At 41.8% G+C, this 461373-nt stretch carries 453 protein-coding genes, 16 tRNA genes, 3 rRNA genes, 3 pseudogenes, 2 riboswitches and 2 other annotated features (2 of these 479 only partly in view); of the genes and pseudogenes, 89 read left to right on the top strand and 386 right to left on the bottom strand.

All coding sequences use genetic code 11. From position 1 onward, the window contains the following. The 21 genes from ACF3OH_RS06375 to prsW form a co-directional block, all read right to left on the bottom strand. Window positions 1-1021, bottom strand: the 5' portion of a protein-coding gene (locus ACF3OH_RS06375) for a prephenate dehydrogenase (RefSeq protein ID WP_392456427.1). 68 nt of this gene lie to the left of the window's left edge; only the first 1021 of its 1089 coding nucleotides appear in the window; it begins with the start codon at window positions 1019-1021; its stop codon lies beyond the left edge, outside the window. Window positions 1022-1026: 5 nt separating this feature from the next. After that, window positions 1027-2124: a histidinol-phosphate transaminase gene (hisC, locus tag ACF3OH_RS06370; protein ID WP_204589157.1), complete on the bottom strand. Its 1098-nt coding sequence runs from the start codon at window positions 2122-2124 to the stop codon at window positions 1027-1029. Between the two features lie 9 nt (window positions 2125-2133). After that, a complete protein-coding gene (gene aroH / locus ACF3OH_RS06365) occupies window positions 2134-2499 on the bottom strand; it encodes a chorismate mutase (RefSeq protein WP_204589156.1) in 366 nt (121 codons plus the stop codon). Next, window positions 2496-3563 (bottom strand): 3-dehydroquinate synthase, encoded by a 1068-nt coding sequence (aroB, locus tag ACF3OH_RS06360; protein ID WP_392456423.1) that lies wholly within the window; start codon window positions 3561-3563, stop codon window positions 2496-2498. The genes aroH and aroB overlap by 4 nt, the downstream gene beginning before the upstream one ends. A gap of 1 nt (window position 3564) precedes the next feature. Then, the gene (aroC, locus tag ACF3OH_RS06355) at window positions 3565-4737 is read right to left on the bottom strand and encodes a chorismate synthase (RefSeq protein WP_392456421.1); all 1173 of its coding nucleotides are present in this window, start codon (window positions 4735-4737) and stop codon (window positions 3565-3567) included. A 126-nt stretch (window positions 4738-4863) separates the two neighbouring features. After that, window positions 4864-5310, bottom strand: coding sequence for a nucleoside-diphosphate kinase (gene ndk / locus ACF3OH_RS06350; RefSeq protein ID WP_204589153.1), 447 nt, complete (start codon window positions 5308-5310; stop codon window positions 4864-4866). A 67-nt stretch (window positions 5311-5377) separates the two neighbouring features. Then, window positions 5378-6352 (bottom strand): polyprenyl synthetase family protein, encoded by a 975-nt coding sequence (locus ACF3OH_RS06345; RefSeq protein ID WP_204589152.1) that lies wholly within the window; start codon window positions 6350-6352, stop codon window positions 5378-5380. Between the two features lie 16 nt (window positions 6353-6368). After that, complete coding sequence (locus ACF3OH_RS06340) at window positions 6369-7067, bottom strand: demethylmenaquinone methyltransferase (protein WP_204589151.1); 699 nt, start codon at window positions 7065-7067, stop codon at window positions 6369-6371. Window positions 7068-7083: 16 nt separating this feature from the next. Further along, on the bottom strand, window positions 7084-7731 hold the full coding sequence (locus ACF3OH_RS06335) for a heptaprenyl diphosphate synthase component 1 (protein WP_392456418.1): 648 nt from the start codon (window positions 7729-7731) through the stop codon (window positions 7084-7086). A gap of 15 nt (window positions 7732-7746) precedes the next feature. Then, window positions 7747-7971 (bottom strand): trp RNA-binding attenuation protein MtrB, encoded by a 225-nt coding sequence (mtrB, locus tag ACF3OH_RS06330; RefSeq protein WP_204589149.1) that lies wholly within the window; start codon window positions 7969-7971, stop codon window positions 7747-7749. Between the two features lie 53 nt (window positions 7972-8024). Further along, the gene (folE, locus tag ACF3OH_RS06325; protein WP_204589148.1) at window positions 8025-8594 is read right to left on the bottom strand and encodes a GTP cyclohydrolase I FolE; all 570 of its coding nucleotides are present in this window, start codon (window positions 8592-8594) and stop codon (window positions 8025-8027) included. 123 nt (window positions 8595-8717) lie between these two features. Then, window positions 8718-8990, bottom strand: a complete 273-nt coding sequence (locus ACF3OH_RS06320) for an HU family DNA-binding protein (RefSeq protein ID WP_094941762.1) — start codon at window positions 8988-8990, stop codon at window positions 8718-8720. A gap of 321 nt (window positions 8991-9311) precedes the next feature. Further along, window positions 9312-9542, bottom strand: coding sequence for a hypothetical protein (locus ACF3OH_RS06315; protein ID WP_392456415.1), 231 nt, complete (start codon window positions 9540-9542; stop codon window positions 9312-9314). Between the two features lie 58 nt (window positions 9543-9600). After that, window positions 9601-10314, bottom strand: a complete 714-nt coding sequence (locus ACF3OH_RS06310; RefSeq protein ID WP_392456413.1) for a hypothetical protein — start codon at window positions 10312-10314, stop codon at window positions 9601-9603. Beyond that, window positions 10311-10496, bottom strand: a complete 186-nt coding sequence (locus ACF3OH_RS06305; protein ID WP_275580359.1) for a DUF2768 domain-containing protein — start codon at window positions 10494-10496, stop codon at window positions 10311-10313. Before ACF3OH_RS06305 ends, ACF3OH_RS06310 begins: the two co-directional genes overlap by 4 nt. A 33-nt stretch (window positions 10497-10529) precedes the next feature. Beyond that, window positions 10530-11549 carry an NAD(P)H-dependent glycerol-3-phosphate dehydrogenase gene (locus tag ACF3OH_RS06300; RefSeq protein WP_392456411.1) on the bottom strand — a complete coding sequence of 340 codons (1020 nt, stop codon included), beginning with the start codon at window positions 11547-11549 and terminating at the stop codon, window positions 10530-10532. 15 nt (window positions 11550-11564) lie between these two features. After that, window positions 11565-12875 (bottom strand): ribosome biogenesis GTPase Der, encoded by a 1311-nt coding sequence (gene der, locus ACF3OH_RS06295; protein WP_204589144.1) that lies wholly within the window; start codon window positions 12873-12875, stop codon window positions 11565-11567. 89 nt (window positions 12876-12964) lie between these two features. Further along, window positions 12965-14107 carry a 30S ribosomal protein S1 gene (gene rpsA / locus ACF3OH_RS06290; RefSeq protein ID WP_204589143.1) on the bottom strand — a complete coding sequence of 381 codons (1143 nt, stop codon included), beginning with the start codon at window positions 14105-14107 and terminating at the stop codon, window positions 12965-12967. 114 nt (window positions 14108-14221) lie between these two features. Next, window positions 14222-14803 (bottom strand): 1-acyl-sn-glycerol-3-phosphate acyltransferase, encoded by a 582-nt coding sequence (locus tag ACF3OH_RS06285; RefSeq protein ID WP_204589142.1) that lies wholly within the window; start codon window positions 14801-14803, stop codon window positions 14222-14224. Then, the gene (gene cmk / locus ACF3OH_RS06280) at window positions 14800-15477 is read right to left on the bottom strand and encodes a (d)CMP kinase (protein WP_392456406.1); all 678 of its coding nucleotides are present in this window, start codon (window positions 15475-15477) and stop codon (window positions 14800-14802) included. The genes ACF3OH_RS06285 and cmk overlap by 4 nt, the downstream gene beginning before the upstream one ends. A gap of 205 nt (window positions 15478-15682) precedes the next feature. Continuing rightward, window positions 15683-16369: a glutamic-type intramembrane protease PrsW gene (prsW, locus tag ACF3OH_RS06275; RefSeq protein WP_338032424.1), complete on the bottom strand. Its 687-nt coding sequence runs from the start codon at window positions 16367-16369 to the stop codon at window positions 15683-15685. A 69-nt stretch (window positions 16370-16438) separates the two neighbouring features. On the opposite strand from prsW, the gene ACF3OH_RS06270 reads away from it, so the two are divergent. Continuing rightward, window positions 16439-17425, top strand: a complete 987-nt coding sequence (locus ACF3OH_RS06270) for an asparaginase (RefSeq protein ID WP_204589139.1) — start codon at window positions 16439-16441, stop codon at window positions 17423-17425. Window positions 17426-17932: 507 nt separating this feature from the next. On the opposite strand, the gene ACF3OH_RS06265 is transcribed toward ACF3OH_RS06270, so the two are convergent. The 5 genes from ACF3OH_RS06265 to ACF3OH_RS06245 all read right to left on the bottom strand — a co-directional run bounded on the left by ACF3OH_RS06265 (window position 17933) and on the right by ACF3OH_RS06245 (window position 22755). After that, window positions 17933-18910 carry a YpdA family putative bacillithiol disulfide reductase gene (locus tag ACF3OH_RS06265; RefSeq protein WP_392456716.1) on the bottom strand — a complete coding sequence of 326 codons (978 nt, stop codon included), beginning with the start codon at window positions 18908-18910 and terminating at the stop codon, window positions 17933-17935. A gap of 9 nt (window positions 18911-18919) precedes the next feature. Continuing rightward, complete coding sequence (locus tag ACF3OH_RS06260; protein WP_392456404.1) at window positions 18920-19642, bottom strand: metallophosphoesterase; 723 nt, start codon at window positions 19640-19642, stop codon at window positions 18920-18922. Between the two features lie 57 nt (window positions 19643-19699). Further along, window positions 19700-20278, bottom strand: a complete 579-nt coding sequence (locus ACF3OH_RS06255; RefSeq protein WP_204589137.1) for a LysM peptidoglycan-binding domain-containing protein — start codon at window positions 20276-20278, stop codon at window positions 19700-19702. A gap of 67 nt (window positions 20279-20345) precedes the next feature. Continuing rightward, complete coding sequence (locus tag ACF3OH_RS06250; RefSeq protein WP_204589136.1) at window positions 20346-21749, bottom strand: ATP-dependent DNA helicase RecQ; 1404 nt, start codon at window positions 21747-21749, stop codon at window positions 20346-20348. Further along, a complete protein-coding gene (locus ACF3OH_RS06245; RefSeq protein ID WP_392456400.1) occupies window positions 21742-22755 on the bottom strand; it encodes a helix-turn-helix domain-containing protein in 1014 nt (337 codons plus the stop codon). Before ACF3OH_RS06245 ends, ACF3OH_RS06250 begins: the two co-directional genes overlap by 8 nt. A gap of 94 nt (window positions 22756-22849) precedes the next feature. Between ACF3OH_RS06245 and ACF3OH_RS06240 the strand changes: the two genes are divergently transcribed. Next, complete coding sequence (locus ACF3OH_RS06240; RefSeq protein WP_204589134.1) at window positions 22850-23098, top strand: ferredoxin; 249 nt, start codon at window positions 22850-22852, stop codon at window positions 23096-23098. 44 nt (window positions 23099-23142) lie between these two features. Here ACF3OH_RS06240 and ACF3OH_RS06235 read toward each other — a convergent pair whose 3' ends face one another. The 13 genes from ACF3OH_RS06235 to ACF3OH_RS06175 all read right to left on the bottom strand — a co-directional run bounded on the left by ACF3OH_RS06235 (window position 23143) and on the right by ACF3OH_RS06175 (window position 34725). After that, a complete protein-coding gene (locus tag ACF3OH_RS06235; protein WP_204589133.1) occupies window positions 23143-23727 on the bottom strand; it encodes an ECF transporter S component in 585 nt (194 codons plus the stop codon). A 154-nt stretch (window positions 23728-23881) separates the two neighbouring features. Continuing rightward, window positions 23882-24008, bottom strand: a riboswitch (FMN riboswitch). A 77-nt stretch (window positions 24009-24085) separates the two neighbouring features. Further along, a complete protein-coding gene (locus ACF3OH_RS06230) occupies window positions 24086-25303 on the bottom strand; it encodes a hypothetical protein (RefSeq protein ID WP_392456396.1) in 1218 nt (405 codons plus the stop codon). Then, entirely contained in the window at window positions 25287-25829 is a 543-nt protein-coding gene (sigX, locus tag ACF3OH_RS06225; RefSeq protein ID WP_392456394.1) for an RNA polymerase sigma factor SigX, read from the bottom strand. Before sigX ends, ACF3OH_RS06230 begins: the two co-directional genes overlap by 17 nt. Window positions 25830-25876: 47 nt before the next feature. Next, on the bottom strand, window positions 25877-27643 hold the full coding sequence (locus ACF3OH_RS06220; RefSeq protein ID WP_392456393.1) for an ATP-binding protein: 1767 nt from the start codon (window positions 27641-27643) through the stop codon (window positions 25877-25879). Then, a complete protein-coding gene (locus ACF3OH_RS06215) occupies window positions 27636-28352 on the bottom strand; it encodes a response regulator transcription factor (protein ID WP_392456390.1) in 717 nt (238 codons plus the stop codon). The genes ACF3OH_RS06220 and ACF3OH_RS06215 overlap by 8 nt, the downstream gene beginning before the upstream one ends. A gap of 111 nt (window positions 28353-28463) precedes the next feature. Then, window positions 28464-29648 (bottom strand): c-type cytochrome biogenesis protein CcsB, encoded by a 1185-nt coding sequence (ccsB, locus tag ACF3OH_RS06210; protein ID WP_392456388.1) that lies wholly within the window; start codon window positions 29646-29648, stop codon window positions 28464-28466. Further along, window positions 29645-31303: a cytochrome c biogenesis protein ResB gene (locus ACF3OH_RS06205; RefSeq protein ID WP_392456386.1), complete on the bottom strand. Its 1659-nt coding sequence runs from the start codon at window positions 31301-31303 to the stop codon at window positions 29645-29647. The genes ccsB and ACF3OH_RS06205 overlap by 4 nt, the downstream gene beginning before the upstream one ends. Window positions 31304-31315: 12 nt before the next feature. Next, window positions 31316-31852, bottom strand: coding sequence for a thiol-disulfide oxidoreductase ResA (gene resA, locus ACF3OH_RS06200; protein WP_392456384.1), 537 nt, complete (start codon window positions 31850-31852; stop codon window positions 31316-31318). 140 nt (window positions 31853-31992) lie between these two features. Continuing rightward, window positions 31993-32730, bottom strand: a complete 738-nt coding sequence (locus tag ACF3OH_RS06195) for a pseudouridine synthase (protein WP_204589125.1) — start codon at window positions 32728-32730, stop codon at window positions 31993-31995. A gap of 66 nt (window positions 32731-32796) precedes the next feature. Then, entirely contained in the window at window positions 32797-32928 is a 132-nt protein-coding gene (locus ACF3OH_RS06190) for a hypothetical protein (protein ID WP_392456382.1), read from the bottom strand. 19 nt (window positions 32929-32947) lie between these two features. Beyond that, window positions 32948-33388 (bottom strand): D-alanyl-D-alanine carboxypeptidase family protein, encoded by a 441-nt coding sequence (locus tag ACF3OH_RS06185; RefSeq protein ID WP_392456380.1) that lies wholly within the window; start codon window positions 33386-33388, stop codon window positions 32948-32950. Next, the gene (gene scpB / locus ACF3OH_RS06180; RefSeq protein ID WP_392456377.1) at window positions 33381-33980 is read right to left on the bottom strand and encodes an SMC-Scp complex subunit ScpB; all 600 of its coding nucleotides are present in this window, start codon (window positions 33978-33980) and stop codon (window positions 33381-33383) included. Before scpB ends, ACF3OH_RS06185 begins: the two co-directional genes overlap by 8 nt. Next, complete coding sequence (locus ACF3OH_RS06175) at window positions 33922-34725, bottom strand: segregation and condensation protein A (RefSeq protein WP_392456375.1); 804 nt, start codon at window positions 34723-34725, stop codon at window positions 33922-33924. Before ACF3OH_RS06175 ends, scpB begins: the two co-directional genes overlap by 59 nt. Window positions 34726-34778: 53 nt before the next feature. On the opposite strand from ACF3OH_RS06175, the gene ACF3OH_RS06170 reads away from it, so the two are divergent. Continuing rightward, entirely contained in the window at window positions 34779-35273 is a 495-nt protein-coding gene (locus ACF3OH_RS06170; protein WP_392456373.1) for a DUF309 domain-containing protein, read from the top strand. A gap of 682 nt (window positions 35274-35955) precedes the next feature. Here the strand turns inward: ACF3OH_RS06170 and lysA are convergent. From lysA to ACF3OH_RS06135, 7 genes are all read right to left on the bottom strand, one after another. Further along, complete coding sequence (gene lysA, locus ACF3OH_RS06165) at window positions 35956-37278, bottom strand: diaminopimelate decarboxylase (RefSeq protein ID WP_392456371.1); 1323 nt, start codon at window positions 37276-37278, stop codon at window positions 35956-35958. A 72-nt stretch (window positions 37279-37350) separates the two neighbouring features. Then, window positions 37351-37482 (bottom strand): sigma factor-like helix-turn-helix DNA-binding protein, encoded by a 132-nt coding sequence (locus ACF3OH_RS06160; protein WP_392456369.1) that lies wholly within the window; start codon window positions 37480-37482, stop codon window positions 37351-37353. A gap of 194 nt (window positions 37483-37676) precedes the next feature. Then, window positions 37677-38981, bottom strand: coding sequence for a pyrimidine-nucleoside phosphorylase (locus ACF3OH_RS06155; RefSeq protein ID WP_204589119.1), 1305 nt, complete (start codon window positions 38979-38981; stop codon window positions 37677-37679). Between the two features lie 14 nt (window positions 38982-38995). After that, window positions 38996-40177, bottom strand: coding sequence for a phosphopentomutase (deoB, locus tag ACF3OH_RS06150; protein ID WP_392456366.1), 1182 nt, complete (start codon window positions 40175-40177; stop codon window positions 38996-38998). A gap of 78 nt (window positions 40178-40255) precedes the next feature. After that, window positions 40256-41155 carry a site-specific tyrosine recombinase XerD gene (gene xerD, locus ACF3OH_RS06145; protein ID WP_392456715.1) on the bottom strand — a complete coding sequence of 300 codons (900 nt, stop codon included), beginning with the start codon at window positions 41153-41155 and terminating at the stop codon, window positions 40256-40258. A gap of 457 nt (window positions 41156-41612) precedes the next feature. Beyond that, window positions 41613-42053 carry a Fur family transcriptional regulator gene (locus ACF3OH_RS06140; protein ID WP_204589117.1) on the bottom strand — a complete coding sequence of 147 codons (441 nt, stop codon included), beginning with the start codon at window positions 42051-42053 and terminating at the stop codon, window positions 41613-41615. 295 nt (window positions 42054-42348) lie between these two features. Further along, on the bottom strand, window positions 42349-42891 hold the full coding sequence (locus ACF3OH_RS06135) for an NUDIX hydrolase (RefSeq protein WP_392456363.1): 543 nt from the start codon (window positions 42889-42891) through the stop codon (window positions 42349-42351). 66 nt (window positions 42892-42957) lie between these two features. Here ACF3OH_RS06135 and ACF3OH_RS06130 point away from each other — a divergent pair, with 66 nt between their 5' ends. Then, window positions 42958-43860 carry an aldo/keto reductase gene (locus ACF3OH_RS06130; RefSeq protein WP_392456362.1) on the top strand — a complete coding sequence of 301 codons (903 nt, stop codon included), beginning with the start codon at window positions 42958-42960 and terminating at the stop codon, window positions 43858-43860. Between the two features lie 16 nt (window positions 43861-43876). Here ACF3OH_RS06130 and ACF3OH_RS06125 read toward each other — a convergent pair whose 3' ends face one another. Both ACF3OH_RS06125 and ACF3OH_RS06120 read right to left on the bottom strand, forming a co-directional pair. Continuing rightward, entirely contained in the window at window positions 43877-44131 is a 255-nt protein-coding gene (locus tag ACF3OH_RS06125) for a YqkE family protein (RefSeq protein WP_392456359.1), read from the bottom strand. Between the two features lie 3 nt (window positions 44132-44134). Further along, window positions 44135-45322, bottom strand: coding sequence for an acetyl-CoA C-acetyltransferase (locus ACF3OH_RS06120; protein ID WP_204589113.1), 1188 nt, complete (start codon window positions 45320-45322; stop codon window positions 44135-44137). 74 nt (window positions 45323-45396) lie between these two features. On the opposite strand from ACF3OH_RS06120, the gene ACF3OH_RS06115 reads away from it, so the two are divergent. Then, a complete protein-coding gene (locus tag ACF3OH_RS06115; RefSeq protein ID WP_392456357.1) occupies window positions 45397-46254 on the top strand; it encodes a hydroxymethylglutaryl-CoA lyase in 858 nt (285 codons plus the stop codon). Window positions 46255-46301: 47 nt separating this feature from the next. Further along, window positions 46302-47246 carry an alpha/beta hydrolase gene (locus ACF3OH_RS06110; RefSeq protein ID WP_392456354.1) on the top strand — a complete coding sequence of 315 codons (945 nt, stop codon included), beginning with the start codon at window positions 46302-46304 and terminating at the stop codon, window positions 47244-47246. Between the two features lie 8 nt (window positions 47247-47254). On the opposite strand, the gene ACF3OH_RS06105 is transcribed toward ACF3OH_RS06110, so the two are convergent. From ACF3OH_RS06105 to ACF3OH_RS06085, 5 genes are all read right to left on the bottom strand, one after another. Beyond that, window positions 47255-47491 carry a YneF family protein gene (locus tag ACF3OH_RS06105; protein WP_094941717.1) on the bottom strand — a complete coding sequence of 79 codons (237 nt, stop codon included), beginning with the start codon at window positions 47489-47491 and terminating at the stop codon, window positions 47255-47257. Between the two features lie 130 nt (window positions 47492-47621). Then, window positions 47622-49607, bottom strand: a complete 1986-nt coding sequence (gene tkt, locus ACF3OH_RS06100) for a transketolase (protein ID WP_392456352.1) — start codon at window positions 49605-49607, stop codon at window positions 47622-47624. Window positions 49608-49678: 71 nt separating this feature from the next. Next, window positions 49679-49912 carry a DUF896 domain-containing protein gene (locus ACF3OH_RS06095; RefSeq protein ID WP_392456350.1) on the bottom strand — a complete coding sequence of 78 codons (234 nt, stop codon included), beginning with the start codon at window positions 49910-49912 and terminating at the stop codon, window positions 49679-49681. A gap of 82 nt (window positions 49913-49994) precedes the next feature. Next, a complete protein-coding gene (locus ACF3OH_RS06090) occupies window positions 49995-50645 on the bottom strand; it encodes a recombinase family protein (protein WP_204589108.1) in 651 nt (216 codons plus the stop codon). Continuing rightward, window positions 50642-50953, bottom strand: coding sequence for a LysM peptidoglycan-binding domain-containing protein (locus ACF3OH_RS06085; protein ID WP_204589107.1), 312 nt, complete (start codon window positions 50951-50953; stop codon window positions 50642-50644). The genes ACF3OH_RS06090 and ACF3OH_RS06085 overlap by 4 nt, the downstream gene beginning before the upstream one ends. A 162-nt stretch (window positions 50954-51115) precedes the next feature. Between ACF3OH_RS06085 and lexA the strand changes: the two genes are divergently transcribed. Continuing rightward, a complete protein-coding gene (lexA, locus tag ACF3OH_RS06080; RefSeq protein ID WP_204589106.1) occupies window positions 51116-51739 on the top strand; it encodes a transcriptional repressor LexA in 624 nt (207 codons plus the stop codon). 120 nt (window positions 51740-51859) lie between these two features. Here lexA and glnA read toward each other — a convergent pair whose 3' ends face one another. From glnA to ACF3OH_RS05620, 92 genes and pseudogenes are all read right to left on the bottom strand, one after another. After that, window positions 51860-53194, bottom strand: a complete 1335-nt coding sequence (glnA, locus tag ACF3OH_RS06075) for a type I glutamate--ammonia ligase (RefSeq protein ID WP_392456348.1) — start codon at window positions 53192-53194, stop codon at window positions 51860-51862. Between the two features lie 19 nt (window positions 53195-53213). After that, window positions 53214-53606 (bottom strand): MerR family transcriptional regulator, encoded by a 393-nt coding sequence (locus tag ACF3OH_RS06070; protein WP_100352677.1) that lies wholly within the window; start codon window positions 53604-53606, stop codon window positions 53214-53216. Between the two features lie 86 nt (window positions 53607-53692). Next, entirely contained in the window at window positions 53693-54931 is a 1239-nt protein-coding gene (locus ACF3OH_RS06065; RefSeq protein WP_392456345.1) for an aminotransferase class I/II-fold pyridoxal phosphate-dependent enzyme, read from the bottom strand. Between the two features lie 58 nt (window positions 54932-54989). Beyond that, a complete protein-coding gene (hfq, locus tag ACF3OH_RS06060) occupies window positions 54990-55217 on the bottom strand; it encodes an RNA chaperone Hfq (protein WP_204589102.1) in 228 nt (75 codons plus the stop codon). A gap of 29 nt (window positions 55218-55246) precedes the next feature. Continuing rightward, window positions 55247-56176 carry a tRNA (adenosine(37)-N6)-dimethylallyltransferase MiaA gene (gene miaA / locus ACF3OH_RS06055; protein WP_392456343.1) on the bottom strand — a complete coding sequence of 310 codons (930 nt, stop codon included), beginning with the start codon at window positions 56174-56176 and terminating at the stop codon, window positions 55247-55249. Further along, window positions 56177-57079 (bottom strand): alpha/beta hydrolase, encoded by a 903-nt coding sequence (locus ACF3OH_RS06050; protein ID WP_392456341.1) that lies wholly within the window; start codon window positions 57077-57079, stop codon window positions 56177-56179. After that, on the bottom strand, window positions 57076-58710 hold the full coding sequence (locus ACF3OH_RS06045) for a glycerol-3-phosphate dehydrogenase/oxidase (protein WP_392456339.1): 1635 nt from the start codon (window positions 58708-58710) through the stop codon (window positions 57076-57078). The genes ACF3OH_RS06050 and ACF3OH_RS06045 overlap by 4 nt, the downstream gene beginning before the upstream one ends. Further along, a complete protein-coding gene (glpK, locus tag ACF3OH_RS06040) occupies window positions 58707-60218 on the bottom strand; it encodes a glycerol kinase GlpK (RefSeq protein WP_392456337.1) in 1512 nt (503 codons plus the stop codon). The genes ACF3OH_RS06045 and glpK overlap by 4 nt, the downstream gene beginning before the upstream one ends. 12 nt (window positions 60219-60230) lie before the next feature. Then, window positions 60231-62012: a DNA mismatch repair endonuclease MutL gene (gene mutL, locus ACF3OH_RS06035; protein ID WP_392456335.1), complete on the bottom strand. Its 1782-nt coding sequence runs from the start codon at window positions 62010-62012 to the stop codon at window positions 60231-60233. Between the two features lie 7 nt (window positions 62013-62019). Beyond that, window positions 62020-64518: a DNA mismatch repair protein MutS gene (gene mutS, locus ACF3OH_RS06030; RefSeq protein ID WP_392456333.1), complete on the bottom strand. Its 2499-nt coding sequence runs from the start codon at window positions 64516-64518 to the stop codon at window positions 62020-62022. Beyond that, window positions 64460-64894, bottom strand: coding sequence for an outer spore coat protein CotE (gene cotE, locus ACF3OH_RS06025; protein ID WP_392456331.1), 435 nt, complete (start codon window positions 64892-64894; stop codon window positions 64460-64462). Before cotE ends, mutS begins: the two co-directional genes overlap by 59 nt. Window positions 64895-64968: 74 nt before the next feature. Further along, a complete protein-coding gene (locus ACF3OH_RS06020) occupies window positions 64969-66984 on the bottom strand; it encodes a TRAP transporter permease (RefSeq protein WP_392456329.1) in 2016 nt (671 codons plus the stop codon). After that, window positions 66971-67486, bottom strand: coding sequence for a DUF1850 domain-containing protein (locus ACF3OH_RS06015; RefSeq protein ID WP_392456327.1), 516 nt, complete (start codon window positions 67484-67486; stop codon window positions 66971-66973). Before ACF3OH_RS06015 ends, ACF3OH_RS06020 begins: the two co-directional genes overlap by 14 nt. Window positions 67487-67608: 122 nt before the next feature. Next, window positions 67609-68583 carry a TAXI family TRAP transporter solute-binding subunit gene (locus ACF3OH_RS06010; RefSeq protein WP_392456324.1) on the bottom strand — a complete coding sequence of 325 codons (975 nt, stop codon included), beginning with the start codon at window positions 68581-68583 and terminating at the stop codon, window positions 67609-67611. A 101-nt stretch (window positions 68584-68684) separates the two neighbouring features. Continuing rightward, window positions 68685-69116: a RicAFT regulatory complex protein RicA family protein gene (locus tag ACF3OH_RS06005; RefSeq protein ID WP_204589091.1), complete on the bottom strand. Its 432-nt coding sequence runs from the start codon at window positions 69114-69116 to the stop codon at window positions 68685-68687. Continuing rightward, a complete protein-coding gene (gene miaB / locus ACF3OH_RS06000) occupies window positions 69113-70651 on the bottom strand; it encodes a tRNA (N6-isopentenyl adenosine(37)-C2)-methylthiotransferase MiaB (protein WP_392456322.1) in 1539 nt (512 codons plus the stop codon). The genes ACF3OH_RS06005 and miaB overlap by 4 nt, the downstream gene beginning before the upstream one ends. Window positions 70652-70994: 343 nt before the next feature. Next, window positions 70995-71861: a 2-oxoacid:ferredoxin oxidoreductase subunit beta gene (locus ACF3OH_RS05995; protein ID WP_204589089.1), complete on the bottom strand. Its 867-nt coding sequence runs from the start codon at window positions 71859-71861 to the stop codon at window positions 70995-70997. Then, window positions 71862-73601 (bottom strand): 2-oxoacid:acceptor oxidoreductase subunit alpha, encoded by a 1740-nt coding sequence (locus tag ACF3OH_RS05990; protein ID WP_204589088.1) that lies wholly within the window; start codon window positions 73599-73601, stop codon window positions 71862-71864. A gap of 175 nt (window positions 73602-73776) precedes the next feature. Next, window positions 73777-74043: a stage V sporulation protein S gene (locus ACF3OH_RS05985; RefSeq protein WP_204589087.1), complete on the bottom strand. Its 267-nt coding sequence runs from the start codon at window positions 74041-74043 to the stop codon at window positions 73777-73779. Between the two features lie 73 nt (window positions 74044-74116). Further along, window positions 74117-74911 (bottom strand): TIGR00282 family metallophosphoesterase, encoded by a 795-nt coding sequence (locus tag ACF3OH_RS05980; RefSeq protein WP_204589086.1) that lies wholly within the window; start codon window positions 74909-74911, stop codon window positions 74117-74119. Between the two features lie 60 nt (window positions 74912-74971). After that, a complete protein-coding gene (rny, locus tag ACF3OH_RS05975) occupies window positions 74972-76528 on the bottom strand; it encodes a ribonuclease Y (RefSeq protein ID WP_204589085.1) in 1557 nt (518 codons plus the stop codon). A 167-nt stretch (window positions 76529-76695) separates the two neighbouring features. Beyond that, window positions 76696-77754 carry a recombinase RecA gene (gene recA / locus ACF3OH_RS05970; RefSeq protein ID WP_204589084.1) on the bottom strand — a complete coding sequence of 353 codons (1059 nt, stop codon included), beginning with the start codon at window positions 77752-77754 and terminating at the stop codon, window positions 76696-76698. 170 nt (window positions 77755-77924) lie between these two features. Then, window positions 77925-79178 (bottom strand): competence/damage-inducible protein A, encoded by a 1254-nt coding sequence (locus ACF3OH_RS05965; RefSeq protein WP_392456319.1) that lies wholly within the window; start codon window positions 79176-79178, stop codon window positions 77925-77927. Window positions 79179-79190: 12 nt separating this feature from the next. Next, window positions 79191-79769 carry a CDP-diacylglycerol--glycerol-3-phosphate 3-phosphatidyltransferase gene (gene pgsA, locus ACF3OH_RS05960; RefSeq protein WP_392456316.1) on the bottom strand — a complete coding sequence of 193 codons (579 nt, stop codon included), beginning with the start codon at window positions 79767-79769 and terminating at the stop codon, window positions 79191-79193. 57 nt (window positions 79770-79826) lie between these two features. After that, entirely contained in the window at window positions 79827-80678 is an 852-nt protein-coding gene (locus ACF3OH_RS05955; protein ID WP_392456313.1) for a RodZ domain-containing protein, read from the bottom strand. An 18-nt stretch (window positions 80679-80696) separates the two neighbouring features. Further along, window positions 80697-81497: a DUF3388 domain-containing protein gene (locus tag ACF3OH_RS05950; protein ID WP_204589080.1), complete on the bottom strand. Its 801-nt coding sequence runs from the start codon at window positions 81495-81497 to the stop codon at window positions 80697-80699. A 26-nt stretch (window positions 81498-81523) separates the two neighbouring features. Next, window positions 81524-82249 carry an SDR family NAD(P)-dependent oxidoreductase gene (locus ACF3OH_RS05945; RefSeq protein ID WP_392456310.1) on the bottom strand — a complete coding sequence of 242 codons (726 nt, stop codon included), beginning with the start codon at window positions 82247-82249 and terminating at the stop codon, window positions 81524-81526. Further along, window positions 82236-83531, bottom strand: coding sequence for an EF-P 5-aminopentanol modification-associated protein YfmH (yfmH, locus tag ACF3OH_RS05940; protein ID WP_392456308.1), 1296 nt, complete (start codon window positions 83529-83531; stop codon window positions 82236-82238). The genes ACF3OH_RS05945 and yfmH overlap by 14 nt, the downstream gene beginning before the upstream one ends. Further along, complete coding sequence (gene yfmF / locus ACF3OH_RS05935) at window positions 83528-84793, bottom strand: EF-P 5-aminopentanol modification-associated protein YfmF (protein ID WP_392456306.1); 1266 nt, start codon at window positions 84791-84793, stop codon at window positions 83528-83530. The genes yfmH and yfmF overlap by 4 nt, the downstream gene beginning before the upstream one ends. Window positions 84794-84896: 103 nt before the next feature. After that, on the bottom strand, window positions 84897-85859 hold the full coding sequence (locus ACF3OH_RS05930; protein WP_204589076.1) for an ABC transporter permease: 963 nt from the start codon (window positions 85857-85859) through the stop codon (window positions 84897-84899). After that, complete coding sequence (locus ACF3OH_RS05925; protein WP_204589075.1) at window positions 85860-86909, bottom strand: ABC transporter permease; 1050 nt, start codon at window positions 86907-86909, stop codon at window positions 85860-85862. It abuts the gene before it with no gap. Continuing rightward, window positions 86899-88446 carry an ABC transporter ATP-binding protein gene (locus ACF3OH_RS05920; RefSeq protein WP_392456303.1) on the bottom strand — a complete coding sequence of 516 codons (1548 nt, stop codon included), beginning with the start codon at window positions 88444-88446 and terminating at the stop codon, window positions 86899-86901. Before ACF3OH_RS05920 ends, ACF3OH_RS05925 begins: the two co-directional genes overlap by 11 nt. Before the next feature lie 143 nt (window positions 88447-88589). Next, complete coding sequence (locus ACF3OH_RS05915) at window positions 88590-89672, bottom strand: BMP family protein (protein WP_392456301.1); 1083 nt, start codon at window positions 89670-89672, stop codon at window positions 88590-88592. A 45-nt stretch (window positions 89673-89717) separates the two neighbouring features. Beyond that, window positions 89718-90446 carry a GntR family transcriptional regulator gene (locus ACF3OH_RS05910; protein ID WP_204589072.1) on the bottom strand — a complete coding sequence of 243 codons (729 nt, stop codon included), beginning with the start codon at window positions 90444-90446 and terminating at the stop codon, window positions 89718-89720. A gap of 146 nt (window positions 90447-90592) precedes the next feature. After that, window positions 90593-92827 (bottom strand): DNA translocase FtsK, encoded by a 2235-nt coding sequence (locus ACF3OH_RS05905; protein WP_392456712.1) that lies wholly within the window; start codon window positions 92825-92827, stop codon window positions 90593-90595. Between the two features lie 116 nt (window positions 92828-92943). Then, the gene (locus ACF3OH_RS05900) at window positions 92944-94608 is read right to left on the bottom strand and encodes a ribonuclease J (protein ID WP_204589070.1); all 1665 of its coding nucleotides are present in this window, start codon (window positions 94606-94608) and stop codon (window positions 92944-92946) included. Between the two features lie 107 nt (window positions 94609-94715). Further along, complete coding sequence (gene dapA, locus ACF3OH_RS05895; RefSeq protein ID WP_392456297.1) at window positions 94716-95624, bottom strand: 4-hydroxy-tetrahydrodipicolinate synthase; 909 nt, start codon at window positions 95622-95624, stop codon at window positions 94716-94718. After that, window positions 95621-96661: an aspartate-semialdehyde dehydrogenase gene (locus ACF3OH_RS05890; protein WP_392456294.1), complete on the bottom strand. Its 1041-nt coding sequence runs from the start codon at window positions 96659-96661 to the stop codon at window positions 95621-95623. The genes dapA and ACF3OH_RS05890 overlap by 4 nt, the downstream gene beginning before the upstream one ends. 105 nt (window positions 96662-96766) lie before the next feature. Further along, a pseudogene (gene spoVFB, locus ACF3OH_RS05885) lies at window positions 96767-97003 on the bottom strand (dipicolinate synthase subunit B); the annotation flags it as partial. A 125-nt stretch (window positions 97004-97128) separates the two neighbouring features. After that, window positions 97129-98346, bottom strand: coding sequence for a pitrilysin family protein (locus tag ACF3OH_RS05880; protein ID WP_204589067.1), 1218 nt, complete (start codon window positions 98344-98346; stop codon window positions 97129-97131). Between the two features lie 59 nt (window positions 98347-98405). Then, window positions 98406-100520 (bottom strand): polyribonucleotide nucleotidyltransferase, encoded by a 2115-nt coding sequence (pnp, locus tag ACF3OH_RS05875; protein WP_392456290.1) that lies wholly within the window; start codon window positions 100518-100520, stop codon window positions 98406-98408. 144 nt (window positions 100521-100664) lie between these two features. Next, on the bottom strand, window positions 100665-100934 hold the full coding sequence (gene rpsO, locus ACF3OH_RS05870; RefSeq protein ID WP_204589065.1) for a 30S ribosomal protein S15: 270 nt from the start codon (window positions 100932-100934) through the stop codon (window positions 100665-100667). Between the two features lie 115 nt (window positions 100935-101049). Next, a complete protein-coding gene (gene ribF, locus ACF3OH_RS05865) occupies window positions 101050-102000 on the bottom strand; it encodes a riboflavin biosynthesis protein RibF (protein ID WP_204589064.1) in 951 nt (316 codons plus the stop codon). Next, the gene (truB, locus tag ACF3OH_RS05860; RefSeq protein WP_392456288.1) at window positions 101997-102929 is read right to left on the bottom strand and encodes a tRNA pseudouridine(55) synthase TruB; all 933 of its coding nucleotides are present in this window, start codon (window positions 102927-102929) and stop codon (window positions 101997-101999) included. The genes ribF and truB overlap by 4 nt, the downstream gene beginning before the upstream one ends. 50 nt (window positions 102930-102979) lie before the next feature. Then, window positions 102980-103315, bottom strand: a complete 336-nt coding sequence (gene rbfA, locus ACF3OH_RS05855) for a 30S ribosome-binding factor RbfA (RefSeq protein ID WP_204589062.1) — start codon at window positions 103313-103315, stop codon at window positions 102980-102982. 14 nt (window positions 103316-103329) lie between these two features. Continuing rightward, a complete protein-coding gene (locus ACF3OH_RS05850; RefSeq protein WP_204589061.1) occupies window positions 103330-103608 on the bottom strand; it encodes a DUF503 domain-containing protein in 279 nt (92 codons plus the stop codon). Next, entirely contained in the window at window positions 103605-105986 is a 2382-nt protein-coding gene (infB, locus tag ACF3OH_RS05845) for a translation initiation factor IF-2 (protein WP_392456286.1), read from the bottom strand. Before infB ends, ACF3OH_RS05850 begins: the two co-directional genes overlap by 4 nt. Window positions 105987-105990: 4 nt before the next feature. Next, window positions 105991-106311, bottom strand: a complete 321-nt coding sequence (locus ACF3OH_RS05840; RefSeq protein ID WP_392456284.1) for a YlxQ family RNA-binding protein — start codon at window positions 106309-106311, stop codon at window positions 105991-105993. Next, complete coding sequence (gene rnpM / locus ACF3OH_RS05835) at window positions 106308-106586, bottom strand: RNase P modulator RnpM (RefSeq protein WP_204589058.1); 279 nt, start codon at window positions 106584-106586, stop codon at window positions 106308-106310. Before rnpM ends, ACF3OH_RS05840 begins: the two co-directional genes overlap by 4 nt. 20 nt (window positions 106587-106606) lie before the next feature. Next, window positions 106607-107728, bottom strand: coding sequence for a transcription termination factor NusA (nusA, locus tag ACF3OH_RS05830; RefSeq protein WP_204589057.1), 1122 nt, complete (start codon window positions 107726-107728; stop codon window positions 106607-106609). A 30-nt stretch (window positions 107729-107758) separates the two neighbouring features. Then, window positions 107759-108232: a ribosome maturation factor RimP gene (gene rimP / locus ACF3OH_RS05825; protein ID WP_204589056.1), complete on the bottom strand. Its 474-nt coding sequence runs from the start codon at window positions 108230-108232 to the stop codon at window positions 107759-107761. A gap of 124 nt (window positions 108233-108356) precedes the next feature. After that, a complete protein-coding gene (locus ACF3OH_RS05820) occupies window positions 108357-112676 on the bottom strand; it encodes a PolC-type DNA polymerase III (RefSeq protein ID WP_392456282.1) in 4320 nt (1439 codons plus the stop codon). A 58-nt stretch (window positions 112677-112734) separates the two neighbouring features. Continuing rightward, window positions 112735-113988 (bottom strand): RIP metalloprotease RseP, encoded by a 1254-nt coding sequence (gene rseP / locus ACF3OH_RS05815; RefSeq protein ID WP_392456280.1) that lies wholly within the window; start codon window positions 113986-113988, stop codon window positions 112735-112737. Between the two features lie 30 nt (window positions 113989-114018). Next, window positions 114019-115164 (bottom strand): 1-deoxy-D-xylulose-5-phosphate reductoisomerase, encoded by a 1146-nt coding sequence (dxr, locus tag ACF3OH_RS05810; protein ID WP_392456277.1) that lies wholly within the window; start codon window positions 115162-115164, stop codon window positions 114019-114021. A gap of 24 nt (window positions 115165-115188) precedes the next feature. Further along, the gene (locus ACF3OH_RS05805) at window positions 115189-115980 is read right to left on the bottom strand and encodes a phosphatidate cytidylyltransferase (RefSeq protein ID WP_392456275.1); all 792 of its coding nucleotides are present in this window, start codon (window positions 115978-115980) and stop codon (window positions 115189-115191) included. Further along, entirely contained in the window at window positions 115977-116735 is a 759-nt protein-coding gene (locus ACF3OH_RS05800; protein ID WP_392456273.1) for an isoprenyl transferase, read from the bottom strand. The genes ACF3OH_RS05805 and ACF3OH_RS05800 overlap by 4 nt, the downstream gene beginning before the upstream one ends. Before the next feature lie 162 nt (window positions 116736-116897). Then, on the bottom strand, window positions 116898-117455 hold the full coding sequence (gene frr / locus ACF3OH_RS05795) for a ribosome recycling factor (protein WP_204589050.1): 558 nt from the start codon (window positions 117453-117455) through the stop codon (window positions 116898-116900). Then, window positions 117455-118180 carry a UMP kinase gene (pyrH, locus tag ACF3OH_RS05790; RefSeq protein ID WP_204589049.1) on the bottom strand — a complete coding sequence of 242 codons (726 nt, stop codon included), beginning with the start codon at window positions 118178-118180 and terminating at the stop codon, window positions 117455-117457. The genes frr and pyrH overlap by 1 nt, the downstream gene beginning before the upstream one ends. A 75-nt stretch (window positions 118181-118255) precedes the next feature. After that, window positions 118256-119140, bottom strand: coding sequence for a translation elongation factor Ts (tsf, locus tag ACF3OH_RS05785; RefSeq protein WP_392456269.1), 885 nt, complete (start codon window positions 119138-119140; stop codon window positions 118256-118258). A 77-nt stretch (window positions 119141-119217) separates the two neighbouring features. Further along, complete coding sequence (gene rpsB, locus ACF3OH_RS05780) at window positions 119218-119940, bottom strand: 30S ribosomal protein S2 (RefSeq protein WP_204589047.1); 723 nt, start codon at window positions 119938-119940, stop codon at window positions 119218-119220. Between the two features lie 443 nt (window positions 119941-120383). Then, entirely contained in the window at window positions 120384-121160 is a 777-nt protein-coding gene (gene codY / locus ACF3OH_RS05775; protein WP_204589046.1) for a GTP-sensing pleiotropic transcriptional regulator CodY, read from the bottom strand. Between the two features lie 81 nt (window positions 121161-121241). Next, window positions 121242-122618: an ATP-dependent protease ATPase subunit HslU gene (gene hslU / locus ACF3OH_RS05770; RefSeq protein WP_392456266.1), complete on the bottom strand. Its 1377-nt coding sequence runs from the start codon at window positions 122616-122618 to the stop codon at window positions 121242-121244. Beyond that, a complete protein-coding gene (gene hslV / locus ACF3OH_RS05765) occupies window positions 122596-123159 on the bottom strand; it encodes an ATP-dependent protease subunit HslV (protein ID WP_392456264.1) in 564 nt (187 codons plus the stop codon). Before hslV ends, hslU begins: the two co-directional genes overlap by 23 nt. A gap of 12 nt (window positions 123160-123171) precedes the next feature. Beyond that, window positions 123172-124062, bottom strand: coding sequence for a tyrosine recombinase XerC (gene xerC / locus ACF3OH_RS05760; RefSeq protein WP_204589043.1), 891 nt, complete (start codon window positions 124060-124062; stop codon window positions 123172-123174). A 61-nt stretch (window positions 124063-124123) separates the two neighbouring features. Then, window positions 124124-125434, bottom strand: coding sequence for an FADH(2)-oxidizing methylenetetrahydrofolate--tRNA-(uracil(54)-C(5))-methyltransferase TrmFO (gene trmFO / locus ACF3OH_RS05755; protein ID WP_204589042.1), 1311 nt, complete (start codon window positions 125432-125434; stop codon window positions 124124-124126). An 18-nt stretch (window positions 125435-125452) separates the two neighbouring features. Continuing rightward, window positions 125453-127528, bottom strand: coding sequence for a type I DNA topoisomerase (gene topA / locus ACF3OH_RS05750; RefSeq protein ID WP_204589041.1), 2076 nt, complete (start codon window positions 127526-127528; stop codon window positions 125453-125455). Window positions 127529-127624: 96 nt separating this feature from the next. Further along, window positions 127625-128320, bottom strand: a complete 696-nt coding sequence (dprA, locus tag ACF3OH_RS05745; protein WP_392456261.1) for a DNA-processing protein DprA — start codon at window positions 128318-128320, stop codon at window positions 127625-127627. 206 nt (window positions 128321-128526) lie between these two features. Beyond that, the gene (sucD, locus tag ACF3OH_RS05740) at window positions 128527-129429 is read right to left on the bottom strand and encodes a succinate--CoA ligase subunit alpha (protein ID WP_204589039.1); all 903 of its coding nucleotides are present in this window, start codon (window positions 129427-129429) and stop codon (window positions 128527-128529) included. Window positions 129430-129447: 18 nt separating this feature from the next. Beyond that, window positions 129448-130608 carry an ADP-forming succinate--CoA ligase subunit beta gene (gene sucC, locus ACF3OH_RS05735; protein ID WP_204589038.1) on the bottom strand — a complete coding sequence of 387 codons (1161 nt, stop codon included), beginning with the start codon at window positions 130606-130608 and terminating at the stop codon, window positions 129448-129450. 94 nt (window positions 130609-130702) lie between these two features. Beyond that, window positions 130703-131473 carry a ribonuclease HII gene (locus ACF3OH_RS05730; RefSeq protein ID WP_392456256.1) on the bottom strand — a complete coding sequence of 257 codons (771 nt, stop codon included), beginning with the start codon at window positions 131471-131473 and terminating at the stop codon, window positions 130703-130705. A 33-nt stretch (window positions 131474-131506) separates the two neighbouring features. Further along, entirely contained in the window at window positions 131507-132370 is an 864-nt protein-coding gene (gene ylqF / locus ACF3OH_RS05725; RefSeq protein WP_392456253.1) for a ribosome biogenesis GTPase YlqF, read from the bottom strand. Window positions 132371-132380: 10 nt separating this feature from the next. Continuing rightward, window positions 132381-132938, bottom strand: a complete 558-nt coding sequence (gene lepB / locus ACF3OH_RS05720) for a signal peptidase I (RefSeq protein WP_392456250.1) — start codon at window positions 132936-132938, stop codon at window positions 132381-132383. A 135-nt stretch (window positions 132939-133073) separates the two neighbouring features. Then, the gene (gene rplS / locus ACF3OH_RS05715; RefSeq protein WP_204589034.1) at window positions 133074-133418 is read right to left on the bottom strand and encodes a 50S ribosomal protein L19; all 345 of its coding nucleotides are present in this window, start codon (window positions 133416-133418) and stop codon (window positions 133074-133076) included. A gap of 132 nt (window positions 133419-133550) precedes the next feature. After that, window positions 133551-134279, bottom strand: coding sequence for a tRNA (guanosine(37)-N1)-methyltransferase TrmD (gene trmD / locus ACF3OH_RS05710; protein WP_204589033.1), 729 nt, complete (start codon window positions 134277-134279; stop codon window positions 133551-133553). After that, window positions 134276-134794 (bottom strand): ribosome maturation factor RimM, encoded by a 519-nt coding sequence (gene rimM / locus ACF3OH_RS05705; RefSeq protein WP_392456248.1) that lies wholly within the window; start codon window positions 134792-134794, stop codon window positions 134276-134278. Before rimM ends, trmD begins: the two co-directional genes overlap by 4 nt. Before the next feature lie 65 nt (window positions 134795-134859). Beyond that, the gene (locus tag ACF3OH_RS05700) at window positions 134860-135093 is read right to left on the bottom strand and encodes a KH domain-containing protein (RefSeq protein WP_204589031.1); all 234 of its coding nucleotides are present in this window, start codon (window positions 135091-135093) and stop codon (window positions 134860-134862) included. A 14-nt stretch (window positions 135094-135107) separates the two neighbouring features. Further along, complete coding sequence (gene rpsP / locus ACF3OH_RS05695; protein WP_053590001.1) at window positions 135108-135380, bottom strand: 30S ribosomal protein S16; 273 nt, start codon at window positions 135378-135380, stop codon at window positions 135108-135110. Between the two features lie 93 nt (window positions 135381-135473). Beyond that, window positions 135474-136829 (bottom strand): signal recognition particle protein, encoded by a 1356-nt coding sequence (gene ffh / locus ACF3OH_RS05690; RefSeq protein WP_204589030.1) that lies wholly within the window; start codon window positions 136827-136829, stop codon window positions 135474-135476. Window positions 136830-136840: 11 nt separating this feature from the next. After that, window positions 136841-137170 (bottom strand): putative DNA-binding protein, encoded by a 330-nt coding sequence (locus ACF3OH_RS05685; protein WP_204589029.1) that lies wholly within the window; start codon window positions 137168-137170, stop codon window positions 136841-136843. Window positions 137171-137234: 64 nt separating this feature from the next. Beyond that, the gene (gene ftsY / locus ACF3OH_RS05680) at window positions 137235-138257 is read right to left on the bottom strand and encodes a signal recognition particle-docking protein FtsY (RefSeq protein ID WP_392456243.1); all 1023 of its coding nucleotides are present in this window, start codon (window positions 138255-138257) and stop codon (window positions 137235-137237) included. A gap of 13 nt (window positions 138258-138270) precedes the next feature. Continuing rightward, a complete protein-coding gene (gene smc / locus ACF3OH_RS05675) occupies window positions 138271-141816 on the bottom strand; it encodes a chromosome segregation protein SMC (RefSeq protein WP_392456240.1) in 3546 nt (1181 codons plus the stop codon). Window positions 141817-141818: 2 nt separating this feature from the next. Beyond that, a complete protein-coding gene (rnc, locus tag ACF3OH_RS05670) occupies window positions 141819-142553 on the bottom strand; it encodes a ribonuclease III (RefSeq protein WP_392456237.1) in 735 nt (244 codons plus the stop codon). 116 nt (window positions 142554-142669) lie between these two features. Next, entirely contained in the window at window positions 142670-142909 is a 240-nt protein-coding gene (gene acpP, locus ACF3OH_RS05665) for an acyl carrier protein (RefSeq protein WP_204589025.1), read from the bottom strand. A gap of 52 nt (window positions 142910-142961) precedes the next feature. Continuing rightward, window positions 142962-143705 (bottom strand): 3-oxoacyl-[acyl-carrier-protein] reductase, encoded by a 744-nt coding sequence (fabG, locus tag ACF3OH_RS05660; RefSeq protein ID WP_392456234.1) that lies wholly within the window; start codon window positions 143703-143705, stop codon window positions 142962-142964. Beyond that, entirely contained in the window at window positions 143702-144646 is a 945-nt protein-coding gene (gene fabD / locus ACF3OH_RS05655) for an ACP S-malonyltransferase (RefSeq protein ID WP_392456232.1), read from the bottom strand. The genes fabG and fabD overlap by 4 nt, the downstream gene beginning before the upstream one ends. Continuing rightward, entirely contained in the window at window positions 144643-145635 is a 993-nt protein-coding gene (gene plsX, locus ACF3OH_RS05650) for a phosphate acyltransferase PlsX (protein WP_392456229.1), read from the bottom strand. Before plsX ends, fabD begins: the two co-directional genes overlap by 4 nt. Further along, on the bottom strand, window positions 145632-146210 hold the full coding sequence (fapR, locus tag ACF3OH_RS05645) for a transcription factor FapR (RefSeq protein WP_392456226.1): 579 nt from the start codon (window positions 146208-146210) through the stop codon (window positions 145632-145634). The genes plsX and fapR overlap by 4 nt, the downstream gene beginning before the upstream one ends. An 87-nt stretch (window positions 146211-146297) precedes the next feature. Further along, the gene (gene recG, locus ACF3OH_RS05640; protein ID WP_392456224.1) at window positions 146298-148346 is read right to left on the bottom strand and encodes an ATP-dependent DNA helicase RecG; all 2049 of its coding nucleotides are present in this window, start codon (window positions 148344-148346) and stop codon (window positions 146298-146300) included. Then, window positions 148336-149235, bottom strand: a complete 900-nt coding sequence (gene sdaAA / locus ACF3OH_RS05635; RefSeq protein WP_204589019.1) for an L-serine ammonia-lyase, iron-sulfur-dependent, subunit alpha — start codon at window positions 149233-149235, stop codon at window positions 148336-148338. Before sdaAA ends, recG begins: the two co-directional genes overlap by 11 nt. Window positions 149236-149246: 11 nt before the next feature. Further along, entirely contained in the window at window positions 149247-149909 is a 663-nt protein-coding gene (gene sdaAB, locus ACF3OH_RS05630) for an L-serine ammonia-lyase, iron-sulfur-dependent subunit beta (protein WP_204589018.1), read from the bottom strand. Window positions 149910-150571: 662 nt separating this feature from the next. Then, window positions 150572-152215 carry a DAK2 domain-containing protein gene (locus ACF3OH_RS05625; protein ID WP_392456220.1) on the bottom strand — a complete coding sequence of 548 codons (1644 nt, stop codon included), beginning with the start codon at window positions 152213-152215 and terminating at the stop codon, window positions 150572-150574. Window positions 152216-152228: 13 nt separating this feature from the next. Next, the gene (locus tag ACF3OH_RS05620; RefSeq protein ID WP_204589015.1) at window positions 152229-152591 is read right to left on the bottom strand and encodes an Asp23/Gls24 family envelope stress response protein; all 363 of its coding nucleotides are present in this window, start codon (window positions 152589-152591) and stop codon (window positions 152229-152231) included. 206 nt (window positions 152592-152797) lie between these two features. Here ACF3OH_RS05620 and rpmB point away from each other — a divergent pair, with 206 nt between their 5' ends. Further along, window positions 152798-152986: a 50S ribosomal protein L28 gene (gene rpmB / locus ACF3OH_RS05615; protein ID WP_010301642.1), complete on the top strand. Its 189-nt coding sequence runs from the start codon at window positions 152798-152800 to the stop codon at window positions 152984-152986. Between the two features lie 152 nt (window positions 152987-153138). Here the strand turns inward: rpmB and ACF3OH_RS05610 are convergent, their stop codons facing one another. Genes ACF3OH_RS05610 through gmk form a run of 12 tightly spaced genes read right to left on the bottom strand, consistent with a single transcriptional unit; the run spans window position 153139 to window position 165300 of the window. Beyond that, window positions 153139-153783, bottom strand: coding sequence for a thiamine diphosphokinase (locus tag ACF3OH_RS05610; protein ID WP_204589014.1), 645 nt, complete (start codon window positions 153781-153783; stop codon window positions 153139-153141). Between the two features lies 1 nt (window position 153784). After that, complete coding sequence (gene rpe / locus ACF3OH_RS05605; protein WP_392456217.1) at window positions 153785-154432, bottom strand: ribulose-phosphate 3-epimerase; 648 nt, start codon at window positions 154430-154432, stop codon at window positions 153785-153787. A gap of 2 nt (window positions 154433-154434) precedes the next feature. After that, window positions 154435-155310 carry a ribosome small subunit-dependent GTPase A gene (gene rsgA, locus ACF3OH_RS05600; protein WP_392456214.1) on the bottom strand — a complete coding sequence of 292 codons (876 nt, stop codon included), beginning with the start codon at window positions 155308-155310 and terminating at the stop codon, window positions 154435-154437. A gap of 11 nt (window positions 155311-155321) precedes the next feature. Beyond that, on the bottom strand, window positions 155322-157277 hold the full coding sequence (gene pknB, locus ACF3OH_RS05595; RefSeq protein ID WP_392456212.1) for a Stk1 family PASTA domain-containing Ser/Thr kinase: 1956 nt from the start codon (window positions 157275-157277) through the stop codon (window positions 155322-155324). Window positions 157278-157279: 2 nt separating this feature from the next. After that, window positions 157280-158026 (bottom strand): Stp1/IreP family PP2C-type Ser/Thr phosphatase, encoded by a 747-nt coding sequence (locus tag ACF3OH_RS05590; protein ID WP_392456209.1) that lies wholly within the window; start codon window positions 158024-158026, stop codon window positions 157280-157282. Window positions 158027-158041: 15 nt separating this feature from the next. Further along, the gene (gene rsmB / locus ACF3OH_RS05585; RefSeq protein WP_392456206.1) at window positions 158042-159373 is read right to left on the bottom strand and encodes a 16S rRNA (cytosine(967)-C(5))-methyltransferase RsmB; all 1332 of its coding nucleotides are present in this window, start codon (window positions 159371-159373) and stop codon (window positions 158042-158044) included. Next, the gene (gene fmt, locus ACF3OH_RS05580) at window positions 159370-160308 is read right to left on the bottom strand and encodes a methionyl-tRNA formyltransferase (RefSeq protein WP_392456204.1); all 939 of its coding nucleotides are present in this window, start codon (window positions 160306-160308) and stop codon (window positions 159370-159372) included. The genes rsmB and fmt overlap by 4 nt, the downstream gene beginning before the upstream one ends. Next, on the bottom strand, window positions 160305-160793 hold the full coding sequence (def, locus tag ACF3OH_RS05575; RefSeq protein ID WP_392456202.1) for a peptide deformylase: 489 nt from the start codon (window positions 160791-160793) through the stop codon (window positions 160305-160307). Before def (ACF3OH_RS05575) ends, fmt begins: the two co-directional genes overlap by 4 nt. 16 nt (window positions 160794-160809) lie before the next feature. Next, window positions 160810-163209, bottom strand: a complete 2400-nt coding sequence (gene priA, locus ACF3OH_RS05570; RefSeq protein ID WP_392456200.1) for a primosomal protein N' — start codon at window positions 163207-163209, stop codon at window positions 160810-160812. Beyond that, window positions 163197-164396, bottom strand: coding sequence for a bifunctional phosphopantothenoylcysteine decarboxylase/phosphopantothenate--cysteine ligase CoaBC (gene coaBC / locus ACF3OH_RS05565; RefSeq protein ID WP_392456197.1), 1200 nt, complete (start codon window positions 164394-164396; stop codon window positions 163197-163199). The genes priA and coaBC overlap by 13 nt, the downstream gene beginning before the upstream one ends. Window positions 164397-164454: 58 nt before the next feature. Continuing rightward, window positions 164455-164679 (bottom strand): DNA-directed RNA polymerase subunit omega, encoded by a 225-nt coding sequence (gene rpoZ / locus ACF3OH_RS05560; protein WP_204589004.1) that lies wholly within the window; start codon window positions 164677-164679, stop codon window positions 164455-164457. Next, entirely contained in the window at window positions 164680-165300 is a 621-nt protein-coding gene (gene gmk, locus ACF3OH_RS05555) for a guanylate kinase (protein WP_204589003.1), read from the bottom strand. Between the two features lie 85 nt (window positions 165301-165385). Between gmk and ACF3OH_RS05550 the strand changes: the two genes are divergently transcribed. Continuing rightward, window positions 165386-167041: an NFACT family protein gene (locus ACF3OH_RS05550; RefSeq protein WP_392456194.1), complete on the top strand. Its 1656-nt coding sequence runs from the start codon at window positions 165386-165388 to the stop codon at window positions 167039-167041. Window positions 167042-167282: 241 nt separating this feature from the next. Here the strand turns inward: ACF3OH_RS05550 and pyrE are convergent, their stop codons facing one another. From pyrE to ACF3OH_RS05340, 42 genes and pseudogenes are all read right to left on the bottom strand, one after another. After that, window positions 167283-167900 (bottom strand): orotate phosphoribosyltransferase, encoded by a 618-nt coding sequence (gene pyrE / locus ACF3OH_RS05545; protein ID WP_392456191.1) that lies wholly within the window; start codon window positions 167898-167900, stop codon window positions 167283-167285. Then, window positions 167897-168598 carry an orotidine-5'-phosphate decarboxylase gene (gene pyrF, locus ACF3OH_RS05540; RefSeq protein ID WP_392456189.1) on the bottom strand — a complete coding sequence of 234 codons (702 nt, stop codon included), beginning with the start codon at window positions 168596-168598 and terminating at the stop codon, window positions 167897-167899. The genes pyrE and pyrF overlap by 4 nt, the downstream gene beginning before the upstream one ends. Continuing rightward, window positions 168595-169506: a dihydroorotate dehydrogenase gene (locus ACF3OH_RS05535; protein ID WP_204588999.1), complete on the bottom strand. Its 912-nt coding sequence runs from the start codon at window positions 169504-169506 to the stop codon at window positions 168595-168597. Before ACF3OH_RS05535 ends, pyrF begins: the two co-directional genes overlap by 4 nt. Beyond that, a complete protein-coding gene (locus tag ACF3OH_RS05530; RefSeq protein ID WP_392456187.1) occupies window positions 169503-170270 on the bottom strand; it encodes a dihydroorotate dehydrogenase electron transfer subunit in 768 nt (255 codons plus the stop codon). The genes ACF3OH_RS05535 and ACF3OH_RS05530 overlap by 4 nt, the downstream gene beginning before the upstream one ends. Next, entirely contained in the window at window positions 170267-173464 is a 3198-nt protein-coding gene (gene carB / locus ACF3OH_RS05525; protein ID WP_204588997.1) for a carbamoyl-phosphate synthase large subunit, read from the bottom strand. Before carB ends, ACF3OH_RS05530 begins: the two co-directional genes overlap by 4 nt. Beyond that, entirely contained in the window at window positions 173457-174545 is a 1089-nt protein-coding gene (locus ACF3OH_RS05520; protein ID WP_392456185.1) for a carbamoyl phosphate synthase small subunit, read from the bottom strand. Before ACF3OH_RS05520 ends, carB begins: the two co-directional genes overlap by 8 nt. Beyond that, window positions 174542-175813, bottom strand: a complete 1272-nt coding sequence (locus tag ACF3OH_RS05515) for a dihydroorotase (protein ID WP_392456182.1) — start codon at window positions 175811-175813, stop codon at window positions 174542-174544. Before ACF3OH_RS05515 ends, ACF3OH_RS05520 begins: the two co-directional genes overlap by 4 nt. Next, window positions 175810-176691, bottom strand: coding sequence for an aspartate carbamoyltransferase catalytic subunit (locus tag ACF3OH_RS05510; protein WP_392456180.1), 882 nt, complete (start codon window positions 176689-176691; stop codon window positions 175810-175812). The genes ACF3OH_RS05515 and ACF3OH_RS05510 overlap by 4 nt, the downstream gene beginning before the upstream one ends. Window positions 176692-176816: 125 nt before the next feature. Beyond that, complete coding sequence (locus ACF3OH_RS05505; protein WP_392456178.1) at window positions 176817-178097, bottom strand: solute carrier family 23 protein; 1281 nt, start codon at window positions 178095-178097, stop codon at window positions 176817-176819. Between the two features lie 15 nt (window positions 178098-178112). Then, window positions 178113-178649 carry a bifunctional pyr operon transcriptional regulator/uracil phosphoribosyltransferase PyrR gene (gene pyrR, locus ACF3OH_RS05500; RefSeq protein WP_392456175.1) on the bottom strand — a complete coding sequence of 179 codons (537 nt, stop codon included), beginning with the start codon at window positions 178647-178649 and terminating at the stop codon, window positions 178113-178115. A gap of 205 nt (window positions 178650-178854) precedes the next feature. Then, complete coding sequence (locus ACF3OH_RS05495; protein ID WP_392456173.1) at window positions 178855-179763, bottom strand: RluA family pseudouridine synthase; 909 nt, start codon at window positions 179761-179763, stop codon at window positions 178855-178857. Beyond that, window positions 179760-180251 carry a signal peptidase II gene (gene lspA / locus ACF3OH_RS05490; protein ID WP_204589368.1) on the bottom strand — a complete coding sequence of 164 codons (492 nt, stop codon included), beginning with the start codon at window positions 180249-180251 and terminating at the stop codon, window positions 179760-179762. Before lspA ends, ACF3OH_RS05495 begins: the two co-directional genes overlap by 4 nt. Before the next feature lie 79 nt (window positions 180252-180330). Then, a complete protein-coding gene (gene ileS, locus ACF3OH_RS05485; protein ID WP_392456170.1) occupies window positions 180331-183084 on the bottom strand; it encodes an isoleucine--tRNA ligase in 2754 nt (917 codons plus the stop codon). Between the two features lie 290 nt (window positions 183085-183374). Further along, window positions 183375-183884 carry a DivIVA domain-containing protein gene (locus ACF3OH_RS05480; RefSeq protein WP_204588989.1) on the bottom strand — a complete coding sequence of 170 codons (510 nt, stop codon included), beginning with the start codon at window positions 183882-183884 and terminating at the stop codon, window positions 183375-183377. An 81-nt stretch (window positions 183885-183965) separates the two neighbouring features. Then, window positions 183966-184751 (bottom strand): RNA-binding protein, encoded by a 786-nt coding sequence (locus ACF3OH_RS05475; protein ID WP_392456167.1) that lies wholly within the window; start codon window positions 184749-184751, stop codon window positions 183966-183968. A gap of 66 nt (window positions 184752-184817) precedes the next feature. Next, window positions 184818-185087 (bottom strand): YggT family protein, encoded by a 270-nt coding sequence (locus tag ACF3OH_RS05470; protein WP_204588987.1) that lies wholly within the window; start codon window positions 185085-185087, stop codon window positions 184818-184820. A gap of 19 nt (window positions 185088-185106) precedes the next feature. Next, entirely contained in the window at window positions 185107-185562 is a 456-nt protein-coding gene (locus ACF3OH_RS05465) for a cell division protein SepF (RefSeq protein WP_204588986.1), read from the bottom strand. A gap of 4 nt (window positions 185563-185566) precedes the next feature. After that, entirely contained in the window at window positions 185567-186229 is a 663-nt protein-coding gene (locus tag ACF3OH_RS05460; RefSeq protein WP_392456164.1) for a YggS family pyridoxal phosphate-dependent enzyme, read from the bottom strand. A gap of 592 nt (window positions 186230-186821) precedes the next feature. Beyond that, window positions 186822-187973, bottom strand: coding sequence for a cell division protein FtsZ (gene ftsZ, locus ACF3OH_RS05455; protein ID WP_204588983.1), 1152 nt, complete (start codon window positions 187971-187973; stop codon window positions 186822-186824). A 32-nt stretch (window positions 187974-188005) separates the two neighbouring features. Next, window positions 188006-189301, bottom strand: coding sequence for a cell division protein FtsA (gene ftsA, locus ACF3OH_RS05450; RefSeq protein WP_392456160.1), 1296 nt, complete (start codon window positions 189299-189301; stop codon window positions 188006-188008). 91 nt (window positions 189302-189392) lie between these two features. After that, window positions 189393-189749 (bottom strand): small basic family protein, encoded by a 357-nt coding sequence (locus ACF3OH_RS05445; protein ID WP_204588981.1) that lies wholly within the window; start codon window positions 189747-189749, stop codon window positions 189393-189395. Window positions 189750-189751: 2 nt separating this feature from the next. Then, window positions 189752-190468: a DUF881 domain-containing protein gene (locus ACF3OH_RS05440; protein ID WP_392456158.1), complete on the bottom strand. Its 717-nt coding sequence runs from the start codon at window positions 190466-190468 to the stop codon at window positions 189752-189754. A 13-nt stretch (window positions 190469-190481) separates the two neighbouring features. Beyond that, on the bottom strand, window positions 190482-191186 hold the full coding sequence (locus ACF3OH_RS05435; RefSeq protein WP_392456156.1) for a DUF881 domain-containing protein: 705 nt from the start codon (window positions 191184-191186) through the stop codon (window positions 190482-190484). Beyond that, window positions 191164-191952: a cell division protein FtsQ/DivIB gene (locus ACF3OH_RS05430; protein ID WP_392456710.1), complete on the bottom strand. Its 789-nt coding sequence runs from the start codon at window positions 191950-191952 to the stop codon at window positions 191164-191166. Before ACF3OH_RS05430 ends, ACF3OH_RS05435 begins: the two co-directional genes overlap by 23 nt. Further along, the gene (locus tag ACF3OH_RS05425; protein WP_239584743.1) at window positions 191940-192116 is read right to left on the bottom strand and encodes an FtsW/RodA/SpoVE family cell cycle protein; all 177 of its coding nucleotides are present in this window, start codon (window positions 192114-192116) and stop codon (window positions 191940-191942) included. The genes ACF3OH_RS05430 and ACF3OH_RS05425 overlap by 13 nt, the downstream gene beginning before the upstream one ends. A 31-nt stretch (window positions 192117-192147) precedes the next feature. After that, window positions 192148-192678: pseudogene (locus ACF3OH_RS05420) on the bottom strand (FtsW/RodA/SpoVE family cell cycle protein); the annotation flags it as partial. A gap of 4 nt (window positions 192679-192682) precedes the next feature. Further along, window positions 192683-194041 (bottom strand): UDP-N-acetylmuramoyl-L-alanine--D-glutamate ligase, encoded by a 1359-nt coding sequence (gene murD / locus ACF3OH_RS05415; protein WP_392456153.1) that lies wholly within the window; start codon window positions 194039-194041, stop codon window positions 192683-192685. Further along, window positions 194038-195012, bottom strand: a complete 975-nt coding sequence (mraY, locus tag ACF3OH_RS05410) for a phospho-N-acetylmuramoyl-pentapeptide-transferase (RefSeq protein ID WP_392456152.1) — start codon at window positions 195010-195012, stop codon at window positions 194038-194040. Before mraY ends, murD begins: the two co-directional genes overlap by 4 nt. A 16-nt stretch (window positions 195013-195028) precedes the next feature. Continuing rightward, window positions 195029-195391: pseudogene (locus ACF3OH_RS05405) on the bottom strand (penicillin-binding transpeptidase domain-containing protein); the annotation flags it as partial. Between the two features lie 192 nt (window positions 195392-195583). Continuing rightward, window positions 195584-197797, bottom strand: coding sequence for a penicillin-binding protein (locus ACF3OH_RS05400; protein ID WP_204588974.1), 2214 nt, complete (start codon window positions 197795-197797; stop codon window positions 195584-195586). Next, the gene (gene ftsL, locus ACF3OH_RS05395) at window positions 197794-198150 is read right to left on the bottom strand and encodes a cell division protein FtsL (RefSeq protein WP_204588973.1); all 357 of its coding nucleotides are present in this window, start codon (window positions 198148-198150) and stop codon (window positions 197794-197796) included. The genes ACF3OH_RS05400 and ftsL overlap by 4 nt, the downstream gene beginning before the upstream one ends. Further along, on the bottom strand, window positions 198151-199101 hold the full coding sequence (rsmH, locus tag ACF3OH_RS05390) for a 16S rRNA (cytosine(1402)-N(4))-methyltransferase RsmH (protein ID WP_392456149.1): 951 nt from the start codon (window positions 199099-199101) through the stop codon (window positions 198151-198153). Window positions 199102-199118: 17 nt separating this feature from the next. Then, a complete protein-coding gene (mraZ, locus tag ACF3OH_RS05385; protein ID WP_204588971.1) occupies window positions 199119-199550 on the bottom strand; it encodes a division/cell wall cluster transcriptional repressor MraZ in 432 nt (143 codons plus the stop codon). 143 nt (window positions 199551-199693) lie between these two features. After that, entirely contained in the window at window positions 199694-201313 is a 1620-nt protein-coding gene (bshC, locus tag ACF3OH_RS05380) for a bacillithiol biosynthesis cysteine-adding enzyme BshC (RefSeq protein WP_392456146.1), read from the bottom strand. A gap of 63 nt (window positions 201314-201376) precedes the next feature. Then, a complete protein-coding gene (locus ACF3OH_RS05375; RefSeq protein WP_204588969.1) occupies window positions 201377-201766 on the bottom strand; it encodes a DUF3397 family protein in 390 nt (129 codons plus the stop codon). Beyond that, the gene (locus ACF3OH_RS05370) at window positions 201763-202605 is read right to left on the bottom strand and encodes a ketopantoate reductase family protein (RefSeq protein ID WP_392456142.1); all 843 of its coding nucleotides are present in this window, start codon (window positions 202603-202605) and stop codon (window positions 201763-201765) included. The genes ACF3OH_RS05375 and ACF3OH_RS05370 overlap by 4 nt, the downstream gene beginning before the upstream one ends. Before the next feature lie 52 nt (window positions 202606-202657). Further along, the gene (locus tag ACF3OH_RS05365; RefSeq protein ID WP_204588967.1) at window positions 202658-204196 is read right to left on the bottom strand and encodes an acyl-CoA carboxylase subunit beta; all 1539 of its coding nucleotides are present in this window, start codon (window positions 204194-204196) and stop codon (window positions 202658-202660) included. Window positions 204197-204218: 22 nt separating this feature from the next. Continuing rightward, window positions 204219-204431, bottom strand: coding sequence for an acetyl-CoA carboxylase biotin carboxyl carrier protein subunit (locus ACF3OH_RS05360; RefSeq protein WP_204588966.1), 213 nt, complete (start codon window positions 204429-204431; stop codon window positions 204219-204221). Continuing rightward, entirely contained in the window at window positions 204428-205786 is a 1359-nt protein-coding gene (locus tag ACF3OH_RS05355) for an acetyl/propionyl/methylcrotonyl-CoA carboxylase subunit alpha (protein WP_392456140.1), read from the bottom strand. Before ACF3OH_RS05355 ends, ACF3OH_RS05360 begins: the two co-directional genes overlap by 4 nt. A 96-nt stretch (window positions 205787-205882) precedes the next feature. After that, window positions 205883-206641 (bottom strand): enoyl-CoA hydratase/isomerase family protein, encoded by a 759-nt coding sequence (locus tag ACF3OH_RS05350; RefSeq protein ID WP_204588964.1) that lies wholly within the window; start codon window positions 206639-206641, stop codon window positions 205883-205885. A 114-nt stretch (window positions 206642-206755) separates the two neighbouring features. Then, complete coding sequence (gene rpmF / locus ACF3OH_RS05345; RefSeq protein WP_094941571.1) at window positions 206756-206929, bottom strand: 50S ribosomal protein L32; 174 nt, start codon at window positions 206927-206929, stop codon at window positions 206756-206758. 21 nt (window positions 206930-206950) lie between these two features. Next, entirely contained in the window at window positions 206951-207475 is a 525-nt protein-coding gene (locus ACF3OH_RS05340) for a DUF177 domain-containing protein (RefSeq protein WP_204588963.1), read from the bottom strand. Between the two features lie 125 nt (window positions 207476-207600). Between ACF3OH_RS05340 and ACF3OH_RS05335 the strand changes: the two genes are divergently transcribed. After that, window positions 207601-208794 carry a nucleotidyltransferase gene (locus ACF3OH_RS05335; protein ID WP_392456136.1) on the top strand — a complete coding sequence of 398 codons (1194 nt, stop codon included), beginning with the start codon at window positions 207601-207603 and terminating at the stop codon, window positions 208792-208794. Here ACF3OH_RS05335 and ACF3OH_RS05330 read toward each other — a convergent pair. Then, window positions 208784-209824, bottom strand: a complete 1041-nt coding sequence (locus ACF3OH_RS05330) for a SepM family pheromone-processing serine protease (RefSeq protein WP_392456133.1) — start codon at window positions 209822-209824, stop codon at window positions 208784-208786. The two genes, ACF3OH_RS05335 and ACF3OH_RS05330, sit on opposite strands and share 11 nt — an antisense overlap. 333 nt (window positions 209825-210157) lie before the next feature. On the opposite strand from ACF3OH_RS05330, the gene ACF3OH_RS05325 reads away from it, so the two are divergent. Then, complete coding sequence (locus ACF3OH_RS05325; RefSeq protein ID WP_392456131.1) at window positions 210158-210553, top strand: hypothetical protein; 396 nt, start codon at window positions 210158-210160, stop codon at window positions 210551-210553. Between the two features lie 10 nt (window positions 210554-210563). Here ACF3OH_RS05325 and coaD read toward each other — a convergent pair whose 3' ends face one another. Beyond that, a complete protein-coding gene (gene coaD, locus ACF3OH_RS05320; protein ID WP_204588959.1) occupies window positions 210564-211052 on the bottom strand; it encodes a pantetheine-phosphate adenylyltransferase in 489 nt (162 codons plus the stop codon). Further along, on the bottom strand, window positions 211049-211615 hold the full coding sequence (gene rsmD, locus ACF3OH_RS05315; RefSeq protein ID WP_392456127.1) for a 16S rRNA (guanine(966)-N(2))-methyltransferase RsmD: 567 nt from the start codon (window positions 211613-211615) through the stop codon (window positions 211049-211051). Before rsmD ends, coaD begins: the two co-directional genes overlap by 4 nt. Window positions 211616-211689: 74 nt before the next feature. Here rsmD and ACF3OH_RS05310 point away from each other — a divergent pair, with 74 nt between their 5' ends. Continuing rightward, window positions 211690-212076: a methylthioribose kinase gene (locus ACF3OH_RS05310; RefSeq protein WP_392456124.1), complete on the top strand. Its 387-nt coding sequence runs from the start codon at window positions 211690-211692 to the stop codon at window positions 212074-212076. Here the strand turns inward: ACF3OH_RS05310 and ACF3OH_RS05305 are convergent. After that, window positions 212071-212343, bottom strand: coding sequence for a YlbG family protein (locus tag ACF3OH_RS05305; protein ID WP_204588956.1), 273 nt, complete (start codon window positions 212341-212343; stop codon window positions 212071-212073). The genes ACF3OH_RS05310 and ACF3OH_RS05305 overlap by 6 nt on opposite strands. Before the next feature lie 104 nt (window positions 212344-212447). Between ACF3OH_RS05305 and ACF3OH_RS05300 the strand changes: the two genes are divergently transcribed. After that, window positions 212448-213356 carry a glycerophosphodiester phosphodiesterase gene (locus ACF3OH_RS05300; protein ID WP_392456121.1) on the top strand — a complete coding sequence of 303 codons (909 nt, stop codon included), beginning with the start codon at window positions 212448-212450 and terminating at the stop codon, window positions 213354-213356. Window positions 213357-213378: 22 nt separating this feature from the next. On the opposite strand, the gene ACF3OH_RS05295 is transcribed toward ACF3OH_RS05300, so the two are convergent. Beyond that, window positions 213379-213828 carry a YlbF family regulator gene (locus ACF3OH_RS05295; RefSeq protein WP_204588954.1) on the bottom strand — a complete coding sequence of 150 codons (450 nt, stop codon included), beginning with the start codon at window positions 213826-213828 and terminating at the stop codon, window positions 213379-213381. A 52-nt stretch (window positions 213829-213880) separates the two neighbouring features. On the opposite strand from ACF3OH_RS05295, the gene ACF3OH_RS05290 reads away from it, so the two are divergent. Next, a complete protein-coding gene (locus tag ACF3OH_RS05290; protein ID WP_204588953.1) occupies window positions 213881-214372 on the top strand; it encodes a PaaI family thioesterase in 492 nt (163 codons plus the stop codon). On the opposite strand, the gene ACF3OH_RS05285 is transcribed toward ACF3OH_RS05290, so the two are convergent. Both ACF3OH_RS05285 and ACF3OH_RS05280 read right to left on the bottom strand, forming a co-directional pair. After that, on the bottom strand, window positions 214329-214673 hold the full coding sequence (locus ACF3OH_RS05285; protein ID WP_392456119.1) for a glutamate ligase domain-containing protein: 345 nt from the start codon (window positions 214671-214673) through the stop codon (window positions 214329-214331). The two genes, ACF3OH_RS05290 and ACF3OH_RS05285, sit on opposite strands and share 44 nt — an antisense overlap. 61 nt (window positions 214674-214734) lie before the next feature. Further along, window positions 214735-215808: a CAP domain-containing protein gene (locus ACF3OH_RS05280; RefSeq protein WP_392456117.1), complete on the bottom strand. Its 1074-nt coding sequence runs from the start codon at window positions 215806-215808 to the stop codon at window positions 214735-214737. A 132-nt stretch (window positions 215809-215940) separates the two neighbouring features. Here ACF3OH_RS05280 and ACF3OH_RS05275 point away from each other — a divergent pair, with 132 nt between their 5' ends. Both ACF3OH_RS05275 and ytvI read left to right on the top strand, forming a co-directional pair. After that, entirely contained in the window at window positions 215941-216306 is a 366-nt protein-coding gene (locus ACF3OH_RS05275) for a YugN family protein (RefSeq protein WP_204588950.1), read from the top strand. A 62-nt stretch (window positions 216307-216368) separates the two neighbouring features. After that, complete coding sequence (gene ytvI, locus ACF3OH_RS05270) at window positions 216369-217430, top strand: sporulation integral membrane protein YtvI (RefSeq protein ID WP_338032417.1); 1062 nt, start codon at window positions 216369-216371, stop codon at window positions 217428-217430. A gap of 40 nt (window positions 217431-217470) precedes the next feature. Here ytvI and ACF3OH_RS05265 read toward each other — a convergent pair whose 3' ends face one another. The 7 genes from ACF3OH_RS05265 to cyoE all read right to left on the bottom strand — a co-directional run bounded on the left by ACF3OH_RS05265 (window position 217471) and on the right by cyoE (window position 224427). Beyond that, window positions 217471-217932, bottom strand: a complete 462-nt coding sequence (locus ACF3OH_RS05265; protein ID WP_204588949.1) for a DUF420 domain-containing protein — start codon at window positions 217930-217932, stop codon at window positions 217471-217473. A 20-nt stretch (window positions 217933-217952) separates the two neighbouring features. Further along, entirely contained in the window at window positions 217953-218858 is a 906-nt protein-coding gene (gene ctaG / locus ACF3OH_RS05260) for a cytochrome c oxidase assembly factor CtaG (RefSeq protein WP_204588948.1), read from the bottom strand. A gap of 649 nt (window positions 218859-219507) precedes the next feature. Next, entirely contained in the window at window positions 219508-219843 is a 336-nt protein-coding gene (ctaF, locus tag ACF3OH_RS05255) for a cytochrome c oxidase subunit IVB (RefSeq protein WP_204588947.1), read from the bottom strand. A gap of 1 nt (window position 219844) precedes the next feature. Then, window positions 219845-220477: a cytochrome (ubi)quinol oxidase subunit III gene (locus ACF3OH_RS05250; protein WP_204588946.1), complete on the bottom strand. Its 633-nt coding sequence runs from the start codon at window positions 220475-220477 to the stop codon at window positions 219845-219847. Then, window positions 220477-222342 (bottom strand): cytochrome c oxidase subunit I, encoded by a 1866-nt coding sequence (locus tag ACF3OH_RS05245; RefSeq protein WP_392456115.1) that lies wholly within the window; start codon window positions 222340-222342, stop codon window positions 220477-220479. Before ACF3OH_RS05245 ends, ACF3OH_RS05250 begins: the two co-directional genes overlap by 1 nt. An 18-nt stretch (window positions 222343-222360) precedes the next feature. After that, window positions 222361-223440: a cytochrome c oxidase subunit II gene (gene coxB, locus ACF3OH_RS05240; protein WP_342525936.1), complete on the bottom strand. Its 1080-nt coding sequence runs from the start codon at window positions 223438-223440 to the stop codon at window positions 222361-222363. 69 nt (window positions 223441-223509) lie between these two features. After that, window positions 223510-224427, bottom strand: coding sequence for a heme o synthase (gene cyoE / locus ACF3OH_RS05235; protein ID WP_204588944.1), 918 nt, complete (start codon window positions 224425-224427; stop codon window positions 223510-223512). Between the two features lie 302 nt (window positions 224428-224729). Between cyoE and ACF3OH_RS05230 the strand changes: the two genes are divergently transcribed. After that, window positions 224730-225650, top strand: a complete 921-nt coding sequence (locus ACF3OH_RS05230) for a heme A synthase (protein ID WP_392456114.1) — start codon at window positions 224730-224732, stop codon at window positions 225648-225650. Window positions 225651-225937: 287 nt separating this feature from the next. On the opposite strand, the gene pyc is transcribed toward ACF3OH_RS05230, so the two are convergent. The 3 genes from pyc to ACF3OH_RS05215 form a co-directional block, all read right to left on the bottom strand. Then, window positions 225938-229378, bottom strand: a complete 3441-nt coding sequence (gene pyc / locus ACF3OH_RS05225; protein WP_392456113.1) for a pyruvate carboxylase — start codon at window positions 229376-229378, stop codon at window positions 225938-225940. Window positions 229379-229399: 21 nt separating this feature from the next. After that, a complete protein-coding gene (locus ACF3OH_RS05220; protein ID WP_392456111.1) occupies window positions 229400-230566 on the bottom strand; it encodes an FtsW/RodA/SpoVE family cell cycle protein in 1167 nt (388 codons plus the stop codon). 85 nt (window positions 230567-230651) lie between these two features. After that, complete coding sequence (locus ACF3OH_RS05215; protein ID WP_204588941.1) at window positions 230652-230936, bottom strand: YlaN family protein; 285 nt, start codon at window positions 230934-230936, stop codon at window positions 230652-230654. Between the two features lie 161 nt (window positions 230937-231097). On the opposite strand from ACF3OH_RS05215, the gene ACF3OH_RS05210 reads away from it, so the two are divergent. Next, a complete protein-coding gene (locus tag ACF3OH_RS05210) occupies window positions 231098-231595 on the top strand; it encodes a peptidyl-prolyl cis-trans isomerase (RefSeq protein ID WP_204588940.1) in 498 nt (165 codons plus the stop codon). Between the two features lies 1 nt (window position 231596). Next, window positions 231597-231800, top strand: a complete 204-nt coding sequence (locus ACF3OH_RS05205; RefSeq protein WP_204588939.1) for a YlaI family protein — start codon at window positions 231597-231599, stop codon at window positions 231798-231800. A 35-nt stretch (window positions 231801-231835) separates the two neighbouring features. On the opposite strand, the gene ACF3OH_RS05200 is transcribed toward ACF3OH_RS05205, so the two are convergent. Both ACF3OH_RS05200 and typA read right to left on the bottom strand, forming a co-directional pair. Beyond that, window positions 231836-232159, bottom strand: a complete 324-nt coding sequence (locus tag ACF3OH_RS05200; RefSeq protein WP_338032415.1) for a YlaH-like family protein — start codon at window positions 232157-232159, stop codon at window positions 231836-231838. A gap of 16 nt (window positions 232160-232175) precedes the next feature. Further along, entirely contained in the window at window positions 232176-234023 is a 1848-nt protein-coding gene (gene typA, locus ACF3OH_RS05195; protein WP_392456109.1) for a translational GTPase TypA, read from the bottom strand. Between the two features lie 104 nt (window positions 234024-234127). On the opposite strand from typA, the gene ACF3OH_RS05190 reads away from it, so the two are divergent. Further along, window positions 234128-234316, top strand: coding sequence for a YlaF family protein (locus tag ACF3OH_RS05190; protein ID WP_204588937.1), 189 nt, complete (start codon window positions 234128-234130; stop codon window positions 234314-234316). A gap of 28 nt (window positions 234317-234344) precedes the next feature. On the opposite strand, the gene ACF3OH_RS05185 is transcribed toward ACF3OH_RS05190, so the two are convergent. Next, a complete protein-coding gene (locus ACF3OH_RS05185; protein ID WP_392456106.1) occupies window positions 234345-235133 on the bottom strand; it encodes an inositol monophosphatase family protein in 789 nt (262 codons plus the stop codon). A 96-nt stretch (window positions 235134-235229) separates the two neighbouring features. Next, a complete protein-coding gene (locus ACF3OH_RS05180) occupies window positions 235230-235421 on the bottom strand; it encodes a hypothetical protein (RefSeq protein WP_204588935.1) in 192 nt (63 codons plus the stop codon). Window positions 235422-235508: 87 nt separating this feature from the next. On the opposite strand from ACF3OH_RS05180, the gene ACF3OH_RS05175 reads away from it, so the two are divergent. Continuing rightward, complete coding sequence (locus tag ACF3OH_RS05175) at window positions 235509-236123, top strand: YktB family protein (protein ID WP_392456105.1); 615 nt, start codon at window positions 235509-235511, stop codon at window positions 236121-236123. Between the two features lie 14 nt (window positions 236124-236137). Here the strand turns inward: ACF3OH_RS05175 and ACF3OH_RS05170 are convergent, their stop codons facing one another. After that, complete coding sequence (locus ACF3OH_RS05170) at window positions 236138-236419, bottom strand: UPF0223 family protein (protein WP_204588933.1); 282 nt, start codon at window positions 236417-236419, stop codon at window positions 236138-236140. After that, entirely contained in the window at window positions 236419-237378 is a 960-nt protein-coding gene (locus ACF3OH_RS05165) for an NAD(P)H-dependent flavin oxidoreductase (RefSeq protein WP_392456706.1), read from the bottom strand. The genes ACF3OH_RS05170 and ACF3OH_RS05165 overlap by 1 nt, the downstream gene beginning before the upstream one ends. A gap of 100 nt (window positions 237379-237478) precedes the next feature. On the opposite strand from ACF3OH_RS05165, the gene ACF3OH_RS05160 reads away from it, so the two are divergent. Then, the gene (locus ACF3OH_RS05160) at window positions 237479-238948 is read left to right on the top strand and encodes an aminotransferase class I/II-fold pyridoxal phosphate-dependent enzyme (RefSeq protein ID WP_392456103.1); all 1470 of its coding nucleotides are present in this window, start codon (window positions 237479-237481) and stop codon (window positions 238946-238948) included. Between the two features lie 926 nt (window positions 238949-239874). Here ACF3OH_RS05160 and ACF3OH_RS05155 read toward each other — a convergent pair. The 6 genes from ACF3OH_RS05155 to ACF3OH_RS05130 form a co-directional block, all read right to left on the bottom strand. Further along, a complete protein-coding gene (locus ACF3OH_RS05155) occupies window positions 239875-240693 on the bottom strand; it encodes a polysaccharide deacetylase family protein (protein WP_392456101.1) in 819 nt (272 codons plus the stop codon). A gap of 67 nt (window positions 240694-240760) precedes the next feature. After that, window positions 240761-242173: a dihydrolipoyl dehydrogenase gene (gene lpdA, locus ACF3OH_RS05150; protein WP_392456099.1), complete on the bottom strand. Its 1413-nt coding sequence runs from the start codon at window positions 242171-242173 to the stop codon at window positions 240761-240763. A gap of 5 nt (window positions 242174-242178) precedes the next feature. Next, window positions 242179-243555 (bottom strand): dihydrolipoamide acetyltransferase family protein, encoded by a 1377-nt coding sequence (locus tag ACF3OH_RS05145; protein ID WP_392456097.1) that lies wholly within the window; start codon window positions 243553-243555, stop codon window positions 242179-242181. A 20-nt stretch (window positions 243556-243575) separates the two neighbouring features. After that, window positions 243576-244553: an alpha-ketoacid dehydrogenase subunit beta gene (locus ACF3OH_RS05140; RefSeq protein ID WP_204588928.1), complete on the bottom strand. Its 978-nt coding sequence runs from the start codon at window positions 244551-244553 to the stop codon at window positions 243576-243578. Window positions 244554-244556: 3 nt separating this feature from the next. Continuing rightward, window positions 244557-245669: a pyruvate dehydrogenase (acetyl-transferring) E1 component subunit alpha gene (gene pdhA / locus ACF3OH_RS05135; RefSeq protein ID WP_392456096.1), complete on the bottom strand. Its 1113-nt coding sequence runs from the start codon at window positions 245667-245669 to the stop codon at window positions 244557-244559. Window positions 245670-245927: 258 nt separating this feature from the next. Next, the gene (locus tag ACF3OH_RS05130; RefSeq protein ID WP_204588926.1) at window positions 245928-246557 is read right to left on the bottom strand and encodes a YkyA family protein; all 630 of its coding nucleotides are present in this window, start codon (window positions 246555-246557) and stop codon (window positions 245928-245930) included. A gap of 107 nt (window positions 246558-246664) precedes the next feature. On the opposite strand from ACF3OH_RS05130, the gene def (ACF3OH_RS05125) reads away from it, so the two are divergent. From def (ACF3OH_RS05125) to rnjA, 3 genes are all read left to right on the top strand, one after another. After that, the gene (gene def / locus ACF3OH_RS05125) at window positions 246665-247237 is read left to right on the top strand and encodes a peptide deformylase (RefSeq protein ID WP_392456094.1); all 573 of its coding nucleotides are present in this window, start codon (window positions 246665-246667) and stop codon (window positions 247235-247237) included. 264 nt (window positions 247238-247501) lie between these two features. Continuing rightward, window positions 247502-247708, top strand: a complete 207-nt coding sequence (locus ACF3OH_RS05120) for a DNA-dependent RNA polymerase subunit epsilon (RefSeq protein WP_204588924.1) — start codon at window positions 247502-247504, stop codon at window positions 247706-247708. 3 nt (window positions 247709-247711) lie between these two features. Then, window positions 247712-249379 carry a ribonuclease J1 gene (gene rnjA / locus ACF3OH_RS05115; RefSeq protein ID WP_204588923.1) on the top strand — a complete coding sequence of 556 codons (1668 nt, stop codon included), beginning with the start codon at window positions 247712-247714 and terminating at the stop codon, window positions 249377-249379. A gap of 42 nt (window positions 249380-249421) precedes the next feature. Here rnjA and ACF3OH_RS05110 read toward each other — a convergent pair whose 3' ends face one another. After that, window positions 249422-250081, bottom strand: a complete 660-nt coding sequence (locus ACF3OH_RS05110; protein ID WP_392456092.1) for a potassium channel family protein — start codon at window positions 250079-250081, stop codon at window positions 249422-249424. A gap of 114 nt (window positions 250082-250195) precedes the next feature. Between ACF3OH_RS05110 and ACF3OH_RS05105 the strand changes: the two genes are divergently transcribed. The 5 genes from ACF3OH_RS05105 (at window position 250196) to ACF3OH_RS05085 (ending at window position 255293) form a co-directional block, all read left to right on the top strand. Then, window positions 250196-251302, top strand: coding sequence for an ABC transporter ATP-binding protein (locus ACF3OH_RS05105; RefSeq protein ID WP_392456090.1), 1107 nt, complete (start codon window positions 250196-250198; stop codon window positions 251300-251302). Further along, complete coding sequence (locus ACF3OH_RS05100) at window positions 251292-252110, top strand: ABC transporter permease (protein WP_204588920.1); 819 nt, start codon at window positions 251292-251294, stop codon at window positions 252108-252110. Before ACF3OH_RS05105 ends, ACF3OH_RS05100 begins: the two co-directional genes overlap by 11 nt. Continuing rightward, entirely contained in the window at window positions 252097-252900 is an 804-nt protein-coding gene (locus ACF3OH_RS05095; protein ID WP_204588919.1) for an ABC transporter permease, read from the top strand. The genes ACF3OH_RS05100 and ACF3OH_RS05095 overlap by 14 nt, the downstream gene beginning before the upstream one ends. Continuing rightward, on the top strand, window positions 252897-253976 hold the full coding sequence (locus ACF3OH_RS05090; protein ID WP_392456089.1) for a PotD/PotF family extracellular solute-binding protein: 1080 nt from the start codon (window positions 252897-252899) through the stop codon (window positions 253974-253976). The genes ACF3OH_RS05095 and ACF3OH_RS05090 overlap by 4 nt, the downstream gene beginning before the upstream one ends. 114 nt (window positions 253977-254090) lie before the next feature. Next, complete coding sequence (locus ACF3OH_RS05085) at window positions 254091-255293, top strand: MFS transporter (RefSeq protein ID WP_392456087.1); 1203 nt, start codon at window positions 254091-254093, stop codon at window positions 255291-255293. Here the strand turns inward: ACF3OH_RS05085 and ACF3OH_RS05080 are convergent. The 3 genes from ACF3OH_RS05080 to fadH form a co-directional block, all read right to left on the bottom strand. After that, window positions 255290-256168, bottom strand: coding sequence for a LysR family transcriptional regulator (locus ACF3OH_RS05080; RefSeq protein WP_338032414.1), 879 nt, complete (start codon window positions 256166-256168; stop codon window positions 255290-255292). The two genes, ACF3OH_RS05085 and ACF3OH_RS05080, sit on opposite strands and share 4 nt — an antisense overlap. 53 nt (window positions 256169-256221) lie before the next feature. Then, window positions 256222-256665, bottom strand: a complete 444-nt coding sequence (cbpB, locus tag ACF3OH_RS05075; protein ID WP_392456086.1) for a cyclic-di-AMP-binding protein CbpB — start codon at window positions 256663-256665, stop codon at window positions 256222-256224. Between the two features lie 66 nt (window positions 256666-256731). Further along, window positions 256732-257490, bottom strand: coding sequence for a 2,4-dienoyl-CoA reductase (gene fadH / locus ACF3OH_RS05070; RefSeq protein WP_392456085.1), 759 nt, complete (start codon window positions 257488-257490; stop codon window positions 256732-256734). A gap of 104 nt (window positions 257491-257594) precedes the next feature. Here fadH and ACF3OH_RS05065 point away from each other — a divergent pair, with 104 nt between their 5' ends. Continuing rightward, window positions 257595-258068, top strand: coding sequence for a YkyB family protein (locus ACF3OH_RS05065; protein WP_392456083.1), 474 nt, complete (start codon window positions 257595-257597; stop codon window positions 258066-258068). Between the two features lie 48 nt (window positions 258069-258116). On the opposite strand, the gene ACF3OH_RS05060 is transcribed toward ACF3OH_RS05065, so the two are convergent. From ACF3OH_RS05060 to ACF3OH_RS05050, 3 genes are all read right to left on the bottom strand, one after another. Beyond that, a complete protein-coding gene (locus tag ACF3OH_RS05060) occupies window positions 258117-258983 on the bottom strand; it encodes an NAD(P)-dependent oxidoreductase (RefSeq protein WP_392456082.1) in 867 nt (288 codons plus the stop codon). 145 nt (window positions 258984-259128) lie between these two features. Beyond that, entirely contained in the window at window positions 259129-259293 is a 165-nt protein-coding gene (locus ACF3OH_RS05055) for an aspartyl-phosphate phosphatase Spo0E family protein (RefSeq protein ID WP_204588911.1), read from the bottom strand. A gap of 56 nt (window positions 259294-259349) precedes the next feature. Further along, complete coding sequence (locus ACF3OH_RS05050; protein ID WP_392456080.1) at window positions 259350-259526, bottom strand: abortive phage infection protein; 177 nt, start codon at window positions 259524-259526, stop codon at window positions 259350-259352. Between the two features lie 90 nt (window positions 259527-259616). On the opposite strand from ACF3OH_RS05050, the gene ACF3OH_RS05045 reads away from it, so the two are divergent. The 3 genes from ACF3OH_RS05045 (at window position 259617) to ACF3OH_RS05035 (ending at window position 261154) form a co-directional block, all read left to right on the top strand. After that, window positions 259617-259808, top strand: coding sequence for a DUF2187 family protein (locus ACF3OH_RS05045; RefSeq protein WP_204588909.1), 192 nt, complete (start codon window positions 259617-259619; stop codon window positions 259806-259808). A 63-nt stretch (window positions 259809-259871) separates the two neighbouring features. Further along, the gene (locus ACF3OH_RS05040) at window positions 259872-260480 is read left to right on the top strand and encodes a type II CAAX prenyl endopeptidase Rce1 family protein (RefSeq protein WP_239584741.1); all 609 of its coding nucleotides are present in this window, start codon (window positions 259872-259874) and stop codon (window positions 260478-260480) included. Between the two features lie 47 nt (window positions 260481-260527). Then, window positions 260528-261154: a hypothetical protein gene (locus ACF3OH_RS05035; RefSeq protein ID WP_392456078.1), complete on the top strand. Its 627-nt coding sequence runs from the start codon at window positions 260528-260530 to the stop codon at window positions 261152-261154. A 40-nt stretch (window positions 261155-261194) separates the two neighbouring features. Here the strand turns inward: ACF3OH_RS05035 and ACF3OH_RS05030 are convergent, their stop codons facing one another. Both ACF3OH_RS05030 and ACF3OH_RS05025 read right to left on the bottom strand, forming a co-directional pair. Then, window positions 261195-261644, bottom strand: coding sequence for a MarR family winged helix-turn-helix transcriptional regulator (locus ACF3OH_RS05030; RefSeq protein WP_392456076.1), 450 nt, complete (start codon window positions 261642-261644; stop codon window positions 261195-261197). 67 nt (window positions 261645-261711) lie between these two features. After that, window positions 261712-261915, bottom strand: a complete 204-nt coding sequence (locus tag ACF3OH_RS05025; protein ID WP_204588906.1) for an ATP-binding protein — start codon at window positions 261913-261915, stop codon at window positions 261712-261714. Between the two features lie 97 nt (window positions 261916-262012). On the opposite strand from ACF3OH_RS05025, the gene ACF3OH_RS05020 reads away from it, so the two are divergent. Then, window positions 262013-263725 carry a B12-binding domain-containing radical SAM protein gene (locus ACF3OH_RS05020; RefSeq protein WP_392456075.1) on the top strand — a complete coding sequence of 571 codons (1713 nt, stop codon included), beginning with the start codon at window positions 262013-262015 and terminating at the stop codon, window positions 263723-263725. 19 nt (window positions 263726-263744) lie between these two features. Here ACF3OH_RS05020 and ACF3OH_RS05015 read toward each other — a convergent pair whose 3' ends face one another. The 5 genes from ACF3OH_RS05015 to ACF3OH_RS04995 all read right to left on the bottom strand — a co-directional run bounded on the left by ACF3OH_RS05015 (window position 263745) and on the right by ACF3OH_RS04995 (window position 271990). Further along, window positions 263745-265097, bottom strand: coding sequence for a TrkH family potassium uptake protein (locus tag ACF3OH_RS05015; RefSeq protein ID WP_204588904.1), 1353 nt, complete (start codon window positions 265095-265097; stop codon window positions 263745-263747). A 71-nt stretch (window positions 265098-265168) separates the two neighbouring features. After that, window positions 265169-265930, bottom strand: a complete 762-nt coding sequence (locus ACF3OH_RS05010) for a TerC family protein (protein WP_392456074.1) — start codon at window positions 265928-265930, stop codon at window positions 265169-265171. A gap of 223 nt (window positions 265931-266153) precedes the next feature. Continuing rightward, window positions 266154-269216: an efflux RND transporter permease subunit gene (locus ACF3OH_RS05005; protein WP_392456073.1), complete on the bottom strand. Its 3063-nt coding sequence runs from the start codon at window positions 269214-269216 to the stop codon at window positions 266154-266156. Between the two features lie 119 nt (window positions 269217-269335). Then, window positions 269336-270904: a peptide chain release factor 3 gene (locus tag ACF3OH_RS05000; protein ID WP_204588901.1), complete on the bottom strand. Its 1569-nt coding sequence runs from the start codon at window positions 270902-270904 to the stop codon at window positions 269336-269338. Between the two features lie 60 nt (window positions 270905-270964). Further along, a complete protein-coding gene (locus ACF3OH_RS04995) occupies window positions 270965-271990 on the bottom strand; it encodes a M42 family metallopeptidase (protein WP_392456071.1) in 1026 nt (341 codons plus the stop codon). A gap of 112 nt (window positions 271991-272102) precedes the next feature. Here ACF3OH_RS04995 and ACF3OH_RS04990 point away from each other — a divergent pair, with 112 nt between their 5' ends. Next, the gene (locus tag ACF3OH_RS04990) at window positions 272103-273695 is read left to right on the top strand and encodes a PAS domain S-box protein (protein WP_392456070.1); all 1593 of its coding nucleotides are present in this window, start codon (window positions 272103-272105) and stop codon (window positions 273693-273695) included. A 28-nt stretch (window positions 273696-273723) separates the two neighbouring features. On the opposite strand, the gene ACF3OH_RS04985 is transcribed toward ACF3OH_RS04990, so the two are convergent. Next, entirely contained in the window at window positions 273724-275112 is a 1389-nt protein-coding gene (locus tag ACF3OH_RS04985) for an aldehyde dehydrogenase (protein WP_204588898.1), read from the bottom strand. A 199-nt stretch (window positions 275113-275311) separates the two neighbouring features. On the opposite strand from ACF3OH_RS04985, the gene ACF3OH_RS04980 reads away from it, so the two are divergent. Both ACF3OH_RS04980 and ACF3OH_RS04975 read left to right on the top strand, forming a co-directional pair. Next, window positions 275312-275461 carry a hypothetical protein gene (locus tag ACF3OH_RS04980; protein ID WP_204588897.1) on the top strand — a complete coding sequence of 50 codons (150 nt, stop codon included), beginning with the start codon at window positions 275312-275314 and terminating at the stop codon, window positions 275459-275461. A 49-nt stretch (window positions 275462-275510) separates the two neighbouring features. Then, window positions 275511-276200, top strand: coding sequence for a thermonuclease family protein (locus tag ACF3OH_RS04975; protein WP_392456067.1), 690 nt, complete (start codon window positions 275511-275513; stop codon window positions 276198-276200). Between the two features lie 217 nt (window positions 276201-276417). On the opposite strand, the gene ACF3OH_RS04970 is transcribed toward ACF3OH_RS04975, so the two are convergent. Continuing rightward, entirely contained in the window at window positions 276418-277008 is a 591-nt protein-coding gene (locus ACF3OH_RS04970) for a phosphatidylglycerophosphatase A (protein WP_392456066.1), read from the bottom strand. A gap of 87 nt (window positions 277009-277095) precedes the next feature. Between ACF3OH_RS04970 and ACF3OH_RS04965 the strand changes: the two genes are divergently transcribed. From ACF3OH_RS04965 to ACF3OH_RS04955, 3 genes are read left to right on the top strand one after another with little or no spacing between them, the layout of a single operon-like run. Next, on the top strand, window positions 277096-277815 hold the full coding sequence (locus ACF3OH_RS04965; protein WP_392456065.1) for an alpha/beta hydrolase: 720 nt from the start codon (window positions 277096-277098) through the stop codon (window positions 277813-277815). Window positions 277816-277868: 53 nt separating this feature from the next. Continuing rightward, window positions 277869-278381: a 2'-5' RNA ligase family protein gene (locus ACF3OH_RS04960; RefSeq protein ID WP_204588893.1), complete on the top strand. Its 513-nt coding sequence runs from the start codon at window positions 277869-277871 to the stop codon at window positions 278379-278381. A gap of 3 nt (window positions 278382-278384) precedes the next feature. Then, window positions 278385-278816 (top strand): GNAT family N-acetyltransferase, encoded by a 432-nt coding sequence (locus ACF3OH_RS04955; protein ID WP_204588892.1) that lies wholly within the window; start codon window positions 278385-278387, stop codon window positions 278814-278816. Window positions 278817-279042: 226 nt separating this feature from the next. Here ACF3OH_RS04955 and mgtE read toward each other — a convergent pair whose 3' ends face one another. From mgtE to ACF3OH_RS04930, 5 genes are read right to left on the bottom strand one after another with little or no spacing between them, the layout of a single operon-like run. Next, window positions 279043-280413 carry a magnesium transporter gene (gene mgtE / locus ACF3OH_RS04950; protein ID WP_392456063.1) on the bottom strand — a complete coding sequence of 457 codons (1371 nt, stop codon included), beginning with the start codon at window positions 280411-280413 and terminating at the stop codon, window positions 279043-279045. After that, window positions 280410-281321 carry an RluA family pseudouridine synthase gene (locus tag ACF3OH_RS04945; protein WP_392456061.1) on the bottom strand — a complete coding sequence of 304 codons (912 nt, stop codon included), beginning with the start codon at window positions 281319-281321 and terminating at the stop codon, window positions 280410-280412. The genes mgtE and ACF3OH_RS04945 overlap by 4 nt, the downstream gene beginning before the upstream one ends. Continuing rightward, a complete protein-coding gene (locus ACF3OH_RS04940; protein WP_204588889.1) occupies window positions 281311-282117 on the bottom strand; it encodes an NAD kinase in 807 nt (268 codons plus the stop codon). The genes ACF3OH_RS04945 and ACF3OH_RS04940 overlap by 11 nt, the downstream gene beginning before the upstream one ends. Next, window positions 282114-282785: a GTP pyrophosphokinase family protein gene (locus ACF3OH_RS04935; RefSeq protein ID WP_392456059.1), complete on the bottom strand. Its 672-nt coding sequence runs from the start codon at window positions 282783-282785 to the stop codon at window positions 282114-282116. The genes ACF3OH_RS04940 and ACF3OH_RS04935 overlap by 4 nt, the downstream gene beginning before the upstream one ends. A 15-nt stretch (window positions 282786-282800) precedes the next feature. Beyond that, entirely contained in the window at window positions 282801-283181 is a 381-nt protein-coding gene (locus ACF3OH_RS04930; protein WP_392456058.1) for a hypothetical protein, read from the bottom strand. A gap of 84 nt (window positions 283182-283265) precedes the next feature. Between ACF3OH_RS04930 and ACF3OH_RS04925 the strand changes: the two genes are divergently transcribed. The 3 genes from ACF3OH_RS04925 to ACF3OH_RS04915 all read left to right on the top strand — a co-directional run bounded on the left by ACF3OH_RS04925 (window position 283266) and on the right by ACF3OH_RS04915 (window position 285087). Further along, window positions 283266-283814, top strand: coding sequence for a CYTH domain-containing protein (locus ACF3OH_RS04925; protein ID WP_204588886.1), 549 nt, complete (start codon window positions 283266-283268; stop codon window positions 283812-283814). A gap of 65 nt (window positions 283815-283879) precedes the next feature. After that, entirely contained in the window at window positions 283880-284278 is a 399-nt protein-coding gene (locus tag ACF3OH_RS04920; RefSeq protein ID WP_204588885.1) for a globin, read from the top strand. After that, a complete protein-coding gene (locus ACF3OH_RS04915) occupies window positions 284275-285087 on the top strand; it encodes a DsbA family protein (protein WP_392456056.1) in 813 nt (270 codons plus the stop codon). The genes ACF3OH_RS04920 and ACF3OH_RS04915 overlap by 4 nt, the downstream gene beginning before the upstream one ends. A gap of 215 nt (window positions 285088-285302) precedes the next feature. Here the strand turns inward: ACF3OH_RS04915 and pepF are convergent, their stop codons facing one another. From pepF to ACF3OH_RS04890, 5 genes are all read right to left on the bottom strand, one after another. Further along, the gene (pepF, locus tag ACF3OH_RS04910) at window positions 285303-287114 is read right to left on the bottom strand and encodes an oligoendopeptidase F (protein WP_392456054.1); all 1812 of its coding nucleotides are present in this window, start codon (window positions 287112-287114) and stop codon (window positions 285303-285305) included. Between the two features lie 35 nt (window positions 287115-287149). After that, window positions 287150-288262: a competence protein CoiA gene (locus ACF3OH_RS04905; protein WP_392456052.1), complete on the bottom strand. Its 1113-nt coding sequence runs from the start codon at window positions 288260-288262 to the stop codon at window positions 287150-287152. Window positions 288263-288331: 69 nt separating this feature from the next. After that, a complete protein-coding gene (gene mecA, locus ACF3OH_RS04900) occupies window positions 288332-288964 on the bottom strand; it encodes an adaptor protein MecA (protein ID WP_392456051.1) in 633 nt (210 codons plus the stop codon). Window positions 288965-289107: 143 nt separating this feature from the next. Beyond that, window positions 289108-289503, bottom strand: coding sequence for a transcriptional regulator SpxA (gene spxA / locus ACF3OH_RS04895; protein ID WP_133079788.1), 396 nt, complete (start codon window positions 289501-289503; stop codon window positions 289108-289110). Between the two features lie 408 nt (window positions 289504-289911). Further along, complete coding sequence (locus tag ACF3OH_RS04890) at window positions 289912-291120, bottom strand: putative glycoside hydrolase (protein ID WP_392456049.1); 1209 nt, start codon at window positions 291118-291120, stop codon at window positions 289912-289914. Between the two features lie 107 nt (window positions 291121-291227). Continuing rightward, window positions 291228-291430 (top strand) — a binding site (T-box leader). Window positions 291431-291477: 47 nt separating this feature from the next. On the opposite strand from ACF3OH_RS04890, the gene trpS reads away from it, so the two are divergent. Then, window positions 291478-292467: a tryptophan--tRNA ligase gene (gene trpS / locus ACF3OH_RS04885; protein ID WP_204588881.1), complete on the top strand. Its 990-nt coding sequence runs from the start codon at window positions 291478-291480 to the stop codon at window positions 292465-292467. A 243-nt stretch (window positions 292468-292710) separates the two neighbouring features. Here the strand turns inward: trpS and ACF3OH_RS04880 are convergent, their stop codons facing one another. The 7 genes from ACF3OH_RS04880 to ACF3OH_RS04850 all read right to left on the bottom strand — a co-directional run bounded on the left by ACF3OH_RS04880 (window position 292711) and on the right by ACF3OH_RS04850 (window position 301014). Continuing rightward, the gene (locus ACF3OH_RS04880) at window positions 292711-294534 is read right to left on the bottom strand and encodes an oligopeptide ABC transporter substrate-binding protein (protein ID WP_204588880.1); all 1824 of its coding nucleotides are present in this window, start codon (window positions 294532-294534) and stop codon (window positions 292711-292713) included. Between the two features lie 54 nt (window positions 294535-294588). Then, window positions 294589-295497 carry an ABC transporter permease gene (locus tag ACF3OH_RS04875; RefSeq protein WP_204588879.1) on the bottom strand — a complete coding sequence of 303 codons (909 nt, stop codon included), beginning with the start codon at window positions 295495-295497 and terminating at the stop codon, window positions 294589-294591. Between the two features lie 30 nt (window positions 295498-295527). Further along, window positions 295528-296490, bottom strand: a complete 963-nt coding sequence (opp4B, locus tag ACF3OH_RS04870) for an oligopeptide ABC transporter permease (protein WP_204588878.1) — start codon at window positions 296488-296490, stop codon at window positions 295528-295530. Between the two features lie 2 nt (window positions 296491-296492). Beyond that, window positions 296493-297440, bottom strand: coding sequence for an ABC transporter ATP-binding protein (locus ACF3OH_RS04865; RefSeq protein WP_204588877.1), 948 nt, complete (start codon window positions 297438-297440; stop codon window positions 296493-296495). Further along, a complete protein-coding gene (locus ACF3OH_RS04860; RefSeq protein WP_204588876.1) occupies window positions 297437-298456 on the bottom strand; it encodes an ABC transporter ATP-binding protein in 1020 nt (339 codons plus the stop codon). Before ACF3OH_RS04860 ends, ACF3OH_RS04865 begins: the two co-directional genes overlap by 4 nt. A 370-nt stretch (window positions 298457-298826) precedes the next feature. Then, a complete protein-coding gene (gene fabF, locus ACF3OH_RS04855; protein WP_204588875.1) occupies window positions 298827-300059 on the bottom strand; it encodes a beta-ketoacyl-ACP synthase II in 1233 nt (410 codons plus the stop codon). Window positions 300060-300078: 19 nt separating this feature from the next. Beyond that, window positions 300079-301014: a beta-ketoacyl-ACP synthase III gene (locus tag ACF3OH_RS04850; protein ID WP_392456045.1), complete on the bottom strand. Its 936-nt coding sequence runs from the start codon at window positions 301012-301014 to the stop codon at window positions 300079-300081. A 173-nt stretch (window positions 301015-301187) separates the two neighbouring features. On the opposite strand from ACF3OH_RS04850, the gene ACF3OH_RS04845 reads away from it, so the two are divergent. Further along, window positions 301188-301373 (top strand): YjzD family protein, encoded by a 186-nt coding sequence (locus ACF3OH_RS04845; RefSeq protein ID WP_204588873.1) that lies wholly within the window; start codon window positions 301188-301190, stop codon window positions 301371-301373. 376 nt (window positions 301374-301749) lie between these two features. Here the strand turns inward: ACF3OH_RS04845 and ACF3OH_RS04840 are convergent, their stop codons facing one another. Then, on the bottom strand, window positions 301750-303879 hold the full coding sequence (locus ACF3OH_RS04840) for an ATP-dependent Clp protease ATP-binding subunit (protein ID WP_392456044.1): 2130 nt from the start codon (window positions 303877-303879) through the stop codon (window positions 301750-301752). Window positions 303880-303999: 120 nt separating this feature from the next. Further along, complete coding sequence (locus ACF3OH_RS04835) at window positions 304000-304308, bottom strand: metal-sulfur cluster assembly factor (protein WP_204588872.1); 309 nt, start codon at window positions 304306-304308, stop codon at window positions 304000-304002. Window positions 304309-304419: 111 nt separating this feature from the next. On the opposite strand from ACF3OH_RS04835, the gene ACF3OH_RS04830 reads away from it, so the two are divergent. Further along, entirely contained in the window at window positions 304420-305238 is an 819-nt protein-coding gene (locus tag ACF3OH_RS04830) for a Cof-type HAD-IIB family hydrolase (protein WP_204588871.1), read from the top strand. A 10-nt stretch (window positions 305239-305248) separates the two neighbouring features. Then, window positions 305249-306100, top strand: coding sequence for a DegV family protein (locus ACF3OH_RS04825; RefSeq protein ID WP_392456043.1), 852 nt, complete (start codon window positions 305249-305251; stop codon window positions 306098-306100). A 34-nt stretch (window positions 306101-306134) separates the two neighbouring features. Here ACF3OH_RS04825 and ACF3OH_RS04820 read toward each other — a convergent pair whose 3' ends face one another. From ACF3OH_RS04820 to ACF3OH_RS04660, 33 genes are all read right to left on the bottom strand, one after another. Beyond that, on the bottom strand, window positions 306135-307442 hold the full coding sequence (locus ACF3OH_RS04820) for an alpha-amylase family glycosyl hydrolase (RefSeq protein WP_392456041.1): 1308 nt from the start codon (window positions 307440-307442) through the stop codon (window positions 306135-306137). Window positions 307443-307565: 123 nt separating this feature from the next. Further along, a complete protein-coding gene (locus ACF3OH_RS04815) occupies window positions 307566-307940 on the bottom strand; it encodes a YisL family protein (RefSeq protein WP_392456039.1) in 375 nt (124 codons plus the stop codon). A 14-nt stretch (window positions 307941-307954) separates the two neighbouring features. Beyond that, entirely contained in the window at window positions 307955-308851 is an 897-nt protein-coding gene (locus ACF3OH_RS04810; protein WP_392456037.1) for a fumarylacetoacetate hydrolase family protein, read from the bottom strand. Between the two features lie 56 nt (window positions 308852-308907). Next, a complete protein-coding gene (locus ACF3OH_RS04805) occupies window positions 308908-310074 on the bottom strand; it encodes a DUF418 domain-containing protein (RefSeq protein WP_204588866.1) in 1167 nt (388 codons plus the stop codon). 5 nt (window positions 310075-310079) lie between these two features. Continuing rightward, the gene (gene addA / locus ACF3OH_RS04800) at window positions 310080-313673 is read right to left on the bottom strand and encodes a helicase-exonuclease AddAB subunit AddA (protein ID WP_392456035.1); all 3594 of its coding nucleotides are present in this window, start codon (window positions 313671-313673) and stop codon (window positions 310080-310082) included. Beyond that, window positions 313670-317131, bottom strand: coding sequence for a helicase-exonuclease AddAB subunit AddB (addB, locus tag ACF3OH_RS04795; protein ID WP_392456034.1), 3462 nt, complete (start codon window positions 317129-317131; stop codon window positions 313670-313672). The genes addA and addB overlap by 4 nt, the downstream gene beginning before the upstream one ends. A 55-nt stretch (window positions 317132-317186) precedes the next feature. Then, on the bottom strand, window positions 317187-317690 hold the full coding sequence (gene lepB, locus ACF3OH_RS04790) for a signal peptidase I (RefSeq protein WP_204588863.1): 504 nt from the start codon (window positions 317688-317690) through the stop codon (window positions 317187-317189). Next, window positions 317671-318318 carry a TVP38/TMEM64 family protein gene (locus tag ACF3OH_RS04785; RefSeq protein WP_392456032.1) on the bottom strand — a complete coding sequence of 216 codons (648 nt, stop codon included), beginning with the start codon at window positions 318316-318318 and terminating at the stop codon, window positions 317671-317673. Before ACF3OH_RS04785 ends, lepB (ACF3OH_RS04790) begins: the two co-directional genes overlap by 20 nt. A gap of 75 nt (window positions 318319-318393) precedes the next feature. Next, a complete protein-coding gene (locus ACF3OH_RS04780) occupies window positions 318394-318660 on the bottom strand; it encodes a CsbA family protein (protein ID WP_204588861.1) in 267 nt (88 codons plus the stop codon). Further along, window positions 318657-319832 carry a PDZ domain-containing protein gene (locus ACF3OH_RS04775; protein ID WP_392456030.1) on the bottom strand — a complete coding sequence of 392 codons (1176 nt, stop codon included), beginning with the start codon at window positions 319830-319832 and terminating at the stop codon, window positions 318657-318659. Before ACF3OH_RS04775 ends, ACF3OH_RS04780 begins: the two co-directional genes overlap by 4 nt. A 115-nt stretch (window positions 319833-319947) precedes the next feature. Beyond that, window positions 319948-320115, bottom strand: coding sequence for a hypothetical protein (locus ACF3OH_RS04770; RefSeq protein ID WP_392456028.1), 168 nt, complete (start codon window positions 320113-320115; stop codon window positions 319948-319950). A 49-nt stretch (window positions 320116-320164) separates the two neighbouring features. Further along, a complete protein-coding gene (locus tag ACF3OH_RS04765; RefSeq protein ID WP_392456026.1) occupies window positions 320165-320731 on the bottom strand; it encodes a TlpA family protein disulfide reductase in 567 nt (188 codons plus the stop codon). Further along, a complete protein-coding gene (locus ACF3OH_RS04760) occupies window positions 320728-321333 on the bottom strand; it encodes a hypothetical protein (protein WP_392456025.1) in 606 nt (201 codons plus the stop codon). Before ACF3OH_RS04760 ends, ACF3OH_RS04765 begins: the two co-directional genes overlap by 4 nt. A 66-nt stretch (window positions 321334-321399) precedes the next feature. Beyond that, the gene (locus tag ACF3OH_RS04755; protein ID WP_239584737.1) at window positions 321400-322743 is read right to left on the bottom strand and encodes a murein hydrolase activator EnvC; all 1344 of its coding nucleotides are present in this window, start codon (window positions 322741-322743) and stop codon (window positions 321400-321402) included. Window positions 322744-322781: 38 nt separating this feature from the next. Next, a complete protein-coding gene (gene ftsX, locus ACF3OH_RS04750; protein ID WP_392456024.1) occupies window positions 322782-323669 on the bottom strand; it encodes a permease-like cell division protein FtsX in 888 nt (295 codons plus the stop codon). Further along, on the bottom strand, window positions 323659-324345 hold the full coding sequence (gene ftsE, locus ACF3OH_RS04745; protein ID WP_204588855.1) for a cell division ATP-binding protein FtsE: 687 nt from the start codon (window positions 324343-324345) through the stop codon (window positions 323659-323661). Before ftsE ends, ftsX begins: the two co-directional genes overlap by 11 nt. Window positions 324346-324857: 512 nt before the next feature. Beyond that, window positions 324858-325187, bottom strand: a complete 330-nt coding sequence (cccB, locus tag ACF3OH_RS04740) for a cytochrome c551 (RefSeq protein ID WP_392456023.1) — start codon at window positions 325185-325187, stop codon at window positions 324858-324860. A 40-nt stretch (window positions 325188-325227) separates the two neighbouring features. Next, entirely contained in the window at window positions 325228-326094 is an 867-nt protein-coding gene (locus tag ACF3OH_RS04735) for a YitT family protein (protein WP_204588853.1), read from the bottom strand. A gap of 89 nt (window positions 326095-326183) precedes the next feature. Then, window positions 326184-327285, bottom strand: a protein-coding gene (prfB, locus tag ACF3OH_RS04730) for a peptide chain release factor 2 (protein WP_392456704.1) whose coding sequence is annotated in 2 segments (ribosomal slippage) — window positions 326184-327212 and window positions 327214-327285 — 1101 coding nt in all. Because the reading frame shifts where the segments join, the coding sequence is not laid out codon by codon here. A gap of 20 nt (window positions 327286-327305) precedes the next feature. After that, the gene (gene secA, locus ACF3OH_RS04725; RefSeq protein ID WP_204588852.1) at window positions 327306-329816 is read right to left on the bottom strand and encodes a preprotein translocase subunit SecA; all 2511 of its coding nucleotides are present in this window, start codon (window positions 329814-329816) and stop codon (window positions 327306-327308) included. A 118-nt stretch (window positions 329817-329934) separates the two neighbouring features. Further along, a complete protein-coding gene (hpf, locus tag ACF3OH_RS04720) occupies window positions 329935-330492 on the bottom strand; it encodes a ribosome hibernation-promoting factor, HPF/YfiA family (RefSeq protein WP_204588851.1) in 558 nt (185 codons plus the stop codon). 166 nt (window positions 330493-330658) lie between these two features. Beyond that, window positions 330659-331249, bottom strand: coding sequence for a 3-isopropylmalate dehydratase small subunit (gene leuD / locus ACF3OH_RS04715; protein WP_204588850.1), 591 nt, complete (start codon window positions 331247-331249; stop codon window positions 330659-330661). A gap of 14 nt (window positions 331250-331263) precedes the next feature. Continuing rightward, complete coding sequence (leuC, locus tag ACF3OH_RS04710; RefSeq protein WP_204588849.1) at window positions 331264-332670, bottom strand: 3-isopropylmalate dehydratase large subunit; 1407 nt, start codon at window positions 332668-332670, stop codon at window positions 331264-331266. A 15-nt stretch (window positions 332671-332685) separates the two neighbouring features. Continuing rightward, complete coding sequence (gene leuB / locus ACF3OH_RS04705) at window positions 332686-333786, bottom strand: 3-isopropylmalate dehydrogenase (protein WP_392456022.1); 1101 nt, start codon at window positions 333784-333786, stop codon at window positions 332686-332688. Window positions 333787-333803: 17 nt separating this feature from the next. Then, window positions 333804-335333: a 2-isopropylmalate synthase gene (locus ACF3OH_RS04700; protein WP_392456021.1), complete on the bottom strand. Its 1530-nt coding sequence runs from the start codon at window positions 335331-335333 to the stop codon at window positions 333804-333806. Further along, on the bottom strand, window positions 335320-336351 hold the full coding sequence (gene ilvC, locus ACF3OH_RS04695) for a ketol-acid reductoisomerase (RefSeq protein WP_392456019.1): 1032 nt from the start codon (window positions 336349-336351) through the stop codon (window positions 335320-335322). The genes ACF3OH_RS04700 and ilvC overlap by 14 nt, the downstream gene beginning before the upstream one ends. A 12-nt stretch (window positions 336352-336363) precedes the next feature. Further along, entirely contained in the window at window positions 336364-336879 is a 516-nt protein-coding gene (gene ilvN / locus ACF3OH_RS04690; RefSeq protein ID WP_392456018.1) for an acetolactate synthase small subunit, read from the bottom strand. Beyond that, a complete protein-coding gene (ilvB, locus tag ACF3OH_RS04685) occupies window positions 336876-338585 on the bottom strand; it encodes a biosynthetic-type acetolactate synthase large subunit (protein WP_392456017.1) in 1710 nt (569 codons plus the stop codon). Before ilvB ends, ilvN begins: the two co-directional genes overlap by 4 nt. Window positions 338586-338646: 61 nt before the next feature. Beyond that, window positions 338647-338864: a binding site (T-box leader), on the bottom strand. Further along, window positions 338860-340527, bottom strand: coding sequence for a dihydroxy-acid dehydratase (ilvD, locus tag ACF3OH_RS04680; protein WP_204588843.1), 1668 nt, complete (start codon window positions 340525-340527; stop codon window positions 338860-338862). Its footprint overlaps the feature before it by 5 nt. Window positions 340528-340696: 169 nt before the next feature. After that, window positions 340697-341215: a ComF family protein gene (locus ACF3OH_RS04675; protein WP_392456016.1), complete on the bottom strand. Its 519-nt coding sequence runs from the start codon at window positions 341213-341215 to the stop codon at window positions 340697-340699. 89 nt (window positions 341216-341304) lie between these two features. After that, window positions 341305-342630, bottom strand: coding sequence for a DEAD/DEAH box helicase (locus ACF3OH_RS04670; protein ID WP_392456015.1), 1326 nt, complete (start codon window positions 342628-342630; stop codon window positions 341305-341307). Window positions 342631-342754: 124 nt separating this feature from the next. Next, window positions 342755-343348, bottom strand: a complete 594-nt coding sequence (locus ACF3OH_RS04665) for a nuclear transport factor 2 family protein (protein ID WP_392456013.1) — start codon at window positions 343346-343348, stop codon at window positions 342755-342757. A gap of 489 nt (window positions 343349-343837) precedes the next feature. Next, window positions 343838-344512, bottom strand: coding sequence for a response regulator (locus ACF3OH_RS04660; RefSeq protein WP_392456011.1), 675 nt, complete (start codon window positions 344510-344512; stop codon window positions 343838-343840). Window positions 344513-344860: 348 nt separating this feature from the next. On the opposite strand from ACF3OH_RS04660, the gene ACF3OH_RS04655 reads away from it, so the two are divergent. From ACF3OH_RS04655 to ACF3OH_RS04645, 3 genes are all read left to right on the top strand, one after another. Further along, complete coding sequence (locus ACF3OH_RS04655; RefSeq protein ID WP_392456010.1) at window positions 344861-345508, top strand: YigZ family protein; 648 nt, start codon at window positions 344861-344863, stop codon at window positions 345506-345508. 136 nt (window positions 345509-345644) lie between these two features. Continuing rightward, window positions 345645-346550 carry an LCP family protein gene (locus ACF3OH_RS04650; protein WP_392456701.1) on the top strand — a complete coding sequence of 302 codons (906 nt, stop codon included), beginning with the start codon at window positions 345645-345647 and terminating at the stop codon, window positions 346548-346550. 86 nt (window positions 346551-346636) lie between these two features. Beyond that, window positions 346637-347413 carry an enoyl-CoA hydratase-related protein gene (locus ACF3OH_RS04645; RefSeq protein ID WP_392456009.1) on the top strand — a complete coding sequence of 259 codons (777 nt, stop codon included), beginning with the start codon at window positions 346637-346639 and terminating at the stop codon, window positions 347411-347413. A gap of 352 nt (window positions 347414-347765) precedes the next feature. Here the strand turns inward: ACF3OH_RS04645 and ACF3OH_RS04640 are convergent, their stop codons facing one another. The 7 genes from ACF3OH_RS04640 to ACF3OH_RS04610 all read right to left on the bottom strand — a co-directional run bounded on the left by ACF3OH_RS04640 (window position 347766) and on the right by ACF3OH_RS04610 (window position 356969). Beyond that, a complete protein-coding gene (locus tag ACF3OH_RS04640; RefSeq protein WP_392456008.1) occupies window positions 347766-349727 on the bottom strand; it encodes a prolyl oligopeptidase family serine peptidase in 1962 nt (653 codons plus the stop codon). Window positions 349728-349873: 146 nt separating this feature from the next. Beyond that, window positions 349874-351424, bottom strand: coding sequence for a fatty acid--CoA ligase family protein (locus tag ACF3OH_RS04635; protein ID WP_392456007.1), 1551 nt, complete (start codon window positions 351422-351424; stop codon window positions 349874-349876). A 109-nt stretch (window positions 351425-351533) separates the two neighbouring features. Beyond that, window positions 351534-353456 (bottom strand): FtsX-like permease family protein, encoded by a 1923-nt coding sequence (locus tag ACF3OH_RS04630; protein ID WP_204588835.1) that lies wholly within the window; start codon window positions 353454-353456, stop codon window positions 351534-351536. Further along, window positions 353428-354201 carry an ABC transporter ATP-binding protein gene (locus ACF3OH_RS04625; protein ID WP_204588834.1) on the bottom strand — a complete coding sequence of 258 codons (774 nt, stop codon included), beginning with the start codon at window positions 354199-354201 and terminating at the stop codon, window positions 353428-353430. The genes ACF3OH_RS04630 and ACF3OH_RS04625 overlap by 29 nt, the downstream gene beginning before the upstream one ends. Before the next feature lies 1 nt (window position 354202). Then, window positions 354203-355201, bottom strand: coding sequence for a sensor histidine kinase (locus ACF3OH_RS04620; RefSeq protein ID WP_392456006.1), 999 nt, complete (start codon window positions 355199-355201; stop codon window positions 354203-354205). 1 nt (window position 355202) lies between these two features. Further along, window positions 355203-355907 carry a winged helix-turn-helix domain-containing protein gene (locus ACF3OH_RS04615; RefSeq protein ID WP_392456004.1) on the bottom strand — a complete coding sequence of 235 codons (705 nt, stop codon included), beginning with the start codon at window positions 355905-355907 and terminating at the stop codon, window positions 355203-355205. Window positions 355908-355976: 69 nt separating this feature from the next. Then, window positions 355977-356969, bottom strand: a complete 993-nt coding sequence (locus tag ACF3OH_RS04610) for a lipoate--protein ligase (RefSeq protein ID WP_204588831.1) — start codon at window positions 356967-356969, stop codon at window positions 355977-355979. Between the two features lie 122 nt (window positions 356970-357091). Here ACF3OH_RS04610 and yhfH point away from each other — a divergent pair, with 122 nt between their 5' ends. Then, window positions 357092-357220, top strand: a complete 129-nt coding sequence (gene yhfH, locus ACF3OH_RS04605; RefSeq protein ID WP_204588830.1) for a protein YhfH — start codon at window positions 357092-357094, stop codon at window positions 357218-357220. A gap of 75 nt (window positions 357221-357295) precedes the next feature. Here the strand turns inward: yhfH and ACF3OH_RS04600 are convergent, their stop codons facing one another. The 7 genes from ACF3OH_RS04600 to hemE form a co-directional block, all read right to left on the bottom strand. Continuing rightward, the gene (locus tag ACF3OH_RS04600) at window positions 357296-357760 is read right to left on the bottom strand and encodes a FixH family protein (RefSeq protein ID WP_392456003.1); all 465 of its coding nucleotides are present in this window, start codon (window positions 357758-357760) and stop codon (window positions 357296-357298) included. Next, on the bottom strand, window positions 357757-359145 hold the full coding sequence (locus ACF3OH_RS04595; protein WP_392456002.1) for a sensor histidine kinase: 1389 nt from the start codon (window positions 359143-359145) through the stop codon (window positions 357757-357759). Before ACF3OH_RS04595 ends, ACF3OH_RS04600 begins: the two co-directional genes overlap by 4 nt. Then, window positions 359142-359819, bottom strand: coding sequence for a response regulator transcription factor (locus ACF3OH_RS04590; RefSeq protein WP_392456001.1), 678 nt, complete (start codon window positions 359817-359819; stop codon window positions 359142-359144). Before ACF3OH_RS04590 ends, ACF3OH_RS04595 begins: the two co-directional genes overlap by 4 nt. Then, the gene (locus ACF3OH_RS04585; protein WP_392456000.1) at window positions 359816-360751 is read right to left on the bottom strand and encodes a YncE family protein; all 936 of its coding nucleotides are present in this window, start codon (window positions 360749-360751) and stop codon (window positions 359816-359818) included. The genes ACF3OH_RS04590 and ACF3OH_RS04585 overlap by 4 nt, the downstream gene beginning before the upstream one ends. Window positions 360752-360839: 88 nt before the next feature. Then, window positions 360840-362267, bottom strand: a complete 1428-nt coding sequence (hemY, locus tag ACF3OH_RS04580; RefSeq protein ID WP_392455998.1) for a protoporphyrinogen oxidase — start codon at window positions 362265-362267, stop codon at window positions 360840-360842. Window positions 362268-362292: 25 nt separating this feature from the next. Further along, complete coding sequence (hemH, locus tag ACF3OH_RS04575) at window positions 362293-363222, bottom strand: ferrochelatase (RefSeq protein ID WP_392455997.1); 930 nt, start codon at window positions 363220-363222, stop codon at window positions 362293-362295. Between the two features lie 7 nt (window positions 363223-363229). Then, window positions 363230-364282: a uroporphyrinogen decarboxylase gene (gene hemE, locus ACF3OH_RS04570; RefSeq protein WP_392455995.1), complete on the bottom strand. Its 1053-nt coding sequence runs from the start codon at window positions 364280-364282 to the stop codon at window positions 363230-363232. Between the two features lie 175 nt (window positions 364283-364457). On the opposite strand from hemE, the gene ACF3OH_RS04565 reads away from it, so the two are divergent. Further along, window positions 364458-364958 carry an antibiotic biosynthesis monooxygenase family protein gene (locus ACF3OH_RS04565; protein WP_392455993.1) on the top strand — a complete coding sequence of 167 codons (501 nt, stop codon included), beginning with the start codon at window positions 364458-364460 and terminating at the stop codon, window positions 364956-364958. Here ACF3OH_RS04565 and ACF3OH_RS04560 read toward each other — a convergent pair. Beyond that, window positions 364955-366130 (bottom strand): ABC transporter permease, encoded by a 1176-nt coding sequence (locus ACF3OH_RS04560; RefSeq protein WP_392455992.1) that lies wholly within the window; start codon window positions 366128-366130, stop codon window positions 364955-364957. The genes ACF3OH_RS04565 and ACF3OH_RS04560 overlap by 4 nt on opposite strands. Further along, window positions 366123-366866 carry an ABC transporter ATP-binding protein gene (locus tag ACF3OH_RS04555; RefSeq protein WP_392455991.1) on the bottom strand — a complete coding sequence of 248 codons (744 nt, stop codon included), beginning with the start codon at window positions 366864-366866 and terminating at the stop codon, window positions 366123-366125. Before ACF3OH_RS04555 ends, ACF3OH_RS04560 begins: the two co-directional genes overlap by 8 nt. Before the next feature lie 94 nt (window positions 366867-366960). Between ACF3OH_RS04555 and ACF3OH_RS04550 the strand changes: the two genes are divergently transcribed. The 6 genes from ACF3OH_RS04550 (at window position 366961) to ACF3OH_RS04525 (ending at window position 370130) form a co-directional block, all read left to right on the top strand. Next, window positions 366961-367380: an HIT family protein gene (locus tag ACF3OH_RS04550; RefSeq protein ID WP_392455990.1), complete on the top strand. Its 420-nt coding sequence runs from the start codon at window positions 366961-366963 to the stop codon at window positions 367378-367380. Between the two features lie 116 nt (window positions 367381-367496). Further along, the gene (locus ACF3OH_RS04545) at window positions 367497-368024 is read left to right on the top strand and encodes a tryptophan transporter (RefSeq protein ID WP_204588819.1); all 528 of its coding nucleotides are present in this window, start codon (window positions 367497-367499) and stop codon (window positions 368022-368024) included. A 121-nt stretch (window positions 368025-368145) separates the two neighbouring features. After that, window positions 368146-368520, top strand: coding sequence for a YtxH domain-containing protein (locus ACF3OH_RS04540; RefSeq protein WP_392455988.1), 375 nt, complete (start codon window positions 368146-368148; stop codon window positions 368518-368520). Window positions 368521-368712: 192 nt separating this feature from the next. Then, window positions 368713-369264, top strand: a complete 552-nt coding sequence (locus ACF3OH_RS04535; RefSeq protein WP_204588817.1) for an HTH-type transcriptional regulator Hpr — start codon at window positions 368713-368715, stop codon at window positions 369262-369264. A gap of 78 nt (window positions 369265-369342) precedes the next feature. Next, complete coding sequence (locus tag ACF3OH_RS04530) at window positions 369343-369885, top strand: DUF3267 domain-containing protein (RefSeq protein WP_392455986.1); 543 nt, start codon at window positions 369343-369345, stop codon at window positions 369883-369885. Window positions 369886-369944: 59 nt separating this feature from the next. Then, window positions 369945-370130, top strand: coding sequence for a hypothetical protein (locus ACF3OH_RS04525; RefSeq protein WP_204588815.1), 186 nt, complete (start codon window positions 369945-369947; stop codon window positions 370128-370130). Window positions 370131-370166: 36 nt separating this feature from the next. Here ACF3OH_RS04525 and ACF3OH_RS04520 read toward each other — a convergent pair whose 3' ends face one another. Further along, window positions 370167-370259: a YjcZ family sporulation protein gene (locus tag ACF3OH_RS04520; RefSeq protein WP_392455985.1), complete on the bottom strand. Its 93-nt coding sequence runs from the start codon at window positions 370257-370259 to the stop codon at window positions 370167-370169. A gap of 133 nt (window positions 370260-370392) precedes the next feature. Here ACF3OH_RS04520 and ACF3OH_RS04515 point away from each other — a divergent pair, with 133 nt between their 5' ends. Next, window positions 370393-371289 (top strand): peptidylprolyl isomerase, encoded by an 897-nt coding sequence (locus tag ACF3OH_RS04515; RefSeq protein ID WP_392455984.1) that lies wholly within the window; start codon window positions 370393-370395, stop codon window positions 371287-371289. A gap of 500 nt (window positions 371290-371789) precedes the next feature. On the opposite strand, the gene yhaM is transcribed toward ACF3OH_RS04515, so the two are convergent. Genes yhaM through ACF3OH_RS04500 form a run of 3 tightly spaced genes read right to left on the bottom strand, consistent with a single transcriptional unit; the run spans window position 371790 to window position 376266 of the window. Then, complete coding sequence (gene yhaM / locus ACF3OH_RS04510) at window positions 371790-372731, bottom strand: 3'-5' exoribonuclease YhaM (RefSeq protein WP_392455982.1); 942 nt, start codon at window positions 372729-372731, stop codon at window positions 371790-371792. Further along, window positions 372728-375121 (bottom strand): AAA family ATPase, encoded by a 2394-nt coding sequence (locus ACF3OH_RS04505; RefSeq protein WP_392455981.1) that lies wholly within the window; start codon window positions 375119-375121, stop codon window positions 372728-372730. Before ACF3OH_RS04505 ends, yhaM begins: the two co-directional genes overlap by 4 nt. Continuing rightward, entirely contained in the window at window positions 375118-376266 is a 1149-nt protein-coding gene (locus tag ACF3OH_RS04500) for an exonuclease SbcCD subunit D (protein ID WP_392455980.1), read from the bottom strand. Before ACF3OH_RS04500 ends, ACF3OH_RS04505 begins: the two co-directional genes overlap by 4 nt. A gap of 88 nt (window positions 376267-376354) precedes the next feature. Between ACF3OH_RS04500 and ACF3OH_RS04495 the strand changes: the two genes are divergently transcribed. Next, window positions 376355-376540 carry a YhzD family protein gene (locus ACF3OH_RS04495; protein WP_204588810.1) on the top strand — a complete coding sequence of 62 codons (186 nt, stop codon included), beginning with the start codon at window positions 376355-376357 and terminating at the stop codon, window positions 376538-376540. A 33-nt stretch (window positions 376541-376573) separates the two neighbouring features. Here the strand turns inward: ACF3OH_RS04495 and ACF3OH_RS04490 are convergent, their stop codons facing one another. The 4 genes from ACF3OH_RS04490 to ACF3OH_RS04475 all read right to left on the bottom strand — a co-directional run bounded on the left by ACF3OH_RS04490 (window position 376574) and on the right by ACF3OH_RS04475 (window position 379413). Further along, window positions 376574-377353 carry an enoyl-CoA hydratase gene (locus ACF3OH_RS04490; RefSeq protein ID WP_392455979.1) on the bottom strand — a complete coding sequence of 260 codons (780 nt, stop codon included), beginning with the start codon at window positions 377351-377353 and terminating at the stop codon, window positions 376574-376576. Between the two features lie 348 nt (window positions 377354-377701). Beyond that, complete coding sequence (locus ACF3OH_RS04485) at window positions 377702-378043, bottom strand: YlbF family regulator (RefSeq protein WP_204588808.1); 342 nt, start codon at window positions 378041-378043, stop codon at window positions 377702-377704. 11 nt (window positions 378044-378054) lie between these two features. Further along, on the bottom strand, window positions 378055-379200 hold the full coding sequence (locus ACF3OH_RS04480) for a DUF445 domain-containing protein (protein WP_392455978.1): 1146 nt from the start codon (window positions 379198-379200) through the stop codon (window positions 378055-378057). Between the two features lie 24 nt (window positions 379201-379224). Beyond that, window positions 379225-379413 (bottom strand): hypothetical protein, encoded by a 189-nt coding sequence (locus ACF3OH_RS04475; RefSeq protein ID WP_392455976.1) that lies wholly within the window; start codon window positions 379411-379413, stop codon window positions 379225-379227. Between the two features lie 203 nt (window positions 379414-379616). Between ACF3OH_RS04475 and ACF3OH_RS04470 the strand changes: the two genes are divergently transcribed. Then, the gene (locus ACF3OH_RS04470; protein WP_392455974.1) at window positions 379617-379820 is read left to right on the top strand and encodes a DUF5342 family protein; all 204 of its coding nucleotides are present in this window, start codon (window positions 379617-379619) and stop codon (window positions 379818-379820) included. 436 nt (window positions 379821-380256) lie between these two features. Here the strand turns inward: ACF3OH_RS04470 and ACF3OH_RS04465 are convergent, their stop codons facing one another. The 4 genes from ACF3OH_RS04465 to chrA form a co-directional block, all read right to left on the bottom strand. Then, window positions 380257-381027 (bottom strand): sporulation protein, encoded by a 771-nt coding sequence (locus ACF3OH_RS04465; RefSeq protein WP_392455972.1) that lies wholly within the window; start codon window positions 381025-381027, stop codon window positions 380257-380259. Between the two features lie 58 nt (window positions 381028-381085). After that, window positions 381086-382825: an ABC transporter ATP-binding protein gene (locus ACF3OH_RS04460; protein WP_392455969.1), complete on the bottom strand. Its 1740-nt coding sequence runs from the start codon at window positions 382823-382825 to the stop codon at window positions 381086-381088. 2 nt (window positions 382826-382827) lie between these two features. Then, window positions 382828-384564: an ABC transporter ATP-binding protein gene (locus tag ACF3OH_RS04455; RefSeq protein WP_392455967.1), complete on the bottom strand. Its 1737-nt coding sequence runs from the start codon at window positions 384562-384564 to the stop codon at window positions 382828-382830. Between the two features lie 340 nt (window positions 384565-384904). Continuing rightward, window positions 384905-386059: a chromate efflux transporter gene (chrA, locus tag ACF3OH_RS04450; RefSeq protein ID WP_392455966.1), complete on the bottom strand. Its 1155-nt coding sequence runs from the start codon at window positions 386057-386059 to the stop codon at window positions 384905-384907. A gap of 250 nt (window positions 386060-386309) precedes the next feature. On the opposite strand from chrA, the gene ACF3OH_RS04445 reads away from it, so the two are divergent. After that, the gene (locus ACF3OH_RS04445) at window positions 386310-387191 is read left to right on the top strand and encodes a cation diffusion facilitator family transporter (protein WP_392455965.1); all 882 of its coding nucleotides are present in this window, start codon (window positions 386310-386312) and stop codon (window positions 387189-387191) included. Window positions 387192-387756: 565 nt separating this feature from the next. Here ACF3OH_RS04445 and ACF3OH_RS04440 read toward each other — a convergent pair. Genes ACF3OH_RS04440 through ACF3OH_RS04430 form a run of 3 tightly spaced genes read right to left on the bottom strand, consistent with a single transcriptional unit; the run spans window position 387757 to window position 391109 of the window. Continuing rightward, a complete protein-coding gene (locus tag ACF3OH_RS04440; protein WP_204588800.1) occupies window positions 387757-388401 on the bottom strand; it encodes a response regulator transcription factor in 645 nt (214 codons plus the stop codon). A gap of 12 nt (window positions 388402-388413) precedes the next feature. Further along, window positions 388414-389526, bottom strand: a complete 1113-nt coding sequence (locus ACF3OH_RS04435) for a GAF domain-containing sensor histidine kinase (protein ID WP_392456698.1) — start codon at window positions 389524-389526, stop codon at window positions 388414-388416. Between the two features lie 38 nt (window positions 389527-389564). Further along, the gene (locus tag ACF3OH_RS04430) at window positions 389565-391109 is read right to left on the bottom strand and encodes a GNAT family N-acetyltransferase (RefSeq protein WP_392455964.1); all 1545 of its coding nucleotides are present in this window, start codon (window positions 391107-391109) and stop codon (window positions 389565-389567) included. A 129-nt stretch (window positions 391110-391238) separates the two neighbouring features. On the opposite strand from ACF3OH_RS04430, the gene ACF3OH_RS04425 reads away from it, so the two are divergent. The 3 genes from ACF3OH_RS04425 to ACF3OH_RS04415 are packed head-to-tail and all read left to right on the top strand — an operon-like array spanning window position 391239 to window position 393005. Then, a complete protein-coding gene (locus tag ACF3OH_RS04425; RefSeq protein ID WP_392455963.1) occupies window positions 391239-391670 on the top strand; it encodes a disulfide oxidoreductase in 432 nt (143 codons plus the stop codon). Beyond that, entirely contained in the window at window positions 391667-392137 is a 471-nt protein-coding gene (locus ACF3OH_RS04420) for a thioredoxin family protein (protein WP_392455962.1), read from the top strand. The genes ACF3OH_RS04425 and ACF3OH_RS04420 overlap by 4 nt, the downstream gene beginning before the upstream one ends. A gap of 19 nt (window positions 392138-392156) precedes the next feature. Then, window positions 392157-393005, top strand: coding sequence for an RluA family pseudouridine synthase (locus ACF3OH_RS04415; RefSeq protein WP_392455961.1), 849 nt, complete (start codon window positions 392157-392159; stop codon window positions 393003-393005). Between the two features lie 40 nt (window positions 393006-393045). Here ACF3OH_RS04415 and ACF3OH_RS04410 read toward each other — a convergent pair whose 3' ends face one another. From ACF3OH_RS04410 to queG, 4 genes are all read right to left on the bottom strand, one after another. Continuing rightward, window positions 393046-393834: an aldo/keto reductase gene (locus ACF3OH_RS04410; protein ID WP_239584767.1), complete on the bottom strand. Its 789-nt coding sequence runs from the start codon at window positions 393832-393834 to the stop codon at window positions 393046-393048. Window positions 393835-393887: 53 nt separating this feature from the next. Continuing rightward, window positions 393888-394067 carry a hypothetical protein gene (locus ACF3OH_RS04405; protein WP_204588794.1) on the bottom strand — a complete coding sequence of 60 codons (180 nt, stop codon included), beginning with the start codon at window positions 394065-394067 and terminating at the stop codon, window positions 393888-393890. A gap of 273 nt (window positions 394068-394340) precedes the next feature. Then, entirely contained in the window at window positions 394341-394814 is a 474-nt protein-coding gene (gene trmL / locus ACF3OH_RS04400; RefSeq protein ID WP_204588793.1) for a tRNA (uridine(34)/cytosine(34)/5-carboxymethylaminomethyluridine(34)-2'-O)-methyltransferase TrmL, read from the bottom strand. Then, window positions 394814-395947 (bottom strand): tRNA epoxyqueuosine(34) reductase QueG, encoded by a 1134-nt coding sequence (gene queG / locus ACF3OH_RS04395; protein ID WP_204588792.1) that lies wholly within the window; start codon window positions 395945-395947, stop codon window positions 394814-394816. Before queG ends, trmL begins: the two co-directional genes overlap by 1 nt. A gap of 48 nt (window positions 395948-395995) precedes the next feature. On the opposite strand from queG, the gene ACF3OH_RS04390 reads away from it, so the two are divergent. Beyond that, window positions 395996-396685 (top strand): B3/4 domain-containing protein, encoded by a 690-nt coding sequence (locus ACF3OH_RS04390; protein WP_204588791.1) that lies wholly within the window; start codon window positions 395996-395998, stop codon window positions 396683-396685. Then, window positions 396686-397201 (top strand): hypothetical protein, encoded by a 516-nt coding sequence (locus ACF3OH_RS04385; RefSeq protein ID WP_392455958.1) that lies wholly within the window; start codon window positions 396686-396688, stop codon window positions 397199-397201. 193 nt (window positions 397202-397394) lie between these two features. Here the strand turns inward: ACF3OH_RS04385 and proS are convergent, their stop codons facing one another. The 22 genes from proS to ACF3OH_RS04275 form a co-directional block, all read right to left on the bottom strand. Next, entirely contained in the window at window positions 397395-398831 is a 1437-nt protein-coding gene (proS, locus tag ACF3OH_RS04380) for a proline--tRNA ligase (protein ID WP_204588789.1), read from the bottom strand. Between the two features lie 298 nt (window positions 398832-399129). Beyond that, window positions 399130-400311, bottom strand: coding sequence for an MFS transporter (locus ACF3OH_RS04375; RefSeq protein ID WP_392455956.1), 1182 nt, complete (start codon window positions 400309-400311; stop codon window positions 399130-399132). A gap of 86 nt (window positions 400312-400397) precedes the next feature. Next, window positions 400398-400481 (bottom strand) — tRNA-Leu (locus tag ACF3OH_RS04370). Between the two features lie 6 nt (window positions 400482-400487). Then, a tRNA-Cys gene (locus ACF3OH_RS04365) sits at window positions 400488-400561 on the bottom strand. Between the two features lie 7 nt (window positions 400562-400568). Next, window positions 400569-400643 (bottom strand) — tRNA-Gly (locus ACF3OH_RS04360). Between the two features lie 4 nt (window positions 400644-400647). Further along, window positions 400648-400722 (bottom strand) — tRNA-Gln (locus ACF3OH_RS04355). 7 nt (window positions 400723-400729) lie between these two features. Then, a tRNA-His gene (locus ACF3OH_RS04350) sits at window positions 400730-400802 on the bottom strand. Window positions 400803-400848: 46 nt separating this feature from the next. Continuing rightward, window positions 400849-400924: transfer RNA gene (locus ACF3OH_RS04345), tRNA-His, on the bottom strand. A 22-nt stretch (window positions 400925-400946) separates the two neighbouring features. After that, window positions 400947-401020: transfer RNA gene (locus ACF3OH_RS04340), tRNA-Trp, on the bottom strand. Window positions 401021-401031: 11 nt separating this feature from the next. After that, a tRNA-Tyr gene (locus ACF3OH_RS04335) sits at window positions 401032-401115 on the bottom strand. An 8-nt stretch (window positions 401116-401123) separates the two neighbouring features. Next, window positions 401124-401199 (bottom strand) — tRNA-Thr (locus ACF3OH_RS04330). 7 nt (window positions 401200-401206) lie between these two features. Next, window positions 401207-401282 (bottom strand) — tRNA-Phe (locus ACF3OH_RS04325). A 53-nt stretch (window positions 401283-401335) separates the two neighbouring features. Next, window positions 401336-401411: transfer RNA gene (locus ACF3OH_RS04320), tRNA-Asp, on the bottom strand. A 1-nt stretch (window position 401412) separates the two neighbouring features. Beyond that, a tRNA-Met gene (locus ACF3OH_RS04315) sits at window positions 401413-401489 on the bottom strand. A 21-nt stretch (window positions 401490-401510) separates the two neighbouring features. Then, window positions 401511-401586, bottom strand: a tRNA-Val gene (locus tag ACF3OH_RS04310). Between the two features lie 7 nt (window positions 401587-401593). Then, window positions 401594-401668, bottom strand: a tRNA-Glu gene (locus ACF3OH_RS04305). A 19-nt stretch (window positions 401669-401687) separates the two neighbouring features. Then, window positions 401688-401778 (bottom strand) — tRNA-Ser (locus ACF3OH_RS04300). Between the two features lie 6 nt (window positions 401779-401784). Next, window positions 401785-401859, bottom strand: a tRNA-Asn gene (locus ACF3OH_RS04295). A gap of 9 nt (window positions 401860-401868) precedes the next feature. Next, a 5S ribosomal RNA gene (gene rrf / locus ACF3OH_RS04290) occupies window positions 401869-401984 on the bottom strand. Between the two features lie 264 nt (window positions 401985-402248). Next, window positions 402249-405174, bottom strand: a 23S ribosomal RNA gene (locus tag ACF3OH_RS04285). A gap of 186 nt (window positions 405175-405360) precedes the next feature. Further along, window positions 405361-406913, bottom strand: a 16S ribosomal RNA gene (locus ACF3OH_RS04280). The 16S, 23S and 5S rRNA genes sit together here with 16 tRNA genes alongside, the layout of an rRNA operon. A gap of 398 nt (window positions 406914-407311) precedes the next feature. After that, the gene (locus ACF3OH_RS04275; RefSeq protein ID WP_204591332.1) at window positions 407312-408175 is read right to left on the bottom strand and encodes a nucleotidyltransferase-like protein; all 864 of its coding nucleotides are present in this window, start codon (window positions 408173-408175) and stop codon (window positions 407312-407314) included. 117 nt (window positions 408176-408292) lie between these two features. Between ACF3OH_RS04275 and ACF3OH_RS04270 the strand changes: the two genes are divergently transcribed. Beyond that, on the top strand, window positions 408293-408640 hold the full coding sequence (locus ACF3OH_RS04270) for a YgzB family protein (RefSeq protein WP_204591329.1): 348 nt from the start codon (window positions 408293-408295) through the stop codon (window positions 408638-408640). Window positions 408641-408676: 36 nt separating this feature from the next. On the opposite strand, the gene perR is transcribed toward ACF3OH_RS04270, so the two are convergent. The 3 genes from perR to bcp form a co-directional block, all read right to left on the bottom strand. After that, window positions 408677-409120, bottom strand: a complete 444-nt coding sequence (perR, locus tag ACF3OH_RS04265) for a peroxide-responsive transcriptional repressor PerR (RefSeq protein WP_275580389.1) — start codon at window positions 409118-409120, stop codon at window positions 408677-408679. A 99-nt stretch (window positions 409121-409219) separates the two neighbouring features. Beyond that, window positions 409220-410158 carry a D-2-hydroxyacid dehydrogenase gene (locus ACF3OH_RS04260; protein WP_392455955.1) on the bottom strand — a complete coding sequence of 313 codons (939 nt, stop codon included), beginning with the start codon at window positions 410156-410158 and terminating at the stop codon, window positions 409220-409222. Then, window positions 410155-410643 (bottom strand): thioredoxin-dependent thiol peroxidase, encoded by a 489-nt coding sequence (bcp, locus tag ACF3OH_RS04255; RefSeq protein ID WP_204591323.1) that lies wholly within the window; start codon window positions 410641-410643, stop codon window positions 410155-410157. The genes ACF3OH_RS04260 and bcp overlap by 4 nt, the downstream gene beginning before the upstream one ends. Before the next feature lie 99 nt (window positions 410644-410742). Here bcp and ACF3OH_RS04250 point away from each other — a divergent pair, with 99 nt between their 5' ends. Both ACF3OH_RS04250 and ACF3OH_RS04245 read left to right on the top strand, forming a co-directional pair. After that, window positions 410743-412035: a glutamate-1-semialdehyde 2,1-aminomutase gene (locus tag ACF3OH_RS04250; protein WP_392455953.1), complete on the top strand. Its 1293-nt coding sequence runs from the start codon at window positions 410743-410745 to the stop codon at window positions 412033-412035. Between the two features lie 17 nt (window positions 412036-412052). Then, on the top strand, window positions 412053-413126 hold the full coding sequence (locus ACF3OH_RS04245) for an aromatic acid exporter family protein (RefSeq protein ID WP_204591319.1): 1074 nt from the start codon (window positions 412053-412055) through the stop codon (window positions 413124-413126). Between the two features lie 26 nt (window positions 413127-413152). On the opposite strand, the gene nikC is transcribed toward ACF3OH_RS04245, so the two are convergent. From nikC to mutY, 8 genes are all read right to left on the bottom strand, one after another. Beyond that, on the bottom strand, window positions 413153-414004 hold the full coding sequence (gene nikC, locus ACF3OH_RS04240; RefSeq protein WP_392456696.1) for a nickel transporter permease: 852 nt from the start codon (window positions 414002-414004) through the stop codon (window positions 413153-413155). A gap of 66 nt (window positions 414005-414070) precedes the next feature. Next, a complete protein-coding gene (locus ACF3OH_RS04235; RefSeq protein WP_392455952.1) occupies window positions 414071-415075 on the bottom strand; it encodes an ABC transporter permease in 1005 nt (334 codons plus the stop codon). A gap of 80 nt (window positions 415076-415155) precedes the next feature. Continuing rightward, window positions 415156-416778, bottom strand: coding sequence for an ABC transporter substrate-binding protein (locus tag ACF3OH_RS04230; RefSeq protein ID WP_392455950.1), 1623 nt, complete (start codon window positions 416776-416778; stop codon window positions 415156-415158). Next, window positions 416778-417782 (bottom strand): ABC transporter ATP-binding protein, encoded by a 1005-nt coding sequence (locus ACF3OH_RS04225; RefSeq protein ID WP_392455948.1) that lies wholly within the window; start codon window positions 417780-417782, stop codon window positions 416778-416780. Before ACF3OH_RS04225 ends, ACF3OH_RS04230 begins: the two co-directional genes overlap by 1 nt. Beyond that, complete coding sequence (locus tag ACF3OH_RS04220; RefSeq protein WP_392455947.1) at window positions 417757-418776, bottom strand: ABC transporter ATP-binding protein; 1020 nt, start codon at window positions 418774-418776, stop codon at window positions 417757-417759. The genes ACF3OH_RS04225 and ACF3OH_RS04220 overlap by 26 nt, the downstream gene beginning before the upstream one ends. Window positions 418777-418966: 190 nt before the next feature. Continuing rightward, on the bottom strand, window positions 418967-420712 hold the full coding sequence (locus ACF3OH_RS04215) for an ABC transporter ATP-binding protein (protein ID WP_392455946.1): 1746 nt from the start codon (window positions 420710-420712) through the stop codon (window positions 418967-418969). 55 nt (window positions 420713-420767) lie between these two features. Further along, a complete protein-coding gene (locus tag ACF3OH_RS04210; RefSeq protein ID WP_204591304.1) occupies window positions 420768-421313 on the bottom strand; it encodes a DUF402 domain-containing protein in 546 nt (181 codons plus the stop codon). 119 nt (window positions 421314-421432) lie between these two features. After that, window positions 421433-422464, bottom strand: a complete 1032-nt coding sequence (gene mutY, locus ACF3OH_RS04205; protein WP_392455945.1) for an A/G-specific adenine glycosylase — start codon at window positions 422462-422464, stop codon at window positions 421433-421435. Between the two features lie 119 nt (window positions 422465-422583). Between mutY and ACF3OH_RS04200 the strand changes: the two genes are divergently transcribed. Further along, window positions 422584-423570 carry a metal-dependent hydrolase gene (locus tag ACF3OH_RS04200; RefSeq protein ID WP_392455944.1) on the top strand — a complete coding sequence of 329 codons (987 nt, stop codon included), beginning with the start codon at window positions 422584-422586 and terminating at the stop codon, window positions 423568-423570. Between the two features lie 26 nt (window positions 423571-423596). On the opposite strand, the gene ACF3OH_RS04195 is transcribed toward ACF3OH_RS04200, so the two are convergent. Both ACF3OH_RS04195 and recX read right to left on the bottom strand, forming a co-directional pair. After that, complete coding sequence (locus tag ACF3OH_RS04195; protein WP_392455943.1) at window positions 423597-423914, bottom strand: YfhH family protein; 318 nt, start codon at window positions 423912-423914, stop codon at window positions 423597-423599. Next, a complete protein-coding gene (gene recX / locus ACF3OH_RS04190) occupies window positions 423907-424713 on the bottom strand; it encodes a recombination regulator RecX (protein WP_392455942.1) in 807 nt (268 codons plus the stop codon). The genes ACF3OH_RS04195 and recX overlap by 8 nt, the downstream gene beginning before the upstream one ends. Before the next feature lie 78 nt (window positions 424714-424791). Between recX and ACF3OH_RS04185 the strand changes: the two genes are divergently transcribed. From ACF3OH_RS04185 to rlmD, 3 genes are all read left to right on the top strand, one after another. Next, a complete protein-coding gene (locus ACF3OH_RS04185) occupies window positions 424792-425691 on the top strand; it encodes a TIGR01777 family oxidoreductase (protein WP_204591294.1) in 900 nt (299 codons plus the stop codon). Window positions 425692-425771: 80 nt separating this feature from the next. Continuing rightward, window positions 425772-425969 carry a polysaccharide deacetylase family protein gene (locus ACF3OH_RS04180; protein ID WP_392456693.1) on the top strand — a complete coding sequence of 66 codons (198 nt, stop codon included), beginning with the start codon at window positions 425772-425774 and terminating at the stop codon, window positions 425967-425969. Between the two features lie 49 nt (window positions 425970-426018). Continuing rightward, window positions 426019-427389: a 23S rRNA (uracil(1939)-C(5))-methyltransferase RlmD gene (rlmD, locus tag ACF3OH_RS04175; RefSeq protein WP_392455941.1), complete on the top strand. Its 1371-nt coding sequence runs from the start codon at window positions 426019-426021 to the stop codon at window positions 427387-427389. 336 nt (window positions 427390-427725) lie between these two features. Here the strand turns inward: rlmD and ACF3OH_RS04170 are convergent, their stop codons facing one another. Then, window positions 427726-428883, bottom strand: coding sequence for an MFS transporter (locus ACF3OH_RS04170; RefSeq protein ID WP_392455940.1), 1158 nt, complete (start codon window positions 428881-428883; stop codon window positions 427726-427728). Between the two features lie 362 nt (window positions 428884-429245). Here ACF3OH_RS04170 and ACF3OH_RS04165 point away from each other — a divergent pair, with 362 nt between their 5' ends. The 3 genes from ACF3OH_RS04165 to ACF3OH_RS04155 all read left to right on the top strand — a co-directional run bounded on the left by ACF3OH_RS04165 (window position 429246) and on the right by ACF3OH_RS04155 (window position 433007). Further along, window positions 429246-429431 (top strand): SE1561 family protein, encoded by a 186-nt coding sequence (locus tag ACF3OH_RS04165; protein WP_204591288.1) that lies wholly within the window; start codon window positions 429246-429248, stop codon window positions 429429-429431. A gap of 73 nt (window positions 429432-429504) precedes the next feature. Next, window positions 429505-431034 carry a fumarate hydratase gene (locus ACF3OH_RS04160; RefSeq protein WP_392455939.1) on the top strand — a complete coding sequence of 510 codons (1530 nt, stop codon included), beginning with the start codon at window positions 429505-429507 and terminating at the stop codon, window positions 431032-431034. Between the two features lie 101 nt (window positions 431035-431135). Continuing rightward, the gene (locus ACF3OH_RS04155) at window positions 431136-433007 is read left to right on the top strand and encodes a heavy metal translocating P-type ATPase (RefSeq protein ID WP_204591284.1); all 1872 of its coding nucleotides are present in this window, start codon (window positions 431136-431138) and stop codon (window positions 433005-433007) included. A 58-nt stretch (window positions 433008-433065) separates the two neighbouring features. Here ACF3OH_RS04155 and ACF3OH_RS04150 read toward each other — a convergent pair whose 3' ends face one another. Then, complete coding sequence (locus tag ACF3OH_RS04150) at window positions 433066-434031, bottom strand: YihY/virulence factor BrkB family protein (protein WP_392455937.1); 966 nt, start codon at window positions 434029-434031, stop codon at window positions 433066-433068. A gap of 20 nt (window positions 434032-434051) precedes the next feature. After that, a complete protein-coding gene (locus ACF3OH_RS04145; protein ID WP_204591280.1) occupies window positions 434052-434507 on the bottom strand; it encodes a YtxH domain-containing protein in 456 nt (151 codons plus the stop codon). 196 nt (window positions 434508-434703) lie between these two features. Here ACF3OH_RS04145 and ACF3OH_RS04140 point away from each other — a divergent pair, with 196 nt between their 5' ends. Next, complete coding sequence (locus ACF3OH_RS04140) at window positions 434704-436056, top strand: alanine/glycine:cation symporter family protein (RefSeq protein WP_392455936.1); 1353 nt, start codon at window positions 434704-434706, stop codon at window positions 436054-436056. A gap of 62 nt (window positions 436057-436118) precedes the next feature. Next, window positions 436119-436340, top strand: coding sequence for a DUF1128 domain-containing protein (locus ACF3OH_RS04135; protein WP_204591276.1), 222 nt, complete (start codon window positions 436119-436121; stop codon window positions 436338-436340). A 32-nt stretch (window positions 436341-436372) separates the two neighbouring features. On the opposite strand, the gene ACF3OH_RS04130 is transcribed toward ACF3OH_RS04135, so the two are convergent. Continuing rightward, window positions 436373-437284 carry a pseudouridine-5'-phosphate glycosidase gene (locus ACF3OH_RS04130; RefSeq protein WP_392455934.1) on the bottom strand — a complete coding sequence of 304 codons (912 nt, stop codon included), beginning with the start codon at window positions 437282-437284 and terminating at the stop codon, window positions 436373-436375. Further along, entirely contained in the window at window positions 437281-438378 is a 1098-nt protein-coding gene (locus ACF3OH_RS04125; RefSeq protein ID WP_392455932.1) for a PfkB family carbohydrate kinase, read from the bottom strand. Before ACF3OH_RS04125 ends, ACF3OH_RS04130 begins: the two co-directional genes overlap by 4 nt. Before the next feature lie 157 nt (window positions 438379-438535). On the opposite strand from ACF3OH_RS04125, the gene ACF3OH_RS04120 reads away from it, so the two are divergent. From ACF3OH_RS04120 to ACF3OH_RS04105, 4 genes are all read left to right on the top strand, one after another. Then, entirely contained in the window at window positions 438536-439765 is a 1230-nt protein-coding gene (locus ACF3OH_RS04120; RefSeq protein WP_239584966.1) for an aminopeptidase, read from the top strand. Window positions 439766-439844: 79 nt separating this feature from the next. Next, a complete protein-coding gene (locus ACF3OH_RS04115) occupies window positions 439845-439982 on the top strand; it encodes a hypothetical protein (protein WP_204591273.1) in 138 nt (45 codons plus the stop codon). Between the two features lie 239 nt (window positions 439983-440221). Continuing rightward, window positions 440222-441229: a rod-share determining protein MreBH gene (mreBH, locus tag ACF3OH_RS04110; RefSeq protein ID WP_392455931.1), complete on the top strand. Its 1008-nt coding sequence runs from the start codon at window positions 440222-440224 to the stop codon at window positions 441227-441229. A 57-nt stretch (window positions 441230-441286) separates the two neighbouring features. Next, a complete protein-coding gene (locus tag ACF3OH_RS04105) occupies window positions 441287-441850 on the top strand; it encodes a beta-class carbonic anhydrase (protein WP_392455929.1) in 564 nt (187 codons plus the stop codon). Window positions 441851-441863: 13 nt separating this feature from the next. On the opposite strand, the gene ACF3OH_RS04100 is transcribed toward ACF3OH_RS04105, so the two are convergent. Together ACF3OH_RS04100 and ACF3OH_RS04095 are read right to left on the bottom strand one after the other, a co-directional pair. Beyond that, entirely contained in the window at window positions 441864-442448 is a 585-nt protein-coding gene (locus ACF3OH_RS04100) for a GNAT family N-acetyltransferase (protein ID WP_204591269.1), read from the bottom strand. Between the two features lie 14 nt (window positions 442449-442462). Next, on the bottom strand, window positions 442463-444253 hold the full coding sequence (locus ACF3OH_RS04095; RefSeq protein WP_392455927.1) for a M3 family oligoendopeptidase: 1791 nt from the start codon (window positions 444251-444253) through the stop codon (window positions 442463-442465). Between the two features lie 170 nt (window positions 444254-444423). Here ACF3OH_RS04095 and ACF3OH_RS04090 point away from each other — a divergent pair, with 170 nt between their 5' ends. Continuing rightward, on the top strand, window positions 444424-445134 hold the full coding sequence (locus ACF3OH_RS04090; protein WP_239584965.1) for a TspO/MBR family protein: 711 nt from the start codon (window positions 444424-444426) through the stop codon (window positions 445132-445134). A 53-nt stretch (window positions 445135-445187) separates the two neighbouring features. Here the strand turns inward: ACF3OH_RS04090 and map are convergent, their stop codons facing one another. Both map and thiT read right to left on the bottom strand, forming a co-directional pair. Further along, window positions 445188-445937 (bottom strand): type I methionyl aminopeptidase, encoded by a 750-nt coding sequence (map, locus tag ACF3OH_RS04085; protein ID WP_392455925.1) that lies wholly within the window; start codon window positions 445935-445937, stop codon window positions 445188-445190. 46 nt (window positions 445938-445983) lie between these two features. Next, window positions 445984-446565 (bottom strand): energy-coupled thiamine transporter ThiT, encoded by a 582-nt coding sequence (gene thiT / locus ACF3OH_RS04080; protein ID WP_392455924.1) that lies wholly within the window; start codon window positions 446563-446565, stop codon window positions 445984-445986. Between the two features lie 86 nt (window positions 446566-446651). Beyond that, a riboswitch (TPP riboswitch) is annotated at window positions 446652-446742 on the bottom strand. A 68-nt stretch (window positions 446743-446810) separates the two neighbouring features. Between thiT and ACF3OH_RS04075 the strand changes: the two genes are divergently transcribed. Next, on the top strand, window positions 446811-447890 hold the full coding sequence (locus tag ACF3OH_RS04075; RefSeq protein ID WP_204591262.1) for a M20 family metallopeptidase: 1080 nt from the start codon (window positions 446811-446813) through the stop codon (window positions 447888-447890). Here the strand turns inward: ACF3OH_RS04075 and ACF3OH_RS04070 are convergent. The 5 genes from ACF3OH_RS04070 to ACF3OH_RS04050 all read right to left on the bottom strand — a co-directional run bounded on the left by ACF3OH_RS04070 (window position 447887) and on the right by ACF3OH_RS04050 (window position 451788). Then, window positions 447887-448222 (bottom strand): hypothetical protein, encoded by a 336-nt coding sequence (locus ACF3OH_RS04070; RefSeq protein WP_204591260.1) that lies wholly within the window; start codon window positions 448220-448222, stop codon window positions 447887-447889. The genes ACF3OH_RS04075 and ACF3OH_RS04070 overlap by 4 nt on opposite strands. A gap of 55 nt (window positions 448223-448277) precedes the next feature. Further along, a complete protein-coding gene (locus ACF3OH_RS04065; RefSeq protein WP_392455923.1) occupies window positions 448278-449153 on the bottom strand; it encodes an SGNH/GDSL hydrolase family protein in 876 nt (291 codons plus the stop codon). A gap of 18 nt (window positions 449154-449171) precedes the next feature. Beyond that, window positions 449172-450398 carry an aminopeptidase gene (locus ACF3OH_RS04060; RefSeq protein WP_392455921.1) on the bottom strand — a complete coding sequence of 409 codons (1227 nt, stop codon included), beginning with the start codon at window positions 450396-450398 and terminating at the stop codon, window positions 449172-449174. Next, window positions 450395-451549, bottom strand: a complete 1155-nt coding sequence (locus tag ACF3OH_RS04055) for a DEAD/DEAH box helicase (RefSeq protein WP_392455920.1) — start codon at window positions 451547-451549, stop codon at window positions 450395-450397. Before ACF3OH_RS04055 ends, ACF3OH_RS04060 begins: the two co-directional genes overlap by 4 nt. A 77-nt stretch (window positions 451550-451626) precedes the next feature. Continuing rightward, entirely contained in the window at window positions 451627-451788 is a 162-nt protein-coding gene (locus ACF3OH_RS04050) for a Fur-regulated basic protein FbpA (RefSeq protein WP_392455919.1), read from the bottom strand. 86 nt (window positions 451789-451874) lie between these two features. Between ACF3OH_RS04050 and ACF3OH_RS04045 the strand changes: the two genes are divergently transcribed. Further along, the gene (locus tag ACF3OH_RS04045) at window positions 451875-452660 is read left to right on the top strand and encodes an HAD family hydrolase (RefSeq protein WP_392455917.1); all 786 of its coding nucleotides are present in this window, start codon (window positions 451875-451877) and stop codon (window positions 452658-452660) included. A 255-nt stretch (window positions 452661-452915) separates the two neighbouring features. On the opposite strand, the gene serA is transcribed toward ACF3OH_RS04045, so the two are convergent. Next, window positions 452916-454499 carry a phosphoglycerate dehydrogenase gene (gene serA / locus ACF3OH_RS04040; protein ID WP_392455915.1) on the bottom strand — a complete coding sequence of 528 codons (1584 nt, stop codon included), beginning with the start codon at window positions 454497-454499 and terminating at the stop codon, window positions 452916-452918. Next, window positions 454492-455652: a pyridoxal-phosphate-dependent aminotransferase family protein gene (locus tag ACF3OH_RS04035; protein WP_392455914.1), complete on the bottom strand. Its 1161-nt coding sequence runs from the start codon at window positions 455650-455652 to the stop codon at window positions 454492-454494. The genes serA and ACF3OH_RS04035 overlap by 8 nt, the downstream gene beginning before the upstream one ends. 450 nt (window positions 455653-456102) lie before the next feature. On the opposite strand from ACF3OH_RS04035, the gene ACF3OH_RS04030 reads away from it, so the two are divergent. Further along, window positions 456103-457455 carry an aspartate kinase gene (locus tag ACF3OH_RS04030; protein ID WP_392455912.1) on the top strand — a complete coding sequence of 451 codons (1353 nt, stop codon included), beginning with the start codon at window positions 456103-456105 and terminating at the stop codon, window positions 457453-457455. Window positions 457456-457788: 333 nt separating this feature from the next. Further along, entirely contained in the window at window positions 457789-458607 is an 819-nt protein-coding gene (locus tag ACF3OH_RS04025) for a YihY/virulence factor BrkB family protein (RefSeq protein WP_204591250.1), read from the top strand. Window positions 458608-458682: 75 nt separating this feature from the next. On the opposite strand, the gene ACF3OH_RS04020 is transcribed toward ACF3OH_RS04025, so the two are convergent. From ACF3OH_RS04020 to ACF3OH_RS04005, 4 genes are all read right to left on the bottom strand, one after another. Further along, window positions 458683-459000: a YbjQ family protein gene (locus ACF3OH_RS04020; RefSeq protein ID WP_204591334.1), complete on the bottom strand. Its 318-nt coding sequence runs from the start codon at window positions 458998-459000 to the stop codon at window positions 458683-458685. Between the two features lie 401 nt (window positions 459001-459401). Beyond that, a complete protein-coding gene (locus ACF3OH_RS04015) occupies window positions 459402-460679 on the bottom strand; it encodes an IS110 family transposase (protein ID WP_392455910.1) in 1278 nt (425 codons plus the stop codon). A gap of 152 nt (window positions 460680-460831) precedes the next feature. Further along, a complete protein-coding gene (locus tag ACF3OH_RS04010) occupies window positions 460832-461122 on the bottom strand; it encodes a hypothetical protein (RefSeq protein WP_204591249.1) in 291 nt (96 codons plus the stop codon). After that, on the bottom strand, window positions 461112-461373 hold the end of the coding sequence (locus ACF3OH_RS04005) for an NAD(P)/FAD-dependent oxidoreductase (protein WP_392455908.1). Its footprint extends 785 nt past the window's final position; only the last 262 of its 1047 coding nucleotides appear in the window; its start codon lies beyond the right edge, outside the window; it ends in the stop codon at window positions 461112-461114. The genes ACF3OH_RS04010 and ACF3OH_RS04005 overlap by 11 nt, the downstream gene beginning before the upstream one ends.

The following is a 461373-nucleotide window of genomic DNA, read 5'->3' as shown; positions in this document are numbered from 1 at the left end:
CAGACTGTAAACTAATCACTAAAATACCAAACAAATCATCCCGTGTCTCAATAATACGGATGTTTAAAATACTAATCTTATGGGATGCAAGCAAACCTGTTACTTCAGAAATCACCCCTGGATAATCGGGTACATCAATGTACAGGTCAAACGTGCTGTAAAGTGCCCCTTGTGTATGAATCGGTAAGATATCTCGTTCTCGTTTCGCTTCAAGATAGTAGTTTTCAATAGCTGCAGCGTCCCCTGTAGCTACAAGTTGTCTCACGTTTTGCATCTCGTCTAGCCAACTGTCTAGCTGATCTAATAACTGATCTCGGTTTTGCAATGTAATATCTCGCCACATGACAGGATTCGCAGATGCAATCCTTGTCGTATCACGAAATCCACCTGCTGCTAGCCTCTTAGTCAAAGGGTTTTTCGCTTTTGTTGCCAACTGATGAACAAGTGAGGATGCAATAAGATGTGGAAAATGGCTTACTGTCGCCGTCATTTCGTCATGCTCTTCCGCTGTCACTTTTACCACCTTCGCTTTTGAAGGTGCAAGAAGCTTTTGGAATGTCTCGAGCTGTTCGTTGGAAGTTTGATTAGATGGACATAAAACAAAATAGGCATTCTCAAATAGATGAGCACGGGCTGCCTCTATTCCACTTTTATGTGAACCTGCCATTGGATGCCCACCAATGAACGGCAATTCTAATTCATTAGCAAGATCCACAATTTCTTTTTTTGTACTCCCCGTGTCGACTATAAAAGCACCCGGTTTCATCGTCCATTTTAAAGCTTCTTGAAGCAATTCTTTCGTCGTGTTCACTGGTGTCGCTAAAATCACAATATCCGCTTCACGAACGGATCGCGCAAGTGAGTAAGCCATTTCATCGATTACATCGAGCCTTCGTGCTGTTCGGACCGTGTTAGCGTCGACATCATAGCCTATCACATGACACTCTGTATTTCTTCGTAGTGCAAGTGATAGGCTTCCACCAATCAGCCCAAGTCCTACCACAACTACTGACGTTTTCATTTCAATCACACTTTCTGTTTTAAAACTAATTGCTCTAATTCTTGTAGAAGACCTTTATTTTGTTCAGGTGTGCCGATTGTGATACGCAGTGTTCCAGGAAGTCCTAATGCATTCCCACTACGTACAATATATCCTTTCGACATCAAATACTGGAAAGTTTCATCACTATCTTGCTCTATATCAATCAATATAAAATTTGTCTGTGTTGGAAAATATCGTAGCCCGTGCTTTTCACAAAATGCCACATAGCGCTGTTTTTCTTGTTTGTTTTGTTCTACTGTATGTGCAATAAACTGTTGATCTTGTAGAGCGACTTGCGCCACATCTTGACTTAGTGTCGTGTTATTGAACGGTTCACGTGTCGGTTCTAATTGCGCAATCACCTGTTCTGAGCCAATTCCGTAACCGATACGGAATGCTGCTAATCCATATGCTTTAGAGAATGTGCGTAAAATCAACAGATTTGGGAATTCTTCAAGCCACTGTATTGGATTTATATAGTCTTCTGCGTCTACATACTCGAAATAGGCTTCATCTACAACGACAAGAACATCTTTTGGTGCTTGTTGAAGAAACGAATAAATAGCGGATGAAGGCGTCAAAGAACCTGTTGGATTATTCGGGTTGCAAATCCACACAACGGCAGTTTGATCTGTCACCTTCTGAAGCATCGTTTCTAGATCGTGCGTACCATCCTCATTTAAAGCAACTGCGATGAAATCTGCACCTTCAATCTTGGCATTGTGCGCATATTGACTAAACGTGATATCCGCTGCAATCGTATTCACTTCTGGAGATAAAAGTGCTCGCGCAATTAGTAAAATCACTTCATCCGACCCGTTCCCAAAGATCAGTTGTGTCGGTTTTACATTCAAGTGTTCTGCAACTGCATCGCGAATCGTCTGCGCATACCCATCTGGATAGAGGGCAAAGTCGATGGACTGTGTTGCTAGATACTCACGGACTTTCGGAGAGGATCCTAGTGGATTTTCATTAGAGGCAAGTTTGATTACTTGATTTAAACCAAATTGCTTTTTTACTTCTTCCATCGTTCTTCCTGGTTTGTACGCTTGTAAACCCGCTAATTGTTTTTTAAACTTCATTGCAATTCCTCATTTCTTCACTAAGTCTGGGCGCAATGTCACTGCCTCATTCAAGTATATATGTTCTACTTGGTTTTGAGCTACTGTTGTATTGACATGCATCATAATTCGAATGCATCGTGGCAAACTCTCTGCAACAGACATTTCATGCATGCACATGACGGGCACATACTCCCACCCTTCAATCGTACGAACGGCTTTTGCTGGAAAAGCCGAAATGACATCAGGGGTTGTAGAAATAATTACAGATGCAACGTCTTCAGCCTGAATAGAATTTACACGGGCCATCTCCATCGCAAGTTCTTGAGTAGCGATGAGAATTTGGTCTGGCTGATCTGCTGGAATCGTAGTTGCTCCTCGCACTCCTCTAATCATGTTCGCTCCTCCTTTACTAAGTTTACTAAACGATCATGAGCCAATCGTATTGCTTCTTCATGAACGGTGCTCACATACGGTTTTCCAATTTCATGTAAAAGTACAAATTGGATATCTTCGCCGCTATTTTTTTTATCTTTTCGAATATACGTGATAATTTCTTCTATAGAAAACTGAGTTACAGCTTCTAGCGGGTAGCCAAGTTTTGAAAGTTGTTTAAACCAATTCGTCGCGAGTTGCTCTAGGCCACTCAAGTAGAACGTTACAACAAGACCAATCGCAACGGCTTCTCCATGCTTCAGACGACCAAAACCGGCAAGAGCTTCTAAGGCATGACCATAAGTATGGCCAAGATTGAGATACTTCCGCACAGAAGCCTCTTTCTCATCTTGTTCCACAATTTTTGCTTTTACCTGTATGCCTTTTGCTAGCTCGGCTTGCCAATCTAATTTGCGTAGAGAATTGATAGAAGTAATCGTTTGGAGGTGATTCGACCAAGTACCATCTGAAAGGAAAGCGTGTTTAATAACTTCTGAAAAACCTGAACGCACTTCACTATCTGGGAGAGTTTTCAGAAAAGTTGGATCGTACAAAACACCGAGAGGCTGATGAAAAGCTCCGATCATGTTCTTTCCAAGACTATGGTTGATCCCTGTCTTCCCTCCAACCGCACTATCGTGTGCAAGAATCGTTGTTGGGATTTGAATGAAGGGGATCCCTCTCATATAGGTCGCTGCGACAAATCCTGCAAAATCTCCGATAGCCCCTCCCCCAAATGCAATTAGCACAGACTTTCTTGACACAGCATTTTCAAGTAGGAATGTCATCGATTGCTCATAGTGAGTCAGTGTTTTTGCAGACTCACCCGCACGAACAAGATGTAAACTGAATTCCAAGTCGAGCTGTCGCTTAAATTCTTCTCCGTGCAGAGTCCAGACATGCTGATCTGCAAATACGACCAATCTGTCATACTGAGCAGGCAACACGTTTGAAATTGACTGAATAGCCCCTTCTTGCAGAATAACGGGATAAGCCGCACTAGCTGTTTGAATAGTAAGTTCCATTTTAAAACTCCTTTGCAGCCTTACGTCGCTCATTGACGGCATTTCGCAATTGATCTAGGTGATCTGCAGGGAATGTTTCTAACAACGCTTGGGCAACTTCCCAAGCAATGACATGTTCCGCTACGACTGAAGCAGCCGGAACAGCGCAGGCATCAGAGCGCTCAATACTTGCTTTGAATACTTCTTTTGTATCGATATCTACGCTCTCAAGTGGTTTGTACAAGGTCGGAATTGGTTTCATCACGCCTCGAACTACTAATGGCATACCTGTAGACATACCACCTTCTGTTCCTCCAAGACGATTGGTCTCACGTGTATACCCATCTTGTGCATTGTAACGAATCTGATCATGAACTTGACTACCAGGTAGATTGGCCATTTCAAACCCTAGACCAAGCTCTACACCTTTAAATGCATTAATACTCATCATTGCAAATGCTAGTCGAGCATCGAGTTTACAGTCGTAATGCACATAGCTACCAACACCTGCTGGCATTCCAGTCACACGCACTTCGACGACTCCACCAATCGTATCTCCGGCTTTTTTTGCAGCATCAATTGCAGCGACCATCTGTTTTGATACTTCTTCATCCAAACAGTAGACCGGGTTACCTGCTGCACGCTCTGCGATTTCAGCAGCTTCAAGTGTTTCTGGAATAGAGCGGTCGGCGTGAATGCCCCCAATCGTCGTCACATACGCGGTTACGTGAATACCCAATTGTTCTAGCATTTGTTTTGCTAGCGCACCAGCAGCAACACGTACAGTAGTTTCGCGTGCTGAAGAACGTTCCAAAACGTTGCGAAGGTCACGGTGGTTGTATTTAATCCCACCGACAAGATCTGCATGTCCTGGTCGTGGTCTAGAAATTTGTCGTTTCATTTCTGTATCGTCTTCTGGAGGTTCAATACCCATAATATGTGTCCAGTGTTTCCAATCATCATTTGTCACTTGCAAACAAATAGGAGACCCTAGAGATTTCCCGTGACGAACACCTGCTGTGATTTCGACTAAATCTTTTTCAATCTGCATACGTCGTCCACGCCCATGTCCTCCCTGGCGTCTACGCAATGAATCATTTAATTTTTCAATTGAGATTTCAAGTTGAGAAGGTAAACCTTCAATAATAGTTGTCAGTTGAGGTCCATGTGACTCTCCGGCAGTTAAGTAACGCAAAATAACTTTCTCCCTTCAACGTGCTAAAGTATATGTTTTTCACTATACCACAATCATACGTGAATCTGAAATGGTGTACACCTAGAAAAACAAAAAAAGACACCCAAATGGATGTCTTTTAGCGGATTAGTTAATCCAGTCGTTTGAAGATTTCGTGTAAGAAACTAGCTCTTCTTCTTTAAAGAATAAACCGATTTCACGCTCAGCAGATTCAGCAGAATCTGAACCGTGAATGATATTTTTTCCAACAGTTACTGCGAAGTCTCCACGTACTGTTCCAGGAGCTGAATCTTTAGGGTTTGTAGCACCCATCATAAGACGTGCAGTTGAAATTACATTCTCACCTTCCCAAACCATAGCGAAAACTGGTCCAGAAGTGATAAAGTCTACTAATTCGCCAAAGAAAGGACGCTCTTTGTGCTCACCGTAGTGCTCTTCAGCAAGTTCAGTTGGGATTTGCATTAATTTAGCCCCAACAAGTTGGAAGCCCTTCTTTTCAAAACGGCCAACGATTTCACCAATAAGGTTACGTTGTACGCCATCAGGTTTTACCATTAAAAATGTTTTTTCCATTTTAGTCGCTCCTTAAAATCAAGTTTCACACGTTTAAAATCGTACCATTGTCTTGACTGAAGTTCAATTAAAATTTGCGTTTACTCATAAATAGAGCAATATTTTGCAAAGATCGTTTAGCGGGGCTATTTGGAAGGCTACGCATCTCGTTCATTGCTTTCTCTAAATACAAGTTGCTCAGTCGTTTTGCTTTTTCTAAGCCTTCGGATTTACGAAGAACTGTGAGGAGTTCATGTCGCGTCTCTTCTGTCGTGTCACCTTGTTCGATGCGTGCTAATAATCTCGAAACGTTTGCCTCATCACGTGCATAGACGACCGGTAACGTAATATTACCGAGGAGTAAATCACTACCCGCTGGTTTTCCAAGCATTTCATCCGTTGATACAATATCTAAAATATCGTCGACAATCTGGAAGGACATCCCTACGTAGTAACCAAAATTCCGTAAATGAATGCGTGTCTTATCATCGACTTCAGAAGCAAGCGCCCCAAGTTCACAGGATACACGAATCAACAGAGCGGTTTTACGACGAATTCTTCGCAAATAGTCTTTCACAGACAAATCATATAAGCGTTTATCTTCCACTTGTTCAATCTCACCTATGCATAATTCGACCATTGTATCAGCAAGTAACTTGTGAGCATATGGCTTTTCGATATTCGCAAGGGAAGCAATTGCTTTTGAAAACAGGAAGTCCCCTGTATACATGGCCATGCGATTGTTCCATTCGGCCTTCACTGTTGGTCTGCCCCGTCTAGTATCGGCATCATCGATTACGTCATCATGTACAAGTGATGCCATATGGATCAATTCAACAGGTACAGCTACATGTTTGATGCGTTCAATAGAAAAGTCCCCAAATTTCGCAGATAACAATACAAATACAGGACGAATTCGCTTTCCACCTGCTTGGAGCAAATGCAAAGAAGCATCTGTTAGCAGTGGAGCGTCGGATGCTACAGAAGTTATCAATTCTTTTTCGACTTGATCTAGGTCAGGTCGTAAATCGGCATATAAGGCTTTTAATTTCAACTTGTCCACTCAATACCATTCCTAACTACATCTTATAGCCGATATGCCGAGCTGCTGCTCCTCCACTATAAGGCTTACTTGTCACATTTTTAAATCCTACTTCTTCAAATAGTGCTGTAAGTGCTTGTCTATTTGGAAAGTCTTTTTGCGATTCTTGTAACCATGAATATTCATCGTAACTTTTTGCAAATAACTTTCCAAATATCGGCATGATATAACGGAAATACAATCGAAAGAAGCTATTGTATAGTTTTGAATCCGGTTGAGATGTCTCTAAACAAACAACCATACCTCCAGGTTTCACCACTCTGTACATTTCACTTAATACTTTTTTGTAATCAGGTACGTTGCGAAGTCCAAAACCGATTGTGACATAGTCAAATTCATTATCTGCAAATGGAAGCTCCATAGCATTGCCATGAATCAATTCAATTTGAGAAAAAGGTGCCGTCTTTTCACGTCCGACAGATAACATGTTTTGACTAAAATCGAGTCCAACTACTCTTCCTGATTCGCCAACATCTTGCCCTAATGCAATTGTCCAGTCTGCCGTTCCACAGCATACATCTAGAGCTGCAGATCCTGGTTTAACAGCCATAGCGTCCATAGTATCTTCACGCCATTTTTTATGCTGTTGAAAGCTAATTACGGCATTCATGGAATCATAGTTGGAAGAGATTTTTTCAAAGACTTCATGCACGCGTTGTTCTTTTTGTTTGGCCATAAGTCCACCTTCATCCTTACAATTTTGTCTCTAGTTCGACTTGTTCTTGAAGTAGAGACCGAATATACATTTTTAAATCGGAGGGTAGTTGTTCATACGCCTCGAGCTGACCCAGTAGGTCTGAAACGTCCATCTGCGGGAGTTGGCAAAAAGCGATTGTTTTTGCCAGTGGTACATACTTTGTCAGTCCTAGTTGTTGAAAAAGAGCTTGAGTAGGTGCAGTCACGATCGTCTGAGAAGCAGTTAAACGTTGCACTTCTGAAGTTTTGTCTACGCAAAGAAGCCGTGTGCGTGCTTCTGTCATAAGACGAATAGAGTTTGTTAACTGACCAATCAGCTCTGTTTTGCCTTCAACGGATAACAATTGATAATATTTACCACTATAATAATCTCCAGCAAGTACTTGTAACTGCTGACTTTTGTTTAAAGTCCCTCGCTCTATAACATCGTCATGACTTGACAGCGCAATATAGATAATCGCTGTTGCGTAGTAAGAAGTAAGTTCCTTTTCGTTTTCACCTACTAACAAAGGTAAAAACAACGAGGTCATCTGCAAGTCATTTAGCTTGGGTACCCCTGTATGTTTAACGAGTGACGGATGATACAGAATCTTCGCTATATCGTCACGCCAATTGTTTACTTGTTTTTGATAAATGTTTGTCATCTGTACGACCACCAACTATTTTGATTTCGACTCGCTAACAGCAACTCCATGAGCAGTCTGAATTTCAGCTTTTCCACGAATCTTTACAGCAGATGTGTGGTCTGTGAACTGTGCAATCATGACTTCTCCTGTATCGAGCTTTTCTGAATGATGGAACTTTGTATCCGTCCCACGCGTCAACCCGATTACATGCACACCATCTTCTAAAGCTTTAATTACAATAAATTCATTAGTCGCCATTGTCATGTCTCCTATCTGTATTTCTTAAGTTTACCATAGAGAGAACGTAATAATTAGGACATTTGTATGAAGGAATGAATTTCCGCACGTTTTACATCATCTTCTTGGAAAACGCCACGTGCAACAGCAGTAATTGTCTTAGCACCTGGTTTTTTAATTCCGCGCATTGTCATACACATATGTTCTGCCTCAATCACGACATATGCACCGTAAGGGTTTAGCATTTCCATAATATTGTCCGCAATTGTAGAAGTTATACGTTCTTGTAATTGAGGACGTCTCGCTGTCGTTTCTACAGCACGCGCTAATTTACTTAAACCTGTCACAACTCCGTTACGAGGAATATAGGCAACATGCGCTTTCCCGTAAAAAGGAACCAAATGATGTTCACACATCGAATGAAACGGAATATCTTTTACAAGCACTAATTCTTCATGGTCTTCATGAAAAATCGTTTTAAAATATTCTTTTGGATCTTGATGTAGACCTTCAAACATCTCCGCATACATTTTGGCAACTCGCTTAGGTGTTTCTATAAGACCTTCACGAGCAGGGTCTTCTCCTACAGCTTCTAAAATCATTTTTACTGCATTCTCTATTTTATGTAAATCGACCGTTGTCATCGCGGTTCCCCCTCGTACATTCATCATTAGAATCTTAACACAATGGGTAGTAATGGGGAAATTGTATATCTTGAATTAGAGCAAATAAAAAGAACAGCCACTAGGGCTGTTCTATGTAGACCATTATTTTACTGCATCTTTAAGTGCTTTCCCTGGTTTGAACGCAGGAACCTTAGAAGCAGCGATTTCGATTTCTTTACCTGTTTGTGGGTTACGACCTTTACGAGCCGCGCGCTCACGCACTTCAAAGTTACCAAAACCGATTAATTGAACTTTGTTTCCTTCTGCAAGAGCAGATTGGATGGATTCAAATACAGCATCAACCGCTTTAGAAGCATCTTTCTTTGAAAGAGAAGCTGATTCTGCTACAGCATTAACTAATTCTGTTTTATTCACATCATTCACCTCCTCTCAAGGAAGATACATTCAATCTGTAAAAAGAGTATCACAACGAAATAACGGATGCAACTCAATTTGCTACACAAATCGTTGTTATACAAGGATTTTGAGCATATTTCTGAGGGACTATTCAGCATTTTAAGAAAGCACAACATTTGGAAATACGCAAATAGTTTCCATAATATTTTTATTGAAACTAAAAAAGAAGCCGTATAGGCTCCTTTCTTCTCACAAAATAAATGAAACCAATCCTTGTTGTTCTTGCTTCACTATTTTTTCAATTGTTCTTACAAGCCGATGTTTTACTTGTCCAACCAATCACTGCGTTTCTTCTGAAAAAGGTGATTCTGAATTAATCAACAATACAAACGGCTTACCAAGTGATTTTAGTTGTGCCACAATTTCTTGCTCGGCCTCTTCAATCGATGGGAGGACTAAATGCTCAAGTAATTTTGAAATCAAAGTGGATTTGCCTACGCGGACTGGTCCCACGACGCCTATATATCCATCTCCATTTGTTCGTTTCACTAGTTCATTGAGAGCGCTCATCGCCATCCCCCTTTCATAGTTCACACTATGAAAAAAAGACCCACAGTAGACCTGTGGATCATTCTGGCAACATAAAAATTGGTTCATTATCTTCATTCACGGTATATGGAAGTGAATATGCAGGAACAATCGGTGAATCGTCAATTAACAAGTCCCGAATATCTGTACCTGGTTCAACCGGTTCATCGAGTTCTTGCAACTTCAAATTGAGTTCAAGTGAATAATCAATAAAAATTTCTCCCGTTCCAATAGCCACTAATGGCAATTGAGCGGTGGAATATGGACTTGGTACCGTCACTTCAGACGAGTATCCCATTTTTTCATAATCAAGTGCATAGACACCTTCTGCTAACGTTTCAGCAATTGGCGCATATCCATTAATAGAGCGGCGAAAGTTTAAATCCCGCAAGATATCTGTGGCGCGAAGATCGACAAGTTTAACAGTAGGATTCTCCTCTACATCCCAAATAATGTATTGATAGAATCCTCCAGCTTCAAAAGAGTTCGGTGGTACTTGTCCCATGATCGAAGGAACGATTTTCATGAAATCTACTGGATATTTGATAAATTGATCGACCGTTTGATCGCGTTCCTTGATAGGCAATAATCCCCCAGTGTTCTCACTGTACTGATCAACCGCTCTTTGAACTTGTTCAAGTTGCTCTGGATATGGATTGACGTTATCCGGTTGGTAGCCACTTTGGAATCCACAGGCTGATAGCAGGAGCATCGCACCAATAAGATAGATAAACAGCTGCTTTTGTTTCATCATGCTGTTCCTCGTGTTGGGTTAAATATGATATATAGCATGGAGACAAAACCAAGCAGCAGACAAACCCAGGCCACAATTCGGATTGGCCAAGCGACCCAGTTATTTTGAATTTTAGTGTTTACAAATAACATCAATAACATCGCAACAAACATAAATCCCATTGATCCAAAAGAGACCCACATTTTGTCTAATGACGACATGATAATCCCACTTTCTTAAAACGATTTAAAATCTTCTAGTTCGTGCTTCTTTGTACGAAGCATCAATTGATCTACACCTTCTTTAGGTGTTAACCCTTCAAACAATACTTTGTAGAGTGCTGTTGTAATCGGCATCTCGATGTCGTATTTTTGGGACAGCTGGTACGCTGCTTTCGTTGTGCGAACACCTTCCACAACCATACCCATATCTTCTAATACTTCTTCAAGAGAATTGCCTTTGCCTAATAGATTTCCTGCTCGCCAATTTCGGGAATGGACGGATGTACACGTCACAATCAAATCTCCCATACCAGTCAAGCCGATAAACGTATAAGGTTCTGCTCCCATTTGAATACCTAGTCGACTGATTTCCGCAAGTCCTCGCGTAATTAAAGCAGCTTTAGCATTGTCCCCGTAGCCTAAACCGTCTACAATACCAGCAGCCAGAGCAATCACATTCTTTAATGAACCGCCGAGCTCCACACCAATAATATCTTCATTGGTATAGACGCGGAAATAGTGATTCATGAACAAATCTTGTATTTTTTTTGCCGCTTCAATATCTGTGCTAGCCACAGTTACGGTAGTTGGATGCTTTAACACGACTTCTTCTGCGTGACTAGGCCCTGATAAAACAACGATACTTGATCGAAGTTCAGCTGGAATTTCCTCTTCCATAATTTCAGAAATTCGCTTTAAGGAATCTGGCTCAATTCCTTTAGATACGTGAACAAATGTTTTAGGCGTGTTTAAGAAAGGCATAAAGTTACTGATGACTTCCCGAAATGCTTTAGTAGGAACTGCTAGTACGATAACGTCAGAATGCGCAATCGCTTGCTGTAAATCGCTCGTTGCTTTCAGCGATTCAGGTAAAAGACGATCAGGCAAATATTTTGAGTTTGTGTGGTGGGAATTGATTTCATCTGATTGACTTTGTCGATGAGACCAAATCAAAGTGTTATGATCATTTTCAGCTAGTACAAATGCAAGAGCTGTCCCCCAACTTCCTGCCCCTATGACCGTGATTGTTTGCATTCTCTGCTCCCCCTTTTATGTGCGTGCACGCGCGATGATTTTAATTGGAGTCCCTTCAAAATCAAATGCTTCGCGTATACGGTTTTCTAAGAAACGGATATAAGAGAAGTGCATCAGCTCAGGTTCATTGACGAACACAACAAATGTCGGTGGACGAGTGGCAACTTGAGTTGCGTAATATATACGCAGACGCTTCCCTTTATCCGATGGAGCTGGATTTCGTGCTACTGCATCTTCTATTACCTCATTAAGAATAGAAGACTGGATACGCATCGCATGGTTTTCACTTACACGTTGGATAATTGGGAAGATGTTATGCACGCGTTGTTTCGTTAGAGCAGAAACAAAAACAATTGGCGCGTAATCTAAGAATAGGAAATGTTCACGAATTTGTTGTGTAAATACATTCATTGTCTTTTCATCTTTTTCTAAAGCATCCCATTTGTTTACAACGATAATGACACCGCGGCCTGCTTCATGCGCATATCCTGCAATCTTCTTGTCTTGCTCTTGAATTCCTTCTTCAGCATTCAAGACTACTAGGACAACATCTGAACGTTCGATCGCTTTCAATGCACGTAGGACACTGTATTTTTCAGTACTTTCATATACTTTCCCTTTTTTCCGCATTCCTGCCGTATCGATCATCACATATTCTTGATCATCAAATGTATAATGTGTATCAATCGCGTCACGTGTTGTACCTGCTACATCACTCACGATAACACGTTCTTGACCAAGAACCGCGTTAATTAGTGACGATTTACCGACATTCGGACGGCCGATCAATGAGAATTTAATGACTTCATCACCATAATCCTCTGCATCATCTTCTGGGAAGTGTTTTGCAGCTTCATCTAATAAGTCACCAAGTCCAAGTCCGTGAGAACCTGAGATCGGAAAAGGCTCACCCATGCCGAGTGAATAGAAATCATAGATCATATCACGCATGTCTGGATTGTCTATTTTGTTAACTGCAAGCACAATAGGTTTTTTAGTTTTGTAAAGAATTTTTGCCACGTATTCATCCGCAGCTGTGACACCTTCACGACCGTTTGTGAGGAAGATGATGACATCCGCTTCTTCCATCGCAACCTCTGCTTGTTGTTTGATTTGCTCTAAAAATGGCTCATCACTTAATTCAATACCACCTGTATCGATGATACTGAAATCATGTGTTAGCCATTCTGCTGAACTATAGATACGATCACGAGTAACACCTGGTGTATCCTCTACTATCGATACGCGTTCTCCTACTATACGATTAAAAATAGTCGATTTGCCGACGTTCGGCCTACCGACGATTGCTACTACTGGTTTTGTCATTTCGTTCATCCTTCCAACTTCATCTAAAAGGTATTATACACGAATACGGGCCAAAAAGAAAAAACAGAGGCATAGAAGCCTCTGTTACATTACTCTTTATTAAAATCTTTGAAACGGTCCCCTAACACATCAGAGATTGAAAAGCCTTTAGATTCTTCCGGCATTTCGTAATCTGAGAAGTCATCCGCCGTATTTTCTTGAAGCTCCTTGATGCTCAGTGAAAGTCTGCGCTCTTCAGGTTTCACATCTAATACTTTCACTTCAACTTCTTGCCCTTCACTTAGCACTTCGTGCGGAGAACCGATGTGTTGGTGAGAGATTTGTGAAATGTGCACAAGTCCTTCCACTCCTGGGAACACCTCAACGAATGCTCCAAATGAAGCAAGTCGTTTTACTGTACCTGTATGAACGGATCCGATTTGGGCTTTTTCTGATACAGTTTCCCAAGGACCTGGTAGTGTATCTTTGATGGACAGTGAAATTCGTTCTGCGTCACGATCTACTGATAAGATTTTGACATTCACTTTTTGCCCTTCACTTAAGGCACTCGCCACGTTATCTAAGTGATCGTGAGAGATTTGTGAAATGTGCACAAGTCCGTCAACCCCTCCAATATCAACGAATGCTCCAAATGAAGCAAGTCGTTGCACAGTTCCTTCAACTACACTTCCAACTTCAAGTTGATCAAGAGTTTGCTGTTTTAAAGAAGATTTCTGCTCCTCTACAACAGCTCGGTGTGAAAGAATGACTCGGTTTTTTTCTTTGTCGAGTTCAACAATTTTGAACTCTAGTGTCTTGCCTTTATAGTCATCGAAGCTTTCGACAAAATGATCTTCTATCAAAGAAGCAGGAATAAATCCTCGTACGCCGATATCGACGACAAGTCCACCTTTCACTACTTCTTTTACTTCTGTTTCTATAATTGTACCGTTTGTAAATTTCTCTTCAAGTCCGTTCCAAGCCTCTTCAGCTGCTGCTTTTCGCTTTGAGAGGACATAATTTTGCTCTTCTACTTTTGTGACCATTAGTTTCAGTTCATCGCCAACTGCTACTACGTCTGAAGCTTTTTCTACGTGAAGACTAGATAACTCGCTGATCGGTACAATACCGTTAAACGGAGCGTTCTCGATTGTAACTGTAATCGACTTTTCATCGACTTGTTCTACTTTCGCTTGAACAATATCGCCTTCTTTGAGTACTGGGATATCGTTTACATTCATTTCTTCTGTCATAAGATAATCCTCCTCCACTACGTCTATAGCTTATTTTAGTCGAAATTGGCTGATAATACAAAACCTAGCCATTACCTACTATATGGCAGGAGGGTCAAAAGTATTCTTAGAACTTTACTTATGTGCATCCAATAGCTTTTGAATTTCAGCCATGATAGCTGCTGTCACAACGTCTGCGGATGCACGTTGTTCACGAAAAGGTGTCATATCCATTGGTTTACCATAGATCACTTTAAGACGTTTGAACGGCTTATAAGGCCCTACGATAGCCGTAGGAATTACAACCGCATCTCCGCGTAGTGCAAAAAACCCTGCACCCGCTAGACCCTCTTTTAAAACGCCATCTTTTGAACGTGTACCTTCCGGAAAAAGACCGACCACATTCCCGTCTTTAAGAAGCTGGATTGCTTTTCTCATGGCTTCCCGGTCACTCATGCCACGTTTAACAGGAAAAGCATTTAATTTCGGAATTAAAGTTTTTAAAATTGGCGCATTAAATAATTCTTCTTTTGCCATAAAATGTACCGGTCTTGGTGCCAAAATTCCAACAACCGGTGGATCCAGTGCATGTATATGATTTGAGCAGACAAGTACTCCCCCTTCTTTCGGGAAGTCTTCTGTTCCATGAACATCGAAGCGATAGATAGGCGAAAGAGCACCATACACTACAGTTTTTGCTACTTGATATAAATTCATTGTTCAGACTCCTTTGCCTTTGCAAGCATATAAATCTCATCTACCACTTGCTCTATCGATAATTCAGTAGTGTCTAAATAAAGTGCATCTTCTGCTTGAACAAGTGGAGAGGCTTCTCTTTCACTGTCAAACTTATCTCGACGAATGATGTCTGCTTTTAGTTCTTCAAATTCAATATGAATGCCTCTTTTTTCATTGTCTACAAAACGTCTGCGAGCGCGCTCATCCGCTGATGCTGACATAAAGATTTTCAGTTCAGCGTCAGGTATGACATGCGTACCGATGTCACGGCCATCCATGATCACGCCTCCTGTATTTGCAAGTACCATTTGTCGCTTCACTAAATCTTCACGTACCAAAGCATGAGCGGCAACTTGTGATACATTTGCTGTCACATCCTGAGTACGGATAGCTTCCGATACATTCTCACCATCCAAATACACTTGTTGCCCGTTTTCAGAGGGTTGAAGCTCTATACTAGTCTCTTCTAATAGTTTTACGATTTCTTGTTCTGAAGAAAGATCAAGACCATTTTTTATTGATTTGTATGTAATGGCCCGATACATTGCTCCTGTATCAACATATGTATAATTCAATTTTTCTGCTGCTAATTTAGCAATTGTTGATTTGCCGGCACCCGCAGGTCCATCAATGGCAATACGTATAGTTTTCATCGTCAGTTTCCTCCAGTTCATCAGAAATAGTTTACCATAAAAACTCCTCTAGCTGTTGTTGAACTCATCCCTCTGAAAAGAGCAAGTAGTGCAACAATGATAGCAGTTGCCCATTTTTTTTGAATCACAAAATCTCCTCCTTTTCTAGTAAAGGTGTGGAGAAAGTGAAAAACTATACAAAAAAACTTCCGACAAGTCGAAAGTTTTAAGAAGGCTTATTAGAGTCGTAAAACGGATGTTGCATAAGGCGATACTTTCTCGATAAGATGTGCGCTTGCTTAACACGTGACAGTGCGAAAATCCAAAGTCCTAACATGAACACAGACCATACCATTACTTCATCGTCTGCCGTATAAAGAATGGAATTATAGACAAAATGCAAAAGTAAGGGTGCAAAAAGAGCAAGCGTTAACTGTAATTTTTCACCTTTTTTCACAAACTGAGCTCTTCCTAAATAATAGCCCATCACAACTCCAAACAATGCATGACTAGAAACAGGAAGGAGTGCACGGATAAACGCATTATCTATCCCAAAACTAACCAAGAATAAGATATTCTCCACAGTCGCAAAGCCTAATGCAACACTAGCACCGTACAAAATACCGTCATAAGGATCCGAAAATTTTGTTTGGCGATAGATAGCGACAAGTAAGATCAACCATTTAAAGAACTCTTCTAACATCGCAGATAGAGAGCCACTCCAAAACGAGTTGTCTGTTAAAGCAGTTTCTTGCTGCACTATGTATTGAATGAAGAGAATCGGGAACGTTAAGATGGCTCCGTATATGAATGAATAAAAAAGTAATCTAGTTGGTTCAGACTCAATTTCTCGACGTAAATAGAAATAGCTGAGGAGAGCAAGAGATGGTGCAATTGCAACTGATACTAGTATGAACAGTTTTTTCTCCTCCTCTCGTGGTACTATATTCTTATCGTACCATTTTATATAAGGAGTGGGAAAATGAAAAAATTATTGTTGCTGCATACAGGTGGAACTATCTCTATGCATGCGGACGCAGAATCTGCTGCCGTCATGACATCTGAAAAAAATCCATTATCCGCAGAATTGGATAAATTAGCCGCGCTTGCTGAGATTGAAGAACTCGAAGTGTTCAATTTACCGTCCCCACATATTACGCCACAGCATATGCTTGAACTCAAATCGATAATTGAACAAAAACTAGCGACTTCTCATTTCGATGGAGTAGTTATCACGCATGGTACAGACACGCTTGAAGAAACAGCCTATTTTTTAGACTTAACGCTTCAGACGGATACACCTATCGTACTGACAGGAGCTATGCGCTCTTCAAATGAACTGGGGGCAGATGGCGTATATAATCTATTAACCGCCTCACGAGTGGCACTTCACAAACAAGCAAATGCAAAAGGAGTATTAGTCGTTCTAAATGACGAGATTCATACTGCTGAAGGTGTTACAAAAACTCATACTAGCAATGTGAGTACGTTCCAATCCCCTTCATACGGACCCATTGGACACGTCACAAAGAAAATTATTCATTTCCATCATACCCCACTTCGAACACCCTCGTTACCAATTGCAACTCTCGAGAAGCGAGTGGGCTTATTAAAAGTATATGCTGGAATGGAACCTGAAATTATCGAAGCCATATTTAATACAGGCTATGATGGGATTGTGTTAGAAGGACTTGGACAAGGAAATATACCACCTGCCCTCGTGCCCGAGATTGAGAAATTACAACATCGCGGAATTCCTGTAGTCTTAGTTTCACGCTGTTTTAATGGGATTGCTCTCGACGTCTATGGATATGCAGGAGGAGGACGTGATTTAAAAAATCGTGGCGTTCATTTTGCGCATGGTTTGAATGGACAGAAGGCTCGGCTTGCTTTGCTTGCGGCACTTCATCAAGATGATGTCGACAAGGCACTGTTCCACTTTTTCCAGTCTCCTTTTGAGGAAGACTAGTTAGATGTGGAGAACGCCACTCTAAACTGGAAAGCCCTCCACCCTGGTCGACATTTCCTGTGAGGATTTCCCCGAGCCTCCCCACGTAAGATGAAAGAAGGACACTTTCCTCTTCGTTGCCGGGTCTCGGGAAAACCCTGATGGCACGGGAAATGACGACCTGGGTTCCGGGCTTTGTTGGCACTAATTACTTTAACCATTGAATTTCTCTTAGTCTTACTTCAGTACCTGTACCATGTATGATACTTTATTTCCACTACGGGGCTGCTTTCCGTTGGCGCTGCGTGAGTTTCCTCGTCTCAGGCTCCTGCGCAATCTCACGGTGGAGCCTATGGACTTTAGTGCACTATCAGGTTGATTATTACATTAAATCGGTTGATTATGACGTTAGTGGCATCCATTAGTACAATAAGTTGCTCAATTGATACGGTAGCGGCTTTAATTATGACATTTCTGATAGTATGGAAAGTAATTATAAGCCTATAAACACGAAAAAGGCGTTTCTCGTCAAATGAGAAACTCCTTTTCATTATGCTTTTTTGCAATGTGTGTTGCGATTAACTCACCATGAAATCGTCCATTTTCGATAAAAATTTCGTTGGCGTTATTTCCTGCCGCTATGACACCTGCAATATACACGCCTGGAATATTGGTCTCCATCGTTTCATCATTTAAGTAGGGTCTGCCAGTCTCTTGATCGAATTCAATACCCAAGTCATATAAAAACTGTCGGTTTGGATGATACCCTGTCATCGCGAATACAAAATCAGCAGGTACTACGTTTTCTTCCCCTTGCTTTACTACACGTACACTGTCAGAAGTGATTTCTAACACTTCTGTTGAGAAATGCATCGCAATTTCCCCAGTTTTGACTGCCCCTTCAAACTCAGGTAAGACCCATGGTTTGATACTTGGAGAATAAGTATCCCCTCTGTAGAAAACGTCAACGAACGCGCCTGCTTTATTTAATTCTAATGCAGCGTCGATGGCTGAATTTTTCCCACCAATTACCACTACACGTTGCTGAAAATAAGGATGCCCTTCTTTAAAGTAATGGGAAACATGGTCAAGTTCTTCACCTGGAACGTTTAAATAATTCGGTTGATCATAATAGCCAGTCGCTAAAATTAAGTTCTTTCCTTGATATGTGTCCTTGGATGTTGTAACTTGAAATACATCTCCAACCTTTGAAATACTTTTGGCAGATTCAAATGTATTTATTTTTAACTCTTTACGTTTCACAACTTCTCTATAATAGACAAGTGCCTGATTCCTTCTTGGCTTTCTCTCCTCTACTAGAAAAGGAACATCTCCAATAGATAACTTTTCACTCGTACTGAAAAATGTTTGGTGCGTTGGGTAGTTATAAATGGCGTTCACTACGTTTCCTTTTTCAATACAAACATAACTAAGTCCTTGTTCTATTACGGCAATCGCTGCGGCTAGTCCGCAGGGTCCGCCTCCTATGATGACAACATCATACATCACGTTCTATCACTTCTTTCCTACTATCTGAATGCTATGCACTTCACTTTCAGCGCCTAGGCGCAACGGAAGTGCTGTCGTACCAAAACCATTTGAAATTAAACTATGCCGATTATTTCTCTTTGTGAAAGTTCCAACTGGTTGAATGCCATAATTTAAAAATCGGATCTGTCCACCGTGGTGATGACCTGCAACTTCTAAATCAATACCCTCTATTTTAGAAAAATAATGAGGTGAGTGTGTCATAAATAGAGTGAAAATGGATGGATCAACATCTTCAAATGCTTTGTCTATATCTACTGTACCAGTATAGCCATCGTCAATCCCAACAATTTGCATTGGAATTGTTTCAAGTCTTTCAGTTCTATTTGATAATACCTTCACATCGTATTTTGAAAACAGCTGAAGAAGTTCGGGTTCCCCTACTTCTCTATCATTATTTCCAAAGACATAATAACAGGGACCAACTGTAGACAAGCGCTGAATATTTTTTTCGACGCGAGACAGCGGAACACCGCCTTCAACCAGGTCGCCTCCAATCAACACAAAATCATAGGACCATTTGGTGAACGACTTAGGAATAGTTCGTTGATGAACATCTGAGATAAATAAACATCGCACAGATTGTGAAAACTTCGATGTATGGACGACATGATGTTTGATATTGACTTCAGTCGCTAAACGTTTCATATAATACACGAGTTGAAGTCCTGTTTTCACTAAAACCAACATAGTTTCTCCTTCTTTCTTTAAGGAAACGAACAACTCGCCCCCCTAAGGAGCGAGCTGCTATGGCAATACGAGTTGTTGGCCCGTACTAATTTCATTGGAAGTTAAATTGTTTGCTTGCTTGATTCGGTCTACTGCACTTGGATCATTGTAATAAGTAACCGCTATACGATAAAGAGTTTCCCCTGCTTGAACAGTGTGTGTGCGAGCTGCTGGTTGTTGTGGCTCTGGTTGCTGCACAGGCTCCTGCACTTCTTCAACAGGCTCTTGTTCTACTGGTTCTTGTTCTACCGGTTCTTGCTCGACAACTTCCTCTACTTCTTCTACAGGTTGTTCTTCCTGCTCTTCTTCCTCCTCTTGCTGCACTGGAGTAACAGGTTGAACGTCTAATTGAATGACTTGTTGATTGGCAGGTACTTCATTTGCTAGTGGATTATAAAACACAGAAACATATACAAATAAAATGATTGGTGAAATAATCCCCAACGTAAACAATGTAGGCAAAAACCAACTACGTGGAGTTTTAGAAGATTGTTTTTTTATCTTCTTCTGGTGACGAGCTCTACGAGTGGCTGTTACAGGCTCGTCAATAGGTTTTCGATGCTCATCTAGCCTTTTTTGATAGTCATTATTTGCCATGATACTTGCCCCCACATGCGTTCTTTTGTCTAATTATGCCGAATTGAAGTGTGAAAGTAAATGATACTTAAGGGAATAATTGTGCGAGTCTTGTCGAATAATCCAATTTTGAGTTATCTATTTGACTCTGGTCTTTTAGTTTTAAGCTTTGCTTAGCTAGCAAAGTATTTGTACAGTTTGAACAGCAGATTTCTGGTCGCTCACTCAAAGATTCACCAAATGCTTCAACTAATGAACTACGGATGCAACGAGAAGAAGTTAGTAAATTATACAAAGAATAAATGTCTCGTTGTTTTGTACTTCGTATCCCTTCAAACAATTCTACAAGGTGTTTATCATCCAATTTTGTTTTCCAATAGTCTAAGATACGCTGCTTCTGTTCTCCAATCTCCATTTCACGAAACATCTGTATGTCCTGTTCATCAGGAATGTCCGAAGTTGCTATATACACGCTTTTTGAGACATCGTCAGGATGATAATAAAGTGTTGCAAAGGACTGCTTTCCATCTCGTGAAGCACGTCCAATCTCCTGCAAATAGTTGCTAACCGATGTTGGAATATGATCATGAATGACTTGCCGAATATCTTCTTTATGGATGCCCATTCCAAAAGCATTTGTTGCACATACCCAGTCTAGTTGCCCTAATGAAAACTGTTGCTGAATAAGCGTGCGATCCATCGTTTCCATCCCGCCATGATAAGCCGCTGCACGAATGCCTTTTTTTCGTAATTGTGCTGCGTAATAAACAGCCTTCTTTCTAGACTGGGTATAGAGAATTCCAGGTCCACTAAGCGTGGTAATTTGTTGAACAATTTCTTTTTCTCGAGATGATTCAGAGTCTACTACGATGGATTCTACTGCTATAGTAGGTCGATCAACTGACCTCACAACTTCTACCATATCCGGTCTTTTCAATAAATTTTTGATATCTTGGCGAGCTTGCGGAGAGGCTGTTGCCGTCAATGCAAGTAATGGTTTGTTAAATTCTTTATGTATCCATTCTGCTGCTCGCAAATAATCAGGACGGAAATCATATCCCCATTGTGTTAGACAATGTGCTTCATCAAATACAAAGTACCCTATATGTAAACTTTTTAAAGCATGCTTCACCTGTTCTGTTTGCATTACTTCAGGAGAAACAAATACATAGTCGAAAGTATGCAAGTTGCGTAAAGTATTTTTACGTTCACCGACTGATTGAAAAGAAGTAAGTGCTACTACTCTTTTGACGCCTTTTAAACGCAATTGTTCCACTTGATCCATCATTAACGAAACTAGTGGTGATACAATCACAACTGCCCCACTATAATAGGGCTTCGGAAATTGATAGAGTATAGATTTTCCTGTTCCAGTGGGCAGAACGGCTAACACGTCACGTCCCTCTAAGAAGTTACGAATAACATCTTCTTGCCCTATTCTAAAAGCAGGGAACCCAAATCGCTCAGCCAACTGTCGCTCTAAATTACTCATTCAGATCCCCTCCTAACGCAAGCGCTAGCCGAATTTGAAAATAACTAAATTGCGGCAACTGCTCTCTAAGCAACTTCAACTTATGTGTATTGAGTTGAAGTTGCTTCTTTTTGATTTTCATCACATCTTGTTCAGTAATATAATCTTGATAGTTAAAGCCGGTCGTATAACTGGCCAGTTCAATAATATGATCCTCAATTGTACTTAATTTTAAGCTTCGTACCATTGACACTTCCTCTAAGCTATACCCTTTTTGCAATAGACTTTGCGTATTTTTTGCAGTTTCAGTCAATGGAGAGGGTGGCTCGAACAAGCGAACTAAGGGACTACGCTGTTGCTCAAGATATCCATAAAATCGCAAGACGCTCTGTCGGTATACATACAGACAATCAATTGCTGCTGTATTAAATTGTTCCGCAAGTTGAGTCCACGTCAGTCCTGCCGTTTGATATCCGGTTATCCGATAAACGAACAGATTTTTCTCAAGCTCTGTTGATAATTCTTCAGTCACAAAACTATGTAGTGTCTTCTTCACTTCATTCGCTACTGTTGAAAGTGATGGCTGTGTATATAACCATTCTTTTACACGGTGTTGAATTGTTTGATTATCTATAACGGGAATGTATCGGTTATTCTCATATAAAGCATTGGATGCAAGTTGAGCAATCAAAAGAAGCGTTGCCTCGACAGAAAGCAGTGCTGGCGGGACTACACCTCTATGAAATAGAGTCGAAAATTCATCTAGTTGTTCTTTGCCTTTATCCGTCACTATAGGCTTTTCTATCGAATGAATCCACTTTAAATCAATCAATTCTTGTACATATTGATTATAAGATTCTTTCGAAAGGTCTTGACCCACACCAAAAAAACCAGCTACTTTATAGTAATGGATATCTTGTAGTGTCTGTCCAGATTTTTTACCTCGTAAGATATAATAAGGAGCCATGACAGAACGTTCCCCGTTCAATTGGTGAAATAGTGAAGTTAATAGTTTATGAAAAAACATAGCACACCTCATGTTTAATGGTTGAAATGCAGTCTTACAATCTATAAAATGAAAGCTATACGAAGAGTTGCTTGATAAAAAAGGAGAGACCGTAATGGCTAAATATACAATTGTTGATAAAGATACGTGCATCGCATGTGGTGCTTGCGGAGCTGCAGCGCCTGATATTTATGACTATGATGACGAAGGAATTGCATTCGTTATTTTAGATGATAACATGGGGACTACCGCTGTTCCAGACGAGTTATTAGAGGATTTAGAAGATGCATTCGAAGGGTGTCCGACAGATTCAATCAAAGTTGCAGACGAATCATTTGATGGAGATGCATTAAAATACGAATAGATATGAAGAAAATCGTCTAGTTCACTACGAACTAGACGATTTTTTTAGGCTACTTGATACGTTTTCGAAACTTTATCTAAATAAGGTTTTAGTTTCTTGAATAGTAAAACCATCACTACAGTAATCAGTGCTCCTTTAATCAAATTAAATGGCAAGATTCCATAGACTAATGTGTTCATTAAAGCTGAACCGCTTTCCATAGGGAAGTTCAAGAAATATGAATACATCGGTAAAAAAACCAAGTAGTTCAGTAGTGTCATTCCAATCGCCATTGAAAGCGTTCCTGCTACTAATCCTACATACATTCCTTTAGACGATGTAACTTTTTTATAAATGAAATATACAGGTGCGATGAATAAAATTGATGTGACAAAGTTCGCCATATGGCCAACCGGTACACCTGTTGGACTTCCTGAGAAGAACCAATCCAAAACATTCTTTAAAAATGCCACCGCTACACCTGCTACAGGTCCCATTGTGATCGCAGCAATCAAAGCTGGTACATCACTAAAATCAACCTTTAAATAGGCTGGTAGTGCTGGTAGTGGAAATGCTAACAACATCAAAATAAATGATAAGCTGCTGAGCATAGCCACCGCAATAAGCTTGCGTGTGTTGCTTTTAAACATGACTTTCCGCTCCTTTTGCGATTCTCTTCACAAGAGGAAAGGTTCACAGAATATGCGCACTTATTTGCGTGTAAAATAAAACCCTTAAGCCAGGTTCGACTTAAGGGAGAAAGGTACACTTAAATAAGCGTTTGAGATCACATAAACGCTGCACCTTCACCTTCTCCCATCCAGACTATACTGTCGGCTCTGGAATCACACCAGAATCTGCCTTGCGGCTCGCGGGCTAGACTTTCGTCATTTCCGCCGGTCGGGAATTGCACCCTGCCCCGAAGATGAATCATATGATTAAATTTTACATACTAGTGTATGCATTATTAATCATATCAGACAGTGTTTATTGTTGCAATACGTACGCTTATTCGCTTTGTAGGAATACACGATTCACTCCAACTAAAGAATTTGTATCTTCAGGTAGAGGGTACAGTGTCGTATCCCAATTTTCTAGCAGTAGTGATTTGTTAAATGAAGCTGCTGTAGCAACAAGTGACTCGATCATAGCTACCATATCTCGTCTAGGCAATGCGTCTGCTGTAAACATCTCAGCAAACTGAATAGATACAGCATCTTCTGTTTCTTCTACAGTAAACTCAATTGAACTTGGAATAACCGCTTCCACTAAAGTATTGTCAGGTGTCTGTAACTGTCCAATTGCTTCTTCAACTGTTGCATATTGTGCACGTGTGTAAGGAATTAAATACGTCTCCCCTATAGCGTTTTGCATGACATTGTAGGCTAGATTTTCAGAGATAAGGTCAACTGGTTCCGTGAGTGGTCCCACTTGATCCCACTCAATTGGTTGCGAATTTTCATCTACTATAACTGCTTGATTGAAAGTTGATCCAAATACATCTTCTAAAGTATTGAAATAGACTTCCATAGTGGCAGAAGCCATATCGTAAGGATGGTCTGCTGGCAATGTAACACGCAGACTCTCGCCTTCTTCGTAATCCCCAACTAGTGGATGATAGTTATCAAATCCTAGTGCCTCTTCATCAATCTCTGCAGCGTAATTTCTATACAATTCGAGTTGTGTAGGTACACGGCCTTCGAAGTCTTGCTCGATACGTTCATTCGGGATAAGAACTGTGATAGGAAAGGCAATTGCTTGATAGTTCATCGAAAAATTCATAGGTGTATATGTTTCTAGAAGCGGATCATTTGTAAAAACTAGTGTTGCATCCTCAGCTAATTGTAAAGATGCACTTTCTGCTTCACCTGTTGCAACTGCAGAGTCTGCGGATTCTTCACTTTCCTCGACAGAGCTCATAGACATGGATGATTCTTCTGTCCCAGCTTCATCCATTCCACCTTCTGACATATTTGCTTCCTGCGTCATCGTTGTCTCACTAGTAGAGTCAAGCGTGCTAAATAAGGATTGAACAAATAGCACTAAAACAAAAAGTGCCGCAACAGTGATAACTGCTGGTAACCACGGTTTTTTCTTCTTGATAGGAGGCTTTGCAGATTGTTTAATTGCTGCCCAGACCTCATCCTTTGAACGAGTATCGTGTTGAATTGGCATAGAAGATACCAACTCTTCAAGACGTTTGTCTGCATCAAATTCGTTCGTCATGCTGCATTTCCTCCTCTCGTGCACGTGACATCTTTTTCTTTAACTGTTGGATGGCACGGTGTTGCGTTGTCTTCACTTTTGATTCAGTCCAGCCAAGTGCATCTGCTGTTTCTTGAATGGATAATTGCTGAAAATAACGTAAGACAATGACCATCTTTTGATCACCTGTACATTCATTCAAAGTATCTAAAAGTTGTTTTTTCTCATGATCAAGCTGTACTAGCTCATCTGGTCTCATATCTGTAGATGTTAACTGTATAGCTTCCCAATCAAACGAATCGAACGTACGCTTTTTACGTACGTTCTGTTTTCGAAAGTGATCAATTGCTACATTTTTAGCAATTGAGAAAAGCCATGTTTTCTCAGAACTTTTACCTTGAAATGAGTCATACGAGCGCAATACTCGTATATATACTTCTTGCGTCAAATCCTCAGCTACCTGTCTGTTTTGCACCAAATAAATCAAGAATTGAAACAAATCTTGATGGTACGAATCATAGATTCGGTGAAAAACGGAGTCGTTCATATGATTTCCCCCCGTTCATTGCATTAGTCGTTTGAATTCGAAATAAGTTACATCTTTTTTAACTCGATTGTGAAAGTTGTTCCAGTACCGACTTCACTCTCTACCCAAATAGTTCCTTCATGCCGATCGATAATATTTTTGGCAATGGCAAGACCTAAACCAGTACCACCTTTCCCACGTGTTCTCGATTTATCTGCTTTATAAAAACGCTCAAAAACATATGGGAGATCTTCAGCTGGGATCCCGTAGCCAGAGTCTTGGATTTCGATTTGAATGGTTGATTGTGTTTCTTTCACAGCCACATTAACTTGTCCACCAGGTTCCGTATGACGAAGTGCATTTTCAAGCAAGTTTGTCAGAACTTGCTCAATCCGGTCTTCATCTGCATAAATGGCAACGGATTCGTCTACGAAGGACTGGAATGTCACTTGTATGTCCCGTTCCTTTGCCCGTTGAACAAATTTAGAGGTCATGCGCTCCACACTTTTGGAAATCGGCAAAGCCGCCTGGTAGATGCGCAAGTACCCTGATTCTAAGCGCGCTAAGTCTAACAGTTCTGTAACCAAACGCCCCATACGATTCGATTCGTCAGAAATAATACGGACCATTTCTTTCCGTTCTTCTTCCGTCTCTACCACATCATCTAAAATTGCTTCACTATACCCTTGAAGCATCGCAATCGGTGTTCGCAACTCATGGCTCACATTTGCAATAAAGTCACTACGCATTTTGTCTAGACGATGTTGTTCGGTCATGTCGCGAATGACGGCAACTGCTCCACGAACCATATTCTTTGAGTAAAGTAGGGATAAACTAATGCTGTAATAATGAGAATCCAATTCAAATTCTTCTTCTAACTCTTCTTCATTTTCTACCGTATGCTCTAACATATGGATGAGAGCTGCCGGTAACGGAGAGTTCGAATCTGTTGCATGGGTAGACCATCTCCGCAACAATTCATCTGCTGGTGGGTTACTTAATAAAATTGATGCATCTTTGTTAAATGTAATAACAGCATCCGTCATGGACGATAAAATATTCGATAGTTGTTCTTTATCTTGGTTAATGACTTCCACATTGTGTTTGATCTGCATACCCATACGGTTAAAAGCAGCTCCAAGCTCTCCTATCTCATCTCGTTGAGACGATGGGACACGCGTATGGAAATTTCCTTTTGCAAGCTCGTGAGCCCCTTCCCGCATCTTTCGGAGTGGTGATGTGATCTGAGTAGATAAGAAAAAGGATAAGAGGGTTGTTAGAATCATCGCTAGAAATCCTGAAAGGAACACGATTTTTGTCGTTTGATTCGAAGTATTGTTTACTTCTTTCAAGCTTTGATAAATAAACACAACTCCATGCGGCGAAGTAGTTTCGTCGAGTGGATAGGCAAGCACTAAAAAGTTTTCCATCCGGTCGGGCTCAGAGAGTGAAGGGAGCAACATCGTCTTCAGTGTGGCTTGATCACTTTCAAATGCACGTGTAAATAGTTCATTTGACTGCAATCTTTGCTCTGCTTCTTGTTGACCTAAGCCCTCATGAATGACATCTTGTAATTGTTTTTCCTCAGAAAAAATCATTAAATTCGTTTCATCAGCTAAAATTTCTTGTATATACGGATAATCAATCGATGATTGCTGATTAAAGATAGTAGTGATCAACGACGCTTCTTGACGCAATTTGTTTTCAGCTTGTTGCGTGTGAAAATCTTCTAAGAATTCGAGCATAAGTACAGTAACAATAAACAATACAAAGAGGACGAGAAGCATTATGGTTCCCCATAACTTCCCGACCACACTATTCCAAATTCTATTCATTTATAACCTCAAATTTATAGCCGACGCCCCATACAGTTACAATCATCTTTGCTGCATTTTCAGAAACACGGTTTAGTTTTTCGCGCAGACGCTTCACATGAGTATCGACCGTACGCAAATCTCCAAAGAAATCATAGTGCCAAACTTCTTTTAATAATTGTTCACGATCGAAGACTTTGTCAGGTGACTTAGCGAGAAAATACAATAATTCGTATTCTTTTGGCGTCAAACTGACTTCTGTTCCGTCTGCAGTTACTCTGTGCGCATCATGATCAATTGTTATGTGAGGAAACACTACGATATCTTTACTCACGGATGAGTTTGATTGCGAAATGACAGTAGCCGACCTGCGCAGTACTGCTTTGATACGAAGGACCACTTCTCGTGGGCTAAAAGGCTTCACAATATAATCATCTGCACCCAGTTCGAAACCTTCTACACGGTTTGATTCTTCACCTTTTGCAGTAAGTAATAATATTGGTGTCGCACTCACTTCACGAATTTCTTTCATGGCTTCTAAGCCATCTTTCACTGGCATCATAATATCAAGTAAAATTGCATGAAAATCGTCTTGTGCTGCAAGTTCAACCGCTTGTTGACCATTTTCAGCTTCAACAATTTCATACCCTTCACGCTCTAGGTACATTTTCAATAAACGGCGGATACGCTCTTCATCATCCACCACTAGTAATTTCACGGATTCAGACATGTCGACACTCCCTTTTCTGTAATCACTTGTCTTCTCTTCATATTGTACATGACGACGTTCGGAAAGAAAACTTTATGAAAAAAGCTGCCACTTATGTGACAGCTTGTTGTGTTACGCGTAACTGTGAAGTCCAGCTATAATCAAGTTTACTACAATCAAGTTGAACATGATGATGATAAACCCAATCAGAGCAAGCCATGCACTCTTCTCACCTTGCCAACCTTTTGTTAAACGTAAGTGCAAGTAGACTGCGTAGAACAGGAAGGTAATAAGAGCCCAAACTTCTTTTGGATCCCATCCCCAGAAACGACCCCACGCCTCGTGTGCCCAGATCATCGCAAAAATCAATGCTCCAAGACTAAATATCGGGAATCCGATCAGTATAGAGCGATACCCAATTTCATCTAATAATTGTGAGTTCGTGCGCTTCGTGAATGGTTGAACCACTTCCGCAAGTCTGCGGCGGAAGACGAGACGCATCAACCCATACAAGATGGTACCAAAAATAACGGACCAAACGACTGTCGTCAGTTTATTCCCATTTACAAGCGCAGGAACGTTTACGAGTGGCTCCATAGCGCCTTCTGTAATAGCTTGAGATTCATTCATCCCAAACAGGGCAGGTTTTTTATATTCAATAACACTTTCGTTTCCTTCAGCATTTACATACGAATATTGCACCGGCTCATATGTTAAGGAGAAGACAGTTGTTGAAACGATAAAACCGATTGTTACGACAAGTACATACATTACTGCTTCGATCCAAAAACGTTGTTTTGATTTCTTAGTCATGTCGATATTTTTTAATAGCCAGATTAAACCGGCCACGGCACTAATTGCAAGAATCGCTTCACCTAAAGCCGCTGTAATAACGTGAATCGTCAGCCAGTGACTCTGTAAAGCAGGAATCAAAGGAGATACATCTGTTGGGAACATACTTGCGTACCCAATGATGATAACTGCGACTGGTAATGCAAATAGACCTAGAGCAGCAATACGATACATTGAATAGATCAGAATAAATGCTCCGACAATCATCATTCCGAATGCTGCAGTAAATTCGAATAAATTACTTACAGGTGCATGACCTGCTGCAATCCAACGTGTAATAAAGTAAACAAGATTCGCTATAAATCCGATTACCGTAATCGTTATACCGTAGAAACCCCATCGCTTATTGTAAGCTGATTTTTCTTTGGATGCAGATTTCACTGCACCTCCAAAGAAGATTGTTCCTAACAGGTAAGCCACGAATGCCACATAAAGTGCCGCACTACTAATTTCAACTAAACTCATGACTTCTCGTCCCCTTCATCAAAGTCCATATCCGCTTCTGGGTCTTGTTGATCCACCGGACGTGGGATTTGAGTATCTTTCGTAACTATGTGCAAATCTTTCTTCACAGAGTTCCAGTTTTTATTTGTGTGCCCTGCTACATAGACTACACCATCTTCAGTCTGTTGTAACCAAATACGTCGATGATTCCAGTAAGAGCCTTGAACAACACCAATCATAAAGATGATTCCACCCACCATTAGAATAGGGAGTGTGAGATCTTTCCGAACGGTTAAACCTGAAATATCACGTGTTTCGGCAGATTGAAACGCTATTTTGTATTCATTTTCACCAAATGGCTCAATCGTCTCACGAATTAATACAAAACTAGTTTCAGGCTGAGGATTGTCTGGTGTGAACATACGAATTAAAAATGCAGGATTGTTAGGTATTGGTGATTTAGATTGAGGCTCACCATCTTCAAATCCAGTAAAGTCCGCATAATAGTTTACCAACTCAACTCGGTAACCGTCTCCTAAATCGTAATCAGATTCTGGATTCACTAAATCGATTGTAAATTGCTCACCAAATGCTTCTTCTGTTTCTTTATCTTGCAGTTGGAATGTCATGGATCGCAACTCATCTAAGCGGAAGTCCACTTGATAAATATTATACGACTCGAATTTAAACGGTTTATTTACAATCGTAGGTCCTTCAGTAATCTCTATTAATTCACCAGGATCACCAGTAATTTCTTCATTTTCACCACGATACAAAGTTAAGTTTGTTTGGTAATTTGAAGCTATTGTGCCTACACGCTCGATTGCATCGGAGAATACTTCGTTCGAGTCAGTTGGATCATAGACATCAAACTCAAAGCTATTATTTTCTAAGTAATATCCAGGAGCCCCTGGAACTGCTAATGTTTCACCTTCACGGAGCCACATCGTTTCATCCACATACCAACCAGGTATCGCTCGAAACATAACTCCTCCAAGGAAGATGATAAGTCCTAAATGGTTAACATAGGGACCCCATCTGGAGAAACGGCCTTTTTCAGCTAAAAGCGCACCATTTTCACGACGCACAGTATACTTCAGCTCTTTCAGCTTTTTCTCAGCATCTGTTAAAACATCTTCTTGAACACCTTCAGCTTTTGTGAATAGTCTTTGGCGTTGTAAAAATGAAAGATGTCGTCTAACTTTTTGCTTTTTCAAAGACTTATAAAGTGGAATGACTCGGTCCAAACTCGCAATAATTAAAGAGATTCCAAGCAATCCAATTAACCCTTGGAACCACCATGAGCCATATAAATCCGATAGCCCTAAATCATTATAGATTTTTCCAAATGTGCCATAGACTCTCTCATAATAGGCCGCTGCTTGTGTAGCATTATTTGCAGGTACATAAAATACTTGAGGTAAAATCGTACCAATTGCAGCAGCAACCAAGATTGCCACTATAATCCACATACCTACCTTTACACTAGAGAAGAAGTTCCATACTTTATCGATAATTGTTTTATTATACGTTTGTGATCGTCGAGCCGATCCTTCGTAACGCATATCCGCCAGTGGTTTATTGCGTGCCTCTTCTGTTAGTGGGCGACCGCAACTTTCACATAATTGTGTACCTTCTGGATTGATATGGCCACATTTACATTCAAGCGTTTTCATTTCCCTAACTCCTTAAAGTGGCTTAATTTCTTCCATAAAGTTTGCCACATCTTGTTCCGTCATCTCACCCTGAATAATTCGGACAATTTCTCCATCTGGATTCACAAGGAATGTTGTGGGAAGTGGTCCAATATTATAAAGTTCCATGACGTTTTTCTTTCGGTCGATAACGACTGGGAATGTCATGCCATATTGTTTTGTATAACTATTTACTTTAAAGTCGGATTCTGCAATATTTACTGCAATCGTCTGTACACCTTGATCTTTGTTCAATTGATAGTGTTTGTCGATGTACGGCATTTCTTTCGCACATGGTTTGCACCATGTTCCCCAGAAATTCAAAAATACGCCTTGTCCTTCATAATCCGAAAGTCTTTGAACGTTTCCTTCCATGTCAACAAGTTGGAAGTCTGGTGCTTGATCTCCAACCGCTAGAACGGCATTTTTTTCTTTCGTGACATTCACATAAATGGTTCCGATGATTGCAACAACCAACACAGTTAAAATGGCAGTCCGAATGTAAAATCGCGTCTTTTTTGACTGAGCCATTTGCTGATGCCTCCTTTATACATAGTTCTCTGAAATTCGTGCTATAGATTAGTATAACAAATATTTGAGGTCTCACAGTCTTCAGTTATGAAGGCTTTGTGAACGACAAGAAAAGTCTATACGAATATAGACTTTTCTTGTTAGATATGACCGACTTTTCCAGTATCCGCAAGTACGCGCATCTGCTTCACTTCATGCGTTGTAAGCTTCCGGTACTCACCTGCGTTGAGACCGTGTAATGTTAATAGTCCGAACTTCTCACGTTTTAACTTTTGAACAGGGTGACCGATTGCTTCGAACATACGACGCACTTGTCGATTTTTTCCTTCATGAATTGTAATTTCAACGATAGCTTTGTCTTGTTTTTTATCTTCTGATAAGATCTTCACTTTTGCTGGAGCAGTTTTTCCATCCTCAAGCTGAATTCCTTTTTGCAATTGCTTAATTTTTTCACGGAAAGGGATTCCTTTTACACGCGCAACATACGTCTTATCGACTTTAAACTTCGGATGAGTTAGTGCATAGGAGAAATCTCCATCGTTTGTCAAAAGAATCAAGCCAGATGTATCGTAATCTAAACGCCCTACTGGAAAAATACGTTTGTCTTCAAATTCGATAATATCAACGACGGTTTTGCGTCCTTTGTCATCTGTTGCAGCTGAGATTACTCCGCGAGGTTTGTATAGGAGATAGTAGACTTTCGTTTCCTTCTCAAGAACGACACCTTCTACCTCTACTTCGTCTGAGTTTGAAACTTTGGTTCCAAGCTCTTTCACTCGAACCCCATTCACTTTGACTTTTCCTTCTAAAATTAATTGTTCGGCTTTTCTGCGAGATGCAATTCCTGCATTTGCTATTACTTTTTGTAAACGTTCCATTCTAAACCCTCATTCCATAGTATAAGTGATGGGAAATCGAAGCGAATCACTGTTTAATTTGATCTCTCACTCACCAGTTGTTTGTCCTTTTTTTAAATAGACACTATTCGTTAGTTTTTCATCTTTTCTCTTCAAGAAAGCATAAGGCTCTTGAATCGATATCTTAATTCCATCTTGAGCACTATAGTCGCCATCCATAACAACCCTCTCAACTTCATTAAACACGCGAGTCTTCAAACTTCGATAACTCGACAAATGCTTCTTCGCTTCCCGCTACGTGTTCCGCTACTGCAACAGCAGCGTCATTTCCTGATTGTAACATAGTCGCATAAAGTAAGCTCTCTAATCTCCATACGTCGCCTTTCTTTAAGTATACGGAGGAGCCTTCTTGATTACTAGCATTTCGACTGATACGCACTTGCTCATCCGGTGTACTCTCTTGGAGCGCCACGTAGACTGTCGTTATTTTGGTGATTGAAGCAGGAGGCATCTTTACAGCTGCTTCTTGCTCGGCTAGTATTCGTCCTGATTCTGCATCGACCACTGCGAACGACGCTTGCAGAGTTGCCGGACTACTTATGAAAATCCAAATAAAAAAACAGCAGGACCATATGCGCAGTCCCACTGAACACTTTTGTCTTACCAAACCTTCATCCATTCTCTGTCGAGTTCAAATCAAACTGCTCTTGGAACTTTGATAAAAAGAGGTCTGTTTCATCTTCAAGTTCATTCGACTCTGGAAGTGGAGGCAAGTCGCTCAAGTTTTGCAGCCCAAAAACTTGCATGAATTCAGGTGTTGTTCCATATAATATGGCGCGACCCGTTCCTTCAGCTCTCCCTACTTCTTTGATCAATACGCGGGATACTAGTGTTTGCACCGCACTATCTGATTTCACACCACGAATTTCATCTATTTCAACACGTGTGATAGGTTGGTTATAAGCGACGATCGCAAGCACTTCCATCGCAGCTTGAGACAAAGATGTAGAGTGTGTTGTATCCACCATACGTTGAATGACTTCTGCATTTTGCCTTTTCGTAACAAATTGATAGTTGGAAGCGAGAATAACCAATTCGATTCCACGCGCTTCATCTTGTTTATAGTTCTCCATCATAGCATCTAAGTGAAACTTCACTTCATCTGCAGAATGCTCTGTAAATTTCAGTAAACTAGCAAAACTTAGTCCTTCATCACCTGCTATGAACAACAGGCTCTCGAGCTGACTCATCAAACTCTGATTCAATTTCACTTTCATGCACTTCCTTAACTAACTCTATTTCAAGGTTTTTAAAATTTTCGATTTGATGAACGAGCACTAGTTGCCGCTTCATCAACTCTAATACCGATAGAAATGTCGCTACTAATACGGAGCGCTCATTTGTATCGAACAATTCTTCAAATACCATCTTCCCATGAGCTGCTTGAAGCTTTGAGACAACTTCTTGCATTTGCGCTTTAATCGAAATCTCAGTTTTAGCGATACGTGTCGATAACGGTGCTTGCAGTTGTTTTCGTTTTAGCATTTTTTGAAAAGCACCTAGCAAATCATACGCTTCGTATTGTTGTTCTAGAACTTCAGCCACTTCGATTTCTTGTGTTTCAAAAACTGCTGGCAGTTTTGAAAAGTGTTGGCTGTGCGTTTGTTCACGTTCTTTCAGTTCTTGGGCTGCTTCCTTGAATCGTTTGTATTCAAGTAGTCTCGTCACGAGTTCATCCCGTGGATCATAGACATCATATTCAGAATCTAAATCGAGGTCTACTGTCACAACAGGCAACAACATTTTACTTTTAATACTTAATAGCGTAGCCGCCATAACCAAGTATTCGCTAGCTTCATTTAGCTCCAGCACTTGCATGGCATGTACATGTTCCATATACTGAGAGGTAATCTCAGTCATTTTTATATCATAAATATCAATCTCTAATCGATTAATTAAATGGAGTAAAAGATCCAATGGACCTTCAAACGCCTCAACTTTTACTTCGTATGCCATCTACTCACCCTTTATTGCACAATGATTCTTATTATACCGGATGTGATGACACAATGCACCTTATGAAAAGACCTGAAATGGAAGAGTTTTTGTATCATTTTTATGTAACGAAAGACTATTTTGAATGCCATGAGATCGGCGAGGAGTTATGGAAAGAGGTCGCACCGCGGGAGAAGTCCCATTTTTTAGTGGGGTTTGTGTTGCTGGCGACGGGACTCTACCACTGGCGACGTGCAAATTTCGATGGGGCTTTGAGAAGTTTAGAAAAATCTTTGAAGCTACTTGTAACTAATAGAATTCTTTTAGAGGATTATTTAGATTTTGAAAAGCTTGATACATTGTTTTTGGAATTGATTCGAGAGGTAGCTAATCATTCTCCTTATGAATCAATCCAGTTACCTATTCGCGATATGGAGTTAAAAGCAAAGATTGCGTCGTTTCCTCCAGCGCTTCACGTAGGAGACGAGATCATTCATAGACACTCGACACGCGACCGCTCAGACGTCATCTTAGCTCGACAACAGGCTTTGTTGAAACGGCGGAAATAAAGTGGAAAGTCCCCTCACTCGAACAAATGTTCAAGTGAGGGGACTTGTTTTTAAATCAGTCACCAGTAGGCAACTGTTATTTTTTTATGATTGTTTTAGCAGAAACCCCTCCATCCAGGATTTCCCACAAGGGGATGTCACCTTTAAGAAAGCTGGTCGGTATCAAACTGAGCGAACGTTCATCGGATGAATACGTAATTTATTCTGCACTAATCAGGATTTCTTCTACCGAAACTGATTTTTCTTCTACACTAAACGTGATTTCTTCTACCGAAGTCATATTATGGAAACTAATACAAAACTCAGACCTGATTTCCTAAGGGCCTTACTAGTAAGATCTTGCCTGCGACGAGAAACCTCACGACGCGCCCTCGGAAAGCAGCCGAACCCACAAAGGCTGAAGTACGCCTTCATGGGCACGTCTGATTTCCTCGGAGTTTCTAGAGTGGCGTTCTCCACATCTACATGAAATCGAGTTGCGCCTCCTAGAAATCCCGCAAAATGCCATCGCGGGCTATGAAGCAAAGAGCGCTTCACAGCCCGCGATGGCATTTCGCACAATTTCTGACCAGTCGGCTCCACATCTAAACTGTCGGCGCTATAAACATCCAGTACACGACTCCCCAGCCTAGTCCCATTACCAACAACAATATAAACAGCACTATGTTTCGATTTTTTAGCTTCACTGTCCTTCGACCTCCCCATAAAGAGACAAGTCGTTTCGTACTAAATCTTCAAGTGATTCACGTTTTATGACGAGGCGCGCCTTTCCGTTCTCCACAAAGACTACTGCTGGTCGTGTCAATCGGTTGTAGTTGCTCGCCATCGCATATCCATATGCTCCTGTTGAGAAGATTGCAAGAATGTCTCCTGCTTCTACTTCTGGCAACGTGATATCTTCGATCAATTTATCACCTGATTCACAGCACTTTCCGGCTACCGTCACCAGCTGAGTTGCATCCGCGTTCATGCGATTGGCTACACGCGCATCGTAACGGGCCTGATAGAGAGCTGGCCGAATATTATCAGACATTCCCCCATCAACAGCAATGTAATGACGAACATCCGGGACAGTCTTTTGGCTGCCAATTGTATAAAGAGTTGTTCCTGCATCCCCGACGAGAGAACGTCCAGGTTCAATCCAAATCTCAGGCATCTGATAAGCGGATTCCGACGAGAGGCGACTGATAGCTTTAATCATTTCTTCTACATATTTTTCAGGCGCAAGTGGGGCATCTTCTTCTGTATACCGGATACCGAAACCTCCGCCGAGATTGAGAACCGTACACGAATAATTTTGTGATTCACTCCAGTTTTGCATCTTTGTCAATAGTTTTTCTGCTGCAGCAACAAAACCTTGTGTTTCGAAAATCTGAGACCCGATGTGACAATGAAGCCCTAATAAGTTGACGTATGGATGATGTGCAACCGCCTCAAATGCATCGTCTGCTTGTCCGTTATTTAAATCAAATCCAAACTTCGAGTCTTGTTGACCTGTCGTGATGTAATCGTGGGTATGGGCTTCAATCCCTGGCGTTACACGGAGTAAAATCGAAATCTCTTGCTTTCGTTCTTCAGCTAGCTGCTTCACTAACTCGATTTCGTAGAAATTGTCGACTACAATACAACCAATTTCTGCGTCAAATGCCATGACCAACTCTTCCATACTTTTGTTGTTGCCGTGGAAATGAATTTTTGACGCGGGGAACTTGGCGTGAAGTGCTGTATATAGTTCTCCAGCTGACACTACATCTAGTGAAAGCCCCTCTTCTTTCATTACTTCATAGATTGCAATAGATGAAAATGCTTTTGAAGCATAAGCGACTTGTGCCTTTACATTATTTTTTTCAAACGTCTCTTTAAACTTACGCGCACGTTCACGGACTAGTTCAATATTATAGACGACAACAGGTGTACCATATTGTCTTGCTAATGCTGTGGCATCCAGCCCAGCAATCGTTAAATGACCTTGTTCATTTGTTGGATAGTTCAGTGTTTGGTTCATGCGAATCCCTCACGTTCCCTGGATTTTTACTACACACACTTTACCACACTGAAGTTCCGCTTTCAATGCGCATCATAGTCTATTCGCTGGAATCCAACCTCTTAGCCGCTCTAATATTCGCTTCTCCATTCGTGAAACTTGCACTTGAGAAACACCTAATCTATTCGCGACTTCAGTTTGCGTATAATCTGAGTAAAAGCGCATACGAATTAGTTTCTCCTTGTAGACGAACGATTAACGTTTGATCTCCGACTTTTTCAATAGTTGATAACATAAACATTCCTCCTTGTTTTCTGTGAATTTCGCAACGGAGTTCTTCTATTCCTGCTAGTCGACAAAACTAGAAAAAAGAACAAAAAAAAGACGCGAATCGATAAATCGATTCACGCCTTGTGGCTTTATTTTGTAATGATTTTATAAATCAGTGGTGGTGCATCTGTAGCTTGATCTGAGATTGTGATGTTCTCTAGGAACTTCGTTTTTGCATCTTCAATGTCCTCGCTATTTGCATAAAACGTTGCAAGTGCTTCGCCTTCAGATACAGTATCTCCAACTTTTTTATGAAGCATAATTCCAACTGCTAAATCGATTTCCGATTCTTTCGTTGCACGACCTGCACCAAGAATCATTGCTGCTGTCCCAATCTCATCTGCTTCCATAAAACTAATCGTTCCTGATTTTGGAGCCAAAATATCAATTTTATGTGCAGCTTGTGGAAGAAGTTTTGGATTGTCGACTACTGCTGGGTTTCCACCTTGCCACTTAATAAAATCTTTGAAGATTTGAAGTGCAGAACCATCTGCAATAACAGCTTCTAGCATTTTACGAGCTTCATCAAGAGTTTCTGCTTTTCCACCCACAACGACCATCTGGCTTCCAAGTACTAGACATAGCTCTGTAAGGTCTTCTGGGCCCTTACCAGACAATGTATCAATTGCTTCTTCGACTTCAAGCGCATTACCGATTGCACGGCCAAGCGGTTGACTCATATCCGAGATGATTGCCATTGTATTCCGGCCTACATTGTTCCCAATACGGACCATGGCTGTTGCCAGCGCTTCTGCATCTTCAATCGTCTTCATGAATGCGCCTTCTCCAGCTTTTACATCTAGTACAATTGCATCTGCACCAGCAGCGATTTTTTTACTCATAATCGAACTTGCAATCAGTGGGATGCTGCTCACTGTCGCTGTAACGTCACGAAGTGCATAGAGCTTTTTATCTGCAGGTGTCAAGTTCCCGCTTTGCCCGATGACGGCTAATTTCAACTCATTGACTTGTTTTGTGAATTGCTCACTTGTTAACTCCACATGGAATCCTTCGATTGCTTCTAACTTATCGATTGTTCCTCCTGTATGCCCAAGACCGCGTCCACTCATTTTTGCAACAGGTACACCGACAGCAGCTACAAGGGGACCAAGCACTAGAGTCGTTGTATCGCCAACGCCACCTGTGCTGTGCTTGTCAACTTTGATTCCTTCGATTGCGGAAAGGTCAATTTGATCTCCTGATTCGACCATCGCCATCGTTAAGAAAGCACGCTCTTGGTCGTTCATATCTTCAAAGTATATCGCCATAAGCAATGAACTCATCTGATAGTCAGGAATTGTTCCATTCGTATAACCTTCTACAAAAAAGCGGATTTCTTGTTCTGTCAATTCATGACCATCACGCTTTTTTTCAATAATATCGATCATTCTCATAGTCTTACCTCTCCTTAAACCAATTCAGATGAAAAGCTAGTTCCAAATGAAGTGGGGTTTGTTTTAAATAGATCTGTCAAAGTAGCACCAATGTCAGCAAACGTCTCACGTAGTGGCAATTCTTTTCCGCCTTCAAAGCGTTTTGAATAGACTAGAAGCGGTACGAATTCACGTGTATGGTCTGTTCCAGGCATTGTTGGGTCATTTCCGTGATCAGCTGTGATAATCAGTAAATCGTCTTCAGCTAATTTTTCAAGCGTTTCTGTCAGACGCGCATCAAATGCCTCAAGTGCAGACGCGTATCCTTTCGGGTCACGACGGTGTCCATATAATGCATCAAAATCTACTAAGTTCAAGAAGCTGATCCCTGTAAAGTCGCGTCCAAGAACCTCATGGAGTTTATCCATACCGTCCATGTTGTCTTTTGAACGAACGGCTTCCGTGATTCCTTCGCTATTGTAAATATCATCAATCTTTCCGATAGCAATCACATCTAGACCGTTATCTTTTAATTCATTTAAAGCAGTGCGACCAAATGGCTTCAATGCATAATCATGACGATTTGTTGTGCGCTGGAAGTTGCCAGGCTCGCCGATAAATGGACGAGCTATGATGCGTCCGACTAAAAATTCTTCAGAAAGTGTTAATTCACGTGCAATTTCACAGATGCGGTACAACTCATCTAGTGGAATGATTTCTTCGTGAGCCGCGATTTGAAGCACAGGGTCAGCAGATGTGTACACAATAATTGCTCCAGTTTCCATGTGCTCTTTCCCAAGTTCGTCTAAAATTTCTGTTCCACTTGCAGGTTTGTTCCCAAGTACTTTGCGGCCTGTCTTTTCTTCAAGTTGCGTAATCAACTCTTGTGGGAATCCGTTTGGATACACTTTAAATGGTTGATCTACGTGAAGGCCCATGATCTCCCAGTGACCTGTCATCGTGTCTTTTCCAACAGATGCTTCTTGCATTTTTCCGTAATGTGCGAGTGGTTGTGAGACCGCTTCCACACCAGGAATCGTTTCGATGTTCCCTAGGCCTAACTTTTGAAGGTTTGGAAGGTGAAGTCCTCCTACTGCTTCTGCTGTATGAACGAGTGTATTCGACCCTTCATCACCAAAAGCTTTTGCGTCTGGAGCTTCTCCAATTCCGACTGAATCCATTACGATAACATGTGCTCGTTTGAATGAATATGACATCAAAATCCCTCACTTTATATGGTATACGGTAATAGTAGCATCTTTTATGGAAAAAATACACGTCAGACCTCTTACAAATTAAGCACGTGGATGAAATTCATTGTAGACCTCTTTTAATCGCTTCTTGCCAATGTGCGTGTAAATCTGAGTTGTCGAAATGTCCGAGTGCCCAAGCATCTCCTGAACGGCGCGTAAATCTGCACCATTCTCAATCAAATGTGTCGCAAATGTATGACGTAACAAATGAGGCGTTATTTCTTTTGTCAGTCCCGCACGTTGCGCATGTTGTTTCAGCAGTTTTGCAATCCCTTGTCTTGTCAGTCGCTTTCCAGCTTGATTGATGAAAAGTGCCTTCTCATCTCCTCCCGGCTTGAATAATCTACCCCTTGCTGATTCTAGGTAACGTGTGATAAGTCGAATCGATGTTTGATTAAGTGGGATGATTCGTTCTTTATGTCCTTTTCCTGTAACTCGAACAAACCCCATCGATAACTGAACGTCCTCTTGATCAAGTTGCGTGCACTCGGATATTCGCATTCCTGTCGCGTACAACAATTCGATGAGGGCATAATCACGCATCCCTTGTGGCTTTTCTTTTGAAATGGCACCGGTGAGCTGATCGACTTCATCAATCGTTAGGAACTTTGGCAACACGCTGTCAAACTGGGGATGTTCGATTTGATAGGACGGATCATGATCAGTTACGCGCTCTCTTAGTAAAAATTGATGAAATGAGCGAAGTGCTGCGACTTTGCGTGCTATTGTACGCGCAGATTTCCCTTCTAGCTTTTGGCTACGCAAGTGGTGTGAAATGTCTTCTTTTGAAACGTTTTGGAATGATGTGATGTTCAAGTGCTCGAGTTGCTGTATGTAAGCGGATAGGTCTGTACGGTAGGCAACAAGAGTATTATCCGAAACTTGTTTTTCTATCCGTAAAAAATGTAGGTAATCTTCAAGTGCTTCTTTCAATACATTCACCTTTTTCATAGTAGGATTAGTGATTTTTAATGGTTGATGCGGGTAATTAGTTTCCATACTATCATTACGGGCGCTAATTCGACTTTTACGGGCGTTAAAGGAGTCAATTGGGTCGCCAAATGAGCAGTTACGGGCGTTAATTGACTTCACATGGTCCTTGAAGCGCATTGTCCAAAGACCTGATTTCGTAAGGTCTTACTAGTAAGATTTTGTGACTTTAACAATCGACAAGAGGAGGTAGTGAGTTCCTGGGGAATCAGAGTATGGCGGAGACCCCGCAGTGGAGGCGAGAAGTGCAAGCTTCTCGTATGCCAAGAGGAGGCTCCGGTATGCTCCCCCTGGAACTCACTACCGTAACGACAGAGATTGATAACCTTACTCAGTGGCGTTCTACACATCTAATAATAAAAAAAGGATAGCACAAGTAGGCTATCCTCTTCGACTTTGACGTCATTGATTATTTTGAATGGCAGCGATGACAAATACCATGGAACGTCAAGCGATGATCTTTAATTTGAAAATTAAAGCGCGACTCCACGATTTGTTCGACATCTCCTAATAAATCTTCTTGAATTTCATCTACGGCTCCACACTCCATACATACTAAATGATGATGGAAATGAGCAGCGCCCTCTTGTCGTAAATCATAACGGGAAACTCCGTCTCCGAATTGGATTTTGTCGACGACATTTAATTCATTGAGAAGCTCGAGCGTCCGGTAAACTGTTGCAAGTCCGATATCTTTAGACTTGTCTCGTACCAATAAGAAAACGTCTTCTGCACTTAAATGTGCTTCTTCATTCTCAAGTAGAACACGTACAGTTGATTCTCGTTGCGGCGTCAGTTTATAGCCGGCGCCGGACAATTGTTTTTTGATTCGATCGATTCGGCCTTCCATACGACGCCTCCTAACATGAGACTAGTATACCAAATGACATTTTCAAGTGACAAGTGTAACTTCTTAGAATGCTTATTTTTTTATAATTATTCTAATTAAAAAGTAGCCACTGCGAACTGCCATGCCCGATTAGAACGGCCACAGTCAATAGACGCCAACCAATTGCTCGCGAGTAAAAGAGAAGGCAGAAAAACAGCTACCTAAACTTGAGACTACAAACATCGTCAACCACTGGAGCAGCACATGCTGCATACACTCCCCCTCTTGAGACAATGTATGCATCGTGCATGAAAAACTAGAACCTATGGAGTCGCCACCACTGAATCGCAAAAGCAGTCTTGGCATCGTATATCTTCTCATCTTGAATCCATTTTTCTGCTTCCGCAAGAGAACATTCATGAATCTCCACAAACTCATCTTCATCAAGTTGGCGATTTTCTGTAACTTTCTTTAATCCTTGTGCTACATAAATATGGATGATTTCATCTGCGAAACCGGGTGAGGTCGCAAAACTTTGAACAAAATGTAGGTCGGACGCTGTATAGCCTGTTTCTTCCTCAAGCTCTCGAAACGCAGTTTCCTTCGGATCTTCTCCTTGCTCGATTTTCCCTGCTGGAATTTCAACGAGCGTTCGTTCAAGGGCTTTGCGGTACTGCTCGACCAAAACAATTTTGTGGTCTTGGGTAATGGCAATGACCGCTACCGCACCTGGATGTTTTACGAGCTCTCGCTTCGATGGTTTACCATTCGGTAGCACAACATCGTCAACAGATAAAGAAATCACACGACCGGAATAAATCGGTGTCGTGTTTGTCGTTTTTTCTTCAAAGTTTGTCATCGTCTCGCTCCTGTTCTTTGTATAATTTCTACTCTCATTGTACCATTATGGAAAGGAGGAGAGCAGATGAAACATGTACAACTTGGAAATAGTTCACTTTCACTATCTGAATTATCTCTTGGAGGGATGACCCTTCCAAAAGATCAGGCGTCAACTGATAAAATTATTCATACTGCACTTGATGCAGGTATTAATTGGATTGATACGGCAGACTTGTATGAACAAGGAGCGAACGAAGAACGTATAGGAAAAAGTATAGTTGGAAGACGATCAGATGTTTTACTTTCTACAAAAGTCGGAAATCGATTTGAAGAAGGAAAAGAAGGCTGGACTTGGGATCCTAATCCAAAATGGATTGAAGAAGCAATTCATCACTCTCTAAAACGGTTGAACACGGATGTGGTCGATTTGTATCAACTTCACGGGGGAACAAAAGAAGATGACTGGGACGCTATCATCGAAACATTTGAGAAACTCCAAGATAAGGGTTTGATTCGCCATTACGGGATTTCATCAATCCGACCAAATGTGATTTATCCGTACTTTGAAAAGTCACGCGCTGTCAGTGTGATGATGCAATATTCCGGTTTAGATCGACGACCGGAAAGTGTTTTTCCATTTTTGGAACAACACGAAATTGGAGTACTTGTCCGGGGTGGCCAAGCTAAGGGTCTTTTAACAGATGCCGCACTCGAAAAGTCAGAAAAAATCTCTTCATTTGGGAGTTATACAGAAGAGGATCTTCCTACTATTGTTAAACAGTTGGCCCATGATATTCCAAACTTAGGTGCTGTAAGCCTGCACCATATTTTGAAGCAATCAGCAGTTAGTTCTGTTGTTATCGGAACGAGTAAGCTCAGTCAGTTGCAAGACACATTAAAAAATTATTATCATTCTGTTACAGATGATGAAATTGCAACATACGTGGCGCTCACAAAGCCTGAGAAATACAAAGAGCATGTCGACTGATCGACATGCTCTTTTTTTAAAACTTTGACCCTTTATCGCCGTACTGCTCTAAAAGTTCTTCAAAGCTCATATTCTTTTCACGTTGTTTCTTCTCAAACAATTTACGTGCATGCTCTTCTTCTTCTTTCTTCTTTTGTTCTTCTGACAGAGCCGTCTTAGCCGCTTGAAGCTTTGAGAAAACATCTTCTGAAAGTTGGTCTTTTAATGTGAGAGAATCATCTTGCTTCTCAACTTGACGGTGATTTTGAGTATGCTTTTTCTTCTTTTTCACGTATTACTCACCTCGGGAAACGATGGTTGCTACGCCTTGTCCTCCACCGATACATAATGTTGCAAGACCAGTCTTCGCATCACGCTTTTTCATCTCATGAAGAAGTGTGACAAATATACGTGTCCCACTGGCACCGATTGGGTGACCAAGAGCAATAGCGCCACCGTTTACATTCAATTTTTCTGCATCAAATTTCAATTCGCGATCTACAGCAAGCGCTTGTGCTGCGAAGGCTTCATTTGCTTCGACTAAATCCATGTCTGCAACTGTCAATCCAGACTTCTTCATTACTTTCGCAACCGCTTCTACTGGTCCAATACCCATGATAGATGGGTCAACACCTGCTGATGCGTTCGCCACAACCGTTGCTAAAATTGGCACGCCTAACTCAAGTGCTTTTTCTTTGGACATCACCACTACAGCAGCTGCCCCGTCATTAATACCTGAAGCATTTCCTGCCGTGACAGAGCCGTCTTTTTTGAATGCCGGACGAAGTTTGCCAAGTTTTTCTGCAGTCGATCCATGTTTCGGGTATTCATCTACATTGAATACGATTGGGTCCCCTTTGCGTTGTGGAATTTCTACTGCCACGATTTCTTCTTCGAACTTTCCTGCTTCAATTGCAGCAGTCGCACGTTGTTGTGAGCGCGCTGCAAATTCGTCTTGTTCTTCACGAGTTAACCCGTAGTTTGCACAAAGGTTTTCTGCTGTAACACCCATATGATAGTCGTTAAATGCACACCATAGACCGTCTGAAATCATACTATCGACTGCTTGTTGGTTCCCCATGCGATAACCGTCTCGAGCACCCATTAACAGGTATGGCGCTTGGCTCATGTTTTCCATTCCGCCTGCTACAACAATTTCTGCATCCCCAGCTTTAATAGCTTGCGTCGCTAAATGAATTGTTTTCAAACCCGATCCACACACTTTATTGATAGTCATGGCTGGCACTTGTTGCGGAAGGCCCGCTAAAATCGAGGCTTGACGTGCCGGGTTTTGTCCAAGTCCTGCTTGAAGCACATTCCCCATAATCACTTCATCCACTTGGTCTTTTGAGATTCCCGCACGTGTTAGTGCCTCTTCAATAACGAGTGCCCCTAGCTTTGTAGCCGGCACATCTTTCAATGCTCCTTGGAAAGAGCCAATTGCTGTTCGGACAGCGCTTACAATTACAACTTCAGTAGACATCCCAATTCCTCCTTGTCATCCCTTGCGACCTGTCCCCACTTAAGCGTAAACTACTAGTAAGGGGGATTGGTACCATGATTAGTTTACCAAATAAAGTGACAATTATCGAGGTCGGGCCACGGGATGGCTTACAAAATGAGAAGAGAAATGTAGCAACGGAGCATAAACTGAGGTATATAAAAGGGCTTCAAAAAGCAGGGGTCAAAGAAATGGAACTTACTTCATTTGTATCGCCAAAATGGGTTCCACAAATGGCCGATGCGGCTGATATAATGACATCCGTTGAAAAAATCGGGCGCCAATTCGTGTTGACGCCAAATGCACGAGGAATGGAAAATGCCATAGCCGCTGGCGCAGAGCATGTGGCAGTTTTTGTCGGGGTTTCCTCGACGTTTAATCAGAAAAATATAAATAAAACTACTGATCAAGCCGTTGAACAGTTAGCGGAACCGATTCAACAGTTGCTTTCAAAGGGAATCTTTGTACGCGCTTGTATTTCGACTGCCTTTTATTGCCCTTATGAAGGAAAACAGGCCATTGAAGATGTCATACATCTGTGTCGCACTTTTGTTGAAATGGGCGTTCAAGAATTAAGCGTCGCTGATACGATCGGTAAGGCATCGCCACTTGAGAGCTATACCCTGTTCTCATTACTCAAAGACCAATTTCCAAACACACTGATTACTGCCCATTTTCATGATACAGAAAAAATGGCGCTTGCTAATATATTTGCTGCCATGCAAGCAGGTGTGGACCGGTTTGATAGTTCTGCCGGTGGGTTAGGTGGGTGTCCATTTGCTCCAGGAGCGACCGGTAATGTAGCGACGGAGCAAGTCGTGCATATGCTGCACAGAATGTCGATCGAAACAGGTATTGATGAGAACGTGTTACAACAAACAATTAAAGAAATCCGACCGTATGTGTCAATGTAAGCAGTTGTGGGTACAGTGAGATATAACGAATAGCGGAGATGATGGAGATGAAAAAGAGGGTCATCATTTGGACAAGTCTTGTCACGAGTCTCATCACGGCATTAACAACATTGATTGGATTTGTAGCGACAAATCGACTGATGTATATCAAACAAAAAGAACCGGATTTTGTATTAAACCGGGAGATTTCAGAAAAACGATTAGATCAATCTTGGTATGATGCCATAAAGAAAGAAGAAGTCTGGATTGAAAGTAAAAATGGGTATCAATTAAAATCGATCTTTATTCGACCGCATGATACGAAGAATTACGTGATCATATGCCACGGTGTCACCGAGAACAAAGTCAATTCATTGCGCTTTGTGCGTATGTTCGAACGTCTTGGATACAACAGTGTCATTTACGATCATAGGCGTCATGGTGATTCGGGAGGTAAGACGACAAGTTTTGGACATTATGAAAAAATGGATTTAGAAGCTGTTGTGGATGCGCTACGCGATCGCGTAGGTGAAGGTGGTGTCATCGGCATTCACGGAGAATCAATGGGGGCTGCAACGACACTTTTATACGCCGGTTCCATTCGAGATGATGCGGATTTTTACATTTCAGACTGTGCATTTTCTGATTTTGAACGTCAAGTGCATCATGTTATGATGCAAACAACGCCGATTCGGTCGATGTTTACAGTTCGTGTCGCGAATCTTTTCATGAAACTACGTGAAGGCTACACATTCCGTCTCGTATCTCCAATTGACGTCGTCGATAAAATTGAAAAACCTGTACTTTTTATCCATTCTAGACCGGATGACTTCATTCTTCCGGAGATGACTCAAGAGCTGTATGACAAAAAAATTGGCGCAAAAGAACTCAAATTTTTCGATAAAGGCGCTCATGCTAAATCTTTCAATGAAAACCCTGAAGAGTATGAACAAACCGTGTTAGATTTCTTAGTGAAATACGACTTATATACAAACGAAAAGCAGCTCAATTGAGCTGCTTTTTACTTTTGTTTACCTGGTTTAGTTTGTACGCGGTTCATTTGCGCCATCATTTGTTTGACTTGCTTCTCAGATGGTTTGCGTCCCATTTGGGCCATCATCATGCGAAGCATTTGTTCATTGATCGGCGGATTATCTTTTAGATATTTCATCATATATTGACGTGCTGCAAAGAATCCTCCAACAAGACCGAGAATAAGAGCAACGATAATCAACGTAATCGCAAGTGCTAAGTTCATGTATGTCATCCTCCTTTGCTGGCTTATCGACGTGTCTCAGACACCATTCACTAGTATACTACATGTTTCCTCAAATTGACTAGAGCTTGAAAAAAATAGAGCACCCTTTTTCGGATGCTCTACAAAACTCTTATAGTTTTAGGAAGCGGTCTGCAACATTTTGTGCTGTGAAACCAAACTCTTCCATGATTTTCTCACCAGGAGCACTTGCACCAAAGCGGTCGATTGCAAGTACATCTCCGTCAAAGCCAACATATTTGTGCCAACCAAGAGATGCACCCATCTCGATTGCAAGACGTTTCGTGATGGAGCGTGGAAGAACAGATTCTTTGTATTCTGCATCTTGTTTTTCGAATAGATCCCAAGATGGCATAGAAACTACAGAAACTTTAACACCTTGCTCTTTTAGAACTTTTTGCGCTTCTACTGCAAGACTTACTTCAGAACCAGTTGCAAGTAAAAGACCTGTCGGGTTCTCTCCAGTAGATACCACGTATCCACCTTTTGCAACACCTTCAGCTGCCCCCGAAACCGTTCCTTCAAGTACAGGTAGGTTTTGACGAGATAAGACAAGAAGTGTTGGCGTATCCTTTGATTCCACTGCAAGTTTCCATGCTTCTTGCGTTTCAACTGCGTCTGCAGGACGAAGGATTGAAAGACCCGGCATTGCACGAAGTGATGCTAACTGCTCAACTGGCTCATGGGTTGGTCCATCTTCCCCTACTGCGATTGAATCGTGTGTGAATACATATGTTACAGGTAAGTTCATGAGTGCAGATAGACGGATCGCTGGTCGCACGTAGTCACTGAAGACGAAGAAAGTTCCGCCGAACACAGTGAGTCCACCATGAAGTGCCATACCGTTTAGTGCAGCACCCATCGCAAATTCCCGTACTCCGAACCAAATGTTTTTGCCTTCGTAAGAATCTGCTGAGAAGTCACCGACACCTTTAATTGTCGTTTTATTTGAACCTGCTAAGTCTGCACTGCCTCCAAAGAATGACGGAAGGTTTTTTGCAATCGCATTGATTGCGTCACCAGAAGCAGAACGAGTCGCTACAGAAGCGCCTACTTCATACGTTGGTTTTGCAGAATCCCAGTCGATTGAGAATGTTCCATCAATCGCTTGCTTCAACTGGCTTGCAAGGTCCGCGTTTTGCGCTTCAAATTGTGTGAACAAGTCGTTCCACTTTGCTTCTTCCTCTGCACCAAGTTTGTCAGTGGCCTCTTTGAAAGTTGCATAAACTGTATCGTCCACATAGAAGTCTTCTTCAAATGTCCACTTGTATGCTTCTTTCACTAGTTTCGTCTCATCAGCGCCCATTGGAGCTCCGTGAGCATCCGCTTTACCGGAACGGTTTGGTGAACCAAATCCAATGACTGTTTTCACTTCGATAAGTGTTGGACGGTCTGATGTTTTTGCTTCTGCGATTGCGCGATCGATTGCGTCTACATCGTTTCCGTCTTCTACGAAAATATAGTTCCAGTTGTAAGACTCAAAACGCTTTTGAACTGATTCTGAGAAAGATTTGTCTAAATCTCCATCAAGTGAGATGTCATTGCTATCATAAAGAACAACCAATTTGTTTAATTTCAAGTGACCTGCAAGTGAAATAGCTTCAGCTGCAACACCTTCCATTAAATCTCCGTCTCCACATAACGCGTATGTGTAGTGATCAACGATATCATGTGTCGTATTATACGTCGCAGAAAGATGCGCTTCTGCCATTGCCATACCGACTGCCATACCAATTCCTTGACCAAGTGGTCCTGTCGTTGCTTCTACTCCTGCTGTGTGACCGTACTCTGGATGGCCAGGTGTCTTAGAATCCCACTGACGGAAGTTTTTAATTTCTTCCATCGGAAGATCATAGCCACTTAAGTGAAGCAGGCTATATAAAAGCATTGATCCGTGACCTGCGGATAGTACAAAACGGTCGCGGTTAAACCAGTTCGGGTTTTGTGGGTTATGGCGTAAGTGACGTGTCCACAATGTATAAGCCATTGGAGCAGCTCCCATTGGTAAACCTGGGTGACCTGAATTGGCTTTATCAATTGCATCGATCGATAATGTACGGATCGTATTGATTGCTAGTAAATCTTTTTCTGCTTGCATGAACGACATCCTCTCAAATTTGATTACTCTCTTAGTTTAGTCAACCTCGTGCCATCTAGCAACTACTTCTATTAATTGAGGCGGTTATTCTCTTTTGCTTGCTTTACCTTATCAGGTGTTACATCATTGCCTTCCGGATCCACAATTTTCACATTTTCAATTGTTTTTCGCATTGTGGAGCGGAAAGTCTCAAGATACTCTTTACGAAGAGATGATTGTTCTTTTGCTTCCACTTCAGTAAGCTTTTGCTTCTTAGATTTATTAGAAAGTTCGCTTATACGTGCGAGTTTTTCAGGACTTAACATTGTTCTACCTCCTTGCTTTCTACTACACGATAGGAGAAATTCATTAAAAGTGCAAGAAAAAAGGCATTCCAGCGCGGAATACCTAGGCTTGTTGTTTATATTCTTTGTAACGTCTATGGACAGTAGCTTTACTGATGGAGTGTCCAAGAGCAGATAAGGTTGTACTGATCTCTTCATAGGTGAGACCAGCAACACGAAGACGCACGATTTCTTCGATGGGTACTTCAATACGTTCTCGCCCTAGTAGATTGCCTCTTGATTTTAAGTTGCGCTCTGGTTGATAGCCGTTTTGTACAGCTCGTTTCATTCCTCTTCGAATCTTTGCATTGTGAATTTTGCGTTGGTATTCTTCTACAACTGATAAGATACCAAGGACCATAGTATCGGTTTCCGAGAGAGCAAGAGCACCGTCCTCACGTGCTGTTAAAATTTGCACATTTTCTTTTTCCAGCAAATGCAGGATTGCCATGCGTGCATGTCCACGTCCAAGCCGCGTCTCATCTTGAATTAGTAAATAATCCACGTCCTCTTCTTTAATTGTTGTAAGAAGGTCTAAGAGTCCTTCACGATCGACATCATAACCGCTCTCTTGATCGCTGTATTCTGCCAAGACGTGTAAATCGTGACTCGCTGCTAATGCATGGAGTTCTTCGGATTGACGAACAAGTGACGTTTCTTGTGCTTCTTTATCTGTACTGACACGACTATAAATAACTGCTTGTTTTGTTATCATTGTTCTGTCCCCGCTAACTGCGTTGGTTCTCCTAAGTAATTGAATTGTTCAGTTGATGGAATTGTAAGAGTTTGCCCAACGTGAATTTTGCTATCTGTCATAAAGTTCAACTTCATAACTTGATCAATCCAATGGAGTCGTTCGTCTTTTTCCACGTAGCTCTCTGCTAAAGTCCATAGAGAGTCACCTTGTGAGATGACAATTTCGTTCGTTCCTGTAGTTTGATTTTTAAAATGAAGTGATGTGAAAGTAAAAAGTATAATGAGTACAAGACATGTAGTATAAACAATCGACAATTTGTTTTTCAAGATAATTCACTCCTTAAGAATGTATGTTCGTATATATGTACTCATCATAATACGAACACACGTTTCTTGTCAAACCATTTTAGAACCTATGTTTGCATTTCATTGGTTCAAATGCTATACTTTAGATATGAAATAATGATCGTGACTTGGAGGGGAACCCTAATGAGAAAGGCTTCAAAAAGACAAGAAGATATACTCGCTTTTATAAAAGAAGAAGTACGAAAAAAAGGCTATCCGCCTTCCGTAAGAGAAATTGGTGAAGCTGTCGGTCTGGCTTCGAGTTCTACAGTTCATGGTCATCTTGCGCGTTTAGAAAGCAAAGGCTTGATTCGCAGAGATCCTACAAAACCACGTGCAATTGAGATTTTAGAAGAATTAGATGTAACAGATATTTCACCCGCTTCTGTTGTTCAAGTACCTTTAATCGGGAAAGTTACAGCAGGACAACCAATTACAGCTATCGAGAACATTGAGGAGTTCTTCCCTCTTCCGACGACATTTGGTACGATTGATGACCACTTGTTCATGCTTGAGATCATGGGAGATAGTATGATTGAAGCCGGAATTTTAAATGGAGATTATGTTGTCGTGAAGCAACAAAATTCTGCAAACAATGGGGATATTGTAGTAGCGATGACAGAAGAAGATGAAGCGACTGTAAAGCGGTTCTTTAAAGAGAAAAATTATTTTAGACTCCAACCTGAAAATTCATCACTTGAACCAATTATTGTGGATCAAGTAAGCATTTTAGGTAAAGTTGTCGGTGTATATCGCCATATTCATTAAAAAGACTTCGCTGGGTTTCTGTCCAGCGAAGTTTTTTTATTCCATCAATCTATTCCATTTATTACCTCCACAATTAAAAAACCTTCGCTGAAATTGCTTCCAACGAAGGTTTTGACTCTATTAATACATCTTCAAGTATTGCTCGCGTTCCCAAGGGTGTACTGTTGTACGGAACATATCCCACTCGATTTCTTTCGCTTCCACGAAGTTGTGGTAGATGTGCTCACCAAGACCTTGAATAACAGTTTCGTTCTTAGAAAGTTCTTTAAGCGCTGATTGAAGAGTTCCAGGAAGATTTGCGATTCCTACTTCTTCACGCTCTTTTTCATTCATGTTGTAAATATTACGGTCCACTGCAGGTGGTGGTGTCAATTTGTTCTTGATACCATCAAGACCTGCTTGCAAGATTACAGCCATTGCAAGGTATGGGTTTGCAGCTGGATCCACAGAACGCACCTCGATACGTGTACTCAAGCCACGTGATGAAGGAATACGAACCAATGGGCTACGGTTTTGACCTGACCATGCTACATACACTGGGGCTTCGTAACCTGGTACTAGACGCTTGTATGAGTTAACAGTTGGGTTAGTGATTGCTGTGAAGCCTTGTACGTGTTTCAAAACTCCAGCCATAAACTGCATTGCTGTCTCACTTAATTGCATATCTGCATTTTCATCAAAGAATGCATTTTCTTTGCCATTGAACAATGACAAGTTAAAGTGCATCCCTGAACCATTCACACCGAATAATGGTTTTGGCATAAATGTTGCATGCAAACCGTGTTTACGTGCAATAGTTTTAACAACCAATTTGAATGTTTGGATGTTGTCACAAGCCTCTACAGCATTTGCATATTTAAAGTCGATTTCATGTTGACCTGGTGCCACTTCGTGGTGAGAAGCTTCAATTTCGAAGCCCATTTCTTCAAGTTCTAAAACGATATCACGACGACAGTTTTCACCTAGATCCATTGGTGCAAGGTCAAAATAACCACCGTGGTCATTCAATTCTAGCGTTGGTTCACCTTTTTCATCTAATTTGAATAAGAAGAATTCAGGCTCAGGCCCTAAGTTGAACGACGTGAATCCTAGCTCTTCCATTTCTTTTAAGACACGTTTCAGGTTGTTACGTGGGTCACCTTCGAATGGTGAACCGTCTGGACGGTTGATGTCACAGATTAGGCGAGCTACTTTCCCTTTACCAGTAATCCATGGGAACACTACCCACGTATCTAGATCAGGAACTAGGTACATATCAGATTCTTCGATACGCACAAATCCTTCGATGGAAGAACCGTCAAACATCATTTTATTATCGAGTGCTTTGTCTAGCTGACTCACAGGAATTTCAACATTCTTGATTGTCCCTAAGATGTCTGTGAACTGAAGTCGGATGTACCGAACATCATGCTCTTTTACTAGATTCTTAATATCTTCTTTTGTGTACTTACCCATTTTTTCACTCTCCTATTTATTAATAAGATTTGCCATTGTTAAAAAACCGTGACAAATCGCCTTGCCTTAAAGAGACACGCTGATTCAGTTGCGATTTCTTCAGCTCTTCTTTGACAATTGAGCGAAGTTCTACATCCGAGATCTTATGTACGGAGGTAGCAGCTGGTTGCTTTTTCATCTCAAAAATCTGTTTGATTCCTGCAATATTCACTCCACTAGCAAGTAAATCTTTGATTTCAAGAAGCGTATCAATATCATCTAATGAAAACATGCGTTGCTTCCCCTCTGTACGAGAAGGAAAAATCAATTCATTTTCTTCATAATACCGAATTTGTCGAGCCGTCAAGCCTGTCAATTGCATCACGATGTTCATCGACAGTATGGGCATCGACCGTCTCCACTGCTTTTCCATGCTGCACCTCCTCTCTTCATCTAAAAATAGTATATGTCATGTTAGCTTACATGTCAACAGAATGTGAGCTAATCTAACATAAAAAATTAAAGTGAGAAGAGAGCCCGTATAACCGCAAGTTTAATATGTTCATATGTCAGTCCACCCTGCACATAAGCTGTATAAGGGGGGCGAATTGGACCATCTGCTGTCAGTTCAATACTCGACCCTTGAATAAATGTTCCAGCCGCCATAATGACATCGTCTTCATACCCAGGCATATATGCTGGAATTGGAGCGAACTTCGCGTTAATTGGAGAAGACGCTTGGATTTGTTGACAGAACTTTATCATTTCATCAGGCGTAGTGAAGATAACGGATTGAATTAGATCGGTGCGCTTTTCAGTAGAAGCTGGTGAAGCTGTAAATCCTTTATTCTCCAGTGCAGCTGCTGTAAAGTAAGCTCCTTTTACTGCTTGCAGGACGATATGTGGTGCCATAAAAAATCCTTGATACATATCTTGTAGCGCATATAGGGATGCTCCTGCCTCTCCCCCTATACCCGGAGATGTCATGCGAAATGCACATTTTTCAACAATTTCTTCTTTTCCTGCGATATACCCACCAATTTTCGCAAGTCCTCCACCAGGATTTTTAATGAGAGATCCCGCCATATAATCTGCACCCACTTCTGTTGGCTCTAACTCTTCAACAAACTCCCCGTAACAGTTATCTACAAAAATGATGGTATGCGGACTATAGGTTTTAATGAAAGTGACCATCTCTTTGATTTGTGCAATCGTGAATGAAGGGCGGTTCGCGTAGCCTCGAGAACGCTGAATCGCCATTACTTTTGGTGAAGAGCTACACGCCGCTTTCACGGATTCCCAATCAATTCCCAGTCCACCCACAAGATCAATATGGCGATAGCGAATACCGAAATCTTTCAATGAACCAGTATCTACTTCTCCCCCATCGACGATTGATGCTAATGTATCGTACGGTTTACCGGTAATATAGATGAGCTCATCTCCAGGACGTAAAATGCCAAAGAGTGCAATGGTAATGGCATGTGTACCCGAAATGATTTGCGGGCGGACCAAGGCTGCTTCTGCTCTAAATACATCCGCATAGACAGCTTCTAAGGTGTCCCGTCCTTCGTCGTCATATCCATACCCAAATGAAGGCGTGAGATGATGTTCACTCACTGAATGGTTCCAAAACGCATGCAAAACTTTTTGTTGGTTGTAAAAAGCAATACGCTCTGCTTCTTTTTGTTGTGGGGCAATCTCTTTCTCTATTTGTTCAATGTACTCTAGTTGTTGTGGTAATAAAAAGTGTGTCATACCTATTTCCTTCCCTACTGAAAAGAAAGCCCGCCTCCGCTAGAGGACGAGCTCTCCATTAATTTGATGTTAAATTTAATTCTACGCGCTTACTTGGAGCAAATGTCGAAATCGCATGTTTATAAATCAAGTGCTGTTTCCCATCCGACTCAAGTAATACGGTGAAGTTGTCATACGATTTGATTAACCCCTTCAGTTGAAAACCGTTTAGTAAAAATACAGTCACAAACACTTCATTTTTACGCAACTGATTCAAAAACGTATCTTGCATATTTACATTCGCCATTAGAATCTCCCCTTTGTCCTCGTCTCTACCTACTTATTCGCTAATTCCTCGTTATTTTCCTTCAAAAACTTTTGGCAATCTTGTTCGATCTGAGTGATGTCCTTTTCAGGGTGATACCAGTTAACAGGCAATTTATTCCGGAAGTAGGTCAACTGCCGCTTTGCATAACGTCGAGTGTTTTGTTGAATCGTTTCCACTAAAAGTTGGCGAGGCCAGTTACCATCTATTGCTTCGATGACTTCCTTATACCCAATCGCTTTGAACGACTGCGCCTCTTTCGGTACATATGAAAGTAATTGCTTTACTTCCTCTAGTAGCCCTTGTTTTATCATCACTTCTACACGGTAATTGATCCGATCATAAAGTTCTTGTCGGTCACGGTTTAATCCGATGATGTAAAAATCATAATAGGGTTCATTGCCCGTATCTTGTTGCTGCTCTTTTTGCGTAATACCAGCACTCATGACACGCTCTAATGCACGAATGACACGCTGTTTGTTTTGATAAGAGATGGTAGTAGCTGCTTCTGGGTCAAGTGTGTCTAACTTGTTCCATAATGCGATAGCTTCTTCACTTTCCAACTCTTCACGTAATTCCATATCTTGTGGTGATGAATTAAAGCGAAAGTCATAGAGAATAGATTGGATGTACATACCTGTTCCCCCAACAATGAGAGGGACTTTTCCTCTTGCTGCGATCTCTTGTATTTTCTTTCTTACGATGGATTGATAGTCAGCAACTGAAAAAGCTTCATCTGGTTCTCTTATGGAGAGTAAGTGATGTGGAATACCTTCCATTTCCTCTTCAGAAATCTTTGCCGTTCCAATCGTCAATCCTTTATAAACTTGAAGCGCATCCCCATTGATGATTTCAGCGTTAATTGCTTTTGCAAGGGCAATACTTGTTGCCGTCTTCCCAACGGCCGTCGGTCCTATCAGGACTACTACTTTTTGTTTCATTTACAACCATCCTAAAATTTGATCAACGACCGTTTGACGCCCTTTACCATTTAAAATTTCATGGCGCTGCCCTTCAATCAAGACAAGTTTGACATCTTCACTACCTGCTTTTTGAAAACTTAGAGCAACTTTACGAACACCTTTCCCGTAATCCCCCACTGGATCATCTGTACCTGCAATCAGTAACACAGGAAGACTCTTTCTCATACGTGCAAGCTGGTCTGTCGCGTAAATCGTTTTTAATCCTTGTAATAAGTCTTGATACAGCTTATTCGTGGGTACAAAACCACAATACGGGTCAGCGAGGTAATCTCTCACTACTTCAGGATCAGTAGATAACCAATCCGACTCCGTCTCTGCATCTTCTATACCTTTATTGTAATTTCCAAAGGTTAACTTATTCATAAGTGTCCCCGGCTGTGTTGCACCTTCCCCGCGGGCCTTGAAAGTTGCAAGACGCGCCCCAAAAGCTCCAAGAAGTCCTGGGTCTCCTCCAGTGCCAATCAAAACAAGTTTATCAACGACAGCCGGATACTTTTGAACATATCTACGAGCGAGAAATGACCCCATACTATGGCCGACCAAGAAAATTGCACGTGACGGATAATCGAGGAGATGGTGCTGTATCAACTCATTTACGTCATCCACCACGCGCTCAAACCCATTTTCTTCCGCAAAATAACCAAGGCGGCCCGCACGTTCTCCAGTTTGGCCATGCCCCCGGTGATCGGGAACAAGTACATGATAGCCTTTGTCATTCAATTCACCAGCAAACTGCTCATAACGAGCCGAATGTTCTGCTAAACCATGTAACACGACGACTGTTGTAGTTGCGTCTTCAACAGGATAGTCGCGTACGAAAAGTTTTGACTGATCGGTCATCTCCATCCACTTTGTCGTCATACTCCAGTCCCCTTTGCTTCTTCTATGCGTTGTTTCAACTCGTCTTCTCCTGCTTGCTTTTGTTCATCGGAGAGTTGTAACTCCTGCGCTAGGATTGCACTTACCTCTTTCCACGTATACTCAACTCGGGCGATATCAAAATAAAGATAACCTGTTCTACGGATGAAGAAATCACTTAAATTCGTTACCATTTCGTTTTGAATCGTATAGTAAAGTAAGATACGATCTTTCAAACTAAGTGTTGGTGTTTCCCAGCTCTGAACATATGGAATATAACCGATTGCCACTTCACTATTTTTGCCTAAAAACGTCACGACGTTTTTAGCTTCAGAGAGTGACAAGCCATAATAAATGAGTTGTTTTGAACGCTCATAAACATATTCATCAAAGTCGAGCAGTCCAAAATCACCACCCGATAACGGAAGCTGCTTAGTTGGTGACGATGGGATCTCGCGGGGGTAATTTCCTTTGATTGTATCAATCACATCTTCTGCCATCTTCCGGTACCCCGTCAATTTACCACCTGCAATCGTAACGAGCCCTGTGCTCGACACCCAGATTTCATCTTTTCGAGAGATTTCAGAAGCGGATTTGCCATCTTCTGAGATCAATGGTCGGACGCCAGCCCATGTGGATTCTACGTCCTCTCTTTTTAAATGGATGGAAGGGAAAAGTTGATTCGAAGCATCTACTAAATATGTAATTTCTTCTTCAGTCGCTATAGGATTAAGTGGATCTGCATCGTAAAACGTATCTGTTGTTCCGACATACGTCTTACCATCTCTTGGAATTGCAAAAATCATACGACCATCGGGTACATCAAAATACATCGCTTGCTGGAGTGGGAAGCGCTTTTGATCGACCACGATATGAACTCCTTTGGTAAGTTGAAGATGTTTATTATTTTCAAGACGATCTTTCCCACGCACTTCATCTACCCACGGACCTGCAGCATTGATGACAGTCGTCGTATGGATATCGAGTTGGTCACCCGATAGCATATCTTTCGCGCGCACACCGATTATTTTTTCATTTTGATAGATGAAGTTTTCGGCTTTGATATAGTTTAAGCACACTGCCCCAAGTTCAATCGCCTTCTTTACTACTTCAATTGTCAATCGTGCGTCATCTGTTCGATACTCTACGTAGTAACCGCCACCTTTTAACCCTTTCGTATTAATTAAAGGTTCGAGGTCAATCACTTCTTGTTTCGAAAGCATTTCACGTCGTTCGTCCTTTTTCACACCTGCTAAATAGTCATACACTTTCAGTCCTAAAGAAGTAGAAAGCGGTCCGAAGTTGCCTTTTTTATAAAATGGCAACATCATCCATTCTGGCGTTGTGACATGTTTTGCATTTTGATAAACAATATCTCGCTCTTTGCCCACTTCACTTACCATTTGAACTTCAAATTGTTTTAAATAACGGAGTCCACCATGAACAAGTTTCGTTGAACGTGAAGAAGTACCGGAAGCAAAGTCCTGCATTTCAATCAAGCCAACTGTTAGTCCTCGTGAAATAGCATCCAGTGCAATTCCAGCGCCAGTAATTCCGCCACCGATGACAACTACGTCAAAGTGATACGAGCCTAATGTGTCTTTTAAATATGCACGGTCTAAATACGATTTCATGAAACATCCTCTCCTTCAGTCGGTTTAAACGAGCGTGCAGCAGCAACTGCTTGTTGCCATCCTGAATACAATGTTTTTCGCGTTTTTTCGTCCATTTTTGGTTCAAATGTTTTCGTCGTTTCATGTAGCTCTGATAACTCATCAAGTGAACTCCAGAAACCTACGCCAAGACCCGCTAAATAGGCTGCACCAAGTGCTGTCGTTTCGTTGAGTCCCGCTTTTTCAATCGCTGCATGTAAAATATCCGCTTGGAACTGCATTAAAAATGAATTATCCACAGCACCTCCATCCACACGAAGCGACTCGATTGACACTCCCGCTGCTTGTTCCATTGCATCTAGCACGTCTTTCGTCTGATACGCAAGGGACTCCAGTACTGCGCGTATAAAGTGTTCTTTCTCCGTCCCTCGAGTCAACCCGAAAATTGCGCCACGCGTATCCGAATCCCAGTATGGTGTACCGAGTCCTACAAATGCTGGGACGACGTATACACCATCCGTTGACGCAACACGCGCTGCATAGGCCTCGGAATCCGATGCCTTGCGAAGCATACGCAAACCATCTCTGAGCCACTGGATAGCCGATCCTGCGACAAATACGCTTCCTTCAAGTGCGTAATGAACTTTCCCATCAATTCCCCAAGCAATTGTTGTGAGGAGTCCATCATCTGAAGTTACTGCTTCTTCGCCAGTGTTGAGTAACATAAAGCATCCTGTGCCATACGTATTTTTGGCCATTCCTTTTGTAAAGCATGCTTGACCGAACAAAGCTGCTTGTTGGTCCCCCGCAGCGCCTGCAATTGGCACTTCTTTCCCAAAGAATACCGACGGATCAGTCATTGCAATTTCTCCGGAACAATCGACAACTTCAGCAAGCATAGATTTTGGAATGTTAAACATCTCAAGAAGCTCGTCATCCCATTGTAAATCGTGAATGTTAAAGAGCAGTGTGCGACTAGCATTCGAATAGTCGGTGACATGCGTTTTGTTTCCGCTAAGCTTCCAGATGAGCCAGCTTTCAATTGTCCCGAATAACAATTCCCCATTTTCTGCTTGTTCACGAGCTCCCTCTACTTCATTTAGAATCCAAGCGACTTTACTAGCAGAAAAATACGGGTCCAGTCGTAATCCAGTTTTTTCCGTCACTTGTTGTTCAAACCCTTGTTTTTTCCACTTTGAAATAATGCCATTCGTTTGTCTAGACTGCCATACGATCGCATGATAAATCGGTTTGCCGGTTTTCTTGTTCCAGACGACAGTGGTCTCGCGTTGGTTTGTTATACCAATCGCTTTCACTTGTTCCGGCTGGGCATTTGCTTCGGTAAGCACGCCTGCGATACAAGATAACACCGATCCCCAGATTTCTTGTGCATCGTGTTCGACCCAACCGGATTTCGGAAAGTGTTGCGTGAACTCTTTTTGAGCCGTATGCACAGGCTTCCCTTCTCGATTGAATAAAATCGCGCGAGAACTCGTTGTTCCTTGGTCAATTGATAAAATAAAGTCCATATCCAGTCTCCTTTACATGACACGTTTGAACATTTTTTCAATCTCGTAACTTGAAAAATGAATGACGACCGGTCGACCATGCGGACAGGTATAGGGCTGTTCACAGTGTCGCAAATCCTCAAGTAATGTCGCCATCTGCTCACGTGGTAAGTAGTGATTCGCTTTAATCGATAATTTACAGCTCATCAAAATCGCTGCTTCTTCCCGTAATTTTGCTACATTTACGTGCTTTTTATCGAGCGCTGCTTGGAGCATTGTTTCGATAATCGTACGTTCTTGATTTTTCGGAAACCAAGAAGGGTATTCACGAACGACAAAGCTGGAATCTCCAAACTCTTCAACCCTAATACCCACCGACTCAAGTTCTTGTCGATTTTCTTTAATACGAAGCGCCTCATCGAGAGTAAAATGAAAGGTTAATGGGAGCAAAAGCATTTGACGCTCTTCATGATTCACTTCCCCTACTTTCGTTCGGTAAAACTCGTACTTGATTCTCTCTTGTGCCGCGTGTTGATCAACCAAATAAAATCCATCCTGCGCTTGACCGACTATATAGGTTCCATGAATCTGTCCGACGATGTCCATCTCCGGTAAAACCGGCGCAGATACGGCCTCTACACCTTCTTCTAAAACATCAAGCGACTCTTGTGCACACTTTTCAAAAATTTGCTCTACTGGTTGTTCGATATACTCTCGGTCGACTACAGGTGGTGCACTATAGTCATAGGTTTTCGTCGTGTTTTGAAAAAAAGAGGTTTGAGTCGAAGGAGCTGGCTTTTCTTTTGGAACCGTCATTTTTGGGATATCTTGCTTCCCACGTAGTACTTCACGAAGTGTTTTTGTCACAAACAATTCGAGTTCTTTTTCCTTACTAATGCGAATCTGATGTTTCGCCGGATGCACGTTCACATCGGAAAGTAACGGATCTAACGTGATGGAAAGTAAAGTAATCGGATAACGACCAATTGGTAAAAACGTGTGGTATGCCTCTTCGATTGCACGATTTAACCCGAAGTGCTTGATCCATCTACCATTCACAAAAATCGTTAAATAGTTTTTTGATGCCCGAGTCACGGTCGGTTGTGACGTTAAACCCGTAATTTTGAAGTCTTCATTTTCAGCTTCAAACGCTATCATTTGCTTTACTGTACCCGTTCCGTATATAGACGCTGCCACTTGTTGAAGATTGCCACGTCCAGACGTCTGAAGAAGCGTTTGTCCATTGTGAATCAGAGTAAAGGCAATAGATGGATAACTTAGGGCCAATTTATTGATCAAGTCGATTGAGTGACCTAATTCAGTTTGTATCGATTTCACATGCTTCAAACGAGCCGGTGTATTATAAAGGAGCTGTTCGACACGGATGATCGTTCCTTTGCGTAGTGGTCCGTCTTGCACATTTTTAGACCGACCACCTTCCATTGTCAATTGCGTGCCAGAGCCCTCTCCTGTTGAGGTTTGCATCCAGATTTTAGAGACCGCTGCAATACTTGCAAGTGCTTCTCCCCGGAATCCAAGCGAACGAATACGAAACAATTCATGTTCAGTCAATAGTTTAGACGTGGCATGCCGAGAAAATGCTAACTCCGCATCTTCTCGGTCCATTCCGTCCCCGTTGTCAGTGACTTCGATTTTTTGTAAGCCTGCTTCAACCAATTCTATTTGAATCGATGTGCTCGCTGCATCAATCGCATTTTCTACAAGTTCTTTCACAACACTTGAAGGACGCTCGACGACTTCTCCAGCTGCGATCTTATTGGATAACAGTTCATCCATTACTTTTATTTTCGTCACAGGTCCCTCACTCCTCTACAGATTGTTTGAGTGTGTGTAATAAATTCAACGCTTGGAGTGGCGTAATATCCATCACGTCTAGTTTTCGCAGTTGAACCACAACGTCATGTTCTTTTAGTTTTGGCTCACTTGTCGCAGTGAAATCAAATAAGGATAACTGACGGTCTTCTTGTTCTTCATAATCCGATAACAACTGTTGCGCTCGTTCAATTATAGCTATTGGAAGTTCCGCTAATTCTGCGACATGAATGCCATAACTTTTATCGGCGGCTCCGTCTTTCACTTTGTGTTGGAACACTACTTTTTTATCTTGTTCTGTCGCAGCTACATGCACATTTTTAAGGCGTGGCAATTGCCCATCAAGCTCTGTAAGTTCATGGTAATGTGTAGAGAAAAGGGTATTTGCTCCAATCTTATCGTGGATGTATTCCATCATTGCTTGCGCTAAGCTCATTCCATCATAAGTAGAGGTTCCCCGGCCAATCTCATCAAATAACAGCAAACTATTTTTTGTGGCACCGACAATTGCATTTTTTGATTCAACCATTTCTAACATAAACGTACTCTGTCCGCCTGCAAGATCATCAGCAGCCCCTATTCGCGTAAAAATTTTATCTGTAATCGGTAGGAGTGCATAGGATGCAGGAACAAACGACCCCATTTGCGCCATAATGATGGTGATGGCAACCTGACGCATATACGTACTTTTACCCGACATGTTCGGTCCAGTAATCAATAACATATTTTTCTCGTTCGTCAACACACAGTCGTTTGCGACATAGTGGTGGTTGTTCATCATTTTTTCCACAACGGGATGTCGTCCATCTCGAATTTCCATTTTCGTATCCGATTCAAATGTAGGGCGTGTCAATTGATAGTAGTTTGCACATGTCGCGAAAGATTGCAGGACGTCTAATTCACTTAGAGCATCAGCAAGCTGCTGAAGGACAGATATATGTTGTTTAATGTCATCCCGCACTTTTTCGAATAGTTCTGTTTCAAGAACTAATGCTTTTTCTTGTGCGGTTAGAATCATTGTCTCTTTTTCCTTCAATTCTTCGGTTATGAAGCGTTCAGCATTTGCAAGTGTCTGCTTTCGAACGTATCGTGCTTCATCTGCAAGATGAACCATCGATTTCGTTAACTCGATGTAATAACCAAAAATCCGGTTGTACCCAATCTTTAAGTTTTTGACTCCCGTCAACTCACGTTCGCGTTGCTCGAGTTCAGCTAACCAGTCTTTTCCGTTAGTAGCGAGATAGCGGAATTCATCGAGCTGTTGTGAAAATTGCTCGCGAATTACGCCTCCGTCCTTTAATGCAAGAGGGGGTGAATCGGCAATCGCCCTCTCCAAAAGCTCTCGACATTCAACCGGATCTGAAAGTTGGTGTCCCAATTGTTGTAAATGTGAATTTGTAGATTCGGATAAAATCTCTCTCAAAACGGGTACTTGTTGTAAGGTTTTTCTCAACTGCGCAGCATCTTTTCCGTTCAATGTACCGAAACTCACTTTTCCTAAAAGTCGTTCCATGTCATAAACCGTAGTTAATGCTTCTTTCACTTCCTCATGCACCATAAAATCATCTAAAAATGCTTCCACTTTGTCTAAACGTTTTTCAATGCCTGCCTGATTCGCAAGTGGCTGATGTACCCACTGCTTGAGCTTACGTGATCCCATTGCTGTCTTTGTCTCATCAAGTAACCAAGCGAGCGTTCCTTTTTGATCACCCGAGCGGATAGATTGAACAAGCTCAAGATTTCGTTTTGAAGCACTATCAATGGATAAAAATGCCGTTTCCTCGTAATGCTGAAACGTTTGGAGGTGAGTAAGCGTTCGTTTTTGTGTTGCATGAAGATAAGAAAGTAATAATTTACTTGCTTCATGAGATAAATCGCTATACCCGGACAATTCATCGGGAGTATGTATAGTCAAGTGAACATCGTATAGCTCACTAAGCTCTTCTACGAGCAATGCATCTTGTTCAAGGAGAACTAGCTCTTTTATGTTCAATTCATTGGCTTTTGCAAATAACGCTCTATGGTTCTCACGAATGCTCGTAGAGTAGGCCTCACCTGTCGCCACATCTAAGTAAGCGAGTTGTATTGGAGAACCTAGCAGTGCAGCTCCGACATAATGATTCGTAGCAGAAGAAATCGACTTACCTTCAAATAATGTTCCCGGCGTGATTACTTGAACTACTTCGCGCTTAACGATTCCTTTTGTAAACTTCGGATTTTCGACTTGTTCACAAATCGCGACATGGTGTCCCTTACTGACAAGCGTTTCGATGTATCCTGTTGCAGAGTGATAGGGAACTCCACACATCGGAATCCGTTCTTTTGCGCCAGCATCCTTGCCCGTCAGTGTGATTTCTAAAATAGATGCGGCTTGTTTCGCATCTTCAAAAAAAAGTTCGTAAAAGTCGCCCAATCGGAAAAATAGAAATTCATTTGGGTACTGTTTTTTTATTGATAAATATTGTTGCATCATTGGAGTATATGTCATCTGAAATCCGTCCTTCTCTTCGATCAATGTAGTGTAAGTATAGCAGACTTTTTGCGAGCATTAAAAAGGAACCTATCGCTAGGTTTCTTCTAAAAAGGGGATGAGCTCTCATCATGGTGTGGGTGATGGGAGCTATTCCTTTGTAATGAATGGCTTCCGCATGTACAGCTGTTTTTTTAGAACCACCAAATGCATCGAACTGGCCAACTACTTCAACGCTATCTGACACTTTTTTAACTTGGTAATGATGGTTCACAATCCAGCAGCCGAGAATCCGGTTGGGACGCTGAGGGAGTGAGATGACAGATTTGTTTTCAATCTTCTTTTTACCATGTCCGATGATCGCCTTCGTAATAATATGGCGATAGTTTTTCAAACACATGCCTCCTCCACACACTCTATGCATAGAAACACAAAAACGTGCATCTCAAATGTGAGATGCACGTAATTTTAAGCTTGTGCTGGTTTTGCACCGAATTTATCTTTCGTAACAAATTGAATTGCAACAAGGATGATAAAGATTACAAGACCAATAGTATCTGTCATGCCTTCAGGATAGATGAGAAGTAGTCCTGCAGCAAGTGCCACAATACGCTCATACCAGAAGACTTTGCGATACCAGAATCCAATAATGGCTGCACCAATAGCAATCATACCTGAAATTGCTGTGAACAGTACCCAAAGGATTTCTAGTGGTGTTGTATCAATCATTAAAAGCTGCGGTGAGAATACAATCATGTACGGAATAATGAATGCCGCGATAGCTAACTTGGCTGCATTAACTCCCGTTCGAATTGGGTCTCCACCCGACACACCTGACGCCGCAAATGCTGCCAGAGCAACTGGTGGTGTGATATCTGCAACAATCCCGAAGTAGAATACAAAGAAGTGTGCAGATAATGCAATAACTAGTGGCACCGCAGCACCTGCTGGTTCATCCAACATTAACAACGTGATAATGGCTGGAGCTGCAATAGTTGACGTAATTACATAATTGGCAGTAGTTGGTGAACCCATACCAAGAATGATTGAAGCAATCATTGTAAAGAACAATGTAAGCAAAATGCTACCGCCTGCTGCACTGATTAAACCGTTTGCAAGACCAAGACCGAGACCTGTTTTTACAACAACTCCCACTATGATACCAGCAGCTGCAGTTGCAGCTGCAACTGCTAAAGCAGTTCGTGCACCGTCTACCATTGCATCAATGATATCTTTGAAGCCTAGGCGAGTAGATTTATCAATAGCACTTAGGACAATCGCCAATACAATTCCCCATAGGGCTGCTTGCATTGTCGGAACCCCAACAAATAGCATAATAATAATCCCTAAGATTGGACCTAGCAAATAAATCTTTTTAAAGACCTCTTTGCGGTTTGGCATTTGGTCATCTGGTAGGCTCTTCAATCCTACACGCTTCGCTTCGAAGTGCGTCATGATCCATACGCCTGAGAAATAAAGGATGGCAGGGATAGTTGCTGCTTTTGCAATTTCCCAATACGTGATTCCATTCCCAATAAATTCGACCATTAAGAAAGCAGCTGCCCCCATGATAGGTGGCATGATCTGACCACCTGTTGAAGCTGCAGCCTCTACGCCTCCGGCAAACTCTTTGCGATAGCCGAGTTTTTTCATCATTGGTATCGTATACGAACCGGATGTAACAACGTTTGCTACAGAAGATCCTGAAATTGTACCTTGTAAAGCACTCGAGAAAATTGCAACTTTTGCTGGTCCACCTGTCAATTTACCTGCAAGTGTTACAGCTAAATCATTGAAGTATTGACCAACACCTGTTTTGACCAAAAATGCCCCAAACAGTAAGAACACAAAGATGAATGTCGCCGATACACTCAGTGGTGTACCTAAAATTCCATCCGTCGTAAAGAACATGAGTTGAACGATGCTTTCAATGGACTGCCCGCGGTGAGCTAAGAATCCAGGGAAGTATGGGCCGAAAAATGCATAAACTAAGAATACACCGGCAATAATCGTAATTGGTAAACCTACTGCTCGACGTGCGGCTTCTAAGGTTAACACAACTGCCAATATACCGATTATGAAATCTGGCGTCTGTAAGTTACCTACTCGTAATACTAAATCATCGATAAACAAGGGCCAGTAAAGTCCAACGGCTACCGAAAGTAAGGCTAATATGTAGTCGTACCATGGAATCGATGGTTTGTCTGCCCACTTTCTTCTAGCGGGGAATAGTAAAAAGATTAATGCTAGCGCAAATCCTAAGTGAATCGAGCGCTGGATGTAAGCTGTATACTGTCCATTAATAGCCGTGTACAATTGAAACAATGTAAACGCCAGTAAAGAAAAGTACACGATTTTACGCATAATACCTTGATGGTTACGTGTGTTCGATTCCGCATCATATTTCGCTAAAATCGCTTTTTGTTCTTCTTCAGAAAGTAGATCGACATCTTGCTTTTCTGGTTTCTGTTTATTTTCTTCCATCAATCTTTTCTCCTTTCCAAACATCTGCAATAGAAAGTTCTATCGCCTCGATACGATAAGAACGTCCGGTTGGTAATTCGGTTTTCAAATCGTAGATTGTATTATCGTACCTTACTTCAAGTTTTTTGTGAATGGATGAATTATACAGAGTGAAAGAGTCTGTATATGTGTCTTCTGAAGTCAACACCCATTTGCCATCTACAAACTCGAATGTTTGATTCTCTTCAGCATCCCCTGGCATGCCGACTGCCAAGTCTTCGTAAATCATTTGAAGAAATTGAAACCTTCCATCTTGCGTTATTGTATACGTCTCTGTGACATCTGATAAATGAATCGAATGCGTAAATGTCATCGCAAACTCTTGTTCATCAGATAACGAAATATAATGCACGGAAGGCTTAGTCGTGCGTGTTTCGGTAAACACAAGCACATCCTGGGACGGTATGAAGAGAATAACTAATAGAAACAGACCGACGATTAAACTGAATACCCCTTTTAACATATACCCATACCCTTCAGGGTTATAAGCCCAAATCAAAAAAAAGAGTTTTGAATTTCGGCTTATAGCCTATTCATAAGGATGAAAAAAGCAATGGCCGGAACCATTGCTTTTTAAGTTACAACTTATTGCTCATCGAAGTAGCGTTGTGCACCTGGGTGAACATCGATACCGATACCATCAAGAGCTGTTTCAGCTTTGATGAAAGCACCTTTAGCATGTGTGATTTGATCTGTGTTACCATAGATGGCAGCTGTGATCTCATACACTAAATCTTCAGGTAGTTCATTAGAAACTGCAAGCATCGCAAGTACTGAAACTGTTGGAACATCTTCCGTTAAACCGTACGTGCCTGAAGGAACCATATCTTCTGCGTAGTATGGATATTTTTCAATCAGTTCAGCAGCCTTATCAGCTTCAACTGGAACGATTGTAACATCTGCTACTGCATTTAGAGCTTCAACAGCACCAGTTGGTGTTCCTGAAGTGATGAATGCCGCATCAATCTGACCAGCTTGTAAGCTTTCTTGAGACTCACCGAAGTCTAGTGCTTGTGCATCGACATCATCCATTGTCATCCCATGGATTTCAAGGATTTGCTCTGCATTTGCGTAAGTTCCTGAACCAGGAGCTCCTACAGATACTTTTTTACCACGTAGATCTTCAACTGATGTAATCCCCGTATTCTCAAGAGTTACAATTTGGATAGTCTCAGGATAAAGTGCACCAATTGCTGAGATATCTGTAATTGCATCCCCTTCAAACATGAACGTACCTTCTGTTGCATAAAACGCAACATCTGTCTGAACGAATGCGATTTCAGCATCACCGTTCTTAAGTGCAGTCATGTTTGCTGCTGAAGCTTGAGAAACCTCTGCAGTTGTCTGGATACCTGTTTCTTCAGTAACTAAGTTTGCGAATGTTCCACCTAGCGGATAGTATGTACCTTGTGTTCCGCCAGTAACAATACTTAAGAAATCAAAATCTTCTTTTGTTTTCTCGCCTGAAGACTCTCCTCCGCCATCTCCGCCTCCGCATGCTGCAAGCAATAGTGCTGAAGCTGCAAGAGTAGTTCCTAGAAACTTAAACTTTTTGTTCATTTTGTTTCCTCCCTTTTCTCGAATAGGTTTTGGACCCGCTTTCATTTTACCATAAAAAAAAGGCAGTGTGTCGAACTAACTAAGACACACTACCTAAGCAATTAAGATTCTTGAGAGGGTTGGTTCTTTTTCAGTGCTGACCCTGTAACACCTTGTAAAAGATCTCCGTCTGTAGACTCAATAATTTCATTTGTTACCTTATTAGAAATTGCGTGTGCTACAAGCTGAAGGAGGTTGTTCACTTCGCCTTGAGATTGTTTGAACTCTTGAACAATTGGAAATGCATCAATTTCTTCTTCAACTTTTGCGATTTTTGCTTCCGTCAATTTCAATGCCTTCTCTTTTTCTAAATGCTGAAAATTCACTGCTTGTTTTTGTAAGCTTTTTAAGCTTGCAATTTTTTCTCTGATTTTTTGGTTCGCATTGATTTGTGCTTCTGCACGTTTGAAAAACTCAACTTCTTCAGTCTGTGCAATCATCGTTGCTATTTCATGCGCTTTTTCGATAATGTCTTGCTTTGTATATTGACTCATACGAGTTCCACCTTTTCTGTGTTTGCCAGTTCTACGAATTCGCCAGTGAGTGACCACGTTTTCGCATCTGTAATTTTAACAAGGACAAGCTTTCCAATCAACTCTTTTGATCCTGTAAAGTTGACGAGTTTATGTTTTCGTGTGTACCCAGCAAGTACATCTGCATTCTTTTTGCTTTCCCCTTCAACCAACACCTCGACGATTTCATCTTGATGTTTTACCATTGCTTGTGCGGAAAGTTCGTTCACTACAGCATTCAAACGCTGCAGACGATCTTTTTTCACATCCATCGGTACGTTGTCTTGCATCTTTGCCGCTGGAGTTCCGTCACGCGGGGAATAAATGTACGTATAAGCCAGTTCGAATCCTACTTCTTTGTATAAAGAGAGTGTTTCTTCAAACTGTTCTTCTGTCTCATTTGGGAATCCTACAATTATGTCTGTCGATAAGGACAGATTTGGAATACGTTCTTTCATACGACGAACAAGATCTAAATACTGCTCGCGTGTATATTTACGAGCCATAATTTTCAAAACATCGGATGAACCCGATTGTACCGGTAAATGAATATGCTCTACTAAATTTCCACCTTGCGCTAAAACGTCAATTAAATGGTCATCAAAGTCACGCGGATGACTTGTAGTAAAACGTATACGTGGAATATCAATCTTGTGTAGATCATTCATCAAATGCCCAAGACGATACGTGCCGTCTTCAAAGTCTTTTCCGTACGCATTCACATTCTGGCCGAGCAACGTAATTTCTTTATACCCCGCAGCGGCTAGCTCGCGCACTTCTTGGATGATATCTGCCGGACGACGACTCCGCTCTTTACCACGCGTGTAAGGCACAATGCAATATGTACAGAATTTGTCGCATCCGTACATAATATTTACCCAAGCTTTGATTTGACCTTTTCGTTCACGTGGAAGGTTTTCGATAACGTCACCTTCTTTTGACCATACTTCAACTACCATTTCTTTTGAAAGATAGGCTTCATTCAAAATTTGTGGTAACCGATGGATGTTGTGTGTACCAAAGATCATATCTACTTGATCATATGTTTTCAAAATTTTAGAAACGACAGCTTCTTCTTGAGACATACAACCACATACACCAATTAATACATCTGGATTTCTTCGTTTCAAGCTCTTTAAGTGACCGAGTTCCCCAAACACTTTATTTTCTGCATTCTCTCGAATTGCACAGGTGTTCAATAAAATGACGTTCGCATCTTCGACTGTATCAGTCGGCGTATATCCAAGACTTAAAAACAATCCGGCCATGACCTCTGTATCATGCTCATTCATCTGACAGCCGTATGTACGAATATAGAACTTGCGATTCTGTCCCATTCCTTTAAAACGCTCTTCAATTGTAAAATCGGAATGGTAACTGATGGATTCTTTCCCACGCTTTTTTGCGTCTTTTAGTGAAGGTGGTTGATAGACAGATTGAAAATACTGGCTGTAGTCTTTTTCTGGTTTTTGTGCAGGTTTGACTTGTGCGCTTTGTAATCTCGATTCTTCGTTCATCGCACCGAATCCCCTTTCATTCAGTTTCATCCTTTCATTATAGCGAATATTCTTTAGACTGCCTACAAAGTTCACAGCTTTGTGCAATTCAAATGCACTAAAAAAATCAGTATTTCTAACTCACCACTTGCGAGAGAAATACTGATTTAGAATTTTGATTTAAGATGCTGAACATATAAGTTAAGAAAATTATGGACAACATCTGAAGCTCGTAAGCAAGGACGTCATTTCCCGGGCTATCGGAGTTTTACCGAGACCCCGCAACGAGACGAAGTCGATGTGAGGAGGCTCGGTGAAAGTCCCCCAGGAAATGATGTTCTGGCTGGAGAGCTTCAGATTCTAGTTATAGGAACTCAGCTTGTAAAGCTTCAAATTGCTCGCGGCTCATCGTTAAATTTTCCTCAACTAATGGCGTTTGTGCATAATCTGTTAAGCGCTCTTGATAAGAAGCTGTTTCTTTGTCTTGATAAATAATTCCCGTTACAAGACCTTCAGTTTCCATCACAACTTGCATCGCTTGCTCACGGTTCGTGTTGTCATAATCTTCACGCTCAGACAACTTCACTAAGTTCTCTTTGAACCAGTCATACGTATTAATTTTATTGTACGTAACACATGGGCTGAAAACATTAATGAATGCAAAACCTTTGTGTTGAATTCCCGCTTCAATAATCGCTGTCAACTCTTTAATATCAGAAGAGAATCCTTGCGCGACAAATGTTGCGCCAGCAGATAACGCCATTTCCATCGGTTTAAGTGAAGGCTCGATTGCTCCACCTGGAGTCGATTTCGTTTTGAAGCCCGCTGCAGACCGTGGTGATGTTTGTCCTTTTGTTAAACCGTAGATCTGGTTGTCCATTACGACATACGTCAAGTCGATATTTCGTCGAATCGAGTGAACTGTATGGCCCATTCCAATTGCAAATCCATCACCGTCGCCGCCTGAAGCGATAACGTGCAAATCACGGTTTGCCATTTTCAAGCCTTGTGCGATTGGAAGTGCGCGGCCATGAATCCCGTGGAACCCATACGAGTTAATATACCCTGAAATACGACCTGAACAACCGATTCCTGATACAACTGCTAATTCATGAGGTTCAATACCGACATTTGCAGCTGCACGTTGAATTGCAGCTTGTACAGAAAAGTCCCCACAACCTGGACACCAGTTTGGTTTTACATTATTTCGAAAATCTTTAAATGTCGCCATTTAGAGCATCTCCTTTACTTGATTCTCAAGTTGACGTGGCAAGAAAGGTGTTCCGTCATAACGAAGCACGTTGTGAATCTTGTCATGCCCCCCTACATTCATTTTCACAATAGATGCAAGTTGACCTGTCGCATTATTTTCAACTACTAAAACTTTTTTCGCTGACTGCATAAGTGTTTGCATCTCTTGTGCAGGGAATGGATGAATCAAACGAATATGCGCATGGTTTGTGCGGATACCTTGTGCGTTTAGAGAACTTTGAAGTTCTTCAAGGACACCGCGCGTCGAGTTAAATCCTACTAATAACACGTCTGCTTCTTCATGCGGTGCATTCGAGTAAATCGGTTGATCAAACTGGACAGATTTCATCTTTTTCATGCGCTTATCCATTTGATGCTGTCGGTTGCCTGCTGCTTCTGACGGCTTCCCAGTCTCATCGTGCTCCACACCCGTTACATGGTGAATCGCATTTTTCATCCCTGGTAAGACACGTGGTGAGATACCATCCTCTGTGATTTCAAAGCGTTTGAAATACGATTTGTCCTCGTTTTCAGGAATCTCTTCACCTGACAATAGTTTGCCTCGTGTTACAGTGATTGCGTCATAATCAAATGGCTCTACCGTTTGTTTTCCAAGTGATAATTGTAAGTCTGACAGAATGATAACTGGACATTGCAATTCTTCTGCAATATTAAATGCTTGGATTGTATCATAAAATGCTTCTTTCCCTGTACTTGGAGCAAGCACTACTTTTGGTATATCGCCGTGTGTTCCAAAAATCATCTGCATCAAGTCCGATTGTTCTTGTTTCGTTGGAAGGCCTGTTGAAGGACCACCACGTTGTGTGTCAACGATTACAAGTGGTTGCTCTGTCATACCTGACAGACCGATCGCTTCCATCATTAAAGATAGACCAGGACCCGCAGACGCTGTAAACGCACGTACACCCCCATAGTTCGATCCGATTGCCATTGTTGCTGCGGCAATTTCATCTTCTGTTTGAATGACAGTTCCACCAAACAATGGCAACTTTTTAATTAAATACTCCATGATTTCAGAAGCTGGCGTGATTGGATATGCAGCCATAAAGCGAACCCCCGCTGCAAGTGCGCCGAGTGCGATGGCGTCATTGCCGATCATATAGAGTCGGCGTTGACCGTCCGCTGCTTGTAAAGCGTAACTTCCCGCTTTTTCTGGTGTCATTTCAACGAGCTTTGCATATCCTTGCTCAATTGCTAACATGTTTTTCGCAACGACCTCTTCTCCTTTTTTCGAGAAGATTTCTTTTACGACCGCTTCAAACACAGCGACATCTAACTTTAAAAGTGCTGCTGACGCGCCAATCGCTACCATGTTTTTCATCAAAGACGTTCCAAGTTCAGAAGCAATTTCTGTAAATGGAATGGCGATGACAGGAGCCTTTGAGTCTTCTGGTTGTTCAGGTGAAAACTTAGCATCTGCTAAGATAATGCCTGACTCTGTTAATTCTTTATAGTTCAAATCAATAGTCTCTTGATCAAATGCAATGAGTATATCTAAATCGTCTGCAATCGTGCGAACTTCTGTAGGACGTACAGTAATTTTATTATTCGTATGTCCACCTTTAATTCGTGATGAGAAGTGACGGTAACCATATAAATAGTACCCAAGGCGGTTCATCGCCATTGAGAAAATCTCGCCGGTACTTTCGATCCCTTCACCTTGTTGCCCTCCAACTTTCCATGCGAGCTGCTGCAACATGTTAATCTCTCCTTATTGTATACGTTTCGAATCCTACATTAGTTTATCATGAAGAATTTGATTCCTCTATGTATTGCAATTGAAAATCAGCAATTTCAGTCTATAGGCGGATAAATCACAAGTAATTTGCCACAATCCCGTCAAAAAGCAGAGAACCGAGGCCCTCTGCTGCATCCTACTTTTTCTTTTTTTCCACAAACAGCTTCAATGCTGTGCGCTCTTGTCTACCAATCTCAATGTCCGCAAATGCTGGGCTACAATATAAATCCTGTCCACTTGGTGCTACAAACCCTCTGGCAATCGCAATAGCTTTCACAGCTTGATTTAAAGCTCCTGTTCCAACCGCCTGCATTTCGGCATAGCCTTTTTCTCGAATAACTGCGACCAGCGCACCTGCTACAAGATTTGGATTTGACCGGGATGATACTTTTAGTGAGTCCATTTCTCTTTCCTTTCCATTGAAGGCTTAGGACAGTGTCCATACTAGAGAATATGCGAAGAATAAGGGAGATAGACTAATTTGAAAAAGGCTGGTCTTCGTTAATGTAAATTCGCTCTTGATGCACTGCTTTTCCTTGCTCGTTCAGTTCTACAAAATAGCCACTGACAACTGCTCTACCTGTTTTGGGAACTTCAAAGCGTGCAGGCAAGTTAGTTTTAAACTTATAAAGCACATTTTCTTTCCCCATCCCCAATACGCCATCATAAGGGCCAGTCATTCCTACATCTGTAATATACGCAGTACCTTCAGGAAGAATTCGATTGTCTGCTGTTTGAACATGCGTGTGTGTACCTACAACTACGGAAGCGCGTCCATCGAGATGCCAACCAAATGCAATTTTCTCACTTGTTGCTTCTGCGTGGAAGTCGACAAAGATATACGGACTTTTTTGCTTGGCTTCTTCTACAAGTTCATCTGCCATTTTGAACGGACAATCATGAGCTGGTAAGAATACACGGCCATGAAGATTCATAACCGTCAATTGTTTACCATTCTTCTCGATTGTGACCATCCCTTTGCCCGGTGCTTCTTGTGAGAAGTTCGCAGGACGAATCAAATAATCTGCGTCATCTATGAAATCAAAGATTTCTTTTTGATCCCATGTATGGTTACCCATTGTGATTACATCAACACCCATAAACAGTAATTCATCATAGATTTTTTTTGTGATACCGCGACCGGCTGCTGCATTTTCTCCGTTTACAATAATAGCATCCGGTTGATATTTGCGTTTCAACCGAGGTAAATATGACTCCAGTGCATCCCGACCGATTGATCCTACAATATCCCCAATAAATAAAATTTTCATTACAATTTCCTACTCTCTAACATAAGTAAAACCATACGCAGGAATTCCTGCGTATGGTTGTTATTTTGCATATTCAACAGATCGTGTCTCTCGAATAACAGTGACCTTGATATGGCCCGGGTAGTTCAATTCTTCTTCAATACGTTTGCGTATATCGCGTGCAAGACGATGCGCAGAAATGTCATCAATAATGTCCGGTTTCACTATAATACGAATCTCTCGACCTGCTTGGACAGCAAACGATTTTTCAACACCATCATAAGACTCTGAAATTTCTTCGAGCTTTTGTAGGCGCTTAATATAGTTTTCGAGTGTTTCACTACGAGCACCTGGACGTGCAGCAGATAAAGCATCAGCTGCTGCCACTAATACCGCTATCACGGATGTTGCTTCTGTGTCGCCATGGTGAGAAGCAATACTATTAATGACGACTGGATGTTCTTTGTATTTCTTTGCTAGTTCCACGCCAATTTCAACGTGACTACCTTCTACTTCATGGTCGATTGCTTTTCCGATATCATGTAAAAGTCCAGCTCTGCGTGCAAGAGTGACGTCCTCGCCAAGTTCTGCAGCAAGTAATCCAGCTAAGAAAGCAACCTCTGTAGAGTGCTTTAATACGTTTTGCCCGTAACTTGTACGGTAACGTAGTCGGCCTAAGATTTTGATTAAGTCTGGGTGAAGGTTATGGATTCCCACATCGAATGATGTTTGTTCTCCAACTTCACGAATGTACTCATCTACTTCACGACGCGATTTGTCGACCATTTCTTCGATACGCGCTGGGTGAATGCGTCCATCTTGTACCAGTTTTTCAAGAGCGAGTCGTGCTGTTTCGCGGCGAATTGGGTCGAATCCTGATAAAATGACCGCTTCTGGCGTGTCATCAATAATTAAATCGATACCAGTTAATGTTTCAATTGTACGAATGTTTCGACCTTCACGACCAATAATGCGTCCTTTCATCTCATCGTTAGGCAAATTCACAACAGATACTGTCGTTTCTGCCACGTGGTCTGCTGCAAAACGCTGCAAGGCCAGTGATAAGATTTCACGAGAGCGCTTATCGGCTTCTTCTTTCGCGCGTGTTTCAAATTCTTTTGTCATGACCGCAATATCTGTCGACAATTCATTTTCCACTTCACGTAAGATGAGGCTGCGTGCTTCTTCTCGAGTAAGTGCAGAAATACGTTCGAGTTGAAGTTGTTGTTCTTGAACAAGCTCTTCCACTTTACTCTCTTTTTGTTCAATATGCTGTTGTCTTTCCGCCAACGCTTCTTCTTTTCGTTCAAGTCCCGCTTCACGCTTGTCAAGTGTTTCATCCTTACGATCAAGGTTTTCTTCACGTTGTACAAGGCGATTTTCTTGCTTTTGCAGTTCAGAACGTCGTTCACGAATGTCGGCTTCTGCTTCTGTGCGCAATGTGTGTACTTCGTCTTTTGCTTCTAGAAGTGCTTCTTTTTTAAGTGCTTCCGCTTCACGCTTTGCTTCTTCTAGAATCAGTTCAGAGGACTGTTTCGCTCCAGTGACTTTGGAATCATTAAGTTTTTTAAGATACCAATACCCAACAACGGCACCGACAAATAGACCAAGCAAAGCGGGAATGATGATTTCAATCATGCAGACACCCCCTCTTGCTATTTGTTGTTTTCAGTCGGCTGACTTCTGTCTGCCTGGTTTCGTTTTAGCATGAAAATAATAGAAAATACAAATTCATTGTATCGATATAAAAAATCACTGTCAAGTTGATGGAAAAAAGCGCTCGTCAAAAGACGAGCGCTTGCGTATTATTCTTTATCTAAAACTAATTCAAATTCTTCATCTTCCTCTTCTTCATGTGCAGCAATCGTGTATGAACTTGCAGCCATGCCAAGAGAAGCACGAATTTGAGATGCAATCGTATGCTTGATCGACTCATTTTCTTTCAAGAATTGTTTTGCATTTTCGCGACCTTGTCCTAAGCGGTCATCGTTGTATGCATACCAAGAACCACTTTTTTGAACGATATCAAGATCGGACCCCATATCGATGATTTCACCTTCTTGTGAAATCCCTTCCCCATACATAATATCAACTTCTGCTGTACGGAATGGTGGTGCTACTTTGTTTTTCACTACTTTAATTTTCGTTTTGTTCCCCATAATGTCTGTCCCTTGCTTGATTGCTTCAGCACGACGGACCTCTAGACGGATTGTGCTATAGAATTTAAGCGCACGTCCACCTGGAGTAACCTCAGGGTTTCCAAACATAACACCAACTTTTTCACGAATCTGGTTAATAAAGATTGCAATGGTATTTGATTTATTGATAGCACCTGAAAGTTTACGAAGAGCTTGAGACATAAGACGCGCTTGAAGACCTACGTGAGAATCTCCCATTTCACCTTCAATCTCAGCTTTTGGAACTAATGCGGCTACGGAGTCAATTACTAAAATATCTACTGCTCCACTGCGTACAAGTGCTTCCGCAATTTCGAGTGCTTGTTCTCCTGTATCCGGTTGAGATAGAAGCAACTCATCAATATTTACACCTAATTTTTGTGCATACACTGGGTCAAGTGCGTGCTCAGCATCGATAAATGCTGCTGTACCACCTGACGCTTGTGCTTCTGCGATAGCATGGAGAGCTACTGTTGTTTTACCTGAGCTTTCAGGGCCGTAAATTTCTACGATACGCCCACGTGGATATCCACCCACACCAAGAGCCGCATCAAGGGCTAATGAGCCACTAGAAGATGTCTGGATTTCACGATCCGTCTTTTCTCCAAGTTTCATAACAGAACCTTTACCGAACTGTTTTTCTATTTGTTTTAAAGCCATATCAAGGGCTGCTTTACGATCTGCCAAATGAAATTCCTCCTAAGAAATCAAATGTTGTTTCTATACTTACTATACTCCTTTATTGAGAAAAATACAAGGAAAAAGCGAACGTTTATTCGCATTTCTTTACACAACTTCATTTTGGCAAATCTAAGTTTTGTAAATCAAAAACCGCAGCCTCAGCTACGGTTTTTTAACTAAATATTTGACCTGTTTTCGTTCATAATTATACGCAGAATATAGTGGATCGCAAATTTCACTGCACGGATTCGATTCGTGTTACGCATTCCCGCTAAATGAAGTTCGTATGTGTGCACTTCTTCTTTATAAGCAATGCCAATCCAAACCGTCCCTGCTGGTTGTCCACCATGGCCTTCTGGTCCTGCAGCACCAGTTATACTAACGCCGATATCGGTTGCAAACTTTTCACGAACCTTTTTGGCCATCTCAGCAGCTACTTCTCGACTCACAACTGTAAATGTATCGATTGTCTCTTTATTTATGCCTAGATGCTTGATTTTAGTTTCTTCGTTGTAGACAACGACACCACCAACCAGTGCTTCAGCCATTCCAGGTATCGATGCGAGTTCAGCTTGGAACAAACCTGCTGTCATGCTCTCAGCAGCAGAAATCGTGAGATGATGTGCAATCAATGTTTGCTTTAGCTTTTGAGCCAATGAGTCATTGTTGTACCCGTACACATACTTTCCTACGCGGTTCAAAATTTCCGCTTGTACGTCTTTAATTGCACTCCAAGCCTCATCTTCAGTTGCACCAGTAGCTGTCAATCGAATCGTCACTTCACTATCCGTAGCAAGTGGAGCAATCGTTGGATTTGTTTGATTTTCAATTAAATCCAACAACTCCGTCTCTAATTCTGCCTCTCCTATTCCATAAAAACGAATGACGTGGGAGAAAATGAGTTGATTATCCAATACTTGTTCTGCTAAGAGTGGCTTTGCTTCAAACTGAAACATTGGTTCTAACTCTTTCGGGGGTCCTGGAAGTAAAATATAGGTATGCGTAGAAGTTCGATAAAACATCCCTGGCGCCATCCCATTATCGTTCTTCAACACTTGCGCCCCTTCAAGGACCAATGCCTGCTGACGATTATTATCCGTCATAGGCCGTCCTCGCTTCGCAAAAAAGTCTGCAATAAATGATAACGCTTGCTGATCAATTACAAGTTTTGCATGTAAATGGTCTGCAATTGTCTGCTTCGTCAAATCATCTTTTGTAGGTCCTAGTCCACCTGAAAAAATAATTAAGTCAGCGCGACCCTCAGCAATTCGAATCGCCTCTACAAGACGCCCCTTATTGTCACCTACTACTGTGTGGAAATGAATAGTGATTCCCATCTCAGCAAGTTGCGTAGAAATAAAGCGGGCATTCGTATTCACAATCTGACCTAATAATAATTCTGAGCCTACTGCAATAATTTCTGCGCGCATACAATACCCTCCTTACTTTGAATCAAGTAAAACACGACGATTCAGATAGAAATAATCCCATCCTGACCATACTGTAAATACTAAACAAACATATAACATGATTGTTGCGAATGGGAAGCCAATCATTTCAAATCCAATGTTCCCCAGTAATAGCGCTGAAATTGCAACAGTCTGAGTCCACATCTTAATTTTACCTAGCTGATTTGCAGCAACGACTTCTCCGCCTCCTGCTAAGATCAAGCGAAGACCTGTTACCGCAAACTCTCGACTGATTATGACAATCACTACCCAAGCTGGCGCCAATTCTAATGATACGAGAAGAATAAGTGCTGCAGACACAAGCAACTTATCCGCTAGTGGATCTAAAAATTTCCCCATGTTTGTTACTAGGTTATGTTTTCGCGCAATATATCCATCGATAAAGTCCGTAATCGATGCAAAAATAAAGATTAACGCGCCAATTAGATGCCCCACCGGAATGGTTGCGCCTAAAAGACTGACCTCTCCAAATCCAAAGTCCACTAACATAAACACCATAAAAATAGGAATTAAAAAAATGCGAAACAGTGATATTTTATTTGGTAAGTTCAATTGGCTTACTCCTTTCTTTAAGAAAACAGGCCTTGCCCTTATCGGACAAGGCGTTTACTAGTTCGTCCATGTGAAGAACAAGTTTCTTGGATTACTGCTAGTTGGGTATTCAACCTGCTGATCATTAATAAAGACATTTGCTCGATCACTAAACCCTAATCGAACTCTGTAAGTTCCCTGTGCTGGAAGATCAAATGTGACTGACTCATCTGCAGCGGTATAAACACGAGCTGATTCTAACAACTCTTGTCCAGCTTCATTTTGAATCGATAACCACGAATCTCCCGTTAATTGAATTCTAACTGCTATCTCTTCATCTCCGGATAGGTCGAAATAAGAGTTCTCACCTTGTGTGCTTGTCTCAGTGATTGTGACTTGTGAGGTTTGCTCCTCCGGTTCTTGTTCTTGCTGTGACTCTTCAGTCTCTTCTTCCTCTTCACCAGATGGCGTTGTTTCTGGTTGCTGCGTTTCGATAATGATTTCGGAATCACCCACTTCATCCACTGGTGCATCTACTGGCGCTCGTTGAGAAAGTAGGTAGGCGATCGCTAAAATAGCTACTACAAATAATGCGACCACTATCATTGGGAAGATTTCCATCAACCGGTTACCACCCCCACGATATGTACGACGACTTGTAGAAGCCTGAGTTGGTGTTGGTGTAGCTTTAGTCGCTACAGGTATTTCACTTTTATACGTATCAAGGATTTCATCCCCGTTTAATCCGACCGCTTCTGCATATTGGCGAACGAACGCGCGCACATAAAAAGGGCCCGGCATCGAATCATAGTTACCTTCTTCAATTCCATGCAAATAGCGCTTTTGTATTTTTGTTAATGCTTGAATATCTTCTATTGAGAGATTTCTCTCTGTTCTCGCCTGACGAAGACGAGCACCTAATTCTGACACATCATTCACCTGCCTTTTTTAAAATTCAAATCCGCCGAATCCACCAAATCCTCCAAAATCATTGTTTCCACGATTTTTTTCTAGGATTTCATATGAAATTTCTTCATCCGGTGTATGGCGTAACTCAATAATATAGTCAAAATCATCAATGGAATACTCCGAGTGTTGAACAAACATATCTGGATGTTCTACGACTTTAATCGTCTGCATCCGCATCATTTCTTTTACAAGCTGATGGTGGCGTTCATCCGATGATTTGCGGGTGACAATTCCATCTAAGATAAAGATATTTTGATTGCTGAACTCGTCTCCCATCAGTTGATTTCGGACTGTTTGTTTAATCATCGTCGAAGATAAGAAAATCCATTTTTTATTGGCACACACACTAGCAGCCACTACAGACTCTGTCTTCCCTACCCGCGGCATCCCGCGAATCCCAATCAGCTTATGCCCATCTTGTTTAAATATCTCTGCCATGAAGTCAACCAGTAAACCAAGATCATCTCGAACAAAACGGAACGTCTTTCGATCATCTAAATCACGCTGTATGTAGCGACCGTGGCGCACAGCCAAACGGTCTCGTAGTTTTGGCTCACGGTATTTTGTGAGTTGGATTGTTTCCATAGTGGAGATAATGTGTTCAAAACGGTCGATGCTTGCTTTAGACTGCGCATTCAATAGCATGCCGCGGCGCCCCTGATCCACACCGTTAATTGTCACAATTGTAATTCGAAGCATTCCTAGAAGCGACGCAATGTCTCCAAGAAGCCCCGGTCTGTTGATTTGGATTTCATATTCAAAAAACCACTCTGTTGACATTGTCATCTCTCCATTTCTACTCTCAGTTATCCAATTAGATTCCATCCACCATCGATAGCAAAGGATTGTCCAGTAATAAAACTACTGGCATCAGACACCAAAAAGCTAACTCCATATGCTACCTCTTCAGCAGTACCTTTACGCTTAAGGGGAATCTGAGCTATGGATACTTGCTCATCTTCCTCAGTTAAATGCTCGTGAATGGAACTGTTGATATACCCTGCTGCTATCATATTGACTCGAATCGGGATCGCTGCCCACTCTCTTGCTATGCTCTTCATAAGCCCTATTTGTGCTGCCTTAGCAGCACTGTAACTCACTTCCCAAGCCGCTCCTTTTTCTCCAAAAATCGAGCCGATCAGTACAACCGAGCCACCCTTTAATTTTGGGTAGAGCTTCTTAAGAATTTCTTGTGGCGCAAGTAGATAGGTCGTTAGTAAATTTTGCGTTGTTACAGTCGAGGTCGCTATAAATTCTTCATAAACCGTTTGTCCATGTGCAAACACAATAGCATCCAACTCAAATAGAAAAGGAAATTCAAGCTGTTCTAATGAACTTAAATCCATTTGGAATGGTATAAAGTGTTGATGTGGATACTGACTTGTCAATTCTTGTTGCAAGAAAGTCGCCGTCTTATTGGACTGATGGTAATGAAGATAGACGCTCCATCCCTCACTCGCAAGGCGTTTTACACATGCTTGACCAATGGATCCTGTTGCACCAAATATACAGACAAATTTACTTTTTGTCATGTGATGGCAAGATGACATACTGCGTATGTGCAGCTTGATTTTGTAAATGGTGATAGGCTTGTTGTAAGTCGCTCACAGTAAGCGATTCGACCACAGGCAACACTTGGAACAATTCCATCTCATTAAATTTATACCGTGTGAATTGATTGGCAATAAACTCAATTGAGTTCAATGAACGCATAAATGTACCAATTTTCCGTTTCTTTGTCCGCTCAAGTTGTTCCGAGATTGAAGTGTATTCTGAAAATGGAACAGTAAGTTGTTGTTTTATACGCTCAATCAACTCCTGCGGCTTATCCGTATCTGATCCAATCATAGAGAAGCCATAGCTACTTTCCATTGAGAAATCTGCTGAATACGATTCATCAATTAGACCGTCTTCATAAGCTTTTTCAAAGAATTCCGAAGATCTTCCAAATAAGCTATCTAAAACAGTTTGCAATGCCAGCTCGTATCGCAGCATCGCATTTCCTTGAAGAGACTGTGAAGGTGCTTTAATTCCAAACAAAACTTTTGGTTGAACTACGTCCATTTTCATTTCACGGTATGCGACGGCTACATCATCCGACTCTTCAGGGAGGATATGGACGACTTCAGGCTTATTTTTAAACTGTTTTTCCGCTTGATTGTCTTTCACCAACTGAATAAAAGATTCTGGGTCAACAGCTCCAACTGCAAACAACACCATATTAGACGGATGATAGAAGGTTTCGTGACATAGATACAAGTGATCAGCAGTGATTTCTTGAATCGATTCAATTGTACCTGCTATATCGATTTTCACAGGATGTGCGTGATACATGTTTTCAATTGTACCAAAATACAACCGCCAATCGGGCATATCATCGTACATTGTAATTTCTTGTGCAATGATTCCTTTTTCTTTGTTGACAGTCGCTTCTGTAAAATACGGAATTTGAACAAAGTCTAATAACGTCTTTGTGTGCTGTTCGACATGATCCGTTGCAGAGAATAAATAGGCAGTTCGAGTAAAGGACGTAAAAGCATTTGCAGATGCTCCCGCCTCACTGAACTTTTGAAAAACATCTCCATCTTCTTTTTCAAACATTTTATGCTCCAGAAAATGCGCAATTCCGTCTGGAACGCGGACCTCTTCTTTTCCAGGAGGAATAAAGTGATTGTCTATTGAACCATATTTTGTTGTAAACGTGACATACGACTTGGAGAATCCATTCTTCGGTAACACGTAGACTTCCAATCCGTTCTCAAGTTTTTCATAATAGAGAGTCTCATTCACTTGTTCAAAGTTCAACTTGTTCATGATGCTCCCTCCTTTGTAGTTAAAAAGAATGTATGCACTTTTGTGACTTTCTTTGCAAGTTCACTCACATCTTCTTTCGTAATTGCTGTCCATTTTTCTGCCCAGCCATCTAATGTGAAATTCGAATCAATTTCTTGATACGACTCGTACACTTCGATTAAACCACGCGCAGAATCTTTAATCTCCATTAATTGGTTTTTTAACATGGACTTCGTTTGTAAAAATTCTCGGTCTGTAATGTTCCCATTTTGAATTTCAATCAACTGTTGATCAATAACTGCTTCTGCTTTTTCTTTTTCTACAGGGTCAATCCCGCTTACGGCAAATAACAATCCGTATGATGAGGCAAATGAGCTAGACGCATAATAAGCCAAACTTTCTTTCTCACGCACGTTTGTAAAAAGTTTGGAATGAGGATATCCACCAAAGACGCCGTTCAAAACTTGCATGACAGGAAACTCTTTTGATTTAGAAGTGACAGGTGTCTCATAAGCGATGTGTAATTTCGCTTGTTTCATGTCCAACTTCTCAACAGTTTCTAAGTATTCTGTTGTCATAGCAGTATCGTTTGTTCTCGGAGATGTTTCTCTAGCTGAAAAAGAAAGATAATTTTTCAATACATTCTTATAGGTTTCAGAATTCATATCACCTACGACATAGATAGAAATCTCATCGGATTCAATCATTTTGCTGTATTCTTGTTTCACGTCCTCTAAAGTTACGTTTTCTAATAAACTTTTCTCACCCATTGCAGAGATTGATGCTGGATGATTCGGACGAATGAGTTCTAGTAAACGATGTTGTGCGTAACGAGATTTATCCTCATATAAAGAATCCACTCGAGTTATCACTTGCTTTTTTTCACGCTCAAAAATACGCTGATCGAATGTATCTTCATTAAATAGAGGTTTGAATAGAACAGCTTGAATAAGTTCAAACACATCTTCTGTCAAATTACGATCTTGTAGATACGCATCATTCACGAAGTCTGCATTCAGATACACCGTATGTTGGTCTCCACGCTTCATCGTGTCGAGATAAAGTGATGTACCATACAAGTCATCTAATTTTTTTCGAAACGCAGTTGTAGTTGGTGTTAATTGATTGCTAAATTGCAACAGGTTTGAAAGCACCGTTCGTACACCAGCATTTTCAGCAGTTAGTTTTGTGGTGAACTTAATGGAAAGTGTGATCGTTTTAAATTGTTTTGTTGGCATTGTATAAAGTCGCACACCAGGTGCGAGAGTAGAAGTAGTAAACACAGAATAAAGCCCCTTTCTCTATCGTTTAGTGTACCACTATCAAGTCACTACGACTATTGTTTCGGCATGAAAAAAGGCCTCCATAGCGGAGACCTTCTTAGTATTACCGTTTTCCTTTAATATATGGCTTACCAATTGCTTTTGGTGCACTTGCTTTTCCAATAAATCCTGCTAAAGCTAGAATCGTCAGCACGTACGGTAAAATATCCAAATACACACTTGGTACTTGACTAATAAAGTCGATGGATCCACCAACGATTTTGAGCGATTGTGCAAGTCCAAAGAATAAAGCAGCTCCCATTGCACCTAGTGGATGCCATTTACCAAAAATCATAGCTGCAAGAGCCATGAATCCTTGACCATTGATTGTCGATTGAGAGAACTCATATGAAATCGTCTGTGCATAGGCAGCTCCACCAATACCTGCAAGCATACCTGAGATGACAACCGCAATATAACGCATACGGTTTACTTTTACACCCATTGTATCTGCCGCCATTGGATGTTCACCGACTGAACGAAGTCGAAGTCCAAATGGTGTTTTGTAGATAACAAACCAAGCAAGAATAGCAATCGTAATTGCCAAAATAGACGTTGCATACACATCATTAAAGAACATTGGACCGATTACAGGAATTTCGCTTAATCCCGGAATATCAAAACGAATGAATTGTTGAGAAATATAATCCGTTTGGCCTTTATCATAAATCAGTTTTACAGCAAAGATCGATAATGCTACTCCAAGCATGTTGATGGCAACCCCTGAGATTACTTGATCTGCACGGAATGTAATGGATGCAACCGCATGGAGTAGTGAGAAAATTCCTGATACGACCATGGCTGCAAGAAGCGCAAACCAAATCGTCATTCCACCAAGCTGATCGGCAAATGTTAAGTTGAACACAATCCCAACAAATGCTCCCATCACCATAAGTCCTTCTAACCCGATGTTGACAACCCCTGACTTCTCAGAGAACACACCACCGATTGCTACAAAGATAAGAGGTGCTGCATAGGCGATCGAAACGGGGATAATGAAATAAAGTGCATCTAAAAAGGCGCTCATTTATTTCGCCTCCTTTTTCTTGCCGATTTTTTCTAAGAACAAACGAATGACATACCCAGATGCTACGAAGAAAATGATGACTGCAATTACAATCGATACAATTTCTACTGGTACACCTGCTTCGTTTGGCATGTTAAGAGATCCGTATTTCAATGCACCAAATAAGGCTGCACCAAATACGACACCAAGTGGCGTATTGGCGCCTAATAAGGCAACCGCAATTCCATCAAAACCAATTCCAGTGAATCCACCTTTAACGTTGGCATACTGGAAAGTTCCTAATGCTTCCATCGCACCTGCAAGACCAGCAAACATCCCAGCGATTACCATCGACATGATAATGTTACGGCTCACGTTCATACCTGCGTATTCTGAAGCATTTTGATTAAATCCAACCGCTTTTAACTCAAACCCTGTTTTTGTTTTCTCTAAAATGAACCACATGACGAATACCATCGCAAGGGCAATTAGGATCCCGTAGTGTAAACGAGAGAAGTCTGTAAGTCCTTGTAAAAAAGGCGATGCTAGAGAAGCACTCTCTGCAATACGACCTGTATTGTCCCCACCATCTGAAATTGAGCGAATCAATGCGTTTGTAACAAATAGTGCAATGTAGTTCATCATAATTGTGACGATTACTTCATGAACTTGAAGTTTTGCTTTTAATAGGCCTGGAATCAATCCCCAGAACGCTCCCGCTAAAGCCGCTGCAATAAGTGCAAGTGGCAAATGCACAATTGTTGGTAGATCCGTAAATGTTACACCTACCCATGCTGCTGCAAACCATCCGACAATGAGCTGTCCTTCAACTCCAATGTTGAAAAGGCCTGTGCGGAATGCAAACGCAACTGCAAGTCCAGCTAAAATATACGGTGTAATTTGACGAATCGTCTCTCCGACGGCATACGCGTCTCCAAAAATACCCCTCCACAATGCTCCATAGCCTTCGATTGGATCATATCCACTGAAAAGCATAATAATTGCTCCTACAATAAGACCCAATACGACGGAAACAACAGGCACGAGGATGTTGATTACTCTATTCGACATGAGTTGTCTCCCCCTGTTTTGATCGTTTCTGCTTTGCTTGTCCTGCCATTAACAGACCAAGCTCTTGCTCCGTAGTTTGTTTTGGATCAAGTGTATCGATGATATAGCCGTCGTACATAACCGCGATACGATCTGAAACGTTCATGACTTCGTCCAATTCATACGATAGTAGTAATACAGCTTTCCCGTTATCTCGTTGTTCAATTAGGCGTTGGTGAATGAACTCGATAGCCCCAACGTCTAGACCTCGCGTAGGAAGTGCAGCAATAAGAATTTCCGGATCACGATACACTTCCCGACCAATAATTGCTTTTTGCTGATTTCCTCCAGAAAGTGAGCGAGCTAATGCATCTTCACCTGTAGTACGCACGTCGTAATCAGCAATAATTTTTTTCGCAAGTTCAGAAACTTTGTTGTAATTCATAATGCCATTTTTTGCAATTGGCTCTTTATAGTACGTTTGCAGGGCAATGTTGTGGCCAATTGGGAAATCCAAGATAAGACCATGCTTATGACGATCTTCTGGAATATGTCCGATACCACTTTCCGTTACTTGGCGTGGCTTCAATCCTGTTATGTCCTTACCGTTAAGAGAAATCGTACCGGATTTAATTTTGCGAAGTCCTGTAATGGCTTCAATCAATTCACTCTGACCATTTCCGTCAATTCCCGCAAGTCCAAGAATTTCACCTTTTCGAACAGTGAGTGATAGGTTTTTCACTTTATCGATGCCACGGTAATCTTGTACTGATAGATCTTTAATAATAAGTGTATCTTCACCTGGAGTGGCATCTTTTTTCACTGTTTTAAATTCTACTTGGCGACCTACCATAAGAGATGCCAATTCACCAGGATTTGTTTCTGATGTAACAACTGTTCCAATCCCTTGTCCTTTTCGGATAACTGTAACGCGATCAGACACTTCCATGATTTCTTTTAGTTTATGCGTAATTAAAATGATGGATTTTCCTTCTGCAATTAATCGTTTCATGATCTGAATCAAATCATCGATCTCTTGTGGCGTTAGAGAAGCAGTCGGCTCGTCAAAAATTAGAATTTCCGCTCCACGATAAAGCGTTTTCAAGATTTCGACACGTTGTTGCATACCGACTGAAATATCTTCAATTTTTGCATTTGGGTCAACATCAAGCCCGTACATTTCAGATAATTCCGTGATTTTTTTTGCAGCTACTTTTTTGTCTATGACGCCGCCCTTAGTTAATTCGTTACCAAGAATGATGTTTTCCGTCACCGTAAAGTTTTCCACTAACATAAAGTGTTGGTGAACCATCCCGATTCCCAAATCATTTGCGATATTTGGGTTTGCTATATTTACAGTCTGACCTTTTACACGGATTTCGCCGGCTTCAGGCTGATAGAGACCAAAAAGAACATTCATCAATGTGGATTTTCCGGCACCATTTTCTCCGAGAAGTGCATGGATTTCTCCCTTTTTTAATTGCAGGGTGATATTATCATTTGCTACGAAGTTTCCAAACTCTTTTCGGATGTTCAGCATCTCGATTACATACTCCACTTGTATCACTCCAATTCTACTTTCTAAATAACACATGAAAGATTTAGATGGCCTAGATCTTTCATCTATTATTTGGAATTTTAGCTAAAAAAAGAACATAAAGACCGATTCGTAAATCGGTCTTTATGATTCTTGCCGTTCAATTACTCCACTGTTTCAGGAACTGTAATTTCACCATCAATGATTTGTTGTTTGAACTCTTCGATTTGTGCCATTACATCCTCAGAGATTGCTCCACGAGAATCTGCAAGGCCAACGCCCTCTTCAGCTAAGCCATAAACTGTTTGCTCTCCACCAGGGAAGTTACCAGCTGCTGCTTCTTCAGAGATGCGGTAAACCGCTTGGTCAACACGCTTCAACATAGATGTTAAAGTTACGTTAGTATCGCCAACTGCACCCTCTTCGTATTGGTCAGAGTCAACTCCGATTACCCATACAAATGCGTCAGCATCTTTTGTTTTACGCTCTTTCGCTTCTGCGAATACTCCGTTACCTGTACCACCAGCAGCGTGGAAAATAATATCTACGCCTGAAGAGTACATACGGTTAGCAGTTGTTTTACCAAGTGAAGCGTCATCGAATGATCCTGTGTACTGAACATCGACTTCGATTTCTGGGTCAACTGCTGCAACTCCTGCTAAGAATCCAGCTTCGAAACGCTCGATTACTGGAATTTCCATTCCACCAACGAAACCGATTTGCTTCGACTCAGACATTAAAGCTGCTGCAACTCCTGCTAGGAATGCTCCCTCTTGCTCTTTGAAAAGAACAGATGCAACGTTTGGCTGATCAACAACAGCATCGATGATTGCTAATTGTGCATCCGGTTGCTGTACAGCGATATCATTTACCGCTGATTCCATTAAGAAACCAATTCCAAACACGACGTCAAAGTCACGACGAACTAGGTTGTTAAGGTTTGTTACGTAGTCAGCGTCTGAAGCTGATTGTAGGTAATCATAACCGCCATCGCCTTGCTCTAGGCCGTTATCTTCCCCAAACATTTTAATACCTTCCCAAGCAGATTGGTTGAATGATTTATCATCCACTCCACCTACGTCAGTAACCATTGCTACTGAGAAATCAGATGTTTCTTCTGTCTCTGTATCCCCACCAGTTGAACCAGTGTTGTTTTCTGTAGTTTCTTCATCAGAACCACACGCTGCAAGAAGAGTACCTGCTGCTAACATTACTGAAAGACCTAAACCGTATTTGCGTTTTGACACGTTAAAAACCCCCAAAATTAGTTTCTTATTAGTAGGAATTGACGATTACACCCGTTTACGAATTACGTGAAAGCTAAACTTATCTGCCCGAAAATAATTCTTCGAGTAGAGAACTACGCGATCTTGCTCATCGTAATGAAGCTGCTTCAACACAAGAAGTGCCGTTTCTGGCTCACAGTTTAATGTCGGTGAAGCCACATCATGGTAGCCCATTGGATCGATAAATGTCACAGCATGTGAAACGCGTAGTTCACCAGATTGTTCGAGTGCTGAGAAAAGTGACCCTTCTTGCCGGCTCAAGTAATCTTCCGGAAGGTACTTCGCTGGAACTTTATCAACACAATACACTACTGGGTCACCATCAGCGGTTCGTACACGCTCAATTGTGACGATTAAATCGTCTTCAGAACATCCAAAACGTTGAACATCTTCTTCTGTTGGAAGCGATTGCAAAGAACTTAAATAAATAACTCCAGGTTCCATACCGGCTTGCTTAATCATGGATGAAACGCTGGAAAGCTGCTCGATGCCAGATGTAAAGACAGGTTTTGAATTAATAAATGTCCCTACTCCATGGCGTCTGACAATTATGTTCTCTTCCTCGAGCAAACGAAGAGCCTCTCGCAAAGTGGCTCGGCTGACACCGAGCATTTTTGCGAGTTCGAATTCAGAGGGAAGTTTCTCCTTCTCTTTGAACACACCATTGTCGATATCTTTTTTGATACGATCAATTACCTGCAAATATAAATGTCGTTGATCAACCTTAATTGACACACACTACACCACCAATAACCAAAGAGATCAGACCTCTGATGTAAAACATTCCTACTAATCAGTCATACTATACCATTTAAAATCTTAAAAATAAATAGTTTTTTCACTTAAACCGCAAAACTTTTAATCTTTTTGTAATCATTTTGTCATACTTCTTCCATATCGTATGTCCCACGATTCATTAATACCTGACGTGGCTTAGACCCTTCGTATGGGCCAACTATCCCAGCTAATTCAAGCTGATCAATAATTCGAGCTGCACGGGAATAGCCTACACGAAAACGTCTTTGAATCATCGATACTGAAGCTGTTTGCATTTCCATTACCAGTTGTGCAGCGTCATCAAATAAATCATCGCGCTCTTCTTTTTGAACTGTTTCCTCCACTTCTGTCGGAATCATTTCTTCTACGTAGTTTGCTTTTTGTTGCTCAATTACAGCATCTACTATGCGTTCAACTTCAGAATCGGAAACAAATGCTCCTTGCACACGAACCGGTTTGGAATTTCCAGATGGGTGGAATAACATGTCCCCTCGTCCCAGTAATTTTTCTGCTCCTCCCATATCTAAAATCGTACGAGAGTCGATTGCAGAAGATACCGAGAACGCAATACGAGATGGAATATTTGCTTTGATAATACCTGTGATAACATCAACACTCGGGCGTTGTGTAGCGATAATTAAATGAATGCCGGAAGCTCGTGCCATTTGTGCAAGACGTGTAATAGAGTCTTCCACATCATTTGAAGCAACCATCATCAAATCCGCTAACTCATCGACGAACACAACAATATAGGGAAGCTTTGCATGTTGCTCTTCATTCTCATTGTTCCAGTTCTCTACATATTGGTTGTAGCCTTCCATATTTCGTGTGCCCGTATGAGAGAACAAATCGTAGCGCCGCTCCATTTCAGAAACAATTTTTTTCAGTGCTTGTGAAGCTTTTCGCGGATCTGTTACAACAGGTGCAAGCAAATGCGGAATTCCATTGTATACATTTAATTCGACCATTTTTGGGTCAATCATCATCATTTTCACTTCATGCGGTTTTGCACGCATCATCAAACTGACAATAATCCCGTTCATACAAACACTCTTCCCAGAACCAGTAGAACCTGCCACGAGAAGGTGAGGCATTTTATTCAGTTCAGCAACAACTGCTTTTCCAGTGATATCGCGCCCGAGAGCCACAGCAAGTTTTCCAGGGTTGCCTAGTGAACTCTCTTCTAATACTTCACGTAAGCTAACCATCGCCACTTCAGAATTTGGTACTTCGATCCCAATTGCAGATTTTCCAGGAATCGGCGCTTCAATTCGAATATCACGTGCAGCAAGAGCTAGTGCTAGGTCGTCACTTAAACTAACAATGCGACTCACTTTTACTCCCACGTCAGGAAGTACTTCATATTTTGTCACAGCAGGACCAAGGTGCACTTGCGTGACTTTTGCCTTCACTCCAAAACTTAAAAATGTCTGTTCTAATTTCTTTGCGTTGGATTGAATTGCGCCAAGCTCAGAGCTTTGATCCGCATGTGGAGAAGGCGTTAATAATTCAAAACTTGGCAATAAATAATCTTCATTTTCAAGCTCTCCACCTGCAATCGTGATTTCCACATCTTTTACAGGTTCTTCTGGCTGTTTTTCCACGCTCGGTTTTGGTCGTTCATTGAAAGCCGAAATAATGGGTGCTTGTTGAGGAAGTTCTTCTATCTCTTCTTTAGTAGACAATTGCTCGTCATGCACACCAACTTGAATTGACTGCTCTGGAGTTGATTTTGGCTTTGCGTGCTGAGCCCTCTTTTTTGGTTTTTCAGATTGCGCTTGCATCCATCCTTTTACAGAATCAAAGCCTGCTACACTTGCTTGTTTTGAAAACGCAGCAAGCCATGGAATTAACGCTTTTCCAGTAATAATGATAAGTCCAATTGATAGGATAATCCAAGCGACGATCACGGCGCCAGTCGATGCAACTAAAGCACTTGCAGAAGCATACAACACACCACCTAAAAGGCCTCCTCCAAGGTTTGACGTCACTGTGTCAGAAAACAATACTGTCAGAGTTTCTTTCATAACAGAAGAATCTACAGCAAAGCCGATTTCGGTTCGTTGAGTAATCATAAAATGGTGGCTGAGCATCAAAATTCCCGTAAACACTAAAATCGAGCCACTAGTAATGCGATTTGTCCATTTTGGAAAGGTTTGCTTTACCATCATCCAAAGTGCATAGAGAATAAAGAAAAAGGGAAGTGCCATATGCCAGTTTCCAAATAACGCTTCACCCACAAAGTGAATTGCAGATCCAACAGGACCAAATTCGAACAAACCGATGACAGCGAGTCCAATTAATAAAAGACCAATCACTTCATACAACAAAGGATGCATGGGTGTTTTCTTCTTTTTTGTGGTCTTTCGTTTTGTTTGTTTTCGTGCCACTTCGCTCACCTCATTTTCATAAGTAAAAAGGGCCTCCTCCCCGGAAGGTGGAAACCCTGTACAATTTAATATTCCATAATGATCGGAATGATCATCGGGCGTCTCTTCGTTTGCTGGAAAAGATACGAGTGCAATGTATCCCGAATCTCTTGCTTGATATTCGTCCACTCAAACGATTCTTTCTCTGTATACTTTTCAACAACCGTTTTCACTTTTTGTTGCGCTTCCTGCAGTAGTTCTTCAGATTCGCGTACATACACAAATCCACGAGATAATACTTCAGGTCCACTGGCAATCTTACGCTTCTTGCGATCTAACGTCACGACGACAATGAAAATACCATCTTGCGATAATAATTTACGGTCACGAAGCACGATATTTCCAACATCTCCTACTCCTATCCCATCAATCAACACATTCCCTGCTGTAACGCGGCCACTCATGCGCACCTTGCCGTTTTTAAACTCGACAATGTCCCCTTTATCCGCAATAAAGATTTGAGACTTCGACATGCCTGTTTGTTGAGCCAGCTTTGAGTGAGCAATCAGCATACGATATTCACCTTGAACGGGAATGAAATGCTTCGGTTTTAAGAAGTTGATCATCATCTTCAAGTCTTCTTGACTACCGTGACCGGATACGTGGACATTTTTAGCAGATGTCAACACGCGTGCTCCCGCTTTTGCGATGCTATTCATCGTGTGGTACATGCTTACTTCCATACCTGGAGATGGTGTGAACGTAATCAGTACTGTATCATTTTCATTGATTTTAATTTCACGATGTTGTTTGCGCACCATTTTTTCAAGTGCTTCTAATGGTTCACCTTGTGTACCGGATACGATGATAACGAGGTTATCTTCATCAACTGAACTGATTTCTTTTAAAGGAATCAATACATCTTCTCCGACAATCATGTAGCCCAAGTCTATTGCGATCTTCATCGTCGTTTCTAAAGTACGTCCCGCAAATGCCACTTTTTTACCGGTTTCCTTAGCTTTATCTAACACTTGCTGGATACGGATAAAGTTAGACGCGTAAAGAGCTACAATAACGCGCCCTTTTGCAGCATAGAACGTGTCTGATAATTGGTTTGCAATAACGGTCTCAGACGTTGTATACCCTGGACGTTCTGCTTCTGTTGAGTCGGATAGCAACATAAATACACCTTGATCACCAAGCATTGCAAGTTTGGCTAGGTCTGGTGCGTATTTTCCTTGCGCTGACTGATCAAATTTGAATTCACTTGTGTAAACGATTGGACCTTCTGATGTATGGAACACAATCCCAAGTGTGTCTGGAATGCTGTGTGTCACATGGAAAAATGTCACGTGCGTACGACTAAAGTTCATGCGACTTGCGTTTGTTACTTCGAAAAACTTTACCGGTTGCTTTGGTTTTAAATCTTTTAAATGCGTTTTTGCAAGCGCGATTGTAAGTTTCGAACCATAAACAGGCGCTGATATTTTTTGAAGTAAGTATGCAATTGATCCAATCGCATCTTCATGACCATGTGTTAAAAAGATACCCTTTACACGATCTTTATTTTCTTCTAAATAGCTTAAATCAGGAATGACGATGTCGATCCCCAACATTTCATTTTCCGGGAACATCAGTCCGCTGTCGACAACGAAGATTTCATCGTCAATTTCCACAACGTACATAGCCTTTCCGATTTCTCCAACTCCACCGAGTGGAATCACGCGAATTGATTCATTAACAGTTTTCAATTGATTTCCTCCTAAATAAGTACCCGCACCTTTTCACTAGTCTTCATTATAGCTTACTCGTTGCGTTTTAGAAAGTAGGGGTGAAACGAAAAAAAGACTGAGTTTCCTCAGTCTTGGATCGTGCGTGTTAATTTATTCCGGCCTTCTTCAAATTCTGCCCAAAGTGTATCAAAGTTTGCTTTCTCTTCGGCACTTAATGGAACGAGGGGTAAACGCACGTCCTCTGAAAAACCGTGCAGCTTTCCGAGTGCATATTTGATGACTGTTGGATTCGGAGATGTGAACAGCCCATCAAAAAGTGGTTGTAGAAGTTGATGATATGCTCTAGCAAGCGAGTGATTTCCTTGCTCAAAAGCTTGAATCATTTCTTGCATCTCTTTGCCGACAATATGAGATGCAACAGAGACGATACCACTAGCACCAATCGCATACAACGGCAATGTCAGACCATCATCTCCACTATATACTTTGAAATCTATTGATGATTTATGGAGTATCTGTGTAATTTGGCCAACGTCTCCACTTGCTTCTTTCATCCAGTGAATGTTTGCATGCTTACTTAATTCAGCTGTAGTGTCAGCGGTCATATTGACAACTGAACGTCCGGGTATATTGTAGAGCATTAATGGCTTTGTCGCAGCATCAGCAATCGCTGTGAAATGGGCAATCATGCTGCGTTGATTTGGTTTATTGTAATAAGGTGCGACGACCATGCAACCATCAACACCGAGTGCTTCGACTTCTTTTGTGAAAGCAATCGTCTGTGCTGTGTTGTTTGAACCCGTTCCAGCGATTACAGGCACACGACCTGCTACTTGATTCAGTACTGTTTGAATGACACGTACCTTTTCATCATGAGACAACACTGGTGATTCGGCCGTAGTCCCATTCACTACAATACTTTCTGTACCTGATTGTAGCAAATGCTCTACAATTTTTTGTAGTTGGTTAACGTCTACTTCACCAGATGATGTAAACGGTGTGATCAGTGCTGTTGAAACTTTACCTAAATTCACGAGGACACCTCTTTTTGTGCAATCATTTTTTCGGCAATCTGAATGGAATTCAGAGCGGCACCTTTTAACAGATTGTCCGCAACAATCCATAAATGAATTCCGGTCTTTTCAACTGGGTCTTTACGAATTCTGCCGACGAATACTGGATCTTCATCTGTCGCGTAGAGTGGCATCGGGTACACTTGAGCTGTTGGATCATCTTGTAGGACCACGCCTTCAGCCGCTGTTAAAACGTCTCGAATCTCCTGTAATGATAGCTCTTGTTCTGTTTCTAAATAGACGGATTCAGAGTGTCCTGTGACGACTGGAACACGCACACATGTAGCTGCAATTGAAAGGTCTGGCAAGCTCATGATTTTCTTAGTTTCGTTCATCATTTTCATCTCTTCAAATGTAAAACCATTTTCTTCAAACACATCGATTTGTGGGAGTAAATTCCCTGCAATCGGATAATGCTTTGGTTGACTCTTTACTGGTAACACTTGTGGCGACGGTTCCGAAAGTCCCAAAGCATGACTTTCTTTCGTCAACTCATCGATTGCCGCTGCACCCGAACCAGAAACGGCTTGATATGTCGAAACGATCACCTTTTTCAAACCTGCTTTTTGTCGAAGTGGTTCAAGTACACATACCATTTGAATTGTTGAACAGTTTGGATTCGCAATGATTCCGTTGTGTTCATGTAATGCCTGCGGATTCACTTCCGGCACCACAAGCGGCGTATCCGGGTCCATCCGAAAAGCACTTGTATTATCAATGACAACTGCTCCACGAGCCGCCGCTTCTTTTGCAAGCTTTCTGGAGACGTCTCCACCTGCTGAGAAGAACGCAAAATCCACACCATCAAACGCTTCCGGTTTCGCTTCTTCGATTGTATAGGTATGGCCACCAACTTTAGCAGTTTGGCCTGCTGAACGACTGGATGCCAATAATTTTATATGGGAGTATGGAAAATTCCTCTCAACTAGTTTCTCAGCTATTTTCTGTCCTACTGCTCCTGTTGCCCCTACGATGGCAACCTGGTATTGTTCACTCACTCTAAACTCCCCTTCCTGCATTCATAATGGCGATATTGTACCACAATTCGTATGATAATTCACGGGATTAAATAATTATTACTATTATTTTTAGAAGGCAACCTTTTAGACAGAGGAGATCAATAAAGGTTGTAGCTGCTCCCCACGTACTGCTGCTTCTACCGTATCTGCTAGTTTTGAGAAATCAGCTACAAGTGATGTCGGCTTTTTAAATGAATCATCTTGACCAAGTGGGATCATATAAATATGTTTACTGCGAAGTAGTGCCATCACATTTGATCCGTTCATACCTAAAGCGTCATTGGTAGATACGCCTACAACAACAGGCTTCCAGTTCCGCATGTTCTAGCAGTCCATATTTTTTACCTTCTTGCACACCGACCAATTCTTTACGAATCAACTCCGATAAACACATAAACCCCCCTTACCCAGTACTATATGTTACTGGGAAAGAGGAGTTTCATGAATTATGAAGCATATGGTTTTAAAATAGAACAAGATTTTGGATTTTGGAACAATTGTGCGACACGCAAAATATCCTCTAGTGTGACAGCTTTGTATTTTTCTAAGTAGCTTTCTACTGAATGTTGCTCTCCGTATAAAATCTCGTTACGTGCGAGACGGTTCATCCATGTTGTAGAACTTTCTAAAGACAAAATTAAATTAGATTCAATTTGCGCGAGTGCGTTGTCGAGCTCTTGCGAAGTAAATCCAGTCGTGCAAATGTCTTTCACTATTTCATCGATTGCAGCAAGAAGCTCATTTACTTGATCTGTTGACGTCCCACCATAAATGGCAAAAACTCCTCCATCGATGTAAGAAGTATGATAACAATAGATCGAGTAGGCCAAGCCTTTTTCTTCACGTATCGTTTGAAAAAGTCGTGATGACATCGATCCACCAAGCATTGTCTGAAGCAGTACGATTGCATAAATATCTTCATCTAAAACAGAATGAGAATTCCAAGCAAGTGTCACATGGGCTTGTTCGATTTCTCGTTCATTCACGATTTCAACAGAATAGAACGGGGCTGGCAGCACTTCCTCCTGCTCTTGATTTTCCCACTCTACTGCACCGAATGTTTTCTCGATTTGCTGAATCAAACTGTCATTTACATTTCCAGCGACGGAGACGATGATTCGAGAAGGATGGTACATTTTGTTGTAAAATGCACAGACTTGTTCTCGTGAAAAAGAAGCGACAGTTTCACTCGTTCCAAGTATTGGACGTGCGAGAGGATGATTTTTATAAATTCCTTCCCACAAATATTCATGGACGATATCATCGGGTGTATCTTCTACCATATGAATCTCTTCAATAATCACTTGTTTCTCTCGCTCCATTTCTTCTGGGTCAAATACAGAGTTCCACAGCATATCACCAAGGAGTTCAATTGCCCGTTCCGCATAACGATCAACAACACGTGTATAATAACAAGTTTGCTCTTTCGATGTATACGCGTTACTATTGCCGCCAATTGTATCAAATGCAATCGCAAGATCTTTTGCTGACCGTGTCTTTGTACCTTTAAATAGCATATGTTCTATAAAATGAGCCATTCCGGACTCTTCAGGTTGCTCATGGCGTGACCCAACCTCGACCCATATCCCGATTGAAACGGAACGTGTGTGTTCCATCGGATGTGTCAATACACGGACACCATTTGGTAATGTTAATTTCGTCATGCTAATTCGACCTTTCAAAAAGACTAGAAAAGCCGCATGCCAATGCATGCAGCTTTCTCTTATTGTTGTTGTTCAGCGCGTTCTTTTTCTTCTTTCAACACGATTTTACGAGAAAGATTGACGCGTCCTTGGTTGTCGATTTCGATGACTTTGACTAGGAGCTCATCGCCCATTTTCAAGACATCTTCCACCGCTTTTGTTCGCTCTTCTTGAATTTCAGAGATGTGAAGAAGTCCATCTTTTCCTGGGAAGAGTTCAAGGAAGGCACCGAATTTTTCAATGCGTTTCACTTTCCCTAGATAGTATTCTCCGACAACTGCTACACGTACGATATTTTCAATCATGGCACGTGCTTTCGCAATCATCTCTTCATCTGAAGAAGCGATATAGATTGTACCATCTTGTTCAGTATCAATCTTAACACCTGTTTCATCAATGATCTTGTTAATCACTTTACCACCCGGTCCGATAACGTCACGGATTTTATCCGGATTGATTTTCAGTACATCAATTTTCGGTGCATATTGTGATAACTTCTCACGAGAAGCAGGAAGTGTTGCAAGCATTGACTCTAAAATTTGTAGACGGCCCGTTTTTGCTTGTGCTAGAGCTTCTTCTAGAATTTGACGAGATAACCCATCAATTTTGATATCCATTTGAAGAGCCGTGACACCTGCTGCAGTTCCAGCTACTTTAAAGTCCATGTCTCCAAGGTGATCTTCCATCCCTTGAATATCTGTTAACACTGTATAGTGCTCACCTTTTTTTATTAGACCCATTGCGATACCCGCAACAGGCGCTTTAAGAGGCACTCCAGCATCCATCATCGCAAGAGTGGATGCACAGATACTTGCCTGAGATGTAGAGCCATTCGATTCTAATACTTCTGAAACAAGTCGCATTGTGTATGGGAATGTCTCTTCATCTGGAATCACTGCTTCTAAAGCACGTTCACCTAAAGCACCGTGTCCAATTTCGCGGCGACCTGGTGCACGAATCGGACCAGTTTCTCCAACACTGAAGAGTGGGAAATTGTAATGATGCATAAAGCGTTTTGATTCTTCAATACCGAGTCCGTCGATGATTTGAACATCGCCTAGTGGACCTAATGTACAAATGCTGAGTGCTTGTGTTTGGCCACGAGTAAATAGTCCCGAACCATGAGTACGTGGCAGAACGCTCACTTCAGAAGAGAGTGGACGAATTTCGTCTTGCTTCCGACCATCTGGACGTACTTTTTCTTCTGTGATCAAACGACGAACTTCTTCTTTCACAAGCATATCAACAGTTTGACGCACTTGCTTTACTGTATCGGCGTCTGCTTCTTCAGCCTCGAATGTTTCAATTACGCGCGTACGTACTTCATTGATTGCTTCATCACGTGCAGCTTTTTCTGCTACTTGTACAGCTGTGTTTACTTCAACTTCAGCCATTTCACGCACTTTTGCTACGATTGATTCATCAAGTTGATAAAGTGTTACTTCAGTCTTTGTCTTACCGACTTCTGCAACAATCTTTTCTTGGAATGCAATCAACTTTTTAATTTCTTCGTGCCCGAACATGATGGCTTCTAACATGATTTCTTCAGAAACTTCTTTCGCGCCCGCTTCTACCATGTTAATCGCATCTTTTGTTCCAGCGACAACTAAATCCATTAATGAGTTTTCCATTTGCTCTGTTGTTGGGTTGATCAGAAATTCTCCGTCAACATATCCAACTTGCACACCCGCAATTGGTCCTTCAAATGGAATATCTGAAACCGATAGTGCTAGAGAAGATCCAACCATTGCTGCCATTTCTGAAGAACAGTTTTGATCAACCGACATGACGATTGAAATCACTTGTACTTCGTTACGGAAACCATCGGCAAATAGTGGGCGAATTGGACGGTCAATTAAGCGGCTCGTTAAAATTGCACGTTCTGATGGACGGCCTTCACGCTTGATAAAGCCCCCTGGAATTTTACCGACGGCATATAATTTTTCTTCATAGTTTACAGTAAGTGGGAAGAAATCTAAGTTCTTCGGCTGTTTTGAAGCAGTGGCTGTAGACAATACAGTTGTATCTCCATAGCGTACTAAAACGGCTCCATTTGCTTGCTTGGCAAGCTGTCCGACCTCAATCGTCAGCGGGCGACCTGCCCATTCATACGTATACGTTTTCTTTTCGGTCATGTGCGTACTCCTCTCAACATCCAAATCCTTGTTATGTATCCTCTTGTAGTGTATCAGACTACTCTATATGATGAAAACAACTTTCTATTAGCAGAAAGACTCAACCTGTATCACAAGTTGAGTCTACTAAATTGAATATTCGAATTAGCGGCGTAAGCCTAATTTTGCAATCAATTCACGGTAACGTTGAACTTCTGTTTCACGTAGGTACTTCAATAGGTTACGACGACGTCCAACCATTTTGAATAGACCGCGGCGTGAGTGGTGATCTTTTTTGTGTGTACGTAAGTGCTCGTTTAAAGAGTTGATCTCTTCAGTAAGCATAGCGATTTGGATTTCTGGTGAACCCGTGTCACTTTCGTGTGTACGATACTCATTGATCAGTTCATTTTTACGTTCTTTTGTAATTGCCATGTTGGTTTCCTCCTAGAAAATAAAATATCCCCTGTACCTGAGCAATCGTTGGAGAATCGAAAAGCCAAGATAAGGTTAAGTACAAGACGTACTGAATCAGTATAGCAGACTGCAGTTAGGGTTGCAAGCCTTCACCGGCCAATAATCGAATCGCTTGGTCTTTGTCTTTTTCAATCTGAACTTTTAATGCATCAAGTGATGGAAACTTTTGTTCCTTGCGAATCGGATAGTACCAATGAATGCGCACTTCTTCACCGTATATATCGCGATTGAAATCGAACAAATGAACTTCAATTGACAATTTCTTCTCGGATTGGACTGTTGGTTTATAGCCGACGTTACATACTCCATCAATCCATTGGTCTTGTACTTTCATACGGACGGCGTAAACACCAGTTGCTGGTATGAATTGTCCTTCGTCTGGTTCTACATTCGCTGTTGGGAACTGAATAGTACGGCCACGCTTATCTCCGTGAACGACTACCCCATCAAGCTGGAATGGTCGTCCTAGAAGTTCACATACTTGTTGCATATTGCCTTCTTTTAATTCCCCGCGGATACGTGTAGAGCTGACCTTTTCACCATCTTGCGAAAATTTGTCAATCGTCGTGACGTTCAACTGTTCTGATTCGTATGTCTTCATAAGCTCCATAGAACCTTTTCCAAACGCTCCAAACGAAAAGTCAAATCCCCCAATGACATGACGCACATTTAAGCCCAAAATAAATTGCTCGATAAATGTCTCTGGTGATAACCGTGCAAAGTCCGATGTGAAACGAACAACAAAAACAGTATCTACACCTTGCTCTTCAAGTAATTCAAGTTTTTGTTTAAGTGGTGTTATATAGAAGATATCTTCTTTTTTCCCCCCAAGTACGACTGAAGGGTGCGGATCAAATGTCATGACGGCACTACGCAGCGCATTCGTTTTTGCACTTTTTACCGCTTGGTTGATCAATTGTTGGTGCCCTTTATGTAATCCATCAAAAAAGCCTAGTGCAAGTGCATATCCTACTTTATCAGGAGCAGGCATTTTTGAGGGATAAGTGATGTACTGGGTAATCATTGGATTTCCATCTCCGGACGTGTAAACATTTTTTCAGGTTTCATGTAACCTGGCTTTTCTGGATGCGCTCGATAAACCGCATGCGCTACTCCATTTTTTCCAATTACAATCTTATCATGAATTTGTAAGTCCGTGTGAGCAGGAACAACTTGCCCATTTGAAAAAGCTTTTTCAAGATCTACCGGGATCTCATGATACGGCCACTCTTTTAACGAACGTTCAATGGGTTGTAACACAGATTGGATTTGATCATTTTCAAACAGTTCAGCGAGCTCAGCTAGTGTAACGGCTTCAGATGATTCAAAACCGCCAGCATTTGTACGAACGAGCTTTTTCATATGCGCTGGAACACCGAGAAGCTCTCCTATTTGAACAGCAAGAGTTCGAATGTATGTCCCTTTACTACATGCAACATCTACGACAAAAGTAAGTTCATCGCCACTCCACTGCTTAGGTTCTTCAATAAGTACAAGGGTATGAATCGTCACTTCACGACTCGGACGATCGATTACTTTTCCTTCTCGCGCGTATTCATAGAGGCGACGACCATTCACTTTCACTGCTGAATACATGGGTGGAGTTTGGGTGATTGTACCCGTAAGTTCTGCTAATGCAGAAAGCAGCTCCTCTTTTGTGATTACTACAGGACCTTGTGCTCGTGCAACCACTTCACCAGAGGCATCTTCAGTAGTCGTAGAAGCTCCGAGTGACACTGTTGCTCTGTATGCTTTCCCTTGTGCCATCACATACTCCGCCACTTTAGTGGCTTGTCCTACACAAATAGGAAGTACACCTTCTACGTCCGGATCTAAAGTGCCAGTATGACCGATTCGTTTCATCTTTAAAATCTTACGTAATTTAAATACACAATCATGCGACGTCATTCCCGATTCTTTCCATAGCGGCAAAATTCCTTCTAATTCATGCATACTACCCCTCCTTACAAAAAAGCCCGCCTCTAGTGGAGGCAGGCTTCAGATTAATCTTGCTGATTTAGTTTTCGCAAAAGGTTATCTATATGATTTCCGTAAGCGATTGATTCGTCAATCTGGAAAGCAAGCTCAGGTGTTTTGCGAAGACGGATACGTTTTCCTACTTCAGAGCGAACGATTCCTTTTGCCTTATCAAGACCTTTCAGTGCTTCCTGCTCGTTTTCTAACACAGTGACATAAACAGTTGCCTGTTGGAGGTCACCTGTTACTTCTACGTCAGTGACCGTCACAAATTCTACGCGTGGGTCTTTCACTTTACGCTTTAGGATATCTGCGATTTCCTTTTTCATTTGTTCCGCAACACGGTTTGATCTCATCGACATTTTCTTCACCTCAATTACAGCTCTAAAATTTGGTAATGAAGACATTCCCATTCAGAGTTTGATTCTAAAAACTCGAGCACTCGGTGGAGCTCGCGCTCAGAGTGACGACGGTCGGAAGAGACCGTCACAACTCCGACTTTGGTGCGTTGCCAGAGGTCTTGGAAGTCCAATTCACTGACAGCGACATTGTATTTTTGACTCGTGCGTTTCAACATTCGCTGAAGTACTGCCCGCTTTTCTTTTAGGGTGTGCACATTTGGCAGAATAAATTCACACTCGAGATAAAGGATCATTTACGTACGATTTCTTGCATGATGTAGGCTTCGATAATATCGTTTTCTTTTACATCATTAAATCCTTTGATTGTGATACCACACTCGTAGCCACGTGCTACTTCTTTCGCATCATCCTTGAAGCGTTTCAATGTATCTAGTTCGCCCTCGAAGATTACGATGCCGTCTCGAATCACGCGGACGCCAGAGTCACGAGTGATTTTTCCTTCTGTGACATAAGAACCTGCAATGGTACCAACTTTAGAAACTTTGAATGTCTCACGAACTTCTGCTTGACCAATGATTTTTTCTTCGAATTCAGGGTCAAGTAGCCCTTTCATTGCGAATTCAATCTCTTCAATTACTTTGTAAATAATACGGTGCAAGCGAATATCTACGCCTTCTTCTTCCGCAGCACGTTTTGCGTTTGTATCTGGACGTACATTGAATCCGATAACAATTGCATTAGAAGCTGCAGCAAGTGAAATGTCAGATTCCGTGATTGCGCCAGCGCCAGTATGGATGATACGGACGTTTACGCCTTCGACTTCAATCTTCATGAGAGCAGCTGCCATTGCTTCCACTGTACCTTGTACGTCAGCTTTTACAATCAAGTTTAGCTCTTTCATTTCGCCTTGTTTCATTTGATCAAATAAGTTATCAAGTGTTACACGCGTTTTCTCTGAACGCTGTTCTTGAATCGCTGTAGATGCACGTGATTCACCAACTTGACGAGCAGTTTTTTCGTCTTCGAATACAACGAAACGATCTCCTGCAAGTGGCACTTCATTCAATCCTGTAATTTCTACAGGAGTAGAAGGACCCGCTTCTTTTAATCGACGACCTGTCTCATTGACCATTGCACGAACACGTCCATATGCATGACCTACTACGATTGGATCTCCAACACGTAATGTCCCGTCTTGAACAAGTAGAGTAGCTACTGAACCGCGACCTTTATCAAGTTGCGCTTCAATAACAGTACCGATTGCTTTGCGCTTAGCATTCGCTTTTAACTCAGCCACTTCAGATACAAGAAGTACCATTTCAAGTAATGTATCTATTCCATCACCTTTTAAAGCTGAAATTGGTACAAAGATTGTATCTCCGCCCCAATCTTCAGGAACTAAACCATGTTCCGTTAACTCTTGCATAACGCGATCTGGATTTGAAGATGGTTTATCCATTTTGTTTACTGCTACAATAATTGGAACTTCTGCAGCTTTCGCGTGGTTGATTGCCTCAACCGTTTGTGGCATAACGCCATCATCTGCTGCTACAACTAAAATTGTTAGATCTGTAACTTTTGCTCCACGTGCACGCATTGTAGTAAACGCTGCGTGACCAGGAGTATCTAAGAATGTAATTTTTTTGCCGTTTTCATCCGTTACTTGGTAAGCACCGATATGTTGTGTAATACCGCCTGCCTCTCCAGAAGTAACTTTTGAATTACGAATCGAGTCAAGAAGTGTAGTTTTCCCGTGGTCAACGTGACCCATGATTGTTACAACTGGCGGACGCTCTTTTAAATCCGCTTCGCTCTCTTCTTCGTTCTCGAAGTGTACTTCAAGGTCTGTAATATCGACTTTGATTTCTTCTTCTACTTCTACACCATAGTCCGCACAGATTAATTCGATTGTATCTTTATCAAGCTGTTGGTTGATGTTAGCCATAATGCCGAGCATAAATAACTTTTTGATCAGTTCAGCTGGCTCGCGACCTAATTTTTTTGAAAGTTCTTGTACAGAGAGCGACTCTGTGAACGTAATTTTTGCTGGTAGTTCACGCTCTTTACGTGGAACTGGTGGTTGAACTGGTGTTGAATTCTTTTTGCGTCGGTGTGGACGATTGCCACCTGGACGCCCTTGGAATCCACCACGATTTCCGCCTGGACGGCCACCGCCACCTGAGTTCGGGCGATTCTGGCCTTGTGGACCGCGGTTAGGTGCAGTACCTTGGCCTTGTGGACGGCTTGGTGTTTGTCCTTGGCCTTGCGGACGTTGTTGTCCTTGACCTTGTGGACGATTTTGTCCTTGGCCTTGTGGACGCTGTTGTCCTTGACCTTGTGGACGCTGTTGCCCTTGGCCTTGTGGACGCTGTTGCCCTTGACCTTGTGGACGCTGTTGTCCTTGACCTTGTGGACGGTTTTGTCCTTGGCCTTGTGGACGTTGTTGTCCTTGGCCTTGTGGACGTTGTTGTCCTTGGCCTTGTGGACGTTGTTGTCCTTGGCCTTGTGGACGGCTTGGTGTGAATTTAGAATCTAATTGTTTTACTGTATCGGATTCGATCGTTGACATATGATTCGTAACTTTCACATTTAATTTTTCAAGCTCTGTAATGACATCTTTGCTTGATTTATTTACTTTTTTGGCGTATTCATGAACTCTGATTTTCGTCATTCGCTCACCCCCGGTTATATTCGTTGATTAGTGATGCCAATTTTTTCGCAAAACCATTATCCATAATTGCTAAAACAACTCGGGCTTCTTTCCCGGTTGCATGTCCCAAATCATATCGATTTCCGAAGACACCTAAATCAACGTTGTATGATGCACACTTATCAGTCACTTTTTTTGCTGTATTAGCTGATGCATCCGTCGCTAATATGACCAGCTTGGCTTGTTGCCTTCTTACTTCTCGAATCACTAGCTCTTCACCTGTGACAAGTTTGCGAGCTCTAGTTGCGAGACCTATAAGGTTTGTAATTTGCTCTTCACGTGTCATTTTAACTTTTCACGCTCAATCAATACGATCAATTCATCATAGATAGAAGGTGGAATCGCGACTTCTAATTGATTGCCTAATGAATTTTTCTTTTTCGCCGCTTCAACCGCATCTAACGATTTCGAAAGATAAGCGCCGCGACCTGATTTCTTACCAGTCGGGTCTACAGAAACGTCTCCTTCTTTTGACCGCACAACACGAATCATTTCTTTCTTCGGAAACATTTCATTGGTTGCCACACATTTGCGCATGGGGATCTTTTTTTGGATTGCCATATGCAGACACCTTCTTTAACTTAGTCTTTATAAAAATCGAACTCTTCGTCTTGGACAAAGTCTTCGAGATCTTCTTGTTCTTCATACGCACGTGGGTAAATACCTAGTTCTCGTGCATCTGTTTCGCTCTTAATATCAATTTTCCAGCCAGTTAATTTTGCTGCAAGACGCGCATTTTGTCCGCGCTTTCCAATAGCTAGCGATAATTGGAAATCTGGAACAACTACTGTTGTAGATTTATCGTCGTCGTTTACTTGTACATCTAAGACTTGTGATGGGCTTAATGCATTTGCTACAAATTGTACTGGATCTTCAGACCACTCTACGATATCGATTTTTTCGCCACCGAGTTCGTTTACAATCGTTTGTACGCGAGCACCTTTTGCTCCAACACAAGAACCAACTGGATCTACATCTTCGTTATGTGCAACTACTGAGATCTTAGAACGGTCTCCCGCCTCACGTGCAATCGATTTAATTTCAACAATTCCATCGTAAATTTCTGGCACTTCCATCTCAAACAGACGGCGAAGTAATCCAGGATGTGTTCGAGAAACAAATACTTGAGGTCCGCGTGTAGTACGCTCAACTTTTGTGATAAACACTTTGATTCGGTCATGCGGACGGTATGTTTCTGAAGGAATCTGTTCATTCGCTGGAAGAACAGCCTCTACTTTACCTAGTCCTACGTAAATGTTTCGTGCGTCTAGGCGCTCTACAATTCCGTTGACGATATCTTCTTCACGATCCACATATTCTTCGTAGATCAATCCGCGCTCAGCTTCACGAACACGTTGTGTTACAACTTGCTTTGCTGTTTGCGCTGCAATACGACCAAAGTTACGAGGTGTCACTTCTTCTTCAATAACATCTCCAACTTGATAATGTGGATTTATTTGATGTGCATCTTCAAGAGAAACTTGTAAACGCTCATCTTCTACTTCCTCCACTACATCTTTACGGGAATAAACAATCATAGATCCAGAGTCAAGATTGATATCCACTCGCACGTTTTGCGCTTGATTAAAATTACGTTTGTATGCAGTAACAAGTGCTGCCTCAATCGCCTCAATCAATACATCACGCTTAATTCCTTTTTGTTGTTCAAGAGCCGTCAAGGCATCTAATAGTTCGCTACTCACAGCTATCACTCCTTATTTTACCTAGTATGCTTAAAAATCAATCGCTAGACGCGCTAGTGCAACCTTATCGCGAGGAATCGTAACAGTGCGGACACGTGTTTTATCACGATACTCGATTACTGCTCCCTCTTCCTTAGAATAACTTTTTAACGTACCTTCAAATTCTTTGCGGTTGTCAATCGGCTCATAGGTTTTGAAGAAAACATATTCTCCAACTGCTTGCACGTAGTCCTCTTCTTTTTTTAGAGGGCGTTCAGCGCCTGGTGATGACACTTCAAGAAAATAGTTTTCTTTTATTGGGTCTTTTTCGTCGAGTAGTTCGCTCACTCGCTCACTTACACGTGCACATTGTTCAATGTCAATTCCACCACCTGGAACATCGACATAAATGCGCAAAAACCAATCACGGCCTTCTTTTACATACTCAACATCTACTAATTCAAGATTCATTTCGGCAACGATCGGAGCAATCATTCCCTCAATTTTTGTGGCTATCTCTTGCATAAAATCCTCCTTACTTTTGTCTTTAAACAACAGAAAAGAGCGGGAAATCCCACTCTTTGCGCAAAAGTTATCTACCATTCGTATGCCAATCATACCATATATGAGAGGCATACGCAAATTGTAGCTAAAATAAAGACAATTGATTCGCATCCGGCATTCCTTCTAAACATCCGAGGGAATCTAAATAGTCAATAATCGTTCGAGACACCTTGCCTCGTTGTTGTAAATCTTCTTTTGATAAGAATTCACCTGTTTCACGAGCACGGACGATTTGAAGTGCAACATTCGTACCAAGTCCAGGTACAGCATTAAATGGCGGGATCAGTGTAGTGCCTTCTATGACAAACTCTGTAGCCTTTGACTTATAAAGGTCCACTTTTTGCATACGAATGCCTCGCTCAGACATTTCAAGTGCAATTTCTAGTACGGTTAGCAAACTCTTCTCTTTCGGGCTAGCTTCCAATCCTTTTGCATTAATTTCTTGAATGCGTGCGCGAATCGTTTGCGAGCCATTGACCATTGCCTGCAAATCAAAATCTGATGCACGTACTGTAAAGTAAGCTGCATAATAGAGGATTGGGAAATGCACTTTAAAGAAAGCAATCCGAACAGCCATCAACACATACGCTGAGGCGTGGGCTTTCGGGAACATGTATTTGATTTTTTTACATGAGTCGATATACCATCCCGGAACATTGTTTTTCTTCATTTCGTCTTCAAACTCTGGTGTTAACCCTTTCCCTTTTCGCACGGACTCCATAATTTTAAATGCGAGTGACGGCTCTAATCCTTGATAGATAAGGTAGACCATGATGTCATCTCGACACCCAATTACATCACTTAACTGACATGTACCCGCTTGAATCAGTTCTTGCGCATTGCCAAGCCAAACGTCTGTCCCGTGAGATAAGCCTGAAATCTGGACAAGTTCTGAAAATGTCGATGGCTTAGTCTCTTCTAACATTTGACGAACAAAGCGCGTACCAAATTCCGGAATTCCAAGCGTTCCGGTTTTGCAGTCAATTTGTTCTTGCGTGACACCCAATGATTCTGTCCCACTAAAAATCTTCATAACTTCCGGATCATCCGTTGGAATGGTTTTTGGATCAATCCCCGAAAGGTCTTGCAGCATACGAATTACGGTCGGATCATCGTGACCGAGTATATCAAGTTTTAACAAGTTGTCATGAATCGAATGGAAATCAAAATGTGTCGTTTTCCAACTCGAGTCCTGTGCATCTGCCGGGAACTGAATTGGTGAAAAATCGTAGATGTCCATGTAATCAGGGACTACGATAATTCCACCCGGGTGTTGTCCAGTCGATCGTTTGACGCCGGTACACCCTTTTACAAGCCGGTCCACTTCCGCTCCGCGCATAATCAAATTATGATCGGATGCATAGCCTTTGACATAGCCATATGCAGTCTTCTCAGCAACCGTACCAATCGTCCCTGCACGGAACACATTGTCTTCACCGAACAGTTCTTTCGTATAATTGTGTGCTGTTGGTTGATATTCTCCACTGAAGTTCAAATCGATATCAGGGACTTTGTCACCTTTAAATCCAAGGAACGTCTCAAACGGAATATCTTGACCGTCTTTTCGATACAACACTTGGCAGTCTGGACATTCTTTATCCGGAAGATCATATCCCGAACCGACTGATCCGTCTTGGAAGAACTCCGATTTTTTACATTCTGGGCAGACATAGTGCGGTGGCAGTGGATTCACTTCTGTGATATCCGTCAAAGTCGCGACTAGCGACGAACCAACAGACCCACGTGACCCTACGAGATAGCCATCGTCGAGAGACTTCTTCACAAGTTTGTGTGAAATTAAATAAATAACACCAAAACCGTGACCAATAATTGACGTCAATTCTTTTTCAATACGAGCCGACACGATTTCAGGTAATTCATCTCCATATAGCTCTTTCGCCCGCGTATAGGTCAATTCTTTAATCTCATCATCTGACCCTTCAATCTTCGGTGCAAACAAATCATCTTTGATTGGTTTGACGTCTCCGATACGTTCGGCAATTGCTTGAGAGTTTTCTACTACGATTTGGTGCGCTGTTTCTGCACCTAAAAAATCAAATGCTTGTACCATCTCATCTGTTGTTCGGAAATGCACTTTCGGGAGCTCATGGCGGTTCAATGGGTTTGCTCCCCCCATACCACTCACTAAAATCTTTCTATAAATTGCATCATTTTCCGTTAAATAGTGAACATTCCCCGTGGCAACAACCGGTTTATTGACACGTTTCCCTAACTTGATCATTTTGCGGATGATGTCTTCTAAGTTCCATTCATCACGCACGAGTTCTAGTTCAATCAAATGCTGATATACTTCTTTCGGATGCACTTCTAAGTAATCATAAAACTTTGCTATTTGCTCCACTTGCTCGAGCGGTTTTTGCATCAATCCCTCAAACACTTCTCCTTTGTCACAGCCTGACCCGATCAGTAAACCTTTTCGGTATTTTTGTAAAGTAGAACGAGTAATGCGTGGGACACGATAGAATGTCTGAACGTGCGAAATCGATACTAGATGAAAGAGATTCTTTAATCCTTCGTCGTTTATAGCAAGAATTGTACAATGTGACGGCCGCCCTCGCTTATACGCGTCGCCTTCTCCTACGTAATCATTCAATTGATTGTGATTGGTGATTCCTTGTTGTTCAGCCTCTTTTAATAAATGAAGAAGTAAATAACCCGTAGCCTCACAGTCATAAATTGCGCGGTGAGCTTGTGTAAGTTCGATATTAAATTTCTTCGCTAAAGAACCAAGTCGATGATTTTTCATTTCCGGATGCAAAAAACGGGCAAGTTCTAATGTATCTATTACTGGATGGTCAAACGTCTCAACGCCACTTTGACGGTACGCCTCATATAAAAAGCCCATATCAAATGAAGCATTGTGGGCGACCACAATTCCAGAACCGATAAATTCATGGAATTCTTTTGTCACTTGAGCAAGTTCCGGTGCATCTCTCACCATATCATCCGTGATACCTGTCAACTCAATCGTCGTTGCGGAAAGTGTTTGATGCGGATTTACAAAGCGTTCAAACTTATCCACTATATTTCCATCTCGAATTTTCACTGCAGCAAGCTCGATGATTTTATCGTAAGTCGCAGAAAGACCTGTCGTCTCCACGTCAAATACGATGAACTCTGCATGCTCAAGTGACTGGTCGATTGCGTCATAGGCAATCGGCACACCGTCATGAACAAGATTCGCCTCTAAGCCAAATATAACTTTAATATCATTCGCTTTCCCAGCTGCATAGGCATCAGGAAACGCTTGGACATTCCCGTGATCTGTGATTGCAATTGCAGGATGCCCCCATTTGGCAGCTTGTTTGATAAGTTCCCCTACAGGCGTTACCGCATCCATCGCACTCATAGGTGAATGCATGTGGAGCTCTACGCGTTTTTTACCTTCAGGTGCTTTATCTTGCTTCACTTCTGGGCGAATTTCCATCATGTCTTGAGACATCATAATTAAATCACGCACAAACGTATCGTTTTGAATCGATCCACGCGTTCGGATCCACATACCTTTTTTCAGTCGCTCCATCATCTGCACATCTTCCTTGTCTCGCGAGAACATTTTGACAAGAATGGAGTCTGTATAATCCGTAATTTTTGCTGTGAGTAGTGAACGACCACTACGAAGCTCTTTAATCTCAACATCAAATACATAGCCTTCGACTGTAATACGACGTTCTTCATCTTGGATGCGTCGAATTTCTACGATAGGTTCATCCTGTTTAATTTGGACTCCTAATTGGAACGGTCCTTCAGGTACACTTGATTCACCCGAAGACTGCTCGCGGTTCATCTGGTCTTCAAGTGCTTTGCGGCTAAGTGCCTCTTCTTCTGCACGCTTTTGCTCATGGAATTGACGTTGCATCTCTGCAAGTTTTTCTGGATTCTCATCTAAAATACAATCAAAACGCACATTTTCAATGCCAAGCTTTTTATAGGCAGCTGCAAGATTAGGGAAATATTTGGTCTGCAACGTGCGAAGTTCCAGTTCCTGTGCGCATTTCACTTTGACTAGCTGGCCCTCTACTTGAGGCACTTGAGATGCAAGCAATTCTTTTAAAGGTGGACTCATCTCATAGAATGATTCCACAACATCTAACCAATAAGCCGGAATGACTTCTGCTAGTTCATAGTCACCTGTCAAAGCTATTTCAAGTTCGACAATGGCAATTCCTTTAAAGCGTTCGACTAATCGATTTTTGAATTCATGAAAAATAGGTCCTGGCAATGCTTTTTCACCCGTCAGCCGAAAACACCATACGCGCTCTTTTTTATGTACAGTCAGTTTCTCAAGCTCATAACTATCGAAAGCATCTAAATATGCTTCCTCTTCTAATTCTAATTGTTGCAAAAGTAGCAACATCTTCATTTTATTCGTTTGCACGAACATCCCCCCTTGCCGTAAAAATAAAGGAAAGTTCAACTTGTGAACTTTCCCTTAGACATCATTAAAAGAAATATCGTTGGATATCATTCCACGTAACAACGATCATGAGAACCATCAGTAACATAATCCCGACAAAGTGGACCATTCCTTCACGTTGCTTATCAACGGGTCGGCCACGAAGTGCTTCGAATCCGAAGAACAACAAGCGACCTCCGTCAAGTGCTGGAAGAGGAAGTAAATTCATAATTCCTAAGTTAATACTCAACACAGCAGTCCAGTTCATCAAATTAAAGATTCCGAACTTCGCTACTTCTTCTGTTGCTTTATAAATTCCTACTGGTCCTGAGAGATCATCGATAGAAAATTGACCCGTAATCAAGTTACCGAGAAGTTGGAAAATCAACACAGTCCATTCGTACGTTTGGGTTGCCCCATACGCAAAAGAACCTAAAATCGACTTTTCTAGTGGACTTTGAACGCCGATTTGTCCAATGACTTGTTCCCCGTTCTCTACTGCATTGGGCGTTATTTCAAGAGATAGAGGTTGTCCATCGCGTTCCACATCAAATGTTAGAGGTGTCTCAGGATTCTCTTGAATGATAAGGGCAAGCTCTGACCAACTTGCAACAGACTCTCCGTCAATTGCTGTCACTTCATCGCCTTGAACAAGTCCTGCAACTGCCGCTGGTGAATCGTCAACTACTGAGCTAATCAGCGGCTCATCGGTTGGAATTCCGCGGAAGATTGCAAGTGCTGTAAACACAAGAAACGCTAAAATAAAATTGAACAAAGGTCCTGCAAAAATAGCTAGTGAACGCTGCCCTACCGTTTTCGAGTGGAACTGACGATCATACGGTGCAATTAATGAAACTCTGCCCGACTCATTCACTTTTGCATCACGAGCAATCGTGTAACGGACAAATGTTTCGGACTCATCGTATCCTTCAATGAACATGTCGTTCATTAAATCCGCACGTTCTATTTCTAAAAATTGCATGTCAGGCAAGTAATTCTTTTGATTTAAAACGAGTAAATCCACTTCATTTTTTTCATTTAGGCGAACACCAATCCGGTAACCCGGTTGTAATTCAATGGCATCCAGATCTTCACCCGCCATTCGCACATAACCACCGATTGGTAGCATGCGGATTGTATAAACAGTTTCACCTTTTGTATAGCCAAGTAGTTTGGGTCCCATTCCAATTGCAAACTCTCGTACCATGATTCCAGCACGTTTTGCAAAAATAAAATGTCCCAATTCATGGAAGAAGACAATAGAACCAAATATTAATATAAACGCAATTGCTGTTTCCAAGTTACCCCACCTTCATTTCTCACAGTACGATTAGTGTACCATTTTTTCGACGAATCTTCTCGTTTCAACATCTACTGTCAAGATGGTCTCTAAGGTCGGATTAGCAGTAACTGTATGCGCTTCAAGAGCTTTTTCAATGAAGGAGTCAATCGCTAAAAACGAAATCTTCTGTTGCAAGAATAGTGCTACTGCTGCTTCATTTGCTGCATTTAAAACGGTCGTTGCTGTTCCACCTTCTTTTCCTGCTTCAATTGCGAGGTGAAGTGCCTTGTAACGCTCTAAATCCATTTTTTCAAAATGCAACTTACCGATTTCCACTAAATCCAAACTTTTCGCTTGTGGCAATGGAAGACGATCAGGATACGTTAAAGCGTACTGAATCGGAACACGCATATCTGGCGTACCTAACTGCGCCATGACACTTGTATCTACAAACTCAATCATGGAATGGATAATACTCTCACGGTGAAGTACAACGTCAATGGAACTGTACGGCATATCAAAGAGTACATGTGCTTCAATGACTTCAAGCCCTTTGTTCATCATCGTTGCTGAATCTATAGTAATCTTACTTCCCATCGACCAGTTCGGGTGATTGAGGGCATCTTGAACGGTTACACCTTCTAATTCCGCACGCGTTTTATCCCGGAAACTTCCACCAGAAGCAGTAATAACTAACTTCTTAATTTGCTTTGGATTTTCACCATTTAAAGCTTGGAATAAAGCGGAATGCTCACTATCCACAGGAAGAATGGCTACATTGTGTTTTTTTGCTGCTGCCATCACGAGATGTCCGGCTGTAACAAGTGTCTCTTTATTTGCTATAGCAATCGTAATGCCTTTTTCAATAGCGCGTAACGTAGGTTGTAGGCCAACACTTCCTAGGACTGCGTTGACAAGTAAATCCGCACCGGACTCACTCGCTACAGCTACTAAGCCCTCGCTTCCCCAGACTACTTCTGTAGAAGGGAGATCTTCTTGTAGTGCTTTCACATCTGCTTGATTTGCTACAGAGAGCAAAGGCACCGAGAATTCTCGAGCGATTGCACGTGCTGCATCGACTTGTTGACCGACAGAAAAGGCGACAAGTTCGAATTGCTCAGGATGTGTACGCAATACATCTAATGTTTGTTGACCGATAGAACCAGTGGCTCCTAATAAACTAATTTTCTTCATTCATCTACTCCTCAGATGGTGACATTAAATAAAGTGTAAAAAGTGTAGTAAAGGAATTACGAATAATAAGGAATCGAATCGATCAAGGATACCACCGTGACCCGGTAGTAAAGTACCCGAGTCTTTCACGTGATAATGGCGCTTAATAGCGGACTCGGCAAGATCACCGAACTGACCAATAATAGAAGCCGCAATCGTCACAAGAACAAGTTGCAGAAGTGTATCTGCAAAAGGGAATAACCAGTTTAGCAAGAAAGCAAAAACTAGCGCTGCAACAACTCCACCGTAAAATCCTTCAACTGTTTTATTTGGAGAAATCTCCGGCCAAAGTTTTTTCTTTCCAATCTTTCTTCCGGTAAAGTAGGCCCCTGAGTCTGTCGTCCAAACTATAAGTAAAGCAAAGACCACATAAATGAGTCCATCCATACGTGTCTCAATTAAATAGTAAAAACCAATACCGATGTACATCATTCCAAAAAAGACGAATGCTGCGTCATCATATGTAAATGTATTTTTCACAAGTACTGCATACAACAAAAGCATGAAAACTAATACGTAAACAAAAGTCATTTTATCGTGACCTGTAAAGCCAATCAACGTCTCTTCATATTGAGTTGGTAATAGTAGCACATATAAATTTATGAGTGCTAAGAACCCTGGAATTGATTTCAAACGAATTTGTTTCATTCTCAAAATTTCATAAAGAGCAATTGTAGCAATCAAATAGATCGCCACCGCAAAAACAATGCCCCCCACCCATATGATGGGAATGAACAGCGCCAGAGCAATTAACGCTGTAATAATACGTTCTTTCATTTCTTAGTTTCCTCCAGTCCACCATAGCGACGGTTTCTCGATTGATAAACCGAGACCGCTTCTCTTAAACAAGCTTCATCAAAGTCTGGCCACAAAACATCTGTGAAGAAAAACTCTGTATAGGCAAGTTGCCAGAGCATGAAGTTGCTTAGACGAACTTCCCCGCTCGTTCGAATCAATAAGTCCGGTGCCATCAAATCTTTCGTCATCAAGTGTTCTTCTATAAAAGTTTCCGTAATATCTTCTGGTGCTAATTCGCCTGTTTGTACAGCCTCAGAAATTGTCTTCACTGCCTGTAGAATTTCTGCTCGACTTCCATAGTTCAGTGCAAAATTTAAAATCAGGCCGGTATTGTTCTTTGTTCCATCAATTGCTTTTTGAACAGCTCGTTTAGTGTGCTCTGGTAGTGAGTGAAAGTCTCCCATAATCTGAACACGAACATTTTGTTCAATCAGTTCCGGCAAATAAGTACCTAAAAATTCTTCAGGTAGACGCATTAAAAATTCGACCTCTTTTTTAGGTCGAGACCAGTTCTCTGTAGAAAATGCATAGAGCGTTAGTACTTGTACACCAAGATCATTGGCATATCGTGTGATTTTACGAACAGTTTTCATTCCCTCATGATGGCCTGCTATCCGTGGAAGGGCACGCTTTGTTGCCCAGCGACCATTTCCGTCCATGATGATGGCAATGTGGGACGGCACAGGACCTGTGACAGGCACCTCTTCCTTTTGAGTGAAAAGCTTTTTAAACATAAATTGGTTCCTCCAAACGCTCGTATCAAAACATATATATCCTATCATACCAAATTTCATACAGCATTGAGTTGTATTTTTTTACTTTCACCATATGAACGCGATTTTGAGCAGAAGGTTTCAAAGAAAAAGAAAAGCATCCTCCTAAGAGGACGCCTGAGATTAGATTTCCATGATTTCGTTTTCTTTTTCTTTTGCAAGTTCATCTATTTTCGCAATATAGGAATCCGTTAGTTTCTGAACGTCATCTTGGAAGCTGCGAAGATCATCTTCTGTAATTTCACCGTTCTTTTCTAACTTCTTCAAATCTTCATTTCCATCACGGCGGACATTTCGGATATGAACTTTTGCTTCTTCTGCTTCTTTCTTCACCTGTTTCGCAAGGTCTTTACGACGTTCTTCCGTCAAAGCAGGTACAGCTAAACGAATCACCGAACCATCGTTCGTTGGAGAAATCCCTAAATCAGATTTCATAATTGCTTTCTCAATATCATTGATCACAGTTTTGTCGTATGGTTGGATGACTAGAAGACGAGCTTCTGGCGTAGAAATACCAGCCATTTGATTAATTGGTGTTGGTGAACCATAGTAGTCTACTGTAATTTTGTCTAGTAGAGAAGCGTTGGCACGTCCTGCACGAATTGTTGCGATTTCACGTGAAAAGGCACCTACTGACTTTTCCATTTTATCTTTCGTTTGGTCAATTACTTGCTTCGTCATTATGAATTCCTCCTTACGACAGTCCCAATTGTTTCACCGAGTGCTGCCTTTTTAATATTACCGTTTTCCATAATTGAGAATACAATAAGATCAATATCGTTGTCCATACATAGAGTAGACGCCGTTGAGTCCATTACTTGAAGCCCATTTTGAATAACTTCTAAGAACGACAGATTCTCGTATTTCACAGCAGTTGGATCTACCATTGGATCAGCAGAATATACGCCATCCACGTTATTTTTTGCCATCAAGATGACATCTGCTTCGATTTCCGCTGCGCGTAGTGCAGCTGTTGTATCTGTTGAGAAGTACGGGTTGCCGGTACCTGCTGCAAAAATGACAACACGCCCTTTTTCTAAATGACGAATCGCTTTACGGCGAATGTAAGGTTCTGCTACTTGACGCATCTCGATGGATGTTTGAACACGTGATTCTACACCTGTTTTCTCAAGTGCATCTTGTAGAGCAAGTGAATTCATAACCGTTGCAAGCATCCCCATATAGTCTGCTGTTGCACGGTCCATGCCCATCTCACTGCCTACTTTTCCGCGCCAGATATTTCCGCCGCCCACGACTACAGCTACCTCGATACCTAAATCTACTACCTCTTTCACTTGTTCAGCAACAGATTTAATGATGGCTGGCGATAAACCAAACCCTTGCTCTCCTGCAAGAGCCTCTCCGCTCAGCTTTAATACGATTCGTTTATATTGTGGTGTCGTCATTTATATCCTCCCAGATTTTGTCTTGAAAAATAGGGAACACACAGGTGTGTTCCCTACTGGCCTGTTGTTATTGAATTAGTTTCCTTTAACTTGGCTCATAACTTCTTCAGCGAAGTTGTCTTCACGTTTTTCGATTCCTTCACCAACAGCGTAACGAGTGAATGATACTAACTCTCCGCCAGTAGCTTTTACGAAATCACGAACTTTTTGATCTGGGTTTTTAACGAATGATTGATCAAGTACACATACATCTTCAAAGTACTTGCCAAGGCGACCTTCTACCATTTTTGCAACGATATTTTCTGGTTTACCTTCGTTAAGAGCTTGCTCAGTTAATACTTTGCGCTCACGCTCAACTTCTTCTTCAGAAACTTCGTCACGTGAGATGTATTGTGGGTTTAGTGCAGCGATGTGCATTGCAACGTCTTTCGCTGCTGCTTCGTCAGTTGTTCCTTCAAGAAGTGCAAGAACACCAATACGTCCGCCCATGTGTAAGTATGGTCCGAAAGCATCTGCGTCTGTTTTTGTTTTGATTTCAAAACGACGAAGAGTGATTTTTTCACCAATTTTTGCTACAGCGTTAGAGATGTAGTTCTCCACTGTAGAACCGTTTTCCATTGTTGAAGCCAAAGCTTCTTCAACAGTAGCTGGCTCAGTAGCTAAAAGGTGAGCAGAAAGATCTTTAACAACCGTTTGGAAGTTTTCGTTTTTCGCAACGAAATCCGTTTCTGCATTAACTTCTACTAATACTGCTTTGTTACCTTGTACTTCGATTGCTGTAATACCTTCAGCAGCAATGCGATCTGCTTTTTTAGCTGCAGAAGAAAGACCTTTTTCACGTAAGAAATCAACAGCTGCGTCCATATCGCCGTTTGTTTCTACTAATGCTTTTTTACAGTCCATCATACCTGCGCCTGTTTTTTCACGTAATTCTTTTACCATTTGAGCTGTAACTGCCATGTTAAGTTCCTCCTAGTCAAGTTCTTAAAAAAAGGTGATAAGTGGGTTGGCCGCTTATCACCTGTTTGTGTTAAAAATTACTCAGCTGCTACTTCTTCAGTAGATTCAGCAAGTTCTTCACCTTGTTTTGCTTCAAGTAAAGCGTCTGCCATTTTACCAGTTAGAAGTTTTACAGCACGGATTGCATCGTCGTTAGCTGGGATTACGTAATCAATTTCATCTGGATCACAGTTTGTATCAACGATACCTACGATTGGGATGTGTAATTTGATTGCTTCAGCAACAGCGATACGCTCTTTGCGTGGGTCTACAACAAACATAACGTCTGGTAGAGATTTCATATCACGAACTCCGCCTAAGAATTTCACTAAGCGCTCGTGTTCTTTTTTAAGTTGAACTACTTCTTTTTTAGGAAGTACAGCAAAAGTACCGTCTTCTTCCATTTTTTCGATTTGCTTCATACGAGCAACACGTTTTTGGATAGTGCCGAAGTTTGTAAGTGTTCCACCTAACCAACGTTGGTTGATGTAGTAGTTACCTGAACGTTCTGCTTCTTCCTTGATTGCTTCTTGTGCTTGCTTTTTCGTACCAACGAATAGGACTTTACCGCCTTCTTCGCCAACTTGACGCATGTAAGCATAAGCTTCTTCTAATTTTTTCACCGTTTTTTGAAGATCGATGATGTAGATGCCGTTACGCTCAACGAAGATGTATTTCTTCATTTTCGGGTTCCAGCGGCGAGTTTGGTGACCAAAGTGTACACCAGCCTCAAGTAGTTGTTTCATAGAGATTACTGACATGATATTTCCTCCTATTGGTTTAAACTTCCGCCATTCTTCCTGTGACCAAACGACCCGTAGGCACCTGCTTGGCCATCTGAATAGCGTGTATAATCATACCGTCTTATAATGTACCATACATTGGACAAGTTGACAACAAAAAAACCTAGTTTTTAAATCAAATCCAACCAGTATAATGGCATTTTAGTTTGGTCGAACATTTAATCGCGATTGGCGGATAGTACAGTTCAGAGTAAATACTAAGTTGTTGGGTGGAATGGAGGGGTTGACTCCGGAGGGATTAAAAGCGGAACGTGAGACCCCACAGGCGTGCTCCTCCGCCGAGGAGACTCACGACGCGCCCTCGGAAAGCAACCCCGCAATGGAACTCAACATTCAGACTCAATTTAGTAATCCTCATAAAAAAACTCCCTCCAGCTATGGAGAGAGTAGAAACGTTATAATTATAGTTTCATGTTTTCGAGTTCTTCTAAGAACTTGTTGTTAAGAACCTTGATATATGTTCCCTTCATACCTAAAGAACGTGATTCGATAACACCAGCAGACTCCAACTTACGCAGTGCATTTACAATAACAGAACGTGTGATTCCAACGCGGTCTGCAATTTTTGAAGCTACTAATAGACCTTCGTTACCATTTAATTCTTCGAAAATGTGCTCGATTGCTTCAAGCTCACTATAAGATAGTGAATTGATTGCCATTTGCACAACTGCTTTGCTGCGTGCTTCAAGTTCAATCTCTTCTGATTTCTCACGAAGAATTTCCATACCTACAACTGTAGCACCATACTCAGCAAGGATTAAATCATCATCGCCGAATGCTTGTTTGATACGCGCTAAGATTAAAGTACCTAGACGCTCACCGCCACCGTTGATTGGCACGATTGTAGTCAGACCTTCTTTGAATAAATCTTTATTTTCGACCGGGAACGCAGTAAACTCGCTCTCTACGTCCAAGTTTGAAGATGTTTCAGTAATTTTGAATAAGTTTTTAGTATACACTTCTGGGAACTGACGATCTTCTAACATACGAATCATACGATCGTTGTCGATTTGTTGATTGATATCAAACCCTAAAAGTTTCCCTTTACGGCTTACGATAAATACGTTACACTCAATTACTTGTGATAACGACTCAGCCATTTCTTTAAAGTTTACTTGTTGCCCAGCAGACGCTTGGAGCATCGAATTGATCTTACGTGTTTTTTCTAATAGATTCATTATGAACCTCCATTTTAAATTTTTTCTATTTATAAAATATTCTAAAGCTTTTTAATTGTTTTTAAAACAAAAAAGTTTCATTTATAAGATAAATTGTGACAAATCTTTGTTTTTTACGATATTTTTGAGCTTACTGTCTACAAATGCCGGTGTAATGTCTATATGGGCAGGAGAAATGTCTGATGCCTCATAGGATAAATCTTCCATTACCTTCTCAAGCAATGTATGCAGGCGGCGCGCCCCAATATTGTCTGTCTCCTGATTCACTTCAAATGCAAGTTCACCAATCCGCTCAATCGCCTCATCCGTAAACTCTATTTCGATACCTTCTGTAGCAAGTAACGCAACATACTGCTGAATCAAAGAATGATTCGGCTCTTTTAAAATTCGAACGAAATCGTCTTTCGTTAACTTTTCGAGTTCAACCCGAATCGGGAAACGTCCTTGCAGTTCAGGAATCAAGTCGGACGGTTTTGCCATATGGAACGCACCTGCTGCGATAAACAAGATATAATCTGTTTTGACAGCTCCATATTTTGTGGCAATTGTTGAACCTTCGACGATTGGTAAGATGTCACGCTGCACACCTTCGCGCGAAACATCTGCACCTTGTCCAGATTTTGCAGCGATTTTATCAAACTCATCAATGAAGATGATGCCATCTTGTTCAGCTTTTTCAATAGCAGCTTGATTCACTTCATCGGTATCTAATAGCTTGCTGGCTTCTTCAAGAATCAATACACGTCTTGCATCTTTTACCTTCATTTTGCGTTTTTTCTTCTTTTTCGGCATCAAGTTTGAAAGCATGTCTTGCATTTGTGCTCCTTGCCCTTGATCCGCACCTGGCATCATATCGAATAGGGACGGTGTAGCTTCTGTTACACTAACAGTCACTTCTTCTTCCTCTAAAAGTCCGGCTTTTAACTTTTCAGCAATTTCACTACGTTTCAATCGTACGGATGAATCTTCCTCTTCTTCTTGCTCAACACGACCACCAAGCAATGCTTCGAAAGGATTCGACGGATTGGATTTCTTTTTTAATGAAGGCACTAAATATTTTACAAGTTGTTCTTCTGCTAAGCGCTCTGCTTGCGGACGAACTTGCTCAGTTTTTTCATCTTTTACAAGTCGAATAGACGCTTCTACTAAGTCTCGCACCATTGACTCCACGTCTCTACCCACATAGCCGACCTCTGTAAACTTGGTTGCTTCTACTTTAATAAAAGGTGCACGCGTCAATTTTGCAATTCGTCGTGCAATTTCTGTCTTCCCAACACCCGTCGGACCAATCATCAACATGTTTTTCGGTACAACTTCTTGTTGTAATTCTTCACTCAAGAGTTTCCGGCGATAGCGATTGCGCAAGGCAATAGATATTGCTTTTTTCGCTTCGTCCTGACCTATAATGTAGCGGTCTAAATAGGCTTTTGTTTGTTTAGGCGTTGTTTCTTTCGTCATGATCGATCGCCTCCAAAATAATATTGTGGTTCGTAAATACACAGATATCTGCTGCAGTTTCAAGAGCAGCATGTGCAATTTCTTTTGCAGTTAGGGCGTCACCGCTGAACTTCTTCAAAGCACGACCAGCTGCAAGCGCATAGTTTCCACCAGAGCCAATCGCTAAGATCCCATCATCTGGTTCGATCACTTCACCCGTACCTGATACAAGTAAGAGTGTATCTTTGTTCATTACGAGTAGCATCGCTTCTAATTGACGCAACATCTTATCTCCGCGCCATTCTTTTGCAAGCTCGACTGCGGCACGCTGAAGATTGCCGTTGTACATCTCAAGTTTCGCTTCAAATTTCTCAAAAAGTGTAAACGCATCTGCAACTGACCCTGCAAATCCGGCTACGACTTGCCCATTGAATAAGCGGCGTACTTTTTTTGCTGTATGCTTCATTACGACTTGATTGCCAAGTGTGACTTGCCCGTCCCCTGACATTGCCGACTGCCCTTTATGCTGTATCGCAAATATTGTAGTTGCATGAATTGTCATTCCGTGTGCCTCCTATGCGCGTGGATGCGAATTTTTATAAGTTGTAAGTAAATGATCTTTTGTTACATGGGTATAGATTTGTGTAGAGCTTAAGCTGCTGTGGCCGAGTAGTTCCTGAACAGTCCGCATGTCCGCTCCGTTATTTAACAAATGCGTTGCAAATGTGTGGCGTATCATGTGCGGATAAATCGACTTAGTTAACGTGCTCTTTTTCACAATTTCCTGAAGAATGTAGCGAACACCCATGTCCGTAAGTGGTTCGCCGCGATTATTCACAAATAGTTTATCGTGTTGCGTGTTCTTCATTAACCGAGGACGCGCTACTTCTAAATAAGTTTCAAGTGCACTTACTGCAAAGCTTCCAATGGGGATGTAGCGCTCTTTACGACCCTTTCCCATTACCCGGACGATTCCATACGGTAAATCAACCGCTGAAACTTCAAGTTCCGTCAGTTCACTAACACGCATGCCCGTTGCATACAACAGTTCAAGTAATGCTATGTTGCGAATATTAAGAGGTTTCTCCCCTTGTGCGGCTGTAAACAATGCTTCTAGCTCTTCCTCATAAAAGAACTGAGGAAGTTTTTTTTGTTGTTTTGGGTGGAACAGCGCTTGGAACGCATCTGAATTCACGTCTCGTTCTTTCGAAAGATACGTAAAAAATGTCCGGATGGCTGAAATTTTGCGTGAAATCGATGTACGTGCAAGTTTCGCATTATAAAGTTTTGTCACATACAGACGTGCATGCAAATATTCTACTTCTTCAAAAGATGTAATTGCTTCTTCATTCAAAAAAGTGATGAACTGATTAATATCATTTTCGTATTCTTTTACAGTATGCGGAGAATAGTTCTTATCAAGTTGAATAAATTCAATAAAATCACGTACTTCTGGACGTTCCATTGGTCATCCTCCTCCACGTAAAAACCCCTAAGATTATATCAATCTGTAGGGGCAACTTCAATTAAAGTGAATTAGTCTTCACAAAATTTTGAATTGTTGTAAGTGCTCGGTCAGCCAATTTTTCAGCTTTAACCTTCTTATCACGGATACGTTCAGGTAAGTTCGGGAACAAACCAAAGTTAATGTTCATTGGTTGGAAGTTCTTCGAATCTGCTTCCGTGATATACCGTGCCATACTGCCAAGCGCTGTTTCAGATGGGAATACAACTAACTCTTCACCTTGCACTAAACGCGCTGCATTGATTCCAGCTAATAAGCCACTTCCCGCAGACTCTACATATCCTTCGACACCTGTCATTTGACCTGCGAAGAAAATGTTGCGGTTAGCTTTCAACTGGTAAGTTGGCTCAAGTACTGTTGGTGAATTAATAAACGTGTTTCGGTGCATCACACCGTAACGCACGATTTCAACATTTTCAAGTCCAGGAATCAGTTGAAGGACTTCCTTTTGAGGTCCCCATTTCAAATGTGTCTGGAATCCAACAATGTTATAAAGCGTTCCAGCCGCATCATCTTGACGAAGTTGAACGACTGCAAACGGACGCTTACCCGTTTTCGGATCTTCAAGACCCACTGGCTTCATCGGTCCGAATAATAAAGTTTTACGTCCACGAGATGCCATCACTTCAACAGGCATACATCCTTCAAAATAAATCTCTTTTTCGAATTCTTTAAGAGGCACGACTTCTGCCTCTACTAAAGCATCATAGAAACGGTCGAATTCTTCTTCTGTCATTGGACAGTTCAAATACGCTGCTTCGCCTTTATCATAACGAGACTTCAGGTAGACTTTGTCCATATCGATACTGTCTTTTTCAACGATTGGCGCTGCTGCATCGTAAAAGTAAAGATAGTCTTGTCCAGTCAGCTCTTTCACTTTTTCTGCAAGTGCAGGCGACGTAAGAGGTCCCGTTGCAATAATAGTGATACCTTCTGGAATATCTGTCACTTCTTCGTTAACGATTTCAATATTTGGATGGTTACGAATCGTCTCTGTAACGCGTCCAGCAAAATCGTGACGATCGACCGCAAGTGCTCCACCTGCAGGCACTGCACTGTTATCTGCTGAATGAATAATTAATGAATCGAGCATACGCATCTCTTCTTTAATCACACCGACAGCATTCGTCAAATTATTGGCACGCAAAGAATTGGAACAAACTAACTCTGCAAATTTATCTGTATGGTGAGCAGGTGTTTGCTTCACAGGTCGCATTTCATAAAGTTTCACTTGAATACCGCGTTTTGCTAACTGCCAAGCCGCCTCGCTCCCTGCGAGGCCGGCTCCGATTACGTTTACTGTTTGAGTCATGAGGTAAATGCCTTCTTTCTAACTTTGTACTTCTTCTTTGTAATCACAAGATACACATTGAATTTGAACGCCTTTTTTCAGCTTCTTCTCAACAAGCATCTCTTCACACTTCGGACATGGACGATTGATTGGCTTGTCCCAAGAGACGAAGTCACATTCCGGGAACTGATCACATCCGTAGAAGATTCGCTTCGTTTTACTTTTACGCTCTAGAAGTTGACCTTTTTGACACTTCGGACAAGGTACGCCAATTTCTTTTACAATTGCTTTCGTGTTACGGCAGTCTGGGAAGTTGCTGCACGCCATGAATTTCCCGTAGCGTCCCAGTTTATAAACCATAGGAGATCCACATTTTTCACAGTCTTCGCCAGTCGGCTCATCTTTGATTTCAATCTTTTCCATCTCTTCATCTGCGTGCTTGACATGTTTTTCAAATCCACCGTAGAAACGGTCGATGAGTTTGATCCATTCGATCTGACCTTCTTCAATCAAGTCCAGATCTTTCTCCATTTGTGCTGTGAACTCGATATTGATGATATCTGGGAAGAATTCCGTCATTAATTCATGCACGATTGTTCCAAGTTCTGTTGGCACAAAACGTTTCGTTTCAAGTTGTACATACCCACGTTTTTGAATCGTATCTAAAGTTGGTGCGTAAGTCGACGGACGACCTATTCCAAGTTCTTCAAGCGTTTTCACAAGACGCGCTTCCGTATAACGTGGTGGTGGCTGTGTAAAGTGCTGCTTCGGATCGATCAGCGCTGCCTTTACTTTTTCACCCTCTGTAAGTTCTGGCAGAAGTTTATCTTTGTCATCAATTTGATCGTCCGATCCTTCAACATACACTTTCATGAATCCAGCAAACTTGACTTGAGAGCCGTTTGCTCGGAATAGTACGTTTTGATTCACAAGGTCAACAGCAACTGTATCTAAAACAGCTGATGCCATCTGACTTGCAATAAAACGTTCCCAAATCAATTTATAGAGGCGATATTGATCACGCGATAATAGAGATTTGACTTCATCCGGCGTACGAAGGGCACTTGTCGGACGAATCGCTTCATGTGCATCTTGTGTTTTTTTAGTTGATTTGGCAGCTTGGGCAGTCGATAAAAACTCTTTCCCATACTTGCCTTCAATGTAACCTGTTGCTTCTGCTTTTGCACTATCCGAGATACGAGTTGAATCTGTACGCATATACGTAATGAGACCTACAGTACCTTGTTTTTTACCTAAGTCGATTCCTTCGTACAACTGTTGTGCAAGTATCATGGTTTTTCGAGCACGGAAGTTCAATTTACGTGCTGCTTCCTGTTGTAGAGACGATGTTGTAAAGGATGGAGATGGGTTGCGTTTACGTTCTTTCTTGACAACTTTGTCCACTGTAAACTGCTTGCCCTTCATTGATTTTAAGACAGCATCTACATCTTCTTGCGAGGTCAATTTTTTCTTTTCGGATTTATCTCCGTAATAGACAGCTTCAAAACGACTTTTTCCTTTTTCAAACTCTGCCTCAATTGACCAATATTCTTCTGGAATAAATGCCTTGATTTCATTTTCACGGTCGATGATCAACCGCAATGCTACAGATTGAACCCGCCCTGCAGACAATCCTTTTTTGACTTTCTTCCATAGAATTGGGCTAATATTGTACCCAACTAATCGATCGAGTACACGGCGTGCTTGTTGTGCATCGACTAGATCACGATTTAGCGGTCTAGGATGTTTGAACGACTCTATGACCGCATCTTTTGTAATTTCATTAAATACCACACGACAATCTGAATCTGCATCGATGGATAATGCATTTGCTAAATGCCACGCAATTGCCTCTCCCTCTCTGTCGGGGTCAGCTGCGAGATAGACTTTTTTAGCTTTTTTAGCTGCTGTTTTCAGTTCTTGTAAGATGGGACCTTTCCCGCGAATGGTAATATACTTCGGTTGATAGTTATTTTCTACATCGACTCCCATTTGACTACGGGGTAAATCAATAACGTGGCCAACTGAAGCTTTTACTTTGTATTTCTTCCCCAAATATTTTTCAATTGTTTTAGCTTTTGCTGGGGACTCTACGATTACTAGATAATCTGACATAATTGGCCTCCTTTAAATAGAAGGTAATCCGCTTCACGATAAAAACAAATACCTGATGCAAAATGTATAACAGTTTTAAAGCGATTGCAAGGTTTTTCATTTCAAAGCTTTTGAACGTGGCAAGATTTGCTCTGAAAAATCTTCGCTAGAATGGACAAGTGTTGCCCCTTGTTGGACCAAGCTATGAGGGCCAGAACTGAGAGTAGAAAATATGGAACCAGGAACTGTATACACCTCTTTTCCAAGATCTAAAGCAAAGTCAACAGTTGACATCGTTCCACTTTTCAACTCTGCTTCAGTTATAAAAATCCCTTTAGAAAGTGCACTAATGACGCGGTTCCTTGCAATAAATTGATGGGGTTGAGGCGGTGTGTTCGGAGGGTATTCCGTGACAAGCAAATGATTGTTTGCTAGTTCTGAAAATAAAGCTATGTTTTGTTTCGGATAAGGATAGTGAAATCCTGACCCGATTACAGCTACAGTATTCACACCATGTTCTATTGCAATTTTGTGCGCATGCGTATCCGCTCCAATTGCCAGTCCACTGCAAATGGTTAAATCGGCCGCTTTAAACTGTGGCATAAAGTAGTCGATGATATCGTGTGTATACGAAGTTGCTTTGCGAGAACCGATGATGGCAAGCATGGAATTCGTAAGGAGTTGTTTATTCCCTCTTAAATAAAGCACAGCTGGTGGGTCGTGAAGCTCTTTTAAAAGTGGAGGGTAGTCCGGGTCAAGATAAGTAACTACCGCTACGTCAGACGCCGCATAATAGCTTTCAAATGGAAACAAACTGGCTGTCCTATAGTTTTCTTTAACTATTGTGGGTAGATGATCCTGCAGATTATTAGCAAGAAAAGTAGAAATTTGGTTGAAGCGGGGCCAAGGCCAAGGAATCAGACTATGGAGGGCGAGAAGTTTTTGGCGGTCGTTCACATATCACCTCGAGGTTAGATTTGGGGATAAAAAAAGATACGGCGTGTGCCGTATCTCTAATATTAGTGTGTTTTACACGCGTCGTAAAGACCCGCTTCTTTAATTGCTTCAATTAAAGTTTCACCGATTACAGATGGAGTTGCTGCAACTTTCATACCAGCATCTTTCATAGCGCTGATTTTGCCTTCTGCAGTTCCTTGTCCACCTGAGATGATAGCTCCAGCGTGACCCATACGTTTTCCTGGAGGTGCAGTTTGCCCACCAATGAATCCGACTACAGGTTTTTTCATGTTCGCTTTGATCCACTCAGCCGCTTCTTCTTCTGCTGTTCCGCCGATCTCACCGATCATTACCACTGCATACGTATCTTCATCTTCGTTGAATGCTTTCAGAACATCGATAAAGTTTGTCCCGTTTACAGGGTCTCCACCGATACCGACAGCAGTCGTTTGACCAATGCCTTCTTGTGTTAACTGGTGAACAGCTTCATACGTAAGTGTACCAGAGCGTGAAACAACTCCGACGTGACCTTTTGTATGGATGTAACCAGGCATGATTCCAATTTTACATTCGTCAGCTGTGATGACACCAGGGCAGTTAGGACCGACTAAGCGTGTCTTTTTACCTTCCATGTAACGTCGCACATTGACCATGTCAAGAACTGGAATATGCTCAGTGATACAAATTGCCATATCAAGCTCAGCATCAACCGCTTCTAAAATTGCATCAGCCGCAAATGGTGCAGGTACATAAATAACAGAAACATTAGCGCCTGTAGCTTTTACAGCTTCTTCAACTGTGTTAAATACTGGCACGCCTTCAACTTCCGTACCGCCTTTACCAGGTGTAACACCTGCAACGATTTTCGTACCGTACTCAATCATTTGTTTTGTATGGAAAAGAGCAGTTGAGCCCGTGATTCCTTGAACGAGTACTTTCGTATCTTTATTAATATATACGCTCATTTTATCTCCCTGCCTTTCTTATCCTACAAGTTTCACGATTTTTTGTGCGCCGTCAGCCATAGAATCAGCTGCGATGATGTTAAGACCTGATTCGTTCAACATTTTCTTACCAAGGTCTACGTTTGTACCTTCAAGACGAACAACAAGTGGTACTTGTAGTCCAACTTCTTTTGCTGCGATAATAACACCTTCAGCAATAACGTCACACTTCATGATTCCGCCAAAGATATTAACAAAAATACCTTTTACGTTTTTATCAGAAAGAATGATTTTGAATGCTTCTGTTACTTTCTCAGCTGTCGCACCGCCCCCAACGTCCAGGAAGTTAGCGGGTGATCCGCCGTAATAGCTGATCGTATCCATTGTTGCCATAGCAAGTCCGGCACCGTTAACCATACATCCGATGTTTCCATCTAATGAGATGTAGCTAAGGTCATATTTAGAAGCTTCGATTTCTTTTGCATCTTCTTCATCATAGTCACGCATTTCCATAATTTCTGGATGACGGTACAATGCATTCGCATCAAAGTTGAATTTTGCATCAAGCGCGATAACTTGATCGTCACCTGTCACAACAAGTGGGTTGATCTCAACGATTGCAGCATCTTTTTCAACATATACTTTGTAAAGACCCAACATGAATTTTACAGCTTTGTTGACAAGCTTAGCAGGAATGTTCATGTTGAACGCCATGCGACGCGCTTGGAAGCCTGTAAGACCAACAACTGGATCGATTTCTTCGTAGAACAAACGCTCAGGCGTGTTTGCTGCTACTTCCTCGATATCCATACCGCCTTCTTCAGAACCCATAAGCGTTACACGAGAAGTTGCACGATCTAATACAAGTCCGATGTAATATTCTTTTTGAATATCGCTACCTTCTTCGATATAAATGCGTTTTACTTCTTTACCTTCAGGACCTGTTTGGTGCGTTACAAGAACTTTACCGATCAGTTCTTTCGCGTATTCACGTACTTCGTCAAGATTTTTTGCAATCTTAACGCCGCCTGCTTTACCGCGACCACCTGCGTGAATTTGAGCTTTGACAACTGTTACTGCTGCGCCTAATTCTTTCGCTGCTTTAACTGCTTCTTCTGGTGAGAAAGCAACGATTCCGTTTGGCACTGCAACTCCATATTGACGTAGCAATTGTTTTCCCTGGTATTCATGGATATTCATTGTGCGTCCTCCAATCGAACTATTGAGTTTACTACCTTCCCCATTGTATAAAACCTGTCACAATATGTCCATAAAAGTCTGAAACTGCGAATTTTCAATCTTCTCTCATAAATTGAACGAGTGTTTTGATTGGCTCAAACGAGTGACGATGTTCAGGACAAATCCCATACGTATCGATTGCTTGAAGGTGAACAGCTGTGCCATACCCAGAATGCTTGTCAAACCCGTACTGTGGATAGTCTAGTGCAAGTTGCTCCATATACGCATCACGCGTTGTTTTAGCAAGAATTGAGGCTGCTGCAATCGACAAACTACGCGCATCTCCTTTAATCAAATCGTAGCATGGCTGCTCAATCGGAAGTGGCATTGCATCTGACAGGACGATGTCAGGTTTTACTTGTAACCCTCCGATTGATGCCAACATGGACTGACGAGTTGCCTCATAAATATTCAATCGGTCGATCTCTTGTCGCGGTTGGATATGAACAGCGTAGCTTACAGCATGCTCTTTAATTAACTCGGCAAGCGCTTCTCGTATTTTTTTCTTGAGCTGCTTTGAATCGTTGACATCGACGAGTGCCTCAGTGTTTTTTGGCAAAATGACTGCTGCTGTTACTACTGGCCCTGCAAGTGGTCCTCTCCCGGCTTCGTCGACTCCAGCAACGAGTCCTTCTCCAAACGTTGAATCAAATTCATGACGAGCTTTATAGTCTGACCATTTTTGTTGTTCTTTATGTACTTTCCGGTCGAATGATGCCAGTAGTTTTTTTACACCTGTGCGTTCATCTGACCGAAGTGCTGTGATCCATTCCTCTTCACTTGTTGCAGCTACTAGCTTTTCTTTAATTAGTTTGAGTGATTCCAACTAGACTCCTCCTACATAAAAAACCCTTTGGAACTATTCCAAAGGGGCTTCGTCTTCTACAAAATCAAATGTCAAGCGACCAAGATGCTCATTTCGGACATCTCGAACGATAAGTTCTGCAACAGCGTCATAATCCACTTCTCCACCTGTTGCGTATACCTTACGTAGTTGACCGATATGATTAAACACTTGTTCTAAGTCGTCTCCCACTGTTTCAAGTTGAAAACGTTCTTGTAAACGTTCTGGGTAATGCGCTTCTAAAAATCGAAGGGCATATACGGCTAAGTCTTCCATACGAAGAACTGCATCTTTGATAGCGCCTGACAAAGCGAGTTTAAAGCCGATTTGCTGGTCTTCAAACTTTGGCCAAAGAATCCCAGGTGTATCTAGAAGCTCTAGTTCTTTTGCGATTTTGATCCATTGTTGCGACTTTGTAACACCTGGTGTATTTCCTGTTCGGGCGATATTCTTTTTCGCAAACCGGTTAATCAATGTTGACTTCCCAACGTTTGGAATCCCTAAAATCATCGCACGAATCGCGCGTGGTTTCATTCCACGAGACTTCATGCGGTCAAACTTTGGTTTCAAAAGTACACGTGTTTCTTTTAAAACTTTTTGAAGATCTTTTCCCTCAAATGAATTGATGGCAACAGCTTGTATACCTTGAGTAGCGTAGTATTCGATCCATTTAGCTGTCTCGCGCTCATCCGCCATATCAGCTTTCGTTAAAATCATCAATTTTGTTTTTTGATGAACAATTTGCTCGAGCATCGGATTACGTGAAGAAACTGGTAGACGTGCATCTACCAGTTCGAAAACGATGTCCACAAGCTTTAAGTTTTCTGTTACTTCCCGGCGTGCTTTTGCCATATGTCCCGGGAACCATTGAATCGTCATTGTGACACCTCTACTTTACAATACTAATATCTTCTAACGGCCAAAAAATCAAACTTGTCGTCCCGATGATTTCATCTTCTGGAACGAGGCCGATTGCGCGACTATCTTTTGAATAACGACGGTTATCTCCCATTACGAAGAAATACCCCTCTGGGATTTCTGAAAGCTGTGTAAGCTCCTCTAAAGTGAAGTTTTCTGTGAGTGTTCCTTCTGTAATCTCAGCTTTATACTGATCCAGATAAGGCTCCGGCACAGCTTCACCATTGATGTACAGTTGATCATCTTCATATGCAATATGGTCCCCTGGCAGTCCGATAATACGTTTAATGTAATTTTTCTGCTCTGGTGCGTGGAACACAATAATTTCAAAGCGCTCCGGCGTACCGATGTCGTAGCCAATTTTGTTCACGACCATACGGTCACCATTGTTTAAGGTGGGCATCATGGATTCCCCGTCAACTACGATTGGTGTGAATAGAAAGAAACGAATCAATGCTGCAATACTAAATGCAATTAAAATTGCTTTTGCCCATTCCCATACTTCATTTTTCTTTTTGGCTGTTTCCATTCGCTCAGCTCTCCCCTCACCTTCTATCTTACAAAAAATAGAGGGTTTTCTCTAATTGTAACCATCTCACAATGTGTTAAGTCTTTATAAATAAAAATACTGCATGCTGTCTTACGACAACACACAGTATTCCAATTAGCGAAGTTCTTTAATACGAGCTGCTTTACCACGTAGGTTACGTAGGTAGTACAATTTCGCACGACGTACTTTACCACGACGAACAACTTCAAGACGTGCAATCTTTGGTGTGTGTACAGGGAATGTACGCTCAACGCCTACACCAGAAGAAATTTTACGAACTGTGAAAGTTTCGCTGATACCGCCGCCACGACGTTTGATTACAACACCTTCGAATACCTGTAAACGCTCACGAGTACCTTCGACAACTTTAACGTGTACACGTACAGTGTCTCCAGGACGGAACGATGGAAGGTCAGAACGAAGCTGATCTTTTGTAATCTCTGAAATAATGTTTTGCATAATCATTTCTCTCCTTATACGAATGCTCTTACACGCTTATCCGCTGCAGCGGAACACCCAAAATAGATGCTTCTGTATAGAAGCACATCAAACATCATACCATAGACATTGACAAGTTGCAATACTTGTCAGCTAGTTTTTCAATGTTTCCAAAAAGGCCAAGTCTTGCTCCGTCAGTGTAGCTGACTCGAGCAAATCTGGTCTGCGCTCGAACGTGCGCTTTAAAGACTCTTCACGTCGCCACTGTTCAATTTTCGCATGATTTCCGGACAATAACACCTCTGGAACTTTCATGCCGTTAAAGTCAGCTGGACGCGTATAATGGGGGTGCTCAAGTAATCCTGTGGAAAAAGAATCTTGTTCGTGAGAAGCTTGCTTACCTAGAACGTCTGGCAATAAGCGCACAACACTATCGACTACTGTCATCGCTGCAATTTCTCCACCAGTCAGCACGAAGTCCCCTATTGAAATTTCGTCCGTCACAAGATGCTCACGAATGCGCTCATCGTATCCTTCGTAATGACCACAGATGATGATGAGTGCTTCTTCTTTCGCAAGCTCTTCTGCTTTTTGTTGAGAAAAGCGTTCCCCTTGAGGACACATTAATAGGACGCGAGGTGATTTTGCAGTTTGGTGCTTTACTGCATCCACTGCTGCAAATAAAGGTTCCGGCTTTAATACCATCCCAGCCCCACCACCATACGGATAATCATCGACTTGCTTGTGTTTCGACTCTGAATAGTCTCTAAAGTTGATGACTTCAAGTTTGGCTCTGCCAGATTCTTGCGCTTTTTTTAAGATGGACGAACCAAATACTCCTTCAAACATCTCTGGAAATAAAGACAGTACTTGAATCTTCATTCGCTCAGCAAACCTTCCATGACTTCAATCACGATTTTCTTTTCCTGTGGGTCAACTGATTTGACTACTTGCTCGATATACGGGATATAATGTTTCTTCCCTTTTACAGGCGTTACTTCCCACACATCGTTTGCGCCTGTAGCTAAAATTTCTGTGACTTTACCAATGTCTTCTCCGTCCGTCGAGACAACGTCGCAGCCGAGAATTTCATGGTAATAATAGGCATGGTCCTCAAGCTCCGTTAATGTGGCCGCATCTACTTTCAGAAAATGATCTTTGAATTTTTCAACGTCGTTGATTGATGGCATGCCATCGAATGTAACTAAGTCAAAGTTCTTATGCGTGCGATGGCTTGCAATCTTTACCGTTTGGATATGGTGATCCTCTTTGAATAATGCCAGCTCGCTGCCTTTTTTAAAGCGTTCCTCGGGAAAATCTGTCGATGCTAAAATTCGAACTTCTCCACGAATCCCATGCGTATTGACAATCTTTCCTACATTTAACCAATGTGTCATTGTACCGCTCCTTTGCTAGTCGTAGACGAACAAAAAGGAAGAACTAGTTGAGTTCTTCCTTTCGGTCAATCCAAAATATCGACAAATACACGTTTTGATTGGTGACTGCTTGCTGCTGAATACACAATTGTTCGAATCGCTTTTGCGACACGTCCTTGTTTGCCGATGACTTTCCCCATATCTTCTGGATGTACAGAAAGCTTATAGACAACCCGGTTCCCGGAGACCTGTTCTTGAATCTCAATGGATTCCGGATGGTCGACAAGTGGTGTTACGATCGTTTCAATCAGCTGCTTCATGCAATCACCCCCGATTATTTACCTAATTTTGCGTTATGGAATTTTTCCATGATGCCTTGTTCAGAGAACAAGTTACGTACTGTGTCAGATGGTTTTGCACCATCTTGAAGCCATTTCAATGCTAATTCTTCATTGATTTTTACTTCAGCTGGTTTAGTTAGTGGGTTGTAAGTACCTACTGTTTCGATTTGACGGCCGTCACGTGGTGAACGTGAATCAGCTACTACAATACGATAGAAAGGAGACTTTTTAGCTCCCATACGTTTTAAACGAATTTTTACTGCCATTTGTTAGTGCACCTCCGAATAGTTTCACACAAGATAGTATATTACCAAGCTTTTTTTAGTTTGTAAAGTGTTTTTTCTTAACACTACTAAAAGTTATCGAAATAACCCATCCATACCTGGGAAATTCATCTTTTTCTTGCCTTTTTGTTGCATACCAGACATTTGTTTCATCATCTTTTTCATGTCTTCAAATTGTTTCAAAAGACGATTTACTTCTTGAATAGAAGTTCCCGACCCCTTTGCAATTCGCTTTTTACGACTGCCATTGATGCTCTCAGGATGTGATTTTTCATGAGGCGTCATTGAATAAATAATCGCTTCGACACGCCCCATCTGTTTCTCATCGACTTTTGCATTTTCAAGACCTTTGATTTTTCCAGCGCCCGGAAGCATCTTCAAAATCTCATCAAGCGGTCCCATCTTTTTCACTTGTTGGAGTTGCTCGATGAAATCATCAAACGTAAATGATTGCGTGCGGATCTTTTCTTCAAGCTCTTTTGCTTTCGTTTCATCGACTTCCGTTTGTGCTTTTTCAATGAGCGACAACATGTCGCCCATCCCAAGAATTCGAGAAGCCATGCGATCTGGGTGGAATTCTTCTAAAGCGTCCATCTTCTCACCCATACCGACAAATTTAATCGGTTTTTGAGTAACGGAACGTATGGATAACGCAGCTCCACCGCGTGTATCTCCATCAAGTTTTGTTAATACAACGCCTGTGATACCGATGGCTTCATTAAAGTTGGATGCGACATTCACAGCATCTTGCCCTGTCATTGAATCGACTACTAAGAAGATTTCATCTGGCTCTTTTAAAGCACGGATCTGTTTTAATTCATCCATTAACGTCTCGTCTACGTGCAGACGACCCGCTGTATCGATGATCACCACATCATGATGCTCTTGTTTAGCGTGTTCAATGGCTTGTCTTGCAATCTCTACAGGTGATACCTCAGTGCCAAGCGAGAAGACAGGAAGCGATAATTGCTTACCCAGCGTCTCAAGCTGTTTAATGGCTGCTGGACGATAAATATCAGCCGCTACTAATAGAGGTTTTCTATTATATTTTTTACGAAGTACAGACGCAAGCTTACCACTTGTCGTCGTTTTACCGGCACCCTGCAAACCGACCATCATAATGACTGTTGGCGGACGTGTAGAAAAAGCGATTTTACTTTGTTCGCCACCCATTAATTGCGTCAATTCATCTTTTACAATTTTGATGACTTGTTGACCAGGCGTCAAACTCTTCATAACGTCTTGACCAACCGCACGTTCAGATACCGTTTTGATAAACTCTTTGACGACTTTTAAGTTGACGTCTGCTTCAATCAAAGCAAAGCGGACTTCGCGCATCATTTCTTTGACATCCGCCTCGGAAATCTTTCCTTTACCTTTAATCTTTTGCATCGTCCCTTGGAGTCGTTCTGCTAAACCTTCAAAAGCCATGATTGCTCCTCCTATTCGACGCCTTTTAGTTGCTCTAATAAAGCGAGTACATTTTCAGGTGATTGATTTTGTTTCACAGCCGCTTCGAGTTGTTCAACCAACTGTTGGCGCTGCTGAAATTTTTCAAGAAGTGTTAGTTTTGTCTCATATTCTTCAAGCATCATCTCTGTACGACGTATGTTGTCATAGACCGCTTGACGGGAGATTTCGTATTCTTCTGCGATTTCACCTAGAGACAAATCATCTAAATAATAAAGTTCCATGTATGAGCGTTGTTTATCTGTTAAAAGTGATTGATAAAAGTCAAACAGGAAGTTGATTCGGGTTGTTTTTTCAATCATCTTGTCGCTCCCTTTCGGTTACACCCACTAGTGTAGTAGGTCGACCAAGTGCTGTCAAGTATTTTTACTTGTCTTGTTCGTTTTGTTGTTCTAAATCCAATCCTTCAGCAAATAAGCCATATACATATTTATCTGCATCAAAAGGCTGCAAGTCGTCGATTTTCTCTCCAAGTCCTACATACTTTACAGGAATACCAAGTTTGTTACGGATAGCAAGAACGATTCCGCCTTTTGCTGTGCCATCTAACTTCGTCAACACGATCCCTGATACATTTGTCACTTCTTTAAATGTCTGGGCTTGAATCAATGCATTTTGACCTGTCGTCGCATCAAGAGCAAGTAACACTTCATGCGGCGCATCTGGCACTTCACGTGAAATAACGCGGTGAATCTTTTCCAGCTCATTCATCAAGTTGACTTTATTTTGAAGACGCCCTGCTGTATCACAGATTAAAATATCGACACCACGGCTTTTCGCTGCGCGCACTGCATCATACATTACAGCTGCCGGATCTGACCCTTCGCCTTGTTTAACGACTTCTACACCTACACGGTTTCCCCACTCCTGCAGTTGGTCAATCGCACCTGCGCGGAATGTGTCTCCCGCTGCTAACATGACGGTTTTTCCCTGTTGCTTGTACTGGTATGCAAGCTTTCCGATTGTCGTCGTTTTGCCGACACCATTCACGCCTACCATTAAAATAACGCCTAACCCTTCTTCTGGTAACGTAACTTCTGCTAGCTGGTCTTCTCCATCCTCATAAATTTCGACTAATTTCTCAGCGATGACGGATTGAATGCCAGATGTATCCTTAATATTTTTGCGTTGCACTTCATAACGCAGCTTGTCCATGAGTTCCATAACTGTTTCAAAGCCAACATCTGCTTGCAAGAGAAGCTCTTCTAATTCTTCAAAGAAATCTTCATCTACTTTGCGGTATTTTGCTACTAAGTCATTGACTTTAGATGTAAATTGGTCACGAGTCTTCGTGAGACCCCCTTTAAACTTTTCAGTAATGCTTTGTTTTTCAACCTGCTCTTCAGGCGTACCTGCCATTTTTTCTTTCCATTTCTTAAAAAAACTCATGTTAACCCTTCCCTTATACGTATTCTTCTAATTTTACTGAGACTAATTTCGATACACCAGACTCTTGCATTGTCACACCGTACAAAACATCTGCACCTTCCATCGTCCCTTTGCGGTGAGTGATAACAATAAATTGGGTATCACCCGAGAATTGCTTTAAATACTCACTGTATCGTACGACATTGGCTTCATCAAGCGCTGCTTCTACTTCATCTAAAATACAGAACGGTACTGGACGCGTCTGTAAAATGGCAAATAAAAGTGCAATCGCTGTCAGTGCACGTTCTCCACCCGATAGTAGCGATAGATTTTGTAATTTCTTGCCTGGAGGCTGTGCGACAATGTCGACTCCGGTTTCAAGCATATTTTCTGGATCGGTCAACACGAGATCCGCTTGTCCGCCTCCAAATAATTTACGAAAAACATCTCGGAAATGTTTCTGTATTTCAAAAAATGTACGGCTGAAACGTTCTGTCATTTCCTCGTCCATCTCTGTAATCGCTGAATGAAGCGTATCCTTTGCATCAATCAAGTCTTTGCGTTGTTCTGTTAAGAACTGATAGCGTTCGTTGACTTGCTCAAACTCTTCTATGGCAGCGATGTTTACCGGTCCCAACTCTTCGATTGAACGCTTTAACAATCGAACTTTAGAGCGCTCACGATCACTATCTTCCGGTAGTGAGAATGTCTGTTTCGCATCTTCATACGTCAGTTCATAGTCATCTTTTAACACAGAATAATAGCTCTCCAAGCTAGATTCTAGTTGTTCGTTTTGCATGTTCAACTTCTCGTGTTGCACGGATAGCGTGTGCAGACGTTCGGATACCGCTTCTTCTTCTAACTCGGCGGCGCGCACTTGATGATTTAGCTCTTTACGCTTTTCCCGTACGGACTGAATCGTTGTTTGCAAGGAATTACGAGAGATCACCAACTGCTCGATTTCTGCAGCTAATTCTTCGGCTGTTTGCCCTTCATGACCTGTTTGATACCATGCTAGTTCTTCTTCCCAACTTGTAATCTGTGTAGTCGCCTTCGCGATAGACTCAGACAATGCGGTTAATTCTCGATCAAGTTGGTGTGCCCGTTCACTTGCAAGCGCAACTTCTGTAATCACAGTCCCCAGTTGGTTTTGAATCGCGTCTTTCTGTTCCACCGTCTTAGACTTTAGAGCCGTCAACTCATCAATTTGACTCTGTATGGACTGCGCCTTCTGTGATCTCTCTGCTAGTAATTGCTCAATTTCATTTAAACGAGTTGTCGCTTGTTGTTGGTCATCTCCATGTTCTTGCTGTTGCAGATGAAACATATCTTTTTTGTCTTGCCATTTTTCGACTAAGTTTTCTGCGCTGGCAGCTTCAGAATAAACTTGTTGTTGATTGCTGCGGAGTTCTTCACCAGAGGACCGAAGTGTTTCAAGTTCTGTTTCAAGCTGGTCCTTCTTGCGTTTAAAATCTGCCACCTGTTGCTCAGCACGCGCGAGGTCTGTCTCTAGTTTCACAACGAGCGTAGAATAGTTCTCAAGGTCTGCTTTCCTTGAGAACACTGAACTTTGCTTTTTCGTAGTTCCGCCTGTCAATGACCCTCCAGGGTGAACGATATCGCCATCTAGAGTAACAATTCGTGCACTGTGGTTGATCAGCTTTGCCAGTTGAGATGCACCATTCAAGTCCTTTGCGACCACAATAGTCCCGAGTAGATTATCTCGAATAGGACGATATTCCGGTTCGCAGGAAACTAGCGTATTTGCCGTTGCTACAAATGCCGCATGATTTTCAAGCTTTTTCAACTGAAAATCTGGAAGTTGACGTGGCTTTATAACATCCATCGGAAGGAATGTTGCTCTCCCTAATCGCTGTTGTTTCAGATAGGCAATTGCATGCTGCGCATCACGTGTAGTATCCGTTACAACATGTTGTGCTTGGCCTCCGATCGCTGTGTCGATGGCCGTTACATATGCTGTAGGGATATCTAATAGTTCCGCGACAGCTCCACGAATGCCGTTAAACCTCTCTTCATTTCGTTGTTTTAATAATTCTCTCACACCTTGGAAATAGCCACTGAATTCCGATTCTAATTCTACAAGGGAGTCTCGTTTTGCACGAAGCTGATGAAGTTGTTGATAGCCATCAAAGAGAAGTTGTCGTTTCTTTTCATACGATTGTGAAACATCATCATAGACCACTTTTTTTTCTTTAAATGCTAATAAGGCCTGCTCGAGCTTGTGATCGAGTTGCTCTTTTGAAGCATTAGCAAGGTTGTGGGCATTTCTCGCCTCGTCCAGTTGACGCTCGATTTCTTTTAAATCCGTTGAGAAACGAGCATAATGGAGCTTTTGCTTTTCTGTTTGCTGTTCTAAAATTCGTTGCTCGTTCTTTAGTGCCGCGGATTCATTTAAGAGTTCTATATAATCCGCTTTTAATGTCTCTACTTGCACTTCTAAATCTTCTTCAGACGTATGTAGAATTTGCTCGAGCTGGTTACGTGTATCACGCAACTCTTTTATTTTTTTCGCTTGCTCCTTTTTTTGCATCTCTAGTTGTTCATGTTTCTCTTCTAGCTGTTTTGCTTCTTGTTTTGCGACCGCAAGTGAAGCTTGAAGCTTTTCTATTTGTTGTTTCCGATTATTTTGTTTTTCTTCTAAGACTAGCTTTCTTCCTTCTTGACGCTCTAAAGTTGTAGAAACTGTAACAGCCTCATCTTGAAGCGTATCGAGTGATTCTTCAAGTTGTGAAAGTTGTGAACGCGCTTGTGTAAGATGAAGAACGAGTTCTTCTTTTTGAGTACGTGTAGACTGGACTTCTTTTGCTACTTCTTCTGCATGTTTTGCAAGGACTTCCAATTGATCCTCAGCCTGTTCAATGTCGAATAAGGCCAAACTTACTTCACGTGTTCGAAGCTCTTCAGCGAATGCCAAATAATCCTTCGCAATGGATGACTGAATTTGAAGCGGCTCAATACGCCCTTCTAACTCATGCAAAATATCCAATACCCGGTTTAAGTTGTCATCTGTTTCAATTAATTTAAATTCTGCTTTTCGTTTCCGCTGTTTGTATTTTAGAACGCCTGCTGTTTCTTCGAATATCGCGCGACGATCTTCTGCCTTACTGTTTAGAATTTCATCGACTTTTCCTTGCGAGATAATCGAAAAGGCTTCACGCCCTAACCCTGAATCCATGAACAGTTCCGTAATGTCTTTTAAACGACAAGTTTGACGGTTCAGTAGGTAATCGGAATCTCCTGAACGGTAAACGCGTCTCGTCACACTCACTTCCGCATACTCGGTATGCAGCGCTTTGGACTGGTTATCTAGAACGAGCGTGACTTCTGCAAAGTTGAGTGGTTTGCGGGAGTCACTCCCTGCAAAAATGACGTCTTCCATCTTAGTTCCACGCAACGATTTAGCAGATTGTTCACCAAGTACCCAACGAATCGCGTCTGTAATATTGCTTTTACCGCTTCCGTTTGGTCCGACGACTGCTGTCACACCTGGAACAAAGTCCACTGCAATGCGTTCTGCAAACGATTTGAAGCCTACAATTTCAAGCCTCTTTAAAAACATACTTACTCATCCGCCTTTAATTTCTGTATTGCCAGTTGCGCAGCTTGTTGCTCCGCTTCTTTTTTTGACCTTCCGCTACCTTCTCCAAGAGGTTCTGCATCTAAAGACACCTGTGAGATGAAGATACGATTGTGAGCGGGACCTTTTTCTTCAATGATTTCATACTTCAATTGTCCAGAATTGTCTTGCTGGACAAGCTCTTGAAGTTGACTCTTGTAGTCCGAGACTTTTGAAAATGCTCCCACTTCAACTTTTGGGAACATCACAGTTTCCAGAAGCTCAGTGACTTTATCTAATCCTTGATCGAGATACAAAGCGCCTACTAATGCTTCAAATACATCCGCTAGAAGCGCAGGACGATTACGCCCACCCGTATTCTCTTCTCCTTTGCCAAGCAAAATATACGAGCCAAGATCCAACTCATTTGCCAAATGAACAAGGGACGGTTCACAGACAATCGACGCACGAAGTTTCGTCAACTCTCCCTCGGTCATTTTCGGATAACGATGGAAAAGGTATTGGGATACTGCTAGTTCGAGTACGGCATCACCAAGAAACTCCAACCGTTCATTGTCAATAAACGATTTTCTGCGGTGTTCATTTACATAAGATGAATGCGTGAACGCTTCAAACAATAGACTTTCGTTTGTAAATACAAATTCTGTTTGTTTTTGAAACTCGGCCACTTTTGCTTTTGCCTCTGCACTGTACACTGGTTTTTTCTTTGATTCCTTCATTTGCCTCAGCCTTTCTACATGTCTATCCTTCTTAGTTTACTGTTTATTACAAGCCTTGCATAGTCTCGGCCTAAAAAAGAAAAACCAGAGAGTCTGCACTCTCTGGCTACGTTTCTTTATTCGCCTAATTTACCTTCAATGTACGTTACTGCAGAACCTACAGTTGAAATATTTTCAGCTTCCTCATCAGAGATTTCCATGTCGAACTCATCTTCAAGCTCCATTACAAGTTCAACTACGTCTAATGAATCAGCGCCTAAATCTTCACGGAAAGAAGCTTCCATTTTCACTTCGCTCTCATCGACACCAAGGCGGTCTACGATGACTTTTGTTACGCGTTCTAATACTGTTGACATTTCATGTCACCTCCCCTCATTAGTATACGCAAAAACCTGCGTCTTGCCTAGATTACATGTACATTCCACCGTTGACATGGAGTGTTTGCCCTGTAATATATGTAGCTTCATCCGAAGCTAAAAATGCAACAGCTGCTGCAATATCTTTTGCAGTTCCAAAATGGCCGAGTGGAATCTGTGCAAGCATTGCGGATTTGATCTCTTCAGGTAGTGAATCCGTCATCTCTGTTTCAATGAACCCTGGAGCAATCGCATTGACTGTAATATTGCGTGATGCAAGTTCGAGTGCGACAGACTTTGTCATGCCGACGACACCCGCTTTAGCAGCTACATAATTCGTCTGACCCGGATTCCCAGATGCACCGACGATTGAGGAGATATTGATGATACGTCCTTTGCGTTGCTTCATCATTTGACGCGTAACAGCTTTTGTCGTTAAAAACACACCTTTGAGGTTTGTGTCGATCACATCGTCCCACTCACTGTCTTTCATACGCATTAGCAAATTATCACGCGTGATTCCCGCATTGTTTACAAGGATGTCGATAGAACCGTATGCATCAAGCGCTGCTTTCATCAGTGCTGTGACATCATCTGCGTTTGAAACAGACGCTTGCACAGCAATCGCTTGGCCGCCAGCTTGTGTGATTTCCGCCACAACGGATTCCGCTTTCTCTTTGCTCCCACTATAATTGACAACCACTTGAGCACCTCGTGCAGCCAAATCTTTTGCAATCTCACTTCCGATTCCGCGGGATGCACCCGTTACAACGGCAGTTTTTCCTTGTAAGCTCATTGTGAATCTCCTTTCAAATGGTACAACGTATTGGTGAGACTGAGTGTATCGAACACTGAATAAGTCGTTACAGATCGGTCAATTTTCTTAATTAATCCTGATAATACATTTCCTGGTCCACACTCAATGAATGTATCGACACCTAAATCCAGCATCGTTCGTATAGATTCTTCCCATCGAACAGGAGCCGTTACTTGTTCTATCAATAGTTTGCGAATTTCATCTGCACTTTCAACCGGCTTTGCTGTAACGTTTGCGATAATCGGCACTTTTGGTTCACGTAGTGGAATCATCGCTAACTCAACACCTAGCTTGGTTGCAGCTGGACGCATTAATGATGAATGAAAAGGCCCACTAACCGAGAGTGGAATTGCGCGCTTTGCTCCATGATCTTTTGCTCGCTCAGACGCTAATTTTACACCTTCAGAAGTACCTGAAATGACAATTTGGCCCGGACAGTTCAAGTTTGCCACTTGTACAGAGTGACCTTCAGTAGTAACAGCTTCTGTTACAGTTGCTAAGTCGTCAGCGGCCATACCAAGAATCGCTGCCATTGCACCTTGTCCTGCAGGAACGGCTTCGTTCATGAATTTCCCACGTTTGTGAACGATTGATGCACCGTCTTGAACAGAGAGAACCCCCGCCATCACAAGTGCTGAATATTCCCCAAGGGAGTGCCCCGCCATATAGTCGGGCTTCAAGCCGTTTTCCATAAGAATAGACGCAGCGATTGTACTACTTAGAAGAAGAGCCGGTTGTGCGTGATACGTTTTTGTTAATTCTTCAAGTGGTCCTTCAAACATTATGTTCGAGATGGGAATACCCATTGCTTTTTCAGCTGTCGTCAAGTACTGGTCATACTTTTTAAAGTTCTCAACAAGGTCTTTTGCCATACCGACAGATTGAGAACCTTGCCCTGGGAATACAAATGCTACCTTCATTGTTCAGTTTCCTTTCGAATGGTTTCCGCGATCACGCCACTTACATCCCATTCCACCATCGTACGTGCTTGGCGAATGGCGTGGAAGATAGCATTTTCATTAGAAGAGCCATGTGCTTTGATCACCGGTGCATTGAGACCAAACAGTCCTGCTCCACCGTACTCTGTATAATCCATCAACCCTTTTAAATCCGATAAATCATTTTTCACAAGAGCAGCAGCCAGTTTTGTCTTGGTTGACTTCATAAATGTTTGTTTCAACATTTTAAATAAACTACCTGCAGTTCCTTCGATTGTCTTTAGTACCATGTTGCCTGTGAATCCATCCGTCACAACAACATCCGCTACTCCGTCCAACAGGTCACGTGCTTCAACGTTTCCAATGAAATGGATAGGTGCCTCTTCCAACAGTTTATAGGCTTGTTTTGTTAAGTCATTTCCTTTACCAGGCTCTGTACCGATATTTAGTAACCCTACACGCGGCTTTTCGATAGACCGAACATTTTTAGCATAAATACTTCCCATCACCGCGTATTGCACTAAGTGCTCCGGCTTGGCATCCGCATTCGCACCAAGATCTAACATGACAAACCCCTTCCCATCTATAGTTGGAAGAGTTGGTGCTAGGGCAGGTCGCTCGATACCAGGTATACGGCCAACAATGAACAAGCCAGATGCCATTAACGCGCCCGTGTTCCCAGCAGAAATCGCAGCATGCACCTCCTCGTCTTTCACAGCTTGTGCCATCCGGACCATCGAAGCGTCTTTTTTGCGACGAATCGCACGAACAGGCTCATCCGTCGCTTCAATCTTTTCAGTTGTTGGAATTACTTTCAAGCGATCATGTTGTTTAAGATACGGCGCCATTTCTTGCTCGATACCATACAACATAATCTCAATATCTTGAAATTCATCGAGTGCACGGTAGGCGCCTTTAATAATTTCACCAGGTGCGTTATCGCCACCCATTGCGTCTAATGCAAGTTTCATTTTGTCACCTTCTCTTTGGATTGGGAAACGTGGTACATCTCAAATTCCCCTTCAAATACTTTTTCCTGATGAACTTTACTGATGACATGAATGATGGAGTTTCGTTCATTTGACCGCTCTAATACACGAGCTTTCGCAACTACTCGATCTCCTTTTTTCACTTGTTTGACGAAGTGTATGGTCGCCTTTTTCGTCAACGCAAGTTCATCATCCAGTAATGCGACTGCTAATGAGTTGGCTTGCGCAAACAAATGATGCCCTCGCGCAATGTTACGGGTTTGGAAGACATGCTCCCCGCCAATCTCAAGCATGGAAATTGCCGATTCACCAAGTGATAAGTCAATAATCTCGCCAATCACGTCATCTTCTGTCAGAGAGCGTACCCTTGACAGCCTATCCGTTGCTACATGCTTAATCCGTTCACGAAGTTCGGGAATGGATAGTTCCATGCGGTCCAAACGAATCGTTTGTACACTCACCGTAAAATGTGTGGCAAGTTGTTCGTCAGTTATAAACGGGTTTTCATCCAACATCGTTTTCAGCCCCGATTGTCTTTCTTTTTTGGAATAGCGCATGATTATCACCTCTTTTAGCACTTGGTACTAATATCAGTATATAAATAGAAAAAAAAGAATGCAAGAACTGTTTCGTTCTTTGCATTCTCAATCAATTCGCTGGCCTTCCAAAATACCTGATTGCTCAAGCTTTGCCCGAATCAGACTCCACTCTTCTGAATGCCAGAAATACTGGCTATCCACTAATCTTTCTGCATCTTCCCGAGCTGTTTGGAGTGCCCGGTAATCATGCACAAGATCTGCTACTTTGAATTCAGGCATCCCACTTTGCTTTCTCCCAAAAAAGTCTCCAGGCCCCCGAAGTTCTAAATCTTTTTCAGCAAGCGCGAAACCGTCGGTAGTTTCTGTCATCGATGTCATTCGCTCTTTCCCCACTTCAGTCTTGGGATCAGCGATTAACACACAATATGACTGATGATCTCCTCGACCTACTCTTCCTCTCAGTTGATGAAGCTGTGCAAGGCCGAACCGCTCAGCGTCAAAAATCATCATGAACGTCGCGTTCGGAATGTTTACGCCTACTTCCACAACTGTTGTCGACACGAGAATTTGACTTTCATTGTCCGAAAACTTTCGCATGACAGCGTCTTTTTCATCGGAAGGTAATTTCCCGTGCATTAATTCTACTTTGAACTCAGGTTCATAATAAGCCTGCAATTCATGGAAAATATCGAGTACGTTTTGTAGATCCAATTTATCGGACTCTTCAATGAGCGGACAGATTACATACGCTTGCCTCCCAGCAATCAGCTCTTTTTTTAGGCGAGACAATAATGCAGGTAATTGCTGTTCTTTCATCCAATACGTTTCAATTGGCTTTCGACCTGCTGGCATTTCATCAACGATTGTTACATCCATCTCTCCAAACGCTGTGATTGCCAGTGTTCGAGGAATAGGTGTAGCGGTCATGAACAAGATATCGGGCTCTAGACCTTTTTGTTTTAACACGCGGCGCTGTTCTACTCCAAAACGGTGTTGCTCATCTGTGACGACCACACCTAAGTTTTTAAATTGAACGTCAGGTTGAATCAACGCATGCGTCCCAATGACGACATCGATTTCCCCTGTTTGCAACCCTTCTAGAATCTGGCGCTTCATCTTAGCTTTCGTCGAGCCCGTCAATAATGCAACCTGGATGCCAAGCGGAGAGAACCAATCAAAGAATGCGTTGGCATGTTGTTCAGCTAGAATCTCTGTGGGTGCCATGATGGCGCCTTGCATGCCTGCACTATACGCCGCAATGATTGTGATTGCAGCAACGACTGTTTTTCCTGATCCAACATCTCCTTGAAGCAATCGATTCATTTGGTAGGGCGCCCGTAAATCTTTTAAGATTTCATCCACGGCTCGATTTTGTGCACGCGTTAATTCATACGGAAGAGAAGCTACAAAACTCTTGATAAGTAGCGGATCATACTCGACGGGCCGACCGACATTCGCATCTTTTCGAATTTTTTTCAATGCTTGCATTTTTAATTGAAATTGCAACAATTCTTCATACACAAAACGTCGACGTGCATTCTTTGTCTGCGCTGCATCTTCTGGGAAATGGATAGCTTGAAGCGCTTCGTATAAGTTCGGTAACCGATACGACTCACGAACAGACTCCGGCAATGGGTCCACAAGTTCTTCTTTCGTTAATTCAAATGCTTGCGTCAGTAGTCTACGGAATACTTTTTGAGTCACACGCCCTTTTAAACTGTAGACAGGTTCAAAATCATGATCATCTGTACGAGGCCCAAGCTGATGCGCAGAAGCTTGAATAACTTGACGGCCTTTGTCCCATTTACCGGAAATCGTCACGATTTCACCTGGTATAAACTTGGCTTTTAAATAAGGCTGGTTAAAAAACACCGCTTTAATCAAGTGTCTTCCTGTCAGCACTTTCACTTGTAGTCTTGATTTTTTCCCCATAAAAAGGATAGTTGGGTCACTTTCAATGCGGCCTTCAATTGTTACTCGTTCATTGTGATCGGTCAGGGTCAGATCTTTTAATCGAAAATCTTCATGTCGGGTGGGAAATGTGAAGAGGACATCTTCCAATGTGGAGATGCCCAATTCTTGTAATGCTTCTGCAGTTGCTTTCCCAACACCTTTTAAAATGGTGAGTGGCTCATGCAAAAGGTTATTGTTCACGACTCGCGACGGCTCCACCGAAGATTTTTGCTTCTAACCAGCGACCTGTTGGTGTTGCAGCTAATCCACCTTGCGCAGTTTCTTTCAGTGCTGTTGGCATCGTCTGTCCGATTTTGTACATCGCATCGATTACCTCATCACAAGGAATGCGACTTGTTACACCAGCAAGTGCCATATCAGCTGCTACAAGTGCATTCGCAGCACCCATTGCATTGCGCTTTACACATGGGACTTCTACAAGTCCGGCTACTGGATCACACACAAGGCCAAGCATGTTTTTTAATGTAATCGCAAAGGCTTCTGAACATTGCTGTGGCGATCCGCCTGCCATTTCTGTAATTGCCGCTGCAGCCATTCCTGCCGCAGACCCCACTTCAGCTTGGCAACCTCCAGCTGCACCTGAAATCGATGCATTGTTAGCGACAACAAAGCCAAAAGCCCCTGAAGTGAATAAATAGTTGATCATTTGCTCGCGCGTTGGGTTTAATTTGTGAATGACAGCAAACAAAGTACCTGGTACAACCCCAGCAGATCCTGCAGTAGGAGTCGCACAAATTGTTCCCATAGCCGCATTTACTTCATTCGTAGCGACGGCTTTGCTGACAGCGTCGAGTAATAGCTCACCAGATAAGGAGTTGCCTTTTTTCATATAGTTTTGAATAAGTACGGCGTCGCCACCCGTCAATCCCGATGTCGAACGTACTCCAAGTAATCCTTTTTCAACCGCTTCTTCCATGACAGTCAGATTACGATCCATTTGTTTCATAATTTCTTCACGCGTGCGACCTGTCACTAATATTTCTTGTTCAATCATAATTTCAGATATTAATTTATTTTCATTTTCTGCACGTTCGACAAGTTCCCGAACATTCCGAAATAATACTTCCATTTTTGTTCCTCCTACTCTGCAATTCGTGTGACTTGCGTGATATTTGGCAATGTCGCGATTTCTGCTAAAACGGATTCACTGACAGTTTGATCTACTTCGATGACCATTAAAGCCATGTTTCCTTTTTCTTTCCGTGACACTTCCATATGTCCAATGTTGATGTGTTGATCTGCTAAACATTTTGCAACACTGGCAATACAGCCAGATCGGTCTTCATGGACAACAAGAATTGCCGCTCCACCGCCAGATAAACGAAGAGGGAATCCATTCAATTCCACAAGCTCAACTTTTCCTCCACCGATGGAAATACCGACGATGGACATTTCTTGTTCGTCGTCTCCAATCACAATACGGGCCGTGTTCGGATGTTCTGTATGACCGGTCTCTGGAATAAATTCAAAATACAAGTCAAGGCGTGCTGCATCTTCAAATGCTGTTTTAATGCGCTCATCGTCTGTATCGTAGTCAAGTAGACCCCCGATGATGGCCACATCTGTTCCATGCCCTTTGTATGTCTCGGCGAACGATCCATAAAGATGGATACGTGCCCATTTCGGTTGACGCCCAAATAAGTCACGCGCAATGCGTCCAATGCGAGCAGCACCTGCTGTATGAGAAGATGAAGGTCCAATCATGACTGGACCGATTATATCGAAAACTGATTTAAATTTCATACGTCATTCCCCCAAACCTTTATCCTTACTAGTTTACTATGAAAACGCTTTTACTTCTAGTTCTTAGATGTGGAGAACGCCACTCTAAACTGTAAAACCCTCCACCCAGGTCGCCATTTCCTGGGAGGATTTCCCCGAGCCTCCCCACGTAAGATGAAAGAAGTCCACTTTCATCTTCGTTGCCGGGTCTCGGGAAAACCCTGATAACCCGGGAAATGACGCCCTGGGTTCCGGGCTTTATTACCACTAACTGGTGAAACCATTGAAATCCTCTTATTCTTAACTTCGATGGCAGACACTATATGAAAGTAGCTTTCACACTGGCAGTTAATTAGTTGAGTGGAGAGCAGGGGCTGACTCCGGAGGGATCAAAAGCGGAACGTGAGACCCCGCAAGCGTGTTTTTTCGCTGAGGAGGCTCACGACGCGCCCTCGGAAAGCAGCCCCGGAACGGAACTCAACTTTTATTTTTCGATGTGAAGAACGCTACTAACTTTAGCACACTACTAGGTTGATTATAACGTTAGTGGTCGCCATTATGACATTCCTGATGTTATGGAAACTAGTACAGTCGCCAAAACCCCTATTACTAAAGACACCATATAAAAAGAGAGTTTCTCAGTAACAAGAAACTCCCCTTCTAGCATTACATTAAAACTATACTTATTCGACAGATAAGATGTATGGATACAGCGGCTGTTTACCGTTGTAAACTTCTACTTCTACATCCGGATAATTTTCTTCAATCCACTCAGCAAGTTCGTTGGCATGCGCTTCTGTAGTATCTTGGCCATACAGAATCGTTAACAATTCTGCTTCCGCGTCTACCATTTTGTTTAGTAACTCTTTCGCAGCTTCGTCTAAATCCTTCGTTGACAGAATAATCTTACCTTCAGCAATCGCCATAAAATCATCTTTTGCAATCTCGACACCATCAATCGACGTATCTCGCACTGCATGTGTGATCTGTCCAGTCTTCACATGTGAGAAGGCTTGTGTCATCGATGTTTTATTGTCTTCAACAGACGCCTCCGGATTGAATGCTAGGACTGCTGCCATACCTTGTGGAACAGTTTTCGTTGGAACAACTGCCGCTTCAATATCAAGAAGTTCAGCTGCTTGTTCAGCTGCCATAATGATATTTTTATTGTTTGGTAAAATCAATACGCGCTCTGCACCGACTTCTTCAATCGCTTTCACGATATCTTCAGTAGACGGGTTCATTGTTTGACCGCCTTCGATCACTGCAGATGCCCCTAAACTTTTCAGCAATTCGCTAACTCCTGTGCCCATTGCAACCGTCACAACGGCATATGGATGTTTCACTTCTTTTGTTTGTTTCGGTTTATCACCCACAATATCTGTGTGTTGTTCACGCATGTTTTCAATTTTAATTTTAATGAGATCTCCGTATTGCTGCCCATAGTTTAAAACTTCCCCAGGCTGTTCAGAGTGGATATGGATTTTCGCGACTTCTTCATCTGAGATGACAAGTAACGAATCACCATATGCACTTAAATCATTCCGAAAATCTGTCTCATCAAATGACTTTTTCGTTTCATCTAAACGAACCATGAATTCTGTACAGAAACCGAATTCAATCTCTGACGTATCCATAAAGCCTTGAACAGCCATGTGGTGTTCAGCACTCACCATTTCGTCCATCGAAGCAGCGGACGTTTTCTCAGGTAATGCTTCTCCTTTAAGAGAAGCTAAAAACCCTTCATATACATAGACTAGTCCCTGTCCACCACTATCGACAACGCCTACTTCTTTCAATACTGGAAGTAAATCAGGCGTGCGTTTTAAAGAAGCCTTGGCTTCTTCTAGAGTAAGTGTCATGAGTTCATCGATCGCATCAACTTCTTTAGCTACCTCTACTGCTTTTCTCGCTGCATCTTTTGCGACAGTTAAAATTGTACCTTCAACTGGCTTCATCACAGCTTTGTAGGCTGTATCTACACCATACTGAAGTGCTGCAGCAAATTGTTCTGCTGTTACTTCAGAATAGCCTTCAACAGACTTACCGAACCCTCTGAAAAGCTGGGATAAAATAACTCCAGAATTACCTCGTGCGCCCATTAGCAAGCCTTTTGCAAGTGCTTGAGCTGTTTTACCTAGGTGTTCTGTTATTCCTTTAGCTGTTTCTGTTGCACCTGATGTCATCGATAAATTCATGTTCGTCCCTGTATCTCCGTCCGGAACCGGGAAGACATTTAATGCATCTACATATGCTGCATTTTGAGCCAGGTGGTGTGCACCCATCTGCACCATTTCAGCAAATTGAATCCCATTAATCGTTTTCATAAATTTCTCTCCCTTACATTGTCGCAACGCGAACGCCTTGCACATAGACATTCACCGATTCGACAGCCATGCCTAAAGATTTGCCAAGCGTATACTTTACTTTTGATTGGACTTGGTATGCGATTTCTGAGATCTTTGTCCCGTAGCTCACAATGATATACATATCAATATGCACTTTTCCGTCTTTTTCACGAACAAGTACACCTTTTGTAAAATTCTCTTTTCGTAAAATGTCAGATAAGCCATCTTTCACTTGGTGTTTCGAAGCCATGCCTACGATCCCGTAACATTCAATCGCTGCTCCACCTGCGATTTGAGCAATCGCATCTTGTGAAATTTCAATCTGGCCAAAGTCATTTTTTATTTCAATTGACATTGCAATTCCTCCCTAAGTCAAACTGACTACTCCCCATTGTACTATACGAAGCGTGTCCTGAAAAGAAACGATTTACTGATGAGCTGTAAAGGAAATTTTCTTGATAACACTTGCGAACATAAAAAAAGTATGGTAAATTACTAAAGTATGTGAAATAACGAAGTAAAACAAAAAGCATAGCTTCTTGTTGTGAGGAGGGAATTAGTATGCCTAAACAATGTGTCATTACAGGCCGTAAGACTCGTTCTGGAAACAACCGTTCACACGCTATGAACGCTTCTAAGCGTACATGGGGTGCTAACTTACAAAAAGTTCGTATTCTTGTAGATGGTAAACCAAAACGCGTATGGGTTTCTGCTCGTGCATTAAAATCAGGAAAAGTGGAGCGCGTTTAATCGCCTCCCTTTTGTAAAGACCACGGCATATGCTGTGGTTTTTTCTTTGTACGTAAAAAACCGCCTTAATGGCGGTTTTTTTTGGTATCTCGGAAGAACCATCTCAAAAGCTTTGTTACACTCGATGGAAGTAGAATTGTAATGACCTTCATTTAATCCCCACTTTCCTCGCGACTCTGTATACATAAACATATGCCGGAGGAAAATGAGATAGACCCAACTTGTTCGACAATCTCATTACTTGTAAAGCGCGCGCTGGTTTTACTGATCAAGTCGTTTTGCACGGGATATTTAAATCCAGTGAGAGAAACGTTTAGAACATCCCCTTGCCACGAAAAGAAAGAACAGTAGGTGTATTCATTTTTCTCAACCTCTGTAACGCCAGGTTGCAAAAAGAGAATTCTGTTGTCGCGGTCTAGTAGTTCAAACTGAATAGACGGAAACTGCAGTTGAAAACGCAACATGTCATGCAAGACTGCTTGATAATGATCAAGTCTACCTCCTGTGACGCCGACGAGTACGATTTGCTTTGGGAGCATTTCGACTGCCCTTTCAAGTGCTAAATACGTATCTGTTTCGTCTTTCTCAGGTGAAACTTGCACGGCTTGCATCAACTGAGACTGCCACTTTTCACGCTCTGCATTTTGAATAGAATCCAAGTCACCAATTATAAAGTCAGGTGTTACACCTTTCTCCAACAATCGAATGGCTCCACTGTCCGCTCCTATCCAGTAATCTGCTTCAAGAGTTAGAGGAAGTTGCTCACGCGGTCCTCCCCCACAAATCCCAATACGCATACTAGGCTTCCTTGATGTCACGAAGTGCTTGCTCTTTATCGGCAGCACCATAAATTGCGGAACCCGCTACAACGACTGTCGCGCCAGCAGCCACACACTCTTTAACGGTTTCTTTATTGACACCACCATCAATTTCAATTTCAAATGTATAGCCGTGCTGTTGTTTTAAATCAGCCAATTGTTTCACTTTCTTTAACACCGACGGAATGAAAGACTGTCCCCCAAAACCAGGATTTACCGTCATGAACAACACGACATCAACTTCTTCCAGTACGTGTTCGATTGTAGAAATTGGCGTGTGTGGATTTAGCACAACTCCACACTGAATTCCTTGAGATTTGATATGTTGCAATGTTCGATGCAAATGACGGCAAGCTTCTACATGCACCGTAATAATATCCGCACCAGCTTTTACAAAGGACTCAATATACTGATCTGGATTTTCAATCATTAAATGCACATCGAGTGGTAGCTTTGTATGTGGACGAATAGCGTCTACTACAAGTGCACCCATAGTGATGTTTGGAACAAAATGACCATCCATAACGTCAATATGAATCCAATCCGCCCCCGCTTGATCGACGAGTTGGACTTCACTTTGAAGATTTGCAAAATCTGCTGCTAAAATTGAAGGTGCTATTTTTACCATTGTTAATACCTCGGCTTTCTATCCATAATTTCATGTAAAAATTGAAGATAATTATCATAACGATGCTCGGCAATTTCGCCTACGTCTACGGCATCTTTCACCGCACACCCTGGCTCTTTCAGATGAAGACATCCTCTGAACTTGCACGTTAATTTCCTCATTTCCGGGAAACATTCACCTAGTTCTTCTTTTTCAAGATGATCGAGTTCAAAATTACTAAATCCTGGAGTGTCGGCTAAAAGACCTCCTGCTACCTCTATTAGCTCAACATGACGGGTTGTATGCTTCCCGCGTCCTAAAGCCATAGAGATTTCGCCGGTCTTTAACTTCAGTTCTGGTAACAACGTATTGAGTAATGTCGATTTCCCAACGCCTGATTGTCCTGCTAGTACGCTAAGACGATTTGGTAACAACTTAGCGATACTTTCTGCAAGCAACGGGTCTCCCTTGTATGTGTAAATCAAAGGATAGCCAATTTGCTCATAATAAGAAGCTTGGTGTTCAACTTTCAAGCGCTGTTCGTCCGATAATAAATCCATTTTCGTTACAATCACGACAGGTTCAATTCCATACCCTTCGATGACTGTTAAAAACCGGTCAAGTAAATGTTCATTAAAATCTGGCTCAATCGCAGAGAATACGAGGAGCGCCTGATCGACGTTCGAAATAGGTGGCCGTACAAGCTCGTTTTTGCGTTCCTCTATCTCCGTCACGACACCGTCATTCTCTCCTTCGACTGTATAAGTTACCATATCACCCACGAGTGGCGACTGGCCTCTTTTGCGAAATACTCCGCGTGCCCGCGTTTGGATAACCGTACCTTGATCATAGACGTAGTAAAAACCACTTAATGCTTTTCTGATTTGGCCTGTTGGCATGCCATTCCTCCTTATGGTAGATCTGCGTAATTAATTGTTTCTTGTGCTACTACAACATTATCTACTTCGATGCGATACGCCCCTTGTGCACCTTCCACAATTTCTAACTGAAGTCGTCTTGTTGCGTCTTCCGTGATTGTAAATTCTTCAATCGGTTCTGCTAAAGTTCGCGTGCGGTCCTGTACAAAAATTCGAACAGACTGCTCTACCTGCTCTTGACCTTCTTCTACTTCATACGGGATTTCAATGGACACGATATATAATTTGGTAGCTGCCGCTGCCGGCCCGTCTGAAATAACAACTGCTACTTCACTACCTGGCTTTAACATAGTTCCCGGTTCAGGGCTTTGTCGTATGACTTCACCTGCGGGTACTTCGAATGAATTTTCACGGGCAGACGAGTTAATGACAAACCCTGAAGACGCCGCGTAATCTTCAAGAGCTCGAGCATTGTAACCGCGTAAATCTAAAAGTTCTCGCGTTTCAGGTCCTTTACTAACAGTTAAAATCAACTCTGTTTCTAGTGCGTTGACTTCTTCACCAGCTTCAGGCTGTTGTGCAATAATCGTTCCAATAGGTTCATCCGAAAACTCTTCGTTTTCTGTAACTGATTGGAAGGAGTCGGCAACAAGCGGTCGAACTTGCTCGATACTTCTTCCTACATAATCATTTACTTTAATCGTTTCGGGTCCTTGCGATACATACAAATTGATTTCCGTTTCAGGATCACGCATTCTACCAGCCTCAGGAGTTGTGCGGATCACTTGTCCTTCTTCCACTTCTTCTGAATACTGTTCGCGTACTTCTCCAATAACAAATCCAGTGGCTTCGAGTTCTTCCGTTGCCTCTTCAAGTGTCATCCCTACAACATCCGGCACCTCAATTTTCGCAGGGCGGAACATACCAGGAAAAGCGAGTACAACAATTAACCCTATTAACAGTAACGCACCAATAATCAGAGCAATAATTTTACCCTTTTTCGATTTTTTCTTCACAGGAGCAGGAGCCGGATCAACTTTTGGTTTCCGGTCTTCTAGTTTACGCGTTTCTTGGATTTCATCGAGCGGAATCGGCTGTTTAATGACAGGCATCACTTTTGTCGCATCGTCATCCACACTCGGTACATACTTTGGTTCATTTAAATAGTCCGTATCCAAAGAACGTGCAATATGCGCATGCATCTCTTTTACAGAGACGTATCGGTCTTCAGGTTTTTTTGCTGTAGCTCGAAGGACTACGTTTTCTATACTTTGGGGAATCGCTGCATTGATTGCTCGAACAGAAGGTGTCTCTGCTTGTAAGTGCTTGAGTGCAATCGAAACTGCTGACTCCCCTTTAAACGGAAGTTGACCTGTTAATAATTCGAATAATACAATTCCTAATGCGTAGATGTCGGACTTACGAGTTGCTGTGCCACCACGCGCTTGTTCAGGCGACAAATAGTGAACAGTACCTAAAACTGAATTCGTTTGGGTAAAGGATGTCGCAGATAACGCCATCGCAATTCCAAAATCCGTCACTTTGACATTGCCCTCTTCATCTAACAAGATATTTTGAGGTTTGATGTCACGGTGCACAATATGGTGCTCATGTGCATGTTCAATCGCTGATAACAGCTGCTTCATAATCGTCACTGCTTTTGCGGGTTGCACAGGCGCATTGTCAGCTATGTATTCTTTTAATGTTTGTCCTTTTACGTGTTCCATTACAATGTAATGGATATCCCCGTCCTCGCCTACATCATAGATTGTGACGATATTGTCGTGTGTCAGTGATGTGACAGAAAGGGCTTCCCGTTGAAATCGTCTGTGTAGGTCCTCTTCGTTTGAGAAGTCATAACGCAATATTTTAATGGCAACGTCTCGATCTAAAATCATATCGTGTGCTTGGTAGACATTGGACATGCCACCCCCGCCGATATGTTTCTCTAGTTTATAACGTCCACTTATCCGTTTTCCGATTAACATCGTTACTCACCTACCTTCAGGTGACTAAGAATGAGTGAGATGTTGTCCTCTCCACCCTGGTCGTTGGCTAGTGTGACAAGTGTATCCGCTTTTGCTGTAAGAGTGGCTTCAGTTTGAAGGACATGAACGATTTGTTCGGATGACAGCATATTGCTCAATCCGTCAGAACACATAAGAACATACTCCCCTTCACGCATTGTCACAGTTAAAATATCAGGATCTATAGAAATCTCTGTCCCAATCGCTTTCATCAGCATATTCTTTCTAGGATGTGTTTTCGCCTGCTCTTCATCAATCTCTCCCGAATCGAGCAAAACATTGACGTAGGAATGATCTTTCGTCAATGGATGGATTTCCCCTTTAGAATAGAGATACACGCGACTGTCTCCAATATGTGCAAACGTGACTTTTCTATCTTGGAACACTGCAGCAATCAGTGTTGTACCCATTCCTTTGCATGTAGGATCCGATTCAGCTATAGTGCTTATTCGGTCATTTGCACCCTCATAGGCTTCTGTTAACCATTTAGAAACATGTGTCTCCTCACTTTCAACTTGTAGAGAAGACTTCTGAAAGCGGTCTACTAAAAACCTTACTGCCAGTTCACTAGCAACATCCCCGGCATTGTGACCACCCATTCCATCAGCAAGTACTGCTAACGTCATACCTTTAGATTTTTCGAAGACTTGCAAATAGTCTTCATTGATTGCACGCTTTTTACCTACATCCGTGCGATGAACAAATTCCATTTTGTCACCCCTTGATTATGCTTTTTGAAGAGCTACTACATAAAATCCATCGCCGTCTGGATACGGAAGTACTTGATGACCTACTTTCGCAGCGCCATGCGGAAGAGCAGTAAATACATCCGGAAGAGAGAGTTCTTGCATATCTTGATGCAATTGTAAAAAAGCATCAATCACTTCATCGTTCTCAGTTGGTTCAATCGTACATGTGCTATAGACCAGTATGCCACCAGGCGATAAAAGAGAGTAGGCTTCATTTAAAATAGCAAGTTGGATCGTAGCTAATCGTTCTGCATCTTGTGGTTTTTTTGCATATTTCATATCTGGCTTGCGACGAATGACACCATATCCACTACACGGAGCATCCACTAAAATACGATCAAATTGCTTTTGCTCTAAAACTTCTTGCGCTTGTCTTGCATCCGCCGCAACCGTCGAAATGTGTGTAAAACCAAGACGCTCGGCATTCTCATGAATGTACTTTAATTTATTCTCGTGAAGATCAAGTGCTGTAATATGACCCGTATTGGCAAGAAGTTGCGCAATATGTGTGGTTTTCCCACCAGGTGCTGCACACATATCAAGAACCGACATACCCTTTTCAAGTTGGAGTGCATGTGCTGGCATCATCGAACTCTCGTCTTGAATCGTAAACTGACCCGATGCGAAAAGTGCTGAAGTCGCTGCTGTTTTCCCAGCAACATGCAAGCTTTCTGGCAAGATTCCTTTTCGTACAGTAAACCCTTCTGACTCGAGCGCTTGAATTGCGTCATCAATTGATATTTTCATCGTGTTGACACGAATAGTCTGAGGAGGTGCGACATTGTTTTGGCGTGCAATTTGTTCTGTTTTTTCAAAACCAAATGCTTGGATCCAATTTTCTAGCATCCACTCTGGGTGACTAGTTTCTATTGACAAACGTTCTAATGGGTCTTTAATCGAATCAAAACTTGGCACACCTTCACGAAGAAATGCACGCAACACACCATTCACTAAACCTGAAACACCTTTGTGTCCGTGATACTTAGCGAGTTGAACAGCTTCATTTACTACTGCGTGGTTCGGAATACGATCCAGGTAGTGAATCTGGTAAACGGCCATGCGCAATACCCACTGAACCCAGTTTTCTAATTTTCCTTTGATAAAAGGAGCCAGGAAAAAATCGAGTGTCATTTTGTGTTGCAACGTCCCATACGTAAGTTCTGTCATAAGACCTTTATCAATACCTGCAATTTTGTGTTGATTCATATGTTTTGTGAGCAACAAATTACTATACGCTTGATTTTTATCGACATCCATTAGAACAAATAGAGCTGCGTCCCTAGGGTTGCCTAGTTGTTTTCGCTTCATTTAAATTGATCTCCTAGTTTGTATTGCTGCCCAACACCTCGTAAGAATTCGTCAACAGCTAATTTTTTCTTTCCTGCAGGTTGTACTTCAAGTAGTTCCAATGCTTGTCCGTCTCCTGTCTGTACAACAAAACGGCCTGTAGTATCAATGATTTCACCTGGTACAGCATGCGAGTTTCCGTTCACTTCACGTGCAGACCAAATTTTAAAACTTGCCTCATCAAACGTCGTGTACGCACCTGGCCACGGATTCAAACCACGAATTTGGTTGAATACCTCCCGAGCAGGCTTTGCCCAATCGATTCGTTCTTGTTCGCGTGAGATGTTTCGTGCAAACGTTACTTGATCAGGATTTTGAGGTGTTCGTGCGTTCGTTCCAGCAACAATTGATGGAAGTGTTTCCTTTAACAAGGCTGTTCCTGCTGCACTGAGCTTGTCAAAGAGCGTTCCTGTAGTGTCTTGTTCTGTAATGGGAACTTCTACTTGCGAGATAATATCTCCTGCATCTAGTTTCTTCACCATATACATGATAGTGACACCCGTTTTCTCTTCCCCGTCTAGAACCGCTTGATGAATTGGTGCACCGCCGCGATATTTTGGTAGTAAGGATGCGTGGACATTAATGGCGCCTAATTGAGGAAGTGTTAGCACCTCTTCAGACAATAATTGACCAAATGCTGCTGTCACAATCAAATCTGGATTTAATTCTTGCAGTCTTTTTAATTCCGCACTGCCTGTTAACTTTTCAGGTTGTAGTACTTCGATTTCGTGACGAAGCGCTTCTTCTTTAACCGGTGGTGGCGTCAACACTTTTTTCCGCCCAACAGGACGATCAGGTTGTGTGACAACTGCTAAAACGTTATAGCCCTCTTCAACCAACATACGAAGAACGGGTGCAGAAAATGCGGGTGTCCCCATAAATACGATGGACGTCATTGTTCTTCACCTTCCTCCATGAATTCTTCAGGAGAGACATAACGAATAATTTTTGAAGTAAATAAAATACCATTTAAGTGGTCGATTTCATGTTGAATGGCACGTGCTTCATAATCTTCTGCTTCTAATTCATACAAATTGCCGTCACGGTCTTCCGCCTCAACTTTTACATAATACGGTCGTTCTACTTCTCCGTACAATCCCGGGAAGCTTAAGCAGCCTTCTACTTCAACTTCTTTACCACCAATAGCAACAACTTGTGGGTTGATCATTTCAATGACTTCTTGGCCTTCTCCCATATCTACAATGGCTATGCGTTTTGATACTCCGATTTGTGGAGCTGCAAGGCCGATACCATCTGCTGCCACCATAGTTTCATACATATCATCAAGCAATTTGCCTAGTTCTTCATTAAACTCGGTGACATCTGCTGCCGGAGTCGTCAAAATATCATTGGGATGTTCAACTATTTTTAATACTGTCATTCTTCGTTCCTCATTTCTATACAATCGTAGATGGGTGTAAATCAATGCTGATTCGCACCCCTTGCTTTTCCCATTGCGTTCGGGAAAGCTTTAATAACTGATGAAGCGCAGTCGTTAAGTTTGGCTCTCGCTTATATTTAATCATGCATTGATAACGGTACCGCTCTTGTATGCGGCTGATTGCAGAAGCAGTCGGACCTATTACAGCGGTTGATTGCGAAAGGTTTTCTCGCAACCACTCTGCCGTCTTACCCGCATAGTCTGCAGTCGTTATGACCTCTGGATGACTGATTTGAATATGGGTCAAATAATAAAACGGAGGGTATTGATAAGCTTTTCTCATTTGCATCTCTTGCGTGTAAAAGCCCAAATAATCATGTGTCTGGGCATTGACGAGTGCATAATGTTCCGGATCATATGTTTGGACGATGACGTGGCCTTTTTTCTCATGTCTACCAGCTCGACCACTCACTTGCGTAATCAACTGGAACGTTTTTTCGGCCGCCCGAAAATCCGCAAGATGCAAAGAAGTATCGGCATTTAACACACCCACTAAAGTCACTTCCGGAAAATCTAATCCCTTTGCAATCATTTGTGTACCTAATAGAATATCCGCCTGTCGTTGTCCAAAGTGATGCAGGATTCGTTCATGTGCACCTTTCGTACGCGTTGTGTCAACATCCATTCGCAGCGTTCGGGCTTCTGGAAATAGCTTTGTAATCTCTTCTTCTACTTTTTGAGTACCTGTGCCAAAAAATCGAATGTGCTCACTTTCGCAATGGGGACACTGGGTGGGAACTAGTTCTTCATATCCACAATAGTGACATCTTAAAGCTTCGCCCATCCTGTGATAGGTCAAGGAAATATCACAGTTTGGACATTGGACTGTCGTTCCACAATCGCGGCACAATACAAAAGATGAGAAGCCTCGTTTGTTTAAAAATAAAACAATCTGCTCTTTTTTTGCTAATCGATCTCGAATCGCATCAATCAATTCCATGCTGAACATGGAGCGATTTCCACCCTTTAGTTGTTCCCGCATATCAATTAAATCAACAGGTGGTAAAGCTTTAGCATTCGCTCGACTCGGGAGCTCAAGCAGTATATAGACTCCTTTTTTTGCACGAGCATAGGATTCGATGGAAGGTGTCGCACTTCCTAAAATCACAGGACAATTTGCAAACTGCGCGCGCCATTTTGCGACTTCTCGTGCATGGTAGCGCGGAGAATCTTCTTGTTTGTAAGAGGACTCATGTTCTTCATCGAGTATTAGTAACCCTACGTTTTCAAACGGTGCAAAAATGGCTGAACGCGCCCCTACTACTACTCGCACTTCTCGGCGATGAATTTTACGCCACTCGTCGTACTTTTCTCCGACAGACAGACCACTATGCATCACTGCCACTTGATTCCCAAATCGCATTTTGAAACGCGTAACCATCTGTGGTGTAAGAGCAATTTCTGGCACAAGCATAATGGCTTCTTTTCCAAGAGCAAGTGCTTCTTCAATCGCATGTAAATAGATTTCTGTTTTCCCGCTACCCGTAATCCCGTGCAAAAGGAATGTTTCACTTTTTTGATTTTGTTGCGCTCGGTTGATCGTCTCAAGAACTTCTTTTTGAGCCTCTGTAAGTGTGACCACTTTATCAATTGATGTATCTGCAAGTAATTCGATTTCACGGTACACTTCTTGTTTAGATTTTTTTAAAATCTTCTTTTCAACGAGCGCATCTAGTACAGGCGTCGCCACTTGGACATGTTTTTGAATGTCTACTATGGTGAAAGATTTTGAATTTGTCTCTAAAATCCAATCTACAACTTGTTGTTGCTTCTTCGCTTGACCAGAAAGCTCAATCGATGCATCGATCACGTGATAGACCGTTTGTAGTTTTGGTTTCGCTTTTTGACGAATTCGAGTTTCTATCGTGGCATTTCCCGTATCGAGGTGGACTTTCAGTTCTTGTATCAAGTGTTGTTTTTCAAGTGATGCGAAATCAACTTCTAGATCTTTGGACAATAAATTTTGAAAAGGCTCGGATAAAACTGAAGCATTTTCAACCTTAACAAGTTTTGTGTAATTCGCTCGGAGAGCTGCAGGAATCATCACTTGGAGCGTATCGTTATAGAAACACAACGTATCATCTTTTAGCCATTTACCTAGCTCGAGCATTTCTGCTGTCAATACCGGTTCAATATCAACTACTGATTCAATAGGCTTCAATTTTTTTTCATCAAGTTCTGTTTCATCTGACGTTGAAATGACAAACCCCTGCACTTTACGAGGTCCAAAAGGAATGTGTACACGAATACCTGGATGAATAAAACTTTCGAGTTGGGCAGGCACGTGATAATCAAACGGCCGGTCGATTGCCGCTGTAGAAACATCTACAATGACCTGTGCAATCACGAGTGCCATCCCTCCTGCTCAGCAACAAACTGTAGCAATTCAAGTGCAAGTTGTTGTTTCGGTAGGAATGGAAAATCTGATTTTCCTGATTTTGAAAACACAGTTACTTTATTTGTATCTGTGCCAAATCCAACACCTTGTTGCATGACATCATTGGCTATAATATAATCGGCATTCTTTTTCACACGTTTTTTCTCCGCATACGCTTCAACATCATTCGTTTCTGCTGCAAAACCAATGACGACTTGGTTCGATTTGATCGAGCCCATATGCGCCAGAATATCAGTCGTGCGCTCCATCTCCAGTACTGTATCGCCATCTTGTTTCTTAATTTTCTGGTCTGCTTGAAGTTTCGGTTTATAATCGGCAACTGCTGCCGTTTTAATAAGGATATCTGTAGATGCAAAACGTGTCTCCACTTCACGTAACATGTCCGCTGCACTTTCAACATCAACACGCGTTACTCCGGCTGGCGTTTCTAGTGTTACTGGCCCTGCAATCAATGTCACTTCTGCCCCAAGGTCTGCTGCTGCACGGGCCATCGCAAAGCCCATCTTGCCTGTTGAGAAGTTTGATACGTAACGTACTGGGTCAATTCGTTCACGCGTAGGCCCAGCAGTTACTACGACCGACTTCCCTTTTAAGGGCATTGATTTTTGTTTACGATTCATGATGAGCTCTGTAATTTTTTCTGGCTCTTCTAAACGCCCTTTTCCGACGTATCCGCATGCAAGATATCCTTCAGAAGGCTCGATAAAGCGAATGCCGCGTTTATGGAGGGTATCAATATTTTGAAGTACTGCAGGATGACTATACATATGGACATTCATCGCAGGTGCCATCCATACTTCTTTTGTCGTTGCAAGAAGTGTTGTAGTGATCATGTCGTCAGCAATACCGTTTGCGTACTTGCCGATGACATTTGCAGTTGCCGGCGCAACTACAACTAAATCTGCCCAGTCTGCTAAATCAATATGAGCAATGACACGTGAATCTTTTTCATCAAATGTGTCAAAATAGACGTCATTGCGGGACATCGCTTGAAACGAAAGTGGTTGGACAAATTCCATTGCTGATTGTGACATAATGACACGTACATCTGCACCCGCTTGTGTAAGTTTACTAACAAGCGCAATTGCTTTGTAAACCGCGATCCCACCTGTCACACAGAGTAAAATTTTTGTTGACCCAGTCATTCGAAAATCCCCTTTTATACAGAATGACCTCCCAAAGACAATCTTTGGGAGGTAGGTTTTATACTTCGTCTTCGTATACTACATTTTGGTCGGCGACTTCATTGATTAATACGCCTGTAGCGATTTCCTCAAGTGCTTTGCCAACGTTTTTATCAGAAACATACTTTACTAAACGCATGTTTTTCTCTTCTTGCATCTGGCGTGCACGCTTGGAAGCGATACTCACCAATGAGTACTTAGAATCAACTTTTTTCTTTAACGAATCCACTGATGGATATAACATTTAGAGTTCTCCTTTCAACATGGCCTTGTAGCGTTGCTCTACACGCTCACGCTTACAATGCTCAGCTGTCACAATCGCATTAATTTTATCACATGCACGCTCGACTTGATCATTTTCAACAACATAGTCGTACAAATCCATCATCGCAAGTTCTTCACGTGCAGCTGCAATTCGTGCTTGAATCACATCGTCCGTTTCCGTTCCTCTTCCGACTAATCGACTCTCTAGCTCCGACAAGCTAGGTGGTGCTAGAAAAATAAAGAGCGCATCTGGTGCTTTTTCTCGGACGAGCTTGGCACCCTGCACTTCAATTTCTAAAAACACATCGCGACCTGCGTCTAACGTGGCATTCACGTAATCAAGAGGCGTACCGTAATAATTGCCAACATAATTGGCATATTCAAGGAGTCTTCCTTGTTCAATCAATTCTTCAAACTGCTCTTTCGATTTAAAAAAATAATCAACACCGTCTACTTCGCCTTCGCGCGCTTTCCGTGTTGTCATAGAAATCGAATATTCATAATTTGTTTCTGGGGTGGAAAAGAGCTCTTTTCGCACCGTTCCTTTACCGACGCCAGAGGGACCGGAGAGAACAATTAAGATGCCGCGTTCTTTGTACATAATGACTCCTTCACATTCAACATACTTACTTGATTATAGCACATCATGTTAGAATAGAACAAAACGTTTTGAAAGAGGAATTAAAATGGCATTTGACGGATTATTCACAGCAGCAGTAAATCAAGAACTTCAACAGCTTAGAACAGGAAGAATCACGCGCGTTCATCAGCCGAACACCCAAGAACTGATGCTTCATATCCGTGCAGGCGGCCAAAACCATAAATTATTATTTTCAATCCATCCTTCCTATGCTCGTGTTCACTTGACGTATGAATCGATTGATAACCCTCCAACTCCACCGCTCTTTTGTATGATGATGCGTAAACACATCGAAGGTGGCTTCATTGAAAAAGTCGAGCAGATTGAAGCGGATCGGATCATTCAATTCACGATTCGAAGTAAAGATGAAATTGGAGACGATACTAGCCGCATTCTCATCATGGAAATTATGGGGCGTCACAGCAACTTAACACTTGTAAACGGTGATACATCAAAAATCATTGAGACGATGAAGCACCTTCCTCCTTCGATGAATTCGTATCGCACGATGATGCCCGGACAGGACTATATTTATCCACCAAAGCAAGACAAAGAAAATCCATTTACTTTAGCGAACTCTGCAGAACTACCTGCAAGTGCAGAAGAGTGGATGGCAAATTTTCAAGGAGTTGCGAAACTTCATGCGACAGAACTCGCTTCTCGAGATGGCCAAGACGCGTACGACTTTTTAATGAGCTTTATGCGCGGTGGCGATCAACCCGGTAGTACGGAAGTTGGCGGCAAAACCGTGTTTTCTGCATCCCCTCTCCTTCATTTAGAAACAGAGTGGATGCCTGCTGCGACATTGGGTCACTTGTTAGACCGTGTGTATTATCAAAAAGCAGAGCGTGACCGTGTGAAACAACAAGCTGGAGACTTAGAGCGCTGGTTGGTAAATGAGCGTAAAAAACTGACAACAAAAAAGAAAAAACTTCAAGCAGATCTAACACGCGCAGAGAACCTGCAAGAAGATCAGAAAAAAGGCGAACTGTTGAGGGGGAATTTGCATGCCATCACCAAAGGGATGAAAGAGATTTCGGTTATCGATTATTACGATGAGAATCAAGGGACCATTGTCATCGCATTAAATCCAAAAAAGACTCCCTCTCAAAATGCCCAAAATTACTTCCATCGATACACGAAAGCAAAAACAGCTCTACAAGAGGTACGGGCACAGATGGATAAAACCGATAGTGAGTTGATTTATCTTGATGAAGTGATGCGCCAACTAGAACAAGCATCGCCCTCTGATATTGAAGAAATTCGTGAAGAGCTAATGGATCAAGGGTATTTGAAGAAACGCGCGAAAGCAAAAGCTAAAAAAGAAAGTAAGCCGAAACCTGAAGCCTATATTTCGTCAGACGGGACGGCGATTTCTGTGGGTAAGAACAATAAGCAGAATGATTTCTTGACGTTTAAGCTTGCGAAACGGACTGATACTTGGCTACACACGAAAGACATACCAGGCTCACATGTAGTCATTCACTCGGAGTCGCCATCCGAAGAAACGATTCACGAAGCAGCGGTACTAGCTGCGTATTTCAGTAAAGCACGTGACTCATCCTCTGTCCCAGTTGATTTCACGGAGATTCGCCATGTCAAGAAACCAAATGGATCGAAGCCTGGCTTTGTGATTTATTTTGAGCAGAAGACAGTATTTGTGACGCCTGACCAAGAGGTTGTACGGTCGTTGCAGAAATAAGAGCTATGACTCAATAAAAAGAGGCAGGGACATAACTCAGTTAATTCCACAAATGAAGTTAAAGATAACAAAATGAAAAGTGTGTAGGGGTGACTCCAGCGGGATTATAAGCGGAAGCTGAGACCGAGGCTCAGCCCGCGCCCGCGGAACGCTTCCCCTACACCCAATAGAACATACAAAAAGGGAGTTTCTCATGACGAGAAACTCCCTTTGCTGGGTTTTGTCACAGCCTCTTTGATTTTCACTTTAAACTATTTCTCTTCAACTCTGTATGCCAAGATTCAATAAACGTCCGGTCTTCCACTGATAAAGAAGTATCTTCCATCAATAAATCGTTTAGGGTAGTCAATGAGTAAGCAGGAACACCTACTTGTTCAAATGCTTCAGTAGCTTTTGGTAAATCGTACGAGAAAATACTGACGACACCAAGGACGTCCGCTCCTTCTTTTCTTAATGCGTCAACAGCCGTAATACTACTGCCACCTGTTGAAATCAAATCCTCGACTACTACTACTTTTTGCCCGCTCACAAGTTTCCCTTCTATTTGATTTCCTCGACCGTGCTCTTTTGCTTTTGAGCGAACGTAGACCATCGGCAATTGAAGGTTCGTACTTACCCATGCTGCATGTGGAATTCCAGCAGTTGCCGTACCTGCCACCACTTCGCATTTAGGAAAATGGGTCTCTATTAAAGTAGACAGTTCACTTGCAACTTGTTCACGCAATCTCGGATACCCCATCAGCAACCGGTTATCACAATAAATTGGCGACTGGATGCCAGAAGCCCACGTGAACAAAGGCTCTGTTGATAGTTGTACTGCGCGTGCTTCCAATAAAGCTTGTGCCGCTTTTGTCTTCATTCTTCATGACCCCATTCTTTTAAAATTTGATGATAGACAGCAACTGGGTCTGCAGCTGCCGTAATTGCTCGACCTACTACTATGTGCGTAGAACCTATCTTTCTCGCATCAGTTGGTGTAGCGATTCGCTTTTGATCATGAAGGTCGCCACCAGCTAAGCGAATACCCGGGGTGACTTTGTAAAAACTTTCGCCTAAAGTGTCACGAAGAATGTTCGCCTCATGCACAGAACAAACGACACCGTCTAGGCCAGCTTGTTGCGTTATCCGCGCATAATGCACAACAGATTCTTCAAGTGATGTTTGAATTAATTGCTCTTGTTGCATTTGGCCCTCTGTCGTCGATGTGAGTTGCGTAACAGCAATCAACTTCGTCATATCTCCCTGAGATCCTTCTGCCAAACCCTCTTTCGCAGCCTTCATCATGGCAATACCTCCTGCTGCGTGGACATTGACCATATCAACACCAAGAGTAGCTAGCCCCTTCATCGCCTTGTGAACTGTTGTTGGAATGTCATGTAACTTTAAGTCAAGAAAAATTGAATGACCGTCTTCTTTAAGTGAACGAATCACGTCTGGTCCATTTTGAAGATAATATTCCATGCCGACTTTTACATAGAGCTGTTCGTTGAATCTTCCTAAAAACGCTTCAACATCTTGTTGAGTTGCGAAATCGAGCGCCACAATTGGTTTTGTCATCGATGGGACCTCCCACTAATTTCTTCGACCGATGAGTAGCCAAGACTATGTAAAGCTTCTGGCAATTCGTCGATGAGTGTTGGGCAGACAAATGGGTCGACAAAATTTGCGGTACCGACAGCTACTGCTGATGCACCAACCGATAAGAAGTCGATAACGTCTTGTGTCGTCTGCACACCGCCCATACCAATGATTGGAATCGATACGTGTGGATACACCTCATGAATCATTCGAAGCGCAACAGGTTTGATAGCAGGACCAGAAAGTCCTCCCGTTTTATTTGCAAGTATAGGTTTACCAGTCTTTTCGTCTAGTCGCATGCCGAGAAGTGTGTTGATCATTGTCAGACCATCCGCACCCGCTGCTTCGACTGCTGTAGCAATCGATACAATATTTGTGACGTTTGGAGAGAGCTTCACATAGACTGGAACCTCTGAAACGTCTTTTACAGCCCGCGTTAAAGATGCTGCAATCTCTGGATCCGTCCCAAATGCAATTCCACCACATTTCACATTCGGGCAAGAAATATTCAGTTCAAGCGCATGGACATTTGACGCTTTTGAAATTTCTCGAGCCACGGCTACATAATCCTCTACTTCGGAGCCGGCAACATTGGCAATAATCGGCACGTCATGCTGCTCAAGCCACGGCAATTCATGAGCTAAAACATGCTCTAGACCTGGATTTTGAAGTCCGATAGCGTTTAACATCCCAGAAGATGTCTCCGCAACGCGGGGTGTCGGATTACCGAACCGACTTTCTTCAGTTGTAGCTTTGATCATAATCGCACCTAAAACAGCTAGGTCATAAAACTTCGCGTATTCTTGACCAAATCCGAAACAACCAGATGCCGGCATGATCGGATTGCGTAAATCAAGACCTGGTAATTTTATTGCAAGTGAATTCACGCAATCACCCCCGCTTGAAATACTGGTCCGTCTGAACAGACTTTCACATAGCTACCTTGTCCTTCAGTCGTCGGGCATACGCAAGCAAAACAAGCACCAATACCGCACCCCATGCGCTGTTCGTAGGATAAAAATCCTGGAATATTCGGCAGCGCCTTCTCGACTGCTTTTAGCATCGGATGTGGTCCACAGCTATAATAAATGCTCGGTACATTTTGCAAGAGTGCCATTTGATCCGTTACATACCCTGGTAGTCCATGCGTACCGTCTACTGTCGTAATAAATGTGTCTCCAAGTTCTCTAAATCGCTGTTCGTAGAATACATCTTTTTCAGATTGGAAACCCAGTATAATCGTTAGCTGGACTCCCGACTCTTTCAATCGTTTGGCAAGTTCATAGAGTGGAGGAACACCAATTCCCCCACCAATGAGCCATGCGCGCTCTTCGGGAGACGCGACGACCGGAAAGCCATTTCCTAGTGGTCCTATCACATCAATCGTATCTCCTGGACGTTTTGCTGCAAGCAGCTCTGTGCCTCTGCCATCTACTCGAAAAATCATTGTAAACTCTAGAATGTCTTGATCAATCGAACAGATACTGATTGGACGGCGCAAAAGAGGTTCTGCGTGATCTGCAACCCGGATGTGTACGAATTGGCCAGGTGTTTGCATCGCAATCGTCTGTTGTCCAATCACCGTCATCTCGTATACGCGATCTGCAATTTCTTTATTTCGTACAACCTCCATCAAGCCGGTTCGAATCATCGGCGCACCTCCATTGGATTCATCGTTTCTGTTGTAAATGTCATCGATTCCATCACGCGCAAAATCGCTTCTGCTGTATCCAGTGATGTAAGAATAGGTACTCCATTTTCTACTGCTTCACGGCGGATACGGAATCCGTCACGAGCAGGTTGTTTTCCTTTTGTCAGCGTGTTGACGACGAACTGCGCTTTTCCTGACTGAATCACATCAACAAGTGTTTCACCTGAATCCCCAATTTTGTTGACACTTTGTACAGGTATACCTTGTTCTTCGAAAGCACGTGCTGTACCCTCAGTCGCTAAAACGCGGAAGCCAATTGCGTGGAATCGCTTTGCGAGATTTGCTGCTTCTTGCTTGTCCTTATTCGCTACAGTCATCAAAACTGTCCCATAAGGTTGTAATTCGAGACCAGCAGCGACAAGTCCTTTATATAATGCTTTTTCAAGTGTACGATCTTTACCGAGCACCTCTCCTGTTGACTTCATTTCAGGTCCGAGCGTCGTATCCACACGGCGTAATTTTGCGAAGCTGAAGACAGGAACTTTTACATAGACGCCTTCTTGGTTTGGAGCAAGTCCAGGTGTATACCCCATTTCGACGAGCTTTTCTCCTAAGATAGCTTTTGTTGCTAAGTTTGCCATTGGGATTCCCGTGATTTTACTTAAGAAAGGTACAGTTCGGCTTGCGCGTGGGTTCACTTCTAGCACGTAGATTTCATCGCGTGAAATGACATATTGGATATTTAGTAACCCAACTGTTTTCAATGCTTTTGCTAACCGTGTTGTATAATCGACCAGTTGCTCGATATGACGCGCTGATAAATTTTGCGGAGGATAGACAGCTATTGAATCTCCTGAGTGAACGCCTGCACGTTCAATGTGTTCCATGATGCCTGGAATAACGACCGAATCACCGTCTGATATCGCATCGACTTCAATCTCTGTACCTGTGAGATAACGGTCGACAAGCACCGGATGTTCCGGACTCGCTTCAACTGCGTGCTCCATGTAATGCGTTAGTTCCTCTTCGTTGTAAACAATCTCCATCGCGCGGCCACCGAGTACATAGGAAGGGCGAACGAGAACCGGGAAGCCGATTTCTCTAGCATTTGCTAGCGCTTGATCAACAGACACGGCTGTCTTTCCTTCCGGTTGTGGAATACCGATCTCACGAAGAAGAGCTTCGAACTTATCACGGTTCTCGGCGCGGTCTAAGTCTTCTAAACTCGTTCCGAGAATTTTCACGCCTCGAGCCTCTAAGCCAGCTGCTAAATTGATGGCTGTTTGTCCGCCAAACTGAACGATGACACCTTCTGGTTGCTCAAGTTCCACGATGTGCATGACGTCTTCTAGTGTCAACGGTTCGAAATAAAGCTTGTCGGAAATTGAGAAGTCGGTCGAAACCGTTTCTGGATTGTTGTTCACAATAATGGCTTCATACCCTGCTTCTTTAATAGCCCATACAGAGTGAACCGTCGCATAGTCAAATTCAACCCCTTGCCCGATGCGAATCGGACCAGAACCTAGCACCATGACGCTCTTTTTATCACTACGGATGGATTCGTTTTGTTGCTCATATGTGCCGTAAAAATACGGCGTTTCCGATTCAAACTCCCCTGCACATGTATCTACCATTTTGTAGACCGGGAACATTTTTTCAGTCTTGCGTAAATCGTACACTTGTTGTTCAGTCCAGTTCCAGAATTTTGCGATTGTTACATCTGCAAATCCCATGCGTTTTGCTCGGTAGAGAACGTCTAGATCGCCTATTTGCTCTTTAATTGTTGTTTCGAAATCAACAATGCCTTTTAATTTATTCAAGAAGAAGAAATCGATTTGACTCCACTCGTGAATGTCTTCGACAGTCATGCCGCGGCGAAGTGCTTCTCCAATGAAGAATAGACGCTCATCTCCAGCACGCTTGATTCGTTTAACAATCCATTCGTCCGTGATACGATCTGCATGCTTCATTTCAAGATGCATGTGACCCGTTTCTAAAGAACGAATTGATTTTAAAATCGCCTCTTCAAAAGAGCGACCAAGTGACATAACCTCACCTGTAGCTTTCATCTGTGTTCCAAGGTTACGCTTTGCTGACTCGAACTTATCAAACGGCCAGCGTGGAATCTTGGCGACGATATAATCGAGTGCTGGCTCAAAGCATGCAAACGTCTTGCCCGTTACTGGGTTCATCATCTCATCAAGTGTGAGACCGACTGCGATTTTTGCAGCAAGTTTTGCAATCGGATAACCCGTTGCCTTTGATGCAAGAGCCGATGAGCGACTGACACGCGGATTCACTTCAATGATGTAGTATTGAAAGCTGTGCGGATCGAGTGCTAACTGAACGTTACATCCCCCTTCAATTTTCAAGGCGCGAATAATTTTTAGTGACACATTACGAAGCATTTGATTTTCGCGGTCTGTCAATGTTTGAGTGGGGGCTACAACAATGGAGTCACCCGTGTGAATCCCGACTGGATCAAAATTTTCCATGTTGCAGACAACGATTGCGTTATCTGCAGAATCACGCATTACTTCGTACTCAATTTCTTTGAATCCTGCAATTGATTTTTCAAGTAGGCACTGGGTTACAGGGCTGTACTTCAAACCACTTGTCACGATTTCCGCCAGTTCTTGGTCGTTGTGACAGATTCCTCCACCCGTACCACCGAGTGTGAACGCTGGACGGACAATGACTGGATATCCGATGTGTGCTACGAATGCTTGTGCTTCTGCAAGGTTGTGAATAATCGTACTTTCCGGTACTGGTTCTCCTAGTTCATTCATTAAGCTTCGGAACAAGTCGCGGTCTTCAGCTTGATGAATTGCATCAAGCTTGGTGCCTAAAATCTCCACATTCAATTCATCAAGAATTCCCGATGCGTGGAGTTCAATCGCCATGTTCAAGCCTGTCTGGCCTCCGAGTGTTGGAAGCAGGGCATCTGGACGTTCTTTGCGAATGATGCTTGATACAAACTCGAGAGTTAAAGGCTCCATGTATACTTTATCTGCCATCTCTGTGTCTGTCATGATGGTCGCTGGGTTTGAATTGACTAAGATGACACGGTAGCCTTCTTCACGAAGTGCGATACAGGCTTGCGTACCTGCGTAATCAAATTCTGCTGCTTGTCCGATTACAATTGGACCGGATCCGATGACTAAGATGGTTTTGATATCGTGGCGTTTAGGCATGTTGTTTCCCCGCTTTCGTCATAAGTGAAATGAATTGATCAAATAAATGGACGGAATCCTCTGGGCCTGCGGAACCTTCTGGATGGAATTGGACGCAGTACACTGGGTAGTGCTTGTGGCGAACGCCTTCGACCGTTTGATCGTTTAATGCGATATGTGTCAGCTCTAGGTCTGTATTTTCAAGTGATTTTAAGTCGATCGCGTAGCCATGATTTTGAGAAGTAAGTTCCGCGCGACCTGTCGTCAAATCTTTTACTGGATGATTAGCACCGCGGTGCCCAAATTTTAATTTAAAGCTTGTTGCCCCGCTTGCTAGCGAGATCAGTTGGTGACCGAGACAAACGCCAAACATCGGTACTTCCGGAATTAGTTTTCTCACAGTTTCAATAGCTTCTGGAATATCTGTTGGGTCTCCAGGACCGTTTGATAACATCACGCCGTCTGGCTGCATCGCAAGAATTTCTTCAGCAGATGTAGTATATGGCACGATGGTTACGTCACAATCGCGCTTATTCAATTCGCGAAGTAGACCGTGCTTCATACCAAAGTCCATCATGACAACGCGGCACCCGCGGCCCGGACTTGGATATGGGCGTTGTGTTGACACACGAGATACTTCATCGTGCGGAAGAGACCATGCATTTAACTCCGCTACAACGTTTTCAACATCTGGCTGTTCACCCGCAGCTGTCAACTTTCCTCGAAGTGAGCCGTGTGTTCGAAGAAGTTTTGTTAGCATGCGAGTATCAATACCAGAAATTCCTGGTACATTGCGTTGCTCCATTAACTCTCCGAACGTTCGATTTGAGCGGAAGTTCGAAGGTTGTTCTGTCCATTCACGCACAACGACTCCAGCAAGTGTGATGGCCATCGCTTCAAAATCTTCTGGATTGATTCCGTAGTTACCTATCAGTGGATACGTCAGTGTTAAGATCTGTGCACAGTTAGACGGGTCTGAGATGAATTCTTGATACCCTGTCATTCCCGTTGTGAAAATCACCTCACCTGTACTCTCGTTTTGTGAACCAAAAGCCGTACCTTCAAATACTGTGCCATCTTCTAAGATCAAATAACGTTTCATTGGTTTTCCCTCCAGATACAGTTTCCATCAAACCATGTTTCTACTGGCCAGCCCTTACATGCCCAGTCACCAAAAGGTGTGTTTGTGCTTTTCGAGACAAATGTTGTCGGGTCAATTTGTTTTTCATCATGTAAATTGATTAGTGTAAATTCGGCAGGTTCTCCTAGTTCGAGTGTTCCGAACGGAAGACCAAACACTTCTGCAGGCTTCGATGTAAAATAACTTACAAGTTGCTGCAAAGACCATTTTCCTGATTCTACAAAATGCGTATAGAGAAGCGGGAACGCGGTTTCAAGTCCGACGATACCGAACGGTGCTTTTTCAAAACCGTGTGATTTCTCTTCAGCCGTGTGTGGTGCGTGGTCCGTAGCGATGAAGTCCAGTGTCCCGTCTTCTAGACCCTCAATCAAGGCTAATTTATCTGCATGAGCACGCAAGGGTGGATTCATTTTCCACTCTGCATTATTTTCAGGAATATCGTCTTCACAGAGCAAAAGGTGGTGTGGTGATACTTCAGCGGTCACGTGAATTCCCGCACGCTTTGCATCCCGTATGACGCGCACAGACTCTTTCGTGCTGACGTGGCAAACGTGGTAATGTGCACCTGTCGCTTCAGCGAGCAATATGTCACGTGCAATGTGGACTGCTTCAGATGCCGATAAAATGCCTGGAAGGCCGAGCTCTTTGTTTTTGGTACCTTCGTGCATGACACCACCAAACAATAAGCTGTTGTCTTCACAGTGCGCAACGACTGAAATTCCCTCTTTTGCTGCTTGTTTCATTGCTTCGTACATCATCCCAGCGGTTTGAACACCTACGCCGTCATCCGTTAGAGCAAAAGCTCCTGATTCCTTCAACCGTTTCGCATCGGTCAGTTCTTTGCCCGCTTCGCGAATCGTGATAGATCCGTATGGAAGTACACGCACATGCGCAGTTTCTTTGATACGATTCATCAACGAACTCATCGTTTCTTCTGTGTCGGGAACTGGGCGTGTGTTTGGCATTGCACAGATTGTTGTAAACCCGCCTTTTGCCGCTGCTAGTGTCCCTGTTTCAATCGTTTCTTTGTGTTCTCCGCCTGGTTCACGTAGGTGGACGTGCACATCAATCAATCCTGGAAGGAGCAGTGCGCCGTTTCCATCAACTGTTTCATCTACATGTCCACTGTTGTTAAAGGATACTAGCTTCCCGTCTTCTATTAACAAATCTGTTGGAATCAAATCCCCCTGATCTGTTAAGCGTTGTAAGTTCGTATAAAGTCGTTTCATTCCGCTTCCTCCTTTAATAAAAACTCTAGTATAGCCATTCGCATGTAAACACCGTTTTTCATTTGCTCAAAGATTCGTGACTTGTCACCTTCTACCACAGCGTCAGCAATTTCGACTCCTCTATTAAAAGGTGCAGGATGTAACACGATTGCGTTGTCTTTCATCGCAGCCATCCGTGCTTCAGTGAGACCATATTCTTCGTGATACTGTTCTTTTGTGAACGACTGTGTGCCATCATGGCGTTCATGTTGGACCCGAAGAAGCATGATCACATCACTTGTTTCAATCGCCTCGTCTAAGCTAAACAAGACTTGAAACTCTGCCTGCCACTCGGGCGGGCTGACAAATTGGATTTGTGCGCCAAGTTTTGATAACACGTGAACATTTGAACGTGCGACTCGACTATGCGCCAGGTCCCCAACGATTGTCACCGTTTTTCCTTCTAATGTTTCAAACTCCTCAAGCATTGTCATCAAATCTAGTAAACTCTGGGTCGGGTGATTTCCTGTCCCATCTCCTCCGTTGATAATCACTGGTTTGACTTGATCAATGATTGGCTCGTAGTAGTTGTTTTCTGGATGCCGGATAACAAGCACATCCACACCAATCGCCTCAAGTGTCTTCACTGTATCGTAGAGTGATTCTCCTTTTGTCGCACTTGAAAATCCCGCTTCAAAGGGTAGGACCGTCAATCCGAGTTTTCGTTCAGCCATTTCAAAACTCATCTTGGTGCGGGTACTTGGTTCAAAAAACAAGTTTGCAGCAACCAATCCGTCCTTTACTTGTGGAGGACTTCCTGCCTTTAATTGTCGTGCTCGTTTGACAAGATAGAGCAGTTCGTCTGTTGTCAGGTGTTCGATAGATGTCAATGCGCGCATGTTTTCTCTCCCTTTCCTATAAAAAAACCCTTTCCGGTGTGGGAAAGGGTATGTGGAAAGACACGCAGTCTACAGACCCGTGGTTCTTCCCGTCCCTTTCTCACCTCTCGGATGAAATTAAAAGGTTATGATTCAGTTTTGGGTGGTGATTTTGGTAAGAGTAGATTCAATAGTACACCTACGATTGAAGCGAGTGCCATTCCTTCAATATGGAAGACCTCTGAAAACTTCACCATTGCTCCGCCGATTCCGATGATCAAGATGACCGATGAAATGATTAAGTTACGTGAATCGCCGAAGTCTACTTGACTCTCCACCAACATTCTTAGTCCAGAAGAAGCAATGATCCCAAACAACAGAATGGATATTCCACCAAGTACCGGTGCTGGAATTGTGTCAATGACGGCCATCAACTGTCCTAAAAAGCTAAAGATGATTGCGAATACTGCTGCGAGAAGAATTACGGCTACACTAAACACACGCGTCAGGGCAAGGACTCCAATATTTTCACCGTATGTCGTCTTTGGTGGTCCCCCGATCAGCGCACTTACAAAAGTCCCGAGCCCATCTCCAATCAGTGAACGATGCAAACCTGGATTTTCGATATAATTGCGATTGACAATTTTCCCTAAAACCAACTGATGACCAATATGTTCCGAGATAGTTACGATTGAAATCGGCACCATGATCCACAAGAGTTGAGAGGTGATAGTAAATTCATAATCAATCCCTGGTAGTAAGAATTCAGGCACTTGAAAGAATTTTGCTGACTTTACTACTGTGAAGTCGACAATTCCGATGATGACGGAATAGATGTATCCTACGATAATTCCTATAATTACTGGCATCAGAGCAAGCAAACCACGGAAGAAAAGCTGTACGATAATCGCTGTAGCTAGTGTCACTAATGCTGCCGAAAAATGCAGCATACTGTAGGTATCGCGGAGACCATCTCCGTTTGTATCGATGTTCATGGCCATGTCCACAGCTACAGGTGCCAGCGCGAGTCCAATGACCATAATTACCGGTCCGACAACAATCGGTGGTAACACTTTCATTATCCACTGATGACCTGTTTTCCAGATAACAAGAGCCGTTAGCGCATAGACAAGGGATACGAACATCGCACCAATCATCGCACTGCCAATACCACCTGTAGATGTTGCGAGTAAAATGGGTGCTATGAAGGCAAACGAAGAACCAAGATAGGCTGGCACTTGAAAACGTGTTACAAGAATAAAGATGATTGTTGCAATTCCGCTTGTCAGTAGTGCGATTGCTGGACTAAGGCCCACAAGCTTTGGCACCAGGATTGTTGCGCCAAACATCGCAAACATATGTTGCAGGCTTAACACTATCCATTTGTGAAGTACTGGTCGTTCATGAATCCCAATTTTTTTTGACACCGTAGTTCCTCTTTTCTATTCCGTGATAAGTACGCGGTCTTCTTGGTCACTTTCTATCATTCGAACGACGATGCGTTCTTCACTTGAAGTGGGGATGTTCTTTCCAACATAATCTGCCCGTATCGGCAGCTCACGATGACCTCGGTCAACAAGAACAGCCAGCTGAATTTGAGAGGGTCTACCAACATCCATAATGGCATCCATTGCTGCGCGAACTGTACGGCCAGTATAGAGAACATCATCGACTAAGATGATTTTTTTATTTGTCACATCATGTTGAATATCTACTAGTTTCACGAGCGGTTGTTGATCATCCGTTTTCACGGTGAGGTCATCTCTATACAATGTGATATCAAGTTCGCCTGTTTGAATGTCTTTCCCTTCAATGGCTGCGATGCGCTCTGCAAGTCGCTTAGCAATGAATGCACCTCGTGTTTTGATTCCAACAAGTACGCAGTCATCTATTCCTTTATTGCGTTCAATGATCTCATGAGCGATGCGAGTTAAAGCGCGCCGTATCGCTTGGTCATCGAGTAAAACTGCTTTTTCCATGTCGTTTTTCCTCCTTTTGGGTACAAAAAAACCTCTTAAGCAGCGCTTAAGAGGTTGACTATGCATAGCAAAATGTATCAAATGACAGAAAACCGCAGTTTTCATGTGCATTTGAAGCCGTATGCCTTTTCAGCCTCTCTGGACTGTCTTTAAAGGACCCTTATTTAGTTATCTTAGTCAGTGTACACTACAAAGTGACAGATGGCTAGTTTTTCTTTAATTCAGATAATAATTGTTCAAATGGTTCTGGTAGTGGCACTTCAAACTCCAAGTACTCGCCAGAACTAGGATGGATAAAGCCTAAAACTCCTGCATGAAGCGCTTGACCACCGATATCCATTGTTTTCTTCTGTCCGTATTTTGGGTCTCCTACAAGTGGGTGCCCGATAAATTTCATGTGCACTCGGATTTGATGTGTACGTCCAGTCTCTAATCGGCACTCTACTAACGTATATGCGCCAAAACGTTCTCTTACTTCAAAGTGGGTCACAGCGTGCTTCCCTTTATCGACTACATTCATACTCTGACGATCTCGCGTATCACGTCCAATTGGTGCGTCTACTGTTCCTTTGTCATGTGCAATATGACCATGCACAAGTGCTGTATATTTGCGTGTAACGGATTTTGCTACCAATTGATCAACGAGTGATTGGTGAGCTTTGTCATTTTTTGCAACCATGAGTAGTCCACTTGTGTCTTTGTCAATACGGTGGACGATTCCAGGACGCATAATACCATTGATTCCAGATAAATCCTTGATCTGGTGCATTAAACCGTTAACGAGTGTTCCAGTCAAGTGCCCTGGAGCCGGATGGACGACCATCCCTTTAGGTTTGTTGATGACAGCAACATCTGCATCTTCATAAACGATTTCGAGTTGTAAATCTTCTGCCTCAATATCGTATACTTCCGGGTCTGGAATCTTTATGGTAATAACATCACCTTCGGATGCCTTGTAATTTGACTTTACAGCTTCGCCATTGACTAAAATTAATTCTTGTTTCATCAAGTTTTGAATCTGTGTTCGAGACCAATCAGCTTCAACCGGCAACAAAAGCTTATCTAAACGCTCTCTATTTTGTTCTCTTGTAATGATTACTTCGATTTCTTTCATTTCTTCACCTTTTTCTGCTTTCTTTCATCCAAAAGGATAAAAATAAATATAAGGACTACCCCAACTGTAAGTGCTGCATCTGCAACATTGAATATCGGGAAGTCATAGTTGATGAGGGGGATGAGGACATCAACAAAGTCCACTACCTCCCCACGAAACAGTCGGTCAATAAAATTCCCGATTGCGCCGCCTAATAAAACCATCAAGCCAAGTTGGAACAATGGCTGATTTTTTGCATGCGTATGAAAATAGTAAACGATTCCGATCACAACAATGGTTGTAATAATATAAAATATCCACATTTGGCCTTCTAATATCCCCCATGCCGCTCCTCGGTTACGGTGAGATAACAGACCAAGGTATGGGTCAGCAACTGAGATACGTTCGCCAAGCTCCATATTTTTTACGACGAGCCATTTTGTCCATTGGTCAACACCAATGATGATGATTGCGATTAAATAAAAAATCCACACAGTCAAACCCTCCATTTACATGTAGTTAAGTGTACCACATTTTAAGTCGCCTCGATGCATGAAAAAACCTCTCCCGTCAAGGAGAGGTAGTGTATTACTTTGAAACAACTTCAGCGCAGCGAGCACATAGTGTCGGATGATCTGCATGTTGACCAACTGTTTCTGAAATCGTCCAGCAACGTTCACATTTTTCACCTTCAGCAGCAGAAACCACAACAGCTGAATGATCTAGCTGTACAGCCCCGTCTGGAGCTTGTTCAGTCGTTCCAGCAAGTGTGAAACCAGATACGATGAACAGTTGTGCATAATCGATGGAATCGTCCATGAACAAGTCCTTCACGCTGTCTTTTACGAATAGTTGAACGTGTGCTTCGAGTGACTTCCCGATTTGCTTTTCTGCACGTGCCATTTCAAGTGCCTTTAACACATCATCACGCACATCGAGAACTTTTTCCCATTTCGCAACAAGTTCCTCGGCTCCTGGCACTTCTTGTGCTTGTGGCATATCTGTCAACTGCACACTTTCTTGCTGTTCAAAGTCCATATAGCCCCATAGCTCATCTGTTGTATGCGGAAGAACAGGCGTTAATAGTTTCACTAGTGCAACAAGTGCATCGTACATCACTGTTTGCATTGCACGGCGGTCTTTATGGTCTTGTTCGTAGATATACACAACGTCTTTTGCTAAATCTAAGTAGAATGCACTTAGTTCTGTTGACACGAAGTTGTTGATTGTGTGATAAACCGTCGAGAACTCATAGTTTTCATAAGAAGTTATCACTGTTTGAATCATCTGTTGTAATTTTGCATACATATACTGATCTACTTCACGCATGTTTTCAACAGCTACACGGTCAGTTTGCGGATTGAAGTCGTGCACATTTCCGTGTAAAAAGCGCAATGTGTTCCGGATTTTTCGGTACACTTCAGATACTTGTTTCAAGATCGCATCTGATACACGCACATCTGCCGTGTAGTCAACAGATGCTACCCATAAACGAAGGATATCTGCACCTAGCTGATTCATTACTTTCGCTGGGATGATGACATTCCCAATCGATTTACTCATCTTACGCCCTTCACCGTCTAAAACGAATCCGTGGCTTAGAAGTCCTTTATATGGTGCATGTCCAAACATCGCCACACTAGTGATTAATGAAGAGTTGAACCATCCACGGTATTGATCTGACCCTTCTAAGTAAAGATCTGCTGGGAACTGTAGGTCTTCACGTTCTGCCAACACACCTTGGTGTGTAGAACCAGAGTCAAACCAAACGTCCATGATATCTAGCTCTTTCGTAAACTTTCCATTTGGACTAGCCTCATGCGTGTAGCCTGCTGGTAATAAATCTTTTGTGTCCCACTCGAACCAGATGTTAGAGCCATGTTCTCTAAATAATTCTGAAACGTATTGGATTGTTTGCTCTTCGATGATTGGCTCTCCGTTTTCAGCGTAAAACACTGGAATTGGAACACCCCATACACGCTGACGAGAAATATTCCAGTCGCCTCGATCACGAATCATGTTGAATAAACGAGTCTCACCCCATGCCGGTGTGAACTTAGTATCACGAATTGCTTGTAACAACTCACCGCGGAATGCTTCAACAGATGCAAACCATTGGGTTGTCGCACGGTAGATGACGGGTTTTTTTGTACGCCAGTCATGTGGATACGAATGCGTGAAGAATGTTAGTTTCTCTAAAGCGCCCGCTTCGTCTAAAGCTTGCGTAATCGGCTTATTTGCTTCGTCATAGAACAACCCTTCAAATCCTGGAGCTTCTGCTGTCATGACACCACGATCGTCTACTGGACACAATACGTCTAAACCATATTGTTTTCCTACGTGGAAGTCATCTTCCCCGTGTCCTGGTGCTGTATGAACACAGCCTGTACCAGACTCAGTCGTCACGTGTTCGCCAAGCATAACGAGTGACTCGCGGTCATAGAGTGGGTGTTTCGCAACAATGCGGTCGAATTGTTTTCCTTCGAAAGTTTGCTCGACCTCATAGGCTTCCCATCCAAGCTCTTTGCTCACTTCTTCTAACAAGTCTTTTGCGATGACAAATGATTTTTCGTTCACACGTACTTGTACATACGTGAAGTCAGGATGAACAGAGATTCCCAGGTTTGCAGGGATTGTCCAAGGTGTCGTCGTCCAAATGATGAAGCGAACGCCTGCATCTAAAACTCCTTTACCATCCGTCACTTCGAAACTCACATAGATTGAAGGTGATTTCTTGTCTTTGTATTCAATTTCCGCTTCAGCGAGTGCCGATTCTGATGAAGGTGACCAATAAACGGGTTTCAATCCTTTATAGATATAGCCTTTTTTCGCCATTTCACCGAAGACTTGGATTTGTCGTGCTTCAAATTTCGGCTCTAGTGTCACATATGGATTATCCCAATCACCTGTCACACCGATGCGCTTGAACTGCTCACGCTGGTTATTGATTTGCTCATATGCATACTCTTCACAGAGTTTACGGAACTCAGCAACTGTCATTTCTTTGCGCTTTACACCTTTATTTGTTAACGCTTGTTCAATTGGTAGACCATGCGTGTCCCAACCTGGAACATATGGCGCTTGGAAGCCAGACATCGATTTATAACGTACAATCATGTCCTTTAATACCTTATTCAATGCGTGACCGATGTGTAAATCTCCGTTCGCGTAAGGAGGGCCATCGTGCAAAATGAATTTTGGACGGTCTTTTGTGCGCTCTAAATTTTTGGCATAGATTTCTTTTTCTTTCCACATTTCTTGGATTTGAGGTTCTTTCGTTGGAAGACCTCCACGCATGGGGAAGTCTGTTTTTGGCATGCGTAACGTTGATTTATAATCCATAGTTATCTCTCCTTTTTTTGACAAACAAAAAATCTCCGCCCCTTGGAAAGGGACGAAGATCATCGCGGTACCACCCTAATTGCAGATTGCTCTGCCACTTAGATGACCGTAACGTGGTCGAACGGGACTAGTTGTCTAGTCCGGCTCAAAAGTGATGGGCATTGTTTTAAAGGTCCGTCCAGGCTCTCACTATCCCTGAATCGCTTGTTTTCTTTTTAAAACTGCCGTCTTTGTCAGTGCCTTTTTTCTATGTGCTAATTATAAAGAGTGTTGTATGTATCGTCAAGACGTCAAACTTCTTCAGCTGTGATGCGCTCAAGCGACGTTGTATCAACATCTGTTTCCATCAAGTGGTCCCAGTCATCTGTATTGATCAACTCAAGTTGCGCTTCCACTAGCATCTTGAAGCGGTTTCTAAACACTTTAGATTGCTTTTTTAGCTCCTCGATTTCAAGAGCGATTTTACGCGCTTTTGTTAACGATTCATTTAAAATACGATCTGCGTTCTTCTCAGCTTCTTTGACAATGAGTTTCGCTTCTTTTTGCGAGTTGCGTCGTACTTCTTCAGCCGCTTCTTGAGCAACGACGATAGATTTTTGAAGCGTCGTCTCAATTGTTGTAAAATGACCGACACGCTCTGTAGTAGATTTCAATTGTGCTTCTAACTCTTTCTTTTCACGGATCAGTGTTTCGAAGTCTTTCATTACTTGCTCTAGAAATTCGTTGACCTCATCTTCACTATACCCACGAAATGATTTGCTGAAGACTTTTTGGTTAATATCTAAAGGTGTTAATGGCATATTTACAGCTCCTTTATCAAGTATGGCTATCTAGTATTATACCGTTCACGGACTAGGAAATCAGTACAATTTCATAAAAATTCAACTTTTTTGCTCGAGCTTCGCGAGTTGTAAGCGAATTTTTTCTTTTTTTGTACGTCCCTCAATCAATCCTACCTGGAAACGACCGAATGTTCGGAGTGAAACCATATCCGATTCGTTCACTTGAAACGCGATATCTTCAACTACCGACCAATTGACTTTCACTTTGCCACCTTTAATAAATGCAGCGGCCTTTTGTCTAGAAATCGACCAAGCGGACGCCAAAACTGTATCCAATCGCATGGAACTCACGATATGTAGTTCGTCGACATATGTTTCCGGTTCGATAAAGACAACTTCATCTGAAGAGAGATCTTCAACTTGGACTTTTACTTTTCCAATAGACGTTAAGTTTGTTTTTACGTAATCAACGATTTCAGCTGCGACAGCAATTTGAACAAGTCCATCTTGCAACCGGATGTCACCAAATTTTGAACGGTCAAGTCCCAGCGACATCAATGATCCGAGAACATCGGAATGATTTAATGTTACGAATTTAATCGGATAGGATACTTTCACTAATTGAATTTGTGCATCTTCTAGTGCTGCTTCGTAATACGATGGCGCAACGAGCATACGTTGTCTTTCTGCACCATCAAATCCACCAAATGTGAACCCTATCAAGTCTCGTTGACGATAAAGCGTTTCAACGATAAAGCGTTGACGAGGATCAAGAAAATCTGTCAGTTTTGGCGCATAGCGGTCCTCGACATCGCGTGTCAGGCTAATCATGGCTTCAATAAATGGTTGTTCTTCTTTTCGAAAATGCTGGAAGATGCTGTCCATAGGTGTTCTCTCCTCATTGAAAAATCGCCCCACGGCTTTATAGCTCGTGGGGCGCATCTTTGCTTATTAGAAAATCCAGTATAGTACTTGAGTTAATCCTCGAAACGCAATCTGTAAAGCGAAAATTGCAATAATCGGTGATAGATCAATCATTCCAATTGGTGGAATGATACGGCGGAAGATTGACAAGTATGGTTCAACAACTGCAGCTAAAAAATTTCCGATTGCAGACTGTTGTAAACTTGGAATCCAAGACATGATGATGTAGCCAAGAATCATGAAAAGGTAAATATTCATGACTGAATATAAAATTGAAACTAAAAATGCAACTGACATGAAAGGCAATTCTCCTTACTTATTGATGTTCATCATAATAGTAGTCAGATATAGCTCCGTCTACTTCTATGGTATCTGGTGCACACAGGAATATATCTGTGCCAATACGCTGTATATCTCCACCTAAAGCGTACACTGTTCCGCTTAAAAAGTCGATGATTCTGATTCCTTGCTCCTTATCAATTCGTTGCAAGTTCACAATAACTGCCCGTTTGCCTTTTAAATGTTCTGAGATGTCTTGCGCTTCCGCATAAACACGCGGTTCAATTAAAATCACTTTTGAAGATTTTTGTACATTTTGAATACTCACTAGTTGAGGTGAAGTTTGTGGAGCACTTGAGATTTTACGTTCTCTCACAGATTTCACAGGTTGTTGTTTCGGTTGTGCTGCTGGTTGTTCTTTTTGTTTTGTCTGTTGCATATCTTGCTCTTCTTCTTCATCCAGTAAAAAAAATGAATTGAACCATTTTTTCATCGTCTCACTCCTTTAAACTTCCTACTAGTGCTGTTCCTATTCTGATAAAGGTTGCACCTTCTTCAACGGCTAGTTCGTAATCGCCTGACATCCCCATAGATAACTCTTTAAATTCAGGTCCAAGATTTTCTCGAAGTTCATCACGAAGCAGACGCAATTGATGGAACTGTTGTTTAATTTCTTCACGACTCGCTTCTAGCGGTGCCATGGTCATTAAGCCGACCAACTCCATTTTATCCATTGGTTTAACTTGTTCTATAAAGTCCCGAACATCCTTTACCGCTAATCCATGTTTCGAGTCCTCACCGGAAACGTTGACTTGAATAAAACATTTCACAGGTTTTGTAGCACGTTTTTGGATTTCTTGCGCCAAACTCATTCGATCAAGTGAATGCAAGAAATCAATATGGTCAATGACATCTCGTACTTTACGAGTCTGTAGTGAGCCTATAAAGTGCCAAACTGGTTCGTGTCCAAACGCTTCCACTTTTGGTAAAAAACCTTGAGGTCGGTTCTCACCTAAATGCTGTAGGCCAGCATCAAGAACGATTCGTGTTTGTTCGACAGATAATTGTTTCGTCACGGCAATGATTTCAACTTGATGAGCAGGCGTTTGTTTTGCTTGTTCTATTAGTGATTGAATGTTTTTAAGTTGCTGCTGTATCATACGGTACCCAACTTTACTTAGTGTTTTGTTAATTGTACCAATCTAGAAGCGTTTAATCAATGCTCGTACGGTTGACAAAGATGAAATCAGAATCAACGGAAGAGATTTCATGTACAGTTATCAATTTCCTAGAGGTTTGCCATGACAATAGAGTGGCTTTGCAGGTTTTACGAGTGTGAAGAATTCTGTATCAGATATGCTAGATGCCGCTACACGACGGTTTGTTGGGATAAACAATGACGGATATTGATCAAGTAGTTCTTGACGGATAAAGTGTACAGGTAGGAATGAAATAGGCTCTGTACATAGATTTCCGCTATCCCAAAATGCTTGTACGCGCAAGGAGCCAATGTGAATTTCACGTACGCACTTTTTTGTGTGATGGGACAACAGAGTACTGCGGCCGATTGGTAGACAACAGATAGCACAAATCACGGCTCCGATTGTCCAAAGCGGAGACTGTTGGTAAATTCTTGATGGTGCAAAACATGTCAGAGTAGGCGTAAATCCATCTCTTTTCACGACAAAAAAATCAGTACTTTTTCTCGGATAAACCAAGAAAAAGTACTGATTTGTATATACCTTAAACTTATTATCGACGATTACGGTTTCGTAAGAAAGTCGGAATGTCTAAAGCGTCTTCTTCCTTAAATGAAGGCTGTTGCGGACGTTCTTGCACTGGCTCTTCTTCATAACGTGTTTCACGTTGTGGTGCTGCTTGAGGCGCAGGAGTTGCTGCAGGGCGCTTCATACCACCGCCTGCCATACGTGGCTGACGTTGTGTGAGAATCTCCTCATTAAAACCAGTTGCAATCACTGTTACAACGATTTGGTCTTCTAAATCATCATTAATTACAGAACCGAAAATCATGTTGACTTCCTCATCAGAAGCACTTGCCACGATATCTGCAGCTTCTTGCACTTCAAATAGGGACAAGTTCGATCCACCTGTAATATTCATCAACACACCTTTTGCTCCGTCGATGGACGTTTCAAGAAGTGGACTTGAAATTGCTTTTTTAGCTGCTTCTGCTGCGCGGTTCTCCCCGGAAGCAATCCCGATACCCATTAACGCAGATCCTTTATTGGACATAATTGTTTTTACATCTGCAAAGTCTAAGTTGATAAGTCCTGGGACAGCAATCAAGTCTGAAATACCTTGTACACCTTGACGAAGAACGTTATCCGCTTCACGGAAAGCTTCAAGCATCGGTGTATTTTTATCTACGATTTCAAGTAGACGATCATTTGGAATGACAATCAGCGTATCAACTGCTTCTTTCATCATAGAGATTCCGCCAACGGCCTGAGTTGAGCGTTTGCGACCCTCGAATGTAAATGGACGTGTCACAACACCTACTGTTAATGCGCCTAGTTCTTTTGCGATTTGAGCAATAACAGGTGCAGCACCCGTACCCGTTCCGCCACCCATTCCAGCAGTAACGAATACCATGTCTGCTCCACGAAGTGCTTCTTCGATTTGCTCTTTGCTTTCTTCTGCAGCTTTACGACCGACTTCTGGGTTTGCACCTGCACCAAGACCACGTGTCAATTTTCCACCAATTTGCAGTTTCACTGGTGCTTTTGACATATTTAATGCTTGTGCATCTGTATTCACGGCAATAAAGTCTACACCTTGTACACCGTGTTCAATCATGCGGTTAACCGCGTTGTTTCCGCCGCCACCGACTCCAATTACTTTGATAATTGCTAAAGATTCATCATTCGTTTCAAAATGTAACATGCAATTGCCTCCTATAGTAGATTGCCGGTTTTTTATTCAAAGAACCGGTCGAAAAATTGTTTGATTTTTGTCATGCCACTTTCTTTTGGCTCTTGATCTTCTGTTTTTTTCGGTTTTGCTTTTTGTTTTGGCTTGGACAGGGTAGCTGTGTCATGACGAGCAGCTACTGCACTTGATGTAGTATTCGACAAACCATAATATAAATCCTCTTTATAAATGTATTGGATAAGTCCAATCGCAGTAGAGAATTGCGGCTCTCGCACGCCAATATAATCTGGCGTGTAAATACGTACACGTGTCTGTAGTACGTGGCGTGCAAGTTGGGCTAATCCTTCGAGCTTAGAAACGCCACCACTCAGTACAATACCACCTGGTAAGTCGCGTACACCGATGCGGTAAAGTTCTTCCATTATCATCTCAAAAAGCTCTTCAAGTCGAACACCAATAATTTCAGAGATGTATTTCTGAGAATATTGTTCACGCATATCTGCTCCAATGACTGGAACTTCAAACAGTTCATCTTCAGAAGCATCATCATAAAATGCATGTCCATAATGACGTTTGATTTCTTCAGCATGTTCCGTTGGTGTCTTTAAAACAATGCTCAAATCTTTGGTCATATGATCGCCACCGACAGGAATAGTAGATGTGTGCGTCAAGTGTCCATCACGGAATACCGCAATCGTTGTCGCTCCACCACCGATATCGATATAAGCAGTGCCATGATTACGCTCATCTTCTGAGAGCGCAAATTGACCAGCTGCTAATGGCTGTAAGTAAATGTCACGAATCTGAAGACCTGCACGCTCTACGCAACGCAGGAGATTATGTAAAATTGTCTTAGATGTTGTGATCATGTTGGCATCGACTTCAAGGCGTGTACCAATCATACCTCGTGGGTCGCTTATTTCCTCTACTCCGTCTAACACGTATTGCACGGGAATAATGTTCAGGTATTCTCGCTCTGGTGGAATCGACATCACTTTCGCTGAGTCGAGCACGCGCTCTAAATCTTTTCCTGTTACTTCTTTGTCTTCCGACTGGACAGCCACGACACCTTTCACATGGTGAATGGATGCTTGACTCGCTGGAATCCCTAGTACGACTTCACGTATTTCCATCCCTGCCATACGTTCGGCTTCTTGTACTGCTTTTTTAATGGATTGTACTGTGGCATCGATATCTACGATGGCTCCTTTACGGATACCCGTCGATTTTGCGTTACCTACTCCGATAATATGAATAATTTGATTATTGATTTCTCCGATTACCACTTTAATTGATGATGAACCAATGTCCAGTGATACGTATAATTCTGATGAATTCACTATGTGGCACCTCCTAAAAAGGTATATACTTCTCATTTTAGAGCAAAGACCTTGTAAAGTCTAAATGTTTCTTACTAGTCAAACAATTATTTTATTTTGTAGAGACGTTTTTTTCTGCAAAACGAGAAAGCAAGATTCGTCTAATAACCGCAATGTTTTGGAATAAACGTACACCGAAAGCAAAAATCGCTGCCAGATACAGGTCTACGCCTAGATGCACGCCTAAAAAAGCGAGTGCTGCAGCTAACGCAATATTAAAGAAAAACCCTGAGACAAATACTTTGTCATCGTATACTTGTTGCAGTTGTGCTCGAATCCCTCCAAAGAGTGTATCGAGCGCTGCTAAAACTGCAATCGAAAGGTAATTTTCATATGCAGCAGGAATTTGAAAGTCTGTCATAAAGCCAAGAACTATACCAAGTAACAGACCTAGCAGTGGTAGCCACATAATTAATTCCCTTCCTTCCATTCTGTAAGATGTGTGACAGCCACTGGCTGATCATATCCAACTAAAGTCAACTCACTCACCGGTTCTGCAATCGCAAGTTCATAGTTTTCAATATAAAAGTCATCCGCTAAACCACTGGCACGTATTTGAGCTATCATTCGCTCCGTGGTCTCTAGGGAGTCTGTGGCGATTTTGATTTCAAATGGTGCAGAAGCAATCGGTAATGTATTTACTGTAGTTCGTCCATTAATATCACGGATCGCACTGCTATAAATGAGGCGCTTTCCATCAATCTCAATTGCTTTTGCTTGGAAACGATTCATTTCATTAACAAACCGAACCAACAACTCAGGCGACAACGGATTGATAGTAAACCCAAATGCTATAGCTTCAGCAGAAGGATTGACTGTGAGAACGACGCCTGGCCCTGTGTAAGGATCTAATCCGATTTCTTCTCGCATCTGACCGATTGTCTGCTCAACCAGACGCTCAGGTCTCTCTGCAGACTCTGTCTCGTATTGCGCTGCAAGTTGTTGCGCCTCACGAATTCGTGTAAGCAGTTCAGAATGATACGTCGCTTCTGTTGTCAACTCTTTACGAATCTCCCAAATATCCCGCGTATCTCTTTCCTCAGGACTTTGAATCGAATTGTATTGCACAGCGAGCATAAAGCCGATGATAAAGAGGATGAGTGTGAAACGTGAAATTCCTTTTTTCATACAACCTCTCCTGTTATGACCCGGAGTGCATCGATTGCATCACGAGCTCACTCAATTTTTGTGTTTCTATACGAATTTGTTCTATTCGTAACTGGTCTAAAATTCCACCTGATAATTCTGCGGCATCTGCTAAAGTTTCCGGATTTCCGATTGCCTCAATCACAAATGGTGCGGGAAAGGTCTCACCGTCTACTGTAATAACGGGTCCTGTACACCGAATATAACTGGTCTCGTGGATTCGCTTACCATTTACACTGATGGCCTCTGCCCCTGCAATTTTCAACTCATTGATCACCATGTAGACATGTCCCTCATGTACGATGTAGTCGTTTGGATTGACTTGATTTGGGTCATATTCCCCGTCTTGCAACTCCACCTTGTATCCAGGTCCCTTTACAGCGACTTCACCTGTAAGTAGTCGCAATGCCTCGGCAGTTTTTACAAGTTCCTCTAATGACGAGGTATTGCCACCTGCCTGTTGTTCATATTCTCGTATCTTTGTCTGTACAGCTTGGAGTTCTTCTGACAGTTCTTTATTTCGCTCTTTTTGCTGAATCAACTGCTCTCGAACTTCTTCTGTTTGGTTAAAGGTGATTGAATCCACTTGTTCAGCAGACCGTTGTTGAGAAAGACTGTAGCTAAATGCCAAAATAAAGCCGAGCGTGAGACTGACGAGAGAAAGTAAAATCTTGCCTCTATTCGTTTTCTTGTTGTTCATCGAGTTCTACTTCTTCTCCTTCCCCGCCGTAAATACTAGAATAACTTTCAAAAAATGTACCGACTTCCATATCGACAATCCCTTTTTCTCCAACAGGAATTTGTTGAAGCACAGAGGGATAAAACGATAATTTTTCAGAGAAGTCAAGGGCACTGACAATAACTGTATTGCCGTCGTTCATGTAAAGGGTTACTAGGTTAGGATCCGACGCACTTGGTGTAGAAGCAATTTCAGAAATTAAAAGGCGAGTTTGTTGCGTTAGTTTTCCTAGCTCCGAAATCAACTTTTGCTCTACCTCTTTATTGTCAAAGTTTTGTAGTGCAGGTCCAAAAAGACTTCCTGCAAATTGTGCGCTCATCTCTTCTCCGTTTTCCAGAAGTAATAGAGAATCATCAGTTTGTCGAAATGCAACGGGCTGATATTCCGATACTGTAATGACAACTTCAGACCATCTTTTACGGGAGATTTCTGCCTGTTCGATTCCAGGAGACTCTACTAAGAGGTCTTCTATGACAGACGCACGAAATGACCATAACGACTGACCGATTTCTAATGATGAGGCATCCAGTAATTGTTGCTCGTCTACTATGTATGTCCCCTCTACTGTAATTTGCTGAATCTTACTAATAGAAGATTGCAAATAGAGTACTAAGAGCAATGCCGTAAAGAAAAGAAACAGAAGAATAGAAAAGGTAAATGTCATTCTGCGTTTTCTTTTTCTTCTAAGAGCAGGTATACGATCTTCGATGTCGATTAGTTTTTCCATTCTTCCGCCTCCCTTCCTTGTATATAAAGTGTGGTAATCAGTGCTGTAATCATCCAGCATGTAACGAGTGACGAGCCGCCGTAACTGATAAAAGGTAACGTTACACCCGTAACCGGCAATAGACCGGTGACAACACCTAAATTGACAGTTGTTTGTACGATCATAAGTACCACAAGCTCCCCATACTACTCCTGATAAAATAAGTCGGATGGAAATACCAGAAAGAAAAAGCAAGGCACTACATGTCGCTACAACGAGAAATGTGGAGCCAAAATCAGGCTGCATCATAAAAAGTGCACAAGGTAGCAAAATGACTACGCCAATTTTCCAATGGGAAGTTTTCTTGTAAATAAGAGCACTTGTATAAAGTAGCGTCGTGATTTTTGTAAATTCTGCCGGTTGAAAGTAGAAACCTCCGAGTGTCACCCATCCTCGTGCCCCATTTCGGACAATTTCGAGGCCAGGAATCCATACGGTTAACGCAACAAGAATACCTAGCCTATATAAAATGGTGATCAAGTTTTTGGTGAGACGCACTCGCCTAACAGAGAAGAAAACAAAAACTGCAATACATGCAAACACACACTGCTTCACCCAAAACGGCAAGCTTGATGGATAATGGACGGCCGACCAATAGCTGCTGGCACTGGCAATGTAAAAAATGCCAAGAGTCGTTAACATCCCACTTATAAAGAAAAGTGTAGTCTTTGCTTGCTCATAGAGCACTTCGTCATCCTTTCGCTATCAGTTGGTCTACTAAATGAATAAATTCATCTCCTCGGATTTCAAAGCTCTCATACTGATCCCAGCTTGCAGAAGCCGGTGATAGCAAAACCACATCTAGCGGTGCCGACAACTCCACTGCTTTTGAAAAAGCATCTGCTAAATTCTCGAACGGATAGGCAAGAACGTCATGCATTTTCGCAAACTGTTGCAGACGCTCAGAAGTCTCTCCAAAGTGACAAATAGCCTTGATGGATGGTAGATAAGGAATCAGCTCATCAAAGGAATGGTGCCGTTCTTTTCCGCCTGCAAGAAGAATGACAGGTCGTGTAAAACCTTCTAAAGCACTTTTTGTCGCCAATGCATTCGTTGCTTTTGAATCATTGTAGAACAGGCGGTCGTTCCATTCGCCAACATATTGTGTTCTATGTTTTACTCCTGCAAATGTAGAAACAGTCGCACGAATCTGTTCGAGTGGTGCACCGACTAAAAGTGCAGCAGCAGTCGCTGCCAATACATTTTCTAGGTTATGTTTTCCTGGCAGACGAATCTCTTCTCTCTTATAAAGAGGTTCGCCTTTCCAATACACCCATTCTGCATCTGCACTAATCCCATTTGCATTTTTGGCAGATACATAAAACGGCAGGAGTGTCGTATTCAACTTTTCTGCCCGCTCTGCAAGAACTGGTTGTTCTGCGTTGTAAATCAAGATGTCTTCAGATGTCTGATTTTTAGCAACTGTCAATTTTGCGTCAATATACTCTTCCAAATCAGAATGATAATCAAGATGCGCTTCATAGATATTCGTAATAATCGCAATCGAAGGTTTTAATTTTACCGTACCCATGAGTTGAAAAGATGACAGCTCTGTTACGATAATATTATTTTTTGTAGCATCCTTAGCAACAGACGTCGCAACTGTACCAATGTTCCCTGCAACAAGCGGTTGTAGTGGGCCTTTTGCTAGCATTTCTGCAACTAAAGTTGTTGTCGTTGTTTTTCCGTTTGATCCAGTGATACCAATCATTTGTGCTTCACTAATACGATACGCAAGCTCAATTTCCGTCCAAATTGGAATTTCTCGCTTTTTTGCTTCCTGCAAGACAGGATTTGAGTAAGGAATACCAGGGTTTTTGACAATCAAAGAGAATCCTTCGTCCAATAAATTTTCAGGGTGACTACCACAAATCACTGTCATTCCCTGTTTTAATAACTGTTGTGCATGGTCGTTTTGTTCAAAAGGTTTTGCATCGTTGACTGTAACAAATGCCCCCAACTCATGAAGCATTTCAGCTGCAGCTGTCCCACTTTTGGCAAGCCCTAAAACTAGCACTTTTTGGTGACGTAATTCTTTTATATGGTTCATACAAAGACCTCCAGCATTAGGACAACAAGAGCTGCAACAAATCCAACTGTCCAGAATACATATACAACTTTTTGTTCCGACCAACCCGAAAGTTCAAAGTGATGATGGATTGGGCTCATTTTGAAAATACGCTTTCCTCTTGTTTTAAAGCTTATTACTTGCAAGATAACTGACGCCGTTTCCACTACGAAAATAATTCCGACCAGCAGAAGGAGAAGCTCAAGTTTTAGAATGATTGAAAGCATCGCTAATGCTCCACCTAGAGCTAGTGAGCCTGTGTCCCCCATAAATACTTTGGCAGGGTTTTTATTGAACAGTAAGAATCCTAAAAGTGCCCCAGTAACTGAAAACGCAAAAATTGCTGCATCGTTTTGATTGTAAAGCACTGCAAGTATTCCAAATGTCGCAAATGCAATAGAAGCTGTCCCGCTCACAAGACCATCTAGACCGTCTGACAAATTGACAGCATTAGAGAATCCTACGAGCCAAAAAACAATAAATGCTACATAAACTAGTCCAAAGTCTATAGACCAAGATGTAAATGGAATTGCAATCGATGTATCAAAAGGTCCTAACTGCAGTAAGAAATAAGCTGCAATAGAGAAAACGATTTGACCAATCAGCTTTTGAAGTGATGTCAGACCAAGGTTTCGCTTCATCACGACTTTAATAAAGTCATCAAGAAAACCAAGTACTCCAAAACCAACTAAAACTAACAATAGAACAACCGTCTGTGTTGTAAGTGTATCCGTGAAATACGATATTCCGAACGTTGTTACAACAATTGCCACAAGAAAAATCAAGCCCCCCATTGTCGGCGTTCCTGCTTTTTTCATGTGTGATTGTGGTCCTTCTTCACGGATACTTTGACCAAATTTCATTCTTCTTAAATAAGGAATAAAAATAGGGGCAAGTAGTGCTGAAATGATAAATCCTAGCGCAATGGTTAGTGTGATAAATAGTAGTGACATAGTGAAACTCCTTTAATTAATTCGTGTAGAGATGCAGGGTATAAGGCGGTTTTGATGAGCTACCTGCTTTTGGAAGTTGATCAATCACCTGATCTCCATCTCCATGCCAAATCAAGTTGAATTGGTGTAACTGTGGTGTAATTTCTTTTTTAGTTTGGCCGATCAAGTTCGGGACTTCAAGTTCTCGCATTTCATCCCACGACCGCTCTTTTTCATGGATACGTGGAGAATCTTCAGCCAGCACTTCAAACAATTCCCCTACAATCGGGGCTGCAATCGTTCCGCCAAACTGACTAGGTCCTTTAGGTCCATCAATTGCGATGTAGATCAAGTACTCAGGTTCATCAATCGGAGCAAAACCGATAAATGACACAATATAGTCCCCATCAACATACTACCCGTTTTCGACCTATACGCTTTCTGATTCAAGAATCCATACTGCCAAAATTGAATATACAGCACTTTCAACAGAATGGCTAGAAAGACCATAATTACCGCAATTGCGAGAAATTTTGTACGACCAGTAGAAATAAAATTCCCTCCTGAAGCACTATATGATTACAGGAGTAGGTTATTCCCCTTCAACCGGTTCTTCAATAGGTTCTCCTTCGACCTCTATCGGTTCACTCGTATACACTTCTTCAGGACTGCCAAGTTCAATAACTAAAGGTGTGTCAGGGTTCAACACAGTTCCCGGTGTGACACTTTGACGAATCACAAATCCACTTCCTGTCATTTCAATTGGATACCCGGTAAATTCTTTGAATACACGCACTTCACGAGAGGACCATCCTGTCATATCCGGTAAACCGCTCTCGCCTTGAGATTTCAAAAATACTTTCGTACCCGTGACAACAGGTGTTCCTTCTGTTGGGAATTGTTCAGTTACTGCACCTTCTGCACCAACTGTCACAACTTCCAAGCCTTGTGCTTGCAGTGTTGATTGAACTGTCGCAACGTCTTGGCCTGCATAATCTTCTAATTCGATGCGCTGACGTTCTACTGTTTCATCTGGTGAGATATTCATGTATTTTAATGAATTCTCTGTGACATAGTTAAAGATGTAGGAAGTCGGATCCGATCCCACTTCTGTAGCTTCAATTTTAGGTTTATGCACAGCTACATAGACGATTAATTCTGGGTCTTCGACAGGTGCCATTCCTAAAAATGAATAAAGGAACAATTGACGCCCCCATAAGTAGTTTCCATTTGAATCTGGAATTTGAGCAGTACCTGTCTTTCCAGCAGATGTGTACGAATCCAGTTTGAACTTTTGCGCAGTTCCTTTTTCACTCGTAACAGTACTCGCAAGGATGTCTTTCACTTGGTTTGCAGTAGCAGCTGAGATAGGTGACTCTTTTGAAACGGGTTCATGGTTGAGTAGTTTTTCACCTGTGTTTGGATCTACAATTTCATCAATGATATACGGTTGATACATTGTTCCTTCATTCGCTATAGCCGTCATACCTTGAATAAGCTGAAGCGGTGTGACAGTTGTACCTTGACCGTACGTTGTTGTTAGACGGTTGATCGGGTAGCGGTCACTGATAATACCTGTCGCCTCATTCGGTAGGTCAATTCCCGTCTTTTCCCCAAAACCAAACTCTTTAATGTAGTTGATGAATGTTTCATCTCCTAGTTTCTCAAGCAAATAGGCCATTGAAACGTTAGAAGAACGTTGGAAGCCTTCTAAATAAGTAATACTTCCCCACCCGACGACATTGTGATCATAAATGGTACGGTCGAGCAATTTATAGGATCCTGATTTATACCAAGCATTCGGATCCCACTTGCCTTCTTCAATGGCAGCAGCTAATGTGAAAATTTTCATCGTTGATCCGGGTTCGATCGTGTTTTCCACACTTTCATTTAACCAGTTCGTAGTGAGTCCTTCACGTGTATTAGGATCGAATGTTGGTCGTTGCGTCATCGCTAGAATTTCGCCACTATCGGCTTTGACGACAAGAGCTGTAATTTTTTCAGGTTCATATTGTTCTTGCACATCTGATACAGCTTCTTCTAGGAAGTTTTGAATCGTTCGATCATTCGTTAATTTGACGTCAGCTCCGTGCAGCGGTTCTGTAATCAATTTTTCAGATGAAGGAAGCAACATACCGCCTCGGTCTGTTTTGTACTCGACACGACCAGGCGTACCCGTCAAAATTTCATCGTAGATGCGCTCAAGTCCCATTTTTCCGACAAGACGCGTTTTGTTTTCTTCCACATCTTCTTTAATTGCAAAGCCAATTAAGTGGGATGCGAATCGCCCGTTTGTATAGAGACGCTTCAAATCTTTCTCAAAATTAATACCTGGTAAATTCAGCGCTTCAATCGCTTTCATCTCTTGGTGGGAGATATTACGTCCTTCTGCTCCAAATTCTACTTGATAGCGCTCGTTTGTAATTCCATCTTGCAAGCGTGTGGCGATTTCTTCTTTTGGTAAGTCGAGATGTTCACTCAAACGTGTCGCAGTTTCCTCAACATCCAGCACGTGGCGTGGATCATATGCGTGCGCAGTAGCCTCTTCACTAACTACCGCATACAGTTTGTATGTCAACGTATCCTCTGCTAGAACATTGCCATTCCGGTCTTGAATAGTTCCACGATGCGCTTCTAACACTTGCGCGCGACTATATTTTTCTTCCGCACGTTGTTGCAATACCTCACCATTTACTTCTCCCGTGACTTGTATGTAGATAAATCTACCTAATAATAGGAAAAAGAGCCCCCCGTATAGCAGAAATAGCAGGAAGGCTCCCCATTGAAAACGTACTTTTTTGTTCATTCACCAGACACAACCTTCACATTGTTCTCATTTAATGTTAAGCCCAGTTCCTTCGCTTTTAGCCAGATACGCTCGTAGCTTGAAAGTTCAGCGACTTGGATTTCAAGGTCAGTGTTTTCACGGTTTACTGTATCAATTTGTCGTTCCATTTGTTGAATCTGTACATCCACTGCTCGAACTTCGGTTTGTGTTTGAACAATGAAAACCATCAAGACGGCACAGACAGCAACGAATAGAGCAGCCAGCATTTTTTCCCCTTTTGAAATACGTTTGACAGGGGTTTTGTATGTATGTGGTACGGCAGGATTTTGCGGTTGGTGTTGCGGTTGGCTTTGATACTGTCGTAGCGCCATTTAATAACTCCCTTTCTCGTCAAGTTTTTCAATAATTCGTAGTTTCGCAGAGCGTGAACGATTGTTTACAGATAGTTCTTCCTCCGATGGTAAGATGGGTTTTCTCGTAATGAGCTTCATCTTCGGCTGCATCTCTTTTGGAATAACTGGAAGATTCGGTGGAAGTTCTGGAAGACTAGATGCTTCTTTAAACATTGTCTTCACTAAACGATCCTCAAGTGAATGGAATGTAATAACGGAGATACGGCCACCCGGTTTGAGTAACGTAAGGGCACTTTCTAATGACTCTTCCGCCGCTCCTAGTTCATCGTTTACTGCAATGCGAATCGCTTGAAAGATTCGTTTCGCTGGATGTCCACCTGTACGACGCGCTGCAGCTGGAATTCCGCGTTTAATTAAATCGACTAATTCAAATGTAGTTTGGACTGGTTGATTCTCACGTGCACGTTCAATTTCTCGTGCTACTTGTTTAGAAAACTTCTCTTCTCCGTAGCGGAAGAAAATTTTGACGAGCTTTTCATAAGGCCAGTCGTTGACTACGTGATAGGCAGTTAATTCACTTGTTTGATCCATGCGCATATCAAGAGGCGCATCATGGTTGTAACTGAAACCACGTTCTGGTGTGTCCAGTTGTGGCGATGAGACACCTAAGTCATAAAGGATACCATCCACTTCTGTTACGCCTAGATTTTCAAGTTCTTCTTTTAAGTTCCGGAAATTTGAATGTATGAATGTTACACGATGTATGTAGGGTGCAAGTTTTTGTTTTGCATTTTCAATTGCGGTTGTATCTTGATCGAAACAATACAAGTGACCCGCATCGGATAATTGTTGTACTAAATATTCACTGTGGCCTGCGCCACCTAATGTGCAATCTACGTATATTCCCTCTGGTCGAATCGCTAAACCATCGACTGTCTCAGTAAGTAATACGGTTGTATGGTTGAACAAACGATCCTCTCCTTCGGCTAAATGTTAAAGTCAATCATGTTTTCAGCTATTTCATTAAAGGATTCTTCTGATTCCTCTGCATAGCCGTCCCAAGCATCTTTTGCCCAAATTTCAAAGCGACTGGATACACCAAGTACGACACATTCTTTTTCCATCTTTGCGTACTCGCGAAGATTCGCAGGTAACATAATGCGCCCTTGTTTATCAATTTCGACTTCGGTAGCACCAGAAAAGAAAAAGCGAGTAAATGCGCGAGCATCTTTTTTGGTCATTGGTAGCTGTTTGAGTTTTTCTTCGAGTTTTCGCCATTCGTCCATAGGGTATCCGAACAAACAATTGTCTAGTCCGCGTGTGATGACAAAGTTGCCTTCTAAGTGATCGCGAAACTTCGCTGGCACAATCAGGCGGCCTTTTGCATCAAGCGAATGCTGATATTCTCCCATGAACATGCTACTCACCCCACTTTATGAGTTAAACATACCACAATCCCCCACTTTCCTCCACTAATTTTCAAGAAAGTAGATAAAAAAATTCAAAAGTACTAGATGACTTGATTTTGAGACACAAAAAAGCCGCCACAAGGGCGACTTCGTTAACTCATATGCACAACGTAATGCTTGCCGTCTAATTTATAAGGTACTGCCAGTAACTCATCGATCAATCCAAATCCGTACTTATTCAAATAGGCAAGTGGTGAATAAATACGCTCTTGAAGTGACCCAGTAGGTACTAACTCATTTTCAATCGCTTTATAAGCAGCAACATGAGTATCAAATCGTTGCAAATACACATCTTCGATTTGGTGCTCTAAAAATGTAAATTGTCGCTTATGAAGCGCTTTGTTCTTTTCAAGTAAAGGATCTATCTTAATAGACTCCTCATGTAGTGTAGATTGGAGCTCTTCATACTTGGCATCAAGCCACGCATTCATCTCGCGAATCGATGCCACAACTTGTTCATTTTTTTGCGCATCAATAAACGCATGCATCTGGCTCGGAAGATGACCTGCCCATGCATCTTCGACTGTCACTCCAAGATCTTGCATCTTTTTCTCGATTGAATTAGGAAGAACCGTAACACTGTAGCGCGGAGCGACAATGGGCATCTTTAAATCCATCACTTCAAATGCGTCTTTTAACAATGCCCAGTAAGCAATTTCTCCCGGACCTCCGACAAACGTATGCACAGGGAACAAGAACTGTTGCATGAGTGGACGCGTCACTACGTTGTGACTAATACATTCAGGATTCATTTCCACTTCATCAAGTAGTTGCTGTTTCGTCCAAGATTGTCCGAGTTCTTTGTTCGTAAATCCCGTTTCTGTCGCTTCAAGTAAGTAGCGATGGGCATCTTTTACATAGAACAAATGAGCATTTTCAATTCGGCACTGAATCGGGAAGCCAAACCCTTCGCTTGCTAATCTCTGTTCCGCATCGTAAACTGCACGTCTTAATTGATCATTTCGTTCAATTAACAGTTTTGTAAATGGCTTTCCTAGATGACGCATCCCTTGGTCAGAAGAATTGATAAACACTAGACCATAATTTTTAAAGAAATGCTGGAACGCCTGTAAAAAGAATTCTTTATAAGAGCCGTGTTGTTCTGAAAGCGTCACTAGAAAGTCCCACAATTCTTTTGTATACGCTGTCTCCGGCAATTCATGAAAGGCTTGACTAAGTAGACCACGCAACTCTTGAGCATCGATTTGTTTATCTGCTACCATTTCAGTTGAGAGCTGTTCAACCGCTAATGAGAGCTTTGAAACATCTCGATTTTTTTCAATGAAGAAATGATTTACCTCTAAGATGTCATGGTCTTCACCTGCCATCCAGAAAACCGGCACTACTGGTTTATTTGTTTTAGCTGTTATCTGCTTTGCTAAATCAATAGCTGTGACTGCCTTGTGAATCGAATAGAAGGGTCCAGTTAGTAAGCCCGTTTGTTGTCCTGTAATGGTGACTGCTGCACCTTCTGAAAGCAACTGTAGCGACTCTTTTTGGCTAGTACTCAATGAAACAGTTTTCATAGAGTCTTGAATCGCTTCGACGAGCATTCCTCGTCTTTCTTCTGAAAACCGCAGTTCTTGAAAACGACGCTCCCATTCCGTTTCTCCCCACGGGTATGCGAAGTAGTTCTCGACCTGATTAAATTTTGTTATATATGTAGAATAAAAATCCGATGCTTTTGGCTGCGGATGTGTGGTTACGTTCATAAGGACACCTCTTCTGAATTCAATACGTATACGAGTATAGCAAACAACTATCTTTAATTAAAACTATCCGCTTACATATTGAGAGATAGAACGAACAAGACCAATCACCCAACCTAAAAAGTACAATGTTGATAAAACTAAGAAGTAAATGCGCCAAAGTAAGCGCATGATGACTTGTGGTCCTACATCACTCTTGTTTTTCCATAAAATAGCGACAACTAGGATAGCAATAAATAAAAGAAGCAAGAGAAGATTTGTCCACGCGTTTGGGACGGATAGCCAGTCATAGACTGCAGCAACCGCAAAATATAATACGACTGTTGTCACATCTGCGGCTATTCCTAAACGTTTTCTTTTCCGGATTCGAAGTAGCCGGCCAATGAACCATGCCCCGACAAACACTATCACCGGAAAAACAATCAATATAGATAAAATCGTTTGAATGGAACTCACTCCTTTTTAGATTGAATCATGGAATAGAGGTAAGAAGTGATAGGCAAGTATGCATTTCGAGCTTCTGCTTGCTCGAGTAGCGGCAGGACAATAGCTGAAATTTCTGTCTCTCTGCCAGCCTTGATATCTCGACGCATCGAAGAAGAATTGGTAGCTGTGCGTTTGATCAATTCAAACACTTCCTCCAATTGTACATAGTCTTCTAAAGTCGGAAATGCCACCACTAGTTCATCGTAATGAGCAATGACCGCTTGTTGCAACGAATCATTTACAGCCAGTTCACCATTGGGTACATCTAACAAAGCAGTTAATGGATTGATTAACGTATTCAATACAGCTTTTCGCATTAGCACCAGGTCAATATCATCCGCCCACGATACAACTGGAGCCAATTGCTTTATGAAAGGTTCATACAGCGGATTGTCACCGACACGAATAGAACCATTGCCGGTATGCACCAACAGGTCTTCTTCAATGCCTGCCCCGTGATCAATACTTCCAAATAAGCAATAGTCTTTTCCTAATGCGGCCTCAACCTGCTTACGAATGAGTCCATTTTGTAAAAATACAATTGGCCCGGTTCTATTGTGTAAAAGCGGATAAACACTCTCTAAATGATACGTTTTTGTCGCAACAAAAACGAGGTCAACTTCATTAAGTAATGTGGTATCTTGTGTCCCCATAAATGAGACAAGTTCTACTGAACCTTCTGGAGATTGATAGAGGACAGGGAACGACTTTTCAGATCGTGAGTACACCACTACTGAGTGTCCACTATCTTCTAGCAACTTCGTGACAAGTAATCCAATCGCTCCAGCTCCCACAACTGCAATGTGCATAGACTCACCTCTTCTCTGTTAGAAAAAAGCCTACCCCTAAAGGGTAGACTATTTAAACAGGAAATACTGGATGTTTACGTGGTGGTGCAGGAATGTGTTTCGTCGCATACAGCGCTAGACGATCCACAAGCTCTTGACGCAACTCAGATGGCGGGATGATTTCATCGACAATCATCTCAGATGCCAATTTGTAAATATCAATTTCCTTTTTATATTCTGCATGTTTTTCTTGTACATATGCAAGTCTTTCTTTTGGATCTTCAATGGATTCAATCTTGTTTGAATACACTGCATTCACTGCTGCTTCTGGACCCATGACAGCAATTTGGGCTGTCGGAAGCGCTAAACAGACATCTGGTTCGAATGCAGGGCCAGCCATTGCATACAACCCAGCTCCATACGCTTTTCGGACAACTACAGAGATTTTAGGTACAGTAGCCGAACTCATTGCTGCAATCAATTTCGCCCCGTGACGAATAATGCCACCACGCTCAACTTTTGTTCCAATCATGAATCCTGGAACATCCGCTAAAAACAAGAGTGGAATATGGAACGCATCACATAACGAGATGAACTTCGCGCCTTTATCCGCTGAATCAATGAATAGCACGCCGCCTTTTACTTTCGGTTGATTCGCAATGATACCAACAGGTTTACCGTCAATGCGGGCAAGACCCGTGATCAACTCGGACGCAAACAACTTTTTAATCTCAAAGAAAGTCCCTTCATCAATCAATTGATCAATGGCTTCGTACATATCAAATGGTGCATTTTGGTTTTCTGGAATAATCTCTTCAAGCGAGCGCCCCGCTTTTGGTTTCACAGCATCTACAACCGGAGGCTGCTCCAAGAAGTTGGCTGGGAAGAACGCAAGATATGATTTGGCAAGTTCAATCGCATGTTCTTCATTGTCAGCTAACACGTCTCCGCATCCACTAACTGAACAGTGCATGCGCGCCCCACCCATTTCTTCGAGCGTTACTTTCTCCCCGATTACTTTTTCGGCCATACGTGGTGAACCTAAATACATCGATGCGTTCCCATCGACCATGATGACAATATCACAGAACGCCGGAATATATGCACCACCTGCAGCGGATGGGCCGAACAATAAACAAATCTGTGGTATAAAACCTGATAGACGCACTTGGTTGTGGAAAATACGTCCTGCACCGCGACGGTTCGGGAACATATCTAACTGATCCGTAATACGCGCACCTGCCGAATCCACCAAATAGAGAAGTGGCAAACGGTTTTTTTCTGCGACTTCTTGGATGCGAATAATCTTCTCCACAGTTCGTGAACCCCATGAACCAGCTTTGACTGTCGAATCATTCGCCATGACACACACCATTTGGCCGCCGACTTTCCCCATCGCCGTGACCACGCCATCTGCCGGAAGATCGCCTGCCTCACTATTTGCAAACTTTGCGTCTTCTTTATACTCGCCATTATCAAATAACAGCGCGAGACGATCACGAACAAACATCTTGCCCTGCTCTTTCATTTTTTCATGGTATTTTGAAGCTCCACCCGCAAAGATTGTCGACACCTTTTCTTCTAAACGCTCATTATATGGTTTTGTGACCATACCCATCTCCCCCCTTGTTGTCTTATTCGAATGTGACGAGCGTGTCCCCTTCGTTTACAAAATCCCCTTCGTTTACGTGTACTTGCGTGATTTTTCCCGATTGATCAGACTCCACAGGAATCTCCATTTTCATTGATTCAAGAACTAAAACGACGTCTCCTGTGACGACTTCTTCTCCGACTGCTTTATTTACTGTGAATACTGTTCCTGCCATTGTTGAAAGTAATGTTTTCATGATTGTTCCTCCAGTTTGTGTTTTCTATAGTGATCGATTACATTCGTTGCATAACTTCCTTGCTCGAACTCTCTAAATGTCAGGAAGTCTTTAAAGAACGACAAGTTCGATTTAACCCCTTCAACTTGGACCTGTGCAAGAGCATCTTTCGCACGCTCGATTGCTTGTTCGCGGGAATCACCTGAGATAATGATTTTCGCAATCATTGGATCGTAATAAGGTGTGACAGAGGTACCTTGCGCATAGCCCCCGTCGATTCGAATCCCCTCGCCTTGTGGAAACTCAAGTGTCTCTAATTCCCCTGGTGATGGCATGAAGCGCTCTGAATCTTCTGCGTAGAGACGAAACTCGAGCGCATGACCTGCCACTGACAAGTCATCTTGACTACGAATTGGTAACTCGTTGCCCATTACTGTTAGTAATTGCCATTCAACTAAATCCTGTCCTGTAATCAACTCTGTTATCGGATGTTCTACTTGAAGACGTGTATTCATCTCCAAGAAATAGAAGTTTTCATCTGCGTCCATAATAAATTCGACAGTTCCAGCATTTTTATAGTTCACGGCCTGCGCTGCTTTAACTGCCGCTTCATAAAGTTTTGCTTTTGTTGCGTCCGATAATGCAGGTGACGGCGCTTCTTCGATGACTTTTTGATTGCGTCGTTGCACAGAACAATTTCGTTCAAACAAGTGATAGACGTTACCTGTTGCATCTCCAAAAATTTGAACTTCGATATGACGTGCCGGCTCGACAAACTTTTCTACGAACACAGCATCGTTGCCAAAGTAGTTTTTCGCGCGTGTTTTGATGCCAGTGAATTGTTGAGCGAGCGTTTGCTCATTTTCACATTTCACCATGCCAATACCACCACCGCCGCCCGATGCTTTAAGCATGACGGGATATCCGATCGAGTTAGCATATGTCACGGCATCTTCAGCAGTCGCCAATCCTTCTTCAGTCCCAGGGACAACTGGCACCCCAGCCAGTTTCATCGTCTCCCGTGAAGCAATTTTGTCTCCCATCTTATCAATGGTCTCAGCAGAGGGACCGATGAAGCGAATTCCTGCCGCTTCAATCTCCCGAACAAATTCTGCATTTTCAGAGAGGAACCCATAGCCAGGATGAATAGCGTCTACCTGCTCTTCTTTTGCAACACGTAGTATTTCTGCTTTATTTAAATAGGATTGGTTAACAGGTGCTGGCCCTATCAGATGCGCGACTGTTGCCTGCTTGACAAAAAGCATCTCTGCGTCAGCTTCTGAATAGACAGCCACTGTTTCAATCCCCATTTTTTCGCATGTACGTATGATACGACTTGCGATTTCTCCCCGATTCGCAATAAGTATACGTTTCAAAACATTTCTCCCCTTCCCACACGTTCTAAGTCTATACGAAACATGAAAGCGATTTCAACTATGAATTGACAAATTAATTCAAATTGTCCGCACTTTTTATTTCTTACGTGCTAAAAATCGGTCTACCGCTTCGTGGTGTGCATCCAGTTCCCATAACTTTGCACACATGCGCGCCTCATCTAGCACTCGTTCATATACTTCAGGCTTACGCAACTCAGTTGTTAAAAGAGTTTTATAAGACTTTGCAACGGACGGATGCAATTGCTTCATCTGTTTTACAAAGTCAGCTACTGCGGCCCACTTGTCGCCTGAATAAACGGAAGTCGCCCACCCCAGATCTTTTAGTTCATCTGCGGGTAGTGGCTTTGCCTCTGTTGTAAATTTCAATAATTTATCGTAAGGAATGCCCTTTAGCTGAAGGAATGTCGTACCGCCCCACCCAGACGTGATAGCGAGGGTCCCTTGTACAAAGCCCGCTCGTGCATGTTGACTAACCAACCGGTAATCGCAAGCAGATGCGATCTCAGCACCGCCACCGATTGCGGTGCCGTTCACAAGCGCAATGACCGGTACAGGTTGAGTGGCTAATTTGTATAAAAGGGTCGCCATTCGTTCGTGGATTTCAAGAGCTTGTTGCTCCGTACGTAGAGAGTGGAACACAGATAAATCCCCCCCACTACAAAACGCCTTGTCCCCTTCACCCGTGACAACCCCAAACTGCACATCTTCCTGGGCGAGTTGCTCAATAAATAGAGCAAATCCGTCTACCACTTCATGATTGACGGCATTATGTATTTCAGGTCGTGTAATTTGAAACTGAACAATTCCATCTAACTTTGTGATACGAAAGCTCATGAAAAATTCCTCCCATAGAAAAAAGACTAGTAGAGAGCCATGGCCTCTCTGCTAGTCTTTATTATACGGATAACTCAGAAAGTTATCAGTATTAAGTGTGTCGCAAATACTGAATTATTTGCTTACAACTTCTTTCCCTTTGTAGTGTCCGCATGACTTACATACGCGGTGAGCCAATTTCGCTTCACCACAGTTTGGGCATGCTACCATACCAGGTACAGATAGTTTGAAATGCGTACGACGCTTTCTTTTTGCAGTTTTAGAAGTTCTTCTAAATGGTACAGCCATTGATGGCACCTCCTTACAGATCTATTCGTCTGTTTGATCAAAATACTTAGCTAATTCAGCAAGTCTTGGATCCGTTTTTTGTTCGCCAGCTTCCTTTTCCTTCAGTTCTTCTTCCGTTGCATAGCTCCAAAAGCTTCCACCCTCAGGTCTCGGCTCGTCTGCATCTTCTTTAAAAACTTGAAGAGGAATGGTTAAAAGAATCAGTTCCTCCAATACCGGGTCAACGTTGATGACTTCTCCTTCAACAGGATGGACATTATCGCTTTCCTCAGCATGCTCTGACCAATCAAACACTTCTGTTGAATCGATCGAATACGGAAACTCCACATCTTCCCATGTCCGAGAACTTGGTAAAATGAGGTGTCCTTCTAAATGAAAGTGGCAAGTTAAACTCGTTGCACCAACTGTACAACGGGCTTTTACATGTACGGGTGATACGTGCCGAATCTCAGGATTTCGCTTCATCAGTTCAGGAAGCTGAACTTCTTCGTCAATTTCCATATGACTACGACGGTATTTCGCCAATTGATGAATTGTCCATTTCATACGTTTATCACCTCAAGACAACAAAGTTGATTATATAACGTGCAGAAATAGATGTCAAGATAATTTCTTGTCACCTGTTTTCCCTGCGCGTATACTGTTACTAGTATACGAAGGAGCGATGAAAATTGAAAGCAACAGGGGTCGTTGTAGAACATAATCCTTTTCATAATGGACATGCTTATCATGTTCAACAAGCTAGAAAAGTTACAGGCGCAGACATTGTTATTGCAGTAATGTCCGGCAACTTCTTGCAAAGGGGTGAGCCTGCTCTAGTCGATAAATGGACGCGAGCAAAAATGTCACTATCTAGTGGTGTCGATATTGTCGTCGAGTTGCCATACCGGTTTGCTACCGCATCTGCAACGGAGTTCGCACAAGGAGCCATTCATCTGGCCAATGAATTAAAATGTGACTCCTTTGTATTCGGAAGTGAGCACGGAGAAATTGAAGATTTTATCACGACATATCATCTAATTGCTACCAATCGAGAGTACTATAATTCACAAATTAAGCATTCCCTCTCCCAAGGAAAAAGTTATCCTATGGCGTTACAAGATGCTTTTCAAAGCTTACATCCTCATTCAGAAACGTCTGTTGACTTAGCGCAACCTAACAATATTCTCGGCTATCATTACGTAGAAGCCGCACAAGGAAAACCGATTCAACCTGTCACTATTCAGCGTATCGGGGCTGGGTATCATGATTTTATCGAAGAAGGCCAAACAATAGCGAGTGCGACTGGTATTCGCCATTCGTTGTTTAAGACGATGAGTATTCCAGGCGATCACGTACCAGCAGCTACCTACCGATTATTGAATGAATGGTATAACACCTACCAACAATTTGCGAGTTGGGAACAATTTTGGCCGACATTACGCTATGCCATCCTTTCAAAAACACCCGATCAATTAAGAGAGCATGCTGAAGTGACAGAGGGTATAGAATTTGCAATTCATAAACATGCGAAGACAGCCACAAGTTATCAGGAGTTTATGCAGTTGTTAAAATCAAAGCGCTATACATGGACTCGACTCCAACGTATGATGACCCATATTTATACAGGATTTCTGGAATCACAACGCACGAAAGAGATGCCAGACGCTGTTCGACTCCTCGGCATGACATCAGCTGGACAGGCGTACCTGAATCACCGCAAAAAAGACTTTGAGCTGCCGCTCGTCTCTCGTCTAGCCAGTAGCGATTCACTTTTCCTTGCCCACGATACCCGATCTTCGGATGTCTATTACTTAGGGTACTCATCTAAACAGCTTCATAAAAAAGTAGGTCAAGAATATAAAAAGCTGCCCCTTAGGATTTAGGGGGCAGCTTTTCTAAGTAATCAAGTGCGTCGTCGATTGTTTTGACAGGCACAATTTCAATATCTAAACCTAGTTCTTCTTTTGTTTCTATGGCGGCTTGATAATTACTCAATAGGTTTGGGTTCGTTGCAAGAAGGTCTTCTGAAATCTCATCATCTGGTGCAAACATAAAATCGACACCTTCTTCAGCTGCCGCTACGACTTTTAAATCCACTCCACCGATGCGACCCACTCGGCCGTCAGCCAGAATCTCACCAGTCCCTGCGATGCTATACCCTTTTGTTAAGTCGCCTTCAAGTAATTGATTCATGATTTCTAACGTGAACATTAATCCCGCAGATGGCCCCCCAATTTCGTCAGATTGGAATGACACTTCACGCTCTGTCGTAATCTCTTGATCTTGCTGATAGGAAATTCCAACAGCCGGACGGTCTGGAATCTCTGGGATGCTTCCTAAAGTAATTTCAACATCTCGTTTCTCTCCGTCACGATCAATTGATAATTGAATCGTATCGCCGACTTCTTTTGTTAAAATAAATTCTTGAAGCGCTTGTTCACTCACATCCGCGTTCCCGTCAATCGCTTGGATCCGGTCTCCAGGACGAAGCGTACCGTCTGCTGGACTTCCTTTGACAACTGAATAGATGAATAATCCATTGTTTATCAATTCATATGGTTCGTCAGTTTTGTCATATGCTACTTGTATAGCATTGAGTTGTGAATTCGACATCAGTTTTAACTGACGCACTTCGTAGGCTTCATCATCTTCATCTTCTCGCCGAATTTGATTAGCTTTCATTAAATGGTCTGGATCTTTCAATGACTGATAAATATAAGTAGCGGGCGTTGCTTTAGATAAAGCGATTGTCAATAGACGTAATTCACCCGTATCTCCCGCATCTTTATTTTCTACTTTTACAATTGGAGACAGTTCGTATGCGCCACCGGGTTTTGAAATATAATAATCCAGCGGATAAAACAAAATTAGTAAGGCTAGTACAATTCCAATTGGACCTGCCCATCTTTTCATCTCTTTTCCCCCTCTAGCAACTTGAGTAAGGAGCGAAGCCCATTCACCACATTGTGCAGGTCAGTTGCCTTACACTGATGTTTCTTGGTCTACTGTTCCCTTCTGCATTCTTTGATGGCGCCTCTAAAGGCGTTACTCTTTTTTAACTGTACTCATTCCTTATCTACTACCTTTTCTAACATTGTCTAAACTTTTTATGCACATCACCTTGAAAATAAAGAAAAAGCTTTCGCTGTTTTGTTTGTAGGTTTAGAAAGTTTAGGTGATCGAACAATCGGCTTTCAACTTCTTCTGCTCATCCATGGTATTAATTTGAGTATAGTGGGTTTATGGATGCTTCGCAAAACATCTACAACTTCTCCTGTTGCTAAGCGTTCGGCTGTCCCAGCTCCATTTTTTCAATCAATAGCTGAGACATTAACCATTAGTGCTGTGTCCGTCATTGTCAGTAGTTCAGCTGCTGAAGTAGTCATTCATACTTTTGTCTTGCCAGATACTATGCCCACTCTTCTTTATGGTTTACTTGAACTATCTGCTGGTATTGAGCTAGCATCGGTTACTGGCGCTACATTGCCTTATTATGGATTAGTTCTTGGTTTTACTGGAATGAGTATTCACTTGCAGAACTTGCTGATACTTAGAGGTTCTGGGATATCATTTTCCCCTTACTTTATAGCCAGAATTTATACGATGATTGTTTTAGTGAGTGCTCTTTATTTTTTGACGTAAAAAAGAAGCACTAGGCTTCCGAATTCGTAAATTTTTCGCGCAGTGCTTTTTCAACAGGTGCAGGGACGAATTCATGGAGCTGTGCTTCATATTTGGCAACTTCTTTTACAATACTAGAACTCAAGAAGGAATATTCATTTTTAGTCATGATGAACAATGTCTCCACTTGATCGTTTAACTTTCGGTTCATTGACGTGATCTGCATCTCATATTCGAAATCCGATACAGCGCGTAATCCGCGTATAATAGCTTGTGCATTTTCTTGTTTCGCATAATCTACTAATAAACCTGAAAAGGTGTCCGCTTCGACATTCCCAAGATGTGCTGTAGATTGTTCAATCAGGTTCATACGCTCTTCTACAGTAAATAGTGGGTTTTTCGATGAATTATTTAAAACGACTACTTTGATTTTGTCAAAAATCACCGATGCTCGCGTGATGATGTCTAAATGACCATTGGTGATAGGATCAAACGAACCTGGAACTACTGCAATTTTCATTGTGTCGAACTCCTTTTATGTTCAAAGAATGAGATGCTTAAACTTCCATATTGTTCTTTACGATAACAACTAGCAGACGGAATGAAATCTTCTACGTTTACTTCTTTTGCATGTTCACAAATAATGAGACCATCTTCTTTCAACAACCCCATCTCTATGATTGTTTCTGCCAAACTATACAACTTGATTTGCGCATAAGGAGGATCAAGAAAAATTAAATCAAATGCAACTCCTCGTACTTGCAAATCCTCTAAAACTCGCCGTGCGTCACCTTTCATAATCTCAGCTTGTTCAGTAAAGCGTGCTTTTTCTACGTTTTCTTGAAGAACTTTTACGGCTTTCCCGTTTTTTTCAACGAAGACTGCATAGTTTGCACCTCTACTAAGTGCTTCTAAACCAAGAGAACCCGATCCAGCAAATAAGTCGAGAACAAATTCTCCTTCAAAATAAGGTCCAAGAATATTAAATAAAGATTCTTTTACTTTATCTGTTGTAGGGCGTGTCGCATCCCCTGGTACTGCTTTTAATGGTATACTTTTGCGACTTCCGGAAACGATACGCATCGTGTTTCCCCTTTCCAAGTTGTGCGATATTTAGTAAATTAACATAAGAACTGTACCAAGAAAGGACGATTTTCATGATTCAGCGATTTATAGAGTTAGGCGAAGGGTATGGGGATGTGTTTGAGCTTTGTGAACTAGCAAAAACAAACAAACATCGAATTCTTCATGCGTTTATTTTACATGGCAAGAAAAATGACAAAAAAAGTGTCTCCTTGGCATTGGCATTGAAACCAGCTGGAGACGTACCATTTATCCCTATATATAGTTGTCGGGAAGGTATCCCTTTTCAAGAGCCGAAAACCGAAAGACAGCTCATGTTCGAACGTACTTTGCACGAACTTGATGTCGTACCCGTCACACTTGAAGTAAAACATTCTAGTGAATTTGGATCGATTGATCATTACCATCAAGCACTCATTGCGATAATGCGTCTAAACCATTTGCTGCCGCCTTTATCATAATCCGATTTTATAATCGTATTCTTTCGCTTTATCAGGTTTCGAGTTTTCATATTCCGTGTTAATAAATGGTCGCTCTGAAGGCATTAGCTTTTTCACGAACGGAAGTTTTAAAAGTCTTGTTGTAACAGACTCGATATCTTCTTGATTCATATACAACACTACGTATTTTAATTTTCTAGAAATATAGTAGACATGTCCGTATTTACGAAGTGTCTTCGCATGCTTTAAATGATTAACATAGACGATTAACCCTTGTCTTGGAATCATACAGATCCCCCTCTTCTAAATTTGCTCAAATGACGAATTCATAGTAAGTTTAGTCTACCACAGCAGGGAAATTCTGAAAACTGAATGTATTGGAGGCAATTTTTATGACACGTAAACGAACCATAGCTTTAGTTGTTGCTGCGGCAGCTGGTACAGCTTGGGCGGGAACGAAAGTACTCTCCAAACCGCAACCACGCCCGCAGAAATCTGTACTTGCAACAGAACAACCGATTGTATTAGCTCATCGAGGTGGCTCTAATAATGCGCCTGAATCTACTTGGCTTGCGTTTGAAAAAGCCGCAGAACTGGGTGTTCACGGCTTCGAAATTGATTTACGTATGACAAAAGATGAACAAATTATCGTCTTTCACGATGACACTGTAGATCGCACAAGCGGAGCTACAGGCTTAGTCAGTGAAATGACGCTTGATGAGATTCAATCCATCGACTTTAGTGAAAAGTTTGTAGACCGCGCAAAATTTTCATCCGAGGAACTTGAAAAAGCAAGAATCCTAACGTTACAAGAACTGTTGGATCGTTTTCCGTTTCTCTATATAAATATGGATATGAAAGACGCCCCTACCTCTTATGAAGGCTCACTGATGCCTTCTAAATTATGGCGCGTTATAGAAGAAGCTGGAGCACTGGACCGTGTTGTAGTGACGAGTTTCTTCGACGAACAAATCGACCGCTTCAATCTGTACGCACAAAACCGGGTAGCGTTAGGGGCAGGTGAAAAAGAAGTACGAAAAGCATATACCGCATACACGAGTCAGTTCAAACATCTCTATCACCCAAAAGCGGATGTATTCCAGCTACCTACGAAACATAAATCAATTCGCTTAGACACCGCCGGCTTTATTCGATTCTTGCATTCACTAAATATTAAAGTGCATTACTGGACCATTGATCAACAAGAAGACATGAAGCGTCTACTTGAAAACGGAGCGGATGGAATTGTGACCGACAGTCCAGAAGTGGCCGTGCAACTCATTCAAGGAGAAGGCCATTAAAAAAAAGCCCCCGTAGGAGCTTTTAAGCAGAACATGCACAACCAGATCCCGTTCCACATCCCGTACTACACGAGCCTGTCGCACTCTGAAAGAAAGGGTTGCTGACAGGTACTTTAATATCTGTTGAAACCGCGTGAGCAATAAGCAGACTGAGTTCATCTAGCAAATCTTGAACATCATTTTCAGCCGCTTTCAACTCTGCAACTTGTGGAATAAGGTCCATCTCTCGTTTTTTGATGCGGATTTTGGAATTAATAGTTTTATAATCTGGGTGATACTTTCCAAATCGTTGAACTTCTTCATACGTCTCTTTCAGACGTGAAAACTCATGAACTACTTTCGCCACTTCTGGGGACGCGTACACGTCCGTGTGGGCTTTATAATAAGCTGACACGATTTCAGAGTTCATGACGAACGTGTTAAGTTCATCTACTTCATCCAAGATCGTAAGCCAGTCAGATGTCATCTGCATGATGATCCCTCCCGCTTCATCATACCAAATTTTTATAAAGGGGAAAACCAACTTGCATACAACTTCTACCATTCAAAGCTTTTTAGAACAAGCTACAGAGACTGAAAGAAACTTACTGGAGACATTCGTCAACAGTCTTGAAGAAAAACGTCAAGGTCGTTATACGACATTTGTCAATGCAGCATTCCAGTTTGATATATCCTTTCCAGATGAGACGTGCCGAGTAGACATGCCGATCACACCTTTAACGGTCAATTCGTTCGGAATGCCACACGGAGGAATTGTAGCAACGTTAATCGATAATGCAATGGGCTTCTTAGTGAACAAAGATTTACGCCCGCAAGGAAAAGGCGCTGTTACCACGAATTTGACGATTCATTATACGAAAGCAACAACTGAGCCGTCTGTATATAGCATTGCCTCTTACTTACATAAAGGTCGTCAAACACTTGTATTGGAAGCTTCTGCATATGATGCAAAAGGGACAAGAATCGCGTATGCTACAGGCTCATTCTTTGTGATTGACCTGCCCACTCAAAAATAATGGCTTTATCATGAGAAGGAATGGAAACACCACGATACGCAATTTCTCGTTCGTTCCCTTTTCCAGCAATTATTATAGGTTCACCTACATTACTCGTCTCGAGCGCGTACCAAATCGCCACTTTTCTGTCAGGCATGACAAGTGCGTCTGGTGCGTTTTTTTTCATGTCTAGCAGTGGCTGTAAAGGTTCTTCAAAACGTGGATTGTCTAAAGTGAATATAACTCTCTTGCATTGTTTTGATGCGATGCAACCAATCGTTCCCCTCTTCTTGCGGTCTCTGTCCCCTCCATATCCAATCACAATCGTACTATTAAAATACCGCTCACCATTTGGTCATTTATGACAGATGGCGGCGGTACTGTTATTCGGACTCCTCTTGAGCAATCTCTATAAAATTTTGCGTGTAATACTCTGAAAAGACTCCTACTCCAAGATGCGTATAAGTAGGTTCAAGAATCGTTTCTCTATGCACTTTTGAATTGATCCAACCATTGATGGCTTCTATAGGATCTCTGTAGAGGGCGGCACTATTCCCTCCAGCTCTTTTGAATGGGATTTCAAACTCTTCCAGTTTGTCTTCGTATTTAGAAAGCTCAAATTCCTCTTGCATCACTGTCTCACTCTTTGCAAGCTCTTGACTATATTCTCTAGCAATTTGAGCAAGCGCAGGATACGTATTTAAAGCTTCGACGCCATGACGCATACGATACAAATTGGTCAAGTCGAACAATTCTCGTTCAGCAGCTCGGTCCACAGCATTTTGAATTGCTGACGTTGGATACGTAGTTTCGACCATTTCCCCCTCGTAGTAGGTGTCGTATGCACGGTGCATCAACAATACTTCAGGAGTAATAAAACGCACCCCTTCTAATTGATTGTCGAAAGTATCAATGTAGAGTTGGGCGAATAAACCTTCGTATTGAACCAAGATTCGGCGTTGTGTATCGGAAGGACTCAATGACAGGACATAGGTGCTGTCATTTAACTCCAGTCCGATTTCAGGAAGCACTAATGTGAACCTATAAATCTCTTCGAGTGATTGCCCCACCTTATAAGGATTGACCTGTGCATCTTCTCCGGCAGCATATACTTGATTAATGATGCCATCTTCTACACCCACCATTTGATAACTGATCACATCATGTTTATAAATATGCCATTCATAATTATACAAAGAAGGTTCGATTCGAAGTGGATCACCATAAGCCTTTCGCCATTCTTCAATTGGTTTCCCTACAAAAGTCGAGACTCCTTCTTTCGGTCGCGAAAAAACATTGTAATCAGGAGTTGAGTCTGTCAAATTCTCTTGAGGCAATACTTGTCCTGTTTGTCTTTCTTCTGTTAAAAGCTCATTTTCTTGAACCGGTTGATCAAATAAGACGAAAGCAAAGACAACTATAACTGCTGCTATAAATAACTTCGCTAAATTGTTCATCTGCTCTCCTCCCTTTTCATTTTAGTATAGCAGTGAGCGCTGTTCTGACACAATGTTGTCATTGCATCAGATCATATTTTCCTATACTATTAAGTAGAAGAAATAGGGTGAAAACCTAAAGGAGGGTGTTCCATGTATTTTGAAAATACTGGTCTAGAGAATTTAGTAGTGGATTTGAACCTACTGGATGACATTATGAACAAACATGGAATGGTTCGTGCTGGTGCATGGGACTATGAGCGTGCTACGTATGACAAGAAGTTTGTAATTCGTGAGGGCACATATTACCTTCGCGTGTTTACGTATACAACGGATGGAGATGTCGGTGCACACGATGCGATGATGACTCTAATGAAGCCGGTTGTTGGAAAGCACTACTATCCACACGGTGTTGAATACGGAGAAGATGAAGTGTTCCCAAAACACTTACTAAAATCATGTGAACAAACGCTTGCAGCTATCCGTGCTGACTTACAAGCATTTGAGATTCGCGCATAATTTGAAAGGAGTAGAGGTCACTCTACTCTTTTTTCTTACCTACTTCTAAAGGAGCGCATGCAGTGAAAGTGAAACGAATCGATCGTACACTAGTACGAAATATTATTTTACTAACTATCTTAGCTATTCTCGCACTTGTCATTTTGCCGGTCTCGGTACCTATCATTTTGGCATTACTTGTTGCCATTTTTGTTGAACCACTTGTACATTTTTCACAAAATCGCTTTAAGTTGAGCCGCAAAACTTCCGTAATAGTGAATTACACACTAACGTTCGGATTGTTTATCCTCTTATTTTACTTTATGATTACTTCATTAATTTCACGCATTATCGAATGGTCAAAAGCCTTCCCTTCTTACTTAAACGATTTGGGTGTTATATGGATCAATTTACAAAATCAACTTTTTGATTTAACTGCAGGTCTTCCCCTCGAAGTCGTGGAGTCCATTCAAACTGAAGTCGATGCCACTTTAAATAGTTTACAACTTTCACTTTTAGCAATTGTCAATTACGACAACATCACAAGCTTGTTGGCTGGAATTCCAAATTTGCTTGTAAGTTTTATTGTGTTTTTAATTGCTCTCTTTTTATTTATGTTAGATCTACCAAACTTGCGTGGGAAGTTTTTTAGTTACTTCTCTAACGAAACTGCAGATAAAATCTTATTTATGTATTCTGGAATTAAACGCGTTATTTTTGGTTTTATGAAAGCCCAAGTAATGGTGAGTTTCATCATTTTATTTGCTAGTTTAGTTGGCTTATATATTATTATTCCGGAATATGCATTAGTGATGGCCCTTATTATCTGGGTAATTGATGTAATCCCAATACTCGGCTCCATTATTATTATGGCGCCTTGGGCAATTGGCGCATTCGCGATGGGAAATATCGCACTTGGAACAAAATTAACTATTTTAGGAATTATTCTTCTGATCATTCGCCGAACAGTCGAACCTAAAGTTATGGGTGTTCAAATGGGACTCTCCCCACTTGCTGTTTTAATCGCTATGTTTATTGGTGCTAAATTATTTGGCTTGGTAGGCTTTATCGTAGGCCCATTGGTCGTTATCATTTTCACGACAGCTAAAGAAGCTGGCATTATTAAATTAGATTTCAAACTATAGTAAAAGCCTTTCCGATCAAAGTGATCGGAAAGGCTTTTTATTAATTCCCTAATATTGCTTTAAAAAGTGAAGTCGTTTCTCCACCAGTATAGAATACGTAAAGAAGACAATAGACAGCGACTCCTGTAATAGCTACAAAAAACCAGACTACTGATGTAATTGGTCCCCATTTGCGATGTTTTTCGATGTTGTTTTTGAGACCTAAGTAAAGTGTGGTAAGACCAAACACAGCACCTGTAGTCGCCAAAATAATATGGAAGATTAAAAATAGCGTGTAATAAATTTTGATATCGTCTGGTCCACCAAATGCTGTGTTTCCAACAAAAAGTGTGCGCGATACGTAAATAATAAAGAATGTTAATGCCGATGCAGCAGCAGCTAGCATCGTTTTTTTATGTGCTTCAATTTTTCTTTGCTTGATCAAGTACCAGCCAATTGCGACTAGTATAGCACTGAGTACAATAAAAAATGTACTGATTGTTGGCAATAAGGGTAGCGTCATTCCAATTCTCCTTTAAGTCTTTATACTCTCGTTTGAAGATCGCGAATAGCTTGTTCTGTAATTTCATCTGCTCGGTCTTGCTCATTACGGTACCAAGCAAAAAATACACTCGATAACAATACAGCATAAATGAGCTCTTGGATAATTTTCATAATGATTCCGCCAAGCTGTTGATCTTCATGAGCTGACATGCTTGTAAATAATTCTGGTCCAGATAAAGATAATTGGGAAAGAGTCGATGCTGGAACACAAAGCTCCATCGCTTTTTGCCAAGCATCTGCATCTGTATAAGTAGCATACATCGGGTCACTTGCAAAAATGATAAGCGCACAAGCGGGTGTAATTAATACGGCACTTCCTATAATAAATCCAATTTTTTTGAGCCCATGTAGCGTTTTTTGATTTTTCGTCACATCGACCACAGACCACCACATAAAGATGGCAGATAAGAATAACGCGAATGTCACTACGGTGTGTAAAATTTCATTCATTTTGATTTGATCAAAAATTAATGGAATGTGGTAGAAAGAAAAGAATACACTAAATACAACTAGCGCTAGCAATGGCTTTGTTACAAAATTAAAGGGTTTTGCAAAAAGCGGTTTGCTGAGAAGCGTCTCCCAAATCCACCATGGAATCCCTTTCATCAGGAGAATCGGAATTAATAGTAACAGTATAGCCATTTGTGCCATATGTACCGAGAATAAAATATGACCTATCAAGTCAACAGGTGATCCTTTGACGATGTACAGAAGTAGCATACTCCCTACAAAGTATGAACGTTCTGAAGATGTTACTGGCTCAGACACAGCAAAGCGATGACGTCCTGGTCCGGTGATATAGAAATAGCCCGCTGTGAGTAGAGCTAGAATAACAAATAGATAGGGACTCCAGTTTGCGACAAAACCGAATTCTGAAATTGACAAGGTATCTCACCTCTCCTTATGCAGTCACTACTTGTATTATAGCCCCGAAATGCGTTCACATCAATGAACAGGGAGTGAACATTCTTATTAGATGTGGAGCCGACTGGTCAGAAATTGTGCGAAATGACAGCGGAGCCCGTGAAGCGTGTTTTGCTTCATGGGATGCGATGGCTTTTTGCGGGATTTCTAGGAGGCGCAACTCGATTTCATTCGAAGTCGAAACCCGATAACCCGAGATGTGGAGAACTCCACTCTAGAACTTTTAATGTCGTCAATCTCTGACGCTACGGTAGTGAGTTCCAGGGGGAGCATACCGGAGCCTCCTCTTGGCATACGAGAAGCTTGCACTTCTCGCAGCCGAGGAGACTCACGACGCGCCCTCGGAAAGCAGCCCCTCCACTCAACTCTAGTCTTGGAAGAATCTGTACCTGTCACCCAATCAAATGAAGTGAAATAAATAAATCCCAGCAGTTCCCAAAAGGTACCTGTCCCCCAAACAATTCCAACACAATTTATAAATATGTATATAATAACGCAAAAATCAGCTGTCAATTTGCATGATGAATGAATAGTCATGAATGTCAGAATAGTGTTTGGGACAGGTACCTATAAATAAAAAAAGACCCCCAAAACCGGGGGCCTTTCTCACTTACCACCAAACAATCGTTAAGAATGTGATGATAAATGTGAAGCCGAACAATGCGCCACTGTATAAGAAGAACGCAGCCATGTTATGGCCTTTATCACTCATATGCATGAAATAATAAAGTTGAAGGACTACTTGTACTGCTGCAAGCAGCAAGATGACAGGTGCTACATAAAATGCAGACATGCCTGCAGCTACTGTTGCAAAAGCGATAAATGTTAAGAAAATCATAATCGCAAAAGTAACGACTTGCATTTGCATGTGATGTGAACGTTTGCGACGCGCGTATTCATATTGTGTCTTGTTTTTCGCTACAACAACATGTGTATCGTGACCCATCTTAACCCATCACTCCCATCAAGTAAACTACTGTGAAGATGAATACCCACACAACATCAATGAAGTGCCAGTATAGTGAAGCTGTGTAATACTTCTGCGCATTGTATACAGACAATCCGCGTTTTGCATTACGTAGCATAAGAAGGATGATCCATCCTAAACCAATCACTACGTGAAGACCGTGTGTTCCAACTAATGTAAAGAATGCAGAAGAGAAAGCACTCTGTGAGAAGTAGAAACCAATGTGTACATAGTGATAGAACTCGTAGATCTCAAGAGCCAAGAATCCTAGACCTAGTAATACAGTGATTGCCATCCATGTTTGCATACCACGGAAATTAAAGTTCTTCATGTGGTACATTGCGTAAACAGATGTTAAAGAAGATGTTAAAAGTAACATCGTCATAAGGAATACAAGAGGTAATCCTTCACTAAACAAAGACTGTGTCGTGAATGTCATACCTTCTGGACCTTTATCTTTCAACGCTAAATATGTTGCGAATAAAGATGCGAAGAGAACAGTCTCTCCACCAAGGAATAACCAGAAACCTAAGAACTTATTTTTACCTTCAAGATTAGCCGTTTCCGGATGTTCCGGCCACGTTTGTGGGGTATATTTAATTTCTTCAGCCATTAGTATTTACCCCCTTTGTCATCCATTAAATCTTCTTTATGGATATGATATCCGTGGTCATCTTTCCATGAACGGACACCCATAGAGATAAGTGTGATGGCTAGACCGATTACTAGTACCGGAACAGCCCACGTTTTTTCACCGTTGTAAAGTGCACCAAATGATGCGATGAACAGACCAAGTGACATTACAAATGGAATGAATGAGTTGTTTGGCATGTGAATATCGCTAAGTGGTTCAGCGTATGTCATACCTTCTTTATTTCCTTCTTGTTTCTCGATCCAGAATGTATCTAGACCACGAACAAGTGGTGTACGTTTGAAGTTGTAGAATGGTACTGGTTGTGGAATCGCCCACTCAAGTGTGCGTCCATCTTCCCAAGGATCCGTTCCAGCCGGTTTGTTTTGAACAACAGTTTTCACGATGTTCACCACTAACACGATAACTCCAAGTGCCATGAATACGGCACCACCAGAACTGATTGCGTTGAATGCGTCCCAACCTTGATCTCCTACGAATGTGAATACACGACGTGGCATACCCATTAATCCTAAGAAGTGTTGGATAAAGAATGTTGCATGGAAACCGAAGAAGAATAACCAGAATGTGATTTTTCCAAGTTTCTCATCTAACATTTGGTTGAACATTAACGGCCAGTACAAGTGCAGACCCGCTAAGATTGCTAGTACTACCCCACCTACGATTACGTAGTGGAAGTGAGCTACGATGAAGTATGAATCGTGTAATTGGTAATCAAGTGGTGCAGCTGCCTGCATGACCCCTGTTACACCACCTGCTACGAATGAAGGAATAAATCCTAAAGCGTAAAGCATTGGTGTTGTGACTTTGATGCTACCGCCCCAAATTGTGAGGAGCCAGTTAAAGATTTTCACACCAGTTGGTACCGCAATTGCCATGGTCGCTACAGCGAAGATTGCGTTTGCTGTTGGCCCAAGACCTACTGTGAACATGTGGTGAGCCCATACCATGAATCCTAAGAAACCGATAAGAACTGTTGCAAATACCATCGCTGAGTAACCGAATAAACGTTTACGTGAGAAGATGGCAAAGATTTCAGAGAAAATACCGAATGCCGGTAAAATCAGGATGTATACCTCAGGGTGACCGAAGATCCAGAATAAGTGCTCCCAGATAATTGTGTTTCCACCCATTGTATGATCAAAGAAGTTCGCACCGAACATACGGTCAAAGATCAAGAAGAAAAGACCGATTGTAAGTGGTGGGAATGCGAATAAAATAAGTGCAGATGCGACAAACGTTGTCCACGTGAATAGTGGCATACGCATATATGTCATACCAGGTGCACGCATGTTAATGATTGTTACTAGGAAGTTAATCCCGGCAATATACGTACCGGCCCCAGAGATCTGAAGTCCAAGTGCGTAGAAGTCAATACCATTTCCAGGTGAGTAAAGCGAGAGCGATGCATACGATGTCCATCCAGCATCTGGCGCTCCTCCCATGAACCAAGATAGGTTAAGGAAAATTCCTCCGAAGAAGAACAACCAGAAACCAAGTGAGTTTAAGAATGGGAATGCAACGTCACGTGCTCCAATTTGAAGTGGAACTACGGCATTCATATATCCAAATAATATCGGCATGGCGGCAAGGAAAATCATTGTCGTACCATGCATAGTAAGGATTTCATTGTATAGACCGGCACTTAAGAAGTCGTTACCCGGTACAGCTAACTGGATACGAATCAGCATTGCCTCGATACCACCGACAATGAAGAAGAATCCACCTGATGCTAAATAAAGGATGGCAATTTTCTTATGGTCAACTGTTGTAAGCCAGTCCCATAATACGGAGCCAAAGCCTTTTTTCTGTGCGATTGCGCTCACAGTTCCTACCTCCTTCGACTATTGCTTATTTTCTACTGATAAGCCCATTAAATACGCAGCTAAAGCATCTAACTCTTCATCTGATAAGTTAGGGTACTCAGGCATATTGTTTCCTGGCTTGTATTCTTGTGGATTCTTGATCCAGTCTTTTAAGTTTTCTTCCGTGTAATCTAAGTAACCAGCTACTCGGTTACGATCGCCAAATGTCGCCACGTTTGGACCTTGTCCTTGTGCAACAGCTCCGCCAACTGCAGATACTGCGTGACATCCGATACAACCGTTTTGAACGAATAACTCTTCACCTTGAACTGCTAGATCAGATTCAGGTGCAGATGGTTCTTCATTCGCAGCTGCTACCCACGCGTCGAAATCTTCGCGGCTAACAGATTTTACTTTAAAGTCCATTAGTGCGTGAGACGGACCACATAGCTCAGCACATTTTCCGTAGAAAACGCCATCTTTTAAGCCTTCAGATTCTTTATCAAACTCTAAATAAAATTTGTTGATGTTCTCAACGTTCGTATCAAGTTTACCACCGATGGATGGAATCCAGAACGAGTGTTTCACGTCTGCTGCCATCAAATTGAAGTAAACGCGTTCTCCAGTAGGAACGACTAACTCCTGTGAAGTGACGATTCCTAAGTCTGGATATTCAAATTCCCACCAGTAAAGGTGTGCATTTACGTTTACAGTCAATGCTGTTTTATTACCTTCTTCGTCTACTTCTTCCATTCCAGCTACTTCAGCTTGTGTATATGTATAATACACAGTCGGAACTGCTAAAATAACGAGTAAGATGATTGGAATAACTGTCCAAAGAATCTCAAGTTTTGTATTTCCTTCTACTTGTTCAGGGATTGTATCTTCCCCAACTTTAGAGCGTCTGAATTTCATGAGTGCCAGTACATAGATAACAACAACGACAATAATTACGAAGGTCATAATTGCAGTAGAAAGAATCAACAAGTTAAATTGTTCAGAGGCTACTGGACCTCGTGGAGTCAAAGTTGAAATTTGCTCTTGGCCACAGGCAGCTAGGAAAAACATAAGCGCCGCTAGCATTGAAAAGAGTCGCCATTTTTTTAGCCCTTTCATCATCGCTAAATCAAACCCCACTTTCATAGTTGTAATGTTCTTCGCTTACGGATGTGCTCTACATGGTTTTTATTAGATAAAGATTGCAAAGATCACAATCGATACGAATAAGATCGTCATGTAGTTTAGGGAATAAACAAACATTTTTGTTGCCCACTTTAAATCATCTTGCGTACGATAGCCTTTTAGAGCAAGCCATAGCCATCCAAGATTGAGAGCTGTTGCAAGGATTAAAAACCCTGTTCCTAATGAACTTAGTAAGAAAGGAACTGGTAACAATGCAAGTACCCAAATTAAAATGGAGCGCTTTGTGCGTTTAAAGCCTTTTACTACTGGTAACATTGGAATGTCAGCTGCTCGGTATTCTTCTGTTCGCTTCATAGCAAGTGCATAGAAGTGCGGTGGTTGCCAGATGAACATAATTAAGAATAATGCCCAAGCTTCCCAGCCAATCACAGGTTCAATTGCCGCCCACCCGATTAATGGTGGAATAGCTCCTGAAATACTTCCTACAACTGTATTGCTGACATGTTTCCGTTTTGACCACATAGAGTAGAGCACGACATAACTAATGATGCCGGCAAGTCCCCAAACACCAGCAGATGTAGATGCCATAAATAACAATATTTCGCCTACAACGAGCAAAGTCAGAGCAATCGTCAGAACCAACGAACTTGAAAAACGACCTGTTACTGTTGGACGCTTGCGTGTTCTCTTCATAATTGGATCAATATCTTGGTCAATCCAGTTATTCATCGCTGCCGAACCAGCAATTATGAGTGCAGATCCTCCAATTGTCAGCAGTACTAGATCAAATTCCTGTATAAAGCTACGTCCCGTCAATTGAAAAGCCAACCACATACCTGTAAATGCAGTAATCAAATTGGAATTCACAATGCCAATTTTAATAAGTGCTAAAAAATCTTGCATCCACGTTGTCGATTCGACAGTCGGCTCAGACGTTGTAGCTAATGTCGTACTGTTCGACATGTTGCGCCTCCTTTCATTCATGTAAGCATAATCTGCTACTCTTAACTATAACTAAAAACCGTATGAATTTCTAGCGTGTTCCGAGAATTTCACAAATCTATGGCCTACATCGTCATTTTGTCATAACATCTTAATAGTAATGGATTTCTGTTGTCGAGTTGTGAAAAGGAAGGTACGAATTTATGAACAAAGTGTGAAATCATATAGCCGTCACAGGATGGTACCTGTTTGTTCGTTGTTTTTTAGTGCTTTTTTCGCTATCATCTAAAGAGCAGACAAGGTATAGAAATGAAGGTGAAGCAGTGAAAATACATCCATTATTAAAAGTCCTCTCGGTACTCTCGACACTTGGTATGTTGATGATTTTGCTTGGAGGGGCTCTCGTTACAAAGACTGAAAGTGGTCTTGGTTGTGGTCGGAACTGGCCAGACTGTAACGGAAATTTGATTCCAAAAGAAATTACACCCGAAGTATTAATCGAGTTTTCACACCGCGCGGTCACATTAGCTGTCAGCGTTCTTATTCTCGCTCTTGCGATTTGGTCTTGGCGACGAATCGGACATGTGCGTGAGACAAAATTTTTAGCAATCACTTCTGTTTTTTTCCTAGTGTTACAAGCACTTATCGGTGCGGCTCAAGTATTATGGGGACAAGGTGATTTCATCCTTGCTCTTCACTTTGGAATTTCATTAATTTCATTTGCAGCAGTTTTCTTATTAACATTATTGGTATTTGAAGTAGATAAGAAGTTTGCTTCTAGCAAAATAGTGATCGATAAAAAGTTAAGATGGCATACAATCGGTGTTACGCTTTATTCCTATGTCGTCATTTATACAGGCGCTTTAGTTCGCCATACAGAATCGAGTTTGATCTGCCGCGATTGGCCGCTTTGTCGAAATGATGAATTTGCACTCCCTAGCAATATGTACGAATGGGTACAAATGGGCCACCGAGCTGCAGCAGCGTTGATTTTCATTTGGTTACTGTACATTATGATTTATGCCATTAAGAATTATAAGTCTCAGAAAGTGATTTACTACGGATGGATTATTGCTTTTACATTGGTTGCTCTTCAAGCAACGACGGGCATGTTATCTGTTTTGACTCGCTTAAACTTATATGTGGCTCTGTTCCACTCATTGTTTATTACGTTATTGTTCGGACTCCTTTGTTACATGATACTTCTTGTTTCACGAAGCCGAGCGAATTATACGCGCGATTAATTGACGGTCTGCTCGCTTATCACGAGCAGGCTTTTTTTATAAGTTTATAGTTAATTTTCAGGAATCAATTTACACAAGTTGAGCTTCTTTCCAGTGCTGCTTTCCGAGGGCGCGGCGTGAGTCTCCTCGTCGCATACTCCTGCGGGGCCTCACGTTCCGACTGTTAATCCCTTCGGAGTCAGCCCTTCCACTACGCTCAACTAGAAATAGTATTGTCGATGAATGCTTTCCAAAAAAAGCACCGCTCCTTGTACAGTTCACAAGAAGCGGTGCTTTTTATAGTTCTATTAAGCTTTTTCAATTTCGATTAGTAAGTCACCTGGTGAGATGGCTTCGCCTGCTACTACATGGATTTCTTGGATCACTCCATTAAACGGTGCTTGAACCGTCGTTTCCATCTTCATGGCTTCTGTGATCAACAGGTGCTCCCCACGTTTCACTTTACTTCCTTTTGCCACAGCGACTTTTAAAACAGTTCCTGGCATCGTTGCACCGATATGCTGCTCGTTGCCCGGCTCAATTTTACGCTTCGCTACATGGCTGACTTCCACATTGACATCTTGAATATAAATTTCACGTGGTTGTCCATTTAGCTCAAAGTAGATTGTTCGCTGTCCTTCAAGGTTCGCATCACTGATTGAAACTAATTTGATCATCAGCGTCTTCCCTTTTTCGATTTCCACTTCAATCTCTTCTCCAAGTTTCATTCCGTACAAGAATGTTGGCGTATCGAGAACTGAAACGTTCCCAAATTGATCCACTGTCGCACGATACTCTTCAAAGACTTTTGGATAAAGAATGTGTGCAAGCACTTCATGGCTGCTTACTGGTCGGTTTAACTTGTTGAACAATTCATCGCGAACGGCCTCGAAATTCGCAGGTTCTAAAAGCTCACCTGGACGAACTGTGATTGGTTTGCGATCTTTTAAGATGACAAGCTGCAACTCTTCCGGGAAACCGCCATATGGCTGTCCAATGTATCCTTCAAAGAACTCGATGACCGAGTCTGGGAAGTCGAGTGACTGCCCTTTTGTTAACACTGTATATTCATCTAAATTGTTTTGTACCATAAAGAGTGCCATGTCTCCCACTACTTTAGAGGACGGGGTAACTTTGACGACATCTCCAAATAATAAGTTGACGCGGGAATACATGTCTTTTACTTCTTCCCAGCGCTCGCCCAGTCCAACAGCTTTCGCTTGCTGTTGCAAGTTACTGTACTGACCTCCTGGCATCTCATGCACATAGATTTCAGAGTGCGGGCTCTTCATGCCACTTTCGAAGTCGCTGTAGTATTTTCGTACTTCTTCCCAGTACTGAGACAATTGCTCAAGTTCCCCAACATCTGTGCGTACTGTGCGATCCATGCCTTTTAAAGCATAAGAGAGTGAGCTAGCTGAAGGTTGAGACGTGAGTCCGCTCATCGACCCTAATGCTGTATCCACGATATCTACACCAGCTTCGATAGCACGTGCGTATTGGAAGACTCCGTTTCCACTTGTATCGTGTGTGTGCAAGTGAATCGGTAGATCCGTTGTTTCTTTCAATTCGCTGATCAATCGATACGCAGCTTCTGGTTTTAAAAGCCCCGCCATGTCCTTAATCGCTAAAATATGAGCTCCAGCAGCCTCAAGTTCTTTCGCCATATCTTTGTAATACTGCACCGTGTATTTTTGACGGCTGTCGTCTAATATGTCCCCTGTATAACAAATGGCTGCTTCTGCAATCTTGCCCGCTTGACGAGTCGCATCAATCGCTACTTCCATTCCTTTGATCCAGTTCAAGCTATCAAAGATTCGGAAAACATCAATTCCTGCATCTGCAGATTTTTGAACAAATTCACGGATGACATTGTCTGGATAGTTTTTATACCCGACAGCATTCGCACCACGAAGTAACATTTGGAACAATACATTTGGAATGCGTTCACGAAGAACTAAAAGGCGCTCCCATGGGTCTTCTTTCAAGAAACGATACGCAACGTCAAATGTTGCTCCGCCCCACATCTCTAACGAGAAGGCGTCTTTCATGCCATGAGCTGTTTGATTGGCGATTTGATACATATCGTATGAGCGCACACGTGTCGCTAGTAATGATTGGTGTGCATCACGGAAAGTAGTATCTGTAATCAACACATCGTTTTGCTCTTTGATCCACTTCACGACCGCCTCTGGTCCATGTTGATCAAGGAGCTGCTTCGTACCAGAAAGAGAGGATACATCGAATTTTTGGCTCGCTTGTGGCGGAATATGGAACACAGGCTTCGGTTTGCGCTCGATTCCTGGGAATCCATTCACTGATATATTCCCGATATAAGATAATAATTTTGTCCCGCGGTCTTGACGAGATGGGAACAAAAATAATTCAGGCGTCGTATCGATAAAACTTGTATTGAACTTTCCTTCGATGAAGTTCGGGTGCTTGACTACATTTTCTAAGAACGGAATATTGGTTTTGATTCCGCGGATTCGGAACTCTTGTAAGTTTCGGTCCATCTTCGCAGCCGCTTCTTTAAATGTCATCCCCCAAGTGGAGACTTTTACTAATAATGAATCATAGTAAGGCGTAATAACAGCACCTTGGAAGCCATTTCCGGCATCAAGACGCACTCCAAAACCACCACCAGAACGATACACCATTAACTTCCCTGTATCTGGCATGAATTGGTTTAATGGATCCTCTGTCGTTACACGCGACTGAATAGCGTACCCAAACAATGGAATTTTGTCTTGTGCTGGGATACCCATCTCTTCACTGTCTAAGCTTAGATCACAGGCTATTTTAATTTGTGCATGCACGATATCAATTCCCGTAATCATTTCAGTGATTGTATGCTCTACTTGAATACGAGGATTTACTTCAATGAAATAAAACTCATCATCTGTCACTAAAAATTCAACCGTACCTGCATTGACGTAATCAACGTTTTTCATCAGTTTGACAGCCGCATCACAAATCTCCATACGCAACTCATTGCTAAGTGCGTTAGAAGGCGCAATCTCAACAACTTTTTGATGGCGACGTTGAATAGAACAGTCGCGCTCATACAAGTGAATCAAGTTGCCATGGCGATCCCCTAGTATTTGTACTTCAATATGTTTTGGTTTGTCGACAAATTTTTCAACGTACACTTCATCTGAACCAAAAGCTGCTTTTGCTTCCGATTTCGCACGATCATATGCTTCTTGTAAATCTTCTTTTGTAGGTACCATACGCATGCCTCGACCACCCCCGCCGAGTGCTGCTTTAATCATAAGTGGATAGCCGTATGTATCACCGAACGCTTCTAGTTCTTCTAGAGAGCTGACTGGACCATCACTGCCTGGAATGACAGGGATACCTGCTTGAATCGCTTGATCACGTGCCTTTACTTTATCCCCGAACATATCGAGGTGTTTTGAAGTCGGGCCAATAAAGATGATTCCCTCTTCTTCACAACGTTTCGCGAACTCTAGATTTTCAGACAAGAAACCGTATCCTGGATGGATAGCATCTACGCCAGCTTCTTTCGCGATTTCAATAATGTTTTCGATGTCTAAGTACGCATCAATTGGTTTTTTCCCATCTCCCACCAGATACGATTCATCTGATTTGAAGCGATGAAATGAGCCGCTATCTTCGCGAGAATATATGGCAACTGTTCGAATACCTAGTTCGGTACAAGCTCGAAATACTCGAATTGCAATCTCTCCGCGGTTTGCTACTAAAATCTTATTAATTTTACCCATGTTTCATCGCCACCCTTTGCATCAATTTTTAGATTTTTCATACCGTGCAAACATCGATACATTTACTAAAATTCCAAGTGCTGCTGAAAATAAGATCAGTGCGGTCCCTCCATACGAGATGAAAGGTAATGGCACACCTGTAAGTGGAATAACCCCTAGCATTCCGCCTAAATTCACAAATGTCTGGAAACCAAAAATGGATGCGATTCCAGCTGCTATCATTCGTCCATGTGGATCACGACCCGTAAGTGCAATCGAAAGGCCTTTAAATACTAGGAAGAAAATGCCGAGTAAAATAATCCCTACACCTATAATCCCAAGTTCTTCTGCAATCACTGCCATAATGAAATCCGTATGAGGCTCAGGTAAGTAGCCATATTTTTGATTGGAGTTTCCAAGACCAAGGCCTGTAAGCCCACCAGAACCAATCGCTAAGTAGCCGTTTACAATCTGATAGCCGAAGGAATCCTCATAGGCAAATGGATTAAAAAATGCTTCGAGTCGACCAAGACGTCTTGGTGTAATTATTGACTCTCTAAAAAAGTATAGCAAAATACCAATTATCAGAAAAGCGCCAAAAATTAAGCCAAGTAATTTTGAGAACACTTTAAATTTCACGCCGCTCGCAACGATCACTGTAATACATACAAATGTAATGATCATAGAGTTCCCTACATCTGTCTCTAACATGATGGATGCGACCGCTGCTGCCATGATGATAATTGGCGGATAGATTGAATTCGTTAAATCATTTAAAGTCCCTTTTTGAATCTTCTTAGCAAACAAACCTGAGAAATACAATACGAGCACAATCTTTGCTACTTCAGAAGGTTGAAGGTTGATCGGTCCTAGATATAACCAGCTCTGCGAACCAGCTGCTCCTCCACTTCCGATAAAGTGCACGAGTATCAGCAATAGGAACATCACACTGACCATCAACATCATCATATATTTATTTTTAAAGTGTTTGTAAGGAAATAAGGACATGAAGAAGAAGACGGGCACTGCAAGTAGCAGATTGGTTTTTTGTTGTTGGAAAAAGTGGTCGGGGGCCCAGTCATATTTTTCTACTGCCCAATAAAATGAAGAACTGTAAATCATGACGAGTCCGAAAATACACAACACCAAATAGACAAAGACAATTGAAAAATCTGTATAACTAAAATAACGTTTCAAATAAGTTTTCATTTAGAAGTCACCTTGCTCTTGTTCGTAATAGATTTTGTGTGCAGGATTTATGTAGTAAAAAAACTCAAACACGGACTGTTTGAGTTCATTTACGATCAGTATATGTTTCGTGTAAAAGTGACATTTCCTTTTCAAGTGACGCGAGAATTTCTTTGCCTTCTTCACGTTGAATCAGGCCAAGCTTCACAGCAAAGTCAATCTCTCTAGAGAGACCAAACATTTGCGTATCTAATACCTCTTCATAAAGAGGACATTGCGGCATTGTTAGGTTGTCCAGTTGCACTTTAATCAACTGAGCAATTTTATCAGCATCGTTTTTCAAAAGCGATAGGGCCTTGTCACGATACGATTGCTCGATTTGTATATCCATATGAGGACGCCCCCATCTAAAAATTCTAGTTTGCCTTCTTAAAGTGTATCTTTCTACCACTAAAATTGCAAGCAGAGACGAGGTGCAGTTAAGGAAAAATACTTTGTTCCTCTTTCCTTTCACGGTATACTAACTACAGATAGAACTTGGAGGGAAAAACTATGGATATGATTATTCCAGTAAAAGGTGCTGTGAAATTTCCAATCACAATTGATCCTACAGTATGGATTTTTGATGATCGTAAAGTCGATCTAGATGAGTTTTTTAGTGAGCAGTATCAAGAAGTGAATCAAGAAGATGAGTACACAGATGTAACATCAAAGCAGTGGTCTCGTGAGATTACAGAAGGTGCCGTATTTCCACCTACTTTAAAGTCCGAGAAGAAATACGAGCGTACAAAATTACTCACGAATTCATACGCTATGCCGCTAGAGTCATTTATCAAAAATGCCGAACCAGCTCCAGACGCTTCAAACTTGGTCATTGAAACAGAGGGCTCAGAAGTTCGTTATTCACTGGCAGACCTACCGACATTGCTTGTCCAATTTTCCAAGGAAGGAAAGCCATTAAAAGAAGATGGTCCTGTTTATCTGCTTCATAAAGATGGAAGCAATCTGAACGCCCCTCTCAAGTATGTTAGTGCTTTCCGGGTGGAATAGGATGCGTGTGAAATGTGTGATTTGTGACCGTATTGACCGCTTAGAAGATGATCTGCCACTAGCAAAGAAATTGCGAAATCGTTCAATCACGACCTATATGTGTCCTGAATGTGACGAACGTATTCGTGTGAAGACAGAAGCACGAGTAGCAACTGGAAACTTTCGATTCTTTAGAAGTTCTCACCCTGCTGAAAATGAATTTTAAAAAACCTCGGAGAAAAATTTCTCCGAGGTTTTTTGTTATGCCGTCGTGCCTCGTTTTTCAAGACGCATACGGATTTTATAGATGATTAAGATCATCGCAGCGACAATCAAGCCCTCGACGATTGGCAGGAAAAATGCCAAAAACGTCAGTACTAGACAGCCAATGAACAAAAATAGATAGATCACAATGTTTTGTCCTAAGCGCAATCTTTTGGCGAATCCAAGTTTATAAACGAGAACAGACAAGGCGAAAATGATAAAAAACAAGACATACCCTGCCACATCAAAATTAGGCATCTGCTCGTATATGAACCGGGATAGTGCTGACATCCGACCAAAGACAAATTCTTGTTCTTCCACTTAGAGTCTCTCCTTCCTAGGATTGCTCCGCGTACTTCAATTTCTTAGCAATACGCTCACGTTCGTTCTTATCCAACACTTTTTTACGTAAACGAATCGATTGAGGTGTAATCTCACAGTACTCATCGTCATTCAAGTATTCTAACGCTTCTTCAAGTGTCATAATACGTGGCTTTTTACGCGTAGTTGTTGCTTCTTTGTTTGCAGAACGGATGTTGTTTGCAGCTTTTACTTTTGTAATGTTGACAGTTAAGTCGTTATCACGCGTATGCTCTCCAACAATCATACCCTCGTAAATATCTGTTCCTGGCTCTACGAAAATCGTACCACGGTCTTCTACTCCAAGAATCCCATACTCCGATGCTTTTCCAGTTTCCATAGAAACAAGAACACCTTTAGAGCGTCCACCCACACGGCCTTGTGCCATTGGTTGGTAGCTATCAAATGTATGGTTGATGATTCCGTATCCACGTGTAAGTGTTAAGAAATCAGTTGTGTATCCAATTAATCCACGAGCAGGAACCATGAAGATCAAACGAACTTGACCTGATCCGTTGTTGATCATATCAAGCATTTCACCTTTACGTTCACCCATTGATTCAATGATAGAACCAACGTGCTCTTCCGGAATATCGATTTGAACGCGCTCAACAGGTTCCATACGGACGCCGTCAATTACACGTACAATAACTTCTGGTTTCGAAACTTGAATCTCGAATCCTTCACGACGCATGTTTTCAATTAAAATCGATAAGTGAAGCTCACCACGACCTGAAACGACCCAAGCATCTGGAGAATCAGTTTCTTCTACACGTAGAGAAACATCTGTCTCAAGTTGTGCAAGCAAGCGTTCTTCAATCTTACGAGCTGTAACCCATTTCCCTTCACGACCTGCAAAAGGACTGTTGTTTACTAGGAACGTCATTTGAAGAGTTGGCTCATCAATACGTAGAATAGGAAGAGCTTCTGGTTGTTCAATCGGACAAACCGTCTCCCCAACGTTGATGTCTTCCATTCCAGAAACCGCAATTAGATCTCCAGCTTTTGCTTCTTGAATTTCAATACGCTTTAAGCCCATGAAACCAAACATTTTCGTTACACGGAAGTTTTTCACAGTTCCATCAAGTTTCATTAGTGAAACTTGTTGACCTACTGTCATTGTTCCGCGGAATACGCGGCCAATTCCAATACGTCCGACATAGTCGTTGTAGTCAAGTAGTGCTACTTGGAATTGAAGTCCTTCGTCACTGTTGTCTACTGGTGCTGGGATTTTTTCAATGATTGCATCATAAATCACCTGCATGTTTTCTTCTTGGTCTGCAGGGTCTGATGAAAGACTCGCAGTACCGTTCATGCCTGAAGCAAAAATTACAGGGAATTCTAATTGGTCATCATTTGCATCTAGTTCGATGAATAGTTCTAAAACTTCATCAACCACTTCTTCCGGACGAGCAAAGTCACGGTCAATTTTGTTTACTACAACGATTGGTTGCAGGTTTTGTTCTAGAGCTTTCTTCAATACGAAACGAGTTTGTGGCATACAACCTTCATATGCATCTACAATAAGAAGAACACCATCTACCATTTTCATGATACGTTCTACTTCTCCACCGAAATCGGCGTGTCCAGGTGTATCTAGAATATTGATTTTAGTATCTTTATACTGAATCGCGGTATTCTTAGCAAGAATCGTGATTCCGCGCTCTCTTTCAATGTCACCTGAGTCCATTGCACGTTCTTCTACATGTTCATTTGAACGGAACGTACCTGATTGTTTCAATAATTGGTCTACTAACGTTGTTTTTCCATGGTCAACGTGAGCAATAATAGCGATATTACGTAAATCTTGACGAGTATTAGTCATTTTTCCACTCCATATTCTTTTTTCGAGTCCATAACTGTGATATTATAGCACAGAAAGCATATAAAAAACACCTTTGAGTTTTTCCCTTAAGGAGGAAAAGTCCGATGAAATCGATTAAATGGGTATTCGTCCTATATTCAATCCTTGCTATTTTAGCGATGGCTTCTATTGGTATTGCTGTTTCATTCCGCAGTGTTCCTTTTGTCATTCTTGCAATTTTAGCACTTGCTGTAGTAATGGGCCTTGGTTTTAAAACTAAAAAAGAGTACCGAGAAAAAGGATTACTCGATTAAAAAAAGCTGCCGACTTTGGCAGCTTTTTCTATGAAATTAAATAATCTTTAACGAGTTCCTCGAATAAAGCAGGATTAGCAATTATGAACGGCTGTTTTTTCAACAGATCAAATTCCCCGCCACCAAGCGTTCCACAAAGTGCTCCCACTTCGTTTGCAATGACCATTCCACCTGCTACGTCCCATGCTGAAAGACGCATCGAGAAGTACGCATCCAATCTTCCTGTGACGACATAGCTAATCTCAAGTGCAGCTGACCCATAAGATCTTGTACCACGAACACGTTTGATAAGCTTTGCGACTTGGTGATGGTCAATGTGACGGTTTGGTGCTACCCAAGAAGCATTGACGCCTATTAAACTATCTTCAAATTCTACATTTTTTAACCGAGGCAAGAGAACTCCATTTTGATAAGCACCTTGGCCACGAATGGCTGAAATCAGTTCCCCTGTCATCACCTGATAGATATAGCCGAGTTCGCCTACTCCGTCTTTATAGATACCAACCGTTATACAAAAATTGCGCTGTTGATTAATAAAATTTGTTGTTCCATCGATAGGATCTACAATCCAAACATAGCCGTCCCAATCTGTAATGGTATCACCAAATCCTTCTTCACCGAGTAAACGGTGTTCAGGTAGAGCTTCACTCACTTCTTTCACAAAAAATTGTTCTGTCTCCATGTCGATATTGGTGACAAGATCTGAAGGAGAACTTTTTTCAGTGATTGTCATTTCTTTATGTAGCGATTGCTTGATGCGTTCTCCTGCTCGAATGATGATGTCTTGAGCAAGTGTATCTAGCTGGGATAAATTCATTTGTTCTCCACCTCCTGTACGTGGCTTTAGTGTAACAAAAAAAGCACCCTCTGGCATTAAAGTTGCAGTGGGTGCTTTACGTTATTAAGCTCTTCATTAGGTCGATAACTCCTTCAGTTCATTTGTGATTTCGAAAAGTCGGTGTTTTACGCCTTCTATCTCTTTTTTGTCTTGTCTCTCGATAGCATCATGCAAGGAAGCTAAGAAATAATCAAGATCTAGCTCTAGCATTTGCTTTCTCTGTTTGTCTATCTCATCTTTTCGAACAATGTGAATGACTTGGCGCATTGTAAGTCCCCCTTTCTGTCGAATACTTGTTACAAGATTTTTACCCGGATGTCATATAAACTAAACCTAGAGGAAAGGAGTTTTTTCATGAGTTATTGGACAAAAAAAGATTTCAACGTATTTAAAAAAGAAGGACTCGAGGCTAGAATGGAGGGACTTGACACACATATTCGACCGAAATTTCATGAGCTAGGGGCTCATTTTTCGGATGAACTTGCTGCAAAGCTTGGTCACGAAATTTTTCCACATGTTGCCAAGCATGCACGCAGAACGGTCAATCCACCTAAAGATAGTTGGGTAGCCTTTGCACCTTATAAGCGCGGCTACAAAGCATTGCCACACTTTCAAATCGGATTATGGGAAAGTCACCTCTTTGTCATTCTCGCTGTGATTTATGAAGCGCCGACTAAATCGGCAATTGCGGATCGTCTCGGTAAAAAAACGTCTTTGATTACATCCTTGCCGAGCGATTTCTTGATTGCAGGTGACCACATGAAACCAGATGCTGAACCGATTACAAAACCCACGACGAGTCACTATTTGACACGTCTTCGCACAATAAAAAAAGGCGAGCTCGTCATCGGACGTCACCTAAACGTCGATGAAGCAGCTGCCCTGTCGAAAAAAGAGTTTTATCAGTTTGTCGATGAAACATTTGAGGAGTTACTTCCACTCTATCGTGAAATGACTTCACTGAACTAAACGGCTTGTGCCGTTTAGTTCTTTTTCATGATTTTAATTTTTTCTTGCCCTTCTTTTGCAGCTTTCACCACTGGGTATGCAGCATACCCACTCACTCCCTCAAACTCTCGGAATGAAGTTTTTTCTTCAGCGATTGAACGCACCACTTCTTTGAAGCGTTTATAGTGTGTCATCACAGTATCACGCGTTGTCCCTTTTTCGTAAGCTGCCTCGACGACTTGATAAAACTCGATCACAGCAACGATTTCTTCTGTCGTCCAGTCGAATTCCAGCGGATAGCTATACTCATTTGCCATCAGTTACACCATCTTTCTTTTACATCATTGATTTGTTTCGAAATACGCTCAAAAAGTTCTTCGACGGATGGCACATCATCAATTAAGCCAACCGCTTGTCCCGCCCAGCCAAAGCCTTCATGCGCATGTCCTTCGTATATAAACTTTTTATTTGCTTCCCCACTAATATAGTTTTTAAGAGCTTCATATTCTGGCGTCTCACTCTCAATAGCAAGGATGCGCTCTGTCCATTCAGATTTCAAGGCACGTGCCGGCGCACCGATACTACGCTTTATGACGACCGTGTCTTGCTCACCCGCTGCGAGAATCGCTTGTTTATAAGTTTCTGATGCATGCACACATTCTTTTGTTGCAATAAAGCGTGTTCCCATCTCCACACCTTCTGCACCAAGTGCCAAGGCTGACATAATTCCATATCCATCCGCGATTCCGCCTGAAGCGATTACAGGTATATGAACCGAATCTGTCACTTTACGAATTAGTATTTGAGTAGAAACGTCATCGCGTCCAAGATGCCCTCCCCCTTCTTGCCCAACGACCATTACGGCATCTGCACCTAATTCTTGCGCTTTCACTGCTTGCCGAACAGCCGCTACTAGAACGAGCTTCTTAACAGGGACATCTCGTAACATGTCAAATAGTGGCGCAGGATTTCCTCCTGTCATGGTCACTACAGGAACCTCTTCATCAATTGCTACTTGTAGCATATGCTCAAACGGACGTCCGTGCTGCCCGATTGCGTAGTTTACGCCAAATGGTTTGTCCGTCAACTCACGAACGCGCTTAATCTCTGCTCGTAACTCTTCCGGCCCCGGCAAGCTCATGGCCGTGATTTGTCCGAGTCCACCAGCATTTGAAACGGCAGCACATAAATCGGAATAGGCAAGGTAGGCAAGCCCCCCTTGAATGATTGGAAATTCAATCCCTAGCAATTCTGTAACACGTGTTTTCATCTCTATCCCTCCCTCTTTCAGTCTATCAATTTTTTACTTTCTTTAGTAGCATGGAAATGCTATACTTCACTTGTTTTCTATTTCAACAATAAAGGTGGTTAGCACGTTGTCACAATTAGAAACTCCCTTGTTCGATGCTCTTCTCAAGCACCGTAACAGGCATCCGATTCAGTTCCACATTCCTGGTCATAAAAAAGGACAAGGAATTGACCCGGCATTTCGAGAGTTCGTTGGCGATAATGTATTGTCGATCGATTTGATTAATATTGCCCCTCTGGATGATCTTCATTCTCCTAAAGGTGCCATTAAAGATGCCCAACATTTAGCCGCAGAAGCGTTTGGTGCGGACGCCACTTTTTTCTCTGTTCAAGGGACAAGTGGTGCCATCATGACAATGATACTAACAATTTGTGGACCGGGAGATAAGTTATTAGTTCCTCGTAATGTTCACAAATCCATTATGTCTGCAATTGTATTTGCAGGCGCAATTCCAGTCTTTATTCATCCAGAAGTCGATACGGAACTGGGAATCTCTCACGGGATTTCTGCAGAATCTGTAGAACGCGCTCTAGATGCACACCCTGATGCTAGTGGCTTACTCGTCATTAACCCGACGTATTTTGGATTTGCAGCGGATTTAAAGCGCATTGTCGATCTGGCTCATTCTCGTGATATTCCAGTCGTTGTTGATGAAGCACACGGTGTTCACATTCACTTCCACGATAAACTCCCGATTTCTGCAATGGAAGCTGGAGCCGACATGGCTGCGACATCTGTTCATAAATTAGGTGGTTCGATGACCCAAACATCTGTGTTGAACGTTCGTGAAGGACTTGTGTCATCAAAACGTGTTCAATCGATATTATCGATGTTAACAACAACATCTACTTCCTATCCACTGCTGGCGTCTTTAGATACGGCAAGACGTCAACTTGCGATTCATGGATATGATTTGATTGATCAAGCGATTAAGATTTCTAAAGATGCACGAAAACGTATTAATTCAATCCCTCACTTGTACTGTGCAGGAGTTGAGAAGTTACGCACATCAGCAACTTATGATATGGACCCTACTAAAATCTTGATCAGTGTAAAAGATTTGGGTATCACGGGCTACGATGCAGAAAAATGGCTGCGTGAAAAAGCGAACATCGAAGTTGAGCTTTCCGACTTGTATAACATTTTGTGTTTGATCACACTTGGTGACTCACGCAAAGAGGTCAATTTGTTGATCAATGCTTTGACACGTATGTCTGCTGCATTTGAGTCAGACGCTGAAATTAAAGAAACAGAAGTAACTTTGCCAGAAATCCCGGCTCTTGCGATGTCTCCGCGTGATGCATTTTATGCAAAAACAGAAACAGTGAAGTTATCAGAAGCGGCAGGACGCATTTCTGCAGAGTTTGTAATGGTATACCCACCAGGTATTCCAATATTCATTCCTGGAGAAATCATTGCGCAAGATAATATCGACTATATCGCAATGAATATTGAAGCAGGTTTACCCGTTCAAGGGCCGGAAGACGATACGCTTGAGATGATTCATGTGATTAAAGAGACGAAAGCGATTTTTTAGAGTTAGATGTGGAGAACGCCATTCTAGAAATTCCGAGGAAATCCGGCTTGCCCGTGAAGGCGCTCTCCAGCCTTTGCGGGTGAGACGGATTCCGGAGCGTGTTTCTGGCGTTCGGAACTCGATTTCATTCGAAGTCGAAACTCCTTTAAGACGTTGAGTTCCACTGCGGGGCTGCTTTCCGTGGGCGCTGCGTGAGCTTCCTCGTCGCAGGCTCCTGCGGGATCTCACGGCAGACTGTAATCCCACTGGAGTCAGCCCCTCCATTCCACTCAACTTTAGATTTAGAAGCGAAGAACGCCGGCATACACCGATTTTGGTGTATGCTCGTTTTTTGTTTGTGGACTGAGCGGTCGTTCTTCTACCGAAACCATACTTTCTTCTACCGAAACTGAGATTTATTCTACCCAAATCCACATTTCTTCTACCGAAGTCATATTATGGAAACTAATTGTTAGATTTGGAGCCGACTGTTCAGAAATTATGCGAGATGACAGCGTGGACTGTGAAGCGCTCTTTGCTTCATGAGCCGCGATGGCTTCTTGCGGGATTTCTAGGAGGCGCAACTCGATTCCAGTTAGATGTGGAGAACGCCATTCTAGAAATTCCGAGGAAATCCGGCTTGCCCGTGAAGGCGCTCTCCAGCCTTTGCGGGTGAGACGGATTCCGGAGCGTGTTTCTGGCGTTCGGAACTCGATTTCATTCAGAGTCGAAACCCCTTTAAAACGTTGAGTTCCACTGCGGGGCTGCTTTCCGTGGGCGCTGCGTGAGCTTCCTCGTCGCAGGCTCCTGCGGGATCTCACGGCAGACTGTAATCCCACTTGAATCAGCCCCTCCATTCCACTCAACTTTAGATTTAGACGTGGAAAACGCCGCCACGAAAAAAAACCAGCATTCCTCACTCAATTTGAGAAATGCTGGTTTTAATTTTATTCCACACTTTGAATTTCATCCGGGTCTACAAACCCGTAACCCTTCTCCTGAAGGCCCGTTACGATCTGCTCTAGTGCCCCTGCCGTCCATTCCCGATCATGCATCAATAAGTTTGCACCGTTCGTTAAGTACGGTGTATTGACCATAATATCTGCAAGTGCGGAAGCTTCCATGTAGTCTTTCTCCCAATCATATCCGTACGTCCAATTCATCAATAACATGCCTTCTTGCTTCACTAGCTCACGGCTAAAGTCTGTATTAACCCCAAAAGGTGCTCGGAAGAATTGTGGTTTCTCTCCCAACACGTCTTCGATGGTGTCATTTAATGCAAGAATTTCTTGTTGTTGCTGTTCTTCCGAGCTGTTTTTCAAATTTGGATGAGTTTGTGTATGGTTGCCGATAGCAAATCCAAGTTCATGAATTTTCTTTAACTTTTCTTTTTCTTCATCCGTATCTAAAAAGTGGCCATTTACAAAAAAGATGGCAGGTACTTCAAGTTGGGCAAGGGTTTCTGCCATTTCAAGACTATATGTATCCGGTGCGTCATCAATTGTAAGAAGTACTACTTTTTCTTCCGCTTGCTCAATAGGTACCAACGTCCAGTTTGCTTCATTCAATTTGTACAACGGTTCAGCAGCAACGGGCTCGACCACGTCTTCTTCGCCCCCTACTTCTTCAACTTCCTCCACCTCTTCAGGTTCCTCTTGCTTGACTTCCTGAGCGGGCTCTTGAAATTCAGGTTCTGCCGTCTGTTCATCACTACAAGCTGCAAGTAATAATCCAAGTGCAGCAACGCCGATCAGCTGTTTTTTCATAGATGACACACCCTTTCTGTAGCCAGTATACCAAAAAACCCTACCTTTTCAGGTAGGGTTTAGGAAATTATTTGCTTAAGATGTGGATAGGGTGACCCATTACAACTTCAGCAGCTTCCATTGAAATCTCACCAAGCGTTGGGTGAGCATGGATTGTCATAGCGATGTCTTCCACCGTCATGCCTGCTTCAATTGCTAGACCAAGTTCAGCGATCATGTCTGATGCACCTTGACCTACAATTTGAGCACCAAGTAGTAATCCGTCTTCTTTACGTGAAACAAGTTTCACGAAGCCATCTGTTGCATCAAGAGCAAGTGCACGACCGTTTGCGCCGAATGGGAATTTCCCAGCGTTCACTTCGTACCCTTCCGCTTTTGCTTGTTCTTCAGAAAGACCAACTGTTGCCAATTCTGGATCTGTGAAACATACAGCTGGGATTGCAAGGTAATCCACAACTGATTTTTCTCCAGCGATTGCTTCAGCAGCCACTTTACCCTCGTAAGAAGCTTTGTGTGCAAGTTGAGGACCTGCCACGATATCACCGATTGCATAGATATTGTCTACACTTGTACGGCACTGCTCATCTACTTCGATCAAACCACGTTCACCGAATTTGATGCCGATTTCTTCAAGACCGATTTCATCCGTGTTTGGACGACGACCAACAGTTACTAAAGCATAGTCAGCTTCGATTGTTTTTTCTTCTCCGCCAACTTCATAAGTAACTTTTACGCCAGTATCTGTCTCTTCAACACCTTTAGCAGACGCCTTTACCGCTACTTCGACTCCTTTTTTCTTAAGAGCTTTTTTCACGATTTGTGTCATTTGTTTTTCAAAACCAGCTAAGATGTCGTTTCCACCTTCGATGATTGTTACTTCAGAACCTAGGTTTGCATAAGCAGTTCCTAATTCTGTCCCAATGTATCCACCACCGATTACTACTAACTTACCAGGTACCTCATCAAGTGCTAATGCACCTGTTGAGTTAATCACACGTTTTGAATATTTGAAAGTCGGAATTTCAACTGGACGTGAGCCTGTTGCAATGATTGCATGTTTGAATTTGTAAGTTTGCGCGCTGTCTTCTTTCATGATGCGCACAGTGTTTGCATCGACAAAGTAAGCTTCACCGTCTACAACTTCAACACCATTGCCTTTTAATAGACCAGAAACACCGTTTGTTAATTTCTTAACTACGCTGTTTTTGAACTCCTGTGCTTTAGAGAAATCAATTTTCACTTCAGAAGCAGTGATACCCATGTTATCTGAGTGTTTCGCTTGTTCAAAGCGGTGACCTACAGAAATCAACGCCTTTGAAGGAATACAACCAACATTTAGACATACGCCACCGATGTGCTCTTTTTCAACAACTGTTACTTTTTGTCCTGTTTGTGCTGCACGAATGGCTGCAACATAACCACCAGGGCCTGATCCAACGACCAGTGTATCTACTTCGATTGGGAAATCTCCTACTACCATAGTTTTTACGCCTCCATTAATAGATGTTCTGGGTTACCCAGTAATCGTTTGATGTGATTCAGCGCATGTTGGGCAGTTGCACCATCCACCATACGGTGATCAAAGCTCAATGATAATGCTAACACAGGTGCAGCTACAATTTCACCATTTTTAATGACAGGCTTCTCAGAAATTCGACCAATTCCTAAAATTGCTACCTCAGGATGGTTGATAACTGGTGTAAACCATTGGCCTCCAGCTGATCCGATATTTGTAATCGAGCATGAAGCACCTTTCATTTCTTGTGGGCTTAATTTGCCGTCACGTGCTTTCGTCGCAAGTGTGTTGATTTCATCTGAAATCGCAAACATCGATTTACGGTCTGCATTTTTAATAACTGGAACCAGTAGACCCTTTTCAGTATCTGCTGCGATTCCAATATTGTAATAGTGTTTGTGTACAATTTCTTGTGCATCATCATCGTAAGAAACGTTCAACGCTGGGAATTCACGAAGCGTGCTTACCAATGCTTTTACGACATATGGTAGGTACGTCAACTTAATTTCTTTTTCAGCAGCGATTTCTTTAAACTTCTTACGGTGTGCAACTAGTTCTGTCACATCTACTTCATCCATAAGCGTTACGTGAGGAGCGGTATGCTTCGAGTGAACCATTGCTTTCGCGATAGCTTTACGGATTCCAGAGATTTTCTCACGCGTTTCTGGGAATTCACCTTCAGAAACTTGTGGAGTAGATTTTTTAGGTGCTTCTTCTTTAGCAGTTTCAGTCGCAGCTTCCGTCTCTGCAGCTGGTCCTGAAGCTTCAGCTTTAGGTGATTGATCCCCATTCATGAAGTCTTCAATATCTTCTTTCATGATTCGACCATTTTTCCCACTGCCTGAAACTTCACTAATTTCCACACCGTTATCACGAGCGAATTTGCGTACAGAAGGCATTGCAATGATGCGCTCAGAACCTTTTGGTTTCTCTTTTTGCTCAGCAGGTTCTGGCTGCTCTTTCGTTTCTTGTTTTTCAGTTTCTTTCGATTCAGCTGCAGGCGCTTTGTCTACGTCTTGTCCTGCTTCTGCAGTTGCTTGCACCTGTTCTTCAGTTTTAGAAGGTGCGTCCTCTTTATCGTCGCCTTTAAACTTCAAGTCTTCATAACCAGGAGCGTCAATTCGAACAAGTACGTCACCTACAACGGCAACCGTCCCTTCTTCAACCATCACTTCTTCGACTTTCCCTTTAACAGGTGAAGGAATTTCAACGACAGCTTTGTCGTTTTGTACTTCACATAGAATATCGTCTTCGTTGATTTCGTCACCAGCTTTTACGAACCATTTAACGATTTCTCCCTCATGGATACCTTCTCCAATATCTGGTAAGCGGAATTCAAATGCCACTACGCGTCATCCTTTCTTAATTAAAATTCAAGTACTTTCTTAGCCGTTGCTACTACGTCTTTATAGTTTGGTAACCAAACAGTCTCAGCTTGAGAGAATGGATACACTGTATCTGGAGCAGTTACGCGGAGCACAGGTGCGTCTAGGCTTAAAATCGCACGTTCTGTGATCTCAGCTACAACATTTGCAGCAATCCCTGCTTGTTTTTGTGCTTCTTGAACAACCATAGCGCGATTTGTTTTTTCAACAGAAGCGATAATCGTTTCGATATCTAATGGTTGCACTGTTCGTAAGTCAATGACCTCAGCAGACTTGCCATCTTTTTCTAACTCGTCAGCTGCTTTTAAGGCTTCATGGACCATTGCACCATAAGCAATAATTGTAATATCAGTACCTTCGCGCTTTACATCTGCTTTTCCAAGTGGAATTGTGTACGATTCTTCCGGCACTTCTCCTCGGAATGAACGATACAATTTCATGTGCTCTAAGAAAATAACTGGATCGTTGTCGCGGATTGAAGAAATCAAAAGTCCTTTTGCATCATATGGCGTTGAAGGGATGACAACTTTTACACCTGGTGTTGACGTCATAAGCAACTCTAAGCTATCTGCGTGCATTTCAGGTGTGTGAACGCCTCCACCGAATGGAGAACGAATTGTTACAGGTGCATGGAAACTTCCACCTGTGCGGAAACGCATACGCGCAAGCTGTCCACTGATTGAATCCATCACTTCAAATACGAACCCGAAGAATTGAATTTCTGGAACTGGACGGAATCCTGTCATAGCTAGTCCGACTGCAAGTCCACCAATACCAGACTCTGCTAGTGGCGTGTCAAATACGCGATCTACACCGAATTCTTTTTGGAGTCCTTCAGTCGCACGGAATACCCCACCATTTACGCCAACGTCTTCTCCAAATACTAGAACGTTTTCGTCATCTTTTAATTCACAACGCAATGCGTCTGTGATTGCTTGAATCATGGTCATTTGTGCCATTGTTTAGTTCGACTCCTTTTCTGTGTAGTACGCTTTTTGCTCGTCTAAATTATATGGGTTTTCATCATACATAATATCGATCAAATCTGTAACTTTTTGTTTTGGAGCAGCATCTGCTTTCTTAACTGCTTCTTTAATTTCTTCTTTTGCACGTTCGATTACTTCGTTTTCTTTTTCTTCCGTCCAAAGACCTTTGTTTGTCAAGAATGTGCGGAAACGGATAAGTGGATCACGTTTTTCCCACTCAGAATCTGTTTCAGATGTACGGTAACGGGTTGGGTCATCCCCAGCCATCGTATGTGGGCCGTAACGGTAGCAAAGCGCCTCAATAAATGTTGGGCCTTCACCAGCAACCGCGCGCTCACGTGCTTGTTTTGTTACAGCATAGACAGCTAGTGCATCCATACCATCCACTAAAATAGAAGGAAGACCAGCAGCTACACCTTTTTGAGCAATTGTCTTCGCAGCTGTTTGTAGAGAGCGTGGTGTTGAAATTGCAAATTGGTTGTTTTGCACAAAGAAGATTGCTGGCACTTTGTAGGCTCCAGCAAAGTTTAGGCCTTCGTAGAAATCACCTTGAGAAGATCCACCATCACCTGTGTAAGTTACAGCGACAGCCTTTTGACCTTTCTTCTGGAAGCCCATTGCCACACCCGCAGCTTGGATGTATTGTGCACCAATAATAATTTGTGGTGGGAATACATTTACGCCTTCAGGAATTTGGTTCCCCATGAAGTGACCACGACTGAATAAAAATGCTTGGTAAAGTGGTAGACCGTGCCATACGATTTGAGGTACGTCACGATATCCAGGTAAAATAAAATCTTCTTTTTCTAGAGCAAATTGAGATGCAAGTTGAGATGCTTCTTGTCCAGCAGTAGGTGCGTAGAAGCCAAGACGCCCTTGACGGTTCAAAGAAATCGAGCGTTGGTCTAATATACGTGTGTAGACCATACGAGACATCAACTCGACTAATTGTTCGTCTGATAAGTCAGGCATTAATTCTTCATTGACTACATTTCCTTCTTCGTCTAAAACTTGTACCATTTCGAATTTCTCTTCGATCTCATGAAGTACGTTTACTGGATCGAAATGATTGTTTTTGCTTTCCGCCATAAAACAACTCTCCTTTTAGTCTGTATTAAAATAAAATCACTTCCGAGTAATACACGTCAGTATCAATCCCTAGTATAGCCCACCTAAATAGCGTGGTCAATCGTTTGAACCGATACAAAAAAGTTCGAAAAAATTAAATAATAGTTGTCTGTATCAGTCACAAATTCAATCTGTATTATATCAGATTGAGACTGTGAAGTTATTTATATAACACAAAAGCAGCCCCAAAAAAGAGCTGCTTTTCATTTCTATCTATTCTTATTCCTCATTTTGCAATGATTCAAACACTTCATCTGTAGTTTGGTTAAATTGTTCTGTCTGTTCATTCATTGCAGTGACGTGTGTTTGCACCACTTCATTTTGTGCATTCACCTGCTGCACAAGATCGCGAATTTGATCAATCGCTACATCTTCTCTAGCCATTTCCGTATACAAATTCTCTTGTAAAGCAAGTAACTTCTCATATTCAGCATATAATTGTTCGTATGTAGCGTATCGTGCATCATAAGCTTCGTCAATTTGAGTCACATAGGATTGATTCTCTTCCGGGATATCTAATGTGCTGAAATCACTTGCTTCTAAAGCTGCATCAATAGATTGCTTCTCAGTCGATAAAAGGTCTCTTCTTTCTGCAACAAGTGCAGAGAGTTCTTCAAGCTTTTCTGTAAGTTCATCTGTTTGTTCTTGTTCAAGTGCCAATACTTCTTCAAAAAGTGCGTATTCTTTTTGCTCAGCTTCATTTAAAGGGTCTTGTACAGAGCGATACTCTTCCTCTGCCGTATGCATTTGTTGTAGTACTTCTGAAAGTTGTTGCTCTGTTGAATCCCCGAATGTACACCCAGCTAATAACAAAGCACTAACCGATACTAACCCTACCCATTTTTTCATTTTACGACCTCCATTACTTCCATCACTATACCGATTTACCCAATTATTTTCAATAAGAACATTGACTTAGAATTTGGTATACTCTAGGTTAGAAAGGATTGATTTCTATGATTACTATGAACGAAATTATAAGAGATGGCCACCCCACTCTACGACAAAAAGCTAAAGAGGTTCCATTTCCACTTTCAAACGAGCATAAACGATTGGCAGACGACCTCTTAAATTACGTGATCATGAGCCAAGACAGCGAGTTGTCTGAAAAATATGGGTTGCGACCGGGAATCGGACTTGCCGCACCACAGGTGAATCGTCCAGTAAGAATGTTTGCTCTTCACATACAGGAAAATGACGAATTACTTAGCGAAGTGTTTATTAATCCTAAAATTAAAAGTCATTCCATCGAGAAGACCTATATTACATCAGGAGAAGGCTGTCTATCTGTCGATGAGGAAATCGAAGGGTATGTTCCTCGTTATGCACGCATCACAGTGACAGGTACTGATCGTGAAGGCAATGTGATGACACTCAGACTAAAAGGATTAAAAGCAATCGCTTTCCAACATGAACTGGATCATTTAAACGGCATTATGTTTTATGATCATATTAATAAGGAAAATCCCTATGAGCAGGTGCCCAATTCTGTACCGTATGAGAGAAAACCAAAAGAAATAGATAATTAAGAGTGAATTATTTGACTTTTCCGAATAAATACTTTACTATGTTGTACTTTTCGCTTATAATGAATAAGTAAGGAGTGAGTACAATGTTGAAACGTTTACGACGGAAAATGCTCAAACGTCTCGGCGAAATTCTCGGTAAAAAAACAGTTGCCTAACCTTTACCCCTCTAGAATTTTTTTAGAGGGGTTTTCTTTATTTTCAAAGTTGCACATGCTAAGATAAAGAGAATTGTAATGAATCTGAACGTAAAAGAGGAGAATAAACATGATTTTCAAAGTAATGTACCAAGAAAACGCAACACAAGTTCCAGTCCGCGAAAACACAAAATGTCTATACGTAGAGGCAGAATCAGAACGAGAAGTGCGTGCTAAGCTTAGCGAACGTCCAATTATGATCGAGTTCGTACAACTACTTGAAGGTGCGCATTTGGCGTACGAGCAAGCTAGTGAGAACTACAAGGTTGAAGAATAATATATGAAATTTGTACGAAATGATCAAACAGCTGTTTTCGCTCTAGGCGGACTAGGGGAAATCGGAAAAAATACGTATGCTGTTCAATTTCAAGATGAAATTATCGTAATCGATGCAGGTATCAAGTTCCCAGAAGACGATTTATTGGGAATTGATTATGTCATTCCCGATTACACATATCTTGTGCGTAACCAAGATAAAATCAAAGGACTATTTATCACCCATGGTCATGAAGATCATATCGGTGGTATTCCCTATTTGTTAAAGCAAGTGAACATGCCAGTTTATGGCGGTAAACTTGCATTAGGCCTTCTTCGCAATAAATTAGAAGAGCATGGTATCTTACGCCAAACAAAAATGACGGAAATCTCGGAAGAAGATGTTATTAAATTCCGAAAGACTTCTGTATCGTTTTATTTAACTACACACAGTATCCCAGATGCTTATGGTTTAGTTGTAAAAACTCCTTCTGGAAATATTGTTCATACGGGTGATTTCAAATTTGACTTCACACCAGTAGGAGAACCTGCCAATTTAACAAAGATGGCTGAAATTGGGAAAGAAGGCGTTCTATGCTTACTTTCTGATTCAACAAATGCTGAGGTTCCAAATTTCACAATGTCTGAACGTAAAGTTGGAGAAAGTATGGACAGTATCTTCCGTAAAGTGGATACACGCATCATCTTTGCTACTTTTGCTTCTAATATCCATAGACTTCAACAAGTAACAGATGCAGCGGTTCGCTACGGTAGAAAAATTGCAGTATTTGGTCGGAGTATGGACAATGCAATCACTATTGGTCGTGAACTCGGCTATATCACAGCCCCAAAAGAAACATTTGTTGATACGAACACACTGAATCGCTTACCAGCGAATGAAGTGCTAATTCTCTGTACTGGTTCTCAAGGGGAACCAATGGCTGCCTTATCTCGGATTGCAAACGGTACACACCGACAGATCCAGATTCAACCAGGAGATACAGTCATCTTCTCGTCTTCCCCTATTCCTGGTAACCGAGGAAGCGTCAATCGTACCATTAACTTGTTGTACCGTGCTGGTGCTGAAGTAATTCATGGTTCATTGAACAATATCCACACGTCTGGTCACGGTTCACAAGAAGAACAAAAACTAATGCTTCGTTTAATGAAACCGAAATTCTTTATGCCGATTCACGGGGAATACCGTATGTTGAAACTTCACAGTGAATTAGCTGTGGACTGTGACATTCCAGAAGAAAATACATTCATTATGGAAAATGGAGATGTACTCGCTTTAACAGCAGAGGAAGCTTCTGTTGCAGGACGAGTTCCTTCAGGTGATGTGTATATCGATGGAAGTGGCATCGGAGACATTGGAAACATTGTCCTTCGTGACCGTCGCGTCCTTTCTGAAGAAGGATTGGTCATCGTTGTTGTGACTGCAGATATGAAGAAAAAACGTATTGTATCCGGACCTGATTTGATTTCCCGAGGATTCGTCTATATGCGAGAGTCAGGCATGATGATCAATGAGGCGCAACAGATGCTCAATCGCCATCTTCGTAGCCTTGCTAAAGAAAATCCTGAAGGTTGGGATGATTTGAAGTCTGAAATCAGCAATGTACTCGGACCACATTTGTATGATAAAACAAAACGTAAACCAATGATTCTTCCAGTTATTATGGAAATTTAATAAAAACAGTGATTTGTCCACTTGGGACAAATCACTGTTTTTTTAATTAAATACTTTCTTTTCAAATCGATTGATATCCACATCTGCACCAATAATGATTAGAATATCATTTACCTGTAAAAATTCATCCGCTTGTGGGGAAACAATAATAGAGTCCCCTCTTTTGATGGCAACGATGTTAATTCCATATTTTGCACGGATATCTAAATCAATTAACGTGTTCCCAGCAAGTTTAGAGTTCACAATAAGCTCCATAATAGAGTGTTCATCAGATAGCTCTAAATAATCTAGCACGTTATTCGATAAAATGTTGTTGGCAATTCGAATTCCCATATCACGCTCGGGATGCACTACATTATCTGCACCGATCTTAACGAGAACTTTTTCATGATAATCATTTTGTGCCTTCACTGTGATTTTTTTTACACCTAACTCTTTTAACATCAACGTAGTTAAAATACTTGATTGGATATTGTCTCCAATTGCCACAATCACATGATCAAAGTTGCGAATCCCTAAAGACTTCAACACTGCCTCATCTGTCGTGTCGGCTACTACAGCTTGTGTAGCTATCGGTGCAAACTCATCCACACGCTCACTTTCGATATCAATGGCCATTACATCGGCACCTTGTTCGATTAATTCTTTGACTATACTCCCACCAAAACGACCTAGTCCAATGACTACAAATTCTTTTTTCATTATGCTCCCCACTTCCTCAATCGAGCTAAATACATCATACATCAAAAACTTTCGTTATCGAAAGAAATTTATGATAAAATGAACCTTAATCTTTGTCAATATGGAGGTAACGCCGTGTCAAACACACCCATCATTCGTTTCGAAAATGTTAGTAAATCGTACGGAACGAACGAACCTGTTTTACATACAATTAATTTTGAGTTAGAACGTGGAAAGTTCTACACATTATTAGGTCCATCTGGTTGCGGTAAGACAACCATCCTACGTCTGATTGCTGGCTTTATTCAGCCCTCGTCTGGAGATATCTATTTAAATGAAAAAAAAATCAATGACGTTCCAGCAAACAATCGTCAGGTCAACACTGTTTTTCAAGATTATGCGCTCTTCCCTCACTTGAATGTATACGAAAATATTGCATTTGGTCTTCGAATCAAAAAACTAAAAGCAGCAGAAATCGATACAAAAGTTAAAGAAGCTTTAAAGTTCGTCAATCTCGAGGGCTACGAAAAACGCGAAATCAGTGAGATGTCAGGTGGACAGCGTCAACGTGTTGCTATCGCGCGTGCGATTGTTAACGATCCAGAAATCATCTTACTTGATGAACCATTATCCGCACTTGACTTGAAATTACGCACAGAGATGCAATATGAACTACGTGAATTGCAACAACGACTAGGCAAAACATTTATTTTTGTCACACATGATCAAGAAGAAGCACTTGCCATGTCCGATGAGATTTTCGTAATGAGTCAAGGTCAAATCATTCAAAGTGGGACTCCTCTCGACATCTATGACGAACCAATCAACCGATTTGTTGCCGATTTTATTGGAGAATCAAATATAGTCGAAGGTATTATGATTGCCGATTATCGTGTTCAAATTGGAACGAAAGAGTTCGAGTGCGTCGATAAAGGCTTGACTCCTGGTGAGAAAGTTGATGTTGTCATTCGTCCTGAAGATTTGGAAATCAAAGCTGTCGATCAAGGAAAGATGAATGTTCGTGTGGATACACAACTGTTCCGCGGTGTTCACTATGAGCTCTCGACTTATGATCAAGATGGAAACGAGTGGCTCGTACACTCCACTCGAAAAGCAGAGGTCGGCTCGACAATTGGACTCGACTTTGATCCAGAAGCAATCCACATTATGCGTTTGAATGAATCTGAAGAAGACTTTGATCGACGCCTTGAATCCTACGAGGTAGCTGCCAATGGAAACTAAGTCACGCACATTTTTGATGGTCCCCTACTATTTATGGATGGTCTTATTTGTAGTAGCACCAATTGTTTTAGTCGGCTATTACTCTTTCTTTGATATCCAAGGGAACTTCACATTAGAGAATTATCAAAACTTCTTTACAGGCACTTATCTATCACTTACTTTGAGCTCATTTTGGTACGCTTTTTTAATCACGGTTTTCACGCTTCTGATTGCTTACCCTACAGCATACTGGATTACGAAAACAAAACAAAAGCAATTATGGCTCTTATTAATTATCATTCCTTCTTGGATCAATTTATTATTGAAGACCTATGCATTCATTGGGATTTTCGGAATGAACGGTTCTATCAACAATTTCTTATCATTTTTAGGATTGGAGCGTCAACAAATCCTATATACCGATTTTAGTTTCATCTTTGTATCGGTCTATATTTTCATTCCTTTTATGATTCTACCAATATTTAATGCGCTCGATAAATTGAATCCAGCTCTGTTAGATGCATCCCGTGATTTAGGTGCTAGTCAATGGGTTACATTCCGCAAAGTCATTTGGCCACTTGCGCTTGGTGGAGTAAAAGCAGGAATTCAAGCGACATTCATTCCTGCCCTCTCACTGTTTATGATTACGCGGCTTATTGCTGGAAACAAAGTAATCACGCTCGGTACCGCAATTGAACAACAATTCCTAGTAACTCAAAACTGGGGAATGGGTTCAACGATTGCCGTCTTCTTAATTGTCTTTATGGTCATTATTATGGTTCTTACCGGTGACCGTGAGAAAGGAGTGAATCAGCGTGGGAACTACTAGTAAGCTCGCAAAAGTCTATTTAGCACTGGTGTTTGTGATTTTATATGCACCTATTTTCTATTTAATATTCTATTCGTTTAATAGTGCTGGAAACATGTCGAATTTTGAAGGATTTACTTGGGAACACTATGCTGCTGTTTTCCAAGATACGCGTTTACTAAGCATTGTCGTCAATACAATTATTGTCGCTTTGTTATCCGCATTGATATCTACTGCAATTGGGGTAGTTGGCGCAGTTGGAATCGTTTATATCACGAATAAACGCCTTCGCCAGTCGCTTTTATCACTTAATAATGTATTAATTGTTAGCCCAGATGTTATTATTGGTGCTTCTTTCTTGATTCTTTTCACGATGATTGGCGTTCGTTTAGGATTCGCATCGGTTTTAATTTCTCATATTGCATTCAGTGTACCGATTGTCGTAATTATGGTGTTGCCTAAGCTACAAGAAATGAGTTCTACTCTTGTCGATGCTGCACGTGATTTAGGTGCTACTCGTCGTGATGTCTTCACACGGGTCATCATTCCGTACATTCGTCCAGGTATTTTCGCAGGCTTTTTCTTAGCCCTCACCTATTCACTAGACGATTTTGCTGTGACATTCTTTGTTACTGGAAATGGGTTTGCTACACTTTCTGTAGAAATTTATTCTATGGCTCGCGCGGGAATTACTTTAACGATTAATGCATTATCTGGACTATTGTTTATCGTGACGCTCATTCTTGTCCTTGGCTATTACTTTGTTGTGAATCGGGCAAAAACGCCATTCCAAACGGGGGTGCCAAAATGAAATCATTACTCCAAATAACAGGAGTCTTACTAGTAGCCGTAGCTGTCCTGATTTATATCAACAGTCAGTTAACGGATACATCTAGTCGAGCAAGTAGTGGTACCATTACTGTTTTCAACTGGGGAGAATATATCGATCCGGAGCTGGTCACTCAATTTGAAGAAGAAACTGGAATTCGAGTGATTTATGAAACATTTGATTCAAACGAAGCTATGCTTACAAAAATTCAGCAAGGTGGCACACGTTACGACATTGCTGTACCTTCTGAATACATGATTGAAAAGATGAAAGAAGAAGACCTTCTCCTTCCGATTGATCAATCAAAGATTCCGAACCTCGAGAATATTGATCCTTACTTTTTAGATTTACCATTTGATCCTGGAAATCAGTACTCCATTCCATATTTCTGGGGAACAGTTGGGATTGCATTTAACCCGACACTATTAGATGGTCAAACATTTGAGAGTTGGAGTGATTTATGGTCACCAGAACTTGAACAACAAGTCATCTTAGTCGATGGTGCCCGAGAAGTGATGGGCATGGGGCTGAATACACTTGGCTACTCATTGAACTCAACAGACGAACAAGAGCTTCGACAAGCAACCGATCGACTGAAAGAACTCGGACCTAATGTAAAAGCAATCATCGGGGATGAAATCGTTGAAACGATGCGTCGTGGCGAAGCTGCAATTGCTCTTGTCTGGTCTGGTCAAGCAGCAGATATTATGTATGTGAACGAAGATATCGATTACAGCGTTCCACAAGAAGGGTCTAATTTATGGTTTGATAACATGATCATTCCGAAAACAGCTGGAAATGTGGAAGGCGCTCATGCATTCATTAATTTTATGCTAGATGCAGAAATAGCTGCGCAAAATGCAGACTATGTAGGGTATTCTACTCCAAATTTGCCTGCGCTTGATTTGATGGACCCAGAAGTAACAGGCGATACACGCTTCTACCCAACAGAGGACATGCGCGAAGAACTTGAGGTTTATCGTAATCTAGGCCCTGTCATGCTTGGAAAATACAATGAGTATTTCTTAGAATTTAAAATGAGTATGAATCGTAACTAATTCTCTGTCCCCTTCCTACACGAAGGGGGCTTTTTTTGAGTCACGAAATTTTCGCAATGCGATTTCCTATGCTATACTTTCGCTATATAGAATCACAGGAAAGCAGGAATATATATGAAGAAAAATCCATTTGTCATTTACCTCTTAATGTTTAATATGTTTATCATAATGGCAGGTATTGGATTGATTGTACCGATTATGCCACGCTATCTCGAAACGTTCGGAGCTGCTGGACAGGCGCTTGGACTGATTATTGCAGCGTTTGCATTTGCTCAATTTGTGTTTTCACCTATCGCTGGAGACCTCTCCGATAAATATGGACGAAAAAAATTAATCGTCATCGGTCTAGCTCTCTTTGGTTTCTCTCAGTTATGGTTTGGAATTGCTACACATGAATGGATGCTTTATGCTGCACGTTTCATTAGTGGGATTGGTGGAGCCTTCCTGATTCCACCTACAATGGCGTTTGTAGCAGATATCACAACATATGAAGAACGAGGAAAAGGTATGGGCTACATTGGTGCAGCGATGAGTTTAGGATTTATGATTGGACCAGGAATCGGTGGCCTATTCTCAGCAATAAGTCTAAACTTCCCGTTCTATGTTTCAGCGGGAACCGCGATTGTTGCCATGATAGTTTCATTATTCGTATTACCTGACATCCGTAATAAAGAAGTAGCGGCGCCAGACAAAAAACGCGAAAATATCGTACAACAAATGAGACGATCTTTTCATACTCCATATTTCGTCATGTTGCTCATCATCTTCGTATTTTCATTTGGTATTGCGAATTTCCAAGCAACGTTTGCTCTTTACATGAATTACAAATTTGACTTCACGCCAGAGCAAATCGCAATTGTTCTGACTGCTGGTGGATTTGTTGGTGTTGTCATTCAGATGTTCTTGATTGATCGTCTATTCAAGCGCTTTGGTGAAATGGGGATTATTTTAAGTAGCCTGGCATTTGCTGCTGTAACACTCTATGGCATGTTATTTGTGAATCAATTCTTCAGTATTTTATTGGTCGCTACATTATTCTCAATTGCTGTAACTTTAATTCGACCAGCTGTTAACACGGTCGTATCGAAACTTGCAGGAGCCGAGCAAGGATTTGCAGCAGGGATGAACAATGCTTATATGAGTCTTGGTAATATGGTAGGTCCAGCGTTAGCGGGAATTTTATTTGATTTTGATTACAATTTACCGTTCACTGTCGGTGCCATCGTCTTGTTAGGTACATTCTTTATGACGTATATTTGGATGAAGAAAAAAGACATCAATCTGCAAGCAACACAAACAGAGCATGGTCCCCTTTAAAAGGTACCATGCTCTTTTTCATTGCTTGCCATCTCAACAAAACTTGCAACTTGAGGAAGTTCGAATGCGGCCTCATAGCCAATCAACCATGTGTCGCGCGTCAATTCAAATGCTGGATCTTCATGATTGAGTGGGATTTTATTGATTTGATCATAATCTGATAAGGTAATAGATGGCAAAATCGCATAGCCCAAACCATTTAGTGCCATTTGTTTACACGTTTCGATTTGATCGACTACAATTTGTTGTTTGGGTGTCATAGAAAAGTTTTTTTGCCACCATTGCTGGATTTCTTGGTAATAGCTCGAATCACTTTTAAATTGGATAAATGGTTTATTGGATTTTTTTACTTCTTCCAGTGATGTCATGTCCTGGTCGACTAAATAAAGCGTATCTTTGAATAGATGAATCTTTTTCCCTTTCCATTCTGTTTGTCCTCGTACAATTCCAATATGTGCTTCACCTTCAACAAGTGAACGAACAATTTCTGAACTCCACCCGGTGTGAAGAGAGATTTTGGCTTCTGGATACGTTTGAACATATTTTTTCAACACCGTTGGGAGCCAGTTTTGCCCCACAATCGATGCACATGCTATTTTTAGCGTTCCGTGCACTTTTGACGACAACAACTGAACTTGTTCCATCGCCAATTCTTTCTTTTGCAAGACATCTTGACTAAATGCGACCACAATTTCTCCAGATGGTGTGAGCATTAACCCTTTTTGAGAACGAATGAAGAGTTGTGTTCCCCACTCTTTTTCGATATTTTGCAAACGAAGTGAAAGTGCTGGCTGTGTCAGAAACAGCTTTTCAGCGGCTCTGCGCATGTTCTGCTCTTTTGAAAGGATAGAAATGATTTCATAATCGGAATACACATACATTCCTCCTTAATTTGACATATAAAAAGACCCTATGCAGGGTCTTTTGGCTATTCTAATGACAAATACAATTGTTTTTTTAGTTGTTTCATAACCACACGTCGCGTCATAATACCAAGGAAAGTATCTTCATCATCAACAACACAAACATACGGATGATTAATCAACAAATCTAGTGCACGTTGAAATGTATCACATTCATAGATTTTGACAAAATCCCGTGTCATGACATCGTCTACTTTTAATGTCTCTAGCCGCTCGTATTCAATCCGGTCTAGACCTAATATTTCATCTGTAATTTGTTGAACACTTATCATACCATGCATTCGATATCTCATATCAAGTACAGGTATAGAAGAATAGCCAGTCTTGGTCAGAACAAGCAAAGCGTGCTCTGTATTATTTCCGATTTGGACATGTGCTACTTTATCAGATGGAATAATGAAGTCTTTGATCGGCAGCTTAAGAAAATCTCTAGAGCTAACTGATAGCATTTCGATCTACTCCTTTTTTCTGCTCTTTCATCATATCACAGAAAAAAATGGAATACGAAACATTCGTCAAAACGGATGGCTATTTAACCATTGCCCACCGTCTAATGTCACTATCTCCCCATTCATATACTCCGCTTTATCTGATAAAATAAAGTTCGCAAGCTCTGCAATTTCTTCAGGTTTTCCTAAACGACCTAGTGGAACAGATTTTAACGTGCGCTGGGCAGCTTCTTGTGACTCCCACAACTTGTCCGCTCCACCAGTCCGCTCAATGGGCCCAGGTGCAATTCCATTGACACGTATGCCGTACTTTGTCCCCCATTCAACAGCCAGTGTACGCGTGAGTGACATGACTCCCGCTTTGGCTGCCGCGGAGTGAATAACACCTGCACCTGCTCCCCATGCGTATGTAGCTAACATATTTAAGATAGACCCTTTTTTATTATTTTCAATCCAGTAATTTCCGACAGCATGCGAACAGTAGAAGGTTCCATTCAAAACGATATCTATAACAGCTTTCCACCCATTTGGACTTAATTTCTCAGCAGCTACCAAAAAGTTTCCGGCAGCATTATTTACTAGCCCGTCGACACTCCCAAATCGCTCTACTGTGAACGCCACCATAGCTTTTGCATGCTCAGGATCCCGCACATCCATCTGGAAACTATCAATTTCTCCAATAGATGAGAATTCGTCTTTCACTCCATTTAAACGTTCTAAATCTCTGCCTGTAATAACTACATTGTGCCCTTCTTGAAGCAGTTTTTGCGCCATATATTTCCCCATACCCGATGAGCCACCAGTAATGATAAACGTTTTCCCCATATCTACCCCTCCAAATTGAATGAATATTCACTCATAATTCTACAGGAGAATGTAAAAGCTTGCCACTATTTTCTGGTATACTGAAAATAGGAGGTGGTTTTCACATGAAGTTATCCAAGGACCAACAAGTACAGATTGCCCAAGCACTCTATATTGTCAACCGACATGCTAAAACAGCCCAAGACAAAAAACCACTTTATCAACTAAAGCAAAACGTATTGAATAAACTTTTACATCAAAAGTATGCAAAAAAGGAAGGCTTACATTTTTCCGAGAATCCTAAGAATAGCAAACAGCACTCTACAACATTAGTCTCATTTGCTAACTATTTATTTCATATACCATCCAGTGCAGATGATAAATTACTTCCTCATCTCGGTAAATTGGACTTTACTTACCAAAATCCAGATGTGAAGATGAGTCTCTTTCAAGCAAAACAAATACTTATAGAGTATGTAGGTACCCCTTCGACCACTTCAAAACGTAGTCCTTCTGAAAAAAAATTGCCGTTGCCGTTCAAATTAACGCCTTCTCCTTCAGAATATCGACGTACTCAAAAAAATCCATTCAAAAAATAAAACAGTTCCTTCTCTTTAGAGTTAATCAAAGAGAAGGGACTGTTTTTTTTACCACTGTGTTTTGTAGTATCGAATAATTGCTTGAGTGCCTTCCTCTTCGAACCCTTGCTCAATCAGCTCGTCATAAATAGACTTAGCGCGCGCAAGTCCAGGCAGATCTATATTCATACGAGAGGCTTCATCTAAAGCGATGCCCATATCTTTGACAAAATGTTTGATGTAAAATCCTGGTGCATAATCTTCAGCTATCATTTTTGGACCTAAGTTTGTTAATGACCAAGAACCTGCTGCTCCTTGCGTAATCGATTCAAGTACTTTAGAAAGGTTAAGGCCTGCCTTCTTTCCGTATGAAAGGGACTCACAAACCGCAATCATAGTAGAAGCAATGGCGATTTGGTTACACATCTTTGTATGTTGTCCTGCGCCGGGCTCCCCATGATACACAATATTCTTGCCAAATAACTCGAAGACTGGCAATAGATCCATCACCGTCTTTTCATCTCCACCAATCATAATGGAGAGCACACCATCACGCGCTCCAATATCTCCGCCTGAAACAGGTGCATCTATTACTGTAAATCCTTTTTCTTCGCCGACTTTTGCCAACTCTTCAGCAAGTTGAGGTGTAGACGTTGTCAGATCTATAAAGGTAGTAGCTTTAGCAGATTCAAATAATCCATTTTTTTCTTTGTAAACTTGTTGGACATCTTTTGGATACCCAACCATTGTAAATACAATTTCGGATTGGTTTGCAACTTCTACGGGCGTTGCATACCAGGCCGCGCCTAACTCGATAAGTTCATCTGCTTTTGATTTTGTTCGTGTATAAATATGTAGGGTATGTCCTGCCTTTAGTAAATGCTTGCAAATGCTTGCTCCCATTACACCCGTACCAATAAACCCTATATTCATCATAAGTCCCCTTTCAACCAACGTATTTCTTTAAGTATACACTACAAAAAAAGAGAACCATTCAATTGCTTGAATGATTCTAAAAAGGGGGAAATGAGAATGTTGCTGTGTTCTTTACTAGTATTTCCACAGAGCGTATGTATTAAACCTATTTTTCAAGATTTTTTTTAAATTCTTTATAGTATTCATTAATGAGTTGATCTAATTCTTCACTTAGTCGAATAGTAGATTCATCAGTTAGACCTTTTTCAGATGCACATTGAATCATGTCCTGTCTGACTTTTTCCATTCGTGTCATTAACCCATTTGTCATTGTGCACCTCCCATCCACTTTTTAACAGTGTACACTATTTGGAAATCAGATTTCAATTAAGTTCTCTGCATTTCACTCCAAATAAATTTCACTTTACCTCCAGGATACGCTGTACCAATAAAATGTTTGAAATCTGGACGCTGAACTAACTGTTCACGTAGTTGTAAAAATTCATCTTTCGATAGGATTACTTCCTTCAATTCTCCTGATTTTAATTGCTCAAAACGTTTCATACTACACCTCTTGACTTATTTTTAGAGTTTTCCCTTTACGTAGCCTTCTGTTTAAGGCAAACTGTGAGTATAGAGAAGGGGGATTTTTAGTTGAAAATTGCTGAAGTTGGAAACATCATAGAATTTAAAGATGGATTACAAGGAATCGTTGAAAAAGTGAATGAAAATTCTGTTATTGTTGACTTAACGTTCATGGAGAACTTTGATGAACTTGAAATGGAAGAAAAAACAGTCATAAACCATAAACGTTACAAAATCATTCACGGCTCCGAAGATCAATAAACCGCCTGACCATTATGGTTTTGCGGTTTTCTTTCTTCCTATACTTATGAAAGGAGAATACAGTTGCAATCACTACAATTTTATAAGGTTTTCATAATTCTTGCCATAGCCTATAGCTTATTTTATTTTACATTTCAAAATGCCTCAACATTTTGGTACTTTTATTCGTTTACCATTCTATTTTTGATGGGTGTTTCACTACTATACGCTAAAATTGAAGATGAAGTACAGACGCTTGAGTATCTTTTGTTAGGTGTTGGGTATGGAACACTTACTTATTTGTTTTTTGTAGCAAGCTATTGGCTACTAGATGTTTCTCCGTTCACATCCGTGAGTGAGATTCATCGATTTTTAGATCGCTATGGACCCACGAACATCTGGCATTTCATCTTACTATTTTTTATTATCGCTCCAGCAGAAGAATTCTTTTGGAGAGGATTCGTCCAACAGTATTTAAAGAAGTACCTTCCTACGTTTTATGCTGTGCTTGCAGCAGCCTTTTTATTTGCCGGAGCACTAGTAGTGGGAGGCTTTATTTATGGTGCTATAGCAGGACTAGTTGTAGGTATACTCTGGGGGTTCCTCTACGAATGGAAGAAAAGTATGCCTTTATTAATTGTAACGCATAGTACAGCCCTCGTTTTATTGTTTCTCATATTACCAATTCAATGAAACATTTAATCAAAAGGCTCGTCTACTAAAGTAAAGGAGTGATGAAAATGAAGGGAATTAAGGTTTTCGCCATTACACTCGCACTTATTCTATTATTAGCTGCATGTGGAACTTCTGAGGAAACATCTTCTACTGAAACAGAACAAGAAACAGAAGAAGCAACATCTGGCTCTGAGGAAACTTCAACGGATTCTGAAGAAGGATCTACTGAAGAAGAGGAAGCAACGGAAGATGAAGGTACGGAAGAAGTGACAATTGGTGAGCGAGTCAGTAGTGATAATCAACCATTCTCTATCGAAGTAATGGAAGGGTACACATTGACTGCTGAAGAGCCGAATCGTGATGTACTATTCTTTGATGAGAATGATTCCGTGTTTATGCGGATTGAAACATTTGCGAAAGAAGAAGCTGACCGAACAGCACTTGTTGACACACTAAAGCAAACTGTCCAAGCTTCCGATAGTACTGCCACTTTAATGGAGATTTCTACTCCTGCGAAGCTCCCAAATGTCGATATGCCTATTGGATATGAAATAGCGGTAGAAAATGGGAAGGTGACGGGTTATGTGTTTGAGACAGAAGCACATATGGTTCGTGTTATCATTTATGATGTAAGTGATGTTATGAAGACCGGTGATTATCTCGAAATGCTCTCAACACTTCAATCAAACTAAAAGAAAAGCACCCTCCGGTTTAAAACCGGTTGGGTGCATTTTATTCTGAAAGATTTTTTATGGAAAGTCCTAGCTTTCTCAATAATGTTGTTAATGTTTGCTTTTCTTCAGAGGTTAAAACATTTAGCAACTCAACAAGTTGAATCTCGTGTTTAGGGAATAGCTCTTCCATAAAGGCTCTTCCTTGTGGTGAAATTTCAGCGTATGTTACACGACGATCTTCCTCACTCGCAATTCGATTAATGAGTCCTCTACGCTCCAACTTATCCACTACATACGTAATCGATCCACTCGCTAACAATATCTTACTTCCAATTTTTTGTAATGCTTGTCTCCCCTTGTGATACAGCAGCTCCAACACTGCAAATTCTGTTGGATTCAGACCATTATCTTGAAAAAATTGATTTGTAGATTCATGAAGTACTTTGTGAGATCTAGAAAGTACAATAAATAACTTGAGAGCTTCTAAACGCTCATTTTCAGATACCATAATTTGTCCCACCCATCTCCATTTACGCTGAGTACAATTATAGAGGGTAAGGAATAAGATGTCAAAATCAGTTCTTTACTACACTAGGAAAATAGAAATAAAAACTTGCGCCTCCAGCTAAGTTGTTGGCTACTTCGATTCTCCCCTTCATTTCTTCCATTACGCGTGCAGCATGGGCAAGCCCCAAACCTGTACCACTCTTCTTAGTCGTGAAGAATGGATGGAAGTATTGCTGTAAGTTCTCTAAATCTATCCCAGTTCCCTGGGTCATGAATACTTATCTCTGCCTCTGAATGCGCATAGTATTATTTTCCTATATTGTCGACAGGGTCTGCCTGATAGAATAATAAGGATGAAAGGAAGATTCCATGAACATATTATTAACGACATTAAATGCAAAATATATTCATACAAACTTAGCCATTCGACACCTTAAGGCTTATTCTGAAGATGAGTTTTCGATTCAGTTAAAAGAATTTACTATCAAGGACCCTACACTCGCTATTGTAAGTGAGATTCATCAATACAAGCCTGATGTTCTCGGATTTAGTTGCTATATTTGGAATATCGAAGAAACGCTAAAAGTTGTGGCTATGTATAAGTTGATTTCTCCGCAGACTACAATCATATTGGGTGGTCCTGAAGTCTCCTATGACACAAATCATTGGCTAAAAAATCATCCTGAAGTAGATTACATTGTAGTTGGAGAAGGAGAAGAGACATTTAAACAATTTCTCCAGTATCAGTCGGGTACTCGCGAACTTGAAGAAGTTGCAGGCATTGCCTATATGGTGGATGGCAGATTTAAGATGCACGCTCTACCTGCTAAATTGGACCTTCGTACTTCCCCATCTCCTTACCGTGACCCAGCCGATATTGCAGAGTTAGGCAAACGTGTGACTTATATCGAGACTAGCCGTGGATGTCCATTTTCATGTCAATTCTGCCTATCATCCATTGAAGTAGGCGTTCGTTACTTTGCACGTGAGCATGTCAAAGAGGATATCCGCTACTTGATGAAAAATGGCGCTAAAGTAATTAAATTTGTCGACCGGACTTTTAACATCTCTCGAAGCTATGCTATGGAGATGTTCGAGTTCCTCATTACAGAACATCAACCAGGTGTAGTGTTCCAATTTGAGATTACAGCAGACATTATGCGTCCCGAAGTAATTCAATATTTGAATGATCATGCACCTAAGGGTTTATTCCGTTTTGAAATCGGTGTGCAATCAACAAATGATCACACGAATGATTTGGTGAAACGTCGTCAAAATTTCGAAAAGTTAACGCGTACTGTAACGATGGTTCGAGATGGTGGCAAAATTGATCAACACCTTGATTTAATCGCTGGTCTGCCGGAAGAAGACTACAATTCTTTCCGTAAAACGTTTAATGATGTGTTTGCACTTCGTCCAGAAGAATTACAATTAGGGTTTCTGAAATTATTGCGAGGAACCGGATTACGAATTGATGCTGAAAAATATGGCTATCAGTATGTAGATCAGGCGCCTTACGAAATTGTAGGGAATTCTGTATTATCCTTTGATGAAATTATAAAAATTAAACAAGTAGAAGATATTTTAGAAAAGTATTGGAATAGTCAAAAGTTCCAGCGAACAATCGAGTATCTTGTAACGCATAGTTTTGAATCTCCATTTGATTTCTTCCAAAAATTTGGCGGATATTGGGAAGGTCATAATTGGTCTAGAATTGGTCATCAGTTCGATGACTTGTTTACTCGGTTGCAAAGCTTTCTACTATCAGAAAATCTATGGGACGATGCGATTTTGTCTGAAATGAAATTCGACTATCTCGCCCATCAAAAGTTTATTCCTCGCAGTGTTTGGTGGAACGAGACAATCAATCAGCAACAACGTTCAGAATTGTTACATGAGGTTTTACGAAGTCGGGAAAACTATGATTACCTCGTCACCAATCAGATATTCGAGCGTGAACTTTTCAAAAAAGCGTTTGTTACAGAAATGATGACAAATGATGGGATAGCTCCAATTCTATACTTTTTTGATACACCACATGTACATTTTGAAGCCCGAACAGAAAAAAAACCAGTTTCCTAAAAAGGAATCTGGTTTTTTATTAGCCAATAATTACGCGCTCTTTTGGATAATGGAATTTGGTTGAATTCGATTTACCTCCTAGAGTGAAAAGGAACGAGATAATGCCGACTCGCCCTATAAACATTAGCAACATGATTGTCACTTTTCCTACGGTCGATAACTCATCGGTAACCCCGAGTGACATTCCACACGTTCCAAACGCACTTGTAATTTCAAAGATCAGCGCGGGTATTGGAATAGTTGGTTCTGTAATTGTTAAAAGAATTGTAGCAAAAATCACCATCATTGCCGCAAGCAATATCACTGCATAGGATCGGAAAACATCAATTAAATGAATTTCTCGACCAAAGATTTGAATTTGGTTCTTCCCTCGTGAAAAGTTAATTAAAAATAATAAGGCAATCGCAAATGTTGTTGTTCGTATTCCTCCACCCACAGAGCTAGGAGAAGCTCCGATAAACATTAAGAAAGACATAAAAAAGTTTGTTCCTTGATTGAATAATTCCACATTCATCGTTGTGAGTCCACCTGAACGCGCAGAAACAGAATGAAAGAGTGCACCAAAAACTGCATCATGCCAACTTAAATAGCGGAATGTATTAAAATATTCGATGATAAAAATTCCGATGGCTCCGATTATCAACAATGCACCATATGTAACTGTAGTGATTTTAGTAAAAAGAGAAAAGCGGAACGTCTTATTTTTATTTGATAAAAACTCTTTTACTTCGATTAAAACAGGGAAACCAATGGCGCCTAAAATAATCAAGAGCATATGGATAGTTTGCACAAAGTAATCACTGCGAAAGGCTTGAAGTGAATCTCCATTTATATCAAATCCACCGTTTGTAGTTGCTGAAATAGTAGAAAACACACCATTTAATATGGCAAAACGTGTATCGTCATAAAATTGCATAAAATAAAGCGATAGAATAATAGCTCCAACCAATTGAATGAGAAGAAGAATTTTCACAATTTCTCGAATCAACTTGACGACTCCAGCTAATGTTGGTTGGTTATGGTCAATCATAATTAACTGTCGTTCACGTAATCCGATTTTTTTTCCTGCAAGCAACCAGATAAACGTACCGATTGACATAATACCAATACCACCAAGCTGAAGAATCATCATAATAATGACGTAACCAAATGAAGTGAAAGTATCTGCAATATTTACTGGTGAAAGGCCTGTCACGCTGACTGCGCTAACTGCTACAAATACTTTGTCAATAAACGATAAACTTGCGTCTACTTCTTTTACTCCCGGTAAAGAGAGCAGTCCTACAGAAATCGCAATCGCTATAAAGTAATAGGAAACAATGATTTGTGCAGGAGTAAAACTTTTAGTAGATGGAATAGGTACTTGTTTCATGCTTATGTCTCCTTTCTCCTAGTATAGAAAACTGATGAAAAAAAAGATAGGAATTCTCCTATTTTTTTCTTTTACGCTTCTACTTTTCGGTTTTGTCGAACACCAAGCAAATAACCACCAACTGCAATCACTACTAGTACAGACCAGAAGATAAGTTTCCATTCTGTCGAGTGTGGGAAGTGCTCATCAAGAATTTGAATATCCGGATGTGACAGTGTAAGAACCAATAGTTTCACTCCTACCCAGCCGACAATCAAGAAAGCAGCAGTTTCAAGGGAAGGAAACTTTGCAAGTAGCTGAACAAACTTATGTGCAGCAAAACGCATAATAATTAATCCGACTACCCCACCGAAGAGCATAACAGCAAATTGGCCACCGTTGATCCCACCAATTACACTATTGCCGACTTCAGGAAGTGTAACAGCAATCGCTACAGCTGCTAGCATCGAATCGATTGCAAAAGCGATATCGGCCAGTTCTACTTTTAATACAGTCATCCAGAATCCTGAGCCTTTTGTTTCAAGTTTATGCGTGTCCGCTAATTCTTCCTTGTGCCTTCTTTGATCCCATATATGTTTTATGGAAATGAAAAGTAAATAAGCTGCTCCAAGTGCTTGCACCTGCCAGATATTCACTAAGAATGTGATTAGGAATAATGCAGCGAATCGGAAGATAAAAGCTCCCATTAATCCATAAAACAAAGCTTTCTTTTGTTGCTCTCGTGGTAAATGCTTTACCATTACGGCCATCACGACTGCGTTATCAGCAGCTAAAAGACCTTCTAACAAGATTAGTACAAGAAGTACCCATCCATATTCTAATAGTATTTCCATCTCGCTCAGTCCTTATTTTTTGAAACAAAAAAGACCTATGCCTAATAAAAGGCAAAGGTCTTGCTAAGCAGATGTAATCTACCATTCATAACCAATGGCACAAGCCACGAGATGACGACTATGAAATAGGGTCTCCCCTAAAGCTACTCCCCTTTGACAAAGAGTCAAGGTCTATTTTGTTATGGGAATAGTATAGCATATCCACTTTTTTTGTAAACAAAAATTATACAGGATGGTTAGACTTTCTTCTCGTCTCGGTATCTAAGAAACTATAGATGATTGGGACGATATAAAGTGTAAAGAATGTGCTCGATGCGAGACCTCCGATTACAGCTATTGCCATCGGTTGGTTAATCTCCGTTCCTTCGCCAATACCCAGAGCTAATGGTACAAGACCGAGAATTGTTGTTAATGCGGTCATCAATATTGGACGAATACGATCTTTAGAACTTGAGACAATTGCTTCATAAGAAGGAATGCCTTGCGCTTTTCTTGAGTTAATCGTGTCTACTAATACAATTCCATTATTTACGACTATTCCGACGAGTATTAACACACCAATTACTGCCGGAATGCTAAGTGGTGTTGATGTAACAAATAATCCTATCCCAATACCTATAATGATTAATGGAACAGTAAATAATATGACAAATGGATACTTAAACGATTCGAATTGAGCTGCCATAACCAAGTACACTAAAACAACTGCCAAAATAATCGCCATTATCATGTCTGCCGCTGCATCTTCCAACAACTCACGATCTCCACCAAACGTGACTTCGACAGACTCAGGTAGTTCTGCGTCTGCAATAATTTGATCTACACGTGCAGACATATCGCCTAATGTTTGACTAGATGCATACGTTAAATTGACAGTTACAGCGCGTTGTTGATCGACTTGACGAATTGAAACAGGTGAAGACACTGTTGAAATATCTGCTATTTCATCAAGTGCTACGAATCCACCAGATGGCGCACGCAAATTAAAGTTTGCAAGTTCTCCTGCTGACTCGTACGTATTGTCTGGATACTGAGCAAAGACACTAAACACATCATCTTGCTCGGTGACAATTTGCGTGGCAAATACACCACGAGTTGCATCTGTAACGGTCTGTGCAACTTGCGCAGGTACAAATCCATAATCGAGAGCTTGGTCTCGATCAATTGAAATTACTACTTCATCTACAGTTTCAGATAAATCACTTGAAACTTCCGTCACAAATTCATCCTCTCGGATGTCAGACTCTACTTGTGCTACGGCTGCTTCTAAAGCTTGATTATCCGACGAAGTCATTCTAAACGTTAATGAGTTCGGTGTTGATCCTGCTGCTGTCTGAAGTGCAAATTCTACTTCAGCACGCTCTCCTATTTGTTCCTCTACAACCGGTTGTACTTCATCAACAAAAGCAAAGACAGAGCGATCTCTCTGATCAAGTTCTGTTAATTTCACATAAATCTCGGCTTCATTTTGTGAGCCTGATCCTTGAGATTGACCTTGTTGCGTGCTGCCGATTAAAGAAGTATAGACTTCTACATCCTCTTGCTGTTTAAATAATTCTTCTATCTCAGTGACAACCTCTTCCGTAGCATCCACAGAAGCTCCGTTCGGAAGTTCTACTTGGACGGTCACAAATCCTTCATCTGTAGCAGGTAAGAACTCTGTTCCTACACGGAATAAGCCAAATACAGAGAGAGCAATTAGAATTGTCGTAACTCCTACTAACACAAAACGATTTCGTAGTGCCCATTTAATTGATTTTTCATAATTATTGTATGTGCGCGAGCGTCTTCTTTTTGCTTCTATATTACCTTTAGGTTTTTTCAATAGAAGACTTGCCGCCATTGGAATAATAGTTAATGCGACTACTAAAGATGCAAATAAACTAAAGGATATCGTTAAAGCAAACTCTGTAAACAACTGGCCAATTAGTCCAGACAAGAAAATCACTGGTACGAATACTGCAATAGTTGTTAAAGTAGACGCTGTAATCGCTCCAGCCATCTCCTTTGTACCTTCAAGTGCTGCTTCTTTTCTATCTTTTCCTAGACCCATATGGCGTTCGATATTTTCAATAACGACAATAGAGTTATCCACAAGCATTCCAATTCCTAGTGCGAGTGCTCCGAGTGTCATGATATTCAAAGAGAAGCCGGTAAAGTACATCAATACAAACGTTACGACGACAGAGTACGGAATAGCAGCACCTACTATGATAGGACTCCGTATACCTCTTAAGAAGGCAAACAATACTAACATCGCAAAGACTGCACCAAATAGGAGAGACTGACCGATATTATTAATCGCTAATTTTACATAATCTCCTTGATCAAAAAGTATATTGGCTTGAACATTTTCATACTCTGGTTGACTCAATAGATCATCTAAATTTTCTTGGAAGTTCGTTGAAACACTCGCTGTATTCGCACTGGATTCTTGGAAGACCGATACTAAAATCGCTGGCTCGTCATTCGCTCGAGTGATTGTTGATTGATTTCGCTCACCAATTCGGACGTCCGCTACATCATCGACTGTAATTGATTCACCATCTAGTGGATTCACAGTAATCGCTAGAGCAGCCACATCTTCAGCAGAAGTCACACTTGAAACAACGCGTGTCGTTAAACTTTGGTTATCTTCTGTTTGAATGGGTTCCCCTGGTAACGAGACATTGGATACTTGAATCGCTTGTACAACGTCTTGCAAAGTCAGCCCTTGTTCTTCTAATAGAGCAGGATCTGTATCAATTAAGATATCTTCCACTACAGTCCCTGAAATACTTACACTTGCAACTCCTTCCGTTCGTAAAAGTTGCTGTTCGATTTCATCTGCAAGGTCTGCAATATTTTCTTCTCCTGTCGAATTGATGGCAAGTTGAATGACAGGAAATTGTGCTGGATCAAACTTTAAAAAACGTGGTTGCTGTGCACCTTCAGGTAAAGGGACCAAATCAATCCGTTGTAATATATCGAGTTGCACATCGTCAATATTTGTAGACCAGTCAAACTGAAGCAGGATAAAGTTTGCACCTTCTTGTGAGGTGCTACTTACCGTTTCAATACCTGGAAGCGTACTGAATTGGGATTCAAGCGGTCTTGTTAATTTTTCATTCACCTCAATAGGTGAAGCACCTGAATAATTTGTAACGACTACACCGATTGGTGGATTAAGGTTTGGGATTAACGTGACGGGTATGCGTGTTAAAGACACACCTCCCAGTATGAGAATGACCAGCATCGTGACCAATGTAAAGACTGGTCTTCGAATTGAAAATTTACTAAGGTTCATAAAACGGACTCCTTCCAAGTGCATTACTTTAATCATAGATTTATTACGGGAAGATTACAAATTGGAGTACTTGAAAGAGAAAAAAAACGAACAACTTCGTCAAAAGTTGTTCGCATTTCTTATAATAAGTTGTATAACTTTAAATGTTCGTATTTATCTTGGAACCAGCGCATAGCAAAATCATTTTCAAACAAGAATACGTAACGGTCAAAACGATCGCGCACTAACATACTCCGCGGACCTGTCATTGACTCTTTTACTTCTTCTTCATTTTCAATCCACCGGGCTACTTTTGAACCAATTGGTTCCATCCGCACTTCAACATTGTATTCATTCTTCATGCGATGCTCAAATACCTCGAACTGTAGTTGGCCTACCGCTCCAAGAATTACATCTTCCGTATGCAACGTTTTGTAGTACTGGATAGCCCCTTCTTGTACTAACTGAAGAATCCCTTTATGGAAGTGTTTAGATTTCATTACGTTTTTAGCTGTGACTTTCATAAAGAGCTCAGGTGTGAACTGTGGAAGCTTCTCAAATTCAAAAGCTTTCTTCCCACCGACTACGGTGTCCCCAATCTGGTAGTTCCCCACATCATACAAACCGATGATGTCTCCAGCAACTGCTGAATCCACCGTTTCACGGTCATCTGCCAAAAACTGAGTAGACGATGAAACTTTAAAAGATTTTCCAGTTCGAGCTAATGTCACGTTCATGCCACGCGTGAATTCTCCAGATACGATTCGTACGAACGCAATCCGGTCACGGTGTGCAGGATTCATATTGGCTTGAATTTTAAACACAAAACCAGCAAAATCAGTTGAGTCTGGCTCAACAACTTCTCCATCATTTGTTAAACGCGCTTGTGGTTTTGGTGCAAAATCTAGATAGGTCTCTAAAAATGTCTGAACACCAAAGTTTGTTAAAGCACTTCCGAAGAATACCGGTGTAAGTTCTCCTCTTCTCACGCGCTCTTCATCGAAGTCATTTCCGGCCTCAGCTAAAAGCTGAATATCTTCCATTGCTTGCTTATAATAAGAAGTTTCTTTCATTGGATGAGCATTTACGAGCTCTCCCTCTTGATCTACTTCTAAAAAGCGGTCTTGTTCATCCGTTCTGAACTGTTCAATTCGATTGTTGTAGCGGTCGTAAATTCCTAAGAATTCTTTCCCCATCCCGATTGGCCAATTCATTGCATATGAATCAATTTCTAGGACTTCTTCGATTTCCTCCATTAACTCTAATGGTTCTTTTCCCTGTCGATCGAGCTTATTGATAAATGTAAAGATTGGAATTCCACGCATACGACACACTTTAAATAGTTTTAGTGTCTGTGCCTCGATTCCTTTTGCGGCGTCGACAATCATCACTGCGCTATCGACAGCCATCAACGTGCGGTAAGTATCTTCCGAGAAATCTTGGTGACCCGGTGTATCCAGTATGTTAATTCGGTTCGAGCGGTAATCGAACTGCATCACGGATGAAGTAACAGAAATCCCACGTTGCTTTTCAATTTCCATCCAGTCGGATGTCGCAAACTTTCCAGTCTTCTTTCCTTTGACTGTACCCGCGTCACGAATCGCTCCACCAAAATAAAGTAGTTTTTCAGTCATCGTCGTTTTTCCAGCATCCGGGTGAGAGATGATGGCAAATGTCCGTCTTCTTTGTATTTCTTCTTTTGTATTCATTGTATATTCTCCTTCATTTTTGCCTATCTAATCATACGTATTTTTGCCGTATATAGCAAGTTACACTAATGGTGAGAGACAATACTTTTCTAGGAGTTGATACGTTGCTGTGATAGATTTTTCATGAGTTCGTTCATACGCATGTGAAGATTCAATACCTGCACCACACAATGCATGCTTCACGTCCACACCTGCAGACACAGCAGCAGAGGCATCAGAAGCATAATAAGGATAGATATCTACTTTATAAGGTATGTCGTTTTCTTTTGCCAAATTAATGAGGTGAGAAGTGAATTCGTAATGATAGGGACCAGAGCCGTCTTTTGCACAGATCGAGACCGTATACTCATCTGAAGATTGACCATCTCCAAGTGCCCCCATGTCTACAGCAAGATATTCCTGTACTTTAGCAGGGATTGACGAGTTACCGCCGTAGCCGATTTCCTCATTTGTAGATATATAAAAATAGGTATCGACCGGTAGCTTTTTGCCTTGTAACGTTTCAGCTAATGTGAGGAGTAATGCAACACTCACTTTATCGTCTAGATGACGTGATTTAATGAATCCAGAGGCTGTCTTCGTGAAGCGTGGTGCAAAACTGACGAAATCGCCTACAGCTATTCCAAGATTTTCAGTATCTTGACGAGAAGTCACGACTTCATCCAGACGCACTTCTATAGTGTCATCCGAACGTTCGGTTTGACCCGATTTTGTATAAACATGAACGGATGATTGATGCATTAAAATCGTTCCAGAATATTCTTTACCGTCCCGAGTATGAATGGTACATGTTTCGTTTTCAACAGAGTTCCATATAAAGCCACCCACCTTAGTGAGTTTCAAACGTCCATCAGACTTCACTTCTTTCACCATCGCCCCTAAAGTATCTACATGAGCCGTAAGTAGACGCGCCTGTGTTGTATTTTCTCCAGGAAGTTTGATTAATAAGGATCCTTTATTTGTATGTTCAATTTCATAGTCTAATCCCTTCAAATAGGTAGTAACCCATCCCATGATTTTATTTGTATAACCCGTTGGACTTGGAATTGTAACTAATTCTTCAAGTAATACATATACTTTTTTCATGACGTACCCTCCATTCGTTGCTTCTCCAATCATACCAGAACGTATAGTCAACCGATATAATTCCTGCTACACTTCTTGTAGCACCATTCTACTACTCTGAAAGGAGGCTACTATGGATAAACAGCGTCAACTACAGCTTCGCATTCGCTATTTTGCGAGTCTAATTTGTATATTTGTTATCATTCATACTATATTTGCACTTTTTCATTCTCAAATACATTCCATTTATTTTTATATTTATTCTATTATTTACGTTTGTTTTTTAGTCGCACTGATTCGATTAAAGAAATTACCCAACTGGGCCCCGTATTTGTTTATTGTGACGCTGAATTGTTACATCATGCTCGAGTATACAACTGAAATGACATATTCTTATGTGATTTTTCTAGCGTATCCGATATTCATCGCGACATTTTTTCAAGTCTTCCCTGTCATTTTCCTTGTTATCGCGGTTACATATGTAGAACTATTTTTTATCTTTACTCAGCTCTCAAGCAATTTCTCCAATCAACTGTCACGGCATGATGTTGAACTGGTATTGTTCTTTTTCTTCATGTTGTTGAGTACAACGATCCTCTATATGTGGGTCGAGAGAAAGATTCTTCAGTCTATCAATTCTCAAAACAGTTTGATGAAAAATCAGCTATTGAGTCAAGATGGCTATTTACGATTATTTTTTGATACTGCAAAAGACGGCATTGCCGTGTTCGACCTTTCAAACCGTTTAATCGACTTGAACCCTGCTTTCGAAGAATTGTATGGCTACTCAAGAGAAGAACTTCTCGGTCGCGAAATCTTTTTTGTGTCACAAGAATCTGAGGCTGCCGCTAGAGAACGGACTGAAAAGATTCGTCAAGGAAATGTCTTTCATTTTGAAGCAACAGATATGAGAAAAGATGGCAAAATGATTGACGTCCTGCTCACACTGTCTCCAATTCATGATAAACGTGGCAAAATCATTGCAATGTCTGTAATTTCCAGAGACATTAGTTTTAAAAAAGAGACTGAAAAATTGAAATTGCAAACAGAAAAACTGCAATTAGCTGGTGAAATTGCGGCGGGTGTTGCCCATGAAATTCGGAACCCGATGACAGTTATATCTGGCTTCATTCAAATGATGAATTCAGATAAAAATTCACCCAGTTACCGCTATACGAAATTGATTGAAAGTGAAATCAAGCGGATTGAATACATCGTGAGTGAATTTTTACAACTCTCTAAACCCTCTCCTTCGTTAAATGAACGATTCTTTTTAAGATCTGTATTAAACGATGTAGTAAGTTTATTTGGACCAAACTTAGATTCTTCATCAATCAAACTCCACCATAAGTGGAACGCGCATCACATGTGGTTACGGGGAGATGAATCCCATGTTAAACAAGTATTTATAAATATTATTAAAAATGCTATTGAATCTATTGAAAGTTCTGGTGAGATTCATATTTATAGCTATTCAAAGAATCATGAAGATTATATCGTCGTGATTCGAGATACGGGCACAGGAATGACGGAGGAAGTTTTAGAAAATCTCTACAATCCGTTTTATACGACTAAGGCGGAAGGAACGGGCCTTGGCATGTTAATCAGTGAAAAGATCATGGCAGATGTAAACGGGAAAATTGAAGTGGATTCTGTATTAGGAAAAGGAACGACCTTCTTCCTACACTTCAAAAAAGTATCCCCTCCTGAAAATGAAGAAAGCTAGTCCGAATGAATTTCGGACTAGCTTTTTGTTATTTCAAAACTGAGCGCACTAATTTAACTTTCGATCTGTATGGTGGATACAACAAATTCATAGGAAGTTTCGTGCTCTTTTTGAAAATAGACTTTTGATGTGTAAATTGATCAAAGCTTGCTTTTCCGTGATACGCACCCATTCCAGATGTGCCTACTCCTCCAAATGGAAGACTGACGCTCCCTACATGGGAAATCGTATCGTTGATACAGCCTCCACCAAACGGGAATGCTTCGACAAAATAATCTTGAGCCCGCTCATGCTCACTAAAGAAGTAAGCAGCAAGAGGTTTAGGTAGTTTGCGAATGTCGTAGATGGCTCTGCTTAAATCTGAATACGTCAAAATTGGCAGTAATGGACCAAACAACTCATCTTCCATCAACGCGTGTTCAAAACTGTCCACTTCAAACAATGAAGGCTCGATATAAAGATCTTCTCGATCTGTAGCTCCTCCATGAATCAAATCTTCACGAGATTTTTCTAGTAATGCTTCTAAACGATCAAACTGTTTTGTATTGACGATCCGACTGAAGTCTTGACTAGTTTGTACATTGTCTCCATAGAAAGTGGCAATCGTCTCTTTCACTTTTTGAATGAACGCCTCTTTCACATTCTCATGAATGACCAGATAATCCGGTGCCACACAGGTCTGACCTGAATTCATGAACTTACCCCACACTATGCGCTTAGCTGCAACATCAAGATTAGCAGTATGGTCTACAATTGCAGGTGATTTTCCACCTAGCTCAAGAACTACAGGCGTCAATCTCTCAGCTGCTGCTTTCATAACCACTTTTCCTACTTGCACACTTCCCGTGAAAAAGATTAAATCAAAGGGAGCATGAATCAAAACGGAAGTTTCCTCTTTTTCACCTTCAACTACACGAATATAATCCGGTGAAAACGTGTCTTCTATTAATAGTTTAACCACTTCTGCAACATGAGGAGTGGCTTCGGAAGGCTTCACAATCGCAGTGTTCCCACCAACAATAGCACCAATCAAAGGCTCCATGACAAGTTGGAACGGATAGTTAAACGGGGCGATGATTAAGCAACTTCCATATGGTTCACGTACGGTATAACTTTTCGCAGGCTGTAACACTGTTGGTGTTTTAACCGCTTGAGGCTTTACCCATTCTGCTAAGTTTTTCTTCATATACGAAATAGATTCATATATAATACCGATTTCTGTTATGTATGCCTCAAACTCTCCCTTTCGTAAATCTTTATAGAGCGCTTCTACTATGGAAGATTCAAATTTCTTAATAGCACTTTTTAATAAATCAAGCTGTTCTAATCGAAATTCTACTGGTTTCGTCTCACCTTTGTATACTTTGAATTGCTGTTCTTTGATCCACTGGCTCACTTGTTGTTCTGTGAAATTCATCGTATTCCTCCCGTCTTGGTCTTATTTTTAGTATACGAGTAATTTTCATTGCATACAATGAATCAACATTCACTCCTAAGTCTTTGGACTTATTTTTAAGCATTCAGCGTTTAATTTGTAACTTTTAGGGGTAATTTTCAGACAACTACATATACCAATAACAAGATATAAAATAGATGTATGAATAGGAGGAAATACGATGAACGAAACGAGAAACTGGTGGGAAGAAGTATTTACAGGTCCTATTTCACTTGGACTAAATAAAGATCGCATGTTAGAACTTGAAGAAGAGCAATTTATCTACTTTTCGCAACTAGACGAATCAGATGATTTACAAAGACACTCCTAAGGGTGTCTTTTTGTTTTAATCGTATGGTATTCTTGAGCAGGTGATAACTATGAAACTAATTTGGAAATATGGCTTTTTGCTCTTAGTGACCCTATTTGTTAGTGGGTGCACATTTTTTGATGAGCCAGTCGAACAATCCTCAGCGGAACTGGTAGAGGTCGTCGATGGAGATACGATTCGCATTATATGGAATGGTAAAGAAGAAACGGTACGTTATTTGTTAGTGGATACCCCTGAAACCAATCATCCTCGATTGGGAAAACAGCCTTTTGGTGAAGAAGCAAAGTTGCTCAATGCGGAACTCTTAGAGGGAAAAGAGCTGACTATAGAGCTAGATATTGGGAATCAATACGATGATTATGGGCGGCTGCTCGCCTATGTGTATGCAGATGGCGAGCGCGTACAAGATGCCTTAATTGCTGCCGGACTAGCACGTGTAGCCTATGTCTACCCGCCAAGCACTCGACACTTAGATGCACTTGAAGCAGTGCAACAAGAAGCTAGAGAACAAGGCATTGGTATTTGGGAGTACGATTATTATGTAACGGATCGTGGTTTTGATGCAGCAAGTTATGACCAGCAAGGTTCAGAATGCATGATTAAAGGAAACATTAATCGTCAAGGTGAAAAAATCTATCATGTGCCTGATGGACGATTTTATTCACAGACGAATCCTGAAGAATGGTTTTGTTCTGAGCAAGAAGCCCGAGATGCTGGTTTCCGAAAATCTCAACAATAAACTAGCGGATTACATCCAAAAAAGGAGTTTCTCGAATTTTGAGAAACTCCTTTTATCTAGGTTTACTATAGAGTGGCGTTCTCCACATCTAAAAGAAATCGAGTTGCGCCTCCTAGAAATCCCGCAAGAAGCCATCGTAACCCATGAAGCAAAGAGCGCTTCACGGGCCACGCTGTCATCTTGCACTATTTCTGAACAGTCGGCTCCACATCTAAATCTAAGTTGTAGCCCCATCAATTTTTGATTCTGGCGCTGTCTCTTCTGGTGTGATATCACGGAACGTCTCATTTTGTTCCTCAAGATCACGCGTTCTATGTGCAATTCGAGAAGCCGCGCTTGCTGCTACACCTGCTGCTAAATCGTCTAAAAATGTGTGAACTTGCTCCCCTGCTTTTGTATCAAGCTGAGAGATGATTCCAATTTTATTTTTATCCAAATGGCCGAAAGTCGTTACAGCGATACTTCCGTATGTGAAGACAGAACCTAGAGCAATCGTTTCATCTACTCCAAACAACCCTTCATCGCTTTCGACGATTGATTGTAGCGGTTCAGACAACATTTTCTTTTCCGCTAGTTCGTCCAATTCAATCCCTACTAAAATGGCATGTTGCATTTCACGGTTTTTTAAAACCGATTTGACCGATTCTTCGCAGTGTTCCATAGTAAGTCCATCATTATATGGGAGTTGCATTTCATAGACGATTTTCGCAATATCCTCAATTGTCACGCCTCGACGATTTAATGCTTCTTTCGTTGCTTGGTAGACCGTGTCGGAATGGACACGTGTGCGTTGTGAATTTGAATCCATAATTCTAACCTCCTAGTTGTTCATCCATTATACTATTTTGTGAGGATTTGATACAATTTGAATACAACGTACGAATGGAGTGAGACGATGGAAAGAGGAAAAATCGAAGAAAGATCACTATATAGCGAAGCACTCCAACAAGAAGTGTCGCTACTAGTCTATCTTCCAGCCACTTATTCACCTTTATATAAATATTCACTATTGATAGCTTCAGACGGGAAAGATTACTTTCAGCTAGGCCGTATTTCTCGTGTAGTCGATGAATTATTGCATGAAGAAGAAATTGAAAACTTGATTGTTGTAGGCGTTCCTTATGAAAACGTAAAAGATCGACGGTCGAAATACCATCCAAATGGTGATCAAAACAAAGCTTACATGAGATTTCTGGCACAGGAGCTTGTACCTTATTTGGATGAACAGTTTCCAACCTATCAAATTGGCATGGGTAGAGGATTAATTGGTGATTCATTAGCAGCAACGGTCTCCTTAATGACGGCATGTTCATATCCCCATACATTCGGAAAAGTAATTCTGCACTCTCCTTATGTAAACGATGCTGTTTTAAAAACTGTGAAAAATACTTCGGCGACTCATTTCAGCATTGATCATGTAATCGGTCTTGATGAAACAGCTGTTGCTACAGGTGATGGTGTCGAAAAGAACTTTTTAGAAGACAACCGCGAATTATCAACACTATTTGAAGACAAAGGATTCACCTATCGTTATGAAGAACAATCTGGTGGACATACATGGAAGACATGGCAAAAAGATATGAATCGGGCAATCTTGATGAATTATACGAAATAGACAAATTATTTGGTATACTAATAAAAGAACCATAAGATATGGAGGGATCGACTATGAAATTCGGTATCGTTGCATTTCCATCAAAAGCAGTTCAAGATTTTGCGAATTCATATCGAAAGCGATATGACCCACATTATGCGTTGATCACACCGCATATGACTTTAAAAGGCGTATTTGAAGCAGATGATCAAGAAATTAAAACAATTGCAGCTAAAGTGGCTAAGGTGGCTGCTTCTCAAAAACCATTTAAATTAAATACTACGGGTATCAGCTCTTTCGCTCCTGTAACCAACGCCATCTATTTCAAAGTGGAACCAACGGAAGAATTAGTATCGTTGCATAAGAAATTAACGGAAGTGGACTACCAAGATTCTGAGCAATATGCTTTTGTGCCTCATATTACAATTGCTCAAAAAATGACGTCTAGTGAACATGACGACATCTATCCACAACTTAAAATGATTGGTGCAAAGTTTGAAGAAGTCATTGATCGAATTCATTTGTTGTATCAATTGGATGATGGTTCTTGGACGGTTCACGAAACTTTCCGCTTAAGTGGAGAATAATTCATGATTGTTGCTCACAAAGTTCAGTCAAAAAAACACTATGAAGATGCACTTTCTGTGCGTAGAACAGTTTTTATCGAAGAGCAAGCTGTTCCGCCGGATTTAGAAGTAGATGAGTTCGAAGACAGTGCTGTTCATTTTGTGGCTTATGATGAATTGCGCCCTATAGGTGCAGGTAGATTTCGTTTATTACCAGATGCTATCGCGAAAGTTGAACGCATATGCGTATTGCCAGACTATCGCGGGAAACATATCGGGAATTCGCTAATGGATGAAATTGAAAAAGAAGCGAAATTGCAAGGGTGCCGTCAGTTAAAGTTGAACTCTCAGACTTCTGCGATTCCTTTCTATGAAAAACGCCACTATACCATTTCATCTCCAGAATTTATGGATGCCGGTATTCCCCACAAAACGATGATAAAAGAAATCGATTAAAAAAAGTAGGTACTCCTCGGTTATTTCGAGTGAGCGCCTACTTTTTTGTGTGCTAAATTTGAAAATAGTTTCCATAATATAACTTCGGTAGAACAAATATGGATTTGGGTAGAATAAATCTCAGTTTCGGTAGAAGAAAGTATGTTTTCGGTAGAAGAACGACCGCTCAGGACAGGTCACAGTCTTCAATAAGAAGGCACTCCACTCTGTTGTGGATGTGCCTTTTTTATAGTCCTGAAATAAATGTCGTTGCTAGACCCAAATATATTAAAATACTAATAATATCATTGATTGTTGTAATGAATGGACCAGAGGCAACGGCTGGGTCAATCTTCATGCGGTGAATCAACAGCGGAATAAAAGAGCCTGCGATTGTAGCAACTAAGATTGAAGATGAGATTGCTGCTCCTACAAGTAGCCCAATCAAAATATCCCCTTTCCAGAAATACACTAACAACACGACAACAATTCCACTGATTACACCCGTAATCAAGCCAGTCCCCGCTTCCCGGAATAACAACTTTAATTTTGATTGTTCTTCAATATCACCTGTCGCAATACCTCGAACCGCAACGGCCAGAGCTTGTGTCCCACTATTACCAGCCATTCCAGCAATTAATGGAATAAAAACGGCAAGCAGTGCAACTTGATCTAAAGTCGCTTCAAACATACCGATAATATTTGCAGTAAACATCCCTAAAAACAAAAGAATTATAAGCCAAGGTAAGCGTTTTTTGGCAGCTTGTAATGGATTTTTATCAAACGTGTCCATATCTGAAACAGCCGCTAACTTCGAGTAGTCATCCGATGCTTCTTCATCTAAAACATCAATGATATCATCGACTGTGATAATTCCTAATAAATAACCACGATGATCGACGACTGGTAGTGCAAGGAAGTCATAGTCTTTCATCATTCGCGCGACTTCTTCTTGGTCTTCTGTGACCGGCACACTTACAACTCGTTCGTTGGCAATGTCTTTGATTAACGTATCTTCATCTGAAATAATCAAATCACGTAGCGAAATAACTCCCGTTAAAAAATGGTCATCATTCACGACGAACAAGTAATAAATCGTCTCAGCGTCTGGAGCTTCTCTTCGTAAGATTGTCATGGCCGATCGGACGGTAGACGATTCAGGAATCGCAACGTATTCTGTTGTCATGATAGAACCGGCCGTATATTCATCGTAGTGGAGTAAATCTTTAATTTCTTGTGCGGATTCCGCATCCATCATACTTAAATAGCTTACAACTTGCTCTTTATCCAGTTCATTTAACACGTCAACGGCATTATCGGCATACATGTGAGACAGCATGTCAGCAGCATAGGAAGGTTCCATCTCTTCAAGCAACTCTTGATAGTCGTCATCATCAAAATTGTTGGCCTCGAAAATTTCTGCTACTTCTTCTGGTGATAGAAAATGAAGAATTTGTTTGCGAATTTCTGGATCGACTTTATCAAAAAATACAGATTGGTCATAGGGGTGCAAATCCATAAATTCATCGCGAAATAAATCAATCTGATCGTTTTGTAAGTAATCGAGTAGCCGTTGTTGTTGAAGTTCTAGCACTTGTTCTTTTGTTTCTTCATTCATAACACATGTCCCCTTTCGAGTATGTGGGTAAAGTCATCGGGCAGAGGACATTCGATGACGAAATCAGTTCTCGTTATTGGATGTGTAAACGATAGTGAGTGAGCATGAAGAGCATGGCGCGGAATGAGCCGTAGGGACCCTCCATACAAATCATCACCAGCTAGAGGACATCCAATATGGGCCATATGAACGCGAATCTGGTGCGTTCTCCCGGTCCACAAATAGAGTTCTACATACGCATAATCTTGAGTTTCAACTCGAAATGTACGAATGAAATCATAGCTTGTACGTGCTGTTTTTCCATCATCTGAAATACAGCGCTTAATGATGGAGTGATCTTCTCGCCCAATCTTAGCCGTAATCTCTCCTGAAAGTGGAATAGGAATTCCTTCCACTACTGCGCGATAGCGTTTTTGAATAGCTCCACGCTGCATTGCCTCACTCAACAGATGATGGGCATGACGATGCTTGGCGATTAGCACAAGACCCGTCGTATCTTTATCTAGACGAGTGACCATATGGACTGTAGTTTTGTAATTTTGTTGTTTGTTATACCCCGCAATACGATTCGCCAGTGAATCGTTTGGATGATCTTTTGAAGGAATGGCGGGTAAACCGGATGGCTTGTTTACAATCAAAATGTGATCATCCTCGTAAAGAATGGTAAGCTCTTTTTGTACCGGAATGAGTCCGTCGCTCAGCTCTTCTTCAGGGAAAATGACTTCAATTTGATCACCATCACGGATGATTGTTCGCACTGTTTTCTCTTCGCCATTCACTACTAGCTTTCCTCCACTATATTTGATGGCAGTCAAAGCACGTTTTGAAATGCCGTGCATTTTTATTACTTCCCGCAAGTAGGTATCTTCGCCTGCGTGGAGGAACTGATAGCTAAAATTAGTCTTCATGATCCGCATCGATAAAGGAATCGTGGACTCTCTTCCAAAACGGGAAAGGACGGAAACGGGCGAAACGTACTTTCTCGTCTGCCACACGGTAACTGATAGAAGATACGTCTTTATGAAGCAATTGAAGATGGTCAACAGTCACCATGAAATCAACGGCTTTCACTGGTTTAAGTGTGCATGTATGGTGTTTTGGCAAGACGAGCGGTGAGCCGACTGTACGGAACACTCGGTTGTTAATCGAAGCAATTTCCGATAACTGAATCGCTTCTAAAGAGGGATGCACAATGGCTCCCCCTAAAGCTTTATTGTATGCAGTAGAACCGGATGGTGTGGACATACAAAGACCATCTCCGCGGAATGTCTCAAAGTGCATTTCGTTTAAAAACACATCCATCACTAGCGTCACATCTGGTGATTTCACAGTGGACTCGTTTAATGCCAAATACGTGGCAGGGTCTTCACTGGACTGGTAGTCGACCGTCACTTCAAGAAGGGGGTATTCGATAAATTTAAATTCTTCTTTTGCGATACTGATAACCAGCTTTTCAATTTCTGTAGGCTTCCAATCTGCATAAAAGCCAAGATGTCCTGTGTGAAGCCCAACGAAGGCGACTTGTGATGAGCTAGAGCGGTATTTATGGAAAGCGTGAAGCAATGTACCATCTCCACCAATGGATAACACGATATCTGGTTGATTTTCATCATACTCTAGTTCAAAGCTTTTCAAGTAGCGCATGGCCGTGTCACGTAGTTCGTTTGACAAAGCGTCGCCTCTTGACTGTATGGCAAACTTCATTCTGACTCCTCCCTCTTCCGCTCTTTCCAGCCTAGCGTGGACTGTTCTTTGTATTCTGTAAAGTAAACTTGCGCCTCTTGAATTTCATTTCGTATCAAGGACATTTCTTCATCTAATCGAAATGCCGCTTCTGCTGCCGATTGAAGACGACTTTTTATATTTTCAGGGAAGTCCCCTTTGTATTTGTAGTTTAATGAATGCTCTATAGATGCCCAAAAGTTCATAGCAAGAGTTCGAATTTGAATCTCTGCAAGTATCTTTTGTTCTCCATGCATTGTTTGAACAGGATATTCAACAATCAGGTGATAGGATCTGTACCCACTTTGCTTTTTGTTTGAAATATAATCCCGTTCTTCTACGACTCGCATGTCATGTCGTTTACAAATCAATTCTACAACATGTTCAATGTCATCTACGAATTGACACATTAACCGAACACCTGCAATGTCTGGGATCTCAGCCGCAAGTTGCTCGGACGGAACAAACGGGATGCGCTTTTCTAATGTTTTGTCATATATACTTGCGAGCGGTTTCAAGCGACCTGTCACAAATTCGATTGGTGAGGTGGCATTATGTACCGTATAATGTGCGCGTATTCCTTTTAATTTTACCTTCAATTCATTAACCGCTTGTTTATAAGGGTCTAGAAATTGCTCCCATTGTCCCACGCGTCACACCCCCCTCTAGTTTTGTTGTGCGTAAAATTGTTGAAATGTCTTTTCAACTTCCTCTACAAAGCGATGACCATAATTTTCATTTCCTTCAATTGAATACAAGAGAGATGTCAGCTCTTCAAAAAAGTGAGTGAGCTCTATTGTAAACTCTCCATTGGTTACAAAAACAGGAGCGGGTTCTTTGCTGACTAAACTTAGCGCTCCCCAGTCTTTATGGTCGAAGTGCAAATAGCAGTATTCGTCCCCTGCTTCTAATAAGTATACAAAACTCATACGATCTGTATCTGTTATCATGCGCCCACTTGCTGAATGGCTCGCAGTTAAATAATCGGTAGTTACTGTCCATTTAGATTGTTCATGCATAACTGCTAATACGTTTAGTGTTTCCAATTCAAACACCCTTTCTGCTTACTATAGGCTTATTTTAGCATACTCTATGAAACTAGCGGTATAATGGTTGTAAGAGGTGATCAAATGGAAATGCATAACGAAATTGAATTTAAAACGATGCTGACGGAACAGGAGTATACGCATTTACTTAGCTCTTATTCGTTCACATCTTACACTCAATTCAATGACTATTTGGACACAACAACCGGCAGCTTTTCAAAGCAAAAAAAGGGCCTCCGTATCCGGACAAAAAATGGTCAGTATGAAGTAACTGTAAAAACGCCAACTACTGAACTCGAAACACTCGAACAGAACTGGTCCCTATCTAAAAAGCAATACGAAGAATTTAAGCAGACAGGAGACTTATCGTATCTTCACGAACAATTTTCAGAACCGTTACAATCAATCGGATCTATGGAGACACTGCGCCATGAAATGCCTTATAAGAGTGGCGTCATCATGGTCGACTTTTCCAAATTTCTACATACACACGATTATGAGCTTGAATTTGAAGTGCCTGTCATTCAAGACGGAGAGCGTGAATTTCATGCGTTTTTACAAGAACATTCTATTCCTTATCGACCTGCAAAAAAGAAGCTAGTTCGCATGAAAGAAGCTATGACTAGGGTCTAATGTTTGAGAAAACAGTACTAGGTTGGTAGAATAGACAGACAGTACTAATAAAAGGAGTTTCACCAATGACCAACAAACCGATACTTCCCTATGACCAAATTGGGGCTGAAAAATTGTCTCAACTGATTGATGTTTTTTATGGATATGTCGGTCAACATCCATTATTGAAACCCATTTTTCCAGATGATCTGACTGAGACGGCAAGAAAACAAAAACAATTTATGACCCAATACCTTGGTGGCCCAGATTTATATACAAACGAGCATGGACACCCTATGATGCGTATGCGCCACAATCCATTCCCGATTACACCTGAACGTGCTGAAGCATGGCTACTGTGTATGGAGAGAGCAATGGATGATGTCGGCCTTGAAGGACCTTTTCGTGACCAATATTATAAGAGACTCGTTTTGACTGCACATCATATGGTCAATACACCAAGTGATAAGGAGGATGTGCTGTGACAAAATCTCAGCCAAATTTCGAGCAGACTGCTACAAGTTGTATGCAACGCCCGCTTGAAATTTATGCATTTCTCGATCCTTTGTGCCCAGATTCCTGGCGTTTTCAATTGACGCTCAAACGTTTACAAATTGATTATGGTCATTATTTTAGTCTTCGTGTGATTTTAAGCACCAATCTATTGAAGCTGAATTCAGGAAATGTTTGCACGGCCCCTATCCAATCTGACCAGCCAATCATGGAAATTGAACATCCTGTTCTTCCAAGCATTGCTGTAAAAGCTGCAGAATTTCAGGGAAAACGTGTAGCTAACCGATTTTTATCGAACTTACAAGAAGCTTATTTTGTATACAGACAAAATGTAAATTCGCTAACTACGCTAAAAGGAATTGCACAAGACTCTGCAATTGATGTAAAAGAATTTTTACAAGATATTCGGTCTACTGAATGTGCAAAATCGTTTCAAAGTGATCTTTCCATCTCTTGTGAAATGGAAATCGATCAATTTCCATCCATTGTTGTCTTTAATGAAAACATCGAAGACGAAGGCATTAAAATTTCCGGCACTTATTCCTATGAAATTTATGAGCACATCTTATCGGAACTTGTAGGAGATTCTATTACCAAACAAGATCCTCCAGAAGTAGAAAACTTATTAGACCAATTTATATCGCTATCTTCTAAAGAGATTGCTATATATTACAATATGCATGAGAAACAAGTAGAATATGAGATGAAAAAGAAATATCTTCAACGTGAAGTCGATCGTGTAGTAGTTGGAGGTATTACGAAGTGGAAATCATTAAAATAGGAAAAAGACCTTGTTCAACCTACCGTTGACAAGGTCTTTTTCTACTTACAAAGGGGATGGGAGAAATGTTCACGTTAAACAAAGGGGTGTATGTTTTATGTGAATTATTTCACATCCTTAATTTATCATGGTTGTCCGTACATTTCAATCGATGTGAAGGGTATTTCACAATATCGTCAAAATGAAAACCCTTTCTTGTAGAAAGGGTCTCTTTTTTACTGATTTGCAAGCAATTTTTCAAGCTCACTTAATTTTTCTTCAAATACTTTACATGCATCTTCAACAGCTTTTGAACTAGTCATATCTACTCCAGCAGCTTTTAATACTTCAATTGGATAATCTGATGATCCAGCTTTTAAGAAGTTATTGATATAACGATCGACTGCGGGTTGGCCTTCTTCAAGAATTTGCTTGCTCAGTGCAGTTGCAGCACTAAGGCCTGTCGCGTACTGGTAAACATAATAGTTGTAGTAGAAATGAGGAATTCTAGCCCATTCTAAGCCGATTTCTTCATCTACCACCATATCGTCTCCAAAATATTTCTTGTTAAGGGCATAATACTCTTCTGTCAGTTTCTCCGCTGTTAACGGAACGCCCTGTTGATCCAACTCATGGATAAGGTGCTCGAATTCAGCAAACATCGTTTGACGGAAGATTGTCCCACGGAATCCTTCCAACCAGTGGTTCAACAAGTAAATCTTTTTCTTCGGATCATCTATTGTCTTTAATAAGTAATCATTCAATAGTGCTTCATTAGTTGTAGAAGCCACTTCTGCCACAAAGATAGAATAATCTCCATATGCATAAGGTTGCTCTTGACGTGAGTAATAGGAATGCATGCTATGCCCAAACTCATGCGCAAGTGTGAACAGGTTATTCACGTTATTTTGCCAGTTCATCAAAATGTAAGGGTTCGTCCCATATGCACCTGATGAGTATGCACCAGACCGCTTTCCTTTTGTCTCTTCTACGTCCACCCAGCGATCTTTAAGACCTTGTTTGACGATAGACACATAGTCCTCACCAAGTGGCGCAAAACTCTCTACCATCGTTTGTGCGGCTTCTTCATAGCTGTACTCCATTTCAACTTCTTTTACAAGAGGTGCAAACAGGTCATACATATGCAACTCGTCTAACCCCATTACTTGCTTGCGAAGTTTTACATAGCGGTGCAACAAATGCACATTGTCATTGATTGTCGATACTAAATTGTCATAAACAGTCTCTGGAATATGATTACTTGCCATAGCAGCAGCGCGAGCATTTTTATAATTTCGAATAGACGCTTGAACGTTATCGCCTTTAATGTTGCCTGAAAGGATTGAAGCAAATGTATTTTTGAACTGGCCATAAGTGGCATACATCGCTTTAAACGCCTCTTCACGCACTCGTTGATCTTTACTTTCTAAAAAGCGCATGTAGCGACCATGTGTCAGTTGAACTTCTTTACCGTTTTCATCTTTGACCACTGGGAATTCGAGGTCTGCATTGTTTAGCTTCCCAAAAGTATCTGCCGAGGCAGCACTAACTTCTGCAAATTTTGAAACTAGCTCTTCTTGTTCTTTCGATAAAACATGTGGACGTTGCTTTGCAATTTCATCAAGTAGCTGTTTGTATAGCTGCAACTCTTCGTGTTCTTGCAAATACTGCGCCACTTTTTCATCGGACAATTCAAGAAGCTCAGGAACAAAATAAGAGAGTGCTGTCGATACTTTTACATATAGCGATTTAATACGGCTCTCCATAGCCTGTGATGAGTTGTTTGCTGTGTCCTCATCATGACGCATGTGCGCGTATGTGTAGAGGATGCGTAAGCGCATAGATAACTCGTCTCGATACGTAAGTGCATCGAATAGTTTATCTGCTCCATCACTAAGCGTCCCTTGGAAAGACGTAGCTTTTTCAGCCAAAGTAGATACTGCTTTATATTCGGCTTCCCACTCTTCGTTTGTTGCAAAAATATCTTCAAGTTTCCATGTTTTTTCAACAGGGACATCTTTTCTAAGTAAAACGTTTGATTCTGACATTTGCTGTTCCCTCCTTAGCATACTTTCCTATTTTCTCAATCTTTTGAACGTTTTGCAACTATCTGAAAACTATACCATTGCGAAATATAGCAGGTTTTACTGGATGATTTAGAAAATGGCCGGTGTGGCAAATGATTTGCTTTTAGAAAGGATGAATAGGTTTCTATTAATTGAAGATTCCTTGTCGTGTGCAACGTGTGATCAGATAAACTAAATAAAAAATCATCAGCTGTTCCCTCTCTACATGTCACTAAGAAATTGACATACGCAAACTGCCAGTAGATATCTGGTCCAAGTGAATGAGGAAGCATACATGGGAGACCAATATAAGTAGGGAAAGTTGCTTCTGTTTTTCTCCATTTGGTGATCAAGAAATGAAAACGTTTATCTTTTGAAAACGAAAATAAGAATGCCTCCCTTCTCATCTTTTCATAATTCTTTTTTAACAAATAGAGTACTTTTTGAGGTTTTGGTTGTATCACCTTTGGTTGACTAATATAAGAAAGCGGGGAATTCCCTTGGAGTTCTATCCGTTCACAAACAGCATAGTCTCCTGTATAGAATTCATACAAAATTAGTTGATGAAGTGTGGCGGTTTTTACACAAAGAAACGTTATCGATTTACTTCCATTCATGTGTGTAAAAATGCCGGCTTGAAGAAATTTTGAGAGTTTAACGTAGGATAAATCTGTGAGGTTTTTGGGAAGAAAATCTGCGTGTAAAATCCATCGGCACTGATAGCCAAGCGAAAGATACCCTGCTGTGCGCAATTGTAATTGTTCAGCTGAGATTTTACTACACTGGAATTCAAAGATCATGGGGATTGGAGATTGTAGACAGACATCTGCTCGTTGAACAATTGTAGGGATGTAGAATTCAAGGTGGACGTCATGAAAATGGGTGCGTAATGCAGAATAAATAAGGGACTTACCTGTGAGGTGATTTTGAGTTTCACGTTGTGAAGCAGCACTGTTCGTGCATGATACATCATGTGCAAAGTGTGCGACTTTTACCGATCCTCTTTTTAATGTTAGGCGCTGCTCACACTCGGGGCAATAATACTCTCTCCTTGGTAGCTGATGAATAGCTTGTTGCGACATTTCATAAAGGCATATAATTGAGCCTTCTGAAGTGATTGCAGTAAACATAAATCCTCTCCTTTCATGTACTGCTCACACTATAGCACATCCAAAAGAAAAAACCTCCTAAAAAGGAGGTTAAAAGTGTTTGGATAGTTGCTTGAATACGTCTTCTTCTAAAATCGTTTTAGCATATTCTTCTAGAACATGAATTGTTACAGATGCAACTGAAGCATATTCGACTACAATGCTTTCAAGATTTAATTTGTATTCATCCACATCATCTTCATTGAAAGTTAATGCCAAATAGTAGTACCCTTCATAGAAAAATAACTTTGAAGACAATAGTTCATCTTGTAAGCGTCTTGTTAGTGGGAGTAGATCATCAAATTCTGCGAATCGATAGAGTACGGATTGTCCCTTATCATAAAGCTCTTCATCAGAAAGTAAATCCTGATCAAATAGGTTTTCTGACTCACCCATCAATTTTGCAAGGGGTGCTGGATAATCTGCCGGTTTACCGTCTTGTGCAATATCTGGTTTTGTAACGACGACTTCAATACCTTTATCTACAGCATGTACTTGAATCCATAATGGACCTTCAAAATCAAAAGGATTGATTTCTTCAACTTCATCCATCATTTCCCAGAAAAGTTGTTCACTTTTCTCTCTGCTAAACCAAATCTCATCTGGGTTGAATCCACGTTCTTCAATGTCGATGTATGAAATGTAAATTTTCAAAGTAGTGTCATTAATACGTTCGTAATTCATTCTACACATCTCCTCTCTGGTTCAACCGCGTCCTGCTTATTTCTATTGTATGACGAATAGCTTTGAATTGAAAGTGTTCCGCTTGATGAAAAAGGTACAAAGAAGGAGTTGATCGACTAGCAATCAACTCCTTCCATCTTTGATTAGTTTACCATGCGCTGTGCTTCTAGCAACTGATAAGCACGCACTTTGCGTGGTAAAAATCGTCTGATTTCATCTTCATTATAGCCAACCTGTAAGCGTTTCTCATCGATAATAATTGGACGACGTAAAAGTCCAGGATGATCTTTGATCAACTCATAAAGGCGTTGAAGTGGTAAACTGTCCAAATCAACATTTAATTTTTGGAAGATTTTCGAACGTGTCGAAATAATTTCGTCTGTTCCATCCTCAGTCATTCGAAGAATCTCCTTAATCTCAGCTATCGTTAAAGGTTCGGAGAAAATATTGCGCTCTGTATACGGAATTTCATGTTCCTCCAACCATGCCTTTGCTTTGCGGCAAGACGTACAGCTTGGAGAAGTGTAGAGGGTCACCATCATCTGATTACACGCCCTTTCAGAAATTTATAAGTGTGTTACATTCTTTAAATTAGAATAACTCTAAATAACAACTTGTAGTTTTAGTATACATCAATTTTCTTTGATTTTAAACCCTAAATTTAAAATAATTTTATGTACTAATTGTGACTATACATAGTTACAAGGTGTAGTACTAGTTTACCCAGCATAAGCTAATTATAAACATAATTCGTCTTACTAAATAGAAAAAATCATTCTCATTTAGAGCTGGCCCATTGAAAATTGCTGTTCTATATATAGTAGTACGCATAACTAACACAAAAGGTTGCATAAAATATAAAATAATTGATTGATAAATTTGAAAAACCAGCAGTTACTCTAGATAGTCTAGAGCACTACTGGCATTTGTTTACTCTTTTCGCATTACTATGGAGTGTAATCTACATTAGGTGTATACGAGTTACCTGCGTTCCATAATAGAAATTCATCAATTCCTGCCTCGTTCAATGCACGAATTTGATCTTCCACTTCCTGTTTGCCATACACTTTATAATTCCCTGCACCTAAATACGAAGCGGTGAAATCTTGGATCCACGGCCTTGAAGTCGGAGGATTTTCTAATTCCGCAAGTTTTGCATTTTCAACTTTCGCATACTCTTGCACTAAACGGTAAGGCTCTAAATCTGGTTTCGCAATACCAAAATACGATGTCCAGTGGCTTGGATAAATCATAGATGAAATAACATCCACGTTATCGGAGATTTTAGAGAAATTTTGACCGATTCCAGGTGCTTCCGGTAATGTTGCAGAATAACCAAATATATCTACTGAAACTTCTACATCATAAGGCTTCAGTTTCTCCCGTGCATATGCAACAAAGTCGGTTACTGCTTGTACCCTGCTCTGAACGTCATCTAAACCAGATGTAGCATAATCTCCTTGAGAATAGTTCAAACTTTCCCAACGATTCTCAAACCCCTCTGGAAAACGAACATAATCAAATTGAATTTCTTTATACCCCATCTCAGCAGCTTCAATCGCTATTTCCACATTATAATCCCATACTTCTTGTAAGAATGGGTTTACAAACGCTTCCCCACGGCGATTCTTCCAGACAGAAGATCCTTCTTGGAATGACCATTCCGGTTTACGTTCTGCAAGTTCCGTATCTTTGAATACTACTACTCGTGCAATCGGATAGATTTGCTTCTCTTCCATAATTTCAAGAACGCCTCTCATATCCTTTACAAACGGTTTACCAATGTCGTAGGCAGCGAGCGGGCTATCTTCTTCTGGTATGTACGTTAAATTGCCAAAATCATCTTTGACATCAATTACCATCGCATTTAGGTCAGTTGAATCGAGTAGGTCAACAAGACGTGAAAAGCGGTCTCCACCTGCTGAGTGTCCTGTGACATAAATTCCTCGGACAGCGTCAGGATAGTCAAAAGTTAAACCTGATGAAAATCGAAATAAGGCAGAAGCTTCTAAAACTTCTTCATCAATCGTTGAATATGTAAATTGTTTTCCCGTGAAAGGTTCTCTTTCATCCTCAGCAAACGCGGATGACGGTGCTAAAAGACTAGTTGTTAATAGAACACTGGTGGCAAGAGCTATCATTCGATACGATCTCATGTATACATCTTCCTTTCTACGTTGAGTGTACCAATTGTTTCACTATGTGAAAAGACTGAATATAGACATTGCATGACTGTTCGAAGTAAGCTATACTTTTGTCAAATAACTATGCGATGATGAAGAAGAGTACTTTAGATCCTAAACTTCAGAGAGGCTGTGGGTGGTGTGAGCAGCTGTTTAGACTAAACGAATGGGCTTCAGAGCTGATGTATAATCCGGTTCACCCCGTTAGCAGTGACAAAGCGACCATAGAATCTCTATGGTAATTTGGGTGGTACCGCGGATTTAAGCATCATTCGTCCCTATTTAGGGAGAATGGTGCTTTTATTTATGGAAAAAAAGGAGCGAATCAGTATGAAACGAATTTTTTCAGGAGTACAACCAACCGGAACTGTAACATTAGGGAATTACATCGGCGCATTCCGACAGTTTATTGACTTGCAAAATGAATATGACTGTATCTTTTGCGTCGTTGACCAACATGCCATAACCGTACAACAAGATCCTAAAGAATTAAGAGACAATATACGCTCACTAGCTGCCCTTTATTTGGCTGTTGGACTTGACCCAGACAAAGTGACTTTATTTATTCAATCAGAGGTACCAGCGCACGCGCAAGCTGGTTGGATCATGCAATGCATCTCAAGCATCGGTGAACTTGAACGCATGACACAATTTAAAGACAAGTCAGCAGGTAAAGAAGCTGTCTCTGCATCTTTGTTAACATACCCACCACTGATGGCAGCAGATATCTTATTGTATAAGACAGATATAGTTCCCGTTGGTGATGACCAAAAACAACACATCGAGTTGACACGGGATCTTGCAGAGAGATTCAATAAACGGTATAAAAAAGTGCTAAAATTACCTGAAATTCAGTTACCTAAACATGGTGCACGAATTAAATCACTACAAGAACCCACTCGGAAGATGAGTAAATCGGATGAAAATCAGAAAGCTACTATGCGGTTACTGGATACACCTAAGCAAATTGAGAAAAAGATTAAGAGTGCTGTAACAGATTCTGAAGGCAAAGTATATTATGACGTAGAAAACAAACCAGGAGTGTCAAACTTACTAGCAATTGAGGCATCTCTCTCTGGTACATCAATTGACCAGGTCGTAGAAAAGTATCAAGACAGCCAGTACGGAGAATTTAAAGCAGGTGTTGCGAAAGTAGTCATAGATCATCTTGCACCGATTCAAGAGCGCTACCACGCACTTATTGAGTCAACTGAACTTGATGAAATTTTAGATAAAGGTGCTGAAAAGGCTAATCGTATTGCTATCGCTACTCTTCGGGAGATGGAGAATGCGATGGGCTTAGGGCGAATGAGAGTATAAGTATAAATAGAAGACAACCGATAAGCAGCTTGAACTCAAGTGATAAAAAAATCATTTCGAGAACAAGCTGTTTTTTTAATCCTATCGTTATGTAATTTGTCATTAGAAGAAGCTGTGCAAGAAGAAATACCGCTATGAAATAACAACTACAAAACAGAAAAAACCACATAGTATTCCCCTTTCCTTTCACTATATGAAAAAAAGACCCTTTACAGAAGAATCTGTAAAGGGTCTTGGCGTGAATTATTTCACTGGAGCATCAGCAGTAAGTTCGATGTCGATTAAATCGAAATCTGTTTCATAGCTGAAGTCATAGTTTTTAACGCGATCGTTAATTGGAAGTAACTCATATCGGAACTGCATTGGGATTACAGCAGAAACTTCATGCATGTATTCTTGCCACTCACGGAATTTACTTGCACGGAAATCAGCATCAAGAGCTTCTACAGAGTCGATAGCTTGTAGTAAGCCTTCTAGCTCTTCAGACGTATAACGGCTGAAGTTGTAAACTGCAGTTTCAGAATATAATCCTGATGGAGATGGGTTTGTACCAGTACCCCATGCACCCATGAAGATATCGATTTCTGGATCGTCAGCTTGTACTTTGTCGTAGAATGTGTTGAACTCGATTAGACGACCAGTTGCAAGTTGCACATCAAGACCAACTTCTTGCCAGTTTTGTAGGTAGTAGTTGATTACTTGTTCTTGAGTCTCGTCACCAGACATAGCTGCTAACATGATTTCAAGTTTTTCACCGTTTGGATCTTCACGTAGTCCGTCGCCGTCTACGTCTTCGTAACCAGCGTCATCAAGAATTTGGTTCGCCATTTCTGGGTCATACACGTATCCTTCAAGTGATGGATCGTGGAATGAAGCAAATACTGGTGGAATTAGAGAATTCGCACGCTCACGAAGACCGAAGTAGAATACTTCAGATACTTGTTCGATATCTAATGCGTAACCCATAGCTTTACGAAGCTCTATGTCACCCATTTTTGAACCTTCAATATCAGTTTCAACTAAGTTTGTATCGTAGTTGAATTTCCCAAGCTTGAAACCAAGGTACGAGTAGTAAAGTTCTTCACGACCAAGAAGAGTAATGTTTTCAAGGTCTTTTACATTTTCATAAGCACTTGTTGGGAATGACATAGCTAAGTCATACTCACCAGTCTCCATTGCTTTTGCAGCAGATGCTGATGGTACAGTTTGGATGACAACGCCATCTAACTTCGCTTCGCCAGCCCAGTAATTTTCGTTACGGACGAATGATACAGACTCACCAGGTACGATGCGATCAAATTTGAATGCACCAAGTGTAACTGGGTTTACGCGAACTGCTTCAGACTCTAAAAGCTCTGCTACAGGAATATCACCAACGATGTGGCTTGGCTCTGCGTATGTCCAAAGACCATCTCCACCTGAGTAGATAGCTGGAGATACTTTGTTGAATTGAATTTCTACAGTTTTCTCGTCAACGATTGTAATACCAGAGATTGTATCAGCTTCACCAGCATTGTACTCAACAGCACCTACGATGTTTTGGAAATCAGCATCGTAACGTACACCAGCATAATCTGGGTGACCGATGATCAAGTATGGTTGCACGATGTCTTCAGCTTTTAACGGCTCGCCATCAGACCATAATGTATCTTGATTGATTGTGATTGTTGCTTTGTTGTTGTCTCCATCAACTTCGATAGAAGCAATTCCATCGTTTGTCAATAAGAAGTCACCATCAGTTTTGAAAAGTGAGTTACTTGACCAAGAAAGAATATCTGCATCATATGCATCTTCATATAATGTATAAGAGAAGATTCCTTGGAATGGTGAATCATTTACTAATGCAACCTTTAAAGTTCCACCTTCAATTGCGTCACCTTCGTTTTCAAGTACAGTTGGGAATAAATCTTCAGTAGATTCTGCGCCCTCTTCAGTGCCTTCTTCAGTACCTTCTTCAGAAGTACCTGGCTCTTCGCTTGGAGTTGCTTCTTCTTCGTTGTTACATGCTGCTAAGAACAACATGAATGCAACTAGCAACGCAAGTATAGCTAAAAGCTTCTTATTCATTCGTTTTCCTCCTTTTTATACTCTCTTTTTATATCAAACGATGTACGTTTAATATCACCCTAAGCGCTGACGCGCATCTGCCGAACGGCGTATTGCCTGTCCAACATAGTTAATTGCCAACATTAGTAATAAAATTAATAATGAAGCTGGCAACCAGTTCCACCATGCATTTTCTAAAATAAATGGATCATTAGCATACGCAACGAGCGTCCCAAGAGATGGTGTTGATGGTGGCAACCCAAATCCTAGATACGATAATCCTGTCTCAAGACCAACATTTCCAGCAAAGTTTAACGTCATTTCAACAATTAGAATGGACGATAAGTTCGGCATCATTTCTTTAAAAATAATGACAGAGTCACTTGTTCCCATTGTTTTAGAGGCGTTGATATAATCGCGGCGACTTTCTGTTAAAGCTTTACTACGTACGAGACGTGCAGTTCCTACCCACAAGAAGACACTCATGATTAGAACGAAAGTTACTACTGTATATTTTGGAACGATAGAAATGAATACAATAATGATCATCAATGATGGAATCGTAATGAAGAAATCAATGATTCGCATGAAGATGTTATCAATCCATCCACCGAAATACCCTGTGATTAAACCAATTGCTATACCAACAATACCAGTAATCAAAGTTACTGAGATGGCAATTGTAATCGAATTACGCGCTCCAATAATGAGTTGGCCTAATATATCTCGGCCTCCTTTATCTGCGCCTAGCCAAAAGTCACTACCTGGTGGTGCCATTTGATCTCGTAAACTGATTCGCATCAACTGCGTTTGATCAATCATAAATGACCAAATATAAATTGTAGTAATCAAAACAATTAAGAAAATCAATGATGTCATTGCTAGTTTATCTTTAGAAAACTCACGCCAGATTACTTGAAATCCAGTAGGTGGCGCGGCTGCAGGTGTTTTTTTCTCTACATCAATAGTCTGTTTTTCAGCCATCGTTCGAATCCTCCTTTTCCATTATGTTTGTCAATCAATCCGGATACGTGGGTCAACAATACTCATGATGATATCGGATAGTAGACTTCCCAATAATGTTAAGAATCCGAAAAGCAATACCAGTGTTGTAATTACACTATAGTCACGACCGTTGATTGCCTGTACAAACAATTGGCCCATTCCTTGGTAACCGAAAATCGTTTCAATGAAGATCGATCCACCTAAAAGGTTTGTTATTGTAAATCCAAGGAATGCTGCGATTGGTAACAATGAGTTACGGAAGATGTGTCGTGAATAAACTTTATTATTTGGAATACCTTTTGCTCGCGCAGTGCGAACATAATCCATTGTTTTGGAGTCAATGATTTCCGTACGTAGATACTGAATGACACCCGTTGTTCCTAATACTGCGAAGACCATCGCTGGTAACAGTAAGTGATAAATCTTACTTAGTACATATCCAAAGGTTCCAGGGTCAGCACCTATACTAACTGTACCACTTGTCGGGAACCAACCTAGTTCGTATCCGAAGAAGAATACTGAGATTAAACCGAGTACAAATGTTGGAATCGCATAAACGATAAAGCTGTAGAATACGATTGATTTATCAAGAATAGTATCTTGATAGCGCCCCGCCAGTACCCCTAGTGGAATAGCTAATAGATACAATAGGCCAACACTCACTAACGATAACCAGAACGTATTAAGTGCTCGTGCACCAATCAGTGTTGAAACTGGTTGGTTAAACGTATAAGAACGCCCAAAGTCTCCTTGGAAGGCATTCCCCATCCAATTAATATATTGGATGTACCACGGATCATAAAAACCAGCCGCTTGGCGCAGTTGCTCAACACGAGCCGGATCTGTTTCAGGTGTGATCAAACCAGTAAAGGGATCACCAGGCATGAATTTTGCCATGATGAAGATTAATAAACTTAGTACAAACAACTGAGGAATCATGACGAGAAATCGTCGTACTACCGTTTTCCACATAGTTAGTTGCCCCCCTGTTCTGCTGCTGTCATCGCCACTTGGTGCGTGTCAGAGATTGGGCGTAAATCAAATACTCGACCATTTTCATCGAAATATTTTTTGTTTTCTGTATGATAGTTCGCTTCCACACGTTGGCGCTCAATTTTACGCTCATCGCGTGTAGAAGGATCAATGTTTGGAATTGCAGATAATAAACGTTTCGTATAGATGTGTTGTGGGTCCCCGTATATTTCATCACGAGTTCCTGTTTCTACGAATCGACCTTTATACATGATGTTGATTTCGTCACACATATGTTTAACGACACCAAGATCGTGAGAGATAAACAAATAAGTAAGACCTAGTTCTTGTTGGATATCTTTCATGAAGTTCAGTACTTGCGCTTGAACAGAGAGGTCAAGTGCTGATACTGGCTCATCTGCAATAATTAATTTAGGGTTTGTCGCAATTGCACGGGCAATTCCGATACGTTGCTTCTGACCACCTGAGAATTCATGTGGGTACTTCAACTTCACATCTTCAGGCATCCCGACGATAGCAAGTAGTTCGTTAATACGACGACGTTCCTCATCAGGCGATAATTTTAAGAAGTTACGAATTGGTTCAGCTAAAATTTCTGATACACGTTTACGTGGATTTAAGCTAGAATGTGCATCTTGGAAAATCATTTGAATGTCACGATTGTAGGCAGAATTACGTTGTCTGCGAGAGTTCGTTACATCTTTACCTTCATAGATGATTTTTCCAGAAGTAATTTTTTCTAATCCGATAATAGACTTTCCAGTTGTGGATTTCCCACAGCCCGATTCGCCTACTAGACCATATGTCTTGCCTTGTTCAAATTCCATGTTAATGCCGTCAACAGCAAGAACGTGATCTTGAATGGTGTTAAAGAATCCTCCGCGAATCGGATAGTGTACACGAAGGTCTTGTATCTGCATGAAACTCATTCGATGATACCTCCCATTTCCTCTTCACTCTGGAAGTAAAAATGTTGCCAGCAGGTACATCTCACAAAGTGTCCTGGTGCAATCTCATGAAGCTTTGGATCTGCTTCGTGTGCTTCGGCTGGAATCCACGGGATACGTGGAGCAAAACGACAGCCTTCACGCGGTAAGTTAATTAGAGAAGGGACAAGTCCTTGAATGACTTGCAGTCTATCTTCTGTACTGTGCGCTTGTGGTATTGAGTTTAATAAAGAACGTGTATATGGATGCTTTGGATTATTGAACAATTCATTTACTGGTGCTTCTTCAATTACTTGACCTGCATACATAACCGCTACACGGTGAGCGACTTCAGCTACTACACCAAGGTCATGTGTGATCAAGATAATACCAGCGCCAGTTTCTTTCTGTAATTCAATCAAAAGATCTAGAATCTGTGCTTGTATCGTTACGTCTAATGCAGTTGTAGGCTCATCCGCAATAATAATAGATGGCTTACATGCGATTGCGATTGCGATAATAACACGTTGACGCATACCACCAGACAACTGGTGTGGGAATTGACGAGCAGTACGAGTAGGATTTGGAATTCCAACTTGTGCAAGCAATTCAAGTACGCGTGCTTTGCGTTGTTCTTGCGTTAAATCCGTGTGGTAAATCAAGCTTTCTTCGATTTGATCCCCGATTCGCATTAACGGATTCAATGCTGAAAGCGGATCTTGGAAAATCATGCCGATATCATTTCCACGAACTTTGTTCATTTTTTCATCTGAAAGAGCGGCTAAGTTTAAGTCTTTAAATTTAATTTCACCGATTACACGGGTCTTGTTGGAGTTATGTAGTCCAATGATTGAAGTGGCAAGTGTGCTTTTCCCACATCCTGACTCTCCTACAATTGCAAGAATTTCATTTTTACGAAGTGTTAGGGAAACTCCATCCACTGCGTTGTAATATTTATCCTTGATGCTGAAGCCCGTATGTAAATCTGAGATGGTTAATAGTTCTGATGCGTTATTCAACCTACTGCTCCTCTCAAGTTTCACTAAGATGTTTTTACTAAGTTGATATTTCAAAGTTTCTATTTTTCAGTTAATTGTTCACCTAGATGTAAATTCTATTACAGAATTATTACAGTGACAATAAGTTTTTTGGCTCATTTCATAATTTCGAGCATTCTAGTTATTTAGAAAACTTTGTAAACCTTAGAGAGACAAGGGTTTGCGCAAAATACAATATTGGGAAAATTTTTTTAAGAAATGAGTAATGATTCATTCCATATGCGCCTTATGGCATAGTGTAATGATTTAGCGCTACAACTCACTAAAGTATTGTAGAATTAAACAAAGCTGCTGATAAATTATCAGCAGCTTTTATTATTTCGCAATATAATTAATATTTTTTCAAAACTAAACTTGCATTGTGACCACCAAATCCAAGTGAATTTGAAATGGCTGCATAAACTGTTTTCTCACGTGCTTCATTTGGGATATAATCCAAATCTAATTCAGGATCTGGAGATTGTAAATTTATTGTAGGAGGAAGAATTCCTTCTTTGAGAGCTAACGCCGTAAAAATCGCTTCCACCCCTCCTGCTGCACCTAATAAATGACCAGTCATTGATTTTGTAGAGCTTATTGCTAGCTTATGCGCATGGTGACCAAATACAGATTTGATAGCTTGTGTTTCAAATAAGTCATTGTAAGGCGTGCTTGTACCATGTGCATTAATGTACCCTACTTCATCAAGAGACACCTGCGCATCATTTATCGCTTGTTTCATTGCTCTAGCGGCACCCTCGCCTTCAGGTGCTGGAGCTGTAATGTGATGTGCATCTCCAGTTGAGCCGTACCCAGCAACTTCAGCATAAATCTTTGCTCCACGTGCAAGTGCATGCTCTAATTCTTCTAAAATGACTATTCCTGCACCTTCTCCGATAACAAAACCGTCACGGTTCGAATCAAATGGACGTGAAGCTGTAGAAGGGTCTGGATTCGTAGTCAGAGCGGTATTTGCACAGAATCCTGCCACTGCCATATTGGTGATAGGTGCCTCTGCTCCACCTGTAATCATAATGTCCGCATCTCCACGCTGGATAACTTTAAACGCATCTCCTATAGAGTTTGTTCCAGACGCACAAGCTGTCACAGAACAGGAATTGATTCCTTTTGCACCAAAATAAATTGACACTTGACCTGAAGCCATATCCGGGATCATCATCGGTACGAAAAACGGACTTACACGTCGAACACCTTTGTCTAAAAACGTCCGGAATTGACTTTCATATGTTTCCATCCCACCGATTCCAGAGCCGATCCAGACACCTGTTCGTAGCCCAGTACTTTCATCTAGCTCCAAATTTGCATCTCTCATTGCTTCTATAGAAGCGGCAAGTGCATAATGTGTGAAGCGGTCCATCTTGCGAGCTTCTTTCTTTTCAATAAAGTCTTCTATAGAGAAGCCTTTTACCTCTGCAGCTACTTTTGCAGGAAATTGATCTGCATCTAGTCGTGTAAGTGGTCCGACTCCAGATCTACCAGCCTTAATCCCTTCCCACGTTTCAACTGCTGTATTTCCAAGAGGCGTCACGGCACCTATTCCTGTAATGACTACTCGTCTACCCAATTCAATCCCTCATTTCAAGTTATTTTCCCCAACGCAATGCAATGGCGCCCCAAGTTAAACCGCCACCAAAACCTACCATGACGACGACATCTCCATCTTTGATTTTGCCTTGTTTTAGTTCATAGTCAAGCGATAGAGGTATGGAAGCCGCAGAAGTGTTTCCATACAAATGAATAGTTTTGGACATCTTCTCTTCCGGTAAATCTAATCGTTCTCGAGCAGCTTCCATAATACGAATGTTTGCTTGGTGTGGAATCAAGAAATCAACATCCTCTTTTGTGAGTCCTGCTTTCTCAATCACATTGACTGCTGACTCACCCATTTGACGAACTGCAAATTTAAATACTTCACGTCCGTTCATTTGAATATGGTCACCTTGTTGAGATAAATGTTTGCCTCCACTTCCATCCGAACCAAGTTCGAATGATAAAACTCCGTTCCCTTCTGTAACTGGCCCAAGGACGACCGCTCCAGCCCCATCTCCAAACAGAACTGCTGTCGTGCGATCTTCCCAATTTATAATCTTAGATAGCTTTTCAACGCCTACAATCAAAACATGTTTATAGACATTTGTTTGAATGAACTGAGAACCTGTAATTAATGCATACATAAATCCAGCACAAGCAGCTGACACATCCATGGAAGCAGCCTTTGTAGCACCTAGTCGGTGTTGTAACATGTTTGCAACCGTAGGAAATGGCTGATCAGGAGTTACTGTAGCCACTAAAATTAAATCAATGTCTGTAGCTTCGACTTGGGCGTTCTGTAATGCTTTCCGTGCTGCTTCATATGCAATATCCGAAGTATCTTGTGACTCATCTGCCAGATGTCGTGCCTCTATTCCTGTCCGTGATTTGATCCATTCGTCTGACGTTTCCATTCGTTCGGCCAAGTCATCATTTGTGACTCGGTTTTCTGGAACGTAGGATCCAATTCCCCATATGCCTACACCCATTTTGTCATCCTCTTTTCTTTACTATCTATTATTAGCACCTGGTCATAATCATATCGAAATCGTGAACATTTATCAACACTCTGCTGATGTTTAGGATGTTTTTTAGGTTTTTCATACATTCGGGAAATAATTTGTGGTATGATTCAAGAAGAAAATTGACTGAGGTGACGACTATGCAATACGTAACAGTTCTCTTTTGGTCACTAATTTTAGTGACAATGTTAAATTATGTAGTAAGCGCTGTAATTAATGTAGACTTCGTTTTGTCGAATGGTCTTATTATGGGTGTTGTCATGGCAGTAGCTATCATTTTAATTGATGCTTTGCTTCCGAAGATGCCTAAAAATGCTCATCATTAATTGGTGATGTGGTTAGAAAATAAAAACAGTATTTTCTCTTGGTTTTAATCAGGAGAAGATACTGTTTTTTTATCTCTTATATTAGAGCTTAGAATGATCGTTCAATGAGCGTGCAGGGGGAGCGTTCCGCGGGCGCGGGCTGAGCCAAAATCGAGTTGCGAACGCCAGAAATACACTACGGAATCAGCCGCACCCACAAAGGCTGAATTGCGCCTTCATGGGCACGTCTGATTTCCTCGGAATTTCTAGAGCGGCGTTCTCCACATCTAAACAAGGTCTCAGCTTCCGCTTTTAATCCCGCTGGAGTCACCCCTACACTCTTTAGTTGAATTGTAGACTTACACTAAATCTGAAAATCAGTTCTTCATTCACAATTTTAAACAGAAAGTTGAAGCTGACCATCTTCAATTGACAGTTTGATTGTTTGGCCTGGTACTACTTCTGCACGGATGAGCTGTTTGGCTACTTGAGTCTCTATATTGCGCTGTATAAATCGTTTCAGTGGTCTTGCCCCGTACGCAGCATCTACCCCTTGTTCAACAATCCACTTATAAACAGAATCATCGACTTCCAGCTCAATTTCTTGTTGATGGAGTTTTACAGCGAGTTCTTTCATATATTTAGCTGCAATTTTCTCAAAGTGCTCATTGCCAAGAGCATGGAACATCACAATATCATCCATCCGATTTAACAGTTCCGGTTTAAAGTGTTGGCGAAGTGCTTGCATGACCAAATCGTGATGATGTTGATCCACATCGGTTTTTGTTTCAATTAAATAAGAGGAACCAATGTTCGACGTCAAGATAACAATTGTGTTCGAAAAATCGACGAGACGTCCTTGGCTATCGGTGATACGACCATCGTCTAAAATCTGGAGTAGAATATTCGCTACATCCGGATGGGCTTTTTCTATTTCGTCAAGTAACACAACGGAATAAGGATTTCTTCGAACAGCTTCTGTTAACTGCCCCCCTTCTTCGTATCCGATATAGCCAGGAGGCGCTCCCACTAATCTTGATACGCTATGCTTCTCCATATACTCTGACATGTCAATTCGAATGAAATGTTGTTCCGAATCAAATAATTGTGCAGCGAGCGTTTTGGCTAACTCTGTCTTTCCAACGCCAGTTGGCCCTAAGAATAAGAAAGATCCAATTGGTTTGTGCGCATCTTTAATTCCTGCACGCGCACGGAGAACAGATTCTGAAACGTACTGAATGGCTTGTTCCTGCCCTACAACGCGTTCAGCTAAGATTTCTTCTAACCGTAATAATTTCTCGCGTTCTCCTTCGACAAGTTTTGTGACGGGGATCCCTGTCCATCTTGCTACAATTGAAGCAATTTCTTCTTCGGTTACTTCTTCACGTAGTATGCGTCCTTCAACAGGAGTAGCTTGTTCAAGTGCCGCTACTTCTTTTTCTGCTTCTGGAATTTTCCCATGACGCAGTTCCGCAGCTTTTGTTAGATCGTATGCCGATTCTGCCTCCTCAAGCTCTCTACGCAAGCGGTCTAATTCCTCTCTTTTGCCTTGAACTGCTTTTAATTCTGCCTTTTCGCTTTCCCACTGATTTCTCATTTCCGATGAAGAAGATTCAAGTGCATTTAATTCTTGGCGTAAATTCTGTAGTCTCTTTTGGCTAGCGACATCTTTTTCTTTCATCAATGCTTGTTCTTCAATTTGAAGTTGCATGATTTTACGCGTCACTTCATCGAGTTCTTGTGGCATTGAATCAATTTCTGTACGAATCATTGCACAGGCTTCGTCAATTAAATCAATCGCTTTATCTGGCATGAAGCGATCCGTAATATAACGATTCGATAACTCTGCAGCTGCTACAATCGCACGATCATGAATGCGCACACCATGATGCAGTTCAAAACGTTCTTTTAACCCACGAAGAATAGAGATGGCATCTTCCACAGTTGGCTCTTTCACTAGAACTTGCTGGAATCTACGCTCTAATGCAGGATCTTTTTCAATGTAAAGTCTGTACTCATCTAGCGTTGTTGCTCCTATACAGTGAAGCTCCCCTCTAGCAAGCATGGGCTTTAACATGTTCCCTGCATCCATCGCACCGTCTGTCTTGCCAGCCCCGACTATCGTGTGGAGTTCGTCGATAAACAGTAAAATAGATCCTTCGCTATCTTTAACTTGTTTTAAGACAGACTTTAAGCGTTCTTCAAATTCGCCTCGGTACTTTGCACCAGCAATTAATGCAGACATGTCGAGTTCATAGATTTCTTTGTCCTTCAATCCTTCAGGTACATCTTTTTTAACAATTCGTTGGGCAAGTCCTTCTACAATCGCTGTTTTCCCTACTCCTGGTTCCCCTATGAGAACTGGATTGTTTTTTGTTTTCCGAGAAAGAATTCGAATCACGTTCCGAATTTCTTGATCGCGGCCAATCACTGGATCCATTTTTCCTTCCTTGGCGTAGCTGACCAAGTTTCTTCCAAATTGCTCTAAAGGTGTTTTGTCATCTGACGGCATTTGATTCATTTGCATCGTAAGTTCCTCCTGACTTTGACCTTCTTTGACTAATTTGATTATACAAACTGATTCGACACCTTGTAAAGTAAAATGCTGTAAACAAAAAAACTCGACAACTGTCGAGTTTTGAGTAATTTAGCGAATGCCTAATGCAATTTTAGCGTAGCGTGACATGTGATCACGTGACCAGGGTGGATTGAACGTAATATTTACATCTGTTTCTTTTACCTCAGGTAACTGACCAAGAGCAGTTTTAACCTGATCAACAATCATCGGCCCCATCGGACAGCCAATTGACGTCAACGTCATCGTTACTACAGCCAATCCTTCTTCAGACAAGTCAACATCGTATACTAAACCAAGGTTGACGATATCAATTCCAAGCTCCGGATCGATGACTTCTTCAAGAGCACTCATCATACTATCTTTCATATCTTGATCCATTTTAATTCCCACCTTTCCGTTACTTGTAGTGTATCAAATGAACTTTACAATTGCCACCTTTGACGCTGTTTCGTGAGAAGAGTAAACTAGTGTGTAGGGAGAGGTGAAAGTATGGAAAAACATTTGATCGTACTAGATCTGGATGGAACACTATTAACAGATGAGAAAGTGATTTCACCACGCACAAAAGAAACACTTAGAAAAGCAAAAGAAGCTGGGCACGAAATTATGATTGCGACGGGGCGCCCATTCCGTGCAACAGGTATGTATTATAAAGAGCTTGGTTTGACTACACCGGTTGTAAACTTCAACGGAGCGTATGTCCATCACCCACTATCTTCTAGCTGGCAAACACGACACGAACCAATCAATTTAAAAGTTGTCAAAGAGGTCGTTGATGCGGTTGAGGATTACGAAGTGAAAAACTTGCTAGCAGAAGTATTAGATGATGTGTATTTGCATCAACATGATGAAAAAATCATGAATGCATTTGCATGGGGAGACCCGAAGTTTACGACGGGTGACCTACGTAAATACCTGACGCAAGATCCAACAAGTATGCTGATTCATGCAGATGAGCAACATGTTGAATCGATTCGAAAACACCTTCGTGACGTTCATGCAGAAGTGATCGACCACAGACGCTGGGGCGCACCTTGGCATGTTATTGAAATCGTCAAAAGTGGGTTGAATAAGGCTGTAGGCATTCAACCTGTGGCTGAACACTTAAATATTCCAAAGAGCCGTATTATTGCTTTTGGAGATGAAGACAATGATTTGGAAATGATTGAGTACGCTGGAACTGGTGTTGCAATGGGCAATGCCATCAATCCGTTAAAATCAATTGCAAATGAAATCATCGGCACAAACAATGAAGATGGTATCGGGATTTATTTAGAAGAGCGTTTGAGTTTAAAACTACATGTATAGGAGGAATACAATGAAAATTTACGCGGATAGTGCTACTGATCTTCCTTTAGCCTACTTCCAACAAGCGGACGTGGACTTGTTCCCACTCCGTGTACATATCGAAGGAAACGATTACGAGGATATCCTAGGAATCCAAGCAAAAGAAGTGTATGACAAAATTCGTGAGGGCCACCAACCTAAAACCTCTCAAGTGTCCCCTGAAACGTTTTTACAAGAGTTTGAATCTTTAGCAAAGCGTGGAGAACAAGGAGTCTATGTTGCATTCTCATCTGAACTATCTGGAACGTATAATACTGCGGTAATGATGCGTGATCAAGTGCAAGAGAATTATCCTGACTTCCAATTTGCTGTTGTCGATTCAAAATGTGCTTCACTTGGCTATGGAATGCTTGTTAAAAAAGCTGTCACTCTTCGTGAAAGAGGACTTTCTGTTTCAGAAATCGAACAGCAACTTTTTGACACAATTTCAACAATCGAGCACTTCTTTACAGTAGAAGATTTAGATTATATGGCACGTGGAGGACGCGTTTCTAAGACGAGCGCATTTGTAGGGGGGCTATTAAACATCAAGCCTGTCCTACATGTCGAAGATGGAAAGTTGATTCCGATTGAGAAGATTCGCGGTCGCAAAAAAGTAATCAAACGACTCGTGGAGTTAGTCGGTGAAAACGGAAGTGAGTTAGCAAAGCAAACCGTGCATATCTCACACGGTGACGATGAAACTGCTGCCAATGAATTAAAATCACTGCTTGAAGAAACATACGGAGTAAAAGATTTTGAGATTCAGATGATTGGCTCCGCTATCGGTGCCCATGTTGGACCGGGTGCTTTATCTGTATTCTTCTACAATAAATTGACGTAAAAAAACCGGAGGGCCAAAGTGGCTCTCCGGTTTTTTAGTTCTGTTGTGCACGTTTTTGCTTCCCTTTTCTCCAAACAAGGTAAATAAAACCTAAGAACAAAGCATAAGCAATTGCCATAGCAATAATATAAGCCGTATTTAACCCTGAATTTTCTTTCACATGGTAGAGTTCAACTAATTCACGGTCAATCGTCAAGCGATACTCTCCATTATCTGCTTGACGCACCACGTCACGCCCAAATAGACCACGCAACTCCTTATCGACTCCCACAATTTCTTCTGAAGCAGCAAATGTTTTCGTGCCACTCGTATTATTGATGACTACGATAAAAGCCTCATTCTCTGTAGAGCGCTTAAAAACTAAGTATCCATCCTCTTCTTGCAACAATTCGAAATCACCACGCTGAAGGGCTTCCGATTGGTTGCGAATGGTTTGTAAGTCCTCGATAAATAGCATGATATCTTCATCAACACGGAAGTTCATGATTTGGTGACTAGATTCTTGTGAATCACCGTTCATGGCAATTTCTGTTCCATATGTCATTACAGGTACTCCTGGCAATGTAAGAAGCGCTCCCATAGCTACCATAATACGTGTAGGGGGGAACATGTTTTCTTCAGTACTGAAGTAAGTAAAGCGTTCCGTTACTAAAGTATCCAATGTTAGTATGTCTGATTCAGTAAAATTGATCAGGCCACTCATCGGTTGGTCGACTGTTTTGAACGCTTGTTGAAATGCAGTAGTCGTATCAGATGAATAGTTTGCATCGAGTTCGAGATCAGTTTCTTCTAAACTGATGACATCACGTTCATCTGTATTGATTGCAGCGACAAATTGTTCAACTTCCGGTGTGATGGTTGCAGGGATGTTTGTCAGTTTCACCCCGTCAATAGGGAACCTTTCAACAAACGCTTGCATCTCTTGAAGGTTTTCAGGCGTTGCATCACCAATGGGTAAGTCGATCATAAGCTTCATATCTTTTGCGTGTAATTCGTCTAGTAAATCTACAAATTCTTCTTCTGTTCCGTATCGAGACTCGATTGAAGAATAGCTACTAATCTCAGAGCCATCATACTTTTCGGTTTCAAAGATGGGACCTATAGATATGTAGGTAAATCCCATGTCTTGAATGTGTGCGAGACGATCACGAATTCCGAGAAAATCTCCCCCCGCAAACGCTTGCGGGTCTTGTGTATTGACGTCTATGTCGTTGTTAGACGTTTGGTTAAAGTAGCGGTCAACGAGTAAGTCATAGATACTTTCCTGTTGCAATGAAGCAAATGCAGGTGTAGGTATGCTTAGCAGTAAGACGGCTACTACTAGTAATGGTATGCGTTTCATTCGGCTACTTCCTCCTTCATCTTTCTTTATTGTACCAGAGCAAAAGAGAAATTCACCTGCTACAATCTGAAGATTATGTGACCAACAAAAAACCACCCGACCGAAGTCGAGTGGTGAAATGGATTACGCTAAGAAATTGATTCCCATTGGAAGCTTGAATCCTAAGTATAGAGCTACGAATAAGAACACAAGCATCAATACAACAAATAATGTAGATGGCTGGCCCTTTTTCTTTTTCACAAGCGCCATCTCCATCATACCGATGACCAACACGCCTGCTAAAAATTTAAACCCGTACAGCATGCCCATTCCAAAGCCCATACCCTCAATGAAAAGAGCAAGTCCTGTAAGAATTACTAAAATATAATCTACACGTAAAATCATATGTACGATTTTCGTGTTCTTTGCAGCTGCTGGCATGAGGTAAGCGATGAAGAAAAGAGCAATTGCCAACACCCAAGTTGTGATGTGTAAATGCGTTGATGCTAAAAAGTCCATGTCGTTCCTCCTAATTATTCAATATGTGTGACGAGCGTACCGATACCTTCTACGGAAACTTTAACCATATCACCAGACGCTAAAAACTTTGGTGGTTCGAATCCTTTTCCAACACCTGCAGGAGTTCCTGTTAAAATAATATCTCCAGGTTCGAGCTCCACAACCGCGCTCAATTTTGAAACAATTTGTTCAATCGAGTAGACCATAGTCGATGTTTTTCCATTTTGACGAATTTCATCGTTTACTTTCGTCACAATTGTCAGTTCATGTGGGTTTGGAAGTTCATCTTTTGTCACTACGTAAGGACCCAGTGGACAGCTTCCTGCAAGACTTTTCCCTAAGAAATATTGTTGGTGATTCTTTTGAAGGTCACGTGCGGTAATATCGTTGCCGATTGTATAACCAAAGATTGCATCAAAGGCCATACGTTCTGGAATGGACTTCCCACCTTTTCCGATGACAATGGCAAGTTCCCCTTCATAATCTAACTGACTCGTCACGTCAGTGTGTAGAGAAATTGTTGCCTCATCTCCGACAATAGCTGTTGGAGATTTTGTGAAAACTACAAAATCAATCGCCTCTCCACCCATTTCTTTTGCATGATCTGCATAGTTTTTACCGATAGCAAAAATGTTTTTAGGTGTTCGTGGAATCGGCGACAACCATTCAATATCCGTAAACTCATGCTTGAATGTACCTGCTTCGTCACTTATCTCAGCTAGTTTTACTAACTTATTGATTTGCTCGACGAAGTCCATGCCCGTTGCCGTTCCCTCTGCAAGAGTAGCAGGAAAATCTGTAAATTTACCAAAGTGCTCATTGATCTTTTGAACATCCCATACGGCTTCTTGCTTTTTCACTTTCGGTCCAAACTTCTCATGCTGTTGATAGCGATAGGATAATAGTTTCATAAGACAGCTCCTTTTCCCTTTAACTACAGTCTATTATAGTTCGACTAAAATTTCATCTATTTGTTGCGTGGGTACGTCAAAGTCCGCCAAATTTTCTCCAGCGGCCCTTGTTTTGCACGTGACAACCAAAGTTCTGCAAAAATCACACAGAGTGCATAGATACCAAGAGCAATCCACGTACCTGCTACTACGTCTACCTGTCCATAGAAACCAAGCCCATACGAATAGAAGAATGTTGTGGCAAGAATTGACATTAAAATATAGATAGATAGAGACATGCGTCCCGCCGTTTCAAACGGTCGGAAAGCTATAAATGATGTGAACTTAGCAGCCAGTGCCAAAAACAGAAATGCGTATCCAATCGCTTGTATGGGTCCTCCAAATGAATCTTGAATCATTGCTGTCAAGATATTGCCTTCTGTAAAATACGGCACCCATTTCGTAACGGTACCTACTGTGGCAATACTCACCCCAATTAGGATACTTCTCACCGGATTGACACGAATAAAGCCTATCAGATTCCCTTTAGCTGCTGCAGCCCCAAGCATCATCAACGGAAGAATCGTAAAGAGCATCCACAATAAGAACAATCCACCTTGATTCATAAACATCCAGTCCGCTAAGCGCTGCGAGAAAGCTTCTGCATAGTTTCCTGAACCATAAGCCAGAATGGACGCCTCAATCCCTTGCACCGAGTTATACATTGCTAGTGCATTCGCATCAAGACGTGTCACTAAGAACAAAAGACCTGTGATTGCGATGTTCGGAATCATATAAAACAATAGAGCTAATCCAAACAACCATTTTGCAGACAGCCGTAACATAAATAACAAAACAAAACCACTTGCTGCATACGTAATTAATATATCCCCAGCCCATAACAAGAGGACATGAAGAATTCCAAATAACAGGAGCACGCCCATTCGTTTTAAACCGAATGAAACAAACTTGTCTTGCATTCGCTCAAATTGTAGAGCCAGACCGAACCCAAACAACATCGCAAAGAGTGGATAAAAACTGCCTTGTACCCATATATCAATCCACTGATACATCACTTTATCTTGGGGCACAGTGTACCAGTTAAATGGATCGAAATAGATATAGGGTGAATGGAAGAATAACATGTTCACGATGAGGATTCCCAATAAAGAAAACCCTCGTAACTGATCGATTTCTCGAAATCTTTCTTTAGATGTAACCGGTTGAAATTGCACGATTCTCATTCCTCCTAAATGTCGACTATCTCTCTATATGTGACGCTGTATATACGTTTAGAAGCTAGCTTGATTGCTAATATATCTTCTAAAGCATTGCCGTAAATCGTCATCTGCACAGAGTAACGATTCCGAAGTTCTTGTGCGATTTTGTCTGGTTGATTTCTCAGTTCAACTAGCGCATCCGTTTTAAAATCAATCAAGTGCCAGTTGTCATTTTTATCTTGGAAGAACAGGTCAATGACCCCTTGGATGATTTGATGATTTCCCGCGTCATCTTGGTAGGCATAAGTAAACGGTTGCTCTCGGTAGTACTGTTTGGCAGCCAGCAAATCTTGCATCAACTCACTCTGCAAGAATGCATCAATATCTTTCACTCGTACAAGTTGTTTTTCTTCTTCCGTCAAGATTTCTCGTTGTACAAGTTCATTCAAGAAGTTTGGAATGTTTACGCTCTGAGAAATCGGAATATGTTGAAAAACACTATGATAAATCGTTCCACGAGAGGTAGCAGAAATACTAGATCCTCGTTCCATAAACGATGGAACTTCCCACTCTTCTTCTTGGAATGCACTTGGTGGACTTGCAAAAAAGTCTTCATTACTTGCTTCATAGAGCTGCACTCGTTTTAACTCACTAACTGTCTGTTTTGCCGCTTTTTTTGTAGCTACTTCAAACGGATAAGGTTCCAGATAGAAGTTTGGTAGAGACGCATTTTGCACACTCATTTGATCAAATTGCTTCACTTGTTCAAATTCCGCAACTTCTTTTTCTTCCATTATTTCGAGCTCGAAGTGAAATACTCCAGGCAACGGCTTGATTGCACTCGGTAAGAGACCGAGGAGCTGTTGAAACTCGGGAAGTCGCATCCAAGCTGGTCCTAACCAGTCCCAATAACTCTTGGCATTACTCCGCATGAATGGAGGGACAGGTGCAGTGGCAGGGACGTAACTTGCAGTGCCCCACTTCTCAACCGCTGCATCAACATCTGGAACAGTCAATACCATGAAAAGCTTCTCGCGTGCACGTGTCATTGCTACATACAAAATCCGCATTTCTTCCGCATTTGCCTGTAATTCTTTCGTTTCTTTTAATGCGTTATACGGCAAGGAATGGTAGGCAATTCGTAAATCAGGATCGATGGCTTTCACAGCAATTCCATAGTGTTGATCGAATAAGTAGTTTTCATTGAAATCCATTCGGTTGAAACCACGTGCCATTCCAGGTAAGAACACGTATGGGAATTCTAACCCTTTAGAGGCATGGATTGTCATAATTCGAACTACATTCTCCCGATCACTAATCGCCTTTGCCTCTCCCACATCATCTCCACGACTTCGAATTCGTTCGATAAAGCGAAGGAATCGAAAAACACCGCGGTATGATGTCTTTTCAAATTGCTCTGCTTGGTCAAGGAACAGATGGAGGTTAGATACACGCTGACTTCCGTTTGGCATTGTTGCCACTTGTTCAAGCAAATAAACATCTTGATAAATCGACCAGATCAAATCACTCAATGGACCCGATTGGCTTTTCTTTTGCCATGCATTCAGCAGCACTACGAAATGCTGTACTTTTTCTCGCGTTGCTTGTGGCAGTCCTTGAAGAGCGTGACGATTCATAATCAAGTCATAATAGGAACATTTTTTATCAAAAGTCCGAAGTGTTGCTAGTTCCTCATCGTTCAACCCAATCATAGGAGAACGGAGTACGGCAACAAGGGGGATATCTTGCATAGGATTATCAATCACTTTTAACAGTTCCATCATCCAGATGACCTCAAGGGCATCATAAAACCCTGTTTTCATCTCTACGTAAAGAGGAATGTGGTGTTTCTTAAATACGTCACTAAAGTCACCGGTCCACGTCATCGAGCGCATCAATACAACAAAATCCCGGTATTCGGCAAGTCTTGTTTTATCTGTCCAAGGGTCGGTCACTTCAGCTCCTGATGCGAGAAGTGTCTGAATTTTCGTGGCCACCCATTCGGCCTCAGCTCGCGCTTTTGACAGGTCCTCACCTTCTACATCTTTTTGCAAAATGTGGACGTCAATCGCTACATCAGAGTCAGGGTAAGGAGCTCCAGGCTTTAGGGCAGCATCTTCATCATAAGCAATTTCTCCAACATCTTCTCCCATGATTTGTTCAAAGATATAGTTGATTCCGCTCAGTACTTGTTTGCGGCTGCGGAAGTTAGCATTTAAATCGATTGCCTCTCCACTTTGAGTTGTCGTTTTATAGTCTTGGTACTTTCCGAGGAACAGCATAGGTTCCGCTAGACGGAAGCGATAAATAGATTGCTTCACATCTCCCACCATAAATAAGTTTCCTGTTGCATCATCCCCACTTTTTACGCGCTGAATGATACTTTCTTGCAAGAGGTTTATATCTTGATACTCGTCTACAAGTACTTCTTTGAACTTTCGGCGATAGCTCAGTGCAATGTCAGAAGGTGCCCTCTCGTCCGACAGAATTGCAAAGGCTTTATGCTCGAGGTCAGAGAAATCTAATAGGCTACGCTCTGCTTTTTTCTCTTCGTACCGAGCGGAAAACTCGTTGACACGTGAGACCAATGTTTCAATAATTGGATGCATGAAGCGAATCTCGTCAAGTAATCTTTCCGGTCGCCGCATAAAATAATCTTCTTTAATGTCCACTAGTTGCGTCTTGTACTGATTACGAATGGCTTGTGCTTGTTGTTTGACGTCTTCATCATGGTCCCCTCTAACAGCTTTAGCTGTTGGCCATTTGAAGTGTGAAAAGAAATCATATAAGTCTTGCCAAGTGCCACTCGTCACACACTCTTCGGCTGCAGAGAGAAGCTGACGGTCGAGTGCTGCAGTCTGCTCGAGTGCATCAAGACCACTACCTGAACGCGCGAGAGATTCCATTAATTGAACTTGAGAAAGCGCAGTTTGCACCCGATACAAAATCGATTTCTTTACTTGTTCCGTATACGGAAGGTCATCTACTGCCGTTGTTTCTGTTAATGCATATTGAGCAGTTACTCGACTTAACCAGTCATCTGGATTTGGGTGAACACGTGCGTATTTATAGAGTTGTCGAATTAAATGCTCTAGCGCGAGATCTGAGCGGTCTGATGAAAATGAATCCGCAAGGCGGTACATTCGCTCTTGGTCCATTTCATATGCTTCTTCAATGATTTCTTCTAATGCATCTTCTTGAAGGAGTGCTGCTTCATTTTCATTTGCTAAGCGAAATCCTGGATCGATATCGAGGAGGTACCCATGCTGACGAATCACTTGTAAACAAAACGAATGCAGTGTCGAAATGGATGCTTTATTCAGTAAATGCAGTTGTTTGCGCAAATGTTTAGAATCCGGGTCTTCTAATAATGCTTTTTCAAGGGCATCTCCTAATCGGTGACGCATTTCTGCAGCTGCTGCATTTGTGAATGTCACAACAAGCAGCTCATCGACATTCACTGGGTCATTTTTTCGAATGATTTTTTCAATTAAACGGCGAATAAGTACTGCTGTTTTCCCGGATCCTGCAGCAGCAGAGACGAGTGTATCGGAACCGTGTTGCCAAATGGCTTGCCACTGGGCATCTGTCCACGTTTCCGTCTGTGGTTTTTCAGGTATCATGTCGGTTCCACCTCTGTCTTGATTTTATCGAGTAGTATCTCTGGTTTTTCAACGACCAATTTACGAATAGGTTGCTGTGGATTTTGAGGATCGATTTGGCAGACGCTGCGATATGCACAAAACTGACATGGCATTTTGTCTCTTAATTTATATGGCAGTACGCGTGCATCCCCAGCAAGCATTCCTCCTCCTGCTTGCCGATGACGTTTTCGGATAAATTCGCCTGTCTTTTTCAACTCCTCAGGCGGCACAACTTTTGATGTAACGCCATACGAGCCGTCTCGTTTCACATGAACTGGAACAATATCGGAATGCCCTTTCAGTTCATCATCCATCGCTTCGAGTACGTCCCATTCTGTCGTCAACAGGCCATCCATTTTGTAGGATTTTAATTTCAAATCCTCAATTTTTTGTTCAGGGAGCTCTTCTTTTGTTTGGTGTGTAGGTTCATGCAAGTGCAAATATAAGACGCCCCCGGGTTGTGCAGGGCTGTCTAACCATTCGGACGAAAAATGAGTGGCGACATCTAAATACGTAAGCATCTGCAAAGAAAGACCGTGATACACTTCATTTAAATCAAGTCCTTTTTTGGATGATTTGTAATCAATGACGCGAATGTAGTTTTGGTCATGAATCGTCGCTGCATCAATCCGATCAATTCGCCCTCGCAATTCCATTGTTGAGTTGTTGGCGAGTTGCAATTTCAATGGCGGTAACTGTTCTCCAAGTCCAAAACCGACCTCGATAGCAACCGGATGAAACTTCGAACGCGTAGCATGCTGACGCATTGCATTTAATGTAGAAGATACGATTCGAGTCAACTTACGCGTGATGTATTGATACCGGTTCGTACTGAGTAGCAATTGATTGAAAAATAAAGGGACGATATGAGCAATAGCTTTACTAGCAAGTTCTGTAGACTGTTTTTGTGTTAAATCACTCCAAGCAATCGAGTGCTCGGTTGTATAATCGGATATCCATTTTAACGCTGCATGGAAAAGGTCTCCCATGGCAGGGGCTTCTAATTTAAAAACATCTCGCTCCTTCAGTTCTAGGCCATACGCTGCAAATTGCTTGAATGGGCAACTGTAATACGTTTCAACACGTGATACACTGCCCTTAATTGTTGAAGTATACAAATTAGTAGCTGCTTGTCGTGAAATTTTTTCTGTTCCTGGCTTTCGCTCGAGCGGTTTTTCAATATGCTCGACAACCGATTGCCAATAAGGGTCATCAAGCAAAAAACGTTCAACACCCTGCCAGTAAATTGGAAGTGGAAAACCTTGGTGCTGTTCATATTTTTTTAAACCGAACCCTATTAATGCACTACGTGGATGGTTGATGAGATGAGGCGTGTCACCATCAAAATCTTTTAAAGCTATTGTTTGTGTTAGTGATTCAGAGAACAAGCTTGCTAAGCGCTTCACATAGATAGAAGGTAACAACGCTTTTCCTTCTGAATCCGCTAGCACATAGCTGATTGAAACGTGATGGCTAGCTGTTGTAAGTACTTTATAAAGAACATAATTTTCTTCTAATAACTGTTCTTTAGTGGTAGGTGCAAGTTCGAGTCCTGTTGATGCTAAAAAGCTTCGGTCCTCATCAGTCAGTAAGCCTTCGTTATCGATCCTCTTAGGAAACGTTCCATCATTCATCCCTAATACAAACAGTGCTTTGATTCCTAAAAATCTCGCAGTGTCTGCTTGACCAATAATGACTTGATCGATACTCGGTGGGATTTTAGAAAAGCATAATTGATCAAAGCCTTCCTCTAAAATCGCAGATGCATCTTCTGGTGTAATGGATTGATTGCGGAACATCAATTCAAATTGTTCGAGAACATGCGTCCATTCTTTCCATACTTGTCGGTGTTCTACAGCTTCATCTTGCAAAGATTGTTGTTCCGCTTGTTGTTGCAGAACTGACAGCTTTTGAGGGACCGCAGCAGTTTGAATGGCGGTGACTAAGGCATTCGCAAACTCAAGTGCAGATGTACAAGAATTTAAAGTCTCTGCAAATGGACGAACGACAGCAAGAATCCGGTCTCGAGTTGCTTTCAATTCTTGTTCACTTGCGCGTTCTTCATCAGTTTGTGGCGACTTAAAATACTCCATTCCTCGTATACGTTTGACATGCCACCAGCTATCCGTCCACCATCTGTCTCCTCTGATGCCTCTTTCTAAAACAAAGTTTTCCAAACGATAAACACGCGTTCTCCAGGTGTCATCATTAGGTACTATAAGACCCGTTTTGATGGCGCGGAACATCGCTTCATACGAGAAATTGGTCTGAAGGATTGCAAATAACGCTTTACTAAGTTCAATCAACGGATGGTCTAGCATCGGTCTTTTTTCATTGCTAAAGTGTGGAATATCTACTTGAGACAAACTGGTCTTCAGCAGTTGCTCGTATGTTTGTGCATCTCTATGAACGATGGCAATATCTTTGTAGCGATAGCCTTTTTCAAATACTAAATGACGAATTTTTGCTGCTACCGCGTGTACCTCTACTCGAGGGTTGGTAGCTTCAATTACTGTGATTCCTTCTGTATCTGAACTAGTAGCAGGTCGCAATTGATCAAACTGCGCTTCTGCATGACGAAGGCCATTCGTTTGTAGCCTGTGCTGATTAATAAGATGAAGATCTGGATGCACTGGTACATCTTGTTCAAAAGCCAGTTTCTCTATCTTCGCAAGGGTAGTCGCCGGTGCATGAAAAAGACTATCTTCGTCTAGCGCTTCGTGACGTGCATGCAGAGGTAGAGCAATATGTACTTCTTTAGCATGGCACATGAGCTTCTCTACTATGGAAAGCTCAATTGGTGTAAACGCAGTAAATGAATCAATATAAAATTCACTTTCTGCAATCAAAGATGATTTCGGAATTTGTTCAATCAATCGGCGCAGGTGTCCTTCGCCATCGATGTATTCAGTTCCCAGACGCGCTTCAAGCTCTTGTGTAATTGTCATCAAGTCTTGTGCTTTTTGTTGCAGTGGAACGGGCGCACCTTGTTCCTGCAACCTTTTCAGACTCGCATTTAACGTTTCAGGCGTAATGGTATATCTACTGATTTCTTTTAGCATTGTCTCCATTTGATCAGTAAACCCGCGCTTACTTGCAGCGCGTGAAAAAAGCAAGAACTTGTCTTTGTGTGTTCGCAGCAAACTCCTAATGAGCATGCGGTAGCCAACACCATTTACTTCCTCACGGGTGATTCCACCTGTTTCTTGCAAAACACGCCATGCCAGTCGTTTAAAGGTTGTAACTTGGCTTCTAATCAATCCTCGTTGCCCTTGATGTCGTGCTAAATGCCATTCTGCAGTAAATGACATCTGATCCGGCACGAGGTAAAAGAGTGGGTCTCCTAGTGATTGTGTTTTTGTCTTAGCAACAAGCTCATTCATAATTGTCGTTGTCTTGCCACTACCTGTTCGTCCTGTAATAAAGCGTAGTCCCATACAAGCACCTCCTAAAAAGAACCTTTGTTTCTATTGTAGCAAAGAAACAAAGGTTCTAATAATGTAGCCATGATAAATGTGAAACTGGATAGTAAACAAGTTTTACTTCGCCTACAATATCATCTTTTGTAAATACTCCTAATACACGACTGTCAAGGCTCCTCTTCCGGTTATCTCCAAGTACAAAATAAGATTGGTCGTCGAGCTCCACTTGAAAATCATCAACTTCATAGTCTTGCTCATAAATATAAGACTCCACTAGTCTCTCTCCATTTATCAGAAGTTGGTTGTTTTTAAATTCAATCGTATCAGTAGGTATACCCACAACTCGCTTAACGATTTCTTGGTCGTCCCTATTTTTCAAAATTACCAGATCTCCTCGATTGATGGGAGTTACAAGACTGACCACCACTTGATCTTTAGAGTGAAGTGTCGGAAGCATGGAATCCCCTTCGATATGGTACGTCGTGACGACAAACGAACGTATAAATACAATGAGCGCCACACCTATGATAAGTGCAAGACCCCACTCTTTGAGCTCATCTTTCCACGTTCTCATGAACCCGTTCACCTGCTCTCTGTTTGGCAATCTCACGAAAGTCCTCTTCCACTTTTTTATCAAGACGCTTTTCAAAATACTTGCCCACGCCCCATAGAAGTACGATGACTACAGCAACAATTGCAGTTCGTACGGGCTCAGTAACTAATGCACGAATATCTGAGCCAATAAAACTTACAATGAAAATCATAATGAATTTCCCTAAAATAACAGCCGTCAAGTATGTGGATTTTCTAATATTAGATAGACCTGCCACGACATTGACGATAGCAGAAGGAGTAAAAGGAAAACAAAGAAGCAAAAACAATGGACCAAATCCGTTTCGCTCCACCCAGTGAATTAAACGAGAAATCCGTTTGTGGCGCGTAATAAATTTTAAAATACGAGCTCTACCGAACCTACGCACAAACAAAAATACAATATAGGCACCAAGAACAGATCCCACCCAAGATAAAATAAAACCAAGTAATAAACCATATGCCGTGACATTTGCTACTATGAATACGACCAATGGCAAGAAAGGCAAAAATGCTTCTAACATCGGTAACAAAATCCCTATTAGCGGTCCAAATGTTTTATATGTATTCATGATTTCTTCTAATGTCTCTAAATTCGCCCATTCGTTCATAAACCGCATCACCTTCTTTTGACTAGTATTGCCGTTTCAGATGCTGCTAAAACATTGTTCACAAAAACGACTCTGTCACTTAGACAGAGTCGTTTCGTCTTGTGAATTTTGTTTTTTCATCATACGAGTTGCGTACCAAAATCCGATTGTCATAGATGCCGCATCCACGATGTAATGAATCCATTCTCTTGTATAACCTGCAATAACAGATGCTGTGAATAGTGCAATCGTAATTACAAGTGCTACCCACTTATTGAAAGTTATGCGCGTAAATAAAACAACCAACAGTCCAGGTACGAACAGTGCTAACAACAACTGGGTGCCTTGGCTTAAATCATTCATGATGTCGGCCTTGCTATCATCAAACCTAGTCGATGATGATCATGCCTGAACAAAACATGTTGTTTCAAGCGAAGTTCATTATTGTGATCGAGAACTTCAAGACGGCAATGTGCTGCATTAATTTGTATTGCTTCATAAAGTTGTTGTTCATTGAATACACGTTGTCCGTTCACTTTCATAATTCGTTCTCCAATCTCGAGGCCCATCTTGTCAGCTGGAGACCCTTGTAAAACTCCTGCGATTTGAATGCCTTCAGCTACTGGAGCTACCTTGTAGTACCCTGTGTTTTGTGCATGATAGCTCCGACTATCCAAATACATACGAAGAACAAAAGCAAGTACCAGTGCAACCACACCAATCCAAGCTACAAATATTCCCGAAATGGATAGGATGACTATTCCGATTCCTAGATACAGAATTTCTTTTGCTCGTTTTGGAATAGATTCAGCAACATAACTAGATTTTGTGATTTGTTGAAAGCCAATCACTAGTGGGAACGCCACAAGTGCAAATGAAGTTTCACCGAATTCGACTAACGGCCAAAATGTTTGATAAGTCCCAAACCAGTCACCGGGAATTAAAAAAATCATAGGCACTAACCAGATTTGTTTTGTTTTGTATTGCACAGCTGAACCACCACGTTTTGTACGTACCGCTTGTGGTGAGATGATTTTTAAGCCTTGCTTCTTCAACACAATGCCTTCTATCACTAGAAGTAATCCGACTAATACACCAATTGACCAAAGTTGCTCGACGGAAAAGTTTGAGGCAGAAAACGTAAATGGCCCCGCATATAATGTATAAGATAGTTGATAAATGATAAACCAAATAACAACAGCTACAGGAATTATGTAAGCTGCAGAGAGCACTTGAAATTGAAAACTTACCAGTGCAACAAGTGCGACAACTGCAAGAAGAAGTAAAAACTCAGGATAATAGAGAACGCCGACAGCAAATAATAGTGCTGATGCTAAAATACCAAGCCATGCGCCTGAGAAAAGCCCTTTCAGTTCTGTCCAACCTGGGCTTAATCGTGTTCGATAATCTCGTCTCTCTCGTTTCACACGGAAGTATCCAGCGGCAACGGCTGCTGCTAGTGCTAAGTAGAAAACAGGATGAACAAAGAATTGTCCGATATTCCACAGTATTTCAATGACTAATTGTTGATCCATCGTATCCCTCCCAGCGGTTACTTTCTATTTTAGCAAAGCAACCATAAGAAAAGTATACTTTTATTGAGATTGAGAAAAGTAATCAAGTGCTAATCGAATCGTTTCATCATTGTTTTCAGCAAATAGCTGTATAATCTGAAACATCATAAAGGCTGTGACGTTTAATTAGCTCACGAACATCTTGTAGGAGAGTTGGTGAATCGCGAACGGCAGGTTGGTCATTGGTTACATCACAAGCAGTAAGTAGGATTACACTACTGATTACTAGTAGAAACCGTTTCAAAAAAAGCCTCCTCATCGTACTATACGAGAGGAGGATTCTGATTATTCGTTTATGGCGTAGAACTAATCAACTGTTCCATCATTGCTTCATCCATTGGCCCAACAATTTTATGTTGTATCCGGCCATCTGTTCCAATAATATAACTGGTCGGAATCGTAATCGCTTCATAAGCATCGCCAACATCACCTGTTTCATCTAGTGGTATAGAAAATGTTAATTCGTAATCTCTTACAAACTGCTCGATTTTATCAATACCACTGTCTTTACTAGTAAGATTTACCGCAACTATTTCGACTTCATCCCCATACTGTTCATGAAATTTTTGCATGTGCGGCATCTCTGCCTTACAAGGTGGGCACCATGTCGCCCAGAAGTTTAAAATTACCTTTTTCCCCTTCAACTCACTTAATGTGATTTGTTTTTCGTCAAGTGTCTGTAGCGTAAACTGAGGAGGTATATCCCCTTTTTGTAATGTAGAGTTTGGACTAGTAGCCATATCCGTCCCTAGTTGTTCATTATTTAATGAGTCTACTGTATCTGCGTTTTCTTGTGCAAATGAATAAGTTGCCATTCCAATCAAAACAGCAAGCCCTAGTAATGCAATGATTTTTTTCACGTTGCTACCACCTTTTTAGTTGAAAATCGGATAAAGACTTCTATTCCTATACCTACGCCAATTAACAGAAATGTATACGGCTGAAATACCCCTAGGGGTTGGAAAAATGTACTAAAAAAAAGAAGGACGGCTACTCCTAGCAGTAATCTTTGATTTCCTATCCATGTGAGAACCAGTGCACTAAGTGCAGTTGCAAGTATAAAAATCTCAAGTGCTGGATTATTTTCGTTAAGTAGCACCATAAAGAACAGATAATAACTACTCATCAGTAAAGGAAATGTACGATAGTTTTTTGGTTCTAAATAGTTCGTTTTAAAAAGTACATATAATCCGGCGATAGTCCCCATCCCCACTCCTACGTATCCGCCATTAAAGTAGAGTATGCTTAGTGGCTGATTGAGTACTGTTTGGAAATCAGTAACAATAACGCTCAGCTTCCATACAAGTATAAAAGCAAGTGACGCATCTATAAAAATACTTGTCAGTTGTTTATCAAAACGTAAATAAAGAGTTATTGCCACAGCGACAATCGAGATGAAAAAAGCAAGCCATGAAGATGGCATCGTCAATGAATAAATAATGTACCAATCTGTAGTCGTCACACTATTCCTCCTAGCTACACTTATCGTAAAGAAAAAAGCAGCTCACGTAAAGTGAACTGCTTTTCATCACATTGGAATATAGCGAAGTGGATTCACTGAGTTTGCAGCCATACCATTCCAGCCACCAACATGAATTTCGAAGTGCAAGTGAGGTCCCGTTGAGTTCCCAGTGTTCCCTAAAGTACCAATCTGTTGACCTTTTCCTACAGATTGTCCAACGGATGCACCAATAGAGTCTAAGTGAGCGTATAAAGATGTAAATGTTTGGCCATCAATATTATGCGTAACCATTACAACATTTCCGTACGTGCTAAATGGAGCTGCATAGCTGACTACTCCAGCAGCTGCTGAAACAACTGGTGTACCGATGCTGTTGGCAAAGTCTACACCATAATGCATGCGTCCAGTGCCATAAATAGGATGTACTCGGTATCCATAACCAGAAGTAAGGCGTCCATTTACAGGTTTCGTCCAAGCTCCAGCTGACACTGCTGGCGCCGATACTGCTGGTGCTGTGTTACTAGATCCACCACCTGAATTTGCATTACGTGCTGCAGCTTCTTCACGTGCTTTGCGTTCAGCTGCTTCTTTACGGCGTTGTTCTTCAGCTTGTTGGCGAGCGATTTCTGCAATACGTTGCTGCTCGGCTACAATTTTATTTTTTGTTTCTTCACTTAAATTCGCAATTTCTTCATAATCTGTTTCCATAGCTTGTTGCTCATTTTTCAGCTTGTTTTGCTCTTCTTCAAGCTGGTCTAACAAATCGTTCATTTGCGCTTTTTGACCGTCTAGAGATTCTTTCAGTTTTAACAATTCCGCTTTTTGATCTTCTTGCTGCTGTAGTTTTTGTTCAACCAAAGCTTTTTCTTCTTCTAGTTGTTTTTTATCAGCTGCTTGATCACGAATGATTTGTCGGTCAGCTTCCATTAATGTATTAACAGCTGAGAAGCGGTCGATGAAATCAATAAATGAATTTGCTCCAAGCAGAACGTCCACGTAATTTACAGATCCCCCACTCAATTGAACCGCACGAATTCGATCGCGCAGAAGTGCATCACGCTCTTCGATTTTCTTTTCAAGTTCAACGATAGAAGCTCGCAGGTCTGCAATTTCGTTTTGTGTCACTTCAATTTCAGCGAGAACTTCCTCAATCTTTTTTTCAGTTTCTACAATTTCATCACTTAGCTTTTGGACTTTGTCCTCAATTGTTGAAATTTCGCTCGCTTTTTCTTGAATCTCTCCCTTTTTCTGTTCAATTGAAGAGTTCAATTCATTTTTCTGTTGCTCTAATTCTTGTTGTTGCTCTTTTAGTTCATCTAAATTTGCAGCGGAAACCGTTCCACTTGTAAATAGTAAGGTTGCAGCTGTAAGCCATGTTGCCATTTTCACTTTCCGAGACGTTGTCGACATGCGTTCATTTTCCCCTTTCTTTCACTGGTACGTTTTCTCTATACTTTTAAAAACTTACGAACAGACATAAAGCTTCCCCAAATACCAATCATAATTCCCATGACAAGAATCAAGCCATTCACTTGCAGTAAAAATGGCATTGGTGGAAGGAGTGTAATCAGTTCACTTTGCGCAAGTCTTGGTTGAAGCTCATTGTAAATTGCGTAGTAGGCTGTTGTTACAAGTGTCATCGGCAACAAAGCTCCCATAATTCCTAGCCACATCCCTTCGAACACAAAAGGAATGCGAATGAACCAGTTGGTCGCTCCAACTAATTTCATGATTTCTATATCACGGCGTCGTGCAACAATTGTGATGCGGATCGTATTCGAGATTAAGAACATTGCTGTAAATAGCAACCCTAAAATTAATACAAGTCCAACATTTCGACTAACGTCTAGTACCGCAAATAATCGTTCAATTTTTCCTTTACCGAACTCAACTCGTGAGACTTGATCCAATCGTTCAATTCGAGTAGCTACTGCTGCTGTTTCTGTTGGCGTTGCTGCTTTCACATAAAATACATCATGTAATGGATTGTCTTGTTCAAACAACTGAAGATCATTCCCGAAATCTTGTGCAAGCTTTACAAGCTCGTCTTCTTTCGTGGAGTAAACCACTTCTTGAACACCTAATGTATCAGCTATCTGTTGTTCTAGTTCCGTAATCTGTTGATCTTCTGCTGTAAGTTCTACAAACACTTTCATTTCAACATCATTTTCTAGATCGTCTGCTAGTTTGTTTAAGTTCATCATGATAACGACGAACACACCTACTAGGAGTAGTGTAACGGTTACAGCGCTTACAGAAGCAAATGTCATCCATCCGTTTCGTGCAATGCTTCGAAAACTTTCTTTCACGTGACGTCCGAATGTTCTAAATTTCATACCCGTAGTCTCCTTCTGCTTCATCTCGGGCAATCATTCCGCCTTCAACTGCAATGACACGGTGTTTGAGTGTGTTTACAATTTCTTTGTTGTGGGTAGCCATAATAATGGTCGTTCCCCGAGAATTAATTTCTTTGAAGATATTCATAATCTCCCAGGATGTATCCGGATCTAAGTTTCCGGTAGGCTCATCGGCAATGACAAGCTTTGGCCTGTTGACGATGGAGCGCGCAATTGAAATCCGTTGCTGTTCTCCACCTGACAATTCAGTAGGAAACATTCTAGCTTTATGCTTAAGTCCAACGAGGTCTAATACTTCCATAACTCGTTTGCGAATCACCTTTGGACTTTCTTCTATTACTTCTAATGCAAATGCAACATTTTCATACACATTCATACGAGGGAGTAATTTAAAGTCTTGGAAGACGACGCCAATCTGACGTCTTAAAAGAGGCACTTTCTTCGACTTTATTTTTGCTAAGTTGATGCCATTGATAATTATGTCACCACTTGTAGGCTTTTCCTCTCGGTACATCATTTTGATAAATGTAGATTTTCCCGCGCCACTTGGTCCAACTACATATACAAACTCTCCTTGTTTAATGTCTACTGTAATCCCGTTCGCTGCCACGATACCATTTGGATACTTCTTATAGACATCTTTCATTTGGATCATATTTCTAACCACCTATTTTGTATACTTCGTTAAGCGCAACAGGTTCATTATAACATCGAAAAAAAGTTTTAATGTTACAGGTATATTTCATTTTGCTAAAAAAGCGATGAAAGAGGTTTATCTTTTACCATGAAAAAAAGAGCTGATTTAGTTCAGCTCTTCAGTAGATTTTTTAGATTGCTTTGCAAAAATTTCTGCATCTACTATTAAGTTGAGTGTAGTGCAGGGGCTGACTCCAGTGGGATTCAAGTCGGAACGTGAGACCCCACAGGAGCCTGCGACGAGGAGGCTCACGCCGCGCCTTCGGAAAGCAGCCCCGGAATGGAACCCAACTTTTCAAGCGTGGCGTTCTCGACATCTAGAGTAATCGAGTTGCGCCTCCGAATGGAATCGAGTTGCGAACGCCAGAAACACGCTCCGGAATCAGCCGCACCCGCAAAGGCTGAAAAACGCCTTCACGGGCACGTCTGATTTCCTCGGAGTTTCTAGAGTGGCGTTCTCCACATCTAATACTATTTCATTTCCGCTAACCAAGCTGCTACTGCTTCCGCTTCAGCACCTTCAATAATTCCACCTGGCATCGCGCCTTTACCTTCAAGAATAACTGTTAAGATTTCAGCTTCACTTAATCGTGATCCAACATCATTAAGAGCTGGGAAGTTTCCTTGTCCTTCAAGATTGTTACCGTGACAACTAATACAACGCTGATTCACTACAGCCTCAGCATCTACATCTGCTACATTCCCAGAATCCGTAGGTGCAGATTCTTCTGTTGAATCTCCTCCACAAGCAGCAAGTAAAAATGCAGAAGTAATTGTCAAACTAAGAAGCAATTTTTTCATCCAAAACACTCCTTTTCTCTTTTCCTATAGTATACCAAAGTTAATACCGTTTAAAACCCTCACCAAGAACTTCATATGCATCCGAAACAATCACAAACGCTTTCGGATCTACAGTTCTTACGACTTGTTTCAGCTTTGTAAATTCTGTTTGATACACAACCACCATTAAGATGGGACGTGGTTCTTCCGTATAACCACCAATCCCCGTCATCTTTGTGACACCACGATTGACTTGTTGATAAATGGCTTCCTTCATAGCTTGTTCTTCAGACGTTATGATATGCACCATTTTCGATTGGCTGAACCCGAGTTGTATAATATCAATTGTTTTGGTAGTTGTGAAAAGACCAATCAGAGCATAAAGAGCCCGTTCAATATCAAATACCACTGCTGCTGAAATAACAATCAATCCATCAATGAGAAGGACACTGGTACCTAACGACAGGCCTGTGTATTTCGTGATAATCTGAGCTGCCAAATCCGTCCCACCAGTCGAAGCATTTCCTCTAAAGACAAGGCCGAGTCCTGTACCGACAGCAATTCCACCAAATAAGGCACCAAGGAGAGGATTCATAGTCCAAGCATCCCAACTTGAAGTAGCAAGTACCACTGCTGGCAAAGTGATAGTTCCGACAAATGATTTCACTCCAAAGTTTCTACCAAGAATGATTACACCCGCAATAAACAATGGAATGTTGAATGCGTATTGTACAATCCCTGGCTGCCATCCAAATAAAGAGTAGAGAATCGTACTGATACCACTTACCCCACCCGATGCAATCTGGTTTGGTAAGAGAAATACATTGAATCCAACCGCTACAATGGCTGCTCCAATAATAATAAAAATATAATCCCGGATTTCTCGGACGATTGGCGTTTCTTCTTTTCTAGGTTTTCTTTCCTTCATATAAGCACTTCGCCTTTCACACTCAGCTAATCCTTCTCAACTCGTAAAAATCCACTACGGTAGAGTATACCATAGTGGATGAGAATGCGTTATTGGATTTTTGATCGAAGATATGCGTGAATAAAGTTGTCCAGTTCTCCATCTATAACGGCATGAACATTTCCACTTTCTTCATTTGTTCGGTGATCTTTGACCATTGAATACGGATGGAATACGTACGAGCGAATCTGAGAACCCCATCCAATTTCTTTTTGTTCACCACGGATAGCAGCAAGTTCTGCTTCTTGTTCTTCAATCCGCAATTGATACAATTTCGACTTCAACATCTTCATTGCATGTTCACGGTTTTTAATCTGGGAGCGCTCCGTTTGGCATGTAACGACTGTGTTTGTTGGTAAGTGCGTGATACGAACAGCCGAGTCTGTCGTATTGATATGCTGTCCACCTGCTCCACTTGCACGGTACGTATCAATTTTTAAATCTTCCGTTCGAATGTCGATTTCAATTTCTTCATTGAATTCTGGCATCACATCTACGGAAACGAATGAGGTATGACGGCGACCTGAAGAATCAAAGGGTGAAATACGCACGAGACGATGTACACCTTTTTCCGCTTTTAAATAGCCATAAGCATTATGTCCTTTAATGAGAAGAGTTACGGACTTGATTCCCGCTTCGTCTCCAGGTAAATAATCAAGTGTCTCCACTTTGAATCCTCGTTTGTCTGCCCACCGTTGATACATGCGCAATAGCATAGAACCCCAGTCTTGTGACTCCGTTCCACCTGCTCCTGGGTGAAGTTCTAAAATCGCATTATTTCTATCATGTTCTTCGCTAAGTAGCATTTGGAGCTCAAAGTTTGCAAGTGCTGTTTGATGCTCTTTTAAACTACTCTCAAGATCTGCATGCAAGTCCTCGTCCGGTTCTTCTTTTAACAGTTCCACTGTCATTTCAAGATTTTCTTGATCGTCTACTAACGTATTGTATTGGTCAACAATTGCTTTTAATCCATTCAATTCATTGATTGTTTTTTGCGCATTTTGTGCGTCATCCCAGAAGTCTGGGAACGTCATAAGTTCATCCAGCTCTTGAATGCGTGCCTCTTTGTTTTCTAAGTCAAAGAGACCCCCTAAAGTCTTGGATTTTTTGCGTTGAGCGTTCGAGCTCTGCGCGTGCTGCTGATAATTCAATCATGGTAATTCCTCCGCTAATTAGCTAACTGCACCGTGACAGTTTTTATATTTTTTTCCACTTCCACATGGACATGGTTCGTTACGTCCGACTTCTGCGTCTTTTTTGATGGGTTGTTTTTTGACTGGCTTGCCATCATCTTTGGGATTAACAGCTTGCCCTTTTGCTACTTCTTCACGCTCAAGATTTTGTTGGATTTCTGCTTTCATTGCGTACTTCGCAACATCTTCTGAAACTGAGGCAACCATCGTTTCAAACATGGCAAATCCTTCATTTTGGTATTCACGAAGCGGATCCGTTTGTCCATAAGCACGTAAATGAATCCCTTGTCGCAACTGATCCATCGCATCGATATGATCAATCCATTTTGTATCAATCGAACGAAGTAAAATAACTTTCTCGAACTCACGCATACGTTCTTCCGTAAAGCGTTCTTCTTTTCCATTGTATTCTGCTGTAATCAGCTGTTTTAGCTCTTCACGAATCTGTTCGCGATCTTTTCCTTCAAAATTCAATTCTGCTTCAGATTCTTCAGGTAATAAAGTCGCTTTAATATAATCTGTCATGGCTTTTAAGTTCCACTCTGCAGGCTGTTCTGCAGTCGTGTGCACATCCACAGTACGATCGATGACTTCTTCAATCATTTTCTCAACGAGTGCACGCATGTTATCTGTTTCGAGCACTTCATTTCGCTCTTTGTAAATGATTTCACGTTGTTGACGAAGGACATCGTCGTATTGTAACAATCGCTTACGTGCATCGAAGTTATTTCCTTCCACACGCTTTTGAGCGGATTCTACTGCACGCGATACCATTTTTGACTGAATAGGTTGCGTATCATCTAGTCCTAAGCGAGTCATCATTGATTTCATATTGTCCGAACCGAATCGTCGCATCAATTCATCTTCTAATGACAAGTAGAATTGTGTAACTCCAGGGTCACCTTGACGACCAGATCGTCCACGTAATTGGTTATCAATACGTCGTGATTCATGACGCTCCGTTCCGATTACTGCAAGACCGCCAGTTTCTAATACACCTTCACCTAATTTAATATCCGTACCACGACCTGCCATGTTCGTAGCAATCGTTACTGCACCTTTTTTACCGGCATCGGCAATAATTTGCGCTTCACTTTCATGGTTTTTAGCATTCAAGATATTATGCGGAATTTTATGTTTTGTTAAAAGAGCAGAGATGATCTCTGACGTTTCAATTGCAACTGTACCAATCAAAACTGGTTGGCCATTTTTGTGTTTTTCAGCAATATCTGCTGCAGCTGCTTCAAACTTCCCTTTTGTAGACGCATAGATCAAATCCGCTCGATCGTCACGAATAATCGGTTTATTTGTAGGAATAACAACAACGTCCATATTGTAAATGTTACGGAACTCTTCTTCTTCTGTTTTCGCTGTACCTGTCATACCTGATAGCTTCTCATACATACGGAAGAAGTTCTGGAACGTGATTGTTGCCATCGTCATCGATTCATTTTGAATATCTAAGCCTTCTTTAGCTTCGATTGCTTGGTGAAGACCATCTGAGTAACGACGACCTTTCATCAAACGTCCGGTGAAGGAGTCAACAATAACAACCTCGTCTTCTTGAACAACGTAATCCACATCTTTATGCATAGAGACATGCGCTTTTAGAGACTGGTTCACAGCGTGGTTTAATCGTACATGCGTCAAATCAAATAGATTGTCGATCCCGAAAGATTTTTCGACCTTTTCAACACCTGTATCGGTTAATACTACACCCTTTGTCGATTCATCATAACTATAATCTTCTTCATTGCGAAGAAGGCGGACGACTGCATTGGCTTGTTTGTACAGCAAGGCCGCTTTCGATGCTTGTCCTGAAATGATAAGTGGTGTACGCGCTTCATCGATCAAAATAGAATCGACTTCATCGATTACAGCATAGTGAAGCGGACGCTGTACTTTCTCTTCTTTATAAAGGACCATATTGTCGCGTAAGTAGTCGAACCCTAATTCATTATTTGTTGAGTACGTGATGTCTGCTAAATAAGCCTCACGCTTTTCTGCTTTTGTTAATGCATTTGTATTTAAACCAACTGTTAACCCTAAGAAATTATACAGTTTACCCATTTCTTCTGCATCACGACTTGCTAAATATTCATTGACCGTTACAACGTGCACACCTTTGCCTGTCAAAGCATTTAAGTAAACAGACATTGTAGACGTTAATGTTTTCCCTTCCCCTGTCTTCATTTCGGAAATGTTGCCATCATTAAGAGCAGCAGCACCCATGATTTGTACGCGGAATGGATACATATTTAACACACGTCTAGAAGCTTCACGAACTACTGCAAATGCTTCCGGCAATAATTTATCGATTGTTTCGCCGTTTGTATAACGCTCTTTAAATTCAGTTGTCTTGGCTTTTAATTGATCATCGGATAACGATTCCATTTGAGAAGCTAGCGCTTCAACAGAATCAGCAATTTTTTCAAGTTTTTTAATTTCGCGTTTGTTTGGATCAAACACTTTATTCAATACACCTAACATGAAGGTCACTTCCTATTTCAGACTTATCTTTCATTTTACCACTTTTTGAAAAGCTTCATCAAGCGAAGCTACCGGTTTGCATAAAAAAAGCTCCTGCCGAGGCAGAAGCTTTACTGAATTAGTTTGTCTCGATCAATCCGTATTTCCCATCTTTACGTTTATACACAATATTTGTGCCATTTGATTCTGCATCCGTAAAGATAAAGAAGTTGTGACCAAGCATGTTCATTTGAAGGATTGCTTCTTCTTGATCCATCGGCTTTAAGTCAAACGTTTTCGTACGTACGATTGTGTAGTCTTCTTCTGCCGTTTCAGGTTCTGGAGCTAAAGCACCCTCAGTAGTAGCAAAATAACTGCCTACACCTTCACGCTCACGGAATTTACGATTTACTTTTGTTTTGTGTTTGCGAATCTGGCGCTCTAATTTATCTACAATTAAATCAATCGCTGCATACATATCTGTATGACGCTCTTCCGCACGAAGAGTTAGATTTTTCATAGGAATTGTGACTTCCACTTTCGTCTGTTTGTCGTTGTAAACTTTTAGGTTTACATTGGCTGTAGAATTCAGCTCTTCATTAAAGTAGCGATCAATTTTTTCGATTTTTGTTTCCACATATTCTCGAATTGCAGGAGTTACCTCGATATTTTCTCCACGGATGTTAAAGTTTAGCATGAAAACTCCTCCTTTATAATTGCTATACTACTTATTTCGACATCTTCTTCAAAATCCCTTCTTTTTCTTGAAAGAATTAAAAAAGATGACTTGTGAAGATTGTACACGTAATCCGCCTAATTATCCAATAATTCTGTAGGTTTCACTCAAGAAAAAATGACTACCATCAAATGGCAGTCATCTTAAAGTGTTTCGCTTCGTATTCCTTAATTTGCTTCTCGTACTGGAAAGTGAGGGAAATCTCATCCCAGCCATTGAGTAACATCTTTTTTTGGTAGGGATCGATTGAAAAATTATACATGACACCATCTGTCCCTAACAATTGTTGATTGGGTAGATCGACTGTCAAAGTGTAATACGGTTTTGCTAAAATTTCTTCCACTTCTGCTACCGGTAAACGAATCGGTAAAATACCATTCTTCATACAGTTGTTGTAGAAAATATCTGCAAAGCTTGGCGCAATAACGACTCGGAAACCATAATCACCAATGGCCCATGGCGCATGTTCTCGTGAAGACCCACAACCAAAATTCTCATGAGCAACAAGAATTCTAGAATCACTGTATGTTGGATCATTCAATACAAAACTTGGATTCTCTGCTCCATCTTCTTGATACCGCCAGTGATAAAACAAGTACTTTCCAAATCCTGTTCGTTCGATTCGCTTTAAGAATTCTTTCGAGATGATTTGGTCCGTGTCGACATTCTTTTTATTTAGCGGTGTGACGATACTCGCGATTAATTGAATAGGCTTCATACATCTCTCTCCTTTTAGACAAATGCCATTTCATACTTCCGGACATCCGTTAATTTTCCTTCGATGGCAGCAGCGGCAGCCATTGCTGGACTCATTAAATGTGTGCGGGACCCAGCACCTTGCCTGCCTTCAAAGTTTCGATTACTTGTAGAAGCACATCGCTCACCTGCAGGTACACTGTCATCATTCATTGCTAAACACATGGAGCATCCTGATTCTCGCCATTCAAAACCTGCATCTAAGAAAACCTTGTCTAAGCCAAGCTCTTCGGCCTGTTTTTTCGTTGTTTGGGAGCCCGGAACAATTAGAGCTCTCACACCTTTCGCCACTTGTCGTCCTTCCACTACTTTTGCCGCTTCCACCAGATCACTGAGACGCGCATTGGTGCATGAACCAATGAAAACATGTTGAATGGCAATGTCTTGAAGCGCTTGACCTTGTTCAAGACCCATATAATTTAAAGCTTGTTGTAACGCCACTTTGTCCGCTTCTGTTGGACAATCCGCAAGTGTTGGGATTGTGTGTTGAATGCCCGCCCCCATCGCTGGATTGGTTCCCCACGTTACAAATGGCGAGATTTCTTTCGCGTCAATCACATGTACCGTGTCATAACTTGCTTCTTTGTCGCTAGCTAGTGATAACCATTCTGCAGCGAATTGTTCAAAGTTTTCTTGAGGTGCATACCGTCTGCCACGCAGGAATTCGATAGTAGTAGCATCAGGTGAGATTAGACCAGCTTTTGCTCCTGCTTCAATCGACATATTGCAAATCGTCATACGTTCTTCCATCGTCATGTTCCGAATTGCTTCACCTGTATATTCAATGACATGGCCCGTTCCCATATCGATACCAAACTTTGCGATAATCGCTAAAATCACATCTTTTGCTGTCACACCAAATCCAAGTTCTCCTGTGACACGTACTTCCATCGTTTTAGGTTTTGCCTGCCAAAGTGTTTGAGTGGATAAAACGTGCTCCACTTCACTCGTTCCAATTCCAAAGGCAAGAGCGCCGAACGCACCATGAGTAGATGTATGAGAATCACCACAGACAATGGTTTTCCCCGGTTGTGTCAACCCGAGTTCAGGACCAATAATATGCACAATTCCCTGATCGGGATGATCCATGTTTGCCAGTTGGATTCCAAATTCCTCGCAATTTTTCTCGAGCGTTGTCATTTGTTTTTTAGCAACTACATCAGTAATCTGTTGACGATTGATAGTCGGCACATTATGATCCATTGTCGCAAAACAGAGATCTGGTCGTCGAACTGATCTTCCGGCCATACGAAGTCCCTCAAACGCTTGAGGAGATGTCACTTCGTGGATCAGGTGCAAATCGATATAGAGAAGATCTGGTTTTCCTTGCTCTTCGACTACGATATGGGTGTCCCAAATTTTTTCGATAATTGTTTTTGCCATATAAAGTGCCCCCAGTTATCCTGAAATGTACGAAAAACAAATGCTATCTGAGACAGATTCACTGTCCAATTCTTCTATCACTTTTGCTGTCCATTGCTCTGTTGAAAGAACTCTTCCTCCTTTTAAATCCGCTGTTGTGTATCCGTCTTTCAACACACGTTCTACAGCATCTTCAATCGCCTGAGCTTCTGCTGTCAGTCCAAACGACTGCTTCAAAAGCATCGCTGCAGATAGAATCGCTCCGGCAGGGTTTGCTTTTCCTTGTCCAGCAATATCTGGTGCGGAACCGTGAATCGGCTCATACACACCAAAGGAATCGTCACGTACACTAGCGGAAGGAAGCATACCGAGAGAGCCTGTAATCATAGAAGCTTCATCACTTAAAATATCACCAAACAGATTTTCAGTCACAATGACATCAAATGAAGATGGTTCTTTGATTAATTGCATCGCTGCGGCGTCTACTAACATGTGCTCGACCGTAACGTCCGGGTAACCTGTGCGCATTTCTTCTACTATTTCTCTCCAAAGCTTACTTGAAGCGAGTACATTTGCTTTATCAACAGATGTCAATTTACCGTTACGGCTACGTGCCAATTGAAACGCTGTCTCAACAATCCTCTCAATCTCTTTTCTTGTGTAAACGAGCGTATCGACCGCTGAGTCTTCTGTCTTTTTACGAGGTTCAGAGAAGTAAAGCCCTCCAGTCAGTTCACGAACGATTACAAAATCTGTGCCCTCTACAATTTCAGGTTTTAAAGGAGAAGCTTCTTGAAGCGCTTCATGCGCTTTGACAGGTCTTAAGTTTGCATAGAGATTAAACTGTTTACGAAGGGCTAATAAACTTTTTTCCGGTCGAACTTCAGGAGCTACCTGATCCCACTTCGGACCGCCTACGGACCCTAAAAGTACTGCATCTGATGCAGCACATACTTCAATCGTCTGATCCGGAAGTGGCTCACCTACCGCATCATAAGCGGCTCCTCCAATTGCTGCATAGTGGAATTCAAATTCATGATGAAACCGTTTGGCTGTAGCCTTCACTACGTCGACAGCCGCTTGCGTGACTTCTGGACCAATACCGTCCCCTGGTAATACAGCGATTCGTTTCTTCATATTCATTCCTCCTATAGTTAAACTGTGGCGACTAATGTTTGTTGCAATTGACGGTTGATAGCATTTAAATACGCTTTAGCACTTGCTTCTAATACATCTTGGGAAGCATTTCGTCCAATGGTGTCTCTGTCATCAAAACGTAGTTTCACGACAGCTTCACCCAGAGCATCTCGCCCTTTTGACACCGATGTGACACGATAGTCAAGTACGCGAACGGTCCCAGAAACCACTTTTTCAAGTGTATTGAAAATCGCTTCTACAGAACCTGCTCCAGTATCAGAAACCGTTACAACTTCTCCAGTCGGGCTCGTTACACGCGCTGTTGCCGTCGGAATATTAGAAGTACCGTATTGCACTTGAACGCTTTCCAACACATAGACAGGTACATCTTCTGCTTGTACTTGTTGATCTGTTAAGAGTACAAATAAATCCTCTTCAGTTATTTCCTTTTTACGATCTGCAAGATCTTTGAATGCGACAAATGCTTTTGCATAATTTTCGTTCGTCAATTCAAAGCCCATTTGTTTTGCTCTGCTGATGAAAGCATGTCGGCCAGAATGTTTGCCAAGAACCAGTTCTGTAGATACTTCCCCAATCATTGCAGGCGTGATAATTTCGTATGTCTCTGGATTTTTCAGCATGCCATCTTGATGAATCCCAGATTCGTGCGCAAATGCATTTTTTCCAACAACCGCTTTATTCGGTTGGATAATTACACCTGTCAATTGACTCACCAGCTGACTCGTGCGTTTCGTTTCTTTTAATACAATTCCGGATTCCGTTTGATAATAGTCTCCGCGAATTTTTAGAGCCACAGCAATTTCTTCAAGTGCTGCATTTCCAGCGCGTTCTCCGATTCCGTTGATCGTCCCTTCGATTTGAGTTGCCCCGTTCTCGATGGCAGCCAGTGAATTCGCTACTGCAAGTCCCAAATCATCGTGACAATGGGCTGACAGTTTCACCTTTTCGATTCCTGGAACTGTTTCACGAAGGTAGTGGAACAATGCCCCGTATTCTGAAGGCGTGGCATAGCCAACTGTATCCGGTATATTAATCGTTGTTGCACCAGCTTTTATAACCTCGGTGATGATGCGTGCAAGAAATTCTTTATTCGAACGTGTGGCATCTTCTGCTGACCACTGTACGAGCGGGAAATATTTTTTCGCAAGCTTTACGGACTCGACTGCAATTTCAACTACTTGGTCCGGTGTTTTTTTCAACTTGTATTCCATATGGATTGGTGAAGTCGCGATAAACGTGTGTAGATGAGGTTGCTCGCCGTACTTCAACGCCTCAAAAGATGTCAAAATATCGGATTGAACTGCGCGTGCTAAACCTGTAACAGTAGAGTTTTTCACAGTTTGAGCAATTTGCTTCACTGCTTCAAAGTCCCCGTGGGATGAAGCAGGAAAACCTGCTTCAATGACTGCGACTCCAAACCGCTCCAATTGACGTGCTATCTCTACTTTTTCTGCCGTGTTTAGATTGATACCAGCAGATTGCTCCCCGTCTCGTAATGTTGTGTCGAAAATATCAATTTTGCCCACTGGTCACCACTTCCTTCTTCGGTTGTTTAGCTGCTTGCACAAACGGCATCATTTCACGAAGCTTGGCACCTACCTCCTCGATCTGATGTGTAGTTTCACTTTCTTTGATTCGTGTATAATTCGGTCGATTTTGTTCATTTTCTTGAATCCACTCTTTTGCAAATTTCCCTTGCTGGATATCTGTCAAAATGTCTTTCATACGCTGTTTTGTATCTGCATCAACTACACGAGGCCCCGATACAAAATCTCCCCACTCAGCCGTGTCTGAGATCGAGTAGCGCATTCCTGTCATACCCCCTTCATACATTAGGTCTACAATTAGTTTTAACTCATGCATTGTTTCGAAATAAGCAAGTTCTGGCTGATACCCAGCTTCCACAAGTGTTTCAAATCCAGCTTTTACAAGTGCAGTTAGACCCCCACATAGTACGGCTTGTTCCCCAAAAAGGTCTGTTTCCGTTTCTTCTTTGAACGTCGTTTCAAGCACTCCTGCACGTGCACTCCCAATTCCTTTTGCATAGGCCAGTGCGAGTTCTGTCGCTTGCCCTGTAGCATTTTGATGGACTGCGAACAGCGCTGGAACACCTGCTCCTGCTTCATAGGTTCTACGCACTAGGTGGCCTGGTCCTTTCGGTGCCACTAGGAACACATCTACCCCTTCAGGAGCTACAATTTGATCAAAGTGAACATTGAATCCATGTGCAAAAACTAGTGCTTTTCCTTCTTTTAGGTGCGGTTGAATTTCAGCCTCGTATACCGCTTTTTGTCGTTCATCTGGAAGGAGGACCATGATGACATCCGCTTGTTCAGCGGCTTGTGCAACTGTTGTGACTTGCAGACCATCTTCTTTTGCTTGATCAAAAGACTTTCCAGGACGAACACCCACCACTACTTGGAAGCCACTATCTTGAAGGTTGCGCGCATGTGCATGCCCTTGTGATCCGTATCCGATGATTGCCACTGTCTTTCCTTGTAATACCTGTTCGTTGATATTTTGGTTATAATACATGTTTGTCATTTTCCATTCCTCCTAGTAGGTTAGTAATTTAATTGGTGTCTGTACTTTTTGGTGCTCACGAGTAAATGCCGTCACACCTGTTCGTGTTAATTCTTTAATTCCATAGGGTCTAACAAGTTCTACAAAAGCATCAATCTTATCAGGGCGTCCCGTCAGTTGATACGTTACGACTTGTTTTCCAGCATCGATTATCTGTGCTCGGAAAGGTTCAATTAGTGTTGCGAGCTCTAGTCGCTTGGTGGCACTTGCTTGGACTTTAATCAAGGCGAGCTCGCGTTCTACCAGCGCTTGGTCCGTCAAATCCTGTACTTTTAAAACATCAATTTGTTTTTGCAGCTGTTTCAACAACTGCTCAAGTTTTTGTGCATCTTCAACATGGACAACAAACGTCATTTTCGAGATAGTTGGTTGTTCAGTATGGCCGACTGTCATACTTTCAATATTGAATTGGCGTTTCATCATCAAACCTGTCACACGGTTCAATACGCCGCTTTGATTCAGGACAGTAACAGTAATGATTCGTCTCAAAACGGCTTCACTCCAATCATTTCATGCAATGCTTTTCCAGGTGCTACCATTGGAGTCACCGGTTCTAGTTGCTCGATTCTACAATCAATTAATACGGGTTCATTCGAAAGCAAGAGTTCTGGAAGCAATCGCTCGGCTTCTTCTAACGTCTCAAGCTTTACACCTTGAATGTCATAGGCGTTTGCGAGCTTCACAAAGTCTGGCTGGACAGGCATCAAGCTCTGAGAAAACCTTTCTTCATAAAAGGACGTTTGCCACTGCCTTACCATTCCGAGACTTTGATTGTTTAAGATAAGGATTTTGACCGGCAATCTCTTTTCTTGAAGAAGCGACAACTCTTGTAAGGTCATTTGAAAACCCGCGTCTCCTACAACAGCAAGTACTTTCTCATCTGGAAATGCGAGCTGTGCACCGATTGCTGCTGGGAATCCAAAGCCCATCGTGCCGAGCCCTCCTGATGTGATCCATTTATGTGGTGCCGAAAAGCCATAATACTGAGCTGCCCACATCTGATGCTGCCCGACATCCGTTGCTACAATTGCTTCCCCACGTGTAACATTTCGTGCGATTTGCAAAATATGTTGCGCTTTTAATCCATCCTCTCTGTAGTGAAGTGGATAGTGCTGCTTACTGATTTGCTGTGCTTCTTGCCAATCAAAGCTTGTAGTCGGGTTGTACGTAAATTGCACCAATTCCGATAGAGCCGTTTTTGCATCCGCCACAATTGGGATGGACGTAGGTACATTCTTGCCGATTTCAGCGGGATCGATATCTACATGAACTACAGTTGCTTTCGGTGCAAACTCTGCTAGGTTGCCAGTCAAACGGTCATCAAATCGTGCACCGATATTGATGAGCAAGTCACATTCTTGTATCGCCATATTCGCTGTGTACGTGCCGTGCATCCCAGCCATTCCTAAAAACTGCGGATGGTCGGCATCCACTACACCCAAACCAAGTAAAGTTGAAACAACTGGCATTTTTGTTAGCTCGAGAAATTGTGCTACTTCTTGTGTTGCTTTTGAAGCGAGAATCCCTGCTCCGACCAACAACAAAGGTCGTTGCGCATGATTGATCGCCTCAGCCACTTTTTGAATTTGTAAATAATTCGGTTCAGTCGTCGGTTGATATCCAGGTAGATGAATCGGTTCAACTTGCCAGTTGAGCTGCTGGGCCGCGTTCGCTGCCAGATTTTTAGGGATATCAATTAATACCGGTCCCTGTCGTCCTGTCGAAGCGATATGAAATGCTTCTCGTACAATTCGTGGGAGATTTTTTGCATCTTTTAATTGATAATTATGTTTGGTGATCGGTTGCGTAATACCAATAATGTCTGCTTCTTGAAAAGCGTCTGTCCCGATTACCGTGCTGGCTACTTGTCCAGTAAAGATAACGAGAGGCAATGAATCCATCATTGCATCTGCAATCCCTGTTACTAGATTTGTTGCACCAGGACCCGATGTAGCAATGACTACCCCCGGTTTTCCAGTTACGCGTGCATATCCTTCTGCTGCGTGTATAGCACCTTGTTCATGACGCGCTAAAATATGAGGAATTGGGTTGCGATACAATGCGTCATAAATCGGCAGTACAGCTCCTCCTGGGTATCCGAAAATCATTTCAACCTGTTGTTCGTGTAGCAGTTCAATCAGCACGTCTGCACCTGAAAGTTGTTTGAGTTGCTGTTTATCCGCCTGCATGACCATTGGTATCACTCCTTTTTAGGTATAAAAAAAACCCTATGCAAATGAACAGAGATGTTCCTTGCATAGGGATGAATTTGACTTCATGGTACCACCCTACTTCACAGCTTTCGCTGCCTCGTGTGTCACTAGTTAACGGTGTGATCCGGAAGGACTTACTAGTCGATGACGTTCATCCTTCGCTCAGAGGGGATGTCGATACAAGGGGCTATACCGGTTTTCAGCACCACCGGCTCTCTGCAATAGTCCACACTTGATCTTTTACCTCTTCAACGCTTTATATTTTCATAACGCCACCTGTACTTGCAGAAGTTACAAGTTTGGAGTAGCGAGCTAAATAACCTTTTTTGATTTTTGGTTCGAAAACTGGTAATTGTTGCTGGCGCTTTTCTAAAATTTTCTCATCTACATCATGGTGTATCGTGCGATTAGGTAGGTCGATCACAATCGTATCGCCATCCTCTACTAAAGCAATAGGACCTCCTTCTGCTGCTTCTGGGGAAATGTGTCCAATTGAGATTCCACGCGACGCGCCTGAAAAGCGACCATCTGTAATTAAAGCAACCTTCGTTCCTAAACCACGACCTTGAATCGCCGAAGTAGGTGCAAGCATCTCTGGCATTCCTGGCCCACCCTTTGGTCCTTCATATCGAATCACAACAACATGCCCCTCTTGCACACGTCCATCGTCAATTGCTTGCTGTGCATCTTCTTGGGAATTAAAGACGATTGCCTTCCCTTCAAATGTTTGAATGGAGGGATCCACTGCCCCAACTTTAATTACTCCTCCATCCGGAGCTAGATTTCCGAATAGAACTGACAAGCCTCCTACAGGACTATAGGGATTGTCTTTTGGTCGAATAACGGCAGGATTTAAGATTTTTGCATCCTTTACGTTTTCAAATACAGATTTTCCTGTGATTGTTAACCGGTCTCCATGAATCCCACCTGGAATTTCACAAAGCTCTTTAATGATTGCTGATAATCCTCCTGCTAAGTGAACGTCGTGCATCGAATAATCGCTCGCTGGCATAATCTTTGCAAGATACGGAATTCGTTTTGCTACCTCGTTAATCTGTTCCATCTCGTATGGGATTTCTGCTTCATGCGCAATGGCAAGTGTATGCAGCACAGTATTTGTCGAACCACCCATTGCCATATCAAGTGCAAACGCATCATCAATTGCATCTTTTGTGACAAGGTCACGCGGTTTCACATCGTCTTCAATCATCCGTAAAAGGTGTCCAACGGCTTCTTTTATCAAACGATGACGTTCTTTTGATGTCGCTACGATTGTCGCATTGCCTGGGGGTGTCACACCTAAAATTTCCATTAAGGAATTCATCGAGTTTGCTGTGAACATCCCTGAACACGACCCACATGTTGGACAAGCATTTTGTTCAATATCGAGCAACTCTTGCTCTGACATCTTCCCTGACTTATACGCCCCTACCCCTTCAAAAACAGACGTCAATGAAAGAGGTTTACCGTCTGCAGATTCCCCAGCCTCCATAGGCCCTCCTGTTACAAATACTGAAGGAACGTTGGTACGCACAGCTGCCATCAGCATGCCTGGTGTAATTTTGTCGCAGTTTGGGATGTAAAATACTCCATCAAACCAGTGAGCATTGATAACGGTCTCTGCTGAATCAGCAATTAGCTCCCTGCTTGGAAGAGAATAGCGCATCCCAATGTGTCCCATCGCAATTCCGTCATCTACCCCAATTGTATTGAATTCAAAAGGTACGCCACCTGCTTCCCAAATCGCTTCTTTAACAATCTCAGCGAATTGGTTCAGGTGTTTATGTCCTGGAATAATATCAATGTATGAGTTACAAACTCCAATAAATGGTTTTTGAAGATCTTTCGTCTTCACACCAGTCGCATAAAGTAGACTACGGTGTGGCGCTCTGTCGATTCCTTTTTTTATCATGTCACTTCTCAACTGCATCACCATCTTTGTATGTAATATCCTGCAATATGAAATATATTGCAATTATCATACAATCCACAAATGCCTGTGTCAACGCCCTTTTCTAGAATTATCAGTTTTTTATGAAAGTTTTGAATTGGTGTAATCGCTTACAACTGTTGCATAGTGCGCGGTCCTATTTTTATTCTTTTTTTAAAAAAGTTTCTGCTAAACAAAGCCCTCGCACAATTTGTACACCATTTTGTTTGGCTATATACGCCGCTTGATGAAGTGTTGTGCCGGTTGTATAAATGTCGTCGACTAAATAAATTTCTTTAGGTGGGGGTTCCGTTGAAATCCAGCGAAATGGATTGGAAGATACAAGTCGTTCAGATAATGTCCGCTGGGATTGATTAGTTGCATCTACCTTCATTAGAAGATGTTGCGTTGATTTTTTGGGCAGAAATGCTTCGACGTGTGGGAAAGTTTTAGAGGGAGATGTAGCATGATAAATAGGAATCGGCATATAGGGACCCCGAGTGAAATGATGACTAAAAACCCTGCTCAGAGCGTGATCTCCAAGACGCTTGTACTGATGAAAATAGTCTTTCATCCACTCATTGTATTCATAGAGACAGGTGACCGAGTCTAAACAATCTTCAAGTGGTGTACCTTGAAAGTAGGTACGACTGGGTGTACTTTCAATATAATTAAATTTCAAGTGGCAATCCTTGCAAGTTGGCGGCTGTTTTCCCGTAACAAGAGCATACCAACTGATTTCATGATAGGTGGTTCCACAAAGTAAACAGTTCATAGCGCATTCAACTTTTCAATTTCTTTTTTCGCTCTGTGCATTTCTTCCGTTACGCCTCTATGAAAGAATACGACATCTCCTGTTGGTGCATCAGCAGCTCGCCCTACTCTTCCAGCAATTTGAATCAATGCTTCTTTCGTAAAAATAGCTTGTTCAGCCCCCACAACGGCTACTTGTAAATTCCGAATCGTGATGCCTCTTTCCAGAATGGTCGTTGTGAGTAGTCCAGGTATCTTTCCATTACGTAATAGTTGTACATAGTTTTTTCTCATTGGATGTTCAGCGTGAACACGTTTTAAGTCTCCTGGAAATTCTTCTAGCATACGGACGCTTGGAAAAAATACAAGAAATGGACAATTCGACTCGATTTGTTTAGAAATCCAGTTTGCTAACTTTGGAGGGATTTTTTTGTTTTTTAAACTCTTTTCATAGGTGAGTAATTTCTCATAGCGTGGGACAGGTAGCGGGTGTTGGTGAAATCGTCTCGGCAATACCGTTTCAGTATCAAAGAGAAGGTTTTTCGTTGGAGTGGCCGAAATCATATGGATTACACCGTCAGATTTCAATGATTTTTTTACTGCTTTCACAAGTGTCTGATCTGCTGAATAAGGGAAAGCATCCGCTTCATCGATAATCACAACATCGAAAGCTTCATGAAATCGATAAAGTTGATGTGTGGTAGCTAGTGTTATCGTTCCCAGGCCTAAAGGTTTTTCTGACCCTCCATACAAACTGTCGATTCGACAATTTGTAAATGCATCTTGAAATCGCGGTTCGAGCTCTAGAATGACATCTGTTCTTGGGCACGCAACTGCAATACGTTTGTTTAACGTGAGCAGATGCTGAATTGCTCCAAACATAATTTCCGTCTTTCCGGCTCCGCAGACGGCATTCACAAGATGACTTTTCCCTTGATTACAACTTACAATCCATTCGTCTACTGCTCGACGTTGGTCAGTTGAGTAGGACCCCTGCCAAGTAAACAAAGGTGTATCTTGGATAGAAGATAGTGTTCCCTTCCACTTTAGAAGTTGGGTGCACTGGGCGACTTTGCCCATAGATAGACAATGACGACAATACGTACAATTTTTTGCGCAGTTTAAACAATAGTGGGTCGCAAACTTTTTTGGATCAGTAGATTGACAACGCATACATTGAAAAATTGGGGATTTAAGCATGGAGAATCTAGAGGGCGTTATCGCTTTTACACCTGGATAACTTACGATGAGGTCCTGTTCTACTAACTGTTGAATCTCGTTGTCCGGAAGATGAATCGTTTTTCGGTCTTGAATTTTCCCTTCGAAGTACTCTTGATAGTTCATGTAGCTCTCCTTTTTCCATCTTGGAGGCTTCTCTCACACGTATCATAACAATCCTTCTGACTCACTTGCAAATTATGTGAAACATCAAAAACCGCACCCGCTTAAGTAGCGGATGCGGTTTGGATTAATCACGAATAAAATAGACACTTGTCACTAACCAGTTCCCGTCCTCTTTAGCGAAGACAGTTACTTGTCGACCTGAACTAGAAAATTTACCACCAGTCGAACTCTGAGCCAAGTTGATTCCGATGTTTGCGTAAACTTGTGCTTCTTGTTCTGTATAGTTGATGATGGTAACATCTTCTGCAATGCGCTCTGTGTCATATTGTTCGAATGTATCTTTCACGAATTGATGCTCTGTTTCATAGCTAAAACCTTTTGGTTCGCTCGAAATTACAGACATGTACGTATCAATATCTTCTTCATTGAATGCTTCAATATAAGTACTAAATGCCTCTAAGATTGCTGCTTGTTCTTCTTGCGGAACATTTGCTGCTTCTTCTATAGATTCGCCAGACATTTCAAATCCTACTTCAGTTTGTTGTCCTTCTGTCGATTCAGTATTCTCAGTGGCAGAATGTGTTTCAATTTGTCCTGCTCCTTGAGGCACTAAGTCGCCAGCTGAACTTGAATTGACTTCTTCATCCTGTGATGAACAAGCGGCTAAAAGTAGAAAACTTATGAGAGCGAGAAAACCAAATTTTACAAGTTTTTTCACGGGTTCATTCCTCCTGTGCTAGACGTATTTTGGCATAGTTTTGACAAGGAATCAAACAGAATCTCCTATTGTCAATAAACTGTCGCTTTTTGTTGGAACGTCTACACACTTTATACGACGTGATTCGTTTTGGAAGGTTCCTTCCCTCTCTCTCCTCATTTTTAAATAAACCCTATATAAATCTTGTTGAATTACACGTTTAGCTCCATTCCGGGGCTGCTTTTCGAGGGCGTGGCGATCTGGGTGGAGGGATTTCCAATTATAATCAGCTCAGAGTAACTTTATTTCACCTTTGAAACGCCACTAAAGGAACTGAGCGAGCGTTCATCGGACGAATAGAGAATTTATTCTACCCTACTCCCGATTTATTCTACCCAAATCGAAATTTATTCTACCGAAGTCATATTATGGAAACTAATTATCTCACAGCCCGAGTGTTTTCGTTCAAATACAAACAAAAAGCACCCCTTTAAAAGGGGTGCCTGGAAATTAGCGTACTTCTACCCAGCCGTTTTTAATTGCTGTAACAACCGCTTGTGTACGGTCATTAACATTCATTTTTTGGAGAATACTCGATACGTGGTTTTTCACCGTTTTCTCCGAAATAAATAAAGTCTCTCCAATTGTACGATTGCTCTGACCATCTGTGAGCAATTGCAATACTTCACATTCACGCTTCGTTAACAAGTGGAATGGGCGGCGAATGTCTGTTTGATGGAAATTCCCTTTATTCTCACGTTCACTTAAACGTTTAAACTCATTCACAAGGTTTTTGGTAACTTTCGGGTGTAAGTAATTCCCGCCCTTATCCACAACTTTAATCCCTTGGACGATAGCATTAGCGTCCATTTCTTTTAGCATATAGCCAGAAGCGCCCGTTTTCAAAGCCGTTGAAACAAATGATTCATCATCATGTATCGACAACATGATTACCTTTGCCTCTGGGTAGTGACTGATCAATTCAGCTGTAGCTTCAATTCCGCTTTTATTCGGCATATTGATATCCATTAAAATAATATCAGGGCGGTAGTTCTCGTATAGATGCACTGCATCTGTACCATCGTCCCCTTCTGCTACTACCTCAAACGTTTCTTCAAAATCTAAAATTCGCTTTACTCCTTCGCGGAATAATTGGTGATCATCTATAATTACAATTTTCGTCATATGAATATCCTCCTATATCAGCAATGCATTTATCATTCTTATTCCTCATTCATTGCCTCATTAAACGTTCATGCGACTTCTTTTACAAAGTAAGCCAATACCACGTATAATAAGACGATCTTGTCGCATAAAATGTTCCCATTTCTAACTCCTGCACGAGTTAGAAGTTTTGTAGGTACGTGATATACACTTCTATCTTCTAGTTTTCAACTCCTAGTTCGGATGTGCACTTCTGTATCTCAAGTTACTCAAATTAAAAACCTGACAGAAACCATTATAGCACTAATTTCCCAATAACATATTAAAATTACGTTACAGAACGATTTCATTTCACTAAAGGAGTATGCAATGAATTCTAATTATTATACAATCAAAAAGTCGTCTTCCCATGAGATTGTCATTCAAAGATCTCGCTTTATTTGTCATTTAAAACGGACAGATTCTGAACAACAAGCGCAAGAATTTATCAATGAAATACGTACACAGCATAAATCTGCAAATCACAATTGTTTTGCTTACGTGATTGGCGAAAACAATGCAATTCAAAAGGCTGGAGATGATGGGGAACCTAGTGGCACAGCAGGCGTTCCTATGTTAGAAGTTCTAAAAAAACAAGACCTTCGAAATGTGACTGCTGTAGTTACTCGTTACTTTGGTGGAATTAAGTTAGGCGGCGGTGGATTGATTCGCGCCTATGGAAGTACTGTATCTGAAGGACTTAAACATACAGGAATTGTTCAACGTGTACGTCATCAGCTCTATAGTGTAGAAATTGATTACACCTTACTTGGCAAAGTTGAAAATGAATTGCGTCAAAATGTTTATAGACTGGATGAAATCAGGTATACAGATAAGGTAGAACTATTGGTTTATGTTAATGAAAAAGACACCCAAGTTTTTGAGGATTGGATGACTTCTTTGACAAGTGCTACATGTAAATTCCACCAGCAAGCCATCCATTACCTGGAATTTGATAAACATGACACGGAATTATAAATGAAGATTTTAAAATCTTCAGGAGGCGTTTAAAAATGAATAGAACACAAACAAAAAAACGATCGAAAAAGCGCACGATTATTTATTCGTTTTAATCTTGTTCGGAACGGTGGCAATCTTATCTGCTACTTATGGCGTGTATTTGACAAAACGTGCCGAGGTTGCTGCAGAACGTAGTTTTGAAGCGCTAGCCGATCGCGCGAATGGCTCTGAATTAAGAGAAGAGGAAGTTGAACCTTTAACTGACAATGTATCCATTCTCTTTGTAGGAATTGATGACAGCGAAAAACGCAGTGAAGGACAAGATTCAAGTCGGTCTGATGCCTTAATGGTTGCAACACTGAATAATGAAGATAAGTCCATTAAACTTGTGAGTATTCCACGTAACTCTTATGTGTATATCCCAGAAGTCGGTTATGAAGATAAAATTACACACGCGCATGCATATGGAGACACACGAGCTTCAATTGAGACAGTCGAAGAGCTTTTGGATATTCCAATAGATTATTATGTAAAAATGAATTTCAATGCGTTTATTGATACTGTGGATGCCCTAGGCGGCGTCAATGTCGACGTTCCTTATGATCACTTGGAACTTGATGAAAATGATCAATACACAGTCGAATTAAAAGAAGGTCGCCAGCTATTGGATGGTCGAGAAGCTTTGGCACTAGCTCGAACACGTAAACTTGACAATGATATCGAACGTGGAAAACGACAACAAATGATTTTAGAAGCGATTATTCAAAAAGCTGCTTCTGCTTCCTCGTTTACACGTTACGGAGATGTCATCGATGCTGTCGGAAATAATATGAAGACCGATTTAACATTTGATGAGATGCGTTCATTTTTCGATTATTTGACGAAAGGACGCCCCCAAGTGGAAACACTTACCTTAGAAGGATATGATGATATGACAACAGGCACATATTACTGGCAGCTAGATCAAGAAAGCTTAGAAGAAACATCCTCTATTCTTCAAACTCATTTAGATTTAAAACCGGGTTCATCTGAATTTGCACAAGATGCAACAACTAACTAAAGTCTAGCCTTCCCTCTGCGGAAGGCTTTTTTCATGGAGTGACAGCGAATTTTGAAAATGGTAGTCTAGAATGGGGAGGGATTGACATGGAAACATTGCTTTACGAACAAAAAGAACACCTGGCGGTTGTCACTTTGCATCGACCAGATGCGATGAACGCGTTTAATTATGATATGCTCTCAGAACTTGGTCAAGTGGTCGATGCTATTCGCATCAACCCAGATATTCGCTTAGTGATTTTTAGGGGAGCTGGCGGACGTGCGTTTAGTGTTGGGGCTGACCTCAAAGAACGAAAGACATTAACTACTGAACAAGTAAAACGAAATCTATACAAAATTGGTGAGGTTTTTACAACAATCGAAAACTTGCCCCAGCCTACAATTGCTATGATTGATGGGTTTGCATTTGGTGGCGGTATGGAGCTTGCTCTTGCTTGTGATTTCCGTATTGCCTCACAAAAAAGTGTAATGGGTCTTACAGAGACTAGCTTGGCCATCATTCCTGGGGCTGGAGGGACACAACGTCTACCTCGTTTGATTGGGGAATCCAAAGCTCTTGAATTGATTTTAACAGCTAGAAAATTGACTGCCGAAGAAGCACATTCTTATGGTTTACTTACGCAAGTCGCTCCAGATGACGCCCTTGTGGATCAGACAGAAGAATTTGCACTTTCGATACTTTCGAACGGTCCTGTCGCTTTAGTTCAAGCGAAATTTGCTGTAAAAAATGGTATGAATGCAGATTTGCAAACAGGCCTTCAAATTGAGCGAAAAGCTTATGAACTTACGATTCCTACAGAAGATCGTGTGGAAGCATTGCTTGCCTTTGGTGAAAAGCGGAAGCCACAATTCAAAGGAAAATAAAATTTATGCTAGGTAGAATTGAGTTTTACACAAGAATAGTTGTAGTATCAAACTTAAAAAGTGTGTAGGGGTGACTCCAGCGGGATTAAAAGCGGAAGCTGAGACCTTGCTTTAGATGTGGAGAACGCCGCTCTAGAAATTCCGAGGAAATCAGACGTGCCCATGAAGGCGAAGTTCAGCCTTTGTGGGTGCGGCTGATTCCGGAGTGTATTTCTGGCGTTCGCAACTCGACCTTGGCTCAGCCCGCGCCCGCGGAACGCTTCCCCTGCACACCATACAACATTCAAAAGGAGTTTCTCGACTGGACTGAGAAACTCCTTTTGCGCACTATAAAACATAGTAAACTTTCAACTTAAAGGCGATTTACGAACCACCCTGTAATTTCTTCTAAACGCGCAATGCGTAGGTTTGGCAGACCTGTACGAGAGAGATTGTGATCCGCATTCGGGAATCGCACAAACTCCGTCTCTTTCCCCATCCGCTTCAAGGTGATATAAAGTTGTTGTGCTTGTTCGATTGGACAACGTAAATCATCTTCACCATGTAAAATCAATAAAGGAGTAGTTACATTTGCCGCATACTTGAGTGGAGAATGGTCCCATAGTTTATCGATATCTGTCATATCACTTTGAATTTGCCATTCCGTAAAATAATAGCCGATATCTGAGACGCCGTAGAAGCTAATCCAGTTCGAAATAGATCGCTGTGTTACAGCTGCTTTGAAACGATCTGTGTGGCCGACAATCCAGTTTGTCATGAAACCGCCGTAGGACCCACCTGTCACACCAAGACGATTTGAATCAACCCACTCATACTGCTCTACGACATAATCAACTGCTGCCATGATGTCTTGATAATCATTGCCACCATAATCACCGCGCACGGCATCTACAAATTCTTGGCTGTAGCTATGACTTCCGCGCGGATTGATATACAGGACACCGAACCCTTGTGATGCCAGTAGCTGCATCTCATGGAAAAACGTATTTGCATAAAATGCATGAGGCCCACCATGAATATTTGTCACAAGTGGCACTTTCCCCTCTTGTGCTTCAGGTGGTTTGATTAACCAGCCATACACTTGCCAACCGAGTGGTCCTTCAAAGACAATCGCTTCTGGCTCAATTAACTGCTTCGTCTCCATGTAGTCTTTGTTATGATTTGTTTTTTGTTTTCTCTCTCCACTTTGAATCTCGAGAAAAATTAACTCACCAGGGAATACGGGATTACTCACAGTTACAGCAAGTGTAGTTGCGTCTGCATTCACTGAATATCCATAGACATGTTCATTTTCACCCGTTACTGGATAAATCTGTCCATCAAGAGCCGCTGCGTAAATGCGCACGTCTCCTTGTGTGGAGAGTTGGAAATACAGATGATTGTCTTTCGTCCACACAACAGATGGCGCACTTGCTCCTTGTTGTACATCTGCTACGACATAATCGCCTACTGGTGCATCTAGACCTTCTGTAAGACTTTCTACTGTTTTTGCTTGTAGATCATATACATAGACGTTCGAATGCGTCGCGTTTTCAAATGTGCGATTTGATCCTACAAATGCCAAATAACAGCCATCTTTAGAATATGCAGCGCCTCCATAATATCCAGGTTCATTGGTTACAGCAGTTTTAGTTTTAGTTTCAACATCTGCTAAATACACGGCAGATTCAAACACTTGATCATCTTCAAGCGTAGTTGATGAAATCACGAGTTGTTTTCCATCGGGTGAAACCGCTTGAACAGATTCGTTTTTATGTTCATTTGACCATAACTCAAGGTTTCCATCGAGTGAAATCCTGCCGATTTGTGAATACTTCGAGTGATCCACAAGACCGCCGCCATCTTGAATGTATTTCATCTTCTTTGCTGTATAGGTTTTTGGAAATTCATCCTTTTTTTCTTCAGGTTTTTCCCATCCTGTTTCGTCATCATAACGTGCTGTAATCCATAGAGTTTGTTCTGAAGGATCCCATTCATAACTAGAAACACCATATGGGAGTGTTGTCAGTTGGCGGCTTTCTCCTCCTGCAACTGGCAAAATATAGAGCTGATTTTTCTCATTCCGGTTAGACAGAAATGATAAATAGCTTCCATTTGGGGACCATTTCACCGATGAAATTCGGTCTTTTTGATGTGTCCATTGCACTGGCTCGCCTGTGACCGTTGTTACATATATACTGCTTTCATATGTATTTTTTTCCGCATTGATTGCAGTGGCTACATAGGCAACTTTATCTTCTGTTGGGTGAAAGACTGGAGCCGCAACAGATGTAATTTCTGTGATATCTTGAGCAGTTACTTTTTGTTTCGTCATAAGACACACTCCTTTTATTTCGGTTATCAAAATACCTTCTCAGTATACTTGAATTTATTTAAATCGCCAAACTATTCATACAAAAGATAATAAAAAAACCAGCTCCCTCCCCTATTTGTGTACTAGGGAGAAAACTGGCAATAGTATTAGTTTGTAGTGGATTGTTCTTTTAATGTACGGCGGAGAATTTTTCCTGTTGTGTTCTTCGGAAGTTCTTCAAGTATTTCGATTCGAGTTGGAACTTTGTATTTCGCAAGCTTTTCACGGCAGAATGCTTCTACCTCGTCTGTTAAAAGTGCTGTGTCTTTTAGAACTACAAATGCCAGCACTTGCTCACCAAAGTTTAGATCTGGTACGCCGACTACAGCTGCTTCTAAAATTCCAGGATGCGCGAACAACACTTCCTCCACTTCACGAGGATACACGTTGTAGCCTCCAACGATGATCATATCTTTTTTACGATCAACGATATAGAAGTACCCTTCTTCATCTTTTCGTGCAAGGTCTCCTGTATATAACCACCCATCACGAATTGCATTGGCTGTTTCTTCCGGCATGTTGTAATAGCCTTTCATTACATTGGGGCCTCGTACAATCAGTTCTCCAACTTCTCCTACAGGTAACTCCTCACCAAGTTCATTTACAATTTTGTTTTCCACATTGATGATGGATGTACCAATGGAACCTGCTTTTCGTTCACGGTCTAGTGGATTGAAACACGTTACTGGAGAGGCTTCTGATAAACCGTATCCTTCTGAAATACGCACGTTAAATTTGTCTTCAAAATTATGAAGTAGCGCTACAGGCAGTGATGCTCCACCCGAGATGGCAAGTCGAACAGTTGAGAAGTCTGCTGGATCTGCATCTGGGAATTGATATAAGAAATTGTACATCGTAGGTACGCCTGCAAAGACAGTTGCCTTTTCTTCTTTAGCCACTTGGAATACATCTGCTGGTGAGAATTTTGGTACTAAAAGTATAGTAGACCCCGTAACGAGTGGCGCGTTTACAACGACCGTCAATGCAAATACATGGAATACAGGCAATGTCGCAAGCACCCGGTCATTTGGCGAAAATTGTAGATATTCTGCAACATCTCGAGCATTTGAAAAAATGTTTTCAAACGTCAACATCGCGCCTTTTGGATGACCTGTAGTTCCTGATGTGTATAAAATAATAGCAGTATCATTGTCCGCTACTTCTACCGGAGCAATCATCTCCCCTGCTTGAACTAATACTGAAAACGGTTTCACTTTAGCTTGTAAAGATTCTGGAAGTGCACGCAGCTTATCCCCTGTTTCAGGTGTTGTTTCACAGATGATGTATTGTGCCACTTTTGGGAACGCTCCTGCAGCTTGCTCTACGAATGGCAATAACAAATCAAGAGCAATGACTACCTTTGCATCGCTATTTTTGATAATGTAGGAAATTTCATCCGGTGTATAAATCGGATTGATCGGTACTGCTGTAGCACCCAAACGCATTGTTGCATAAAGTGAAATCAAAAAATGAGGTGTATTTCCTAATAAAAAGGCAACATTGTCTCCTTTTTTAACGCCAAGAGTTTGTAATGCTCCTGCAAATTTTGCGACTGTTCCTTCAAACTCTGCATAAGACGTCTCTTTCCCCATGAAACTGTATGCTGCTTTCGTTGGATTTTGCACAGCCTGTTGCTGTACGCGTGAAACTAGACTCATAGAATTCCCCTTTCAAATTGAATGAATAGTCATTCATTTCATAGTTTTCATTCTACTAAAAATTCCACCGAATAGCAATGTTAAAAAAAAGCCCTCCAAAAGGAGAGCTTTACTCATCATTTAATTGAAGATGCGCTAAATAGCGCCAACGAATCAAGAAATAATATGCTGCTTGAATGGTTGTGAATACGCCAAGTACGATTAGCATTTCCATCGCAATGGACAGTGCTGCAATATCGACCCAAACTGCCTGTAAAAATAAAAATGAGAAGGTAGCATGGAGCATAGCAAGTCCCCACGGTAAGAAAAACTGCGGATATAACTGGCGATCTGCAATCATACGCAATTCTTGGTTTGTCAGTCCCATATGTCGTAATACTTCAAACTGTCGTCTATCTTTCTCGAGATTTGTGTAGAACTTAAAGTAGATAAAGCTGCCCGCCGCAAGAATTAGTACAGCAGCTACTAAGAGTCCAGTGACAAGTAAAAGCGAGAATGTGGAACTAATATACGAATAGTTGAGTCCTGGGTTATCAAAGTAAAACGGCAGCTGTTCTCCTGTTTCGTAGGAGGCAATCATTTCCCGATCGAGATCCAAACCAATAGCATCTGTTCGTAACCAATCAGGTACGTGAAACGCAAATATTGTTGTCAAATTTTCATCCCATCGACCATAGAGATAGGCATTTGAAATTCGGTCATAATCTTCATCCGACAAAATATAAGCCGGGCCGTCAAAAGCGGCTTCTGGTAGGGGGAAGTGCATATAGCCTTCTCCCACATGAAAATAAATTGTATTTTCTCTGAGGTGAATCAATTGCTGGTTCGCCTCGTTCACCGGTTGACCAAATCGCATCCCTTCCCCTGGCTCAAGATCAATCAAGGGTTCCTTTAATACAGCGGCTATTGTATTGATGTCGGTTTCACGTAATAAATGAACCGGGTCATTTGTAGCGGCAGATGTTTGTTTTACAATCGGTGCAGTCAAGAGAGTATAAGTTAAGTTTTGCTCGTAAAAGTCTGCAGTCAAACCCGCGATATGTTGGCGCTCAAAAGGGTTTGTCGCTTCGCTCAAATAGAGTACACTGATGGGATTGCTTTCTCTATATTGATTTGCAAAGCTAGTTAATGAAGCAACCACCCCAACTGAGATTATAGCTAAAGTCGAGACCATCGTCACAATAAAGTACATACGAGAGTTCTCACGAATCTTTTCAATGGCATCTGAAAACGTCACAATACGCGTTGATCGCCAATATACATTTTTATGATTTCGTAACGAATAGATTAAATACAACATTCCATCTTTAAAGAAATAGTAGCTTCCCCAGATCGCACAGAGCACGATCACTGGTGACCACCACACATTCATAGTAAACAAGGAGTAAATTACGAGACCATAGGCGACAGAAAGCAAACCGAATGAGACCCATGCCCCAACAGTAGAGTAATGTGTCGACTCACTAACGCGATTTCCCCCAATCATTAACTGAACAATCGGGCTCTGCCTAATAAACACGCTTCCTGCAATTGAAATAATGATAAAAAGGGTGACAAAGACAACCGTCGTTAGTAAAAAGGGCTCTAGACTGAAGTAAAGAGGCAGACTTTCAAGAACAAGCATGGCACGAATGATCATAAAGAAAAACTTCGTGAAAATGTAGCCAAAAAAGAGCCCCGTTGCTAATGCGAAAATCCCTAAAATCATTGTTTCCGTAAAGACTAAACGCTGTAGTTGACCACGATCCATTCCCAGTTGCTGCAAAATCCCAAATTCTTTGGATCGAGCCTGTAAAAAAGCACTCAAAGAATACAATAAAAAAAACAATGTGAAGATGACTAACACGACATCCGCTACAGCCATCCCCATAAAGGCAATGTCTTGTATGAATTGATTTTCAATGGATGGATGGAATAATAACATGGAATAAATAAAGAACACCATGACAGAAAAGCTGCTCGCCATAAAATACGCCGCATAGACCCTGCGGTTTCGCACTACATTACGATAGGCGAACTGTAGAAAGGTCATTAACGTTCCCTCCAAGTAGCGAGAGTAGATTTAAAATACGCTGGAAGAATGTTTGGCGTAAATCATCTTTGTAGATTTCATTGAAATATTCCCCATCTTTAATAAACAGCACCCGGTCGCAATAGCTTGCTGCAATCGGATCATGTGTCACCATAATAATCGTGGTATCCAATTCTCTGTTCACCCGTGTCAATAGTTCCAACACATCTTTCGAAGCTTTCGAGTCCAAGTTTCCGGTTGGTTCATCTGCAAGAAGGACTGTCGGTTGATGAATAAGCGCACGTCCAATCGCTGTTCTCTGCGCTTGTCCCCCAGATAATTCATTTGGAAAATTAGCACGCACCGATTCAAGATGAAGTTCCGTGACAAGTTCATCTAAACGTGTCTGCATTTCAGAAACTGTTTGATTTGCGAGTGTCAGTGGCAATACCATGTTTTCTTCTACTGTTAGCGAAGGTAGTAAGTTGAAATCTTGAAACACAAACCCCAAACGTTCTCTCCGAAATAAAGCAGATTGCTTCGCTGATAACGATTGTGGGTCTTGCCCATCAATTGTTAAGGTCCCAGAGGTGGGTTGATCGATTGTGGAGAGTATATTTAAAAGCGTCGTTTTGCCCGAGCCCGAAGGACCCATAATGGCCAGGAATTCTCCTTTTTCCACTTCAAATGACAGTTGATTAATGGCAGAGTGTGCAACTTTCCCGTCGTAGATTTTGGTAATATGATTTGCTTTAACAACTGCCATTTTAGTCCCCTACTTTCTCATAATCCCCAAAAGTCAATGTAACCGTTGTTCCTTGATTAACTTCTGACTCAATTGTCAGCTCATGACCGAGCTTTGTACTTACCTCATTTGCAATGTATAGACCCATACCTGTCGATTCGCCTGTTTTACGCCCATTTTCACCTGTAAAGAAAGCGCGCGTTACACGTTTTAAATCACTCTTTGGAATACCAATTCCTTCATCTTTGACGATTAACCGACAATCGGACTCGCCACATGAAGTCGACACCCAAATTTTGGATTGCGGAGTAAACGAATACTTGACCGCATTTGTAATGAACTGAGATATGACGAATTGAAGCCACTTACGGTCTGTGGATACGACTAGACTGTCATCCACTTCGACCACAGGAAACACTTGTCGTTTAATAAACAACCGCTTGTTTTCATTGATTACGGATGTCACCAGTTCACTTAAATTTACTTTTTCAATCCGTAGATCTTCTTCAAATGTATCAAGACGCGCATTCATCAGAACAGCTTCTAATGCTTTTTTGATTCGCTCCGTTTCTTCACTGACAGATTGACTATCTAATTTTTCATCTTGCTGGGCCATCATCTCAATGACTGCTATTGGCGTCTTCATTTGGTGAACCCAACCATTCATAAATTGTAAATGTCTTTTTTGGGCGGCGTAGAGACGTTGTACTTCCTGCTGATACAACCGGTACAATTGTTGCCAGTAAAGTTGCTCTTGTTTCTGTTCTGGAGACGGGTAAATTTTCTCTAATAAATCTTCCATCGCCTTAGGTGGTGTGAGCAATCGTTTATAATACTTGTACTTTCGTAAATACAAATAAAAATGGACGAGTAGCGTTAAAATAATTGTTAATACAACGACATATATCATTGTATTAATAGATTGATAGCCGTCTAAGCTGTACAGTAAAATTCCTAAAAATGCAATGAATACAGGAAACAAAAGAGAGATAAGGTGTTCACGTATAAATAAACGGATCACGTCATCCTTCCTCCGGATGAAGGAGCAATCGGTATCCTGCTCCGCGCACTGTCTCGATGGTTGATTTCACACCATAGTCCGTAAGTTTCTTCCGGACGCGGGTCATGTTCACATTGAGCGTATTTTCATCTACAAACGATTGGTCGTCCCATAATTCTTCAAGCAACCGTTCGCGTGATACTACTTTTGGATGCTGATCGAACAATAACTCCAATATAACGCATTCTTTTTTTTGTAAAGGCACGATTGTCCCCTTGCAATCCAGCTCTAGTCGCTCCATAAATAATGTCATACTACCAAGCTTTACTGTGCGCTCCTCTTGCTTCACTGCATATTCACCGTAAGTTCTTCGTATATGACTCTTTATTTTAGCTAAGACGATTTCATAATGAAATGGTTTCGTGATGTAGTCGTCTCCTCCATTTTCAATCGCAAATACTTGGTCCATTTCAGATGTACGTGCCGAGACAAAAATAATAGGGCAGGTCGTCACTTGACGCAGTTCGCGGCACCAAAAATACCCGTCATACGTCGGAAGATTAATATCTAACAAAATTAAGTGAGGATTCCAGACAGCTGCTTCTTCCGCAATCTTGTCGAAATCTTCAACTACACGTGTATCATATTGATATCTAGCAAGCATTCCTGCTAACATCTCAGCTATTTTCACGTCATCTTCTACAATAAATATCCGGTGTTTCTCCAAATTCGTCGCCTCCTTATAAAAAAACAGCTCTCCCAAGGACTGAGTGAGCATGTTTAGTTTCAACGCATATTAATAAATAAGAGATAAAAATTCTTCACGTGTAATACCACCGAAGTACGTCGGGATATCAATATCTGCGAGCGCTTCATCGATTGCTTTGCGTGAGTAGTCGATTCCTACCAAACGTTGTTCAACGTCGGCCATGTCCCCTACTCCAAAGAAGTCACCAAAAATCGCTGCATCTTCAATCTTTCCTTTAGTCACTTGAAGCTTTAAGTCAATTGACCCTGGAGCAAAACGCTGTGTGTGATCCAAGTTGAACTTCGGTGATTTCCCAAAGTTCCAGTCCCACGCTTGGTAGCGCTTTTCAGAGAGCTTATGGATATTTTCCCAGTCTTGTTCGGAAAGCTCTTGGTAGACAATGTTTTGTTCTCCACCGAAGATAGAAATCAAAAGACGCTTCTTAAATTCTTCTATCGACATAGGTTGCTCTAAGAATTCAGATATGTTTGCAACACGACTGCGAATCGATTTGATCCCTTTTGACTCGATTTTATCTTTTCGTACCTTTAAAGCAGATACGACGGCATCCATTTCCGAATCGAACAGAAGTGTTCCGTGACTAAACATACGGCCTTTTGTTGCAAATTGTGCATTGCCAGAAATCTTTCGGCCTTCAGCCATAATATCATTACGCCCACTAAGCTCTGCGTCAATGCCCATTTCTTTTAACGCATCTACAATCGGTTGCGTAAACTTCTTAAAGTTCCGGAAGCTCTCCCCATCATCTTTTGTGATGAAACTAAAGTTTAAATTCCCAAGATCATGATACACTGCGCCTCCACCTGACAGACGACGAACCGGGATGATTCCATTTTGCTCTACAAAATCTGTGTTGATTTCTTCTACTGTATTTTGATTGCGTCCAATAATAATTGACGGTTGGTTGATATAGAACAGGAAGAAAGAATCTTTTTCCACATCCATTGTAGTCAGTGCATATTCTTCAATCGCTAAATTTATACGAGGATCTGTAATTCCTTTATTATCAATAAAAAGCATTGTCAAAACTCCCTTCATAAGTATTTTACATGATTCTGAAAGTTTTGGGTTGACAAAGTTATCTGTGTTATATTACACTTCAAATAAGTTAAACAGTACTATAACAGATGGAGGTGGACACAATGATTGAAAACGTAGTAGAGTATTTCCGTAACCTACCTGCAAAACAATGTGCTACTTGTGGCGATAAACTAGAAGAAATGCATGAGTGCTATCAAACGCAATGTGAAAAGTGTAACTCGCAAGCTTAAAGGAGATTTATTAAAAATGAATACGAAACAGTAACCGGGTACCCTGCTTAAAACAGACAAGGTACCCGGATTTTTTTACTTATGGTCATTATGGTCTTCTTCATGGTCCATAGTATCGGTTGAGTTATCTTCCAACACTTCTGACATATCTGGGTCTCCTACGATGAACTCTGTCTTCGGCATGACGTGCATACCGCGAGCTGTTGTGTGCGCAAACATGTAATAGACGCCTTCTGTTTCAAATGTATACGCGACTTCGTAAACGCCATCTTCAATTAATTCACCTTCCAAGGTAGTACCTTGATCGCGCAAACCAGACTCCCATACTTCAAACTTCACTTCTTCTGCATCATTCACCGCTTGCTGTTCTTGCGTGACACGAGCAGACAAAGTAACTTGTTCACCAGGCTCTAGTTGCTTATTTGTTAACACTTCAACTTCCACTACTTCTAGTGAAGGTTCATGCATTCCCTCGTGCGCATCATTTGAACAGCCTGCTAGTGCCAACGTAATGGCTCCAATGACTAAAAATTTCTTCATGCTTTCTCTTCCTTCCATAGGGGAACCGTTACTTTTACAGTAGTTCCTTTCTCTAGTTCACTAAAGATTTCTAACTTCCCGCCAGAAGCCTCTATGAGTTGTTTGACAATTGTTAACCCTAATCCAGATCCTCCATCAGAACGGGTGCGCGCTTCATTCACTCGATAGAATCTTTCTGTAATATGTGGCAAATGGTTGGGCGCTATGCCTACCCCTTCATCTTCGATTTCAAAAATCGCTTCATTTTGTCTGCTAGTCAGACGTATGTGAATACTTTTGCCCTCTATGCTATATGCGATTGCATTATCCACTAGATTGACAAGAATCTGCATCATAGCCTGTTCCTCTGCCTCAATGATGAGGGAATCATCCAGTTCAACTAGTAACGATATAGTTCGTTGCTCTGCTTTTTGTTTTACTATACGAACAGTTTGATGAACAAGTTCAGCTGCTACCAACGGCTCTTTCGCCAGCACCCGATCTTCATTACGTGCGACAGCTAGTAAATCTTCTGTCAACCGCTTCATTCGAGCCGATTCAGATGCCAGTAATTGAAAGACTTCTGGATAATGCTGTGCATCTAAAGATCCCTGTTGCAAAGATTGACTATAGCCCACAAGTGAGCTTAGGGGTGTTCTCAACTCATGAGAGACTGTCGCGAGAAATTGCTTCTTACGTTGGTCTTCTGTTTCAACTGCTTCTGCCATTTGATTAAATGTCGTACTCAACGTCCCAATCTCATCTGATGAATGCACATCTACGCGTACACCATAATTTCCTTGTGCAAAGTCTTCAGTAGCTTTCTGCAAATCATGTAGTGGTTTTAAGACAGATAGGAGAATAAAGCGGCTTATAAAAGCGAACAAAATAAACAATAAACCTCCGCTTACACCCACTAAAACTAGATGGCTCTGTAAGAAATCACGGATGGGAGAAAGCGGAACATAGGAATATAGAATTCCATTCAGCCGCGTGTCTTCTTTGATTGGATAAATGACACTTAATACGTCTCGATCAAAGCGACTTTGATAGCCCCTTTTCACAACTACTTCCCCATTAACCAATCGCTGACGATCCTCTCCTGAAATCAATGCATCATAATCAATTTCAAACGGTAGACAAGCGCTTAATTCACGTGGGTTTCGTACAGCAAAGATTTCCGTAGTGGCATACTGATTGTAGGCATCTACTTCTTCAATAAAGGTGTCTGTTACTGTGCCATCTGCTACTACTGCAAAGTTAGTTGCTTCTTGTTCTAGTGTCTGTTGAACTTCCGCTACATAGATCGATTCATAAAAATAATAGGAAAGAATCGTAATGATACCAATCGATAGAGCTGAAATGGTTACAAAGAGCACCCACACTTTCGTGGATAAACGCTTCATTCCATCACCTCGAATTTGTAGCCGATCCCCCAAACCGTGTGTATAAACTGATCAGCAGGAGACCCTAGTTTTAAACGTAACGTTTTGACATGTGTGTCTACTGTACGTGTAGTTCCTTCGTAATGACTTCCCCAAATATGAGTCAGTAATTCTTCCCGGCTAAAGGCTCGTCCTTCACTTTTCATCAAAAGTATTAGAAGTTCTAACTCTTTTAGTGTCAACTGCTTTTTCTCCCCGTCCATTGACACGGATCTCGATTCTATATTCACATGGAGGCCCGAGCGGAAAAGCTCATGTCCATTCATCGCTTCCACTTTTGAACGTTTTAAAATCGCCTGAATGCGCGCATGCAGTTCTTCACTATCGAACGGTTTTGTCACATAATCATCCACACCGCTCTCAAATCCTTTAAGTAACGATTCCCGATCATCTAGTGCTGTCAGAAATACAATAGGCGTCTCAGAAATTTCACGGATTTTTCGACTCAATTCAAATCCATCCATTTCAGGCATCATACCGTCCACTACGACTAAGTCTATACGCACGGACTTAAGAAGATGCAAAGCCTCTTCTCCGCTTGAAGCAGTAACAACATTGTATCCTTTTTGAGTAAGTTGGAGGTCAAGCAACCTTCTCATGGACTGCTCGTCATCTACGATTAATACAGTTGTCACTTTGATCCCTCCCAGAGTAAAAGTTGCAATGGACCGTCTCCTGTAGGAATAGAATCGACGACTTCCATCTCGTTTATTTTGTACAGTGTATCATCGTCATACCCCGCCAAATAAATAAACTCTTGTGACGCCCCCATTGCAAATGGATTCGATGCTACTTCCATTTCATCAGTTACCGATTGTTCATCTAATCTATATAATTGATTACTTCCATGACTCAATGTATACAGTTCGTCTTTATGCGTTATAAAGGAAATCGGCATAATCGGTGCTTCAATAGTAGTAACAACTTCCCCCGTCTCTTTGTCCAACTGAATCACTTTCGTATTCACTTCAGAACCGCTGCCATGCCCCCCAATGTAAATTGAATCGTTGTGAATTTTGACGCCTTGAGAAGCACGTGGAATTGAAAATTCATCATGTGTCTCCCATTGCACTTGGTCTATTAGTGTCAAATGGTCATCTTGATAATTGACAACGTAGAGCATAGCATCCTGGGACGTTATCGACATCGGATACCTACCTGTTTGAATTTGTTTGATTTCGTTAAATGTAAAATCATAGATGGTAACAGTATTTGTTTGACTATTAGCTAGGTAAAAGCCGTATGCATCGCTATAACCACCGACTGTCCCTTCAGGAGTCTCGACCTCTGCAAGTAGTTCACCTGTTCTCAAGTTGTAAATTCCAGCTGTATCGAGCCCGTACCCGTAAAATAAAATCTGATCTTCAGGCAACAAAATCATTCCGGTATAGGCTCGTTCTAGCTCCCAAGTCTGTCCCAACTTTAATTGTTCTGAGTACGACGACAGTGTTGCATCTAGCTGACTATAAACTAAAATTGTTGGTTCTTCAGAAGCAGTCATCCCCGGGTAGGAAGATGAACAACCGGCTAGAATTAGTAACACAATCAACACAAAAAGTCTTCTCATCCTGTCACCTCGCCTTCTAGTGTACTGGGAAAGTGTGAAAAATGTTTGAAATCCACATGACCAATTTTAAACAGAAGAAAACCACACCTTAAGTTAGATGTGGTTTTAAATAGTCCAGGACGTGGTCTTTTGCACGAATTGCTTGATCGATACAGTCCGGTAACCCAGACCCTTCAAACGACGCTCCTGCCAATTGAATCATTGGAAAATGCGCTGCAAGCTCGGCTTTTGCTTTTAGTAAACGCTCTTTATGACCTACTAAGTATTGTGGCATTGCCTTTTGGTAGCGTGTCACAATTGTAAATTCTGGTTCTCCCGTTATGGAAATCACTTTTCGTAAGTCTTGAAGGACAATTTGCTCAATTTCATGGTCTGGCAATTCGACGATGGACTCGTCACCAGACTTGCCAACGAAACTCCTTAACAAAACTTTATCTTCTGGGGCTGAAGTCGGCCATTTTTTATTGACCCATGTACAAGCCGAGATCGCATAGTCACTTTTTCGTGACACCAAAAATCCTGTCCCCTCTTTTTCTTGCACTACTTGGGACTTTGAAAATGCCATCGCAACAGTAGCCACTGAAGATAGCGGTACTTCATCATAATGCTGTAAGATGCCATGGTCTTCAAATATCTCTGCGAGTTGGTGATGAAGCAACGTGAATATGGCACTATCTACTATCAAGTTGTCGCCCGTTGTAAACACAAGTTTCAATTGATCATCCGATAGCTTATGAACCCCTTGAATTTTTGAGCCCTTTAGAATCGTGACATCTGTCAAGGCATCTTCAAGTGCCTCTACAATCGACTGAAGTCCACCACTAAATGTCTGGAAGATCCCTTGTGGTTTCCGGTTAGCAGCTTGTGGAGTCGAGGAAGCAGGACGTGTCTTTTTCATACCAAGCATTAAACTTCTATGTTTTTTCTCTACTTCGTAGAACTGAGGGAACGTTGCGTGAAGACTGAGTTTATCAATGTCTCCAGAATAAATTCCAGCTAACAATGGTTCAACTAAATTTTCAACTACTTCTGAACCGAAACGACGTCTGAAAAACGTACCGAGTGGTTGATCTTCTTCTATACCTGATCTACTCATCACGAGGTCACCTGCTGCACGGAGTTTACCACTCCATGAGAAAAGTCCAGTTGTTACAAATGGCTTCCATTCAGTAGGAATACCCATAATCGAACCACCAGGTATCGGATGCAATTGATCATTTACAAGAACAAACGATTGTCCGGTTGCATTGTGGACCAGTTGATCCGCGATACCAAGCTCTTGTGCAAGAATTCCCATACTTTTTTTGCGTTCAAGGAAGGAATCCGGCCCGCGTTCGATTGTAAAACCATCTTTGCGAACCGTTTGAATCTTTCCGCCTAAGCGTGAACTGGCTTCAATCAGGTAAATGTCGATTGGTAAGTTTTGTTCACGGCACTGCTTCTGCAGATAGTAGGCAGCCGAAAGACCCGTAATCCCCCCACCAATAATAGCCACTTTTTTTCTGTTCTCAGCCATTTCATTCATCTCTTCCTGTTTCAGATTACTTTGCTAACACTTTATTTACTGCATCAACTGCCGCTTCAATAAATAGAGGATGCGTGTTTGGCATTTCTGGACGGTAGTAATTTGCGTTTAATCGATCACAAACAACTTTACATTCGTAGTCGTTATCATAAAGAACTTCTAAGTGATCCGCTACAAAACCAACCGGCGTGTAGACGAAGCTTCGGTAACCTTTTTCTTCATAGAGCTCTTCTGTTAAATCTTGAACATCTGGTCCAATCCATGGCTCAGGAGTTTGTCCAGCCGATTGCCAGCCGACTTCAACATTCTCAACACCTGTGGATTGTTGAATCAAGCGTGCTGTTTCTTCAAGTTGCTGCGCGTATGGGTCACCATTTGCCAAGATTTTTTCAGGTAGCGAGTGGGCAGACACGACTAAGACAGCTTTCGCGCGCTCTTCTTCAGACATCGCATTGAACGTTTCTGAAATTTTTTGATTCCAGTACTCGATGAATTTTGGCTCATCGTACCAGCTTTCTACAGATTTGATAGCAATGCCATATTTATCCGCTTCTTCTTTTGCGCGGCCATTGTATGACTTGATAGAGAATGTCGAGAAGTGAGGTGCTAATACAATTGACACGGCTTCTTTAATACCGTCTTTTGCCATTGCTTCCACTGCATCTTCTACGAATGGTTCGATGTGCTTCAACCCAATGTATAATACGTAGTCTACTTCATCTTGTGAAGCATTCATTTTTTCATGAATTGCTTTTGCTTGGTCTTCTGTAATTTTTGCTAAAGGAGAAATACCACCAATCGCACGGTAACGTTCTGTTAAGTCGTTTAGCGCCTCTTCACTCGGCTTACGCCCGTGACGAATATGCGTGTAATAACGCTCAATATCTGCTTCTGTATAAGGCGTGCCATACGCCATGACTAGTAATCCAACTTTTTTCTTCATCAAAGACACCTCAATTCGATTTTTGGGAGATCAATTCACGGCTATATGTGTGAACTAAATCTGTTAGTCGCTTTAAAACGTCTGGATCAACTTCTGGGAATACACCGTGGCCTAAATTGAAGATATGGCCAGGATGAGCAACCCCTTGCTCTACGATACGTCGTGCTCGCTTTTCAACTTCATCCCAAGAGCCGATCAAGTACGATGGATCCAAGTTTCCTTGAACCGTTTTTGTAATCCCGCGCTGACGGGCTTCTTCAATGGATAATCTCCAGTCAAGTCCTACAACATCGACCGGTAGATCATGCCATTCGTTAGCCAAGTGACTTGCGCCAACTCCGAATGTAATCAGTGGCACACCTGTTTCACGTAACTCCGTAAAGATGCGTGTCATAACAGGTTTAATGTAAAGACGATAATCTTCTACATTCAATGCCCCTACCCATGAGTCGAAGATTTGAACGGCACTAGCACCCGCTTTTACTTGCGCTTTAATATCGATGATGATCATGTCCGCAAGCTTTTCCATCAGTGCGTACCAAGCTTGTGGTTCAGTGACCATAAATGCTTTTGTTTTGTTGTAGCTTTTTGAAGGTCCACCTTCAATCATATAACTTGCCAGTGTAAATGGTGCACCCGCAAATCCGATTAAAGGCACTGTCAGCTGATCTTTTGTTAGCATTTCAATTGTTTCTAACACGAACGGTACATGCGTCTCCGGATCAAACTGTTGAAGGTTCTCAACATCCGCCACAGAGCGAATCGGATTGGAGATGACTGGTCCGATACCCGCTTTGATTTCAACATCTACACCCATACCAGGAAGTGGTGTCACGATGTCTTTGTACAAAATCGCTGCATCTACGTTGTAGTTATCTACAGGAAGTTTTGTGACGTATGCACAAAGCTCAGGTTGACGCGTAATTTCTTCTAACGAATACTTCTTCTTGATTTCACGATATTCGGGCTGCGATCGGCCAGCTTGTCGCATAAACCACACCGGTGTATGCTCTACTTTTTCGCCACGTGCTGCACGCAATAGCGTGTCATTTGTAATTTTCATTGAAGTCTTTCCTTCCCTACACAATTAGTCTATCTACTACTTTAGAACTTCTCTCATCTATTGTATAGATTTCGAGGCAAAATGTCATAGAATTGTCTTTCTATCAAGCGAAAGTGTTTTCAAATTGTGAACAATGGGAAATACTAAAGTAAAACTAGCCACAGGGGGTACATATATGACTAATTTTTACACAACGTCCGGAACACCAGAATTTATGATAAAGCTTCAGGAGAAATACAGTTCGGAATCGATGCACGTTTTATACGGCTCATCCGGTACACTTCTCATTCATGAAACAACCGGCAAAACAAAGTTTCAAACACCTCGTTCATACGAAGTACTTGCGAGTCACGGCACTTTTGAAGAGAAAGGTTACTTTTACTTCTACCACATTCCTGTTACAGATGAAGGAAGGCCAGTGTTTGAACATGCTGCTCAGCAAATGATGCAAGGTGTGACGAATGAACCTGGATTGTTTGCGCTTCGAATATTACGCCCTAAAAAAGCCGACACATATTTGATTCTTTCCCAGTGGTCAGGTCCTTCAAGTTATAAACAATGGGCAGACCGCCACCTCACGTCACTCGAGACGTTGGCATCAAAACAAAACATTTTCACAAGTTCGCCTTATACACAAACGTACCGTACGAAAAACGACGAAGAAGCAGCCGATTAAGGCTGCTTCTTTTTACGTAGTAAATACCATTCTACAGACACCACAGCTGAAAGTGCCCCAAGCCCCCCAAAAATTGGAGGATGTTGCGACAGTGCAACAAGAAGGCTGATTGCCAGTGGACTATAACTCACAATTCGCACAAAACGGCTGACAGCTTGTGACCTTGTGAGATGTGGTTGCGGATATAACATATCCATCCGAAACAATTGGTTAAACAACAGGCCTTGGTACGTTTGGATTGCAATCGCAAATGTAAAAACGACCATCAAACCTGCCACCACATACGAAAATGAAAGAAATGGGAATACAATTACTAACAGGGCAAGGCGTATCCACATATAAAACAATTCATCTTTACGGACGAAGCTTCGGGTGATTAAGAAGCTGTGTAAATCTTTTTTCGTCAAAATCCCATCTGCCCACGCTCTGCGGGATACTTTACTGCGTACATGTGGCACTTCAGTAAAATAATTTGCAAATTGATAGAAGCGTTGCATCCGTTGTTGTTCAAAATCAATCATTCGATCAAACGGGAATGGAGTCATAGCCATTTTCTTCGTAGCGAGGAAGTATCCTCCGGCTAGTCCCACACAAGCAATGAACAATACTAGATTGCCCACGAGTAGAAAATAAAAAATACCAAACAACAGGAGTGCACGTACGAAAAAATCTAATAGCAAAGCATCCGGTCTACCCCATAGTACATGAAATTTCGTGTGCACATTCCAGTAACTCGCCGCTACCACCACTCCCCCTAGAGCAAGAAGCATAGACGTTTCGAGTTCACCGACACGCGTAAGCAATGGTAGTAACACGACTGTTACGACGAGTGCACGAATGACGACAATGGTGACTGACCAACGCAAAGCAGGTTTCAAATAGAACAGTAGTTTACTTTCCATTGGAAGTAAATAATAGTGATCGGCTTGCTTGAATAACAAGGCGGGCCGATTAGGCACGACAACGAGCATTAATAAACTAGCCGCTACCAAAAATACAGGAAACCCTTCAGGTGGAGTTTTCAACCACTCGCTATAGGAATAACCTGCTGCACCGAGAACAAATAATAGAACGATTGCGATGTGACCGGAAATAATAAATTGCATGTACTTTTGGATATCGAGGAAGTAGCTTTGAAAGCGTTGGCCATAAAGTGACTGTAAATTACGCATACTCTTGCTCCTCAGTCATCGCAATATACAAGTCATCCAGACTCGCCCCGGGCATTCCTAGAGCTTTTCGTAAATCCTCCATCGTACCTGCTGCTCGAATTTTTCCGTTGTGCAGAAGAATCAATTTATCGCAATACTTTTCAGCAGTTGCTAAAACGTGTGTCGTCATAAGAATACCCGCTCCATTTTGTTTGCGCGCTTCAAGTTGATTTAAAAGAGCTCGAATTGCTAGTGGATCAAGACCTACAAACGGTTCATCAATAATATAGAGTGCAGGATTCGCCATGAAAGCAGACATAATCATCACTTTTTGTTTCATTCCCTTAGAAAAATGCGTAGGGAACCATTTTAATCGCTTTTGCATACGAAACTCTTCTAATAAAGCGTCCACTCGCTGTTTTGCTTGGTCTTCATCAATCTCATAAGCAAGGGCAACTAACTCAAGATGTTCTTGCAGTGTTAAATCATCATATAATACAGGTGTTTCAGGAATGTATGTGAATGATTTACGGTAGGCTTCCGATTGCGTTGAAATCGTATGACCATTGATGGAGATCTCACCCGAATGAGGTTGTAATAAACCGATAATGTGTTTAATCGTTGTACTTTTCCCTGCTCCGTTCAAGCCAATCAGTCCGACCAGTTCCCCCGGTTCAACAGTAAAGGAAATGTTATGGATAACTGCTTTTTTGGAATAGCCGCCCGTTACTTTATCTAATTTTAAGAGTGACATCAAAGTGACCCCTTTCACATTTCAATTTAGCATCTTGCTCTATCTCATTCTAGCATATGGTAAACTACAACTAGTCATACGAAAAGGAGTGTTCACGATGTCAGATTGTATTTTTTGCAAATTAATTTCTGGTGAAATCCCGAGTACGAAGATTTATGAAGATGACCATGTATTTGTTTTTATGGACATTATGCCGCTTACTAAAGGCCATATTCTTGTGATTCCAAAAGAACATAAAGAATCTGTTTACGACCTTTCAGAAGAACAAGCAGCAAATCTCTTTCGAGTGGTCCCAAAACTTGCGAAAGCTTTGAAAAAAACCTTCCATCCGGCAGGAATGAACCTATTAAACAATAATGGAGCTCCTGCAGGACAAAGCGTTTTTCATTTCCATTTACACTTAATTCCTCGTTACGATGAGACAGATGGATTTAAAGCAACATGGAGAACGAAAGAAAAAGAATACCCACTTGAGAAGATTCAGGCACTTGCTACTGAATTATCTGAAAATATATAAGCTCTATCTATTGCACTATTAGATGAATGTTGTATACTAATCAATAAGCTTTCGCTTGTAGCAGTGAGTGCATACAAGGAGAGTACGAGTTTAGACATAGCAGAGGAGAGAAAAAAATGAATACAAAAAACTTAGTATTATCCGCAATGTTATTAGGAGTAGGAACTGTCTTATACCTTGTGATCCCAGGGATTAACGGAGGAATGAAGCCCGATTTTCTACTTACAATGATGTTCATCACAATCTTGCTTTCTTTAAATCTTAAACATACAATCGTTGTCGGTCTTGCAACTGGAATTCTTTCTGGATTATTTACAACATTCCCAGGAGGCTTCCTACCAAACGTGATCGACAAATTCATTACAGCATTAGTGTTTTTCGCAGTTGCAGTCGCTATTCAAGGATTCGCTAAAAAGCTTGCCGCGCAAGCAGTTATCACAGCTTTAGGAACAGCACTTTCAGGAGCAATTTTCTTAGCAAGTGCAATTTTCATTATGGGCGCGGACGTTCCATTCGGAGCACTGTATCTTGGTGTCGTTCTGCCAGCTATTGCATTAAATACAATTGCATTTGTGGTCATCTATCCGATTGTTCAGCAGACATTGAAACGTTCAACTTTGCGAACATCTGTAGCCAATTCATAATACGTACTCCCTCCCCCGTATACGGTGGAGGGTTTTTTAATCTATATGGTATTATGTTTATATACATAGGTATGTTGGTATACTTTAAACAACTACATAGTTTGGAAGGCGGGGACAATCCATGGATAAAAGTCGTTTTGTTTGGGGCCTACTTACAGGTGCTGCCGTTTCAGCGACAGCCGTTTTATTATCTGCTCCAAAAAGTGGGCCTGAAGTGCGCAGTCAGCTTCGAGCTACTTCAACAACTATTAAATATGATGTCAATGAGTTGAAGGCACACTTTCAAGAAATGAAAACTTCACTGCAACAATTAATTACGTCTGCAAAAGAAGTAGCACCAGATGCTTTGCAAGGCATGAAAGAAAGTGTGGATACGTGGCAGCGAGAAACTGCACCTATTCAAGCAAAAATCCAACAAGACCTTGAGGCCATTCAAAAATCAATGGATGAAATTCAGCAAGCATTACCGGCAAAAAAATCCGATAAGGCTGGTTGACATCAAAAAGCATTTTCTCTTTTTGTTAGTAAGAGAAGATGCTTTTTATTTTTATTGTCATAATATTATACTCCTATATTTCCGTTTCCCCCTCTCACTTGTTATACTAGAAAGAACTACAGAATCCACTCACTACATAGCCAAATGCACAAAGTCTTCTTCCCAATCCAATAAGAAAAGGTGGCGAACCCTATGTCAGAAAATTATTCTCTAAAAGAAGCAATGATTTTTAGTCAGCGACTTGGTCAATTGTCAAAAGCACTCTGGAAAGCTGTTGAAAAAGATTGGCAAACTTGGATCAAACCATACGACTTGAATATCAATGAGCACCATATTTTGTGGATTGCTTATCATTTAAAAGGTGCCACAATTTCTGATATAGCGAAGTTCGGTGTGATGCATGTTTCTACGGCATTTAACTTCTCGAAAAAGTTGGAGCAACGTGAACTTTTAGCTTTTTCAAAAAGAGAAGACGATAAGCGCAACACTTATGTTACCGTTACAGAAAAAGGCGCAAACTTGTTAGAAGAAATGTATGAAAATTATCACAATACTTCCCATTCAGTCATTGAAGGTTCTCTTCCTATCAAACAACTTTACGGTCGCTTCCCAGAATTTATGGATATGATGGCAGTCATACGCAATATTTACGGGGATGATTTCATGGATATTTTCGAACGATCACTTGCAAATATTGAACATGAATTCGATTTTGACGAAAAAGATGAAAGCGCCATCAAATAATTTACAATTTCCCTCTTGAATTAATTGGTGAAACATCGTATTGTAAACTATTGAACTATCAGTTTAGGGGTGTTTTACATGCAATGCTGGAAAAGCATTAATATCCGCCGTCAGTACGGATATGACCGTTTGTTTTTAATTTCATCTTTTATTGTTTTCTTGATTTTTTCATTCGCATATATTGGCCTGTCTTTTGTAAGTGAAAGCACGCGTTCTAGTGAATATTTCATCATCTTTGTTGCTTCATTTTTAGCAGTATATCCTGTGCACAAGTTGTTGCATTACATTCCCCTCTCTCGTTTAAAGGGGCGTGTGAAATTAAAAAAATCTATGCACTTCGGTGTGATTCCAATGTTTATGATTAAAATTTGTGAACCGATTGGAAAAAGTCGATTCATTTTTGCATTGTTATTGCCGTTTTTAGTGCTATCCACTGTGTTTTTACTAGGAATCTATATATTCCCAGAGTTCGCTCACTACTTCATCTTACTTTTTGCATACCATTGTGGCATGTGTGTCATTGACTTGATTTATGTAAAAGAGTTAATTCGTTCACCTAAGAAGGCTTGGATTGAAGAAATTGAGGATGGTTATGAGATCCTCGTCTCTCCTCGTACGTAACTATTGCTAGCAACTCGTTGTTTTGCTATGATGAAAGAGTTCACGAAGGGAGTTACAGTATGATTATTTTGGCACTACTTGGATTTGCCGCCTTCTATTTCTTTCAAATAAATCGAATGGCACTTGCATTTGTCACGTCTCGCGAACTATCAGAAGAGAAGCAGACAAAAGTATTCCGAATGGTAAATATTTGTATTACTCTATTATTTGTTTCACTTTATGTAAAAATAACATACGCAGTATAGATGGAACGGACGCCAAATGGCATCCGTTCTTTTTTGTTACATTAAGGATGTTGCGCCGACAATAATAAGAAGAATGAAAAGAACGACAATCAAGGCAAAGCCTGAGCCGTTTGAATAGCTATGACCCATTTCAATCACCTCCTTGTCCTTTACAGTATGCGGATGTCTCTGTGAGTGCGTAGGCAAATATGGAACTATTTTGTTTTTTAAACGTTTATGTTATAGTAAGCATTGTCTGAATCTAGTTAGGAGAGATACCAAAATGAAAAAAACATTAATGACAACTGCTCTGGCAGCCTCAATCTTTACTTTAGGCGCATGCTCAGACGAAGAAGCTTCATCACCTGTGGTTGTAAGCTCTGAATATGGCGATATTACTCAAAATGATTTGTACAATGAAATGAAAGCATCTATCGGTGATCAAGCACTTCAATTGTTAATGATTGAAAAAACTCTTGATGCTGAATATGATGTATCCGATGAGCAAGTAGAAGCGGCTTTAGCTGCGGACAAAGAAGAACAAGGTGAAAACTTTGATGCATTCATCGCTCAACAAGGCTATACAGAAGAGTCTTATAAAAAGTTTCTTAAATTGAATCTTCTTCAAGAAGAAGCACTAATTGATGGTGTTGAGGCAACAGAAGAAGAAATTCAAGCGAAATACGATGAGATTAAAACAGAAGTAAATGCTCGTCACATCTTAGTAGAAGATGAAGCTACTGCAAACGAAGTGAAAGAAAAGCTTGATGCAGGCGAAGACTTTGCTGCACTTGCTGCTGAGTATTCAACTGAGCCACAAGCTCAAACTTCTGGTGGCGATTTAGGTTGGTTTGGTCGCGGTGCAATGGTTCCAGCATTTGAAGAAGCAGCGTTTTCTTTAGAGCCTGGCGTTATTAGTGAACCTGTTCAGTCTGATTTTGGTTTCCATATCATTGAAGTAATTGAAAAGCGTGAAACGGAAGAATCTTTCGAGGATATGCGTGAAGAGCTAGAGCGTGAAGTGAAAATTGCGAAAGCAGATTCATCTGCTTTATTCGGTACAGTTGCACAACTAATGAAAGATGCAAATGTTGAAATTCAAGACGAAGAGCTTGAAGGCGCATTAGCAAACTTCTTAGATTATGAGGCTCCAGCTGAAGAAGAAGAAACAAACGAATAATACAAAAAACTCCGATCAGCATGTGATCGGAGTTTTTTTCTAGTGCAGTCTCAATCGACAAGAGGAGGTAGTGCCAGAGATTGAGTTACAAATGGTGTCTGTCACCTTTCATCACCATAAGACTCGCTGTCCTAAACTGTGTTCTATAGATTGTTAAATCAGGCCTTGCGTTAGCACAGCCTGGCACTACTAATGTCAGTTGTAGCTATAAAGGTTATTTCAATTATTATATAGAGGCGAAGCCGAATCTTAAACTTGCAGGTCACAACTTCATCTCAACAAGCACTTGAACTAGCCTGATTCAACTGTAGAAGATTGCGTAAGGGCAAACTAAGAAGAACCGCGCTGGGGCCGCTCGAATCGAGCGGCCCCAGTCCTTTTCTTTCTTAATTTGATCTTGAAAGCAATCGTCGGAAGGTGAATCTGGATTTCTCAAGTATACTTCGCCTTCAAAGTCTACGCTGTCATCTCGCAAAATTTCTGATCAGTCGGCTCCACATCTAAATATCAAACGTAGGTCGGTAGAATGAACGGTTCTCGAGCGGGAATAGGCGTTCTGAGAATTCACCTGGCGTTGTTTTTTCAAGCGCACGATTTAACATCGCCATCTTCGCATCTATATTATCAATATAATGCAGAATTTCAGCCTCACGAAGCATCGGACGTTTCGGGCTTCCCCACTCTTCTTTGCCGTGGTGAGATAGCACCATGTGTTGAAGAAGCATGACTTCTTCCCCTTCGATTTCCAATTCTTTTGCAGCCATCGCAATCTCATTTACCATGATTGAAATATGTCCTAGCAAATTTCCTTCTATTGTATAGCTTGTAGCTACAGGCCCAGAAAGTTCAATGACCTTTCCTACATCGTGTAGTAAAATACCTGAATACAATAAATCTTTATTAAGGCTCGGGTATAACTCCGTTAACGATTTGCCAAGACGTAACATCGACACGACATGGTCCAGTAACCCTGTTGCATAGTCATGGTGATTTCGGGTAGCAGCTGGATACGTTGTGAATGCTTGGTGATGTTTTTTCAAAAGATGACGCGTAAGACGTTGAATGGTTGGATTTGTCATCTCGAAAATATATGGAGTCAATTCATTCATTAACTCTTCCTTAGACTTTTCTGCTGATGGTACAAGATCTGTAATTGTGATCCCTTCTTCATCTTTTACAGGACGGATACTCTTAACACGCAGTTGTAACTTTCCACGGTAGTCGTGGATTTCGCCGCCTACACGAACGATTTTTTGCGCTCCATAAAGACGGGCATGTTCATCTGTCGTGTCCCAAAGTTTCGCCTCAATATCCCCACTTTTATCTTGCAAGACAAGAGACATAAATGGTTTTCCAACTGTTGTAACTCCAACAGTACTTTGCTTTATTAGTAAATAGTGATCGACTGGATCGCCTACTCGAAGTGTTGTAATCCCCTTCATGATTTGCTCCTTTCAGTCTCCATATGCAGCACTTTGTGTGGAGACAGCCACTCATCGCGGCATGTGAAATATAGATAAGGCAATTGATTCTCCTCACTCATCAACCATTGTACCACTTGTTGAAAACGAATCGCATCAAAATGGACAAATGGATCATCCATCAAAATAACAAATGGTTTTTCTTTTGATAGTTCTTCTGCAAGTGCGAATCGTAGCGCTAAATAGGCTTGTTCTTTCGTAGCTTGGCTCAGCTCTTTCATCTCGAAAAGCGTACCATCTTTTGATACTGCTACAAATCGGTTCTCGCTATAACCTAATGATCGGTAGGCACTTGCAGTAAACCGAGCAAACAGCTCACTAGCTCGCTGAATAGTGGCTGGAAAGACATCTTTTTGATAATGCTCATAGTGTGCTTCTATACTTGATGCTATTCCTTGCCACGCAAGATAGTCGATGACCAGTTCTTCTAGCTGTCCTTTTTTTGCTTCGATCTGTTGAAGCAATTTGGCTCTTTGTTCATCACTCACTAGCTGATCAATCTGTTGTTCGATTGTGACAACAGATCGTGTAAGTTCTGTCTGTTCCGATTCTAAACGATCCAGTTCAACGATGAGCTTTGCTTTGTCAAAATCTTTTCGAGCTTTGCCATGCAATCGACGTTTCAATTCTTGAAGCCGCTCCATCTTTTTGGCGGTTTCTTGTGCATCTTTGACTAAGGTGTCGAAAGCATCTCTACTAGGAACGCTATACTTTTCATAGATCGTTTGTAACTGCGCCTCTACTACTTGTTTAGCCTTCTGAGCTTTTTTTCTCTGCTCCACAGTATACATATGTTCAGCTTCTCGCACTTTCAAAAGGCGATAGTCTTCATGAAGCTTTGTAAGTCGTCTTCTAGCCTCTTGGAATACGGATTCAGATTGTGCATGTTGAGGAAACTTTGCCGCAATTTTTGCACGTTCAAGTAGTGTGCTAGTTAAACGCTCTTCGATTTGTCGGTAACTTAGCTGCAGCTGTTGCAACTTGCGTAGTTGATCGAAAATATCTCGCGCTCTATAATTTCCTGTTGGCTTTACACCGTACTCTTTTAAGAAATTGTCTGCTTTATCGCTCTCCACATCACTAAATCGAGAAGGCACAACGATTCCAGCTACAATGAGAACTAGTGAGAGAAGATAGAAGAATAGCCAATCTGTCACAAATCCAAGCACGACAAAAGCTCCAGCTGTCAGTAAAAGAAACTTATATTTCGTATTGTCCCAATTAGATGTGGGTTTGAGTAATGTATCCAGTTGTTGTTCTTTTTGATAAGACAAATCGTACCCTTCCAGTTTTGTTTCCAAGTCGAATGGGTCAATTGCTAAAGCTGCAAGTGCAGGTTGTTGTTCGCGGACGATACCTTCAAGTTGCTCCTCTAATTCGGCAATTTTACTGTGCACTTCCCGCCAAGACGTCTCGTCAGCTAAAATCAATTCTAACTCTTCAATTTCCCGTTCTTTTTCATGCAACTGATTAGCATCAACGGAAGTACTCAAAAGCGTCGTTTCTTTTTGCGTGAGATCCAAAATGCGATTCGAGAGTTCCCGAACGTCGTCTTGGTCGGTTTGGGAGACGTCGACTCTCTCATTTGTAACGTGGAGCAACATTTCATATTCCTCAAATAGTGGATGCAACATCTGCTGTTCTTCCGCTTCAAAAATCTGCTGTTTTGTAAGTCGAATTTCATTTCGAACCTCACCTAGACGATTCTCTACTTGCTGTTGTTGCTGTGTAAGTTCTGCATAATACCGCTCTTGTTCCAACCCTTTCACGAGTTGGTTCTCTAAATCACGCAATTCTTCTAACTGGCGATTGATGTGCGGTTTCTTTCCACCTGGTTTATAGTGCGCTTGTAATTCTTTCGCTGCGTCTTTATTTAACACCGCATAGGGATTCGTACCTGTCGTTCCACTAGCAAAAAAAAGTTCTGTCAGGTCTTCTTGAGAAAGTTGGTGAATTTGCTGCAAGTCAAAAAGGTGAAAAGCATAGACAGATTCTGCTTGTTCTCTTGTTAATCCTTTAAGTAAACTCCGTAGTTCTTCTTCGCCTCCGTAATAGATGCCATTTTCAGTAACAGTAACTACTCCAGAGGACTTCCCTTCCACGCGCTCAATTTGATATAGCTTGTCCTGTAACTCAATTTTCACCCAGCCACCATACCGAACTCCAAATTTAGGTTCTAAACGATTCGCAGACGCACGAGTCGGAAATCCGAAGAAGATTTGCAGAATCGCTTCATAAAGAGAACTCTTCCCTGTTTCATTGTTCCCTACAACCACTGTTTGTGTTGAAAATGAAAATGTACGATCAACATGTTTGCCAAATCCATATAGATGGACTTCGAGAAGTTTCATTGACCACCACTCCGATCAGTAAGAATGGCGTGCATTCGCTCTTTCACTTGATCTTCTAAAGTAGATGAATCAAGTACTTGTTGCATAGCTGTAGGAATCGTTGGTAAAGCAAACTGATTCATCAACTGTTGAAATGCTGGGTCCAGTTCAGTAGTCCAATGCAGGTTTAGATGAGTAATATAAACAGTTTGAATTGTTTGATTCACCTGCTCTAGTATAAATTCTCGCAGTTCGTTTTCGTTCGTCGTCAGCATCCAGTCTTCTTTCGGAGTCTTTATAGTCACTTGTACTAATGTATAAATGTGATCCGTTTTCGGCTCCAGCGCTTTGATTAGTTGTTCTTGGAAGTGATCAATTGACGCTGTCGATTCGAATACAACTTCAATTTCGTCAAATACAACTTGTGAAGCCTTCTGAAATGTAAGGGTAGGCTCACTGTTTGATAGTTCGACATGATAATAGCCTTGAACTCCCTGCTCTTTTCGATTGCGACCTTGTAAAGTCCCTGCGTACGCAATTGCTGGTTTTGTGCTAAGTTGTTGCCTCTTATGGATGTGGCCGAGAGCCCAATAATCATAGGAAGTTTGGCGAAGTTGCTCTAGTGTAAACGGTGCGTATACATCATGTTCTTGTTGTGTTTGCTCACTTCCATGAAGCAAGCCAATCGCATAATCTGCATAGGATTTTCTTGGTGGATACTTTTCAATATAACTTTCAGGAAGATGACGTCGTGGATAACTGAACCCACTAATTTGAACAACTTGTCCATCTATTTCGAGTTCATACGATTCAGGAGTTTCACCAAATATAGTCACATTTGGCGGAAGCTTAAAACGCGTCCAATTCCCTGCCAAATGATCGTGATTTCCATGAATGATATAAACCGGAATATCGTACTGTGCAAGTGTTTCCATAGCTTTCTTAAAATAGGCTTGTGCGCGTAAACTACGGGTTTCACCATCGTAAATATCTCCTGCAAGTAGGATAAAGTCCGGCTTATTCGTAATAGCATCTTGGACGAAGGAATCAAATGCGCCAAACGATGCATTTCGGATGCGTTGTTGCCAGTGTTCCGGCATGCTTTGAATTTTTGCAAAAGGACTCTCTAGATGAAGATCTGCTGCATGAAAGAATCGGATTACCATAGTCTACTCCTTAAATCGAATATTTGTTCTATTATATCATATGGGATTTTTCTGTATACTGATAGTAGAGAGAAAGGGGAAGAAGCACATGCATACGTACACTTTTACTGCGTTTGAAAAAACGGGGAAACTTTTAGCGGAAGAAAAATGGGAATACGCTTCAGATGAAGAAGCGAAACGTCAAGGGGAATCGCGTATTGAAGAACTAGGATACGGGGAAACGACGCATCGCTTAGTCAATACTTCTGGAAAGTTAATTTTATTCCATGTATAGAAGATAGCCGCCTCCTGAGAGAGCGGCTATTTTTTATTGATTGAATTGTGGTTTGCGCTTGTTTACAAAAGCATCGATGCCTTCTAGATGATCCGCTGCAGAACGCATAGCTGTCTGAGCAGCTGCTTCACCTGCAAGAACTTGTTGCAACTCTTTAGTTTTAGTTCCATGTAAAATCTTCTTAGACTCTAGCATAGCTTGAACTGGAGATGCTGTTAGCTGTTTTGTAAAATGATCGAGGGTCGCCTGAAGATGACCATCTTCTACTACTTGATCGACAAGTGTAGCTTCGTGAGCTTGTTGACCCGTCATCATCTTGCCTTCCCAAATAATCTGCTTCGCTTTTGGTACACCCACTCGCTCTTTTAAGAAGAAGTGGCCTCCTCCGTCCGGAACAAGTGCAATGCCTATAAAGTTCATGGCTAGTTTTGCTGATTTTTCAGCTAAAATAAAATCGCTCGCCAATACGAGACTGAACCCTAATCCCGCTGCTGCTCCGTGAACAGCCGCAATTGTAAGTTTTGGTAGCGTGTAATACGCGAGAGCTAACTTTTCAAGTTTACTCATGATATCCCCAATGTCGAACGACCCATCATTTGCAAGCATCGCTTTGATATCTCCACCTGCTGAAAATGCACGACCTTCCCCTTTTAAAACGACAACTTTTGATGTTGTATCGTTATGTAGGTCTGTAAAAAAATTTGTTAGTTCATCAATCATTTGTCCATTCATAGAATTTAGTGCCTCTGGTCGATTGAGCGTGACTGTCAGGACTTCACCTGTTTGATCGATTTTTAGTGTTTCGTATGTCATTGTGATTCCCCTCCCCTAGTATCTATTCGACAGCTTTTGTAAAAGTCCTTTTTTTATTAAATGTGGAGCCGGCTGTTCAGAAATTTTGCGTTGGAGGACTAAAACTGAGCGAACGTTCATCGGATGAATGTGAGATTTATTCTACACTATTCATGATTTATTCTACCCAAATTAATATTTATTCTACCGAAGTCATATTATGGAAACTATTTTTCTGTTTAGGTCTATTCAGAAGAAGAGTGACAGGCACCAAATGGGAACTGTTGGTAAAGGGTGACAGGCACCATGTCTACTTCTTGAATCATCAAAAAAATCCAACCCCGTTAAGCGAGGTTGGATTTACGTCTATTAAAACTGCTCGTATAGCTCTTGAACTGGTTTCAATAAAATACGGTTGATTTCTTCGATTAACTGACTAAGTTTCATTTCAGCTTCTAACATAGCCATAATCTTCTCATTTGACTGAGCAAGTTGTGCTGTCTTCTGAGCGTACTCAAGCTCTTCTCCAGGGATTTCTTCCCCTTTGACTTGCTTTTCTTGTAGTGTCATTTGAATCTTACGGAACGACTCAAAAAGTTCTTTTGCTTCTTGATCGTCTTTCACGGCTTGAATTGCTTCTTTGACTCCTTGCATTTCAGAAGTTGAACGCAATGTTGTCTCTAATTTGTTAATATCGTCATAAATGTTCATCAAAACAGCTCCTAACTATTAATAACGAGGGCAATAATTCCTTGAATGACCCCAATCAGACCTCCAAGAACCCCTCCGAGAATTGTAATCATTTTAAATTCTCTTCTAGACAAGCCTAACACAAGTTCCTCTAATCGCGAAACCGGGAAGGTATTCACTTGCTCTTTTACCACTTGATCGAGCTTCAACTTTTCAAACAGGGCTGGAAGTTCCGCATGCAGGCGCTTAAATGTATAGTCAAAAGCTTTTGGCAAAATCGAATCGCTCACCACTGCTCCAATTGTTGGGAAGAAGTGTGTAACTGGTTTTTCCAATTGCTCCTCAATTGCGACTTGTTTATGGATATACGCCTTGATTTGCTCTACTACTGGTGCAGCATCAAAGCCGTTCAACAACTCAACTAAAGGACGCTCTTTAATTTTGTCCCATTCTTGTACAAGAAGATTTGTAATCAATGTTTGGGTGGAAGGAGCATCTAGAAATTTCTTGATTTCTGGCTGTAATTTGTTCGCAAGTGTATTGGAATCGCCAACCATCATAAGAATCATATTTCCAAAAGTGCCTTTAGAGGCAAGAAAATCATCCACTAATTGTTTAAGTGTACGATTGCCTTCTGGTGATTCGATGAAGTCGGTTCCTTTTTGAAGAATGGAAGATGTGAGCTCTGGTAACTTCGCTTCCACTTTTAGCTGCCAAGCTACTGGCAATACGGTTTGGACTGTGCCCGTCTGAAGCTTATCCGTAATTTTCAGGGCTTGAAAATCCACTTGGCTATCAATTAAGTCTTTCACAGAACCCGTTACATTTTTTAGTTCTGCACGTTCAAGCCACTTAGATATTGGTGTCGTCTCAAATCCAAGACCAGAAGTAATTTGTTCCTCAACAACACGTTGAATTCTCCCTTGAACTTCTTTGTTTAAGTACCGCTTCTCGATGAGTTCTGGCGTCAATAAATAATGGATGACCAGTTTCCCTAGCTGAGAAGCCAGTTCTTCTCTGCGTTTTGGAATAAGTCCTGGGGTAAATGGAACACGCCACTTCCCAATATATTTTGCTTCGTATGGTCGAAATAACATTTTGATGGCAATGTGATTTGTAAATGCGCCGATGACAGCTCCAATGAGAGCCATGAAGACGATAGTTGTTACGATTTCCATGTCATTCACCTTTTTCTTTAGTCTCTAGGTGATAGTATACCAAAAAGGTTGTGGCGAAGGTGTTTTTAGTACCATTACTTTATAAAAGTCCGCAGCTTCCAATTCCTCTTCCCATGCTTGCAGTAAAAATGTCCGAACAGATTCTATTGGCTTAGGCTTTTCAATACCTGTGACATAGCGGCCAGTTTGTAAGAAATACAATTGTTGAAACATCTCATAGTGCGACTTCTCATCTTCATATATGGCGGATTACTTTTTTCCAAAATGGATCTTCGGTCAATTGTTCCAATTGTCGATAGGAATAGTACGCTTGGTATTCATCCCGAATCGCTTTTTCTAATTCATTACTCATAGACGAACCTCCTCATAGAAACACAATATGCTACACTTATTGTAGCTAGGAAAGGAGTGTCTTTATGTTACAACACTTTAGTTATCAATCCCTTTATGAAAACAAGTCGCTCCCTGGGTGGGAGATCAGTTTTTATTATCGTCAACAAAAGTATCGTGGAATTTACGAGAAGGATGGCACGATTCAGTGGTTGGATGGTGTTCCGGAAGATGAGGACAAGGTGAAGTCTTTTATCCATGAGTTAATGGTTTTTCATGTTTATGATTGAGTTTTAGATGTGGAGAACGCCGCTCTAGAAACTCCGAGGAAATCAGACGTGCCCGTGAAGGCTCTTTTCAGCCTTTACGGGTGCGGCTGATTCCGGAGCGTGTTTCTGGCGTTCGGAACTCGATTCCATTTAGATGTGGAGCCGACTGTTCAAGACGTTGCGTTCCGCATATCAAGAACTGAGCGAACGTTCATCGGACGAATGCGCGATTTATTGAACACTATTCATGATTTATTCTACCCAAATCAATATTTGTTCTACCGAAGTCATATTATGGAAACTTTTTTCGATTTTAAGTGGTATCTCAAGAAAAGAAGAAGAGTGACAGGCACCAAATGGAAACAGTTGGTAAAGAGTGACAGGCACCTATGAAACCTTGGTACAAAAAAACCAGCAGCTCTCTCAATCTTAATTAAGAGAAACTACTGGTTTTTTGTTATGAGTATTTACGAAGAAGCTGATAGATACGCGATTTAATTTCAGAAGTCTCGTGCTTGTGTACTGTCAACGGGACAAATGTTTCATCCTGATCCATCGCTTCTGCTAAGAAACCTCCGAACCCGCGAGCCTTTCGATCAATTTGAAGAAGCAGCTCTGCTTTTTCTGGAGTTTGACTTAAAAAGACCACTTCCACTTCATCTAACTTTCCGTAAAACTCTCCAGTCATTGGCACGTATTCAAATTCCTGCATGAATGGATAGACACCTCTGTATTTTCTTGATGCTTGTTCACACTCTGCTTTACGTAAACGGAAACCTAGATTTTCAATCTCTTTCAACACCGTATTGGCAAGGGTGGTAGGTTCTACTTGAATATAGTCTTTATCAGTCGGATCCACAGCTGAGGCAATATCTAACATTGTCTGAATCCAGACACGTGTGGCCCCTTTTGTGACAGGCGTATCAAAAGGAAGGACGAATGAGAATGGAATTTCTTTTTCTTCATTCGCGGCAAGTGTAAATCCATCTAAAACTTTGTGCTTTTGAATCATTGCTTTGTCTGTAAACTTTCGATCATCTGATTCACGAATATAGGTCGTATAGACGGCTAGATATAGAGCATCAATTTTTTGCTCTGTCTTCCCTCCATAAATCTTGACCACGCCTTCCATCACTTCTCCTGCATGAAATACTGCTTTCGAGAGAACTGTATCGACTTTTGCTGAACCTACACCAATACTTGCTAACATTTTGTTGAATAAAGACATGAGAAACGCTCCTTTACGTTAGATTACTTACTAGTACGTTTGAGAAAATAAGAAAGTTTCACGCTAGTTGGGCAGTTCCGGCTTGGAGACGATACATTTTTTCATATTGACCACCAAGTGCAATCAATTCGTCGTGATTTCCGTTCTCAACAATCTCACCTTTATCAAGCACTAAGATTCGGTCGGCATTTTTAATGGTTGATAAGCGGTGCGCAATAATGAATGTTGTACGTCCTTTTTTCAGCACATCCATTGCATGTTGGATCAACTCTTCAGTCTCTGTATCAATATTCGACGTTGCTTCATCTAAAATTAAAATAGCTGGATTGAAGGCTAAAGCACGTGCAAATGAAATCAGCTGACGTTGCCCAGAAGACAACGTACTCCCTTTTTCAACGACTGGCGTATCCAGACCGAGTGCTAGATTCTTCAGTATACGGTCCCCACCAACAGCTGCAATTGCCTCTTCCACTTGACGACGTGAAATACGTGGGTCATCTAAGCTGATGTTCGAAGCAATCGTTCCCGTGAAGAGATAAGGGTCTTGTAGTACGATTCCCATATGTTCACGAACTGCTTGACGAGAAAGAGACGTCATATCTTGACCGTCTATATAAATTTTGCCTTTTGACGGGTCATAGAAACGGAACAATAAATTCATGATTGAACTCTTCCCTGATCCTGTATGACCAACAAGCGCTACTGTCTCTCCTTTGTTTGCCGAGAAGTTTAAATTCTTCAATACATACTCTTCATCTTTATACGCAAACCAGACATCTTCGACGACGACATTTCCTTGATAGCGAGGAACTCGTTGTTCAGATACTTGCTCTCCTGGTTCATCAAGAAGTTCAAATACGCGTGTTCCCGCCACGAGAGAGCGCTCTAGTTGTGAAAACTGATTCACGATTCCAGTCAATGGGTTGAACAACCGTGTGATGTAATCGACAAATGCGTAAAGTGTTCCTGCCGTCACGGCTGCTTCTGCTCCTACAGAGGCTGCTCCAAAATAAAGAATAAAGCCGAGGAACATCATGTTACGGAGCACAAATACTAAATTAAATGATGTGGCTGAATCAAGTTTTAACAGTTTGCTTTGATACTTAAAGTGACTTTCATTCATTTCTTCGAATTCACGAGCCATTTGTTTTTCACGACGAAACGCTTGGATGATTGACATCCCTTGAATCGATTCATTAATCATCGCATTCATATCAGCCAGTTTTGTACGAACGATATGATTGTAGTTCGACGCATATTTTCGGTACAGAATCATCCAAATATAAACTAAGGGAACAATCACTAGCGCCATCGCGGCCAGGCGTACATCTAAAATGAATAGTGCTACATAAACTCCAGTAATCGAAATGATACTTGTCGCAAACTGAGAAAGCACTTGTACGTATAGATTACGAATGGCCTCCGTGTCATTTGTTACGCGTGCCACAATCTTTCCTGCTGGTAATCGGTCAAAGTAATGAACCGGTACACGCTGTATGTGCTTAAATACGTCATTTCGTAAATGTTGGACGACGCGGTTAGCTCCAATCTGTAACTGAATATACATGAAGTAGCGAAATACGGCCGCAACAATTTGTAATCCGAAGAATACTGCGAGTAACTGTGCAACGACAACAAAGTCGATTTGCTCAGCTGTAATTTGTGTATCAATAATATATTTTGCAATGAATGGACCAATCAGATCCACGATAACTGCGATTGTTAGTAGTCCAAGTCCGCTAAGAATCGTCTTTTTATACTTTAATGCATAGAGATAAAGTCGTTTTGAGGTCGTCATCTCTACACCTCCTCTAACTGCTGACGATCAAACTGTTCTCGGTACCAACCACCTTTAGCGAGTAATTCTTGGTGTGTGCCCTTTTCTACTACTACACCATCATCTAAAACGATAATTTGATCAGCATGTTGGATAGCAGACAAACGGTGAGTGGTAATAATCGTAGTTTTCCCAGTCCGGTTTTGTTGAATATTTTCAATGATTTTGGATTCAGTCTTCGCATCAACTGCAGAGAGTGAATCATCTAAAATTAAGATATCTGGATTTTTAATGAGCGCGCGTGCAATTGAGACACGCTGTTTTTGACCACCTGATAAGGAAACCCCTTTTTCTCCAACCAGTGTTTCAAGTCCTCGTGGCAAGTTTTCAAGATCTTTTTCAAAATAAGCAAGACGAATTGCATCTAGCAGGTCTTTCTCAGTTGCGTCTTCTTTTCCAAATAAGATATTCTCTCGAATCGTTCTTGAAAAGAGTACGTGATCTTGTGGAACGTATCCGATTTTTGATAGCACAGCTTCCCGTGTCTGATCAGCAATCGCAATATCACCTATTTCTACAGCACCTTTGCCCATCGGATATTCTTTTAGTAGCTGTTTCACAAATGTGGTCTTTCCAGCTCCTGTCTTTCCTACAATACCTAATGTTTGACCCGCTTCTACACGAAGCTCAACATCTTTTAAATTGACGACTTCTGAGGTTGGGTAGGTAAATTCCACTTGTCGGAAACCAACAGTTGGTTGTTCCTTTGCAAGAGAAGCTCTGGCAGGCTCTATAACATCTTGAGGAGTACTCAGGGTTTCTTGTACACGATCAAGTGAAGCATTCCCACGCTGCATGACATTGATAAGCTCTCCAATTGCAAACATTGGCCAAATCGCAAGACCTAAGTAAACATTAAATGTTACGAGGTTTCCAACGGTCATTTCACCAACAGATACCAAATGCGCTCCGTATCCGAGTGCAACGACGTAACTGATACCAGTTCCGACTTTTGTAATCGGACCGAATAATGCATCAATCCGTTCAACGACCATGTTTTTTTCATAAACCATGTCACTCATATCCGCAAAGTTCTGCTCATCTTGACGTTCTTGCACATACGCGCGAATAACACGCACACCCGCAATGGATTCGAGTACTCGGTCGTTCAAGTCACCAAAGGCATCTTGTGCTTCCATATACTTTTCATGAATGATTTTCCCTAAATATTGCATGATAATAGCTAAAATCGGGATTGGAAGTAAAGCAAAAAATGTCAGCTTCCATGAGATCAAAAATCCCATTGCAAGAATAATTGCTAGCATATAGAGCGTTGAATCGATTAATGTCATAATGCCAAAACCAGCCGTTGTAGCAACTGCGTTCAAATCGTTTGTAGAACGGGCCATCAAATCTCCCGTTCGGTTTTTCTCGTAAAAACCTGGTGTCATCGCTAAAAACTTCGACATCAGGCGTGTTCTTAGAATCCGTTCTATCTTGACGGAACCTCCAAACAATTGATATTGCCATATAAAGTTGATGATATACCCACTTAAAATAATGGCTGCAAATAAGAGTACATATTCCCTTAAGGAACTTTCTGTTAATGAGCCTGTAGTAATAGAATCGATAGCCTCTCCTATAATCCACGGAGGTATTACCTCTATTACACTTCCAATAATAAGTAATGTTATTGCTACCGAATAGCGAATCCAATGCTCTTTAAAGAACCAATTTAATTTTCCAAGTACACTAAACATAAATATCCCTTCCTTTCACTAGCCACTTTCTAGAGACTCCGGTTTTGATAATTTTCGAACTGTGATGATACGATTCATCATACTTCACTCCTTCTATTTTTTCTAAATAATGGAAGTTGATAAGCACAAAAAAGCACATGCCCATAGAAATGGACATGTGCATATATACCTTAATAAAGGTTATACGGCATGTATCATATCTAGTAGGTAGGACTTCAAATTAAACTGGTGATTCATAGTAACTACGTTTTTCATTGCTCCTACCTCCATTCCTGATTATTTAGTACCCCTTTACACTAGCACACCTAAATTTTAACTGTCAACAACTTTTTTAATTAGATTAAACACCGTATACTAACAAGCCCAATAAAGCACTCACTGCCACAACCTTCACGGGTGAAAGTTTAAACACTGTAAGTAAAGTGAAAGTAATTAAAACAATAATGAAATCAAATGAAGACTTCACTGCACTCGTGAAAACTGGATCATACAGAGCAGCAAGTAATATCCCTACCACAGCTGCATTTACACCTTTCAATGCAGACTGAATTCCTGGTTTTGACCGAATGATTGACCAAAAAGGAAGAGTTCCTATCACCAATAAAAACGATGGTAAAAACATCGCAAATACGGCAAGTAGTGCTCCTGGAATTCCAGCTGTCACTTGTCCTAAAAATGCAGATAATGTAAACAAGGGGCCAGGTACTGCTTGTGCTAGTCCGTATCCCGCTAAGAACAGGTCACTCGACATCTCTACTTCACGCTCTAGCATTGGAAGTACCACGTGTCCTCCACCAAAAACAATAGATCCTACACGATAATACGTATCAAGAATTCCGAGATACACGTTTTCAGAAAATGTTCGTGCAAATGGTAAAGCGATCAATAAGCCAAAGAATATCACCCAAGCCACTATTCCAGCGCGCTTTCCGAAAGAAAGTTTCAATTCAACAGCATCTAGCGTCTTATCTTTGCGGAACAAGAAGTATCCGACCACTCCTGCCAAAACGATCACGCCAATTTGTCCCCACGCTGTCGGAATCAACAAGACAAGTATGGCCGCAGCAATGGCTATTGCGATTCGCGTTGCATCAGGTGCTAAATTCTTCTGCATTCCAAGCAATGCGTGAGCTACGATAGCTACAGCTACTATTTTTAATCCTTGGATTATCCCGCTATCAGTAAATCCGAATCCTACTACAAAGTAAGCAGCTAGCATCAAAAATAGAACCGATGGCAGAGTGAAACCAGCCCACGATACGATTCCTCCTAAGATTCCCCCGCGCATCATTCCGATTGCGATACCTACCTGTGATGATGCAGGACCCGGCAAGAATTGGCATAACGCCACAATGTCTGCATATAATTTATCATCTAACCACTTTCGTTTTTCTACGTATTCATCTCGGAAGTACCCGATGTGTGCGGTTGGTCCTCCAAATGAAGTGAAACCGAGTTTTGTAGATGCCTTAGCAATTTCTCGTAAATTTCCCATAGTGCCTCCTACTAATAAGAATATGCTTATATTTTAGCAAAGGAAAGCGTTAATGAATATCGCCAACGTCAATTTTTACATTCCTGTAATACTAACGACAGCTCCTGCCATTTTTGCTTTCATTGACACGTGAACAAATCCTCTATAAACTATAGAAAGTACTTATACTATACACACAATCTATGCGTTCAGAACGACTTCCTTGGAAGTCGTTTTTGTCGTTTATAGGGAGTTGTAGGGAGGAAACATTTTGGAGCTTTATACAAACTTACGCAAAGGGGAAAAAGGTGCTTGGCTTAGCATCGCTGTATATATAATCCTTAGTAGCGTGAAATATACAGTAGGGACTATCGGTGATTCCGAAGCATTACGAGCAGATGGCCTCAATAACTTTACGGATATCATAGCAAGTGTGGCTGTTTTAATCGGATTACGTATATCACAGAAACCACCGGACGACCAACATGCTTACGGGCACATGCGGGCAGAAACGATTGCGTCGTTAGTTGCCGCATTTATTATGGCAATCATCGGTTTACAAGTCGTGATTCAGTCTCTTCAAAGTTTTGCGGATCCTGTAAGAGAAAGCCCTTCTCTCTTAACTTTATGGGTAGGACTAGGAAGTGCAGTTGTCATGTATGGAGTCTACCGCTATAACAATGCTCTCGCGAAAAAAATAAAATCTTCGGCTCTTCGTGCAGCAGCTTACGATAATCGCTCAGATGCTCTTGTGTCTCTCGGAGCTTCTATTGGGATCATCGGCGCAATTGTTGGCTTCCCAATTCTTGATACCATTACTGCTCTCATTGTAGGTGCGATTATTCTCTACACAGCCTATGGGATTTTTTATGACGCTGCGTTTATGTTGTCTGACGGATTCAGTAGTGAAGATACGGAGACTTTGACAGTGCTTGTGTCTCATACTCCCGGTGTTTATAAAGTACCTGATCTAAAAGGGCGGATGCATGGGAACCAAGCATTAATTGATGTGACGGTAACAGTAGATCCGTATTTGAATGTCATTGAGAGTCATTGGATTACGGAGGAAATCGAGCGGAAAATTCACAAGGCCAAACCGCATGCGATTGTGCTTGTTCACATTGAGCCGGAGTATGACATGGTGGATTATTAGATGTGAAGCCGACTGTTCTAGAGGGCGTAACTCGATTCCAGTCAAAGTCGAAACCCCTTTAGAACGTTGAGTTCCACTGCGGGGCTGCTTTCCGTGGGCGCTGCGTGAGCTTCCTCGTCGCAGGCTCCTGCGGGATCTCACGGCAGACTTTGACCCCACTGGAGTCAGCCCCTCCATTGCACTCAACTTTATTCCATATTTGAATAACGCCACTTGCAAAGAGAACAATACTTTGTAAGTAGCGTTTTTTTATTCTTATCGAAAGTTATTACACTAAAATTTAGTAGTAAATCCTAAAAGATATGTGTCATCCAAACAAGAAAGCGAATTAGATTTTTAGTAAACCAATAACGGCTTATTTGTTAAGGGCTTTTTCTAGCAAGGGCTTAGGACTTCCGCAATTAACGCCCGAGTGGTGCCAATTAGCGACCGAACTTGCTCGTTTAGCGACCGAGTTCAGTCCTTTAACGACCGTAATCCTTCACTTAACGCCCCAAATGATTTTATGGAAACTAATTCACGACAAAAACTTAATGAGTAGGCAAAATTCAGGTCCTCAGAAAACTCAACCCTTCCCGCTAGGTTCTGTAAGACCATGCTTCACTGCATACAACGCCGCTTGTGTGCGGTCTTGGACGTTCAATTTCGAAAAGATATTCGAGATATGTGTCTTCACCGTTTTTTCAGTTACAAATAAAGTAGAAGCGATGTCTCTGTTGCTCTTTCCTTTTGTAAGCTCGGCAAGCACATCTTGCTCACGAGCCGTTAAAGGATTTGTCAGATGTGGCTTTTCTTCTGACCAATCTTTTTCAAGTTCCGTTTGAGCTAGTGGACTGAGCGGTTTTTCGCCTTTCATTAACTGACGTATCGCAGCGGCAAGCTCGTCAGGTTCAATATCTTTCAATTGGTATCCTGCTGCTCCCGCCTCTATCGCTGGAATCACATGATCTCGGTCAGAGAAACTTGTCAGCATCAAGATATGCGTTTCGGGTACTAGCTTTTTAATTTCGCGTGTTGCCTGGATTCCATCTTTTTCAGGCATGACAAGATCCATTAGAATCACATCAGGACGAACCTCTTTAGAGATAGCAATCGCCTCTTCCCCATTCGTCGCCTCTCCTACAACTTCAAAATCTTTTTGCGTCTTTAGAAAAAATAATAACCCACGCCTTACTACGTGGTGATCATCTGCTATAACAATGCGAATCATACGCACACTCCTTTAATACGGAATTCGTACAAATACCTCTGTCCCCTTAGAGGGTTCACTGATCCATTCAATCGTTCCTTCCACTGAGCGGGCTCGTTCTTGCATACTATTCATTCCTACAGATGCTAGACTCTCAGGAATTTTCCCAGCTACAAACCCTCTTCCTTCATCTTTTAAAATGAATAAGATATCGGTAGAGTTGATTGTTAGAAATAACTCTGCTTCCAATGTTCCCGAATGTTTACGAATATTGTTAAGCCCTTCTTGGGCGATACGAAAGACCGTCTCTTCTATTCGTGAAGGCAGTTGAATGACTCCACTGACATGCGTTTTCAAAGAAATTCCAAGCATTTCAGCATAGCCTTTGATACCTTCTAATAAACCTGTCTCCAATCCTTTAGGACGCAACTGCCAAATTAGCGCACGCATCTCTGTCAGTGCTTCTTGCGTGAGGGAATGGATATCTCCAAACGCTTGCTTCAAATCCGTGTCTTCTGTCATCTCCATTGCTCCACGAGAGGTCAATGTCACAGAAAACAAAAGTTGATTGACCGAATCATGCAAATCTCGCGCAAGTCGATTCCGTTCTTGAACAAGGGCGATTTCTTGCTCTTGCTTCGTCAAATGAATACGTTTGATGGCTGATCCGATTTGAAATGCAATGGCTTCCAACAATGCTAGTTCACTCTGATCATATTCGATTGTATGCGGGGTCGCCACATTCAAAAGTCCGAACTTTTCCTTACCAGACTGAAGTGGTACGGTTGCATGATGCGTGATACCGGCAAAAGGGAGTGTGCTAAGACGTCCTGCTTGTTCGATACGCTGGCATTCGATGATATTGGAGGCTTTTTGTAGTTCTCCATTGTTATAGCGCGAGACACACCAGCACCCACCGCGTTTCATCGAGCGGCACTCATTGTCCATTAATGAGTCTGGTAGATTCTCTGCGGCAATCAGTGTATGCTTCCCTTTCGCATCAATAAAGAAAATCCAGCCGGAAGCAAAAACACTGCGCGTCAGTAGCTTTTTGAGCGCCCCTTGTAACATCGTCTCCATTTCGGTTTCTTCATTCAAAAATTCTGCGATTTCTTTGAGTAGCGTCATATGTTCATTCAAAACCAGTGCCCTCCTGTAGAAAAAGACTGGTCACTGACCAGTCTTTAGCTCTTTTTGTATTCTACTGAATAGACGTCATGGCGACGATCTTTTAATTGTTTAACTGTACCGTCTTGGCGCTGTCGACGTAAAATTTCTAAATCAACATCTCCAATCAACACCATCTCTACATTCGCTTCTGTCTCTCCAACAATTCCATCACGCGCAAATTCAAAGTCAGATGGTGCATAAATAGCGGATTGTGCGTACTGGATATCCATATTTTCCGTCTGTGGAAGATTTCCAATGGTCCCTGAAATAACGGTGTAAATCTGGTTTTCCACTGCGCGAGCTTGTGCACAGTATTTCACGCGCAAGTAGCCTTGGCGGTCCTCTGTACAGAACGGTGTGAAAATAATGTTCGCGCCCATGTCTGTTGCAATACGGGCAAGCTCTGGGAACTCGATGTCATAACAAATCTGGATAGCGATTTTCCCGCAATCTGTATCAAATACACGAACCGAGTCTCCTGCACTGATTCCCCACCATTTGCGTTCATTTGGTGTGATGTGAATTTTGTATTGCTTATCAATCGATCCATCCCGGTGGAACAGATACGCGATGTTGTAGATTTCATCATCTTCTTCTTTGACAAAGTGTGACCCTGCAATGATATTGATATTGTATCGAACCGATAAATCACTGAACAATTCCATGTACTGTGGTGTATATTCCGTCAATCTTCGAACCGCTTGAGATGGAGACGGCTCTTCTAGGAAGGACATAAGTTGTGTCGTGAAAATTTCCGGGAACACAACAAAGTCAGATTGTGCGTCTGAAGCTACGTCCACAAAGTACTCGACTTGGTTTGCGAATTCTTCAAATGAGTTGATTTTGCGCATCATGTACTGTACTACACAAATTCGCACAGGGTAGCTTGTTCTGAAGTGACGCTTTGACAGTGGAATGTAATCGACATTATTCCATTCCATAAGTGTCGCGAACTTCCCAGAAGCTTTGTCGTCCGGAAGATAGTTTGGATTGATCCGCATTAATGTGAAACCATTCATCAATTGGAATGTTAACACCGGATCATAAATTTTATGGCGCGATACAGCTGTCACGTATTCACGTGGTGACATCTCTTCTGAATATTTGTGGTAGTTCGGGATGCGACCACCGATAATAATCGACTTTAAATTGTATTGGCGCGCTATATCTTTACGCCCTTCATATAAACGCTGCCCGACTTTCATCCGGCGGTACTCAGGGTGTACCATGACTTCGATGCCATATAAATTATAGCCGTCTGGATTGTGATTCGTAATGTAGCCACCATCTGTTACATCAGACCACGAGTGACGGTCATCGTACTCATCAAAGTTGATAATCAAGCTTGAACAGGACCCGATTACTTTGCCATCAAGTTCTGCCACTAATTGTCCATCTGGGAAAATGGTCAAGTGACTGCGCAAATGTTCCACTTTCCATGGTTCCATACCTGGAAATGACAGTCGTTGCATTTCCAAAATAGAGTCTATATCTGCAAATGTCATCGGACGGATGATCATATGTTTTTCAAATTGAGTTGAATCGAATTCTTCTTTCAATACTATCCCTCCTTGAACACGTTATCCCTCATTATACCGTGAGAATGGAGAGGTTGATAATAATTTACTTGATTGCACGTATTGTCTATACTTGAAAAGAAACTGAACTTCTGAAAGGATTCCTTGCCTATGAACAAAAAGTCAGAAAATGCCTTACTTGGTATTTTTGGTTTGGCGCTGATTGCAACTCTTGGTTCCCTTTATTTCTCTGAAATCCGAGGGTATGAACCATGTGAACTGTGCTGGTACCAGCGAATTATTATGTATCCAATCGTCGTGATTTCCGGTATCGCGATTTACCAGAAAAACGCTCGAATCGCACTTACAACACTTGTATTTTCAGTGATTGGGGGCATGACTAGCGGATATCACTACGCCATTCAAAAAATTGATTTCTTCGGGGAACGTGCACCGGAGTGTGGTCTTGTCTCATGCACAGGCGAATACATCAATTATTTAGGGTTCATTACAATTCCGTTTTTAGCTCTTGTAGCGTTTAGTGGGATTGCAGTGATGAGTACCTATCTTTTAAAAACCATCAAGGAGGAAAAAGCAGTATGAAGAAGTTATTACTTTTCGGAGGCGTGATTGTTGCAGCATTTGTTGCAATCATCGTCTTAACAAATATTCAAAACCAAGACAAACTTGCAAATAACCCGTACGATACAGACAATCTTTCACAGTCAACGATTGATTTGATTGATGACGAGAATTATCAAAATATCATTTTGCCGGATGAACTAACAGAAAAACTTGAAAACGGCGAATCCGCAACTGTTTACTTCTTCAGTCCGGAATGTAGTTTCTGTAAAGAGATGACGCCAGTGTTAATGCCACTTGCAGAGCAAGAGGATGTAGAAATTCTTCAATATAATATTTTAGAATATCCTGAAGCTGGTGCAGAGTACGGCATCAATTCAACCCCTACTTTGATTCATTTTGAAGAAGGCGTAGAAGAAATGCGTGCAGTCGGTGGAATGCCAGAAGCCGACATCCAACGCTTTTTTGACGAAGTTGTAAAAAACTAATGGCTGTAAGGAGTTTGTTATGAAATTCTCAATAAAAGTAAAAAGTCCAGCAGCGATTACAATTGAAGAACTTGTGAAAGACAATTGGCAGCTTGGCAAAAAGACTATCCATTCCCTTCGGATGCAAAAGGCTTTTCAAACACCGGAAGGAATCGCACTGGACTGGAGCAAACCTCTAGAAGTGGGGCAATTGATTCAAATCACCTTTGAAGACGAAGGTTCATCCTACTTCCCGAGCCCGAAAATACCGGTTCACCCCTTTTATGAAGATGACCATTTCTTGATTGTTGGAAAACCAGCTGGGTTGAAAACGCATCCGAATGAACCAACGGAAACGCAAACATTGATGAATGGTGTGTTCCACTATTTAGATGCGAAAGGTCATAGTTACGCTGAGCATGTTCACCGTCTTGACGAAGGAACAAGTGGCTTAGTATTGATTGCGAAACATCCGATTGCGAAAAACCTTTTGGATAAGATGCTTGAGAAAAAGCAAATTGTGCGGACGTACGAAGCAATTGTTGAAGGTTCTGTTAAAAAAGATCAAGGAACGATTAAGACAGCGATTGCAGCAGACCGTCATCATCCCTCACGTCGGCGCGTGTCTCAAACAGGTCAAACTGCCATCACGCACTATCAAGTCGTGGGACGCAATCCACAAATGACAAAAGTACATGTGTTGCTAGAGACAGGTCGCACTCACCAAATCCGAGTGCATATGGCGCACCTTGGTCATCCCATTGTCGGCGACACATTATACGGTGCCAAAGCGATCAAGGCCGAACATTATGCGCTGCAAGCTTTTCGTATTCAGTTCCGCCATCCGATCACAGGCGAGCTCGTAAACGTAGAAATTCCAAGATCGTAAAAAACGCTGTTCCCGCAAAAGGGAACGGCGTTTTCTTAGGTTAAAAATCAAAATGAAAATTGTCCGGATCTTTTCCGACACGCTCGTTGCGATTTAAGGCATCGATTATACGCATATCTTCTGCTGATAATTCAAAATCATACACATCCGCATTTTCTTCGATTCGGTGCGGCTTTACAGACTTAGGAATGACAATAAGGTCCCCTTGTAAATGCCAGCGAATGATAATTTGTGCAGTCGACTTGCCATGCTTCTCAGCAAGACGCACAAGACTCGGTTCTTCTAACAGTCGCCCGCGTGAAAGTGGAGACCAGCTTGTGACGGCGATGTTGTGCTCTGCGCAAAACTCACGAAGCTCAAATTGTGCAAGACGTGGATGGCATTCTACTTGATTGACCATTGGCGGAACGTTTGCCGAAGCCATGATTTTTTCTAAGTGATGGGCATGGTGGTTAGAAACGCCTGTCGCACGCAACAGTTTTTCATCGTATAAGCGTTCAATTGCTCGGTACGTCTCAACAAATGTCTCTTCCACTGGCCAATGAGTCAAGTACAAATCTAAATAGTCCATATCTAAAAGCTTAAGTGATTTTTCAAAAGCTCGTAATGTTTGGTCGTACCCTTGATCGGTGTTCCAGACTTTTGTCGTGACAAAAATATCAGAGCGTACAATGCCAGAATGACGTATCGCCTCGCCTACTTCTTGCTCGTTGTCATATAATGACGCTGTATCAATGTGGCGATATCCCGTTTTTAAAGCGTGTGAAATCGCTTGTAGCGCTTCCTTTCGGTCTGTCATTTTATATACGCCAAGTCCAAGACGCGGCATTTCTATTCCATTTTGTAGTGTCTTCGTTGCCTGTAGGGATAAGTTCACTCGTGTCACTCCTCGCGTTTTTGAATCTCTGGTGCTTTATCGTGTTGACTTGGGTCGGCGACGCGCTCATCTTGTGAGAGTTCTCGCTCATCACGTAATTTTTCCATCTGCTTACCGAGCTGCTTAAGCTCATCCATATTCGAAGCCATGGACCCATTCTCTCGTGAAGTGTTCTCTTTCGTCATGTGCTGTCTCCTCCTTTTCTTATCATGTTAGCCCAATTGACGCTTTTTCGCCATAATTAGCCGATTGCTCGGCATTTCTTTTTTAAATAGAATCCTGTATACTTGAAACAGACTATTAAGCTAGGAGGCACAACCCATGAAATTACTTTTAATCCTCGGTGTATGTGTAGCATTCCTTTCTGCAATCTTAACTGCAGGCTATGATGACAAACCAGGTTCAACAACTCAAAAATAATAGAAGAGGACAGTCTCCGTTTTGGAGGCTGTCCTTTTTTAATGGAGTCCAGGATAGTTTTGTTGACGCAACGCCTCATATGCTAAAATGGCAGCGGTATTCGATAAATTGAGTGATCGAATGTTGTCATTCATCGGAATACGGAGAGCGCGTTCTGGATGTGCTTCTCGGAATTCAACAGGAAGACCGGTTGTCTCACGTCCAAAGATGAAGAAATAGTCTTTATTCAGGTCGCTATAATCAAAATCGGTATGGGGCTTCGAACCGAACTTTGTTAATAAGAAAAACTCTCCTTGGGGATAAGCCGCAATAAAGTCTTCCAGTGACTCGTGGTACGTAATGTCGACGTGCTCCCAGTAATCAAGCCCTGCACGTTTCAACATTTTATCATCTGTTGAGAACCCGAGTGGTTTAATCAAATGAAGCTTGACTCCAGTCCCTGCACAAGTACGCGCGATATTCCCGGTATTCGCTGGAATTTGTGGTTGATATAAAACAATATGAATTGCCATTAGTTTTCTCCTTTAGTTAAAGCAAGTTGGATTTCAGAACGCACAGTGGCATCTTCTTCATTTTCAAGGCGCAATTTTAACGCACTCGTTCCCTCGTCTGATTCAAGTTCTCCAAGTGCCCAAGCAGCCGTTCCACGCATCACTGGACGAGGATCTTCATGCAAAATCGAAATGAATTTCGGAATAGCTTCTCGCTCTTTAAAATGCACGAGTGCGATGAGTGCGTTTCGTTGTATCGGGTTCTTCCCTCTCCAAGCACCAGACATGTGCCCGTATGTTTCTTTAAACGTACGATTGGTATGTTCAACAAGTGGTAAGAGTAATGGTTTTACAAGCTCTGGGTCAGGGGTGAAGGCCTGTTGGTGCGCTGTATGTTTGCCTTTATTTTTCGGACAAACCGTCTGACACGTATCACAGCCGTAAATCCGATTCCCAATTTTCGCACGGAACTCTTGAGGAATCATCGTCTTGGTCTGCGTGAGAAACGCAATGCAGCGCTGTGCGTTTAATTGGCCTCCTTCAATCAGAGCCCCTGTCGGACAAACGTCCAAACATAAGCGACAATCTCCACATTCATCTTCCATTGGGACAGAAGGCTCGAAGGGAAGCGTTGTGAGCATCTCTCCTAAATAGACATACGAACCGAATTCCGGTGTGATGATGGAACAGTTTTTAGCGCTCCAGCCAATTCCAGCTCTCTCAGCAACAGCTCGGTCTGAAAGTTCCCCTGTGTCCACCATCGACTTCAATTTAGCATCTGGTACATGAATAAGGATGAACGCTTCTAGTTGCGCAAGCTTCTCACGTAGCACCGTATGATAATCCATCCCCCAGGAAGCACGTGCAAAAATACCGCGACGCGCCCCTCTTTTACTTTGTGGAGCGTCTTTCATTTTAGACGGATAGGCGATTGCAATCGAGATGATGGACTGCGCGTGTTCTAGCAACAACTCTGGTTCTGTACGCTTCTCGATATCGGGTTCTTCAAACCCTGAAGCAAACCCCAGCTGTTGTTGAACAAGTAATCGCTGCTTCAAATCTGGAAAAGGTGTTGCTCGCGCAAAGCCGATTTTATCAATCCCAATGGAGTGGGCATAGTGAATCAATTGGGTTTGAAAATCGCGTACATTCACCTGCCTCACCTCCTGTGGTATGATGTCAAATAGAAAGGGTGGTTATATATGCGTGTATCACTTGATTCTCAACTCATCGAACGAGTACCTGAGCTGAAAATCGGACTTATCCATTATACCAAAATTTCTGTAGGCGATTCTCCTCAAATGCTTAAAGGGCGCTTGCAACTATTTCAAGAGCAACTTTTTTTTGAAATTGAGGAGCATGGATTCGAACATTTTCCTACACTTACAAGTTACCGCACCATTTTTAAACAGACAGGTACAAACCCTACCCGTTACCGTCCTTCCGCTGAGGCCCTTTATCGTCGGGTGGCAAAGCAGAATTACATGCTTCCTGTGCATTCAGGCATAGATAGTAACACATTCTTCTCTCTTTATTACGGCATCCCGTTTGGCTTATATGATACGGCTCATCTTGATGGACATCTACATTTTGCCATTGGAGACGAAAGCACATCCTACGAAGCATTAAATGGACGTGAAACCACTCTTACAGGTATTCTAACTTCCCATGATGCAACTGGTCCATTCGGCAGTCCCTATGTCGACTCGGTGCGAACTGCGGTGACGACTCAGACAACAGATGCTTTACATATCGTGTATCTTACACCTGAAACGGCCGATCAACAGGCTGGGAAACTTTTAAATGCTGTTCAGTCCATGTTCACGCAAATTCATGGTGGAGATTGTAAACAACTTCTCTTATCCAAATCCAATCCGGAAGGAACGATTTAAATGACATCTTTTACATTAGCAGATGGTATACGGTTACGAAGCCTTTTAACGAAACAAGTACAAGAACTCGAACAAGAAATGCTGCGTGTTGCATTTACACTTTCTGAAAAAGGCCAAGCTCTACCAGAACAACGACGTTCCGTAGATGATGTCGATAGCGATATTAAAATGATTCGACAAGACATCATGCTTCTTGACCGCTTAATTTATAAAGCAAACCTTGCTACAGCAATAGACTATCAAGGAGAACAAATTCCGTTGGTAGAGGCTATTGAGTATGCGATGCAGCTTCGTGCGCAAGCAAAGCTTTATAAACAGCTTGGTGCATCTCCTAAAGAACAACCGGAGTATGGATACGGAGAAGCGGCAGCCTATATGCGTGTTGCCCGTTTCGACCCAGAAGAATACCGCGAAAAAGCGCTGCAATATGAAAGAAATGCCAATAAAGTTTCAGGTCTTGTCAATTCTAAGAACTATCAAGTAGAACTAGAGTTTGATGCATCTCGTTACGAGTAACCTTCTGACAAGTGAGACTCTTGTCAGAAGCTGATCCGGTCTCAACCAACTACCTGTGAAGCCAACCCATAACCCTTCACTCGTTCCAACGTTCCCCATCTCTTTTGACCAACCAAAAATTAGATGCGTAAGCAAAATCTTAACCGGATCAGAAAACGCCTGCTCGTCCTAGTGACAAGCAGGCGTTTTGCTATTAATACGCGCGACCAAACCACACGCTATGTTTCGCTTCGTTACCACAGTTTATACATGTTTTCTTCTCAGTCGGTGGATTGAAAGGAATGTTACGCGTCGTGAATTTCGTCTCTTCTTTGACGTTCTCTTCACATGCGTCTTCTCCACACCAGCCACCAAGAATCCATCCAGGAATCTTTCCTTCTGTTTGTGAAGTTTCGATATGTGCTTTTAACTCATCTAATGTGTCCACATGCGTATGACTATTCTCTTCACGGAAAACAACCGCTTTGTCATAAAGTCGAGTCTGCATCACTGTTAATTCGTTTTCAATCGATGCGACTAGATCGTCAAGAGCGACTGCTGTCTTCTCTTCTGCATCACGTGCTTTCATCAGCGCTTGGCCATTCTCTAAATCACGAGGACCTAATTCTACGCGTACAGGAACACCTTTCAATTCCCACTCGTTGAATTTGTATCCAGGAGATTGGTCCGAATCATCTAATTTCACACGAATGCCTTTTGCTTTTAGTTCAGCAAAGATTTTATCCAAGTTCTCCACGATTTCAGGCTTCTTTTTCCAAGGTCCTACTGGAATCAATACGACTTGTGTTGGCGCCATTTTTGGTGGCAATACAAGGCCTTGTTCATCTCCGTGCACCATGATCATGGCACCAATCAAGCGAGTCGATGTTCCCCAAGATGTAGTGTGAACATGCACGTGCTTATTTTCTTTATTCAAATATTTAATATCAAATGCTTCCGCAAATTTTGTCCCGAGATAGTGAGATGTTCCAGCTTGAACAGCCTTTCCGTCTTTCATCATCGCCTCGATTGAGAACGTATCTACTGCACCCGCAAAGCGCTCAGAAGGTGTTTTTTGACCGTCGTATACTGGAATCGCTAGTAAGTCTTCTACTACTTCTTTGTAAACTTGAAGCATTTGCATCGTCTCTTTACGTGCATCCTCTTCATCAACATGAGCAGTGTGTCCTTCTTGCCATAAAAATTCAGATGTACGAATGAAAGGTAACGTCTTTTTCTCCCAGCGGAAAACATTTGCCCATTGATTGATCAGTACAGGGAGGTCTCTATAGCTTTTGATCCAATCTGAATAAAGATGACCAATCATCGTCTCAGACGTCGGACGCAATGCGAGACGTTCTTCTAACTGTTCGCCTGCAGCTTCTGTCACCCATGGTAATTCAGGTGAGAAACCTTCGATATGGTCTTTTTCTTTTTGGAAGAAAGACTCAGGAATCAACATCGGGAAATACGCATTGCGGTGACCTGTCTCTTTAAAACGACGGTCCATCTCCGCTTGTATTCTCTCCCAAAGCTCATAACCATCTGGTTTGAATGCGATACATCCGCGAACAGGTGTATAATCCATTAAATCTGCTTTTTGAATCGTATCGATGTACCACTTTGAAAAATCATTTTGTTGTACTGACATTGTATTGCCTCCTTTAATTTTGACAAAATAAAAAGCAGAAAAACACCCAAAAGGGCGCCTTCCTGCTGGATAGACACGGTACCACCTTCATTCGTCACAAGGACGATCTCAAGCGTCTTTATCGGGAACGAACCGGCTGTGTTTGCACAGCATCTCCATGGGAGGTTTCCGCATGCATGGACGGCGCAGCTCTCATCACTCACTGCACTTTCTGAACGTTTACATTACGTACTTGACCACTTCAAAGACTCTTCTATATGAACCTCACTATAGCAAATTCTAATGGTATCTGCAATAGCTAGTAAATTTGCTGATACTCTTTGTCCTTTTTCCCATACACAAAGAAGTAAAGCAAAACAGCACTGAGTGCAACAATGCTTAACACAAAGTACATCTCGGCATACGTTAAAAACCCTAACATGATTCCTAATAAATATGGCCCAAAACCAAGCCCAGCATCCAAGAAAATAAAGAATGTAGATGTAGCCATGCCCATACGATGCATCGGCGTCAGCTTAACTGCGATTGCTTGTGTACAAGATTGCATGTTTCCAAATCCGAAACCAATCAAGCTTGCAGCTATCAAGAACGTAAGGGAGCTTGTAGCTGTACTTAATAGATAAAGACCTAACGCTAATAAAACAAACGCAGGATACATTACATAGTTTGCTCCCTTTCGATCCATTAAACGCCCTGTAAATGGCCTTGAAATAAGAACGGATAGAGCATACACCAAGAAGAAGACACTGGCAGCCTCAATCAAGTCTAAATCAATTGCATAGAAATTCATGAATGATAAAACGCTCGAGAAGCAGAACGCAATAACAAGTGTTACAAATGCTATAGGAACTGCCTTTGGTTCGATAAGACTTCGGATTGAGAATGATGTTTCCTTTTCATCCTTTAAAGCTTTTACTGGAGGTACTTGAACTAATGAAGCAATGACTAAACCAACTACTCCTACAATGAAACAAATCAAAAAAATTACAGGGAAAGTAGTTACGCGTGTCAGCATTAATCCAACAAACGGACCAATTGCTGTAGCTAGGGTTGAACTCATACTAAAATAGCCGATCCCTTCTCCACGTCTTGCCATTGGAATAATAGAAGCTACCATCGTTGCTGCAGCTGTACTTGCAATTCCAAGTGAAATACCATGCAACAGGCGCGTAAGTAATAAAATCGTTATGTCTACCTGCACAAAGTACAACAAAGTGACTGCATTAAACAAAATAAACCCAATAAGTAATGTCTTTTTTCGTCCAATCTCATCAATCTTTCCACCGATGAGCAATCGACCGATCAAGGTTCCTACAATAAAAATTCCAGTAACCAAACCAGCTTGGCTCGTTGTGGCTTTAAACGAATCAACAGCATAAAGACCAATGATCACAACTAATAAGAAAAAAACGAGTGTCAGTAGAAAATTGACACTCGAAATAAGAATAAAGTTTCGCGTCCATAACTTTTGTCGTTCCATTTCTACAACACCTCTTTCAAACTTAACTACCCAAAAACCAAATAAAAAAACTCTACCTGGCAGAGGTAGAGTCGTACTACATAATATACCGGCGGTCGGGGTCGAACCGACACTCCCGTGAAGGAACTGGATTTTGAGTCCAGCGCGTCTGCCAATTCCGCCACACCGGCGCTATATGGAGGCGGCAACCGGATTTGAACCGGTGATAAAGGTGTTGCAGACCTGTGCCTTACCACTTGGCTATGCCGCCAATTTTTTGGAGCGGAAGACGAGGTTCGAACTCGCGACCCCCACCTTGGCAAGGTGGTGTTCTACCACTGAACTACTTCCGCAAAATGGCTGGGGTACTAGGATTCGAACCTAGGCATGACGGAATCAAAATCCGTTGCCTTACCGCTTGGCTATACCCCATCAAAAGGGCGACCGAGGGGAATTGAACCCCCGAATGCCGGAATCACAATCCGGTGCGTTAACCACTTCGCCACGACCGCCACGATTATAAAAACTATATCAAGACAAATAAAAAAAGACAAATAATGGGGCGACCGAGGGGAATTGAACCCCCGAGTGCCGGAATCACAATCCGGTGCGTTAACCACTTCGCCACGACCGCCACGATTTATCAATGTAAGAATTGGCAGGGGCAGTAGGAATCGAACCCACACTGACGGTTTTGGAGACCGTAGTTCTACCTTTAAACTATGCCCCTAAATAAAAAAATGGTGGAGGGGGACGGATTCGAACCGCCGAACCCTAAGGAGCGGATTTACAGTCCGCCGCGTTTAGCCACTTCGCTACCCCTCCACAAACTATGGTGCCGGCGAAAGGACTTGAACCCTCAACCTACTGATTACAAGTCAGTTGCTCTACCAGTTGAGCTACACCGGCCTAAAAATGGTGGCTCAGGACGGAATCGAACCGCCGACACAAGGATTTTCAGTCCTTTGCTCTACCAACTGAGCTACTGAGCCAACAAGATTTTATGTAAGCGATATGGCTTATGTAAAATCTACTTATTAAAAAATGGCGGTCCCGACGGGAATCGAACCCGCGATCTCCTGCGTGACAGGCAGGCATGTTAACCGCTACACCACGGGACCTTGGTTGCGGGGGCAGGATTTGAACCTGCGACCTTCGGGTTATGAGCCCGACGAGCTACCGAGCTGCTCCACCCCGCGACAATACTAATAAAAAATAAATGGTGGAGGATGACGGGATCGAACCGCCGACCCCCTGCTTGTAAGGCAGGTGCTCTCCCAGCTGAGCTAATCCTCCGTATGAATGGTGACCCCTACGGGATTCGAACCCGTGTTACCGCCGTGAAAGGGCGGTGTCTTAACCGCTTGACCAAGGGGCCATTGTTTGTAAGAGCTCTATGGCGGAGAGCAAGGGATTTGAACCCTTGATACGCGATTAACGTATACACGATTTCCAATCGTGCTCCTTCGGCCACTCGGACAGCTCTCCATAGAATGGCTCCGAAGGTAGGACTCGAACCTACGACCAACCGGTTAACAGCCGGTTGCTCTACCACTGAGCTACTTCGGAATAAATAATGCCTAGCGACGTCCTACTCTCACAGGGGGAGACCCCCAACTACCATCGGCGCTGAAGAGCTTAACTTCCGTGTTCGGTATGGGAACGGGTGTGACCTCTTCGCCATCATCACTAGACTTATTTGAAAGACAAGACTTATTATATCAAACCCACTCAGTATTACAAGTGTTTTCTCAATAAAATTTGTTCTTTCAAAACTGGATAGAATGACAATTGATTGTGTTCAGTTGTGGAATCGAATCCACATCTAAATGTTGTCGAGTTCCGTGACCTAGAAACACGCTCCCAGACCGGCCGCACCCGATAAGACGAAGACCGTCTTCTCGTGCACGTCCGATCTACTCGGAGTTTCTTGCGCAGGTCACTTCACATCTCGTTTTTTGGTTAAGTCCTCGATCGATTAGTATTCGTCAGCTCCACACGTCGCCGTGCTTCCACCCCGAACCTATCTACCTCATCGTCTTTGAGGGATCTTACTTACTTGCGTAATGGGAAATCTCATCTTGAGGGGGGCTTCATGCTTAGATGCTTTCAGCACTTATCCCGTCCACACATAGCTACCCAGCGATGCCTTTGGCAAGACAACTGGTACACCAGCGGTGTGTCCATCCCGGTCCTCTCGTACTAAGGACAGCTCCTCTCAAATTTCCTACGCCCACGACGGATAGGGACCGAACTGTCTCACGACGTTCTGAACCCAGCTCGCGTACCGCTTTAATGGGCGAACAGCCCAACCCTTGGGACCGACTACAGCCCCAGGATGCGATGAGCCGACATCGAGGTGCCAAACCTCCCCGTCGATGTGGACTCTTGGGGGAGATAAGCCTGTTATCCCCGGGGTAGCTTTTATCCGTTGAGCGATGGCCCTTCCATGCGGAACCACCGGATCACTAAGCCCGTCTTTCGACCCTGCTCGACTTGTAGGTCTCGCAGTCAAGCTCCCTTCTGCCTTTACACTCTTCGAATGATTTCCAACCATTCTGAGGGAACCTTTGGGCGCCTCCGTTACACTTTAGGAGGCGACCGCCCCAGTCAAACTGTCCGCCTGACACTGTCTCCTGCCCGGGTCACGGGCATGGGTTAGAACTTCAATACAACCAGGGTAGTATCCCACCGACGCCTCCTCCGAAGCTGGCGCTCCGGGCTCTTAGGCTCCTACCTATCCTGTACAAGTTGCACCAAAGTTCAATATCAGGCTACAGTAAAGCTCCACGGGGTCTTTCCGTCCTGTCGCGGGTAACCTGCATCTTCACAGGTACTATAATTTCACCGAGTCTCTCGTTGAGACAGTGCCCAGATCGTTACGCCTTTCGTGCGGGTCGGAACTTACCCGACAAGGAATTTCGCTACCTTAGGACCGTTATAGTTACGGCCGCCGTTTACTGGGGCTTCAATTCGCACCTTCGCTTGCGCTAAGCACTCCTCTTAACCTTCCAGCACCGGGCAGGCGTCAGCCCCTATACGTCACCTTACGGTTTTGCAGAGACCTGTGTTTTTGCTAAACAGTCGCCTGGGCCTATTCACTGCGGCTCTCTCGGGCTTTCACCCTGTCAGAGCACCCCTTCTCCCGAAGTTACGGGGTCATTTTGCCGAGTTCCTTAACGAGAGTTCACTCGCTCACCTTAGGATTCTCTCCTCGACCACCTGTGTCGGTTTGCGGTACGGGCACCTCCCGCCTCGCTAGAGGCTTTTCTTGGCAGCGTGAAATCAGAAACTTCGGACTATGTCCTCCTCATCACAGCCTGGTGTTATAGATGCGGGATTTGCCTCACATCACACCTCACTGCTTGAACGTGCACATCCAACGGCACGCTTCCCTATCCTACTGCGTCCCCCCATCACTCAAATGGCGGGGAGGTGGTACAGGAATATCAACCTGTTGTCCATCGTCTACGCCTATCGGCCTCGACTTAGGTCCCGACTGACCCTGAGCGGACGAGCCTTCCTCAGGAAACCTTGGTCATACGGTGGATGGGATTCTCACCCATCTTTCGCTACTCATACCGGCATTCTCACTTCTAAGCGCTCCACCTGTCCTTCCGGTCAGACTTCGACGCCCTTAGAACGCTCTCCTACCACGCATACCCTAGGTATGCATCCACAGCTTCGGTGAACCGTTTAGCCCCGATACATTTTCGGCGCAGCGTCACTCGACCAGTGAGCTATTACGCACTCTTTAAATGATGGCTGCTTCTAAGCCAACATCCTGGTTGTCTAAGCAACGCCACATCCTTTTCCACTTAACGGTTACTTGGGGACCTTAGCTGGTGGTCTGGGCTGTTTCCCTCTTGACTACGGATCTTATCACTCGCAGTCTGACTCCCAGATACAAATCATCGGCATTCGGAGTTTGTCTGAATTCGGTAACCCGGGATGGGCCCCTAGTCCAAACAGTGCTCTACCTCCGAGATTCTTCATCTGAGGCTAGCCCTAAAGCTATTTCGGAGAGAACCAGCTATCTCCAGGTTCGATTGGAATTTCTCCGCTACCCACACCTCATCCCCGCACTTTTCAACGTGCGTGGGTTCGGACCTCCAGTGAGTGTTACCTCACCTTCATCCTGGACATGGGTAGATCACCTGGTTTCGGGTCTACGACCCCATACTCATTCGCCCTGTTCAGACTCGCTTTCGCTGCGGCTCCGTCTCCTCGACTTAACCTTGCATGGAATCGTAACTCGCCGGTTCATTCTACAAAAGGCACGCTATCACCCATTAACGGGCTCTAACTACTTGTAGGCACACGGTTTCAGGATCTCTTTCACTCCCCTTCCGGGGTGCTTTTCACCTTTCCCTCACGGTACTGGTTCACTATCGGTCACTAGGGAGTATTTAGCCTTGGGAGATGGTCCTCCCGGATTCCGACGGAATTTCACGTGTTCCGCCGTACTCAGGATCCACTCTGGAGGGCAATGGGTTTGGACTACAGGACTCTTACCTCGTGTCGTGGGCCTTTCCAGACCGCTTCGTCTACCCCTTGCCTTTGTAACTCCGTATAGAGTGTCCTACAACCCCAAGAGGCAAGCCTCTTGGTTTGGGCTCTTCCCGTTTCGCTCGCCGCTACTCAGGGAATCGATTTTTCTTTCTCTTCCTCCAGGTACTTAGATGTTTCAGTTCCCTGGGTCTGCCTCCGACCAGCTATGTATTCACTGGAAGGTAACACGCCATTACGCGTGCTGGGTTTCCCCATTCGGAAATCTCCGGATCAAAGCTCACTTACAGCTCCCCGAAGCATATCGGTGTTAGTGCCGTCCTTCATAGGCTCCTAGTGCCAAGGCATCCACCGTGCGCCCTTCCTAACTTAACCTAAGTTAGTGCTCTCCATGAAGAAGAGACTTAAGGTCACACGTCAATTGCTTGACGTTGTGTTTGTTACAATCAATGTCGTTCTATCCAGTTTTCAAAGAACAGGTTGTTGAATGTATGAACATTCAAAACTGAACTGCAAGACGTCAAGTCAAGACCCGAGGGTCTGTTCCGAAATAATCCTTAGAAAGGAGGTGATCCAGCCGCACCTTCCGATACGGCTACCTTGTTACGACTTCACCCCAATCATCTGTCCCACCTTCGGCGGCTGGCCCCATAAAGGTTACCCCACCGACTTCGGGTGTTACAAACTCTCGTGGTGTGACGGGCGGTGTGTACAAGGCCCGGGAACGTATTCACCGTGGCATGCTGATCCACGATTACTAGCGATTCCAGCTTCATGTAGGCGAGTTGCAGCCTACAATCCGAACTGAGAATGGTTTTATGGGATTGGCTCCCCCTCGCGGGTTCGCAGCCCTTTGTACCATCCATTGTAGCACGTGTGTAGCCCAGGTCATAAGGGGCATGATGATTTGACGTCATCCCCACCTTCCTCCGGTTTGTCACCGGCAGTCACCTTAGAGTGCCCAACTGAATGCTGGCAACTAAGATCAAGGGTTGCGCTCGTTGCGGGACTTAACCCAACATCTCACGACACGAGCTGACGACAACCATGCACCACCTGTCACCGCCGTCCCCGAAGGGAAGGCCTAGTCTCCTAGGCGGTCGGCGGGATGTCAAGACCTGGTAAGGTTCTTCGCGTTGCTTCGAATTAAACCACATGCTCCACCGCTTGTGCGGGCCCCCGTCAATTCCTTTGAGTTTCAGTCTTGCGACCGTACTCCCCAGGCGGAGTGCTTAATGCGTTAGCTGCAGCACTAAGGGGCGGAAACCCCCTAACACTTAGCACTCATCGTTTACGGCGTGGACTACCAGGGTATCTAATCCTGTTTGCTCCCCACGCTTTCGCGCCTCAGCGTCAGTTACAGACCAGAAAGCCGCCTTCGCCACTGGTGTTCCTCCAAATCTCTACGCATTTCACCGCTACACTTGGAATTCCGCTTTCCTCTTCTGCACTCAAGTCCCCCAGTTTCCAATGACCCTCCACGGTTGAGCCGTGGGCTTTCACATCAGACTTAAGGGACCGCCTGCGCGCGCTTTACGCCCAATGATTCCGGACAACGCTTGCCACCTACGTATTACCGCGGCTGCTGGCACGTAGTTAGCCGTGGCTTTCTAATGAGGTACCGTCAAGGTACCGGCAGTTACTCCGGTACTTGTTCTTCCCTCACAACAGAGTTTTACGATCCGAGAACCTTCTTCACTCACGCGGCGTTGCTCCATCAGACTTTCGTCCATTGTGGAAGATTCCCTACTGCTGCCTCCCGTAGGAGTCTGGGCCGTGTCTCAGTCCCAGTGTGGCCGATCACCCTCTCAGGTCGGCTACGCATCGTCGCCTTGGTGGGCCGTTACCCCACCAACTAGCTAATGCGCCGCGGGCCCATCCTGTAGTGACAGCCGAGGCCGCCTTTCAACACCGGACCATGTGGTCTGGTGGATTATTCGGTATTAGCCCCGGTTTCCCGGAGTTATCCCAATCTACAGGGCAGGTTGCCCACGTGTTACTCACCCGTCCGCCGCTGAATCTGGAGGAGCAAGCTCCTCCTTCATCCGCTCGACTTGCATGTATTAGGCACGCCGCCAGCGTTCGTCCTGAGCCAGGATCAAACTCTCCATAAAAGAGAACTTAATATAAGCTCATTTTGTTGCTGACTTAATTTTTGAACGTCCATCACAACCCGTTAAAGGATGCGACTTGGTTCGTGTTGCGTCACGCACACCCAACGGGGGTCGGGGTGGTGACGCTCTATCTTGACGTCTTGCATGTTCAGTTTTCAATGTTCATTTTGTGTGTCACTCGTTTTGGCGACTTCTCTACTTTATCAGTTGAGCTTATATGAGTCAACTGTTTTTTTTTAGAAGTTTTTTTCGAATGTTATATAAGCTGTAGTGCTCGTTTGATTCGTTATTGCCTTAGCGACGTGTATCATCATAACTTATATTCAAACATAACGTCAACTATTTTTTTAAAATAATTTAAAGGTGGCTCAAGCATATAACCTGAGCCCTTGTTAATACTAGACTACACGATAATATCTATGCATAATTTGCGAACTTTTCGTTTGATGTTCTTCTATAAAGATGATTCCTTTTTCAACTAAAAATTCAATATAGACCTCTAAGTCCGTCGAATAATTCTTCAACTCTGCTTGTTCATGGATCTCTTGAATAGACCAATACGGTTTCTGTGCTAATACTTCTTGTATATGCAGAGCTGCTTCTTTCGTGCGGGAATGTATAAGGAAATCACTTGCTAAAAACAAAAGTTCTACTCGTTTTTGTAATGGCTCTGAACTTGAAACCAATTCATCATAGAGTTTATAAATTGCTGGGTCCAGGACTTTCACTTGTTTCCAGACCAGTACCTCTGGATGCATGCCACGCTCAAATATTGCTAGTCTTGCTAGATGATGTAGTGAATCGACTAGTTCGGTGTATGCATCTAAGTAATTTTGTTGATCGTAAAAAACTTTGCCTTCCAAATATCTACGGGTAAGGCGAGCGAACTCAATTCCCATGCGAATTTTTCTTCCACGCTCAGGAAATTCATCGAGTTCCTTCTTTAAGTGTGTAATAAATTCATTTCGATCAAATAAAATGCGGCTGTTTAATAACCAATCCACTAACTTTGGGTTTTTGCCAAGAGTCAGCCATTTTTGCAGCTGCTTCTCTGTAATTGTATGAAGAGCAGCTTTTTGATTGTGATAGGAATAATGTTTTGTGAAGATAGGTCGCTCTGCGTCTTTTGTAATGACAAGTAAGATGGAATCAAACGTGTCTGTTAACGGACTTACCTTTTCTTTCTTTTGAATATGTAAAATCCCTAATGTGTTGGGGTCGCTTGCACGCTCTTGATAGATTGGTCTAAGTAAAGCTTCCATCGTTCCACTCCTTCTCGGCTTGAACCTTGTTATGCATTAAATTCTACATTGAATGCGTAAGTCCTTCTTTCTCCTGCAAATTATGCTATAGTATTAGGTGAAATTAGGAGGGTAATCATGGCGCCATATAAAAATAAGATCAATAAGATTCGTTCATTTGCACTTGCTTTAATATTTATTGGGTTTATCATCATGTACGGAGCAATCTTCTTCAGAGAAAACCCGATTCTTGTCACTATTTTTATGCTTCTTGGATTGCTAGCCATTTTAGGTAGCGTAGTTGTTTACGGTTGGATCGGTTTGTTGTCCACTCGAGCTGTTCAAGTAGTTTGCCCAAACTGTGGTAAACACACAAAAGTTTTAGGTCGTGTAGATTTATGTATGTATTGCAATGAGCCTCTTACTCTTGACCCTTCACTAGAAGGAAAAGAATTTAGTCAAGATTACAATAAGAAGAGTGAATAAAAGAAACTACCGTGGACGAATCGTCACGGTAGTTTTTTATTGTACATTTTTCGATTGTCCTTTACAACTTGGACACTTTCCGTAAACTTCAAGTCGATGAGATTCTACTTCAAATCCAGTAATGTGCGAAGCCAGTTGCTCTACTTCATCCAATCCCGGGTAATGGAAGTCGACGATTTTTCCGCAGCTTGTACAAATCATGTGATAATGGTCGTTGGTAACGAAATCAAAACGACTAGAACTATCACCGTATGTTAACTCTTTTACAAGTCCAGATTCTCTAAAAACACGAAGGTTATTATAAACAGTGGCTACACTCATGCTCGGGAATTTACTCTCGAGAGCACGGTAGATATCATCAGCAGTTGGGTGCGTCATGGACTGGATTATATATTCCAAAATAGCATGGCGCTGGGGTGTTATGCGAACACCTGTTGACTTCAGTGTATCTAAGGCATCACGCAAATGCACTTCGGTCATAGTCGGCACCTCTTTCAGATTCATTCTTACATTAGAATTGTTATTCTTAATTATAAGAAGAAACTAACAGCAGTGTCAACTGATTCACTACGTCAAGCCTTAGTAGCCTAGCTTTAAATCGACTTGATTTTCTAAATCACTTTCACCTTGTTCCCATTTAATCAAATTACGTGAGAAAATCTCCAATGCTCTTTCAACATAATAATCTGAATGACTCGAGACATGCGGTGAGATTGTGACATTATCTTGTGACCAAAGTGGACTTTCTTTAGGAAGTGGCTCAATCTCAAATACGTCGAGGACAGCATGCCGAATCCAGCCATTTTCTAAAGCTTCCACAAGAACAGCCTCATCAGCTACATCACCGCGCCCAAAGTTCATAAAGATTGGATTTGCTTTCATAGCTTTGAAATGACTCTTTGTCAGCGCATGCTTTGTATCAGCCGTACTCGGGAGTAATGAGAGTACGATATCCGCATCCTCTAGTTCTTCGACAAGGTTTTGAAATGGAACGGTCTTGTGCGCACTATCCACTTCTCTTCCACTTCGGTTGCAGCCTACCACAGTAACGCCGAAAGCAGAGAGCAGTCGTGCCACCTCTTCTCCGATTGCTCCAGGTCCAATAATGACCGCTTTGCTGCCTTTTAATTCACGAGACCCCTTTGGCCTTCTCCATTCTTTTTCAACGGTCAATTGATAGATGGCCGGTAAGTTGCGATAGAGCGCCAATATGTGGCCGAGAATTGATTCTGCCATTGGAGTTTTGTGAATACCACGCGCATTGGTAACTACAATTCCCTTTTCAGAGAGTTTTTCAAGCGGCATCTTTTCAATACCCGCAGATGCCACACTGATCCACTTCAAATTGTGTTTTTCATCAAGGTCACTCTCTTTCACATCCTCGCCGTATGTTACCCATACATCGGTTGACGTTGTTGGCTTTTGCCCTTTCTGAAAAACAAAGTCATGCTGCGGATTTTGTTCTTGTAAGCCTTGTTGAATCGTCGGTTTTGGCTCAAATGTAAATAAAATGTTCATGCGTTCTCCTTCTGCGACTCTTCAAGAGTTTTTTGAACTTCTTCAACGTGGCCTGGGACTTTTACTTTGCGCCATTCTTTGACGACTTCACCAGTAGGGGCAATTAAGAATGTGGAACGTTCAATACCATAAAACTCTTTACCGTACATCATCTTTTTCTTCCACACGCCATAAGCTTCAGCCGCTTCGGCATCCGCATCTACTAAGAGCGAAAATGGTAAGTCATTTTTCGCAATAAAGTTTTGGTGCTTTTTGGCGCTGTCTGTGCTCACACCAATGACTTTTGCATTTAATTCTTGAAATTCAGGGAATCGATCACGAAAATCACACGCTTGCGTCGTGCATCCAGGTGTTGAGTCACGTGGATAGAAATACAACACTACGTAGTGCTTTCCTTTGTAATCTTCTAGTGATACGGTCGTGCCATTTTCATCTGGTAAAGATACGGATGGTGCTTGTAAACCTTCTAAGTTTTCTACAGTCATCTTGATCCCTCCTATTTGCTTTTTAGGATAGCATAGAGTTCTTGTTGTTCCTATTAAAGTTGTCTACAATAAGGGAGAACACTTAGAGGAGGAACATCCATGAATCGAACACAATCAGAAAAACTGCATAATGAAGCAGTTACTCATATAGTAGGAGGGGTCAATAGCCCATCGCGCTCCTATAAAGCAGTTGGAGGTGGCGCACCTACAGTGATGGCGAAAGCGCAAGGTGCATACTTTTATGATGTCGATGGCAATAAGTACATCGACTATTTGGCAGCATACGGACCCATCATCACAGGTCATGCGCACCCACATATCACACAAGCACTTACAACAGCAGCCCAAAATGGATTGCTGTACGGCACACCGACAGAACACGAGATCAAATTTGCGAAGATGTTGAAAGAAGCCATCCCTTCGATGGATAAAGTCCGTTTCACGAACTCGGGCACAGAAGCTGTGATGACGACAATCCGTGTGGCTCGTGCATATACAGGTCGCATAAAGATGTTGAAATTTGCTGGTTGTTACCATGGTCACTCAGATCTTGTATTGGTCGCTGCAGGTTCTGGACCGGCAACACTTGGGACGCCGGATTCAGCTGGTGTACCTAAATCGATCGCCGAAGAAGTCATCACTGTACCTTTTAATGATCCAGAACGTTTTATAGAAGCAATGGACAAATGGGGCGATGAATTAGCTGGTATCTTAGTAGAGCCGATTGTCGGGAATTTTGGTATGGTCGAACCGAACCCTGGATTCTTAGAAGTTGTTCACACGCACGCGAAAAAGCATGGCACACTTGTCATTTACGATGAAGTGATAACGGCATTCCGTTTCCACTACGGTGCCGCTTCTACTCTTCTTGGATTTGAACCAGATTTAACAGCATTAGGAAAAATCATTGGTGGAGGCTTACCAATCGGAGCTTACGGTGGAAAGAAAGAAGTAATGGAACAAGTAGCACCAAATGGTCCAGCGTACCAAGCTGGAACGATGGCCGGAAATCCCGCGTCTATTCAAACAGGGATCGCATGTCTAGAAGTTCTTCGTGCGCCTGGGGTTTATGAGGAACTCGACCGTCTAGGTAAACTTTTGGAAGATGGAATTCTTGCTGCTGCGAAACAACACCAAATTACGATAACAGTGAATCGTATTAGAGGAGCCCTTTCCATCTACTTTACAGATGAAAAGGTTGAAAATTATGAGCAAGCAGAAGCTTCGGATGGCGAGCAGTTCGCACACTTCTTCCGCTTGATGCTCGAGCAAGGCATCAACCTAGCACCCTCAAAGTACGAAGCTTGGTTTGTTACGACTGCTCATACGGAACAAGATATTGAAGAAACAGTAAAAGCTGTGAATCATGCATTTGAAAAAATGGCTCAGTAAAAGGAGTGTGATGCCTAGTGAAACTAGGTGCACGTGTATTTAAAACCGGGATCGCTATAGCGCTTGCCCTTTATATTGCTGATCTACTTGCGCTACCTGTGCCGATCTTTGCAGGTATCGCGGCCATTTTTGCTGTACAGCCGTCGATCTATCGCTCATATATGACTGTTTTTGAACAGATTCAATCGAATTTGATCGGAGCGGCGTTTGCCGTGACGTTCGCTATGCTCTTTGGTAATTCGTTTTTCATGGTTGGTTTGACGACGATCATAGCCATCTCGGTCATGTTAAAACTAAAGCTACAGAAGACGATTCCGCTTGCACTTGTTACCATCATTGCGGTGATGGAAATTCAAGGCGATGATTTCCTTATTGCTGCCATGTTTCGGATAGCCACAATTGGTGTAGGTGTATTGTCTGCCTTCGCGGTGAACCTTGTCTTTATTCCTCCAAAATACGAGACAAGACTGTTCACGAAAATCAGCACCACGCAGGATGAAATCATTCGCTGGATTCGAATCGGTATTCGTCATGCTGCAGACCATCAATCACTTAAACAAGCTGTCACATCAATAGAAGAGCAACTCGTCAAAATCGATCAGCTATTTTTACTCTTCAAAGAAGAACGTGGTTATACGAAAAAAGCGAAGTATGCTAAAGGAAGAAAACTTGTCATCTATCGTGAACTTATTACGACGTCTTATAAGAGTTTATATGTCATCCGGCGTTTATCTGCGTATGAGCATGACATCATGCAATTGCCAGACCATTTTCACATGATGATTCAAGAACGCTTGGATACACTTCTGACGTACCATGAACATCTGCATTTAAAGTTTATTGGACGATTGAAACCTGATCAATTGGAATGGATCAATGATGATCACTTTATTAAGCGCCATGAGGTGATGGAGATTTTCATGACACAAATCTACGAAACAAAACGAGATGAAGATTTCTCAACCTATCATTTATTGCATCTGCTGTCTGCGATTTTGACATATGAAGAACACCTCGAACACCTAGATACTTTGATCAGTTCCTATCAGACGTACCACGGGGACGAGATTGATGTGAAAGTTGAACTATAAAAAGCTGCCATCGCTGGCAGCTTTTTTTATGTTTTCATTTTCGGATCAAGTGCATCTCGTAGACCATCACCCATTAAGTTAAAACCAAGAACGGTCAGCATAATGGCTACACCTGGGAAAATCATCGTCCAAGGAGCATTTCGCAAATAATTTCTTGCATCCGCAAGCATCTTGCCCCATTCCGGAGCTGGCGCTTGTGCACCAAGACCTAAGAAGCCAAGTGCAGCGGCTTCGATAATCGCAGAGGCGACGGCAAGTGTACCTGCTACAATAACCGGTGCCAACGAGTTTGGAAGAATATGCGATATCAAAATTCGGAAGTCTTTCATACCGATTGCTCTTGCTGATGTAATGTACTCTTCTTGTTTAACAGTCAGTACTTTGGAGCGAATCAATCGACCAAAGTTCGGAATGTTGATGATTGCAATCGCAATCAAAGCGTTCACTAAAGAAGGACCTAATACTGAAACAACAGCGATTGCAAGCAAGATACTCGGAAACGCGAGCATGATGTCAAAGATACGTGAGATGATTGTGTCTACCCATTTTCCGTAGTACCCGGCAATAATACCAAGCGCGCTCCCTACAATTACTGAACCAATTACAGAAAAGAATCCAACACCAAGAGAAATACGAGCCCCTAGAATAACACGAGAAAAAATGTCGCGTCCAAAATCATCTGTCCCAAACCAGTATTGACTAGAAGGAGATTTCAATCGTTCCGTTAACTTTTGATCATTTATACCTTCTGGTGCAATCCATGGGCCAAAAATCGCTAGTAAGATAAAGAAAAAGACAATCACACTTCCAACAAGAGCTATCTTGTTTTTACGGAAATTCTTCCAAGCATCACGCCATGGACCCGTTTCACGTTCCATTTGCACTTCCTGCTCTGCAGGCACTAAATTTTTCGGATCTGGAGTCGTCATAAAATATCCTCCTTTCTAGTCATATTTGATTCGTGGATCAATCAAGCCGTATAAAATATCAACAATCAGGTTGATCATAACGAAAATGAAAGCAATGATTAAAATACCAGATTGAATTACAGGGTAATCCCGGAACTGAATCGCTTCATATACATAGCGCCCAATTCCTGGCCAAGAAAAGATGGTTTCCGTTAAAATCGCCCCACCTAAAAGTAGACCCATTTGAAGACCGATAACAGTTAATACTGGGATAACTGCATTTTTCAATGCATGCTTGTATACAACCCAGAACATTTTTTGACCTTTTGCACGCGCTGTACGGATGTAATCAGAGCGCATGACCTCTAACATACTAGAGCGTGTCATCCGTGCAATGATGGCCATTGGTATTGTAGCAAGCGCAATACCTGGTAATACTAGATGACGCAGAACTTGACCCAACTGATCAAAACGACCTTGCATGATTGTATCGAGTATGTAAAAACCAGATTGTGCGCTGATCGGATTTCGCACATCCTCTCGACCAGATGTTGGGAACCAACCTAACTCGATAGCAAAAATCCATTGTTCCATTAAACCTAACCAGAAAATCGGCATGGATACTCCAACAAGTGCAAGTACCATGGCAGTGTAATCAAACCATGAGTTCTGGAACCATGCAGAGATAATTCCAGCATTCACTCCGATAATTACGGCAATTAAGATGGCAAAGAAAGCCAGTTCAAATGTCGCAGCCAGATAAGGCCATACCTCTTCAGCTACAGGCTGTTTTGTTCGTAAGGATTCCCCTAAGTCGCCTTGGAACAATCCTCCAAGGTATTCAAAGTATTGAATATACCAGGGATTATCTAATCCGAGCTTTGCTCGTAATGCTTCGACTGCTTCTTTAGAAGCCAATTGACCTAAAATGACTTGAGCAGGATCTCCGGGTATTGCACGAATGATCATAAATACTACGAACGTCATTCCGAGCAAAACTGGGATTAACTGTAATAAGCGTCTACCAATATAATTGACCACGCTCTTCACCTCTTCCCCTTTAGTAAAACGTCATAAAAAGAGAGGGAAATCTCGAAGATTCCCCTCATCCTCTCAGCATATTATTCGAAATCAACAGTGTGCAGTTTGTCAGAACCTGTTGGGTGTGGTTTAAACCCAGTAAGTTCAGCTTTCCCTGCTAGTAACGGTGTAGAGTGAGCAAGTGGAACCCAAGGAGCATCCTCATGGATGATTTCTTGTGCTTGCATGTACAATTCGTTACGTGTATTTTCGTCAACTTCAGATTGCGCTGCGATTAAAAGTTCATGTAATTCTTCGTTGTCATAGTATGTGTAGTTGTTGCTTCCGATGTTGTCTCCATCAAGAAGTACGTATAGGAAGTTATCAGCGTCACCATTGTCACCCGTCCAACCTAACATGAACGCATCTGCTTCTCCGTTACGTGCTTTTTCAAGGTAAGTAGCCCACTCGAATGACACGATTTCAGCAGTGATTCCAACGTCTGCTAAGTTTTTCTGCATAACTTCAGCAACTTTCATACCATCTGGCATATATGGACGTGGTACAGGCATTGCCCATAGTTCCATCTCAAATCCGTCTGGTAGACCTGCTTCAGCAAGTAGCTCTTTTGCACGTTCTGGATCATAGTCATAACCTTCGATTTGATCGTTGTATCCAGAGATACTTGGTGGCATTGGGTTCACAGCCACTTCTGCACGACCTTCAAAGAATGCATCCACGATTGCTTGTTTGTCAATTGCATGGTTCATCGCTTGACGAACTAATACATTGTCAAATGGAGGACGCGTGTTTGTTAAACCAAGGTAACCAACGTTCATAGATGGACGCTCGAACAATTGAAGTGCAGCATCTCCTTCAATTGAAGCTCCGTCTGATGGGTTTACACCATCTGCTAAATCAATTTCACCAGTAAGTAATGCGTTAAGACGAGCTGAGTTGTCCGGAATTGCGCGGAATACAACGCGATCAAGTTTCGGGAACCCTTCTTGCCAGTAATCTTCGAACTTCTCGATTGTGATCGAGTCATTGCGCTTCCACTCTACAAATTTGAATGGTCCAGTACCGACTGGCTCATCTCCAAATGCATCGCCAGCTGCTTCAAATGCTGTTGGTGACCCCATACCGAATGGGCTCATTGCGATGTTCTTTAAGAATGGTGCTTGTGGACGCTTCAGCTTGAATGTCACTGTGAACTCATCATCTGCAGTAACAGATTCGATTACGTGACCTTCTTCATCACCAAATCCACCGAACATCGATTTGTAATAGTAGTACTTATCTGCTGTACCTGAAGACCAGCGATCAAAGTTTGCTACAACAGCTTCTGCATTGAAATCAGTGCCGTCATGGAATTTCACGCCTTCTTCAAGCATGAACGTATACGTCAATCCGTCGTCAGAGACAGTCCACTCTTTTGCAAGACCTGGGTTGATTGTCGTATCTTGCTCACCAAAGTTTACAAGCGTTTCAAAAACGTTTTGTGTAACTTTGAAAGACTCTCCATCCGTTACAGCGATTGGGTCAAGGCTGACCGAATCTCCCCCACGGCCAAAGATTAATACTTTTGGTTCGCCTGATTCTTCTGCTGTACCTTCTTCATTGTTGCCTTCTGAGCCTTGTTCATCCGAGCTACAAGCTGCTAAGAAGAGCATCATGATCAATCCGAAGAACAACAGGAACGACCAAATTTTCTTATTTCTCATTAAGACCCCTCCACGATTTTTTTATCTATCATGTCTGCATCATATAAATGACACGCAACATAATGACCTGGTTTGACTTCCTCGAGTTGAGGAACGACTTGCTTACACTGTTCCATTGCAAATGGACAGCGTGTATGGAATGTGCACCCGCTTGGTGGATTCGAAGGGCTTGGGATATCCCCTTCTAACAGAATTTCTTCGCGCGTAAAGTTCGGGTCAGGTACAGGTACAGCTGAAAGCAATGCTTTTGTATAAGGGTGAAGCGGCTCTGCGTAAAGATTCTCACTCGACGCAAGTTCCACCATCTTCCCTAAATACATCACACCTACACGATCACTGATATGCCGAACGACACCAAGGTCATGGGCGATGAAGATATACGTCAATTTCAACTCGCGCTGCAGTTTTTGCATCAAATTTAATACTTGTGCTTGAATCGACACATCAAGAGCGGAAACGGGTTCATCTGCAATGATCAGCTTTGGATTGGTCATCAATGCGCGTGCGATCCCAATACGTTGGCGCTGTCCCCCACTAAATTGGTGAGGATAACGCTTAGCGTGATAACTACTGAGTCCTACTATTTCTAAAAAGTCTTTCACCATTTTCTTACGGGATTTCGTATCACCAATGTTGTGAACAATGAGTGGCTCCATCAAAATCTTTTCCACTGTGTGACGTGGATTCAAAGACGCATAGGGATCTTGGAACACCATTTGGATTTCTCGACGTGCTTTACGCATTTCTTGTGCGGACAATGTCGTAAGTTCTTGTCCATCAAAGGTTACTTTTCCTTCTGTCGGTTCCAGAAGGCGCATGAGCATCCGTCCCGTAGTGGACTTCCCACATCCTGATTCTCCAACAATGCCAAGTGTTTCTCCTTCATTCACATAGAAAGAAACGTCATCCACTGCTTTGACATGCCCCGTCGTCTTTCCGAACAGGCCATTTCTTACTGGGAAATATTTTTTAAGCCCTTCAACTTTCAACAATGGCTCTGTCATGATTAGCTACCTCCTCCGTGTCGTATAAGAAACAGCGTGTCTTATGTTCAGCTGCTGTTTGGTATAGAGGAGGTGATTCCACAGTACAGCGACCAAATACTTCCGAGCAACGCGCTGCGAAACGACAGCCTTCTTTGATAGAACCAGGTTTTGGTACGTTACCTGGAATCGAGTACAGGGACTGCTTTTTGAAACGCATATCCGGTACCGAAGCAAGAAGACCCTTTGTATACGGATGCTCTGGGTTTGTGAAAATCTTTTCAACCGGTCCTTCTTCTACCACTTTACCTGCATACATGACGACAACACGTTCACACGTTTCAGCTACTACGCCTAAATCATGTGTAATGAGGATGATCGCCGTGTTTAAACGTGTGTTTAAGTCTTTCATCAACTTCAGAATTTGTGCTTGAATCGTCACGTCGAGTGCCGTAGTCGGTTCATCAGCAATCAATACTTTCGGATCGCAGACTAGGGCCATGGCAATCATCACACGTTGTCTCATTCCGCCAGACAATTGATGCGGATAATCTTTCATCAATTCTTCTGCACGAGGAAGACCTACGAGTTTCAACATCTCAACAGATCGAGCATGCGCTTGTTTTTTAGACCAACCTTTTTTATGTAAGAGAACAGCTTCTTTCATTTGACTCCCAATCGTAAAGAGTGGGTTCAGTGACGTCATCGGTTCTTGGAAAATCATCGCAATTTCATTTCCACGTATACTTCTCATTTTCTTGTCATTGTATTTTGAAATGTCTGTGCCGTTGTAAAGAATCTCACCTGAAGTGATTTTTCCTGGAGGTGAAGGAATAAGTCCCATTACAGATAAACTGGTTACACTTTTTCCACTTCCCGACTCTCCAACGATTCCTAGGATTTCTCCTTCACGAACTTCGAAATCTACATAATCGACTGAAGGAATAACTCCGTCGTCTGTGAAGAAAGATGTTTGAAGGTTTTTGACTTCTAGGACAGCTTTGCGTTTTGTCATGATGCGCCCCTCTCCACTATCTGAAAATTCTTTATTAAATGAATTTTATGTAATTATTATTTTACACAAGAAATCCTTCCTTGCAATCACTTTTTTTATAAATAAATTATATTTAAAAAGCTATACTAATATTTTCGTTCAAAATAAAAAACCAATGCGTTTACTCTACTTTAAGTAAACGCACTGGTTTCTAGTCTTCTAATTGTTGCACTTGGAATAAGTTATAGTAAGCACCTTGCTTTTTCATCAATTGAGCGTGAGTTCCTGATTCGGTAATTTGACCATGTTCGACGACCAGAATTTGATCCGCGTGTGTAATCGTCGATAGACGATGCGCGACCACTAAAGTTGTTCGATCCTTCGCGAGTCGCTCTAACGAGTCTTGAATGAGTGCTTCGCTCTCTAAATCGAGTGCAGAAGTTGCTTCGTCTAGTACCAAAATGCGAGGATCCTTCAAAAAGACACGTGCAATAGCGATTCGTTGCTTTTGTCCACCTGACAGTTTGACGCCTCTTTCCCCAACTGTTGTATCATAGCCGTTTGGCAGACCCATGATGAAATCATGTGCATTTGCTGCTTTAGCTGCTGCAATAATTTCTTCATCTGTCGCTTTTGGATTTCCCATCGCGATATTCATTTTAATAGAATCACTGAACAATAAGGAATCTTGCAGAACAAGTCCTATTTGCTTTCGGAGAGACTCTATCGTAACATCGCGAATATCCGTGCCATCTAAGCGAATTGCACCATCCGTCACGTCGTAGAAACGTGGGAGCAAACTAATGATTGTCGACTTTCCACCACCACTCATCCCAACAAATGCGACAGTTTCCCCTGGATGGATGGTAAAGTTGATACCACGCAATACAGGCGTTCCTTCTTCTTCATACTGGAAATAAACATTTTGAAAAGAAAGTTCCCCGTTGGCCTTATCTAGTTTTTTTGCACCTGGTCGATCTTGTACCTCATAGCCCTCATCCATCAATTCAAACATCCTGTCCATCGAGGCAATGGATTGTGTTAGTGTCGTCGATGAGTTGACCAGTCGACGCAGTGGGCTATAGAGTCTTTCAATATAGGCTACGAATGCTGCCATTGTTCCGACTGAAAGGTCACCAGTAATTGCTTCGTAACCAGCGTAAGCAATGACAAGTAGTGGGGCCACATCTGTAATGGTGTTGACGACTGCAAAAGCTTTTGCATTCCACTTTGTCTGGTCCATCGCCTTGTCTAAAAATTCCCCATTTGCTTCGTCAAAATTTCTTTGTTCATGCTGCTCGAGTGTGAATGTTTTGATGACACTCATCCCTTGAACACGTTCATGTAAGTAACTTTGAACGCCTGCTAGAGCTTGAGAGCGTTGTCGTGTGAGATCTCTTAGTCGACCAAAGAAATATTTGACGCTGAACGCATAAAACGGGAATGCAATAAGCGTGACGAGCGTTAATTTCACATTGAGTGTCAACATTATTCCAATAGCAATCAAAATTGTTGCAAGGTCCAGCCATACATTCATTAACCCAATCACAACAAAGTTCTTTGTTTGCTCGACATCATTGATTACACGCGAGATGACTTCACCGGCACGTGTGTTGGCATAGTATTTCAAGCTCAACTTTTGCAGATGGTCGAATAATTTTTCCCGGATATCAAATAAAATCTTGTTACTCACGTATTGCGCAAGATATTGTCTATAGTATTCAATCGGTGGCCGTACGAGGAAGAAAACTAGTGCGGTTCCTCCTAACCAATAAAATAACAGACGCAACTTCTCGGCATCTGACATGTTTCCGCCAATGATATCATCGATAACAATTTTAATAAGAATAGGGATGAAAAGCGGGATGGCAAACTTTATGATTCCGATGAAGATCGTAATGGCAATTTGCCAATTGTACGGTTTTACAAACTGCATATAGCGTTTAATTACATCCATGCTGTCACTCCTTTCTGTAAGCAAGACGAAACCTGCTGCTAGAATAGCAACAGGTTTAGTCAGGTTTGCGGATTTCCTTATGAAGTTGATAGCGTGCTGTCCAAGCATCAATAAAGTCGGGTGCGAACGGACCTTTCCGTTGCTGTATCCAGTTCTTTAAAGTCTGGATTGTACGCTTTAAAATGATATCAATCTCGTCAGGGTAGTCCATCTCTTTCTTGTGTTGCTCATACTCGTCTTCATCTAAGAGTGTGTACGATTGATCTGGAAATACTTTCATATCCAGATCGTAATCAATGTACTTCAACATTTTGTCTTCATAGACGAATGGCGAACTTAAATTGATGTAGTAATATACTCCATCTTCACGCAACATGCAAATAATATTGAACCAGTACTCGGCATGGTAGTAGCAGATCGACGGTTCACGCGTCACCCATGTCCTTCCATCCGATTCCGTCACTAATGTTCGATCATTTGCAGCTATGACAATATTTTTTGTCCCTTTCAGCACCATCGTCTCATGCCAGACACGATGAATATTGCCATTATGTTTATAGCTGTGAATCTGGATCATTTCTCCTTCCACCGGAATAGTCATGATGTAGCCACCTTCTCAAATGACAAGCTGAAAAACCTATCTAATTTATCTGTGATGTTTCACATTATAACAATACTAGAAGGAAAAAAGTAGTATAACAGTAGCCTTGTCAAAATTTCTTATTCAGCAAGATTTCTCATTTTCTGTATGGGAACTGGAAGCGGAAGCTGATTCAACTCCTCTTCTGTCACCCAGCGACCCGCAAACTTTTCGGCGTCTTTCACTTCAACCTTACCTACAAAGACTTCAATCTCCCATTTTAAGTGACTAAATAGATGCGTGACTTCTCCAACTTTCTCGACTTCCAACCACGTGATGCCATACAGATCCGCCCAATTTGTCTGATTCGTTTCGATAAGAGGATACTGCCATAGTTTCGCAAGCAGCCCTTCTTCCCTTTGCTCGACCAACCACTTGCCGTCTGAACGTTTCAGCATATAGCCATTGTATGTGATTTTTTTCACTTTCGATTTTTTACTTTTAATAGGAAGAGAGTCAGTTTTCCCCTGTTCAAATGCAGCGCATTGCTCTCGTACAGGACATAGTAAACACTTCGGTTTCCCCGGTGTGCAAATTGTTGCACCAAGTTCCATAACTCCTTGATTGAATGAAGACGGATCTTCCTTGTCAATAATGATCATAATTAAGTTTTCGAAAATCTTTTTTGTTTTCGGTTTTGCGATATCTTCTTCTATTGCATAGAGACGACTTAACACACGCATAACATTTCCATCTACTGCATGCTCTGGGACACCATAAGCAATACTAAGAATAGCACCTGCTGTGTAAGGTCCGATCCCTCGAATCGCACTGATTTGTTCACGTGTATTTGGAACTTTAGCATCGTAAAGTTCGATTACTTCTTTGACACCTTGCTGCAAATTTCTTGCGCGAGAGTAATAGCCGAGTCCCTCCCATAATTTCAGCAATTCTTCTTCCTCCGCATTTGCGAGGTCATGCATCGTTGGAAAAGCTTTAGTGAAGCGATTATAGTACGGAATAACTGTATCCACCCGTGTTTGTTGAAGCATGACTTCCGAAATCCAAATATGATAAGGATCGGTAGTATGTCGCCACGGCAAATCTCGTTTTTCTTTTAGATACCACTTAACAAGATTTTGTTGAATCTCTTTTCCTTTTTGATCAAGCATTGTGTTCCTTCCTTTCGGATTACATTTGATGAGGAAAGGGTAAAGTCAATGTGCTAGGCATCTGAGTAATTTTCTTATATTCTAGTATCAATCCATTTATAAAGGAGGGTGACGTTTGCATGGACACTGGTACACACATCGTGATGGGTATTGCCCTCGGAGGATTGGCCACAATTGATCCGGTCGTCGCAAACCACTCTGTAACATTCACCGCGGTCCTTGCGGGAACAATTATTGGTTCACAGGCACCTGACATAGACACTGTATTAAAACTTCGGAACAATGCGGTTTATATTCGACATCATCGAGGAGCCACTCACTCCATTCCTGCAGTGATCACTTGGCCCCTATTGATTACACTCGGACTAAGCTTCATCTTTCCATCTGCTGACATGCTACATGTCTGGCTCTGGACGTTCTTGGCAGTCTTTCTTCATGTTTTTGTAGATATCTTCAACTCATATGGAACGCAAGCACTCCGTCCGATTTCAAATCAGTGGGTCGCGCTTGGGGTAATCAATACATTTGATCCCATTATTTTTGGAATTCATATTATAGGATTGCTGACATGGGCTTTGGGAGCAAATCCTGTAATCACCTTTTTAATCATGTATGCGATTATCATTGTTTATTACATCGTTCGTTTTCAAGTACAAGCAGCCGTTCGACATGCTGTGAAATTAAAAATACCAAATGCCGAACGAATTATCATTGCCCCAACTATGCGTTTTTATCAGTGGCGCATTGCGGCGATTGATGGCAATCACTACTATGTAGGACGCGCTTACGGACGGAATATTACGATATATGACAAGTTCGAGCGTCAGCCACTTCCGGAAAATAAAATTGTCCGCGCTGCACTTAAAGATAAAAATATTGATGCCTTTCTCTCGTTCTCCCCTATTTACCGATGGGAAATCACAAAACACGAAGAAGTGCATGAAGTACGTTTTATCGACCTACGTTACCGTAGCAATGATTATTATCCTTTTGTTGCAGTTGCACACTTGAACAGTGAGCTAGAAATCGTGAACTCTTATACAGGTTGGATATTCAGTGAAGATAAATTGCATAAAAAACTTGATTTTAACTTGGATGAATCATGAAAGTAACCTCTAGCGTTTGCTAGAGGTTACTTTACTTTTTCAAGCATTGAAATTGGCAAAGCTTCTTCAAAACGTTCTCCGCCTAGTCGGTATCCCCATGCAAAACGTCCTTTTAAATACTCCACTTTAAAGTAGACTCCTGGGTCTCCTTCTATTTTATACAACTCACCCGGAATGATAGATTTAGGATCAATCAAGTATGCTTGAGCCATTTTTGCTTTGCGTTCGTACACTGCGTATTCATTTACAATACCGAGTTGCTCTGCTTTTCGGGATTTTTCTTTTAGGTTTGCGATTTCCTGTCGCAATTCTTGCTCGTTCATATGACTATATTTCTTATCCATCTTCTTGCTCCTTCATATCTATAAATTGATCAATAATTTCTAATGGAAAGCCTTTTCCGTAAAGTTGTTGCTTCACTTTTTGGCGTCTTTCACGCCCGTTGTATTTTGCTGACACTTTACGCCATGCCTTCTCGCCTTGATCTTGTAACTTTGCATCCCATTCATCTGTGACGAGTTCATCTTCTAATCGGCTTATTACAGTTTTTCCAATATGAAAAGGATAGCCTTTGCGCGCTAGGAGATCTTGGATTTTCTTTTTTTGTTGGGATGGCGTTAGCTTTTGAGCAGAGCGTAATGTTTTTTCAGCAAGCGCCATGGCTACTTCTATCTGATCCTCTTCCGTGTACGTGTCGAGAACTTGTTGACGTGTGTCTTCATCAATACCTTTTTGTTTTAAAGACTGTCTGATTGCGTTCGGTCCCTTCTTAGATGAATTCTTTTCAGTAGACAATAACGCTTTCGAGAATGCTTCATCATTTAAGTAGTTGTAATCATGTAATTTTTTGATTGCTTCAAGTGCTACAGACTCTCCGTAACCCGAGTCGAGTAATTTCTTCTTTACTTCTTGTTCACTTCGCATACGAAAACTTAAATAATTGAGTGCTGCACTAAATGCCTTTCGCACTTCATCTTCATAAACCATGTCATCCATTTCAAAGTCTGCAACGACCTTACCTTTAGTGAGTTGATGCTGAATGAGTACACTTTCATCCACGCTAAATGCATATTCTTCATCTAAATAAATATTATAACGGTCTTGATGTCTTTTCTGACGTGTAATCTTTGTGATGACTGGCATATTTTCAGCTCCTCAGGTTCATCTACGAGATTTTAGGGTAACTTCTATAGTATCATACAAAAAAAAGGAGGTCATTCGATGAAGTTTGCAATTACGGGTGGCACAGGCTTTGTAGGGAAAGAACTAACAAATTTGCTACTTTCTCAAGGTCATCAAGTGTTTATTCTTACACGCTCCGATAAAAAAAGTGATTCATCTATCACGTTTGTCAAATGGCTTACAGAAGGCGCAACGCCTGAAACAGAATTAGAAGGTATTGATGGGATTATCAACCTTGCAGGCACTTCAATTAACGAGGGTCGCTGGACGGATGATCAGAAAAAGAAAATCTATGAAAGTCGCATGGAGGCAACTGATGAAGTGCTCCGGATTATCGAAACTCTTTCAGTGAAACCATCTGTTCTCGTGAATGCTTCCGCAATAGGAATTTATCCTAGCTCTAAGCACAAAACATATACAGAAGATTCACCTGAACGAGCAGATGACTTTTTAGCCAAAACCGTTGAGGACTGGGAAAAGAAAGCTAAAAAGGCTGAACAACATGGTGTTCGTGTAGCCTGTGCTCGATTTGGTGTCATTTTAGGAAAAGACGAAGGTGCTCTCCCACTTATGGCATTACCTTATAAATTATTTGTCGGTGGCAAAGTAGGTTCAGGGAGACAATGGCTTTCATGGGTACATGTAAAAGACGTGGCAAATGCGATTTATTTCGCACTTACTACAGATGAGCTCTCGGGTGCTTTCAATGTAACCGCACCACGACCACTTCGAAACGATGATTTTGGAAAAGTACTTGGGACAGTCTTACATAGACCTCACTTAGTACCTGTCCCAGGTGTCGCTCTAAAAGCGGCTCTAGGTGAAAAAAGTCAGCTTGTGCTTGAAGGTCAACAAGTCATTCCAGAAGTCTTGTTGCAACATGGATTTAAATTTGAGTTTCCAACAGCACAAGAAGCCCTTAAGAATATTTACGGATAATTGAGATTTATGAGCACACCCTACTTTAAAAAGGGTGTGTTTTATTTTGCGTATCGTGCATATAAAGTGGTGAAAAAACAATTTACTTAACATTCGATAATGGCTATGAAAACGGCCAGACAACTTCTATTTTAGACACGTTGAAAGAACACGACATCAAAGCTACTTTCTTTTCTTTGCCTGAATTTATTGCTGAAGCAAAACGTCTCGGTTACACATTCAAAGAATTAGATGAATTGCGCAAACAGTCCGTGAATACGCCCATCTCTTTCCATTGACTTCTCTCGTCCTGTATAATGAGGACATACTAAGAAGGACGTGAAGTGAATGAGTGAAAATGTAACAATTAAGATCGGGCAAGAGTTCCCGCTTACAATCAAACGACTCGGTATCAACGGTGAAGGGGTTGGATTCTTCAAAAAGCATGTAGTGTTCGTTCCAGGAGCACTTCCTGGAGAAGTCATTACAGCCCATGTAACAGAAGTGCAACGCCGCTTTGCAACTGCAAAAATCAAGCAGATCCGCGAAAAATCTGAAGACCGCGTGACTCCTCCTTGTCCGGTTTATGACGCTTGCGGAGGGTGCCAACTTCAACATATGACGTATACGCGGCAGCTTGTTGAAAAACGTGATATCGTTCTCCAAGCGCTTGAACGCTACTCACCAGATGTGACGGAGGAACTTGTCAAACCGACTATCGGAATGGAAGATCCTTGGCATTACCGGAATAAGAGTCAATTCCAAGTACGTCAAAAAGGTGCGAAAGTGATGGCTGGTTTATTTGCAGCCGGTTCAAATTTCTTAGTCGATATCGATGACTGTCTCGTGCAACAACCGGAAACTACAAAGATCACAAACGAAATCAAAGCATTTATTGAGCAGTACAAGATCCCTGTTTACGATGACAAAGACCCACAAGGCATCATCCGTTCAATCGTTGTTCGTAAAGGAATCGAAAGCGGCCAGATTCAAGTGACACTCATTACAACAAAAAAGAAATTCCCGCACAAAGAAGAATTGACACAGGCTATCACTAAAATGAATGCTTCCATTGTCTCAATCAGTCAAAACATTAATGCAGACCGAACAAGTTTGATTTTTGGTGAAACTACGTTTAACTTATGGGGTAAGGAAACAATGGTTGAAAAATTAGACGGTCTTGTATTCGACCTATCCGCTCGTGCTTTCTTCCAATTGAATCCCGTACAAACCGTTCACCTTTATAACGAAGTGAAAAAAGCCGCTCATCTGACGGGTACTGAAAATGTTGTAGATGCTTATTGTGGCGTTGGCACAATTGGCCTTTGGTTAGCAGGTGACGCAAAAGAAGTACGCGGTATGGACATCGTTCCGGAAGCTATTTCAGATGCGAAGAAAAATGCGGCCCGTAACAACCGGAAAAACACACAATTTGTCGTGGGAACTCCTGAAGAGTGGGTTTCAAAGTGGCAAAAAGAAGGATTTGCGATCGATGTTTTAACAGCTGACCCACCTCGTACCGGTCTTGATAGCGAATTGATGGATGTTATTTTACGTACGAAACCGAAACGCTTCGTGTACACGTCTTGTAATCCTTCCACTCTAGCTAAAGACCTAGCGCGTCTAACAAAAAAATATTCAGTGGTTTCCATTCAGCCAGTCGATATGTTCCCACAAACTTCTCAAATCGAGTGTGTGGTAGAGCTGGTCTTAAACTAAACTAAAATCCGTCTTGTCTCTCTGTTTGAGGAACAAGACGGATTTTTAGTTTCCAAATCATTGATACTATTACAATCAAGAGATTAATTTATGCATTGATAAAGTTGAGTGGAGTGAAGGGGCTGACTCCAGTGGGAGTAAAGTCGGAACGTGAGACCCCGCAACCTTTAGATGTGGAGCCGACTGCTCAGAAATTGTGCGAGATGACAGCGTGGACTGTGAAGCGCTCTTGGCTTCATAGGCCGCGATGGCTTCTTGCGGGATTTCTAGGAGGTGCAACTCGATTTCATCGTATGAAATACGCCGCGCCCACGGAAAGCAGCCCCTTAACGGAACTCAACTTGATACTGGCACAGGCTTTCGCAACGCAATCGGAAGCATAATCAAAAGTAATAACCCGGATACCAACCACAAAAAACTAATCGAAGAAGTAAATTGCAAGAACAGTCCCCCTGCAAAAGGACCTGTTAATGAGCCTACACTAAACGCAATTCCACAAAGTAAATTGCCTGTCGGCAGCAATGCCTTCGGAGTCAAATCTGTCATGTAAGCAATTCCTAAAGAAAACATGGAACCAACAAACAACCCTGCTACAAAGAATGAAATGATAATGGCTATGACGTATGTCTCGAACAAACCGCCGATAAAGAAGGCTGTCGCCCCTCCCGCCAATAAAATTACAAGCATCGGACGTCGACCAAAACGATCACTCAAAGCACCGAGTGGCAACTGACTTACAACGCCTCCGATTGAAAATGCCGCTAAGATGATGGAGACATTCGCCACTTCGATACCTTGTCTCAAACTATAGACCGGAAAAATTGCGTGAAGACTAGATTCTAAAAAGCCGTAACTTAATGGGGGCAGGAAAGCCACCCATGCAATGACAAACGAAGCTTTAAATCGTCCGGCGGAGGATAAAGACTTTGTCGTATAGGTTTCAGGGAAATCATTTTTTAAAAAGAACACAAACGACCATGCAATCAAACAAAGAACCGACGAAACAACAAACGGCAACCCTTCATGGATGGAGACAAGAGGAACTAGAAGGGGTCCTACTGCAAAACCTAAACCGAATGATAAACCATAAAGTGCAATATTCTTTCCTAATCGGTCTTTCGGAGACGTACTAGTAATCCATGTCTGAGTCGAAAAATGAAGAGCATGATCTCCAATACCAATTAACAAACGAAGGACAAACCAAAACAATACACTCTTCCACAAGGGGAAAAGTGCTAGAGAAATAATAACGAGTAGCCCACCAACTAAAATGATTGGTTTATACCCCCATTTTCGAAGTGGTGCCTCCATAAATGGAGAGACTAACAAAGTTCCGATATAAAGGCCTGTTGCACTCAAACCGTTTAATGTAGCATTCACTCCATCCTGTTCAAAGATGATGGAAATTAAGGGGAGTAACATCCCCTGTGAAAATCCGGATATGGCAACAATCAATACTAATATGTAAAAACGCTGGCGTGTTGTAATTGTCATAGATATAGCCTCTTTCTTTCTATTCACTTTCACCAGTCTAGCACGGAAATGCACACAACAAAAGACCTCGACAGTCTGCATCACTGTTGAGGTCTTTTATACGTCTTTAACTACCTTATTTTGTTTCATAACTGCATTTAACGGCTACTATCCAGCCGGTGAAATGTCTGAACCGCCTCCTAACGTTGTTGGTTTTCGACAGGTTCACTACGGCCTCCTTCCTAGTAGAGATTACAGTAACTTTATCACAAAGTAAAAGTTATGTAAATATTCAAAATAGATAAATTATTAAAACACTTCTATCCTCCTATCTTTTTCCCAACGATTCGGGTATAGTATAAGTGCTGAAGGAGGTGTCTCAGATGGGAAACCAAGTGACCAATCAAGAGCAACAAGTCCGCTATCTGAAGGACCGTCTCAATATGTTCTTACAAGTTCTTGACTCAATTGAGCCCGAATCGACAAAAGTAGAAGATATCGATCGCTTAATTCAAATGATGGATGATTTAGAACTAAAGATGGATCAATTCAAAAAAACACAAGAGTAGCTTAGCTACTCTTTTTTTCATGTTCACAGAAAGGTATACTTAAAGTAATACCTCATATAAGGGAGAATCAATTATGTACACTGAAAATCTTGAAAAAAGTATTTATACGTTAATCACAGAGACAAGTACGAACCTTCCAAAAGACGTCCGTCGTGCCATCGCTAAAGCGAAGAAAGCTGAAAACGCTGGAACACGTGCAGCAATGAGTTTAGATACAATTGCGAACAATATTCAAATGGCAGACGACAAAGTCTCCCCTATCTGTCAAGATACTGGGTTACCAACTTTTAAAATCAAAACACCAATCGGGGTCAATCAACTAGAAATCAAAGCAGCAATCAAACGTGCAATCGCAGCGGCTACAAATGATGCGAAGCTTCGCCCAAACTCAGTCGACTCTCTAACTGGAGAAAATAGTGGAGACAACTTGGGTGCTGGTGTACCTGTGATGAAATTTGAACAATGGGAAAATGACTACATTGAAATGAAGCTCATCTTAAAGGGTGGCGGTTGTGAAAATAAGAACATCCAATACAGCCTACCTGCTGAACTCGAAGGCCTAGGCCGTGCAGGACGAGATTTAGATGGAATACGTAAATGTATCCTCCACTCTGTGTATCAAGCACAAGGACAAGGATGTTCTGCTGGCTTTATCGGTGTTGGAATTGGCGGAGATCGTTCGTCTGGATATGACCTTGCAAAAGAACAATTATTCCGTTCTGTTGAAGATGTAAATCCGGATGCCAAACTTGCTGAGCTAGAGGACTATATTGTTGAAAAAGCGAACACACTAGGTATCGGTACAATGGGCTTCGGCGGAGAAGCTACTTTGTTAGGATGTAAAATTGGGGTTATGCATCGTATTCCTGCAAGCTTCTATGTATCGGTAGCTTATAACTGTTGGGCGTATCGCCGCATGGCAATTGATATCTCTCCGGCAACTGGTGAAATTACTAACTGGCACTATCAGGACGGCGAGAAAATTGAATTTAAACAACAAGAAACTATTGAAGAAGAAGTGAAAGAAGTAGTGCGCTTAGAAGCACCTATTACTGAAGAGAAAATCCGCTCATTAAAAGTTGGTGACGTTGTCTCAATTTCAGGGCGTATGTACACAGGCCGCGATGCTATTCACCATCATTTAATGAGTCATGATGCACCCGTCGACCTTGACGGCCAAATCATTTATCACTGTGGCCCAGTGATGCAAAAAGATGCGGAAGGCAATTGGCACGTTCGTGCAGCTGGCCCTACTACGTCGATTCGTGAAGAACCTTATCAAGGAGACATCATGAAGAAATTTGGTATTCGTGCTGTCATTGGTAAAGGTGGTATGGGGCCTAAAACGCTAGCTGCCCTAGAAGAGCACGGCGGTGTTTATTTAAATGCAATTGGCGGAGCCGCTCAGTACTATGCGGATTGTATCAAAGGTGTAGACGGTGTCGACTTAATGGAATTTGGTATTCCTGAAGCCATGTGGCACTTACGTGTAGAGGAATTTACAGCTGTTGTTACAATGGACTCTCACGGAAACAGTCTTCATGCAGATGTCGATAAGTCATCATTAGAAAAACTAGCACTTCATAAAGAACGCGTATTTTAATTTAGGTGGGAGGGATTTTCAGAAATGAAGATCCCTTTTGTTGCATTTTCTCTTAATTATAATTATTATAAAGTAAGAATAATTTTAAGGACGGTGCGCATATGCTACATAGATTGTCTCCTCACATCGAATTAATCAATGCATTGGTTTCAGGCCTCTTGATTTTAACAGGATGGATATTATCAAGAAATGACTTGAACACGGCGTCCGTCATCGTGTTTCTTTTTGCGTTTGCGATTGGTGGTTACTTTAAAGCAAAAGAAGGAATTGAAAAAACCGTAAAGGATCGAAAACTAAATGTAGAACTGCTTATGATTTTGGCTGCAGTTGGATCTTCCATTATCGGGTATTGGGCAGAGGGAGCGATTTTAATCTTCATCTTCTCATTAAGTGGAGCTTTAGAGACGTACACAATGAATAAAAGTAAAAAAGAAATTGCCGCTCTTGTAAATATGCAACCAGATCAGGCATGGAAACTTGATGGATCGAATATCCCTCACCTAGTGGATGTAGACTCTTTACAATTAGGGGATCGCATACTCATCAAGCCCGGTGAAAAGATTCCAGCAGATGCAAAAGTTATTGATGGTGTGTCTTCAGTTGATGAGGCAGCTATCTCTGGTGAACCCATTCCTGTTACAAAACAAGTGGGCAGTGAAATCTTTTCCGGGACAGTGAATGGCAGTGGTGTATTGACTGCAGAAGTTATAAAAGAAAACGCAGATTCCCTTTTCCAAAAAATCATTGCGCTTGTTCAAGCTGCTCAAAACGAAAAGTCTCCTTCTCAACAGTTTATTGAGCGTTTTGAAGGGACATATGTAAAAGTAGTATTAATTACTGTTGGTTTCATGCTCTTCCTTCCTCACTACCTAGTTGGATGGGATTGGTCGACAACTTTTTATCGTGCCATGGTGCTTCTTGTAGTAGCATCCCCTTGTGCTGTTGTCGCTTCCATCATGCCAGCGACGTTGGCTTCTATTTCGAATGGTGCACGGAATGGAATATTAGTAAAAGGGGGTAGCCATTTAGAGAGTTTAACAAAACTCACTGCTATAGCATTTGATAAGACTGGTACACTCACTAGGGGAAAACCCGAAGTGACGGACTTCATTACACGACCCGATGTGGATGAGAAAAAAACGCTTCAAATTCTAGCATCCATTGAGGACAAATCTAATCATCCTCTAGCTGTAGCAATTACAAACTATGCAAAAAATCAAGGAGTCTCCCCTACTCTTCAGTTAGATGTCCAAGATGTCACAGGTTTTGGTATGAGTGGAGTAATGAATGGAGCGACCTATAAAGTGGGTAAACCCGATTTTGTAGGGCGTGAAGAAGCATTTTCTTTTGCAGGAAGAATTTCAGAGTCATTGGCGTCTGAAGGAAAGACTGTTACCTATATACGTGACGATCAAGGCATTTTAGCATTAATTGCATTAAAAGATCAGGTCAGACCTGAAGCAAAAGAAACTATTGCTCGACTTAAAAAGCTAGGGATCACCACAATTATGTTGACTGGCGATAATGCGAAAACTGCTGAAACGATTGCAAAAGAAGCAGGAATCGATGAATTTGTAGCAGAATGTTTACCTGAAACAAAAGTCACTGAATTGAAGAAATTAAAAGAGAAATATCCTTATGTGGGGATGGTTGGAGATGGAATCAATGACGCTCCAGCACTCGCAACCGCTACAACTGGTTTTGCGATGGGCGATGGAACTGATGTAGCATTAGAAACAGCAGATGTCGTGTTGATGAAAAATGAACTCACAAAACTCTCTTACTCTGTCGAACTCTCTCGCAAAATGCAACGGATTGTAAAACAAAATTTAGCTTTCTCAATCGCTGTCATAGCTCTTTTAATTATTTCAAATTTCTTACAAATCGTAAACTTGCCACTAGGTGTAATTGGACATGAAGGGTCCACTATTTTAGTAATAGTAAATGGATTACGCATGTTAAAAAGTTTGTGAAATAAAAAAACAGCTAGTTCTCTAGAGTTAACCTGAGAGAGCTAGCTGTTTTTTTAGTCTATACTTGCTTAGCATCTAATCGTTCTCTTCTCTCTTGCATGACCGCGTTAATTTGTCCACCAATCATCAAAATCGTTCCTGAGAAGTAAAGCCACATCATCAGTACAATAATTGCACCTAAACTTCCATATGTAGCTGTATAATTTGCAAAATTACTAACATAGAAAGAAAATGCTAAAGATACGATGATCCATCCCACTGTGGCGAATAAACCACCTGGAATGACACTCTTTAAATACAGTTTTGCATTTGGGACAAGCCAGTAAAGAGCTGTCAGAACCAAGAAAATAATAAACGGAGGAATGATAAAGCGTATGCTATTCCACACGGTTAAGAACATGTCATCTAAGCCCAAAAACGAGAACAAAAATACCCCTATTTGTTCACCAAAAATCGGCAGAAGCAATGCAATAACGAATAACCCGATAATTAGAATCGTAAATAGTACCGAAAGTCCTCTTACAATGAAAAAGGGTCTAGATTCTTCTAAACCATATGATTTATTGAGTGATTTCATTATAGCATTGACACCATTGGAAGCAGACCAAATCGTTCCCAAAATACCGAGTGATAATAATCCACCATTCCGGTTTTGCAAAACCTCTGTTAACGTCCCTTCAAGTAACACGTACACATCTGCTGGTGCATACTCCCTCAAAAACTGAAATAGTTGATCTTCTGGCAAATTTAAAAAAGGAAGTAGAGTAACCATAAAGATTAGTAGAGGAAATAATGAGAGTAAGAAAAAGAATGCTAGTTGTGCACCTAATGCTGTAACATCCGACCTTTGGATATGTTGAAGAAGATCTTGAAAAAATCCTTTTAACGTAGTCGGGTCATAGGTTTCTGTAGTTTTCTTTTCCTTATCCTTACCAAACTTCATAAAGGTTAATTTCTCTTTCCAGTCCGTTGCTCTTGATGAAGGTTCTTCATTGTTATTCTGATTTTTTGGAGTCTCCTCCATTTGCATCACATCCTCATGAATTAGCCATTCTTTTTTTCGTTTTCACCATACTTTTCAGCATATTCTGGAGTTTGTTGTTGCATGTGTGGATCATGTGATGCTTCTTGTTCTTGTATTGCTTCATTTGATGCTTCAGAAATCATTTCTTTATATTCTTCTTTTGAAGAACTAAATGTATCTTTTGTTTCTGAAAATAACGTTTGAACTTGAGGGGCAATCTGCTTGACTTCATTTACTTGAGAAGAAAGATACTGTGCATCTTGAGATAATTTTTCGTATAGAGATTTGTAATGATTAATTTTCATTTCAATATCATGTTTTAAAATTTCACGATTTTCACTGTAGTATCGTGCTCTCTCCTGCGCAGATCGTGCACGAGTTTTCATAACTTCACGCGTTTGACGATCCAGTAAGCTAATAGCAGCTCCTGCTAAAGCTCCAAATAAAATACCTTTAGAAAATTTACTTTGTCCCATTTAGAACGCCTCCAAAATCATTATTTATTTCATAATATAGTCTATTATACCCTTAGACAAATTCAACGAAACGACTAGATTCAAAAAAATTGTCTTGACTAGAGTGCAGAATTTTATGAATATTAGTTATATGTACGGCATCTACTATAAAGGAGGATAGTTGCTTTATTGAAAGATACAACAAAGGGGGATACATATGGACGCAATCTATGATGTTTTAGGTGCAATTTCTGACGTGGTTTGGGGACCACCATTGTTAATCTTAATTGTAGGTACAGGTATTTATTTAACATTTCGTTTAGGACTTTTACAAATTTTCATGTTACCTGCAGCATTGAAGCAAACTTTCTCTAAAAAGCACGATAAGACCGCTCAGGGAGATATCTCTCAATTCCAGGCGTTAACCACTGCACTTGCTGCTACTGTAGGTACAGGTAATATCGTAGGGGTTGCAACTGCAATCGTTCTTGGGGGACCTGGTGCTGTTTTTTGGATGTGGCTGTCAGCCGTATTCGGAATGGCGACAAAATATGGTGAAGCGGTACTCGCTGTAAAATACCGTGTGAAAGATGCCAATGGTGAAATGGCTGGAGGCCCGATGTACTACTTAGAACACGGGTTGAAGCAAAAATGGTTAGCTGTCCTATTCGCGATTTTCGGAGCTCTTGCAGCATTCGGTATCGGTAATGGTACACAATCGAACTCCGTTGCAAATGTTGTGAACAATACGTTTAACGTTCCAAACTGGGTAACCGGCCTTGTTCTAATGGTATTTGCGGCTTTAGTTATTATCGGCGGTATTAAATCCATCGGTAAAGTAACTTCTGTATTCGTACCAGTTATGGCTGTGTTCTATGTATTTAGTGGGCTTTTGATTATGATTCTTAATGTTACGGAAGTTCCAGGTGCTGTTATGACAATCATCGAAATGGCATTCTCGACTGAGGCTGCTGCAGGTGGTGCTATCGGTGCTGCAATCCGTTACGGGGTAGCTCGCGGTGTATTCTCGAATGAAGCTGGACTAGGATCTGCTCCGATCGCGGCTGCCGCTGCTAAGACAGACTTACCTGGTCGTCAAGGTTTAATCTCGATGACGCAAGTATTCTTTGATACAATCATCATCTGTTCAATCACAGGTATTACGATTGTAATGTCTGGTCTTTACACCACTACGGATCAAGCGGGTGCTGGAACACTTACATCTAATGCATTTGGTTATTTCTTAGGTGATGTTGGACCAATCATTGTTGCAATTGGTTTGATTTTCTTTGCATCTTCTACAATTTTAGGATGGGCGTATTATGGAGAGAAGTGTTTCCAATACTTATTTAAAAATCCATCATTACTAATTGTTTACCGTGTGTTGTTTATAGCAATGGTATTTGTAGGATCTGTCATTTCTCTAGATTTGATTTGGACGTTCTCTGACGTTGCAAACGGGATGATGGCGATTCCTAACTTAATCGGTTTACTCGGATTATCTGGAGTAATTGCCTATGAGACGAAGTTAATTCGTGAAAAATTAAAAGAAGAAAAAGCACAGGCTTAGTCTATTGACAACCATCTCATAGCGTGGAATGATAGATGGATGAACGAGAAAGGCGGTACAGTATGGATCTCACTCAACCATCTAAAGAAAACATCACGTATATGATCAATGCAATCAAAGATAAGCTACGAATGGTCAATGTGGATGCAATGAAAGCTGAAGATTTTACAGCCTCTGAATATGAGGACTTGTGTTATCTTTATGAAATGGTTTCAAAGCGTGACTCATTCAGTCCAAGTGAAATGCAAGCAATCGCTTCAGAGCTTGGAAATTTACGAAACTAAAAACCGGCGCCCTCAAGAGGGCTGCCTGTTTTTTAGTTAGTGCTATAGGCCTTTGCGATTTCTGCACCAACACGCGCATTGTTCATAACAAGAGCGATATTAGCTTCTAAAGATTTTCCTTCTGTTAACTCTTTCACTTTGCCAAGCAGGAATGGTGTTACATCTTTCCCTTTCACTCCTTGTGCTTCTGCTTGTTGGAGCGCATCTTCAATGATCGCTGTAATTTCCTTTTCATCTAATGATGACTCATCCGGAATCGGATTTGCAATCACTGCTCCACCTTGTAGTCCCATTCCCCACTTCATTTTGAGCATTTCCGCTACTTGTTCTGGAGAATCGACACGGAAGTTTGATTTAAACTGGCTAGTCGCTGAATAGAAAGCCGGGAATGCATCCGTTCCGTACCCGACTACTGGTACACCTTTTGTTTCTAGGTACTCAAGAGTTAAACCAATGTCTAAGATTGATTTTGCACCTGCACAAATGACCGCTACATTCGTTTGCGATAGCTCTTCAAGGTCCGCTGAAATATCCATTGTCGTTTCGGCTCCACGGTGAACCCCGCCAATACCACCAGTTACAAATACTTGAATACCCGCAAGTTCTGCACAAATCATTGTTGTTGCAACTGTTGTTGCGCCAATTTCTTTTTCCGATAATACATAAGCTAAATCACGACGTGATGTTTTTCGTACATTCTGACTTGTTGCAAGAAGCTCTAAGTCTTCATCTGTTAAACCAATTTTAATGCGTCCGTCCATTAGTGCAATTGTTGCAGGCACTGCTCCGTTTTCACGGATGACTTGCTCCACTTCTTTGGCCATCTTTACGTTTTCCGGGTACGGCATACCGTGCGAAATAATTGTGGACTCTAGAGCGACTACTGCTTTACCGCTTTCTAATGCCTCTTTGACCTCTTGTGTGTAATCTACTAAATGCTTCATTTTAATTCCTCCATTTCTTTTATTAAACCTTCTTCTGTGAGTTCTGGTCGTACTGTGTAATTTGACTCTAACGTCTTTGTTGCATTTAACAGCCCTGCTTTTAATGCCGGTTCTATCGTTCCAGTTTTGAGCCAACAATGCAATGTAGCCGCGACAAATGAATCTCCTGCCCCAGTAACATCTACAACCTGCTTAGGCTTCATCGCAGACATTTTCTCTACTTTATCATTGGCTGAGTAAGAAATACCGTTCTCTCCGTTGGTGATGACTGTTTTACGAATGCCGCGCTCTTGAAGTACTTGATGGGCATTTTTGAGAGACTTTTGATCATTTATTTGAAGACTTGTAACGAGTTCTGCTTCCCCATGATTGCAGATTAACCACTCCACACCCGATAAATCCTCCGGTAGATTTTTCATCTTTGGTCCAGAGACTGGAACGATGGCAACCGGAACTTTATATCGCTTGGCTAAGTGAAGCAATGTCGTAATAGAATCTTTTTCAATATTCAAGTCGATTACAATAAGACTGGCATTTGGGAACAGGTTTTCATTCTGTAAAATCCACTCCGGTGTAATGGACTTATAAATTTCCATATCGGCAAGTGCAAGTTGCATCTCCCCTTGTTGATCAAGTATCGCTGTATAGGTTCCTGTTCGTTCATTTTCACTCTGAAGACAATAGTGCATGTCTGCCCACTGGGCGGTCTTCTCACGAAGGAATTCAAACTCCAAATCTTTTCCAGCTGCACTCAATAGTTTAACTTCATGGCCAAGTCTCCCTAAGTTCTCCGCTATATTGCGTGCTACTCCTCCAGCCGTCTGATAACTAGTAACAGGGTTTGAAGTATGAAAAACAAGTTGATCTTTGACAATCATTTTTCTATCGATGTTCATACCACCGAAAACTAAAATCGAATTCGTTTCCGCCAGTACATAGGCACGTCCCTTGATGGCACCACTTTTTGTTAATCCTGAAATTAAATTTGCTATAGATGGCCTAGACAAGTGAAGTTTTTCTGCAAGTTCTACTTGACTGGCATAAGGATTAGTTCGAATTAAATCGAGTAACTGAAGTTCTTTTTCTGTATACATGATTTCACCACCCTTTTAAACTTTTGTTTATATAATAAACTATTGTTTAAAAAATAGCAAAAGTTGTTATTGTTTAATTAAATTAAATCTAGACCGTTGCACTGCCTCCCTTTAACCTGCTATTCTTAAACTAGTCTTGAATTTAAGGAGGAACATCATGTCATTTGATAAATTACTTGAAAATTATGCAGCACTCGCTGTTGAGATCGGTGTGAATATTCAACCTGGTCAATATCTTTACATTGCAGCTTCTACAGATACGCTGGAGTTCACGCGTGCTGTAACAAAAAAGGCTTACGAAGTAGGGGCAAAACAAGTCTTTGTTGACCTTTCTGATGATCAATTGGCACGTATACGCTACGAACATGCTCCAGCAGACTCTTTCGACTTCTTCCCTGAGTGGAAAGTTATGGAGCGTGAACAACTCGCAGAAAAAGGCGCTGCATTCATGAACATCGTTTCGCAAAGTCCCGATTTATTAAAAGGAATTGACTCAACAAAGATCGCGACTTTCCAAAAGACAGCTGGTAAGGCCCTTTCAAACTATCGTCAGTATGTCCAATCTGATAAAATCAGCTGGACAGTGATTGCTGCTCCATCACAAGGCTGGGCAGCTAAAGTATTCCCAGATGCACCTTCAGAAAAGCAAGTGGATTTATTATGGGAAGCCATATTTAAAGCCGTACGTGCAGATCAAGCAGACCCGGTTCAAGCATGGGCAGATCATGATAAGACGCTTCATGAAAAAGTCGACTATCTGAACAATAAGAAGTATAAATCGCTTCATTACACTGCACCAGGAACGGATTTAACAATTGATCTACCTACTGGTCACTTATGGGCAGGAGCAAGTAGCACAAATGAAAAAGGCGAAAGCTTTATGGCTAATATGCCTACAGAAGAAGTTTTTACTGTGCCACATAAAGACGGTGTGAATGGCTATGTGTCGAGTACGAAACCACTCAGCTATGGTGGAAATATTATAGATGACTTCAAGCTGACATTTGAAAATGGCCGTATTACGCAAGTAGAGGCAAAAGAAGGAGAAGAGGTACTGAAAAAACTAGTTGAAACTGACGAAGGCTCTCATCGCCTAGGTGAAGTCGCACTAGTCCCACACGATTCACCGATTTCAAACTCGAACATTCTCTTCTACAACACATTGTTTGATGAAAATGCATCGAACCATTTAGCAATCGGTTCAGCGTATGCTTTCTGTTTAGAAGGCGGAAAAACTATGTCGCAAGAAGAATTGGCAGAGCACGGTCTAAATGAGAGTATTACACATGTTGACTTTATGATCGGTTCAGACGAAATGGCGATTGATGGCATCCTTGAAGACGGAACAAAAGAAGCGATTTTCCGTAAAGGAAATTGGGCATTTTAATCTATTCACATTTGTGACCTACCTTTTTGATCTAAAATCATGTATACTACATGTAGAATCTCAGAAGAGGTGAAAAACCATGGGTCTATTTTTAGCAACGGTTTTTGGTTTTCTAACTGTCATGGGTATCGCGGGTTCTGTAATGATGTATTACTTTAATACAGCAATGGATTCGCACGATGCAGAGAAAATCGATCCACGTCCAGAGCATTACTAAAAGAGCTGATTTTTCAGCTCTTTTTTTCATGTCATGAACTTACTTTTCATTTACAGTTGCGTAACAAAACATTTACGGAACTATGAATTTCCACTCCTAATGCCTTACATTTTAAGCTCTAGGTATGTCTTTTCTCCTCTTTTTTCACGCAACCATTGAAACACTCCATTATTTGACAAGTGAACTAACCCTCCCCTTCTTATATAATAGGAACGTCTTAGAAAGAGGAGGATGTCACTATGTTCCAAAACATTCAAATTGGTATTGATCTAGGTACTGCCAATACGTTAGTTTATTCAAATACAAAAGGTATTATATTAAATGAGCCTACAGTAGTAGCGATAGATAAAAACACGGGTTCGATAGTTGCGTTTGGAGAACAAGCCAAAAAAATGATTGGTAAAACACCCAAGTCTATTGAAATTATTCGTCCTTTACGTGAAGGTGTGATTGCTGATTTTGAACGAACGACTCAATTATTGAAACTCATTATGGAGCAAGCGAGTAAGAAACTCGGAACCGCTTTACGAAAACCTACCGTTGCAATCTGCACTCCATCTGGAGCTACTTCAGTTGAACGTCGTGCAATTGAAGATGCAGCGCGTCAAAGCGGTGCCAAAGAAGTATATTTAGTAGAAGAGCCTGTTGCCGCTGCAATTGGATCCGACCTTCCAGTTCACGAACCTGTCGCAAGTATGATCGTGGATATCGGTGGTGGAACAACAGAAGTTGGCATCATCTCATTTGGTGGAGTGGTTGCATCCAATACTACAAAAGCTGCGGGAGACAGTATGAATGAAGCCATTATCATGTACGTACGCAAACAGTACAACATCTTAATCGGTGAACCAACTGCAGAAGAAATTAAACATGAGATTGGCCATGCACTCGTGCCTCATGAAGTAGAGCAAATAACTGTTACAGGTCGTGATGTCGTTACAGGCCTTCCTAAATCCGTCACTTTGTCTTCTGATGAAATCCAAGAAGTGTTGCGGGAATCTCTGGAGACTATCCTTGAAGCAATCCGTGCTACATTAGAAGTATGTCCTCCTGAACTCTCAGGTGATATCGTAGATCACGGTGTCGTCTTGACAGGTGGAGGCGCACTATTAAAAGACATCAGTGAGTGGTTGAGTACTGTTATCGATGTGCCTGTGAATTTGGCACCAGAGCCTTTACATGCAGTTGTCATTGGTACAGGTAAAACGGTTATGCCTAAATTTAAGCGCGTAAAAGCTGCAAAATAATTCGCCAAACACTCCTTTCTTCTAGTATACTAATGATGAAGAAGGGAGTGTTTTTTTATGTCTAATTTACACGAAATTTTAGCTTATAATGAAAGCTTCGTTCGCAACAAAGAGTATGAACCTTATGCAACAACGAAATTCCCGAACAAAAAAATGGTGATTCTTTCCTGTATGGATACTCGCTTAGTTGAGCTTTTACCAAAATCACTGAATATCCAAAATGGAGACGTGAAAATTGTTAAAAGTGCAGGTGCTATCATCAATCACCCATTCGGCGGTATTATGCGTAGTTTATTAGTAGCTGTGTATGCCCTTCAAGCAGAGGAAATCTTTGTAATTGGTCACCATGATTGCGGGATGACTTCTGTAGATCCGAATGCAATGATTGATTCAATGATAGGTCGTGGTGTAGATGCCTCTACAGTCGATATTTTAACCAATGCTGGTGTCAATGTACATGAATGGTTAGAAGGCTTCGACAATGTTGCGGATAGTGTGCAACACAGTGTGGATATGATTAAAAACCATCCACTTTTAATACCAACAATCAAAGTCCATGGCTTGATTATTGATCCTGCGACAGGCAAATTAGACCTTGTCCATGACGGAACAAAAGACTAATCAAAAAGACTCGTCACGTGGACGAGTCTTTTTGTTTTGCATAGTGTCGTGCTTGAAAATCTGTTTTCGTCTGAGCAAATAATAAATGATCCATCCAATTGCCGTTGATATAGAGCAGTTGATTGAGATATCCCTCTTCATAAAAGCCCGTTTTCTTTAACAAATGGACAGACGGCTCATTGTATGGAGATACATATGCTTCGACTCGGTTTAGCTGAACCTGACTAAACGCAAACTCTGAGACCAATTGAATGGCTTCTTGAGCATAGCCTTTACCAATCTCTTGTTGATCAATCGCATAGCCAATCATTCCGCTTAGAAAAGGCATTCTTTTGATACTATACAAAGAAATGGTCCCCACAAGCTTGAAGGTGTCTTTCGTGTAAATGCCAAAGCTGTATTCGCGTTGCTCCTTCATTAACTTTAGGGTTTCTCGTATCTTTTCCCGTTGAATGATGGCTGTATAATACGAGTCTCTATGGACAGGTTCAAATCGGCCCCAGTAGTCTTTGTTGTCTCGAACAAGCTGAGCGAGAATTGCTGCATCACTTAATTGAAACGTCTTACAGATACAGCGCTGTCCATCTAATCGAATCATCTACATTCCTCCTGTTACACGAGGCTTAAGAATTCCTCAACATCTGCGTGACAAAGAGCGATGCCTTTTGCCCAGAAGTCTTTTTTCGTGATATCTTCATTTAAATGCTTTTTCGCTAAATCTTCAACCGACATGATTGCTGTATCACGAAGTAAAGCAATATACTTTTCTTCAAATGAAGAACCTTCTTCTTTTGCTTTTGCATAAATGGAAAGGCTGAATAAGTATCCAAACGTATACGGGAAGTTGTAGAATGGTACACCTGTAATGTAAAAATGCAACTTCGATGCCCAGAAGTGTGGGTGCGTATCTGCAAGTGCCCCTGCATAAGCCTCTTGTTGGGCTTCTGCCATCAGTTCATTCAAACGGCTACTTGCTACAATCCCTTTTTTACGCTCTTCATAGAAACGTGTTTCAAATAGGAAGCGCGAATGAATATTCATGAAGAATGCGACACTACGTTGAATTTTGTCTTCAAGCAGAGCTGCTTTCTCTTCTTTTGAAGTCGCTTCTGCAACAGCCGCATCTGCAACAATCATTTCAGCAAACGTGGATGCCGTCTCTGCTACACCCATAGCGTATTGACGATTCAACCAATGAACTGGTCGCAATGCATACGAATGGAAAGCGTGACCGAGTTCATGGGCAAGTGTCGATACATTCGACATCGAACCGCTATATGTCATAAAGATACGTGACTCTTGTGATACAGGCATCCCTGTACAAAAACCACCCGGACGTTTGTTGTCACGGTCTTCTGCTTCAATCCAGCCATTTTCAAATGCATGGCGAGAAAATGACTCAAGCTCAGGACCAAATTGTTTAAAATGCTTAAGAATGAACTCAGCACCTTGTTGATAATCCATAGTTTTTGCAGATTCACCAATCGGCGCATCCATATCATGCCAATGGATTTTTTCAGTACCCAAAAGTTTTGCTTTTTTCGTTAAATACTTTACGAAAGGTTCTTTTCCGTCTGTAATCGCGCCCCACATTGCGTCTAACGTTTCCTGACTCATGCGATTGATTGAAAGCGGCTCATCTAGCACATCATTCCAACCGCGTTTTTTGTAAACAGCTAGACGGTAACCAGCTAAATGATTCAATGTTTTAGCAAAGAATTCTTCTTTTTCTTCAAATGCTTTTTCTAAAGCTTCTTTTACTGCTTTACGAACTTCTGGATTTTCATGAGAGTATAGATTGCTTGCTTGCCCAATTGAAAGCTTCTTTTCAACACCTTCTACTGTGACAGCAACCTTCATGTCAGCAATTAGTAGATCATAAAGCTGACCCCATCCTTGATACCCATCGACGCCTAAAGAAGTGATCAGTGCCTCTTCTTCTTGCGATAATTTTTTTGCCGCTTTTTCACGCCATTCATTTAAAATAAATTCGAATTCGTTTAATTCTTCAGAAGCTATAAGTTCTGCCCAAACCGATTCATCTGTTTTAGACCACTTCTGTTGTATCGTCATCAGGATTGTGCCAAGACGAGCACCTAAGCTACTAACCTGCCCTTGTAATAATGCTGCTTTTTTGTCAGTTGTATCTTGGGCTAAGAAACAACCAATCGTCGCTCCTGCTTCTGATAAGTTTGTTGCAACATCTTTCAGTTGTTCGATGATATCACGCATTGCTTTAGATTCAGAAGCCGATTGCGGAGTTTCTAGACTAGCGAGCTGTGATTCAAACGCTTCAATCTTAGCCTCAACTTGCTCTAAATAGCTTGCTAATTGTGGAGAATCTGATCCTCCTGGAAAAAATGTGTCAAGATCCCATACAAGTGGGTATGTAGTTACTGTCATAGTTATTCCCCTTTCATTTCGTCTCCCTAAGTATATCATGAAAGGCTTTAATTTTCTCAACATTTCAATCATTCTTACTTGTTCACAAAGGGTTCAATTCTAATTTCCAAGTAACACCTGTATACTAGTAACTAGAAAAAGGAGGGATTATTATTTTAAAGCTTATTTTAATGGGACTCGGTCTCGCTGCAACAATTGCGATAAATGCGCTTGCGAATATCCTTCCAATCAACGGTCAAACTACTGGTGAGATTTCAAACCGACTTCCGGTCCTATTTACACCCGCAGGTTATGTATTTTCTATCTGGAGCGTAATTTACATTCTGTTAGTGATTTGGATTGGTTACCAAGTCGTACTACGAAAAAGAGGCACTGAGCCTAGCTGGAAACGGACTGGTCTGTTCTTGGCTAGTTGTGTATTTAATTGTGCATGGATTTTGACATGGCATTATGAATACTTTTTAGTGACCCTTGTCATGATGGTAGGTCTAGTAACTGTATTGGCGCTGTTATACGTGACATATCCAAGAAAAGGATCTGACTGGAAAGAGCGTGGTCCGATATCAGTGTATTTAGGATGGGTGAATGTAGCTCTTGTAGCTAATATTTCTTACGTGTTGACGTACTATGAATGGAACGGTTTTGGACTATCTGACCAATTATGGACAGTATTTGTGCTGACTTTCGCCACAGCATTAGCTCTGCATTTCCGCTATCACTACTATGACCGAATTATGCAGTTGGTATTCATTTGGGCGTTTATTGGCATCGCCGTAAGATTAGGGTTTGATGAGTTGCTCGTATCTGCTGCTGCTTTGTTTTTAAGTGCGGTCTTAGTGGCAGGAATTTTCTATCTGAATAAACCGTTTAGAAAGCCTTAAGCTCAAAAAAACAGCATGCCCGCATAGGGATGCTGTTTTTTGATGGATGAATTTCAATCAAGCTTTGTCAAGATGAGTGGCGCATCTTTTGTTACCACAATCGTATGCTCGACTTGAGCTACTAATGAACGATCAGGTGTGACAAATGTCCAGCCGTCTCCAAGTTCCATGATGGACTCTGCTTTTTGAGAGATAAATGGTTCAACTGCTAATACCATTCCCTCTTTTAATATTGTTGGCTCCCATGCATCATAATAGTTCAAAATGTGTTGGGGCGCCTCGTGCAACGAGCGACCTACGCCGTGACCTGTCAAGTTCATAATGACTGTAAGACCGTTTGATTTTGCTTCACGTTCAACAGCCTTACCGATTTGGTTCAACTTTGCGCCAGCTTTCACTTTCAACATAGCACGATCAAATGCTTGTTGTGCCACATCGATTAACTTTTGCTTTTCTTCATCGGCTTGTCCAAGGACAAAAGAAATTCCTGTATCCGCATAAAATCCATCACACTTACCAGAAACATCTATGTTCACAAGGTCACCTTCTTGTAAAATGCGACTTCCCGGAATACCATGCGCCACCTCTTCATTGACACTAATGCATGTATGTCCTGGAAAATCGTACTCTGCAATTGGAGCTGAAACAGCGCCTTTTTCTTCAAAAAGTGTTGCGCCGATCTCATCTAATTCTTTTGTCGTCATCCCTGGTTTCGCAGCGTCCTTCATCGTGTCACGAATCTCTGCGACAATGCGACTTATCTTTTTCAATCCTTCTAACTCTTGTGGTGTTTGAATAATCATGTGTTCGAACCCTTTCTTCTTTGACTACCTGCTATCATAGCACATTTTATACCGATTGAGGCATTACAAGGCGCGGTGCTTTTACAAGTAGTACTGTACAAATGAAAGCAGCAAAGACGAGAACAACACTCATGTATGTTGCATTATAGATTAAAGAATATAAGACGACATTTTGATCCCCAGCAAACTCTCCAAAAAAGAAAATCCCGCTAAGCACATGCACAATATACCGCAATACGGCAGCAATAATGGACCCAAGAAGTACTGCACGGACCATGCCACTTTGCTTATTTTGTTGATACGCGCGTAAAAAAGCGGGTCGGAATAGGCCTGCGAAACCTGCTACCATGAAAGCCAAGAAGTAATCCATAAACACTTGAATAATGACGATTTCAAAACTAAGTGGCGCAAAATAGACATTTCCAGTTGCGAGTTGCAACAACCCGATTAATAAACCTGTGATCAGTCCCGCTAAAACTCCTCTTCTGAAAGCAATCAAAATGATTGGGACCAATACAAATGTAACACTTCCCCCTTGCGGCATTCCAAATCCAATTCTGTCCAAAACAAATCCAAGTGCAGCCAATAAAGCAATTTCAATCATGATGATGATTTTTTGATTTCTCATGAATTTCTCCATTTCCTGTTACCTTACCTGCAAGAATGGGTAAACAATAAAAAAATGACCTCTGGACAGAGCCAGACGTCATAAACATCAGTTTCTATCCACATCCCTACGCAAGTATGAACTTCCAGGTTCGAAGGGTACTGTCTCAGCCGCTAAGCGACGCCCCTTGTGGTAACAATTATTTAGTTGCCCTCATTCTACTTTATTACGAACAATTAATCAACTGACCTGAAAGGATGATTGAAATGATTGATTTAGTCCAGGATTTAATTCGCATACCAAGTGATACGCAAGAGGGTGCAAATAGAGCTCTTGAGTTTTCAGCAAAATGGTTAGAAGACCATGGTGTAGAAGTGACTATTTTAGAAAATGAAGGCTATAAAATGTTGGTTGCTGAGCTTGGACAAGGCGATGAAACGATTATTTGGAATGGACATTTAGATATTGTTCCAGGAAAAAAAGAACAATTTGAACCGTATATAGAAGGCGACAAGATTTTCGGACGCGGCTCTGCAGATATGAAAGGTGGCTGTGCTGCCATGATGGTTGCATTTGTGGGTATTTCAAAGCACGCAGATCGTTTAACGAAAAAAGTCCAGCTCCATTTAGTGACAGATGAAGAAACGGGTGGCTCGAAAACATCAAAATACCTCGTGCAGCAAGGCTACACTGGTGATTTTGTGGTCTGTGGTGAACCGACGTTCTTAAAAATCGGCTTACAGGCAAAAGGTATTTCTCAATTTTTCATTACATTCCACGGCAAAGGGGCGCACGGCTCTCGTCCTTGGGAAGGAGATAATGCCATTTTACAATCCCACCGATTCCACCAATTGCTTCTCGAGCAAGAATGGACAAAGGAGAGTTCGGAATTTTATGAGCACTCTTCCATCAATTTAGCACGAATTCAGGCGGGAGATCGATTTAATATGGTTCCGGATACGTGTGAAGTTGGTTATGACATTCGTTTTATTCCTGGACAAACTGTCGAATTTGTAGAAGAGCAATTAACGGCTATTTTGACAGAGCATTTTCCTAATGCAGAGATTCGACGCAGAGGAATTTCGCCTGCTGTCACAACTAAACGTGAAGACCCTCGCGTAATGCAGTTAGTAGACATCATGAAGGATGAGACAGAAATCATGGGTCAACATGGTTCTGCTGACACAAGACATTACGCCGTAACTGGTGCCGGTGCTATTGAGTTTGGTCCTGCTGGTGGCGATTGGCACGGTCCTGGTGAGTATGTTTCCATTGCTTCTATGGAACGTTATCGAGATATCTTGATGGAATTCGCTTACTATACTGGCGTGGCTGAACAGGTTTAATGAGTGTAATGCTGGGGTATTTTATCAGTAACATGATATTCATTAGGAGAGATGACAATGAGAAAGTCTAATTTATTGAAATCAGCAATTAAGTGGGCACCTATAGTGTACCCAATTGTAAGAAAGTTTTTAAATTCACGTAAGGCAACTAAAAAGTAGTAATTTTTATAAAAAGCATTTAAAAAGTACCTTCTCTTTAACAATAAAAGAGAGGGTACTTTTTTTAGTTGAGGCGAGTTGAGTGGAGTTCCGGGGCTGCTTTCCGAGGGCGCGGCGTGAGCCTCCCTCGTCGCAGGCTCCTGCGGGGTCTCACGTTCCGACTTTAATCCCACTGGAGTCAACCCCTACACGCCCCTCAACTTAGAAAATTTGCTATCAAAATTTTTATTAGATATACGGGATGATCTCTGCAAGTGCAAGGCCGTGCGGTGTGTGTGCACGAGCTTGGTCTCCTGATTCTTCCTCGGATTGTTGTTCTTGAGCAGCTTGAATTTCCTCAAAACTTAAAGGATTTGGTTGCGGCATTTCAAATGGTGAGACAGTCAAGTTTGGATTGACCGTGTCAAAAAAACTGTTTGCGATTTGACGATACCCTTCTTGCGTTGGATGCACATCCGCTGGGTTTGGAACGAAACTCTTTAAGTCAGTATTCATTCGGTCTTCCACTGATACGAATGTTGCACCGTTTGCTTGTGCGGTTTGCTCTAAGATTTGGTTGAGTCGATTTAATTCTTTGGCTGTTCCCTGCTTTTGAAACTCCGCAACATGTGGATACGCAAAATAATACCCTACTACATAGACTTCTGCGTTCGGTGCTACAGTTTCAAGGTCTTGAAGCAGTCCTTCGAGTGACTTGCGTGCTTGATTGAGCGCAAAATTCGCTTGTTGCTGTTGGTAAGAAAGGGTGCCTAGTTCTGGATTTGCGGTCACGATTCGTAGTAAATCATTCGCACCTGCTGAAATCGTAATGAGTGTAGCGGAAGCTAATAACTCCTGCGCTTCATCAGATTGAATCGATTCACGCACTTGTTCAGTCGTGAATCCTGGAAATGCTAGGTCTTTTGAAAATGCCAGCAACTGCCCATTGCGCGCTAACTCTGCAGCAATAAGATCCGTATATCCTTGATCTATTTCTCGATTTGGCGTTTGACCTGCTGCTATTGAATCACCAAGTGCTACATAGATTGTTTGAGCACTTGCAAATGCCGGAAGTGATACAGATAGAACAAGCACTGAGACAATAGAAACTATCCATTTCTTCATATGCGTTTCTCCCTTCACTTACGCCCAATTCCCATTGCGGAAAATTGGTTCACGACTACCATCTTCTAAAATTCCATCAATCGTCATGTCGCTTGTACCAATCATAAAATCTTCATGGACGATAGACACATTCGCACCTTTTTCAAGTAATTGCTCTTCCGTTAAGCCTTTCCCACCTTGAATGGTTGTTGGATAAGCTTCACCTAATGCAAAATGATTGGATGCATTTTCATCAAACAAAGTATTGTAGAAAATCGTATTGCTATTAGAAATTGGTGAGTCAAATGGGACGAGGGCCACTTCCCCTAGGTAAGCAGCATTTTCATCTGTTGTTAGTAACTCATTCAATAACTCTCCACCTTGTTGCGCAGTAGACTCTATTACCTTTCCATCTTTAAACGTCAGTTTAAATCCATCGATGCGATTTCCTTGGTAGATAAATGGCTTCGAGTTCGTCACGTAGCCATCCACACGCATGCGGTCTGGTAATGTGTAAACTTCTTCTGTCGGCATGTTCGCAATGAATGCAACACCGTCACTATTGACACTGCTTCCACTCATCCAAATATGGTCTTTCGGTAACCCTACAACGATATCTGTGTCCGTTGCTTGATAATGAAGCGCTGTGTAGTTGCGACTATTTAAATAAGCAGCTCGGTCATTGAGTTGTTCAATATGTGCTTTCCATTGTTCGACTGCAGTCCCTTGCCCCACACGTACCACTTCAAAAATCTTATTCCATAACGCTTCAATCGCCTCTTGTTCGGAGACCTCTGGATACACTTTATTCGCCCATTTCCCAGAAGGTACTGCTGCAATACTCCATGTAATTTCATCGTTCATAACAGCTTTTCGGTAGCGCTTCAAAAGAGCTGACGACGCTTTTTGATACCGGCTGATTTTTGTTGCGGGAATCCCTTCAAGTAAATCTGGATCCTCTGCGTCAATCCACAGCAAGGCTCCTTTTCGATCAATCAACTCATCACGCTGAGCTGCTACCCACTTTGGAACATCGTCGAACGAAGCATCTGGTGCTTGCTCGTAGAATGCGCGCGTGATGGTGTTATCACTAAATTGAACATCAACATGGCTAGCTCCGGCTTTATAGGCTTGTTTGACTACAAGTCGAGCAAACTCAACTGAATCAAGAGTTGTATGGATTTGAACATACTGGCCAGGTTGGACATTGAGTCCCACTTGAACGATTAAATCTGCGTATTCTGCAAGATTGTCATGGAAAGTCATCGTTTGCTCTTTCCTTTCTCAACTGTCTTAGAGTTTCCAATTTCTAAACGACCTGCTCCCCAAACGACTTGAGTAGGCTTTGATGGGAAATCTTTCGAAAGCTTTTTGTAGAATTTTTCGTCTTTGTATTCTAAGAATGTGACAACTGTCCCATCTTTCCCTGCGCGACCTGTTCGACCTGACCGGTGCAGGTAATGTTCGATTGTTTGTGGAACATCGACATGAATGACGTGTGTGACATCTTGTATATCTAGTCCTCGTGCGGCTACATCCGTTGTGATCAATAAATTCACGATACCTTTTTTCAAGTCATCGAGTGCTTTTCGGCGTTCGTCTTTTTTCATAGCGCCGTGCAGTGCAGCAATGGGTGCATCGCGGAACAACAATTTCTCCTCTTTCATCATCAGCTGGTCTAAGCTATTGATAAATGCAAGACCCTTCATATTTGGAAGATGGCTAAATTTACGTAAAAGGTCCGTTTTGTCACGTCGATCCACTTTCAAAAAGTGATGCTCCACTTTTCCAACTGCGGGAAGTTCAGATGCCTCGACTTTGATTGTATGTGGGTTGTTCAGAACGCGTTCTGCCACAAGTTCAATCTCATCTGTGATCGTCGCAGAGAGAATTACAATTTGTTTTTCAACTGCAGCATCAATAATAGAACGCACTGTGCTACGATGTTCGCGACTGAGTAGTTGGTCAGCCTCATCTAATACCAAATGCCGAACTTCATGCATTTTGAGTTTTCGATTTTTTACAAGTTCATTCAATCGACCAGGTGTTCCAACAACGATTGTTGGCTTTTTCTTTAACTTATCGACTTGGCGTTGCATGTTTGCACCGCCAATTAATTGAGCCACTGTCACGTCTGTTCCTTCTGTCCACTTACGCAACACGTCAATAATCTGCATGCCAAGCTCTTGGGATGGTACCATAATAACTGCTTGAATGTGTGGTTTTTTCCCATCAACTAGTTGCAATAAGGGTAGGACAAATGCTAACGTCTTCCCTGTACCTGTTGGGGATTCTGCTACAATATCTTCTCCCGCTAAAAATAGTGGAATTAATTTGCTCTGTATGGGCATCTCTTGTGAGAAATTTTCATTTTTCCATTTCGTTTGCCAAATGGCATCTAATTGTTGAATTGTCATTCTAACACCTCTTCTTTTCTATCCTCTAGTTTACCATAGGTCAACAAAAAAAAGCCCTCTAGGAGATGGGCTTTTGTCTAGGCCGTTTCTTGGCTCGCAGTATAAAGTTTCAGTAATTCATAAAAGGATAATTCGAACAGTTGACGGCCATCGACTTTGTAAATCCCTTGATCAATTAAACGCTGCAATAATTCGTCCCGGCGCAGTTCGGTCATTGAGTTTTTCTTGATGCTGTTCACTTGGAACACTCCTTTAATAATTAGTGCACTAACCTGTACCCTTGTTTGCGGTACAATAAACAAAAAAAGGAATTCTGGGAGGTTCTATGAAAAAAGTTATTTTGTTCGATCTAGATGATACTTTGCTGTGGGATAAACGCAGTGTGGAAGAAGCGCTTCAAAACACCTGCTCTGATGTGTTTCCTGAGAATGCGGAAAAATTGCTTCAAGCAATTCTAGATACTGCCCCTGGTGTCTATTCCACTTATCCTTTTTATGACTTCACACAAAAGATTGGCATCAATCCCTTTGAAGGATTATGGGGAACATTTCCCGATGAGACATTTGATTTCCCTGTAATGGGGGAGTTGATTGGGGACTATCAATTTCAGGCATGGCATCAGGCATTCCAGCGTTTAGGAATTCACGATGAAGCGATTGCGCAGAAAGCGGTTAAGACATTTAAGTCTTATCGACTTGCTTCTCCTTATTTGTATGATAAGACGCTAGAAGTTCTTGAAGAATTGTCTTCGAAGTACCGCTTAGGCCTTTTGACAAATGGTGCACCGAGTCTTCAGGAGACGAAGCTTGAATTGACACCAGAGTTGAGTCCTTATTTCGAGCATATTGTCATTTCAGGAGAGGTCGGGATCGGCAAGCCGGATCAGACACCGTTTCAAGAGCTTTTATCTCGCTTCGAAGTTGGGTTAGAGGATGCGATTATGGTGGGCGATAATTTAAAGACGGATATTTTAGGAGCTGCTTCTTTAGGGATGGAATCAATATGGATTAATCATCACGGATTAGAAATTCCAGAATCTCCAAAGCCGACCTATACAGTTGCAAGGCTTTCTGGAGTTTTAGATATTTTTGATAAGTTGAACAGACTTTAGTACGTTAAGTTCTGTTACGGGCTGCTTTCCGATGGCGCGGCGTGAGCCTCCTTAGTAATAAGTGCCTGTCACCAAATGGAATGCATTACCAAATGGTGACAGGCACTTTATTTTCCTTATTCTTGTCACTGAGCGGGCGTTCATCTACCGAAAATGAGATTTATTCTACCCAAATCGGGATTTATTCTACCCAAATCAGGATTTATTCTACCGAAGTCGTTTTATGGAAACTAATTTTCGTCTTAGAACAATTCTCTAAAGCTCGATTGCAATGACGTCCTCAATATCTGCAAGGGTCTTTAACTTCTCGACACTTTTTGCTTTTACGTGTTTATCGACGGTTAGCATCATAATCGCTGCACCGCCACGTTCAGCACGTCCCACCTGCATCGTTGCGATATTAATTCGCTCTTCGGCTAAAGACATGCCCACACGACCAATTGCGCCTGGTTGATCTTTATGGCGAATGAACACGAGATGCGCTTCTAATGGTACATCGACGATAAACTCATCGACGCGAACTATTCGAGCGCCGAGTCCATTTAACAATGTACCGGATACTTTACGCATCTCCGCTTTCGTTAGAACTTCTACCGTAATTAAACTTGTGAACCCTTTTGTCTGAGACGTTTTTTGCTCGATGACTGTGATGCCTAAGCGATCGGCAAACAGTTTCGCATTGACTTCATTGACCGATTCCCCTAAACGACTTCTTAAAAATCCTTTTAAAACATTGCGCGTGATTGGTGATACATCAATATCTTGCAGTTCCCCAGAATAAACAACTCGGAACTCTTCGATCAGTCCATTTGCTAAATCTTGAACAAATGATCCGAGCTTTTCGCCTAGCTGTAAATAGGGCTCCACTTTCTTCAATACATCTTTCGGAACAGCAGACAAGTTCACAGGATTCTTTACCGCTTGCCCATTGAAATAGCGCACAACGTCATCACACACATCGACAGCAACAACTTCTTGCGCTTCAACTGTGCTGGCACCGAGGTGAGGTGTCGCAATAACTTGCGGAAGGGTCAACAGTTTATGATCAACAAACGGCTCCACTTCAAAAACGTCAAGAGCCACACCTGCCACTTTACCACTCTGGATGGCGTCATATAGAGCGTCCTCATCAATAATTCCCCCACGAGCACAGTTGATCAGTTGTACACCTGGCTTCATTTTTTCAAACGCAGCCCGGTTCAGTAAATGTTTTGTCTCTTTCACTAAAGGTGTATGGACTGTGATAAAGTCGGCGACTTGAATGACTTCATCTACCGTTCCCATCGTGACGCCTAACTTTTCCGCTTTTTCTAAAGTTAAAAAGGGATCGTAAGCAACTACTTTCATACGCTGACCTTTTGCACGTTGGGCTACTTCCGCTCCAATACGACCTAGTCCGATGACGCCGAGAGTCTTGCCTTTTAACTCCACTCCAATGAATGACTTTCGGTCCCACTGTTTGTTTTTCAGTGCATGAAACGCTTGTGGAATGTTTCGTGCAAGTGCCATCAACATTGCGATGGAGTGTTCAGCAGCCGAATTTGTGTTCCCGTCAGGTGCATTGACGACCAAGATTCCTTGTTCTGTAGCTGCTTGTAAGTCAATGTTGTCGACACCCACTCCTGCTCTTCCAATAATTTTCAAGCGGGTCGCCGCATGAATGACAGCTGCATCAATAGTCGTTTGGCTTCGGACTAAAAGTGCGTCATAGTTTCCCACTTTATCAAGAAGTTCTTCTTTTGAGAGGTTCGTCAATACGTCAACCTGGCTTGTCGGGTTCTCACGAAGAGGTTTCAGCCCTTCTTCAGAAAGTGGATCACAGATCAATACTTTAAACATGAACATGTCCTCCTATAAGTGTGTTTTGTGCTGCAACAGTTCCGTGTCCAGCCGGAAATGCATGGCCTAGGTCTCTAAGAACTACTTCTAACGCACTGATGACCAATAAAATATCTGCAGTTGAGCAGTAGCCCATGTGCCCAATGCGAAGTACAGTTTCTTTTTGATGTCCTTGCCCGCCAGCAATCCGAATACCAAATCGTTGAGTGAGTTGTTTTCGGATGAGCTTCCCCTCGATTCCTGGAACGCTAAATGCCGTTACGGTCGGAGAAGCAAAGTCGTCTTCTGCCAATAGCTCTAGATTCATTGATACTAAAGCTGCACGTGTCATGTCGCGTAATTGGAGGTGTCGGTTGACGACTCCTTCCATCGATTCTTGTTCAACCAGTCGAATAACTTCCTGTAATCCATATAAAAGAGACGTAGCTGGGGTGAATGGTGTAGAGAATTCACGCGTTGCTTTCTCATATTTCAATAAGTCTAGATAAAAACGAGGACGTGGATTGCCTTTCATCTTTTGTCTAGCAATTTCGCTAGATGCTACAAACATAAGTCCCCCTGGCAACATAAATGCTTTTTGAGAACCTGTCACAACGACATCTAGCTGCCACTCATCCATTTTTAGTTCTGCCCCTCCTATACAAGAAACGCCATCGACAATAACGAGTGCGTCAGACTTTTCGTGAACGAGTTTGGAAATTTTAGCAATCGGATTTAAAACTGAAGTCGAGGTCTCACAATACGTTACAAAAACTGCTGCACAATCGGGATGCTCGGATAAAGTTACTTCTAGTTTGTTAAGATCAACAGCTTTCCCCCACTGTTCCTCTAGTACGATTGTTTCGATTTGATAACTTTTACAGATTGAAACGAAGCGCTCTCCAAATGCACCGGTCACACATACGATAACTTTCTCACCAGGTGCGACTATATTAACAACTGCAGCTTCAAGACCCGACGTCCCGCTTCCTGCCACCACTGAGACATGTTGTACTGTTCCAAAGATAGTTTGCAAGCCAGGTTGAACGGAGGCTAAAAGTTCTGCCGTCTCAGGGTCCCGATGCCCAATCATTGGTTGCTGCATTGCTCGTTGAACACTTGGCGGAATTGGTGTAGGACCTGGAATGCGTAAAATCAGTTGATTCGTTTCCATCTGCTCATCTCCTCAAATAAATTTCCTTCAGACAATTGAAAAAAGCTCTTCACACCTTGTCCTCTGACAAGGGGCGAAGAGCTTTGCTCACGCGGTACCACCCTCATTTACTGACTACTCTCAGTATCTTAATGAAAGAAGGTAACGACTTCTAATCGGACAGACATTTCCGTCTGCCTATTTAGGAGTGGAATTGAAAAAGTGCGGGCTGGTTTTCACCGACCACCAGCTCTCTGCGGCACGCTACTTAATCAACATGGCTCCATCAAAATAGTTGGCTGTATCTGAAGTTATCCTAAGTCTATCAACGATTTTTTTATTGTCAATACATTCAGGCTACTTGTAAACGCTATCATGAAAAATAATTTTATTGACTTCTAATTTTAGTGATTGTACACTCATAACATTCATTTGTTTTTTCTGAGAATACATTCAAAAGGAGTGGACAGCGTGATAGTCTGTAAATTCGGAGGCACATCGATGGCGGATGCTGCCCAATTCCACCAAGTCAAAAAAGTAATCGAACAAGATCCAAGACGACAAATCATTGTAGTGTCAGCTCCTGGAAAACGATTTCCGAGTGATCAAAAGGTGACGGATTTATTGATCCAATCCTTTTATGAACAATCTCCCGAAGCTTCTAGACGAGTCATCGAACGATTTTCAGCGATTCAAAGTCAACTTGGTCTTCCAGAGGAATTACTAACTGACGTGATAAATGAACTTCAAAAAAGGGTATCTTCAACAGACGGGGAACTTTCAGAACGTCTGGATGCTGTAAAAGCCATCGGAGAAGAATTTAGTGCGCGTTTTTTTGCAGCTTTTTTACAAAGTCAAGGCGTTCAAGCTGTTTTTGCAGACCCAAGGGACATCGGGATTGTTATGACGTCACCTCCTGAACGGGCAACCCTACATGAAGACTCCTATGCACGGTTGAAAGCGCTAAATGAATCATCTGTCATTCACATCGTGCCTGGTTTTTATGGGTATACAGTAAATGGGAAACTTCGCACGTTTGAACGTGGAGGCTCGGATATCACAGGTTCAATCCTTGCAGCAGCTGTTGGAGCAGAACTTTATGAGAATTTCACAGATGTCGACTTTGTTTATGCTGCCAATCCAAATATCATAGAAAATCCGATACAAGTTGAAGAAATTACATTCCGCGAAATGCGCGAGCTGTCGTATGCAGGTTTTACAGTCATCCATGACGAGGCATTAATGCCTGTGTACCGAAAACAAATTCCAGTCGCGATCAAAAATACGAATAATCCTCTTGCTCCGGGCACAAAGATTGTGGGATTCCGACCTCTAACTGAACGCCCAGTAACAGGTCTCACAGCTGATCAAGGATTCTCCATTTTGTATGTGAGCAAATATTTGATGAACCGAGAGCTGGGGTTTGGACGAAAGCTACTCCAAATCATTGAAGAAGAAGGAATATCCTATGAGCACACACCTTCTGGCCTTGATGACATATCCGTAATCATTCGCAGCCATTACCTTGATGCGCGCAAAGAACAACGTATCGTCAATCGCGTGCTTCAGGAACTTGGTGCAGAAGTAGCTTACTTCCGGCACGGGTTATCAATGATTGTGCTCGTTGGGGAAGGGATGCAGAACTCGACAGGTCTAGCTGCACGCGCCACTGCAGCTATCTCAGCAACGGGTGCCAATATCGAGATGATCAATCAAGGTTCTTCAGAGGTGAGTTTAGTGTTTGGTGTGTTAGAAGAAGATCAAGTTAAGATTGTACGTGCCCTTTATAATGCCTTCTTTTTACCTGTCAAGGTGAAATCTTGACAGAACATTTATTCCATGATAAGATAGTAAAGTTAAATGGTAAGACTATTGAGTTGAATCTGGCATTCTGCTCATGTTTTTGAAGATGCTTATTCTTTACTGGCGCGGCTATGGGGCCGCAATGACGAAAAAGTAGGTAGGGTTTTCGTTGCTTAAGTTAGAAGACACCAGTAGAACAACTTCCGCGGCAATTGAGGTTTTTATTTTTATTCAATTTAATCGTTTCACCATACTAGAGGGGCATGTCACTTAGACATGCCCCTCGTCTAATTTATTGCGTAAATTACCACGTCCTGCTAGTGTATAGCCTATAATTCGAAAAAGGTGAACTCTATGAAAGTATATGTACATAGCGCAAAGACGGCTCTTGCTCGATTCTTTACAGAGCGCTACTATGATCAGGCAGCACAGACCGCCTATTATTTGATGCTATCCATTTTCCCGTTTTTATTATTTGTTTTATCCCTGCTGAGTTTCTTATCCATCAATTTAGATTCTTTACTTTCTTTTATTGAACCCTACGCGCCCGGCAACACTTACGGATTTATTGAGGACAATGTGTTACGGATTTTGGAAGGCAATCAAGGCGGCGTATTATCCGTCAGTTTGATTTCAGCGTTTTGGTTAGCAAGTATGGCTGTCCAGTCACTTGCCCGAAGCTTTGCAGCTGCTTATTCAAAAGAAACAGCTATTCCTTTTTGGCGTACTTTGTTGCAAGACCTCGGTGTTACTGCAATTTTCATGATTATGATCCCTGTTTCTTTGTTTGTACCCATTGTTGAAAAAGGAATTCTATGGTTTGTAGCTCAAGCTGGTGAACTGGAAACCTGGTCTTTTTGGCTTACGATTTGGCCAGTGCTTAGATGGATTATCGGTAGTTTGTTTTTATTTTTGTTCTTTCTCTTCTTTTATTCCATTCTTCCAAAACAACGTCTGAAGATTCGTACGCTCGTTCCGGGTGCGGTGTTCACGACTATCACGTGGCAGTTCATCTCGTGGTTCTACGGCCAAGTGGTAGGCTATGTGTCGTATACACAAATTTATGGTCAACTTGCCGGGATCATCATTTTGATGATTTGGTTGTACTTATCAGCAGCCGTGTTATTGATTGGTGGTCTTATTAATGCGCAAACTTATATGCGAAAAAGCTAAGATTTCGTCCACACAAAAACAGCAGCTCCTCTGTGTACTTTGAGAGAAGAGCTGCTGTTTTTTTGTTGGTGGAGTTTACTTTTCAAACGTAACAGCAGTGCCCGTCGCGATGCACATCATCATACCTTCACGCAACGTTTCAAAATCTAGATCGACCGCAATGACAGCGTCCGCTCCTAACTGGCTCGCCTTCACTTTCATTTCCTCAATCGCAATTTGGCGTCCTTCTGATAACTTGTTTTCATAGGCAAAACTACGTCCACCAACAATATCCGTTACTGTTGCAAACAAATCACGTACTACGTTGGCCCCCATGATTGCTTCACCTGTTACAATTCCGTGGTACACGGCAATCTTCTTACCTTCAATTGTATTCGTTGTCGTTACTAACATTTTATCCATTCCTCCCTCTATAAATGTTGATATATCAATGGTTTTCACCATCTCAAGTGCCCGAAAAAATATTTTTCGTCACCAATATCTATCGTTATTTTGTATTTCTTCATGAATATTACAATTGATCCGTACGCTACGCTGTAGGAGCTTGTATTTATTGGTAGACAATGCTCCTATACTGTGTCCTATTCAATGCACATTGGATCTCTGCGTAGCTTATGATGACGGACCCTCCCATGTCTCTAGGCGTCGTTGCGCGTACATTCCTTCGTTCGGTCTATTCATAAGGCAGAGGCTGGCGATGCTCCTTTATGGACTCGTCCTAGCGGACGGTCGGATGGAATAGATGGTGCCGGCTTCTCCGTGTCATCCTTGTTGTCAGAACTTAAAGGTCCAGGTCACGCTGCCGACTGGAGAGAAGTGAAGTCATCCATCATCCGTTGCTCGTCAAACATCCAGTGCTTGGTACAGAGTGCGTGTAAGACTTTCAGTAGCTTGCCACAGAGCACCACAATCGACTGTTTCTTGCGAAGTGGGTTGTCAGCTCGCGTGGTGTAATGTTCATGTAAAGACTTGAATGCAGAGTTGTGAAGGATCAGTGGCATCATGACACGGAACAGGAGGGCGCGGAGCCTCTTCCTGCCGCGTTTTGAGATGCGCTTCTGTCCTTTGTGTTGTCCTGAGGAGTTCTCTCTCAGTGTCAGGCCCGCTAGTTTGATGAGTTGGCGTGGATCCTTGTACTGTTTGAAAGAACCGATCTCAGAGAGAAGCTCGATGATCGTCACATCCCCGATGCCCGGGACGGAGGAAAGGTATTCATAATCCGGTGTCTGACGGGCAAGTTCGATGAGTTCATCTGTCAGTGTCTCGAGTTGCGATTGTAACAGACGGTACTGATTGAGCAGCGTGGCGATCTCGATACGTGCCATCACATGCCCCTCTGTCAGACCGACTGAACAGGCAGCGACCTCGACCAATCTCTTGGCCTTCGGAAGCTGAGGGCTCTTCATACCTTCTACCTGACGGTAGAGGAAGAGGAGCTCTTCGGGAGCCTTACCGACGATGTCTATCGGCAAAGGCGTCTTCTCAAGTACGGCATAGGCCATCTTCCCAAAACTTTTGAAGACCATCGTGAACTCAGGGAAGAAACGGTCGAGCCAGCGGATAATCCGATTCTGTAGCGCATTGATATCCTCTTGGATCTTCGAGCGAAGGGTGGCACCGTTTCGCAGTTCAGCCTCGATCCCTTCCAAGATCCGAGGATAGTTGAAGCGCCCGTCTCGCATCAGTCGCGCAATCACGACGGCATCCTTCTTGTCATTCTTCGTCTGTAGATTGTCATCCAGCTCTTTCGATCGGTTGACGTGCATCGGATTGACCATCACATAGGGGATGCCGTGGTCGGTAAGAAAGGCCGCCAGGTTCATCCAATAGTGCCCGGTCGGTTCAAAACCGACAATGACATCTTGTTTCAGATGTTCTTCTTTGAGGGCGATGATGCGTGTGTAGAGCACCTCAAAGCCGTTCCGAGACTGGGTGAACGCAAAGGATTTCTGGAGCACACGTCCGCGGTCGTCGACTGCACAGGCGAAATGTGTCCGCTTGGCGATGTCGATGCCGATGACCAATGTCTTTTCAGAGACTTGATTAATCTTTTCATTCGTTTTAGAATTCATTGTATAGTCCTCTCTTATGTGTATTGGGTCATTTTATCGGGTGACCACTCAATCATCATAAAAGAGGGCTTTTTTTAATTCAAGGCCTCGAAAATCCTTCTAACAGGAATGCTCCTTCTTTCTAGTTGTTACGTAAGAAGATAGAAAAAGTTTCACCTCGTGTATTTCTCCAAATAATTTTCAGCGAATCGCAAGGCTTGTGACGGGTCATCTTTCACACGATAACTAAACATCCCTTGAAATGTGTGAAGATACAAAAGCCCTTCCCCACTCGAAAACGGTTTATAGGAGATATCATGTACCTGTTTCCATGTGTACTTACGTATCTCACAGGATACCCCGTGTTCGGTCAGATGAATAAATTCTTCTGTCTCTTTTTTTTGTTGCATATAATAAAAATCAATTTCCCGATGAACTTTGTAATAGGCCAGTTTAACGGTCACCGTCTCCCTCCTTCCAGGTAAATTTTGAAAGATCTAGTTGCGTCTCTTTCCCTGAAACCCAATGACTAATTTCTTTGCCGAGCAGCGGCCCCGCTGTCAGTCCGGAAGAACCAAGACCATTGACAACAAAAAGTGAATCACTGATTTGTTCCACTATTGGTAAAAAATTTGGTGTATACGGACGCAATCCAACTGCCATTGACAACTCTTTCAGTTCTTGACCAGGAAAATACATCTCGGCAAGCTTCATT

The sequence above is a fragment of the Chryseomicrobium aureum genome (genome assembly GCF_043182735.1).
Lineage (GTDB): Bacteria > Bacillota > Bacilli > Bacillales_A > Planococcaceae > Chryseomicrobium > Chryseomicrobium aureum.
The sequence above is the reverse complement of the archived record's forward strand: the minus strand, read 5'-3'. Positions and strand labels throughout refer to the sequence as shown.

Bases quoted from the DNA above. Each gene is read 5' to 3' on its own strand.
- ACF3OH_RS05250 (WP_204588946.1), bottom strand. From the start codon at position 220,477: ATGGCTGAAGAAATTAAATATACCCCACAAACGTGGCCGGAACATCCG.
- ACF3OH_RS04470 (WP_392455974.1), top strand. From the start codon at position 379,617: ATGTTACAACACTTTAGTTATCAATCCCTTTATGAAAACAAGTCGCTC.
- ACF3OH_RS04100 (WP_204591269.1), bottom strand. From the start codon at position 442,448: ATGATTCGATTAGATGGACAGCGCTGTATCTGTAAGACGTTTCAATTA.
- ACF3OH_RS04090 (WP_239584965.1), top strand. From the start codon at position 444,424: ATGGGACTCGGTCTCGCTGCAACAATTGCGATAAATGCGCTTGCGAAT.
- ACF3OH_RS04535 (WP_204588817.1), top strand. From the start codon at position 368,713: ATGTCAGAAAATTATTCTCTAAAAGAAGCAATGATTTTTAGTCAGCGA.
- ffh (WP_204589030.1), bottom strand. From the start codon at position 136,829: ATGGCTTTTGAAGGTTTAGCAGAACGACTCCAAGGGACGATGCAAAAG.
- ACF3OH_RS04200 (WP_392455944.1), top strand. From the start codon at position 422,584: ATGGACACTGGTACACACATCGTGATGGGTATTGCCCTCGGAGGATTG.
- cmk (WP_392456406.1), bottom strand. From the start codon at position 15,477: ATGAAAACTATACGTATTGCCATTGATGGACCTGCGGGTGCCGGCAAA.
- glnA (WP_392456348.1), bottom strand. From the start codon at position 53,194: ATGGGTAAGTACACAAAAGAAGATATTAAGAATCTAGTAAAAGAGCAT.
- rlmD (WP_392455941.1), top strand. From the start codon at position 426,019: ATGAGTGAAAATGTAACAATTAAGATCGGGCAAGAGTTCCCGCTTACA.
- pepF (WP_392456054.1), bottom strand. From the start codon at position 287,114: ATGTCAGAATCAAACGTTTTACTTAGAAAAGATGTCCCTGTTGAAAAA.
- ACF3OH_RS04865 (WP_204588877.1), bottom strand. From the start codon at position 297,440: ATGAGTTTCATGCAGATACAAGACCTTCGTGTACACTATCCGATTCGC.
- ACF3OH_RS04540 (WP_392455988.1), top strand. From the start codon at position 368,146: ATGGATAAAAGTCGTTTTGTTTGGGGCCTACTTACAGGTGCTGCCGTT.
- ACF3OH_RS04035 (WP_392455914.1), bottom strand. From the start codon at position 455,652: ATGGAAACGAATCAACTGATTTTACGCATTCCAGGTCCTACACCAATT.
- ACF3OH_RS06205 (WP_392456386.1), bottom strand. From the start codon at position 31,303: ATGAAAACGCTTGAATGTAAATGTGGCCATATCAATCCAGAAGGTACA.
- ACF3OH_RS06230 (WP_392456396.1), bottom strand. From the start codon at position 25,303: ATGACGAACGAATTTGATGCAGACAAACGTCTTGAAGAGTTGGTATCT.
- ftsX (WP_392456024.1), bottom strand. From the start codon at position 323,669: ATGAAATTTAGAACATTCGGACGTCACGTGAAAGAAAGTTTTCGAAGC.
- ACF3OH_RS05280 (WP_392456117.1), bottom strand. From the start codon at position 215,808: ATGAACAATTTAGCGAAGTTATTTATAGCAGCAGTTATAGTTGTCTTT.
- ACF3OH_RS04955 (WP_204588892.1), top strand. From the start codon at position 278,385: ATGATTGTTGCTCACAAAGTTCAGTCAAAAAAACACTATGAAGATGCA.
- ACF3OH_RS04505 (WP_392455981.1), bottom strand. From the start codon at position 375,121: ATGAAACTTCTCGAAGTCCATCTATATGGATTTGGCAAACATGTTGAT.
- ACF3OH_RS04530 (WP_392455986.1), top strand. From the start codon at position 369,343: ATGCAATGCTGGAAAAGCATTAATATCCGCCGTCAGTACGGATATGAC.
- hemY (WP_392455998.1), bottom strand. From the start codon at position 362,267: ATGGCTGAGAACAGAAAAAAAGTGGCTATTATTGGTGGGGGGATTACG.
- frr (WP_204589050.1), bottom strand. From the start codon at position 117,455: ATGACGAAGCAAGTAATTGACCAAACGAAAGATAAAATGGAAAAGTCA.
- ACF3OH_RS04520 (WP_392455985.1), bottom strand. From the start codon at position 370,259: ATGGGTCATAGCTATTCAAACGGCTCAGGCTTTGCCTTGATTGTCGTT.
- ACF3OH_RS05055 (WP_204588911.1), bottom strand. From the start codon at position 259,293: ATGACAAATGGGTTAATGACACGAATGGAAAAAGTCAGACAGGACATG.
- ACF3OH_RS06065 (WP_392456345.1), bottom strand. From the start codon at position 54,931: ATGACACACTTTTTATTACCACAACAACTAGAGTACATTGAACAAATA.
- ACF3OH_RS05180 (WP_204588935.1), bottom strand. From the start codon at position 235,421: ATGCGCCAAGTCATTCACATTGTTCGAAAAGATGAGATAGACAAACAG.
- yfmH (WP_392456308.1), bottom strand. From the start codon at position 83,531: ATGAACAAGTTGAACTTTGAACAAGTGAATGAGACTCTCTATTATGAA.
- ACF3OH_RS04785 (WP_392456032.1), bottom strand. From the start codon at position 318,318: ATGAACGAATGGGCGAATTTAGAGACATTAGAAGAAATCATGAATACA.
- ACF3OH_RS06255 (WP_204589137.1), bottom strand. From the start codon at position 20,278: ATGGCAAATAATGACTATCAAAAAAGGCTAGATGAGCATCGAAAACCT.
- ACF3OH_RS05925 (WP_204589075.1), bottom strand. From the start codon at position 86,909: ATGTCGAATAGAGTAATCAACATCCTCGTGCCTGTTGTTTCCGTCGTA.
- ACF3OH_RS04610 (WP_204588831.1), bottom strand. From the start codon at position 356,969: ATGCTTTTTATTGATAATAAAGGAATTACAGATCCTCGTATAAATTTA.
- ACF3OH_RS06095 (WP_392456350.1), bottom strand. From the start codon at position 49,912: ATGTTAAGTCCTGAAAAACTCGCACGTATAAGCGAACTTTCTAATAAA.
- ACF3OH_RS04145 (WP_204591280.1), bottom strand. From the start codon at position 434,507: ATGGGACAAAGTAAATTTTCTAAAGGTATTTTATTTGGAGCTTTAGCA.
- ACF3OH_RS06310 (WP_392456413.1), bottom strand. From the start codon at position 10,314: ATGATGAAACAAAAGCAGCTGTTTATCTATCTTATTGGTGCGATGCTC.
- rpsB (WP_204589047.1), bottom strand. From the start codon at position 119,940: ATGTCAGTAATCTCTATGAAACAACTACTTGAGGCTGGTGTACACTTT.
- ACF3OH_RS06340 (WP_204589151.1), bottom strand. From the start codon at position 7,067: ATGGCCAAACAAAAAGAACAACGCGTGCATGAAGTCTTTGAAAAAATC.
- ACF3OH_RS04225 (WP_392455948.1), bottom strand. From the start codon at position 417,782: ATGACAGAGCCATTGTTGAAAGTTGAAGGGCTTAAAAAATATTTCCCA.
- ACF3OH_RS05170 (WP_204588933.1), bottom strand. From the start codon at position 236,419: ATGGCAAATGAGTATAGCTATCCGCTGGAATTCGACTGGACGACAGAA.
- ACF3OH_RS04120 (WP_239584966.1), top strand. From the start codon at position 438,536: ATGTCATTTGATAAATTACTTGAAAATTATGCAGCACTCGCTGTTGAG.
- truB (WP_392456288.1), bottom strand. From the start codon at position 102,929: ATGCATGAATTAGAAGGAATTTTGCCGCTATGGAAAGAATCGGGAATG.
- ACF3OH_RS05275 (WP_204588950.1), top strand. From the start codon at position 215,941: ATGTATTTTGAAAATACTGGTCTAGAGAATTTAGTAGTGGATTTGAAC.
- ACF3OH_RS06015 (WP_392456327.1), bottom strand. From the start codon at position 67,486: ATGTTAAAAGGGGTATTCAGTTTAATCGTCGGTCTGTTTCTATTAGTT.
- ACF3OH_RS05090 (WP_392456089.1), top strand. From the start codon at position 252,897: ATGAAATCATTACTCCAAATAACAGGAGTCTTACTAGTAGCCGTAGCT.
- ndk (WP_204589153.1), bottom strand. From the start codon at position 5,310: ATGGAAAAAACATTTTTAATGGTAAAACCTGATGGCGTACAACGTAAC.
- yhaM (WP_392455982.1), bottom strand. From the start codon at position 372,731: ATGAAGGGGATTACAACACTTCGAGTAGGCGATCCAGTCGATCACTAT.
- pyrH (WP_204589049.1), bottom strand. From the start codon at position 118,180: ATGACGACACCACAATATAAACGAATCGTATTAAAGCTGAGCGGAGAG.
- coxB (WP_342525936.1), bottom strand. From the start codon at position 223,440: ATGATGAAAGGGCTAAAAAAATGGCGACTCTTTTCAATGCTAGCGGCG.
- ACF3OH_RS06170 (WP_392456373.1), top strand. From the start codon at position 34,779: ATGCACCTTATGAAAAGACCTGAAATGGAAGAGTTTTTGTATCATTTT.
- pdhA (WP_392456096.1), bottom strand. From the start codon at position 245,669: ATGGCGGAAAGCAAAAACAATCATTTCGATCCAGTAAACGTACTTCAT.
- ACF3OH_RS04995 (WP_392456071.1), bottom strand. From the start codon at position 271,990: ATGAAAAAAGTATATGTATTACTTGAAGAATTAGTTACAATTCCAAGT.
- ACF3OH_RS04095 (WP_392455927.1), bottom strand. From the start codon at position 444,253: ATGACAGTAACTACATACCCACTTGTATGGGATCTTGACACATTTTTT.
- ACF3OH_RS05550 (WP_392456194.1), top strand. From the start codon at position 165,386: ATGGCATTTGACGGATTATTCACAGCAGCAGTAAATCAAGAACTTCAA.
- leuC (WP_204588849.1), bottom strand. From the start codon at position 332,670: ATGGCAAAAACAATTATCGAAAAAATTTGGGACACCCATATCGTAGTC.
- ACF3OH_RS06105 (WP_094941717.1), bottom strand. From the start codon at position 47,491: ATGAACTTAGCACTTGCGATTACGTTGATTATCGTTGCTCTTATTCTC.
- ACF3OH_RS05590 (WP_392456209.1), bottom strand. From the start codon at position 158,026: ATGGAATTTGTTCATCGCACGGATGTAGGTAAAAAGCGTGCAATCAAT.
- ACF3OH_RS04670 (WP_392456015.1), bottom strand. From the start codon at position 342,630: ATGAACTATCAAGAGTACTTCGAAGGGAAAATTCAAGACCGAAAAACG.
- ACF3OH_RS05990 (WP_204589088.1), bottom strand. From the start codon at position 73,601: ATGTTGCAGCAGCTCGCATGGAAAGTTGGAGGGCAACAAGGTGAAGGG.
- ACF3OH_RS04075 (WP_204591262.1), top strand. From the start codon at position 446,811: ATGATTGATTTAGTCCAGGATTTAATTCGCATACCAAGTGATACGCAA.
- trmL (WP_204588793.1), bottom strand. From the start codon at position 394,814: ATGGCAATTCATATTGTTTTATATCAACCACAAATTCCAGCGAATACC.
- glpK (WP_392456337.1), bottom strand. From the start codon at position 60,218: ATGGACTTTATTTTATCAATTGACCAAGGAACAACGAGTTCTCGCGCG.
- ACF3OH_RS04550 (WP_392455990.1), top strand. From the start codon at position 366,961: ATGTCAGATTGTATTTTTTGCAAATTAATTTCTGGTGAAATCCCGAGT.
- ACF3OH_RS04655 (WP_392456010.1), top strand. From the start codon at position 344,861: ATGAATTCTAATTATTATACAATCAAAAAGTCGTCTTCCCATGAGATT.
- ACF3OH_RS05010 (WP_392456074.1), bottom strand. From the start codon at position 265,930: ATGGAAATACTATTAGAATATGGATGGGTACTTCTTGTACTAATCTTG.
- ACF3OH_RS06110 (WP_392456354.1), top strand. From the start codon at position 46,302: ATGAAAAAGAGGGTCATCATTTGGACAAGTCTTGTCACGAGTCTCATC.
- ilvB (WP_392456017.1), bottom strand. From the start codon at position 338,585: ATGGTCATGCAGGCGGATAAACAGCAACTCAAACAACTTTCAGGTGCA.
- ACF3OH_RS06070 (WP_100352677.1), bottom strand. From the start codon at position 53,606: ATGGAAAAGCAGTGGAGACGGTCGATGCCCATACTGTCGATGAACATC.
- ACF3OH_RS04195 (WP_392455943.1), bottom strand. From the start codon at position 423,914: ATGGATAAGAAATATAGTCATATGAACGAGCAAGAATTGCGACAGGAA.
- tsf (WP_392456269.1), bottom strand. From the start codon at position 119,140: ATGGCAGTTACAGCTCAAATGGTAAAAGAATTACGTGAAAAAACAGGC.
- ACF3OH_RS04425 (WP_392455963.1), top strand. From the start codon at position 391,239: ATGAACAAAAAGTCAGAAAATGCCTTACTTGGTATTTTTGGTTTGGCG.
- ACF3OH_RS04820 (WP_392456041.1), bottom strand. From the start codon at position 307,442: ATGAAACGCATACCATTACTAGTAGTAGCCGTCTTACTGCTAAGCATA.
- ACF3OH_RS05310 (WP_392456124.1), top strand. From the start codon at position 211,690: ATGATTCAGCGATTTATAGAGTTAGGCGAAGGGTATGGGGATGTGTTT.
- ACF3OH_RS05510 (WP_392456180.1), bottom strand. From the start codon at position 176,691: ATGCGCGCATTGACATCTATCGAACACCTGACAACAGACGAACTGCTC.
- ACF3OH_RS04595 (WP_392456002.1), bottom strand. From the start codon at position 359,145: ATGAAGCGTTTATCCACGAAAGTGTGGGTGCTCTTTGTAACCATTTCA.
- fabD (WP_392456232.1), bottom strand. From the start codon at position 144,646: ATGAAGGTAGCATTTGTATTCCCAGGGCAAGGTTCTCAATCTGTCGGT.
- lysA (WP_392456371.1), bottom strand. From the start codon at position 37,278: ATGAACCAAACACTGAACTATCCAACAAATGAACAAGGTCATTTAACG.
- ACF3OH_RS06140 (WP_204589117.1), bottom strand. From the start codon at position 42,053: ATGGAAGGCCGAATCGATCGAATCAAAAAACAATTGTCCGGCGCCGGC.
- ACF3OH_RS06045 (WP_392456339.1), bottom strand. From the start codon at position 58,710: ATGAAATCGTATTTAGACCGTGCATATTTAAAAGACACATTAGGCTCG.
- ACF3OH_RS05880 (WP_204589067.1), bottom strand. From the start codon at position 98,346: ATGACGAAATTAACATTACCAAATGGTGTCCGTGTATTGACACATCCG.
- ACF3OH_RS05000 (WP_204588901.1), bottom strand. From the start codon at position 270,904: ATGAATACAAAAGAAGAAATACAAAGAAGACGGACATTTGCCATCATC.
- ACF3OH_RS05820 (WP_392456282.1), bottom strand. From the start codon at position 112,676: ATGTTCGTGCAAACGAATAAAATGAAGATGTTGCTACTTTTGCAACAA.
- der (WP_204589144.1), bottom strand. From the start codon at position 12,875: ATGACAAAACCAGTAGTAGCAATCGTCGGTAGGCCGAACGTCGGCAAA.
- ACF3OH_RS04625 (WP_204588834.1), bottom strand. From the start codon at position 354,201: ATGGCAGTTGTTAAAGCAAATCATATTACCAAAATCTACGACGGGAAA.
- rny (WP_204589085.1), bottom strand. From the start codon at position 76,528: ATGATTGAAATCATCATTCCCGCTTTGCTTGGTCTATTTGTCGGTGCC.
- ACF3OH_RS05155 (WP_392456101.1), bottom strand. From the start codon at position 240,693: ATGAAAAAACAGCTGATCGGCGTTGCTGCACTTGGATTATTACTTGCA.
- pyc (WP_392456113.1), bottom strand. From the start codon at position 229,378: ATGGGTAAAATTAATAAGATTTTAGTAGCAAACCGCGGAGAGATTGCA.
- ACF3OH_RS04980 (WP_204588897.1), top strand. From the start codon at position 275,312: ATGAACGAAACGAGAAACTGGTGGGAAGAAGTATTTACAGGTCCTATT.
- ACF3OH_RS05350 (WP_204588964.1), bottom strand. From the start codon at position 206,641: ATGAGCTTTCGTATCACAAAGTTAGATGGAATTGTTCAGTTTCAAATT.
- ctaF (WP_204588947.1), bottom strand. From the start codon at position 219,843: ATGGGTCACGATACACATGTTGTTGTAGCGAAAAACAAGACACAATAT.
- ACF3OH_RS05175 (WP_392456105.1), top strand. From the start codon at position 235,509: ATGAGTTATTGGACAAAAAAAGATTTCAACGTATTTAAAAAAGAAGGA.
- pyrR (WP_392456175.1), bottom strand. From the start codon at position 178,649: ATGGAAAAAGCAGTTTTACTCGATGACCAAGCGATACGGCGCGCTTTA.
- ACF3OH_RS06010 (WP_392456324.1), bottom strand. From the start codon at position 68,583: ATGAACAAAAAGTTTAAGTTTCTAGGAACTACTCTTGCAGCTTCAGCA.
- ACF3OH_RS04230 (WP_392455950.1), bottom strand. From the start codon at position 416,778: ATGAGAAATAAGAAAATTTGGTCGTTCCTGTTGTTCTTCGGATTGATC.
- ACF3OH_RS04460 (WP_392455969.1), bottom strand. From the start codon at position 382,825: ATGACGACCTCAAAACGACTTTATCTCTATGCATTAAAGTATAAAAAG.
- ACF3OH_RS05020 (WP_392456075.1), top strand. From the start codon at position 262,013: ATGAACATATTATTAACGACATTAAATGCAAAATATATTCATACAAAC.
- thiT (WP_392455924.1), bottom strand. From the start codon at position 446,565: ATGAGAAATCAAAAAATCATCATCATGATTGAAATTGCTTTATTGGCT.
- addA (WP_392456035.1), bottom strand. From the start codon at position 313,673: ATGATACCTGAAAAACCACAGACGGAAACGTGGACAGATGCCCAGTGG.
- mecA (WP_392456051.1), bottom strand. From the start codon at position 288,964: ATGAATTACGAACGTATTAATGACACTACTTTGAAAATTTACATTTCA.
- ACF3OH_RS04940 (WP_204588889.1), bottom strand. From the start codon at position 282,117: ATGAAGTTTGCCATACAGTCAAGAGGCGACGCTTTGTCAAACGAACTA.
- ACF3OH_RS05220 (WP_392456111.1), bottom strand. From the start codon at position 230,566: ATGAAAACTTATTTGAAACGTTATTTTAGTTATACAGATTTTTCAATT.
- lexA (WP_204589106.1), top strand. From the start codon at position 51,116: ATGAGAAAGGCTTCAAAAAGACAAGAAGATATACTCGCTTTTATAAAA.
- ACF3OH_RS04260 (WP_392455955.1), bottom strand. From the start codon at position 410,158: ATGAACATTTTATTTACATTTGAGCCAAAACCGACGATTCAACAAGGC.
- ACF3OH_RS06195 (WP_204589125.1), bottom strand. From the start codon at position 32,730: ATGGAACGTTTACAAAAAGTAATAGCAAATGCAGGAATTGCATCTCGC.
- ACF3OH_RS06120 (WP_204589113.1), bottom strand. From the start codon at position 45,322: ATGTCTACTGAAGTTGTAATTGTAAGCGCTGTCCGAACAGCAATTGGC.
- ACF3OH_RS04155 (WP_204591284.1), top strand. From the start codon at position 431,136: ATGCTACATAGATTGTCTCCTCACATCGAATTAATCAATGCATTGGTT.
- fadH (WP_392456085.1), bottom strand. From the start codon at position 257,490: ATGGGGAAAACGTTTATCATTACTGGTGGCTCATCGGGTATGGGGAAA.
- ACF3OH_RS06190 (WP_392456382.1), bottom strand. From the start codon at position 32,928: ATGGATGGCGACTATAGTGCTCAAGATGGAATTAAGATATCGATTCAA.
- ACF3OH_RS04840 (WP_392456044.1), bottom strand. From the start codon at position 303,879: ATGCAAATGAATCAAATGCCGTCAGATGACAAAACACCTTTAGAGCAA.
- ACF3OH_RS05015 (WP_204588904.1), bottom strand. From the start codon at position 265,097: ATGAAACAAGTACCTATTCCATCTACTAAAAGTTTTACTCCTGCACAA.
- trmFO (WP_204589042.1), bottom strand. From the start codon at position 125,434: ATGACTCAAACAGTAAACGTAATCGGAGCCGGCCTCGCAGGGAGCGAG.
- ACF3OH_RS04975 (WP_392456067.1), top strand. From the start codon at position 275,511: ATGAAACTAATTTGGAAATATGGCTTTTTGCTCTTAGTGACCCTATTT.
- spxA (WP_133079788.1), bottom strand. From the start codon at position 289,503: ATGGTGACCCTCTACACTTCTCCAAGCTGTACGTCTTGCCGCAAAGCA.
- xerC (WP_204589043.1), bottom strand. From the start codon at position 124,062: ATGGAACGTCCAGAAGTACGTGATTTTATTGAATTTATTCAACTTGAT.
- ACF3OH_RS04125 (WP_392455932.1), bottom strand. From the start codon at position 438,378: ATGTATACAGAAAAAGAACTTCAGTTACTCGATTTAATTCGAACTAAT.
- pknB (WP_392456212.1), bottom strand. From the start codon at position 157,277: ATGTTAATCGGAAAACGGATAAGTGGACGTTATAAACTAGAGAAACAT.
- rimM (WP_392456248.1), bottom strand. From the start codon at position 134,794: ATGACACATTGGTTAAATGTAGGAAAGATTGTCAATACGCATGGGATT.
- ACF3OH_RS04805 (WP_204588866.1), bottom strand. From the start codon at position 310,074: ATGAGAATCGTGCAATTTCAACCGGTTACATCTAAAGAAAGATTTCGA.
- ACF3OH_RS06240 (WP_204589134.1), top strand. From the start codon at position 22,850: ATGGCTAAATATACAATTGTTGATAAAGATACGTGCATCGCATGTGGT.
- ACF3OH_RS05530 (WP_392456187.1), bottom strand. From the start codon at position 170,270: ATGATTCGAACCGGCTTGATGGAGGTTGTACGAAATAAAGAAATTGCA.
- ACF3OH_RS05995 (WP_204589089.1), bottom strand. From the start codon at position 71,861: ATGGCGACATTTAAAGATTTTCGAAATAATGTAAAACCAAACTGGTGT.
- ACF3OH_RS04830 (WP_204588871.1), top strand. From the start codon at position 304,420: ATGGAAAAACATTTGATCGTACTAGATCTGGATGGAACACTATTAACA.
- ACF3OH_RS04405 (WP_204588794.1), bottom strand. From the start codon at position 394,067: ATGACGAAAGAGAACACTTCACGAGAGAATGGGTCCATGGCTTCGAAT.
- ACF3OH_RS05085 (WP_392456087.1), top strand. From the start codon at position 254,091: ATGAAGAAAAATCCATTTGTCATTTACCTCTTAATGTTTAATATGTTT.
- rbfA (WP_204589062.1), bottom strand. From the start codon at position 103,315: ATGTCGATGAGATCAAACCGTGTTGCGGAACAAATGAAAAAGGAAATC.
- ACF3OH_RS05035 (WP_392456078.1), top strand. From the start codon at position 260,528: ATGAAGGGAATTAAGGTTTTCGCCATTACACTCGCACTTATTCTATTA.
- ACF3OH_RS04415 (WP_392455961.1), top strand. From the start codon at position 392,157: ATGAAATTCTCAATAAAAGTAAAAAGTCCAGCAGCGATTACAATTGAA.
- ACF3OH_RS04270 (WP_204591329.1), top strand. From the start codon at position 408,293: ATGGCGCCATATAAAAATAAGATCAATAAGATTCGTTCATTTGCACTT.
- ACF3OH_RS05950 (WP_204589080.1), bottom strand. From the start codon at position 81,497: ATGTCAACAGAGTGGTTTTTTGAATATGAAATCCAAATCAACAGACCG.
- hpf (WP_204588851.1), bottom strand. From the start codon at position 330,492: ATGCTAAACTTTAACATCCGTGGAGAAAATATCGAGGTAACTCCTGCA.
- rpoZ (WP_204589004.1), bottom strand. From the start codon at position 164,679: ATGTTATATCCATCAGTGGATTCGTTAAAGAAAAAAGTTGATTCTAAG.
- ACF3OH_RS04105 (WP_392455929.1), top strand. From the start codon at position 441,287: ATGTCTAATTTACACGAAATTTTAGCTTATAATGAAAGCTTCGTTCGC.
- ACF3OH_RS04495 (WP_204588810.1), top strand. From the start codon at position 376,355: ATGCATACGTACACTTTTACTGCGTTTGAAAAAACGGGGAAACTTTTA.
- ACF3OH_RS05110 (WP_392456092.1), bottom strand. From the start codon at position 250,081: ATGAAAAAAGAATTTGTAGTCATTGGACTAGGTCGTTTTGGTGGGAGT.
- ACF3OH_RS04970 (WP_392456066.1), bottom strand. From the start codon at position 277,008: ATGGATTCAAATTCACAACGCACACGTGTCCATTCCGACACGGTCTAC.
- tkt (WP_392456352.1), bottom strand. From the start codon at position 49,607: ATGCAAGCAGAAAAAGATTTACTAGCAATCAATACGATCCGTACATTA.
- ACF3OH_RS05370 (WP_392456142.1), bottom strand. From the start codon at position 202,605: ATGCACATTGCAGTTGTGGGAGCTGGAGCGATTGGATTACTTGTCACG.
- ACF3OH_RS04060 (WP_392455921.1), bottom strand. From the start codon at position 450,398: ATGACTTTCCATGACAATCTTGCAGAATACGCAGATTTAATCGTTCAA.
- ACF3OH_RS05495 (WP_392456173.1), bottom strand. From the start codon at position 179,763: ATGAAAGAAATCGAAGTAATCATTACAAGAGAACAAAATAGAGAGCGT.
- acpP (WP_204589025.1), bottom strand. From the start codon at position 142,909: ATGTCAACAGTATTAGAACGCGTAACAAAAGTCATCGTAGACCGCCTT.
- ACF3OH_RS04565 (WP_392455993.1), top strand. From the start codon at position 364,458: ATGACTAATTTTTACACAACGTCCGGAACACCAGAATTTATGATAAAG.
- ACF3OH_RS05190 (WP_204588937.1), top strand. From the start codon at position 234,128: ATGAAATCGATTAAATGGGTATTCGTCCTATATTCAATCCTTGCTATT.
- ACF3OH_RS04965 (WP_392456065.1), top strand. From the start codon at position 277,096: ATGGAAAGAGGAAAAATCGAAGAAAGATCACTATATAGCGAAGCACTC.
- leuB (WP_392456022.1), bottom strand. From the start codon at position 333,786: ATGAAGAAACGAATCGCTGTATTACCAGGGGACGGTATTGGTCCAGAA.
- ACF3OH_RS05305 (WP_204588956.1), bottom strand. From the start codon at position 212,343: ATGATTCCAAGACAAGGGTTAATCGTCTATGTTAATCATTTAAAGCAT.
- ACF3OH_RS04045 (WP_392455917.1), top strand. From the start codon at position 451,875: ATGAAAAAAGTTATTTTGTTCGATCTAGATGATACTTTGCTGTGGGAT.
- ACF3OH_RS04515 (WP_392455984.1), top strand. From the start codon at position 370,393: ATGAAAAAAACATTAATGACAACTGCTCTGGCAGCCTCAATCTTTACT.
- ACF3OH_RS05985 (WP_204589087.1), bottom strand. From the start codon at position 74,043: ATGGACTCACTAAAAGTATCATCCCGGTCAAATCCAAATCTTGTAGCA.
- ACF3OH_RS06285 (WP_204589142.1), bottom strand. From the start codon at position 14,803: ATGAATTTATATCAAGTAGCAAAAACTGTAGTGTATGGTGCTCTTTCG.
- ACF3OH_RS04635 (WP_392456007.1), bottom strand. From the start codon at position 351,424: ATGAGTCTAGTTTCACGCGTACAGCAACAGGCTGTGCAAAATCCAACG.
- ACF3OH_RS04990 (WP_392456070.1), top strand. From the start codon at position 272,103: ATGGATAAACAGCGTCAACTACAGCTTCGCATTCGCTATTTTGCGAGT.
- ACF3OH_RS04585 (WP_392456000.1), bottom strand. From the start codon at position 360,751: ATGAGAAGACTTTTTGTGTTGATTGTGTTACTAATTCTAGCCGGTTGT.
- mutS (WP_392456333.1), bottom strand. From the start codon at position 64,518: ATGACATATACTCCAATGATGCAACAATATTTATCAATAAAAAAACAG.
- ACF3OH_RS04455 (WP_392455967.1), bottom strand. From the start codon at position 384,564: ATGTTTAGTGTACTTGGAAAATTAAATTGGTTCTTTAAAGAGCATTGG.
- ACF3OH_RS06260 (WP_392456404.1), bottom strand. From the start codon at position 19,642: ATGTTGGTTTTAGTGAAAACAGGACTTCAACTCGTGTATTATATGAAA.
- ACF3OH_RS06130 (WP_392456362.1), top strand. From the start codon at position 42,958: ATGAAACATGTACAACTTGGAAATAGTTCACTTTCACTATCTGAATTA.
- ACF3OH_RS04500 (WP_392455980.1), bottom strand. From the start codon at position 376,266: ATGGTAATCCGATTCTTTCATGCAGCAGATCTTCATCTAGAGAGTCCT.
- ACF3OH_RS04475 (WP_392455976.1), bottom strand. From the start codon at position 379,413: ATGTTTCAACAATTGTATTTCTTACAAACTGGCCGCTATGTCACAGGT.
- ACF3OH_RS05360 (WP_204588966.1), bottom strand. From the start codon at position 204,431: ATGAAAACATTACTTTCAACAATGGCAGGAACAGTATTCACAGTAAAT.
- ACF3OH_RS05475 (WP_392456167.1), bottom strand. From the start codon at position 184,751: ATGGACAGCATCTTCCAGCATTTTCGAAAAGAAGAACAACCATTTATT.
- ftsE (WP_204588855.1), bottom strand. From the start codon at position 324,345: ATGATCCAAATGAAAGATGTCTATAAGAAGTATCCAAATGGTATCGTG.
- addB (WP_392456034.1), bottom strand. From the start codon at position 317,131: ATGGGACTACGCTTTATTACAGGACGAACAGGTAGTGGCAAGACAACG.
- ACF3OH_RS05625 (WP_392456220.1), bottom strand. From the start codon at position 152,215: ATGAAAACGATTAATGGGATTCAATTTGCTGAAATGGTGCAGATGGGT.
- ACF3OH_RS05400 (WP_204588974.1), bottom strand. From the start codon at position 197,797: ATGAACAAAAAAGTACGTTTTCAATGGGGAGCCTTCCTGCTATTTCTG.
- pyrF (WP_392456189.1), bottom strand. From the start codon at position 168,598: ATGACAAAACCAATTGTGGCGCTCGATTTCGCAACTCAACAAGATGTT.
- infB (WP_392456286.1), bottom strand. From the start codon at position 105,986: ATGACGAAAATCAGAGTTCATGAATACGCCAAAAAAGTAAATAAATCA.
- ACF3OH_RS05520 (WP_392456185.1), bottom strand. From the start codon at position 174,545: ATGAAACGTTATTTGATCTTAGAAGATGGCACAGTATTTGAAGGTACG.
- opp4B (WP_204588878.1), bottom strand. From the start codon at position 296,490: ATGTGGAAAACGGTAGTACGACGATTTCTCGTCATGATTCCTCAGTTG.
- ACF3OH_RS05460 (WP_392456164.1), bottom strand. From the start codon at position 186,229: ATGATACAGCAGCAACTTAAAAACATTCAATCACTAATAGAACAAGCA.
- carB (WP_204588997.1), bottom strand. From the start codon at position 173,464: ATGCCTAAACGCCACGATATCAAAACCATCTTAGTCATCGGATCCGGT.
- ACF3OH_RS04150 (WP_392455937.1), bottom strand. From the start codon at position 434,031: ATGGAGGAGACTCCAAAAAATCAGAATAACAATGAAGAACCTTCATCA.
- rnjA (WP_204588923.1), top strand. From the start codon at position 247,712: ATGAAATTTGTACGAAATGATCAAACAGCTGTTTTCGCTCTAGGCGGA.
- ilvC (WP_392456019.1), bottom strand. From the start codon at position 336,351: ATGACAAACATGTATTATAACCAAAATATCAACGAACAGGTATTACAA.
- ACF3OH_RS04880 (WP_204588880.1), bottom strand. From the start codon at position 294,534: ATGAATAAGAAGCTTTTAGCTATACTTGCGTTGCTAGTTGCATTCATG.
- rpsO (WP_204589065.1), bottom strand. From the start codon at position 100,934: ATGGCAATTACAAAAGAACGTAAAAATGAACTGATCAATGAGTATCGT.
- ACF3OH_RS04160 (WP_392455939.1), top strand. From the start codon at position 429,505: ATGTACACTGAAAATCTTGAAAAAAGTATTTATACGTTAATCACAGAG.
- ACF3OH_RS04850 (WP_392456045.1), bottom strand. From the start codon at position 301,014: ATGGGTGTAGGCATATGGGGAATTGGATCCTACGTTCCAGAAAACCGA.
- ACF3OH_RS04815 (WP_392456039.1), bottom strand. From the start codon at position 307,940: ATGGACTTTTTAGCATCAACGCATTTACACATCACAACTTGGGTGTTG.
- ribF (WP_204589064.1), bottom strand. From the start codon at position 102,000: ATGATTACCCAGTACATCACTTATCCCTCAAAAATGCCTGCTCCTGAT.
- rnpM (WP_204589058.1), bottom strand. From the start codon at position 106,586: ATGGCAATCCAAAAAAAGATCCCCATGCGCAAATGTGTGGCAACCAAT.
- rpsP (WP_053590001.1), bottom strand. From the start codon at position 135,380: ATGGCAGTAAAAATTCGTTTAAAACGTATGGGAGCTAAAAAGTCTCCT.
- rpmB (WP_010301642.1), top strand. From the start codon at position 152,798: ATGCCTAAACAATGTGTCATTACAGGCCGTAAGACTCGTTCTGGAAAC.
- ACF3OH_RS04755 (WP_239584737.1), bottom strand. From the start codon at position 322,743: ATGTCGACAACGTCTCGGAAAGTGAAAATGGCAACATGGCTTACAGCT.
- ACF3OH_RS06050 (WP_392456341.1), bottom strand. From the start codon at position 57,079: ATGACGACAAAGTGGATGGAGATGACCGATCAGTCAAAACTTTTCGTA.
- ACF3OH_RS05330 (WP_392456133.1), bottom strand. From the start codon at position 209,824: ATGAAAAGATGGGCAGGTCCAATTGGAATTGTACTAGCCTTACTAATT.
- ACF3OH_RS06265 (WP_392456716.1), bottom strand. From the start codon at position 18,910: ATGTATGATGTTGTCATCATAGGAGGCGGACCCTGCGGACTAGCCGCA.
- ACF3OH_RS05840 (WP_392456284.1), bottom strand. From the start codon at position 106,311: ATGACACGTGAAGAGCAAATTACAAACCTTATAGGTCTCGCAACTAGA.
- ACF3OH_RS04485 (WP_204588808.1), bottom strand. From the start codon at position 378,043: ATGAACATTTATGACGATATTAACAAATTAGAGACAACATTGCGTTCA.
- ACF3OH_RS04960 (WP_204588893.1), top strand. From the start codon at position 277,869: ATGAAATTCGGTATCGTTGCATTTCCATCAAAAGCAGTTCAAGATTTT.
- ACF3OH_RS04825 (WP_392456043.1), top strand. From the start codon at position 305,249: ATGAAAATTTACGCGGATAGTGCTACTGATCTTCCTTTAGCCTACTTC.
- priA (WP_392456200.1), bottom strand. From the start codon at position 163,209: ATGGCACTCGTGATTGCACAGGTCATTGTAGATGTTTCTACAGCGGCA.
- ylqF (WP_392456253.1), bottom strand. From the start codon at position 132,370: ATGACGATTCAATGGTTCCCGGGACATATGGCAAAAGCACGCCGGGAA.
- hslU (WP_392456266.1), bottom strand. From the start codon at position 122,618: ATGACGAAAGAAACAACGCCTAAACAAACAAAAGCCTATTTAGACCGC.
- ACF3OH_RS04490 (WP_392455979.1), bottom strand. From the start codon at position 377,353: ATGACATACGAAACACTAAAAATCGATCAAACAGGTGAAGTCCTGACA.
- ACF3OH_RS04480 (WP_392455978.1), bottom strand. From the start codon at position 379,200: ATGGAAATCGTAACAACTATCGTCTTCATGGCTCTCATTGGAGCTGTC.
- ACF3OH_RS04170 (WP_392455940.1), bottom strand. From the start codon at position 428,883: ATGACAATTACAACACGCCAGCGTTTTTACATATTAGTATTGATTGTT.
- ACF3OH_RS05060 (WP_392456082.1), bottom strand. From the start codon at position 258,983: ATGATGAATATAGGGTTTATTGGTACGGGTGTAATGGGAGCAAGCATT.
- ACF3OH_RS04185 (WP_204591294.1), top strand. From the start codon at position 424,792: ATGAAGTTTGCAATTACGGGTGGCACAGGCTTTGTAGGGAAAGAACTA.
- ACF3OH_RS06305 (WP_275580359.1), bottom strand. From the start codon at position 10,496: ATGTGGGTCTCTTTTGGATCAATGGGATTTATGTTTGTTGCGATGTTA.
- fabG (WP_392456234.1), bottom strand. From the start codon at position 143,705: ATGAGCTTACAAGGAAAAACTGCCGTTGTAACGGGTGCATCCCGCGGA.
- murD (WP_392456153.1), bottom strand. From the start codon at position 194,041: ATGAACCATATAAAAGAATTACGTCACCAAAAAGTGCTAGTTTTAGGG.
- ACF3OH_RS06215 (WP_392456390.1), bottom strand. From the start codon at position 28,352: ATGTCTGAATCCGTGAAATTACTAGTGGTGGATGATGAAGAGCGTATC.
- ACF3OH_RS04660 (WP_392456011.1), bottom strand. From the start codon at position 344,512: ATGACGAAAATTGTAATTATAGATGATCACCAATTATTCCGCGAAGGA.
- ACF3OH_RS05265 (WP_204588949.1), bottom strand. From the start codon at position 217,932: ATGACGCTACCCTTATTGCCAACAATCAGTACATTTTTTATTGTACTC.
- ACF3OH_RS04525 (WP_204588815.1), top strand. From the start codon at position 369,945: ATGATTATTTTGGCACTACTTGGATTTGCCGCCTTCTATTTCTTTCAA.
- rpsA (WP_204589143.1), bottom strand. From the start codon at position 14,107: ATGACAGAAGAAATGAATGTAAACGATATCCCAGTACTCAAAGAAGGC.
- ACF3OH_RS04645 (WP_392456009.1), top strand. From the start codon at position 346,637: ATGGAAACATTGCTTTACGAACAAAAAGAACACCTGGCGGTTGTCACT.
- sigX (WP_392456394.1), bottom strand. From the start codon at position 25,829: ATGAACGACTCCGTTTTTCACCGAATCTATGATTCGTACCATCAAGAT.
- ACF3OH_RS06020 (WP_392456329.1), bottom strand. From the start codon at position 66,984: ATGGAAGAAAATAAACAGAAACCAGAAAAGCAAGATGTCGATCTACTT.
- hslV (WP_392456264.1), bottom strand. From the start codon at position 123,159: ATGACAATTCATGCAACTACAATATTTGCGATACAGCATAAAGGGCAG.
- ACF3OH_RS05685 (WP_204589029.1), bottom strand. From the start codon at position 137,170: ATGATTGAAAAAACAACCCGAATCAACTTCCTGTTTGACTTTTATCAA.
- ACF3OH_RS05065 (WP_392456083.1), top strand. From the start codon at position 257,595: ATGAAGTTATCCAAGGACCAACAAGTACAGATTGCCCAAGCACTCTAT.
- ACF3OH_RS04545 (WP_204588819.1), top strand. From the start codon at position 367,497: ATGAATACAAAAAACTTAGTATTATCCGCAATGTTATTAGGAGTAGGA.
- ftsY (WP_392456243.1), bottom strand. From the start codon at position 138,257: ATGAGTTTTTTTAAGAAATGGAAAGAAAAAATGGCAGGTACGCCTGAA.
- ACF3OH_RS05805 (WP_392456275.1), bottom strand. From the start codon at position 115,980: ATGAAAGAACGTATTATTACAGCGTTAATTGCTCTGGCGCTGTTCATT.
- mutY (WP_392455945.1), bottom strand. From the start codon at position 422,464: ATGCTTGATCAAAAAGGAAAAGAGATTCAACAAAATCTTGTTAAGTGG.
- bcp (WP_204591323.1), bottom strand. From the start codon at position 410,643: ATGACTGTAGAAAACTTAGAAGGTTTACAAGCACCATCCGTATCTTTA.
- mtrB (WP_204589149.1), bottom strand. From the start codon at position 7,971: ATGGCGACTAATGAATTTATTGTAATTAAAGCTTTAGAAGATGGTGTG.
- lpdA (WP_392456099.1), bottom strand. From the start codon at position 242,173: ATGGTAGTAGGAGATTTCCCAATCGAAGTAGATACACTGGTCGTTGGA.
- ACF3OH_RS06250 (WP_204589136.1), bottom strand. From the start codon at position 21,749: ATGAGTAATTTAGAGCGACAGTTGGCTGAGCGATTTGGGTTCCCTGCT.
- ACF3OH_RS05325 (WP_392456131.1), top strand. From the start codon at position 210,158: ATGCTTCGCAAAACATCTACAACTTCTCCTGTTGCTAAGCGTTCGGCT.
- ccsB (WP_392456388.1), bottom strand. From the start codon at position 29,648: ATGAGTTTAGTTGAAATTAGTAGTGCGGCACTTTATGTGGCATTCGTG.
- ACF3OH_RS06220 (WP_392456393.1), bottom strand. From the start codon at position 27,643: ATGAATAGAATTTGGAATAGTGTGGTCGGGAAGTTATGGGGAACCATA.
- ACF3OH_RS06315 (WP_392456415.1), bottom strand. From the start codon at position 9,542: ATGAGCGCTCTCAATGAACTAGTGAAACGAACAAATGGAGATGGATAT.
- rplS (WP_204589034.1), bottom strand. From the start codon at position 133,418: ATGCAAAACATTATTTCAGAGATTACAAAAGATCAGCTTCGTTCTGAC.
- ACF3OH_RS06155 (WP_204589119.1), bottom strand. From the start codon at position 38,981: ATGAGAATGATCGATATTATTGAAAAAAAGCGTGATGGTCATGAATTG.
- ACF3OH_RS06300 (WP_392456411.1), bottom strand. From the start codon at position 11,549: ATGCAAACAATCACGGTCATAGGGGCAGGAAGTTGGGGGACAGCTCTT.
- ACF3OH_RS04275 (WP_204591332.1), bottom strand. From the start codon at position 408,175: ATGGAAGCTTTACTTAGACCAATCTATCAAGAGCGTGCAAGCGACCCC.
- gmk (WP_204589003.1), bottom strand. From the start codon at position 165,300: ATGTACAAAGAACGCGGCATCTTAATTGTTCTCTCCGGTCCCTCTGGC.
- miaA (WP_392456343.1), bottom strand. From the start codon at position 56,176: ATGAAACAAAAAGTAGTAGTCCTGATAGGACCGACGGCCGTTGGGAAG.
- rimP (WP_204589056.1), bottom strand. From the start codon at position 108,232: ATGCAAGAGATAGCCACAAAAATTGAGGGAATGATTGCTCCGATCGTT.
- lepB (WP_392456250.1), bottom strand. From the start codon at position 132,938: ATGGAAACAGCCAAAAAGAAAAATGAAGTATGGGAATGGGCAAAAGCA.
- ACF3OH_RS06270 (WP_204589139.1), top strand. From the start codon at position 16,439: ATGAAAAAATTATTGTTGCTGCATACAGGTGGAACTATCTCTATGCAT.
- ACF3OH_RS05025 (WP_204588906.1), bottom strand. From the start codon at position 261,915: ATGACCCAGGGAACTGGGATAGATTTAGAGAACTTACAGCAATACTTC.
- ACF3OH_RS05850 (WP_204589061.1), bottom strand. From the start codon at position 103,608: ATGATCCTTTATCTCGAGTGTGAATTTATTCTGCCAAATGTGCACACC.
- ACF3OH_RS05435 (WP_392456156.1), bottom strand. From the start codon at position 191,186: ATGAACAACAAGAAAACGAATAGAGGCAAGATTTTACTTTCTCTCGTC.
- sucD (WP_204589039.1), bottom strand. From the start codon at position 129,429: ATGAGCGTATATATTAATAAAGATACGAAAGTACTCGTTCAAGGAATC.
- coaD (WP_204588959.1), bottom strand. From the start codon at position 211,052: ATGAAAATTGCAGTAGTTCCAGGTTCGTTTGATCCTATCACCAATGGT.
- perR (WP_275580389.1), bottom strand. From the start codon at position 409,120: ATGACCGAAGTGCATTTGCGTGATGCCTTAGATACACTGAAGTCAACA.
- rpe (WP_392456217.1), bottom strand. From the start codon at position 154,432: ATGGTAAAAATAGCACCTTCAATTTTAGCAGCAGATTTTGCAAATCTT.
- ACF3OH_RS05470 (WP_204588987.1), bottom strand. From the start codon at position 185,087: ATGTCAGTTGCATTTTTAGTTTCAATTTTATATTCAGTCATGAATATT.
- nikC (WP_392456696.1), bottom strand. From the start codon at position 414,004: ATGGAACGTGAAACGGGTCCATGGCGTGATGCTTGGAAGAATTTCCGT.
- ACF3OH_RS05340 (WP_204588963.1), bottom strand. From the start codon at position 207,475: ATGAAATGGACAATTCATCAATTGGCGAAATACCGTCGTAGTCATATG.
- ACF3OH_RS04560 (WP_392455992.1), bottom strand. From the start codon at position 366,130: ATGCGTAATTTACAGTCACTTTATGGCCAACGCTTTCAAAGCTACTTC.
- topA (WP_204589041.1), bottom strand. From the start codon at position 127,528: ATGTCAGATTATCTAGTAATCGTAGAGTCCCCAGCAAAAGCTAAAACA.
- ACF3OH_RS04845 (WP_204588873.1), top strand. From the start codon at position 301,188: ATGCAATACGTAACAGTTCTCTTTTGGTCACTAATTTTAGTGACAATG.
- ACF3OH_RS05800 (WP_392456273.1), bottom strand. From the start codon at position 116,735: ATGTTTAAAAAGCTTTTCACTCAAAAGGAAGAGGTGCCTGTCACAGGT.
- serA (WP_392455915.1), bottom strand. From the start codon at position 454,499: ATGTTTAAAGTATTGATCTGTGATCCACTTTCTGAAGAAGGGCTGAAA.
- ACF3OH_RS05120 (WP_204588924.1), top strand. From the start codon at position 247,502: ATGATTTTCAAAGTAATGTACCAAGAAAACGCAACACAAGTTCCAGTC.
- ACF3OH_RS05185 (WP_392456106.1), bottom strand. From the start codon at position 235,133: ATGAATTTATCCCAGCTAGATACACTTGCTCAAGACATCATCATTCGA.
- deoB (WP_392456366.1), bottom strand. From the start codon at position 40,177: ATGTCATATTCATTCAAACGAGCACATGTTATCGTAATGGATTCAGTC.
- ACF3OH_RS04410 (WP_239584767.1), bottom strand. From the start codon at position 393,834: ATGCCGCGTCTTGGACTTGGCGTATATAAAATGACAGACCGAAAGGAA.
- proS (WP_204588789.1), bottom strand. From the start codon at position 398,831: ATGTCAGTACAACAAAATGATTTTTCAAAGTGGTACATCGATACGATT.
- ACF3OH_RS06135 (WP_392456363.1), bottom strand. From the start codon at position 42,891: ATGACAAACTTTGAAGAAAAAACGACAAACACGACACCGATTTATTCC.
- secA (WP_204588852.1), bottom strand. From the start codon at position 329,816: ATGTTAGGTGTATTGAATAAAGTGTTTGATCCAAACAAACGCGAAATT.
- ACF3OH_RS04985 (WP_204588898.1), bottom strand. From the start codon at position 275,112: ATGAATTTCACAGAACAACAAGTGAGCCAGTGGATCAAAGAACAGCAA.
- ACF3OH_RS06160 (WP_392456369.1), bottom strand. From the start codon at position 37,482: ATGCGCTTTTACTCAGATTATACGCAAACTGAAGTCGCGAATAGATTA.
- rsgA (WP_392456214.1), bottom strand. From the start codon at position 155,310: ATGCCAACAGGCCAAATCAGAAAAGCATTAAGTGGTTTTTACTACGTC.
- cccB (WP_392456023.1), bottom strand. From the start codon at position 325,187: ATGAAAAAATTGCTTCTTAGTTTGACAATTACTTCTGCATTTTTACTT.
- ACF3OH_RS06115 (WP_392456357.1), top strand. From the start codon at position 45,397: ATGATTAGTTTACCAAATAAAGTGACAATTATCGAGGTCGGGCCACGG.
- ACF3OH_RS05610 (WP_204589014.1), bottom strand. From the start codon at position 153,783: ATGCGTATTGGGATTTGTGGGGGAGGACCGCGTGAGCAACTTCCTCTA.
- ACF3OH_RS04140 (WP_392455936.1), top strand. From the start codon at position 434,704: ATGGACGCAATCTATGATGTTTTAGGTGCAATTTCTGACGTGGTTTGG.
- bshC (WP_392456146.1), bottom strand. From the start codon at position 201,313: ATGAACGTAACCACACATCCGCAGCCAAAAGCATCGGATTTTTATTCT.
- rpmF (WP_094941571.1), bottom strand. From the start codon at position 206,929: ATGGCTGTACCATTTAGAAGAACTTCTAAAACTGCAAAAAGAAAGCGT.
- ACF3OH_RS04020 (WP_204591334.1), bottom strand. From the start codon at position 459,000: ATGTTAGTAACGACAACGAATACAATTGAAGGTAAGAAGATTGCCGTG.
- ACF3OH_RS05700 (WP_204589031.1), bottom strand. From the start codon at position 135,093: ATGAAGCAGCTGATTGAAACGATCGTAACACCACTTGTCGACCATCCG.
- hisC (WP_204589157.1), bottom strand. From the start codon at position 2,124: ATGAAGTTTAAAAAACAATTAGCGGGTTTACAAGCGTACAAACCAGGA.
- ACF3OH_RS04385 (WP_392455958.1), top strand. From the start codon at position 396,686: ATGACATCTTTTACATTAGCAGATGGTATACGGTTACGAAGCCTTTTA.
- ACF3OH_RS04215 (WP_392455946.1), bottom strand. From the start codon at position 420,712: ATGGATGTAATTAAACGCTATATGCAGTTTGTAAAACCGTACAATTGG.
- coaBC (WP_392456197.1), bottom strand. From the start codon at position 164,396: ATGACTGGGTCAACAAAAATTTTACTCTGTGTGACAGGTGGGATCGCG.
- codY (WP_204589046.1), bottom strand. From the start codon at position 121,160: ATGAATCTATTAGAAAAAACACGTAAGATCAATTCGATGCTCCAAGCG.
- ACF3OH_RS05030 (WP_392456076.1), bottom strand. From the start codon at position 261,644: ATGGTATCTGAAAATGAGCGTTTAGAAGCTCTCAAGTTATTTATTGTA.
- fmt (WP_392456204.1), bottom strand. From the start codon at position 160,308: ATGACGTCCATCGTATTTATGGGGACACCCGCATTTTCTGCACCCGTT.
- ACF3OH_RS04250 (WP_392455953.1), top strand. From the start codon at position 410,743: ATGAATCGAACACAATCAGAAAAACTGCATAATGAAGCAGTTACTCAT.
- ACF3OH_RS04640 (WP_392456008.1), bottom strand. From the start codon at position 349,727: ATGACGAAACAAAAAGTAACTGCTCAAGATATCACAGAAATTACATCT.
- ACF3OH_RS05980 (WP_204589086.1), bottom strand. From the start codon at position 74,911: ATGAAAATTTTATTTATTGGGGATATTGTAGGATCAATCGGTCGGGAT.
- chrA (WP_392455966.1), bottom strand. From the start codon at position 386,059: ATGGGAAATTTACGAGAAATTGCTAAGGCATCTACAAAACTCGGTTTC.
- aroB (WP_392456423.1), bottom strand. From the start codon at position 3,563: ATGGAACTTACTATTCAAACAGCTAGTGCGGCTTATCCCGTTATTCTG.
- rsmD (WP_392456127.1), bottom strand. From the start codon at position 211,615: ATGCGTATCGTTTCCGGAAGTCGCAAAAGTATACCATTAAAAGCAGTA.
- ACF3OH_RS05465 (WP_204588986.1), bottom strand. From the start codon at position 185,562: ATGAAAAAATGGTTCAATTCATTTTTTTTACTGGATGAAGAAGAAGAG.
- ACF3OH_RS05100 (WP_204588920.1), top strand. From the start codon at position 251,292: ATGGAAACTAAGTCACGCACATTTTTGATGGTCCCCTACTATTTATGG.
- ACF3OH_RS05215 (WP_204588941.1), bottom strand. From the start codon at position 230,936: ATGGATATACAAATCGAGCAATCGTATCGTGACAAGGCCCTATCGCTT.
- aroH (WP_204589156.1), bottom strand. From the start codon at position 2,499: ATGATTAGAGGAGTGCGAGGAGCAACTACGATTCCAGCAGATCAGCCA.
- ACF3OH_RS04115 (WP_204591273.1), top strand. From the start codon at position 439,845: ATGGGTCTATTTTTAGCAACGGTTTTTGGTTTTCTAACTGTCATGGGT.
- mraZ (WP_204588971.1), bottom strand. From the start codon at position 199,550: ATGTTCATGGGAGAATATCAGCATTCGCTTGATGCAAAAGGCCGCCTG.
- ftsL (WP_204588973.1), bottom strand. From the start codon at position 198,150: ATGGCGCTACGACAGTATCAAAGCCAACCGCAACACCAACCGCAAAAT.
- hfq (WP_204589102.1), bottom strand. From the start codon at position 55,217: ATGGCGAATGTAAATATGCAAGATACGTTTTTGAATCAGTTGCGTAAA.
- ACF3OH_RS05480 (WP_204588989.1), bottom strand. From the start codon at position 183,884: ATGCCATTAACACCTTTAGATATTAACCAAAAAGTCTTCAGCAAATCA.
- ACF3OH_RS05445 (WP_204588981.1), bottom strand. From the start codon at position 189,749: ATGTGGCTACCACTGCTAGGTCTGTTACTTGGTATAGTTCTTGGCTTT.
- ACF3OH_RS05130 (WP_204588926.1), bottom strand. From the start codon at position 246,557: ATGAAAAAATGGGTAGGGTTAGTATCGGTTAGTGCTTTGTTATTAGCT.
- typA (WP_392456109.1), bottom strand. From the start codon at position 234,023: ATGACTAATACTCGTCAAGATTTACGTAATATCGCTATTATTGCTCAC.
- ACF3OH_RS05930 (WP_204589076.1), bottom strand. From the start codon at position 85,859: ATGAGCGCCTTTTTAGATGCACTTTATTTCATTATCCCCGTTTCGATC.
- sdaAA (WP_204589019.1), bottom strand. From the start codon at position 149,235: ATGGAAGTATTATTTCGGAATGTTCGGGAACTTGTCGAACGTGCAGAA.
- ACF3OH_RS06005 (WP_204589091.1), bottom strand. From the start codon at position 69,116: ATGAGTCAATATACAAAGCAAGACATTATCGAAAAAGCGCATGAAATA.
- lepB (WP_204588863.1), bottom strand. From the start codon at position 317,690: ATGAGAACGTGGAAAGATGAGCTCAAAGAGTGGGGTCTTGCACTTATC.
- ACF3OH_RS05365 (WP_204588967.1), bottom strand. From the start codon at position 204,196: ATGGTCACAAAACCATATAATGAGCGTTTAGAAGAAAAGGTGTCGACA.
- ACF3OH_RS05430 (WP_392456710.1), bottom strand. From the start codon at position 191,952: ATGGAAAAACTAATCGACATCGAAGATCGTATACCTGCTCTTAGAAGA.
- resA (WP_392456384.1), bottom strand. From the start codon at position 31,852: ATGGCTCAGTCAAAAAAGACGCGATTTTACATTCGGACTGCCATTTTA.
- fapR (WP_392456226.1), bottom strand. From the start codon at position 146,210: ATGCGCTATTCCAAAAAAGAAAGACAATCGGGGCTGAAAACGATGTTG.
- ACF3OH_RS05295 (WP_204588954.1), bottom strand. From the start codon at position 213,828: ATGCAGATGACATCTGACTGGCTTACGATCTTGGATGAAGTAGATGAA.
- ACF3OH_RS04165 (WP_204591288.1), top strand. From the start codon at position 429,246: ATGGGAAACCAAGTGACCAATCAAGAGCAACAAGTCCGCTATCTGAAG.
- smc (WP_392456240.1), bottom strand. From the start codon at position 141,816: ATGTTTTTAAAGAGGCTTGAAATTGTAGGCTTCAAATCGTTTGCAGAA.
- ACF3OH_RS04775 (WP_392456030.1), bottom strand. From the start codon at position 319,832: ATGGATCAACAATTAGTCATTGAAATACTGTGGAATATCGGACAATTC.
- hemE (WP_392455995.1), bottom strand. From the start codon at position 364,282: ATGAAAATTACAAATGACACGCTATTGCGTGCAGCACGTGGCGAAAAA.
- ACF3OH_RS04135 (WP_204591276.1), top strand. From the start codon at position 436,119: ATGGATCTCACTCAACCATCTAAAGAAAACATCACGTATATGATCAAT.
- ACF3OH_RS05210 (WP_204588940.1), top strand. From the start codon at position 231,098: ATGGATATGATTATTCCAGTAAAAGGTGCTGTGAAATTTCCAATCACA.
- rsmB (WP_392456206.1), bottom strand. From the start codon at position 159,373: ATGAAGCGAAAACAACTAGGCAACCCTAGGGACGCAGCTCTATTTGTT.
- ACF3OH_RS04390 (WP_204588791.1), top strand. From the start codon at position 395,996: ATGCGTGTATCACTTGATTCTCAACTCATCGAACGAGTACCTGAGCTG.
- ACF3OH_RS06175 (WP_392456375.1), bottom strand. From the start codon at position 34,725: ATGGCATACGAAGTAAAAGTTGAGGCGTTTGAAGGTCCATTGGATCTT.
- ACF3OH_RS05905 (WP_392456712.1), bottom strand. From the start codon at position 92,827: ATGCATCCTTTGTTGTATGAAGTGATTGGTCTTTTATTAATTGGACTC.
- leuD (WP_204588850.1), bottom strand. From the start codon at position 331,249: ATGAAGCCTATTCAATTAATCGCGAGTATCGTCACACCGCTAAATAAA.
- ACF3OH_RS05440 (WP_392456158.1), bottom strand. From the start codon at position 190,468: ATGAAAAAAGGAATTTCACGTTTCACACTCATCCTCTTTATCATCGGC.
- ACF3OH_RS04810 (WP_392456037.1), bottom strand. From the start codon at position 308,851: ATGAAACTATTATCCTATCGCTATCAACAGCATGAGAAGTTTGGACCG.
- ACF3OH_RS04835 (WP_204588872.1), bottom strand. From the start codon at position 304,308: ATGGATCAAGATATGAAAGATAGTATGATGAGTGCTCTTGAAGAAGTC.
- pnp (WP_392456290.1), bottom strand. From the start codon at position 100,520: ATGACCGAAAAGAAAACGTATACGTATGAATGGGCAGGTCGCCCGCTG.
- def (WP_392456094.1), top strand. From the start codon at position 246,665: ATGATTACTATGAACGAAATTATAAGAGATGGCCACCCCACTCTACGA.
- ACF3OH_RS05140 (WP_204588928.1), bottom strand. From the start codon at position 244,553: ATGGCACAAATGACCATGATTCAAGCAATCACAGACGCATTGCGTTGT.
- ACF3OH_RS04630 (WP_204588835.1), bottom strand. From the start codon at position 353,456: ATGACCTTTCTACAGTTCGCCTATCGTAATGTAGTGCGAAACCGCAGG.
- ACF3OH_RS04925 (WP_204588886.1), top strand. From the start codon at position 283,266: ATGGAAATGCATAACGAAATTGAATTTAAAACGATGCTGACGGAACAG.
- folE (WP_204589148.1), bottom strand. From the start codon at position 8,594: ATGACAACGGTCGATTTACATAAAATAGAGAATGCAGTAAAAATGATT.
- ACF3OH_RS04920 (WP_204588885.1), top strand. From the start codon at position 283,880: ATGACCAACAAACCGATACTTCCCTATGACCAAATTGGGGCTGAAAAA.
- trpS (WP_204588881.1), top strand. From the start codon at position 291,478: ATGAAACGAATTTTTTCAGGAGTACAACCAACCGGAACTGTAACATTA.
- mgtE (WP_392456063.1), bottom strand. From the start codon at position 280,413: ATGAATGAAGAAACAAAAGAACAAGTGCTAGAACTTCAACAACAACGG.
- trmD (WP_204589033.1), bottom strand. From the start codon at position 134,279: ATGAAGATTCAAGTACTGTCTTTATTTCCAGAGATGTTTGAAGGAGTA.
- ACF3OH_RS04875 (WP_204588879.1), bottom strand. From the start codon at position 295,497: ATGGCTGAAAAACAGACTATTGATGTAGAGAAAAAAACACCTGCAGCC.
- ACF3OH_RS04945 (WP_392456061.1), bottom strand. From the start codon at position 281,321: ATGAAGACTAATTTTAGCTATCAGTTCCTCCACGCAGGCGAAGATACC.
- cbpB (WP_392456086.1), bottom strand. From the start codon at position 256,665: ATGCTATCAGTTAGCTCTAGAGATTTTCTTAAGCTGCCGATCAAAGAC.
- ACF3OH_RS05005 (WP_392456073.1), bottom strand. From the start codon at position 269,216: ATGAACCTTAGTAAATTTTCAATTCGAAGACCAGTCTTTACATTGGTC.
- ACF3OH_RS04735 (WP_204588853.1), bottom strand. From the start codon at position 326,094: ATGAAGGAAAGAAAACCTAGAAAAGAAGAAACGCCAATCGTCCGAGAA.
- sdaAB (WP_204589018.1), bottom strand. From the start codon at position 149,909: ATGAAATTTAAATCAGTTTTCGATATAATCGGTCCAGTCATGATTGGA.
- ACF3OH_RS06185 (WP_392456380.1), bottom strand. From the start codon at position 33,388: ATGGATGAAGGTTTGGTAAGACAAAAGTGTTCAGTGGGACTGCGCATA.
- ACF3OH_RS04465 (WP_392455972.1), bottom strand. From the start codon at position 381,027: ATGTCTTTATTCAACAAAATGTTAGCAAGTATTGGTGTAGGTTCAGCA.
- ACF3OH_RS05205 (WP_204588939.1), top strand. From the start codon at position 231,597: ATGCGTGTGAAATGTGTGATTTGTGACCGTATTGACCGCTTAGAAGAT.
- ACF3OH_RS06335 (WP_392456418.1), bottom strand. From the start codon at position 7,731: ATGACAAACATTTATCAAAAACAAGTAAACAATTGGCGTGACGATATA.
- pyrE (WP_392456191.1), bottom strand. From the start codon at position 167,900: ATGAAGACAAAAGCGGCACAAGCTTTATTGGAAGCACGCGCAGTACAA.
- ACF3OH_RS06235 (WP_204589133.1), bottom strand. From the start codon at position 23,727: ATGTTTAAAAGCAACACACGCAAGCTTATTGCGGTGGCTATGCTCAGC.
- ACF3OH_RS04065 (WP_392455923.1), bottom strand. From the start codon at position 449,153: ATGAAGAAATGGATAGTTTCTATTGTCTCAGTGCTTGTTCTATCTGTA.
- cyoE (WP_204588944.1), bottom strand. From the start codon at position 224,427: ATGTCGAACAGTACGACATTAGCTACAACGTCTGAGCCGACTGTCGAA.
- ACF3OH_RS04780 (WP_204588861.1), bottom strand. From the start codon at position 318,660: ATGAATGATTTAAGCCAAGGCACCCAGTTGTTGTTAGCACTGTTCGTA.
- ileS (WP_392456170.1), bottom strand. From the start codon at position 183,084: ATGGATTATAAATCAACGTTACGCATGCCAAAAACAGACTTCCCCATG.
- ACF3OH_RS04025 (WP_204591250.1), top strand. From the start codon at position 457,789: ATGAAAGTATATGTACATAGCGCAAAGACGGCTCTTGCTCGATTCTTT.
- lspA (WP_204589368.1), bottom strand. From the start codon at position 180,251: ATGGAGGGTTTGACTGTGTGGATTTTTTATTTAATCGCAATCATCATC.
- ACF3OH_RS04420 (WP_392455962.1), top strand. From the start codon at position 391,667: ATGAAGAAGTTATTACTTTTCGGAGGCGTGATTGTTGCAGCATTTGTT.
- ACF3OH_RS05620 (WP_204589015.1), bottom strand. From the start codon at position 152,591: ATGTCAATTGAAATAAAAAATGACTTTGGCCAGATTGAAATTTCACAA.
- rnc (WP_392456237.1), bottom strand. From the start codon at position 142,553: ATGAAGGAATCAAAGAAAAAACCAGTGTACAGTGCAGAGGCAAAAGCA.
- ACF3OH_RS05515 (WP_392456182.1), bottom strand. From the start codon at position 175,813: ATGAAACGACTTTATACGAACTTACAACGCTTAACAGATCAGGGGGAT.
- ACF3OH_RS04055 (WP_392455920.1), bottom strand. From the start codon at position 451,549: ATGACAATTCAACAATTAGATGCCATTTGGCAAACGAAATGGAAAAAT.
- ACF3OH_RS04130 (WP_392455934.1), bottom strand. From the start codon at position 437,284: ATGAAGCATTTAGTAGATTACACACAAGAGGTCAAAGAGGCATTAGAA.
- ftsZ (WP_204588983.1), bottom strand. From the start codon at position 187,973: ATGTTACATTTTGAAACGAATGATGAATCTTTAGCAATTATCAAAGTA.
- ACF3OH_RS05945 (WP_392456310.1), bottom strand. From the start codon at position 82,249: ATGACAAAAAGTAAATTTGTCTGTATATTTGGTGCAACAGGATCCATT.
- mreBH (WP_392455931.1), top strand. From the start codon at position 440,222: ATGTTCCAAAACATTCAAATTGGTATTGATCTAGGTACTGCCAATACG.
- ACF3OH_RS04905 (WP_392456052.1), bottom strand. From the start codon at position 288,262: ATGTTTACTGCAATCACTTCAGAAGGCTCAATTATATGCCTTTATGAA.
- ACF3OH_RS06245 (WP_392456400.1), bottom strand. From the start codon at position 22,755: ATGTTTTTTCATAAACTATTAACTTCACTATTTCACCAATTGAACGGG.
- dxr (WP_392456277.1), bottom strand. From the start codon at position 115,164: ATGAAGAAAATTAGTTTATTAGGAGCCACTGGTTCTATCGGTCAACAA.
- ACF3OH_RS05965 (WP_392456319.1), bottom strand. From the start codon at position 79,178: ATGCGCGCAGAAATTATTGCAGTAGGCTCAGAATTATTATTAGGTCAG.
- ACF3OH_RS04015 (WP_392455910.1), bottom strand. From the start codon at position 460,679: ATGAATTCTAAAACGAATGAAAAGATTAATCAAGTCTCTGAAAAGACA.
- def (WP_392456202.1), bottom strand. From the start codon at position 160,793: ATGACAGTATTAAAAATAGTTGAACATCCCAATGATATTTTGACGACT.
- sucC (WP_204589038.1), bottom strand. From the start codon at position 130,608: ATGAATATCCATGAATACCAGGGAAAACAATTGCTACGTCAATATGGA.
- ACF3OH_RS05300 (WP_392456121.1), top strand. From the start codon at position 212,448: ATGACACGTAAACGAACCATAGCTTTAGTTGTTGCTGCGGCAGCTGGT.
- plsX (WP_392456229.1), bottom strand. From the start codon at position 145,635: ATGAAACTTGCATTAGACGCAATGGGTGGCGATAACGCACCTGGTGAA.
- mraY (WP_392456152.1), bottom strand. From the start codon at position 195,012: ATGTCACTACTATTTATCACACTAACCATTGCGCTAGGATTTATCATT.
- ACF3OH_RS04375 (WP_392455956.1), bottom strand. From the start codon at position 400,311: ATGGAACGACAAAAGTTATGGACGCGAAACTTTATTCTTATTTCGAGT.
- ACF3OH_RS04220 (WP_392455947.1), bottom strand. From the start codon at position 418,776: ATGACAAAACGCAAAGCTGTCCTAGAAGTCAAAAACCTTCAAACATCT.
- recX (WP_392455942.1), bottom strand. From the start codon at position 424,713: ATGCCAGTCATCACAAAGATTACACGTCAGAAAAGACATCAAGACCGT.
- ACF3OH_RS05425 (WP_239584743.1), bottom strand. From the start codon at position 192,116: ATGATCGTACAAACAACTGTCAATTTAGGTGTTGTCACCGGTCTATTG.
- yhfH (WP_204588830.1), top strand. From the start codon at position 357,092: ATGATTGAAAACGTAGTAGAGTATTTCCGTAACCTACCTGCAAAACAA.
- ACF3OH_RS04440 (WP_204588800.1), bottom strand. From the start codon at position 388,401: ATGATTCGCATTGTTATAGCAGATGATCACCACGTAGTAAGGCGTGGG.
- ACF3OH_RS06090 (WP_204589108.1), bottom strand. From the start codon at position 50,645: ATGATAACAAAACAAGCAGTTATTTATAGTCGTGTCAGTACAGATAAA.
- map (WP_392455925.1), bottom strand. From the start codon at position 445,937: ATGATTATTCAAACACCACAAGAGTTAGAAGGATTGAAAAAGATAAGT.
- ACF3OH_RS05050 (WP_392456080.1), bottom strand. From the start codon at position 259,526: ATGAAACGTTTTGAGCAATTAAAATCAGGAGAATTGAAGGAAGTAATC.
- ACF3OH_RS04600 (WP_392456003.1), bottom strand. From the start codon at position 357,760: ATGAAGAAATTTTTAGTCATTGGAGCCATTACGTTGGCACTAGCAGGC.
- ACF3OH_RS04890 (WP_392456049.1), bottom strand. From the start codon at position 291,120: ATGAGATCGTATCGAATGATAGCTCTTGCCACCAGTGTTCTATTAACA.
- miaB (WP_392456322.1), bottom strand. From the start codon at position 70,651: ATGAACGAAGAATCGAGATTACAAAGCGCACAAGTCAAACCTGCACAA.
- ACF3OH_RS04210 (WP_204591304.1), bottom strand. From the start codon at position 421,313: ATGACTATTCCGGTGGAAGGAGAAATGATCCAGATTCACAGCTATAAA.